This window comes from Herbaspirillum sp. VT-16-41, assembly GCF_001994935.1.
Classification (GTDB): domain Bacteria; phylum Pseudomonadota; class Gammaproteobacteria; order Burkholderiales; family Burkholderiaceae_D; genus Herbaspirillum; species Herbaspirillum frisingense.
On record NZ_MUXB01000095.1, the window covers coordinates 1 to 323,055 of the forward strand.

The 323,055-nt window shown below is 63.1% G+C and carries 285 protein-coding genes, 1 tRNA gene, 1 other RNA gene, 3 pseudogenes and 1 riboswitch; of the genes and pseudogenes, 91 read left to right on the plus strand and 199 right to left on the minus strand.

The annotated features are described in order from the left end of the window. Positions 1–215 (plus strand): hypothetical protein (locus BTM36_RS28935; RefSeq protein WP_254426955.1); only part of this gene is annotated, 215 nt, incomplete at its 5' end. A gap of 134 nt (positions 216–349) precedes the next feature. Here BTM36_RS28935 and waaA read toward each other — a convergent pair. The 22 genes from waaA to BTM36_RS07040 all read right to left on the minus strand — a co-directional run bounded on the left by waaA (position 350) and on the right by BTM36_RS07040 (position 23,430). Next, positions 350–1,636: a lipid IV(A) 3-deoxy-D-manno-octulosonic acid transferase gene (gene waaA, locus BTM36_RS06935; protein ID WP_077235693.1), complete on the minus strand. Its 1,287-nt coding sequence runs from the start codon at positions 1,634–1,636 to the stop codon at positions 350–352. 1 nt (position 1,637) lies between these two features. Beyond that, the gene (locus BTM36_RS06940) at positions 1,638–2,507 is read right to left on the minus strand and encodes a Kdo hydroxylase family protein (RefSeq protein ID WP_077235694.1); all 870 of its coding nucleotides are present in this window, start codon (positions 2,505–2,507) and stop codon (positions 1,638–1,640) included. A gap of 165 nt (positions 2,508–2,672) precedes the next feature. After that, a complete protein-coding gene (gene waaC, locus BTM36_RS06945; RefSeq protein WP_077235695.1) occupies positions 2,673–3,650 on the minus strand; it encodes a lipopolysaccharide heptosyltransferase I in 978 nt (325 codons plus the stop codon). 57 nt (positions 3,651–3,707) lie between these two features. After that, a complete protein-coding gene (locus tag BTM36_RS06950) occupies positions 3,708–5,084 on the minus strand; it encodes a phosphomannomutase/phosphoglucomutase (protein WP_077235696.1) in 1,377 nt (458 codons plus the stop codon). A 47-nt stretch (positions 5,085–5,131) separates the two neighbouring features. Further along, positions 5,132–7,081 carry a nucleoside-diphosphate sugar epimerase/dehydratase gene (locus BTM36_RS06955; protein WP_254426956.1) on the minus strand — a complete coding sequence of 650 codons (1,950 nt, stop codon included), beginning with the start codon at positions 7,079–7,081 and terminating at the stop codon, positions 5,132–5,134. Between the two features lie 72 nt (positions 7,082–7,153). Next, a complete protein-coding gene (locus BTM36_RS06960; protein ID WP_077235697.1) occupies positions 7,154–7,951 on the minus strand; it encodes a Wzz/FepE/Etk N-terminal domain-containing protein in 798 nt (265 codons plus the stop codon). 42 nt (positions 7,952–7,993) lie between these two features. Continuing rightward, complete coding sequence (locus BTM36_RS06965) at positions 7,994–8,554, minus strand: sugar transferase (protein WP_077235698.1); 561 nt, start codon at positions 8,552–8,554, stop codon at positions 7,994–7,996. 9 nt (positions 8,555–8,563) lie between these two features. Continuing rightward, positions 8,564–9,532 carry an SDR family oxidoreductase gene (locus BTM36_RS06970; RefSeq protein ID WP_077235699.1) on the minus strand — a complete coding sequence of 323 codons (969 nt, stop codon included), beginning with the start codon at positions 9,530–9,532 and terminating at the stop codon, positions 8,564–8,566. Beyond that, a complete protein-coding gene (locus tag BTM36_RS06975; RefSeq protein WP_077235700.1) occupies positions 9,529–10,326 on the minus strand; it encodes a glycosyltransferase family 2 protein in 798 nt (265 codons plus the stop codon). Before BTM36_RS06975 ends, BTM36_RS06970 begins: the two co-directional genes overlap by 4 nt. Before the next feature lie 24 nt (positions 10,327–10,350). Next, positions 10,351–11,535: a glycosyltransferase family 1 protein gene (locus BTM36_RS06980; RefSeq protein WP_077235701.1), complete on the minus strand. Its 1,185-nt coding sequence runs from the start codon at positions 11,533–11,535 to the stop codon at positions 10,351–10,353. Continuing rightward, entirely contained in the window at positions 11,532–12,293 is a 762-nt protein-coding gene (locus tag BTM36_RS06985; RefSeq protein ID WP_077235702.1) for a class I SAM-dependent methyltransferase, read from the minus strand. Before BTM36_RS06985 ends, BTM36_RS06980 begins: the two co-directional genes overlap by 4 nt. Further along, positions 12,290–13,399, minus strand: coding sequence for a DegT/DnrJ/EryC1/StrS aminotransferase family protein (locus BTM36_RS06990; RefSeq protein ID WP_077235703.1), 1,110 nt, complete (start codon positions 13,397–13,399; stop codon positions 12,290–12,292). The genes BTM36_RS06985 and BTM36_RS06990 overlap by 4 nt, the downstream gene beginning before the upstream one ends. Then, the gene (locus tag BTM36_RS28940; protein ID WP_077235704.1) at positions 13,396–13,836 is read right to left on the minus strand and encodes a hypothetical protein; all 441 of its coding nucleotides are present in this window, start codon (positions 13,834–13,836) and stop codon (positions 13,396–13,398) included. The genes BTM36_RS06990 and BTM36_RS28940 overlap by 4 nt, the downstream gene beginning before the upstream one ends. A 69-nt stretch (positions 13,837–13,905) precedes the next feature. Then, positions 13,906–15,003, minus strand: a complete 1,098-nt coding sequence (locus BTM36_RS07000; RefSeq protein ID WP_077235705.1) for a glycosyltransferase — start codon at positions 15,001–15,003, stop codon at positions 13,906–13,908. Continuing rightward, the gene (locus BTM36_RS07005) at positions 15,003–16,352 is read right to left on the minus strand and encodes a hypothetical protein (protein WP_077235706.1); all 1,350 of its coding nucleotides are present in this window, start codon (positions 16,350–16,352) and stop codon (positions 15,003–15,005) included. Before BTM36_RS07005 ends, BTM36_RS07000 begins: the two co-directional genes overlap by 1 nt. After that, a complete protein-coding gene (locus BTM36_RS07010; RefSeq protein WP_077235707.1) occupies positions 16,349–17,656 on the minus strand; it encodes a lipopolysaccharide biosynthesis protein in 1,308 nt (435 codons plus the stop codon). Before BTM36_RS07010 ends, BTM36_RS07005 begins: the two co-directional genes overlap by 4 nt. Next, positions 17,601–18,569 carry a hypothetical protein gene (locus BTM36_RS07015; RefSeq protein WP_139347096.1) on the minus strand — a complete coding sequence of 323 codons (969 nt, stop codon included), beginning with the start codon at positions 18,567–18,569 and terminating at the stop codon, positions 17,601–17,603. The genes BTM36_RS07010 and BTM36_RS07015 overlap by 56 nt, the downstream gene beginning before the upstream one ends. After that, a complete protein-coding gene (locus BTM36_RS07020; RefSeq protein ID WP_077235709.1) occupies positions 18,532–19,653 on the minus strand; it encodes a DegT/DnrJ/EryC1/StrS aminotransferase family protein in 1,122 nt (373 codons plus the stop codon). Before BTM36_RS07020 ends, BTM36_RS07015 begins: the two co-directional genes overlap by 38 nt. Positions 19,654–19,670: 17 nt before the next feature. After that, positions 19,671–20,177, minus strand: a complete 507-nt coding sequence (locus BTM36_RS07025; RefSeq protein ID WP_077235710.1) for an acyltransferase — start codon at positions 20,175–20,177, stop codon at positions 19,671–19,673. Further along, positions 20,174–21,235, minus strand: coding sequence for a Gfo/Idh/MocA family protein (locus tag BTM36_RS07030; protein ID WP_077235711.1), 1,062 nt, complete (start codon positions 21,233–21,235; stop codon positions 20,174–20,176). Before BTM36_RS07030 ends, BTM36_RS07025 begins: the two co-directional genes overlap by 4 nt. Before the next feature lie 91 nt (positions 21,236–21,326). Then, positions 21,327–22,448, minus strand: coding sequence for a GDP-mannose 4,6-dehydratase (gene gmd / locus BTM36_RS07035; RefSeq protein WP_077235712.1), 1,122 nt, complete (start codon positions 22,446–22,448; stop codon positions 21,327–21,329). Between the two features lie 16 nt (positions 22,449–22,464). Then, positions 22,465–23,430, minus strand: a complete 966-nt coding sequence (locus BTM36_RS07040; RefSeq protein WP_077235713.1) for a GDP-L-fucose synthase — start codon at positions 23,428–23,430, stop codon at positions 22,465–22,467. An 895-nt stretch (positions 23,431–24,325) separates the two neighbouring features. On the opposite strand from BTM36_RS07040, the gene BTM36_RS07045 reads away from it, so the two are divergent. After that, positions 24,326–25,138, plus strand: coding sequence for a symmetrical bis(5'-nucleosyl)-tetraphosphatase (locus BTM36_RS07045; RefSeq protein WP_077235894.1), 813 nt, complete (start codon positions 24,326–24,328; stop codon positions 25,136–25,138). Here the strand turns inward: BTM36_RS07045 and BTM36_RS07050 are convergent. The 17 genes from BTM36_RS07050 to polA all read right to left on the minus strand — a co-directional run bounded on the left by BTM36_RS07050 (position 25,068) and on the right by polA (position 44,173). Then, positions 25,068–25,868 carry a 1-acyl-sn-glycerol-3-phosphate acyltransferase gene (locus BTM36_RS07050; protein ID WP_077235714.1) on the minus strand — a complete coding sequence of 267 codons (801 nt, stop codon included), beginning with the start codon at positions 25,866–25,868 and terminating at the stop codon, positions 25,068–25,070. The genes BTM36_RS07045 and BTM36_RS07050 overlap by 71 nt on opposite strands. A gap of 45 nt (positions 25,869–25,913) precedes the next feature. Further along, a complete protein-coding gene (locus tag BTM36_RS07055) occupies positions 25,914–27,200 on the minus strand; it encodes a dihydroorotase (RefSeq protein ID WP_006463700.1) in 1,287 nt (428 codons plus the stop codon). Further along, a complete protein-coding gene (locus BTM36_RS07060) occupies positions 27,200–27,484 on the minus strand; it encodes a GIY-YIG nuclease family protein (protein ID WP_077235715.1) in 285 nt (94 codons plus the stop codon). The genes BTM36_RS07055 and BTM36_RS07060 overlap by 1 nt, the downstream gene beginning before the upstream one ends. A gap of 174 nt (positions 27,485–27,658) precedes the next feature. Continuing rightward, positions 27,659–28,618, minus strand: a complete 960-nt coding sequence (locus BTM36_RS07065) for an aspartate carbamoyltransferase catalytic subunit (protein ID WP_006463696.1) — start codon at positions 28,616–28,618, stop codon at positions 27,659–27,661. After that, on the minus strand, positions 28,611–29,123 hold the full coding sequence (gene pyrR, locus BTM36_RS07070) for a bifunctional pyr operon transcriptional regulator/uracil phosphoribosyltransferase PyrR (protein WP_006463694.1): 513 nt from the start codon (positions 29,121–29,123) through the stop codon (positions 28,611–28,613). Before pyrR ends, BTM36_RS07065 begins: the two co-directional genes overlap by 8 nt. Next, complete coding sequence (gene ruvX / locus BTM36_RS07075) at positions 29,120–29,506, minus strand: Holliday junction resolvase RuvX (RefSeq protein ID WP_077235716.1); 387 nt, start codon at positions 29,504–29,506, stop codon at positions 29,120–29,122. Before ruvX ends, pyrR begins: the two co-directional genes overlap by 4 nt. Before the next feature lie 18 nt (positions 29,507–29,524). Next, entirely contained in the window at positions 29,525–30,322 is a 798-nt protein-coding gene (locus BTM36_RS07080) for a YqgE/AlgH family protein (protein ID WP_174616819.1), read from the minus strand. Between the two features lie 92 nt (positions 30,323–30,414). Then, complete coding sequence (locus tag BTM36_RS07085; protein WP_077235717.1) at positions 30,415–31,830, minus strand: amidohydrolase family protein; 1,416 nt, start codon at positions 31,828–31,830, stop codon at positions 30,415–30,417. Positions 31,831–31,858: 28 nt separating this feature from the next. After that, entirely contained in the window at positions 31,859–32,662 is an 804-nt protein-coding gene (locus BTM36_RS07090; RefSeq protein WP_077235718.1) for an ABC transporter permease, read from the minus strand. After that, a complete protein-coding gene (locus BTM36_RS07095; RefSeq protein WP_077235719.1) occupies positions 32,646–33,503 on the minus strand; it encodes an ABC transporter ATP-binding protein in 858 nt (285 codons plus the stop codon). The genes BTM36_RS07090 and BTM36_RS07095 overlap by 17 nt, the downstream gene beginning before the upstream one ends. 17 nt (positions 33,504–33,520) lie before the next feature. Further along, entirely contained in the window at positions 33,521–34,552 is a 1,032-nt protein-coding gene (locus BTM36_RS07100; protein ID WP_039875491.1) for an aromatic ring-hydroxylating dioxygenase subunit alpha, read from the minus strand. Positions 34,553–34,677: 125 nt separating this feature from the next. Then, positions 34,678–35,664 carry an isopenicillin N synthase family oxygenase gene (locus tag BTM36_RS07105; protein ID WP_077235720.1) on the minus strand — a complete coding sequence of 329 codons (987 nt, stop codon included), beginning with the start codon at positions 35,662–35,664 and terminating at the stop codon, positions 34,678–34,680. Between the two features lie 60 nt (positions 35,665–35,724). Further along, entirely contained in the window at positions 35,725–36,729 is a 1,005-nt protein-coding gene (locus BTM36_RS07110) for an ABC transporter substrate-binding protein (RefSeq protein ID WP_077235721.1), read from the minus strand. A gap of 47 nt (positions 36,730–36,776) precedes the next feature. Next, the gene (locus BTM36_RS07115; protein ID WP_077235722.1) at positions 36,777–37,802 is read right to left on the minus strand and encodes a PDR/VanB family oxidoreductase; all 1,026 of its coding nucleotides are present in this window, start codon (positions 37,800–37,802) and stop codon (positions 36,777–36,779) included. A gap of 400 nt (positions 37,803–38,202) precedes the next feature. Beyond that, positions 38,203–39,087: a dienelactone hydrolase family protein gene (locus BTM36_RS07120; protein WP_077235723.1), complete on the minus strand. Its 885-nt coding sequence runs from the start codon at positions 39,085–39,087 to the stop codon at positions 38,203–38,205. A 230-nt stretch (positions 39,088–39,317) separates the two neighbouring features. Continuing rightward, positions 39,318–41,000 carry a methyl-accepting chemotaxis protein gene (locus BTM36_RS07125; RefSeq protein WP_077235724.1) on the minus strand — a complete coding sequence of 561 codons (1,683 nt, stop codon included), beginning with the start codon at positions 40,998–41,000 and terminating at the stop codon, positions 39,318–39,320. A 410-nt stretch (positions 41,001–41,410) separates the two neighbouring features. Beyond that, positions 41,411–44,173 carry a DNA polymerase I gene (polA, locus tag BTM36_RS07130; protein ID WP_077235725.1) on the minus strand — a complete coding sequence of 921 codons (2,763 nt, stop codon included), beginning with the start codon at positions 44,171–44,173 and terminating at the stop codon, positions 41,411–41,413. On the opposite strand from polA, the gene BTM36_RS07135 reads away from it, so the two are divergent. The 6 genes from BTM36_RS07135 (at position 44,174) to BTM36_RS07160 (ending at position 50,094) form a co-directional block, all read left to right on the plus strand. Further along, positions 44,174–44,920: a TIGR00730 family Rossman fold protein gene (locus BTM36_RS07135; protein WP_006463673.1), complete on the plus strand. Its 747-nt coding sequence runs from the start codon at positions 44,174–44,176 to the stop codon at positions 44,918–44,920. Between the two features lie 222 nt (positions 44,921–45,142). Further along, entirely contained in the window at positions 45,143–45,835 is a 693-nt protein-coding gene (locus tag BTM36_RS07140; protein ID WP_254426957.1) for a hypothetical protein, read from the plus strand. Positions 45,836–45,987: 152 nt separating this feature from the next. Then, positions 45,988–46,425 (plus strand): hypothetical protein, encoded by a 438-nt coding sequence (locus tag BTM36_RS07145; protein ID WP_006463669.1) that lies wholly within the window; start codon positions 45,988–45,990, stop codon positions 46,423–46,425. Positions 46,426–46,611: 186 nt separating this feature from the next. Continuing rightward, the gene (locus BTM36_RS07150; protein ID WP_077235727.1) at positions 46,612–47,565 is read left to right on the plus strand and encodes a homoserine kinase; all 954 of its coding nucleotides are present in this window, start codon (positions 46,612–46,614) and stop codon (positions 47,563–47,565) included. An 11-nt stretch (positions 47,566–47,576) separates the two neighbouring features. Beyond that, entirely contained in the window at positions 47,577–48,380 is an 804-nt protein-coding gene (locus tag BTM36_RS07155) for a BPSS1780 family membrane protein (RefSeq protein ID WP_006463667.1), read from the plus strand. Positions 48,381–48,531: 151 nt separating this feature from the next. After that, complete coding sequence (locus BTM36_RS07160; protein WP_006463666.1) at positions 48,532–50,094, plus strand: PAS domain-containing methyl-accepting chemotaxis protein; 1,563 nt, start codon at positions 48,532–48,534, stop codon at positions 50,092–50,094. 91 nt (positions 50,095–50,185) lie between these two features. On the opposite strand, the gene xylB is transcribed toward BTM36_RS07160, so the two are convergent. From xylB to BTM36_RS07195, 7 genes and pseudogenes are all read right to left on the minus strand, one after another. Beyond that, positions 50,186–51,658: a xylulokinase gene (xylB, locus tag BTM36_RS07165; protein ID WP_077235728.1), complete on the minus strand. Its 1,473-nt coding sequence runs from the start codon at positions 51,656–51,658 to the stop codon at positions 50,186–50,188. Positions 51,659–51,775: 117 nt separating this feature from the next. Next, on the minus strand, positions 51,776–53,209 hold the full coding sequence (dalD, locus tag BTM36_RS07170) for a D-arabinitol 4-dehydrogenase (RefSeq protein ID WP_077235729.1): 1,434 nt from the start codon (positions 53,207–53,209) through the stop codon (positions 51,776–51,778). Between the two features lie 38 nt (positions 53,210–53,247). Next, entirely contained in the window at positions 53,248–54,366 is a 1,119-nt protein-coding gene (locus BTM36_RS07175) for an ABC transporter ATP-binding protein (RefSeq protein ID WP_077235730.1), read from the minus strand. Positions 54,367–54,427: 61 nt separating this feature from the next. Further along, on the minus strand, positions 54,428–55,156 hold the full coding sequence (locus tag BTM36_RS07180; RefSeq protein ID WP_077235731.1) for an HAD family phosphatase: 729 nt from the start codon (positions 55,154–55,156) through the stop codon (positions 54,428–54,430). Then, positions 55,156–55,935 (minus strand): annotated as a pseudogene (locus BTM36_RS07185) (carbohydrate ABC transporter permease); the annotation flags it as partial. The pseudogene BTM36_RS07185 and the gene BTM36_RS07180, both read right to left, overlap by 1 nt. A 32-nt stretch (positions 55,936–55,967) precedes the next feature. After that, positions 55,968–56,960, minus strand: coding sequence for a carbohydrate ABC transporter permease (locus BTM36_RS07190; RefSeq protein ID WP_077235896.1), 993 nt, complete (start codon positions 56,958–56,960; stop codon positions 55,968–55,970). A gap of 166 nt (positions 56,961–57,126) precedes the next feature. Then, on the minus strand, positions 57,127–58,482 hold the full coding sequence (locus tag BTM36_RS07195) for a sugar ABC transporter substrate-binding protein (protein WP_077235732.1): 1,356 nt from the start codon (positions 58,480–58,482) through the stop codon (positions 57,127–57,129). Between the two features lie 319 nt (positions 58,483–58,801). Between BTM36_RS07195 and BTM36_RS07200 the strand changes: the two genes are divergently transcribed. Together BTM36_RS07200 and BTM36_RS07205 are read left to right on the plus strand one after the other, a co-directional pair. Then, on the plus strand, positions 58,802–59,764 hold the full coding sequence (locus BTM36_RS07200) for a sugar-binding transcriptional regulator (protein WP_006463657.1): 963 nt from the start codon (positions 58,802–58,804) through the stop codon (positions 59,762–59,764). Between the two features lie 97 nt (positions 59,765–59,861). After that, positions 59,862–60,767 carry a carbohydrate kinase gene (locus tag BTM36_RS07205; protein ID WP_077235733.1) on the plus strand — a complete coding sequence of 302 codons (906 nt, stop codon included), beginning with the start codon at positions 59,862–59,864 and terminating at the stop codon, positions 60,765–60,767. Between the two features lie 7 nt (positions 60,768–60,774). On the opposite strand, the gene BTM36_RS07210 is transcribed toward BTM36_RS07205, so the two are convergent. The 4 genes from BTM36_RS07210 to BTM36_RS07225 form a co-directional block, all read right to left on the minus strand. Next, complete coding sequence (locus tag BTM36_RS07210; RefSeq protein ID WP_077235734.1) at positions 60,775–60,993, minus strand: hypothetical protein; 219 nt, start codon at positions 60,991–60,993, stop codon at positions 60,775–60,777. A gap of 48 nt (positions 60,994–61,041) precedes the next feature. Next, the gene (locus tag BTM36_RS07215) at positions 61,042–61,542 is read right to left on the minus strand and encodes a hypothetical protein (protein ID WP_077235735.1); all 501 of its coding nucleotides are present in this window, start codon (positions 61,540–61,542) and stop codon (positions 61,042–61,044) included. Between the two features lie 155 nt (positions 61,543–61,697). Beyond that, positions 61,698–62,276, minus strand: coding sequence for a TetR/AcrR family transcriptional regulator (locus BTM36_RS07220; RefSeq protein WP_077235736.1), 579 nt, complete (start codon positions 62,274–62,276; stop codon positions 61,698–61,700). 176 nt (positions 62,277–62,452) lie between these two features. Next, the gene (locus BTM36_RS07225) at positions 62,453–63,385 is read right to left on the minus strand and encodes an NADP-dependent oxidoreductase (RefSeq protein WP_077235737.1); all 933 of its coding nucleotides are present in this window, start codon (positions 63,383–63,385) and stop codon (positions 62,453–62,455) included. A gap of 117 nt (positions 63,386–63,502) precedes the next feature. Between BTM36_RS07225 and BTM36_RS07230 the strand changes: the two genes are divergently transcribed. Further along, entirely contained in the window at positions 63,503–64,378 is an 876-nt protein-coding gene (locus BTM36_RS07230) for a LysR family transcriptional regulator (RefSeq protein WP_077235738.1), read from the plus strand. A 61-nt stretch (positions 64,379–64,439) separates the two neighbouring features. Further along, entirely contained in the window at positions 64,440–65,594 is a 1,155-nt protein-coding gene (locus BTM36_RS07235; protein ID WP_077235739.1) for a J domain-containing protein, read from the plus strand. A gap of 27 nt (positions 65,595–65,621) precedes the next feature. Here the strand turns inward: BTM36_RS07235 and BTM36_RS07240 are convergent, their stop codons facing one another. Further along, the gene (locus BTM36_RS07240) at positions 65,622–67,901 is read right to left on the minus strand and encodes a UvrD-helicase domain-containing protein (RefSeq protein WP_077235740.1); all 2,280 of its coding nucleotides are present in this window, start codon (positions 67,899–67,901) and stop codon (positions 65,622–65,624) included. 131 nt (positions 67,902–68,032) lie between these two features. Between BTM36_RS07240 and aroQ (BTM36_RS07245) the strand changes: the two genes are divergently transcribed. The 3 genes from aroQ (BTM36_RS07245) (at position 68,033) to BTM36_RS07255 (ending at position 70,737) form a co-directional block, all read left to right on the plus strand. Continuing rightward, entirely contained in the window at positions 68,033–68,602 is a 570-nt protein-coding gene (gene aroQ / locus BTM36_RS07245) for a gamma subclass chorismate mutase AroQ (RefSeq protein ID WP_254426958.1), read from the plus strand. Positions 68,603–68,767: 165 nt separating this feature from the next. Then, on the plus strand, positions 68,768–70,012 hold the full coding sequence (locus BTM36_RS07250) for an MFS transporter (RefSeq protein WP_077235897.1): 1,245 nt from the start codon (positions 68,768–68,770) through the stop codon (positions 70,010–70,012). A gap of 230 nt (positions 70,013–70,242) precedes the next feature. Next, positions 70,243–70,737 (plus strand): Dps family protein, encoded by a 495-nt coding sequence (locus BTM36_RS07255; RefSeq protein WP_006463646.1) that lies wholly within the window; start codon positions 70,243–70,245, stop codon positions 70,735–70,737. A 181-nt stretch (positions 70,738–70,918) separates the two neighbouring features. Here the strand turns inward: BTM36_RS07255 and thiE are convergent, their stop codons facing one another. The 5 genes from thiE to thiC are packed head-to-tail and all read right to left on the minus strand — an operon-like array spanning position 70,919 to position 75,397. Next, positions 70,919–71,551 (minus strand): thiamine phosphate synthase, encoded by a 633-nt coding sequence (gene thiE, locus BTM36_RS07260; RefSeq protein ID WP_077235742.1) that lies wholly within the window; start codon positions 71,549–71,551, stop codon positions 70,919–70,921. Position 71,552: 1 nt separating this feature from the next. Further along, entirely contained in the window at positions 71,553–72,419 is an 867-nt protein-coding gene (locus BTM36_RS07265) for a hydroxymethylpyrimidine/phosphomethylpyrimidine kinase (protein WP_077235743.1), read from the minus strand. Between the two features lie 2 nt (positions 72,420–72,421). Next, entirely contained in the window at positions 72,422–73,231 is an 810-nt protein-coding gene (locus BTM36_RS07270) for a thiazole synthase (RefSeq protein WP_077235744.1), read from the minus strand. A gap of 43 nt (positions 73,232–73,274) precedes the next feature. Continuing rightward, positions 73,275–73,475 (minus strand): sulfur carrier protein ThiS, encoded by a 201-nt coding sequence (gene thiS / locus BTM36_RS07275; protein WP_006463642.1) that lies wholly within the window; start codon positions 73,473–73,475, stop codon positions 73,275–73,277. 8 nt (positions 73,476–73,483) lie between these two features. Next, complete coding sequence (gene thiC / locus BTM36_RS07280) at positions 73,484–75,397, minus strand: phosphomethylpyrimidine synthase ThiC (protein ID WP_077235745.1); 1,914 nt, start codon at positions 75,395–75,397, stop codon at positions 73,484–73,486. A 95-nt stretch (positions 75,398–75,492) separates the two neighbouring features. Continuing rightward, positions 75,493–75,603: riboswitch (TPP riboswitch) on the minus strand. A 255-nt stretch (positions 75,604–75,858) separates the two neighbouring features. Between thiC and BTM36_RS07285 the strand changes: the two genes are divergently transcribed. Next, the gene (locus BTM36_RS07285) at positions 75,859–78,669 is read left to right on the plus strand and encodes a valine--tRNA ligase (RefSeq protein ID WP_077235746.1); all 2,811 of its coding nucleotides are present in this window, start codon (positions 75,859–75,861) and stop codon (positions 78,667–78,669) included. 157 nt (positions 78,670–78,826) lie between these two features. After that, complete coding sequence (locus BTM36_RS07290) at positions 78,827–79,291, plus strand: DUF2147 domain-containing protein (protein ID WP_077235747.1); 465 nt, start codon at positions 78,827–78,829, stop codon at positions 79,289–79,291. A gap of 7 nt (positions 79,292–79,298) precedes the next feature. Here BTM36_RS07290 and BTM36_RS07295 read toward each other — a convergent pair whose 3' ends face one another. The 4 genes from BTM36_RS07295 to ruvA form a co-directional block, all read right to left on the minus strand. Next, a complete protein-coding gene (locus BTM36_RS07295; RefSeq protein ID WP_077235748.1) occupies positions 79,299–79,754 on the minus strand; it encodes a YaiI/YqxD family protein in 456 nt (151 codons plus the stop codon). Between the two features lie 21 nt (positions 79,755–79,775). Then, entirely contained in the window at positions 79,776–80,618 is an 843-nt protein-coding gene (locus BTM36_RS07300) for a 2-keto-4-pentenoate hydratase (RefSeq protein ID WP_174616820.1), read from the minus strand. Positions 80,619–80,809: 191 nt separating this feature from the next. Next, positions 80,810–81,865 carry a Holliday junction branch migration DNA helicase RuvB gene (gene ruvB / locus BTM36_RS07305; protein WP_006463636.1) on the minus strand — a complete coding sequence of 352 codons (1,056 nt, stop codon included), beginning with the start codon at positions 81,863–81,865 and terminating at the stop codon, positions 80,810–80,812. Positions 81,866–81,889: 24 nt separating this feature from the next. Next, a complete protein-coding gene (ruvA, locus tag BTM36_RS07310) occupies positions 81,890–82,468 on the minus strand; it encodes a Holliday junction branch migration protein RuvA (RefSeq protein WP_077235750.1) in 579 nt (192 codons plus the stop codon). A gap of 108 nt (positions 82,469–82,576) precedes the next feature. Between ruvA and BTM36_RS07315 the strand changes: the two genes are divergently transcribed. After that, on the plus strand, positions 82,577–83,518 hold the full coding sequence (locus tag BTM36_RS07315) for a DUF808 domain-containing protein (protein WP_077235751.1): 942 nt from the start codon (positions 82,577–82,579) through the stop codon (positions 83,516–83,518). Here BTM36_RS07315 and ruvC read toward each other — a convergent pair. From ruvC to BTM36_RS07340, 5 genes are read right to left on the minus strand one after another with little or no spacing between them, the layout of a single operon-like run. Next, positions 83,515–84,057, minus strand: coding sequence for a crossover junction endodeoxyribonuclease RuvC (gene ruvC, locus BTM36_RS07320; protein ID WP_006463633.1), 543 nt, complete (start codon positions 84,055–84,057; stop codon positions 83,515–83,517). The genes BTM36_RS07315 and ruvC overlap by 4 nt on opposite strands. A gap of 35 nt (positions 84,058–84,092) precedes the next feature. Next, a complete protein-coding gene (locus tag BTM36_RS07325; protein ID WP_139347097.1) occupies positions 84,093–85,559 on the minus strand; it encodes an FAD-binding domain-containing protein in 1,467 nt (488 codons plus the stop codon). Continuing rightward, the gene (locus BTM36_RS07330; RefSeq protein ID WP_077235752.1) at positions 85,559–85,981 is read right to left on the minus strand and encodes a thiol-disulfide oxidoreductase DCC family protein; all 423 of its coding nucleotides are present in this window, start codon (positions 85,979–85,981) and stop codon (positions 85,559–85,561) included. Before BTM36_RS07330 ends, BTM36_RS07325 begins: the two co-directional genes overlap by 1 nt. Then, positions 85,974–87,263, minus strand: a complete 1,290-nt coding sequence (locus BTM36_RS07335) for an FAD-binding domain-containing protein (protein WP_077235753.1) — start codon at positions 87,261–87,263, stop codon at positions 85,974–85,976. The genes BTM36_RS07330 and BTM36_RS07335 overlap by 8 nt, the downstream gene beginning before the upstream one ends. A gap of 11 nt (positions 87,264–87,274) precedes the next feature. Continuing rightward, positions 87,275–87,451 (minus strand): DUF2256 domain-containing protein, encoded by a 177-nt coding sequence (locus tag BTM36_RS07340; protein ID WP_077235754.1) that lies wholly within the window; start codon positions 87,449–87,451, stop codon positions 87,275–87,277. A gap of 96 nt (positions 87,452–87,547) precedes the next feature. Here BTM36_RS07340 and BTM36_RS07345 point away from each other — a divergent pair, with 96 nt between their 5' ends. After that, complete coding sequence (locus tag BTM36_RS07345) at positions 87,548–88,567, plus strand: MerR family transcriptional regulator (RefSeq protein ID WP_077235755.1); 1,020 nt, start codon at positions 87,548–87,550, stop codon at positions 88,565–88,567. A 99-nt stretch (positions 88,568–88,666) separates the two neighbouring features. Here BTM36_RS07345 and purH read toward each other — a convergent pair whose 3' ends face one another. From purH to tyrS, 7 genes are all read right to left on the minus strand, one after another. After that, complete coding sequence (gene purH / locus BTM36_RS07350) at positions 88,667–90,238, minus strand: bifunctional phosphoribosylaminoimidazolecarboxamide formyltransferase/IMP cyclohydrolase (RefSeq protein ID WP_077235756.1); 1,572 nt, start codon at positions 90,236–90,238, stop codon at positions 88,667–88,669. Between the two features lie 104 nt (positions 90,239–90,342). Beyond that, a complete protein-coding gene (locus BTM36_RS07355; RefSeq protein ID WP_006463627.1) occupies positions 90,343–90,576 on the minus strand; it encodes a Fis family transcriptional regulator in 234 nt (77 codons plus the stop codon). 183 nt (positions 90,577–90,759) lie between these two features. Then, entirely contained in the window at positions 90,760–91,779 is a 1,020-nt protein-coding gene (gene dusB, locus BTM36_RS07360) for a tRNA dihydrouridine synthase DusB (RefSeq protein ID WP_077235757.1), read from the minus strand. Positions 91,780–91,972: 193 nt separating this feature from the next. Then, the gene (locus BTM36_RS07365; RefSeq protein WP_077235758.1) at positions 91,973–92,617 is read right to left on the minus strand and encodes a histidine phosphatase family protein; all 645 of its coding nucleotides are present in this window, start codon (positions 92,615–92,617) and stop codon (positions 91,973–91,975) included. A gap of 8 nt (positions 92,618–92,625) precedes the next feature. After that, a complete protein-coding gene (locus BTM36_RS07370; protein ID WP_006463624.1) occupies positions 92,626–93,273 on the minus strand; it encodes a YbhB/YbcL family Raf kinase inhibitor-like protein in 648 nt (215 codons plus the stop codon). Positions 93,274–93,358: 85 nt separating this feature from the next. Then, positions 93,359–93,823 (minus strand): D-aminoacyl-tRNA deacylase, encoded by a 465-nt coding sequence (gene dtd, locus BTM36_RS07375; protein WP_006463623.1) that lies wholly within the window; start codon positions 93,821–93,823, stop codon positions 93,359–93,361. Positions 93,824–93,835: 12 nt separating this feature from the next. Then, positions 93,836–95,095 (minus strand): tyrosine--tRNA ligase, encoded by a 1,260-nt coding sequence (tyrS, locus tag BTM36_RS07380; protein WP_006463622.1) that lies wholly within the window; start codon positions 95,093–95,095, stop codon positions 93,836–93,838. 246 nt (positions 95,096–95,341) lie between these two features. On the opposite strand from tyrS, the gene BTM36_RS07385 reads away from it, so the two are divergent. Together BTM36_RS07385 and BTM36_RS07390 are read left to right on the plus strand one after the other, a co-directional pair. Continuing rightward, positions 95,342–96,739 (plus strand): M23 family metallopeptidase, encoded by a 1,398-nt coding sequence (locus tag BTM36_RS07385; protein ID WP_077235759.1) that lies wholly within the window; start codon positions 95,342–95,344, stop codon positions 96,737–96,739. A 92-nt stretch (positions 96,740–96,831) separates the two neighbouring features. Beyond that, positions 96,832–97,974, plus strand: a complete 1,143-nt coding sequence (locus tag BTM36_RS07390; RefSeq protein WP_077235760.1) for an anhydro-N-acetylmuramic acid kinase — start codon at positions 96,832–96,834, stop codon at positions 97,972–97,974. 207 nt (positions 97,975–98,181) lie between these two features. Here the strand turns inward: BTM36_RS07390 and BTM36_RS07395 are convergent, their stop codons facing one another. The 11 genes from BTM36_RS07395 to BTM36_RS07445 form a co-directional block, all read right to left on the minus strand. Beyond that, the gene (locus BTM36_RS07395; protein ID WP_077235761.1) at positions 98,182–98,649 is read right to left on the minus strand and encodes a glycine zipper 2TM domain-containing protein; all 468 of its coding nucleotides are present in this window, start codon (positions 98,647–98,649) and stop codon (positions 98,182–98,184) included. Between the two features lie 138 nt (positions 98,650–98,787). Beyond that, positions 98,788–99,753 (minus strand): magnesium/cobalt transporter CorA, encoded by a 966-nt coding sequence (gene corA / locus BTM36_RS07400; protein WP_006463618.1) that lies wholly within the window; start codon positions 99,751–99,753, stop codon positions 98,788–98,790. Between the two features lie 201 nt (positions 99,754–99,954). Next, positions 99,955–100,662 carry a monofunctional biosynthetic peptidoglycan transglycosylase gene (gene mtgA, locus BTM36_RS07405; protein WP_077235762.1) on the minus strand — a complete coding sequence of 236 codons (708 nt, stop codon included), beginning with the start codon at positions 100,660–100,662 and terminating at the stop codon, positions 99,955–99,957. 87 nt (positions 100,663–100,749) lie between these two features. Then, the gene (gene aroE, locus BTM36_RS07410; protein WP_077235763.1) at positions 100,750–101,565 is read right to left on the minus strand and encodes a shikimate dehydrogenase; all 816 of its coding nucleotides are present in this window, start codon (positions 101,563–101,565) and stop codon (positions 100,750–100,752) included. A gap of 91 nt (positions 101,566–101,656) precedes the next feature. Continuing rightward, positions 101,657–102,538, minus strand: coding sequence for a TonB C-terminal domain-containing protein (locus BTM36_RS07415; RefSeq protein WP_006463615.1), 882 nt, complete (start codon positions 102,536–102,538; stop codon positions 101,657–101,659). Between the two features lie 55 nt (positions 102,539–102,593). Further along, entirely contained in the window at positions 102,594–104,687 is a 2,094-nt protein-coding gene (locus BTM36_RS07420) for a ribonuclease catalytic domain-containing protein (protein ID WP_077235764.1), read from the minus strand. 16 nt (positions 104,688–104,703) lie between these two features. After that, entirely contained in the window at positions 104,704–105,309 is a 606-nt protein-coding gene (locus BTM36_RS07425; RefSeq protein WP_077235765.1) for a chorismate lyase, read from the minus strand. Beyond that, entirely contained in the window at positions 105,309–105,899 is a 591-nt protein-coding gene (locus tag BTM36_RS07430) for a YqiA/YcfP family alpha/beta fold hydrolase (protein WP_077235766.1), read from the minus strand. Before BTM36_RS07430 ends, BTM36_RS07425 begins: the two co-directional genes overlap by 1 nt. Next, positions 105,896–107,278 (minus strand): UDP-N-acetylmuramate:L-alanyl-gamma-D-glutamyl-meso-diaminopimelate ligase, encoded by a 1,383-nt coding sequence (gene mpl, locus BTM36_RS07435; RefSeq protein ID WP_077235767.1) that lies wholly within the window; start codon positions 107,276–107,278, stop codon positions 105,896–105,898. The genes BTM36_RS07430 and mpl overlap by 4 nt, the downstream gene beginning before the upstream one ends. 84 nt (positions 107,279–107,362) lie before the next feature. Further along, positions 107,363–107,689: a hypothetical protein gene (locus BTM36_RS07440; RefSeq protein ID WP_174616821.1), complete on the minus strand. Its 327-nt coding sequence runs from the start codon at positions 107,687–107,689 to the stop codon at positions 107,363–107,365. An 8-nt stretch (positions 107,690–107,697) separates the two neighbouring features. Further along, complete coding sequence (locus tag BTM36_RS07445; protein ID WP_077235768.1) at positions 107,698–109,431, minus strand: methyl-accepting chemotaxis protein; 1,734 nt, start codon at positions 109,429–109,431, stop codon at positions 107,698–107,700. 275 nt (positions 109,432–109,706) lie between these two features. On the opposite strand from BTM36_RS07445, the gene BTM36_RS07450 reads away from it, so the two are divergent. The 10 genes from BTM36_RS07450 to BTM36_RS07495 all read left to right on the plus strand — a co-directional run bounded on the left by BTM36_RS07450 (position 109,707) and on the right by BTM36_RS07495 (position 118,529). Next, positions 109,707–110,732, plus strand: coding sequence for an AraC family transcriptional regulator (locus BTM36_RS07450; RefSeq protein ID WP_077235769.1), 1,026 nt, complete (start codon positions 109,707–109,709; stop codon positions 110,730–110,732). Positions 110,733–110,781: 49 nt separating this feature from the next. After that, a complete protein-coding gene (locus BTM36_RS07455) occupies positions 110,782–111,429 on the plus strand; it encodes a hypothetical protein (protein WP_077235899.1) in 648 nt (215 codons plus the stop codon). Next, a complete protein-coding gene (locus tag BTM36_RS07460; RefSeq protein WP_077235770.1) occupies positions 111,429–111,950 on the plus strand; it encodes a TlpA disulfide reductase family protein in 522 nt (173 codons plus the stop codon). Before BTM36_RS07455 ends, BTM36_RS07460 begins: the two co-directional genes overlap by 1 nt. Positions 111,951–112,072: 122 nt before the next feature. Then, the gene (gene aroQ, locus BTM36_RS07465; protein ID WP_006463608.1) at positions 112,073–112,510 is read left to right on the plus strand and encodes a type II 3-dehydroquinate dehydratase; all 438 of its coding nucleotides are present in this window, start codon (positions 112,073–112,075) and stop codon (positions 112,508–112,510) included. A 124-nt stretch (positions 112,511–112,634) separates the two neighbouring features. Next, on the plus strand, positions 112,635–113,105 hold the full coding sequence (accB, locus tag BTM36_RS07470) for an acetyl-CoA carboxylase biotin carboxyl carrier protein (protein WP_006463607.1): 471 nt from the start codon (positions 112,635–112,637) through the stop codon (positions 113,103–113,105). 103 nt (positions 113,106–113,208) lie between these two features. Beyond that, entirely contained in the window at positions 113,209–114,588 is a 1,380-nt protein-coding gene (gene accC / locus BTM36_RS07475; RefSeq protein WP_006463606.1) for an acetyl-CoA carboxylase biotin carboxylase subunit, read from the plus strand. A gap of 63 nt (positions 114,589–114,651) precedes the next feature. Next, positions 114,652–115,566 carry a 50S ribosomal protein L11 methyltransferase gene (gene prmA, locus BTM36_RS07480; protein ID WP_077235771.1) on the plus strand — a complete coding sequence of 305 codons (915 nt, stop codon included), beginning with the start codon at positions 114,652–114,654 and terminating at the stop codon, positions 115,564–115,566. A gap of 3 nt (positions 115,567–115,569) precedes the next feature. Continuing rightward, positions 115,570–116,844 (plus strand): DUF3426 domain-containing protein, encoded by a 1,275-nt coding sequence (locus tag BTM36_RS07485; RefSeq protein WP_077235772.1) that lies wholly within the window; start codon positions 115,570–115,572, stop codon positions 116,842–116,844. A 102-nt stretch (positions 116,845–116,946) separates the two neighbouring features. After that, positions 116,947–117,882, plus strand: coding sequence for a carbohydrate kinase family protein (locus BTM36_RS07490; protein WP_077235773.1), 936 nt, complete (start codon positions 116,947–116,949; stop codon positions 117,880–117,882). A 59-nt stretch (positions 117,883–117,941) separates the two neighbouring features. Beyond that, positions 117,942–118,529, plus strand: coding sequence for a peroxiredoxin (locus tag BTM36_RS07495; RefSeq protein WP_077235774.1), 588 nt, complete (start codon positions 117,942–117,944; stop codon positions 118,527–118,529). Positions 118,530–118,643: 114 nt separating this feature from the next. On the opposite strand, the gene BTM36_RS07500 is transcribed toward BTM36_RS07495, so the two are convergent. From BTM36_RS07500 to BTM36_RS07545, 10 genes are all read right to left on the minus strand, one after another. Next, the gene (locus tag BTM36_RS07500; RefSeq protein ID WP_006463601.1) at positions 118,644–119,183 is read right to left on the minus strand and encodes a YggT family protein; all 540 of its coding nucleotides are present in this window, start codon (positions 119,181–119,183) and stop codon (positions 118,644–118,646) included. Positions 119,184–119,431: 248 nt separating this feature from the next. Beyond that, a complete protein-coding gene (locus BTM36_RS07505) occupies positions 119,432–120,232 on the minus strand; it encodes a histone H1-like DNA-binding protein (RefSeq protein WP_077235775.1) in 801 nt (266 codons plus the stop codon). Positions 120,233–120,735: 503 nt separating this feature from the next. Further along, positions 120,736–121,911, minus strand: coding sequence for a ribonucleotide-diphosphate reductase subunit beta (locus tag BTM36_RS07510; RefSeq protein ID WP_006713240.1), 1,176 nt, complete (start codon positions 121,909–121,911; stop codon positions 120,736–120,738). 214 nt (positions 121,912–122,125) lie between these two features. Beyond that, a complete protein-coding gene (locus BTM36_RS07515; RefSeq protein WP_077235776.1) occupies positions 122,126–125,110 on the minus strand; it encodes a ribonucleoside-diphosphate reductase subunit alpha in 2,985 nt (994 codons plus the stop codon). A 385-nt stretch (positions 125,111–125,495) separates the two neighbouring features. Further along, positions 125,496–126,146, minus strand: coding sequence for a 1,6-anhydro-N-acetylmuramyl-L-alanine amidase AmpD (gene ampD, locus BTM36_RS07520; RefSeq protein WP_077235777.1), 651 nt, complete (start codon positions 126,144–126,146; stop codon positions 125,496–125,498). 3 nt (positions 126,147–126,149) lie between these two features. Continuing rightward, positions 126,150–126,440 (minus strand): PP0621 family protein, encoded by a 291-nt coding sequence (locus BTM36_RS07525; protein WP_006713235.1) that lies wholly within the window; start codon positions 126,438–126,440, stop codon positions 126,150–126,152. After that, positions 126,437–127,249, minus strand: coding sequence for an inner membrane protein YpjD (locus BTM36_RS07530; protein WP_006713233.1), 813 nt, complete (start codon positions 127,247–127,249; stop codon positions 126,437–126,439). The genes BTM36_RS07525 and BTM36_RS07530 overlap by 4 nt, the downstream gene beginning before the upstream one ends. Before the next feature lie 125 nt (positions 127,250–127,374). After that, a complete protein-coding gene (locus BTM36_RS07535) occupies positions 127,375–128,184 on the minus strand; it encodes an ABC transporter ATP-binding protein (RefSeq protein WP_077235778.1) in 810 nt (269 codons plus the stop codon). A 1-nt stretch (position 128,185) separates the two neighbouring features. After that, positions 128,186–129,007, minus strand: a complete 822-nt coding sequence (locus tag BTM36_RS07540; RefSeq protein ID WP_077235779.1) for an ABC transporter permease — start codon at positions 129,005–129,007, stop codon at positions 128,186–128,188. Between the two features lie 15 nt (positions 129,008–129,022). Beyond that, positions 129,023–129,982, minus strand: coding sequence for an ABC transporter substrate-binding protein (locus tag BTM36_RS07545; RefSeq protein ID WP_077235780.1), 960 nt, complete (start codon positions 129,980–129,982; stop codon positions 129,023–129,025). A gap of 334 nt (positions 129,983–130,316) precedes the next feature. Here BTM36_RS07545 and ffh point away from each other — a divergent pair, with 334 nt between their 5' ends. The 3 genes from ffh to BTM36_RS07560 all read left to right on the plus strand — a co-directional run bounded on the left by ffh (position 130,317) and on the right by BTM36_RS07560 (position 133,397). After that, complete coding sequence (gene ffh, locus BTM36_RS07550) at positions 130,317–131,687, plus strand: signal recognition particle protein (protein ID WP_077235900.1); 1,371 nt, start codon at positions 130,317–130,319, stop codon at positions 131,685–131,687. A 418-nt stretch (positions 131,688–132,105) separates the two neighbouring features. Further along, complete coding sequence (locus BTM36_RS07555; protein WP_077235781.1) at positions 132,106–132,609, plus strand: SWIB/MDM2 domain-containing protein; 504 nt, start codon at positions 132,106–132,108, stop codon at positions 132,607–132,609. A 380-nt stretch (positions 132,610–132,989) separates the two neighbouring features. Beyond that, positions 132,990–133,397 carry a hypothetical protein gene (locus tag BTM36_RS07560; RefSeq protein WP_077235901.1) on the plus strand — a complete coding sequence of 136 codons (408 nt, stop codon included), beginning with the start codon at positions 132,990–132,992 and terminating at the stop codon, positions 133,395–133,397. 93 nt (positions 133,398–133,490) lie between these two features. Here the strand turns inward: BTM36_RS07560 and BTM36_RS07565 are convergent, their stop codons facing one another. Continuing rightward, on the minus strand, positions 133,491–135,218 hold the full coding sequence (locus BTM36_RS07565; protein ID WP_006713221.1) for a proline--tRNA ligase: 1,728 nt from the start codon (positions 135,216–135,218) through the stop codon (positions 133,491–133,493). Between the two features lie 227 nt (positions 135,219–135,445). On the opposite strand from BTM36_RS07565, the gene BTM36_RS07570 reads away from it, so the two are divergent. Together BTM36_RS07570 and BTM36_RS07575 are read left to right on the plus strand one after the other, a co-directional pair. Beyond that, a complete protein-coding gene (locus BTM36_RS07570; RefSeq protein ID WP_006713220.1) occupies positions 135,446–136,036 on the plus strand; it encodes an RNA pyrophosphohydrolase in 591 nt (196 codons plus the stop codon). A 5-nt stretch (positions 136,037–136,041) separates the two neighbouring features. Next, on the plus strand, positions 136,042–136,620 hold the full coding sequence (locus BTM36_RS07575) for a CNP1-like family protein (protein ID WP_077235782.1): 579 nt from the start codon (positions 136,042–136,044) through the stop codon (positions 136,618–136,620). A 373-nt stretch (positions 136,621–136,993) separates the two neighbouring features. Here BTM36_RS07575 and proB read toward each other — a convergent pair whose 3' ends face one another. From proB to rplU, 4 genes are all read right to left on the minus strand, one after another. Beyond that, the gene (gene proB, locus BTM36_RS07580; protein ID WP_077235783.1) at positions 136,994–138,112 is read right to left on the minus strand and encodes a glutamate 5-kinase; all 1,119 of its coding nucleotides are present in this window, start codon (positions 138,110–138,112) and stop codon (positions 136,994–136,996) included. A gap of 112 nt (positions 138,113–138,224) precedes the next feature. Next, positions 138,225–139,334: an Obg family GTPase CgtA gene (cgtA, locus tag BTM36_RS07585; RefSeq protein ID WP_006713217.1), complete on the minus strand. Its 1,110-nt coding sequence runs from the start codon at positions 139,332–139,334 to the stop codon at positions 138,225–138,227. Positions 139,335–139,554: 220 nt separating this feature from the next. Then, on the minus strand, positions 139,555–139,812 hold the full coding sequence (gene rpmA / locus BTM36_RS07590; RefSeq protein ID WP_006713216.1) for a 50S ribosomal protein L27: 258 nt from the start codon (positions 139,810–139,812) through the stop codon (positions 139,555–139,557). A 48-nt stretch (positions 139,813–139,860) separates the two neighbouring features. Then, entirely contained in the window at positions 139,861–140,172 is a 312-nt protein-coding gene (gene rplU, locus BTM36_RS07595) for a 50S ribosomal protein L21 (protein WP_006713215.1), read from the minus strand. Between the two features lie 360 nt (positions 140,173–140,532). Here rplU and ispB point away from each other — a divergent pair, with 360 nt between their 5' ends. Both ispB and BTM36_RS07605 read left to right on the plus strand, forming a co-directional pair. After that, positions 140,533–141,483, plus strand: a complete 951-nt coding sequence (gene ispB / locus BTM36_RS07600; protein WP_306460531.1) for an octaprenyl diphosphate synthase — start codon at positions 140,533–140,535, stop codon at positions 141,481–141,483. 17 nt (positions 141,484–141,500) lie between these two features. Continuing rightward, positions 141,501–141,577 (plus strand) — tRNA-Pro (locus tag BTM36_RS07605). A gap of 118 nt (positions 141,578–141,695) precedes the next feature. Here the strand turns inward: BTM36_RS07605 and BTM36_RS07610 are convergent. The 9 genes from BTM36_RS07610 to BTM36_RS07655 all read right to left on the minus strand — a co-directional run bounded on the left by BTM36_RS07610 (position 141,696) and on the right by BTM36_RS07655 (position 149,641). Beyond that, the gene (locus tag BTM36_RS07610; protein ID WP_077235785.1) at positions 141,696–141,953 is read right to left on the minus strand and encodes a hypothetical protein; all 258 of its coding nucleotides are present in this window, start codon (positions 141,951–141,953) and stop codon (positions 141,696–141,698) included. Positions 141,954–142,054: 101 nt separating this feature from the next. Next, positions 142,055–142,318 carry a translation initiation factor IF-1 gene (infA, locus tag BTM36_RS07615; RefSeq protein WP_006713209.1) on the minus strand — a complete coding sequence of 88 codons (264 nt, stop codon included), beginning with the start codon at positions 142,316–142,318 and terminating at the stop codon, positions 142,055–142,057. Between the two features lie 512 nt (positions 142,319–142,830). Continuing rightward, on the minus strand, positions 142,831–143,883 hold the full coding sequence (locus BTM36_RS07625; RefSeq protein ID WP_077235786.1) for an ABC transporter substrate-binding protein: 1,053 nt from the start codon (positions 143,881–143,883) through the stop codon (positions 142,831–142,833). Continuing rightward, entirely contained in the window at positions 143,880–145,088 is a 1,209-nt protein-coding gene (locus BTM36_RS07630) for an FAD-binding oxidoreductase (RefSeq protein ID WP_077235787.1), read from the minus strand. Before BTM36_RS07630 ends, BTM36_RS07625 begins: the two co-directional genes overlap by 4 nt. After that, positions 145,085–146,536, minus strand: coding sequence for an NAD(P)/FAD-dependent oxidoreductase (locus BTM36_RS07635; protein ID WP_077235788.1), 1,452 nt, complete (start codon positions 146,534–146,536; stop codon positions 145,085–145,087). Before BTM36_RS07635 ends, BTM36_RS07630 begins: the two co-directional genes overlap by 4 nt. Then, positions 146,533–146,847 carry a (2Fe-2S)-binding protein gene (locus BTM36_RS07640; protein WP_077235789.1) on the minus strand — a complete coding sequence of 105 codons (315 nt, stop codon included), beginning with the start codon at positions 146,845–146,847 and terminating at the stop codon, positions 146,533–146,535. The genes BTM36_RS07635 and BTM36_RS07640 overlap by 4 nt, the downstream gene beginning before the upstream one ends. Then, the gene (locus tag BTM36_RS07645; protein ID WP_006713200.1) at positions 146,844–147,638 is read right to left on the minus strand and encodes an ABC transporter permease; all 795 of its coding nucleotides are present in this window, start codon (positions 147,636–147,638) and stop codon (positions 146,844–146,846) included. Before BTM36_RS07645 ends, BTM36_RS07640 begins: the two co-directional genes overlap by 4 nt. 3 nt (positions 147,639–147,641) lie before the next feature. Continuing rightward, on the minus strand, positions 147,642–148,466 hold the full coding sequence (locus BTM36_RS07650; protein ID WP_077235902.1) for an ABC transporter permease: 825 nt from the start codon (positions 148,464–148,466) through the stop codon (positions 147,642–147,644). Positions 148,467–148,555: 89 nt separating this feature from the next. Then, complete coding sequence (locus BTM36_RS07655) at positions 148,556–149,641, minus strand: ABC transporter ATP-binding protein (protein WP_077235790.1); 1,086 nt, start codon at positions 149,639–149,641, stop codon at positions 148,556–148,558. A gap of 268 nt (positions 149,642–149,909) precedes the next feature. On the opposite strand from BTM36_RS07655, the gene BTM36_RS07660 reads away from it, so the two are divergent. The 9 genes from BTM36_RS07660 (at position 149,910) to yacG (ending at position 158,392) form a co-directional block, all read left to right on the plus strand. Continuing rightward, positions 149,910–150,767 carry an IclR family transcriptional regulator gene (locus BTM36_RS07660; protein ID WP_077235791.1) on the plus strand — a complete coding sequence of 286 codons (858 nt, stop codon included), beginning with the start codon at positions 149,910–149,912 and terminating at the stop codon, positions 150,765–150,767. Further along, entirely contained in the window at positions 150,764–151,720 is a 957-nt protein-coding gene (locus tag BTM36_RS07665; protein ID WP_077235792.1) for a glyoxylate/hydroxypyruvate reductase A, read from the plus strand. Before BTM36_RS07660 ends, BTM36_RS07665 begins: the two co-directional genes overlap by 4 nt. 157 nt (positions 151,721–151,877) lie before the next feature. Beyond that, positions 151,878–153,170, plus strand: coding sequence for an HlyC/CorC family transporter (locus BTM36_RS07670; protein ID WP_077235793.1), 1,293 nt, complete (start codon positions 151,878–151,880; stop codon positions 153,168–153,170). A 121-nt stretch (positions 153,171–153,291) separates the two neighbouring features. Then, positions 153,292–154,428 carry a GspE/PulE family protein gene (locus BTM36_RS07675; protein ID WP_077235794.1) on the plus strand — a complete coding sequence of 379 codons (1,137 nt, stop codon included), beginning with the start codon at positions 153,292–153,294 and terminating at the stop codon, positions 154,426–154,428. Next, positions 154,415–155,656 carry a type II secretion system F family protein gene (locus BTM36_RS07680; protein ID WP_077235795.1) on the plus strand — a complete coding sequence of 414 codons (1,242 nt, stop codon included), beginning with the start codon at positions 154,415–154,417 and terminating at the stop codon, positions 155,654–155,656. The genes BTM36_RS07675 and BTM36_RS07680 overlap by 14 nt, the downstream gene beginning before the upstream one ends. Positions 155,657–155,736: 80 nt before the next feature. After that, the gene (locus BTM36_RS07685) at positions 155,737–156,600 is read left to right on the plus strand and encodes an A24 family peptidase (protein WP_077235796.1); all 864 of its coding nucleotides are present in this window, start codon (positions 155,737–155,739) and stop codon (positions 156,598–156,600) included. Between the two features lie 9 nt (positions 156,601–156,609). After that, on the plus strand, positions 156,610–157,230 hold the full coding sequence (gene coaE, locus BTM36_RS07690; RefSeq protein ID WP_077235797.1) for a dephospho-CoA kinase: 621 nt from the start codon (positions 156,610–156,612) through the stop codon (positions 157,228–157,230). A 191-nt stretch (positions 157,231–157,421) separates the two neighbouring features. Beyond that, positions 157,422–158,177: a cell division protein ZapD gene (gene zapD, locus BTM36_RS07695; protein WP_006713184.1), complete on the plus strand. Its 756-nt coding sequence runs from the start codon at positions 157,422–157,424 to the stop codon at positions 158,175–158,177. Between the two features lie 29 nt (positions 158,178–158,206). Beyond that, the gene (gene yacG / locus BTM36_RS07700) at positions 158,207–158,392 is read left to right on the plus strand and encodes a DNA gyrase inhibitor YacG (protein ID WP_034336666.1); all 186 of its coding nucleotides are present in this window, start codon (positions 158,207–158,209) and stop codon (positions 158,390–158,392) included. 87 nt (positions 158,393–158,479) lie between these two features. Here the strand turns inward: yacG and mutT are convergent, their stop codons facing one another. The 7 genes from mutT to BTM36_RS07735 form a co-directional block, all read right to left on the minus strand. Then, on the minus strand, positions 158,480–158,893 hold the full coding sequence (mutT, locus tag BTM36_RS07705) for an 8-oxo-dGTP diphosphatase MutT (protein ID WP_077235798.1): 414 nt from the start codon (positions 158,891–158,893) through the stop codon (positions 158,480–158,482). Continuing rightward, positions 158,893–159,768 (minus strand): ATP-binding protein, encoded by an 876-nt coding sequence (locus BTM36_RS07710; RefSeq protein ID WP_077235799.1) that lies wholly within the window; start codon positions 159,766–159,768, stop codon positions 158,893–158,895. The genes mutT and BTM36_RS07710 overlap by 1 nt, the downstream gene beginning before the upstream one ends. 189 nt (positions 159,769–159,957) lie before the next feature. After that, positions 159,958–161,193 (minus strand): bifunctional glutamate N-acetyltransferase/amino-acid acetyltransferase ArgJ, encoded by a 1,236-nt coding sequence (gene argJ, locus BTM36_RS07715; RefSeq protein ID WP_006713178.1) that lies wholly within the window; start codon positions 161,191–161,193, stop codon positions 159,958–159,960. A 35-nt stretch (positions 161,194–161,228) separates the two neighbouring features. Beyond that, positions 161,229–161,987, minus strand: coding sequence for an SGNH/GDSL hydrolase family protein (locus BTM36_RS07720; RefSeq protein ID WP_077235800.1), 759 nt, complete (start codon positions 161,985–161,987; stop codon positions 161,229–161,231). A gap of 12 nt (positions 161,988–161,999) precedes the next feature. Continuing rightward, positions 162,000–162,800 carry a DUF2272 domain-containing protein gene (locus BTM36_RS07725; RefSeq protein ID WP_077235801.1) on the minus strand — a complete coding sequence of 267 codons (801 nt, stop codon included), beginning with the start codon at positions 162,798–162,800 and terminating at the stop codon, positions 162,000–162,002. A 166-nt stretch (positions 162,801–162,966) separates the two neighbouring features. Continuing rightward, on the minus strand, positions 162,967–165,720 hold the full coding sequence (secA, locus tag BTM36_RS07730) for a preprotein translocase subunit SecA (RefSeq protein ID WP_077235802.1): 2,754 nt from the start codon (positions 165,718–165,720) through the stop codon (positions 162,967–162,969). A gap of 244 nt (positions 165,721–165,964) precedes the next feature. Further along, positions 165,965–166,942, minus strand: coding sequence for a M23 family metallopeptidase (locus BTM36_RS07735; protein ID WP_006713171.1), 978 nt, complete (start codon positions 166,940–166,942; stop codon positions 165,965–165,967). 53 nt (positions 166,943–166,995) lie between these two features. On the opposite strand from BTM36_RS07735, the gene BTM36_RS07740 reads away from it, so the two are divergent. Next, positions 166,996–167,550: a DciA family protein gene (locus BTM36_RS07740; RefSeq protein WP_039876583.1), complete on the plus strand. Its 555-nt coding sequence runs from the start codon at positions 166,996–166,998 to the stop codon at positions 167,548–167,550. Between the two features lie 130 nt (positions 167,551–167,680). Here the strand turns inward: BTM36_RS07740 and lpxC are convergent, their stop codons facing one another. The 17 genes from lpxC to mraZ all read right to left on the minus strand — a co-directional run bounded on the left by lpxC (position 167,681) and on the right by mraZ (position 187,668). After that, positions 167,681–168,616, minus strand: a complete 936-nt coding sequence (gene lpxC / locus BTM36_RS07745) for a UDP-3-O-acyl-N-acetylglucosamine deacetylase (RefSeq protein ID WP_006713168.1) — start codon at positions 168,614–168,616, stop codon at positions 167,681–167,683. Positions 168,617–168,795: 179 nt separating this feature from the next. Continuing rightward, positions 168,796–169,302, minus strand: a complete 507-nt coding sequence (locus BTM36_RS07750; protein WP_077235803.1) for a peroxiredoxin — start codon at positions 169,300–169,302, stop codon at positions 168,796–168,798. Positions 169,303–169,484: 182 nt separating this feature from the next. Next, positions 169,485–170,672 carry a cell division protein FtsZ gene (ftsZ, locus tag BTM36_RS07755; protein ID WP_006713164.1) on the minus strand — a complete coding sequence of 396 codons (1,188 nt, stop codon included), beginning with the start codon at positions 170,670–170,672 and terminating at the stop codon, positions 169,485–169,487. Positions 170,673–171,016: 344 nt separating this feature from the next. Beyond that, entirely contained in the window at positions 171,017–172,249 is a 1,233-nt protein-coding gene (gene ftsA / locus BTM36_RS07760; protein WP_008334543.1) for a cell division protein FtsA, read from the minus strand. 10 nt (positions 172,250–172,259) lie between these two features. Further along, entirely contained in the window at positions 172,260–173,030 is a 771-nt protein-coding gene (locus BTM36_RS07765; protein ID WP_006713162.1) for a cell division protein FtsQ/DivIB, read from the minus strand. 30 nt (positions 173,031–173,060) lie between these two features. Further along, complete coding sequence (locus BTM36_RS07770; protein ID WP_077235804.1) at positions 173,061–174,065, minus strand: D-alanine--D-alanine ligase; 1,005 nt, start codon at positions 174,063–174,065, stop codon at positions 173,061–173,063. Further along, on the minus strand, positions 174,062–175,489 hold the full coding sequence (gene murC / locus BTM36_RS07775) for a UDP-N-acetylmuramate--L-alanine ligase (protein ID WP_077235805.1): 1,428 nt from the start codon (positions 175,487–175,489) through the stop codon (positions 174,062–174,064). The genes BTM36_RS07770 and murC overlap by 4 nt, the downstream gene beginning before the upstream one ends. Then, positions 175,486–176,568 carry an undecaprenyldiphospho-muramoylpentapeptide beta-N-acetylglucosaminyltransferase gene (gene murG / locus BTM36_RS07780; RefSeq protein ID WP_077235806.1) on the minus strand — a complete coding sequence of 361 codons (1,083 nt, stop codon included), beginning with the start codon at positions 176,566–176,568 and terminating at the stop codon, positions 175,486–175,488. Before murG ends, murC begins: the two co-directional genes overlap by 4 nt. After that, entirely contained in the window at positions 176,565–177,830 is a 1,266-nt protein-coding gene (gene ftsW / locus BTM36_RS07785) for a putative lipid II flippase FtsW (protein ID WP_077235807.1), read from the minus strand. Before ftsW ends, murG begins: the two co-directional genes overlap by 4 nt. Beyond that, positions 177,827–179,968 carry a UDP-N-acetylmuramoyl-L-alanine--D-glutamate ligase gene (gene murD / locus BTM36_RS07790; RefSeq protein WP_077235808.1) on the minus strand — a complete coding sequence of 714 codons (2,142 nt, stop codon included), beginning with the start codon at positions 179,966–179,968 and terminating at the stop codon, positions 177,827–177,829. The genes ftsW and murD overlap by 4 nt, the downstream gene beginning before the upstream one ends. A 107-nt stretch (positions 179,969–180,075) precedes the next feature. Beyond that, positions 180,076–181,245 carry a phospho-N-acetylmuramoyl-pentapeptide-transferase gene (gene mraY, locus BTM36_RS07795; RefSeq protein WP_006465517.1) on the minus strand — a complete coding sequence of 390 codons (1,170 nt, stop codon included), beginning with the start codon at positions 181,243–181,245 and terminating at the stop codon, positions 180,076–180,078. 1 nt (position 181,246) lies between these two features. Continuing rightward, on the minus strand, positions 181,247–182,689 hold the full coding sequence (murF, locus tag BTM36_RS07800) for a UDP-N-acetylmuramoyl-tripeptide--D-alanyl-D-alanine ligase (protein ID WP_077235809.1): 1,443 nt from the start codon (positions 182,687–182,689) through the stop codon (positions 181,247–181,249). Continuing rightward, positions 182,686–184,212: a UDP-N-acetylmuramoyl-L-alanyl-D-glutamate--2,6-diaminopimelate ligase gene (locus BTM36_RS07805; RefSeq protein WP_077235810.1), complete on the minus strand. Its 1,527-nt coding sequence runs from the start codon at positions 184,210–184,212 to the stop codon at positions 182,686–182,688. Before BTM36_RS07805 ends, murF begins: the two co-directional genes overlap by 4 nt. Further along, positions 184,212–185,990 (minus strand): penicillin-binding protein 2, encoded by a 1,779-nt coding sequence (locus BTM36_RS07810; RefSeq protein WP_006465514.1) that lies wholly within the window; start codon positions 185,988–185,990, stop codon positions 184,212–184,214. Before BTM36_RS07810 ends, BTM36_RS07805 begins: the two co-directional genes overlap by 1 nt. Continuing rightward, positions 185,987–186,259 (minus strand): cell division protein FtsL, encoded by a 273-nt coding sequence (gene ftsL, locus BTM36_RS07815; protein ID WP_077235811.1) that lies wholly within the window; start codon positions 186,257–186,259, stop codon positions 185,987–185,989. The genes BTM36_RS07810 and ftsL overlap by 4 nt, the downstream gene beginning before the upstream one ends. Next, positions 186,256–187,227, minus strand: a complete 972-nt coding sequence (gene rsmH / locus BTM36_RS07820) for a 16S rRNA (cytosine(1402)-N(4))-methyltransferase RsmH (RefSeq protein ID WP_006465512.1) — start codon at positions 187,225–187,227, stop codon at positions 186,256–186,258. Before rsmH ends, ftsL begins: the two co-directional genes overlap by 4 nt. 12 nt (positions 187,228–187,239) lie before the next feature. Beyond that, positions 187,240–187,668, minus strand: a complete 429-nt coding sequence (gene mraZ / locus BTM36_RS07825; protein WP_006465511.1) for a division/cell wall cluster transcriptional repressor MraZ — start codon at positions 187,666–187,668, stop codon at positions 187,240–187,242. A gap of 81 nt (positions 187,669–187,749) precedes the next feature. On the opposite strand from mraZ, the gene BTM36_RS28285 reads away from it, so the two are divergent. The 3 genes from BTM36_RS28285 to BTM36_RS07835 all read left to right on the plus strand — a co-directional run bounded on the left by BTM36_RS28285 (position 187,750) and on the right by BTM36_RS07835 (position 189,664). Then, positions 187,750–187,914 (plus strand): hypothetical protein, encoded by a 165-nt coding sequence (locus BTM36_RS28285; protein ID WP_168189756.1) that lies wholly within the window; start codon positions 187,750–187,752, stop codon positions 187,912–187,914. A gap of 642 nt (positions 187,915–188,556) precedes the next feature. Continuing rightward, positions 188,557–188,841 (plus strand): HU family DNA-binding protein, encoded by a 285-nt coding sequence (locus tag BTM36_RS07830; protein ID WP_006465510.1) that lies wholly within the window; start codon positions 188,557–188,559, stop codon positions 188,839–188,841. Positions 188,842–189,184: 343 nt separating this feature from the next. Then, positions 189,185–189,664 carry a nuclear transport factor 2 family protein gene (locus tag BTM36_RS07835; RefSeq protein WP_077235812.1) on the plus strand — a complete coding sequence of 160 codons (480 nt, stop codon included), beginning with the start codon at positions 189,185–189,187 and terminating at the stop codon, positions 189,662–189,664. 33 nt (positions 189,665–189,697) lie between these two features. Here the strand turns inward: BTM36_RS07835 and BTM36_RS07840 are convergent, their stop codons facing one another. Further along, the gene (locus tag BTM36_RS07840; protein ID WP_077235813.1) at positions 189,698–190,858 is read right to left on the minus strand and encodes an enoyl-CoA hydratase/isomerase family protein; all 1,161 of its coding nucleotides are present in this window, start codon (positions 190,856–190,858) and stop codon (positions 189,698–189,700) included. A gap of 69 nt (positions 190,859–190,927) precedes the next feature. After that, an RNA gene (rnpB, locus tag BTM36_RS07845) (RNase P RNA component class A) lies at positions 190,928–191,262 on the minus strand. A gap of 179 nt (positions 191,263–191,441) precedes the next feature. On the opposite strand from rnpB, the gene BTM36_RS07850 reads away from it, so the two are divergent. Both BTM36_RS07850 and BTM36_RS07855 read left to right on the plus strand, forming a co-directional pair. Further along, positions 191,442–192,716, plus strand: coding sequence for a D-amino acid dehydrogenase (locus BTM36_RS07850; protein WP_077235814.1), 1,275 nt, complete (start codon positions 191,442–191,444; stop codon positions 192,714–192,716). A gap of 85 nt (positions 192,717–192,801) precedes the next feature. After that, positions 192,802–193,554 carry an HpcH/HpaI aldolase/citrate lyase family protein gene (locus tag BTM36_RS07855; protein ID WP_006465506.1) on the plus strand — a complete coding sequence of 251 codons (753 nt, stop codon included), beginning with the start codon at positions 192,802–192,804 and terminating at the stop codon, positions 193,552–193,554. Positions 193,555–193,579: 25 nt separating this feature from the next. On the opposite strand, the gene BTM36_RS07860 is transcribed toward BTM36_RS07855, so the two are convergent. The 3 genes and pseudogenes from BTM36_RS07860 to BTM36_RS07870 all read right to left on the minus strand — a co-directional run. Continuing rightward, positions 193,580–194,587: an aldo/keto reductase gene (locus BTM36_RS07860; protein ID WP_077235815.1), complete on the minus strand. Its 1,008-nt coding sequence runs from the start codon at positions 194,585–194,587 to the stop codon at positions 193,580–193,582. 84 nt (positions 194,588–194,671) lie between these two features. Then, positions 194,672–195,700, minus strand: coding sequence for an AraC family transcriptional regulator (locus BTM36_RS07865; RefSeq protein ID WP_077235816.1), 1,029 nt, complete (start codon positions 195,698–195,700; stop codon positions 194,672–194,674). A gap of 422 nt (positions 195,701–196,122) precedes the next feature. Continuing rightward, positions 196,123–197,019: pseudogene (locus BTM36_RS07870) on the minus strand (LysR family transcriptional regulator); the annotation flags it as partial. Positions 197,020–197,449: 430 nt separating this feature from the next. On the opposite strand from BTM36_RS07870, the gene BTM36_RS07875 reads away from it, so the two are divergent. The 5 genes from BTM36_RS07875 to BTM36_RS07895 all read left to right on the plus strand — a co-directional run bounded on the left by BTM36_RS07875 (position 197,450) and on the right by BTM36_RS07895 (position 204,957). Next, positions 197,450–198,313, plus strand: a complete 864-nt coding sequence (locus BTM36_RS07875) for an alpha/beta hydrolase (RefSeq protein WP_006464056.1) — start codon at positions 197,450–197,452, stop codon at positions 198,311–198,313. Positions 198,314–198,323: 10 nt separating this feature from the next. Continuing rightward, the gene (locus BTM36_RS07880; RefSeq protein ID WP_077235818.1) at positions 198,324–199,523 is read left to right on the plus strand and encodes an efflux RND transporter periplasmic adaptor subunit; all 1,200 of its coding nucleotides are present in this window, start codon (positions 198,324–198,326) and stop codon (positions 199,521–199,523) included. A gap of 101 nt (positions 199,524–199,624) precedes the next feature. Then, entirely contained in the window at positions 199,625–202,849 is a 3,225-nt protein-coding gene (locus tag BTM36_RS07885; RefSeq protein ID WP_006464058.1) for an efflux RND transporter permease subunit, read from the plus strand. Between the two features lie 33 nt (positions 202,850–202,882). Beyond that, the gene (locus tag BTM36_RS07890; protein WP_039875792.1) at positions 202,883–204,400 is read left to right on the plus strand and encodes an efflux transporter outer membrane subunit; all 1,518 of its coding nucleotides are present in this window, start codon (positions 202,883–202,885) and stop codon (positions 204,398–204,400) included. Between the two features lie 53 nt (positions 204,401–204,453). Continuing rightward, positions 204,454–204,957, plus strand: coding sequence for a DUF1993 family protein (locus BTM36_RS07895; protein ID WP_077235819.1), 504 nt, complete (start codon positions 204,454–204,456; stop codon positions 204,955–204,957). A 118-nt stretch (positions 204,958–205,075) separates the two neighbouring features. On the opposite strand, the gene BTM36_RS07900 is transcribed toward BTM36_RS07895, so the two are convergent. From BTM36_RS07900 to BTM36_RS07920, 5 genes are all read right to left on the minus strand, one after another. Further along, positions 205,076–206,560, minus strand: coding sequence for a SulP family inorganic anion transporter (locus tag BTM36_RS07900; protein WP_077235820.1), 1,485 nt, complete (start codon positions 206,558–206,560; stop codon positions 205,076–205,078). A 90-nt stretch (positions 206,561–206,650) separates the two neighbouring features. Continuing rightward, the gene (locus BTM36_RS07905; protein ID WP_006464062.1) at positions 206,651–207,391 is read right to left on the minus strand and encodes a response regulator transcription factor; all 741 of its coding nucleotides are present in this window, start codon (positions 207,389–207,391) and stop codon (positions 206,651–206,653) included. Then, positions 207,388–209,457, minus strand: a complete 2,070-nt coding sequence (locus BTM36_RS07910) for an ATP-binding protein (protein ID WP_077235821.1) — start codon at positions 209,455–209,457, stop codon at positions 207,388–207,390. Before BTM36_RS07910 ends, BTM36_RS07905 begins: the two co-directional genes overlap by 4 nt. A gap of 8 nt (positions 209,458–209,465) precedes the next feature. Beyond that, positions 209,466–211,070 carry a hypothetical protein gene (locus BTM36_RS07915; protein WP_077235822.1) on the minus strand — a complete coding sequence of 535 codons (1,605 nt, stop codon included), beginning with the start codon at positions 211,068–211,070 and terminating at the stop codon, positions 209,466–209,468. Between the two features lie 76 nt (positions 211,071–211,146). Further along, entirely contained in the window at positions 211,147–212,802 is a 1,656-nt protein-coding gene (locus BTM36_RS07920) for an HD family phosphohydrolase (RefSeq protein ID WP_077235823.1), read from the minus strand. A 479-nt stretch (positions 212,803–213,281) separates the two neighbouring features. Here BTM36_RS07920 and BTM36_RS07925 point away from each other — a divergent pair, with 479 nt between their 5' ends. Further along, complete coding sequence (locus BTM36_RS07925; RefSeq protein WP_077235824.1) at positions 213,282–214,055, plus strand: 3',5'-cyclic-nucleotide phosphodiesterase; 774 nt, start codon at positions 213,282–213,284, stop codon at positions 214,053–214,055. 77 nt (positions 214,056–214,132) lie between these two features. Here the strand turns inward: BTM36_RS07925 and BTM36_RS07930 are convergent, their stop codons facing one another. From BTM36_RS07930 to BTM36_RS07945, 4 genes are all read right to left on the minus strand, one after another. Further along, positions 214,133–214,912, minus strand: a complete 780-nt coding sequence (locus tag BTM36_RS07930; RefSeq protein ID WP_006464067.1) for a FecR domain-containing protein — start codon at positions 214,910–214,912, stop codon at positions 214,133–214,135. Between the two features lie 22 nt (positions 214,913–214,934). Then, positions 214,935–219,137: a filamentous hemagglutinin N-terminal domain-containing protein gene (locus BTM36_RS07935; RefSeq protein WP_077235825.1), complete on the minus strand. Its 4,203-nt coding sequence runs from the start codon at positions 219,135–219,137 to the stop codon at positions 214,935–214,937. A gap of 1 nt (position 219,138) precedes the next feature. After that, positions 219,139–220,830: a ShlB/FhaC/HecB family hemolysin secretion/activation protein gene (locus BTM36_RS07940; RefSeq protein ID WP_051110922.1), complete on the minus strand. Its 1,692-nt coding sequence runs from the start codon at positions 220,828–220,830 to the stop codon at positions 219,139–219,141. Between the two features lie 569 nt (positions 220,831–221,399). After that, positions 221,400–223,673 (minus strand): CHASE2 domain-containing protein, encoded by a 2,274-nt coding sequence (locus BTM36_RS07945; protein WP_077235826.1) that lies wholly within the window; start codon positions 223,671–223,673, stop codon positions 221,400–221,402. 206 nt (positions 223,674–223,879) lie between these two features. Between BTM36_RS07945 and BTM36_RS07950 the strand changes: the two genes are divergently transcribed. Then, on the plus strand, positions 223,880–224,722 hold the full coding sequence (locus BTM36_RS07950; RefSeq protein ID WP_077235827.1) for an aldo/keto reductase: 843 nt from the start codon (positions 223,880–223,882) through the stop codon (positions 224,720–224,722). Positions 224,723–224,740: 18 nt separating this feature from the next. On the opposite strand, the gene BTM36_RS07955 is transcribed toward BTM36_RS07950, so the two are convergent. From BTM36_RS07955 to BTM36_RS07975, 5 genes are all read right to left on the minus strand, one after another. Then, positions 224,741–225,406, minus strand: coding sequence for an aspartate/glutamate racemase family protein (locus BTM36_RS07955; RefSeq protein ID WP_077235828.1), 666 nt, complete (start codon positions 225,404–225,406; stop codon positions 224,741–224,743). 22 nt (positions 225,407–225,428) lie between these two features. After that, entirely contained in the window at positions 225,429–226,877 is a 1,449-nt protein-coding gene (locus tag BTM36_RS07960; protein ID WP_077235829.1) for an MFS transporter, read from the minus strand. A gap of 467 nt (positions 226,878–227,344) precedes the next feature. Then, positions 227,345–228,193, minus strand: coding sequence for a MurR/RpiR family transcriptional regulator (locus tag BTM36_RS07965; protein WP_077235830.1), 849 nt, complete (start codon positions 228,191–228,193; stop codon positions 227,345–227,347). A gap of 81 nt (positions 228,194–228,274) precedes the next feature. After that, entirely contained in the window at positions 228,275–229,531 is a 1,257-nt protein-coding gene (locus tag BTM36_RS07970; RefSeq protein ID WP_039875855.1) for an Hsp70 family protein, read from the minus strand. A gap of 214 nt (positions 229,532–229,745) precedes the next feature. Further along, positions 229,746–230,492 carry an SDR family oxidoreductase gene (locus BTM36_RS07975; RefSeq protein WP_077235831.1) on the minus strand — a complete coding sequence of 249 codons (747 nt, stop codon included), beginning with the start codon at positions 230,490–230,492 and terminating at the stop codon, positions 229,746–229,748. Between the two features lie 170 nt (positions 230,493–230,662). Here BTM36_RS07975 and BTM36_RS07980 point away from each other — a divergent pair, with 170 nt between their 5' ends. Continuing rightward, the gene (locus BTM36_RS07980; RefSeq protein ID WP_077235832.1) at positions 230,663–231,553 is read left to right on the plus strand and encodes a LysR family transcriptional regulator; all 891 of its coding nucleotides are present in this window, start codon (positions 230,663–230,665) and stop codon (positions 231,551–231,553) included. Between the two features lie 56 nt (positions 231,554–231,609). On the opposite strand, the gene BTM36_RS07985 is transcribed toward BTM36_RS07980, so the two are convergent. Next, entirely contained in the window at positions 231,610–232,353 is a 744-nt protein-coding gene (locus BTM36_RS07985) for a CDP-diacylglycerol diphosphatase (RefSeq protein WP_077235833.1), read from the minus strand. Between the two features lie 211 nt (positions 232,354–232,564). On the opposite strand from BTM36_RS07985, the gene BTM36_RS07990 reads away from it, so the two are divergent. Together BTM36_RS07990 and BTM36_RS07995 are read left to right on the plus strand one after the other, a co-directional pair. Next, on the plus strand, positions 232,565–233,029 hold the full coding sequence (locus tag BTM36_RS07990; protein WP_077235834.1) for an Lrp/AsnC family transcriptional regulator: 465 nt from the start codon (positions 232,565–232,567) through the stop codon (positions 233,027–233,029). A 131-nt stretch (positions 233,030–233,160) separates the two neighbouring features. After that, the gene (locus BTM36_RS07995; protein WP_077235835.1) at positions 233,161–234,255 is read left to right on the plus strand and encodes a saccharopine dehydrogenase family protein; all 1,095 of its coding nucleotides are present in this window, start codon (positions 233,161–233,163) and stop codon (positions 234,253–234,255) included. Positions 234,256–234,271: 16 nt separating this feature from the next. Here BTM36_RS07995 and BTM36_RS08000 read toward each other — a convergent pair whose 3' ends face one another. The 3 genes from BTM36_RS08000 to gcvA form a co-directional block, all read right to left on the minus strand. Further along, the gene (locus BTM36_RS08000; RefSeq protein ID WP_077235836.1) at positions 234,272–235,033 is read right to left on the minus strand and encodes a glucose 1-dehydrogenase; all 762 of its coding nucleotides are present in this window, start codon (positions 235,031–235,033) and stop codon (positions 234,272–234,274) included. Between the two features lie 63 nt (positions 235,034–235,096). Beyond that, complete coding sequence (locus BTM36_RS08005; protein WP_077235837.1) at positions 235,097–235,933, minus strand: DMT family transporter; 837 nt, start codon at positions 235,931–235,933, stop codon at positions 235,097–235,099. An 89-nt stretch (positions 235,934–236,022) separates the two neighbouring features. After that, a complete protein-coding gene (gene gcvA / locus BTM36_RS08010; protein WP_077235838.1) occupies positions 236,023–236,925 on the minus strand; it encodes a transcriptional regulator GcvA in 903 nt (300 codons plus the stop codon). A gap of 135 nt (positions 236,926–237,060) precedes the next feature. Between gcvA and BTM36_RS08015 the strand changes: the two genes are divergently transcribed. The 3 genes from BTM36_RS08015 to BTM36_RS08025 all read left to right on the plus strand — a co-directional run bounded on the left by BTM36_RS08015 (position 237,061) and on the right by BTM36_RS08025 (position 239,244). Next, positions 237,061–237,723, plus strand: coding sequence for a transcriptional regulator (locus BTM36_RS08015; RefSeq protein ID WP_039875813.1), 663 nt, complete (start codon positions 237,061–237,063; stop codon positions 237,721–237,723). 82 nt (positions 237,724–237,805) lie between these two features. Further along, a complete protein-coding gene (locus BTM36_RS08020; protein WP_077235839.1) occupies positions 237,806–238,786 on the plus strand; it encodes a threo-3-hydroxy-L-aspartate ammonia-lyase in 981 nt (326 codons plus the stop codon). Positions 238,787–238,884: 98 nt separating this feature from the next. Then, positions 238,885–239,244, plus strand: coding sequence for a 5-carboxymethyl-2-hydroxymuconate Delta-isomerase (locus tag BTM36_RS08025; RefSeq protein ID WP_077235840.1), 360 nt, complete (start codon positions 238,885–238,887; stop codon positions 239,242–239,244). Positions 239,245–239,415: 171 nt separating this feature from the next. Here BTM36_RS08025 and BTM36_RS08030 read toward each other — a convergent pair whose 3' ends face one another. Further along, positions 239,416–239,826: a hypothetical protein gene (locus BTM36_RS08030; protein WP_077235841.1), complete on the minus strand. Its 411-nt coding sequence runs from the start codon at positions 239,824–239,826 to the stop codon at positions 239,416–239,418. A 64-nt stretch (positions 239,827–239,890) separates the two neighbouring features. On the opposite strand from BTM36_RS08030, the gene BTM36_RS27700 reads away from it, so the two are divergent. After that, on the plus strand, positions 239,891–240,121 hold the full coding sequence (locus tag BTM36_RS27700; RefSeq protein ID WP_139347098.1) for a hypothetical protein: 231 nt from the start codon (positions 239,891–239,893) through the stop codon (positions 240,119–240,121). A 261-nt stretch (positions 240,122–240,382) separates the two neighbouring features. Next, a complete protein-coding gene (locus BTM36_RS08035) occupies positions 240,383–241,477 on the plus strand; it encodes a sensor domain-containing diguanylate cyclase (protein WP_241813608.1) in 1,095 nt (364 codons plus the stop codon). Between the two features lie 96 nt (positions 241,478–241,573). Here BTM36_RS08035 and BTM36_RS08040 read toward each other — a convergent pair whose 3' ends face one another. Then, a complete protein-coding gene (locus BTM36_RS08040; RefSeq protein ID WP_077235842.1) occupies positions 241,574–242,800 on the minus strand; it encodes an arabinose transporter in 1,227 nt (408 codons plus the stop codon). Positions 242,801–242,976: 176 nt separating this feature from the next. On the opposite strand from BTM36_RS08040, the gene BTM36_RS08045 reads away from it, so the two are divergent. Next, positions 242,977–243,609, plus strand: coding sequence for a TetR family transcriptional regulator (locus BTM36_RS08045; protein ID WP_077235843.1), 633 nt, complete (start codon positions 242,977–242,979; stop codon positions 243,607–243,609). Here the strand turns inward: BTM36_RS08045 and BTM36_RS08050 are convergent, their stop codons facing one another. Further along, complete coding sequence (locus tag BTM36_RS08050; RefSeq protein WP_006464091.1) at positions 243,610–244,632, minus strand: LacI family DNA-binding transcriptional regulator; 1,023 nt, start codon at positions 244,630–244,632, stop codon at positions 243,610–243,612. A 6-nt stretch (positions 244,633–244,638) separates the two neighbouring features. On the opposite strand from BTM36_RS08050, the gene BTM36_RS27705 reads away from it, so the two are divergent. The 6 genes from BTM36_RS27705 (at position 244,639) to BTM36_RS08075 (ending at position 251,540) form a co-directional block, all read left to right on the plus strand. Beyond that, positions 244,639–244,935, plus strand: a complete 297-nt coding sequence (locus tag BTM36_RS27705; protein ID WP_139347099.1) for a hypothetical protein — start codon at positions 244,639–244,641, stop codon at positions 244,933–244,935. A gap of 58 nt (positions 244,936–244,993) precedes the next feature. Beyond that, on the plus strand, positions 244,994–246,157 hold the full coding sequence (locus tag BTM36_RS08055) for an ABC transporter ATP-binding protein (RefSeq protein WP_077235844.1): 1,164 nt from the start codon (positions 244,994–244,996) through the stop codon (positions 246,155–246,157). Between the two features lie 72 nt (positions 246,158–246,229). Then, positions 246,230–248,206: a beta-galactosidase gene (locus BTM36_RS08060; protein WP_077235845.1), complete on the plus strand. Its 1,977-nt coding sequence runs from the start codon at positions 246,230–246,232 to the stop codon at positions 248,204–248,206. Between the two features lie 176 nt (positions 248,207–248,382). After that, the gene (locus tag BTM36_RS08065; protein ID WP_077235846.1) at positions 248,383–249,627 is read left to right on the plus strand and encodes an ABC transporter substrate-binding protein; all 1,245 of its coding nucleotides are present in this window, start codon (positions 248,383–248,385) and stop codon (positions 249,625–249,627) included. A gap of 90 nt (positions 249,628–249,717) precedes the next feature. Beyond that, complete coding sequence (locus BTM36_RS08070) at positions 249,718–250,668, plus strand: carbohydrate ABC transporter permease (protein ID WP_077235847.1); 951 nt, start codon at positions 249,718–249,720, stop codon at positions 250,666–250,668. A gap of 20 nt (positions 250,669–250,688) precedes the next feature. Next, positions 250,689–251,540: a carbohydrate ABC transporter permease gene (locus BTM36_RS08075; protein ID WP_077235848.1), complete on the plus strand. Its 852-nt coding sequence runs from the start codon at positions 250,689–250,691 to the stop codon at positions 251,538–251,540. An 11-nt stretch (positions 251,541–251,551) separates the two neighbouring features. Here the strand turns inward: BTM36_RS08075 and BTM36_RS28950 are convergent, their stop codons facing one another. After that, positions 251,552–252,394, minus strand: coding sequence for a hypothetical protein (locus BTM36_RS28950; protein ID WP_254426960.1), 843 nt, complete (start codon positions 252,392–252,394; stop codon positions 251,552–251,554). Positions 252,395–252,647: 253 nt separating this feature from the next. On the opposite strand from BTM36_RS28950, the gene BTM36_RS28290 reads away from it, so the two are divergent. Then, a complete protein-coding gene (locus BTM36_RS28290; protein ID WP_158243296.1) occupies positions 252,648–252,794 on the plus strand; it encodes a hypothetical protein in 147 nt (48 codons plus the stop codon). 59 nt (positions 252,795–252,853) lie between these two features. On the opposite strand, the gene BTM36_RS08095 is transcribed toward BTM36_RS28290, so the two are convergent. The 3 genes from BTM36_RS08095 to BTM36_RS08105 are packed head-to-tail and all read right to left on the minus strand — an operon-like array spanning position 252,854 to position 258,548. Continuing rightward, complete coding sequence (locus tag BTM36_RS08095; RefSeq protein WP_077235851.1) at positions 252,854–254,326, minus strand: efflux transporter outer membrane subunit; 1,473 nt, start codon at positions 254,324–254,326, stop codon at positions 252,854–252,856. Continuing rightward, on the minus strand, positions 254,326–257,469 hold the full coding sequence (locus BTM36_RS08100; protein WP_077235852.1) for an efflux RND transporter permease subunit: 3,144 nt from the start codon (positions 257,467–257,469) through the stop codon (positions 254,326–254,328). The genes BTM36_RS08095 and BTM36_RS08100 overlap by 1 nt, the downstream gene beginning before the upstream one ends. Then, complete coding sequence (locus tag BTM36_RS08105) at positions 257,466–258,548, minus strand: efflux RND transporter periplasmic adaptor subunit (RefSeq protein WP_139347105.1); 1,083 nt, start codon at positions 258,546–258,548, stop codon at positions 257,466–257,468. The genes BTM36_RS08100 and BTM36_RS08105 overlap by 4 nt, the downstream gene beginning before the upstream one ends. Positions 258,549–258,763: 215 nt before the next feature. Between BTM36_RS08105 and BTM36_RS08110 the strand changes: the two genes are divergently transcribed. Further along, on the plus strand, positions 258,764–259,474 hold the full coding sequence (locus BTM36_RS08110) for a TetR/AcrR family transcriptional regulator (RefSeq protein ID WP_077235853.1): 711 nt from the start codon (positions 258,764–258,766) through the stop codon (positions 259,472–259,474). Between the two features lie 49 nt (positions 259,475–259,523). Here BTM36_RS08110 and BTM36_RS08115 read toward each other — a convergent pair whose 3' ends face one another. From BTM36_RS08115 to BTM36_RS08125, 3 genes are all read right to left on the minus strand, one after another. Continuing rightward, positions 259,524–260,705, minus strand: coding sequence for an acetate/propionate family kinase (locus tag BTM36_RS08115; protein WP_077235854.1), 1,182 nt, complete (start codon positions 260,703–260,705; stop codon positions 259,524–259,526). Then, positions 260,702–261,661, minus strand: a complete 960-nt coding sequence (locus tag BTM36_RS08120; protein ID WP_077235855.1) for a bifunctional enoyl-CoA hydratase/phosphate acetyltransferase — start codon at positions 261,659–261,661, stop codon at positions 260,702–260,704. The genes BTM36_RS08115 and BTM36_RS08120 overlap by 4 nt, the downstream gene beginning before the upstream one ends. Before the next feature lie 160 nt (positions 261,662–261,821). Next, positions 261,822–263,834, minus strand: a complete 2,013-nt coding sequence (locus BTM36_RS08125; RefSeq protein ID WP_077235856.1) for a bifunctional diguanylate cyclase/phosphodiesterase — start codon at positions 263,832–263,834, stop codon at positions 261,822–261,824. A 205-nt stretch (positions 263,835–264,039) separates the two neighbouring features. Between BTM36_RS08125 and BTM36_RS08130 the strand changes: the two genes are divergently transcribed. Together BTM36_RS08130 and BTM36_RS08135 are read left to right on the plus strand one after the other, a co-directional pair. Further along, positions 264,040–264,234, plus strand: coding sequence for a hypothetical protein (locus BTM36_RS08130; RefSeq protein ID WP_077235857.1), 195 nt, complete (start codon positions 264,040–264,042; stop codon positions 264,232–264,234). 150 nt (positions 264,235–264,384) lie between these two features. Next, positions 264,385–265,545 (plus strand): GGDEF domain-containing protein, encoded by a 1,161-nt coding sequence (locus tag BTM36_RS08135; RefSeq protein WP_077235858.1) that lies wholly within the window; start codon positions 264,385–264,387, stop codon positions 265,543–265,545. Between the two features lie 82 nt (positions 265,546–265,627). On the opposite strand, the gene BTM36_RS08140 is transcribed toward BTM36_RS08135, so the two are convergent. Together BTM36_RS08140 and BTM36_RS27710 are read right to left on the minus strand one after the other, a co-directional pair. Continuing rightward, on the minus strand, positions 265,628–266,902 hold the full coding sequence (locus BTM36_RS08140; protein ID WP_174616822.1) for an FAD-binding oxidoreductase: 1,275 nt from the start codon (positions 266,900–266,902) through the stop codon (positions 265,628–265,630). A gap of 102 nt (positions 266,903–267,004) precedes the next feature. Next, positions 267,005–267,259 (minus strand): hypothetical protein, encoded by a 255-nt coding sequence (locus BTM36_RS27710; protein ID WP_139347101.1) that lies wholly within the window; start codon positions 267,257–267,259, stop codon positions 267,005–267,007. Between BTM36_RS27710 and BTM36_RS08145 the strand changes: the two genes are divergently transcribed. The 4 genes from BTM36_RS08145 to BTM36_RS08160 are packed head-to-tail and all read left to right on the plus strand — an operon-like array spanning position 267,237 to position 270,897. Continuing rightward, a complete protein-coding gene (locus tag BTM36_RS08145; protein WP_077235860.1) occupies positions 267,237–267,902 on the plus strand; it encodes a haloacid dehalogenase type II in 666 nt (221 codons plus the stop codon). The two genes, BTM36_RS27710 and BTM36_RS08145, sit on opposite strands and share 23 nt — an antisense overlap. A gap of 42 nt (positions 267,903–267,944) precedes the next feature. After that, on the plus strand, positions 267,945–269,012 hold the full coding sequence (locus tag BTM36_RS08150) for a phosphotransferase (RefSeq protein ID WP_139347102.1): 1,068 nt from the start codon (positions 267,945–267,947) through the stop codon (positions 269,010–269,012). After that, entirely contained in the window at positions 269,009–270,364 is a 1,356-nt protein-coding gene (locus BTM36_RS08155; RefSeq protein WP_077235861.1) for an aspartate aminotransferase family protein, read from the plus strand. The genes BTM36_RS08150 and BTM36_RS08155 overlap by 4 nt, the downstream gene beginning before the upstream one ends. A 29-nt stretch (positions 270,365–270,393) precedes the next feature. After that, the gene (locus BTM36_RS08160) at positions 270,394–270,897 is read left to right on the plus strand and encodes an Lrp/AsnC family transcriptional regulator (protein ID WP_077235862.1); all 504 of its coding nucleotides are present in this window, start codon (positions 270,394–270,396) and stop codon (positions 270,895–270,897) included. Positions 270,898–270,934: 37 nt separating this feature from the next. Here BTM36_RS08160 and BTM36_RS08165 read toward each other — a convergent pair whose 3' ends face one another. The 8 genes from BTM36_RS08165 to BTM36_RS08200 form a co-directional block, all read right to left on the minus strand. Continuing rightward, positions 270,935–271,699, minus strand: a complete 765-nt coding sequence (locus tag BTM36_RS08165; protein ID WP_077235863.1) for an enoyl-CoA hydratase — start codon at positions 271,697–271,699, stop codon at positions 270,935–270,937. Positions 271,700–271,818: 119 nt separating this feature from the next. After that, on the minus strand, positions 271,819–273,015 hold the full coding sequence (locus BTM36_RS08170; RefSeq protein WP_077235864.1) for an acetyl-CoA C-acyltransferase: 1,197 nt from the start codon (positions 273,013–273,015) through the stop codon (positions 271,819–271,821). A 29-nt stretch (positions 273,016–273,044) separates the two neighbouring features. Beyond that, positions 273,045–273,410, minus strand: coding sequence for an endonuclease domain-containing protein (locus BTM36_RS08175; protein ID WP_077235865.1), 366 nt, complete (start codon positions 273,408–273,410; stop codon positions 273,045–273,047). Between the two features lie 49 nt (positions 273,411–273,459). Continuing rightward, positions 273,460–275,847 carry a 3-hydroxyacyl-CoA dehydrogenase/enoyl-CoA hydratase family protein gene (locus tag BTM36_RS08180; RefSeq protein ID WP_077235866.1) on the minus strand — a complete coding sequence of 796 codons (2,388 nt, stop codon included), beginning with the start codon at positions 275,845–275,847 and terminating at the stop codon, positions 273,460–273,462. Positions 275,848–276,062: 215 nt separating this feature from the next. Beyond that, positions 276,063–277,853: an acyl-CoA dehydrogenase C-terminal domain-containing protein gene (locus BTM36_RS08185; RefSeq protein ID WP_077235867.1), complete on the minus strand. Its 1,791-nt coding sequence runs from the start codon at positions 277,851–277,853 to the stop codon at positions 276,063–276,065. An 18-nt stretch (positions 277,854–277,871) separates the two neighbouring features. Then, on the minus strand, positions 277,872–278,591 hold the full coding sequence (locus tag BTM36_RS08190) for a TetR/AcrR family transcriptional regulator (RefSeq protein WP_006464121.1): 720 nt from the start codon (positions 278,589–278,591) through the stop codon (positions 277,872–277,874). A gap of 216 nt (positions 278,592–278,807) precedes the next feature. Continuing rightward, the gene (locus BTM36_RS08195) at positions 278,808–279,269 is read right to left on the minus strand and encodes a hypothetical protein (RefSeq protein WP_077235906.1); all 462 of its coding nucleotides are present in this window, start codon (positions 279,267–279,269) and stop codon (positions 278,808–278,810) included. Between the two features lie 97 nt (positions 279,270–279,366). Beyond that, the gene (locus BTM36_RS08200) at positions 279,367–279,741 is read right to left on the minus strand and encodes an RNA-binding S4 domain-containing protein (protein ID WP_006464123.1); all 375 of its coding nucleotides are present in this window, start codon (positions 279,739–279,741) and stop codon (positions 279,367–279,369) included. 168 nt (positions 279,742–279,909) lie between these two features. On the opposite strand from BTM36_RS08200, the gene BTM36_RS08205 reads away from it, so the two are divergent. The 4 genes from BTM36_RS08205 to BTM36_RS08220 all read left to right on the plus strand — a co-directional run bounded on the left by BTM36_RS08205 (position 279,910) and on the right by BTM36_RS08220 (position 288,139). Next, entirely contained in the window at positions 279,910–282,795 is a 2,886-nt protein-coding gene (locus BTM36_RS08205; protein ID WP_077235868.1) for a type VI secretion system Vgr family protein, read from the plus strand. Positions 282,796–282,821: 26 nt separating this feature from the next. After that, a complete protein-coding gene (locus tag BTM36_RS08210; RefSeq protein WP_077235869.1) occupies positions 282,822–284,741 on the plus strand; it encodes a phosphatidylserine/phosphatidylglycerophosphate/cardiolipin synthase family protein in 1,920 nt (639 codons plus the stop codon). A 14-nt stretch (positions 284,742–284,755) separates the two neighbouring features. Next, on the plus strand, positions 284,756–286,393 hold the full coding sequence (locus BTM36_RS08215; RefSeq protein ID WP_306460532.1) for a DUF6396 domain-containing protein: 1,638 nt from the start codon (positions 284,756–284,758) through the stop codon (positions 286,391–286,393). Positions 286,394–286,495: 102 nt separating this feature from the next. After that, a complete protein-coding gene (locus BTM36_RS08220; protein WP_306460533.1) occupies positions 286,496–288,139 on the plus strand; it encodes a DUF6396 domain-containing protein in 1,644 nt (547 codons plus the stop codon). A 114-nt stretch (positions 288,140–288,253) separates the two neighbouring features. On the opposite strand, the gene BTM36_RS08225 is transcribed toward BTM36_RS08220, so the two are convergent. The 13 genes from BTM36_RS08225 to otsB form a co-directional block, all read right to left on the minus strand. After that, complete coding sequence (locus tag BTM36_RS08225) at positions 288,254–289,429, minus strand: acetyl-CoA C-acetyltransferase (protein ID WP_006464126.1); 1,176 nt, start codon at positions 289,427–289,429, stop codon at positions 288,254–288,256. 148 nt (positions 289,430–289,577) lie between these two features. Further along, complete coding sequence (locus BTM36_RS08230) at positions 289,578–290,741, minus strand: phosphatidylserine/phosphatidylglycerophosphate/cardiolipin synthase family protein (protein WP_077235871.1); 1,164 nt, start codon at positions 290,739–290,741, stop codon at positions 289,578–289,580. Between the two features lie 2 nt (positions 290,742–290,743). After that, entirely contained in the window at positions 290,744–291,541 is a 798-nt protein-coding gene (locus BTM36_RS08235) for an endonuclease/exonuclease/phosphatase family protein (protein WP_006464128.1), read from the minus strand. 54 nt (positions 291,542–291,595) lie between these two features. Continuing rightward, positions 291,596–292,099 (minus strand): dihydroneopterin triphosphate diphosphatase, encoded by a 504-nt coding sequence (gene nudB / locus BTM36_RS08240; protein ID WP_077235872.1) that lies wholly within the window; start codon positions 292,097–292,099, stop codon positions 291,596–291,598. Between the two features lie 51 nt (positions 292,100–292,150). Then, positions 292,151–293,056, minus strand: coding sequence for a LysR substrate-binding domain-containing protein (locus BTM36_RS08245; protein WP_077235873.1), 906 nt, complete (start codon positions 293,054–293,056; stop codon positions 292,151–292,153). Positions 293,057–293,198: 142 nt separating this feature from the next. After that, positions 293,199–294,428, minus strand: a complete 1,230-nt coding sequence (locus BTM36_RS08250; protein ID WP_077235908.1) for an amidohydrolase family protein — start codon at positions 294,426–294,428, stop codon at positions 293,199–293,201. A gap of 8 nt (positions 294,429–294,436) precedes the next feature. Further along, a complete protein-coding gene (locus BTM36_RS08255; protein WP_077235874.1) occupies positions 294,437–295,738 on the minus strand; it encodes an MFS transporter in 1,302 nt (433 codons plus the stop codon). A 425-nt stretch (positions 295,739–296,163) separates the two neighbouring features. Continuing rightward, positions 296,164–297,969: an aspartate--tRNA ligase gene (aspS, locus tag BTM36_RS08260; RefSeq protein WP_077235875.1), complete on the minus strand. Its 1,806-nt coding sequence runs from the start codon at positions 297,967–297,969 to the stop codon at positions 296,164–296,166. 98 nt (positions 297,970–298,067) lie between these two features. After that, positions 298,068–298,703, minus strand: a complete 636-nt coding sequence (locus BTM36_RS08265) for a DUF502 domain-containing protein (RefSeq protein WP_006464134.1) — start codon at positions 298,701–298,703, stop codon at positions 298,068–298,070. Positions 298,704–298,721: 18 nt separating this feature from the next. Next, a complete protein-coding gene (locus BTM36_RS08270) occupies positions 298,722–299,081 on the minus strand; it encodes an FmdB family zinc ribbon protein (RefSeq protein WP_077235876.1) in 360 nt (119 codons plus the stop codon). A gap of 180 nt (positions 299,082–299,261) precedes the next feature. Further along, on the minus strand, positions 299,262–300,656 hold the full coding sequence (otsA, locus tag BTM36_RS08275; protein ID WP_077235877.1) for an alpha,alpha-trehalose-phosphate synthase (UDP-forming): 1,395 nt from the start codon (positions 300,654–300,656) through the stop codon (positions 299,262–299,264). Beyond that, complete coding sequence (locus BTM36_RS08280; RefSeq protein ID WP_077235878.1) at positions 300,656–302,545, minus strand: glycoside hydrolase family 15 protein; 1,890 nt, start codon at positions 302,543–302,545, stop codon at positions 300,656–300,658. The genes otsA and BTM36_RS08280 overlap by 1 nt, the downstream gene beginning before the upstream one ends. A 75-nt stretch (positions 302,546–302,620) precedes the next feature. Continuing rightward, entirely contained in the window at positions 302,621–303,367 is a 747-nt protein-coding gene (gene otsB, locus BTM36_RS08285) for a trehalose-phosphatase (protein ID WP_077235879.1), read from the minus strand. Positions 303,368–303,703: 336 nt separating this feature from the next. Between otsB and BTM36_RS08290 the strand changes: the two genes are divergently transcribed. Further along, complete coding sequence (locus BTM36_RS08290) at positions 303,704–304,903, plus strand: ATP-binding protein (RefSeq protein WP_077235880.1); 1,200 nt, start codon at positions 303,704–303,706, stop codon at positions 304,901–304,903. 58 nt (positions 304,904–304,961) lie between these two features. On the opposite strand, the gene BTM36_RS08295 is transcribed toward BTM36_RS08290, so the two are convergent. The 4 genes from BTM36_RS08295 to BTM36_RS08310 form a co-directional block, all read right to left on the minus strand. Then, positions 304,962–306,419, minus strand: a complete 1,458-nt coding sequence (locus BTM36_RS08295; protein WP_077235881.1) for a sodium:solute symporter family protein — start codon at positions 306,417–306,419, stop codon at positions 304,962–304,964. 273 nt (positions 306,420–306,692) lie between these two features. After that, the gene (locus BTM36_RS08300; protein ID WP_077235882.1) at positions 306,693–307,595 is read right to left on the minus strand and encodes a phage tail protein; all 903 of its coding nucleotides are present in this window, start codon (positions 307,593–307,595) and stop codon (positions 306,693–306,695) included. A 319-nt stretch (positions 307,596–307,914) separates the two neighbouring features. Beyond that, positions 307,915–309,216, minus strand: coding sequence for a diaminopimelate decarboxylase (gene lysA, locus BTM36_RS08305; protein ID WP_077235883.1), 1,302 nt, complete (start codon positions 309,214–309,216; stop codon positions 307,915–307,917). A gap of 133 nt (positions 309,217–309,349) precedes the next feature. Next, on the minus strand, positions 309,350–309,580 hold the full coding sequence (locus tag BTM36_RS08310) for a lipoprotein (RefSeq protein ID WP_077235884.1): 231 nt from the start codon (positions 309,578–309,580) through the stop codon (positions 309,350–309,352). 49 nt (positions 309,581–309,629) lie between these two features. Between BTM36_RS08310 and cyaY the strand changes: the two genes are divergently transcribed. The 3 genes from cyaY (at position 309,630) to BTM36_RS08325 (ending at position 312,940) form a co-directional block, all read left to right on the plus strand. Next, positions 309,630–309,962 carry an iron donor protein CyaY gene (cyaY, locus tag BTM36_RS08315; RefSeq protein WP_077235885.1) on the plus strand — a complete coding sequence of 111 codons (333 nt, stop codon included), beginning with the start codon at positions 309,630–309,632 and terminating at the stop codon, positions 309,960–309,962. Between the two features lie 142 nt (positions 309,963–310,104). After that, entirely contained in the window at positions 310,105–310,572 is a 468-nt protein-coding gene (gene gspG / locus BTM36_RS08320; protein ID WP_077235886.1) for a type II secretion system major pseudopilin GspG, read from the plus strand. Positions 310,573–310,789: 217 nt separating this feature from the next. Beyond that, positions 310,790–312,940, plus strand: a complete 2,151-nt coding sequence (locus tag BTM36_RS08325) for a TonB-dependent siderophore receptor (RefSeq protein WP_077235887.1) — start codon at positions 310,790–310,792, stop codon at positions 312,938–312,940. Between the two features lie 21 nt (positions 312,941–312,961). Here the strand turns inward: BTM36_RS08325 and BTM36_RS08330 are convergent, their stop codons facing one another. From BTM36_RS08330 to BTM36_RS08360, 8 genes and pseudogenes are all read right to left on the minus strand, one after another. Next, a complete protein-coding gene (locus BTM36_RS08330; RefSeq protein WP_077235888.1) occupies positions 312,962–314,497 on the minus strand; it encodes an SEL1-like repeat protein in 1,536 nt (511 codons plus the stop codon). 610 nt (positions 314,498–315,107) lie between these two features. Beyond that, positions 315,108–316,292 carry a porin gene (locus tag BTM36_RS08335; RefSeq protein ID WP_077235889.1) on the minus strand — a complete coding sequence of 395 codons (1,185 nt, stop codon included), beginning with the start codon at positions 316,290–316,292 and terminating at the stop codon, positions 315,108–315,110. A gap of 104 nt (positions 316,293–316,396) precedes the next feature. Then, the gene (locus BTM36_RS28295; protein ID WP_168189758.1) at positions 316,397–316,552 is read right to left on the minus strand and encodes a hypothetical protein; all 156 of its coding nucleotides are present in this window, start codon (positions 316,550–316,552) and stop codon (positions 316,397–316,399) included. Between the two features lie 36 nt (positions 316,553–316,588). Further along, complete coding sequence (locus BTM36_RS08340; RefSeq protein WP_077235890.1) at positions 316,589–316,789, minus strand: hypothetical protein; 201 nt, start codon at positions 316,787–316,789, stop codon at positions 316,589–316,591. Between the two features lie 29 nt (positions 316,790–316,818). Continuing rightward, a complete protein-coding gene (gene hslU, locus BTM36_RS08345; protein ID WP_006464148.1) occupies positions 316,819–318,162 on the minus strand; it encodes an ATP-dependent protease ATPase subunit HslU in 1,344 nt (447 codons plus the stop codon). A gap of 78 nt (positions 318,163–318,240) precedes the next feature. Next, positions 318,241–318,777, minus strand: coding sequence for an ATP-dependent protease subunit HslV (hslV, locus tag BTM36_RS08350; RefSeq protein ID WP_077235891.1), 537 nt, complete (start codon positions 318,775–318,777; stop codon positions 318,241–318,243). Positions 318,778–318,998: 221 nt separating this feature from the next. Further along, positions 318,999–322,697 carry a trifunctional transcriptional regulator/proline dehydrogenase/L-glutamate gamma-semialdehyde dehydrogenase gene (gene putA, locus BTM36_RS08355; RefSeq protein ID WP_077235892.1) on the minus strand — a complete coding sequence of 1,233 codons (3,699 nt, stop codon included), beginning with the start codon at positions 322,695–322,697 and terminating at the stop codon, positions 318,999–319,001. Positions 322,698–322,974: 277 nt separating this feature from the next. After that, a pseudogene (locus tag BTM36_RS08360) lies at positions 322,975–323,055 on the minus strand (ABC transporter ATP-binding protein); the annotation flags it as partial.

The window sequence follows — 323,055 nt, forward strand, 5'->3', positions numbered from 1 at the left end:
TCGCCCACCTTCGTCGCTCTGTTTTTCAACTTCGCTTCGTGTGTCGCGTCAGCAGGGGGCGAACTATAGCAACGCCCCTCCACACCACGCAAGCACTTTTTGAAAAATATTCGAAAATAATTTGCCAAGGCGACGTATTTGACGTTGAATCAGATGGCGAAGAGCTCTCCACACGTCATATGTTGAGCCGCATCGGCCCCGCTCTGGGCGGGTAGCCATCCACAGGCAAACTTGAAATCGCGCGACGTCTTTGCGGCTCCCTGCAGGTCGACATCAGCAAGAACCGCGATCTGCTGGGCTGGACGCCCAGAACGACAGTCGACGCCGCATTCCAGAAAACGGTCGACGCCTATCGCCGCGCCTGACCATCTTTCAGCAACCCGTCCAGCAGGGAAAGCGTCCGGCCAGTTGCGCCCTGGTGACGCTGCGCAAATTCCTTTGCGGAATGCGACCTTTGATCCATACGCGTGTGGTCGGACACGAGTTCTTTCCACTGACGCAGCAATGCATCTGCATTCTCTACGCGCGCTGCTGCGTGCTCGGCAATGGCATCCTCGGTAATGCGCTGAAAATTGAAAGTGTGCGGGCCGATCAACACCGGCCTACCCAAGGCCAGCGCCTCGATCAGGTTCTGCCCACCGAGCGGCAAGAGGCTGCCACCGATGAATGCGACATCACAAAGCGCATAGTAGGCAAACATCTCCCCCATGGAATCACCCAGCAGTACATCCACATCCTGCAAGCGGATGTCCTGCTGCAGTGTGGACCGCCGCTGCAGGCGCAGGCCACGGGCACTGATCATGTCGGCGACCTGATCGAATCGCTGAGGGTGACGGGGCACGATGACCGTCAGCCAGTCACCCCGTCCTTCGCGAGCCAACGCGTCAAGGATCAGGGCTTCTTCGCCTTCCCGGGTACTGGCGCATAACAGTACCTTGCGCAGTCCGACCTGGGCTTTCCACTCCAGGCCCCGGGCAACCACGGCATCAGGTGGCTCAACGTCGAACTTGAGGCTCCCCGTCACGACGACCTGACGCGCTCCGAAGGCGCGCAGACGCTGCGCATCCGCGTCCGATTGCGCCGCGACTACACTGATGGCCTCAGCTGCCGGCTTCAACAAGGCGGCAAAACGCAACCCACGCCGCAACGAACGCTCCGACAGACGGGCATTGGCCAGCATCACGGGAACGTGGTAACGACGGCATTGGGCGATCAGGCTGGGCCAGACCTCGGTTTCCATCAGCACACAGACAGCTGGTCGAAAATGTCGTAGAAACCGGGCGCACATCCATCCAATGTCATACGGCAGGAAGCTTTGCAGGACACGCCCGCCATGCTTGCCGTAGACCTGGGCGCCGGTAGCGCGACCGGTGGCCGTCATGCAGGTCAGCAGGATGGAATGCTGGGGATATTGCTGCAACAGAGAATCGATAAGCGGCTCTGCAGCGCGGGTCTCGCCGACCGACACCGCGTGCACCCAGATGAAACGCGCCTGCGGATCAGGCAGGCGCGCATAAAAGCCGAGACGCTCGCTCACATGGGCCCGGTAACCGGGCTCCTTGCGGCCACGCCACCAGAGGCGCAGCAGCACCAGCGGCAGCAGCAGCCACCAGATCAGGGAATACAGCAACCGCATCTCAGACCAAAGGATGGCCGGCCAGGCGCGTCAGGATGGCCAGAGGGCTGGATTGCGGATCGTATTGCTGTTCCGGTGCCAGGTGCAGGGTCTGCTCCATCATGTATTGCCCCGACATGACTGCGTGAGATGCCTGATCCGAAAAGCAGATCCAGACCGAGCCTGCGGCGAAGGGCATGGTTACCTGCTGGGCATCCTGCTGGTATTGCATGTCGCCCTTCATGCCGTCGTGCAGCTGAAGCATCATGTGGTCGTACTCGCTGCGCAAGGACTTCGTCACGCGCAAGGCCTTCAATAATTTCGCCTGCCAGGCAACATAAGGCTTGGCACGAGGCAGAAAGCGCCTGGCCACCGTTTCAAAAGGCTCGCCCACGCGCCAGACACGCGGCACGCCTTCCGGGTTGATATTGGTAAAGACGCGCAGGATACGTTCGCCATAGTTCGGCCGCGACGGGAAAGCGTCGACGTGCATGCGGCGGTCGTCAGCACGCCAGGACTGGGCACGGGTTTCCACCTGCATCGGTCGATAGCTGGTAGGTGCTACGCGCAGGGCGTCACGATACTTGGGCAAGAGCGTATGCACCAAAGACAGAGCCTGCTCGCGAAAGCGTCCCACCATCGCCGCCAACGCCAGTTGTTGCTCCGTACCACCGGCGGCGCCCTTGATATGCCCCCGCGCGTCCAGGCTGATATTGCGGGACTTCGGGGCACGCACGGCCGGATCAAGCAGCACCTGCTCGGATTGCATCAACTGGAAGGCCAAGTGCGGGAAATACAGCACCTTGCCGGCTTCCAGCGCGGTGATCCATTCCTGATTGGTGTTGTCGACCCGCCATTCGGTCAGGCCGATCTCGATAATTTGCGATTCCATGGCGCGTATTATGCCCGCAAGCGTCAACGCCGTGTGGCGATGCAGGCGCGTCAGCAGGCCGCAAAACCCCGCCGCAAGCGGCCCTACGATCCGGTTCAACAGTTTGCCGCCGGGTTTTGATCTGTTTCAATGATCCGGGTCGATGCCCTGACCGGGCGGCAGCCCTCAGTCCAGCAAACCCAGCGCGGCGGACAGTACGGCCTCCTCGGCCGGTGGCGCGCCCAGATCACCCAGGTTGACGATGTGAGGCGACCAGTTGCCTTCGGTTTTCCAACGCGGGGAATCGCAGTAAAGCTCAACTGTGGGCTTGCCATACGCGGCAGCAATGTGGGTCAGACCGGTATCCAGGCCGATCACCAGCCTGGCCTGCTGCACCAGCGACACCGCCTGCATCAGCGGCAGCGCCGGCAATACGACGGCACCCGGGATGCCCGCTGCCAGTTGCTGCGCAGCCGCCTGTTCCCGGGTGCTACCCCAAGGCAGCAACACCGGCAGGCCGCGAGCTGCCAGGTCCTGCCCCAGCCTGATCCATTGCGCCGGCGGCCATTGCTTGGCTGCACGTGCGGTGCCGTGGAAGAAGACGGCATATGGGGTTTCGGGCATCCAGGGCCAGCGTGACGGTTGGGGCGCCTGCAGGGCGAAATCGGGCTCACCCTCGACCTGATAGCCCAATGCACCGGCAGCCACCAGGCGCGCCCGCATGACGGCGTGGGTGCGCCGACCGACTGCGATACTCTGGTCGTGGAAGATCCGGGAAAGCGGCTCGTAGCCCGAGCCCTCGGTAGCATTGGCCAGGCCCACCCGGCGCCCATGATCGGCCAGTCGCGCCATGCGCATGACTACGCTGGTCTTGAGCAGGCCCTGGGTATCAAAGACCACATCGTAGCGCTCGGCCTGCAACTGGCGCCGGAAAGCCGCGATCTCGGCGCGGGTGGCGGCAGAGAACAAGGTCTTGCGCCAGCGACGCAAGGCGATCGGAATCACAGTGTGGACATGAGGATTGAGGCGGACGAGACTCGTATAGGCCTCTTCCACGACCCAGTCGATCTGTGCGGCGGGGAAATGACGACGGATGTCCGCGACCATCGGCATGTTGTGGACGACGTCTCCCAGGGAGGAAACGCGGACGATTAGGATTTTCAAGGCTGGCCCACTCTGACTGAACTTAACTGTGGGCCAGCATCTTACCTCATCAGGCCGTCAGAACGGCAGCGCGACGTCGGGACGAGCCGCCAGGATGACCTTGCGGAACTCACCCTGGATGCGCGCCAGTGCTTCCGCGGTCTCTGCCTCGAAGCGCAGCACCACTACTGGCGTGGTATTGGAAGAGCGTGCCAGACCGAAGCCATCGGCATATTCCACGCGCAGACCGTCGATGGTGATGATGTCCTGGGCGCCTTCGAACTTGGCATCGCTTTGCAGCTTGCCGATCAAGGCCACATTCTCGCCTTCCTGCAGCTTCAGCTGCAGTTCCGGGGTGCTGACCGACTGGGGCAACGCATTGAGAACGGCCGACGGGTCGCTCTGGCGCGCCATCAGTTCCAGCATCCGCACGCCGGCATAGAGACCGTCGTCGAAACCGAACCAGCGGTCCTTGAAGAAGATGTGACCGCTCATCTCGCCGCCCAGGGGCGCGCCCGTTTCACGCAACTTGGCCTTGACCAGCGAGTGACCGGTCTTCCACATCAACGGCTGACCGCCGCGCGCGCTGATCCAGGGTGCCAGATGACGGGTGCACTTGACGTCATAGAGGATCTGCTTGCCCGGATTGCGGGTCAGCACGTCCTCAGCGAAGAGCATCAGCTGACGATCCGGGTAGATGATCTGACCATCCTTGGTCACCAGTCCCAGGCGGTCGCCGTCTCCATCGAAGGCCAGGCCGAGCTCATTATCGGTTTCCTGCAGGCAACGGATGAGATCCTGCAGGTTTTCCGGGTGCGCCGGATCGGGGTGGTGATTGGGGAAGTTGCCATCGACCTCACAGAACAATTCAGTCACTTCGCAACCGAGTGCACGGTAAAGCTCGCCGGCGAAAGCGCCAGCCACGCCGTTGCCGCAATCGACGGCAATCTTCAGCGGGCGCGCCAGCTTGACGTCCGAGATCATGCGGGCGATGTAGGCATCCTTGATGTCGTGGGTGCTGTAGCTGCCGGCGCCTTGCGGGAAATCACCCTTGACGATGGCGTGATAGAGACCCTGAATGGTCTCGCCATGGATGGCCTCGCCGGCCAGCACCATCTTGAAACCGTTGTAGTCGGGCGGGTTGTGGCTGCCCGTGACCATGATGCCCGATTGCGTATCCAGCACATGGGTACCGAAATAGACCATCGGGGTGGCGACCATGCCCAGATCGATCACGTTCACACCCACCGACTGCAGGCCCTTGGCCAGCGCAGCGGCCAGTGCAGGACCGGACAAACGACCGTCACGGCCGATCACGACCTTCTTCTGCCCCTTGGCCAGCGCGGCGGCGCCGAAGGCCTGACCGATCTGATAGGCGACCTGGTCGTCCAGGGTTTTGTCGATGATGCCGCGGATGTCGTAGGCTTTGAAGATGGAATGGGATAGAGGGCTCATTATGTCTTGGCTACCGGTCAGTAAAATTAGTGAAGGGGAAAGTGGAACTATTCTTGTGCTGCGGCCAAATGTACCCAATCAACGATCTCGGTGGAACACTCATATCCTGAAACCAATGAACTGAGAATACGACGAATCTCGCTCACCTCATTGAAATTGGCGGCATCGAACAATTTAAGCAGTGAGGCTTGCAGTTCATCCCAGGCCAGGAAGTCCTCGTGGGCCTTCATGATTCGAGGATGCACGGTCTGCTGAGTGCTTTCTCCAATCAGCAATTCTTCATAAAGCTTTTCACCGGGCCGCAATCCAGTAATCTGAATCTCGATATCGCCTGGAATGTCACCCGGCTTCTCTTTGACCGTCATTCCGGATAACTCGATGACCCGGCGTGCCAAATCCATGATTTTCACGGGCTCGCCCATATCCAGAACAAACACCTCGCCGCCTTCGGCCATTGCTGCTGCCTGTACGACCAATTGAGCTGCTTCGGGAATCGTCATGAAATAACGAGTGACTTCCGGATCTGTCACTGTGACAGGACCACCATCCCTGATTTGCTGACGGAACAATGGAACCACAGATCCCGACGATCCCAGGACGTTCCCAAAACGAACCATGGAGAATCGCGTACGATTGATTTGGCCGGCACTATCTTGCTGACCGATCTGAAAAAAAGGCTGTGGACACGCCGATAGAGCCTGCAGAGTCATCTCTGCCAGCCTTTTACTTGCCCCCATGATATTGGTTGGCCTGACCGCCTTGTCTGTACTAATCAAAACAAAATCGGCCACCGCCTCCTCTACTGCAGCGCGCGCCAGTTGATAAGTACCCCATACATTGTTACGTATTCCTTCGACCGGATTATGCTCGACCATCGGAACATGCTTATAGGCGGCCGCGTGATAGAGGGTACGCGGGTGCCAAGTTCTGCAAATCTCTTTCATACGCGCGTAGTCCCTCACGTTTCCGAGAAGAGGAACTAGCTCTACATTGAAGCTATGAAGCTTGGCTCGCTTCAGTAACTCTTCATGAATTGCATACAAGCTGAACTCATTATGGTCCAGCAACAGCAGGCAGCTAGGTCTTGCGTCAAGAACCTGTCGACAAAGTTCGCTGCCAATGCTGCCACCAGCCCCGGTAACCAAAACCACCTTCTCGGTAATATTTCGGCTAATCAACGTCCAATTCGGTGGAACCGGATCACGGCCGAGTAAATCGGCGATGTCCAGCTCCCTGATATCGGAAACGGTGAGGCGGCCATGGACGATGTCGGTAAGGTCAGGCAGAGATCGCACGTGTACTTGGAATCGCCGAAGGTTGGCGAGGATTTGGTTTCGCCGATCCCGGCCGATGGCAGGCAAGGCCAATAGCACATCTGTGACGCCGTAGGAAGCAATGAGATCTTCCAAGTCGCCCGGAAGATAGACACGCTTGCCATTGATGGTCTTGCCCTCAAGCTGTGGGTCGTCATCCAAAAAAGCGACGATGGCGCGCGGCTTTTTTTGCTGAAGGGCAACTGCCACTTGCGCTCCGGCATCACCAGCACCATAAATCACGATTCGGGAGTGATCATCGTGCCGCTCAGGGCTGATACGGTTTAGCCAGAGCCGCGCAGCAACACGGCTCGCACCGATAAGGAAGAGCAGCAGAAGCGGCTGCAGGAGGCCGACCGAACGTGGCACTCCGGGGAAATTCAGCCAGAGCAGCACGCAGAAAAAACACAATCCGTAGGTAAAAATACCGCGGGCCAGCGCAAACAGAGCGGCCATCCCGGTAAAACGGAAAATTGCTCGATAGAAACCTTGCCTGACAAAAATGGGAAACGCCAATAACGGTGCAATCTGATACGCATGCCACTGGTACCCCTGAGGCCAGTGCCAAGTGTCCAGTCGGAGAGAAAACGCTAACCAGGTGGCTAACACCGACATCACAATATCAGCCGCGATGACGATTCCCTGCTTGATGTTCTTGGGCAGGCGGATGACGTGACTCTGCATATGAAACAAACTCTGGGATTATTAACGGAATCTGCGGGCAGGATACTCGCCGACAAATGGATGCTTAACGTTCTATTTCACCTTGAGTAAGGCTTTGCGGCCCCACACTGCCATCACACCAACGATGCCGCCGATGGCCAACCCTATGAAGAGGAACAAAGGCTTTCTCGGCTCAACAGGTCGTGATGTCACCGACACTGGAGAAACAAGCTTAGCGTCATGGCTCCTTAGAAGACCGCTTTCAAGCCTCGCGATTTCGTCGGACAACTTGACCAGATTATCGCGATAGGAAAGATAGACGGTCTGATACAGGCCCGTACTCTCCATTTTCGCCATAAATTCCTTGGTGTCCTGCAGATCCTTACGCATCTTTCCGAGCTTGCTCTTGAGGTCGGCATCAAAGGGTTGAGCCAGCAGGTCCTGCTGCGCATGAACCATCGCAAAAAGAGCTTCAGCGCAGGATTTGGCGACTTCCTGAGTGGGCCTTCTTATCGAAATATCCACCACATTCGTCAGTGACTTAGGGGCTTTAGCCGATACGATTGCTGCGAGCTTTTCTTTCGCGTCCGGATTATCCAGCAGGCCACATTTGGCCGCGATCTCCCCGGAGTAGGCGGAGGGCTGGCGTAACCGCTCGATAACCAGTGCGGGCAACTCGACGCTGTTGACCCGACCATCGGTGCTGGTAACCTGCCCCATTTCAATCAAGACGCTAGCCTCGTATTTTGGAGGCATTAGAACAGCGATGCCATAGGCTCCAACCGCGCCGAGAATGATGGCTGCACCGATGATCTTCCATCCATCTTTTACGAACTGGATGATATCCACTAGACGGATCTCATCATCTTGCTTCTTTACCATTTCGACCATGTTTATATCCTTACATCCTGAAGAAATTCGTTCCAGAAAGCGTCAGTGGGCTACACCATCACGTCGTACTACCTTGATGGCGGTCAAAAATATGATGTACAAATCAAACATAAACGACCGCCTTTCTAAATACTCGGTATCCAAACGAACCTTCTCTGGAATCGGCAAATCATCACGCCCGTTGACCTGTGCCCATCCAGTCAGACCGGGCAGCAGCTGATCTACACCGTATTCTGATCTCTTCTGAATCAGATCGTGTTGATTGAACAACGCCGGGCGCGGACCAACGAAACTCATCTCTCCTCGAAAAATACTCCATAACTGCGGCAACTCATCGAGGCTGCTACGTCGCAGCAAGGAACCTATTGGCGTCAGATGGGAATCCGGATCCGCCAGCAAATGCGTGGCGACAGCGGGTGTGCCAATTTTCATGCTACGAAACTTGGGCATTCTGAAAACCCTATTGCGCCGCCCAATCCTGTCAGACCAATAGAGGATGGGACCAGGCGAAGTCAGGCGGACCAATATCGCGATAACCATTAGTGGGAGCAACAAAGGCACTCCGACAATGGTCGCTAGGCAAAGATCAAAAAGTCGTTTCATTCTTTAAGCTCACGAGCTTGCTTCATTCAGTTGCATATAGGCCGCAGCCGTATCTCGCAGACCTGCTTCCAAACCAACCGGAGGGTGCCAATTCAATAGCGTCTTAGCCTTGCTGATATCCACCTGTAAGGAGGACAGCAGTCGTGTTGAAAGATCGCTCTTGCCCAGCATCCTAGCGCCGAACTGCAACATGCTGGCGGGCAAGGGGACGAGTCGGGCGGGCTTACCGATGGCAGCGCCCAGGAGTCGCAACAATTCGCTCGTCGATACATCCTGCCCGTCACCCGCCAGGAAAACTTGGCCGGCGGCATCGGCATGACTGATGCAGACAGTGATGAGATCTGCAAGATTGGTGATCCCCACCAATGAGCGCTTGTTATGCACAGCGCCCAGCGGCAAGGGAATACCCTTATTCAGCCAATCCAGCATCACACGAAAGTTCCCTGGCGCGCCAGGGCCGTAAATCAATGGAGGTCTGATAACGACGAGCTCCATACCACCCATGCTGCAGAGTTGAAACAGTCCCTGCTCCGCTTCCCATTTTGAAATAGCGTAATCGCTGGCAGGCGACGGTGTATCGAGCTCGCTGAATGAACGACCCAAGGTAGAGGTTCCGTTTACTCCAATCGAACTGAGAAAGACAAAACGTTTTACTCCGACGCTTTGAGCGGCATCTCCCAACCGCAGCGTAGCATCTGTATTGACGGCACGAAATGCACTTAACGGATCATCAGAGCACTCTTTCAAGATATGCGCCCGGGCCGCAAGGTGAATCACAACATCGACACCAGATAAGAGAGCCGACCATTCAACTGGAGCATCGATATCGCCAATCACACACAATTCGTCAACATCACCTCTGCTCAAGCCATTGCTGGCGCGGATAATGGCCCTGACGAAATTCCCTTCCTCCTTCAGTCGCCGGCACAATGCTTTACCGACGAATCCATTTGCCCCCGTGATTGCGATCCGCTTCATCGCTCCACCGCGACTTGAGCCGGACGTGTGATGAATTGCTTTGCCCGGGACACCAACTTGCGCGCCGCGAACAGCAACAGATTGGACGGAAGCCCATGCTGTCGCAAGGCATTGAGAATCTCACGATTCTGCTTAAGGACATTGGCAAGATTCTTGTTGGTCGTGCCACCCATCCTCATCTTCACCATAACGCCTTCGATATACTTGGCACTAATCGAATATTTCTCCAGAAACCTCATCATGAGCTCAACATCCGCAGCGATACGATAGTCGAGGTCGAAACATCCATAACGTTGATAGACCGCCTTCTTGACGAAGAAGGTTGGGTGAGGCGGGCACCACCCAAAGGAAAACATGCCTCTGCGAAATGGAGACGAACGCCAATATCGAACGATGGAAGCGGTGTCTTCGGAGCTCACATAGCACAAATCACCGTAGACCGCGTCCAGCTCATTTTGCTCGAAAGCATCAGCGACTTTCTGCAATACTTCATGGTGCGCATACATATCATCCGCATTGATAAAACCGATGACATCGCCGTTTGCCAACGCAATGCCCTTGTTCATTGCATCGTAGATACCCTTGTCGGGCTCCGAAACTAGCTGAGTAATATCAGACCGGTGCTCGGTAATTCGTTGTAAGGTCTTATCCGTCGACTTGCCGTCGACGATGATGTACTCCACTTCACCATAGGTCTGTGCGGCTACGGAGCGGATAGTATCTGTGATCGTGTTCTCGTTGTTGAACACCACCGTAATGATCGAAAACTTAGGTTTGAACTTGGCGTAAGACATGATGATTTTTTTCGCAACGTTGGATCAATTCAGCATTAACAAATCGCGTCGCGTGGCGTCTAGATTTTTTATAAGAACGTGCGCGAATTGATCCTGCCCCCAGACCTTCGCGTGATCCAGTCCGGCAACACGTAATTGCTCACATAGTTGATCGTCGGCCCACAGCAACTCAATCGTTCTTTCGATATCATCGCTAGACAGTGGGTCAAACAACAGAGCCGCGCCCTTCGCCTGTTCGGGCATGGCATAGATATTTGACACTGCCGCGGGACATCCACACGCGAATGCTTCGAGCGGCGGGATATTCGTCGGGCCAAAAAAGGTCGGCATTACCAGCGCCCGTGCACGCCGATAGAAGCCGGATAAATAGGCGTCCGGCACGAAACCGGGAAACATTACGCGCTCGGCTATTCCCAGTGTTTTAGCGTGAGCTTTCACCTGTTCATATTGATGTCCGTGACCGCCAGCGAAGACTAGGTGTACATCAGCATGTCTTGTCGCGACCCGTGCGGCAGCATCAAGCAATCGCCGATGGTTCTTGTGTTCCCAAAACTGGGCTGGATAGAAAAGAAACTTGGACGGCAATCGGTATTTCTGATCGAAATCGGTGGGTTCAGGCAAAGTAATGTAAGCCGGTGCGATGTAGGGCAGCACGAAAATCTTCTCGGCATCGCCACCATAAGACTCGATGACGTGCTCCTTCCCCAACTGGGAATCGACCAGCACCGCGCTGGCATGTCTTACCAGATTGCCGAAGCGGTGCTCACGAATCTTGAAACGGCCACTTTCCGACACTTCAGGAAAACGCGATTCATAGCGGTGCATAAGATCATGAACCGTTCCAATTGCGGGGAAGGGAATCTGATAAGTCAGCGCATCCTGTGCCGGAAAAATCCACATATCGCAGTGCAGCGACCGCAAGACACGCGTAACGGGATTGAGTGATGACAGCTTTTTGCAAAGCCAGGCAGGCACTCTCGCAACAAGCAGCAGAGTGGACAGCCGGAGGCCAGCCTGTCCAGCCGCCACCCGAGAAGCGCGGTACGGATACTTAGCCAGGATCGGCTCCCACAGAGCCTCCACATAAGCTATCTCAACCCTCGCGCCAGACGCGGCATATTGCCTCAAGGCCTCAAGCAGGGACTGCGCATATTGAAACATACCTCCCGAGGAAGGAGATATGCCCAGAAAAACACCCACAGATTTCATTTGGTCAGCACCGCACAAACACCCCAGGACTTTTCAGATGCCGCTTTGGATGTCATCCATTCGAACGAAGATACGAATTTCAGACCAGCATCCCGCGCGAGCATCTCAATCTCAGTCAAAAAGAGATAACGCATGCGATGCGTCTCGCTGAGTTCCTCTACCTGCGCCGTCTTCTTGTCACGGATAAAAATGTCGTAATGTACGTCGACTTGATTGGCGATCAAGTCGATCGTGGGCGAAGCCACCCGCGTCACGACAATCTCCTCAGATTCCATCCGTTTGACGCGTACTGACGGCCGCTCGGTCAATACCGCCGGACCGTGCCAGAAATCGAAAATGAAAACACCACCCGCTTCGAGATGTTCGGCCGCATTCTGGAACATAGCCCGCAACTCGTCATTGCTCGCTTGGTAACTGACGACGTGGAACAAAGACAGTACGATGTCAAATGTATGGCCCGCTTTGTAGGTCCGCACATTACCCACATCGAATGTGAGCCGCTCGCTGACCGGCAAGCTTTCAGTACGGTGCCTCGCGGTAGCCAGCATCTCCTCGCTCAAATCAATCCCGTGAATCGAGTAACCTCGTAGCGCCAGTCGTTCGGCGTGGATTCCCGTACCACAGCCTAATTCGAGAATGCGGGAGCCTGAAGGAGCGTACTGCTGCAACAGGGAGGCGATAAACTCCACCTCCGCCGCATAGTCCTTGTCGCGATAAAGTAAGTCGTAATAACGAGCGTAAGCACCGAAAACACTCATCGCAGAATCTCCTTAACTTTCTCGGCGACTTCTGTCATCTGAGCTTCATTCAAAGCCATGCCGCTGGGGATATAGAATCCGCGTTCGCCAATGCGCTCCGCGACTGGGTAGCGTTCGTCCTTGAACAAACCCAAATTCCGCAGTACCGGCTGCCGATGCATGGGATAGAAGAAGGGACGGCACCCCACCCCCTTCTCGGACAGCCTTCGCATGGCCTCGACGGCATCAAAATCGACATTGTCGTTCAATACCAAGCCAAATACCCAATAGATATTCTCCGCGTACTCGGTTCGCGCAAGTGGTAACTGAATTCCAGGCACATCGGATAGCAATCGGGTATAAATCGCCCCCATACGTCGCTTGCGGGCGACGAACTCGTCGAGACGTTCCAACTGCGCCACACCCAAAGCTGCTTGCATGTTGGTCATACGCATGTTCCAGCCGAGGCGCTCATGTACGAAACGACGTGGTGGTTCGAAACAAAGATTGCGCAAGGACCGTAGTTGCTTGGCCGTCTCCTCGTCATCGGTGAGCAGCATTCCCCCTTCGCCGGTAGTAATATGCTTATTGGGATAGAAGCTGAATACGCTAATATCGCCGAAACTACCGCAGGGCTTGCCCCGGTAGGTTTGGCCATGCATCTCGGCAGCATCCTCAATGACCTGCAGTCCATTCTGGCGGGCCAGATCCAGAAGCGGGCCCACGTCGGCAGGCAATCCGTAGATATGTACGATCATCAACGCCTTCGTACGAGGGCCAACTTTCGCTCGCACTTGATCAATTTGCATATTCCAGGTATCCGGATCGCTATCGACCAGCACTGGTACAGCCCCGCGGCGGACTATCTGGCCGATGCAAGAAATGATGGTAAATGTCGGAAGGATGACCTCATCTCCTGGCTGCAGGTCCAATGCCTCGACGGCCAGTTCCAGGGCAGCTGTGCCGTTGCATACGGCAATGCCGAACTTTCGCCCCATTCTGGATGCGAATTGCTCCTCAAACTGCTTAATGAACGGCCCCTCCGACGATATCCATCCTGTCTCTATGCATTCCGCGAGGTACTTCTTCTCATTACCATCAAGCAACGGTTCGTTAACGGGGATCATTGCTGCTCCTCAATCCATTTGATCTGATCTTGTTCAATCGGAGAAAACCGGGTCTTGTCCTGCTCTCCCGCATACGGCCCCTGCTTGACCTCAATGATCTCCGCTTCTTCGATGACAGAGAAGCCATGGCCTCCATAGGCCAAGAGGATGACGTCGCCAGCATGAAGCTCTGTACTTTCAAGGTACTCCTGAGCTTCGTTATAGAAATCTACCCTCAGCTTGCCCGACTTAATGAAGAGCACTTCTTTGGTATATTGGACTTCGCGTTTGACTGGATTGTGAACATGTGGAGCGATGACATAGCCGGTCGGTCGCTTCATGTAAGCCAATTGCTGTGAAAAGTCATTCGGAGTGAAAAATTCGATGCCGTCTTTCTGGTACTGCGTGCGAATGATAATCGCAAGCGTCATCGAACCCTGGGTTATGTGTTGAATCATTTTCTGTCCATAACAACTATTACAATTTTAGAGATGCAGGAAATAAGCTCTGCCGCAAATGCAAAGAGATCAAACTGACTCAACCAAACGCTCGAATTCCTTCCACTGACGGTGCTTCGGATAAGCATTCTCCATTGTTCTGCGCCCTGATTCAGCCATTGCTCGCCAGCTATCATAATCGGCCAGGATGGATTCGATTTTATCCAACGCATCGTCCGCGTCACGATACGTCGCGAAATCTCTACCCTCTTTCATGGAATCGGGATAAATACCGCTATCAGACAACATGATGGCACCGCATCCCATTGCCTCCCAACACCTCATATTGCCTCGGTACTCACTAGCCATATCGATGGCCGCATTGACGACAATCTTGGCGCTGCCGAACAGTTCGTATAGTGCGCGCCCAAAAACAGGCGGATAGGTCACACTACGCAGCGCTGCATCGATGGCAAGTTTCGGGAACGCCTGCCGAAAAAGAAAATTATGATTGACCAGCCGCGCGGCCTTTCCAAGGAGAAAATGGAAGCGGACATCGTAACGATCTCCGAGCGCCGAAATACGCTTTAGCAAGTCATTGCGTTTGACATGATGACGGCTATATCCCCCCGCAAAAGCGATATCCACACGCCGTTCACTTCCAATCGCATATTGGGATGCAACCGGGTCATGCGCAGGCTCAAACCACGCCGTCTTTAGCCCTAGGCGTTGCCATTGATCTAATAGGCCCTGGAAATTGCAAACACAGCGGTCATGCAAACTGAGATCTGCATTCTTGATCGGCGAGGCAATCCAACATAACTTGACCTTGACCGAGGCGGGTAAACGGCGAAGGAACTTGGAGTCAAAAGCGATGGGACCGTGATTATAGAAGACATCTGTACGATGCTCCTCAATCTGTGCCAAAAGTATTTCAGTGTCCGATGCAGTCGACGGCATACCTTTTTCGTTCGCCCACGCTCGCTGCGTATGAGCATCATCGGGGACGGATATAAACGCCCACTCCTCTTCCTGATCGATAGGATCAAGAATGTGAGACGAGAGAAAACGGTCTGAAAGCAGGTGCCTTCTCAGCTCAATGAAATTCGCTTGCACAGGCCAACCATATTTGCCGGCAAAGTATTGGAGATAGGCCGCACCAAACGGCATGAGTTGAAACAAGCGCATCAGTTGGCTCCGGTCGTGCTGGGGTGAACAGTGGATGCTTCGCTGTTCCAGAGCGCAACACAAAGCACAAGGATAAGGAATCCCCCTGTCAACAAAGTTGTAAACCAAGAAGAATTGGCCAGGTTAACCAAACTTGGCACTGCTACGACACACATCAGCCGAACGTTGCGTGCCGGCACCACCATATCAAAAAATCGGAGGCATATGCCGACCACCGCGCCGATGAACACGACCCCAAGCAGCCCCGCCGCCGCCAGGCCGTCGGTTGCGAAAAAGTTTGCGTTGGCGTTCATGTCCAAGCCCATGAATTCACCGATCACTTGACCAATCTGCATGGAATATGGGTATCCGAAAAGTCGGCCGAGGACATTGATGTGCGAATAGAGAGTGACCGCACTTTGGGCAAAGAAGTCGTAGTACACCCCTGTCAGGGCACCGACCATCCCAACTATCCGCATATAGACAAGGGCCATGAAGTTCTCATATAGAACCGAGTCATCTGCAGAATAGAATAACCCGAGCAACACCGGCCCGGCCATCATCGCCAGACAAAAGAGCGCCACATTCAGTGCACGCGGTCGCTCACCGCGAAACACCAGAAAGTACATCAGCGGAATAACGCCAATGGACAAGAGCACGGACTTGAGAGCAAAGGTTGCATAGATGAAAATCTGCCCACCTACCCCAAGTACCAGCAGCCGGTGGCGTCGATGCACCAGCCCAACCCCAATGAGGAACGGATTGAATGCCCCGGAAAGAACGCCGGTGGCATAACCGACGTAGGTTCCATCAGCCGCGATATCGGCCTGAGCGCGCTGACCGTAAACGTCAGTAATGTCCGCCAGCGACAAAGAGTCACGGAATACGTAAAAAACGTATAGAACCAGCGCTATGTAGGCCAACATGAACAGACGTAAAAACCAACGACGGGAAACGCGTATGTCCAAATGGCCCGAAGAAGCACCAGAGCAAATGAAAAGCAGCAACATGCCGAGAAAAAGGGCAGTCGACAGTAACAGCGTGTCGTCACGATATGCCTGCAGCACTGGATACAACAATGCGGGTACGAAAATGAAGAAATAAACAAACCAGACGACAAACACAGACAGTCGACGCAAGAAAAGCGGAAACATCATCGCTGGAATCATCGCCAGAACGAAGCAATAAAGCAACGCCGGCACGCTGTAGTCACCCAAGGGAAATCCGAGATAATCCCAACGTCGTAGCTCGAATACGTAGATGTAGTAGAGGCACACAAAGTACAGTGCCGACGCTAATACGACGCCAACTCTGATTTTAGAGATAGTGATATCGACTAGTGATATTGAGGATACCTGACGGTCGATCATGGTTTGCCTTCCATTTGCGGAGACAGAATCCGGTACGACAAGATGATATGAACAAGATAGAGAACTGAAGAGATTCCAGAGTAGAGCGTCACTGTTACCAATGAACTCAGATGAGTCTGAATAACACACAGCCACATCAGCGCAAGCACCGCCAGGCGACCAATATCCCACGCAAGTTGCCATCCTTGACAACCCATGATGACCAGAGTCATGTTGAAGGGCGTGGTAATGAACGTGATGTAGTAGAGAGGGGCCAGAACTTGCACGAAGCGCCCGGCAGTAGCCCAATCGGGTCCAAGAATCCAAACGGCGAGCGTCGGGCCCGCCACCACACAGATCAGCATCGGCAAAAGGCCTGCCATGGCGTTGAACCGCGCGATACTCAGCAGTTTTGCCTGCGGATCACCTTCGCTCGTGCGATTGGCAAGCAGGGACATGAAGGCCTGCGACTGAGCCGTTGCCAAGACTGTCACAGGCACCCCCAGAGCACGGTCGATCAGCGCGAAATTGCCCGCATCGCCTGCTTGAAATACCGCAAGCAGCATTACGCTGGTAAAGGAGCTTCCCAAAACATTGATCAATGCACTAGGCATGGAAAGCATGGGCAAATGCCGGTAAGCATGGCAAGCGACAAAGGTCCGGCGGCCGACACCTGGCAACTCGCGGATGAATGCCGCCACCTCCCCCCTGAGAGCAAACCAGAGGAGCGCAGCTCGGCCTCCTGCATCCGCGAGGACCAGTCCGAGAGTCGTCGGTTTAGTGATCACGCCAGCAGCAATGCTAACTATCGCGTAGGTACCTGACTGAGCTATTTTCCCTCGCGCAATGAGCGGCAAGGCCTTCAGGCGCAAGCACAAGTTGTTCAATACCTGGCCCAAGCCAGAAAGCATCAGCAGCAGAGGTATCAGAAAGACGTAGGCGCCGAACTTGGCGATGATGCCTGGCATAACAAACCACAGTATGGACACCACTGCCAAGGCCAGCACACTCGTCACAAAACATAAGGCAAGGCAAGCCCTGACAAGGTGACGCAACTGGTGCGGCTTGGCCGACAAAATGGCGATTTCGAATCGCAACGAAGCGCCGACCAAGAGTAGCGTTACAACGGCTAGAAGCGACTGCAGCATGCCAAAGTCATCAGGGGAGTAAATTCGCGACATGACTGGCAACGCAAGGAATGCTATACCTTGCGCAACAATCGCTCCTTTGAGCATGACCGCGGTGTTCTTGGCAAATTGAGACACGATGTCAGGAACCCAGCCGCTGCCGAACCACTTGGACGAAATCCGACGGGATAGGCTCATTGAAATCGACCTCGGGCTCCATTTCAACACCGGTTCCACTGTTCAACACATGGATCTGGCGCTGACCTGGAAAACAGATCCGCGGTACCTGCCCGAGGAAACAACCCCAGATACTGAAACCGGAGCCGGAGGAAATCATGGCCGTCGCCTGCGCGATGGATAGAAGATCGGTTATTGCTGCTTGTAGGGGGGCTCTCTTCACTCCCGTTAAACGCAGCACTGGCTCAAGATCCGAGTCAGCACCATCTGAATAAACCACAGCAGGAACATCCTGACCCAGGGCAGACCGCAGCTGGTCTAGCATCTCTGCGTACCACAGCACGGGCAGACGAGTATTTTTCACACCGTCGCGGATAGACGCGTCATTGGGCGCGACGCTGAAATCACCCAAACGGATATGAATCGCTATGTGGTCCCCTTCGATAATTCGGTCGGGAAGGAATCGAGGCTTTGTCATTTTTTGCAAAGCCTCGAGTAGCTCTGCAGAATGGGCAGCGACCTCATGGAAGTGCTGCTCAAAATTACCTGTGACCAGGTTTTCGAAGACCACCAACTGCCGCTTGCTCCTGTCCGGCTCTACTGAATACGAGACATCTACAGCCCTTACCTTAGGCAAGGTCGCCAGCAGCCAGCAGCGGTGCAGGCCAGTGATGTAATCCTCAAATCTGAAAAAGCGATGATATTCGCGCTTATCTCGCTCACGGCGCAGATAGGGACCGACCCGCAAGTGGTTCCAGTTTGGTGCCAGCATTGGAACGGCGTGCTGACGACACCAGATTTCACACCTGGCCCAAGCCAGGAGGCTGTGTGCTAAACCAAAGCGGCCAACCAGCGGCAGTCCATAAGTATTCGATTCACTCATCTGGAGGGAAGGATTAGAGAGCAGTAGCGCAGAATTCAGCGACACAATCAATTACATACTGCTGCTGCTCGCCTGTCAGCTCCGGGAAGATGGGGAGCGACAAACAACTTTCCTGCAGCGCATAGGCATTCGGGAAGTCTTCCTTTTTATGACCGAAACGCTGGTAGGCTGGCAGGAAGGGCAGTGAAACCGGATAGTTAATGACTGTCTGCACTCCCTTTTCCGAAAGGAACTTCGCCAGTTCGTTTCGGCGGGCATGACGTACTACATAAAGATGGAACACATGCTCTCGGCCTTCGCCAACGACTGGGAGCGTCAGACCCGGGATATTTCTGAGCTTTTCCTGATAGACCGCAGCCACACGTTGACGCGCCTTGGTCCACTGCTCAAGCCGGGGTAGCTTGACTTCCAGAATGGCGGCCTGCAATCCATCCAGACGGCTATTGATGCCCTCAATCTGATGATCGCCTTTTCGGACGCCGCCGTGACGGGCAAACATCGTCATATGATGCGCCAATGCGGAATCGGAGGTCACCACTGCGCCTGCATCGCCCATCGCGCCAAGGTTCTTGCCAGGATAGAAGGAGAAGCTGCCCGCAGCGCCAAACGTTCCGACGGTTTGCCCTTCGAACTTCGCCAGATGGGCCTGGGCGCAATCTTCAAGGACCCAAAGACCATGCTTCTGTGCCAGCGCCATGATCGCCCCCATGTCAGCCGGCTGTCCGTACAGGTGGACAGGAATGATGCCGACGGTACGGTCGGTGATCCTTTGTTCGATACTGACCGGGTCGATGGTATAGGTGATCGGATCCACGTCACAGAAGATAGGGATACCACCCGCCTGGGTTACCGTCTCACTAGTAGAAATCCACGACATGGCGGGCACGAGGACCTCATCTCCGTCCTTCAGTTGCAACGCTGTCATTGCGATATAGAGCGAGTCAGTACCGTTGGCGCAGGACACGCAATGGGCGGAACCAATGAGATTGCCAAAGTCACGTTCAAAACTCTCGACGTGACTACCTCGGATAAAGGAAGAATTCTTGATCACGTCAGCAATGGCGGTATCAATACCGGACTTGATCGTCAGATACTGCGCATGCAGATCCACAAAAGGGATGGATGTATTTTTCATAGGAGAACAGGAGCCATTCAGAAAGACGGAGTAGGGGCAGTCTGCGCTTGATTCAGCTTCCGGACCAACCGCGCCGGATTGCCGGCATAAATGCCTGGCTGCATAATATCCTTGGTGACCACGGAGCCAGCGCCAATGACGACATCACTACAGATGTTCACTGGCAAGACCGTAGCGTTACTGCCAATAGAGACGCGATCACCGATCTTGGTGGATTTCCAGAGCTGCTTGTCGCCCCTGGCCGGACCGCCCGTGGCAAACAGATCATTGATGAACATGACGCCATGCGCAATCACGCAGAACTCGCCGATCTCAACCAGTTCACAGATAAAACTGTGCGATTGGATACGTGAACCTCTGCCAATCCGCACATCCTTCTGGATCTCGACAAAAGGACCGACGAAGACGTCATCACAAAGCTCGCACCCATAGATATTGGCCGGCTGAACGATGGTCACATTCTGTCCGGAAACGATATCGCGAATTCCGACTTCCTTCAAATTCAGGTGCGTGACATCACTCACGAAGCTTCCCCCAGGCGGCAGAACTTGGGACGAAAACGTAGGAACACTTCACGGCCCGATTCGACCGATTCGTAGATGGCATTGATCAGCTCAAGACTGCGACGACCCTGCAGGCCATCAACCAGATGCTGCTTACCGCCACGAATCGCATCGACCACATGCTCATAGTAGGCCTGATGACCAAAGCCATATACGTTCGGCGGATTGACCGAATATTTTTCCATTACCTCGTCATCACCCACTTCGGTGTCGACAAAGGACCATACCTTCATCTTGTTTACGGCAAATCCGGCAATCTCTACGGATCCACCTTCACCCAGAATAGAAATGGATCCCTCAAGATCAGTCGGCCGCACAGCGGTCGTCGCCTCAATGATGCCCAACGCGCCGCTTCTAAACTTGAGCACAACCACTGCCGTGTCCTCAGCTTCAATGTTGGCTAGCGCGGTCGCACTTTTCGCGAAGACACTATCAACATCGCCCAACATCCACTCCAGCATGTCAATATGGTGACTGGCCTGGTTGGCCAGTACGCCGCCATCCATGGCCCAGGTACCGCGCCAAGGCGCCTGATCGTAATACGATTGCGGACGACACCAGCGGACGCGAACGGTACCCAACGAGATCTTGCCGAAGCGTCCTTGCTCGAGTGCCTCCCGAAGCTTGACGACGGGCACGTTAAAGCGATTCTGCTTGACCACGAAAAGCTTGACACCCGCAGCATCGCAGGCCTGGATCATGGCGTCCGCGTCATCCAGGGTCAGCGCCATAGGCTTTTCGACGACGATATGCTTGCGGTATTTTGCCAACTGCACGACGTGCTTGGCATGATTTCCGCTCTCCGTCAACACGACAACCACATCGACATCTACCGACTGCATCATTTCATGCATATCGGCAAAACAGGGTACGGAAAACTGCTCGCCGATCTTCTGCGCTTTGGGCAAATCAATGTCGCACACCGCCGCTAATTCTGCGCCTTCAATCTGCTTCAGGCCGAGCAATTCTGAATGACGTTTGGCAATGCGCCCGCAGCCAACCAGGGCAAACTTGAGCATTACTGCGCTCCTAAAATGAAATTGTAAAAGTTACGTGGAGAGCACAACGCCATACCCTCTCCAGCCAGTCAAAGGCCGATAATCCTGAAACTTATTCGACGCTCACATTGATGCTGTAACCGTGGTGTTTGAGCAGCGCGTGTCGCTTGGCCTGCTCCAGATCGTACGCCACCATCTCCTGGCACATCTCCTGAACCGTGATTTCAGGCACCCATCCCAGTTTTTCCTTCGCTTTGGCCGGGTCACCCAGCAAGGTCTCCACCTCGGTAGGACGGAAATAGCGCGGATCAATACGCACGACTACATCACCAACTTTCAAGGCTGGTGCCTTATCGCCACTGATTGCCGCTACTACTGCCTGCTCATTGATACCAGTGCCGACGAACTCCAGCTTGACGCCCAATTCCTCTGCCGACCAGGAGATAAACTGGCGGACGCTGTACTGAACCCCCGTGGCAATCACAAAATCCTCAGGCGTATCTTGTTGCAACATCATCCACTGCATGCGGACGTAATCCTTAGCATGTCCCCAATCGCGTAGAGCGTCGAGATTGCCCATGTAAAGACAGCTCTCCAGCCCCTGACCGATATTGGCCAGTCCGCGCGTGATCTTGCGCGTGACGAAGGTTTCGCCGCGACGTGGGCTCTCATGATTGAACAGAATGCCATTGCAAGCATAGATGCCGTAGGCCTCCCGATAATTTACGGTGATCCAGTACGCATATAGCTTGGCTACTGCATAAGGGCTACGAGGATAGAACGGCGTTGTCTCTTTCTGAGGCGTTTCCTGAACCAATCCGTAGAGTTCGCTGGTGCTAGCCTGATAGAACCGTGTCTTCTTTTCCAACCCCAGAATCCGGATTGCCTCAAGGATACGCAGCGTACCCATCGCATCAGCGTCCGCAGTGTATTCGGGTGACTCAAAACTCACTGCGACGTGGCTCTGAGCGCCCAGGTTGTAGATCTCATCGGGCTGAGTTTCTTGAATGATGCGAACCAGATTGCTGGTATCTGTCAAATCACCATAGTGCAACTTGAAACGCGCATTTTCGATGTGCGGATCTTGATAAATATGATCAACACGTTGCGTATTGAAGAGGCTGGCCCGACGCTTGATCCCATGGACGACATAGCCTTTTTCCAAAAGAAATTCCGCCAGATAGGAGCCATCTTGCCCGGTAATACCAGTGATTAAAGCGACTTTCGGTTGCATTGATGTCTTACTTTCGTTAATAAGTATTTTTCAGGAAATCGTCATAAGCTCGCCGCAACCCATCTTCCAGCCCGATTTTCGCTTGCCAGCCCAGACTATTGAGACGACCACTATCCATCAACTTGCGCGGAGTTCCGTCTGGTTTGCTCGGATCGAAATGAATGACGCCGTCGTATCCCATGATCCGCGCAATGGTATGTGCCAATTCATTGATAGTGATATCAATACCGCATCCCACATTAATATGGCTAAGCATAGGCAAGGTATGCTTGTCATAGACAGCCTTATCCAGATTCATGATGTGAATGCATGCCGCTGCCATATCATCGACGTAAAGAAACTCTCGCATGGGGGTTCCAGTTCCCCAGATCGAAACGGAAGGAGAATGGTTTACCTTCGCCTCGTGAAAACGTCGCAGCAATGCGGGGATCACATGGCTGTTTTCAGGGTGGTAATTATCCCCCGGTCCATAAAGATTGGTAGGCATGGCACTCCGATAATCCACCCCATCACTTTGCCCATATTGCCGGTTATAGCTTTCACACAGCTTGATACCCGCGATCTTGGCGATCGCGTAAGGCTCATTGGTAGATTCGAGGGGGCCGGTCATCAAAGCGTCTTCCCGCATAGGCTGCGGCGCCATGCGAGGATAGATGCAGCTGGAACCGAGAAATAGCAGCTTTTTGGTCCCGGCTCGGAAGGCGGCCTCGATGATATTGGCTTCGATCATCAGGTTTTCGTAGATGAATTCGGCCGGAAAAGAATTATTGGCGAATATTCCGCCGACCTTCGCCGCCGCAAGGTAGACTTGATCAGGCCTTTCTTGCTCGAAGAAGGCACGTACGGCAGCCTGATTGACAAGATCAAGGGAGTTCCTATCACGCGTGATTACCTGCTCTGCTGCCATTCCACCCGCTAGCAATTGGCGCACAATAGCCGAACCAACCATACCGCGGTGTCCGGCAACGAAAATCTTGGGCATTAGAAATTCCACATTAAAACGGTTATCGCTGCTCGAGGCCGCTGCGAAATGCCGTCGGGATAATCGAATTCCGAGGACATATGCAAGCCTTCATTAATTCCCAGGGCTCTTCTCCAGATCAGCAATTTCCTTGTTCCAACTTTCAATCCACCGATTTTCGATGAGAAAAGCAGGCTTCAAAGCGCTTTTCCGGCGGATACATGCGTATCGGCAGATATACATGACAAAGCTTGTTCTTGTAACGCTTGAAGTTCTGGACTTTGACATGCCCGTTTTCCGCGAAAGAGAAACCGAACAATGATTGACAATCCTGAGACTTACCCCTATGACTTTCTGGCTGATTTTCTTTGATTTATTCTCAGATATTCTGGCAGACCGATATCCATTCGCAGGCAAACGTACCGCCCAAGCCACTGGCTTCAATCAGTCACTCTGATACCTGTAGCCAAGTGCTGGCAACTTAATTACCTAAAATACACACTTGCTCACTACACTGGCAAATTTTGCCACATTCTAAGCCGCACAGTCCATTTGCCCTAAAAAAATACCCCACTATCTACGTGGAAATCCACCTGAAAGCGCCGAGCCGATCTGGCCCAGCTGCCGAAAAATGAGAAAAGCATTATTACAACAGCATGGATGTAATCTCACCACCAACTCACGTAATGGCAATGTGAAATGCATGAAAGCTATTTGCATCGACCGATTTCAACGCACCGCGAAGCATGGAATCCTTGTTCGTGGACCAACATGGACGGTCGGATGCACAGCCGAGTTATCCTCGCGATCACTTGTTGTCGGGACGCCCGGGAAAAGCACATATGAGGTAACTAACGGTCCTAAATACGTATTACCTGGGCTAAAGCCCGACCGACCATAAGACTTCACCATGAAAATTTCATCCCTTGTTATTGGCGACATTCAAGGCTGCAACCAGCAGCTTGATCAGTTGCTAGACATCCTGCCACTCACATCGAGCCAGGTGCTTTTTGCCGGCGATCTGATCAATCGGGGCCCCCAATCCCTGCAAACCCTGCGCACGGTCATGCAAATGGGCGACCGTGCCAAGGCCGTCCTGGGCAACCACGACCTGCACCTGCTGGCAGTGGCCTGCGGCATCCGCCCGGCCCACCGGGATGACACGCTCGACGAGATCCTGGCAGCACCCGACCGCGACGAACTGATCGACTGGCTGCGCCATCGTCCGCTGGCCATCCACGAGCAGAACCACCTGATCGTACACGCCGGTGTACTGCCGCAATGGAACCTGGAACAGGCGCTGTCGCTGGCCGCCGAAGTCGAGGCCATGCTGCAAAGCGAGCAATGGATCGATTTCCTGCGCCACATGTACGGTAACCAGCCTGCGCGCTGGAGCGACGACCTGGCCGGCTACGACCGGCTGCGCTGCGTCATCAACGCCTTCACCCGGCTACGCTTCTGCCAGGCGGACGGGACGATGGATTTTGCGGTGAAGGAAGGTGCGGCCGCCGCACCGGAAGGGCTGATGCCCTGGTTCGAGGTGCCGGGCCGTCGTACGGAAGAGGTAAGCGTGGTCTTCGGCCACTGGTCGACGCTGGGACTGGTGATGCGCCCCAATCTGATTGCGCTCGATACTGGCTGCGTCTGGGGTGGCAAGCTCAGTGCGGTGCGACTTGAGGATCGGGCGCTGTTCCAGGTGCAGTGTCCGCAGGCGCGCCAGCCGGGCTGAGCGATTCCAGCGAATACCCCAGGCCGGTCGCGATCACCTCGCGCGCGCTACGCGCCAGGTCGCGCCGGTGGGCGCCTTCAGTGTTGATAATGGGCAATTGCTTCAACTGCGCACGCATGCCCCGGGCCTTGAGGATGGTCAGGATACTCTCGGCAATGGACATGTCGCCAATGAAATCGGCCGCCCCATGCAAATTGCCGGCCGCATCCACGTAGCGCAGCGCATACGGCTGCACCGGCGCCCGGGCATCGATGGCGGCTTCGAACAGGTTGGCGTGGAAGGGTAGCAGCGTACCCTGGGCCGCCGTGGTGCCTTCCGGGAAGAAGGCCACGTGCTCGTCCTTCTCGATGCTTTCCACCAGTCCCTTGAAGATGCGACGCACATCGCTGGCCTTGCCACGCGAAATGAAGATGGTGCCCGTCTTGGCACACAACCAGCCGATCAGCGGCCAGCCACGGATCTCGGACTTGGCCACGAAGCGGCAGGGCTGCAGCGAATTGACCACGAAGATATCCAGCCAGCTCACGTGGTTGGACACCAGCAGCGAACGCTGCAGCGGCAAGGGGCTGTCGATCTCGACGCTGATGCCGCAGATGCGCAGCAGCTTGCGCGACCAGCGCCGGATATGCGCCTCCTGGCCCTTCTTGCCGGTCAACGGGAACAGGAAGGCGCACACCGCCATGCCCTTGAACAGATGCGCGATCAGGCGCAGCAAACGGAAAACGAACATGGCTCGGTCGGCTCTTGGTCGGCTGTAGAAACGATGCAGGTCGGATCAGCGCTCGAAGGCGATATGCCCCGAGACGATGGTGGCCTTGACGACGCCAGGCAGCTCATAGCCCAGGAAAGGCGTGTGCTTGCCCTGGCTGGCCAGCGCGCTGCCGTGTACCTTCCACATGGTGTTGGGATCGAACAGGCAGAGGTCGGCCACGTTGCCAACGGCCAGGTTGCCCGCCTTCAGGCCCGCCACCTTGGCGGCGCGATGGGTCACCTTGGAGATCGCCTTGGACAACACTTCCTTGCCCTCGCCTTCGGTCTCCAGCGCCCACTTTAAGGACAGCGACAGCAACAGTTCCAGGCCGGTCGCGCCCGGCGAGGCTTCGCCGAAGGGCAGCAGCTTCTCGTCGTCATCCACAGGGGTATGGTCGGAGCAGACGGCGTCGATGGTGCCATCGAGCAGTGCGGTGCGGATCGCTTCGCGGTCGCGTTGCGAGCGCAGCGGCGGGGTCATGCGGGCATTGGAATCGAAGAAGCCGATATCCAGGTCACACAGATGGATGTGGTGCACGCCCACGTCGCAGGTCACCGGCAGGCCTTCGCTCTTGGCCTGGCGCACCAGCTCAAGACCGGCGGCCGAGGACATGCGACACAGGTGAACCCGCGCGCCCGTCGCACGCATGAGTTCGAACAGGGTGTACAGGGCGATGGTCTCGGACATCACAGGCACCCCCGACAGGCCCAGGCGCGACGCCGCCGGCCCGCTGTGGGCGATGCCCGAGCGGCCCAGGTGCGGGTCCTGCGGGCGCAGCCAGACGGTGTAGTTGAAGGTCTTGGCATATTGCAGCGCCGACAGCAACACGGTGGTATCGGTAATCGGTTCCTCGGCCTGCGAAAAGCCGATGCAACCCGCCTCGGTCAGCTCGGCCATTTCTGTCAGGGCCTTGCCCTTCAGGCCGGCGGTCAGCGCACCCAGCGGATAGACGTGCGCCTGGTTCAGCGAACGGGCGCGGTGCTTCAGCATTTCCACAAGACCCGGCTCGTCCAGCACGGGATCGGTATCCGGTGGGCAGATCAGGCTGGTCACACCGCCCTGGATGGCGGCCTGCATCTCGGATTCGAGCGTGGCCTTGTATTCATAGCCGGGCTCGCGCAGGCGCGCCGACAGGTCCACCAGCCCGGGGGTCACCACCAGTCCGGTGGCGTCGATGGTCTTGTTGGCCACGAAGTCGGCCGGAGCCTGGCCGACACCGACGATCTTGCCGGCGGCTACGTACACATCCTGCTGGGCATCAATGCCGTTGGCCGGGTCGATCAGGCGGCCGTTCTTGATATGCAGTTTCATCAGTTGAATGTCTTTTTAGCGAGTCGTCTTAATTCTTCAAAATTTCCTGCGAGCCAGGCTTCCTTCTTCCTGCGCGTCCAGCCCTTCAGTTGCTGCTCAGCTGCCAGTGCTTCTTCTCTTGTTCCAAAGCTTTCCGACTTCAACAGCTCGACCGGCAAACGAGCCGACGTGTAGCAGTCCATTGCAGCAGATTGATGCTGTGCCATCCGCGTCTCGATATTGTCCGTATGGCCGACGTAGTAGCTGCCATCCGAACAACGCAAAAGATAAACATAAAACGCCATGTCCACCTCAGCTACTGGTCACGCACACCGTGCGCTGGCTTCGATACGGCCCTGCGGTCCTACTCAGCCCGAACGGGCTTAGGTGGAGCGGGGACGGTCAAACATTGACTCCGTTCGCCCTGAGTAGCCGCGTAGCGGCGTATCGAAGGGCAGATTCAGGACACCTTACTCAATTCAATTGCCAGCCACGATGCTCATGACCGCCATGCGCACCGCGATGCCGAAGGTCACCTGCGGCAGGATCACTGCCTGGGCGCCGTCAGCCACGGCCGAGTCGATTTCCACGCCGCGGTTCATCGGACCGGGGTGCATCACGATGGCGTCCGGCTTGGCCAGGGCCAGGCGTTCCGGGGTCAGGCCGTAGCTCTTGAAGAACTCCTGCGCCGAGGGCAGCAGCGCACCGCTCATGCGCTCGTTCTGCAGGCGCAGCATGATGATCACGTCGACGTCCTTCAAGCCCTCTTCCATGTTGTGGAAGACGCGCACGCCCATCTGCTCCAGGCCACTGGGCAAGAGCGTACGTGGGCCGATGGCCCGCACTTCGGGCACGCCCAAGGTGGTCAGCGCATGGATGTCGGAACGCGCCACGCGGCTATGCAGGATGTCACCCACGATGGCCACGCGCAGGTTGGTGAAATCCTTCTTGTAGTGGCGGATCGTGTACATGTCCAGCAGCCCCTGGGTCGGGTGCGCATGACGGCCGTCGCCGGCGTTGACCACGTGCACATGCGACTGCCTGGTGTCGATCAGGTGCTTGGCGATCAGGAAGGGCGCGCCCGATTGGGCGTGGCGCACCACGAACATGTCGGCATGCATGGCCGCCAGGTTGTCGATGGTGTCCAGCAGCGACTCGCCCTTGCTGGTGCTGGAGGCCTGGATGTTGAGGTTGATCACGTCCGCCGACAGGCGCTTGGAAGCGATCTCGAAGGTGGTACGGGTACGTGTGGAGTTCTCGAAGAAGAGATTGAACACGCTCTTGCCACGCATGAGCGGCACCTTCTTGACTTCGCGGTCGCCGATGCTGACGAACGAAGAAGCGGTGTCAAGGATGTGCGTGAGAATCGAGCGCGGCAGGCCCTCGATGGTCAGCAGGTGCTGCAGTTCGCCGTTTTTATTGAGTTGTGGATTAAGCATGGACCACCGTGAGTGAGAAGCGGCCGTCGTCGGCGCGTTGCAATTGCAGGTTTTCTTGTTTGGTCAGTTCAACCGAGGTCGCCACGAAATCGGCAGCCACCGGCAGCTCGCGCCCGCCGCGATCGGCCAGCGCGGCCAGCAGCACGCGCGCCGGGCGGCCGTAGTCGAACAGTTCGTTGATGGCCGCGCGCGTGGTGCGCCCGGTGTAGAGCACGTCGTCCACCAGCAGGATGGTGGCGCCTTCGACATCGAAGGGAATCTGGCTGGGCTTGACGTCGGCGCGCAGGCCCTTCTCGGAAAAGTCATCGCGATAGAAGGACACGTCGACAAAGCCGAGGCGTTCGGTCAGGCCCAGTTCGGCTGCCAGCCGCTCGGCCAGCCAGGCGCCACCGGAATGGATGCCCACCAGCGCCACGTCGGTCGCGCCCTGCAGGCCGGTCCTGATCTGCTGCACCAGGGTCTGGTACAGCGCTTCTGCATCAAGCTGGGAAGATGTTGTGCTCATGAATGTGCGTCGTCAAAGTATTGCTGCAAAATGATGGCGGCGGCCTGGTCGTCGATCTGCTCGCCGCGCTGGTGCTGGATCACCGCCGAACTGTAGCGTTCATCCACCAGCGTGACCTCGACCCCGTAGCGACCGTGCAGCTGGTTGGCGAAGCGCCGGCAGCGCACGCTCATCTCGTGCTCCGCGCCGTCCGGGTGCAAGGGCAGGCCGACCACGCAGCGCGCCGGCTGCCACTCTGCGATCAGGCGCGCGATGGCGGCGAACTTGCCGTCATTGGTGGGCTCGCCGATCACCGCCAGCGGCTGGGCCTGCTTCAGACCGGTATTGCCCACTGCCACGCCGATGCGTTTCAAGCCGAAGTCGAAGGCCAGGATGGTTTCCAAGCGTTTTCCCTATCGTCCTCAGGCCCGCCCGGCGTCGCCGGAGAGCATCACCGGATCGATGCCCAGCAAGGCCAGGGCTGCCGTGAAGCGTTCTTCCACGGGCAGTTCGAAGATGATGGCCGGATCGGCCTTCACCGTCAGCCAGCCATTGCGTCCGATCTCCCCTTCCAGCTGACCCGGGCTCCAGCCCGAGCAACCCAGCGTCACCAGCACCCGCTCAGGGCCGTTGCCATACGCCACGGCTTCCAGCACATCCTTGGAGGTGGTCAGCGCGACATCATCGGTCACCTGCAGGGTGGAGGAGTATTTTTCCGAGGTCGAATGCAGCACGAAGCCGCGCTCCACCTGCACCGGGCCACCGAACATGACCGGCCGGCGATACAGCTCCGGCATGGCCTCAGGGGTATCGGGGCGGATTTCCAGCTTGAGGTTGATGCGGTCGAACAGCACGTCCATCGTCATGTCGGTGGGCTTGTTGATGACTACGCCCAGCGCGCCGTTATGGTTGTGTTCGCACAGATAGACCACCGTGCCGCCGAAGACCGGGTCCAGCATGGACGGCATGGCGATCAGGAAGTGATTGGTCAGGTCCAGTTCCAGCGGGGGCCGGATCTCCTCTTCGGCGCTGTCTTCGCCCGCGGCGGATGCTCCGGATGCTCCGGATGGTGCGGAAGAGCCGGAAGACCCGGCTTGGGCCGAAGCTGCCTCGCGGCGAGGTGAGTCAGGACGGAAAGGATCGAAAGCGCCAAAGGAATCCACGGATTCATCGAAATCCTCGGCTGAGAAACTGAAGGGAGAATTACGTCGCTTGATCATCCCGCCATTTTAGCAGTTTTGGCCGCCTCCCCCATGCGGCTCATGGGGAAAGCGGGGACCAAGGCGGCACAAGCAAGCGACTTCGCCCTGCCCTAATTGCCTGCAAGCATCTTCTGCACCGCCTGACGCGCTTGCGCTCCCAGTTCTGCCAGATCCAGCCCGGGAATGACATCGTCCCGCACCACGGCCTTGCCGCCGACCCACATTGCCTTCAGGAAAGGCCGCCCACCCGAGGCCACCGGCCCGATGGCCGGATCATGCAGGCCGAAGTAGCGCGGGTCATCCAGGCGGTACAGCGCAATATCGGCCTGCTGCCCCACCTGCAGGCCGTCCAGCGCCTCCAGCCCCAGCACCCGGGCGCCACCGGTCGTGCCCCAGCGCACCACATCCTCCACCGTGGCCTCGGCCGCGCCTCCCTCGAAGCTGCCGCCCCGGAATACCGGCGTCGCTTCCTGGCCGCGCCGGGCGCGCTGCATCAGCCAGGCGGCGTGGGTTTCGGAAATCATGTCAGCCGCCTCGTTGGAGGCCGCGCCATCCACGCCGATCGACACCGGCACGCCGGCTGCCTCCAATGCACGTATCGGCGCAATCCCGCTCCCCAGGCGCCCATTGCTCTGCGGACAATGGGCAATACCGGTGCCGGTGGCGCCCAGCAGCGCAATTTCCTCGGCATCGAGTTTGACCAGATGCGCAAACCACACATCCGGCCCCAGCCAGCCGATGCGCTCGCAGAACTGTACCGGACTGCAGCCATGCATGGCATGCGCACTGTCCTGGTAGCCCACGGTCTCGGACAGATGACTGTGCAGCCGCAAGCCCATCTCGCGCGCTGCCACGGCCATCTCGCGCAGTTCTTCGGGTGCCGCCGAATAGAGTGGCGTGGTGGGCGCCATCACCACCCTGCGCATGGCCGCTGGCGCCGGATCATGGAAACGCTTGCGCAAGCGCGCCATGTCCGCCAGGAAGCCCTCCAGCGTCTCGGGCCGCAAGGCACTCGGCAATTCGGCCTCCAGCTGGCGGGTTCGCATCGCGGTACCGCGACACAGCACGAAGCGCAGGCCCAGTCGCTCGGCCTCCTCGAACAGGATCTCGGAGGTATCGAAGGGCATGCCCGGGTAGTACAGGTAGTTGTGGTCGGCAATCGTGCCGCAACCCGAACGCAGCAGTTCCACCATGCCGATGCGCGCCGCCAGCCGGAACAGCTCGGCATCGAATCTGGCCCGATAGCGATAGGGTGTGGCCGCCAGCCAGGGGGTCAGCGTCGCGTTGATGCCCAGCGGGTCGCCCTTCAACAGGGACTGGAACAGGTGATGATGGGTATTGACCCAGGCCGGATAGGCCACGCAATCGCTGGCATCGATCACGTCTTCGCCGGCCTGTGCCGCAAGCCGGCCGATGGCTGCGATCACGCCGTCCTGCACCCGGATGTCGGGGCCGACGTGGCGCGCCGCAGCGCCGGGCAAGCCGGTCATGATGGCTTGCAGGTTCCTGATCAGGAAGGTATTCATGCGCAATCGTCTCCTTGATATCGTGGACTCATCCCATTTCACTTTCATGCCAGCCGGCCAGCGCCGCGCGCGACAGTGCGCTCATCAGCCAGAACAGCAGGATGCCGGTCAGTGTGATCAGCAGCAAGGCCGCAAACAGCCGCGGGATATTGAGCTGGAAGCCGGCCTGCAGGATCTGGTAGGCCAGTCCCGAGCCGGTACCGCCGGTGCCGGCCACGAACTCCGCCACCACCGCGCCGATCAGCGCCAGTCCGCTGGAAATGCGCAAGCCGCCGAAAAAATAAGGCAAGGCACTCGGAATGCGCAAGCGCCTGAGCGTCTGCCAGCGGGTCGCCTTGTTCAGCCGGAACAGGTTGAGCAAGCCCGGATTGACGCTGCGCAGCCCGAGCGTGGTGTTGGAGATGATCGGGAACAGCGCCATGATGGTGGCGCAGACCGTCAGCGCAGCCGTGGTGTCCTTGACCCAGATGATGATCAACGGCGCAATCGCCACGATGGGCGTGACCTGCAGGATGATCGCATAGGGAAACAGGCTGACCTCGATGAAGCGGCTCTGCACGAAGACGAAGGCGATCGCCACGCCCAGGATCACCGCCAGCACAAAAGCCAGGAAGGTGATCTTCAGCGTCACCAGCAACGAATCAAGCAGCATGCCCCAGTCGGCCACCAGGGTCTTGGCGATCAAGGAAGGCGTCGGTATCAGATAGGGCGGCACCTCCAGCAGCGTGCAGACCACCTGCCACATCAGGAGCAAGGTAATACCGATCGCCAGCGGTGCGGCCACCCGCCAGAAGCCGGGACGGTTGACCAGCGGCTCAGTGTTGGGCTTCATGACCGCCTCCCTGCTGGTTGGCCAGCGTCAGGTAATCAGATAGCGTCTTGCAATACTGCATGAAGGGCGCCGAAATGCGGAAGGCCTCGTCACGCGGCCCTGGCGCATCGATGGCCACATCGGCGATCACCCGCCCGGGCCGCGCCGCCATCACGATCACCCGCGAAGACAGGAACACCGCCTCATAGATGCTGTGGGTCACGAAGACCACCGTCAGGTCCTGCTGACTCCAGATATCGCGCAGGTCGGCATCGAGCTTGTTGCGGGTGAATTCATCCAGGGCACCGAACGGCTCATCCATCAGCAGCAGATTGGGCGAGGTCGCCAGCGCCCGCGCGATCGAGGCACGCATCTGCATGCCGCCGGACAATTCGCGCGGCAGCACCTTGTGGAACTTGTCCAGGCCCACCAGCTTCAGGGCGGCCGCCACCCGCGCATCGGCCTGCGCACGCGGCACGTGGCGCAGGTCCAGCGGCAACCGTGCATTCTGTTCCACCGTGGCCCAGGGCATGAGCGTGGCTTCCTGGAACACCATGGCCAGCGTGCGCTCCGGCGTCCCGACCGTGGCCAGGTTACCGCCCCACCAACGCAGATGCCCATGCGACGGCTCCTCCAGCCCGGCGAACATCTTCAGCAGGGTGCTCTTGCCGCAGCCCGACGGGCCCAGCAAAGAGACGAACTCCCCGCGCCCGATATCGAGCCGCACTTCGTCCAGGGCGCGTGTGCCGTTGCGGTAGGTCTTCTCCACCCGTTGCGCCGACAGCACCGGAGCCTCGCCGGATGCCTCGCCCTGCTGCTCCCATGCCGCGGCCTGCGACATGGCGTGATCATCTCTGTCCATGGAATCTCCTGGCGGGTTCATGCAGCGGGATGGATGCGGAAGACTTCGGATTCGCCATGCTCTTCCAGCAGCTGCAGCAGCATGCGGCGCATGATCAGACCCGGACGGTCCGAGGCCATGTGGAATTCCTGGCGGCGCCGCACGTCGATGCAGGCGTCCGGGTCGGTGGCTTCCAGGATGTCACGGTCTTCCACCAGGATGGGGGCGTCCCAGGCGATCAGCTCGGCCTCGGAGCAATCCTCCTCGGTATCGTTGCGGTACAGCCACTGCGCCAGCATGATGCTGCCATCGTCGATGGGCGTAGCGCAGTTGTAGATGATGTGATGCCGGCCGCTCTCCGGATAGGTGCAACCGAAGCGACGCACGAAAGGCAGGTACCAGCGGTTGAACATGTGGCGCACGGTGGTATCAGCCGTGCTGCCGGTGACGCGGTGGCTGGCCGGCACGTTCTTGATCGGCACCCGTGTCTCGGCCTCGAAGCCGTAGTCGGTTTCCTCGATCTCGTACTTCTCCGGCTTGGGCTGATCGTACAGGCCGAAGGTAGCCCGATGCACGTAGCTGAAATGGGAATTGTCGAAGGAGTTTTCCATCATGCGCAGCGCGCTGGTATCCCAGCGTTCGTAGAACTGGAAGATGCGGCGGTATCCCGGCGCACCATCCTCGGGAAAATCGGGGATGTCACGCAGCGGATCTTCCAGCGCCACCCAGACATAACCGTAGCGCTCCTTGCAGTGATAGGACTTCACGCAGGCACCCGACGGCACGCTGCCGTCCACGCTCTGAGGCACGCGCACGCAGGCGCCCTCGCCGTTGAAGGTCCAGCCATGGTAGCCGCAGACGATATTGCCGTTTTCCACGAAGCCCTTGGACAGCCGCGCCGTGCGATGGCAGCAGCGGTCCTGCAAGGCGGCCGGCGTACCATCTTCCCTGAGCCATACCACCAGCTTCTCGCCCAGCAGCGTAAAGGGCTGCGGGCCGTCCTTGAGCTGCGAGATGGGCATGAGCGCGTACCAGAACCTGCGCAAGACTTTTTGTTGAGTTACCAGCATGATGCTGCTCCTTCTGCTTGGACTGCGGACCTGGGGATCCGCAGTGGTCCGGCCGGCGTGCCAACACGGTCGCCTTCGCCGGAAAATCTGACATTCGAAAATTCGGACTTGCTGGCTGCGGTGACTCAGTCCACCGCCACCGCCCCGAAGGTCTGCCTCACCTTCATGTCCAGGTACTCGCCAATGGTGCAAGGCGCATAACGCGGTGGGCGCTCGGCGCTGCAGCAGGTCGGCAGGCAGGTCACCACGGCCGCCTGGTCGCCATCCTGGAAAAAGGGCAGCGAATAACGCGGTACCGTGCCGGCATTGAGCACGCGATGTGGATTGCTGTGATAGAGGTCATTGCTCCAGCGCTGCAGCAGGTCACCGATGTTGACCACGAAACTGTCCTTGATGGGCGGTGCGCTCACCCACTGGCCCTCTGCGTTGCAGACCTCCAGTCCACCGATGGCATCCTGCGCGAGGATGGTGACCAGGCCCCAGTCGGTATGCGCACCGGCGCCGATCTGGTTGTTCCTCGCACCGTCCGGTTGTGGCGGGTAGTGCAGCATCCGTTGGGTGGCGATGGGCGTTTCCAGCACCGGCTCGAAGAAATCCTCCGGCATCTCCAGCGACAGCGCGATCACGCTGAGCAGACGATGCGAGAGCGCGCGCACGGCCTCGTAATAGCGCCGCGAATGGGCTTCGAATCCGGGCAGGTCCTGCGGCCACCGGTGATGACCATAGCGCAGCAGGCCACGCTGCACGTAGGCATGATCATGGGCAATGTCGAAGCCGAACTGGAAGCCCTCCTTCAGGTCCGCCGGCGAACCCTCATCAAGGGCCTGCGCCCCCATGCGTTCATAGCCGTAGCCGGACGGCGAACCGCGCATGTCGATGGCCGCCTTGCTGGCCGCCGGCAACGCAAAGAATCGGCGCGCCCAGTCGAACTGGCCTTCCACCAGTGACTGCGGGACACCGTGGTTGACGATGTAGAAGAAACCCACGTCACGCGAAATCTTGTGGATTTCCCAGGCCAGCGCTTCACGCCGGCTTCGCTCGGGGGAAAACGCATCGGCAAAATCGATCACCGGGATGCGGCGTGCTGTCATCGGTGCTGTGTAGGGAATCATGGCGTCCTCACGCGCAAGGTGGACCGCGCCGCCGCACTCACGCAGCGGCGCCCAACGGGATCAGGGCATGACCTTCATGTCCTTGACGAACTGGGTGGTGTAGGCCTTGTGATAATCCGTACCCGCCTTGAGCAGGCTGGTAGCGACCATGACGTCATAGGTCTGCTTCCAGCGTTCATCGGTCATCACGCCGATGCCCAACCGTGCCGCATCGCCACCGGTGACCACCTTGAGCTCCTTGAGCTTGCCCAGGGCATAGGCCAGTTGCTCGTCGCCCATGTTCTTGTTGTCGGCCTTGATGAGGGCATTGGCCGGGGCCGGGTCTTCCAGGTAGCTCTTCCAGCCTTCAGCGGTCGCCTTGACGAAGCGCTGCACCAGGTCGGGCTTGCTGGCCACGGTCTTTTGCAGCGTCACGATGGTGGTGCCATACGGCGGATAGCCCTCGCTGGCAAAGAGGAAGAACTTGCTCTTCACGCCGGCCTTGTCGGCCTGGAACAGTTCGGAGGAAGGATAGGCCTGCTGCGCGATGTTGGGATCGGCGAAGAAAGGCTGCAGGTTGAAGGTGTAGGCCTTGGACTGCGCATCGGTATAGCCATACTTGGACTTGAGCCACGGCCACCAGCTCGACTGGCCGGAGCCCGCCACCAGGATGGTCTTGTTCTTCAGCCCGGCCAGGCTGGTGACATCATCATGCGTCATCATGCCCTGCAGGTCGGACTGGAAGGACGTACCCACGGTCACCAGCGGCAAGCCCTGCTCTATGCCCTTGAGCACCGTGAAGTCATACCCCATGCTGAAGTCGGCCTGCCCCGCCACCAGGATCTGCATGTTGTTGACCTGCGGGCCACCCATCTTGATGGTGACATCCATGCCGTACTTCTTGTAGATGCCCTTGGCCACGGCCTGGTAGAAGCCGCCATGCTCGGCCTGCGCATACCAGTTCGACAGCAGGGTGACCTTGTCCTCGGCATGGGCCAGGCCGGCCATCTGCAGGGCTGCCGCGCCCAGCCATAGTGCGGCCACACGCCGCATGAAAGTCCGCTTCTGCATCGCTTGCTTCTTCATAGCCTTCCTCTCCAGGTGGGTTGAACTTGCACAGACAAATCGGAACATCACAGATCCAGTACCAATCGCGTTCCTGCACAGCGCGAGACGCAGGGCATCAGCGTGCGACCACTGGCGCGCTCGGCGGCCGAGAGCACGCTGTCGCGATGCAGGGGCAGGCCCTCCAGCACGGTACTTTCGCAACTGCCGCAGAATCCCTCGCCGCAGGAGGTGCCGATCACCACGCCAGCTCCGGCGGCGGCCGCCACGATGCTCTGGCCGGGCGACACCGTGCAGCTCACGCCCGAGCGCTGCAAGACCAGTTCGAAGACATGGTGGTCCTGGTCAGAGGCATGGATGACGGCATGGCTTGCGCCGGTGGGCGCGGCGAACCATTCGAAATGGATATCGTCCTCGCGCCAGCCGGCCTGGCGCGCATGGTCACGCGCCGCCTCGATGAAGGGCGCGGGACCGCATACATAAAGCGGGGAAGAGCACGGCACGCCGGCCAGCGCAGCGGCAATGGCGCGTCCGGTCTCGGCGCCATCCAGGCCCAGATGCAGGGACATGCCCTGCGAGCAGGCCGCCAGCTCATGGAAGAAGGCCGCGTGCGCCAGGCCGCGTGCAAAATAATGCAGACGATGGCGTACACCGCGCGCGGCCATGTCGGCGACCATCGCATGGAGCGGTGTGATACCGATACCGGCGGCCAAGAGCAGCGGAGGACGTTCATCAACCACCAGAGGAAAGGCATTGACGGGTGCCGATGCAGTGAGCAGGTCGCCCTCTTGCACCTGGTGGTGCAAGAAGGCCGAGCCGCCGCGTGAGGCGGCTTCCTTCTTGACGGCGATCACATAACAGTCGCGCTGTTGCGGCGTATTGCACAGCGAATAGCAGCGCTCCAGCCCCTCCCCCAGTTGCAGGCGCAGGTGCGCGCCCGCGCTCCATGGCGGCAATGGGGCGCCATCTGCAGAGCTCAGTTCGAACAGGCGGATATCGGCAGCCACCGGGCGTATGGCCCTCACCCGCAGGTGCAGCACGGTGGCGGGATCGGCAGGGGCAACGCGGTTGAAGCGTTCAGCGACGGCATTCATCGCGCACCTCGCAGAGAGGCGGGCGATTCTGAGCGTGGCCGGGAAGAGCGTAGAGAGAATGAGAAAGAGAAAAGCGCGCAGGCATCGTGCATGGTCTCGTGTCCTATCAAAAGATGGGGACCATCGGTGGGTTCCGATGGCGTCACGAGCAATGCCCCGCAGGAAGGTAAGTGTCCGTTTTACCGACCGCTAGCCGCTTCTACTCAATCCTTGTCATAGCAAACCGCGTGCCAATGGCGCAAGGCCGGGATCGGCGCGGTATACCCATGTGTTTTGTCGCATACCAATGAAAAAGGGACGGAAAACTCCGTCCCTTGCCGCAAACGTCCTGCACATCTTGGTGCGCCATGCCTTGATCTGCATCAGACGCGCACCAATAAGAGGCCGGGCCTTCAGCGCGTCACGCCACGCCGTGACTCTTGAAGAAAGCTACCACCTTGGCCCAGGCGTCCTTGGCATCGGCCTCGACATAGCTGGGGCGGTAATCGGCATTGAAGGCGTGGCCGGAGTTGGCATAGACGTGGAATTCCGACTTGTTGCCAGCCTTCTGCAGGGCTTCCTTCATCTGTTCCACGGTAGAGACCGGGATGCCCTGATCCTTGCCGCCATAGAGGCCAATGACTGGCGTCTTCAGCGTAGCTGCGATATCGATCGGCTGCTGCGGGAACAGCGCGGTCTTCTCGCCCACCAGACGGCCATACCAGGCGGCACCGGCCTTGACCTTGGGATTGTGGGCGCTGTAGAGCCAGACGATGCGGCCACCCCAGCAGAAGCCGTTGATGCCCAGGCGGCCGGTATCGCCGCCATTTTCGCCGGCCCACTTCACGTAGGCATCGATGTCGCCCATCACCTGGGCATCCGGCACCTTGGAAATGATGTCCTTCTGCAGCTCGGCAATGGAGGTATAGGCCATGGGATTGCCCTGGCGCACGAAGAAGTCCGGTGCGATGGCCAGATAGCCCAGCTTGGCGAAGCGGCGGGCGATATCGGCGATGTGCTCGTGCACCCCGAAGATTTCCGACACCACGATGATGACCGGCAGCCCGGTCTTGCCCTCGGGCTGGGCGCGATAGGCCGGCACGCGCTGGCCGTTGACGTCGATGGCGACCTCGCCGGCGGTCAGGCCGCTGGTGTCGGTCTTGATCATGGTCTGCGCGCAGACCGGCAGCACGGCGGCGGCAAAGCCGGTGCCCAGGGCAGTCTTCAGGAAGGTACGGCGGTCGGCGCTGCCGGACAGGGTGCTCTGTCCCAGCAGGCTGTCGAAGTCATTGCGAAGGTCGTTCATCGGGTTCTCCATCTTGGTGGCACGTGGCCTCGTTGTGGTGGACGTGATGCGGGGAAGGATCGCGGATTTCCTGGCCTCATCCGGAATATCCAGATCCAGAAAAAAGCGGCCCTTGCAGGCCGCTTGCCGGCATCCTCGCGGATGCACTCCGACTTCACCCAAGCCGGAGTCTAACCGCAAACCGGCGCAGGCGTTGCGCCCCGTCTCCGGGGCCATCTTCTTCCCGGTTTTCAGCCCTGCACCGCCAGCACCTGGCCACCGGCCGGCAATTCCGGCGCGCCCGGCGTGACATCGATGACACGCTCGGCACTCGGCGCCGCATAGGATGACGCCACCCTCGCCTGGGCAGCATCGACACGGAACACGCTGACCAGCTGCTGCAGGCCGGCCGCCTGTTCCTGCAGCGAACGGGCCGCCGCAGCCGCCTGCTCGACCAGCGCCGCATTCTGCTGCGTCATGTCGTCGATCTGGATGATCGCCTCGTTGACCTGTTCGATGCCGCTGCTCTGCTCGCGGTTGGCGTGGGTGATCTCGGTCATCACGTCGGTCACGCGGCGGATGCTGGTGACGATGTCGGTCATGGTGCTGCCGGCCTGCTCCACCAGCTTGCTGCCGTTCTCGACCTTGCCCACGGAGTCGCCGATGAGCACCTTGATTTCCTTGGCCGCCGAGGCCGAGCGCTGGGCCAGCGAGCGCACCTCGGAAGCCACCACCGCAAAACCGCGCCCCTGCTCGCCGGCGCGGGCCGCTTCGACCGCTGCATTCAGGGCCAGGATGTTGGTCTGGAAGGCGATGCCATCGATCACGCTGACGATATCGGCCACCTTCTGCGAAGAGGCATTGATGGACTGCATCGTCTCCACCACCTGCGAGACGATGCTGCCACCCTGCACCGCGACGTCGGAGGCAGCCAGCGCCAGGTCGTTGGCCTGGTGGGCATTCTCGGCATTCTGCTTGACGGTGGAATTGAGCTGTTCCATCGAGGAAGCGGTTTCTTCGAGGGCGCCGGCCTGTTGCTCGGTACGGCCCGAGAGGTCGAGGTTGCCGCGGGCGATTTCGGTGGAGGCGGTGGTGATGGTTTCGGAACCCCTGCGTACTTCGGTGACGATGGCGGCCAGCTTGTCGCGCATGATACGCATGGCGGCCAGCAGGCTGTCGTTGTCGCCGGGACGGGTATCGATGACCACGGCCAGGTCGCCTTCGGCAATCTGGCCAGCGATCTGCACCGCGTAGTCCGGCTCACCGCCCAGCTTGCGCAAGATCTGGCGGGTCAGCCAGAGTGCCGCCAGGATGGCGGTGATCACGCCGATGGCGCTGATGACCAGCATCAGCAGGCGCGCACGTGCATAGGCGGTGGCGCTGGCCTCGGCGGCTTCCTTGTTGAGCCGGTCTTCCAGCGCGGCCAGCGCCTTCAGTTCAACCTGCCAGGACTTCTGCACCGGCAGGTATTGTTCCTTCAGGAATTGCGCCAGCTCGTAGGCCTCACGACGCTTGCCGAACTCCACGGCTTCGCTGATGAGCTTTTCGGCATTGGCGGCCTGGGCGGCGATCTTGGGCAGGGCGGCCTTTTCTTCCTCGGTGGTGTCGGCCGAATCAGTGAAGAGCTGCTGCAGCTTCTGCGCAGCCATCTTGTACTTCAGCGTCTGCGCCTCGATGTACTGCGCCTCGATATCCACATCCTCGGGAGCGGCCGGCAGCATCAGGTTGCGCAGCGAGATGGAACGCTCCCCCACGGTCTCCAGCATGTCCTTGACCAGCGTGCTCTCGGGGTTCTTCACCTCCACCACGTGGGTGAAGCGCCCCTGCACCTGATGCATGTTGAAGATGCCGAAACCGGTCACCAGCACCAGCAACAGCACCACCCACGCAAACCCGAGTCCCAGGCGCGTGCCCACTTTCATTGCTGACTTCATGACGTCTCCTCCAATGTGTTCATCGGAGGCCGGACGGAAGCGTTGGGGGATGGCAAGACCTGCGCCAATGGCGCAGCCCGCATGCGCGGTGCGTGTCGAAAAACCTGGTGCGTGTCCCCTGCCCTTTCCTGCCCAGCCTCTGCTGCACCGGACCTTGGTCCGGCTTCACCCAGTGCGTCGTCCCGTCTTCGAATGCCTGCGGTTGCGACGCCAGTCTTCTATTTTTTTCAGTTCTGATTGCGCCGACTTGTCAGTTCGTCAGCTTGTTGCATTGCCAATTTGCATCTCCGGCATTCGCGCCCGATCCGCTTTCCCTGGCGGGGCGGGCGCCGGTTTCACACGACCGGCAATCATGCGAACCTGATCACGAACCGGGAACGATGTTTGCCAGAAACCGGAATTAATGTGAATTAATGTGCTTCGTCCCAATTCTTACCGATTCCTACCTCGGCAAGCAAGGGAACTTTCAGCTCCGCAACATTTTTCATCAATTCGGGCAGCTTTTCACGCACCACTGCCAATTCCTGTTGTGGAACTTCCAACACCAGTTCATCGTGCACCTGCATGATCATGCGGGTCTGCATGCCAGTCTTTTCCAGCCAGTCCTGCACCGCGATCATGGCCAGCTTGATGAGGTCGGCGGCAGTGCCCTGCATGGGCGCGTTGATCGCCGCCCGTTCCGCCCCCTGGCGACGCGGACCGTTGGGCGAATTGATCTCGGGCAGCCACAGGCGGCGGCCGAACACGGTTTCCACATAGCCACGGGCCTTGGCCTGCAGTCGGGTTTCGTCCATGTAGCGCTTCACGCCCGAAAATCGCATGAAATACTTGTCGATGTACATCTGCGCCGCCGAACGTTCGATGCCCAGGTTACCGGCCAGACCAAAGGCGCTCATGCCGTAGATCAGGCCGAAGTTGATCACCTTGGCATAACGGCGCTGCTCCGACTCGACCTGCTCGGGCGCGATGCCGAAGATTTCGGCGGCGGTCGCCTTGTGGATGTCTTCGTTGTTGGCGAAGGCCTTCAGCATGTTTTCGTCTTCCGAGATGTGCGCCATGATGCGCAACTCGATCTGCGAATAGTCGGCCGACACGATCACGCTGCCTTCGGGCGCGACGAAGGCCTCGCGGATGCGACGACCTTCGGCAGTACGGATCGGGATGTTCTGCAGGTTGGGCTCGTTGGAGGCCAGGCGACCGGTGACCGCCACGGCTTGCGCATAGTTGGTATGCACGCGCCCGGTAACCGGATTGATCATCTTGGGCAGCTTGTCGGTGTAGGTGGACTTGAGCTTGGACAGGCCGCGATAGTCCAGCAACACCTTGGGCAGGGGATAATCCTCGGCCAGCTTCTGCAGTACTTCTTCGTCGGTGGAGGGCGCGCCGGAAGCGGTCTTCTTCACCACCGGCAACTCCAGCTTGCCGAACAGGATCTCGCCCAGTTGCTTGGGTGAATTCAGGTTGAAGGGCTGGCCTGCCAGGTCATAGGCCTGCTGCTCGATCTCCAGCATGCGGCGCCCGAGGTCATGCGATTGCTGGCCCAGGCGTTCACTGTCGATGAGCACACCGTTACGCTCGATCTTCTGCAGCACCACCGAAGTCGGAACCTCGATCTTTTCGTAGATGAAGCGCAGCTTGTCGTCGTGCTCGATCTGCGGCCACATGGCGCGGTGCAAGGCCAGCGTGACCTCGGCATCCTCTGCCGCGTATTCGGTGGCGCGTTCGATGGCCACTTCGTTGAAGCCGATCTGGGACGCGCCCTTGCCGCACACCTCGGCGTAGGTGATGGTCTTGCGCTCCAGGTGACGCGCCGCCAGGCTGTCCATGTCGTGCGGCCGATGCGACTCGAAGACATAGGATTCCAGCAGCGTGTCGTGCTTCACCCCTGCCAGGCGAATGCCATAGTTGGCGAAGATGTGGCTGTCATATTTCAGGTGCTGGCCCAGCTTGGGCTTGCTGGCGTCTTCCAGCCAGGGCTTGAGTTTTTCCAGCACGTGCTCGCGCGACAATTGCGGCGGCGCATCCTGGTAATTGTGGCCCACCGGGATATAGGCGGCGCGGCCCGGCTCCCAGCACAGCGAGATGCCGACCAGCTCGGCCTGCATCGCTTCCAGCGAGGTGGTTTCGGTATCGACGGCGGTCAGTTCGGCCGCATTGATGGCGGCGATCCATTGGTCCAGCTGCGCATCGGTGAGCACGGTCTCGTACTCCACCGGCGTGGCGGGTGCGAACAAGCCGCCCTGGGCCGGCACTTCCAGCGCGGCCGCAGCCACGGCGCCCACCACCGGCGACTTGCCCACGGCGGCATCGCCGCCATCGGCCAGTTCACGCAGCCAGGTGCGGAAGTTGTAGCGGGTGAAGAGGTCCTTCAGGACTTCCTTGTCCTGCGGCTGCATGGTCAGCGATTCGAGGATGGACTTCATGTGCGCCGACAGGTCGCAATCGGTCTTGACCGTCACCAGCACGCGACCCTGCGGCAGCCAGTCCAGTGCGCGGCGCAGGTTCTCGCCGACCACGCCGCTGATCTTGTCGGCATTAGCCATCACCCCATCCAGCGAATCGTAGGCGGTCAGCCATTTCACGGCAGTCTTGGGACCGCACTTTTCCACCCCGGGAACGTTGTCCACGGTGTCGCCGATGAGGCTGAGGTAATCGACGATACGGTTGGGCGGCACGCCAAATTTTGCAGTCACGCCGGCAATGTCGAGAACTTCATTGCTCATCGTGTTGACCAAGGTAACGTGTTCATCGACCAGCTGGGCCATGTCCTTGTCACCGGTAGAAATGATCGTAACCAGCCCGGCGGCGGTGGCCTGCACCGACAGCGTACCGATGACGTCATCGGCCTCGATGCCTTCGACCATCAGGATGGGCCAGCCCAGCGCGCGCACCGCAGCGTGGATGGGTTCGATCTGCAATGCCAGGTCTTCCGGCATCGACTTGCGGGTGGCCTTGTAGTCGGGATACAGATCATCACGGAAGGTCTTGCCCTTGGCGTCGAACACACAGGCAACGTAACTTGCGGGATAATCGTTGCGCAGTCGGCGCAGCATATTGATGATGCCGTACAGCGCACCGGTGGGCGCGCCTTCCGCGTTACGCATATCGGGCAGTGCATGGAATGCGCGATAGAGGTAACTGGAACCATCAACTAACAACAAGGTTTTTTGCATATGGAACAGAGAGGAAAGAATGTCCCGCGCCTGCGGGAAGTGGGAGACATCGAACGCGCGACGGCCAAGAAGGCGCGCGAGTCGTGGCATGTACTCACGATTATGGCAGAATTCATTGAATCGACCGAACGTCTCTCCGAGCTGCGTCCTGCCGTTTCCATCTTCGGTTCTGCCCGTATCCGCCCCGACAATCCCCATTATCAACTGTGTGTGGAGATCGCCCGCCTGATCTCGGATGCCGGCTATGCCGTCATTTCCGGCGGCGGTCCCGGCATCATGGAGGCCGCCAACAAGGGTGCCTACGAAGGCGCCTCGCCCTCGGTGGGCCTGAACATCGAACTGCCGCACGAACAGCACGGCAATGCCTGGCAGGACATTTCGCTGTCCTTCCGTCATTTCTTCGCGCGCAAGGTCGCCTTCGTCAAATATGCCGACGCCTACGTGGTCCTGCCGGGCGGCTTCGGCACGCTCGACGAACTCACCGAAGCACTGACCCTGATGCAGACCGGCAAGTCACGCATGATGCCGGTGATCCTGGTGGGCAGCGAGTTCTGGGCCGGGCTGGTGGACTGGATCAAGACCCGCCTGGTGGACGACGGCATGATCTCGCCCAAGGACGTCAACCTGCTGCAGGTGATCGACGAGCCGGCCGAGGTCCTGGCGGCAATCCAGAAATTCCACGCCGAGAAATCCAAGCCAGCCGAAACGCAGCAGGAGGCGGAGCGGCAGAGCGGGATGTATCTCTGACCGATTGCAGTACCGGTGGCGCTTGCCACCCTCATCCGCTCTACCCGGGCCGGGCCGCAGCAATGCCGCCCGGCCTCTTCATTTCTCCCCCTCCGCCCGCCATCTTTACACCGATAAGTGTAGAAACGTTCACTTTCCATCACCTTCGTACGATTTGAAAAACAAGTCGACATCTTCATGATGCACGGCACGCAAATGAACTGATTGCACGCCATCGTCGTCATGCCGGTCACCAAAGCCTACGTTATCCAACTCTTCATCGGGACGCTCTACACGCTGGCGCTGGCAGGCATGCTCATCGCTGCGCTGGTCAGCATGCCGGTGATCATTTCACCGGCGATGGGCCAGCAGCTGGGCGTGCTGCCGTGGGACCAGAATGCGCCCTCCGACACCACGCCACTCTACTGGACCCTGGGCGTGGTGCTGGTCTGTGCGCTGGGTCTGTTCTATCGCGCGCTGATGCGCGTGGTCGCTCCGGCCAAGCCCGCGCTCAAACCCGGCTATCACGCCGTGACCCTGCTCTATCTGCTGGCCATGGCCTACGGGCTGGCAGCCACGGTGACCACCGCGTTCACGCCGCACTATCGCAACTGCGGCATCTACAGCCAGAAGCTCAACGGTGGCTGGCGTCAGTATCGCGGCCAGCAGCTGCGGGTCGAACTGTGTGGCGCCGGTCCGGCCGAGCAGACCCGGCAGGACCGCATCCGGCTGCGTATCTACGGGGAACGGGGCGAACTGCGGGCGCTGCGGCACTTCACCGTGCAATGGGGGCGTGACTTCCCGACCCTGCTGGAATATTCCTCCGACCACCTCAGCTACTTCGATGCCAGCGACGAAGACGATTTCACCCGGCTGGTCGCCATGCCGCCCACCCTGGGCGACTGGATCCATAGCAGGTTGCCATTGCTGGACTAGGTCGCCCGCAAGTCGCCGCCAGATGGCAAAAAGGCGGCCGGATGTTGTCTTCCCGATCATTCCCGTGAAGAAACGCAGGGGCCGCACCACGATGGTTTGCTACAATGAAGAAAACAACACCATCTTTTTCCTGCATTTTTCCTGTCGATATCATGAAACCATCCAACGTCTGGTTCCAACAGTCCCTGGCCGCCGCCCTGCTGTGCGCATCGGCCAGCCTGGCTGCTCCGCTGGCTTTCGCCCAACCGGCCCCTGCCGGCCTGGCCGCCCAGCCGGCGCCGCCGCCACCCGAACTGGAAAAGCTGGAAGAAGGCGAACCGCCCGCCGTCACCATCCGCAAGCCCGGTGAAGACAGCCGCACCCAGGGCAATAGCATCAAGGAACGCCGCGACCACGGCCAGACCAAGGAAATCGAAGTCAAATCCGGCCCCAGCACCTATTACGTGCGCCCCAACCCGCAACTGGGCGGCTCCACCCCGGGCGATGCCCAGAGCCCGCCGCCGAGCTCGGCACAATGGAAGGTCGGCGAGTTCGACTGGGGCGTCAAGAAGCCGCAGGAAGGCGATACCGACAGCACCACCAAGAAGTAATCGCTTCGCCACGATGGACGGCTGACCCTGCCGGGTTGGCCAACATCACCCCGGTCGCCCGCCGCGACCGGCCCAGGGACAGCCGATGCGGCCCTATGCCGCCGCTGTCACGCCAGTCCCGGCGGTGCCGGCAGGCGTAGCTCGGGATCCCGGTATTTCAGCAAGCTTCACATTCTCAATTTCGCCATGGCAGTCTTTACACCGGTCAGTCTGGAACAGCTCTCGGACTGGATCCAACAATTTCCGCTCGGTCGCGCACGCTCGATCAAGGGCATTTCCTCGGGCATCGAGAACAGCAACTTCTTCATCGGCACCGACAGCGGCGAATACGTCCTGACCCTGTTCGAAAAGCTGCATATCGAACAATTGCCCTTCTACCTGGAACTGATGCGCCACCTGGCGCAGCGCGGCATTCCCGTGCCGGCGCCGGTGGCCAATGACAAGGGCGCCATCGTCACCCTGCTCAACGACAAGCCGGCGGCCATCGTCAGCAAACTGGAAGGCGAGTCCCAGCTCGATCCGCAACCGGTGCACTGCGCCGCGCTGGGCGACATGCTGGCGCGCATGCACCTGGCCGGCAAGGACTTCAAGATCCTCCAGCCCAACCTGCGTGGCCTGGCCTGGTGGCTGGAAACCACGCCCTCGGTGCTGCCTTTCCTGCCGCCTGAGCTGGCCAGCCTGCTGGCCGATGAAGTGCAGTACCAGAAGGACTTCGCCGCCACCGCCGATTACCGCGCCCTGCAGCGGGGCCCGGTGCATGCCGACCTGTTCCGCAACAATGCGATGTTCGTGGGTGAGCGCCTGTCGGGCATCTTCGATTTCTATTTCGCCGGTTGCGACACCTGGCTGTTCGACCTGGCCGTGACCGTCAACGACTGGTGCGTAGACCTCGATACGGGTGCGCTGGACCTGGCCCGTGCCGAGGCCATGCTGACCGCCTACCGCGCCGTGCGTCCGTTCTCCCCGGCCGAAGGCGTGGCCTGGCAACCGATGCTGCGCGCGGCCGCCCTGCGCTTCTGGCTCTCGCGCCTGTATGACTTCTACCTGCCGCGTGAAGCAGAGATGCTCACGCCGCATGACCCCACCCATTTTGAACGCATCCTGCGCCTGCGCATCAAGGAAGCGCCGCCGGCGCTGTAACCACTGGAGCTATGGAAAAGATTCCCGCACATACCGGCTGGTCCTGGGTCAAGCAAGGCTTCGCGCTGTTCCGCAAGCAGCCGGCCGAGATCTCCACGCTGTTCCTGGCCTACATGTTCCTGATGCTGGCACTGGGCATCATCCCGGTGCTGGGTCAGATGCTGCCGCTGATCCTGATCCCGCTGTTTTCGATGTCGTTCATGCAAGCCTGTGCGCAGATCGAAAAAGGCGAACGGGTCTACCCCAACCTGCTGCTGATCGCTTTCCGCAGCCCGGCCCGCAACACGCTCTTCAAGCTCGGCCTGCTCTACCTGCTGGTGGCCACGCTTGTGGTCGCGGCCTCGGCGCTGGCCGACGGCGGCACCTTCTGGAAGGCCATGATGGGAGGCGGCCTCTCCACCGAGGAACTGCAGAGCGCCGCCGGCAGCATGCGCATCGCCATGCTGGTCGCGGCTGCGCTGTACGTGCCGGCGGCCATGGCCTTCTGGTATGCGGCACCGCTGATCATGTGGCAGCAGATGCCGCTCGGCAAGGCACTGTTCTACAGCTTCTTCGCCGTGCGCCGCGCGGGTCGCGCCTTCCTGGTCTACGGCCTGGCCTGGATCGTCATCGCCATCGTCGTCCCCACCGTGATCAGCATGATCATCGCGCTGGTGAGCGGCAGCTTCACGGTGGTGTTCTTCATCCTGTTGCCGATCTCGATAATGTTGACGGTAGTCATGTACTGTTCCTTCTATCCGACCTACACTAGCGTCTTCGGAAAGCCCCGCAGAGGGCCCGACAGCCCGCATCCCGGAGACAATCCCGCCGCCTGACTCTCATCAGGCAAGACATGCGCCAGGCTGTCGCTGCCTGGCGCAGACGGTTCCACGCGTTCGTAAGGGAGAGACGAACGCTGCCCGCCGCGCAGCTTGCGCCCGCCAGCCGGACTTTCCACACACAAGGCTTCTTACACGGGGGTAAAAGATGCGCATGAACATGCCGGTCACCGGAGAAGAGCGTCCGCTCGTCGACGGCAAGGCAATCGTTTCCAAGACCGATCTCAAGGGCAACATCACTTACGTCAATCCTTACTTCATCGAAATCAGCGGTTTCGAGGAAGAGGAATTGCTGGGTGCGCCGCAGAACCTGATCCGCCATCCTGACATGCCGGCCGAAGCCTTTGCCGACATGTGGGCCACCATCAAGGGCGGCCTGCCCTGGACCGGCCTGGTCAAGAACCGCAGCAAGAACGGCGACCACTACTGGGTGCGCGCCAACGTCACGCCCATCCGCGAGAGCGGCCAGGTGATCGGCTACATGTCAGTGCGCACCAAGCCCGAACGCGATGCCGTGGCCGCTGCCGAAAAGCTGTATGCCAGCATCCGCCGTGGCCAGGCCAAGGGCATCGCCCTGCACCGTGGCGAAGTGGTGCGCACCGGTCTGGCCGGCTGGCTGGGCAAGCTGGCGCGCATGCAGCTGAACACCCGTCTGAACCTGTCCATGGGCCTGATGCTGACCATCCAGATCGCCGTGGTGATCGCCGGCATGGCGGCCCTGCATCAATGGTGGATCAGCGCCCTGGCCGCGGCCTCCGCCGTGATCTCCATCGTGCAGTGGATCGCCCTGCGCAACGCCCTCATCAAGCCCCTGCAGCAGGCGCTGGAGATCACCCACGCCATCACCGGCGGCGACCTGTCGGTGCGCATCGAAAGCCGTCGCCACGATGAACTGGGGCGCCTGCTGGCCTCGCTGCGGCAGATGAACGTGAACCTGACCGCCATCATCGGCGACGTACGCTCCAACGTGGAAACCATCACCCTGGCCACGCGCGAGATCGCCACCGGCAACATGGACCTGTCACGCCGCACCGAAGTACAGGCCTCCAACCTGGAAGAGACCGCCTCCAGCATGCATCAGCTGGCCGCCACCGTGCGCCAGAATGCCGACCACGCCGTGCAGGCCAACGACCTGGCCGGGACCGCGTCCTCCATTGCCATGCGCGGTGGTGATGCCGTGGCCAGCACCGGCACCACGATGAACGAGATCAGCGAGTCCTCGCGCAAGATCGTGGACATCATCGGTCTGATCGACAGCATCGCCTTCCAGACCAACATCCTGGCGCTCAACGCTGCAGTGGAAGCGGCACGCGCCGGCGAACAGGGGCGCGGCTTTGCCGTGGTGGCCTCGGAAGTGCGCTCGCTGGCGCAACGATCGGCAGCAGCGGCCAAGGAAATCAAGCAACTGATCGATGCCTCGGTGGAAAAGGTCGATGTCGGCAACCGTCAGGTGGAACAAGCCACCAGCACCATGCGCGACATCGTGGCATCGGTGCAGCGAGTCTCCGGCATCATGGGGGAAATCAAGGAAGCCACCCAGCAGCAGAGCGCCGGCATCAACCAGGTGCATGAAGCCATCACCCAGATGGACGCCAGCACCCAGCAGAACGCCTCGCTGGTGGAAGAAGCCGCCGCTGCCGCGGGCAGTCTGCAAGAGCAGACGGTGCGGCTGTTGCAGGCAATTTCGGTGTTCAAGTTCAACCGTCGCTGAATCAGCGAATCACTGCATCACCGTATCAAGCAACAGGCCGTTCCTGCCAGGTGGGCAAGAACGGCCTGTTGATTTTCAACGGTCATTTTCTTCAGCCTGCGTCCCCATGCAAGGGCGCAAACGGCGCATAGATGTCCCGATAACGCTGCAAGCGCGCCTGCAAGACGGCACGCCTGCCCGGGTCCGGCTGGTACTGCGCCTGGCGGGCCGGCTTGCGGCAGACCTCGGCCTCGTCGCCGCCATCGGCCAGCCAGGCCAGACGCGCCGCACCGAGTGCGCCACCGGCTTCGCTGCCGACATGGGTGACGATGCGCACCTCCAGTGCGTCGGCCAGCAACTGTGCCCAATAAGGGCTGCGTGCGCCACCCCCTACCAGCGACAGTTCGGCCACATCGGTGCCGGCGGCACGCAGCGCATCCAGGCCATCGACCATGCCGAAGGCCACCCCTTCCAGCACCGCGTAGCCCAATGCGGCGCGCTGGTGTTCCGGCGTCAGGCCGTGGAAGACACCAGTGGCGTAGGGATCGTTGTGGGGCGTGCGCTCGCCGGACAGATAGGGCAGGAACAGCGGCGCATTGTCACGCGCTTCCTGGTCCAGCTGTTCGATCTCGGCCAGCAGGCTCATCTCGTCCACCGAGCAGAGACGGCAGAACCAGCGCAGGCAACTGGCGGCCGAGAGCATCACGCTCATCTGGTGCCAGCGTTGCGGCAGGGTATGGCAGAAGGCATGGATGGCACGTCCCGGATTGGGACGGAAGCGGTCGTTGACCACGAACAGCACCCCCGAGGTCCCCAGCGAGAGGAATCCGTCGCCCGGCTTGACCGCACCGATCCCGACCGCGCTGGCCGCACCGTCACCGGCACCGCCAGCCACGATCACGTCCGTCGCCAGTCCCCAGCGCTGCGCCACCTCCGGCAGCAAGGTGGCGGAGACCGCGCTGCCATCGACCAGCGCCGGCATCTGATCGCGGCGCATGCCGGAGGCCGCCAGCAGTTCATCGGACCAGTTGCGGCCCTCCACGTCCAGCCACAGCGTGCCGGCCGCGTCCGAGGGGTCGGAGACCTTGCACCCGGTCATCTTCAGGCGCAGCCAGTCCTTGGGCAGCAGCACGGTGGCGATGCGCGCAAACAGTTGCGGTTCATGACGCGCCACCCACAACAGCTTGGGCGCGGTGAAGCCGGGCATGGCCAGGTTGCCGGCGATGCCGTGCAGGCGCGGTGCGCGGCGCGTGAGTTCAGCGCATTCGGGGGCGCTGCGCGAATCGCTCCACAGGATGGCCGGACGCAATACCTGGTCTTCTGCATCCAGCAGCACGGCCCCATGCATCTGTCCTGACAGGCCGATGGCGCGGATGCGGCCAAAACTCTGCTCGCCCAGTTGTGCGCGCAGCTTGTCCACGGTATCGCAGGTGGCCTGCCACCAGTCAGCCGGCGCCTGCTCCGACCAGCGCGGATGCGGCCGCGAGACGTTCAGGGTACTGCCGGCCAGCGCCAGCAGGGCGCCCTGGTCGTCGATGACCACTGCCTTGACCTCCGACGTACCCAGGTCTATCCCAAGATACATGGTGCTCCTCGTTATCGTTATGAATGTGCGGTGTGCTTGCTACGATGGCAGCGATTGCCGCAATCGCTAAGACGGTGAGCGGCAATTCTATGCCGCCTTGGGCCAGATGGGCTGCTTTTAGTTTGCCTGCCCCAGCCAATCCTGCACGCGCTGCACACCCGCGCGCACCAGCGCCTCCAGCCTTGCATCGCCAGCCAGTTCGCCCCACAGCACCGCATCGGCGCAGAAGGCCCGTACCGGATCGGCGGCGGCCAGCATGCTGCGCACCGCAGCCGGATCGAAGATGCCGTCCTGGTATTCATAGGGCAGCTGTCCGGCATTCCAGCGCTGCAGGAACACCAGGAACAGCGCCGGCAACATGGCGGTTGCCTGGGGATCGCGGCCGGCGTTCAGGCTCTCCTGCAGGGTCGGGCGGATGAAACCGGGAATCTTGGAATAACCATCCGCGGCCACACGCTGGTTGGTGTCCTGGATGGCCGGGTTGGAAAAGCGCGCCAGGGTGGTATCGCGATAGGCCGCCAGATCGATGGGGCTGGGCGTGAGACAGGGGATCACGTCCTGCGTCACGTAGTCATAGGCCATCTGGCGGATGTCGTCGCGCAGCGTCCCTTCGTGGATGTACTGCAGGCCCGCCAGGGTGCCGGCCCAGGCGATGCAGCTATGACTGGCGTTGAGGATGCGGATCTTGGCCTCTTCATAGGGCAGCACCGATCGCACCATCTCCACGCCCGCCTCTTCCAGACGGGGACGACCGGCCTTGAAATCATCCTCGATCACCCATTGAATGAAGGATTCGCCCATCAGCGCGCACGGGTCATCGATGCCGGTGACCTCCTTCACGCGTTGCGCCACGGCCGGCGTGGGGCGCGGCGTGATGCGATCGACCATGGCGTTGGGGCTGGTGGTATGTGCCTCCATCCACTGCGCCAGCGTGCTCTCGCCACGCAGGGTCAGAAACTGGCGCAGGCCATCACCGAAGCGCTCGCCGTTGTGGCGCAGGTTGTCGCAGTTCAGCAGCGTCAGCGCCGCGTGCGGATGCGCCTGGCTGCGTGCCTGCAGGATGGCAGCAATGGCGCCATAGATGGTGCGCGGCGTACCGCTGCCATCGAGGGCGCAACGCAGGTCATCGGCCAGGTCGGCATTGGCGGTGTCGAGCCGGTGCTGGTGGTCCAGGTAGTAACCGCCTTCGGTGACGGTGAAGGAGATGATGCGGGTACGCTCTTCGGCGCCGGCTGCGATCAGTTGGGTGAGCCTGTCGTCCCAGGGCAGGATGCGGCCGATGGAGGCGATGCGCTGGTAGCTGCGCTCGCCCTGGGGCGTGACGGTTTCCAGCGTGTACTGGCCCTGCTGGCGTGCCAGCGCCTCCAGCAGCGGCCCCATGTCGGCACGGATATTGGCCAGCGCCAGTTGCCAGCGGCGGTCGGCGCCGCTCTCGCGCAGGGCGTTCAGATAAACCGCCTGGTGGGCGCGATGGAAGGAGCCGGCGCCGATATGCAGCCAGGTCAGGCTGTCGGCGGCGTCCTGCTCGGTGGAGGTGGCGGTGCGGGTCATGCCGTGTCCTTGTCGATGAGGTGAAGAAGGCGAAGGGTTCAATGGGTGCGCGGGGCGCTCACGCTGGAAGCCAGGCGCGGCAGGGCTTGGCCGTCGGCGCCGAACAGGTGGCAGCGGGCCGGATCGGCCGCCAGCTGGAGCACGCTGCCGTGCGGTGGATCGAGGCTGTCCGGCACGCGCAGGATGAGTGCATCATCGCTGCCCTCGTAGGCCGCGTAGAGGTAGGAAAAATCACCCAGCAGTTCCAGCGCCGTGCAGCGTGCCTGCAGCGCCGCCTGACCCTGCGCAATATTGAGATGCTCGGGCCGCACGCCCAATGTGACCTTCTGCCCGACCTGCAGACTGCTGCCATCCACCGACGCCCACTGCAGTCCGCCTGCAGGAAGTTGCACCTGCACGCCGTCGTCCTGGACGGTCGCGACCGTGCCGTCGATGAAATTCATCTTGGGCGAACCGATGAAGCCAGCCACGAAACGGTTGGCCGGATGGTGATACAACTGCTGGGGTGAGCCGACCTGTTCGATGCGACCCTCGGAGAGCACGACGATCTTGTCGGCCAGGGTCATGGCCTCGATCTGGTCGTGGGTCACGTAGATCATGGTGGTCTTGAGGTCGTCATGCAGCTTGGCGAACTCCAGGCGCATCTTCACCCGCAGTGCGGCGTCCAGGTTCGACAGCGGCTCGTCGAACAGGAACACGCTGGGCTGGCGGGTGATGGCGCGGCCGATGGCCACGCGCTGGCGCTGGCCGCCGGAAAGCGCACGGGGCTTGCGATCCAGCAGGTGGTCGATGTGCAGGATCTTGGCGGCGTGCTGAACGGCGGCATCGATCTCGGCCTTGGACTTGCCGGCGATCTTCAGGCCGAAGGCCATGTTGTCGTACAGGCTCATGTGCGGATACAGCGCATAGGACTGGAACACCATCGCCACCCCGCGCTTGGAGGCCGGCACGTCGTTCATGCGGCGGGTGCCGATGTCGAGGTCGCCGTCGCTGATCTCTTCCAGCCCCGCGATCATGCGCAGCAAGGTCGATTTTCCGCAACCGGAAGGGCCGACGAAGACGACGAATTCGCCATCCTCAATTTCCAGGTTGATGTCGCGCATGACTTCGTTCTCTTCATAGCGCTTGGCCAGGTTCCTGATGCTCACTGCTGCCATGTCTCTCTCCTCGGGGTCTCTTGTTGTGGGTATGTGGGTCTGCGGATCTGTAGGCCGTGCTTCAGCGCAGCCAGATCAATTCACAGATCAGTTGCGGGAACTGCTTCATGTCCTCGAATACCTGATGCGCGCCGGCCTCGCGCAGGCGCCGTGCCATCGCCTTGCGGTCGTGCGCCACGCCGGTGAAGCCCAGCACATGCATGCCGGCCGCCACGGCGGCGCGCACACCGGTGACACTGTCGTCGATGGCCACGCAGCGCGCCGGATCGACGCCGAAGCCGGCGGCAGCGGCCAGGTACACATCCGGCGCCGGCTTGGGATGGGCCACATCGTGGCCGCTGTAGATACGGCCGGCAAATTGCGAGTACAGGCCGCAGCGCTTCAGGCCGGCTTCGATGCGCGGTGCATCGCTGTTGCTGGCCACGGCGCGCGGCAGCCGGATCGCCTGCAGGGCTTCGACGATGCCCGGCACCGGCTGCGCCTGTTCGCTGCAGGCCAGCGCCACGGTGGCGTGGATGCGCTCCATCTGTGCCGCCTCCAGACCCAGTTCGAACTCCAGGTCCACTTCCGAGAGCAGCACATCGGTGTACATGCCCAGCCGGTTGGCGATGGCGTCGTGCAGCACCTGGCTGCGCTGTTCCTGCAGGTAGGGCGCTTCGTCGGCGTCGGGCCAGGCCGGCAGCAGCGGCAGGAGTTCGCGATGCAGCACGCCCAGGGCGATGCTCTCGCTGTCCAGCAATACGCCGTCGCAGTCGCAGATGAGATGGGTCACTGCCTGACGCGTCATCATCACTTGACCGCTCCGAAGGTCAGGCCCCGCACCAGTTGCTTCTGCGCCAGCCAGCCCAGCGCCATGATGGGCGCAATCGCCAGCAGCGAGGCGGCCGACAGCTTGGCCCAGAACAAGCCCTCGGGATTGGAATAGGAGGCGATGAACACCGTCAGCGGCGCCGCATTGACGCTGGTCAGGTTGAGGCTCCAGAAGGCCTCGTTCCAGGACAGGATGATCAGCAGCAGGGCTGTCGAGGCCAATCCCGGCATGGCGGTAGGCAGGAGCAGGTAGATCATTTCCTGCCAGGCATTGGCGCCATCGATGCGGGCCGCTTCCAGGATTTCCTTGGGCACGTCATTGAAGTAGGTGAAGGCCATCCACACCGCGATGGGCAGGTTGATCAGGGTATAGATGATCGTCAGGCCGCTGACCGTGTCGAGCATGCCGGTGTTCTTGGCCAGCAGGTAGATCGGGATCAGCACGCCCACGGCCGGCATCATCTTGGTCGAGAGCATCCACAGCAGCAGCTTCTGGGTGCGCCCGGTCGGGAAGAAGGCCATCGAGTACGCCGCCGGCACCGCCAGCAGCAGCGACAGCACGGTCGAACCGAGCGAGACGATCAGCGAGTTCTGCACATAGGCCAGGTAGTTGCTGCGGCTGAAGACTTCACGGAAGGTATCCAGCGTGGGCAGGAACACCAGCGAAGGCGTATAGGCCTGGGCCTCGGTCTTGAAGGCCGTCACCGCCACCCAGAAGATGGGGAAGAACAGCACGATGGCGCAGGCCCAGCCCAGCACGGCCACCCACAGGGGGCTTTTCTTTTGATCGCTCATTTTTCGTTGACTCCCTTGAGGTTCCTGGCCAGCATGCGCACCAGGAAGAACGAGACGATATTGGCCAGCACCACGGCGAAGATGCCGCCGGCCGAGGCGATGCCGATATCGAACTGCTGCAGGCCGATGGCATAGACCAGGAAGGTCAGGTTGGTGGTCGCCGTACCGGGACCGCCTGCCGTGGTGGTGAAGATCTCGGCAAACACCGAGAGCAGGAAGATGGTCTCGATCATGATCACCACCGTGATGGCGCGCTTCAGGTGCGGCAACACGATGTAGAAGAAGATGCGCACCGGACCGGCACCATCGAGCTGGGCGGCTTCCTTCTGGTCGCTGTCCAGCGACTGCAGCGCGGTCAGCAGGATCAGGAAGGCAAAGGGAATCCACTGCCAGGCCACGATGATGATGACCGACAGCATCGGGTACTCGGCCAGCCAGTCGATGGGCTCCAGTCCCAGGTGCCGCATGACATAGGCCAGGATGCCGTAGACCGGGTGCATGATCATGTTCTTCCAGATCAGCGCGGCCACGGTGGGCATGACGAAGAAGGGGCCGATCACCAGCAGGCGCGCGATGCCGCGTCCACGGAAAGGCTGGTCGAACAGCACCGCCAGGAGAGTGCCCCCGATGACGCTGATGGCCAGCACCGAACCGATCAGGAGCGCCGTATTGCCGATGGAGGGCCAGAAGGCCGGATCCTCCAGCAGGAAGACATAGTTTTCCAGACCGACGAAGCCGGTCTGGTCGGGGGCCATCAGGTTGTAGCGATTGACGGAAAAATAGATCGTCATCACCAGCGGCACGATCATCCACGCCAGCAGGATCAGCACCGACGGGGCCTGCATCAGGCGGATGGGATTGAAGCGTTCCTTGCGCGGAGGACTTTTCTGCCGCGGGCGCGGAAGTGACTTGGATGGACTCTGCATCATGGTGCTCGTGGGCGACGCGCCGGGGGCGGGCGACGCAGGGGTGGAGTGGATCGTGGGCATGACGGCCTCGGCTTCGGTCCGACCGTCATCCACGCTGGGTGGAGACGGCCGGGAGGACCAGGCGGCAGGCATGTCCCGGTGCTTTACCGGACATGCCGCCGCAACGACAGGAACCACGGCAGGGGCGACGGCGTGCTGCCTGCCCGCTTGCCGGGGGGCTTGCTCTTTACTTGATGTAACGACCCTGGCGCATCATCCGCACCGCCTGTGCCTGGGCGGCATCAAGCGCGGCATCCGAGCTGGTCTTGCCCGCCAGTGCACCGGCGATGGCCTGACCGGTCACGGTACCGATGGACTGGAACTCGGGAATGGTCGCGAACTGCACACCGGTATAAGGCACTGGCTTCAAGGTCGGCTTGTTGGCGTCCGCGGTCTGGATGGCATCCAGCACGAAGTCCGAGAAGGGCGAGACCTTCTTGTATTCGGCCGAGGCATAGGTGGAGGTGCGGGTACCCGGCGGCACCAGCGCCCAGCCGGAATCCTTGGCGACCAGGTTGATGTATTCCTTGGAGGTCGCCCAGGCGGCGAACTTCTTGGCCGCTTCCTGCGACTTGGAGGACTTCGGCACGGCCAGCGACCAGATCCACAACCAGTGCGAACCCTTGTCGGTGGCCTGTACCGGCGAGGGTGCGAAGGCGGTCTTGTCGGACACCTTGGAATCCTTGCCGTGGTAGAGCATGCCGGCGGCGACCGTGGCATCGACCCACATGCCGCACTTGCCGCTGGAGAACAGCACCAGATTTTCATTGAAGCCGTTGGAGCTGGCGCCCGGCGGACCGTACTTGCGCAACAGGTCGACGTAGAAGGCGACCGACTTCTTCCATTCCGGCGAGGACAGTTGCGGCTGCCACTGCTCGTCGAACCAGCGGCCACCCCAGGCATTGGCCATGGTGGTGATGATGGCCATGTTCTCGCCCCAGCCGGCGCGACCGCGCAGGCAGATGCCGTAGACGCCCTTGGCCGGATCGTGCAGTTGCGCAGCCAGCTTGCCGATCTCGTCCCAGGTCGGACGCTCGGGCATGGTCAGCTTCTTCTGCTCGAACAGGTCCTTGCGATAGTAGGTCATCGAGCTTTCGGCGTAGAACGGCAGCGCATACAGCTTGCCATCGACCGACAGGCCTTCGCGCACCGGCTTGATCAGGTCGGCTTCATCGTAGTCGGCCGGCAGGCCGCTCATCGGCGCCAGCCAGCCCTTCTTGGCCCAGATCGGCGCTTCATAGGCACCGATGGTCATCAGGTCGAACTGGCCGCTGTTGGTGGCGATATCGGTGGTTAGGCGCTGGCGCAGCACGCTCTCTTCCATCGTGACCCAGCGCAGCTTGATGTCGGGATTGGCCTTTTCGAACTGCGGCGCCAGCTTCTGCAATTCGATCATGTCGGGGTTGTTGATCGAGGCGATGTTCAGCGTCACCGGCTCGGCCTGAACCAGACCGGTGGCGAACAGTGCGGAAATTGCCGCAGCGGCCAGGTTGAAGCGAACACGGGTGATGCCGGACGCACGGGTGCGCGCGAGTTTGGACATGCTTGTCTCCGAATGTTATGTGCCGCCGTGCACGTTTCTTCCTGGGTGGCAGCGGCGGTGAGGCCGGTGCTGACGTGCAGGTTGGGCGGTTGTTGTGAACGACGTTGAGCAAATATTATTTTTATGGGCAAATATTCATCGATTCTCAAATTCATGTCAAGCATTTGCTTTTCAATTGAGCAATTGCCCATACTAGATGCTCATGACGGGAGCAAAGGCCGTAAAATGGCAGCCCATCGGGAAGACCCCGCACCACCCCACAACCAGATAAGACAGCACAAGCCGGGCGCCGCATGCGCCGGTGGCTGGCGAGGAGAACATGTCTAGCAGCGCATCCAAACTGGATCTGGCGGCGCGTGCCGCGTGGATGTACTACGTGGCCGGCAACACCCAGAACGAAATCGCCGAACGGCTCGGCATCTCGCGCCAGATGGCGCAGCGCATGGTGGCCTATGCGGCCGATGCCAATCTGGTGAAGGTACAGATCACGCACCCCGTCTCTTCCTGCCTGGAACTGGCACAGGGGCTGCAGCAACGCTACGGGCTGGAGGTATGCCGCGTGGTGCCGGGCGCCGGTGGCGCCGACAATCCCAACGAATCGCAGGAAGTGCAGCAGATGCTGGCCGTGGCCGGCGCCGAGCTGATGGAGCAGATGCTCAGTTCGGAGGCCCCACTGGTGGTCAACGTGGGCTCCGGACGGACGCTCAAGGCGGCCATCGAACGCCTGTCCGAACTGGAAAGACCGCAGCACCAGATCGTTTCCATGATCGGTGCGTTTGCCTCGGACGGCTCGGCCAATCGCTACGACGTGGCGCTGCAGGCCGCCGAAAAGCTGGGCGCGCGCTTTTACCTGCTGCCTGCACCCCGCGTGGCCGAGAGCGAGCGTGACCGCCAGCAATGGTGCAACCACCGGGCCTACAAGATCGTGACCGGCCTGGCTGAACGCGCCGACGTGACCTTCCTGGGCATCGGTACGATTGCCCTGCAGGGGGCCATGCACGAGGACGGCTTCATCGACGATGAAGAAGTCGCCGAGCTGCAGCGCCAGGGTGCGGTGGGCGAAATGATCTGCCACGCCTTCGACGTCGACGGCCGGATGCTGTCGTCATCGCTGTCCTCGCGGGTGACCACGCCCCTGCTGACGGCCAGGCCACAGCGCCCGGTGATTGCCCTCTCTGGCGGCAGCAAGAAGGCCGAGGCGGTGCGCGCCGCCCTGCGCGGCGGCTGGCTCACCGGGCTGGTGACCGATGAGGTCTGTGCACGCCACGCCTTGCAGGACTGAATGGTTTCACCCTGGTGGCTATGGTCTGCCCCTGACCCTGCAAGGCCATCATTACCATCGATAGCATCAATAACAACGATCCGAACGGAGACCCAGCATGACCCGACCTGCCGCATTCGTCGTCTTCGGCGAAGCCCTGACCGATTTCATCCGCCAGCCTGATGGCCAGTGGCGCGCCATTCCCGGCGGGGCCTGCTGGAACGTGGCACGCGCCGCCGCGCGGCTGGGCGTGGCCACCGGCTACGCCGGCAGCGTCAGTACCGATGTGTTCGGCGCCGAGCTGTATGCCCTGACGCAGCAGGCCGGTCTGGACATGCGTTTCACCCAGCAGCACGCCAAGGCCCCCCTGCTGGCGATGGTGACCTCCACCACGCCCCCGGATTATTTTTTCATCGGCGATGACAGCGCTGACCTGCATTTCGACCCTGCCCAATTGCCGTCCGGCTGGCTAGACGAGGCGCAGATACTGCACTTCGGCTGCATCAGCCTGGCCCGCGAACCGCTGGCCTCGCGGCTGCTGCAGATTGCCCGGGAAGCCGCCGGGCGCGGCAAGAAGATCGCCTTCGACCCGAACTGGCGCAAGCTGATGGACCAGCCCGCCTATCACGCGCTGTTGCGGGAGCTGCTATCGCTGTCGCATTACGTCAAGGTCTCCGATGAGGACCTGGAACGTCTTTTCCCGGGTGACGGCAATGCTCTGGCGACCCTGCAGGCGCTGGCGCCACAGGCTGAAGTGCTGCTGACGCTGGGCGCCCAGGGAATGCGATGGATCAAGGGGCAACAGATCATCGACCAGCCCGCCTATCGCGTCGAGGTGGTCGACACCGTGGGCTGTGGCGATGCCTCCATGGGGGGCTGGATTGCCAGCCAGCTGCGCCAGCCGGATGCACTGACGCAGATGCACCTGCAATGTGCGGCAGCTGGCGCGGCCATTGCCGCCTCCAAGGCAGGCGCCTATGCCGCGACCTGGGAAGAAGTGCAGGCCATGATCGCCCGCGGCTGAGCGCAGCTCAGCGCTGGCGGGCCACGCTCTCGCGCAGGTTCTGCGCGAACTCATCATCGCCCGCCACCTGCGCCATCCGCTCTCGTCGCCGGCGCTCCCCTGCCTGGAACTCGGAATGGATGCGCCAGAGTTCCAGGTGGCGGAAATAGGTCACGCCGCTATCGACCCGTCTTACCGGGCCGACCGGGTCCACAGGCAGCACTGCCGCCACGGGATTTCGGGCCATATCCTCTGCTCCAATGTCATGCCGGCACCGTGGCCGGCGCGGTGTCGATTACGATACCATCCCGGCGCGGGGCCGCGCCTGGCGGCGCAGCGCGATCACCTGTGCAGTGACACCCACCAGCAGCACCAGCAGCAACACGCCCTGCGCACCCAGGAGCAGCGGCGACTTCAGGTCGGTGACGAAAGGATGTCCGTCCGGGACCCGGCGCAGGGTTTCCGACACCGCCGGCACCAGCAGCAGGAATCCCGTCACGGACAAGGCGATGGTCTCGACATACCGCGCCAGACGCCCCAGCCATGATGCAGCAAAGCTCATCCCGAAACCCAGCAGCAGGAACACCAGTGTCAGCACCGCGACGAAGTTGCTTTCCGGTCGCTTCGCCACCAGGAATACCGTCAGGGCACCCACAAGCATGGAGACGAAATAGATCGCCCCCGGCACCGAACGCGCACGGATGCGCCCGTAGCGGGCGAGCATGTAGATGGCCAGCGGAATGGCCGGCAGGCTGCCGATCGTGTGGACCCAGCCCAGAGAAGAGATACCGAACATTGCATTTCCTTTTCGTTGGTGTTGATCAAGTGTTGCCAGTTGCCTGGCTCAGCGAACATGGGCTCTACCTACTAATCGGTAGGCTCCATGTTCAAAAAAGGGGACGCGACGGTGAAATCCCTCGCGTCCCGCGCGCCCGGTGCTTTCTGGCGGGTTCAGGCCGCCAGGCGCTCCAGCATGGGATGCACGATGACCCCGAACATCTTGGGATCGTCGTAGGCCCGGGCCGACAGCATGGCGCCATGGATGGTCGCCAGGAAGCGTTCGGCCTCCACCCGGGGCGCATCGGCCAGGCGCAGGCTGCCCTGGCGCTGGCCGCGCTCCAGCACCGACTCCAGCCACAGCGCAAAGAACCTGAAGTGCGCCTTGACCTCCATGGCGATCTCCTGCGGCAGCATGGGCATCTCGGCGGCCAGCATGGCGCACACGCAGAAGGCAGACTCAGGCTGGGTCATGCAGCTTTCCCAGTAACCGGCATAGGCGCGCAACTGGGCAAGCGGGTCGGTGATGTTGCGCTCCATGGCGGCCACGCCATCCTGCGCCGCCTCGCGGTATTGCCGCACCAGCGTCTGCACCAGTACCGCCTTGCTGGCGAAGTGATGATGGATGCTGGCATTGCGGATACCGATGACCTTGCCGATGTCGGCATAGCTGAAACCGTTGTATCCACCGGCCACCAGCAAGGCCTGGGCACATTGAAGAATCTTTTCGGAAGTGGTGGGAGCGCTATTCATGGACGCAGTCTACTTTCTAGTAGGTAGCCATGCAAGCAGATAAGCGCATCCTGTTGCGAACCAGATGAAGATTCCCTGTGGACAAGATGAACTGCAGCCGGGAGCAGCACCCGGCCGCCTTCAACTTGTTTTTCGACAATGGCCGCATCAATCCGGGGACATGGGCAAGGTGCGGCCTAGCGCAGGAAATCCACCACCGTCTTGCCCATTTGCGGCAAGGTGCGGCTGCGTTCGATGGCGGCCGGCAAGTCCTCGAAGGGGACCACCGCTGCGACCTGGGACTGCAGGCGACCCGCCGCCACCTGTCGGGCGATATCGGCCAGGCGGGCAGCGTCTGGCTGATTCATGAACCACAGGCCGCGACGGCCCGCCGGGGTGCTGGCCAGGATGGCGGGGGAAGCGGTACTGACGATGACACCGTCCTCGGCCAGCACCGACCAGGAACGCTCCAGGGTATCGCCACCGACGTAATCCAGTACCAGATCGACATTCTTGACCAGGCTCTCGAACTGCGAGGTCTGGTAATCGATGACGTGGTCGGCCCCCAGACCGTGCACATAATCCGCGTGACTGCCCAGGGCGGTGGCGCTGACATGGGCACCGGCCTGGTGGGCAAACTGCACCGCAAAGCCACCCACTGCACCCGCAGCGCCGTGGATCAGGATGCGCTGGCCGGCGTTGAGCGGACCGGCCAGATGCAGGCTCTGCCAGGCCGACACGGCCGCCACCGGCAAGGCCGCGGCTTGCACCATGCTCAAACCCTCGGGCAGCACGGCCAGCTTGTCGACATCGACCGCAACCAGATCGGCATAGGCACCCAGGCCGCCCAGCGGCCCCATGACGCGGTCGCCCACCTTGAACAGGCTGACATCACTCCCGACCTGCTCCACCACGCCGGCCAGCTCGATGCCGAGCACGGCGGGCAGTGGCAGCGGGAAGGCATCCTTGACGTAGCCTTCGCGCACTTTCCAGTCCAGGGCATTGACGCCGGCGGCATGCACGCGCACCAGCACTTGTGCGGGACCGGCGACGGGTGCCGGGAGATCGGCGATACGGACCGTATCCGGGCCGCCGTATTGCATCAGTTGCAGGGAACGAATGGTTTTCATGGTGTGGCTCCTTGTGGGTAAGTGACTGCGGTGGGTTGATGGAACACACGATAAGTCGTTTCATGATCGGAACACAGAGGATAGAATCTAGACCCACCGGATCATTTTTGAGACACCATGGATATCAACGCCCTCGTCGATCTACAGCTGGTCGCCACCCACGGCAGCTTCGGCCGCGCCAGCCGGGAAAGTGGCCGCGCCAAGGCCACCTTGTCACGCCGGGTGGCCGATCTTGAACAGGAACTGGGCGTGCGCCTGGTCGAACGCGGCACGCAACGGCTCACGTTGACGACTGCCGGCCAGCTGCTGCTCCAGCGCAGTGAGGGTCCGCTACGCGAAATCGAAGAGGCCATGACCCAGGCCAGCGAAGGCAGCACCGCGCCACGCGGTCGCTTGCGCATTGCGGCACCGCTGGTGTTCTCGCAGCTGGCGCTGGGGCGGTTGTCGGCCTTGTTCCGGGCGCAGTATCCGCAAGTGGAGCTGGAGGTAGTCGCAGAAGACCGCATGGTGGACCTGGTGCAGGAGCATTTCGACCTCTGCATCCGCATCAATCCTGATGAAGACAGCCATCTGGTCGGACGCTGCTTCGCCCGTGACAGCCTGGTGCTGGTGGCCCCGCCCACGCTGCCCATGCCGCGTACGCGGACGGGCCAGACGCAGACCGTCCCGGCCGTGGTGATGCCGAACTACCGCGATGGGGATGTGTGGTCGCTGCGCCAAGGCAAGCTGCTGATCGCACCACAACCGGTGCTGCGCCTGTCGTCATTGATGATGGTCAAGGATGCCGTCTGCGCCGGTGCAGGCGCAGCGCTGCTGCCGTGGTCGGTAGCCGGAACGCTGGTGCAGAGCGGCCAATTGAAGCGATGGGGTGAGATGGGCAACGAAGTCGAACTCTGGGTGCTGCATACCTCGCGCCGCCTGCAGAGTCCAAAGGTACGGGCCTTCGTCGAATTCCTGTGCGCCCAGTATCCGGATGGTCGCTTCATCGCCTGACGCAGGCGGGACGGGCTCCAAACTGGCCCTATAATCCGGCACCGTTCACCATCGCATTCCCATGAAGAAGCCAGCACCACATACCGTCAGTATCGTCGACGGCCAAACCGCCACCCGGCTGTCGCCCGCGCAGCAGAGTTTCAACACGCTCATCGACGAGATCGCCAAGCGCCGCGCCCGCTTGCAGGAGTGGGAAACTGCAAGCGACGAATTCCACAAGAAATATTCCGCCCACTACCTGCCACTGGAGCAGGAACTGCTGGGCCTGAAGCGACAGGCGGTCTACCGCCTGCACGACGCCTGGTCGCACAAGGCACTGGGCAAGGGTGAACGCATCACCCTGTCCGCCCTCATCGCCGACATGGCGCAGGCGCTGCTGCAGCGGGGCGACGATACCGAGCTGGCGCTGATCTACCAGCAGCACGGCATGCAGGATGTGGTGAATGAGGTGAATGAGGTGGATGAGGCGAAGGACATCGCGCCGGCCCCGAATGCACCAGGGTCAGCGGCAGAACCGCAAGACCGGGAAGACGGGGCTGCGGCCGACGACGACTTCACCAGCGGTACGCCCGAGGAAATCATGCAGCGCATGGAAGCCATGCTGGAGCGCCAGGAGCGGGAGCGCATGGCGGCAGCACAGCAGCGCGATGCGCAACGTGCCAGCCGCAAAAAGCCGCCCAGGCAGCGCGCCGCCGAACAACAGCAGCAAGCACAGCGCATCGAACTGAGCCAGTCCATCCGCGCGGTCTATCGCCGGTTGGCCAGCGCTCTGCACCCCGACCGCGAACCCGACGAGGCCGAGCGCGCCCGCAAGACCACGCTGATGCAGCAGGTCAACCAGGCCTATGAAAAGAATGATTTGCTCAAGCTCCTGGAGCTGCAGCTGGAACTGGAACACATCGGCCAACACACACTGGACACGGTGAGCGAAGCGCGGCTGGCCCATTACAACCACATCCTGCAGGAGCAGCTCACCGAACTGGATCAGGAAATCGCCCACGTCGAGCGCCAATTCAGGCGCGCCTATGGCCTGGCATCCCAGGCAAGGCTGACGCCGGAAAAGATAATGCGCTACCTCAACCGGGGCATCACGGCGCTACGCCAGGAAGGCCAGGACCTGCGCGCCGCGCTGGCGGCGTTCGGAGATATCGAACAGGTCCGGGCCTGGCTGAAACACGCGCGACGTCAGCGCGCGCAGGGCTGGGAAGACCTGTGATCCCGAGGCGGTCAGGCCTCGGTGCGATCAGATCTTGTCCAGCTTGGCCACCGACAGGTCCAGCAGCTTCATGCCGAACTTGCCGAAGTTGATCTGCGCCCGTGCCGCACCGCCGCCCCCTTCGATGTTGACGATGACGCCTTCGCCGAACTTGGCATGGGCGACGTTCTGACCGATGCGCCAGCCGGAGTCGGTCTGGCGCGAGAAGCTCTGGGCGATCTTGTTGTTGCCGGCTTCCGGCACCTCATCCCAGGCCGACTTGGGATTGGCGAACCAGTGGTGCTGGGCGATCTTGGGCGACAGCCACTTGATGGATTGCTCGGGCAGTTCGTCGAAGAAGCGTGAGCGCATGTTGTAGCGGGTCTGGCCGTGCAGCATGCGGGTCTGCGAGAAGGTCATGAACAGGCGCTTGCGGGCGCGGGTGATGGCCACGTACATCAGGCGGCGCTCTTCTTCCACCCCGCCCTCTTCCTTGGCGCTGTTCTCGTGCGGGAACAGGCCCTCTTCCATGCCGGTGATGAAGACCGCGTCGAACTCCAGGCCCTTGGCCGAGTGCACCGTCATCAGCTGCAGTGCATCCTGGCCGGCCTGGGCCTGGTTGTCGCCGGCTTCCAGCGAGGCATGGGAGAGGAAGGCCGACAGCGGCGACATGATGGTGACCAGCGGCGCATCGGCATCGATCACTTCCACGCCGTCGGCGGTGGTGATGGCGGTGCCGGCCGTGGCCTGCGCCTGCGGACCGAGGAAGGCCGGCGCATCCAGGCCATAGCCTTCTTCGGAAACGAAGAGCGTGGCCGCACTGACCAGCTGCTCCAGGTTCTCGATGCGGTCAGCGCCTTCCTTCTCGTTGCGATAGTGCGTGATCAGGCCGGACAGGTCCAGCACCACCTTCACCGTCTCCGGCAAGGGCAGATGCTGGGTCTCGAAGCGCGCGCCTTCGATCAGCTTGACGAAGGCATTCAGCGAAGAACCGGCCTTGCCGGCCACGTAAGGCACGGCGGCATAGAGCGAGCAGCCATACTGACGCGCTGCATCCTGCAGGGACTCCATGGCCTTGGCACCGATGCCGCGGGTGGGGAAATTGACCACCCGCAGGAAGGCCGAGTCATTGTGCAGGTTGTCCATCAACTGCAGGTAGGCGATGGCGTGCTTGATTTCGGCGCGCTCGAAGAAGCGCTGGCCGCCATAGACGCGGTAGGGAATGGCCGAGCTGAACAGCGCATGCTCCAGCACCCGCGATTGCGCGTTGGAACGGTAGAGGATGGCGATCTCGCTGCGCGACCAGCCTTCGGCGATCAGGTCCTTGACCTGTTCGATGATCCACTGCGCTTCCTGCAGGTCGCTGGTGGCCTCGAAGACCCGTACCTGCTCGCCATGGCCGGCGTCGGTGCGCAGGTTCTTGCCCAGGCGCTTGCTGTTGTTGGCGATCAGTTCGTTGGCGGCATCCAGGATGTGGCCGTGGGAGCGGTAGTTCTGCTCCAGCTTGATCAGGTTCTCGACGTGGAATTCCTGTTCGAAGGCCGACATGTTGCCCACGTTGGCGCCACGGAAGGCGTAGATGCTCTGGTCGTCGTCGCCCACCGCGAAGACCGCGTTGTGGTTGCCGGCCATGAGCTTGAGCCATTTGTACTGCAGGTCGTTGGTATCCTGGAACTCGTCCACCAGGATGTGGCGGAAGCGGCCCTGGTAGTGCTCGCGCAGCGGCTGGTTGCGCGACAGCAGTTCGTAGGTGCGCAACAGCAGTTCGGCGAAATCGACCACGCCTTCACGCTGGCACTGCTGGTCGTAGAGGTCGTAGAGCTCGACGAACTTGCGGTTGTAGTCGTCGTAGGCATCGACGTCCTTGGCGCGCAGGCCCTGGTCCTTGGCGCTGTTGATGAAGTACATCAGGTTGCGCGGCGGATACTTTTCATCGTCCACGTTCATCTGCTTCAACAGGCGCTTGATGGCCGAGAGCTGGTCTTGCGTGTCGAGGATCTGGAAGGTCTGCGGCAGTCCGGCATCCTTGTGATGCGCGCGCAGCAGGCGGTTGCACAGCCCGTGGAAGGTGCCGATCCACATGCCCCGGGTATTGATGGGCAGCATGGCCGACAGGCGCGACGTCATTTCCTTGGCGGCCTTGTTGGTGAAGGTCACGGCCAGGATGCCGGCCGGCGAGACCTGTCCGGTCTGGATCAGCCAGGCGATGCGGGTGGTCAGCACGCGGGTCTTGCCGGAGCCGGCACCGGCCAGGATCAGGGCGGACTGCGCCGGCAGGGTCACGGCGGCGAGCTGCTCTTCGTTGAGGTTGTGGAGAAGATTTTGCATCCCGCGATTATAAGGCGCTGGCGAGGGCGCCGGGCAGCCGGCGCTGGCGCTATACTGCCGTGCGGCGCTTGCCATGGTCTTTCCGGCGCCCTCATCCGTCCTTCTTCACGGTCCTGCTGCCCATGCTCCCCATGCCGATATCCCGCCTGCCGATGTCCCGCCTGCTCACGATCCTGGCCGCCCTGCTCCTGACGGCCTGTGCCACCACCCCGCCGCCGGCCTCGCGCGCCGATGTCGAACAGTTGCTGACGCTGCAGAAGACGCGCCTGGACGTGGCAGCACCGGTGGCGCGCAGCAAGTGGAATTCGCACGCGCCCATCGACGACCCGGCACGCGAAGCCCTGATCCTGGACGATGTGGCGGTCCGGGCACAAGCCCTCGGCCTGGACGTGGCCTGGACCCGGCGCTTCTTCCAGGACCAGTTCGATGCCGGCAAGATCGTGCAGCGCGACCTGCATCGCCAGTGGCGGGTGGAACAGCATGCCCCCTTCGCCAATCCGCCCGACCTGGCACGGCAGGTGCGCCCGGTGCTGGACCGCCTCACGCCCGACCTGCTGGCCGCACTGGTCCGCCTGAAAGGCCATTGGTGTGAGCCGGCCGTGCAACGGGACCTGGCCGAGCTGGAGCCGGAAATCCTCGGTGCCGACTATGCACCGGCCGTGCGTGAGCGGGCTACGGCGGCACTACGTTGCAGCCGCTGACGCGCATCCTGCGGGCAAGCGACGTCGTACAAATGCCACTAAGTTGCTGAATCGACAGGTAAAAATCTTTTGCTGTCCTGCAGCATTTTTGTGGCGGGAGTAAAATTCGGACTGCTGTTCACGCGCATCGGCGCGCGCAGCCTCCTCATTCCGAATTCCCCCGCCATGTCCGACGATTCCTGTAGTCCAGGTTCCACACCCGTTTCCGCCGCTGCGCCGGCTGCCGTACGCGCCCTGCCACCAGTGAAGGTCACGCGCCAGATCCTGGCCACCGCCTTCTTCACCTTCCTGGTCTACCTGGCCATCGGTATCCCGATGGCGGTGCTGCCGGGCTATATCCACCTGGACCTGGGCTATAGCTCGGTGGTCGCCGGACTGGGCATCAGCGTGCAGTATTTCGCCACCTTCGTCAGTCGTGCCAACGCCGGCCGCATGATCGATACCGTGGGCGCCAAGCAGACTGTGATGCGCGGCATGCTGCTGTGCTCGGCCAGTGGTGGCCTGCTGTTGCTGTCGGCACTGGCGCAGCCGCTGCCGTTCCTGTCGCTGGTGCTGCTCTTCACCAGCCGCGCCTTCCTGGGCCTGGGTGAGAGCCTGGTCGGTACCGGCGCCATCATGTGGGGCGTGGGGCGCGTGGGCTCGGAAAACACCGCCAAGATGATTTCCTGGAACGGCATCGCCACCTATGCGGCGCTGGCCATCGGCGCGCCGCTGGGCGTGGTGCTGGATCGTTCGCTGGGCTTTGCCGTGATCGGCCTGGCCGGCATGCTGCTGACGGTGCTGGGTTATGTGCTGGCCCGTGGCGGCCCGGTCACGCCGGTGGTGCAGGGCGAACAGCTGTCCTTCAAGCTGGTGCTGCGCAAGGTGTTCGCCTATGGCATGGGCCTGGCCTTCGGCACCATCGGCTTCGGCTCGATCGCCACCTTCATCACGCTGTATTACGCCGACCAGCACTGGAGCGGCGCGGCCTTTGCACTGACGGCCTTCTCCAGTGCCTTCGTCGGTGCGCGCCTGCTGTTCGCCAATTCCATCACGCGCTTCGGTGGTTACCGGGTGGCTGTGGTCAGCTTCCTGACCGAAGCGGTGGGCCTGCTGCTGCTGTGGAGCGCCACCACGCCAGAACTGGCATTGCTGGGCGCAGGCCTGGCCGGCTTCGGTTTCGCGCTGGTGTTCCCGTCACTGGGGGTGGAAGCGGTGAACCTGGTGTCGCCCGCCAATCGCGGCGCGGCACTGGCGGCATATTCCGTCTTCCTCGACCTGGCGCTGGGCATCACCGGCCCGGTGGCCGGTGCCATCGCCGGCCAGTTGGGGTATCCACAGGTCTTCCTGTTCGCGGCCATTGCGGCCATCGGCGCGGTAGCCTTGTCGCTGTCGCTGTATCGCAGCGCGCAGCAACGCGGCAAGCCATGATCTGAAGACGACGAGAACAACAAAACGATGGGGCCGATCGATTTTTATCTATCGGCCCCATTGATTTATAGGCCTGCATTGATCGCAAAAATCGATTGAAATCGGGAACGTCGGCCTCACTGTCTTATCAATAGATTGCGTGGCCGCAGCTTGTCCCTGTGCGATTTGCAATAGAATCTCAATGTTGTGTTCACCCGCTTACGAAAAACCGAACAGCTAAGGAGCGAAAGATGGCAAAGAAAAACGTGGCAGCCCCCTCGATCAACATCGGCATCAACGACAAGGACCGCAAGAAGATTGCCGACGGCCTGTCCAAGCTGCTGGCCGATACCTACACGCTGTACCTGAAGACCCACAACTTCCACTGGAACGTGACCGGTCCGATGTTCAATACCCTGCACCTGATGTTCGAAGGCCAGTACACCGAACTGGCGCTGGCCGTGGACCTGATCGCCGAACGCATCCGCGCCCTGGGCTATCCGGCACCGGGTTCGTACAAGGAATTCGCCAAGCTGTCCTCGATCCCCGAAGCCGATGGCGTGCCGAACGCCCAGGAAATGATCGCCCAGCTGGTAGCCGGCCAGGAAGCCGTGACCCGCACCGCGCGTTCGCTCTTCCCCGCCGTCGATGCCGCTGCCGACGAGCCGACCGCCGACCTGCTGACCCAGCGCATGCAACTGCATGAAAAGAATGCGTGGATGCTGCGCAGCCTGCTGGAAGGCTGATCCGTATCACTCAATAAAAAAATGCCGTTCTTGCGAACGGCATTTTTTTCTCGCTACCGTTCGGACTGAGTAGACCCGCAGGGTCGTATCGAAGGCGCAGGACCGTGTGCAAGCGTCTGCGCGCCTTCGATACGCCGCCAGGCGGCTACTCAGTCCGAACGGTCTTCATCGACGCCATTCATCAGCGATAAAGATCGGCCAACTCCCGCGTCTTACGCTCGGCCACCGGCACCAGATAGACGCTGCTGATGACGGCCACCATGTCGGCCCCCTGCGCCACCAGCGGCGGCGCATTTTCCAGGGTGATGCCACCGATCACCACCACCGGCAGGGCAATCTCGCGTTTGGATTGCGCGATGATCTCCGGCGCGGTGCGGAAGTCATACTTTTTCACCCGCGAGGGATAGAAGCCGCCGAAGGCCACGTAGCTGGCGCCATCGCGATGGGCGGCGTGCGCCAGCTCCAGCGTACCGTAGCAGGAAGCGCCGACGATACGGTCCGGGCCGACGGCCTGGCGCACCTCGGCAATGGAAGCATCGGTGCCGCCGACGTGGATGCCGTCGGCACCGATCTCCAGGCACAGGTCCACATGGTCATTGATGATCAGCGGCACCTCATACTGGCGGCACAGGGCCAGCAAGGCACTGGCCTGGTCGCGCCGTTGGGCGGGGTCGGCAGTCTTGTGGCGATACTGCACCAGTGCGGCGCCGTTCTGCAGGGCCATCTCGGTGGCCGCCAGCAGTTGCGCGGTGTCATCCCAATCCGGGGTGACGATGTAGAGGCCGCGCAGATGTTTGGCGTAGTCAGGTTTCATCTCAGGCTCCTGCCGCCGGGGCGGCATCAACAACGGGTTCGAACGCGGGGACGCGATGGGGGATGCGCTGCCCGGCGGCGATGGCGTAGGACGTGGACAAGGCATGCTGGGTGTATTGCTGGGCCAGGTCGATGGCTGCGCGCATGGGCAGGCCGCGTGCCAGACCGGCCGACAGGGCCGCCGCCAGCGTGCAGCCGCTGCCATGGAATTCATCCGGCAGCCGGCTCCAGCGCCAGCGGGCACTTTCGATGGCTTCCTGCGCAAACTCGGAACGGAACAACTGCCCATACCAGCGATTGACCACATCCTGCTCCTGCGGGCCATGCCCGCCCTTGAGCAACACATGAGCACAACCGCGCTCCATCAACAGTGCCGCCTGGCGCGCCGGTGAGACATCGCCACACAGACGGCGCGCCTCGTTGAGGTTGGGCGTGATCACGGTGGCCAGCGCGTACAGGGGTTCGATCACCTGCGCCGCATCGTCGCGCGAAAGCTGATCGCCACGGCCGTTGGCCAGCACCGGATCAAGCACCACCGGCATCTCCGGATTGCGCTTGCGCAATTGCCGGATCAGCGATGCAATCATCTCCGCATTGGCATGACTGCCGGCGATGCCCAGCTTGACGGCGGCGATATCGAAACGGTCGATCAAGACCTGGGCCTGGTAGCGCACCAGATCCGGATCGAGCGCATGCACGGCGAAGACGCTGACGTTGTCCTGCACCGTCAGCGCCGTAGGTACCGACAACGGGTGGCACCCCAGCGCCGTGATGGCCGGGATATCGGCCTGCATGCCGGCCCCGCCGCTGGGGTCGGAACCGGAGAAGACCAGCACGCAGGGCGGCGTGGGACGATAGGCGGCCTGCATCGTCAGGCCACGCGACCCGCCATCGGCGAGGATGGCGAGGCAGCGAACTTGCGCGGGATGCGACCGGCGAGAAAGGCTTCGCGGCCCGCCTCCACCGCCAGCTTCATGGCGCGTGCCATGCGGATGGGGTCGCGTGCGCCGGCAATGGCGGTGTTCATGAGCACGCCATCACAGCCCAGTTCCATGGCGATGGCGGCGTCCGAGGCCGTTCCCACACCGGCATCGACCAGCACCGGCACGCGCGACTGCTCGATGATCAGCGACAGGTTCCAGGGGTTGAGGATGCCCATGCCCGAGCCGATCAGCGAGGCCAGCGGCATGACCGCCGCCACGCCCAGGTCTTCCAGCATGCGTGCCTGGATGGGGTCGTCGCTGCAATAGACCATCACGTCGAAGCCATCCTTGACCAGCGTTTCGGCGGCCTTGAGGGTCTCGGGCATGTTGGGGAAGAGCGTCTTTTCATCGCCCAGCACTTCCAGCTTGACCAGCTTGTGGCCGCCCAGCAGTTCACGCGCCAGTTGCAGCGTGTAGACGGCATCAGCGGCGTTGTAGCAGCCGGCGGTATTGGGCAGGATGGTGAATTCGGAGGGCGGCACCGCGTCCAGCAGGCTGGGAGCGTTGGGGTCCTGGCCGATGTTGACGCGGCGGATCGCCACCGTGATGATCTCGGCGCCGCTGGCGACGGTGGCCGCGCGGGTTTCGTCGAGGTCCTTGTATTTGCCGCTACCCACCAGCAGGCGCGAGCGATAGGTCTTGCCGGCGATGGTCAGGCCCTGGTCTTCTTGCTGAAGGGGGGCGTCATTCATGTTCATGTCGTTTCCTTGTCTGTGAGATGCGCTGCATGGCGATAGGCAGTTAGCCGCCGCCGATGGCACGCACCACATCTACCTTGTCAGCCTCGGCCAGCGCGTGCGTGGGCCAGCGCGCACCGGGCACCACCTGGCGATTGACCGCCACGGCCACAGCCTTGCCGGCCAGGGAGAGGCCGGCAATGAGCTGTTCCAGCGTGGCGCCGTCGGGCAGCGGGTGAGGCTTGCCGTTCAGTTCGATCTGCATGGCTGCGCTTACTGCTTCGAGTAGATCTCGGCGCCCATCTTGACGAACTCGACCGACTTCACTTCCATGCCCTGCTTCAAGGCGTCGATCTCGGAGATGCCTTCCTTGGCTGCGTAGTCGCGCACTTCCTGGGTGATCTTCATGGAGCAGAAGTGCGGGCCGCACATGGAGCAGAAATGCGCCACCTTGGCCGAGTCCTTGGGCAGGGTCTCGTCGTGGAATTCGCGCGCCTTGTCCGGGTCCAGGCCGATGTTGAACTGGTCTTCCCAGCGGAACTCGAAGCGTGCCTTGGACAGGGCGTTGTCGCGGATCTGCGCGCCGGGATGGCCCTTGGCCAGGTCGGCGGCGTGGGCGGCGATCTTGTAGGTGATGATGCCGTCCTTCACATCCGTCTTGTTGGGCAGGCCCAGGTGTTCCTTGGGGGTGACGTAGCACAGCATGGCCGTACCGTACCAGCCGATCTGCGCGGCGCCGATGCCGGAGGTGATGTGGTCGTAGCCGGGGGCGATGTCGGTGGTCAAGGGGCCGAGGGTGTAGAACGGCGCTTCGTGGCACTGCTCCAGCTGCAGGTCCATGTTTTCCTTGATGAGGTGCATGGGCACGTGGCCGGGGCCTTCGATCATGACCTGCACGTCGTGCTTCCAGGCGATCTGGGTCAGCTCGCCCAGGGTGCGCAGCTCGCCCAGCTGGGCTTCGTCGTTGGCGTCATAGATCGAACCCGGACGCAAACCATCGCCCAGGCTGAAGCTGACGTCGTAGGCCTTCATGATCTCGCAGATCTCTTCGAAGTGTTCGTAGAGGAAGGACTCGCGATGATGCGCCAGACACCACTTGGCCATGATGGAGCCGCCCCGCGAGACGATGCCGGTCATGCGCTTGGCCGTCAGCGGCACATATTGCAGGCGCACGCCGGCGTGGATGGTGAAATAGTCCACGCCCTGCTCGGCCTGTTCGATCAGGGTGTCGCGGAAGATTTCCCAGGTCAGGTCTTCAGCCTTGCCGTTGACCTTTTCCAGCGCCTGGTAGATCGGCACGGTGCCAATCGGCACCGGCGAATTGCGGATGATCCATTCGCGGGTTTCATGGATGTTCTTGCCGGTGGACAGGTCCATCACGTTGTCGCCGCCCCAGCGGATGGCCCAGGTCATCTTTTCCACTTCCTCGCCGATGGAGGAGGTCACGGCCGAGTTGCCGATGTTGGCATTGATCTTGACCAGGAAATTGCGGCCGATGATCATCGGCTCCACTTCCGGATGGTTGATGTTGGCGGGGATGATGGCGCGGCCACGGGCGACTTCCTCGCGCACGAATTCCGGCGTGATCTCGGCCGGGATCGACGCACCGAAGGATTGGCCCGGGTGCTGGCGGCCCATCAGGTCGGCCAGCTTGTTGCCCATGGGGCCGGAGGCCTTCAGTTGCTCCAGGTATTCCTTGCGGCGCAGGTTTTCGCGGATGGCGATGAATTCCATCTCGGGGGTGATGATGCCGCGACGGGCGTAGTGCATCTGCGTGACATTGGCACCCGTCCTGGCACGACGCGGCTTGCGGTGCAGGTTGAAGCGCAGCTCGGCCAGGGCCGGGTCGTTCAGGCGCTGCTGGCCGTATTCGGAGGTGGGGCCGGGCAGCTCTTCGGTATCGTCGCGCTCCAGGATCCAGGGCAGGCGCGGCGTGGAGAGACCGGCGCGGATGTCGATCTTGACGTCCGGGTCGGTGTAGGGACCGGAGGTGTCGTAGACATAGATCGGGGGATTCTTTTCCGAGCCGAACATGGCCGGGGTATCGGCCTGGCTGATCTCGCGCATGGGCACGCGGATGTCGGGGCGCGAGCCGGTCACGTAGATCTTGCGGGAATTCGGGAGAGGCTGGACGGCTGCCTCGTCGACGGTGGCCGTCGCGGACAGGAATTTCGGGTTGGCATTCATTTCGGCTCCTTTGCTTGATGACTCATGGCTCGGAGCCAGCAAAGGAGGTTGCGGAAGAGGACGGACGGCGGGGATGGGACGGTGCCGTGGGTACGTCATACTGCCGGTTGCTTCCCTTCGCTGGCATTATCCAGATCAGGTTCAAGGGTATTTCTCACCCGGCTGCCAGAGCATGTGCTCCGGTGCCAGGACCCCTAGCGATGCGACGCTGCCCGTTGGTGCGGTCGGCGTCGTGGGCCGGATTCTACTCCAAATACGGCGATGAACAAGGCTTCATTTCGGATGAGCTGGAGGTGCAGCACGGCAATTGAAGCCGTCAGGCTGCCTGGCAGCAACATGTTGAGGGTCGCCCTAGCGCATTTCTGCCCATCCCCCAGGGATGCGTCAATTTCGCGCCCGTGGAGGGATTTGCCCTCCCCGTCCCTTATAATGTTGGGTTTCGCAAAAACACACGTCAAATCATGGAATTAGCCAAGTCGTTCGAGCCTGCCGAGATTGAGAAATTCTGGCGCGAGGAGTGGGAAAAGCGCGGTTACTTCGCCGCCACCACCGACGCGGAGAAGCCCTCGTTTTCCATCCAGCTGCCGCCGCCCAATGTGACCGGTACCCTGCACATGGGTCACGCGTTCAACCAGACCATCATGGATGGCCTGACGCGCTACCACCGCATGCGCGGTTTCAACACTGCCTGGATTCCCGGTACCGACCACGCCGGTATCGCCACCCAGATCGTGGTGGAACGCCAGCTGGATGCGCAGAAGGTCTCGCGCCACGACCTGGGCCGTGAAAAGTTCGTCGAGAAGGTGTGGGAGTGGAAAGAGAAATCCGGTTCCACCATCACCGGCCAGATGCGCCGCATGGGCGCCTCCACCGACTGGGCCCGTGAATACTTCACGATGGACCCGAAGATGTCCAAGGCTGTCACCGAAGTGTTCGTGCGCCTCTACGAACAAGGTCTGATCTATCGCGGCAAGCGCCTGGTGAACTGGGATCCGGTGCTGGGCACCGCCGTCTCGGACCTGGAAGTGGTGTCGGAGGAAGAAGACGGCTCCATGTGGCACATCAAGTATCCGCTGGCCGATGGCAGCGGTCACATCGTGGTCGCCACCACCCGTCCGGAAACCATGCTGGGCGACGTCGCCGTGGCCGTGGACCCGACCGACGAGCGCTATGCGCCGCTGGTGGGCAAGATGATCAAGCTGCCGCTGGTGGGCCGCGAGATTCCGATCATCCAGGATGAATACGTCGACAAGGAATTCGGCACCGGCTGCGTGAAGATCACCCCGGCGCACGACTTCAACGACTACCAGGTCGGCGCCCGCCACAACCTGGAAAAGATCAGCGTCTTCACCCTCAAGGCGACCATCAACGAGAACGCCCCCGAGAAGTACCAGGGTCTGGACCGCTTCGAGGCGCGCAAGCAGATCGTGGCGGACCTGGATGCATTGGGCCTGCTGGAACAGGTCAAGCCGCACAAGCTGATGGTGCCGCGTGGCGACCGTACCGGTGTGGTGATCGAGCCGATGCTGACCGACCAGTGGTTCGTGGCCATGAGCAAGCCGGCGCCGGAAGGGACCTACTTCCCGGGCAAATCGATTGCCGAGACCGCGCTGGAGAAGGTGTCTTCGGGCGAAATCAAGTTCGTCCCCGAGAACTGGACCAATACCTACAACCAGTGGCTCAACAACATCCAGGACTGGTGTATTTCGCGCCAGCTGTGGTGGGGCCACCAGATTCCGGCCTGGTATGACGAGGACGGCGGCATCTATGTCGCCCGTACCGAAGAAGAGGCCAAGGCACAGGCCGGCGGCAAGACCGTCAAGCGCGATGAAGACGTGCTCGACACCTGGTTCTCCTCGGCGCTGGTGCCCTTCTCCACCCTGGGCTGGCCGGAAGAAACCCCGGATTACAAGCTGTTCCTGCCCTCGTCGGTGCTGGTGACGGGCTTCGACATCATCTTCTTCTGGGTGGCGCGCATGGTCATGATGACCACGCACTTCACGGGCAAGGTGCCGTTTGACACCGTCTACGTGCACGGCCTGGTGCGCGATGCCTCGGGGCAGAAGATGTCCAAGTCCAAGGGCAACACGCTGGACCCGATCGACCTGATCGACGGCATCGGCGTGGATGAACTGGTGGCCAAGCGTACGGTTGGCCTGATGAATCCCAAGCAGGCAAGCAGCATCGAAAAGGCCACCCGCAAGGAATTCGCCGACGGCATTCCCGCCTTCGGTACCGATGCGCTGCGCTTCACCTTCGCCTCGCTGGCGACCCTGGGCCGCAACATCAACTTCGACCTGAACCGCTGCGAAGGCTATCGCAACTTCTGCAACAAACTGTGGAACGCCACCCGCTTCGTGCTGATGAATACCGAAGGCCAGGACTGCGGTTTCGACGGCCACGTCAAGGGCGTGTGCGACAAGGAGCAATTGCAGTTCTCCAAGGCTGACCGCTGGATCGTGTCGCTGCTGCAGCGTACCGAGGCCGAGGTGGAAAAGGGCTTTGCCGACTACCGCTTCGACAACATCGCCACTGCCATCTACAAGTTCGTCTGGGACGAGTATTGCGACTGGTACCTGGAAATGGCCAAGGCCCAGATCCAGAGCGGCAACGAGGCGCAACAGCGCGCCACCCGCCGCACCCTGCTGCGCGTGCTGGAAAGCGTGCTGCGTCTGGCCCACCCGGTGCTGCCCTTCATCACCGAACAGCTGTGGCAGAGCGTGGCGCCGCTGACGGACCGCAAGCCCGATCCAGCGGGCGACTCCATCATGCGCCAGGCCTATCCGCGTCCGGACCTGGAAAAGATCGACACCGAAGCCGAAGCCTGGGTCGCCCAGTTCAAGGCCTACACCGATGCCTGCCGCAACCTGCGTGGCGAGATGCAACTGGCGCCGTCGCTGCGCGTGCCGCTGATCGTGGAGGCGGCCGACACCGCTGCGGTGGAGTCCTTCCTGCCCTACCTGCAAGGCCTGGTACGCCTGTCGGAAGCGCAGATCGTGGCGCAACTGCCGGAGTCGCCGGCACCGGTGGCCATCGTCGGCGAAGTCAAACTGATGCTCAAGGTGGAAATCGATGTGGCCGCCGAGCGTGAGCGCCTGGGCAAGGAAGTCACCCGCCTGACGACCGAGATCGCCAAGGCCAATGGCAAGCTGTCCAACGAGAGCTTCGTGGCGCGTGCCCCTGAGGCCGTGGTGGCGCAGGAGAAGGAGCGTGTCGCCAACTTCAGTGCAACGCTGGAGAAAGTGAAGGAACAACTGGCCAAGCTGAAGTAAGCCCGGCCTTTTCCTGCCAAAGCCGTCGTCCCAATCCGGGACGGCGGCTTTTGTTTTTTGTGCTTGCCTTGCAGGGCGGGCTTGTCTAGACTGGATCGAAAAAATTAGAACAATCGTGCTTTTTTATGGCATACGACGTGATCAACAGGAGACCAGCATGACCCGCACCGCATCCCCCGCCCGCCTGCTCGGGCGCACCCTCCTTATCGCCGGCCTGCTGGCCAGCACCGCCGCCTGGGCCGATGGCTCGCCGCTGGGCCTGTGGAAGAGTATCGACGACACCACCGGCAAGCCCAAGGCACTGATCCGCATCACCGAGAACAATGGCGAGTTGAGCGGTCGGATAGAAAAGCTGTTCCGCTCCCCCGAGGAAGACCAGAACCCGGTCTGCCAGAAATGCGAGGGCGAGCTCAAGGACAAGCCGGTCATCGGCATGACCATCCTGTCGGGACTGAAGAAGGACGGGGACGAGTACAACGGTGGGCAGATCATCGATCCGGCCAATGGCAAGGTCTACAAGAGCAAGCTGAGCGTGGTCGACGATGGCCAGAAGCTCAACGTGCGCGGCTATGTCGGCATGCCCATGCTGGGTCGGACCCAGACCTGGCTGCGCGAACAGTAAGCACGACTCAGGCGGGGCGGCTGGCCTTGAGGACGTAGCGGTCCAGTTCACGGGCGAAAGCGCGCCCGTCGCTGGTGCTGAAGGCGGCCGGGCCGCCGGTTTCCACGCCGCTGCTGCGCAGTTCTTCCATGAAGTTGCGGGTGCTGAGGTGATGGCCGATGTTCTGGCCGGTATAGAGCTCGCCGCGCGAATTGAGCGCCAGCGCGCCGCGGCCGATGACGTCGGCCGCCAGCGGGATGTCGGCGGTGACCACCAGGTCACCGGGCGCGACCTGGCGGGCGATCTCGCGATCGGCCACGTCGAAGCCGGCCGGGACCACCATGGATTTGATGAAGCGTGAAGGCGGGGTGCGCAGCGGCCGGTTGGCCACCAGCGTGACGATGATGCCGGTACGGTCGGCGACCCGGAACAGCATCTCCTTGATCACGCCCGGACAGGCGTCCGCATCAACCCAGATGGCCAAGATGAAAACGCCGTCCCGTAGCTAGACGAAGGATACCGTCAGACCCGGCAGGGTCACGCCGGAGAAAGCGGTGGTCCAGGTCTGGCCCGGTTCGATCGGACAGGCGTCGGTCCAGGTGCCGGTGCTGATGATTTCGCCCGCCTGCAACTGGCGGAAGCGGCTCTGCTTCTGCAACAGCTGGTGCAGATGCCACAGGGCGTGCAGGGGGCTGTCCATCTCGTCATTGCAAAAGCCGGCGGCACGCAGCACGCTCGAACTCTCGGTATTGCAGGACAGCGAGACGCTGGCGCTGGCCAGGATCTGCGGCAGGTGATGCTTGGTGGCCGAGGAGAGCACATGCGGCTCGCCCACGATCAGGGTGCCGTGCAGGCCGAAGGCGGCAATCGAATCGGCCACCGTGAATTCCCAGTTGGGGAAGGGGCAGACCACGATTTCGAAACCATGCGCCATCCACTCCAGGCAGTCGGCCAGTTCATCCAGCGAGGCATCGGGGGCCGGGGTCTTGCCCAGCTTGAGGACGATTTCCGGCTCGATACGCGGTTGCACCGCACCGGCCAGCGATTGCGCGCCGTGGTTGTCCTCGGCAAAGCGCACGGTGGTGTCCCACATCGGTGCCCAGGTGGGGATGCGGGTGTCGTCGATGATGCCGTAACGCTCCCAGTTCTTGCGCACCACGAAGCCGATCTTGCGGCCGATGGGATGCTCGCCCTGAGCCACGCGGATATTGCGGATGTTGTGGGCGATGTCGTAGGCATCGTCCACCGACAGCGGTTCGGATTCGGAGATGCGCGGGATGATGCGAGACTGGGCGCGCGCATCGAGCAGCTGATGCGCGTATCGAAGGGCTTGGCTCGACATTAGCATGGAGGGCTCACATCGAAAGATAGTGAATAGCTATCCATTGTCGATGACGATTAATTTTTGCACAAGCAAAAACTCGCTTTTTGACGAGATCTGACAAAAATTTCATCTGATTGCCTCGCCACGCGTCATGCTGTTTTTCAGCTGCCGCAAAAGTCACCTAACTGGCGAGAAAACTGAATGTCACGGATGGGTCAGGCGCCCCACAGCTCGCCATTGGGACCGGTGCGCGGGGCTGCCACGCCGAAGTGCTGGTAGGCCGCGCCGGTGGCGATGCGGCCACGCGGGGTGCGTTGCAGGTAACCCTGCTGGATCAGGTAGGGTTCCAGCACGTCTTCGATGGTGTCGCGTTCCTCGCCGATGGCAGCGGCCAGGTTGTCCAGCCCCACCGGTCCGCCGCCGAACTTGAAGAGCACGGCCTCCAGCAGCTTGCGGTCCATCAGGTCGAAGCCGACCGGGTCCACGTCCAGCATCACCAGGGCGGCGTCGGCCATCTCGCGGGTGATGCGGCCCTGGCCCTTGACTTCGGCATAGTCGCGCACCCGGCGCAGCAGACGGTTGGCAATACGCGGCGTGCCACGGCTGCGGCGGGCGATTTCCAGCGCGCCATCGTCGACGATGGGGGCGTTGAGCAGTCCGGCGCTGCGGGTGACGATGCGCGCCAGCTCGGGCGGGGTGTAGAACTCCAGCCGGGCGACGATGCCGAAGCGGTCGCGCAGCGGGTTGGTCAGCATACCGGCGCGGGTAGTGGCGCCGACCAGGGTGAAGGGTTGCAGGTCCAGCCGCACCGAGCGGGCTGCCGGACCTTCACCGATCATGATGTCGATCTGATAATCCTCCAGGGCCGGGTAGAGGATTTCCTCCACCACCGGCGACATGCGGTGGATCTCGTCGATGAAGAGCACATCGTTGGCCTCCAGATTGGTCAGGAGCGCGGCCAGGTCGCCGGCGCGCTCCAGCACGGGGCCGGAGGTCTGGCGCAGGTTCACGCCCATCTCGCGGGCGATGATATGGGCCATGGTGGTCTTGCCCAGGCCGGGCGGGCCGAACAGCAGGGTGTGGTCGAGCGGTTCGCCGCGCTTGCGGGCGGCCGAGATGAAGATTTCCAGCTGGGCGCGGACCTTTTCCTGGCCGACGTATTCGTCCAGGTGCTTGGGCCGCAGGGCGCGTTCGATGGCCTCCTCATTGGCCGAAGCCGGAGTGGCGGCGATGATGCGCTGTTCGGAGAAATCGTCGGTCTGGATGCTCATGCTCTGATCCTTGTCGGCCCTGACCTAGCCCTTGGAGAGGGCCTTGAGGGCATGCTTGATGCCGTCCGAGACGCTGGCGTCCTTGGGAACCTGCTTCATGGCCAGGCTGGCTTCCTTGTCCGAATAACCCAGTGCCAGCAGGGCGTTGAGGATGTCGGCCGTGGCGTCGCTGTGGACCACGCCGGCCACCGCGCCCAGGTCGGCACCGAGCTTGCCCTTCAGTTCCAGCAACAGGCGTTCGGCGGTCTTCTTGCCGATGCCCGGCACGCGGGTCAGGCGACCGGCCTCCTGCAACGTGACGGCCTGGGCCAGGTCGGCCACCGACATGCCCGAGAGGATGGCCAGCGCGGTACGGGCGCCGACGCCGGAAATCTTGATCAGTTCCTTGAACGTATTGCGTTCCTCGGCGGTCCCAAACCCGAACAGGATGTGGGCATCCTCGCGGATGGCGAGGTGGGTCAGCAGCGTCACCTTCTCACCCAGCCCGGGCAGGTTGTAGAAGGTGCTCATCGGCACCACCACCTCGTAGCCGACGCCCTGGCAGTCGACCAGCAGATTCGGGGGGATTTTTTCTAGAAGAATTCCTGAGAGGCGACCGATCATGGCGTCTTTGATGTGCGTGAGCTGCAGCTTCTGTGATAATCCCGGGATGATACAGCACTGTTCGGATAAACAGTATCCAACGATAACAAGCTTGAATAAAGGACAACCATGGCCGGCAGCGCCTTCTTCGCATTGATCGACGACATCGCCACGGTGCTCGACGATGTTTCCCTGATGACCAAGATGGCGGCCAAGAAGACCGCCGGCGTGCTGGGCGACGACCTGGCCCTCAATGCCCAGCAGGTCAGCGGGGTGCGCGCCGAGCGCGAACTGCCGGTGGTGTGGGCGGTCGCCAAGGGCTCGCTGAAGAACAAGGCCATCCTGGTGCCGGCGGCGCTGGCCATCAGCGCCTTCATTCCCTGGGCGGTGACGCCGCTGCTGATGCTGGGTGGCGCCTTCCTGTGCTTCGAGGGCTTCGAGAAACTGGCCCACAAATACCTGCCGCATGACGAGCAACACCACGAAGTGGCCGCCACCGCGCCCGAGGACATCGACCCGGTCAGCTACGAGCGCGAGAAGATCAAGGATGCCGTGCGCACCGACTTCATCCTCTCGGCCGAAATCATCGCCATCACGCTGGGGACAGTGGCTGGCGCCCCGCTGCAGCAGCAGATCACGGTACTGGTGGGCATTGCGCTGATCATGACGGCCGGTGTCTATGGCCTGGTGGCGGGCATCGTCAAGCTCGACGATGGTGGCCTCTATCTGGTGCAGCACGCCGGCTCCAGCGCCTGGGGCCGTCTGAAGGCTGCGGTGGGCCGCGCCATCCTGGCGGCGGCGCCGAAGATGATGCGCAGCCTGTCGGTGATCGGCACGATCGCCATGTTCATGGTGGGCGGCGGCATCCTGACCCACGGCCTGCCGTTCGCCCATCACGCCATCGAAGCGGCAGCGGTTGCCGTAGAGGGCGTTGCGGTGATCGGCCCGGTACTGGGCGCGATTGCGCCTGCGGTATTGAATGCGCTCTTCGGCGTGGTCGCCGGTGCGGTGGTGCTGGTGATAGTGAAGCTGGCGCAGCGCGTGCTGTCGCTCTTCAGGACGAAAAACTAACCGACCAGCCGCCCGCCGCGCATGCGGATGCCCTTGCGCGCCAGCGCCGGGGCCAGCGCCCCCAGGTCGGACAAGACCCCTCCCCCGTGCGCATGGCAGATCGCCACGCCCAGCGCATCGGCGGCGTCGGTACCGGGCAATCCCGGCAGTTTCAGCAACCGCGCCACCATTTCCTGCACCTGCGCCTTTTGCGCCCGCCCATGGCCGGCCACGGCCTGCTTGACCTGCAGCGCCGTGTATTCGGCCACCGCCAGGTCGGCCGCGACCATGGCGCAGATCGCCGCGCCCCGGGCCTGCCCCAGCAGCAGCGTGGATTGCGGGTTGACGTTGACGAACACCTTCTCGATGGCGGCGCAATCAGGTGCATAGGTCCGCACCACCTCGCCGACGCTGGAGAGGATCACCTTGAGCCGGGACGGCAAATCGCCATCCGGCGTCTTGATGGTGCCGGAGGCGATATAGGACAGCGTGTTGCCCTGCTTGTGGATGACCCCGAAACCGGTGGTGCGCAAGCCAGGGTCGATACCGAGGATTTTCATGCCCGCCAGTCTAACCGATCGGACCGCCCCAGGCCCTAGAACAACACGCCCTGACCGGGGTCGACGGTCTTTTTGCGGCCGCGTCGTTGCGTGGTCGCGGGCAGGCCGCTCTTGCGCGAGCCGTGCCTGTCCTGGATGGCGTCGGCTTCCTGACGGGCGACCGGGCTGTGACGGTGGCCATAGAGCGCCTCCTTGGCCTGGGCCAGCGCGCTCTTTTCGTCGACGATGGGCGCGGGATAGGCTGGCGTGCCATATTCCGGCACCCAGCGCCGCACATACTCGCCCAGGGGATCATGATCCCGCGCCTGCTTGGCCGGCGAATAGATGCGCAAGGCATTGATGCCGGTGGTGCCGGATTGCATCTGCATCTGGCTCCAGTGGATGCCGGGTTCGAAATCCAGGAACTGGCGTGCCAGGAACAATCCCGGCGCGCGCCAATGCAGCCACAGGTGGTAGGCGGCGAAGCTGACCAGCATGGCGCGCATGCGGAAGTTGAGCCAGCCGGTGCTGCATAGCTGGCGCATGCAGGCGTCCACCATGGGATAGCCGGTACGCCCTTCGCACCAGGCATCGAAGCGTTCCTGTGCCAGTGCGCCCCACGGCCCGCCATCTCCGGGGCGCAGGCCATCGAGCGAGCGGGCGATATTGCGCCATTCGAGATCGGGCTGGTCTTCCAGCTTCTGCATGAAGTGGCAATGCCAGCGCAGGCGGCTGGAAAAGCCGCGCAGACCGTAGGCCAACTCGCGGTCCGGTGTGTGTTCGATGGCCAGCTCGGTGGCCTGGTGCACGCTGCGCATGGACAACGTGCCGAAGGCCAGGTGCGCGCTGAGACGGCTGCAGGCTTCAGGGGCAGTCAGCGGGCTGGACAGGGCACGCCGGTAATCGCGTCCATCACCGCCGAGAAAGGCGCGCAGGCGCTCCCAGGCATCGGCTTCCCCGGCGGGCGGCTGCAGGCGCGGCGTGGGCAGGCCGAGATCGGCCAGCGTGGGCAGCGGATCGGGCTGCATGCCCGGCGGGGCGCGAAAGCCGGCAGGCATCGCCACCTGCGGCGCCTCCATGCGCTGCAGCCAGCGCGCCGCCCAGCCATCGCGACTGCGCAGGCGGCGGATCACGCCGGTCTGCGGCCATTCCTGCCACTGGACATGCTGGATGCGACTCCAGCGGCCGACCGAAATATCACGGGCGTAGCTCCAGGCGGGGCCGGTTTCTTCGTGGCTGAAGAGATGGGTGACGTTCCATTCACGAAGCAGCGCTTCCAGCACCTGCACCGCCTCGCCGATGCGCACCAACAGCGGCATGCCACGCTGTCGTAGCTCGATCTGCAGCGGCTGCAGCGAGCGCAGCAGGAAATCCACGTGGCGCGGATCGCATTCGAAACTCTGCAACCAGGCCGGTTCGATGATGAACAGGCCAAAGGCGCGTTCGCACTGTGCCGCCTGCGCCAGCGGTTGATGATCGCGCAGGCGCAGGTCGCGCTTGAACCAGACCAGGCCGACCGACATCAGGACCGCCGCGAGCGCCCTTCCAGGCGCAGGACCAGACGCTGGAGCGCCGGCCGCAGGCGCAGGAAGCCGCGATAGGAGCGCTCCATCAGCCACAGCATCCCGGGCAGGCGCGCCAGGCGGGCCAGCCAGCGCCAGCCCGGCAAGCTCGCCCATAGCTGCACGAAGGCCGCTGCCCCGCTGGAGACCACACCGTCGGCGCGTTGCACATGGAAGCGCGCCAGGAGCTGCTCGCGCGTCAGGCCGGATGGCAAGGCGGAGCCACGATCGGGCTGGCTGATGTCGCAGAAGCGCAGCGGCGCCTGCTCGCCAAGGCGCTGGTACAGACCGATCTCACGGCGGCAGAGCGGGCAGGCGCCGTCGTAGAGCACGGTCAGCGCATCCTTCTGATTCCCGCTGTTGCGTTCCTCGCCGTCAGCCATCGCAGTGGCCCTCCCGTGCCAGCAGCTCGGCCGCGTCGCGCAGGCCATGGGTGCTGCGTCGCCACCACTGAGTGAACAGATCGCTGGGCTTGTCCACCGCCGGAAACAGTCCGGGCGGCGCGCTGCATTGCGCCCACAGCGGCAGCCACGGTGCCAGGTGCGGATCGGACTGGCAGCGCACGCTGCGTGCCGCCTTCAGGGCGCGTCCCACGCTGGCGGCGTCGCCGTGCCAGCACAGCGGTGCAAGCTCGCGCATGCGCGCGCCGACGAAATCCCAGCGGCGCTGGCTCCACGGCCACAGCAGATGGAAGTCGGAGAGGTACAGCCCCACCACCAGCGTATCGGGTGCAAGATCGGCCGGCAGTTCGCCCAGGCTCCAGGGATGAACCAGCCAGACGTCGCGCCCGGCCACGGCCTGCGGGTCGGGGGCGACGCTATCCAGGCTGGCCGGGGGTGCCGCCAGCAAGGGGGGCTCGGCAATGCGCGGGCAAGCGCGGGCAGAGGCCGCAGGTTCAGGCGCCACCGGATCGGGCTGCAGGGCGATCTGGCCCAGCGCTTCATAGCTGGTGTCGAGTACTGTACCCGGGCTATGCCAGGCAGCAGGCGCGTACTTGGCCACATTCTCGGCATTGAAGAGATAGGGCTTGTGACTGCCGGTTCCGGCCACCCACTGCCAGCTCAGGTGATTGCTGGCCAGGTCGCCATCCAGCAGGTGACCGACCATCCAGTCGGCACCGGCGCGCCAGTGCAGCTTGCGCAGATGCACGATATAGCTGGCCAGCCACATGCGGGCGTGGTTGTGCAGGGTCCCGGTGGCATACAGGGTGCGCACGGCCTGGTCGATCACCGGCAGCCCGGTGGCGCCCTCCCGGATATCGGCCGGCAACTCACGCGCATAGGCCGACTCCGGCAGCGGACCGGGATGCAGTGAATCGAAGATGCGGGCGCCACGGCGCGCCCAGACATAGCGGTAGAACGCGCGCCAGCCCAGTTCATAGACGAACTTGTGCTGCACCTCCAGCGCATGGCGCGCGCAGACGCCAGCCAGCACCTCACGCAACGTGACCATGCCATGGGTGAGGTAGGGCGACAGCCCTGTCACGGCACCCTCCAGGCTGTTGCGGGAGCGGGCATAGGCCCCCGGGCGCACGGCGGCGATACGCTGGCGGGCGGCGGCCAGGGTGGGCAGCGCAGGGGGCGCCAGGACTTGCGGCGCGGCTTGCGCCGCTTCTTCCGGTGACACGGCATCCAGCACCAGGTCGAATTGGTGTTTGCGGTACATGACTCGACTCCTCAGGAAGCAGCGTGGGCAGGCTTGCGGCGACAGGCGTCGGAACAGTATTTGACGTCATCCCAGTTCCTGGCCCACTTGCGCCGCCAGGTCATGGGCAAGCCGCAGACGGCGCAGGGCTTGCTGGGCAAGTGCGCCTTGTTGCCGCGATGAGCGATGGCCTGGCTGGTGGATTTCATGACTCAGAATTGTACGCAATAAATGGTTCAACCTTGATTCAAATCCCCGATTTATCGCCTATACTCTGCGTCATTCCTGATTCAACGAGAGAGATCATGAGCACAGACCAGCCGCAGCAGTCCGCCCCTCCCGCAGACAAACCCGCGACCGAGTCATTGCGCCGCACCGGGGCCGTGGCCCGCATGTTGCGCATGCCGGTGGCGACCCTGCGCGTGTGGGAGCGTCGTTATGCGCTGACCCAGGGCAAACTCTCGCCCAGCGGGCAACGCCTGTATTCGGAAGCCGATGTGCGGCGCCTGGCCCTGATCCGGCAGTTGACCGAGCTCGGTCATGCCATCGGGAGCCTGGCCGGGTTGGACATGGAGCAGTTGCAACAGGTGGCGGCCACCCATGCCGAACTGCACGCCGTACGCCCCACCCCACCGCAGACGGTGCAGGGCCAGTGGCGGGTGGCGGTGATCGGCGCCACCCTGGCGCAGCGGCTGGACAAGCCAGGCCTGCTGCAGCGCCTGGGCCGTCCGCTGCAGTTGCTGGGACCCTTCGAGAGCGTCCAGCAGGCCGCCCTGAGCCTGAAACGGGAAGAAGTCGACGCCCTGCTGCTGCACGAGCCGCAGTTGCATGCCGGCTGGCTGGGGGCGCTGGAGAGTTCGGCACCGGCCTTGAGTGGCTTGCCGATGGCGGTGCTGTATGGCTTTGCCAGCGAAGCGGTATGCGAGACGCTGGCGGCGGTAGGCATCAGTCTGCTGCGCGCGCCGCAACCGGATGTGGTGATCCTGCAATGGCTGCGCGCACTGATGGCGCTGACGGTGCCGGCGCGCAGCGAACCGGCCTGGTCGCAGCAGGCGCAGGTAACACCGCGCTGGAGCGACAATGAACTGATCGCCTTTGCGAACCGCTCCACCACGGTGGCCTGCGAGTGCCCGCGCCATGTGGCCGAGTTGCTGATGCAGCTGTCTCAGTTCGAGCGTTACAGCGCGCAGTGCGCCAATCGCAACGAGGCCGATGCGCAGTTGCACCAGTACCTGCAGCAATTGACCACGGAATCGCGCCAGCGCTTCGAAATGGCGCTGAGCCGGATTGCGATGCATGAGGGCCTGGTTCCGGAGCAATCCTGAGCGCAGGCGACCGCGCAGACAACAGCGCAGGCAAACCGAACCCACCAACAAGAACGCCCGGCATATGGCCGGGCGTTCCTGTTTAAAGCATGCAGATGATCAGTGACGGAAGTGACGGGTTCCGGTCAGCAGCATCACCACGTCGCGCTCGTTGGCGGCGTCGATGACTTCCTGGTCGCGCATGGAGCCACCCGGGTGGATGACGCAGGTGGCACCGGCATCAACCACCACGTCCAGGCCGTCGCGGAACGGGAAGAAGGCGTCGGAGGCCACGGCAGAACCCGCCAGGGTCAGGCCGGCGTTCTGCGCCTTGATCGAGGCGATGCGGGCGGAGTCGATGCGGCTCATCTGGCCGGCGCCCACACCCAGGGTCATGCCATTGCCGCAGAAGACGATGGCGTTGGACTTGACGAACTTGGCCACGCGCCAGGCAAACATCAGGTCCTGCAGTTGCTGCTGGGTCGGCTGCTTCTTGCTGACCACCTTCACGTCGGCCAGCAGCACGTTCTTGGCATCCGGCGACTGCACCAGCAGGCCACCGCCGACGCGCTTGAAGTCGTAGCCGTTCAGGCCATTGCCCAGCGGGATTTCCAGCAGGCGCACGTTCTGCTTGGCGGCGAAGATCTGCCTGGCTTCAGCGCTGAAGGACGGGGCGATCAACACTTCCAGGAACTGCTTGGCCACCGCTTCGGCCGCAGCCGCATCCACTTCGCGGTTGAAGGCGATGATGCCACCGAAGGCCGAGGTCGGGTCGGTCTGCAACGCCTTGCTGTAGGCTTCCAGCGGGTTGGCACCGATGGCCACGCCACAGGGGTTGGCGTGCTTGATGATGACGCAGGCCGCTTCGGTGGCGGGGTCGAAGCTCTTGACGCATTCCCACGCCGCATCGGCATCGGCGATGTTGTTGAAGGACAGTTCCTTGCCCTGCAGCTGGGTGTAGTTGGCCAGGGCGCCCTCGACCTTCTTGATGTCGCGGTAGAAGGCGGCGCTCTGATGCGGGTTTTCCCCATAGCGCATGTCCTGGACCTTCTCAAAGTGAAGGTTCAGGGTGGACGGGTAGGCGCTGCGGGTGGTGTGCTGCTTGTCTTCGCCCAGAGAGGTGAAGTAATTGGTAATGGCGCCGTCGTATTGCGCAGTGTGGGCAAAGACCTTCTTGGCCAGCGCGAAGCGCTTTTCGTAGGGCAGGTCGCCGCCCGACTTCAGCTCGGCCAGCACACCTTCGTAGTCGGTCGGGTCGCAGATGACGATCACGTCCTTGTGGTTCTTGGCCGAGGAACGCAGCATGGCCGGGCCGCCGATGTCGATGTTCTCGATGGCGTCTTCCAGGGAGCACTCTTGCTTGGCAACGGTCTGCTGGAACGGATACAGGTTCACCACCACCATGTCGATGGTGGGGATGCCGTGCTGGTCCAGGGCGGCCACGTGCTCGGGGAAGTCACGACGCGCCAGGATGCCGCCATGCACCTTGGGATGCAGCGTCTTCACGCGGCCATCCAGCATTTCCGGGAAACCGGTGTAGTCGGCCACTTCGGTGACCGGCACGCCATTGTCGGCCAGCAGCTTGGCGGTGCCGCCGGTGGACAGGATGTTGACGCCCATGGCGGACAGCGCGCGCGCGAATTCGAGCACGCCTGCCTTGTCGGATACGGAAATGAGTGCTTGTTTGATCATGGTAGGCAAGACTGGTAAGGGAAAGGAAACCTGAAAAACCGTGGAAGGAAGCTGCACCCCTGCATGAACCGGCCCCCTGCACTGCGGCGCCGGCCTCGCGCGGGCTACAGCAGGCCGTGCTGCTGCAGCTTCTTGCGCAGCGTATTGCGGTTGATGCCGAGGATCTCGGCGGCCTGGGACTGGTTACCCTCGGCGCGCGCCATCACGGTCTCGAAGACCGGTTTTTCGACCGTGGCCAGCACCATGTCGTAGACATTGGTGGGGAGTTGCTCTCCGAGATCCCGGAAATACTTTTCCAGGCTCTTCTTGACGACATCCTCGATACTTTCTTTGCTCATGGCGTTGCTGCTTCTGTTTTTTTCCGGTGTGGCCACTGCCGGCGACGCTCGCCGTTGTGAACTGCGCGCCTGCCTGCGTGACCTGCCGTGTTGTTGATCAATTGCGCGCAAGGCGCATCCGATACCCGTTACCCCAAGCCCGATCTCCGTCCCTGCCGGGCGGTCGGGCCATTGCTCGTTCGCTCAGGCGGCCAGGGCCACCTCATCCACCAGACCGTATTGCAGACGCTCGCCGTGCACTGCCTGGTCGGCGAAGAACTGCCGCACCGCCTGCAACTGCTGGTTGCAGTCTTCGATGCGATTCATGCCGCGACGGAACTGCTCGCCGCCGGCCAGTTCGCGCACATACCAGCCGATATGCTTGCGCGCCGTGCGCACGCCCAGATACTCGCCGTAGAACGCGTAGTGGGCCTGCAGGTGTTCATCCATCAGCTGCACGACCTCGCTCACCAGCGGCGCCGGCAGGTGTTCGCCGGTCTGCAGGAAGTGGTCGATCTCGCGGAAGATCCAGGGACGCCCCTGTGCGGCGCGGCCGACCATGACGGCATCAGCCCCGGTGATGCGCAGGACCTCGCGCGCCTTCTCGGGCGTGGTGATGTCGCCATTGGCCACCACCGGAATGCTGACGGCAGCCTTCACGGCGGCGATGGTCTCGTACTCGGCATGGCCGCTGTAGCCGTCGGCGCGGGTGCGACCATGCAGCGTCAGCATGGCGATGCCGGCCGCCTGGGCGCGGGCGGCGATCTTCAGGGCGTTCTTGTTGGCGCGGTCCCAGCCGGTGCGGAATTTCAGCGTCACCGGCACGTCCACCGCCGACACCACCGCATCCAGGATGCGCGCCACCAGTTCCTCGTCCTGCAGCAGGGCTGAACCGCACCAGCTGTTGCAGACCTTCTTGACCGGACAGCCCATGTTGATGTCGATGATCTGGGCACCGCGCTCGACGTTGTACTTCGCGCAGTCGGCCAGCATGACGGGATCGGCCCCGGCGATCTGCACCGCCTTGGGTTCCATCTCGCCATCGTGGTTGATACGGCGCGAGGTCTTCTCGCTATGCCACAGCCGGGGATCGGAAGCCGCCATCTCGGACACGGCATACCCTGCCCCCAGCTGCTTGCACAGCTGGCGGAACGGACGGTCGGTCACGCCCGCCATGGGAGCGACGAACACGTTGTTTCGCAGGGAGTAAGGCCCAATGTTCACGACGTGGATCAGGGGGAGGTACGGGGAAGGGCGCTATTTTAGCGCGATTGACGGCCTCGCCCAACAAGAATCGGGCGCGGTTACATCTTTGGGGCTGATTATTTATTGGGCAAAATCAATTGTTGGCAGTATGCCAATCCTGATTGCCATCCTGCAAGAATCCGGGCCGCCTGGCGCGGCCCGGCGCGCGGATTCAGCGGTCGACCTCGTCCAGCGTCTCGCGCTGGAGGTGACCGATCTCGCCCCAGGAACGGATATGGGCGCGTTGGCCATCCCAGTGCAGGCGGTTGACGCTGGCGTTGAAGATGTCGAAGTTGCGCGGCTGGGCGAAGGAGCTCTGGCTGGCCCAGTGATGGATGCACTCCAGCACGCCGCCATGGGTGACGATGGCCACCTTGCGGTACGGGCCCGAGGCCAGTACCCGCTGCACCGTCGCGACCGAGCGCTCGTAGAACTCGCGCATGGTCTCGGCGATACGCTCGCCGGCCGGATAGCGGAAGTCCGGCTCGCGGGCTTTCCACTGCCGATAGGCCTCGGGATAGCGCGCCTCGATCTCCACATGGCGCAGACCTTCGAAGGCGCCATAGCAACGCTCGCGCAAGCCGGTATCGATGGCCACCTGCCGTCCGCTGGCATGGGCCACCGCCTGCGCGGTGTCGCGAGCGCGCTGCAGGTCGCTGGCGAAGATGGCATCAATGCCCTCCTCGGCCAGCAGCTCGCCCAGTGCCAGGACCTGGCGCTGGCCGGCCTGGTTGAGCGGAATATCGATATGCCCTTGCAGGCGCTTGTCCACGTTCCAGTCGGTTTCGCCGTGGCGGATCAGCAGGATGTCGGTCATGCGGGTTTTCAGGTGCGCGGTATGGCGCTGGGGTTGAGGGTGTACAGGCCGGTGAGGGAGGCCTGCGCCAGGACATGGTCGCGTAGCGCCGTCACCACCACCGAACCTTCGAGGTTGCCGGCCACCGGCAGCTGTTCCACGTCCAGTGCATAGAGGGTGAAGATGTAGCGGTGCACCAGCGCATCGTTCCACGGTGGGCAGGGGCCGTCGTAGCCGAAGTAGTCGCCGCGCATGTCGCCGTCGCCGGCGAACCAGCCGGTGTAGTCGTTGATGCCCTGGCGTGCACCGGGCATGACGTCGCCCAGCACCGCCGGACCCGGCTTGCCGCGTGCGGTCACGCCGTTGCTGAACTGGCCGGCCTTGATCTGGCTGACACTGGCCGGAATGTCCACCAGGGTCCAGTGATAGAAATCCACCCGCGGCAGCTCCAGCGGCACGGTCTTGCCTTCCTGGTTGACGTCGTCGCCACGGGAAGGCACGTCAGGGTCATGCACCACCAGCGCCAGCGACCTGGTACCGGCCGGCAGATCGCTCCAGGCGAAGTGCGGGTTCCGGTTGGCCGACAGGGCGACGTGGGTCTTGGCGTCCATCACCGCGAAGGCGAACTCGCCGGGGATGTTGCTACCGTCCTTGAAAGAATCGCTCCAGAATTTCATATCACCTCCTAAAGTAAGGCCACATTCAACACGCTTTGCAAATTCATTTGGGGACGTCCGGCCCGGCTTCAAGCCGGACCGAGGTTCATGACACCAAAGCCTGAGGCTTCACCTGCAGCCAGAAAGTGACCGGCCCGTCGTTGGTCAGCGACACTTTCATGTCGGCGCCAAAACGGCCGGTGCCGACCTTTTCCTGTCCATGCTGCACCCGCGCCTGCGCCACGAAGTGCTCAAACAGCTGCCGTCCTAGTTCGGGCGCGGCCGCTGGCGTGAAGGAGGGGCGTGTACCGGAATTGGTATCGGCGGCCAACGTGAACTGCGGGATCAACAACAGGCCGCCTTGCACGTCGACAACACTGCGATTCATCTTGCCTGCCTCGTCGCTGAAGACGCGATAGGCCAGCAGCTTCTTGAGCAGGGCATCGGCCTGGGCCACGCCATCATGGCGTTCGGCGCAGACCAATACCATCAGGCCGGGGCCGATGGCACCCAGCGTCTGCCCGTCCACCACCACGGCGGCCTGGCTGACCCGCTGCAACAGGGCAATCATGCGCGCACCAGCTTACGCCAGGGTGACGCGGGCAAACTTGCGCTTGCCGACCTGCACCACGCACTGGCCGGCCTCGACCTTCAAACCCTTGTCGCTGATGACGGTGCCGTCGATACGCACGCCGCCCTGCTCCACCATGCGCAGTGCTTCCGAGGTGGAGGCACAGAGGTTGGCCTGCTTGAGCAACTGGCCGATGCCCAGCGGCGCGCCCGACAGCGAGACCTCCGGGATGTCGTCCGGGATGCCGCCCTTGGAGCGGTTGACGAAATCGGCCAGCGCGTCTTCGGCAGCCTGCTGCGAGTGGAAGCGGGCCACGATCTCCTGGGCCAGGGCGACCTTGATATCGCGCGGATTGCGGCCCCCCTCGACCTCGGCCTTGAAGGCAGCGATCTCGGCGATGGAGCGGAACGACAGCAGGTCGTAGTAGCGCCACATCATCACGTCGGAAATGCTCATCACCTTGGCGAACATGGTGTTGGCCGGTTCGGTGATGCCGATATAGTTGCCCTTGGACTTGGACATCTTTTCCACGCCGTCCAGGCCTTCCAGCAGCGGCATGGTCAGGATGCACTGCGGCTCCTGGCCAAAGTCCTTCTGCAGTTCGCGGCCCACCAGCAGGTTGAATTTCTGGTCGGTGCCGCCCAGTTCCAGGTCGGACTTCAGGGCCACCGAGTCATAGCCCTGCATCAGCGGGTAGAGGAATTCATGCACCGAGATCGGCGTGCCTTCCTTGAAGCGCTTGGTGAAGTCGTCGCGCTCCATCATGCGCGCCACGGTGTAGCGCGAGGCCAGCTGGATCATGCCGCGACTACCCAGGGCATCGCACCATTCGGAGTTGTAGCGGATTTCGGTCTTGCTGGCATCCAGCACCAGGCTGGCCTGGGCGAAATAGGTCTTGGCGTTGATCTCGATCTGTTCGCGCGACAGCGGCGGACGGGTGGCATTGCGGCCGGACGGGTCGCCGATCATCGAGGTGAAGTCGCCGATCAGGAAGATCACCTGATGCCCCAGGTTCTGCAACTGGCGCATCTTGTTCAGGACCACCGTATGGCCCAGGTGCAGGTCAGGGGCGGTCGGGTCCAGTCCCAGCTTGATGCGCAGCGGCTGGCCGCTCTGCTCGGCACGCGCCAGCTTCTGCGCGAATTCGCTTTCGATGAGCAGCTCATCGATACCGCGTTTGGTGATGGCCAGCGCCTCCTGGACCTTGTCGGAGAGGGGCAGTTTGGAGGGGGCAGCGGAGGGCGCGGAAGGGGTGGACTGGTCGGCGTTCATCGATATAACTAAAAAATTGGCATTTGTAGGACAAGACCGCTAAAGCGTGTTGCTATAATTCCGACTTTCGTTTTTCTGCTGGGCGCCAGGACGCCGCCTCAGAAGCTCATCAGCAGGAACAATATTCACACCCGTGCGTATGAAGAATTACGCGGGCGCAACACGGCGGGGGGACAGGAAACGCCGCATTGCAGCCGTACCCGCCATCCGCCACGGAAACGTCAGATTTTAACGTATTCGTATTGCATGTTCCCACAAGATAAACTCAAGCACCTCTCGTCCCTGTGCTTCACCGCGTTGCGATCCTGCCACCACAAAGTCGCCGCCTCCTCGCCCAAGACCCGCATCGTCGGCGCCAGCGCCCTGTTCCTGGCGGCCTTTACCATCGGCGCCGCCGGCTTCGCACCGGCCGAGCCCGACCTGAAGGACGCCCCGGTCAACCCGATTTCCAAGGAACTGGCCCTGCCCGACCTGCAACAGCAGATCAGCGCCCTGGAAGAGCGTTCGCAGTATTACGTGAACGAAGAGAAGGTACGCAGCGGCGACACCCTGGCCACCCTGCTCAACCGCCTGGGCGTGGATGACGACGAGGCCACGGCCTTCATCAAGTCCGATACCCTGGCGCGCACGGTGATGCAGTTGCGCGCCGGCAAGCGTGTGGTGGCCCAGACCGACGACAATGGCGAACTGGTCAAGCTGTCGGCCACCCTCGACGACGGCAGCGACACCCCGAAGAACCTGGTCATCTCGCGCCAGGAAGGCAAGCTGACCGCACAGGCGCAGCCGGCCGTGCTGGAGCGGCGCGTGGAAATGCGCGCCGGCACCATCTTCTCCTCGCTGTTCGCGGCCACCGATGCGGCCCAGATCCCGGACGCCATCGCCATGCAGCTGGTGGACATGTTCGCCACCAACATCAACTTCGCTTCCGACCTGCGCCGCGGCGACCGCTTCAACGTGGTCTACGAGACCTATTACCAGAACGGTGACCTGGTGCGCACCGGTCGCGTGCTGGCCGGCGAATTCGACAATGCCGGCAACCGTTACCAGGCGGTGTGGTTCAGCGACCCGGCCAGCAAGATCGGCGGTGGCGGCTACTACGCCTTCGACGGCAAGTCGCTGAAGAAGGCCTTCCTGAAGTCGCCGCTGGCCTTCACCCGTATCTCTTCCGGCTTCTCGATGCGCCTGCACCCCATCCTGGGCCAGTGGAAACAGCACACCGGCGTGGACTTCGCGGCGCCGACCGGCACCCCGATCCATGCGGCGGCCGATGGCGTGGTCGACTTCGTGGGTCAGCAGAACGGCTATGGCAACATCGTCGTCATCAAGCACTGGAGTGGCTACTCCACCGCCTACGGCCACATGAGCCGCTTCGCGCCCAACATCAAGAAGGGCATGAAGGTCAGCCAGAACGACGTGATCGGTTTCGTCGGCATGACCGGCTGGGCGACCGGCCCGCACCTGCACTACGAGTTCCGCGTCAACAACCAGCCGCGCAACCCGCTGTCGGTGGAAGTGCCCAATGTCCAGGCATTGACCGGCCCGCAGATGCAGCGCTTCCGCGCCGTGGCCGACGAGATGCAGCACCGCATGGCCATGCTGCGTGTACCGGGCGCGCCGGATGTGAAACTGGCTTCCATCAAGTAATTCCGCCCGGCATCGTTCCTGCCGGCATGAGCTACGAAGGGCGGTCGCTGTAGAATCAGCGACCGCCCTTTTCTTTTTCCTGCGCCCCTGCCATGAGTTCTTCTTCGTCCCCGTCGTCTTCCCGGCCCCCTTCCCTCTACATCGGCCTCATGTCCGGTACCAGCCTCGATGGCGTCGATGGCGTGCTGGCCGACTTCGACGGCCAGGCCATTTCGGCCACGCTGGCAGCGGCCTACGTTCCCTTCCCCGACCATCTGCGTGCCGACCTGATGGCACTGCAGGCAGCCGGTCCCAACGAGATCGAACGCGAAGCCATGTCCGCCAATGCACTGGCGGTGCACTACGCCGACTGCGTGGCGCAACTGCTGCTGCAGTCGGGCAAATCGGCGGCCGACTTGCGCATGGTAGGGGTACACGGACAGACCATCCGCCATCGCCCGGAACTGGGCTTCACCCGCCAGACCAACAACCCGGCGCTGCTGGCCGAGTTGACCGGCATCGACGTGGTGGCCGACTTCCGCAGCCGGGACGTGGCCGCCGGCGGCCAGGGTGCGCCGCTGGTACCGGCCTTCCACCGGGCCATCTTCGGCGATGCGTCGCAATCGCGGGTAGTGGTCAATATCGGCGGCATCGCCAATGTCAGCATCCTGCCGGCCGGTGAAGAAGGGGCCTATGGCTTCGATACCGGCCCCGGCAATGCACTCATGGATGGCTGGATACAGCTGCACCTGCAGCGCAGCTACGACGCCAACGGCGACTGGGGCGCCAGTGGCCAGGTACACGCCGGCCTGCTGGCGCAACTGCGTGACGAAGCCTTCTTCCGCGCCGCGCCGCCCAAGAGCTCGGGACGCGACCTGTTCCACCTGGACTGGCTGCAGGCCGCCCTGCAGCGCAGCGGGCAAACCATACCGGCACCCGACGTACAGGCCACGCTGACCATGCTCACCGCCAGCACGATCGCCGATGCCATCGTGGCCCATGCTCCTGATGCGGGCCAGGTCTATGTCTGCGGTGGGGGGGCTGAAAATGCGCTGCTCATGCGCCTGCTGCGCCAGCAACTGCAGGGGCGCGCCGAGGTGCAATCGACGGCCGTGCTGGGTGTGGCGCCCCAACGGGTGGAAGCGCTGGCCTTCGCCTGGCTGGCGCGACGCTTCGACCTGCGCCTGCCGGGCAACCTGCCGGCGGTGACCGGAGCGCGTGGCCTGCGGGTGCTGGGCGCGCTCTATCCTGCCTGAGCTGCCTGATCTACCGGACCAATCCCCCTCTGGCCGCCCACAAGAAAAAGGCCGTCCTGCCTAAGCCGGACGGCCTGAACTTTTGCGCTGGATGACCGGTTTCACCCGACCACCCGGCGCCCTCAAGAACTATTGAAGACTATTGCACGGCACTGAAGCTGGTGCTGCTCATCTCTGCATGAAACGCTCTGTAGCGATCAGGTGCGCTCAGTAGCGCGAGATACGACCGTTATCCAGACGCACGCGGTCACCGACGCGGAAGTCGGTGTTGTCTTCCTGCGCGAAAGTCTGCAAGGAGCCATCGCTCATGCGCACACGGATGTTGTAGACCTGGTGGCCAGCCGAATTGTTACGCTGCACCTGGTTGCCGGCGTAGGCACCGCCGGCGGCGCCTGCCACGGTGGCCAGTACACGGCCGGTACCGCCGCCGACTGCGTTACCAAGCAGGCCGCCTGCCACGCCGCCGACCACTGCACCGGCAACACCGTTGCTTTCCTTGTGGGTGACTTCGATGGCCTCGACCACGCCGGTACCGGAATAGGAGGCAACGCGATCGTAGTTCTGCGACTGCGGGGCCGCGCCGTAGGGTTGCTGCGGGCTGGCGCAACCGATCAGCAGGCCGGCGAAGCTGGCGCTGACGATGGCCAGCGAAATGTAATGGTGGCGAGTGGACATGAGGCTCTCCTGATCTGGCGATATACGATGGATGCAGTGTGCCGCGCCGGCAGCGCGCACGGCATCGGAGAAGCCCGGGAAACGGTGTCAGAGAAATGAGGACGTCGCCGTCAGCAGACAGGCCTCAACGGATAGGACTCAGTTGAGCCAGCCGCGCCGACGGAAGTACCAGAACGGCGCAATGGCCGAACCGATCATCATCAGGATCGCCAACGGATAGCCGATGGGCCAGTCCAGTTCCGGCATGAGCTTGAAGTTCATGCCGTAGATGCTGGCAATCAGGGTCGGAGGCAGGAAGGCTACCGACGCCACCGAGAAGATCTTGATGATCTTGTTCTGGTTGATGTTGATGAAGCCGACGGTGGCGTCCATCAGGAAGTTGATCTTGTCGAACAGGAAGGCGGTGTGGCCGTCCAGCGATTCGATGTCGCGCAGGATCTGGCGGGCGTCCTCGAACTGCTCCGAACTCAGGAGCCGCCCGCGCATCAGGAAGCTGACCGCACGCCGCGTATCCATCATGTTGCGACGGATACGCCCGTTCAAGTCTTCTTCGTGGGCGATGGTGTTCAGTACGTCGGCGGCATCCTGGTCGGACAGGCTCTTCTTGAGCACGCTGGTGCTCACCGCCTCCAGCTTCTGGTAGATGCCTTCCAGGGCATCGGCGGAATATTCTGCATCGGTCTCGTAGAGGTCCAGCAGCACGTCGCGATAGTCGCCGATCGAGCCAGGCCGCGAACGGGCGCGCATGCGCACCAGACGGAACACCGGCAGGTCTTCGGCATGCACCGAGAAGAGGATGTTGCGGGCCAGGATGAAGGCCACCGTCATGGTGGAAGAGGAATCGTCATCCCCTTCGAACAGGAAGTCGGTGCGCAGGTGCAGGTCGCCGTTCTCGGCCTCGAAGTAACGGGCCGAGGCTTCGATGTCGCTGAATTCATCCTCGTCCGGCAGGGTGACGCCATAGATGCTCTTGACCCAGGCGCGTTCCTCGTCGTTCGGCTCGGTCAGGTCCACCCAGACCGGCGCCGCCTGTTCCAGGTCGGTACGGCTGTCGATGTTGACCTGGCTCAGTCGTCCGTTTTGCAACACGAATACATTGATCATGGGCTCTCGCTGGATGGAACGCGGGTGGGAGTGCGGCGACCCGCTGCCGCCGGTGCAGGCCGGCGCGACCTCAGGCGCGAAACGTGCGCAAGTGTACGTTCAACCCCGGCGGCAGGCAAGCACGACACGGGGCCTGTTGTCAGGCCCGTGCTGGCAGCCTGACGTCATACGCCGGTCATGCGCACGCGGCAAGAAAATCGCTCACTTGTGGGTGGGCGGCAGCGTGGCGGCGTTCATGCGGCGCAGGATCAGCCCGGTACGGGCCGCCAGATAGGCCGAGCCGCGATTGCGGTCGTAGTAGCGCGGACGCGGCAGCATCACCGCCAGGCGCGCTGCCTGCTCCGCACCCAGGCCGGCGGCCGTGGTGCGGTAATAGTGCTGGGCGGCGGCCTCGGTGCCGAATACGCCGTTGCCCCACTCCACCACGTTGAGATAGATCTCGAAGATGCGCTGCTTGTCCAGCAGGAATTCCAGCATGTAGGTGATGATGAATTCCTGGCCCTTGCGCAGGTAGCTGCGCTCGCCGGAGAGGAACAAATTCTTGGCCAGCTGCTGGGTGATGGTGGAGCCGCCGGCGACCACCTTGCCCTTCTTCTCGTTCTTTTCGTAGGCCTTTTGCAGGGCTTCCCAGTCGATGCCGTCATGCTCGGAGAAATTGGAATCCTCGGAGGCGATGATGGCGCGCTTGAGATTGTTGGAAATGCGCGCATACGGCGTCCACCGGAATTGCAGCTGCGCGTTGGGATCCTTCTCTCGCAGCAATGACAATTGCTGACGCATGAAGCTGGTGGACTCGGGGTTATGGTCCTTCCACCACCAGATCTGGACGAAGAAATACGCCTGCAACAGCAGCACCAGTGCGATGGGCAGGACGATGATCCAGAAGAGCAGCTTGCGTAGCGATTTCATGTGCCGGTTCTTGTTCTGTGGTTCTCGGGTGTCACGATGTGCAGATTCTCACGCGTGCCGGCCGGGCCGACCCTAGGCGCATGCCCCTCATTGCGCCAGTTGCGCGCGCAGGCTGGCGAACACCTCGGCGGTGGCCGGACGCACCCCGCGCCAAAGGTGGAAGGCTTCGGCCGCCTGCTCCACCAGCATGCCCAGGCCATCGCGCACGCAGGCGCCGTGCTGCTGGGCGCTCTGCAGGAAGATCGTGGGCTGGCGGCCATACATCATGTCGTAGGCCAGGGTATCGCTGCCGTAGACCGACACCGGCAGCGGCGGCAGGTCGTCGGTGAGGCTGGCCGAAGTGGCATTGACGATGACATCGAATACCCCGTCCAGTTCGGCATAGGCGGCGCTCCTGACCGGGCCGTGCGAGGCGAACTGCGCGGCCAGCTCGGCCGCTTTGGTCTGGGTGCGGTTGACGATCACCAATTCGGCCGGCTTTTGCTGCAGCAGCGGCAGGAGTGCCCCGCGCGAGGCACCGCCGGCCCCCAGCAGGAGCACGCGACGCCCCGCCAGCGCCTGGCCGGCATTGACCACGATGTCAGTCACCAGACCGGCACCATCGGTGTTGTCGCCCAGGATGTGGCCGTCTTCGAACTTGAGGGTATTGACCGCGCCGGCCAGGCGGGCGCGCTCGGTCAGCTGGTCGGCCAGGGCATGGGCCTCCAGCTTGAAGGGGACGGTGACATTGGCGCCACGTCCGCCACGCCGCTGGAACACCTGTACCGCCGCCTTGAAGCCATGCAGTGGCGCCAGCAGGCGATCGTAGTGCAGTTGCTGGCCGGTCTGGGCGGCAAACTGTGCGTGGATCTCGGGTGATTTGCTGTGGGCAATGGGATTGCCGATGACGACGTATTCATCCATGGTGGTCCGCCTGCTCCCTTGTTCTCTGTTTTCGTTGAATGATCCGTCAGCGCTCCTGCCCCGCGCCGCTGACCCTCAGTGCGTCAGCCTCTCAGCCGGCCCCCAGTTCGGCCTGCACACCCTGGTCACGCGTGAAGCGGAAGCGGGTGATGATTTCCCACACATCGTCCTTGCCGCTGGTGCGCATGTTCTCCGGGAAGCGGCCGAACGGCGCCGAGCGGCGCACGATGGCCACCGCCGCCTGGTCCAGTGCGGCATTGCCGGAACTGGACCTGACCACCACGCCGCCATCGCGTTCATAGATGGTGCCGTCCTGGAAGACCGGGATGACGATCAGCAGTTCACCATAGAGCTTCTTGCCGTCCCGGGTCGGGAAGTTCAGGGTACCGATCTTTTCTATCTTGTCCTGCAGCGTCTTGTAGTACTGGGCATAGCCGACTTCGCGGGTGCTGGGCGTGATCTGGGTCTTCTTCGGGCGCTTGTTGTATTGCTCGATGTTCTTTGCGACCTCGGCTTCCATGCGCGCCATGGCCTTGGCCGTCTCGGTCATGTCGTGCGCGTTGGGCTGCGGCGTCTCGACCGGCTTGATCTGGTCGGCGCTGGTCACATGCTGCTGTGCCGCCTGCAGCTGCGCGAGCATCTTGCGCTGCTGCTGTTCCAGTTCGACCACCTTGCGTTGCGCGGCCTTGACGCTGTCGCCGCTCTCGACCCGCTGCATGTCCGGCAGCGGTGACTTGGCGCGGCCGTCCTCGGCATTGCCGCCCCCATCCAGGTTGGCCTGCGCCAGGGCCTGGGCATTGACCGGCTTCTTGTCGTGCTTGGCGTTGACCAGGATGACTTCCAGTTCCGGGTCGGAAGGCTTGAAGCGGAAGGCATCGGGCGCGGCGAAGTGTACGGCCAGCAGCAGGCCGTGCACCAGCAGCGAGATACCGAGCGCCACGCTGAGCAGGCGATGTTGAGCAAACAGGTTCACGGCAGGCAGGCAAAAGCGACGATAGGGACAGCGGCAATTCTACGCCAGCACCGCCTCATTGCGCCGCTGCGGCGGGCGGGTTTTCGCCATCGGCCGCTGCTTCCGTTTCAGCGGCAGCGTCGGGTTCACCCTCCCCGGCGTCGGTCGCTTCGTCGCTGGAGGCATCCTCCTCGCTGCCCAGCGCAGCCATGCCCTCTAGCAACTCCTCGTCGTCTTCACCCAGATCGGTGGCCAGCGCCTGAGCCGCCGCAGCCGGCACTTCCAGCAGGCGTGCTTCCACGCTGAGATCGACCTCGTCCCAGCGCAGCAGGTCGAGCTTGACCTGCAGGCCGCGCGCCAGTTGCGGCAGGCCTGGCATGCGCAACACCAGCGGGATATCGACCAGGCGCAGGATTTCGTCCTTCAGCACCACCGCTTCCACGGTGCGGGCGTTTTCCTGGGCCAGCCAACGCAGGCACCAGTAGCGCTCCATGGTGGACTGGAAGTCGGCATAGCCGGAATAGGCCGCGTCGAAACCGGAGACGATGGCGAACAGGTCGGCGTCACGCGGCTTGAAGGGCGCCACCAGCGGTGCGGTCACGCCATGCTCGATGCAGGCCAGGATCTGCCACTGGTTGACCAGGTCGGTATAGCGACGCAGGGGCGAGGTGCTCCAGGCGTACTGGTCCACGCCCAGGCCCTGGTGGGGAGCGGCATGGGTGACCATGCGCACCTGCATCTTGGCGGCCCAGCCGCCGGCACCGCCGCCCTGGGCGCGATAGATGCCCGGCACGCCGTGGTCGGCCATGAGCTTGCCCCAGGTGCTGTTGGCGAAGATCATCAGTTCGGCCACGATCTTGTCCAGCGGCGCGCCACGACGGCGGCGGACAATGCTGACCACGTCGTTCTCGACGTAGAAGTTGAAGTCCACGCGGTTGTTCTGTTCCGGCCGCAGGCCGAAGGCCTCGCGCTTGGCCATGCGGCCCTGCTCCAGCAATTGCACCCATTGCCAGAGCAGCGCGATCTCGTCCTTGTGCGGATAGTCGCCGCGATTCTCGGCCAGGGCTTCCTCGGTGACCAGGTCATCGAGGTCGTTGTGGCGCAGGTTGGCGGCAATCGGCACCAGTTCGGCGCGGGTTTCGGTGGCCAGCACTTCCCAGCTGGCCGGGTCCAGCGTGGCATACAGCGACAGCGCCGGGCGGGCGGCGCCGGCATCCAGGGTGTAGGTAGCCACCAGATCGTCGGGCAGCATGGTGATCTTTTCGCCCGGCATGTAGACGGTGGACATGCGCGCGCGCGCCATCGCATCGATGGCGTCGCCACGCTTGATGGCCAGGCCCGGTGCGGCGATGTGGATGCCCACGCACAGCTTGCCGTCGGCCAGCCGGGTCACCGAGAGTGCATCGTCGATTTCGGTGGTGGTGACGTCATCGATGGAGAAGGCCTGCACATCGGCGGTGGGCAGGTCTGTGGTCGGCGCGGGGATGTCGATGGCCGGGAAGCCCGTGCCACGCGGGAAGAACTCATGAAGGAAGCGCGCATAGTGCAGGTCCTTGGGCGAGGCCACGCCGCCGGCGGCCAGCATCAGGCGCTGCGGGGTGGTCTGCAGTTCCTTGGCGGCGGCGTCCAGGGCCTTGTATTCGATGCCGTTCTTGTCCGGCTTGAAGAGCAATTGCAGGGCGATAGGACGGAAGGCTTCGGGCAACTTGTGGGCCTTGAGTTCTTCCACATAGGCGGCCTGCGCCAGCAGTTGCTGCTTCTTCTTTTCCAGGCCGGCCAGGGCGGCCTGCAGCGAGGCTTGCGGGGCCGCCTTGTAGCGGCCGCGACCCTTCTTGTAGAAGTAGATCGGCGCGTGATGCAGGCACAGCAGGAGACCCGCGGCTTCCGGTGGCAGGGGCGCGTGGCCGAAGTATTCGGCCGCCAGTTCGGTGAAGCCGAACTCTTCCTCGCCGGCCACTTCCCACAGGAAGTCCAGGTCGACCTCGGCGGCGATGGCCTGCGCCTGCTCCAGCAATTCCTGCGGTGCAGGAGAGGCGAACTGCAGCAGCGCGTCGCGCGACTTGACCTTGGTGCGCTTGCCGGAGGCCATCTCGACCTGGTAGGACTCGCCCTGCTGGGTCATGATGGAGCCGGCCTTGAAGTCGCCGGATTCTTCGAACAGTAAATTCATCTGCTTCTATCGCTTCTCAATCTGGTACATGGGCCGGCACCGGACGCATCAGCGCCTCCAGTGCCGGCAGGAAAACATCGGTGACCATCAATATCCCGCCGCGCCGCGTAAACAGGGAGCGGCGTGCCAGCAGGGTGGTCGGTATCGGGGTCTGCGGCAGGGCCTGCGCGATGCGGCGCATCAGCGGGTGGCCGGACCTCAGGCGAGCATACTGGATGGGGCGGCGCCCGACCAGCGGATCAAAGAACAGGTTGGCGCCCAGCGGCGTATTGCCCAGCTTGCTGAAGAAAGGCCAGTCGGATTTCACCGATCCGGTGGACAAGACGGTGTGACCAAACACCACCGGCAGGCCGTCGCAATGCAGGATCACGTCGCGCTCGACCACCCGGCTGCGCGCCGCCACGCCCAATGCCTCATGCTCATCGGCCAGGATCATGGCGGGCCGCTGGCGCAACAGGCGCACGCTGAAGGCGTCGGTACGGGCCTTCAGTTTCAGGGTCATGGAACCGGGGTCGGCCAGCCAGGCACGAACGCAGCGCATGCGCTGGCCCTCGGTGGCCAGCAGCGTTGCCAGCGCCTGCGGGTGCGCCATCCAGCGCGCCTTGCGCGGGACACATCGCATCAACGCAGCACCTTGCCCGCAGGCGCGACACCGCAGAAAGCCAGCACTTCGTCCAGGTAGTCCACGAATTCGGCCATGCCGTGGTCGCTCCCCTGGATGACGATCTGACGCGCACCCGGGTAATGGGCCACCATCTCGCGCCAGTCCAGCACTTCGTCGCCGGTGGCGGCCAGCAGCAGGTAGCGCTGCGGGCGGCTGATGGCCGGGACCACCAGCGAGCGCAGTTCGCCGATGTATTCGTGCTTGAATTCGAAGGGTTCGTCGGAGTGATACTGGGTGCTCACGCCAACATAGGATTCCAGGTCGCGTGGCGGCTTGACCGCCGGATTGAGCAGCACGGCGCGGCAACCGAGGTGTTCAGCCAGCCAGGTGGCATAGAAGCCGCCCAGCGAAGACCCGACGACAGTCAGCCGCGCCGGGTCGACACCGGCCACCAGCGACCCGGCCAGGGCGATGGCTGCGGCGGGCGAAGCCGGCAGTTGCGGGCAGAGGTAGTCGTCCTGCAAGCCCAGCTCGGCCATGCGCTGCCCCATCACCCGCGCCTTGAAGGATTGCGGCGAGGAACGAAAACCGTGCAGGTACAGGATCATGCCAGCGCGTCCAGCAGCTTCTGGTGTACGCCGCCGAACCCGCCATTGCTCATCACCAGCACGTGGTCGCCCGGCCTGGCGGCGGCCTTGACGGCCTGCACCAGGGCATCGAGCTCATCGAAGGCGGCTGCCTTCTGGCCCAGCGGCGCCAGTGCCTCGGCCAGGTCCCAGCCCAGCGCGTCGCGTCCGGAACGGGCACCGAAGCCGAACACCAGGTCGGCCTCGGCCAGGCTGCCGGGCAGGGCTTCCTTCATGGTGCCCAGCTTCATGGTGTTGGAACGGGGCTCCAGCACGGCCAGGATGCGGGCGTCGCCGACCTTCTTGCGCAGGCCGGCCACGGTGGTGGCGATGGCGGTCGGATGGTGGGCGAAATCGTCATAGACAGCCACGCCATTGGCGCTGCCGCGCAGTTCCATGCGCCGCTTGACGCTCTGGAAAGCCCCCAGCGCCTCGATGGCCTGGGCTGCAGGCACACCCACATGGCGGGCGGCGGCGATGGCCGCCAGGGCGTTCATGCGGTTGTGCTCGCCGGTCAGTTCCCAGACCACGGTGCCTTGCAACTGGCCCTCGAAGAAGACATCGAAGCGCCCGTCCTCGTGGGTCTGCAGGGACCAGCCCGGCTGACCCTGGGCCACGCCGAAGTCCTCGCGTTCGCTCCAGCAACCGCGTGCCACCACGCGCTGCAATGCCGGTTCGCGGCCATTGACGATGAGCCGGCCGATGCCCGGCACGGTACGCACCAGATGGTGGAATTGGGTCTCGATGGCGGCCAGATCGGGGAAGATGTCAGCGTGATCGTATTCCAGATTGTTCAGGATCGCGGTGCGGGTACGGTAATGGACGAACTTGCTGCGCTTGTCGAAGAAGGCGGTGTCGTACTCATCGGCTTCAATGACGAAGAAGGGCGAAGGTCCCCCCTGGCCATCGCTACCCAGGCGCGCCGAGATCCCGAAGTTCATCGGCACCCCGCCGATCAGGAAGCCGGGCTGGTAACCCGCATGCTCCAGCACCCAGGCCAGCATGGCCGAGGTGGTGGTCTTGCCGTGGGTGCCGGCCACCGAAAGGACCCATTTGTCCTGCAGGATGTTCTCGCCCATCCACTGCGGGCCGGAGACATAGGGCAGGCCGCGATTGAGGATTTCTTCCATCAGCGCATTGCCGCGCGAGACCACGTTGCCGATGACGAACAGGTCCGGCTTCAACTCGACCTGGGACGGCTCGAAACCCTGGATCAGGGTAATGCCCTGGGCTTCCAGCTGGGTGCTCATCGGCGGATAGACATTGGCATCGCAGCCGGTCACGGTATGGCCGGCCTGCTTGGCCAGCACGGCCAGACCGCCCATGAAGGTGCCGCAGATGCCGAGGATATGTATGTGCATAGCGAATCTTGGGGTGTAATCCCGAGATTTTACCTGAGCCGGCCCATCCTCCCTATCCCCGCAGGCCAGCCAGCGCTGCCATGCTCATGGGCCGCCCCCATTCCCGGCGCCGGGTGGCGGCGTTGGCAGGTCGGAGGAGGACAGGTTGCCGCGGTCTGTGGAACAGTTGTCCGGCCCGCGAAGGATGAGCAGGCGCCTGAGCACCTGCTCGGCATGCCGGGCCGTGCTGTCGAGCCGGTTGATGAGCAACTTGAGATGTTGCCATTCCTCGGGCTGGAGGGGTTGGTCCAGACCATTCCTGACCGTGCTGACCCGCACCACGAGGGCGGCGACCTTCCAGGCAGCATCTTGGTAGACAGTAGCCAGCTCGTGACGGATCTGGTCCAGTTCGGCCTTGCCGGGCTTAGCCATGCCGCACCTCAGAAGGTTTCCCACGCGTCATCGGCTGCGCCATGGCCGGCTGCCGCACCGGCACTGCCCGCTAACACCGCACTGTGGGCGCGGGCCGGGCCAGGCCGGGGGTGCCCAAGACGAACTGCGCGTGGCGGCAATGGCGCGGATTCATCGATGATTTCGGGGCTTGCCGCCTGTGCGCGAGGGCCGCCCGGCAGACGGAACACGCCGACCAGTTCGGACAGCTGTCTGGTCTGATGGGATAGCGAGTGCGAGGCAGAGGCGGCCTCTTCCACCAGTGCGGCATTCTGCTGGGTGACCTCGTCCATCTGGGTGATCGCCTGGTTGACCTGCTCGATGCCCTGCGTCTGTTCATTGCTGGCGGCGGAAATTTCGGCCATCACGTCGGTAACGCGCTGCACACTGGACACCACCTCGGAAATCGTCACCCCGGCCTGCTGGACCAGTCCACTGCCCAGGCCGACCTGCTCCACCGAATTGTCGATGAGCGTCTTGATCTCCTTGGCTGCGGTGGCCGAACGCTGCGCCAGCGAACGCACCTCGGTGGCGACTACTGCGAAGCCGCGCCCCTGTTCCCCGGCGCGCGCGGCCTCCACGGCCGCGTTGAGCGCCAGGATGTTGGTCTGGAAGGCGATACCGTCGATGACGCTGATGATGTCCACGATCTTCTTGGACGATGTATCGATACGTCCCATGGTCTGGATCACCTGGCGCACCACGTTACCGCCCTCTTCGGCAATGGTGGAAGCGCTCAGGGCCAGCTGGTTGGCCTGCCGTGCATTCTCGGCATTCTGTCGTACGGTGGAGGTCAGCTCTTCCATGGCCGAGGCCGTCTCCTCCAGCGAACTGGCCTGCTCTTCGGTACGACTCGACAGGTCCAGGTTACCGCTGGAAATCTGGCCGGAGGCCGTGGCAATGGTGTCGGTGCCGCTCCTGACCTGGCTGACGATGCGTCGTAGGCTGGTATTCATCGACACCAGCGCCTCGGTCAGTTGTCCGGTCTCGTCCCGGGATTGCGCTGCGATCTCGGCCGTCAGGTCACCGGCGGCAATACGGTGGGCGAACTCGCCGGCCGTACGCAGTGGCGTGGAGATCACCCGGGCGATGAACAAGGCCAGCGCCAAGCCTGCAAGCAAGGCGCCGGCCAGGATGGACACCACCCATACCCTTGCCTGCTGGTAGGTGGCCTCTGCGGTCCGGGTGGACTGCACACTGCCGTCGAGGTTGACCTGGGCCAGCTTGTCGATTTCATCGAGCAGGCTCAGATAGTTCTGGAATGCCTGGCCCAGCAGCACGCGCTTGGCCTCATCTGCCCTGCCCGCCTCGATGTCGGCAATGGTCTGGCCATGCAAGGCGATGAATTTCTCGATGCGCTCATTGACGCTGGGGAAAAGCGCCTTTTCCCCGGGCTCGGAGATCTGGGCGGCGTAGGTCTTGCGCGCAAGAGCCAGCGTTTCCAGATTCTTGTTCATGATGGCGACGATGGCTTTGCGTTGCGTCGCATCGTCGTCGTAGAGCGCCATCTGGGCCTCGTTGGCGCGTAGCCGGGAAAGCGCCACTTTCAGGTCATTGAGCGAGCGAATACTGGGCAACCAGTTGCTGGCCAGCTCGCCCGTTGCCTGATTGACCTGGTTGATCTGGAGTACGGCAAAGCCCCCTAGCGCGCCCGTCAACAATAGCAGGCAGGCGAAGGCCAGTAATAGTTTGGTGGCAATTCTCCGGTTGTAGAACCAATTCATGACTTTCCCTCGTCGTCGGATATGCAAAAAATGGCGCCGTTCCGGCTACCGCAGCCGGACTGGCACCCATGCTGCCCCCGAACTTAACCGCATCCTCGCTGCAGTTCCCCTTCCCGAAAAAAATTCCTGCGCATTTTTTCGGAGCGCTTCGTTTCCGTGGAGAGGACGCCCGGACCTTGAGGGAAAATCACAAGAAGAACTTGAACTTTCGTTAAACATTTTCTGACCCTAATCGACATGCTGCCCCCTTGGAAACGCCATGGAAGCAACAGAAAATGCCACTGAGCGCTTTTCTGATCGAAAGCCGTATCAAAAAGCAAACCTCCATTCCCCTCCCGGGTTCAAGAACCGAGGTCACACTCTCCAGCCCGGAAACCAGCGATGCATGGCTGCAGGAGACAAACGCGAAGGTAGAGCTGCCGGAGGGGCATCACGGGCCCCTGCACTATGAAAGTGAATATTTCCTGCTGCCCAAGGGAGGGGCATATCGCTCCTCCAGTCCCTCTGGATGGGTCCTGCACAATCCGCCCGAAATTGACGGTTACAGCCTGTACATCCCGCGCAGCGGCACGCTGTCCTGGCAAACCGGCGCCGACGTCATCGAGTGTCGCGGTGGCAGTGGCATCCTCCTCGACCTGGGGCAGACGCAGCAGATCGCCTGTTCCAGCCAGTCATCGGGACAGGGCTTCTTCTTTTCGCGGCATGGTCTGACGCTGAAACTGTCCATGCTGCTCGATGCCCCGGTACACCGGCAACTGCACTTCCACTCCCCGCTGGTGCAGGCGCCGCACCTGCTGGCGCCACTGACATCGCTCATCGACATCGTCGCCCAGGGGCTGGTGGGAGCGGCACCGCTCAAGCATGCACCGCTGGCCATGGCCAATCTGCTGCAGGCGGCAAGCTACCTGATCCTGCACAACCTGCCGCACAATCATTCGGACGCCCTGGCACGCCACCCTGCCGCGCCCGCGCCGCGCCAGATCAAGCGGGCCGTCGAGTTCATCATGGCCAGGCTGTCGGCGCCCATCACGCTCGTCGACATTGCCCAACACGCCGCCATCAGCGTGCGCTCACTGCAGTCGGGATTTCGCAAATACCGGCAAATGACGCCGATGGAATACCTGCGGACCCAGCGCCTGGCACGGGTGCGGGAAGACCTGCTGGACCCGGCCATCCCGCCTGAAATCCCGCACATCGCGCTGAGCTGGGGCTTTACCCATCTCTATCTGTTCATGCGCTATTACAAGAAACAGTTTGGTGAAAGCCCGCAGGCGACGCTGGGCAGGCGTCAGGTGAAATGAGGGGATGCATGACGGCAGGCGGGCACGGCCTCGCCCGGCTGCGGGTATCATAGCGGCCATGTCTGAATTCGAATTCACCTCCCCCACCGAGCAACTGCGTGCAGAGATTGCCGCCGCCGCTGCCCGCATGATTGCCGAGGACGGCGCCGACTATGGCAGCGCCAAGCGCAAGGCCGCCCGCCAGATCCTGGGCAACCAGAAGGCCAGGGGCGAGATCATGCCCGATAACGAGCAGATCGAAGAAGAAGTGCGCATCTACAATGAGCTCTTCTTTGCCGACACCCAGCCGGCGCGCCTCTTGCACCTGCGCCGGGTAGCGCTGCAGCTGATGCAGGATCTGCAACATTTCAATCCTTACATCACCGGCGCAGTCTGGAATGGCACCGCAGGTGAACATTCTGACATCCACCTGCAGCTGTTCTCGCCCAGCGCCAAGGATGTGGAGATCTTCCTGCTCAACAAGAATGTGAACTTCGAGGTCGGCGAGACCGCGCACTTCCGCACCGGTCAGGCGGTCGAGACCCTGAGTTTCCTGCTGCCCCAGCGCGGCGCCGATCCGGAACTGGCGCACCTGGCCCTGTACGACGAAGATGATCTGCGCGGCAGCCTGCGCGTGGCGCCCGGAAAACGTGCCGACCGGGGCGACGCCGCCGCCCTGGCGCAACTGATCGAGACCACTTCAGAAGAAGACGTGTGATGAAGAAACTGAAAAATGTGATCCTGTTGGCCGTCGTTGCCGTGATTTGCGTGGGTGTGGGCATCTATGCCAGCCATCGCGCCCACCCCGCCGACTCACCCGAGACGCTCGCGCTGAATCAGCTGCTGTCGCAATCCATGCCGGATGCCACCGGCCAGACCCAGTCGCTGGCGCAGTACAAGGGTAGGCCGCTGGTGGTCAACTTCTGGGCCACCTGGTGCGGCCCCTGCGTGGAGGAAATGCCCGAGCTGACAGCCTTGCAGCAGGAAATCGCGCCGGTGCAAATTCTGGGAATTGGCGTGGATAGTCAGGAAAATATCGCCAAGTTTGCGCAAAAGTACCAAATCCGCTATCCTCTCTTCGTTGCCGGAACCGGCGCCACCGATTTGCTGCGGCAATTCGGCAATCAGGCAGGCGGTCTCCCCTTCACCGCTCTGGTGGGCAAGGACGGCAAAGTCAAGAAGGTCTACCTGGGTCGCATCAAGTTCGATGAACTGCGTGCCGACCTCTCCAAGCTCTGATAGAGCAACGCTGGCGCAAATGCATGCGCGACTGCAAATCCGTGAAAAGAAAGTTTTTCTTGCCAAATGATGTCATTTGACGGCAAAATGCGCGCATCGTCGTCAAACGGAGCTTAATCTCCATGGCAAAACAGCTTCTCCTGCTCAATGGCCCGAACCTGAATCTGCTCGGGACCCGGGAGCCGGAAGTCTACGGATCCACCACGCTGGCTGATATCGAGCAGCGCGCGCAAGACCAGGCCCGGGCCGCCGGTGCGGCCCTGGTCGCGTTCCAGAGCAACCATGAAGGTGCGCTGATCGACCGCATCCATCAGGCCCGCCACGAAGGGGTGGACGGCATCATCATCAACCCGGGTGGACTGACCCATACCAGCGTGGCGCTGCGCGATGCGCTGGCCGGGGTGGCGATTCCCTTCATCGAGGTGCATATCTCCAATATCCACCAGCGTGAGCAGTTCCGGCATTTTTCCTACCTGTCCGGCATTGCCCGGGCAGTCCTGTGCGGCTTCGGTGTCGACGGCTATCGCATGGCCGTGGACCATTGGCTGCGTCAATCCTGACGGCGGGCCCGCCCCGTCCCGAACGGATCGTTTCACGTACTGCAAGACCTTGACTGAACCTGCCGGCCGCGACAGAGCGCTGGCGCTTCTCTAATACTACTCATCTACATTCCGAGGGATTCAAATGGATTTACGAAAACTCAAGACGCTGATCGACCTGGTTGCTGAATCGGCGATCGAAGAGCTGGAAGTCACCGAAGGCGAAAGCAAGGTCAGGATCGTCAAGTCGTCCCCGAATGCGCAGAACCAGGTGGTGATGGTGCCGCAACAGCAGGCCTATGCCCCGGCCGCTGCCCCCGTGGCAGCCGCTCCGGTGGCCGCCGCTGCGCCGGCCGCGCCGGCTGCAGCTGCCGTGCCGGAAGGTCATATCGTCAAGTCGCCCATGGTCGGCACCTTCTACCGCTCCTCGGCACCGGGCGCTCCGGCCTTCGTGGAAGTGGGCAAGGAAGTCAAGGAAGGCGACACCCTGTGCATCATCGAAGCCATGAAGCTGCTCAACGAGATCGACGCCGACAAGGGTGGCGTGGTCAAGCAGATCCTGGTGGAAAACGGCCAGGCGGTCGAGTTCGGCCAGCCGCTGTTCGTGCTGGGCTGATCGCATTCAGTCCCTGGCCTGGTCGGCAGGGTCGGTGGTCCTTACGGATACGGCCCTCCTCCGGAACCTATAACGCTTGAACTGGCGACGTCCCATTCCTGTTATGTTTGAAAAAATCCTCATCGCCAACCGTGGCGAAATTGCCCTGCGCATCCAGCGCGCCTGCCGCGAATTGGGTATCAAGACCGTGGTCGTGCACTCCGAGGCCGACCGCGAAGCCAAGTACGTAAAGCTGGCCGATGAGTCGGTCTGCATCGGCCCGGCCCCTTCCGCGCTGTCCTACCTGAACATGCCGGCCATCATCAGCGCGGCCGAAGTGACCGATGCCCAGGCGATCCATCCGGGCTACGGCTTCCTGTCGGAAAACGCCGATTTCGCCGAGCGCGTGGAACAGTCCGGCTTCGTCTTCATCGGCCCGCGCGCGGAAAACATCCGCATGATGGGTGACAAGGTCTCGGCCAAGCAGGCCATGATCCGCGCCGGCGTGCCCTGCGTGCCCGGTTCGGAAGGCGCGCTGCCGGACAACCCCAAGGAAATCGTCCAGATCGCCCGCAAGATCGGCTATCCGGTCATCATCAAGGCCGCTGGCGGCGGCGGTGGTCGCGGCATGCGCGTGGTGCATACGGAAGCTGCGCTGATCAATGCCGTGACCATGACCAAGACCGAAGCCGGTGCCGCCTTTGGCAATCCGGAAGTCTATATGGAGAAGTATCTGGAAAATCCGCGTCACGTGGAAATCCAGATCCTGGCCGACGAGCACAAGCAAGCCATCTGGCTGGGCGAGCGCGACTGCTCCATGCAGCGCCGCCACCAGAAGGTGATCGAGGAAGCACCGGCACCGGGCATCCCGCGCAAGATCATCGAGAAGATCGGCGAACGCTGCGCCGAAGCCTGCCGCAAGATGAACTACCGTGGCGCCGGTACCTTCGAATTCCTGTACGAAAACGAAGAGTTCTACTTCATCGAGATGAACACCCGCGTGCAGGTCGAGCACCCGGTCACCGAGATGATCACCGGCGTGGACATCGTGCAGGAGCAGATCCGCATCGCCGCCGGCGAGAAGCTGCGTTACCGCCAGCGCGACATCGAGCTGAAGGGTCACGCCATCGAGTGCCGCATCAATGCCGAGGACCCGTTCAAGTTCATCCCCTCGCCGGGCCGCATCACTTCCTGGCACGTACCGGGTGGTCCTGGCATCCGCGTCGATTCGCATGCCTACTCCGGCTATTTCGTGCCGCCCAACTATGATTCCATGGTCGGCAAGGTGATCGCCTACGGCGCCACCCGCGAACAGGCCATCCGTCGCATGCAGATCGCCTTGTCGGAAATGGTGGTGGAAGGCATTTCGACCAATATCCCGCTGCACCGCGAGCTGATGGTCGATGCCCGTTTCTTCGAAGGCGGAACCAATATCCATTATCTGGAACATAAGTTGTCGGAGCGTCCGACGGCGCCGGATGCGGAAAAGTCGCTGAAGAAGTAAGCACGCTCCAATCGCAACAACAAGCAACAACGCGCAACATCACGCAACAGCAAAGGCAGGCATATGGCTTGGGTAGAAATCGTCATCGAAGTGGCGCGGGAAGAGGCGGAGGCACTGTCCGACGCCTTGATGGAATCTGGCGCCCTGTCGGTGTCGGTGGAAGATGCGGACGAAGGGACGGACGCCGAGCGTCCGCTCTTCGGCGAACCCGGCATGGAGCCGGAGGAAGCCGCCTGGGACCGCAGCCGCGTGGTAGCGTTGGCCGGCAAGGATGCCGACCACGCCGCCATCGTGACCGATGCGGCCAAGGCCATCGGCCTGGACTATGCCCTGCCCTTTGCGACGCGTAACGTGGAAGAGCAGGACTGGGTGCGCCTGACGCAATCCCAGTTCGAGCCCATCCACATCGGCCAGCGCATCTGGGTCGTGCCGAGCTGGCACGAAGCGCCGGCCGATCCCGATGCTCTGGTGCTGGAACTGGACCCCGGTCTGGCCTTCGGCACTGGCAGCCATCCGACCACCCGGCTGTGCATGGAATGGCTGGAAAGCAATTCCACCAGTGCCCGCACCCTGCTGGACTACGGTTGTGGCTCGGGCATCCTGGCGCTGGTCGCGGCCAAGATCGGCGTTCCCCAGGTCATTGGCGTGGACATCGACCCGCAGGCGCTGGAAGCCGCCCACCACAATACCGAACGCAATCACTGCAGCGCGACCTACTATCTGCCAGAACCCTTCGCCCAGGCCTACCCGGAAGGTGAAAAGTTCGACGTCGTGGTCGCAAATATCCTGGCCGGCCCGCTGCAACTGATGGCGCCCATGCTGGCTGGCCGCGTGCGTGCCGGCGGGTCCCTGGTGCTGTCGGGCGTGCTGGCGCGCCAGGCCACGGAGGTCATCGCCGCCTATGCACCCTACATCACGCTCTCGGTATGGGCGGAGCATGAAGGCTGGGTGGCGCTGGCAGGCCGCCTGCCGGAGTAATCCATGGCGTTGGCGACCCAGTGTCCGCACTGCCTGACCATCTTCAGGGTCGCCAGCGACCAGCTCAAGCTGCGTAACGGACTGGTACGCTGCGGCAGTTGCCGCGAAGTCTTCAACGGCAATGAATTCCTGGTCGAGCCCAGCATCGCCGACGGTCATTACCAGCCGGTGCCGGGCAGCAAGGCCCAGGCCGGCGCACTCCCTGCAGCGAGCACTGCATCGGCAGCACCTGCCATCACAGCCAAGCGCAACCCGCCCTCGGCCTCCCCCTCTTTCCAGCCCCAGCCCGACCCGCTACCCGAGGTCAGGCTGCCGGTGGCACCTGCTGCATCAGAAGCAGCACCACCGATGGCGGAGACCCCAGCGACACCGGCAACTCCGGCGCCCCCGACCACGGCCGCCATTCCGCTGATCGCGGAACCCAAGGTGTTCCGCTCCCCCGCCAGCCCGGGCTATATCCCCGATCTCGGCGCGCCCCTGAAGCTGTCCCAGCCTGAGGACAACGACAAACCCGATCAGACCGGGCCTGCCGCGGACGAAGACCTCGATACCGGCGCCCTGCTACGTCGCTCCTCCGACCCGGCCGAAAACCTGGCGGCACCGCCCGAGGTCGCGGCCGTCTTCAGGATCGACAATGAAACGCCGCCAGCATCGGCAGATGTCACTCACGACGTCGAGTCCGCGCCGATCGAGCGCGAAGAGAGCCTGGAAGACGAGGATCACGCTGCCGTCGATGAGCAGCAGGCGGCCGACGAGCCCGGTTTCGTCAAGCGTGCCGAGCGCAAGGCGCGCGTCGGCCATGCGATGAAGATGCTGATGATGGTGCTGGCCGGCGTGATGGTGCCGGTGCTGCTGCTGCAATCGCTCTATTATTGGCGCAACCCGCTGGCGGCCTCGGTGCCGGTGCTGCGTCCCATGCTCAATGGCATGTGCGTCGCCTTGCATTGCACGGTGGGATTACCGGCCGAAATCGACCGGCTCTCGCTGGAATCCAATGAATTGCAGGTGGTACCGCCCAACCAGAACGTCTATGCGCTGTCCATCGTGATGCGCAATCGCGGCACCAGCGCCCAGGCCTGGCCGCACATCGAACTCACTCTCAACAACGATGACGAGAAGGCCGTGGTGCGAAAGGTCTTCCGTCCACGCGACTATCTTGCCGATGCCGGCCTGATCGACAGCGGCCTGGCCGCTGACAGCGAGCGCCAGATCAAGCTCAACTTCGAGCTCAAGGATGCGCTGGTGTCGGGGTATCGCATCTACCTGTTCTATCCCTGATCCGGCCCTGTCTCCGGCCTGTCCTTGCACCGTGAGGTGCTGCCTGCGTGCCGCTTTTCTTCTACAATGCGGCATCATTCACTTTTCCCGGCGGCCATCTCCATGAGCTCACTGATCTGCGGTTCTCTCGCTTACGACAACATCATGCAATACGAGGGCCGCTTTGCCGAAGCACTGCTGGCCGACCAGTTGCACAAGGTCAACGTATCCTTCCTGGTCCCGACCATGCGTCGCGAGTTTGGCGGTTGCGCCGGCAACATCGCCTACAACCTGAAGCTGCTGGGTGGCGAGCCCATCGTAATGGCTACCGTCGGCCTGGACAGCGCGCCCTATATGGAACGCTTCGCGGCACTGGATATCTCTACCCGCTGCGTGCGCCAGATCGAGGACTCGTTCACCGCCCAATGCTTCATCACCACCGATGCCGACAGCAACCAGATCACCGCCTTCCACCCGGGCGCGATGACCTGGTCGCATGAGAACAAGGTCGCCGATGCCGGTCCGGTCAAGTTCGCCATCGTGGCGCCGGATGGTCGCGACGGCATGCTGCAGCACGCACAGCAGGCGGCTGAACTCGGCATCCCGCTGATCTTCGATCCGGGCCAGGGCATGCCCATGTTCGACGGCAATGACCTGAAGAACTTCATCGACCTGGCCACCTATGTCGCCGTGAACGACTACGAAGCCGAGCTGCTCACGGCCCGTACCGGGCTGACGCTGACGCAGATCGCCGAACGGACCAAGGCCCTGGTGGTCACCCGCGGCGAACTGGGCGCGGAAATCTTCGTGGCTGGCCAGAAGTTCGATATCCCCTGCGTACCGGCTGACCGCATCGCCGACCCCACCGGCTGTGGCGACGCTTTCCGCGCCGGCATGCTGTACGGTCTGACCGAAGGCTATGACTGGGAAACCACCGGTCGCCTGGCCAGCCTGATGGGTTCGATCAAGATCGCGTCGCAAGGTCCGCAGAACCATGCACCCACGCGTGCCGAGATCGAAGAGCGCTTCCACAAGGCTTTCGGTTACCGCTTCGGTTGATACCGGAACGCACGTCGCCTCTGCACAGGCCATTCGCAAGACAGACCAGGAGATCGATCATGCCAGACCATTCATCCTCGCCGCGCCAGGTACGTCTCTTCCTGCGAAGCCTGATTGCCGGCGGCGCGCTGCTGGCGGCAACGCTGGCTTCACCGCTGGCGCTGGCGGCACTCAAACCCGGCGACAAGGCCCCCAAGTTTTCGGCGCCGGCCTCGCTGGGTGGACAGGTCTCGACCTTCTCGCTCTCGGCCGCGCTCAAGAAGGGCCCGGTGGTGCTGTATTTCTACCCGGCGGCCTTCACCTCGGGTTGCACCATCGAAGCCCACCTCTTCGCCGAGGCAGTGGATCGCTACAAGGCATTGGGGGCGACGGTGATTGGCGTGTCCGGTGATGATATCGAGACGCTCAACAAGTTCTCGGTCAGCGAATGCCGCAGCAAATTCGCTGTGGCGGCCGATGTCGACAAGAAGATCATGAAGGCCTATGACGCGCAGTTCATGAAGGTGACCGGTTATGCCAGCCGCACGTCCTACGTGATCACACCCGACCATGCCATCCTCTACGAATACACCGACATGAATCCGGAGAAGCACGTGGAAAACACGATGCAGGCACTGCAGCAGTGGGCGAACCGGCAGAAACGCTGACCGGGGCAATGACCGTGCCCGCCGTGTCTTCGATAGCCCGGCGCAGCGCTCCAAAACAGAAGAGCCGGACAAGTCCGGCTCTTTTTTCGTCGCAGCGATGATCAACGAGGATCGTCAGACCGCCCCGAACAACAGGCCGCTGACCACCCGCACGGCGATCTGCAGCAGGATCAGCAGCACCAGCGGCGACAGGTCCACGCCACCCAGTGGCGGGATGATACGGCGCAGCGGGCGCAGCAGTGGTTCGTTGAGCGCGCGCACGAAGGGCGCCAACGGCGCATAGGGATTGACCCAACTGAAGATGGCTTCGATGATCAGCGTGGCCATGAAGCCATAGCAGATCCATTCGAAGAAGCGCTCCAGCGCGATGAGCAGGATGAGCTTGAAATCAAAATTGGTCTGCAGTCCGAGGATGGCGATGATGGACAGCAGCACGATGATGAAGGCGCCCAGCAGGGATGCCCAGTCATAGGTCCCGCCCGGCAGCACCCGGCGCAGGGGGCGTACCAGCCAGTCCGAGAGCTGGTAGACGAACTGGCCCACCGATTGCGGCGGACGCACGCGTACGACCTGCATCCAGAAACGCAGCAGCATGACACCGGCCAGGATGCTGGCAACGGCATTGACGATCATCGTGAAAATACTATGCAGCACAGGGTTCTCCATCAGTGAGAGGCAGGGCACATACTAGAGTGCATGCGACATCGGTGCAATCCTCACGCCATGCACCGAAGCAGAGGTGGGTGCAGAGGCGGGCACGCACGATCCTTCATATATTGTGCCATCCCTCGTGATTGCCAGAGCCTTGCGGCCCGCAATGCGGGTATAAAAAAACCGCTGCATGGCGGCATGCCATACAGCGGCTTTTCGTCTGAAGGACTCAGACGGGACGCGCGCCGATCTTACGGACGGCCAGCGCCGGTCGGGAACGGCCATGCGGCGGCCGGGTTCAGCACGGTCTTGGCGGCCGGTGCTGCAGCTGCCGGCTTGGCGGCTGCCTTCTTCGGAGCGGCGGCCTTCTTGGGGGCTGCCTTCGGAGCTGCTGCCTTCGGTGCGGCTGCCTTCGGAGCTGCAACCTTCTTGGCGGCTGCCTTCGGAGCGGCGACCTTCTTGGCTGCTGCCTTCGGAGCTGCAACCTTCTTGGCGGCAGCCTTCGGAGCTGCAACCTTCTTGGCGGCTGCCTTCGGAGCGGCGACCTTCTTGGCGGCTGCCTTCGGAGCTGCAACCTTCTTGGCGGCTGCCTTCGGAGCTGCGACCTTCTTGGCGGCTGCCTTCGGAGCTGCAACCTTCTTGGCTGCTGCCTTCGGAGCTGCAACCTTCTTGGCGGCTGCCTTCGGAGCTGCGACCTTCTTTGCGGCTGCCTTCGGTGCTGCAACCTTCTTGGCTGCTGCCTTCGGTGCTGCTGCCTTCTTGGCGGCTGCCTTCGGTGCTGCAACCTTCTTGGCTGCTGCCTTCGGAGCTGCAACCTTCTTGGCTGCTGCCTTCGGAGCTGCGACCTTCTTGGCGGCTGCCTTCGGTGCTGCAACCTTCTTCGCTGCTGCCTTCGGAGCGGCTGCCTTCTTGGCAGCTGCCGGCTTGGCGGCGGCCTTCGCTACGGTCTTCTTGGCAGTAGCCGCGACGACCTTCTTGGTGGTTTCCTTAGCGGCTGCTGCCTTCTTTGCCGCCGGCTTCTTGGCCGCGGGCTTCTTTGCTGCTGTTGCCATTTTGTTTCTCCTTCTTCACGTGAATGGAAAAAATCAAGCTTGATATAAGCAACCCGCAAGCGACATCGCGATGACGCGGGCGGGTTATTCATCGGCACAAGCAGCCTGTCGCTTGCGCTAATGAATTCGGCACCAGCTGAACTGCTGCATCCCCTCACCTATGCAGCGCTTCAGCTATCTTGGCGACGCCCCTCCGGTAGTGCCCGCGCAATGGCGCAGGATGAAGTCGACTACGGGAGCAGGCGCGACACCAAAAAAAACGCCAGCGTGTTCAAACGCTAGCGTCGGAATCGCGTTCCTGAAAAACTTCGGCGTTTTTCAAAGGAAAAGCCGCCTGACCCGACACGATGGGGTTAAGCGGCGATAACAGAGAAGAATGGTTCGGTCTCTGACTGTTCATTAATTTGGCGTATGCCTTTCAGTTTCAGCGGCCGGGTATCTTGCAAGCTACCCGACCACCGTTGTGCATCCTGTCTCGCGGAAGAGTACTTCGAGACTGCACGTCATTCCCAACTCAGCGCGCCCCCGGTTTGGTATTCGATGACTCGGGTCTCGAAGAAGTTGCGCTCCTTCTTCAGATCAATCATCTCGCTCATCCACGGGAACGGATTTTCTTCTTGTGCGAACAGCGGGTCCAATCCGATTTGCTGTGCGCGGCGGTTTGCGATGAATCGCAGGTAGCCCTTGAACATGGTGGCGTTCAACCCGAGCACGCCTCGCGGCATTGTATCCTCTGCGTAACGATATTCCAACTCCACCGCGCGTAAAAACAACGATTTGATCTCTTCGCGGAATTCAGGAGTCCACAGGTGCGGGTTCTCCATCTTCACGGTGTTGATCAGGTCGATGCCGAAGTTGCAGTGCATCGATTCGTCACGCAGGATGTACTGGTACTGTTCGGCCGCGCCCATCATCTTGTTCTGGCGACCCAGCGCGAGGATCTGCGTGAAGCCCACGTAGAAGAACAGACCTTCCATGATGCAGGCGAAGACGATCAGCGACTTCAGCAGCTTCTGGTCATTCTCCATCGTGCCGGTCTTGAACTCGGGATCGGTCAGCGTATCGATGAAGGGGATGAGGAACTCGTCCTTGTCGCGGATCGAAGCGACCTCGTGATAGGCGTTGAAGATCTCGGCTTCATCCAGGCCCAGCGACTCGACGATGTACTGGTAGGCGTGGGTGTGGATGGCTTCCTCGAAGGCCTGGCGCAGCAGGTACTGGCGGCACTCGGGTGCAGTGATGTGGCGATAGGTGCCCAGCACGATGTTGTTGGCGGCCAGCGAGTCGGCAGTGACGAAGAAGCCCAGGTTGCGCTTGACCAGACGACGCTCGTCCTCGGTCAGGCCGTTCGGATTCTTCCACAGCTCGATGTCGCGCTGCATGTTGATTTCCTGCGGCATCCAGTGGTTGGCGCAGCCGGCCAGGTATTTGTCCCAGGCCCACTTGTACTTGAAGGGGACCAGCTGGTTGACGTCGGTGTGGCCGTTGATGATGCGCTTGTCGGCAGCGTTGACGCGACGGGTGGTATCGACCGCGTCGGCCTTGCCGGCCATGAGCGCCGGGTTCAGCGCAGCATTGGACTGCTGCACGTTGCCGAAGGCAGGTTGCAACTGCGGCTGCGCCATGTTCGGAGTGCGCGGCGCCTGGGTCGGCTTGGCTTCATCATCCCAAGAAAGCATCTGTGGTTCCTCTTTACTGTGTCGGAAGCTGCCGGCCGGTGACACTGGCTCGGCGGAGTTCCGGGTATCTATCAGGTGACAACGGCGCATCCGGTGAAGTTCACCGCGATGCGCCGACTAGGTTGGGTGGGGCTGGGGACAGTGTAGCTGCCGGCATCTCGGATGACCTTGATCATCCTCATCGGCAGGCCATCCCGGCCCCCACCCGGGTTGCTTACTGGCAGGCCTCGCACTCTTCGAAGCCGGCGTCGCCCGGACGCATGGTGCAGACCGGACCATCGGCTTCGATGGAAGCGCCCGGGGTCGGCATCACGTAGGCCGCCGAAGCGGTGGCAGCCGAGGCGATGGGTGCGGCCGGAACCGCATTGCCCGAGGCCGAAGCCATGCTGCCGGCGCCGCCGTCGACTGCCACGGCGTTCAATGCACCCGCGCGGGAAGTGGACTTCTCGGTGTGGGTGGCACCGATGGTGCGCAGGTAGTAGGTGGTCTTCAGACCGCGCAGCCAGGCCAGCTTGTAGGTCTCGTCCAGACGCTTGCCGGAGGCGCCGGCCATGTAGATGTTCAGCGACTGGGCCTGGTCGATCCACTTCTGGCGACGCGAGGCGGCTTCCACCAGCCAGGACGGGTCCACTTCGAAGGCGGTGGCGTAGATGTCGCGCAGGTCTTGCGGGATGCGGTCGATCTTGGCCAGGCTGCCGTCGAAATACTTGAGGTCGGCGACCATCACTTCGTCCCACAGGCCACGGGCCTTCAGGTCACGTACCAGGTACTCGTTGATTTCGGTGAATTCGCCCGACAGGTTCGACTTCACGTACAGGTTCTGGTAGGTCGGCTCGATGCAGGCCGACACGCCGATGATGTTGGAGATGGTCGCCGTCGGCGCAATGGCCACGCAGTTGGAGTTGCGCATGCCGTGTTCGGCGATGCGCGCACGCAGGGCGGCCCAGTCCAGGGTCTCGGTGGTGTCGGTTTCCAGGTAGCCGCCGCGCTCTTGCGCCAGCAGCTTCAGGGAGTCCTGGGGCAGGATGCCGCGATCCCACAGCGAACCGCGGTAGGAGGCGTAACGGCCGCGCTCTTCAGCCAGTTCGGTGGAGGCCATGTAGGCGTAGTAGCAGACGGCTTCCATGGAGCGGTCGGCGAACTCGACAGCGTCCATCGAGGCGTACGGCACGCGCTTGATGTGCAGGCAGTCCTGGAAGCCCATGATGCCCATGCCCACCGGACGGTGACGCAGGTTGGAATCACGGGCCTTCTTGACGGCGTAGTAGTTGATGTCGATGACGTTATCCAGCATGCGCATGGCGGTGCGGATGGTCTTTTGCAGCTTGGCATGGTCCAGCTCGCCATTGACCAGATGCGCCGGCAGGTTCACCGAACCCAGGTTGCAGACCGCGATTTCGCTGTCGTTGGTGTTCAGGGTGATCTCGGTGCACAGGTTGGAGCTGTGGACCACGCCCACGTGTTGCTGGGGCGAACGGATGTTGCAAGGATCCTTGAAGGTGATCCAGGGGTGGCCGGTCTCGAAGAGCATCGACAGCATCTTGCGCCACAGGTCGTTGGCCTGGACCTTCTTGAAGAGCTTGAGCTCGCCGCGGGCGGCTTTGGCTTCATAGCCGGTGTAGGCTTCTTCGAAGGCACGGCCGAACTTGTCGTGCAGGTCCGGGGTGTCGGAGGGCGAAAACAGGGTCCACTCGCCCTTTTCCATCACGCGCTTCATGAACAGGTCGGGAATCCAGTTCGCGGTGTTCATGTCGTGGGTGCGGCGGCGGTCGTCGCCGGTGTTCTTGCGCAGCTCGAGGAATTCCTCGATGTCCATGTGCCAGGTTTCGAGGTAGGCGCAGACTGCCCCCTTGCGCTTGCCGCCCTGGTTGACCGCCACGGCGGTGTCGTTGACCACCTTCAGGAAGGGGACCACGCCTTGCGACTTGCCGTTGGTGCCCTTGATGTGGGCGCCCAGGGCGCGCACCGGGGTCCAGTCATTGCCCAGGCCGCCGGCGAACTTGGCCAGCAGGGCGTTTTCCTTGATGGCTTCGTAGATGCCGTCCAGGTCGTCGGCCACGGTGGTCAGGTAGCACGAGGACAGCTGCGAGCGCAGGGTACCCGAGTTGAACAGGGTCGGGGTCGAGCTCATGAAGTCGAAGGACGACAGCAGGTCGTAGAACTCGATGGCGCGGGCTTCGCGATCGATCTCGTTGAGCGCCAGGCCCATGGCCACGCGCATGTAGAAGGCCTGCGGCATTTCGATGCGGGTACCGCTGATGTGCAGGAAGTAGCGGTCATACAGGGTCTGCAGGCCGATGTAGCCGAACTGCAGGTCACGCTCGGGCTTGATGGCAGCAGCCAGCTTGGCCAGGTCGAACTGGGCCAGCTTGGTGTCGAGCAGCTCGGCGTCGATACCCTTCTTGACGTATTGCGGGAAGTACTCCAGGTACTCGGCCGGTGCATCGGCTTGCGCCACTTCCTTGCCGAAGACTTCCTTGCGGATGGTGTGCATCAGCAGACGCGAAGTCACCTGGCTGTAGGCCGGGTCCTTTTCCATCAGCGCGCGGGCAGCCAGGATGGCGGACTTGTACAGCTCTTCGACGGGCACGCCGTCGTACAGGTTCTTGACGGTCTCGGCGAGGATGGCATCCGCATCGACATGACCGTCCAGGCCGACGCAGGCGGCGTCGATCAGGGCACGCACTTCGGCGATCTCCAGCGGGCGGCTCTGGCCATCTTCGGTCACGTGCAGTTGCGGGGCGACCACTTCGGTCTTGTTGGCGGCACCCTGCTGGGCGCGCTCTTCCATGCGCTTGGCACGGTACAGCACGTAGGCGCGGGCCACGTCATGCTCGCCCGAGCGCATCAGGGCCAGTTCGACCTGGTCCTGGATGTCTTCGATATGGAAAGTGCCGCCGGCGGGCTGGCGACGCACCAGCGCCGACACCACGTTGGCGGTCAGTTGCTCGACCATCTCGCGCACGCGCGCCGAGGCCGCGCCCTGGCCACCGTTGACGGCCAGGAAGGCCTTGGTCACGGCGATGGAAATCTTGGAGGGCTCGAAACCGACCACGGCGCCGTTGCGGCGGATGATGCGGTATTCGCCCAGACCAGCGGACTGGGATACGACGGTCTGGCCTTCAGCGGAGCCTTCCAGCTCGGCGGACACGCCAAACGGGGCAGGCGATTTGACGGAAATTTCTTGGGTTGAGCGCACTTAGCCTCCTGGATACATGGAGCAGACGAGCGGGGTGATCGCCTGCGTTGCTAATAACTAAACAATTCAATCCCGGCTGCAGGGATTGGAAAACGACGGAAGCGCCGCACAATGACTATCCCTTGCGTGGACATTCATGCTGACGCAAAAACTGCTTGAACCTGATGAGTGGAACGACGGAAATAAAAGAAGGATGAACCGCGGGCGTTGTCGTACTTGGTTACTGCCTCGTGGGTCTTTCACCTTCTGAAGCACTGCCGAAACGGGCCATCTGTGGATGAAGACCCTTGTACAAAAATAAGTTCACCAGAACACTACATCTAGTATCAAAACATCGATTGGGACTAATTCTAGTGGCGCCACTTTGATGATGCAACCGCTATTTCTAGAATTTTTCGTCCGTGGAAGCTTGACTTTTGTGTAGCCCAAGAGGGAAGCGCAATTGCGCCCCGTTAATGATTTTCATCATTTCCTCCCGATAGCGGTCCCAGTCGAAACAGGGACCGGGATCGGTCTTGCGCACCGGCGCGATGTGTTCGTGACCGGCGACAGAGGTGAGTCCATAGCGGGTGACCAAGGCCTGGGACAGCTTCGCCAGGGCCGGATACTGGGCCTCGGCAAAGGGTGCGAAGTCGGTCCCTTCCAGCTCGATGCCGATGGAAAAGTCATTGCAGCGCTCACGGCCATCGAAGACCGACACCCCGGCATGCCAGGCTCGACGGTGAGCGGGGACGAACTGCACGACCTCGCCGTCGCGGCGGATCAGGAAATGCGCCGAGACCCGCAGCGGCCGCAACTGGTCGAAATAGGGATGGGCTTCGAAGTCGAGACGGTTGCAGAACAGGTCTGCTATATAAGGGCCACCGAACTGACCGGGCGGCAGGCTGATGTTGTGGATCACCAGCAGGTCCGTCACCACGCCCGCCGGCCGCTCATCGCAGTTGGGCGAGGGCTCGCGGCGGGCTTGTCGGCACCAGCCCTCGTCGTCGATATCCCAGGTACTCCAGGTATCGGCCTCGGTGATGGGTACGCTCATGGCTCAGAAGGAGGCCAGGCGGCGATGCTCTTCCGAGCAGTAATAGGCACCCGAGGCATGCACCACGGCTTCCGAGGCGGGGAAATGGATGCCGCAATGGGCGCATTGGACCATGGTCTCGACATTGCTGTCGGTACGACGCCGGAAACGCGAGGGCTTGGGGCGCGGCATGCCGGGTTCGGCACCCGCCTCGCCCTCGCCGGCCGCGTCATTGCCGGCCAGCATGGATTTCTTGGCGCGCTGGAACCACACCACCACGGCCAGCAACACGACCAGCCAGATCAGATATTTCATGTCAGTACCCGATGCAGCACGACTTCAAGCACGAACCGGCTGCCCACATAAGCCAATAAAAGGATGGCGAAGCCGGCCAGCGTGAAGCTGAGCGCAGTCCGCCCCCGCCATCCCTGCCAGCGACGGCCGGCCAGGAGCAGGCCGAACAGCAGCCAGGACAGCATGGTGAAGACCGTCTTGTGGTCCCACCGGAATGGCGTCCCGAACAACTGCTCGGAAAAGACAACGCCCGATAGCACGGTCAGCGTCAGCAGCGCGAAACCGAAGGCAATCAGGCGGAACAGCAATTTTTCCATGGTCAGCAGCGCCGGCAGCCGATCCAGCGCCAGGCCGAACCAGCTGGCCTGGGCAGTCGGCCCGGGGCGGGTATGCAGGCGCGACTCCTGCAATACCATCAGCACCGCATGGAAGGCAGCAATGGTCAGCGTGCTGTAGGCCAGGATGGAGATGGCGATATGCGCCAGGAACCAGTCCGACTTGCCGGCCAGCGCCACCAGGTTGCCGGGGAAGACGCTGGGCAGGATCACCGACAGTGCCGCCACGGGCAGCACCAGCACGCGCATGCTGTCGAGCGAGAAATTGCGATTTTCCAGCCAGTAGGCGGCCACCGAAATCCACAGCGTGGAAGAGAGCATGACCGCAAACCCCACCCGCACGGCGTCGGGCGCGAACATGTCCGACAGCAGTGCCCCACCATGCAGCATCCAGCCAACCACGATGCCCAGCGAGATCGGCATGCGCCGCTGCGAGGGCATGAAGGCGCATGCCAGGTAGAGCAGCGCAGCCAGGATGAAAAAATAAGTTTGCATCGCCCAAGTTTACACTATCTCGGCCGACGACCCGGTTGCGCCTGGTCAGACAAACCGTGCAGATGGTCCCCGCAAATGCGACACGGCAGGACTGGCCTGCCGTGTCCGGAGGAGTACCTCGACCCTCAATCGACGGCCGCAGCCTTCATCTCGGCATTGTGATGGCGCTGCTGCTCTTCCATCACCAACTGGCCCAGTTCACGCTTCAAGGCATTGAAGTCGGGATCGGCCGGATCGCGCAGCCGCGGCAGGTTCACCAGCATGTCACGCTTGACCGTACCGGGACGGTAGGTCATGACCACGATGCGGTCGGCCAGGTAGATCGCTTCCTCGATGCTGTGGGTGACGAAGACGATGGTCTTCTTGAACTCGTCCCAGATCCGCAGCAATTCGTCCTGCAGGTTGCGACGGGTCAACGCATCCAGGGCACCGAAGGGCTCATCCATGAGCATGATGGGCGAATCCAGCGCCAGCACCCGGGCGATCGCCACCCGCTGGCGCATCCCGCCCGACAGATCCTTGGGGAAACGGGTGCGGAAGTCGATCAGGCCCAGCTTGTCCAGCAACTGGGTCACGCGCTGGACGATCTCGGCCTTGGGCGTTCCCTTGATTTCCAGACCAAAGGCGACGTTCTGCTCCACCGTCATCCAGGGGAAGAGCGCATATTCCTGGAACACCATGCCACGATCCGGCCCCGGCTCGCTGACCACCTTGCCATCAGTGAGGATTTCCCCGGTGGACGGCAGGGCGAAGCCGGCGATGGCATTGAGCAAGGTGGACTTGCCGCAGCCGGACGGCCCCAGCAGGCAGACGAACTGGCCGTCGGGAATGTCCAGATTGATATCCTTCAAGGCGACGACTTCGCGGTCATCGGTCTTGAAGACCTTGTGCACGCCCTGCACGCGGATGCGGGGCGAAGAATTGGCTTGGTTCATGTCAGCTCTCCAGCCCGCGATGCCAGCGCAGCATGTAATTGTTGAGGCGGCTCATGCCCAGGTCGATGGCCAGGCCCAGCAGGCCGATGGTGATCATGCCGGCGATGATCTTGTCCGACCAGAAATACTCACGCGCTTCCATGATGCGGAAACCCAGGCCATTGCTGACGGCGATCATCTCGGCCACGATCACCACGATGAAGGCCGTGCCGATACCGATACGCACCCCCGAAAGGATGTAGGGCACGGCTGCCGGCAACATCACCCGCAGGAATAGCGTGGACTGGCTGGCGCCCAGGTTGCGGGCGGCACGCAGGTAGATGCTGTCGACCTGGCGCACCCCGGCGATGGTGTTCATCAGCACCGGGAAGAAGGCCCCCAGCGAGATCAGGAACAAGGCCGGCGGATTACCCAGCCCGAACCACAGGATGGCCAGCGGGATATAGGCAATCGGCGGAATCGGGCGGATCACCTGGACCGTCAGGTTCATGAGGCCATAGATGCGCTGGCTCGACCCCATCAGCAGGCCCAGCGGCAAGGCCAGGCCGGCGCCGATCAGGAAGCCTGCCACCACGCGATAGAGACTGCCGATGGCGTCCATCACCAGTTCACCCGAGAACACCCAGGCCAGCCAGCTGCCGGCCTCGGGGTCATAGGGCTTCAGCGGCGAGGCGTATTCGCCCCACTTCTTCAGCACCGCCCAGGGCGAGGGCAGGATCTGCGGGTTGATCCAGCCGGCGCGGGAGGCCCCCTCCCACAGGGCGATCACCACCAGCGGCACCAGCAACCCCTGGAGGAAGCTGCCATTCTTGTTCTTTGCCATGCAGGATTCCCCTTCTTACTTGAGGTTCATGCTCTTCTTGGCCTGCTCCAGCAGATCGGTCTTCACCCAATCCTTGGCCACGGGCGGCTTGGCCATCTTGCCGGTACCGTACTTGGCCATGGTGTCGGTGGTGACCTGGATGTGCTCGACAGTGATGTCGTAGGCGTAGGGCGAATTGCCGATGGCGTCGTAGAAGTCTTCCTTGGTGATCTGGTTCTTGAAGATCACTTCACGCACGTACTTCTCGGCCACTTCCGGCTTGTCGATGAAGGTCTTGGTCGCCTCCAGGAAGCAGCGCATGAACTTCTCGGCCAGCGGGCGCTTCTCGGTGTAGAACTTCTCGGTCATCACCATGGTGCGGTAGGGTTCGCCGATCGGGGTGTCGTAGGGCTTCATCACTTCCACGCCGAAACCCTTGTTGATGGCCTGCGAGGATTGCGGTTCGCTCTGCATCATGGCGTCGATGTTCTTGCCAAGCAGGGCTTGGTTGAGGTCGGCGAAGGCCAGGTAGACGATGGTCACATCCTTGGGCGTGAGGCCGTTCTGGCCCAGCTCGGCGTCCAGCAGCACTTCATGGATGCCACCGCGGGTCACACCGACCTTCTTGCCCTTCAGGTCCTTGACCGACTTGATGCCCGAGTCCTTGCCCGCCACCAGGCGCGCGCCACCCTTGGCGAAGCCGGCCACCACGTAGATCGGTGCGCCGTTGGCGCGACCCGAGATGGCAGCTTCCGAGGCAGTGGTACCCACGTCGAGCTCGCCGGCCAGGATGCCCTGCATCACGTCGGGACCCTTGGCAAAGACCTTTTCATCGACCTTGATGCCACACTTGGGCGCGATCTCCTTGATGTAGGACACCGCACCATAATGGGCGAACTTCAGGTTGCCCAGTCGGATCACATCGTCTGCGGCATGGCTGGCGGTCGCAAAGCCGGCGCTTGCCAGCAGGGCCAGGGCGATCAGTTTCTTGTGCATTTCCTCTCTCCTCTTGTGTGTATCGTTATTGATGCGGCGGGCCGGCGGCGGCGATGCCTCGCCGGCTGTCTCGATGGCGTTGGCCGCCGCTGCATGGCGGCTGGCCTTGATTATTATTTGCGCTCGGAAATTCAGCGCCCATGTATACACAAAGAGGACGGCCTGTACAAGCTGTTAATTTTACGTAGCAGCCCCATCTGGGTCTGCAGGCCGGCTTGCAGACGCGGGCGCAGCAGGGCTCTTCGGTTAAAATGCAGGATTGCCCGTCGCCTGCGGCGCCACCTTGCCGCTCAAGTCCTGGCCCGCGGCCATCCACTCATTTGCAGATATCACCATGCTAGACAACCTGACCCAACGCCTCGCCAAAGTCGTCAAAACCATGCGCGGCGAGGCGCGACTGACCGAATCCAATACCGCCGAGATGCTGCGCGAAGTGCGCCTGGCCCTGCTGGAGGCCGACGTGGCCCTGCCGGCGGTGCGCGAATTCATCGCCAAGGTCAAGGAAAAAGCCCTGGGCGAGGAAGTCATCGGCTCGCTGACTCCCGGCCAAGCCCTGGTGGGCGTGGTACAGCGCGAACTGGCCAGCCTGATGGGCGCCGATCTGGGCCCGGAAGCCTCGCAACTGAACTTCGCCACGCAGCCGCCGGCGATCATCCTGATGGCAGGCCTGCAGGGTGCCGGTAAAACCACCACCGTCGGCAAGCTGGCCAAATACCTGCGCGAAACCACCAAGAAGAAGGTGCTGACGGTATCGGCCGACGTCTATCGCCCGGCCGCCATCGGCCAGCTGCAGACGGTGACCGGCCAGGCCGGTGCCGACTTCTTCCCCAGCCAGCCGACCGACAAGCCGGTCGATATCGCCCTGGCGGCGCTGGACTACGCCAAGAAGCATCACCACGAAGTGCTGATCGTCGACACCGCCGGCCGTCTGGGTATCGACCAGGCCATGATGGACGAAATCCGCGCCGTGCACGCCGCCATCAAGCCCATCGAGACCCTGTTCGTGGTCGACGCCATGCTGGGCCAGGACGCCATCAACACCGCCAAGGCCTTCAGCGACGCCCTGCCACTGACCGGCGTGGTGCTCACCAAGCTGGATGGTGATTCCCGCGGTGGTGCGGCACTGTCGGTGCGTCACATCACCGGCAAGCCCATCAAGTTCGCCGGTGTGGCCGAAAAGCTGGACGGTCTGGAAGCCTTCGACCCCTCGCGCATGGCCAACCGCATCCTGGGCATGGGCGACATCCTGGCCCTGGTCGAGGAAGCCCGCAAGGGCGTGGACATGGCAGCCGCCGAAGGCCTGGCCAACAAGATCAAGGGTGGCGGCAAGTTCGACCTCAATGACTTCAAGGCCCAGCTGTCGCAGATGAAGAAGATGGGCGGACTCACCAGCCTGCTGGACAAGCTGCCGGCGCAGATGCAGGCCGCAGCCGGCAACGCCAACATGGACCAGGCCGAGAAACAGGTGCGTCGCATGGAAGGCATCATCAATTCCATGACCCCGCAGGAGCGCGCCAAGCCGGAACTGATCAAGGCTACCCGCAAGCGCCGCATCGCCGCCGGCGCCGGCGTACAGGTGCAGGAAGTCAATCGCATGCTGTCGCAGTTCGAGCAGATGCAATCGATGATGAAGAAGCTCAAGGGTGGCGGCATGATGAAGATGATGCGCGGCATGAAGGGCATGCTGCCCGGCGGCATGCGCTGACCTGATCACCGGAATCCCTTTCTGGTGCTGGCTTTTCGGCTGGCACCAGGCGTTTCCCGCACCATCTTCCTGCCGCCCTTTCCCGCTGCCCTGCCCCTCCCCTGCTGTATTCCTCCACCCGCATTCCCCCCTCTCCGGATCACTGGCAGATGCCCTCGCGCGCGGCTGCGGTCATGTCCTTTTTTCATCTTCCGGGCAGCCTCGCAAACCGCACGCGAGGGGTCCTTCCACGACCTGCCGGCATCCGCCGCGATCCCTTTACCGGCGCGGCTTGACGCCGGATCGGAGCGGCTCGTTGTTTCCTGGTTATTTCATCCGGAAATCTGCCAAAAAATACTTGCATGGCCGTGCAAAGAGCACCACTATTAGCGGTGCGTAAATTGACGCATTCATCTCATTCTTGTGAGGAGTCTTTCAGATGGCCACAGCAAAAAAAGCAGCAGCCGCAGTAAAGAAGCCAGCAGCAAAACCCGCCGCCAAGCCGGCAGCAAAACCGGCAGCTAAGCCTGCCGCGAAAGCCGCAGCACCGAAGGCAGCGCCAAAGGCAGCGGCCAAACCCGCAGCCAAGCCGGCGGCCAAGGCAGCTCCGAAAGCCGCACCCAAGGCAGCCCCCAAGAAAGCCGCAGCAAAACCGGCTGCCAAGCCCGCCGCCAAGAAGCCCGCAGCAAAGCGCACTCCCAACGCCGCCTTCATGAAGCCGCTGACGCCGTCGGCAGCACTGGGCGAAGTGGTTGGCGCCAAGCCGCTGCCACGCACCGAAGTGACCAAGAAGGTGTGGGAATACATCAAGAAGAACAAGCTGCAGAACGCCGAGAACAAGCGCAACATCGATGCTGATGACAAGCTCAAGGCGATCTTCGGTGGCAAGAAGCAAGTCACGATGTTCGAAATGACCAAGCTGATCTCGGCTCACCTGAGCTGATCGACGCCCGCGGTTTGCAAGCGACTTGCAAACAAAAACGCCCGCAGAAATCATGCGGGCGTTTTTGTTTCTGGATGTTTCAGACGGGGCCGCTTCCACCCAGCGCGGTCGCAGGCAGGCTTGGCAGACAGCGATCCGCCTCGGACAACCTCAACGCTTCCGCTTTTCCGACGCCCGTAGGCGGGCTTTTCTGATGGCAGCCGCCGTAGCGATCCCATAGAATGCATGTTCTGCACTGGTGCGCGTGGCAAGGACCTCTTGCTGACCTCTTGCTCACTCTCACCTCCCATCCCGCAGAACTGAACAAGCAACGCCGGGTCTATCAATATGCCATCCACTGATGAGCTTGGAAGCTCATTACCAAGAGAAAGGAAATGACCATGCCAAACCACACCCACAGCCTGCGTCACCAGGTCCTGCGCTCGGCCAGCGCGCTCGTGATCGGCCTGGCCGCCCTGGGCGGCGCCTCGCATGTATTGGCTGCCGGCAAGGCAAGCAATACGGAGTACCAGCAACAGATCGCTGCCTGCAAGAACGGTAGCTCCACCGAAGACCGTGCGACCTGCCTGCGTGAAGCAGGCGCCGCGCAACAGGCGGCCGCGCGCGGCACGTTGACCGATCCGGGCGCGAGCCAGCTGAAGGAAAACGCGCTGCGCCGCTGCGAAGGCCTGCCGCAATCCGATCGCATCGATTGCGAAAAGCGCGTCAATGGCCAGGGGCGTACCGAAGGCAGCGTTGCCGACGGCGGGATCCTGCGCGAAACGGTGACCATCGTTCCGGCGAAGTAAGACGGCGTAGCTGCTCCAGCTGCGACCAAAACAAAGGCGGACGCCGTGGCGTCCGCCTTTTTCATTGCTGCGTCACCGCAGCACCAGGGTGGCTCAAGCTGCCAGCTTGCCCTGGATGAAGGCCAGCGCCTCAGCCAGCGGGACCTGGGTGGCTTCGCTGTCGCGACGGCCCTGGTATTCGATGTTGCCATCCTTGAGGCCACGATCACCGACGACGATACGATGTGGCACGCCGATCAGTTCCCAGTCGGCGAACATCGCGCCGGGGCGTTCGCCACGATCATCCAGCACCACATCCACGCCTGCCTCGGTCAATTGCGCATACAGCTTGTCGATCTCGGTCTTGACGGCTTCGCTGCGGTCATAACCCATCGGGCAGAGCACGACCTCGAACGGTGCAATCGAAGTCGGCCAGATGATGCCACGCTCGTCGAAATTCTGTTCGATGGCCGCGCCCAGGATGCGGGTCACGCCGATGCCGTAGCAACCCATCACCAGCGGTTGCGGCTTGCCGGCCTCATCCAGATAGGTCGCCTTCATCGCCTCGGAATAGGTCGTACCCAGCTGGAACACGTGGCCCACTTCGATGCCGCGCTGGATCGCCAGCACACCCTGGCCATCCGGCGAGGCGTCGCCTTCGACCACGTTGCGGATATCGGCCACCACCGGTTCGGGCAAGTCACGGCCCCAGTTGGCGCCGGTGTAGTGGAAATCAGCCTCGTTAGCGCCGCAGACGAAGTCGGCCATGTTGGCGACGGTACGGTCGGCCACAACCTTGACCGGCTTCTTGGTACCGATCGGGCCCAGATAGCCTGGGGGCGTGCCGAACCATTCGACGATCTCGGCTTCGTTGGCGAAACGATAGGTGGCCAGACCAGGGATCTTGCTGGCCTTCACTTCGTTGAGCTCGTGGTCTCCACGCAGCAGCAGCAGCCAGATTTCCTTCTTGGCAGGATCATCGTTGTCCACGGCCAGGACGATGGACTTGACGGTGCGCGCCAGCGGCAGGCCCAGCAACTCGGCCACCGCCTCGCACTTGGACTTGCCTGGCGTGGCGGTCTTTTCCAGCGCCTGGGTAGCGGCGCCACGGGCGCTGTCCACCGGCAGGGCTTCGGCCGCTTCCATGTTGGCGGCGTAGTCGGAGGTGGGGCAATAGACCAGTGCGTCTTCGCCGGTGGCGGCGATCACGTGGAACTCATGCGAGCCGGAACCGCCGATGGCACCGTTGTCGGCCGCCACCGCGCGGAACTGCAGTCCGAAACGGGTGAAGATGCGCACGTAGGCGTCATACATGGCCTGGTAGGACTTCTTCAGGCCGTCGATGTCGCGGTCGAAGGAATAGGCATCCTTCATCGTGAATTCGCGCCCGCGCATCAGACCGAAGCGCGGGCGACGCTCGTCGCGGAACTTGGTCTGGATGTGATAGAAGTTCACCGGCAGCTGCTTGTAGCTGCGCAGCTCGGAGCGCGCCACGTCGGTGACCACTTCCTCGGAGGTCGGCTGGATGGCGAAGTCGCGACCATGGCGATCCTTCACGCGCATGAGCTCGGCGCCCATCTTGTTCCAGCGCCCGGTCTCCTGCCACAGCTCGGCCGGCTGCACCACCGGCATCAACAGCTCGACGGCGCCGGCACGGTTCATTTCCTCGCGCACGATGGCTTCGACCTTGCGGATCACGCGCAACCCCATCGGCATGTAGGTATAGATGCCGGCACCCAGACGCTTGATCATCCCGGCCCGCATCATCAGCTTGTGGCTGACGATTTCAGCGTCGGAAGGGGCTTCTTTCAGGGTGGAAATAAAAAAACGTGAGGCGCGCATGACGGTCGGTTCTTTTTAAAAAGAGGAGGGTTATAATCGTTCTAATTTTAAAGGATTAGCTGGCTGATGCGCCCTTTCTTTGCAGATTTGCTCCTAGTTTCAATGACATCCGTGCATCGATGTGATTGCTCCTGACCCGCCTGGCGCACCGATTTCCATCGGCGCGCCCGCAGTCGCATGAGCCTGCCCGAAAGGCACTTCCAGCCGCAGAAAGTTTGAGGATCACCATGCTGGATCGAGAAGGCTTCCGCCCGAACGTCGGCATCATCCTGCTCAACGCCAATAACGAGGTGTGGTGGGGCAAGCGCGTACGCGAGCACTCCTGGCAATTCCCGCAAGGCGGCATCAAGCACGGCGAGACCCCCGAACAGGCGATGTTTAGGGAACTGGAAGAGGAAATCGGCCTGCGGGCCGAGCACGTCAAGATCATCGGTCGCACCCGTGACTGGCTGCGCTACGAAGTCCCCGACCATTTCATCAAGCGCGAAGTGCGCGGCCATTATCGCGGCCAGAAGCAGATCTGGTTCCTGCTGCGCATGGTCGGGCGCGATTGCGACGTCAACCTGCGCGGCACCTCGCATCCCGAGTTCGATGCCTGGCGCTGGCATGACTACTGGGTGCCGCTGGACGTGGTCATCGAGTTCAAGCGCGAGGTCTATCAGCAGGCGCTGCAGGAATTGTCGCGCTTCCTGAATCGCGCCGGCCATGCCGTGCGACGCGGCGAGCCACCCGGCCGTCCCCTGCCTCCCCACAAGAAAACCGGCCCGGCCACGCAGGCCCAGCCCCTCAACGGCGCCTCCACGCCCGAATCCAAGTGAGCCCCATGCCCTCTTCCCTGCAGAACGCACCACAACGTCCTCCGATCACCCTGCGTGGCCTGCGCCAGGCGCTACTGGCCTGCTCGCTGCTGGCCGTCTGCGCCGGCGCCCTGGCACAGAGCTTCGACGAGGAATTCGACGACGAGGAAAAGCCCTGGCAGGAGATCGCCGTACAGCTGCCGCCCACACCGCAACAGCAGAACCTGGCCGAGTTCTACCTCAGCCCGAACGCCACCATGAAGGCGTACGTGGACCTCAACTCGGTCTCCATCGGCACTGACAAGGTGGTGCGCTACACGGTACTGACCAAGACCGAGGGCGGTGCCGTGAACGTGATGTACGAAGGCATGCGCTGCGAAACCTGGGAGAAGAAGACCTATGCCTTCGGCCACCCGGACGGCAAATGGTCGCGCTCGCGTCGCGACAAATGGCAGCCGATCCGTGATATCGGCGCCAATCGTATCGATGGCGCCCTGTTCCGGGACTATTTCTGCGACGGCAAGATGATCGCCGACAACGAAAACCTCAAGAGCATCGTCAATCGTCTCAAGACCCAGACCCGTATTGACCCGGTGCGCCGCTGACCGCGACGGCACAAGCAGCAGCAAAGAAAAAACGCGGCCAGGCCGTAATGCCGTTCAGTTAAGAAAAAATCGCCGCGCCAGATGACTTTGGCGCGGCGATTTTGCTTGGTTCTCTTCAAGCCATCTGAAACCGTTCGGACTGAGTAGGCCCTTTAGGGCCGTATCGAAGGCGCTGCTCAGCTTGTGGCGCGCCTTCGATACGCGGCTACGCCGCTACTCAGGACGAACGGTCAGCGGTGGTGCAAACAAAGTCTGAGCGAGCTTTCGAGCTGGTAACAAGCTTAACTGAACGGCATTACGGCCAAGCCGCGTTTTTTCATATCTTTTACAGGATTTATATCGTTTATATCCTGCCCACCAAGCAATCCGCCCCTCAGAGCAGGACCAGGTTATCCCGGTGCACCAGTTCAGGCTCTTCCACGAAGCCCAGGATGGCCTGGATCTCGGAAGATGGATGACGAATGATGCGACGCGCGTCCGAGCTGTTGTAGTTGCTCATGCCACGCGCAATGGCGCGTCCGGCTTCATCAACGCAGGTGATGACATCACCGCGGCCGAATTCCCCGGCCACTTCCACCACGCCGATGGGCAGCAGCGACTTGCCTTCCAGACTCAGCTTCTGCACTGCGCCGGCATCCAATACCACGCGCCCGGCGGTCTTGAGGTGATCGGCCATCCACTGCTTGCGCGCCGTCAGTTGTGCAGTCTCGGCGTTGAGCTGGGTGCCGATGGCTTCACCGGCTGCCAGACGGGTCAGGACCTGGTCTTCACGGCCCCAGGCGATGACCGTATGCGCGCCGGAGGTGGCCGCGCGCTTGGCCGCCAGGATCTTGGTCAGCATGCCGCCGCGACCGATGCCGGTCCCGGTGCCGCCGGCGATCAGCTCCAGCGACGGGTCGCCAGCACGTGCCTCGGCAATGAGCGTGGCCTTGGGGTCCTTGCGGGGATCGGCGGTAAAGAGACCGGGCTGGTCGGTGAGGATGACCAGCGCATCGGCTTCGATCAGGTTGGCGACCAGGGCACCCAGGGTATCGTTGTCACCGAACTTGATTTCATCGGTGACCACCGTGTCGTTTTCATTGATGACCGGCACCACGCCCAGTTGCAGCAGGGCAAACAGGGTGGAACGGGCATTGAGATAGCGCTCGCGATCCGCCAGGTCAGCATGGGTCAGCAACACCTGTGCGGTGTGCAGGTCGTGCTTGCGGAAGCTGGTTTCGTAGATTTGCGCCAGACCCATCTGGCCCACTGCAGCGCAGGCCTGCAGATGATGGATGCCGGTGGGACGCTTGTCGAAGCCCAGGCGCTGCATGCCCTCGGCGACCGCGCCGGAACTGACCAGCACCACTTCCTTGCCGAGTGCGCGCAATTGCGCGATCTGCTCGGCCCAGCGGGCGATGGCGTTGGCGTCCAGGCCCTTGCCGTCATTGGTAACCAGCGAGGAACCGACCTTGATGATGAGCCGCTTGGCGCTTTGAATGACCGATTGCATAGTGTTCCGGATTCTGATTCTTCTGGGGGGAGTCGGAAATTCCGACAGGCAGAGATGATAGCCCGAACCGCCCCCGCTGCGCAGCCCCGCTAGAGGCCACGCAGCGACGGAATCAGTCCAGGACCTTGAAGCGTGGATCGTCCGGATCGATGCTGGAGATGGCGCGTGCTTCCTCGGTCATCTGCGTCTCTTCGGAGCGATGCTCCTCGGCGCGCTTGGTTTCGAGGTAGCTGTAGATCTCGTTGATCAGGTCTTCGCAACCGTCACGGTTCAGGGCAGAGATCTCGAACACGGGGCCCTTCCAGCCGAAGCGCTTGACGAAATCCTTCACGCGCTTGGCGCGCTCGGCCTCGGGCACCACGTCCAGCTTGTTCAGGACCAGCCAACGCGGCTTGTCGAACAGGGACTGGTCGTACTTCTTCAGTTCCTTGACGATGGCCTTAGCTTCCTTGACCGGATCGACTTCCTCGTTGAAGGGTGCCAGATCGACGATGTGCAGCAGCAGGCCAGTGCGCTGCAGGTGGCGCAGGAACTGCACCCCCAGGCCAGCGCCGTCGGCCGCCCCCTCGATCAGGCCGGGGATGTCGGCGATGACGAAGCTCTTTTCGTGGCTCACGCGCACCACACCCAGGTTGGGATGCAGCGTCGTGAAAGGATAGTCGGCGATCTTCGGGCGGGCGTTGGAGACGGCCGTGATGAAGGTCGACTTGCCTGCATTGGGCATGCCCAGCAGACCGACGTCGGCCAGCACCTTCAGCTCCAGGCGCAGTTCGCGGCGTTCGCCTTCCTTGCCCTCGGTCTTTTGACGCGGAGCACGGTTGGTGGAAGTCTTGAAGTGGATGTTGCCCCAGCCACCCTCGCCACCCTTGGCCAGCATCACGGTCTGGCCGTGGAAGGTCAGGTCGGCGATGTGCTCGCCGGTGTTGATGTCCACGATCAGGGTGCCTACCGGCATGCGCAGATAGACGTCGTCGGCGCCCTTGCCGTAGCAATCGGAACCGCGACCATTTTCGCCACGACCAGCGCGATGCAGCTTGGCGTAGCGGTAGTCGATCAGGGTGTTGACGTTGCGATCCGCCACGGCCCAGATGGTGCCGCCCTTGCCGCCGTCGCCGCCGTCGGGACCGCCGAAGGGGCGGAATTTCTCGCGGCAAAAGCTGGCGACACCGTTGCCGCCATCCCCCGCCACGACTTCAATGCGTGCTTCGTCGATGAATTTCATGATATTGACGCCTCGTGGGAGCCGCTAACAAAACGTCGATACGTCGATGCACCCTTGCCACAGCAACGGGTGGATCTTCAGCCTGACCAACCCCGGCATCCCCGAGAGGAGACAAGGCTCGGCGCTTTGTTGACGGCTCTTCAAAAAACCAAAAAGGCTCCACCATCGGCAGAGCCTTTTTTATGCCTGGTTTCCGGGCGAACCCGGATGACAGGAACGCTTACGCCGTAACGACGGTTGCGTATTGACGCTGTTGCAGGCCCTTGACAACGAACTTGACCTTGCCGTCCTTCAGGGCGAACAGGGTGTGGTCCTTGCCGACGCCGACGTTTTCGCCAGCGTGGACGCGGGTGCCGCGTTGACGGACGATGATGCCGCCAGCGTTGATCACTTGGCCGCCATAAACCTTGACGCCCAGGCGTTTCGATTCTGAGTCACGGCCGTTGCGCGTAGTGCCGCCGCCTTTTTTGTGTGCCATTTAAAACTCCTTGATGACTTTGGATGAGCAGTTCGACCAGTTCAACGCTTAGGCGTTGATCGAGACGATTTGCAGTTCGGTGTAGTTCTGACGATGGCCTTGACGCTTTTGGTAGTGCTTGCGACGACGCATCTTGAAGATGCGGACCTTGTCATGGCGACCTTGTGCTACCACAGTAGCCAGCACCGTAGCACCTGCGACCAGCGGCGCACCGAACTTCACGGTTTCGCCTGCGCCCACTGCGAGCACTTGATCCAAAGTGATTTCGGAGCCAATGTCAGCCGGTATCTGTTCTACTTTGAGTTTTTCGCCAGCAGCAACTTTGTATTGTTTGCCGCCGGTTTTTATGACCGCGTACATGTGAAACCTCACGAATGAATGAATAAGAACGATTTTCCCCTGACGCGCCCGGGACACAAACCCCCTTGGCGAAACAGGAAAACCCCAAATTATACATGCACTTAGCTGCAGGGTCAAAAGGCTTGACACTTTGGCGGGCTGATGAACAACAGAGTTTCCGCCAGGACAATGACCACAACCCTTCCCCAGAGAGAGGGTCACAAGCCCCGGTGTTTCCCTGCAGACAATGCGCATCTGCCGCGCGGGCGCGCATGGTCTTTGGCGTGCGCCCGCCTTGTCGTCGTATAATCCCGGGAATAACCATTTTCCACAGGTTCCGCCTTGTCTGCCGCCGTACAAAACGCTTCGCAACAAACCATCATGCAACCGATCCTCTCCGACATGGAGGCGGTCAACGCAGTCATCCGTCGGCAGCTGTATTCGGAGGTGCCGCTGGTCAATCAGGTCGCCGAATACATCATCAGCGCCGGCGGCAAGCGCCTGCGCCCGGTGCTGGTGGTGCTCATCGCCAATGCCTTCGGCTACAAGGGCGAGCATCACCACACGCTGGCCGCGGTGATCGAGTTCATCCACACCGCGACCCTGCTGCATGACGACGTCGTCGACGAATCCTCGTTGCGCCGTGGCAAGCAGACCGCCAACGCCATGTTCGGCAATGCCGCCTCGGTGCTGGTGGGTGACTTCCTCTACTCGCGCGCCTTCCAGATGATGGTGGCGGTGGGCAATCCGCGCGTGATGGAGATCGTGGCCGACGCCACCAACGTCATCGCCGAGGGCGAAGTCCTGCAGTTGCTCAACATGCACAATCCCGACGTGGACGAAAACGGCTACCTGCAGGTGATCCGCTCCAAGACGGCCAAGCTGTTCGAGGCTGCCAGCCAGATCGGCGCCCTGATCGCAGGTGCCGACGAAGCCGGCATCGAAGCTGCGGGCGAATATGGCCGCTCCATCGGCACCGCCTTCCAGCTGATCGACGACGTGCTGGATTATTCGGGCAACAGCGCCGAGATCGGCAAGAACGTCGGCGACGACCTGCGCGAAGGCAAGCCCACCCTGCCGCTGATCTGGCTCATGCAGCACGGCACGCCGCAGCAGCGCGACCTGGTCCGTACCTGCATCGAGAACGGTGACGAACAGCACTTCGACGAGGTGCTCTCGGCCATCACCCATTCGGGCGCACTGGCCTACACGCGTGAACAGGCGGAGATCGCCGCCCGACGCGCAGCAGACGCGATTATTTCACTTCCCGATAGCCAATTCAAAAAATCCCTGTTAGAATTATCGGCTTTCGCAGTAGATCGAAATCACTGACATTAGATCTCACTCGACGGGGTGTAGCTTAGCCTGGTAGAGCGCTACGTTCGGGACGTAGAGGCCGGAGGTTCGAATCCTCTCACCCCGACCAGGAATTCCCATGCAAAAACAGCGAGTCAAACGACTCGCTGTTTTTGTTTGTGCGCTCGGCAGATCGCAGTATCGCTACCCACCTCCACGCATCACACCTCTACCTCCACAATACTTCATCACGACGGCATCGGGCGATCCAGTGCGGGGTCAAGATTGTCGATGACCGCCCTGGCCCAGGCCATGCCGCGCACTATGGCGAGCGCAGCGCTCTCGGAACGTCCAGGGAGATGACGACGGGGAAACAAGGCAGGCGCCAGGCCACTGATGTCGACAATGTGCACCGCACTCACTTCCCACTGGCCATGCCGTCCACTGCATCTCAGCGACACGCGGAAACCCTTGTACTGCTCCAGATGTTCGACCGGAAGATGCATATTCTTTTTCTCTCGCAAAACCGATCCATGAGCGCGTGCTCGCCAGTCACGCCGGATGGCGTGGTGGCATATCCAGGCGACGCGATGCGTCGCGCCAGCGATCAGCGGCGACGGAAGCCCGGACGGGGGCCGGAGGGGCCGCGCTGCTCCAGGTGACGGAAGATGATGCGACCCTTGTTCAGGTCGTAGGGCGACAGTTCCAGGGTGACCTTGTCACCGGCCAGAATCTTGATGAAGTTCTTTTTCATGCGACCAGCCGTATAGGCGATCAGCGAGTGGCCGTTGTCCAGCGCGACACGGAAGCGCGAATCAGGGAGGACTTCGGAAACTTGTCCTTGCATTTCAATCAGTTCTTCTTTTGCCATTTTCTCTTTCTTGTGCATGAGCGCGCGACCTCCAGCGAGGAAGGGCTCGGGGATTTGCAATCTCTGGCTTTGACGACTGGCCACGCAAACAGGCGGCCGGGAGCGTTAAGGTCGGAGGACAGGCGAACGCGCTTGCGGTGAGACCGATAGCGTTGGTTCTTTACTCGGGGAAGCGGATGAAGATGCGGATCACGCGGATTGCAGGGATCGGACTGCGGCAAGGCGCGTGGAGATCAGGATTTCCGCTCTTTTCTTGAGCGATCCCCTCATTATACGCGCATTTTGCCTTGAAGGCCAATGCGCCCCGTACGCCACGCTCATCTACGCCACAGCAGAATCGAGAACGATTGATCCATCCGGCAGATAAGCTGCGGTACCGGCACCGAAAAAAAACGCCACCGCGAAGGGTGGCGCCAAAGACTGCCAGAGGTTCTGTCATTGGCTGCAATCGGCCAGATGATCCGACTGCGCCATAAGGGTAGATCACCCGCCGACCTCGCCTGCGCGGCGAATCATCGTTCGATGGTGCGGCTCCAGCGGGTATTCCAGACGGCACGGTTCTTGTTGATCTCGTCCCAGTCCACTGCCCGCGCCGCCTTCACGAAGCCATTCATGCGGGCCTGTTCGGTCGCTGCCGGGCCGCTGACCTGGACCTTGGTATTGGTCGGGTTGTAGTTGCCGTTTTCCAGCGCCAGGGCTTGCGCCTGCGGCGAGAGCAGGTAGGCCGCCAGTTCCTGGGCCAGTTGCGGCTCGGTGTTGTTGGCGATCACGCACTGCGCCACCATCAGCACGATGGCGCCTTCCTTGGGCTGCACATATTCCACCGGCACGCCCTTGCTCTTGAGGATGGTGGATTGGGTCGGGGTGTAAGGGAACAGAGCGGCTTCCCCGGTCTGCGCCATCTCGGAGATCTTGGCCGAGTTGGAGATGTACTCCAGCACATTGGGGCCGATGGTCGATGGCCAGGCCTTGAAGCCGGGATCGACGTTGGCATCGGTGCCGCCCTTGAGCTGATTGAAGGCAAGGAAGGCATGCAGCCCGAAGGTCGAGGAAGGCAGCGACTGGAACACCACCCGCCCTTTCAGCTTGGGATCGGCCAGGTCCAGCCAGGAGGTCGGCGGCGCCCAGCCCTTCTCTGCATAGACCTTGGTGTTGTAGGCCAGGCCGGTGACGCTGATGGTCACGCCGGTGGCCATGTCGTCCTTGATGTGCGCCACCGGCAGCAGGTTGGCCAGGTTCGGATTGGGCTTCTGTTTCTCGCACAGGCCCATGCCGACGGCCCGGTACATCACACCATCATCGAGAAACATCAGGTGCATCTGCGGCTTGTCCTTGGCGGCCTGGGCCTTGGCCAGGATATCGGCGGAACCGCCCGGCACCACGGCGATCTTGACGTTGTACTTCTGCTCAAAGGGGCCAAAGACCGCTTGCGTGAAGGTCTTTTCCATGTTGCCGCCGTTCATTCCGATGTAGAGCGTGCGGGTCTGTGCCTGGGCACCCCCGCAGGCCAGCAAAGTCATGCCAAGGGCGGCGGCCAGCGCGCCGGGACGGGAAAGCGACATCATGAGATCTTCCTTTCAGGGTGGGAGGACAGCAGGTCGGGGGTGTCTGTGCCATCGGTGCCGACCACGGGGACCGTGGAGACGGCAGGCCTCGGCGCAAAACGGGCAATCGAGAATGCATCCAGGTCGATATTGCTGCGGCCATGCAGCACCAGCTCGGCCAGCGCTTCGCCGGCGGCCGGGCCGATCTGGAAACCGGCGCCGCAGAAGCCGAAGCCGTGCAGCAGGCCCGGCTGCGTGCTGCTGGGGCCGATCACCGGGTGGTGGTCCGGCAGGTAGCCTTCCACCCCGCTCCAGGTGCGGATGATGTGGACGTGCCGCAGCGCAGGCAGCAAGGCCGCCGCCTGCGGCAGCAGGCCGAGGATGGAGTCGTGCGAGGCGCGGGCGCGCTGTTCATCCAGCACATAGCCGCGACCGCCGCCCAGCACCACGTTGCCACGGGCCACCTGGCGGCAATAGATCGATCCCCCTTCCACGCCCAGGCTCCAGGGCAGGAAATGCGGGATGGGCTCGGTCACCACCATGCTGGGATGACCGCTGGTCAAGGGCACGGCCTCACCGAAGGCTTGCGCCACCCGGTTGGCCCAGGCGCCGGCGCAGTTGATCAACACCTCGGCGCGCAACTGCAAAGGCGCTTCGCCATGCCGTGCTTCGGCCACGAAACTCTGGCCGTCATGGCCCACCTGCAACACTTCGCAGCCCTCGATGATGCGCGCTCCGGCCGCCTGCGCAGCGCGGGCGAAGGCCGGCGATACCAGACGTGGATTGGCCTGGCCGTCTTCCGGACACAAGGAGCCGCCGACCGCCGCGCCGCCCAGCCAGGGGCATTGCTCACGCAGGCGCTCGCCACTGATCAGTTCGATGCCCAGCCCATAAGGCCGGCTCAGTTCGGCGTAGGCTTCCAGGGCCTGCATGTCGGCTGCGCTAAGGGCCAGCTTGAAGTGGCCACTGCGTTCATATTCGCCGGTGGTGCCGATGAGCGACTCCAGCTCGCCCCAGATCTGGTGCGCACGCTGCGACAGCGGCAACTGCACCTCGGGCCGACCCTGGCGACGCACGCCGCCATAGTTCACGCCACTTGAACGCGAACCACAAAGATCGCGCTCCAGCACCGTCACGCGACGGCCGGCCTTGGCCAGCACCAGCGCAGCCGATGCGCCGACGATGCCGCCGCCGATGATGAGCACTTCAGTGGAAACGGTATTCACGATGCATCCTCCCCGGCATGCAGGGCAATGACCTGCGCCGACGGCAACGCAGCCGACGGCACATGCATGCCCATGGGAATGGGCTTGATCGGCGCCTGACCGCGCAGGCGACCGACCTCGGCCACCGGTATCGCAGCCGCATGGGCCAGTATCTCCGCTGCCGCGGCACCGCACATGCGCCCCTGACAGCGCCCCATGCCCACGCGGGTCAGGGCCTTCAGGCGATTCATTTCAGCTGCGCCTTTTTCGCGCACGGCTGCGCGCAACTCTCCGGCGCGGATGTTTTCGCAGCGGCAGATCACCAGATCATCGGGGGCGTTGGCTGCCCAGTGCTCCGGGAAGGGAAAGGCCCGCTCCAGCCCCACGCGGAAGGCGCCGATCTGCGCGAGCGTGGCCTCGATCTGCGCCACCCGGGCGCCATCGACGGTAAGGCCGCGATCCTGCAACAGCGCCAGTGCGGCACGCTCACCGGCCAGTTCGGCAGCGTCCGCACCCATGATGCCGGCGCCGTCGCCGGCCAGATAGACGCCCGGCACGCTGCTACGGGTAGCGCGATCGCGCACCGGCAGATGCGCCCGCTGCAGCGGGTCGAAACGGAAGCGGCAACCCAGCAGGTCGGCCAGTTGCGTTTCGGAGCGCAGGGCATAACCGAAGCCGACGGCATCACAATCGATGCGCCGCTCGGCAACTGCCCTGGCACCGGCGCGGGCAGGCAGGTGACGCCGCCAGACCACGCTCTGCACGCGCGACTCGCCCTCCACCCGCAGCACCTCGGCATGGGTGTGGACGGGCACGCCATGCAGCCTCAGCCAGGCCAGATAGTAGATGCCCTTGGCCAGCAAGGCCGGCTGGCCCAGCATGGCTGGCAGGGCCGCGATGCGGTCGACCAGGCTGCTGCTGTCGAGCACGGCGGCCACATGGGCACCGGCCTTGGCGTATTGATAGGCCACCAGATACAGCAGCGGACCATTGCCGGCCAACACCACCGAGCGGCCGATGGCGCATCCCTGGAACTTGAGCGCAACCTGCGCGCCACCCAGCGTATAGACGCCCGGCGTGGTCCAGCCCGGGAAGGGCAGGACGCGGTCGGTGGCGCCGGTGGCGACAATGATGTCTTCCCAGGCCAGGGTGGCCGCGGACTGGGCCTGGCCATCCATCAGGTCGAGCAGGCCGGGCTGGGCATTCCATACCAGGGTCTGCGGACGATAATCGATGGCCTCGCGCAAGGCATGGAAGGCGGCATGCACCGACTGCGCGCGCCCGGCCTCGAAACCATAGAGCGTCTTGCGGCTGCGCCGGAACCCGCCGGGCGGCTGACGATAGATCTGGCCGCCCGCCTGGGCCGCCTCGTCGATCAGCACCGGCCGCAGGCCATGGGCCAGCAGTGTCTGCGCCGCGCGCACGCCGGCCGGTCCGGCGCCGACGATCACGGGAGGAAGTCGACTCATATGCCCTCCCCCTGGCCGCTGCGCAATTGCATGCCGGCGCGGATGAAGGTGGAGCAGGCACGCAGGCGTTCACCGCTGTCGGTGGCGATCCAGCAATCCTGGCAGGCGCCCATCATGCAGAAGCCGGCGCGAGGCTGGCCGCTGAATTCATTGCGGCGCAGGCTGCCGGCGCAGGTCAGCACGGCGGTCAGCACGGTATCGCCTTCCAGCGCGGTGACGGCGCGACCATCGAGGGTGAAGCTGACAGTGGCGCGATCCTGCTCGGCCAGCCGTACCAGCTGCGCACCCTGGGGAGAAGCGAAATCGCTCATGTGCGCCCCACCAGTACGCGGTCCAGGCCGTAGACCCGATCCAGGATGATCATCGCCACCGCCGTGATGGCCACCATCAGGGCCGACACCGCCGCCATCATCGGATCGATGGATTCGGTGGCGTACATGTACATGCGCACCGGCAGCGTCACCGTCGAGGGCGAAGTCACGAAGATGGACATGGTGACTTCATCGAAGCTGTTGATGAAGGCCAGCAGCCAGCCACCGGTGATGCCCGGCAGGATCATCGGCAGCGTGATGCGCAGGAACACCGTGGAGCGGCTTGCCCCCAGCGACAGCGCGGCCTGTTCGGCACTGCGGTCGAAACCGATCAGCGCGGCCATGATCAGGCGCATGGTGTAGGGCGTCACCACCAGCGAGTGCGCCAGCACCAGCCAGCCGAAACTGCCGGCGCCGCCCACCACCGAGAACAGGCGCAGCAAGGCCACGCCCAGCACCAGGTGGGGAATGATCAGCGGCGACAGGAACAGGCCCTGCAAGGCGCCCGACCAGCGATGCGGATAACGCACCAGCGCCATGGCTGCCGGAATGGCCAGCACGGTGGAGATGGTGGCCGCCGCCAGCGCCAGCCACAGGCTGTTCCAGAAGGAGCTGACGAAATCGGGGAATTCGAATACCGCCTTGAACCAGCGCAGCGAGAATTCCGGCCCGTTCATGGTGAGGGTGTTTTCCGGGGTGAAGGCGATCACGCACACCACCAGGATCGGCGCCAGCGTGAAGAGGATCACCAGCGCATTGAACAGCAATGCAATCGGTCCGTTCTTGTTCATGGTTCAGCCCAGCGCTTTCTTGTAGCGACGTTCGATCATGCGATTCCAGCCCAGCATGATGACCAGGTTGGCCACCAGCAGCAGCAGCGCGATGGCCGCGCCCAGGGGCCAGTTCAGTTCGTGCAGGTATTCGTCGTAGATGATGGTGGCCATCATCTTCAGGCGACGTCCGCCCAGGAGACCCGGAATGGCAAAGGAGCTGGCCGACAGGCCGAAGACGATCAGGCTGCCCGAGAGGATGCCCGGCATGATCTGCGGCAGCACGATACGGCGCAGCACGGTCGTGGGCGAGGCTCCCAGCGACAGCGCAGCATTGGCCACACCACCATCGAGCTTTTGCAGCGAGGTCCACACCGGAATCACCATGAAGGGCAGCATCACATGCACCAGGGCGATGACGATGGCCGTCTCGGTATAGAGCAGTTTGACGCGACTGAAACCCAGCGCCATCAGCAGGCTGTTGATCAGGCCTTCCGGTCCCAGCAGCATGCTCCAGCCGAAGGCCCGCACCACCACCGAAATCATCAGCGGTGCCAGCACCACCAGCAGCATGACGGAACGCCAGGGCTTGCGCATGCGATTGAGGATGTAGGCTTCCGGCGCGCCCAGCACGATGCAGATCAGCGTGACCAGGCCCGAGATCCACAGCGTGCGCCAGAAGATGGCGTAGTAGTAGGGATCGGTGAGCACCGCCTGGTAATGCTCCAGCGTGAAGGTCCCGGCCTTGGGACCGGTCTCGGCGTCATAGGCATTGAAGGACAGCACGAAGGTCAGCAGCAACGGGACCAGCAGCATCACCGTGCACAGCAGGATGGCCGGGGCCGACATCAGCCAGGGCAGGCTGCGCTGGCCGGGGGCCTTGCCGCCTTGCGGTGCCGTCACGACGGATGCCACCGCCGGCGAGGTACCGGCCGCACTCATGCCGGCACCCGTTCGTCGCTACGGGCGGTGGAGACCAGGCGCAGGTTGAAGTCGCTCCAGGCCAGGCCCAGCGTCGCGCCCTGCTCCAGCGCCTCGGCGCCATCGTTGGGGGCCAGCACGGACAGCAGTCCCAGCGGCGTCTGCACCTCGTACATCCACTGGCTACCCAGGAAGAAGCGGCGTACCACCTCGCCATTGCAGCGGCCCTGGCCGGGCTCGGTACAGCGGATCTTTTCCGGACGCAGACCCAGCACCACGCGACCGCCGCCGCGCAGGCCACTGTCGTTGCTCTCCAGGCTGAGCATCATGCCGCCCACGGCGATATCGGCGCGCTCGCCGGCAGCGCCCACCACCTGGCCTTCCAGCAGGTTGGCCTTGCCCACGAAGGTGGAGATGAAGCGATTGGCCGGATGTTCATACACATTGATGGGACGGCCCACCTGGGTGATATGCCCGGCCTCCATCACCACCACGCGATCGCTGATGGACATGGCCTCGCTCTGATCGTGGGTCACCATGATGGTGGTGGTGCCGACCTTGCGCTGGATGTCGCGCAGTTCGAATTGCATTTCCTCGCGCAGCTTGGCGTCCAGGTTGGACAGCGGCTCGTCCAGCAGCAGCACGGGCGGTGCGATCACCAGCGCGCGCGCCAGGGCCACGCGCTGACGCTGGCCGCCGGACAGTTCACGCGGATAACGGGCGCCATGCTTTTCCAGGTGCACCAGGGCCAGCGCCTGCGCCACGCGGTCGCGCTTCTCGGCGGGCGCGCACTTGCGCATCTCCAGGCCGAAGGCCACGTTCTGCTCCACCGTCATGTGCGGGAACAGCGCATAGGTCTGGAACACGATGCCCAGGCCACGGGTATTGGGCTTGGCATGGGTGATGTCGCGGCCATCAAGTTCGATGCGGCCGCCGCTGACGTTCTCGAAGCCCGCAATCATCTGCAGGGTGGTGGTCTTGCCGCAACCGGAGGGTCCCAGCAGGGAAATGAATTCCCCCTTCTCCACCGTCAGGTTGAAGCCCGATACCGCCTGGGTATCGCCGTAGAACTTACTGACATTGGTCAGCGTGAGAAATGACATTGCAAGCTCCCTGTCGCAAAGTTCGGGCGCTGCGCGGCTGGCGGGCTTGTCGGCCGGCGGGCACTCCGATGCATTCATCTGTAAAGTCGCATCCACCTCAAGGACTGGGGTGATATGCGCGTCTCCTGTTTCGTTATTGATGCAATTTCGGTGCCAATTCTGCTATCGTATTTCGACAGACAGGAAATTTTTAATAATTATTTCATCAGATGGAATAACTCGGAGGGCGTGACGCCACCGATTCCACCCAGCAGACAACAGCCCCCTCATGAGCGACGACAACGACGAGGCCTCCTCGACCACCGCCCCGGCCACCCTGCCGGTCAACGGCATCCAGCGCACCTTCGCGGTGTTGCGCGCACTGGCCGATGCACCACCGCAAGGCATGCGGGTGACCCAGGTGGCCAAGGCCATCGGCCTCACGCAAGGCACCACGCACCGCCTGCTGCAGGCCCTGGTCAGCGAAGGCGTGGTGGAGCAGGATGAACGCAGCAAGCTGTACCGCCTGGGGATGGACCTGTTCGCGCTGGCCGCGCGCGCCGGCAATGCCTCCGACCTGCGCAGCCTGTGCCGGCCGGCGCTGCTGCGCCTGTGCGGCAGCCTGGGCGACACTGTCTTCCTGCTGGTACGCTCGCGCTTCGACGCGGTCTGCGTGGACCGGGTCGACGGTCCCTTCCCGATCCGTGCCTTCACCGGCGACATCGGCGGCCGGGTGGCGCTGGGCGTGGGCCAGGGTGCGCTGTCCATCCTCGCCTTCCTGCCGGAGCAGGAGCGCGAGGAAGTGATCCGCTACAACGTGCCGCGCCTGCGCGAGTTCGGGGTCTATGACGAGGTCTACCTGCGCACCGAAATCGAGCGTGTGCGTGAAACCGGCTATGCAGCACGCCAGGCGGGTCTGCTCGACGGCATGGCCGGCCTGGGCGTGCCGCTGTTCGACTGCAGCGGCGCCATCGTCGGTGCGCTCAGCGTGGGCACGCTCACCTCGCGCCTGACCGAGGAACGTCTGCCAACCGTGGTACAGATGTTGCAACGGGAAGCCGCGGCGCTGTCGCGCCAGATCAATCCCTTCGACCCGGCATTGCGCCGTCCCATGCATCAGGCCAATCCTGTGGAGCCCCGCCCATGAGTTCTTCCTCCCCCGTACTGCTGGTCAAGTCCGGCGGTGCCGCCGCGCTACCGGAGTGGCGCGCCAGTTTCCATGAGTTCGCCCCCGGACTGGGACTGGAGGTGTGCGCCTGGGACGACCCTGAAGTCGATCCGGCCCGGGTGGAATATGTCCTGGTCTGGCAACCCGAAGCGGGGCGCCTGGCCCGCTTCCCCAACCTGAAGGCCATCATCAGCAGCGCGGCCGGGGTCGACCACATCCTGGCCGATCCGCACTTGCCGGACCTGCCCATCGTGCGCATGGTCACGCCCGAAACCCAGCAGCGCATGGCCGAATTCACCGTCATGAGCAGCCTCATGCTGTTGAAGGACATGCCGCGCATCGTTGCTCAGCAGGCAAGGGCGCAATGGCTGGAGTTCTCCACCCCGCGCACCGCCCTGGAAACCCGGGTGGGCGTGCTCGGCCTGGGGGCGCTGGGGCTGGCCACGGCGCGCATGCACGCCACCATCGGTTTCGACACCGCCGGCTGGGCGCGCTCGCCGCGCAGCGAAAAGGGACTGAGCTGTTATGCCGGTGCCGACCAGTTGCCTGCCTTCCTGGCGCGCACCGATATCCTGATCTGCCTCCTGCCGGAAACCGAGGACACCCGCCACCTGCTCGACGCCGACCTGCTGCGCCAGCTGCCACGTGGCGCGGCCGTCATCAACGTCGGGCGCGGCAGCCACCTGTGCCTGCCCGACCTGCTGGCCGCGCTGGACGAGGGCCAGCTGTCGGGCGCCGTGCTGGACGTGTTCGATGAAGAGCCCTTGCCTGCCGACGCGGCGGTCTGGCGCCACCCCCGCGTGCTGGTGACGCCGCATGCGGCGGCGACGCCGTCGCGGCGGGAGCGCGCCCGCCAGGCGGCGGTAGCCATCTCGGCCATGCTGGGTGGGCTGCCGCCACCGCATCTGTATGACCGTGTGCGGGGTTACTGAGGGGCAAGCACCCCCTTCCGCGCCGGCCCGGCTTGCGGGATAGGCCCCCATCGTCTAGACTTTGGCGCTCGCTGGCCGCCCTGCCCGCCCTGGCCACAGGCAAGCAGGTCCGCCGAATCCCTCCCGTGCGCGAGGGCAATCAACCTGACGGCAACGTTTGGATACCGTACCCATATGGGTGCAAGCTCTTGCACTCCTGATCCTGATCCTGCTCTCGGCCTTCTTTTCGATGACCGAGACGGCGCTGATGGCCGCCAACCGCCATCGCCTGCGGCACCTGGCCAAACAGGGCAACCGTGCCGCCATCACCATCCTGTGGCTGCTCGATCGCACTGAACGGCTGCTGTCGCTGATCCTGATCGCCAATACCCTCATCAATGCACTGGCCACCGCGCTGGTGACGGCGCTGGCCATTACCGCCTTCGGCAACCACCAGCGCGTGATCACCGCCGCCACCGCCTTCGTGGCGGCCTTGCTGATCATCTTTGCCGAAATCGTCCCCAAGGTGATCGGGGCCACCTATCCCGAACGCATTGCCCTGTTCACCAGTTTCGTGCTCAAGCCGCTCATGCGGCTGGCCAAGCCGCTGATCTGGTTCGTCAACATCTTCGTCTCGGCGATCCTGAAGCTGTTGCGCATCAAGACCGGGGCGCGGGCAGCCGAACAGCGCATCTCGCCGGAAGAACTGCGCTCCATCGTGCTCGAAGGCGGCAGCTTCATCCCGCAGAAGCACAAGAGCATCCTGCTGAACCTGTTCGACCTGGAAAAGATCTCGGTGGAAGACGTGATGACGCCGCGTGCCCAGGTCGAGGCCCTGAACCTGGCCGCGCCGGTGGAAGAGATCCTGCACCAGCTGGCCACCTGCTATCACAACAAGCTGCCGGTCTACGAAGGGGAAATCAACCATATCGTCGGCATCCTGCATGTGCGCAAGACGGTGTCGCTGTTCCGCCAGGAAGAGGACATCAGCCACGACGATATCCGTGCCCTGCTGTCGGTCCCGTATTACGTGCCGGTGGAAACCGACGTCTTCACGCAGCTTCAGTATTTCCAGGAGAATCACGAGCGCCTGGGCATCGTCGTCGATGAATACGGCGAGGTGCAGGGCCTGGTGACCCTGGAAGACATCATCGAAGAGATGATCGGCGAATTCACCACCTCCTCGCCCGGCTCCTCGGGTGAAGGCTTTGGCTGGGACAAGGACGGCAGTTGCCTGCTCGAAGGCAGCACCACCCTGCGCGACATCAACAAGCGCCTGGGCCTGACGCTGCCGCTGGATGGCCCCAAGACCATCAACGGCCTGCTGCTGGAAACCCTGCAGGACATCCCCGAAGCCAGCGTGGCCGTGAAGTTCGAGGGCTGCGTGATCGAAATCGTGCAGGTCCAGAACCAGGCGATCCGCATGGTCAAGCTGATCGCCGTGCCGCAGTCGCAAACGCGAGGCGACTAGGGCCTGTTCCTGTATCGAACTCTGCCGACTTTGACGCAGGCAATCGGCCAGCCCGCTTGGCCGCGCGCAAGCTTGCGTGGGAGACTGGCTCCCCTTTGCGCGGAGGAGTCCCATGCCAGTCATGCAAGCTCAAACCCCGGCGGTGGCCGATGACGATGTCCCGGTAGTACGCCTGCTGCACAAGCTGCTGGCCGACGCCGTCGGCATGGGCGCCTCCGACCTGCATTTCGAACCCTTCGAACACTTCTTCCGCGTGCGCCTGCGCGTCGATGGCGTGCTGCACGAACTGGCGCAGCCACCGCTGACACTGCGCGACAAGCTGGCTACCCGCCTGAAGATCCTGGCGCGTCTGGACATCGCCGAAAAGCGCCTGCCCCAGGACGGCAAGATGCGCCTGGCACTGGCCCAGCGCAGCATCGACCTGCGCGTCTCCACCCTGCCTACGCAGTTCGGCGAAAAGATCGTCCTGCGCATTCTCGATACCGCCCAGGCCAGCTTCTCCATCGCCGAACTGGGCTATGAACCGGCCCAGCAGGAAGCGCTGCTGCAAGCCATCGCCCGACCGCATGGGCTGGTGCTGATGACCGGCCCCACCGGCTCGGGCAAGACGGTCTCCCTGTACGCCTGCCTGCAGCGGCTCAACCGCCCCGGAGTCAACATCGCCACCGCCGAGGACCCGGTGGAAATCAACCTGCCCGGCATCAACCAGGTCGGCATCAACGAACGCGCCGGGCTGGACTTCGCCACGGCGCTGCGCGCCTTCCTGCGCCAGGACCCGGACGTGCTGATGGTGGGCGAAATCCGCGACCTGGAAACCGCCGACATCGCGGTCAAGGCGTCCCAGACCGGGCACCTGGTGCTCTCCACCCTGCACACCAACGACGCCCCCTCGACCCTCACGCGCCTGCTCAACATGGGGGTGCCGGCCTACAACATCGCTGCGTCGGTGAGCCTGATCGTGGCACAGCGGCTGGTACGCAAGCTGTGCCGCTGCCGGCGTCCGGCGCCGGGCAAGCCATCCACCTATGTCCCGCAAGGCTGCCCGGCCTGCAACCAGAGCGGCTATCGCGGCCGCACCGGCATCTACCAGGTGATGCCGGTCAGCGCCGCCATGCAGGCGCTGATCCTGGCCCAGGCCGGCACGCTGGAGCTGGCACGCCAGGCGCAGGCCGAGGGCATCATCGACCTGCGCCGCGCCGGACTGCTCAAGGTCCTGCGCGGCGAAACCAGCATGGGAGAGATCCTTGCCGGCACCTGAACCAAAACACTTCCGCTGGGAAGGCCTGGATCGGTACGGACAGCCGCAGCGCGGTGTCCTGCAGGCCAGCGACGAAGCCCAGGCGCGCGCCCAACTACGCCGCCAGGGACTGCGGGTGGCGCGCCTGCGGCGAGAGGCAGGTAGTGTCGGCAGCACCACCACCCGGGTCGCCCCCCGCAAGCCCTCCCGCGCCCGCATCAGCGACAAGCAGATCGCGCTCTTCACGCGCCAGCTGGCCACCATGCTGCAGGCCGGTCTGCCGCTGCTGCAGTCGCTGGACATCGCCATCCGGGGCGCCGGCCAGGGGCCACTGGCCGGCCTGCTGGGCGAAGTGCGGCAACAGGTGTCACGCGGCGACAGCCTGCACGCCGCGCTGCAGCGCCATCCGCGCCATTTCGATGGCCTGTTCTGCAACCTGGTGCGCGCCGCCGAGGAGGCCGGCATGCTCGACAGCATGCTGGAGCGCATCGCCCTCTATCGCGAGAAGTCGCTGGCGCTGCGGGGCAAGGTCAGGGCGGCGCTGGCCTATCCGGGCGCGGTGGTGCTGGTGGCGATCGTGGTGACCGCCGTCATCATGCTGTGGGTGGTACCGGCCTTCGAGCAGATGTTCCAGCAGTTCGGCGCCGAACTGCCGCTGCCCACCCGCATCGTGATGAACTTGGCGCGCGTGCTGGGCCGCTACTGGCCGATGCTGTTGCTGGGCCTGGCCGTGAGCGGCTTGCTGGCCCTGCATGCCTGGCGCCGCTATCCGGCGCTGCGGGCGCGGGTGCAGCGGCTGAGCCTGTCATTGCCGATCTTCGGCAGGCTGTTGCGACAGGCTGCGCTGGCACGTTGGAGCCGCACCTTCGGCACACTCTTCGGTGCCGGCATCGCGCTGGTGGAAGCGCTGGAAACCGTCGCCGGAGCGGCCGGCAACGTGGTCTTCGCCGAGGCCTCGCTGGCGGTGCGCGATGCGGTGCGCAATGGCGCATCCCTGCATGGCGCGATGCAGGCCACCGGGGTCTTCCCCGACCTGGCGGTGCAGATGACCGCCGTGGGCGAGGAGGCCGGCGCGCTGGACGCAATGCTGGGCAAGATCGCCGAACTCAACGAACGCGAGGTCGACGAAGCCGTCAGCGCCCTCACCAGCCTGATGGAACCCGTTATCATGGCGGTGCTTGGCGTGGTCATCGGCGGGCTGGTGGTCGCGATGTATCTGCCGGTATTTCGCATGGGTTCGGTGGTGTGACGGTAGACGGCACGACCGGCCTGCTGCGGCTACTCCCCCCTGCGCCTTGACTTCACGACCCGATACGACTGAACCCGACCATGCATTTCCTGGAAGCCTACGCCCTCCCCGGCAATCCCGCCCTGGCCGGCCTGGCGGCCCTGCTGGGCCTGCTGGTGGGTAGCTTCCTGAACGTAGTGATCCACCGCCTGCCCATCATGATGCTGCGCGAGACCGCCAATTTTGTGGCGATGGAGCGCGGCGAAGCCCTGCCGCATCAGGATCGCTACGACCTCTGGCTGCCCCATTCCGCCTGCCCGCACTGCGCCCGGCCGCTGGCGCCGTGGCACAAGCTGCCGGTGCTGAGCTGGCTACTGCTGCGCGGCCGCTGCAGTTTTTGCCAGGCCAGGATCAGCCCGCGCTATCCGCTGGTGGAGCTGCTGACCGCGCTCCTGTTCGCCCTGGTGGCCTGGCGCTTCGGACTGGGCGCCACCGGGCTGGCCGTCATGCTCTGCAGCGCCTTCCTGATTGCGCTCGCCTTCATCGATGCCGACACCATGCTGCTGCCCGATGACCTGACCCTGCCGCTGCTATGGCTGGGGTTGCTGGTGAACCTGAACCATCGCCTGGTGGCGCTGCCCGATGCAGTGCTGGGCGCGGCCGCCGGCTATGGCGTGCTGTGGCTGATCTTCTGGATCTTCAAGCTGGCCACCGGCAAGGACGGCCTGGGCTATGGCGACTTCAAGCTCATGGCCGCCCTGGGCGCCTGGCTGGGTTGGCAGGCGCTGCCGCTGGTGCTGCTGCTGGCCTCGGTGATGGGCGCCCTGCTGGGCCTGGCGCTGATGGTCGGCGGGCGCCACCAGCGCGGCCAGGCCATTCCATTCGGCCCCTGCCTGGCCGGCGCCGGCCTGCTGGCCCTGCTGCTGGATGGCACCTGGCTGAACCTGACTCACTTCGCTTACTGAACCTATCCCATGACTTCCTTGACTGAACGCTTCACCATCGGCCTGACCGGCGGCATCGGCAGCGGCAAGACCACGGTGGCCAATCTCTTCGGTGAACTGGGCGCCTCGCTGGTAGATACCGATGCCATCGCCCATGCCCTGACCGCGCCCGAGGGCATGGCCATTGCCCCCATCCGCGCCCATTTCGGCGACGAATTCATCGATGCGCGGGGCGCCATGGACCGCGCGAGGATGCGCCATCACGTGTTTTCCCATCCCAACGCCCGCCATGCGCTGGAAGCGATCCTGCACCCGCTGATCCGCAGCGAGACGGTGCGCCAGGCCGAGGTCGCCACCGGCAGCTACGTCATCTTCGTGGTGCCGCTGCTGGTGGAGTCCGGCACCTGGGTCGGGCGCGCCAGCCGCATCCTGGTGGTCGATTGCCCGGAACAGGTACAGGTGGCCCGCGTCATGCAGCGCAACGGCCTGCAGCGCGACGAGGTGGAAGCCATCATGGCCGCCCAGGCCAGCCGCCAGGCGCGTTTGGCGGTGGCGGACGACGTCATCGACAACGGCGGTGACAATGCCGCGCTGCCCGAACAGGTGAATGCGCTGCATGCGCGCTACCTGGCCCTGGCGGGCGCGCTGTGATCGATGGCGGGGGTGGTGGCGGCAGCAGCGGCGCCACGTTACCTAAGGCTTCATTTGATGAGGGCTGCATTTGTAATTTTCTGCTGCATGGGTCAGAATCACAAACATTGCAATGTTGACGAGGTATTTTGCACCAGCGCGCCTGTCAGCGGCCTTCAACAAGTCCGGTTCACCGATAAAGGGATCATGCTTTGATCGTCTACGAATACCCTTTCAATGAGCGTATTCGCACGCTGCTGCGACTGGAAGACCTCTACGAGAAATTCGTCTTCTTCCTGCACCAGGAAAGCCCGCATCAGCATCACATCGCCCTGGCCACCATTTTCGAAATGCTGGAGGTAGCCGGACGCGCCGACCTCAAGTCCGACCTGCTGCAAGAACTGGAACGGCAGAAACAGATCCTGCTGGCCTATCAGTCCAATCCCAATGTCGAGCCGGAGATGCTCAACGCCATCCTGGCCGAAGTGGACCAGGCCAGCACTGCCCTCTCGGCCGCGCAAGGCAAGACCGGCCAGAACATCCGCGACAACGAATGGCTGATGAGCATCCGTGGCCGCACCATCATCCCGGGCGGCGCCTGCGAGTTCGACCTGCCGGCCTATTACGCCTGGCAACAGCATTCCTTCGAGCGCCGCTTCCAGGACATTTCCAACTGGTTCGCCCCGCTGATCCCCTTGTTCGACGCCATCGGCATCGTCATGCGTCTGCTGCGCGAATCGGGCCATGCCGTGAAGATCAACGCCGAAGGCGGCAGTTACCAGCAGATGCTGCAAGGCAAGGTCTACCAGATGCTGCGCCTGTCGCTGGATATCGAACTGGGTGCGATCCCCGAGATTTCCGCCAACAAGTACATGCTGTGGGTGCGTTTCACCCAGCAGGATGGCGACGAGAAGCCACGCTCCTTCGAGGGTGAAGTCCCCTTCGAACTGGCCCTGTGCGGCTTTTGACCTGTAACGAACGAATTGAAGTAACGCGTATGGCGACGATAGTGGATTGCCCGACCTGTGGCACCAAGGTGGAGTGGAGTGAAAAGAACAAGTATCGGCCGTTCTGCTCCGAGCGCTGCAAGCAAATCGACCTTGGAGCCTGGGCGGAAGAAAAGTACACCATCCCCGCAGTGAACCTGCCGCTGGAAGACGAAGGGGACAAGCCCGTACAGTGATGACGGGCTTTTTCCTTCACATTTGCTCAAATCCCCGCTTTTGAATCCTGCATGGCTGGCAGTGCCAGGGCCGAGGCTTGAGCACGCTCACGCCGGCTCGCCGTAGCGCAACTGGTCCAGCCACTGGATCAGCGGAATGGTCGCCGGCAGCAGCGGCTGCACGCCCACGCTCCCCTGCCAGGCAAAGGCCTGGCCTTCCAGGCTTTGCGGCTCGCCACGCCACTGGCGGCTGATGTAGAAGTGCAGGCGCACATGGGCATGCGGATAGACGTGTTCGACGCCGCACCAGGGTTCGCCGTCCAGCACCTCGATGCCCAGCTCTTCCTTGAACTCCCGCTGCAGGGCCGCGAAGATGCCTTCGCCCGGCTCCACCTTGCCGCCCGGGAACTCCCAGTAACCGGCATAGGGCTTGCCCTCCGGGCGCTGGCCCAGCAGCACGTCGCCGTTGGGCTGCATCAGGATGCCCACGGCGACGTCGATCGGCTTGGCGTTCTGGCTCATCAGGCCTGCGCCTTGCCGGCGTAATCACGGGCGAACTGCCAGGCCACGCGACCCGAGCGGGAACTGCGCTGCAGCGCCCAGCGCAGCGCATCGGCACGGGCTTCGGCGATCTGGGCGTCGGTGCAACCGAAGTGGCGCAGCCAGTGGGCGACGATGTCGAGGAAGTCGTCCTGCTTGAAGGGATAGAAGGTCACCCACAGGCCGAAACGCTCGGAGAGCGAAATCTTTTCTTCCACCGTCTCGCCGGGATGCAGGTCGCCATCCTCGGTGTGGGTATAGGTGCTGTTGTCGGAGAGGCGCTCCGGCATCAGGTGGCGGCGGTTGGAGGTGGCGTAGATGAGCACATTGTCGGACTGGGCCGCAATGCTGCCGTCCAGCGCCACCTTCAGCGCCTTGTAGCCGCCCTCGCCCTCTTCGAAGGACAGATCGTCGCAGAAGACGATGAAGCGCTCCGGGCGCGCCGCCACCAGTTCAACGATGTCCTGCAGGTCATGCAGGTCGTCCTTGTCCACCTCGATCAGGCGCAGGCCACGCTCGGCGTACTGGTTCAGGCAGGCTTTGATCAGCGAGGACTTGCCGGTGCCGCGTGCACCGGTCAGCAGCACGTTGTTGGCCGGGCGGCCTTCGACGAACTGGCGGGTATTCTGGTCAATCTGTTCCTTTTGCGGGCCGATATTGTGCAGGTCGGACAGGCAGATCCGCGAAATCTGGCCCACGGCCTGCAGGTAGCCGGCGCGCTGGGCGGTGGCACCGCGCCAACGGAAGGCGACGGCGGCGTTCCAGTCCGGTTCGCGGGCGGCGGCATTGGGCAGGATGGCTTCGACGCGCGCCAGCAAGGCTTCGGCACGCTGCAGGAATTGGTCTAACTGGGTCATGGTGATCAGTGCTTGGGATGGGCTTGAGAGTAGATGCGACGCCACATTGTGGCGCAACACGGCAGCGGCCGGCGTGAATTAAATTGTTCCGAGGGCGCGGGCATTCATGTTGCCGCCACCATCCCGGGCGCGCCGCCGGCCCGGGGATGGTGGGCGGGCGGGCGCGCGGTGACAGGTCCTGTCAGGAGATCAGGAACGGTAGTCGGCGTTGATCGACACGTAATCGTGCGACAGGTCGCAGGTCCAGATGGAGGCCTTGGCCGTGCCGCGCGCCAGCTTCACACGGACCACGATTTCGGCCTTCTTCATGACGCGCTGACCGTCTTCCTCGCGGTAGTCGGGGTTGCGACCGCCGTCCTTGGCGACCCAGACATCGTCCAGCCAGAGGTTGATCCTGGACACATCCAGGTCGTCGATGCCGGCATAGCCGATGGCGGCCAGGATGCGGCCCAAGTTCGGATCGGAGGCGAAGAAGGCGGTCTTGACCAGGGGCGAGTGGCCGATGGAATAGGCGATCTGGCGGCATTCCTCGACGCTCTTGCCGTCTTCCACGGCCACTTCGATGAACTTGGTGGCACCTTCGCCATCACGCACGATCTGGTGCGCCAGATGCTGCGAGAGGTCGGTGACGGCGGCGGCCAGTTGCTTGTAGTCGTCGCTGTCGGCACTGGTGATCTCCAGTTCGCCGGCGCCGGTGGCCATCAGGATGAAGGAATCGTTGGTCGAGGTGTCGCCATCGATGGTGATGCAGTTGAAGGAGTGGTCGGCGGCATCCTTGACCAGCTGGTTCAGCAGCGCCTGTGGCAGCTTGGCGTCGAAGGCCAGGAAGCCCAGCATGGTGGCCATGTTGGGCTTGATCATGCCGGCGCCCTTGCTGATGCCGGTCATCACCACCTGCTTGCCGCCGATGCTCAGGGTGCGCGAAGCGGCCTTGGGCTGGGTGTCGGTGGTCATGATGGACTCGGCCGCGTTGAACCAGTTATCGGCCTTGAGGTTGCCGATGGCCTGCGGCAGGCCGGCGATGATGCGCTCTGCCGGCAGCGGCTCCAGGATCACGCCGGTGGAAAACGGCAGGATCTGCTGCGGCTCCACGCCCATCTGCTGGGCCAGGGCGGCGCAGACCGACCTGGCGCGCTGCAGGCCTTCTTCACCGGTGCCGGCGTTGGCATTGCCGGTGTTGATGACCAGTGCACGGATGGGCTTGGCGGCGCTCAACTGGGCCAGGTTGGCCTGGCAGATCTGCACCGGTGCAGCGCAGAAGCGGTTCTTGGTGAATACGCCGGCCACGGTGGCGGTCTCGGCCAGCTTCATGACCAGCACGTCCTTGCGATTGGCCTTGCGCACGCCCGCCTCGGCATGGCCGAGTTCGATGCCGGCAACGGCTTTGAGGTCGGAAGGGACGGGGATCGGGGAATTGACGGCCATGGCGAGCTTTCAGCGTAAAAATCGGAACGCGTATTTTAAACACTTTCCGTCACCGGCTGATGACGCAGGAAGCCGGTTTCGACGATCTCGGCGCACATCACTGCCCATTGGGCATACTGGCCGGGGCCGGGGTGGAAGCGGTCCAGCGCCATGCCATGCGGCAAGGCCCATTGCAGCGAGCAGTAGCGCAACGCCGGGTCGCGCCCTATCCAGGCGCGCAATGCGCCATCCAGCTTGCGGGCGCAGCGCCCCAGGTACCAGCGCAGCGGCTGCGGCGCCAACGGCAGCAGATGCATGGGGGGCAAGCCGGAAAAGACGATGTGTTCCACACCGGCCTGCGCCATCAGGCGCTCGCTCAGCCGGCGCAAGTTGGCGACATAACGGCGGGCCGACATCTGCGAGGTCACGTCATTGACGCCCAGCGCCACCACCAGCACGGTGGCCGGGCCGATCTCGTGACGCGTCAGCAGGTCCAGGGCTTCCAGCGAATTGACGCCGCTCTGCGCCACCAGTTGCCAGGCCACCGGCCGGCCGCTGCGGGTGGCGAGCTGGCGCGCCAGCGGCTGGGCCAGCGCCTGCTCCTGATGTTCCACACCGACACCGGCGGCCGAGGAATCCCCGACCACCAGCACCCGCAGCGGCGCGGTGGCAGCGCTGGCGCTGACATAGCTGGCCGGTATCTCCACGCCGCTGCGCGGGCCGCTGGCCTCGGGCAGGCGCAATGCGGTCTTGCGCAGGCGCCTGCCCTGCAGCAACAGCAGCGGTCCGAGCAGGATCTTGGCCAGGATCAACATGCGATGTGCCGGTCAGGGCAGCAGGTTCTTGACCACCACCAGCCAGGGCCGCTGCGCGATCGGCTGCGCCCGGCCCTGGTCATCGACCGGAATCAGCGATTCAGACACCGAGTTGAAGACATTGCCGCCGATCACCCCGGCCCAGCCATCCTCGGCATGGACTTCCACCACCATGTCGCAATGCCCTGCCAGGCCGGGGCGTATCTCGTCGATGGAGGTCGCATTGTTGTTGCCGCGTGGAGCGCAGATCAGGTCACCGGGCGTGAGCGGCTCACTCTCGGGCGGGCGCAGCACGAATTGCGGCGAGGGACGCGACTGGCGGTCCTTGAGGAAGCTCAGGTAGTTGAAATGGGTTTCACTGGGCGCGAAGTCCTGCGGCGCCACATTGCTGCTGACCATCAGCCAGGAAATGAAGGCCGCCGACCAGGCCTGCTGGCAGTCTGCACCAGTCAGGTTCTTGCCGACCGCATGCCAGTATTCGGCCACGCGCTGCACGGCCTCGCCTTCATCTTCCAGCAGGCCCAGGCGCGGAGCGCTGAAGGGATCGTGGCGCATGTCGATCTGCTGGTTGCCGAAGAAATCCCACTCGGCCCTGGCCGCCGCCACCAGCGCCGCGCGGGTGGGCGCAGCAGTGCTGATGGCCACCGCTGGCACGCCGGTGTTGGTGATGGGGATGGCCGGCGTGACCGGGGCATAGCCGGCGTTGTCGCTATCGCGCCATTGCGGCAGCGGCGACGAGGCGCAGCCGGCCAGCAGCAGGGCTGCAGCCAGCGCGCCGCAAAGGGCGGGACGGAAAGACGTGGCGGATATCATCTTCTTGTTCTCCTGGAGGGCGGACAATCTGGCGGGGCCTGGCGGCCGGTGCGCTCATCATAAGGCGTGAAGCACAGCGGCGCGTAGCCCCAGCCACCAGCAAAAAGGCCGTTCACCCGGGCGGGGGAACGGCCTTCTCTTCGACAGCGGGCGGACGATCAGGTGATCAGGCCAGCTTGCCGTGGCATTGCTTGTACTTCTTGCCGCTGCCGCATGGGCAGGGGTCGTTGCGACCGACCTTGGGGTACTCTGAACCATCGTCACTGTCGGCCAGGGCCGTCGGCGCCAGCAGTTCCTCGGGCGCGGCTTCCGGATTGAAGTCGGCGTGCTGGTAGTTGACGTTGATGGGCGAGCCACCGGACATGCTTTCCTCGGCCGCTTCGATTTCCTCGCGGCTCTGGATGCGGACCGTCATGACCACCTTGATCACTTCGTTCTTGATCAGGTCCAGCATCTGGGCGAACAGTTCGAAGGCTTCGCGCTTGTATTCCTGCTTGGGGTTCTTCTGCGCATAACCACGCAGGTGGATACCCTGGCGCAGGTGATCCAGCGCCGCCAGGTGTTCGCGCCAGTGGTTGTCGATGCTCTGCAGCATGACGCTGCGCTCGAAACCGGCGAAGGCCTCCACGCCGACCACGGCGACCTTGGCGTCGTAGGCGTCCTTGGCAGCGGTCAGCAGGCGCTCCAGCAGGTCTTCGTCGGACAGATCCGGCTCGGCTGCCAGCATCGCTTCCAGCGAAACGTCGAGCTGCCATTCGCCGGTCAGCGCAGCTTGCAGGCCGGGGATGTCCCACTGCTCTTCCATCGACTCGGCCGGCACGTACTGGCGGAACAGGTCGGTGAAGACGCCATCGCGCAGGGAGGCGATCATCTCGGCCATTTCCACCGATTCCAGCAGCTCGTTACGCTGCTGGTAGATCACCTTGCGCTGGTCGTTGGCGACGTCGTCGTATTCCAGCAGTTGCTTGCGGATGTCGAAGTTGCGGGCTTCCACCTTGCGCTGGGCCGATTCGATGGAGCGGCTGACGATGCCGGCCTCGATCGGTTCGCCTTCGGGCATCTTCAGGCGGTCCATGATGGCGCGCACGCGGTCGCCGGCGAAGATGCGCAGCAGCGCATCGTCCAGCGACAGGTAGAAGCGCGAGGAACCCGGGTCGCCCTGGCGGCCGGAACGGCCACGCAACTGGTTGTCCACGCGACGCGATTCGTGACGTTCGGTACCGATGATGTGCAGGCCGCCGGCATTGACCACGTGGTCGTGCAGGGACTGCCATTCATCGCGCAGCTGCTGCGACCTGGCGGCCTTGTCGGCGTCCGACAGGGACTCGTCGGCCTCGATCAGCTGGATCTGCTTGCCCATGTTGCCACCCAGCACGATGTCGGTACCGCGACCGGCCATGTTGGTGGCGATGGTGATCATCTTGGGACGGCCGGCCTGGGCGACGATCTCGGCTTCGCGAGCGTGCTGCTTGGCGTTCAGGACGTTGTGCGGCAGCTTGGCCTTGGTCAGGATGCCCGACAGCAGTTCCGAGTTCTCGATCGAGGTGGTGCCCACCAGCACGGGCTGGCCGCGCTCGTAGCAGTCCTGGATGTCCTTGACCATCGCCATGTACTTCTCTTGCGCGGTCTTGTAGACCTGATCCTGGCGGTCCTTGCGGGCATTGGGACGGTTGGGCGGGATCACGACGGTTTCCAGGTGATAGATTTCCTGGAATTCGTAGGCTTCGGTATCGGCCGTGCCGGTCATGCCGGAGAGCTTGCCGTACATGCGGAAGTAGTTCTGGAAGGTGATCGAGGCCAGGGTCTGGTTCTCGTTCTGGATCTTCACGCCTTCCTTGGCTTCCACCGCCTGGTGCAGGCCGTCGGACCAGCGGCGTCCGGTCATGAGACGACCGGTGAATTCGTCCACGATCACCACTTCGCCGTTCTGCACCACATAGTGCTGGTCGCGGTGGTACAGGGTGTGGGCGCGCAGGGCGGCGTACAGGTGGTGGATCAGGGTGATGTTGGCGGCGTCGTAGAGCGAGGCGCCTTCAGCCAGCAAGCCCATCTGGGTGAGGATTTCCTCGGCCTTGTCGTGACCGGCTTCGGTCAGCAGCACCTGGTGGCTCTTCTCATCCTTGGTGTAGTCACCCGGGACTTCGATCTTGCCCTTGCCGTCGGGGGTTTCCTCGCCGATCTGCAGCGTCAGCAGCGGCGGCACGGCGTTCATCTTGTGGTACAGCTCGGTGTGGTTCTCGGCTTGGCCGGAGATGATCAGCGGGGTACGCGCTTCGTCGATCAGGATCGAGTCCACTTCGTCGACGATGGCGAAGTTCAGGGCGCGCTGCACGCGGTCGTCGGCATCGAAGACCATGTTGTCGCGCAGGTAGTCGAAGCCGAATTCGTTGTTGGTACCGTAGGTGATGTCGGCCGCGTAGGCCTCCTGCTTGACGTCGTGCTCCATCTGCGACAGGTTCACGCCGGTGGTCAGGCCCAGCCAGCTGTAGAGTTGTCCCATGTCGTCGGCGTCGCGCTGCGCCAGGTAGTCGTTGACGGTCACCACGTGCACGCCCTTGCCGGCCAGGGCATTGAGGTAGGCCGGCAGGGTCGCCATCAGGGTCTTGCCTTCGCCGGTACGCATTTCGGCGATCTTGCCGAAGTGCAGGGCCATGCCACCGATCAGCTGGACATCGAAGTGGCGCATCTTGAGCACGCGACGGCTGGCTTCGCGGCAGACCGCAAAGGCTTCCGGCAGGATCGCGTCGAGCGCTTCGCCGCCGGCGATGCGTTGCTTGAATTCGGGCGTCTTGGCTTGCAGTTCAGCATCGGTCAGCTTCTCGACCGAGGGCTCCAGCGCGTTAATCTGGCGGACGATTTTTTGATATTGTTTGAGCAGACGCTGGTTACGGCTGCCGAAAATCTTGGTCAGGAATGACATGCTTGGATTCTATAAAAGCGCCGATGAATGATCCGGCAGATAGACGTTTGGCACCCGGCCGTGGGGTTCCGGCCGACAACGCCCGAAAATAAACCATGGATTTTAGCACGCAGGCCCGCGCCAATGGCTTTACGGCCCGGCCCGGGGCGGTAAAGCCTTAGATCGGGCAGGTTTGCAAGGTTTCAAGGTGGAAGGGGCGCGTGAAGAAATATTCAGGCCGGCGCGCCCGGCCGGGGGCCAGGGCTCAGCGACCGGCCACGAACACCGGCATCTGCTTGGGCTGGTTGCCACCATTGGCGCCCAGCGCCAGGAACTTGCGCGGGTCCTGGGCGATACCACGGATGCGCACCTCGAAATGCAGGTGGGCGCCAGTGGAACGGCCGGTGGAGCCAACATCGGCCACATGCTGGCCACGCTTGACGATGTCGCCCACCTTCACATAAAGGCGCGAGGCGTGGGCGTAACGGGTGATGATGTTGTTGCCGTGGTCGATTTCCAGCATGTTGCCAAACTGGTAATGATATTCCGAGGCAATCACCACGCCGGCCGCCGCTGCGACGATGCGCGTACCGACCGCAGCGGGGAAGTCCAGGCCTTCATGGAAGGCATTGTGGCCGGTGAAGGGGTCCAGGCGCCAGCCGAAGCTGGACGAATTGTAGGCGACGTTGACCGGCTGGTTGGTCGGCAACAGGCGCGACTTGATCTTGTCACCCATCAGGGTGGATTCGACGGCGTTGAGGTAATCGGTGCGATGCCCGGCATCCACGGCCAGGTTGTCCAGCATGCGGCGCAACTCGTCCAGGCCGACATCGCGGCCCGGACCGGCCAGGCTGGAGACTTCGGCGCCGCCGCGACCGGGCGACTCCTTGAAGTTGAATTCCTCGGGACGGATGCCGGCCAGGCCCTGCACCCGCTCGCCCAGCGCATCCAGGCGCATCATCTGGGCCTGCATCTCGCCGACCTTGACGGCCATCATGGCCAGGTTTTCCTTGAGGAATTTTTCGTTGCGGCCGTCCTCTTCCTGGCTCATCGATACCGCCAGCTTGTGCAGCAGCGGGGAGGCATCGGGGTCTCCGGCCTGGCGCAGCAGGAAGTAGGTGATCAGTGTCGAGGAGCCGGCGATCAGGCCGACCAGCAGGAACATCAGGATGAACAGGTGCTTGCTGCCCAGCGTGACGGAACGGGCTTTGGTGAAACGGGGGTGCAGCAGGATAATTTGCATCTTTGCTCCTTGGTCTCCGGCCGGTCAGACACCGGATGTGATAAGGTTTAAAGATGAAGTACCCATCTACGTTCACCCCTTATCGGCCTGCCCCCACGAGCGCCCAACGCATGGCGAAGAGCACGAAGGGAGCCGCGGATTTCTTGCGGTCGAATTCGACGATGGCGGCGCTCTTGCCCGCCCTGGCTCGCATGGGCACGCTGCAGCAGTCGGTCGCCGCGTCGTTGCCGGCGATGTTTGCCGCGTGTCAGATCTTGCAGTTCGAAGCTGGCGTGCTGGTCATGAGCGCGCCCAATGCAGCGCTGGCGGCCCGGTTGAAGCAGCAAACCCCGAGGCTGCAGGACCGCCTGCTGAAGGACGGATGGCAGGTTAATTCAATCCGAATCAAAGTGCAAGTTGGCAAAACTGCCCCTCCACCTCCGCCCAAACGGGTGCTGGAGCTGACCGAGGGCGCCCTCTCCTCCTTCGCCGAGCTCAGCAGTACGCTGGCCAGCGACCCGCGCAGTCAGGGCCTGAAGGATGCGATCGATGCCATGATACGGCGTCGCGACGGTCGCAGATCGTCCAAGCAGGCAGGGGAATCGTCGCCATTTCCCGAGGGAAGCTAGACCCGCCCGCCCCTGTCCTGATAAAAGATTTACAAGATTTTTTACCAGCCCACTCTGCAGCGCCAAAAAGAAACGCCCCGGTCCAGGCCGGGGCGTCTGCATTCATGGCTGCTGCTGGGCGGTTAAGCGATCAGTTCAGCGCCCACTCCTGCTTGGCCTGCATGACGTAGGTCTGCGGCGCCTGTTCCAGCTTGTCGAAGCTGACGATTTCATAGGCGTCGGGTTGCGACAGCAGTTCGCGCAGCAACAGGTTGTTGAGCCCGTGGCCGGACTTGTGGGCGTCGTAGCTGGCCAGCAAGGGATGGCCGATGATGTAGAGGTCGCCGATGGCGTCCAGGATCTTGTGGCGGACGAACTCGTTATCGTAGCGCAGGCCGTCGGCGTTGAGGATGCGGTACTCGTCCATGACGATGGCGTTCTCGAAGGAGCCGCCCCGCGCCAGGCCCATGCCGCGCAGGGTTTCGACGTCCTGCATGAAACCGAAGGTGCGCGCGCGGGCGATTTCCTTGACGTAGGAGTCGATGCCGAAATCAACTTCGGCGACCTGGCCGGTGCCATCCACGGCGGGGTGGTTGAATTCGATGAAGAACTTCAGGCGGAAACCGTCATAGGGTTCCAGACGTGCCCATTTTTCCTTGTCACCGCTGCCTTCGCGCACTTCCACCGGCTTCTTGACGCGGATGAATTTCTTGGCCGCATTCTGTTCCTGCAGGCCGGCCTGCTGCAGCAGGAAGACGAAGGACGAGGCCGAGCCATCCATGATGGGGATTTCTTCGGCGGTCAGATCGATATACAGGTTGTCGATGCCCAGGCCGGCGCAGGCCGACAGCAGGTGTTCGACGGTGGAAACCTTGGCGCCATCCTTGGTCAGGGTCGAGGCCATGCGGGTATCGCCCACGCCAGTGGCCATCATCGGCAGCTCGACCACCGGGTCCAGGTCGACGCGACGGAAGATGATGCCGGTGTCGGGCGCAGCCGGGCGCAGGGTCAGCTCGACCTTGGTGCCGGAGTGCAGACCGACGCCCGTGGTCTTGACCAGATTCTTGATTGTGCGCTGTTTCAACATCCGGCCATTATAGCCAAGATGCCCTCCCCCCGCCCCGCCACGGCGCGGCTTTGTTGCAAATCGTTCCCATCTGCAAAGACCCGCCGGTGTGGTCTCGCAACGACTTCTTGCACGACTTGCCATTTCCAAAAAGCAAAACGGCATGCCGCAGCATGCCGTTGCAGGATTCCCGGAGGAAATCAGCCCAGTTGGCCCAGCAGGGTCTCGGCGTCGGACACCTCGAACTTGCCCGGTGCTTCCAGGTTCAGCTGCTTGACCACGCCATCTTCGAGCAGCATCGAATAGCGCTGCGAACGCACGCCCATGTTGCGTTCGGTCAGGTCGAACTCCATGCCCAGTGCCTTGGTGAAGGTGGCGCTGCCGTCGCCGAACATGCGCACGATGCCGGTGGCCTTCTGGTCGCGGCCCCAGGCGCCCATGACGAAGGCGTCGTTGACCGAAAGGCACCAGATCTCGTCCACACCCTTGGCCTTGAACTGATCCGCCAGGGCGATGTAGCCCGGCACGTGCTTGGCCGAACAGGTCGGGGTGAAGGCGCCGGGCAGGGCGAACAAGGCAATCTTCTTGCCCTTGACCAGGTCGGACACCTTGAAGGCGTTGGGGCCCAGGCTGCAGCCTTCGGTCTCGGTCTCGATGAATTCGGTCAGGGTGCCTTCGGGCAGGCGGTCGCCGATCTTGATGGTCATGGTGTTTCCTCGTCTGGTTGTATAAGTGATCTAGGTGATGAATCTGGCCCGATTGATCGATCGGACAGATGAGTTGCCCGCGGGCGACGCACGAAAAAACGCCGCGCACCAGGCGCGGCGTTAGTATGCCTCGGAACCGGCCGGCCTGCTTCGACTGCGCAGGCCAGCACCGAGCACCCGACTCAGTCCGCCTGCTTGCGCAGGAAGGCCGGGATGTCGTAGGTTTCCATGCCGTTCTTTTCCAGCGCGCGCACGGTGTCGGAAGCCGACTCGCGACGCCACACGGCCGGAGCCTTCAGGCCACCGAAGGCAGCAGCCGGTTGCGCTGCGCCTTGCGGCATGACGCCACCGACGGCCATCATCGGTTCGTTGTGGGTACCGGTACGCATGACCGGGGTCTGCACCAGTTGCACGGCCTTGCGGGCACGGCCCAGGCCGGTGGCCACCACGGTGACGCGGATCTCGTCGCCCATGCTGTCGTCGTAGGCGATACCCTGGGCGATGGAAGCGTCAGGGGCCGCGAAGGCACGCACGGTCGCCATCACTTCCTTGATTTCCTTACCCTTCAGGCCACGGCTGGCGGTCACGTTGACCAGCACGCCGCGGGCGCCCGACAGGTCGATGCCATCCAGCAGCGGCGAGGCCACGGCCTGCTCGGCGGCCACGCGGGCGCGGTCCACGCCGGCAGCGGTGGCGGTACCCATCATGGCCTTGCCCTGCTCGCCCATGATGGTCTTGACGTCGTTGAAGTCGACGTTGATGTGACCCGGGACGTTGATGATCTCGGCAATACCGGCCACGGCGTTGTTGAGCACGTCGTCAGCATGGGACAGCCATTCGATCATGCTGTCGTCTTCGTAGATCTCTTCCAGCTTTTCATTGAGGATGATGATCAGCGAATCGACGTGCTGGGTCAGCTCTTCCAGACCGGCGTCGGCGATGTCCATGCACTTCTGGCCTTCGTAGGAGAACGGCTTGGAGACCACTGCCACGGTCAGCGCGCCCAGCGACTTGGCCACCTGCGCCACCACCGGTGCGGCACCCGTGCCGGTGCCGCCACCCATGCCGGCGGCGATGAAGACCATGTGCGCCCCGCGCAGGGAATCTTCGATGCGGGCACGGGTTTCCTCGGCCAGACGGCGACCGACGTCAGGCTGCATGCCGGCGCCCAGACCGGTATCACCGATCTGGATGACGTTATGCGCCTTGGATTGCTTGAGCGCCTGGGCATCCGTGTTGGCGGCGATGAATTCGACGCCAGAGACACCCTTGTTAATCATGTGCTGCACGGCATTGCCGCCAGCACCGCCAACGCCAACGACCTTGATGATCGTCCCCAGCGTCGCATTGTCGACCATATCGATTTCCATGATGACTCCTTTAAATATATGTGTCCTGCAGCTGGCAGTTGATAGGCATCACGCGGTGTGACGACTAGCAACTGATCACTGCTGTCTATACGTTCAATTCCCTGTTGTTGCTGCTTTAACTTTTGAAACCAATACTGCCGATGCCACGAATGCTACGAATGCCACGAATGAATGTTGCGAGTCATGCCTGCTACCGCTATCCCAACAAAACCGTCCTGCCCATCTGCTGGCGTCCCGTCCATGTCGACTGCCTGAACCCTACAGCCGTTACGCCAGCGCCCACCAATGCTTTTACATCCTGATGCATTCCACAGCCCGCCCGTATAGCCCGCGGGACGCGGTCCTCAGAAGTTGCCGAGGAACCATTCCTTCATGCGCTGCCAGACCGCCTTCACCGAGCCTTCCTGGCGGGTCACGATGTAGCCGCGCAGGTATTGCTTCTTGGCTTCCTGCAGCAGGCCCAGCACGGTCGAGTAGCGCGGGCTGCGCACCACGTCGGCCAGCTGGCCGCTGTATTCGGGCGTTCCCAGGCGGGCCGGCTTCAAGAAGATGTCTTCAGCCAGTTCGGTCATGCCCGGCATCATCGCCGAGCCGCCGGTAAGGACGATGCCGGAGGACAGCACCTCTTCGTAACCCGACTCGCGCACCACCTGGTGCACCAGCGCGAACAGCTCTTCCACACGCGGCTCGATGACCGCCGCCAGCGCCTGACGCGACAGCGTGCGCGGATTGCGGTCGCCCAGGCCCGGCACTTCCAGGGTCTCGGTCGGATCAGCCAGGATCTGCTTGGCCACGCCATAACGCAGCTTGATCTCTTCGGCCTCCAGCGTCGGGGTGCGCAGGGCCATGGCGATGTCGTTGGTGATCTGGTCGCCGGCAATCGGAATCACCGCGGTGTGCCGGATCGCGCCTTCGGTGAACACCGCCACGTCGGTGGTGCCGCCGCCGATATCGACCAGCACCACGCCCAGCTCGCGCTCGTCGGTGGTCAGCACCGAATCGGCCGAGGCCATCGGTTGCAGGATCAGGTCCGATACTTCCAAACCGCAGCGGCGCACGCACTTGACGATGTTCTGGACGGCCGAGACGGCGCCGGTGACGATGTGAACCTTCACTTCCAGGCGGATGCCGCTCATGCCGATGGGCTCGCGCACATCTTCCTGGTTGTCGACGATGAATTCCTGCGGCACCGTGTGCAGCAATTGCTGGTCGGTCGGGATGTTGACCGCCTTGGCGGTCTCGATCACGCGGGAGACGTCGGCCGCGGTGACTTCCTTGTCCTTGATGGCCACCATGCCGCTGGAGTTGAAGCTGCGGATGTGGCTGCCGGCAATGCCGGTATAGACATTGCGGATCTTGCAGTCGGCCATCAGCTCGGCCTCTTCCAGGGCGCGCTGGATGGATTCGACGGTGGCTTCGATATTGACCACCACCCCCTTCTTGAGCCCCTTGGATTCGGACTGGCCCAGCCCGATCACTTCGTGGCGGCCGTCGGGCAGCACCTCGGCCACCACCGCCACCACTTTCGAGGTGCCGATGTCCAGGCCGACGATCAGATTTTTTGCGTCTTTTGTCATAGCGTTCCGCTTATTTCTTTTTCCCGTTCATTGCCGCCAGCACCATTCCATCCGCCTTCAACGCCATCCCGTTGGGATAGCGCAAGTCGACACTTTCTATCTTGCCCTGCAATCTTTCCAGCAGTTGCGGATACACCGCCACCAGCCTTGCCACACGTTCCTTCAGGACCGCATCGCCCTGATCACGCCCCAGTTCGACCGTCATGCCGTTGTCCAGGCGCACCGTCCAGGCATAGCGATTGGACAGCACCAGCGACTCCGGCTCCAGCTTGATCGGTGCGAACCACTGGCGGAACAACGCCAGCCGCGCCACTACCTGCTGCTCGCTGCCGGGCGGGCCATCGAATTCCAGCAGGTCACCGTCGTCCTCGGCCTCGGCCAGGTTGGCGGTAAACACATCGCCCTTCTGCGACAACAACTTGCCATCTTCACCCCAGGTACCCAGGGCCTTGTGTTCCTCGATCTTCACCACCAGCCGGTCCGGCCATTCGCGCCGCACCATGGCCTTGCGCACCCAGGGCACGGCCTCGAAGGCCGCCCGCACCGCCGTCAGGTCGGCGGTGAAGAAATTGCCGTGGATGCGCGGCACCGCAGTAGCCCGCACCGTCAACGCATTGACCTTTTCCAGCGGCAACTCGCCGGCGGACTCGATACGTATCGTGTGCAGCGTAAACATCGGCCGCTGCGCCACCCACCACAACCCGGATGCCACCAGGGCCAGCAGCACCAGCGCAATGAGCGCACTGCTGATGGCGTTGAGCATCTTGACGTCCTGCCACATCGACGCGCGCGCTCCCTTAGACCCGAACCATCACGACTGGCCCGCCTGCGGCGTCCAGTCCTTGGAAGGCGTCATGTCCAGCGCCGCCATCTGCAGGATTTCGCAACACAGGTCCTCATAGCTCATGCCCACCGCCTTGGCCGCCATCGGCACCAGCGAATGACCGGTCATGCCGGGCGAGGTGTTGATTTCCAGCAGATAGGGTTCGGCCTTGCCATCGGTCTCGCGCAACATGAAATCGACCCGGCTCCAGCCGCGGCAACCCAGCGCATTGAAAGCCTGTACCGCCAGATCACGCAGATGGCGCGTCAGTTCCTCGTCAAGCGGGGCCGGACACAAATATTTCGTGTCATCGGTGAAATACTTGTTCTGGTAATCATAGTTACCCTCCGGCGCGCGGATCTCGATGACCGGCAAGGCACGCGCCTCACGGCCCGTTCCCAGCACCGGCACGGTCAACTCGCGGCCGCGGATGAATTCTTCGGCCAGCACCACGCTGTCGTAGCGGGCGCACAGGTCGAAGCCTTCCTGCATGTCCGAATAGCCGTTGACCTTGGCGATGCCAATGGTCGAGCCTTCGTGCGGGGCCTTGAGCATCAGCGGCAGGCCCAGTTCGTCCGGTACCTGGCGCAGCTGCTCACGGCCGGTGGCCTTGGCGTCCAGCGTCAGGAAACGCGGCGTGGGCAGGCCGTGCGAGAGCCAGATGCGCTTGGTCATGACCTTGTCCATGGCGATGCTCGAAGCCATCACACCGGGGCCGGTATAGGGCAGGCCCATCTGTTCCAGCGCACCCTGCAGGGTGCCGTCTTCGCCATAGCGGCCATGCAGGGCGATGAAGACGCGATCAAACTTCTCGGCCTGCAGTTCGCCCAGCGAGCGCACGGCAGGGTCGAAGGGATGCGCATCCACGCCCTTGCTGCGCAAGGCCTGCAGCACGCCGTTGCCCGACATCATCGACACTTCACGTTCGGCCGAACGGCCGCCGAAGAGCACGCCGACGCGGCCGAAGGCCTTGATCTGGTCCTGGCTGATCATGCGGCCCCCTGTTCGTTCTTGCCGCCAGCCTGCGCCACCAGGCGCGCCGGTACGGCGGAAATCGATCCCGCACCCATGGTCATGACCACATCGCCATCGCGCACCACGTTGCGGATAGTCTCGGGCATGTCGCCGATGTCATCGACGAATACCGGCTCGACCTTGCCGGCAGCACGCAGGGCATGCGCCAGCGAGCGGCCGTCGGCGGCCACGATGGGCGATTCACCGGCCGCATAGACCTCAGCCAGCACCAGCACGTCCGGCGAGGACAGCACCTTGACGAAGTCCTCGAAAAGATCGCGGGTGCGGGTATAGCGGTGCGGCTGAAAGGCCAGCACCAGGCGGCGGCCCGGATAGGCGCCACGGGCGGCGGCGATGGTGGCGGCGGTTTCGACCGGATGGTGACCGTAGTCGTCCACCAGCGTGAAGTGGCCGGCCGGCTTGCCCTGGGCATCGGTGATCGGCACTTCGCCGTAGCGGGTAAAGCGGCGACCGACGCCATTGAATTCGGTCAGCGCCTTCTGGGTGGCGGCGTCGTCTACGTCCAGCTCGCGGGCAATGGCGATGGCGGCGCAGGCGTTCTGCACGTTGTGCATGCCGGGCTGGTTCAGGCTCACCTGCATGGGTGCATAGCCGTCCTGGATCACGGTGAATTCCATCTTGCCGTCCACCGCCTTGGCGTCGATGGCACGCACGTCGGCGTCTTCATGGAAGCCGTAGGTGAGGATGGGCTTGGAGACCATCGGCATGATCTCGCGCACGTGCGGATCATCCAGGCACAGCACGGCCACGCCGTAGAACGGCAGGCGCTGGGTGAATTCGACGAAGGCCTGCTTCAGACGCGCGAAGTCATGGTTGTAGGTCTCCATGTGATCGGCGTCGATGTTGGTGATCACCTCAATGACCGGCATCAGGTTCAGGAACGAGGCATCGGACTCGTCGGCCTCGGCCACGATGAATTCGCCGGTACCCAGTTTGGCGTTGGCGCCGGCACTGGTGAGGCGGCCACCGATGACGAAGGTGGGGTCCAGCCCGCCCTGCGCCAGCACGCTGGCCACCAGGCTGGTGGTGGTGGTCTTGCCGTGGGTGCCGGCGATGGCAATGCCCTTCTTCAGGCGCATCAGCTCGCCCAGCATCACCGCACGCGGCACGATGGGGATGTGCTTCTTGCGCGCTGCCAGCACTTCCGGATTGTCGCCCTTGACGGCGGTGGAGGTGACGATGGCGTCGGCGCCTTCGATGTTCTCGGCCGCATGGCCGTAGCGGATGCAGGCACCCAGTTGCGCCAGGCGCTGGGTGGCGGCGTTGCTGCCCAGATCGGAGCCCGAGACGCCATAGCCCAGGTTCAGCAGAACCTCGGCGATGCCGCTCATCCCGGAGCCGCCGATACCGACGAAGTGGATGTTCTTGACGCGATGCTTCATGGTGTTACCAGTCCTTCCAGCACGCGCGCGATTGCCTCGTTGGCATCGCGCCGGCCTTGTTCGTATGCCGCCTGCGCCATTTCATGGCATGCAGCGCGGTCCAGTTTCTGCAGCAAACCGGCCAGGTGTTCCGGCGTCAGTTCGCGTTGGGGCAGGTGGATCGCCGCCTTGTTGGCAGCCATCCACCTGGCGTTGTCGATCTGGTGCGAGGTCGTCGAGACCGCCAGCGGTACCAGCACGCTGGCCACGCCAGCGGCGGTCAGCTCGGAGACCGTGATCGCGCCGGCGCGGCAGATCACCAGATCGGCCTCGGCGTAGCGACGCGGCATGTCGTCGATGAAATCGAGCACCTCGGCCTGTACGCCGGCAGCGTCATAGGCCGCACGCAGCGCGACGATATGCTGCTTGCCTGACTGATGCGTGACTTGCGGGCGTAATTCGGCAGGCAGCCGGGCCAGTGCGGCAGGCACGTTGTCGTTCAGTACCTTGGCACCCAGGCTGCCGCCCACCACCAGGATCTTCAGCGGGCCGGTGCGCGCGGCATAACGGTCGCCCGGTTGCGGCAGGGCGATGATTTCCTTGCGCACCGGATTGCCGGTGACCTCGGCCTTGCCGGCCGCCCGGCCGAAATCGGCGGGGAAACCGAACAGCACCTTGTCGGCCAGCGGCGTCAGGGTCTTGTTGGACAGCAGCAGCGCCGCGTCGGCATTGACCAGCACCAGCGGCTTGCCGCGCAGGCGTGCCATCGCACCACCCGGCACGGTGACGTAGCCCCCCATGCCGAGCACCACGTCCGGGCGACGCTGACCGAGGATGCTGAAGCAATGGAAGAAGCTGGCCGCCAGGCGCCACACGCCCTTGACCGTATGCATCAGGCCCTTGCCGCGCAGACCGGCGAAGACGATGCTGTCCATCTCCACGCCGTGGCGCGGCACCAGATCGCGCTCCATGCCGTGCGTGGTACCCAGCCAGGATACCTGCCAGCCACGCGCGCGCATGGTCTCGGCAATGGCCAGGCCGGGGAAGATATGACCACCGGTCCCGGCCGCCATGATCAGCAACTTGCGCGGCGCGCTCATAGACGACCTCCGCGCATCAGGACCCGGTTTTCGTAATCGATGCGCAACAGGATGGCCAGGCCGACGCAGTTCAACAGCACGCCCGATCCGCCGTAGCTCATCAGCGGCAAGGTCAGGCCCTTGGTGGGCAAGAGACCCAGGTTCACACCCATGTTGATGAAAGCCTGCACACCCAGCCAGATGCCGATGCCCTTGGCCACCAGGCCGGCAAAGGTCAGGTCCAGCGCGATGGCCTGTCGGCCGATCTCGAAGGCGTGCTTGACCAGCCAGTAGAACAGCAGCACCACCACCAGCACGCCGACGAAACCGAGTTCCTCGCCGATCACCGCCAGCAGGAAGTCGGTGTGCGCCTCCGGCAGGTAATGCAATTTTTCCACGCTGCTGCCCAGGCCCACGCCGAACAGCTCGCCCCGCCCGAAGGCGATCAGCGAGTGCGACAACTGGTAGGCCTTGCCCAGCGCATTTTCTTCTTCCCAGGGATTGAGGTAGGCGAAGATGCGCTCGCGCCGCCAGGGCGAGGTCACGATGACCAGCGAGAACACGCCCACCAGCGTGGCGCCGATGCCGCCGAACCAGACACCATTGATACCGCCCAGGAAGAGGATGCCCATGGCGATGCAGACGATCACGCCGAATGCACCCAGGTCGGGTTCCAGCAGCAGCAACAGACCCACCAGGCCGACCGCTGCGGCCATCGGGAAGAAACCCTTGACCAGCTTGTGCATCACCGCCTGCTTGCGCACCGTGTAGTCGGCCGCATAGAGGACGATGAACAGCTTCATCAGTTCGGAAGGCTGCAGGTTGATGATCTTCAGCGAGAGCCAGCGCTTGGCGCCGTTGACGCCCTTGCCCACGCCCGGCACCAGCACCATCAGCAGCAGGATCAGGGTGATGCCGAACAGGTAGGGTGCCCACTTCTGCCAGGTCTCGATACGCACGCGGAAGGCCAGCGCGCCAGCGATGATGGAGACCACGATGAAGATCGCCTGGCGGATCAGGAAGTGGTAATTCGAATAGGACGCGTACTTGGGCGAATCCGGCAAGGCCACCGAGGCCGAATACACCATCACCATGCCGAACAGCATCAGCAGCAAGACCACCCAGATCAGCGGCTGGTCGTATTCCATCATGCGCGAACGCTGCTCCAGACCGATGCTGCCCGATGCGCTGCCGCGACCGGCACGGACCCGGCCGGCGGCCACCGGCGCAGCCTCCTTGAGGCCACCCAGCAAGTTGCGCATCGATGACAGGTTCAGTTTCATGCCAGTACCTCGCCACGCGAGAGCGCCAACTCACGCACCGCCTCCACGAAGACCTCGGCACGATGGGCGTAGTTGCGGAACATATCCAGGCTGGCGCACGCCGGGGACAGCAGCACGATGTCGCCGGCGCGCGCGATCTCGCCAGCTTTTTCGACTGCGGCTTCCAGGCTGGCGCAATCGATCAGATCGACACCGCTGTCGGCCAGCGCTGCGCGGATAGCGGGGGCATCACGACCGATCAGCAATACGGCGCGTGCATATTTCTGCACCGGCAGGTCCAGCGGCGAAAAGTCCTGGCCCTTGCCATCGCCACCGGCAATCAGCACGATGCGGTTCGGACGACCACCCAGGCCCAGGCCGTTCAGGGCCGCCACGGTGGCGCCGACATTGGTGCCCTTGCTGTCGTCGTAGTAATCCACTTCCTGGATCACGCCGACCAGTTCCACCCGGTGCGGCTCGCCGGTGTAGTCGCGCAGGCCATGCAGCAGCGGCGCCATCGGCAGGTCGATGGCGCGGCACAGGGCCAGCGCGGCCAGTGCATTCATGGCATTGTGGGCGCCGCGGATCTTGAGGGCATCAGCCGGCATCAGGCGCTTCAGGGTGACCGGAGGCGGCAGCATGTCCTTCTGCTTGCGGCGCCGCTTGCCTTCCGGCACCTCGTCGTCTTCATGCACGAAGGCATTGGCCAGCCACTGCATGCCATTGTCGTTGACCAGGCCGAAGCTGTTGGGCGCGGTCGGTTCGTCCAGGCCGAAGGTCGACAGCGGCGCGGCGCCGGAGGCCATCTCCATCACCAGCGCATCGTCACGATTGAGCACGCGCACCGTGCCCTGGCCGAAGATGCGGGCCTTGTCGGCGGCATAGTTTTCCATGCTGCCGTGCCAGTCCAGATGGTCCTGGGTCAGGTTGAGCACGGTGGCCGCATGCGGCTGCAGGCTGTGCGTGGTATGCAACTGGAAGCTGGACAACTCCAGTACCCAGGCCTGCGGCATGCTGCCACGGTAGGTCGGCTCGGGCGGCGGCGGTGGCGGGACTTCCACCAGCGCGTCTTCTTCAGCCTTTCGCGAGACTTCCATGAAGTCGCCCAGGTTCATCGCTTCGCCAGTTGTGGCGGGCATATCGGGATCGGCCTGCGGCACGACGTCGGAGGCCACTTCCAGGGTGGCGGCGACGGCGGGATCGACTGTTTCTGCAGCAACCGGCGTTTCGGCCAGCTCAGCGTCTTCAGGGGCTTCTGTCGCCCCGGTGGTCTCAGCGGCCTCAGTAATCTCAGCGGCGGGCAGGTCTGTTTCGACAGACTCGTGCGGCTGTTGCACCGGCCCGGTCGCTTCGCCGTCGTCAGCCGTTGCCAGCAGATCCAGCTGCGGGGCAGCGGGTGCATCAGTCGACAGATCAGCAGACAATTCAGCGGACGATTCAGCCGGCAGATCGGCCTGCAGCACCGGCACGGCAATCGCTGCCGCTTCTTCGATACGGGCGGCGGCGCGGCGATGTTTTTCGGCCTCGGCCGCCTGCTGGGCATCCAGCACGGCTTGCTGGGCGGCTTGCGCCTCGGCTTCGGCCTGCGCCTGGGCTGCGGCGATCGCATCCTGCTCGGCCAGTTCAGCCAGGAAGACCTTGTCCCGGATCACCGCTTCGCGCAACACATCCAGCGCGGCCGGGCTGATATTGCCGGCCACTTGCACCGACAGGCCGGCACGCTGGCACAGCAGGCCGGTCAGGCGCGTCACCGTGGTCTTGCCGTTGGTGCCGGTGATGGCCAGGACCTTGGGCTGGTACAGCGTTTCTTCGCGCAAGGCGGCCAGCGCCTGGGCGAACAGTTCGATCTCACCCCACAGCGGCAGGCCCCGCTCGGCGATGGCCGGCATCAAGGGGGCCAGTTCACCATCGGGGGCCAGGCCCGGACTGACGGTGACGAAGTCCACGCCCTCCAGCAGGGACGGCGACAAGGCCTGGCCCAACACGGCCTGGGCCTCGGGTGCGTCACCGCGCAGGGCGGCCAGGCGCTCGGCCAGGGCCGCTTCGCCACGGGTATCGGCCACGCGCACGCTGGCGCCGCAGTAGACCAGCCACCGCGCCATTGCCAGGCCGGACTCACCGAGTCCGAGCACCAGAACGTGTTTGCCCGAGTAATTCATCGTTGTTTCCAAACTCACTTCTCTAGAACCTGCTTGCTACAAAGGCGCCCCTGACATGGTCGGCAAGGGCGCCGTGATTTCTTTCCTGCTACGGGGTGAAGCAGACTTCAGCGCAGCTTCAGCGTCGACAAGCCCACCAGCACCAACATCATTGTGATGATCCAGAAACGGACCACCACCTGGGTTTCCTTCCAGCCCTTCTGCTCGTAGTGATGGTGCAGCGGCGCCATCAGCAGCACGCGGCGGCCGGTGCCGAAACGCTTCTTCGTATATTTGAAATAGGCCACCTGGATCATCACCGACAGGGTCTCCACCACGAAGATGCCACCCATGATGAAGAGCACGATTTCCTGGCGCACGATCACGGCGATGGTGCCCAGGGCGCCGCCCAGCGCCAGCGCACCGACGTCACCCATGAACACCTGCGCCGGGTAGGCGTTGTACCAGAGGAAGGCCAGGCCCGCGCCGCCCATGGCGCCGCAGAAGATCAGCAGTTCGCCGGCTCCCGGGATGTGCGGGATGAACAGGTATTTGGCGTAGCTGGCATTGCCGGTCAGGTAGGCAAACAGGCCCAGCGCGGCGCCCACCAGCACGGTGGGCATGATAGCCAGGCCATCCAGGCCGTCGGTCAGGTTGACGGCATTGCTGGTGCCGACGATGACGAAATAGGTCAGCGCGATGAAGCCCCACACACCCAGCGGATAGGTGACCGTCTTGAAGAACGGCACGATCAGGTCGGCCTTGGGCGGCAGGTCCAGGCTGAAGCCGGAACGTACCCAGGCCACGAACAGGTCGAAGACCTTCATGTTGCTCACTTCCGAGACCGAGAAGGCCAGGTAGAACGCCGCCACCAGGCCGATCAGCGACTGCCAGAAATACTTTTCGCGCGAGCGCATGCCCTGCGGGTCGCGATAGACCACCTTGCGATAGTCATCGACCCAGCCGACGGCGCCGAAACCGAGCGTGACGATCAGCACGATCCAGACGAAACGGTTGGACAGGTCGGCCCACAGCAACGTGGAAATGCCAATGCCGATCAGGATCAGCACGCCGCCCATGGTGGGGGTGCCGGACTTGATCAGGTGGGTCTGGGGGCCATCGGTGCGCACCGCCTGGCCGACCTTCATGCGGGTCAGCATGCGGATCACGGCCGGGCCTGCGATCATGCCGATCAACAACGCCGTCAGCGTGGCGAACACCGCGCGGAAGGTGATGAAGTTGAACAGGCGCAGAAAGCCGAAATCCTGTTGAAAATTCTGTGCGAGCCAGACCAGCATGCTAATGGGTCTCCTGTTGATGTTGCGTGTTGGATTCAACGTTGACCAGATGCTGTACAACTCGCTCCATCTTCATGAAGCGTGAACCTTTTACCAAAACGGTCGCACCTTGCGGTGCGGCCTGCTCCACCGCTGCATTGAGGGCAGCGATATCGTCGAAATGCCGTGCCTGTGCGCCGAAGGCCGCGACGGCGTGCCTGCTCAGTTCGCCCAACGCGAAGAACATCGGGATGCCGCGGCTGTGCGCATAGGCGCCGATCTCGGCGTGGAATTGCGGCCCCTGGTCGCCGACCTCGCCCATGTCGCCCAGCACCAGCACGCGTGGACCGCTGATGGCGGCCAGCACGTCGATGGCGGCGCGCACCGAATCGGGGTTGGCGTTGTAGGTGTCGTCGATCACCAGGGCTCCGCTGACGGCCTGCTTGCGTTGCAGGCGGCCATTGACCGGGGCAAAGCTTTCCAGGCCGCGCACCACGGCCTCGACCGCGATGCCGGCACCCAGTGCGCAGGCAACTGCCGCCAGCGCATTGCGGACATTGTGTTCACCCACGGCGGCCAGCTCGAGCTTGAACTGTGCCGGGGGAACGGCCAGCCCCTTGACGGTGACCTGCAGGCTGCTGCCGAACGTGCCGGCCTGATAGGTAGCGCTGACATCGGCTTGCGGCGTGAGGCCGAAGCTCAGTACGCGCCGCGCGCCGGCCTCTTCGCGCCAGAGGGCGGTGAAGTCGTCGTCGGCCGGGAATACGGCCACGCCATCGGCCGGCAAGTGACGGATCACGGCGCCGTTTTCACGCGCGACTGCTTCCACGCTGGCCATGAATTCCTGGTGCTCGCGCTGGGCATTGTTGACCAGGCCCAGCGTCGGCGAAGCGATGCGAGAGAGGACCGCGATCTCGCCCGGATGGTTCATGCCCATCTCGATGACGGCAGCCTGATGCTGGTCGCGTAGGCGGAACAGGGTCAGCGGCACGCCGATCTCGTTATTGAAGTTGCCACGCGTGCCCAGGTAGCCGTCTTCACCGAAGGCGGCGGCCAGGATCGCGGCGATCATTTCCTTGACCGTGGTCTTGCCGTTGCTGCCGGTCACGCCGATGACCGGGATCCCGCGGCGGTGACGCCAGCCATGGGCGATCTGGCCCAGCGCGGCGCGGCTGTCCGGCACCACGATGGCCGGCAGTGTCAAGCCCGGCGGTACGCGTTCGACCACGACGGCGGAAGCACCCTGGGCGGCCACGGCATCAAGGAAGTCGTGCGCATCGAAACGCTCGCCGCGCAGCGCCACAAACACGTTGCCGGGCTTGACCGCCCGGCTGTCGGTGACGACGTCGTTGAGGATCAGTTCACCGGCCGGCGCATTGATTACGCCAGGCACCGTATGGGCCGAGGCCGCCGCCTCGGCGGCGCGAATCCATTCCAGCATCTGGCTGAAGTCGAACCGCATCATGCGCCCCCCATCATGGTGGAGCGCGCAGCCAGCGCCAGGGCGACATGGTCGGCGTCGAGGAAGGGCAACTTCTTGCCGGCGATTTCCTGGTAGGCCTCATGGCCCTTGCCGGCCAGCAGGACCACATCCGCCTTGGTGGCGTGGCGGATGGCCCACAGGATGGCGCCGGCGCGGTCGGCCAGCAGCACCGGTTCCACGCGGCTCATGCCGGCACGGATCTGTTCGATGATGGCTTGCGGGTCTTCGCTGCGCGGATTGTCGCTGGTCAGCACCACATGGTCGGCCTGCTCGGCGATCTGGCCCATCTGCGGGCGCTTGCCCGGATCACGATCGCCCCCGCAGCCGAACACGCACCACAGCTGGCCGCCGCGCTGGGTAGCGACCTGACGCAGCGCGGACAGGGTCTTGTCCAGCGCATCGGGGGTATGCGCGTAATCGATCACGATCAGTGGCACGTCCGGCCCGCCGAACTGTTGCATGCGGCCGGGCGCGGGCGTCAGGGCGGCAGCGGCCGCCACGACGGCGTCCCAGGCCAGTCCTTGCGTCAGCAGCACGCCCATGATGCCCAGCACATTGCTGACATTGAAGCGGCCCACCAGCTGGGTCTTCACCTGGCCGCTGCCGAAGGGCGAATCGACATGGAACACGGTACCGGCATGGCTGCTGCGCAACTGGCTGGCGCGCAGCGTGGGAATACCGGCCGCCTGGGCGTCAGCCTCTTCGGCCAGCGCGTAGCCGATCACCGGCACCTGGCGACCCGCCAGCAAGGGCAGCAGGCGCAGGCCCATGGGATCGTCCAGATTGAGCACGGCGTGCTTCAGGCCGGGCCACTGGAACAACTTGCGCTTGGCGTCTTCATAGGTCTGCATGTCACCATGGAAATCCAGGTGATCACGCGTGAAATTGGTGAACAGGGCGACATCCACATGCATGCCGTTCATGCGCCCTTGTGCCAGCCCGATCGAGGAAGCCTCGATGGCCAGCGCCGTGACGCGCCCCTGGGCCAGCCGGGACAGGCTGCGCTGCAGCAGCACGGCGTCCGGGGTGGTGTAGCCGGTCACATCAAAGCCCTGCTGCTTGCCACCGACGAAGCTGCCCACGCCCAGGGTGCCGATCACGCCGGCATTGCTGATGGCCGGCAGGCGCGACAGGGCGCTACCCAGCCACCAGGCGCAGGAGGTCTTGCCGTTGGTGCCGGTGACAGCCACGGTCAGCATGCCCTGGTCAGGCTGCCCATACCAGGCGGCGGCGATCTCGCCGGCCTGCGCCTTGAGATCGGGCACGGCCAGGTGCGGTTCGTCGACCTCTTGCGGCCAAGTGTAGCCCTCGGCTTCATAGACGACCGCAGCCGCACCGCGCTCGACGGCATCGGCGATATAGGAGCGTCCATCGGCGTCGCCCACGTAGGCGAAGAAGACGTCGCCCGGCGCCACACGACGCGAATCGGACGTCAGTTGCGCAGACGGAGCCGCCTGGCGCAGCCAGGCGAGTATGTCTTGCAGGCTCAGAACGCGCTTGGACATTACATGCTCTCCTCAAGCGGTTCTTTGGGAATGATGATGTTGGTCACGCTGGAGTCCGGCGGCACGTTCAATGCTCGCAAGGCATTGGCGGCCACGTTGGCGAACACCGGGCCGGCCACCGGGCCGCCATAGTGCTGCCCTTGCGGCTCGTCGATCATGACCGAGATGATCAGGCGCGGGTCCGACATGGGGGCGATGCCCGAGAAGGACGCCACATACTTGCGCACATACTTGCCGCCCTCGATCTTGTAGGCGGTACCGGTCTTGCCACCCACGCGATAACCCGGCACCTGGGCCTGGGGCGCGGTACCACCGGGGGCAACCACGGTTTCCAGCATGCGGCGCATCTGCAGGGCGGTATCGGCCGAGATCACGCGCTGGCCAATGGGAGAGTCGGTGACCTTGGTGAAGGACAGCGGAATGATGTCGCCATTGCGGGCGAAGATCAGGTAGGCATGCGCCAGCTGGATCAGCGATACCGAGATACCGTGACCATAGCTCATGGTGGCCTGTTCGATCGGACGCCAGGACTTGTACGGACGCACGCGGCCGGCCACGGCACCCGGGAAGCCGAACTTGGGCTGCTGGCCGAAGCCGACCGTGGTGAACATTTCCCACATCTCTTCGGGCGGCATGCCCAGGGCGATCTTGGCGGTACCGATGTTGGACGATTTCTCGATGATCTGGGCCACCGTCAGCGGGCCATGGGCATGCGAGTCGCCGATGGTGGCGGTGCCGATGGTCATCTTGCCGGGCGCGGTCTGGAACACGGTGGAGGGTGTGACGCGATGGGTGTCCAGTGCCAGCGCCACGGTGAACGGCTTGAGCGTCGAGCCCGGTTCGAAGGTATCGGTCACCACCCGGTTGCGCAGCTGCGCACCGGTCAGCACCGAGCGGTCGTTGGGGTTGTAGGTGGGCAGGTTGGCCAGTGCCAGCACTTCGCCGGTCTTGGCGTCGACCACGATGATGCCGCCGGCCTTGGCCTTGAACTTCTCCACCGCTTCCTTCAGTTGGGTGAAGGCGATGTACTGGATCTTGCTGTCGATGGACAGGGTCAGGTCGCGGCCGTCATGCGGTTCGCGGATGGATTCGATGTCCTCCACCACGCGGCCCAGGCGGTCCTTGATGACGCGCCGGCTGCCGGTCATGCCGGCCAGGGTCTTCTGGGCGGCCAGTTCCATGCCGTCCTGCCCGGCATCTTCGATGTTGGTGAAGCCGACCACGTGCGCCATCACCTCGCCCTCGGGGTAGAAGCGCTTGTATTCCTTGCGGGTTTCCACGCCGGGGATGCCCAGCTTGACGATCTTGTCGGCGGTATCCTGCTCGACCTGGCGTTTCAGGTAGACGAAGCTGCGATCCGAATCCAGCTTCTTGCGCAGCTCGGCATCGCTCATCTCCAGCAGCTTGGCCAGTTGCACCAGCTTGTCCTTGGGCGCGGCCTGGACGTCGTCGGGAATGGCCCAGATCGCCTTGACCGGCACCGACGAGGCCAGCACCTGACCATTGCGGTCGGTGATCTTGCCGCGCGTGGCGGGCAGTTCCAGGGTACGCGCGTAGCGCGAGGCGCCCTGCTTCTGCAGGAAGTCGGTGGACACGCCCTGCAGCCACAAGGCCCGTACGATCAGGGCGACAAAGGCCACGAACAGCACGAACAGCACGAAGCGCGAGCGCCATGCCGGCAACTTGACCTGCAGGATGGGATTGGAGGAGAAGGCCACGCCCTTGGAAGCCGCCACGCGGCTGCCTGCCAGGTTGGGACGCGGAGGCATCTTGGTCATTGCGCCCCCACGGTGAGGTATTGGGTGCGGGCGGCGGTGACCGGCATCATGTTCAGGTCACGCCGTGCCAGTTCCTCGATGCGGGCGTTCTTGCCCAGGGTGGACTGGTCCAGTTGCAATTGCGCCCAGTCGACATCAAGCTGGCGAGCCGCGCTCTGGGCGCGCTCAAGCTCGATGAACAGGCTGCGTGCCTTGTACTGGGCGCTCACCACCGATAGCGCGCACGCCACCAGCAGGGCCGTCAGCAGCAGGCACAGGCGGCCGGTCACGCAGCCACTCCAGCGGCAGGTGCCACGATCAGCTCCAGGCCGCGCATCACCGCCGAGCGCGCACGCGGATTGGATTCGACTTCAGCCGCGCTGGGCATGACCCGCGGCAGCAGGCGTGCAGGGGCCTGCGGCAGGTCGATCGCACGAATCGGCAGGCGGCGGTCGGGCTGCGGTGCATGGGCCTTGGATGCCATGAACTGCTTGACGATGCGATCTTCCAGCGAGTGAAAGCTGATCACAACCAATCTCCCGTGCTGCGCCATCTGACGGAACGCTTTTTCCAGTCCTACCTCGAGTTCTTCAAGCTCTTGATTGACGAAAATCCGTACAGCCTGAAATGTGCGAGTGGCCGGATCTTTGCCTTTCTCGCGGGTTTTGACGGCCTGTGCCACGAGCGCGGCAAGCTGTCGTGTGCTTGAAATTGGCTGGATTGCCCGGCCAGCAACAATCTTCTTTGCAATCTGAAGAGCAAACCGTTCTTCCCCATAATCACGTATCACCTTTGCAATCTGCTGTTCGTCTGCCGTTGCCAGCCAATCCGCTGCCGACATGCCACGCGTGGTATCCATGCGCATGTCCAGCGGGCCATCCAAGCGAAAACTGAAGCCGCGCGCGGCGTCATCCACCTGCGGCGACGAAATACCCAAATCCATCAACACCCCGTCGACCTGCGCAATGCCGCGTTCGGCAAGCGCCTGGTCCATGGTCGCGAAGCTGTCATGCACGATCTCGAAGCGTGCATCATCGATCTTCTGCGCCGTGGCAATGGCCAACGGGTCCTTATCAAATGCGATCAGACGGCCCTGCGGGCCCAACCTGGAGAGGATGGCGCGGCTATGACCGCCGCGACCGAAGGTACCGTCCAGATAAACGCCGTTGGCGCGCTCGCCCTCGATGGCCAGCGCGTCCACGGCTTCTTCCAACAGCACGGTGCGGTGCTGCAGCTCGGGCACCGGTTGCAGATTCATCTTGTCCGGCCGTCAGAAGGAAAAATTACTCAACACATCCGGCATACCGCCCGCCACAGCCTCGGCTTCACTTTCAGCCAGCTTGACGGCATCCCAGATTTCGAAATGGCTACCCATGCCCAGCAACATCACGTCGCGCTGCAAACCAACGGCGGCGCGCAACTCCGGCGCGATCAGGATGCGGCCGGCACTGTCGAGCTCCACATCCTGGGCATTGCCCAGGAAGATGCGCTGCCAGGCACGGGCCGACATCGGCCAGTTGGCGATCTGCTCACGATGCGTCTCCCAGGTCGGGCGAGGGAAGAACAGCAGGCAACCATGCGGATGGCGCGTCACGGTGGCGCGCCCTTCGCACTGCACAATCAGGGCGTCACGATGCTTGGCCGGAATGGTCATCCGTCCTTTGGCATCGAGATTGAGTGCTGACGCGCCTTGGAACACTGTTTTTTCCTTCGCCTCTGGCGAGTGAGATTGCTGATCGGGTGTGGTGTCACCTTAGGCAAATGCAAATGAATCCACAAAATGCCCCACAAAAAAACACTTTTTGACACTGCCGCCCACTTTAGAGGATGCACTATTGCAGGTCAAGCGGTATACACAGGGAAAAACGGCGATTTTGCTAATAAAGTCAAAGACTTAGCGCACTTCCTTAAAACAGCGTTTTCAGAAGTTTTTCGAAGAAAATGAAGGACTTAGCATTTACATTGAAGGTGCAACCTGAGCTTTACACATGTGTTTATCGTCAGAATTGCGTAACTACGCGGATTTGCGCGGCATGGAAGAGCTGGCGTGCGCGATTTCGGGGCGGTGACCGGGGCGCTCGAAAAGAGCTCTCGCCACCCTCCGATTTTGCGAGTGCAAAGAGAAAGCGACATGGATTTTGCACTGCAACTTTAGTTCCCCGGAAGCTCGCCGATCGCGCACTGAAACGATAAAAAAACCAATCCGGGACGTCGGCCGCGATCAGACACGAACAGCCGATGAAGAAAACAGAGTCGCCAATGCCCGACGAAATGGGCGACGAAATGGAGGATGTGCCGGCGCGTGAGCACAGTTCTTGATCAAATTCTTCATCAAATGAATGCCCTGACGCGTTTTTGTTTTGACTTCGGCGGCGACCACCTTTTACTATCCGTGTCTTTGGGGAGATCGATACACCAAAACGGGGCCTCCACGGTCCGTTCAACGGTGCTGAAAAGCAGGTCGATTTTTTTCAATCAAGGTCGGTCAAGACCAGGTCAAATCGGCTGAAAACGCAGATAGGGCTTGCGAATCCGCCTCATTCCAGTGCTAAAATCTGGGCACCTTAACAGTGAAAGGAATTTAAAAGTGAACAAATCTGAATTGGTTGACGTTATCGCCGCCGACACCGAAATCTCCAAGGCAGCAGCTCAGCGCGCGCTGGACTCCGTCATCGAGAACATCATCAAGGCCGTGACCAAGGGCGATACCGTGCAATTGGTCGGCTTCGGTTCCTTCTCCACCGGCAAGCGCGCTGCCCGTACCGGCCGCAACCCGCAAACCGGCGAAGAAATCAAGATCGCCGCTGCAACCACCGTGAAGTTCTCGGCTGGCAAGGCTTTCAAGGAAGCCGTGAACAAGAAGAAGAAATAATTTCACGCATTTGAATGCCATGAAACAGATTCATGGCATTCAAATCGAGGCCGATCCACTCGGATCGGCCGTCCTCCCCCTCCACCGCCTTCCCTCCGCAGTACAGCCCCGCAGTAACGTCCCCGCAGTAGCACGCATCGTCAGCACAGTTCTCCGCACGCGCTGCACATACCGCCTCGCAAGTCCGATCCATCCCTTATCTCCGTTTGCCAAGGCAGAGCGTAGCTCCTAGAATTTTTTCGGTTTCATACGAACTCAATGCCGTTGCACCCGCGTTTTGTTCCCGTCTTCCGCAACATCCCATGACCTGCCGGCTGGTCCGGCGCACCCGAGGAGACCGTCGATGAATAGCCCCGCCCAACGCCCGCCGCTACCACCCTTCACTCGTGAGACCGCAGCCATGAAGGCTCGCGCCGCAGAAGACGCCTGGAATTCCTGCGACCCGCAACGCGTTTCGCTGGCCTATACCGAGGACAGCCGCTGGCGCAACCGTGCCGACTTCATCACCGGCCGCGCCGAGATCGTCACTTTCCTCACCCGCAAGTGGACCCGCGAACAGGATTACCGTCTGATCAAGGAAGTCTGGGCGCACGAAGGCAACCGCATCGCCGTGCGCTTCGCCTACGAATGGCACGACGATTCGGGACAATGGTACCGTTCCTACGGCAATGAGAACTGGGAATTCGACGAGCATGGCCTGATGCGGACCCGCCATGCTTCCATCAATGACCTGCCCATCAAGGAGTCCGAACGCAAGTTCCACTGGGACCGCTCGGCCCCGCGCCCGGCCGACCACCCCGGCCTGAGCGCACTGGGCCTCTAATCCGCAGAGGTGCGGCCAGGGCTGCTTGCTGGCTCAGGCGGCCAGGTCGGCCAGCGGATGCTGGTCTGGCGACCAGGGATCGGCAAAGAAGCCCTCCACCCATTCCGGCGTGGCAGCGCCCAGGGAAGCCGGATTCCATTGCGGTTTCTGGTCCTTCTCGATGATCAGCGCACGGATACCCTCGACGAAATCCGGCCGCGCCGCGCAGTGCAGCGACACCACGAATTCCAGCCGGAATACCTCGGCCAGCGACAAAGGACGCACCCGCTTCTGCAAGGCGTAACCTAGCCACGCCGAACCAGGCGACCCGGCGCGCAGGGTCGCCATGGCCTTGGTCAGCCAGGGATCATCGGTCTGCAGCGCGAGGATGCCGTCCACGATCTCCGGCAGGCTGGGCTGGCGGCACAGGGCCTCGATCTGGTCGTAATGCGTCCGCAGGTTGGACGGCGCAAACACCGCCGCCCCCTCCTGCACCGATGCGCCCTGCGCAGCCGCCAATACACGATCGAGCAACTCCGCATCACGCCCCTGGCCCCACGGCTGCTGCAGCAGGGCATCGATCACCGACTGCTTGGCCGACTGCGCCACCCGGTAGTCCGCCAGACCGGCAAAGAGCGCATCGTTGGCGTTCAGGTTGGCCCCGGTCAGCGCCAGGAACACCCCGGTCTTGCCCGGCATGCGCGCCAGGAACCAGCTGCCGCCCACGTCCGGGTACAGGCCGATGGTGATCTCCGGCATCGCCAGGCGCGACTTTTCAGTGACCACCCGATGGCTGCAACCGGCCATCAGACCGATGCCACCGCCCATGACGATGCCATGCCCCCAACACAGGATGGGCTTGGCGAAGCTGTGGATAAGATAATCCAGGCGATATTCCTGCTCGAAGAATTCGGCCGCGTAGTGATTGGCGCGGATGTCCTCGCGCTCCGGCGAGGCGTGATGTTCGCGCATGGAACGATAGAGTTGCTGCAGGTCGCCACCGGCGCAGAAGGCTTTTTCACCCTGCGCCTGCAGCAGCACCATCGCCACGCCAGGATCGGCCTGCCACCGCTGCAGTTGCGGCGTCAGCAGGCTCACCATCTCCAGCGAGATGGCATGCAGGGTCTTTTCGGAAGCGAGGGTGGCGATGCCGATGCGGCGGCCGTTGGCGGCTGTCAGTTCTTCGAACAGCACGGGTGCGGCTACTTGGTCCATGGGTCTCCTGGGGTCTCTTGCGCGAACCCGCAGTGCCCGCGGGCCGCAGTTTTTTAATGGAAGGAAATTCAGTGAAGCAGGCCGGTAGGCCGGATTCTGTTACGGCGGGAAACCCGCTATGACAGCCATTCCTCTAGGCGACGGATCACTCCGCCGCTCAAGCTTTCTACCCGCACGCTCCGCGAGCCACATCAACGCGTGCCTATTTGAAATTGCTCCGGGTGGAGGTTACCGCGTTTCACCGTAACTTAATACGCTCGTCTCTGTGGCCCTGTTCCTCGCCTTATACCGGCTTGCGCCGGCTTTCAGCGGACGGCCGTTAACCGTCACCCTGCTCTGTGGAGTCCGGACCTTCCTCCCGCCGCCTCCTTACGAAGGCGGCCAGCGGCTGTCTGGCCTGCATCGGGCGCTATTGTAGCGCAGCATCGCCCGGCGCCGGAGATTGCCGGTGCAAAACCCTTGTGCGCGAGCGCACAAGTTCATGCCGATTCGGCATGTGACACCCGGGCGCCTCTTAGGTAGTCTCCTGCTGATCCGCTGCAGCTAGTGCTGCGCGGTTCTTGACTGACTTCCACGAAACACCATGCATATCTGCGTATTGGGCGCCGGCGTAATCGGCGTGACCACTGCCTACCGCCTGCTCCAGGATGGCCACCAGGTCAGCCTGATCGATGCACACGACCAGCCCGGCGCCGGTACCAGCCAGGGCAATGGCGCCCAGCTCAGCTACTCCTACGTGGCGCCGCTGGCCGACCCCTCGGTCTGGACCAAATGGGCTTACTACATGTTCAGCAAGGAATCGCCGCTGACCATCAAACCCACCCTGAACGGCGCGCAATATCGCTGGCTGGCCGAATTCCTGCGCTGCTGCAACGCCGAGCGCGTGCGCCACACCACCCTCGACCTGCTGCAACTGGCCTTCTATAGCCGCGACCAGCTGACCCAGTGGAATGCCGGCCTGAACCTGTCCTTCGACTATCAGCGCTCCGGCAAGCTGGTGATGTTCACCGATGCCCAGGGACTGGAGTCGGCCGCTGCACAGGTACGCTTCCAGGCGCAATACGGTTGCCAGCAAGAAGTGCTGGGCGCGGCCGAATGCATCCGCATCGAGCCCGCATTGGGCCAGTCGCAACGCGACTGGGCCGGCGGCGTCTATACCCCCAGCGAGGAAGCCGGCGACTGCCCGCAGTTCTGCCGCGCACTGGTGGACGTCATGCAGGCCGACCCGAATTTCCGTTTCATCGGCGGCGCACGCGTGGACGCCGTACGGCGTGACGACCGTCAAGGCCAGGCCCTGCGTGCCGTCCAGGCCGGTGGCCAATGGCTTGAAGCCGACCGCTTCGTCCTGGCGCTGGGGGCCGACAGCACCGACTTCGCCCGCCTGCTCGACCTGCGCCTGCCGCTTTACCCCCTCAAGGGCTACAGCATCACCGTGCCGCTGGAGGACGACACCAGCCGCACAGCGGCGCCGCAGGTCTCCATCACCGACATCGCCCGCAAGATCGTCTACGCCCGCCTCGGCCAACGCCTGAGAGTGGCCGGCCGCATCGAACTGGTCGGCCAGGACCGCAGCATCCCGCGCCGTGCCATCGAAGAACTCAAGAACGGCATGCGCGAGCTTTTCCCCGCCTGCCGGCTCGGCGACGACGCCACGCTCTCGCCGTGGATGGGCTTCCGCCCGGCCACCCCGAGCGGGGTCCCCATCGTCGGCCGCTCACCGGTGAACAACCTCTATCTCAACATCGGCCAGGGTGCGCTGGGCTGGACCCTGGCCTGCGGCAGCGCAGCGCTGCTGGCCGACCAGATCGCCGGCCGCACCCGCGCCATCGACGACACGCCATTCCAGTACCGGGCCTGAAGAAGTTTCATGCGACGCCCCCGCAATCGGAATTAACATGGAGCCTCGCCAGCGCCCTGCTGGCCTGATCCATGGGAGACGAACGATGCGGGAAAACCGGCTGCGCACCCTCTTCGCGCAACAGCAACTAGCCCTCTCGGGCTGGATTTCGATGGGCAATTCACTGCTGGCCGAAGTGGTCGCGCACAGCGGCTACGATGCGGTCACGGTGGACCTGCAACACGGCCCCTTCTCCATCGAATCGGCCCTGCCGATGCTGCAGGCCATCTCCAGCACCGAGGCCGTGCCGCTGGTGCGCTGCTCCGAGAACAGCCTGGGCGAAATCAACAAGCTGCTCGATGCCGGCGCCTATGGCGTCATCTGCCCGCTGATCAACACCGCCGATGATGCCGAACGCTTCGTGCGCGCCTGCCACTACTCCCCCCGCGGCGGCCGCAGCTATGGCCCGGCGCGCGGCTTCCTGTATGGCGGGGCCGATTATTTCGCCCACGCCAACCAGACCATCCTCACGCTGGCCATGATCGAGACCCGAGAAGGCTACGCCAATGCCGAAGCGATCCTGCAGGTACCCGACCTGGACGGCATCTTCATCGGCCCCAGCGACCTGGCCATCGAACTCGGCCTGCCCCCGGACGCCTATGGCGACCAGCGTCTCAACGACGCCATCGATCATCTGCTGGCGCTGGCGCGCAAGCTGGGCAAGTACGTGGGAATCTTCGCCGGCACCATGGACATGGCGCAGCGCATGAAGGCGATCGGCATGGACCTGGTGGTGCCGGGCACCGACATCCAGCAGATCAAGGCCGAAGGGGCGAGACGTATCAGCGCCTTGCGCTGATACGTCGCTCAGGGCTGAGCCTGGCTCAGCCCCGCACCACCCGACCGAAGAACGGATAGTTGGGATCGTTGTAGCCATGCGTGGACGCATGCCCCGGCGTGACCAGGCTGTCCACCAGCGCCTCTTCCTCGGCCGTGATCTTCAGCTCGGCCGCATCGTAGTAATCCTCCATCTGCGCCAGCGTGCGCGGGCCGGCGATGACGCTGCTGATGGCCGAATTGGCCAGCACCCAGGCGGTGGCGAACTGGCCCAGCTTGATGCCGCGCTGCCCGCAGTGCTGCTGCAGGCGCTGCGCGATCAGCAGCGATTCTTCGCGGAATTCGGTTTCCATCATGCGCTTGTCGCCGCGTCCGGCACGGGTATCCTCGGCCGGCTTCTGGCCCGGCTGGTACTTGCCGGTCAGCACGCCACGCGCGATCGGGCTGTACGGCACCACGCCCAGGCCATAGTGTGCGCAGGCCGGCAGGATTTCCACTTCCGGCTGGCGGTTCAGCAGGTTGTAGTAAGGCTGGCAGACCAGCGGCAGCGGTACATTGTTCTTCTCACACAGGCGCGCAATCTCGGCGATGCGCCAGCCACGGAAGTTGGACACGCCAAAGCCGCGGATCTTGCCGGCGCGGATCAGGTCGCCCAGGGCCTGCACCGCCTCTTCCAGGTTCTCGTCCTGGTAGTCGCGGTGCATGTAGAGGATGTCCAGGTAATCGGTATCGAGACGCTTGAGGATGTTCTCGGTCTCGCGCACGATCCAGTTGCGCGAATAGTTGGACTCATTGGGCCGGTTGCTCATCGGATTGCCCAGCTTGCTGGCCAGCACCCACTCATGGCGCTGTCCGGCCAGCAGCTTGCCGACGATCTCCTCCGACTTGCCCTTGGTATAGACGTCGGCCGTGTCGATGAAATTGACGCCGTGTTCGCGGGCCGAGGCCACGATGCGGCCGGATTCCTGCAAGTCGGTCTGGTCACCGAACATCATGGAACCCAGGCACAGGGCCGATACCTTGAGGTTGCTCTTGCCGAGGCGACGATAGTGCATGCTGTCTCCGAATCGAAAAATGGGTGTGGATAAGTTAAATGCAACCGATCATTCTAGCGCCGTGCCGCCGCACCCGCCGGGGACTCACAGCATCGGCGCTTCTTCTTCCTGCCAGCGCCGCTTGTCGCGCAAGGGCGGCGCACCGAACAGACGGCTGTATTCGCGACTGAACTGCGACGAGCTCTCGTAACCGACCCGATGCGCCGCCGTCGCCACGCTGGCGTCGGCCGTCAGGATCAGCTTGCGCGCTTCCTGCAGGCGCAGGTTCTTCTGGTATTGCAAGGGACTCATGGCCGTCACCATCTTGAAGTGATGATGCAGCGACGACACGCTCATGTGCACCTCGCGCGCCACGTCCTCGATGCGCAAGGCCTGGTCGTAACCGTCCTTGATCAGGCGGATGGCCTTGGCCACGCGGTTCATCTGGCTGTCCTGCAGCACCGTCTGGCGCAGCAGCGCACCCTGCCCGTTCATCAGCAGCCGGTACAGGATTTCACGCCGTATCATCGGCGCCAGGATGGCCACGTCACGTGGCGACTCGTGCAGGCGCAAGAGTCGCAAGACGGCATCCAGCAGTTCGACGTCGAGCCGGTTCACGTACAGCCCGCGGGCCGCGCCCTCTGTGAGATGGGCGGCCGCCGGCAGGTTCTCGTCACCGATCAGTTCACCGATCTCCTGGGTATCCAGTTCCAGCCGCAGGCCGAGATAGGGCTCATCGGGACTGGTCACCATCACCTTGCCCACCACCGGCAGATCCACCGAAGCCACCAGGTAGTGCATGGGATCGTATTCGTAGATTTCATCCCCCACGAAGATGCGCTTGGAACCCTGCGCGATCACCGCGAAGACCGGCTTCTGCACCGCGTGCTTGGGGCCGGTGGGGCAGGTGATGCGATAGATTTCCAGGTCGGGGATGGCGGTGGCCAGCATGCCTTCGCTGCCGGCGGTATAGCGCTCCAGCAGCTGCAGCAACTCCTGCTGCATGGCGTGGAAACGAGCATCGGCGGCCAGGTCGGCCTCGGACCGGGTGGGCGCCACCGAGGTGGGCGAGCTGTCATGCTCCAGCAAGAGCAAGGGCGCGGAATCCTGGACAGCGTGCAGATCGAGATCCATGGTGTTCTCTCAACAAGGGACAAGCGGCAGCTTAACGCTCGCGCAGCGCTGCCTGATTCTCCGGCAATCACACGCGGAGGATCAGGCAAGAAGTTTGCAGAATCAGGTATGCCCGGCAGCGATTGGGCGCGATCATGATGAGGCCGTCACGGCAACATCGGCCCACATGCCGCACACACAGGCGACCCGGTGCGACGACCCAGAAAAAAGGAACAGAGAATCAGGCAGAAAATCGGCAGCTTTCGGCACGCGAAAACCTGCCACCCGCCTGCATAATCCTCGCCGAACCGATCATCAGGCAAACGTCAGAACACGCTCTCGGCGATGTTGTACTGCTCGACCACGGTGCGCACGGTGCTGACTTCAGGCTTCTTGACGAAGCTGCATTCGCTCTCTTCCATACCCATGGTGCAGGCCTTGTGCAGCGGGCAGGTGGCGAACAGCTCGGCCACCCAATCGACGAAGGCACGCACCTTGGGCGAGAGGTGACGGTTGTGCAGGTACACCACCGAGATCGGCATGGGCGCCGGCTTCCACTGCGAGAGCAGTTCGACCAGGCGGCCTTCCTCGATGTGGCGCGTCACCATGTACAGCGGCGCCTGCACCATGCCGAAGCCCTGCAGGGCGCATTCGACGTAGGCATCGGCCTCGTTGACCGAGAGCTTGCCATCCATCTTCACCTCGCGCGTGACACCGTCGACCACGAAATCCCAGTCAATGGTGCGGCCGGTGCGGCTGGAGAAGTAATGCACCGCCTTGTGCTGCTGCAGGTCCTCGATGGTATGCGGCACGCCGTGGCGCTCGAGGTAGGACGGTGCGGCACAGGTGACGGTCTGGAAGGTGCCGATGCGGCGCGCCACCATCGATGAATCCTGTAGCTCGCCGATGCGGATCACGCAGTCCACCGCCTCCTGCACCATATCCACCGGGCGGTCGCCCATGCCCATGACCAGTTCGATGTCGGGGTACTTGGTATAGAAGTCGCACAGGTTGGGCAGCAGCATGAGGCGCCCGACCGAGCCCGGCACATCGATGCGCAAGCGCCCCTGGGGCCCGCGCGTGACGTTGCGGAAGGATTGCTCGGTCTCGTCGACGTCAGCCAGGATGCGCACGCAGCGCTCGTAGTAGGCCGCGCCATCGGGCGTGAGACTGATGCGGCGCGTGGTGCGGTTCAGCAGACGCACCCGCAGCATGCTCTCCAGGCCCTGGATCAGGGTGGTGACGGTAGTGCGCGGCAGGTTCAGGTTGTCCGCAGCGCGCGTGAAGCTGTTGGCATCAACCACAGCGGTAAAGACTTGCATGGCCTGGAAACGGTCCATCGCTCTCTCCTAAGTGCCGGCGTCCGAGAACATCGGAGCGGCAAGCGGGGGCAGGACAAGCACAGGCAAGAGCAGGCACCGCCCCCGGCGCGCCGATTGCCCTGGTCCGGGCGGTCCCGGCGATACGGCCAGGCCCGCTCGAATTGAATCAATTTACAACAAATAACCGCCAATTACACAGCAACTGCGCGGCAACTACGTTCTTCTCCGCGCTATTGCACCAGAAAAATATTGGTGCGATCAGTCAGGAAATCCGTACTTGGCAGCCTCAGACACCCCAGAAAGGAGCCCCGCCATGACCGAACTTGTCATCGCGATTGTTCAGACCTACCGAACAGTGTTGTTGGATTATATGTGTTTATTCGCGACCCTGCTGTGCCGCACAATCCGTCTCATTCTTGGACAAGTGGCTTCGGCCCGGGCGCACATCATGCAAGCCTCGCATTCGCTGGATATCCGCAATTTCTTCGTTCCCGGCCCGCTGGGACGCATCCCCGTGCGCCTCTACCAGCCGGTGCAGGCCGCCGCCAAAGGCGAGCAGCGGGCGCTGGTGATGTACTTCCACGGTGGCGGTTTCACCAGCGGTTCGCTGGATGATGCCGACGCCCCGGCCAGCTTCATCGCCCATCACGGCCAGGCCGTGGTGCTGTCGGTAGGCTATGCGCTGGCACCGGCCAAACCCTTCCCGGCCGCCCCGGAAGACGCCTTCGCCGCCGCCAGCTGGGCCTGCAAGCACGCCGACGAACTCAATGTCGACCTCGACCGCATGGTGGTGGCCGGCGACGATGCCGGTGGCAGCCTGGCCGCCAGCCTCACCCTGATGACCCGCGACCGCTGCGGCAAGCCGCTGGCCGCGCAGGTGCTGATCAGCCCCATGCTGGATCCGAGCATGCGCCTGCTGGGCGATGCCGGCCGTCTGCAATCGGACCTCACTGCCGAAACCTGCGCCGCCAGCTATCGCCAGTACCTGCCCCAGACCATGCAGCGCCTGCACCCCTATGCCGCACCGCTGGAGGTGAGCCGCCTGGCCGGCCTGCCGCCGGCCTTCATTGCCACTGCCGAGCGCGACGTGCTCTGCCCGGAGGCCGAGAAGTACGCCTCCAGCCTGATCCGCGCCGGTGTGCCCACACAGGTCTCGCGCTTTGCCGGTATCACGCACGGCGCCCTGCGCACGCACCTGCCGCTGCTGAAAGAAATCGTCAATTTCCTGCGCTGTCGCTTCGCCAGCCTGCAACGCGACGAATCCGGTCACGACTTCATGCCCTTCAAGCTCCACCCCTCCACTCCATTCTGAGGATAAGAACATGCAAACTCCTGCTCCCCTGCGCAAGCGCTTCGCCCTTACTGCCACCGTCCTGGCCGTCATCGCCCTGTCGGTCGGCGGCGCCATCTCGGTGGTCGGCCTGTCGGCCAATGCCTCCACCGCCCCCACTGCAGCTGCTGCCGGCGCGCCGGTCGATGTGGCCGAAGTGGTCCAGCGCCAGATCATCGACTGGCAGTCCTACTCCGGCCGCATCGAAGCGGTCGACCGCGTCGAAGTGCGCCCCTTGGTCGGTGGCACGCTGACCGCCGTGCATTTCAAGGATGGCGCGCTGGTCAAGAAGGGCGATGTGCTCTTCACCATCGACCCGCGTCCCTATGAAGCGGAAGTGGCCCGCGCCGAAGCCCAACTGGCCGGCGCCGAAGCCCGTGCCGGTTACACCGCCACCGACCTGGCACGCGGCCAGCGCCTGCTGGGCGACAACGCCATCGCCAAGCGCGACTTCGAGGAAAAGCAGAACGCCGCCCGCGAAGCCTCAGCCAATGTCGCCGCCGCCCGCGCCGCCCTGCGCGCCGCCCGCCTGAACCTGGAATACACCCGCATCACCGCCCCAGTCTCGGGCCGCATCTCGCGCGCCGAAGTCACCCTGGGCAATGTGGTCACCCCGGGTGCGGCCAATGCCCCGCTGACCACCCTGGTTTCGGTGGCCAAGGTGTACGCCTCCTTCGACGTCGATGAACAGAGCTTCCTGAAATACGTCAACCCGGCCCGCGCCGCTGGCACCACCGTCCCGGTGGAACTGGGCCTGGCCAATGAGGACGCTTACTCCCGCAAGGGCCGCGTCGGCTCGGTGGACAACCGCCTGGACACCGCCTCCGGCACCATCCGCGTGCGCGCCGTGTTCGACAACGCCGACGGCCAGCTGGTCCCCGGCCTGTACGCCCGCGTACGCCTGGGTGGCGGCGAGCCGCATGCCGCCGTGCTGATCGATGAAAAGGCCGTCGGCACCGATCAGGACAAGCGCTTCGTAATGGTGGCCGACAAGGACAACCACGCCAACTACCGCCAGGTGGTGGTGGGTGCCGGCCATGACGGTCTGGTGGTCATCGAGAAGGGTCTGCAGCCGGGCGAACGCATCGTGGTCAACGGACTGCAACGCATCCGTCCGGGTGACGCCATCACCCCGACCGTGGTGCCGATGCAGGCCCAGGCTGCCAAGGCTGCCGACGCCGGCAAGGCCTGATCCCGCACGGACCTCTCTCGCATTCAAGGAAGAACAAGCCGCGGGGGCGCATCGCCCTCCCGCAAGGGCGGTTGCATCCCGACGGCTGACAAGGAACCTACATGAATATCTCTAAATTCTTCATCGACCGCCCGATCTTCGCGGGTGTGCTGTCGGTACTGCTCTTGCTGGGCGGCGTGCTGGCCATGCTGCAGCTGCCCATCTCGGAATATCCCGAAGTGGTGCCGCCCTCGGTGGTGGTGCGCGCGCAGTATCCCGGCGCCAACCCCAAGGTGATCGCCGAAACCGTGGCCTCGCCGCTGGAAGAGCAGATCAACGGCGTGGAAAACATGCTCTACATGCAGTCGCAGGCCAACAGCGACGGCAACCTCACCATCACCGTCAACTTCCGCCTGGGCGTGGACCCCGACAAGGCGCAGCAGCTGGTCCAGAACCGCGTCTCGCAAGCCCTGCCGCGCCTGCCGGAAGACGTGCAGCGCCTGGGTGTGACCACACTCAAGTCCTCGCCCACCCTGACCATGGTGGTGCACCTGACCTCGCCCGACAACCGCTACGACACCACCTACCTGCGCAACTACGCGGTCCTGAACGTCAAGGACCGCCTGGCACGCATCCAGGGCGTGGGTGAAGTGGGCCTGTTCGGCTCGGGCAACTACGCCATGCGCGTCTGGCTCGATCCCAACAAGGTGGCCCAGCGCGGCCTGACCGCCAGCGACGTGGTGCGCTCCATCCGCGAACAGAACGTGCAGGTGGCCGCCGGTGTGATCGGCGCCTCCCCCAGCGCGCCGGATACCCCGCTGCAGCTGTCGGTGAACGCGCAAGGCCGCCTGAAGACCGAAGGCGAATTCCGCGACATCATCCTGAAGGCCTCGCCGGACGGCGCCACCACCCGCCTGGGCGATGTCGCCCGGGTGGAACTGGCCGCCTCCGAATACGGCCTGCGCTCGCTGCTGGACAACAAGCCGGCCGTCGCCATCCCCATCTTCCAGGCTCCCGGCGCCAACGCGCTGGATGTCTCGACCCAGGTGCGCGCAGCGATGAAGGAACTGTCGGCCGACTTCCCCAGCTCGGTCAGCTACAGCATCGTCTATGACCCGACGCAGTTCGTGCGTGCCTCCATCGAAGCGGTGGTCCACACCCTGCTGGAAGCGATCGCCCTGGTGGTGATCGTGGTGATCATCTTCCTGCAGACCTGGCGTGCTTCCATCATTCCGCTGTTGGCGGTGCCGGTGTCCATCATCGGTACCTTCTCGCTGATGCTGGGCTTCGGCTACACCATCAATGCGCTGTCGCTGTTCGGCATGGTGCTGGCCATCGGTATCGTGGTCGATGACGCCATCGTGGTGGTCGAAAACGTCGAACGCAACATCGGCGCCGGCCTCTCGCCGCGTGACGCCACCTATCGCGCCATGCAGGAAGTGTCCGGCCCCATCATCGCCATTGCCCTGACACTGGTCGCGGTGTTCGTGCCGCTGGCCTTCATGACCGGCCTGACCGGCCAGTTCTACAAGCAGTTCGCGATGACCATTGCGATCTCCACCGTCATCTCGGCCTTCAACTCGCTGACCCTGTCCCCGGCTCTGGCCGCCCTGCTGCTCAAGGGTCATGGTGACAAGCCGGACTGGCTGACGCGCCAGATGGACCGCTTCCTGGGCGGCTTCTTCATCCGCTTCAACCGCTTCTTCAACCGCGCCTCCGACAACTACGGCACCGGCGTGACCGGCGTGATCAAGCGCAAGGGTGCCACCATGGGTGTCTACGTGGTGCTGCTGGCCGCGACCCTGGGCGTTTCCTACATCGTCCCCGGCGGCTTCGTGCCGGGCCAGGACAAGCAATACCTGGTGGCCTTCGCGCAACTGCCCAACGGTGCTTCGATTGACCGCAGCGAAGAAGTGATGCGCAAGATGAGCGACATCATGTTGAAGGAACCCGGTGTAGCCAGCGCCATTGCCTTCCCCGGCCTGTCCATCAACGGCTTCACCAACAGTTCCTCGGCCGGTATCGTCTTCGTGGGTCTGAAGCCCTTCGAAGAGCGCAAGAGCAAGGAGCTCTCGGGCAATGCCATCGCCGCGTCGCTGAACAAGAAGTTCGGCGGTATCAAGGAAGCCTTCACCGCCGTCTTCCCGCCGCCGCCGGTGATGGGCCTGGGTACCCTGGGTGGCTTCAAGATGCAGATCGAAGACCGTGACGCACTGGGCTACGCCGAACTGGACAAGGCCGCACAGGCCTTCATGAAGGCCGCCGCCAAGGAACCGGCGCTGGGTCCGATGTTCTCCAGCTACCAGATCAACGTGCCGCAACTGGATGTGGAACTGGATCGCGTCAAGGCCAAGCAGCTTGGCATCCCGGTGACCGACGTCTTCAACACCATGCAGATCTACCTCGGTTCGCTGTATGTGAACGACTTCAACCGCTTCGGCCGTGTCTACCAGGTCCGTGCCCAGGCCGACGCGCCCTTCCGCGCCAAGGCCGAGGACATCGCGCAACTGAAGACCCGCAACACTGCCGGCGAGATGGTGCCGCTGTCCTCGGTGGTGAAGGTCAAGCAGACCTTCGGCCCGGAAATGGTGGTGCGCTACAACGGCTACACCGCCGCCGACATCAACGGCGGCCCGGCCCCGGGTTACTCCTCGGACCAGGCCCAGGCCGCCGCCGAACGCGTGGCTGCAGCAACCCTGCCGCGTGGCATCAAGTTCGAATGGACCGACCTGACCTACCAGAAGATCCTCGCAGGCAATGCCGGCGTGTGGGTGTTCCCGATCAGCGTGCTGCTGGTGTTCCTGGTGCTGGCCGCCCTGTATGAAAGCCTGACCCTGCCGCTGGCCGTGATCCTGATCGTCCCCATGAGCATCCTGGCCGCCCTGACCGGCGTCTGGCTGACCCGTGGCGACAACAACATCTTCACCCAGATCGGCCTGATGGTCCTGGTGGGCCTGTCGGCGAAGAACGCCATCCTGATCGTGGAATTCGCCCGCGAACTGGAGATGCAAGGCCGTACCGCCGTACAAGCCGCCATCGAAGCCAGCCGCCTGCGTCTGCGCCCGATCCTGATGACCTCGATCGCCTTCATCATGGGTGTGGTGCCGCTGGTGACCTCCTCTGGCGCCGGTTCGGAAATGCGCCATGCGATGGGCATCGCGGTGTTCTTCGGCATGCTGGGCGTGACCCTGTTCGGTCTGTTCCTGACCCCGGTGTTCTACGTCCTGCTGCGCACCATCGACCGCCGCCAGCTGCACTCGGCCTCGCATCATGAAGCCCCGATGACCGCCGGTTCGCATGTGCCGCAGGTGAGCCACGCCGCCCCCGGCCCGCAGGATGATCGCTGATCCCCGGATCAGCCCATGAATGGAGCAAGAAAAATGATGACTCAATCGATGACCCGCCTGCTGCGCCCCGTGCGCATCGGCTCGGCCCTGCTGGCCACCTTGCTGGTGCTGGCCGGCTGCTCGGTGGCGCCCACCTACGAACGTCCCTCGGTGGATACCCCGGCCGCCTTCAAGGAAGCCGCCCCCACCACCCAGACCGGTGAAAACGGCAGCCAATGGAAGGCCGCCCAGCCGGCCGAAGACATCGCCCGTGGCGAATGGTGGAAGATCTTCGGCGACGATCAGTTGAACGCCCTGGAAGACCGTGCGCAGCAAGCCAACCAGGACCTCAAGGCGGCCGCCGCGCGGCTGGGCCAGGCACGCGCACTGACCCGCGATGCACGCTCCGGCTACTTCCCGCAGATCGACGCCGGCCTGGGTGCCACGCGTCAACGGCCCTCGCCTGCCTCGCAAGGCTTGCCGGCCGATGCCAACACCCAGCCCAACACCCTGTACCGGGCGCAACTGGGTGTGTCCTATGAGGTCGACCTGTTCGGCCGCGTCGCCTCCACGGTCGATGCCGCCACCGCCGATGCCCAGCGCAGCGAAGCGCTGTTCCATTCGGTGCTGCTGGCCTTGCAGGCCGACGTCGCGCAACAGTATTTCCAGGTGCGTGAACTGGATGCCGCCGCCGAGCTCTACCGCGGCACCGTCGACCTGCGCCAGGAATCGCTGCGCCTGGTGCAGCGCCGTTTCGATGAGGGCGACATCAGCGAAGTCGACGTGGCCCGCGCCCGTACCGAACTGGCCTCGGCCCAATCGGAAGCGCTGGGCATTGCCCGCCAGCGCGCCACCGCCGAACACGCCCTGGCCATCCTCTTGGGCCGTACCCCGGCCGAGTTCGCGCTGCCGCCGCAACCGCTGAAGCGACTGGCGATCTCGGTCCCGGCCGGTCTGCCCTCGACCTTGCTGGAGCGCCGTCCCGACATCGCTGCCGCCGAACGTGCCATGGCCGCCGCCAATGCCCGCGTGGGCGTGGCCAAGTCGGCCTTCTTCCCGGCCCTGAACCTGACCGGTGGTCTGGGCTACGAGTCGGCCCAACTGGGTGATCTCTTCAACTGGTCCAGCCGCACCTTCCTGCTCGGCCCGCTGGTGGGCACCGCCCTGACCATGCCGATCTTCGATGGCGGCCGTCGCCAGGCCGGCGTCGATCGCGCCCGCGCCAGCTATGAAGAACAGGTCGCCACCTATCGCGGCACGGTCCTGAATGCCTTCCGCGAAGTGGAAGACAACCTGGCCAACCTGCGCATCCTGGACGACCAGAACCGCGCCCAGGACGAAGCGGTCGCCTCGTCCTCGCGTGCGGCCCGGCTCTCCCACACCCAGTATCGCGAAGGCGCGGTCAGCTACTTCAACGTCATCGATGCCGACCGCACCGTGCTGCAACTGCAGCGCGCCTCGGTCACCCTCGATGGCGAGCGCGCCCGCTCCACGGTCAACCTGATCCGCGCCCTCGGCGGCGGCTGGAGCACGCCGCAGCCGGCTGCGACGCAGGTATCTTCACGGCAGTAATGTTCCCGTCCCCGGTCTCCGGGGACGCTCATCCACTTTCATCCAGGAAAAAAATGTCCATCACCCTGCACGAAGTCGGCATCACCCCGCTGATCCGCGCCCTGCACAATCTGTCCTCTCTGCTCGACAAGGCTGAGCAACATGCCGACCAGCACAAGCTGGAACCGCAACAGCTGCTGTCGGCGCGCCTGTACGAAGACATGTATCCGCTGACCGCCCAGGTACAGCGCGCCAGCGACACCGCCAAGGCCACCGCCAGCCGCCTCTCGGGCGTGGCCGCGCCGGCCTTCAGCGATGACGAGACCAGCTTCGACGAACTGCAGGCCCGCATCAACAAGACCATCGTCTTCCTCGAATCCATTCACGCCGATACGGTCAACGGCCAGGAAGACCGTGTCATCACCATGAAACTGCGCGGCGAAGAGCGCAGCATGAGCGCGCGCGAATACCTGCTGCTGTTCGGCCTGCCCAATTTCTTCTTCCACATCACTACTGCCTACGACATCCTGCGTCACCAGGGCGTCAAGCTGGGCAAGATGGATTTCCTGGGTCTGTAATCCCGGCACACCCAGACAAAAACGGCCCGCATCCTGCGATGCGAGCCGCTTTCCAGACCAGTTTCCCGTGGTACTTTGGCCCGCCTCCTTATCGAGGGCGGGCGTTTTTTTTCATGGCTCAGTCCACATGCGGCACGCCCGCCCGCTGCAGCAACTGGCGGCATCGCTGGGACAGTGCCACCACGCGCAAGTCCTTGCCCAGCCGCACATAGCGCTCGGCCAGCGTCTGCACGGCGGCAATGGCCGAATGGTCGGCCAGGCGCAGGTGGCGGCAATCCAGCGTGACCTGTCGCGGGTCGTCCTGGGTCGCGAACAGTTCCAGGAAGCGTGTGGTCGAGGCAAAGAACAGGGTGCCATGCGGCAGGTAGGTACGGCTGCCATCCTCTTCATCGACCACCTCGGCACGCACTTCGCGTGCGTGTTCCCAAGCGAAGTTGAGCGCGGCGATCACGATGCCGCACAACACCGCCACCGCCAGGTCGGTCAAGACGGTAATGACGGTGACGGCGATGATGACCAGCGCATCGTTCCTCGGCACCTTGCCCAGCACCCGCAGCGAGCCCCAGGCAAAGGTCTCCTGCGCCACCACGAACATGACACCGGCCAGTGCCGCCAGCGGGATGCGCTCGATGGCCGGCGACAGGAACAGGATGAACAGCAGGATCATCACCCCCGCCACCACACCCGAGAGTCGCGAGCGGCCGCCGGAGCCGAGGTTGATCATGGTCTGACCGATCATGGCACAGCCGCCCATGCCGCCGAACAGGCCCGAGACCACATTGGCCGCGCCCAGCGCGAGGCATTCCCGGTTGGGCTGGCCACGGCTGGCGGTGATTTCGTCGGTCAGGTTGAAGGTCAGCAGCGTTTCCAGCAGGCCGACGATGGCCATGAGGACCGCATACGGACCAATGATGCGCAGCGTCTCCAGTGTCAACGGCACGCTGGGCAGATGCAGCGGCGGCAAGCCACCGGCGATCTGCGCCATGTCGCCCAGGGTACGCGTGTGCAGGCCACTGACATAGGTCAGCAGACCCACTCCGAGAATGGCTGCCAGTGCAGGCGGAATGGCCTTGGTCACGCGTGGCAGGAGCCACACCACCAGCATGGTCGCCAGCGTAAGGCCGATCATGATCCACAGCGACGTCCCCTGCAGCCACTGCGGCCCGGACGGCGTACTGGTACGGAAATGTTCCAGCTGCGACAGCGCGATCACGATGGCCAGGCCATTGACGAAGCCCAGCATCACCGGATGCGGCACCATGCGCACCAGCTTGCCCAGCCTGAGCGCACCGAAGGCCAGCATGATCAGGCCTGACAACACCACCGTGGCCAGGAAATACTGCGCCCCGTGTTGCACCACCAGCGCCACGATCACCACCGCCATCGAACCGGCGGCCCCCGAGATCATTCCCGGCCGGCCACCGAACAGCGCGGTGATGGTGCAGATGAAGAAGGCGCCATACAGCCCCATGAGCGGATTCAACTGCGCCACCAGGGCGAAGGCGATGCATTCGGGCACCAGGGCGAAGGAAGTGGTGAGGCCGGCCAGCACGTTCTGGCGGAGTTCGCGCAGGCGCGATGACGGAGGGGTAACGGTGGTCATGAAAGAAACATGGAACAGAAAATGGACAGGCGCGCAGGTGCGCCGCAGGAACCGCAATGCGTCAGGGAGGGACGCGCCGACAGTCCCGCGCTAGCCCCACAGGGTCTCGATCTCGGCATCCAGGAAATAACCGGCGCCGCGCTCGGTGCGCAGCAGCGTCGGGTTCTTGGGATCGGCTTCCAGCTTGCGGCGCAGTCGCAGGATCTGGACATCGATGGCACGGTCGTAGACTTCGTCGAAGGCGCGCGTGCTCTCCAGCAGGTGCTCGCGCGAGACGATGCGCCCCGGCGCGCCCAGGAAGGCCACCAGCAGGCTGAATTCGGCATTGGTCAGGCTCACCTGGCGCTGGTCAGGCGCGGTCAGGCGACGGGTGTTCAGGTTCAGGTCCCAGCCGGCGAAGCGGTAGGCACGCGGGTGCTTGCTACGGGTCACCGGCGCCGCGGGGGCGGCTGGCGTGGCGGTGCGGCGCAGTACGGCACGCATGCGGGCCAGCACTTCGCGGGGCGAAAACGGCTTGGTGATGTAATCGTCGGCCCCCAGCTCCAGGCCCATCACCATGTCGGCCTCTTCATTGCGCCCGGTCACGCAGATGATGGACATGCTGCTCTCGGCCCGCCAGCGACGCGCCAGTTCGGCGCCATCGATGTCGGGCAGGCCGAGGTCCAGCAGCACCATGTCATAGACCGATTCCTGCACGGCGCTTTGGGCCTGGGCGCCGGTGGCGGCGCTGTCGACCGAGAGGCCGTGGCCGCTCAGGTAGTCGACCAGCAATTGGCGCATGGCCTGGTCGTCATCGACGACCAGCACCCGGATGGGAGGGGTAGTGCTCATGGAGTTCCTTGTTCGGTATCGGGCAGCGCGGTCATGATAGCGCGTCGCAATGCAGCTCGCTCAAGCGGCTTGATCAGGCCGGCAACGCCCAGCGTCCTTGCCAGGTCCACCACCTGGGCCTGACCGGAGCACAACACCACCGGCAGATCGGCGCGCAGTTCGCGCAGGGCCGCGATGAGGGCATCACCCTGCATCTGCGGCATGTCCAGGTCGGTGATCACCAGATCCACCGCCAGCGGCTCCAGGGCGAATTCCTCCAGCGCCAGCAGCGGGTCGTCGAAGACGATGGGCGCATAGCCCAGCGCATCCAGCCATTGCGCACACAGTGTGCGCTGGCCTGCATCGTCGTCGACCACGAAGATGCATTGGCCCTGCCCGCTGGCGACTTGTTCGTCGTGCAGCTGGTCGGCGTCGGACGTCGGTTCCGGTGTTGCCGCAGGCGACGGTAGATCAGCGGCGGCCGCAGCCGGCAGCAACAGCCGGAAGCGCGTGCCCCCGGCATCACTGGCAACGGCCACGCCGCCTTCGTGTTCGATGGCGATGCCGGCCACGATGGCCAGACCCAGTCCGGTTCCCTTGCCGCCCGGACCGTCGCGCGTGGTGAAGAAGGGTTCGAACAGCCGCGACAGGTGCTGCGGGGCGATGCCGCTGCCGTCATCCACCACCTCCAGCCACACCGCCTGCTGTTGCGGCAAGTCGCCGGCCAGGGGCGCTTCGGCTGGCGCCTCCCCGGCATGCAGGCTGACCACCACCCGGCTGCGCGCAGCCTGGCTGGCATTGCGGATCAGGTTCAGGGCCACGCGCGAGAGCTGCCCGGCATGGCCTTGCACTGCCAGCGGCTGGGCCGGTGGCTGGAACTCGATCACCACGCCCGCCCGGCACAAGGGACGGGCCAGCCGCACCGCCTCGGCCACCGGCTCGCGCAGGTCCAGCAGGCTGCGCTGGCGATCTCCGCGACGTCCCGCCAGCAGGATCTGCTCCGTCAGTTCGCGCCCCCGACGCACTGCCGATACCACCTCCGACAGCGGGCGCTGGGCCGGCGCGGCCGGGTCCAGTTGTTCCTGGGCCAGTTCGGCATAGCCACCCGCAGCGCCCAACACGTTGTTGAAGTCATGGGCGATGCCACCGGCCATCAATCCCAGCGATTCGAAGCGGCGCATCTGTTCCATCCGTGCCGCCAGCGCCTGCCGCTCGCGCATGGCCACGGCGATGAAGAAGGTCAGGATGGCCAGGCCGGCCAGGTCGACCTGCAGGCTCCAGGTGCTGTCCAGCCCTTCCTGGCGATAGGGGCCCATATCGTAGAGCGTGAGCAGGACCGCCATCACCGCGGCCAGGCTGGTCACCAGGGTGGCACTGCGCATGCCGCCGTACAGGGCAGCCCCGGCCAGCACCAGCGACAGCAGCACACGCTGCACTTCGCCCGACCAATCGCAGGCGGCACATGCCAGCAATACCGCCACCACGGCCGCGGCACCGAGCAAGGAGGGCCGATCGCCGCGCAGGCTGCGCCAGTGCAGCTGCGACCAGACCAGCCAGGTCGGCGTCAGTACCAGGATCGCCAGACCATTGCCCACTAGCAACGTGCGCCATTCGGCCCACCAGCCGGCCGGCATCACATCGGCCGCCAGGCTTGCCCCCAGGGCAGCCACCACCGCCACTACCAGCAAGGGCAGGAGCGCCACGAAGCGGCCCAGCTTGTAGAGACCGTCGAACTGCCCGTCGCGACTGACGAAGCGTCGTCCCAGCCAGATGCAGGCAACGATCTGCACCACGTTCAACAGCGCGAAACCGGCGTCGACCTGCACTGGCAGGCTATCCCGGTCGCCCACCACCAGCATGGCCACGAACACCGCCAGCAGATACGGGAACCAGTCGCGCGCCGGCTTGCGCCACAGCAGCGCGATCATCAGCGCGGGGGCCGGGGCGGCAATCGGCGCCAGGGTGGTGCTGTCCTGCAGGTTGGCGGCGGGACTGGCCAGCAGCGTGTAGACCACGCCGCACAGCAGTGCCGACAGCAGACTGCGGAACATGGCGGCCAGCGGACGTTGAGGGATAGATGGGGTCATGGCCAGCCTCAGTTGCGCGAATACAGGACCCGCAGCGCCACCCTGCGCTCTTCCGGCGGCAGCTGGTTGACTGCGCGCAGGTAGGCGATGGAGGCATCACAGGTGGCATCCGGATCGGCCTGGCGACGCAGCGCCGAGGACAGCAGCTTCAACTGTTCCTGCGTCAGCGGCGCCAGCGCCTTGCGGAAGACGCGGGTACGCTCGGCCAGGGTGTAGCGACCGGCATTGGCCGGATTGGCATCGCGCAACAGGCGCTGGGTCATCTGCTGCTCGCGGTTGGCGAATTCCTGCGGCAGCACGGCCTGCGGCGCCTCGCGGCCGGCGGCGGCATCCGCGCGCGAGCGTGGATAGATCAGTTCGGTGCAGGCCGCCGTGCTGATGCCACGCAGGGCGACCGCTTCATCCAGCAGCAGCTGCTGGAACTCGGCCAGGGATTCGTCGGAAGCGATCGGCAGCAGGCGGCGGCTCAACAGGCCGACCTGCTCGCGGCCGACCGCCAGGATGTCGGCGTCCGACGCATGCGCCTGGACCTTGGCCCAGGCCAGGTCGATGGTGTGGGCAAAGTCGGCAGGATGGTAGCGCGCCATGATGTCGAACAGCGCGCCCTTCTTGAACTCGGCTTCCAGGATGTCGCGCGAGCTGGCGATGGTGGCGATCTGCGCGGTCTCGCCCCCTGGCGCCAGCCGTGTCAGGACACCGGCCTGCAGCAACTGGCCCAGTTCCGGATACCAGCTGCGGGCGGCCGGGGTATCGGCAATGTGTTCGATGAAATCGTGCGGCAGACCCAGCTTGCCGTAGGTGTCGAAGGTCAGCTTGCGGTCGAAGCTCTTGTTGATGCGGTCGTCACCACCCACCGTGTAGAGCGTATGAAAACCGATATGCGCACGCGGGTCCATGGCGCGGTCGCGGCCGGCCAGGAAGGCCAGCGTGCAGGAAGAAGAACACTCCTGCTCCACATAGGTGTTGAGCCGGTGGCGACGGATCACCTCGCCCACCAGCTTGCCCTCGCGCACCCAGCCGCCGGCCGAATACAGCACCACGGTCTGCACCGAAGGATGCTTTTGCAGCAGGCGTTCCAGGCCATCGGCCGCGCCATCGTTCATGCCGCCCTGAAGCAGCAGCGACTTGCCGTCCACTCGCAACTGATAGACCACCGGCGGCCCCAGCTGCTTGCCCAGGGCGATCTCGAACTGCTCGCGCAAGGAGGGTGCGGCGCGCCAGGTACTGGTGGCCATGCTGATGGCACCACAGACGATGAGGAACTTGACCACCACCTCGGCCCAGCGGCGTCCGCCCCGCGCCACGTGCTTGCTGGCCGAACGCCAGCAGCCGCAGACGCCCCAGGTCCAGGCCAGGTAGCTGAAGGCGGCGATCCCCAGCACGCCGGCCATGCCATAGCGTGCCGGCATGTCATTGGTCAGGCGCGCCAGGACCGAGATGGCCAGCGCCGGCACCAGCGAGGTCAGCAGGACGGTATGCAGCCAGTAGGAACGGCCGAGCGAATAATCGCCGCGCCAATGACGGCGCAGGAAACTGGCGGGCGGGCTGACGGGAGCGGAAGATCGGGTTACTGCCTGGGACACGTGGTGCTTTTCCTCGATGCGAGCCCGCATGCGGCGGGCTCGTCTTCAATGACGGGTGACTTTATGCAGCCGTGAGCATAACCCAGCTTGACCCGGATGTCGGCTCTCAGCCGCCGTGACCGGGAATGCGCGACAGGTCGACTTCGTCGATCTGGCTGGGATGCATGAACTGCTCGGCATACTTTTCATAGATGCGTTCCCGCACGAAGAGGTCGAACAGGTCCGGGTCGATATGGTCGCGCGCCTTGAAGCCGGCCAGGATTTCCACCGCCTCGTTGAGGGTATTGCCGCGCTTGTAGGGACGGTCAGCGGCGGTGACGGCCTCGAAGATGTCGGCCACCGCCATGATGCGCGCCTGTACCGACATCTGGTCCCGCGTCAGTCCCTTGGGGTAGCCCTTGCCATCCATGCGCTCGTGGTGGCCGCCGGCAAATTCGGTGACCCGCGAGAGCTGCTTGGGCCAGGGCAGCGACTCCAGCATGCGGATGGTGATGACGATGTGGTTGTTGATGATGGCGCGCTCGGCGTCGTTGAGCGTCCCGGCGCGGATGCGCAGGTTGCCGGCCTCTTCGTCATCGAGCAGCTTGCGCAGCTGGCCATCCGGGCCGCGCCAGGTCCGCTCGGCGATATCCAGCACGCGCTGCTGGTCTTCGGCGCGCATGCCTTCGTTGCCATAGTTGATCTTGCGCAGGAAGGCCCGCTCCTCATCCATCTGCATCACGTCGGCCTGCAGGGCGGCTTCCAGCGCAGCCGACTTGTCCGCGCTCAGGTCCGCGCCCAACGCCAGTTTTTCCTGCAGCATGCGGATTTCGGCATCGCGCTTCAGGACCTCGAAACGGGTATCGATCAGGTGGATACGGTCGAAGATGGTCTCCAGCTTGGTGGCCTTCTCGACGATATGGCTGGGCGAGCCGATCTTGCCGCAATCGTGCAACAGTGCCGCCAGCCACAGCTCGCGACGGTCGGCATCGGTCATGCGGAAATCAGCCAGCGGGCCTTCGGTGGCATTGTGGGCCGCCTCGGCCAGCATCATCGCCAGCTGTGGCACCTGCTCGCAATGGCGGCCGGTATGCGGGGATTTTTCGCCGATGCCGATGTTGATCAGCTTGATCAGGCTTTCGAACAGGTTTTCCAGGCGACCGATCAATTGCTGGTTGGTCATCGCCATGGCCGCCTGCGACGCCAGCGCCTCGATGAAGCGCTGGTCGGTCTCGGAGAAGGGGACCGGTTCGCCACTGTCCGCATCGATGGCATTGATGAGCTGCAACACGCCCACCAGTTCGCCCTCGTGGTCCTGCATCGGCACCGTCAGGATGGACTTGGACTGATAGCCATACTTCTCGTCGAACAGACGCATGCCGTTGAAGTTGAAGCCACTGGCCTGGTAGACGTCCGGGATGTTGACCGAATTGCGGGTATTGGCGGAATAGGCCGCCACCGCCGCCAGGTTGGGCTGGCCGTCCGGCAGCGTCAGGGCGATGTCGGGAATCGAGATCGGCTGACCGCTGCTGCCACCCTGGTGCATCTTGAGGGTCTGGTTGACCGAGATGTAGAAGCTCAGCGCGTCGCCATTTTCTGTCGTGCGGTAGAGGGTGCCGCCGTCGGCGCGGGTGATATCGCGCGCGGTCAGCAGGATGCGTTCAAGCAACAGTGGGATATCGCGATTGCTGCCCAGCTCGCGGCACAATTCGGTGAGCCGCTCCAGCCGGTGCGCGATGTCGCGATGCTGGCCGGCACTGGGACTGAGGTCGTGGATATTCATGCTGCCATCTCCCCAGCGCGGCAGTGGTGGCACGGGCCGTGGTGGCAGGCTCGGGCTGCTGGATGGACTGCTGGCGACATGCTGCTCCCTGATGCGTTGGCGTATGGACATGACCCGGTGATTGCCGGCCGGCAAACCCGCGTTTTCTTCAGATGCTTTTCGGGCATCATGGCGATTCTAGAACGACGGCGCACGCCGTCTTGCAGCGAACTTGGGGGGATTTGGGCGCCAATTCTACGCTTGTCACCGCCGCGCCGGCGCCATGCGGTGCGTTTTCCGTCATGCCACCGCAACTGCTGAGCTCAGGGATATCCTGATTGCACTGGAGCGCCGAATCCCTTACCATCACAATCTGTTGCATAACTTGCCACACTTTCCGCAAAGCCAGTCCCGGAGGGGGTTTCCGGACTGCAACGCGCATCCCTGAGGAGCTTCCATGATCTTGCAGGGACCTTAACACCCTGAAAGCGGCAACGACGATGCGTGTAGAAATTCTCGGCTGCAGTGGCGGCATCGGTGGCAACGGCATGCGCACCACCTCCCTGCTCATTGATGACGATATCCTGATCGACGCCGGCACCGGCGTGGGCGACCTGTCGCTGCAGCGACTGGCCGCCATCGACCACGTCTTCATCACCCACGCCCATCTGGATCACATTGCCTGCCTGCCCCTGATGATCGACAGCGTCGGCGACATGCGCAGCACCCCGCTGACCATGCACGCCACGGCGCAGACCCTGGAGATCATCCGCAAACACATCTTCAACTGGCACATCTGGCCCGACTTCAGCGTCATCCCGAATGCCGAGCGACCCTTCCTGCGTTTCGCCACGGTTGAGCAAGGCCAGGCGGTCCGTATCGGCCAGCGCAGCATCACGCCTCTGCCGGCCACGCACACCGTACCGGCAGTGGGTTATCACCTGCACAACGAACATAGCGGCGCCTCGCTTGCCTTCAGCGGCGATACGTCCATCTGCCCGGCGCTGTGGGAAGCCCTCAACCGCATCGACGCCCTGCGCTACCTGATCATCGAAGCCGCCTTCGCCAATCGCGATCGCGAACTGGCGCTGCTCTCCAAACACCTTTGCCCCAGCCTGCTGCTGCAGGAGCTGCAACATCTGCAGAGCACGCCCGAGGTACTGGTCACCCACGCCAAACCCGGCCAACTGCAGGAAATTGCCAGCGAGATTGCCGCCGGCACCGGCATGCACCGCCCGCGCATGCTGGCCACCGGGACCGTGCTCGACTTCTGAAGCCGGCCGGCTTCAACAAAAAGGGCGCCGCACACAAGTGTCGGCGCCCTTTTTTCAGGCTTGCTGCAGCGAATGCATCACTGCACTACACAGGCATCCAGCTTGGCCGCACCAATCTTCTGCGTACCGTTGTTGCCATTGCTGCTGATGGCCGGCGGCATGGTCACCTGCACGCCCTGCGACTGCGGCACGATCACCGGCGGCACGATCCTCGACTGCACGAAACCGAACTGGCCGGCACTGAAGACCTGCGAACCGGCCGGGTTGGTCACCACGATGGCGCCGGTCACCACATCCACGTGCAGACCGTTGTCTGGCGGCTGGCCGCTGGGCGTCGGCACGCCACCGCAATCGTTCTGGCAGTACAGCGCGCCGAAGTGGGTGCCGCGAATGCCGATGGTGGCCGTGGGCGTATCGAAGTTGACGGCTTCATGATTACGCTTGCCGACCAGTCCGGTCACGGCACGCAGGCCACCCTTGACCAGGCCGATGGCCACCGAGTCATTCTTCGGTTCCTTCTCGTCGTAGATGTATTTGTTGACCGCCACTTCGGTCCCCGGGCGCAGGACGATCTCGGCATTGTCCAGGAACTTGACGCGGGTATAGGTCTCGCGCTCGGTGATCAGGGTATCGCCCTGCAGGATGGCCGATTTCACGGCCAGCACCACGCGCGAACCATCGGCATGACGCGCCGTGAGCACGCCCGACAGGTGGGTCACCTGGCCTACCACAGGCTGCGCCTGCGCATGAGCCGGGGCGGCCACGACCAGCAGCCACAGCGCCAGGCTCAACGCCAGCAGTTGCGCGGCCACTTGTTGCCGGACCAGTCCCGGCAGGTTTTGCTTGAAGGAGTTCATAGGCGTGATTTGATCCGGTTCATCAGGTGCACATCGGCAGCGGTTTCTTGGCCTGCTTGCGATCGCCACCCTCATCGCCGAAATTGTCGGCGGTGCCGCCCACGGTCTGGCCGTTGGCATTGTTCTGCTGCAGGACATCGCCGGTATGGTAGGCCGCCGAATCCGACAGCTGCGCATTGTTCAGCGTGGTCTGCAGGTTCTGGCTCTGCTGGTTCTGCTGCTGCTGCACCGCCTGCGCAGTCTGGCTGTTGGCCGAGCTGCTACTGGTGCTGCTACTGCTGGCCGTCACCGGCGTACGGGTACCGTTGGCGTCGGTGATGGTCACCCCTTGCGCATAGCCGATCACCGCGCCGGAATCCACCGACAGCAGCGCCACGCCCGGCGGCGAGGTGGAGATGTTGGCATTGATGGTCATCGAATCACCGGCCGAGAGCGTGATGTTGCCGCCGGTGGAGACCAGCACGCCATTGACGGTCAGCGTGTCGTTGCTGCCCGACGAGGCCCCGGCAGTCAGCGTGATACTGCCGGTGGCGCTCACCCCGCCCGAACCGATGGTCAGCGGGCTATGCGTGACCAGGCTCACGGATCCGTTGGAACTCTTGACCTGGCCGGTGGTGTTGATGCCCAGCAGCGACAGCTTGCTGGCCGCGCTGGTGACCGTGCCATTGGCGCTGGTGGGCAGACTGCCGAGGAAATCGGCACTGCTGCCGATGGCCGTGGTCTGCGCACCGCCCGTATTGTCGATGCTGATATTGCCGCGCGTGGTGTTCACGCCATTGATGCTGACCACGCTGGCGTCGCTGGTATTGAGCGAATTGGTGAGGCTGATGTCACCCGTGCCGTTGTTGTTGGCCGCGAAGCCCGCCACCTGGTTACCCGAATTGCTGAGTTTGATGCCGGTGGTGGCCGCCGCGATCAACTGCCGCGTCACCCGCAGCGAAGTACCGCTGTTCTGGCTGACGTTGCCGCTCTGCGCTTCCAGTACCAGGTTGTTGGCGGTGATATTGCCCACGGCCAGAGCGCCGCTGGCCTGCGACAACGCTGCGTCGGCCAGGGTCAGGTTGCCACCGGTCTGGGTAAAGCCTTCGGCCACCACCAGGCGCGAGCCGGTATTGCCGGTCACGGTGCCGTTGGAGACGGTCAGGTTGGACAGGCGAACATCGCCACCCAGTGTCAGGTTACCGGCGGTCAGATTGACCGTCATGCCGGACTGCGAGGCATTGGCGATGGTCACGCTGCCCTTCAGGAGCGTGGTCTCCCCCTCGATCATGTCAGTACCGCCGATGTTGAGGGTGCCATTGCCGCTGTTGGTGCCATTGAGAATCAGGGCCGTCGTGGCATCGGCAGCCGCCGAACTGCCGACACTGACGTTGGCCGTCCCCTGGATGCTGGCACTGTTGCGGACCGTCAGGTTGCCGCTCTGCTGATACAGCTGGCCACCCTGGGCGATCTGCAGACTGCCGATCACGTCATCCCCGCTGTCATGCCGCAGGCTGGTGTTGGCCGCGATGATCACGGTATCGATCTGGGTCGGAAGATAGGTGTCGCTGGTGCGCTCACCCTGGCTGTCGGCCCAGCTGTAGCGGCTGCCCCAACCACCCTCGCTGTTAGCCGCGTAGAAGGTCTCGGCGCCCCTGAACTGCAGGCTGAGCGAGCCGCCGTCACCGTAGACCGCCTTGATCATCTTCTCGTCGCTACCGACTTTGACCACATCGCCGGTCACGTAGCGGAAATAGCTGTCCCCGACGCCGGATTCGCTGAAACCGAAATCGAAGACATCAAAGCTGGCGTTGCTCGTCGGAACATAGTTGCCGAGCAGTCGTGTCTTGAGGGTACCGTCCAGGTTGACCGAGCTGGTGTTGAGGGTGACGCGGTCATAGCTGCTTGGGCCGGCGATGTCGACCAGCATTCTGCCGGCCGCATTCTGCGTGAAACTGTTGGCATTGATGGTGAGGCTGCCCACCGTGCCATCGCCACCCGGTGCCAGGGTACCGTTGTTGATGACCGAACCATTGGCGGTGAGCGTGCCGTTTCCGGAAATGGTGCCGTTGGCCGCATTGGTGATCTGCTTGACACTGATCGTGGCGCCAGCCATGGTCAGCGTGCCGTTGTTGGTGAAGCTATTATTGCTGCCGCGGATGGCGGTCTGGTTGCCCAGGTTCATCTGACCATTGTTGACCAATCCGTTCGAACCATCCAGGCTCAGGTTCTGGCCCACGCCGCTGATGTTGAGCGTGCCATTGTTGGTCCAGGTGGCATTACCCGATGCGGTCAGGGCGGTACTGGCTGCATTGAGCAGTATCTTGCCGTTGGCATTGTTGACCACATCGCCACTGGAGGTGACCGAAGCGCTGGAATTGACGTTGATGGTGCCGTTGTTGCTGATCCCGCCGCTGCCCACGGACAGGCTGTTGCTGCCACCGGCCAACAGGTTCACGGTGCCATTGTTGTTCACCGAATCGACGTTGAGCTGGCTGCCGCTCATCGTCAATACGCCGGCACTGCCCAGCTGCAGGGCAGCGGCAGTCAACAACCCTCCCGTACCGAGATCGACCGTGCCATTGCTGATGAGCAGATTCCCTTTGCTGGAGCCATCCTTGACGTCCATCGTGCCACCGTTGAGCACGACGCGCGCGTTATTTCCGATGGTCGTCTGGTGACTGGAACTGACCACCGCCACCCTGAAACTGTCCGTCTGCACTTCCTGGTAGCCGCTTTCGAGGTTCAGGTCCAGCTTGCCCGCCGTGCTGGTGATGTTGGCGTTGATGGTGATGTTGTTAGCCGCCTGCAGCGTCAACGTCGCATCGTAATCACTGGTCTTTTCGATGGCGGCGCTGACGGTGATGTTGCCGGCCTGGTCGCCGCCATCCGTGCCTGTCCTCAGGCGCACGCTGGTGCCGTTGTTGAGCTGGTTGCTGATGGTACTGGCACTGATCTGCGAGCCGTCTTCACCGGAATACACGGCATAGGAGGTGCCACAGCTGCCACCACTGCCGGTCAGGGTGCCATTGGCCACCACCTCCAGGTCATATGGATCGATCAGCCAGGTGCCGCCCGAACCGACCGTGGGCACCTTCACCACGTCCAGTTGCTTCAGGCCCGATGTGTCGACGAAACCGCCCTGCCCCGGCGCGCCGGTGGCCGAGACATCGCCATCGATGAAGGCCTTGTTGCTGGCGAACAGCGTGACGTTGCCGCCCTTGGTGCCATCGGCGGTGATACTGGAACTGGCGGTGGTGGTGAGATCCTGCGAGGCGCGCAGGAAGATGCGACCACCTTCGCGCACCACGCTGGAGGCGCTGATGACGCCGCTGTTGGTGATCAGGCCCGCAGCCACGCCGATGCGCCCGGCTTCGGCGGTGATGCTGCCCAGGTTGGTCACGTTACCGGCGCTACCGGTGACGTTGACCGTCACGCCCGGCGTAGCGGTGTCGGCCAGGGTCACGGTCTGGCCGGCGGCCAGGATCACCTCGCCCTGCGGGCTCTTGATGATGCCGCTGTTGGAGACACTGCTGCCGATCAGGTAGACGCTGCCACCGGTGGCCGATTCGATCTTGCCCTGGTTGTCCACCAGACCGGCCGTACCCTCTTTGGCGAAGTTGAGCTTGCCGGCCAGGAAATCACTGTCGCTGATGGCCAGCGAGGTGGCGATGAAACGCGCCGCATCGATGGTACCGCTGGGGCCGATCACCACGCCGTTGGGGTTGTATAACACCACGGTGCCGGTGGCGGACAGCTTGCCGTAGATCTGCGAGATATCCGCGCCCGTCACCTTGGCCAGCAGCGCTGCCGCCGCATTGGGCTGGTTGACGTTGACCGCCGCATCGGCGCCGATGCTGAAGGAGGCGAACTTGGCGATGGCCTGCGGCGAGAGCTGGTTGATGTTGAGCGTGTTGCCGTTCTGGGTGAAGGTGACATTGCCATTGACCACGCTCCAGCCGTTGGGCAAGGTCCCCGGCGCGGGCGCCGCTGCCAGTACCGGTGCCTGCCACGCGCCGCAGACGGCGGCCGCCGCCAGCGAGATGCGCAGCCCCGGCGCGAGCAGACGCTGCCAGGAGCGACGCAGCAGGCGCGACAGCAATTGCGGCAGCGGCTTGCTGGGACGCCAGGACAGCGTCAGCTTGCGCCTGCCCACCCGCACCGTGATCGACGGCGGCAGCAATTCGATGGCCGGCCGGACCGGGCGTTGCGTGGAAGCAGAAGCGGAGGTGGATGTCGAAGTCATGTCAGAACCCCAGGATTGCGCTCAGATGGGCGTTGAGATCGCCGCGTTGTTCGGTCACCGAATTGCCATTGAGCAGCACGCGCGCCACGTCCAGGCGCAGGCTGAAATCACGGCCCAGGGTGTAGCGTACGCCGGCACCGAAGCTGGCCAGCGTCACCGTGGAAGGCAGCGTGGAAGCGGACGTCACGTTGTTATTGGCACCCCGGCCGGCATCGAAGAAGGCCAGCAGGCGCATGTTCCCGCGCACCTCCTGCTTGGCCAGCAGGTCGGGCGTATAGACTTCGCTGTTGAGGACCACGCCACTGTCGGCGGCCACCGCACGTTCGGTAAAGCCGCGCACGGTATTGGCACCCGCCATGCCGAACTGCTCCACTGGCGGCAGGGCGTGCGGTGAAATCTGCAGGGCGCTGGCCAGGCGCACCTGCCAGTCGTTCTCGAAGCCCTTGAACCAGGACGCGCCGCCACGGATGGCGATGAAATTGTCCATCGACCGGCGCGAGCCGGTGAAGAGCGAATAGCGGTCCGTCACATTCAGGCTATCGTTGCGCCGTGCCTGGCCGGTAGCCAGGTTGCGGGCGATGCCCAGGTTGTAGTCGATGATCTGGCCCACGCTCTGGCGCTGCGCGCTGTAGCTGACCGACAGCGGCAGGGTGGAGTAAGGCACGCAGGTGTTGATGTTGGCGCCATTGAGCAGGCCGCCGGCGATGGCGCAGGACGACTCGACCTTCTTGTAGTCCGCCCCGAAGACCAGCTTGCTGCTCCACTCCCCGCTGCGGGCAAAGAAGTGGTTCCAGCGCAGTGCATAGACTTCGCCACGGCCGGTGATGTTGAGGGTGGAATTGAGCGCCAGCGTCTGACCCGAGCTGACGTTGGATTTACCGTAGATGAAATCCAGGCTGTCACCCAGCGCATACAGCGGCACCCGGTAACCCAGCGAATACAGGTCCACCTTGGCGCCCGAGGGCGAGTCCGGCGAGGTGGTGTAGGCCACCGTGGCCACATGATCGCGATTGAACAGGTTGGAGTGCTGCAGGGCCACGCCGGTACGCCAGCGGCCGGTATCGCCGCTGCCGGTGTTATCGACGTTGAGCAACAGGCGCAGCGGGTTCTCATCCTTGACGCCGACGGCGGCATCGATCTGGTTGCTGGTCTCGGAAGCCGTCAGGTTGACGTTGATCTGCTTGCCCGGATTGTCGTTGGCCAGTTGCACCGACTCCGAAATGCGGCGCAGGTTGGGGGCGCTGCCCTCGCGCAGGTCGGGAATGCTGGCGCGGATGTTCTGTTCACTGAAGTAACGGTTGTCGCTCACCACCACCTTGCCGATGACCGCCTCGACCACCTGCAGGCGTACCACGCCGCCGGTCAGTTCCTGTTCCGGCACGCTGACCTGGACGGCGCTGTAACCGGCACTGCGGTAGGCGTTTTCCAGCGCCTCCAGGGCCTGCTGGATATCGCCGTAGACCCGGCCCGGGCCGGTGAAAGGCGCCACGACGGCATCGATGCGGGACTGCGACAAGAGGCTGTTGCCTTGCACGTCATAGCGGCGGATATCGAAGCGCTCATCCCTGGGCGCCGACATGGCCACACCCGGCGCGGGCGTGGCCGTTTGCGCCATGGCACCCGCGGCTGCGCCCAGCAGCGCCATCCCCATTACATAATGCGGCAAGCATCGTTTCATCGTCTCAACAGCCATGCCTGCGGCAAGGCTCTCCCTGTTTTCTTGTTTGCGATGTGCGTCGCCCGCGCGACGCACCCCTGCCCCCTCCCGCCATGTCCTTATACCACCGATCACCCCGATCAATGGTGCAGGCGCGCAGGCACGCGCTCGTGGACGACACGACGATGCCCCGTCCACGGCGATGACGCCCCACAGCGAAATACGAATACGAGAAGGAACCCCTGAAGCAGAATCATCCGGACACCGATGTTCCCCTTCTTGCGGGAGGGATGGATCGCTGCCGGATACGCTGCCGCCTTTCCAGGCGGCACCGCTTATTGATGCTTGTAAAGTATACTGACTAGTCCTGACCGAGTCGACAATAATCGTCGTTTAACCGCCTCCAGTGGGCGTTTGCGCCACTTTTAGCCGAAACAAATTTCCACACGGAAATGAATTTCCCCGGCCAGATGTAAAGAATTTCAAGCCGCCTCAGGGGGTGAGAGCAACTGTCCATTGCACCGTCAAATCGGGTTCGCACCCCACCCGACAACGACCGCCAGGATGCGATGGTCGACCCGGATGTCGTCGTCCTTCAGGCGCGTCTATTTGGTCTCGAAGGTGGTCACGCCATCCCAGTCTGCTGCCGGTGGCGTGACACGATAGTGGGCGATGCGCTCCAGGTAGAGCGTGTACAGACCACGCGGCTGCTCCTGCTGCAGGGCCAGCAAGGCGGCCTCGGCCTCGTCCCAGCGTTGGGCGCGCACCAGCGCCAGTGCCGCATGCCAGCGTTCGACCTCGGCGCGCAAGACGGCGTCGAGTTCGTTTTCGAGTGCCAGCGGTTCATAGATCGGTACCGGCTCGTTCTTGCCCTTGACCCGCACCCGGTCCAGCTCGCGATAGGCGAACTGCGGCGCCGCCTGGCGCGTGGCCTGGCCCACCAGCACGCCCACGCCATAGACCTTGGTGATCGATTCCAGCCGCGAGGACAGGTTTACCGCGTCCCCCATGACCGTATACGCCTTGCGGATCTTCGAGCCCATGTCGCCCACGCGCATCTGCCCGCTGTTGAGACCGATACCGATCTTCAGCGGCGGCCAGTTGCGACGGATGAATTCCTCGTTGAGCAGCAGCGTGGTCTGCTGCATCTTCAGTGCCGTGGCGACCGCCCGGGCGGCATGGTCGGGCAGTTCCAGCGGCGCGCCCCAGAAGGCCATGACGGCGTCGCCGATGTACTTGTCCAGGGTGCCGCGATTGCCGCGGATGTCTTCCGACATCGCCGTGAGATAGACGTTGATGTATTCGCGCAGCTCATTGGGCTGCAGGCTCTCGGAGATGGTGGTGAAACCGCGCACGTCGGAAAACATCACGGTCAGCTCGCGGATCTCGCCCTCCATGTTGTAGCTTTCCGGATTGGCGGCCATTTCGGCCACCAGCTCCGGCGCCACATATTCACCGAACAGGTTGACGATGGCCTTGCGGTTGCGATACTCGAACAGGTAGCCCCAGGCCAGGTTGGAGATAAACAGCATGGCCACCAGCAGCAGCGCGGTGGCCAGTGGCAACACCATGCCGGCACTGTCGTAGAGCCAGAAGTTGAGCCCGCCCAGGGCAGCCGCTGCCCCCACGGTGAGCAGCATCGATGCCAGCGGACCCAGCATCGGCAACAGCAGGCCCATCAGCAAGCCCACCAGCAGCACTTGCAGGGCATCGTAACCCTGCGCGAAATCGGGCCGGGCCTTGAAATCATCATCGATGATGGAGGCGATCAGGTTGGCATGGATTTCCACCCCCGGGTAGACCGGGTTGACCGGGGTGGCCCGCAGGTCGTTCAAGCCCGGCACGGTGGTGCCGACCAGCATGATGCGGCCATCCAGCTGGTCATGCGGATAGGTGCCACGGATCACGTCCACCGCCGGCACGTAGCGGAAGGCGCCGCCCTTGGGACCGCCCGCACCGCGATAGGTGACCAGCGTGGTCAGGTGCCGCTCCACGGGGATGAACAGGGGCTGCGGCCTGGCTTCCACGGCAATGCCGGCCAGCGCGCCATAGTCGCGCAACTGCCCCTCGAACAGCACATCCTGGCGCTGCAGGAAGACCGGCTTGATGCGCCTGCCACCCAGCGCCACGCGCGAGGTCGCCAGTGCCAGCGATTCGTAGAAATGATCACCCACCTGCGCAATGAGCGGCACGGCGCGGATCAGGCCGTCGTCGTCCGGGATGGGATTGAAGAAGCCGCCCGCCCGGGCCGCTGCCTGCAGCTGCGGCAGGTTGGCGCCATAGGCCTGCCAGTGGGTCACATCCAGTGCACGACCGCCCAGGTCGGCCACGCTGAAGGCCGGCGGTGGCAACTGCCCCTTGGCGATGGCACCCGACTCATTGGAGAGGTTGTAGCCCATCACCACCGGTTGTCCCTGCAGGGCCTCGGCCAGGCGAGCGTCGTAGTCCATCTGCGGCTTGAGCACCTGCAACTGCCGCGCCAGCTGCGGCACATCCTTCAGCGGTCCCTGCGCCAGCTGTTCCAGGCGACCATAACCGGAACTGGTATCGGGTTCGGCGAACACCACGTCAAAGCCCACCGATTGCGCCTGGTAGGTCTGCGTCATCTGCCGCACCAGTTGCGCCACCACGTCCCGGCTCCAGGGCCAGCGGCCGATCTCGGCGATGCTTTTCTCGTCGATGTCGATGATGACGATGCGCGGGTCCAGATCGGGCTTGGCCACCCGCATGCGCAAGTCATAGAAGAACAGGTCCAGTCGCTCCACCAGGCGGTTGGGCAGCATGCCCATGACCTGCGCACCCGCCACGCCGGTCAGTACCAGCGCCAGCAACCAGCGCGCCCAGTATTTGCCAAAGGCGGTACGCAAACGACGCAGCATGGACTTTCCCCCGGATTCCCTTTTTGATTGGCTGCGATCATGCCAGTAGTTGGTCGCCGCCACAATCGGCGCTCTGTGGCCATATTGCCTGGCGGCATCATCAGCTATCGGCCGGGCATGGATGAGCCCCATTGGCACGGCGCGATGAACCGATGGCGAAAATGGGTTCTAATCCACTCTTTCCACCCCTCTTGCTGGAGCCACAGATGAAGCCCATCCCGCTGATCACGCTGCGCAATGGCGCGCAGGTCCCCGTTCTCGGACAAGGTACCTGCAACATGGGCGAATCCCGCGCCGCTGCCGCCACCGAGGTACGCGCCCTGCAGGCCGGCATCGACTTGGGCCTGACCCTGATCGATACGGCCGAGATGTACGCCGACGGCAATGCCGAGCGCATCGTGGCGCAGGCCATCGCCGGCCGGCGCGAACAGGTCTATCTGGTCAGCAAGGTCTTGCCGCACAACGCCAGCAAGCGCGGCACCATCGCCGCCTGCGAAGCCAGCCTCAAGCGCCTGGGCACCGGGCATATCGATCTCTACCTGCTGCACTGGCGCGGCTCCCATCCACTGGCCGCCACCATCGAAGGCATGCAGGCCCTGGTGGCGCAAGGCAAGATCGGTGGCTGGGGGGTGAGCAACCTGGATACCGACGACATCGGGGAATTGCTGGAGGAACCGGAGGGCGAGCACACCCTGTGCAACCAGGTGCTCTACAACCTGTCCCGTCGCGGCATCGAATACGACCTGCTGCCGCAGGCGCAGGAAAGCGGGATGGCCGTCATGGCCTATTCGCCCATCGAACAGGGCCGCATCCTGAAGAACCCGGCCTTGCACGCCGTAGCGCAACGTCACGGCGCGACACCGGCACAGGTGGCGCTGGCCTGGGTAGTGCGACAACCGGGCGTGATCGCCATTCCCAAGGCGGCCGACGTCGCCCACGTCGAGGCCAACCGCGCCTGCCTGGCGTTGGCCCTGGACGAGACCGACCTCAAGGAACTGGACGCCGCTTTCCCCCCGCCCCGCCGCAAGGTACCGCTGGCGATGCTGTAAGCCGCTTGCAGGCGATGCTCAGGCTGCCGTCTCCAGCGCCTGCAAGGACTTCAGCAGATGACGCACCGCCGCCGGGATCGGTGCGATCACCGGCACCGTGAATCGCCGTGCCAGGGCAATGGCCGCCTGGCCCAGCGGGCCGCCACCGATCACCACCGCCTGCGCGCCATCGATCTCCACGCATTCGCGCACGGCCTGGGCCAGGGCCTCTTCCAGTGCCTGCGGATCAGTCGCCAGCACACGCGGATCGCCCGCCGTCAGACGGATACCGGTATAGAGTCCGCCTACCCCGGCCTGCACCGCCTTCTCGCCGATCACCCCGGCCAGTTCGGGCGTAACGGTGGCGATGCCGAAACGGCGACCGCCCTGGGCGGCCTCCAGCATCGAAGCTTCGCACAGGCCTGCCACCGGGCGTCCATCCAGCGCGCGCAGGCGTTCGATACCCGGATCACCGAAGGCGCTGATGATCGCGCCCACGCTATGCCGACCGGCCTCGCGCCAGTTGCGTTCCACCTCGGGCGCAGCCGCCGCCAGCTCGTCGGCATTGACGATCATCCCCGGCCCCTGCCCGGCACTGACGCCACTGATGCCATAGGCGGCCGGCAGCTCGGCGCGGGCGATGGCCACCATCATGTCGGTGGTGGCACGGGAAGCGTTGGGGTTGATCAGCAGGATATGCGGCATGCCAGTCTCGACAGAAAATGCATCAGCTACGCGCCGCCACCGCCTGCACCGGCGCTTCGGGGGCGTCGTCCTGCAGCGGCGCATCGGGCGACTTGCCATAGGTTTCGGGAACGGTGCGCACGGCCAGCGTGAAGATGCCATACATGGCCGCGATCATGCCGAACACGCCGGCCAGGCCAAAGGCGTCGAACAGGCGTCCGGCCACCAGCGGCATGAAGGCGCCGGCAGCGGTGCCGGTGGCCAGGATGAAGGCGGTGCCGAAGGCGCGCACCCGGGTGGGATAGAGTTCCGGCGCAAAGATCCAGATGGTGGTGTTGAGCAACAGCACGAAGAACTGGAATACCGCACCGGCCGCCAGGATCAGCACGATGTTCTTGGCCAGGAAACCGATGGTCAAAGCCGCCAGGCAGGCGCCGATGGCACCTGCCGTCAGCACGCGCTTGCGCGGCAGGTGGAAGCCGAAGGCCGAGGCGGCAATTGCACCCAGCAGGCTGCCGCTCTGCATCACCATGGTAAACAACAGGCTCTTGGACATGGTGTAACCCAGGCTTACCAGGATGGTCGGCATGAGCGTCAACACCGAGATCTGCGCGCCATAGGTCATCCAGATGGCAATGCACAGTGGCAGCGTGCGGCGGGCCAGCGCCCCCTGGAAGATTTCCATCGAGCGTACCTTGACCGGTGCCGCCTGCTCGCGCTTGCCATCATCGCTGATCCAGGCCTGGCCCTGCGGCGCCGGGCCGGACAGCTTGCCGCTGGCCAGGCGCGCCAGCACCTGATTGGCCTCGGCGATCTTGTGGCGCGACAGCAGGAAACGCGGGGTCTCCGGGATGTAGCGACGGTAGAAGGCACCCAGCAGGGCCGGCAGCATCAGGCAGAAGAACAGCCAGCGCCAGCTGTTCTCGCCCGGGAACAGGGTGAACACCAGCAAGCCGAAGGCCGGCGCCAGGAAGTTGCCCATGCCGCCGGCACCGACGTTGACCAGGCCCACCGCCGTACCACGGAACTTGCTGGAGCAGAACTCGGCCAGCATGGTGACCGCAATGGCGATCTCCCCGCCCAGGCCAAAGCCGACGATGGCGCGACCGATGGCCATGACGGTGAGGTCCGGTGCCAGCGCACAGATGCCCGCACCCAGCGTGAACAGCAGCAGATCCAGGCTCAGCATGACACGACGGCCATAGCGGTCCGCCACCAGCCCGGAGACGATGCGACCGATGGCCGCGCTGGCGAAGGTAACGGTATTGAGCAGGCCGATATCGGTGGCGGACAGCCCCCACTGCTGCTTGAGCAGGGGACCGACCAGGCCGATGGCGTTCTGTTCGAAACTGTCGAACAGGCAACCAATCAGGATCAGGAAGATGATGGTGTGGTGCGAACGGGTCACGCCGATCTTGTCCAGCGCGCCGTCCAGCTCGGCTACGCGCGGCGAATTCGGGATGTCCGGCGACGAAAGTGTGGGTCCAGCCATGGTCTGCTCCTCGTGCGTAGGGATGGCAAATGAATGCTGCTCGGTCTGCGGTCGAATCAAGGCTGTGGAACCACGGCTACTGCATGTCACCGTTCGGATACTGTAGTCCAGCATGCCCGCAAATGGAAGTTTGATTTCAATAAATAGTATTTTATGAAATTCAAATTTCACTCACGCCAGGCTATTAGCAATCTGCATGCCAGCAATGCTTAATGTATGAAATCCAGCTTTCAGGAACATCGGCGTAGCCGGCAAAGCCGCCAGGAGTGGGGATGTCGGAAGAGAGACGAAGCCAGGCTGCCCGTTGGCGGCGCCCTTTCAGGGGTGACATCGGGTGCGCCCCGCCGGGGCAGCGACAGGCGGCGCGACAGTCACCGCGCACCGTACCAGTGCGCCACCTGCATGAAAACAGGGAGTCAAACCGGTAGATTCCCTGAAATCACTATTTCAAACCGGCAAGCCGGGGATTACTCGAAATCCCCCAGCTCCTCATGCTCCTGCTCCACCGCCGCCAGTCGCTTGCGCCCGGCGGCGCCGCTGGCATCGATGACCAGGGTGGCCAACAGGTCGCACAAGGCCATCACGCCGACATGGTTGTCCAGCGGACCGGGACCGCGACACTGGGCCTGCAGGGACCAGTGGGCCTGGGTGCAATCCGGAGAGGCATGGTCGCTGATGTAGAGGATATGGGCTCCGGCACGCACGGCCGCCTGCAGGAGGCGGTCCATCTGGCTGGTCTGGCGACGGGTACCGAAGACGATGACGCAATCGCGCTCGGACAGGCCGGCGGTGTATTCGGCCAGGGTCTCGCCGGGACCGGGGATGACCATCACCCGCGGCAGCACCTGGATGATCTGCCAGCGCAGGTACAGCGCAAAGGCCTGGCTGCTGCGGCTGCCGAAGATCAGCACCTGCGGGGCGCCGACGATGGCGCGGGCGATCTCGGCCATGGTAGCGTCGGACAGGCGCTCGAAGGTGGCTGCCAGATTGGCCTGCGACTGCTGGAAGTGCGCCGCCACCGAGCGCACCTGGCGTGCCGCACCGGCACTGCTGCCGTGGAACAGGGGCGAGCCGACTTCCTGCTCCTCGCGCACGTGACGGCGGGCTTCTTCGTAGCTGTCATAGCCGATGCGACGGATGAACCGGCTCACCGTGGAGGGCGACACGCCGGCCAGTTGCGCCAGCTCGTTGCCGGCGTAGCTGGCCAGTTCGCCCGGGAATTCCAGCAGGAAGTCCGCCAGCAGGCGCTCGGTGCTCGACAACTCGTCCAGCTTGCTGCGCACCCGGCGCACGAAGGATTCGGAAGAAGGTCTCATGGTGGCGCGGGCCGGGCCCGCTGCGGTGCTATCAGGATCGCCGCATTGTATAGCAGCTATCGCGACACGAAAGGCCGCAGTTCAACCAAACTTGCGCGCCGCGTCGATGGCCAGGCCACTGCCGATGCTGCCGAACAGGTCACCTTCCACATGGCGTGCCTTGGGCGCCAGGGCCGCGATGCGTTCGCGCAGCAGGCGCACGCCGCTGGAGCCACCGGTGAAGAACACGCTGTCGATATCGTCGGCGCGCAGGCCGGCCTGCTTCAAGAGCGCCAGCACGGTCTGCTCCACCGTCTGCACCAGGTGATCGACGGCGGCATCGAAATCGCTACGCTGCAATTGCAGCTGTTCGGGATTGCGCAGGCGCTCCAGGTCCAGCACGGTCTGCTCCGCCGAGGACAGTGCGATCTTGCCGGCTTCCACCTGCAGGGCCAGCCAGTGGCCGCAGCGCTGCTCCACCACATCGAGCAGGCGGGAGAAGCGCTCGCGGTCGGCCACCTCGCGCCCCACGTCCTGCAATTGCTGCCAGGCCTTGCGGGTGTAGAGCTGGTTGATGGTGTGCCAGGTGGCCAGGTTGAAGTAATAGCTGGAGGGGATCTCGGCATTGCCCTGCAGGCGGCCGCCCAGGCCGAGCAGCGGCATGACGCAGGCCAGGCTGAAATACTTGTCGAAGTCGGTGCCGCCGATGTGCACGCCGCCATTGGCCAGGATGTCATCACGGCGCTCGCTGCGCTGCGCCCGCTGCGGCGATAGGCGTACCAGCGAAAAGTCGGAGGTACCCCCGCCGATGTCGACGATCAGGACCAGCTCTTCCCGGTCGATGCGCGACTCGTAGTCGAAGGCGGCGGCGATCGGTTCGAACTGGAAGGCGATGTCCTTGAAACCGACGTCACGCGCGATCTCTTCCAGCGTATCCTGCGCCAGCTGGTCGGCAGCCGCATCGTCGTCCACGAAATGCACCGGACGACCCAGCACCACGCTGGAGAACGAGGTGCCGGCGGCACGCTGGGCGCGCTGCTTCAATTCACCGATGAACTGCGACAGCAGGCCACGATACGGCAGCGCCCGACCGCCGACCTCGGTCTGGCCATCGATGGCACCGGAGCCCAGCAGGCTCTTGAGCGAGCGCATCAGGCGGCCTTCATAGCCGGCCAGGTATTCACCCAGTCCGGCGCGACCATAGCTGAAGCTGTTCTCGTCGGCGTTGAAGAACACGACCGATGGCAGCGTCGCACGGCCTTCTTCCAGCGGCAGCAGCAGGGAATCCCCGGCATCCGGGCGCAGCCAGCCGACGGTGGAATTGGAGGTGCCGAAATCCACACCGCACGCGTTCGCCATCGCCATCGATCACTCCTTGTTTTTTCGGCCGGCAATCATATAGAAAAGCACCGTGCTTGTCTGCACGGATGTCCGGCAGCGTTTGAAGCAAGCAACATGCCGTGCGCATTTCCTTGCCGTGGCGACAATGTCAGGACGACAAAAGGCGCCGGGCGGCATGTCTGCCGTCCCGACGCCTTCTATGGCAGCGGATCGCCTGAGGCCTGTGGAAAACTTAGAATTCCTGGGCCACCGGACGCAGCACCACTTCACTGATGTCCACGTTCTCCGGCTGCTCGATGGCATAGGCGATGGCACGGGCCACCGAATCGGCGGGAATCTGGTTGGCTTCGTACCAGGCCTGCACGGCGGCCGAGGTTTCCTGGTCGCTGCTATGCGTCTTCAGTTCGGAATCCACCGCCCCCGGGGAAATGATGGTGGTGCGCACGCCCTCCGGTGCTTCGGTACGCAGGCCCTCGGAAAGTGCACGCACGGCAAATTTGGTGGCGCTATACACGGTTCCCATACCGGCGAAGACCTTGATCCCGGCCACCGAGGCCACATTGATGATGTGACCCGAGCCCTGGGCGGAGAAACGCGGCAGTGCAGCGGCCACGCCGTAGAGCACACCCTTGATGTTGACGTCGATCATGCGGTCCCATTCCTCGACCTTGAGCTTGGCCATCGGCGCCAGCGGCATGATGCCGGCATTGTTGACCAGCACATCGATGCGGCCGAAGTGCTGCACGCCTTGCGCCACCAGCGCTTCCACATCGGCGCGGCGGGCGACGTCGGTGGTCACCGCAATGGCCTCGCCACCAGCGGCGGTGATATCGGCCACCAATTTCTGCAGGCGCTCGGTGCGACGCGCACCCAGTACCAGCCGTGCGCCCAGGGAGGCCAGATGGCGCGCCGTGGTTTCGCCCAACCCACTGCTGGCGCCGGTGATGACGATGACCTTGTTCTTGATGTTGTTGCTCATGATGAATCCCTTTCCATGGATATTGTGAATGCCTGCCAATGTGTGTTGCTGATGCTGTCGGTGCTGTGGTTGCTGCGGTTGCTGCATATCGATGGAAGGATTATGGTCACGGCGACTATGCCAAACAATGGAAATGATAAGATTACAGAATTCCAATTTAAGGAATCATCATGCTCAACCGACTGGAGATGCTGCGTATCTTCTGTGCAGCCGCCGACGCCGGCAGCTTCAAGGATGCCGCCATCCATCTCGGCATTTCGCCGCAGGCGGTCACCCGCGCGATCCAGGAGCTGGAACGGCTGCAGGGCGAGATGCTGTTCCACCGCAACACCCGCCAGGTGCGCATCACCAGCTTCGGCGAACAGCTGGCCGAACGCGCCCGCAGCAGCCTGCAACAGCTTGATGGCCTGTTCGCCCCGGATCCGGCCAGCCCGCCGGACGACATGAGCGGCGTAGTGCGACTGGCCGCGCCCTCGGCACTGGGGCGCAGTCGCCTGTTGCCCATCGTGGAAAGGCTGGCCAACGCCCATCCCGGCCTGCGCTTCGACCTGCGCCTGACCGACCAGCGCGCCGACGTGGTCGGGGAAAAGATCGACATCGGCATCCGCGTGGGGGCGTTGCGCGACAACCGCTTCGTGGTGCGCCGGCTGGGCAAGACCCGCTTTCATGTCGTGGCCACCCCGCGCTTCCTGCGCCGCCACGGTACACCCGCCAGGCTGGAAGACCTGCCCGCCCTGCCCTGTACCGGCATTCTCGATCGCGACACCGGCCGGCTATGGCCATGGATGTTTGCCGGGGATCGCCAGATGAACGCCGACCATGCGCGCTTCGTCTGCGATGACTCGGAAGCGGAATACCTGCTGGTCAGGGATGGCATGGCCATCGGTCAGATTGCCGGCTTCCTGTGCGATGACGACATCGCCGCCGGACGCCTGGTGCCGGTGCTGGGGGAACATGAACCGGAACCCTGGGATACCTATCTGTACCGCCCACAGCGTGGCCCGGTGCCGCCACGGCTGCGCCTGGTATTCGATACGCTGGTACAGGAGCTGTCCGACTGAGGAACTGAGGAACTGAGGAACTGAGGAACTGAGGGCTGGGGGAGTGATCTGCTCCGCTACCAGCTGCAGTCGTGGTCCATCAGGACTTCGGCGCTGCCCGGTTCCTGCAGGTCGAAGTTGACCGGCATGTTGACCAGGAAGAAGCCGGCACTGCCGTCGGCCAGGCGCGCCCCGGTCAGCAGCAAGGACTGCGAGGCCATGTTGGCGGCTGCATAGGCGCTGCCGGCGGCGGCCAGCCGGAAGGGATCATCCTGCTGCAGGGCATCGGCAGGCAGGCGCATGACCCAATAACGATGGCCCTCGAAATGCCAGGGTAGCCACTGCTTCAACGGATCGTCGCGATGCCTGGCCAGGCTGGCGGCAACGTCGCGCCGCATGCAGTCCATGTGCAGATGCAGGTGCAATTGCGAACGCGCGGCGGCGAAGTTGATTTCCACACCCAATTGCTCATCTTCCAGCGGGCGCCCCAGCTTCTGCGCCACGCGCCAGCGCTGTTCCCAGGCATAGGCCCAGTAGCGGGGCGCATCCTCCCTTAACAGTTCCGGACTTTCGATACCGGTCAGGCGCCGGGTCGGCATCAGCAGGTACTGGGCCGGACCCACCAGATCCTTGAGGATCACGAAGCCGCGTTGCAGGTCCACCATGGCGCAGGGTTGCGGCTGCCCCCGCTCCTGCATGGATGGCACACATTGCTGGCTGGTGATTTCCCACAGCTTGTGGGGATCGGCGGCTGCGGTGGCGGACGGGCTGCACAGCAGCAAGAGAGGGCAGATCAGGAGCAGGCAAGAGAATGGTCGCATCGATGTCATTCCCGGCAGTAGGGCCGCGGCGGCCCGGTTGCAGTGGGTGGCAGGCTGCGTAGATTACCACCTGGGCATGTCGGCTCCATGACAGCGACCATGGCAGGTATGTGGGCCGGCTCCTCACCCATCTCATCCTGGACTACACTGACGCTCTGTAGCGCCATTTCGTCATTGTGTCGTATCCATCAACAGGACAGGAGAACCGGAAATGATCAGGCTGGACCACCTCGACGACATCGACCGGCAACTGCTCTCCATCCTGCAACTGAATGCCCGGGAACCGGTGGCCGAGATTGCCCGCCGTCTGGGCGTGGCGCGCACCACCGTGATTGCACGCATCGCCCGGCTGGAGCAGGCAGGCGTGATCGGCGGCTATACCCTCAAGCTCGGAAACGACGTGGTCGATCCCAGTCTGCAAGCCTATGTGGGCGTCACGGTGCAGCCGCGCGCCGGGCGCGATGTAGTCCGCCGCTTCGGGCGCATCGCCGAGGTCCAGCAATTGTGTGCCGTCAGTGGCGAGTTCGATTACGTCGCATGGCTGCGCGTGAGCACCCCCGAACAACTGGACAAGATCCTTGACCAGATCGGCGAGATGGAAGGCGTCATCAAGACCACGACCTCGGTGGTGCTGGCGCGCAAGATCGACCGGGGCGATGTGGCCAAGACCCGCTGACGCTACATAGTGACTAATTGACGCTACATATCGTCTGCAATTTTGCTGCTTTCTGACGATCTGCCAATGTATTCTGTCGTGACGGCTACCTAGAATGAATCATCCGTTCACCTTCATTCTGGAGAGTCATCATGCGTACCGTCCTCCTCGGCTCCGGCCACATCGGCCAGACCATCGCCCGCCTGCTGGCCACTGCCGGTGATGGCCGCACTGGTCACCACACCCTCGACTACAGCGTCACCATCGCCGACCGCGACGCCCACGCCTTGCAGGCGGTCTCAGGCCTGAATGTCGAAAAGACGGTGGTCGATTCCACCGACCCACAGGCACTGGCGGCACTGCTGCGTCAAGCCGATGTGGTCATCAATGCCCTGCCCTATCACATGGCGGTGCCGGTGGCGACGGTGGCGCACCAGACCGGCACCCACTATTTCGACCTGACCGAAGATGTGCAGGCGACCGCAGCGATTGCAGCGCTGGCGGCGGATGCCCCCACCGTCTTCATGCCGCAATGCGGACTGGCGCCGGGCTTCATCGGCATCGCCGCGCATCACCTGGCGGCCGGTTTCGACGAGGTACACGACATCAAGATGCGGGTGGGGGCCCTGCCGCAGTTCCCCACCAATGAATTGAAGTACAACCTGACCTGGAGCGTGGATGGTCTCATCAACGAATACTGCCATCCCTGCGCGGCGCTGCGTGATGGCGAGCGGGTCAGCGTCGACGCCCTGGCCGACCTCGAACACTTTTCACTGGACGGTGTGGAGTACGAAGCCTTCAATACTTCCGGCGGCCTGGGCAGCCTGTGCGAGACGCTGGCCGGCAAGGTGCGCAATCTGGACTACAAGTCGGTACGCTATCCCGGTCACCAGCAGCGCATGAAATTCCTGCTGGGCGATCTTGGCCTGCGCCATGACCAGGCCCTGCTCAAGGACATCCTGCGCAAGAGCGTGCCGGCCACCATGCAGGACGTGGTACTGGTGTTCGTCACCGTGAGCGGGCTGCGCGATGGCAAGCTGATGCAAGAGGTCTTCACCCGCAAGATCTTTGCGCGGCAGTCCGATGGCCGCTGGCAGAGCGCCATCCAGGCCAGCACCGCAGCCGGTGTCTGTGCGGTGCTGGACCTGTTCCGCGAAGGCAGGCTGCCGGCCCGGGGCTTCATCCGGCAGGAGCAGATCGCCCTGCCGGATCTACTGGCCAACCGGTTCGGCGCGGTCTATGCCTGAGGCAGTGGCCGGCGGCTCACTTGCCGCCGGTGACGTCAAGAAAGGTGCCGGTGATGAACGATGCTTCTTCGCTGGCCAGCCACAGCACGGCGCGCGCCACCTCTTCGGGCTGGCCGCCCCGGCCCATCGGGATACTTTCCCTGACCCGGTTGACCCGATCCGGCTCGCCGCCGCTGGCATGCATCTCGGTGTAGATGTGTCCCGGCCGGACACAGTTCACGCGGATGCCTTCGCGTGCGACTTCCTTGGCGAAGCCGGTGGTGAAGGTCTCCAGCGCGCCCTTGGAGGCAGCGTAGTCGACATATTCATTGGGGCTGCCGAGCCGGGCCGAGGCCGAGGAAATATTGACCACCGCACCGCCGCGTCCCTGGTAGCGATAGGCCATGCGCCGCAGCGCCTGCTGGGCGCACAGCATGGGACCGATGGCGTTGACCGCGAAGACACGCTGTATGCGCGCGTAGCCCAGGTCTTCCAGCCGTGACTGGCGCTCCAGCATCGCGGCATTGTTGACCAGCACGTCGATGCGTCCGAAGCTGTCATCGATGGCGGCGAAGAGTCTGGCCACCTGCTCCGGATCGGCGCTGTCGGCCTGCACCGCCAGGGCGCGCTGGCCCAGCCTGCGCACGTCGTCTGCGACGGATTGCGCCGCCTGCTCGTTGGCGAGGTAGCTCAGCGCAACATCGTAGCCGCGTGCAGCCGCCAGCCGGGCCGTGGCAGCGCCCATGCCACGGCTGCCGCCGGTGATGAGGATCAGAGGGGATGAGGAAGGGACGGACATGGTCGTTCTCCGAAAGGGTAAAACGGGAAACCTGTCTGGCAGTGCCTGGGCCCCATGTCCGCTTCAGCCGATCAGGACCGTGCCGGCAGCGATGGCGGCGCACGCCAGCAGGCGCGCCAGGCCCAGGGATTCACCCAGGAACAGGTAGCCGATCAGCGCCGCGAACAGCACGCTGGTCTCGCGCAGTGCCGAGACCGCGCCCATCGGTGCCAGGTCCATAGCGTAGATGACGATGCCGTAGGCCAGCAGCGAGACCAGTCCACCGGCAAAGGCGCGAGCGAATCCCGGCTGCAACATGAAGAGCACACGCGGGCCGCGTGGCCGGCGCAGCGCGAGGTAGACCAGCGGCATGAGCAGCCCCCAGCCTGCTGACATCCATGCGGTGTAGGCCAGCGGCGCCCCCGAAAGACGTACGCCAATGCCATCGACCACGCTATAGGCAGCAATGAAACAACCGGTCGCCAGCGCATAAGGCAGGCCCGGCAGCGCCAGCCCGCCTCGGCGAAACGCCAGGGCTACGATGCCACCCGACACCAGTACGATACCCAGCAGAACTACCGCGCTCATCTGTTCGCCTGCGAAGACGGCGGCGCCCAGGGTCACCAGCACCGGCGAACATCCGCGTGCGATCGGATAGGTCTGGCCCAGCTCACCGGCGCGATAGCTGCGCACCAGGAACAGGTTGTAGCCCACATGCAGCAGCGCCGAGCCGGCTGCATAGGGCCAACTGGCCGGTGACGGCGAAGCCAGGAAGGGCATGGCAGCGAGGCTGGCCAGCGCCACTGCCATGCACATCACGGTCATTGACCAGAGGCGGTCGCCGCCGGCACGCAGCAAGGCGTTCCAGGCGGCATGCAGGAAGGCGGCGAAGAGAATGAGCAACACGATGGGCAAGGACATGCGCCATGGTAAGCACGACCGGGCGCGGACCCAAGCGAAGTCTCCTCATCCCGGCATGAGCAATCGCTCATGCTACGCGGCCATCAAGGTCAATAGCCTTGTGCAGCCTGCCGGGATTGCGCCATCATCCACGCGCGGAAGCTGGCCACATGCGGCTGCACCTCCACGCCCTGGGGACAGACGAAGTAGTAGGCCAGGGGCGAAGGCAGAGCCATGGTGAACAGCCTGACCAGGCTGCCGCTGGCCAGCTCCTGTTCCACATGGCCGCTGCGGGCCAGGGCCACGCCCTGGCCCAGCAGGGCAGCTTCGATGGTCATGTTGGTATCGGCCAGGCGTACGTTCTCGCGCAAGGCCGGCGCCGTCACGCCGGCTTGCTGGAACCACAGGTCCCACTTGGGCACCATGTCGGCGCCGGCACGGGTGAGCAGGGGATAGCGCAGCAGGTCGGCCGGTTTGCGCGGCTTGCCCAGGCGCTGCAGCAAGCCCGGGCTGACCACCGGGAAGATCTGTTCGCGGAACAGGAACTCCGAGAACAGGCCCGGGTAGGGTCCGGTACCAAAGCGGATGGCCACGTCCGGCTCGCCGGGCATGAAGCGGATGGCGGCGTCGGTGGTCTCCAGCGTGACCAGGATGTCGGGATGGTCCTGCGCCAGATCGGGAAGGCGCGGCAACAGCCACTTGAGCGCGAAGGAATAGGTGGTGCTGACCTTGAGCCTGACGCGTCCATTCTGCTCACGCAGTTCGCCCAGGGTGGATTCCAGCTTCATGAAGAACTCCCGCACCACCGGTGCCAGCGCGGCGCCGGCCGGGGTCAGCGTGAGCGACTTGCCACGCTGGAACAACTGCACACCCCAGAGTTCTTCCAGATGCCGCAGCTGGTGGCTGACCGCGCTCTGGGTGACGTGCAATTCCTCGGAGGCGGCGGTGAAGGTGGCGTGCCGGGTCGCGACTTCGAAGGCGCGCAAGGTGGCGGTGGGGGGCAGGTCTCGCATGGGCCGGACTCTCGGAACGGGAGGTCGTCAGCATCGCCAACCTCGTATGAACGGATGCTCATGATAGCAAGCGCCTGCCCGGGCTGCGCAAGGCAAGCTGCGGCGGAGTATACGTAAAGTCTAATTTTAGATAATATGTATTGCATGACTTCACGCTCCCGCAAAAAGAAACCCGACCGTCCCGACCATGCCCTGCTGCTGTCGCAATTGCAGCAGGTTGCCCTTGGGCTGGGCGAGACCTTCGCCCCCTTCTGCGAAGTGGTGCTGCACGACCTGCGCGACGCGGATCATTCCATCGTGGCCTTGCACAACAACCTGTCCGGACGCGAAGTCGGCGACGCCACCACCGAACTGGGCCTGGCACGCATCGCCGACGAAAGCTATCCGCAAGTGCTGACCAACTACGCCAACACCCTGCCCGACGGGCGCCAGGCCAAGAGCACGTCGATCGGCATCAAGGACGCCGATGGCAAGTACGTGGCGGCGCTGTGCATGAACATCGACCTGACGCTGTTCGGCGCCTTGCAGGGCATGCTGCGCCAGTTCGGCGGCATCGATGGCGCGGTGCGCGTGGCCGAGACGCTGGAGCCGGCCGGCGCGGACGCCCTGCGCAGTCGTATCGACGATTTTGCGACGCGCCTGTCGACCACGCCGCGCAGCCTCAAGGCCGAGGACCGCCGCCAGTTGATGCGCGAGCTGCGCCAGAGCGGCTGCATGGATGTGCGCCGGGCGGCCGAGATCGTGGCAGCGCACCTGGGCGTCTCACGTGCGACGGTCTACAACGACGAAAAGGACTGACCCGCCCCACACCGACGCCGGCTCCTCCTTCTGATTGCGCTATCGAATCCCTCCGACTCCACCCTGCCTCCAAAGGAAAATCATGATCCCCGTTTCCAGCGCCACCGAATTGCCCAGCTTCGCCGATGTCCTGCTGGCCGCCGAACGCATCAAGCCCTGGGCGCACAGGACGCCGGTGCTGCGCTCGCGTACCGCCGATGCCGAGCTTGGCGCGCAACTGTTCTTCAAGTGCGAAAACTTCCAGCGCATGGGCGCCTTCAAGTTCCGCGGAGCGATGAATGCGCTGTCGCAGTTCGATGCGGATCAGCGTCGCCACGGGGTGATCACCTTCTCTTCCGGCAATCACGCACAGGGGACTGCGCTGGCCGCGCAGTTGCTGGGCATCCCCGCAGTGATCGTGATGCCGCAGGATGCGCCGGCGGCCAAGGTCGCCGCCACCCGTGGCTATGGCGCCGAAGTGGTCACCTATGACCGCTACACCGAAGACCGCGAAGCCATCGGTGCGCGCCTGGCGGCCGAGCGCAAGATGACGCTGATCCCGCCCTACGATCATCCGCACGTGATGGCCGGCCAGGGCACGGCCACGCTGGAATTGCTGCAGGAGACCGGGCCGCTTGATGCGCTGTTCGTCTGTGTCGGTGGCGGCGGCCTGCTGTCGGGTGCGGCGCTGGCGGCCCGCGCGCTGGCGCCGGACTGCAAGATCTACGGCGTGGAACCGGAGGCCGGCAATGATGGCCAGCAATCGCTGCGCGCCGGTCATGTGGTCCACATCGATACCCCGAAGACCATCGCCGACGGTGCGCAGACCCAGCACCTGGGCAAGTACACCTTCGAGGTGATCCGCCAGCTGGTGGACGACATCCACACCGTCAGCGACGCAGAACTGATTGCCGGCCTGCGCTTCTTCGCCGAACGCATGAAGATGGTAGTGGAGCCGACCGGCTGCCTGGGCTTTGCTGCCGCCCGCAAGTTAAAGGACCAGTTGCAGGGCAAGCGGGTGGGCGTGATCATCAGCGGCGGCAATGTGGACCTGGGCAAGCTTTCCGCTTACCTGGCCGGCTAATCGTTTACACCAATATCATCGTCGGCGGTTTTGGCTTACAGTCGCAGGCAGCCTTAGCCCACACACCCCTCATCTACCTAACAAGGATTGGAACCACCATGCCCCATCTCGTTGTGGAATACACCGGCAATCTCACCCTCGACGTACAGCCCACCCTGCTCAAGCTCAACCAGGCACTGGTGGCCAGCGGACACTTTGACGAAAACGCCATCAAGGCGCGCGCCGTGCGTCTGGATGACTACCTGGTCGGCACCGCCGCCGATGCCAAGCGCGCCTTCGTGGCACTGCGCCTGTCCATCCTGACCGGCCGCACGCTGGAAGAAAAGAAGCAGGTCGCCGACCTGCTGGGCGCAGCCATCCAGAAGGACCAGAGCTGGCCGGCACAGACCCAGGTGCAGATCACGGTGGACGTGGTGGACATGCAGCGCGAGACCTACTTCAAGCTTGCCGTGCAGTAAGCGCGGCAGCGCCCACAGCACGCGAGGGGAAGCGTTCCCTTGATCTGCGTGGGTGCTGGAACGCAGGAACGAAAAAGCCGTCCGGTATTTGCCGGACGGCTTCTTTTTTGCTGTTGTCGATACGGCTGCGCTGACCGGTATTGTTCTTCTGCAAGGTCAGCGGCAGTGCAATCAGGAAGCCAGCGCCGGCTCGCGTGCGACTTCGCGGAATTGCACCACATTGCCTTCCGGATCGAAGCCATCGCAGGCACGGAAGTCCGGCCCGCTCCATTCGGCATCGGCGGGCTTCATGCCACCGCCGAGCTGTTGCGTGCTCAACCTGGCCTGGGCCAGCGAGCGCACCGGCAGGAACAGCTTGACCGGCACGTTCTCACGCAACACCGGCGGCGCGCTGATTTCCAACGTGGCTGCCGCAGCGGGCGGAACGGCATGGATCACCAACAGGAAATCCTCGGCCTCGATCACTACCTTTTCAGCATGGGCATGCTTGGGAACCACCGCCAGCACCTGCGCATAGAACGCGGCGAGGCGGGCTACATCTTTGGCGAACAGGACTGCGCCTGCTTTGGGCTGGGTCGACATCTCTGCTTTCAAAAACGTTGATCGGATCTACGGAACGGCAGAGTTTATTTAGGACCAAGCAGCTTTGCAAGCATTAATCGTCACCTTGTGGCGACATGATTTTGTCGCCTCATGGCGACGCCTGAATGTCGCCTTTTTTCGCTCTATTGCAGAGCAATATAAGAATCCGCTGACACGCGAAAGTGGCGCTGTCCGATGGGCATTTCCGAGGGCGCAATTTATTGTTACGCATCGCCGTGAAGACACTGGCAAAACGTCAATTGTCGGCATGATCAGCGAAGCTGTTCTTATGTGATCGGAATGGCATCGTTTCCGCTAGAACCAGGTATAAATTGTAAGCGGATGTTCCAAAGCGGTTTACTTCGGGACGTGATCTGCTACCTTGATGTCGCAGGGCAACATGATGTGCGGTGATGTACGGTTGATGAAGAAGAAAAATATTTCCGTCCGCGCACCAGACCACCAGAACATCCTGCACCGTCCTCCCCACTGCCTCACACGAAGCACCGACGGTGAACCAAATAAAACGAAACCCAACCCTCACGAGCAACGCGCCATGAACATTCGAGATTTGCACGCCCAGTACACTCCCGAACGCTCCCTCTTCCAGCGTACCCAAGGCCGCCAGCGCGGACTGACCGACACCCGCGTCGAACTGGCGCACACCGACAGCGACGCCGACGCCTGGCTGGAACCGGCACTCTCCGACTTCATCTCGCTGGCCTCCAGCGTGTGCGGTACTCCCATGGGCATGTTCAGCCAGCTGCACCCCGACATCGGCCTGCAACAACCCTATCTGTCCGTGATCAACGGCCGTGGCGACAGCCGCAACCAGTGGTGGCACTTCCCCGGCCAGACCGGCGTGCTGCGCAATGCAGTGGACTTTTCCTTGTGTGACATGGCGGCCCGCACGCCGGGCGTGGTGACCGAAATCACCGATCTGCGTACTGTCGAACGTTTTGCTGTCAGTGCCCTGGCCAATGGCACCCCGCCGGTGCGGTTCTACGCCGCCGTGCCGCTGGTGTCGGGCAATGGCGACATCATGGGCACGCTGTGCGTGATGGATCGCGAACCACGCGCCCTGTCCGCTACGCAACGTGATGCCTTCCTGAAGCTGGGCCGCCAGCTCGAAGCCCTGCTCGACAGCCATCGTGCCATGCAGAAGCTGGAGCAGCAGACCATGACCGATTCCCTGACCGGCATCGGCAATCGCCGCAGCTTCGATTCGCGCCTGCGCGAAGAATGGACCCGCCACCTGCGCAATGCGCGACCGCTGTCGATGCTGATGGTGGACGTGGATTATTTCAAGCAGTACAACGACACCTACGGTCACCCGGCCGGCGATGCCATGCTGCAGCAACTGGCAAGGGTGCTGCGTTCACCGCTGCGTGCCAGCGATTTCCTGGCCCGCTATGGTGGCGACGAGTTTTCGCTGATCCTGCCCGATACCGACGAGACCGGCGCACAGCAGGTTGCCGATCGCATCAAGCAGGCGGTGGCGCGGGTGAAGTGGCCACATACCGATATCGAGATCAGCCTGGGCGCAGCCACGGTAACGCCCTCCGAAATGTGCGACTTCAGCGCACTGCTGCATGCGGCCGACCAGGCCATGTACCAACGCAAGCACGGCCGCAATCCACGCAACGCCTGAAGTCTGCAGGAGCCGCTGCAAACGAATGACGCCGCTGCACAGACAGCGGCGTTTTCATGTCAGCGCCCTAGCACCTGACGCGCTACCCGACGGTGCTCATGTGCCCTCGCCGGGTGAGCGCATCAGATGCAGCGCCACCAGCATCGACAATCCCACCAGGACCGCTCCCGCCAGATATACACCCTGCACACCCACCTGGCTGGCCAATGCGCCGGCCAGGGGGCTGGTGACGCCCAGCGACAGATCAAGGAAAGCCACGTAGGCGCCCATGGCCAGGCCACGGGTCTGGGGTGGTGCACGGCGCATCGCCTCCACGCCGAAGCCGGGGAAGGCCAGCGAATAGCCGAAGCCGGTCAGGGCGGCACCGGCATAGGCCAACGCGCTGGCATCAGCCTGCCAGATCAGCAACTGACCCAGGGCTTCGATCAGCACGCAGACCAGTGCCACCCTGGCGCCACCGATGCGATCAGGCAGATGCGCAAACAGCAGGCGGGCGATGATGAAGGCCACGCCGAAGCTGGTGAAGGCCAGCGAAGAATCGCCCCAGCCACGTGCGGCGAACAGCAGCGCGATGAACGCCGTGATGACACCGAATCCGACACTGGACAAGGCCAGCCCCAGTCCAGGTTGCCATACCGCGCCCAACACCTTGTAGAAGGGCGTGCGACGACTGGCGCCGGGTGCCACCGGACGCAGGCCGGCGATGACCGCCAGTGCCAGCAGGGCAATGGCCAGGCTCACCAGGCAGATGCCGGCAAATCCATACACATGGCTGACCGCCACCCCCAGCGGCGCCCCGCAGGCCATGGCGGCATAGATGGCGATACCCAGCCAGGCCATGACCTTGCCGCCATGCTGCGGGCCGACCAGCGCAATGCCCCAGCTCATGGTGCCGGTGATCACCAGGCTCTCGCCCAGGGCCAGCACCACGCGGCCGGCGAGCAGGACCAGCACCGACAGCGCAGGTCGATCCAGCAGGACCAGGGAAGCCAGATAGATCAGCGCCGAAACCGCAGCGGCCATGAAGCCCATGACCACCGCGCGCTTGGCACCGTGCAGGTCGGCCTGGTTGCCGGCCCAGGCACGGGACAACAGGGCTGCCGCGAACTGTGCGCCGACCACCACGCCGACCATGGTGGCATTCATGCCCAGGGCATCCTTCAGGTGCAGGGGCAGTACCGGCAACTGCAGGCCGATGGTGAGAAAGGCGATGAAGACCGCCAGCGTCAGCGGGGCGAGCCTGAGAAAGACGATGAAGGACGCCGCGCCGGGGCTGGCCAGCGGCGTCAGGGAAGCAGGCTTGTCAGCCGGTTTGATAGTCATGGTATGTCCTTGGAGATAGACGAGGTGAGGATGCCTGCCGGGCCTGCACCGTTCCGATTGAAGGTGGCGACCACCCAGGCTAGAATGCGACGAATCCGTCACATCCTGTCGATACGCAGTATGCGATCATTTCGTCAGGTTTTCCATTCGCATTCCCTACGACCACTTCCTGCACCATGCCCAAGCCCCGCCGCCCCCAGATTTCCCTGCGCAAGACGCCGCAGCAGGCCCGCTCGACCGAGCTGGTCGCCGCCATTCTCGAAGCGGCTGTTCAGGTTTTGCTACGCGAGGGGGCGCAACGGTTCACGACCGCGCGGGTGGCCGAGCGGGCCGGTGTGAGCGTGGGATCGGTGTACCAGTATTTCCCCAACAAGGCGGCCATCCTGTTCCGTCTGCAGGCCGACGAATGGCAGCAGACCACCGGGATGGTGCGCCAGTTGCTGCAGGACCAGCGCAAGCCGCCGGCCAGGCGACTGCGGGAACTGGTACATGCCTTCATCCGCAGCGAATTCGAGGAAGCCCAGGTCAGGCTGGCGCTGGCCGATGCGGCGCCGCTCTATCGCGATGCGGTGGAGTCCGAAGCCTTGATCCAGGAGTGGGATGCGATCATCGCCACCTTCATGCGCGAGGCCCTGCCGGGCGTGCCGGCACCGCGACGCAAGCGCGCTGGCGAACTGGTGATGACCACGCTCTGCTCGGTGGGCGAACATCTCTCGCGCAGCGCGCAACAACCCAAGGCCGTCCGCGCCTATGGCGAAGCCATGGCCGACATGTTCTGTGCGTATCTGGAGAGCCTGCAGGTGCGTTGATCAGCCCTTGCGCTTGCGTGGCGCTGCGGTCGAGGCGCGCTCCACCAGTTGCGGCGTGGCGGTCACCCGCATCACCGGCGAAGGGCTACGGCGCTCGATCAGCGCCAGCAGCAGATCGATGGACATGCGCGCCGCCTCCTCGGTCGGCACTGCCACCGTGGTCAAGGCCGGACGCGAGACCCGCGCCCACTGGATATCGGTGATGCCGGTGACGGAAATGTCACGCGGCACGTTCAGCCCGAGATCGGCGATGGCATTCATCGCACCCAGTGCCGGCAAGTCATTGCTGGCAAAGATGGCGGTCACCTGTGGATGTTCCTTGAGCAATTCCATGGTGGCGCGATAGCCGGCCTCGACGGTGTCGTTGATGTAACGGGTGCGCTGCAGCGGGTGCTTGTGACCGGCCTGCGCGCAGGCGCTGGAAAATCCGCGATAGCGTTCGGCATGGATGCCGCTCTTCTTGCTGCCCACCAGCGCGGCGAAACACTGGTGACCCAGCCCCAGCAGATGACGCGCAGCGATTGCGCCGGCCTCATGGAAGTCCACTGCGATGCAGGGCAGCTCCGGCGGCGCATCGGGCTTTTCCCACATGCACAGCACGACCGGTGCACCGCGCTGTTCGGTCTTGCGCAGCTCATCCATGGGCAGGTTGGCATTCATGATCAGCACACCATCGGACAAGGTGCCGGCGATCTGGTCGAGATAGGCGCGGCCAATATCGGGATCGTCATTGGTGTTGCAGACGATCAGGAAGCGGCCACGATCACGCGCGGCACGTTCGGCGGCCAGGGCGAACTCGGGATAGAAGGGGTTGGCGATGCTGGAGACCACCAGCGCCAGCGTCGGCGCCCGTCCCTCGGCCAGTGCGCGCGCTGTCAGGTGCGGCCGATAGCCGAGCTGGGCAACTGCGTCCAGCACACGCTGGCGCGTCTGCTCGCCGACCTTGCCGCGCTGGCGCAGGACGTTGGAGACGGTGGCCGAGGTGACACCGGCCAGACGGGCGACTTCGGATAAGGTGGTCATGGCTGCATGGAGTTGGAAGCCCTCGCATTCAATCCGCTTATGTCGGGCTTGTCAACGCAGTCCACCATCACGGCGCGTGCCGATAGCGCGACAGCTGACAATTTCCTGTCGGCCTGCGGTTACAGGATTGTTGTTGCAGGGCCGATTCAAGATGGGTATGATCGACCAAAATTATTTGCCACCACCAAGGCGGCAACACGATCAGAACAACGACGTGGAGACAACCCCGATTGCACACAGGAAACTCAGGCGATCTTTTTTTTGGATAGTTTGATTAAGCGCTTAACCTTAGGCTCGACCTGACGTCCGCCCTGCCCTTGCGGCGTCCTGCCCTGCAATCCATTTCTGTAAGGAAGACGTGATGGCCAGCATCAGCTTGCGTGCAGCACAAAAAGCCTACGGCGATGCGCCGCCGGTGATCCGCAATGTGGACCTCGACATTGGCGAGCATGAATTCTGTGTCTTCCTCGGCCCTTCCGGCTGTGGCAAGTCGACCCTGCTGCGGGTGATCGCGGGGCTGGAAGACCTCTCCTCCGGTGATCTCTTCATCGGTGGGCGCCGTGTCAACGATGTGCCGTCGGCACAGCGCTCGGTGGCCATGGTGTTCCAGAGCTATGCGCTGTTCCCGCACATGACGGTGTTCGAGAACATGAGCTTCGGGCTGACCCTGGCCAAGCTGCCCAAGGCCGAGATCGAGCAGAAGGTGCGCGAGGCCGCACGCATCCTGCAGCTGGAAGAACTGCTGCAGCGCAAGCCCAAGGAATTGTCGGGGGGCCAGCGCCAGCGGGTGGCGATCGGACGTGCCATCGTGCGACGTCCGGGCGTGTTCCTGTTCGACGAACCGCTGTCCAACCTGGATGCCACGCTGCGCAGCCAGACCCGCATCGAGATCGCCCGTCTGCACCGCCAGTTCGAACAGGCTAGCGTGGTCTATGTCACGCACGATCAGGTCGAGGCCATGACCCTGGCAGATCGCATCGTGCTGCTGCACGCCGGGGCCGACACGCAGCGCTTCGGCAGCATCGCCCAGGTCGGTACACCCATGGAGCTGTACCACCATCCGCGTAACCGCTTCGTGGCCGGCTTCATCGGTTCACCGCGCATGAACTTCCTGCCGGTGCAGGTGGTCGGCGTGCAGGACCAGGGCATCCTGGTGCGCCTGACCAGCAGCGACGAGACCGTGCTGGTGGCCGCACAGGGCGCCGTACAGCCGGGCCAGATGCTGACGCTGGGCGTGCGTCCCGAACATATGGAGATCGGCCATGGCAGCCCTGGTGGCCAGCAGAGCCAGTACGGCATCACCCGTGAGGTGGTGTTGGTGGAACGCCTGGGCGAGCAGACCTACGTGCATCTGGATGAGCCAGCCGGCCAGCCTCTGGTCGCCAAGGCGGCGGGGGATGCCCACATCGCCCGTGGCGAACGTCTGCGCGTCTCGGTGTCTCCCGACTGCACCTATCTCTTCGACCAGGACGGCGTGGCGCTGGCGCGCAGGCAGCCCGCTCCCGGTCTGGCTGCGGCGGCCTGAACCACGGGCTGCGGCCGCGACCACCGCCGCACCTCTCCTTCCACGCTTCACTACCGCTAAGGAATCACGACCATGTCGTTACGATTGGGAGTCTGTTACTACCCTGAACATTGGCCCGAGGCCATGTGGGAAAGCGATGCGCAACGCATGCAGGCGCTGGGCATCAAGCAGGTGCGCATCGGCGAATTTGCCTGGAGCCGCATCGAACCGTCGCCGGGTGACCTGCACTGGGACTGGCTGGACCGCGCCATCGACGTGCTGGCCCGGCATGGTCTGGAGGTGGTGATGTGCACCCCGACTGCGACGCCCCCCAAGTGGCTCATCGACCGCCATGACGATGTGCTGGCAGTCGATGCCCAGGGTCGCGAGCGCGCCTTCGGTTCGCGACGTCACTATGATTTCTCGTCCGACTCCTATTACGAAGAATCACAACGCATCGTGCGCCTGCTGGGCGAGCGCTATGGCCAACACCCGGCCGTGACCGCCTGGCAACTGGACAACGAATATGGCTGCCACCAGACCGTGGTTAGCTATTCTCCGTCGGCGCAGCGCCGCTTCCGCCAGTGGCTGCGCCAGCGCTACGGCAGCATCGATGCGCTCAACAGCGCGTGGGGTACGGTGTTCTGGAGCATGGAATATCGCAGCTTCGATGAGATCGATGCGCCCATCGGCACGGTGACCGAAGCCCATCCTTCCCATCGCCTGGACTACCGCCGCTTCGCCTCCGACGAGGTGGTGCGCTACAACCGCATGCAGGTCGAGATTTTACGTCCGCTCTCGCCGGGTCGCTTGATGGTGCACAACTTCATGCAGATGTTCCTGGAGTTCGATCACTATCCGGTCGCGGCCGACCTGGACGTGGCCACCTGGGATAGCTATCCGCTGGGCGCGCTGGAGGTGATGTGGTTCGACCAGGACACCAAGGCGCGCTGGCTGCGCACCGGCCATCCGGATTTCGCCAGCTTCAACCATGACCTCTATCGCGGCATGTCGATCCAGCCCTTCTGGGTGATGGAGCAGCAGCCGGGGCCGGTGAACTGGGCACATTGGAACCCGCATCCGCTGCCGGGCATGGTGCGCCTGTGGAGCTGGGAAGCCTTCGCCCACGGTGCCGGCTGTGTCTCCTACTTCCGCTGGCGCCAGTGCCCGTTCGCGCAGGAACAGATGCATGCCGGCCTGAACCGTCCCGACAATCGCCTCGACGTGGGCGGCTCGGAGGCCGAGCGCGTGGCGCAGGAAATCCTCGCGGTCGAAGCCAGCCATGGTGCGCTGGCACAGCCACGCGGCAAGGTGGCGCTACTCTTCGACTACGACGCCAAGTGGCTCTTCGAAATCCATTTCCAGGGTATCGACTTCGAATATGCGCACTTCGCCTTCGACTATTACGCCACCCTGCGTGCGCTGGGGCTGGATGTGGACATCGTGCCGCTGCACGCGAACCTCGATGGCTACGCCATGATCGTGGTACCGCCGCTGCCCATCGTGCCGGACAACCTGCCGGATCGCATCGCGAAAAGCGGCGCGCAGGTGGTGTTCGGCCCGCGCAGCGGTTCCAAGACCGGCTCGCTGCAGATTCCCGACACGCTGCCGCCGGGACCGCTGCAGGAGTTGCTACCGATGCGCGTCTGGCGTGTGGAATCGATGCGTCCCAACGTCAGCGAGCCGGTGCAATGGGGTAGCGAACAAGGACAGGGCCGCTACTGGCGCGACCTGATCGAAGCCGATGGTGATGGTCTGCAGACCATCGCCCGCTTCGGGGATGGCCATCCCGCCATCGTGCGCAAGGAACGGGCCCATTATCTGGCCGGCATCTTCGATGCCGACCTGACCATGCGCTATTTCGAAGAGGTCGCACGCGCCGCCGGGTTGACACCCCAGCGTCTGCCGGAAGGCCTGCGCCTGCAGCAGCGCGGCGGCCTGCAATTCGCGTTCAACTACAGCGATGCACCGATACAGCTGCCGCAGGCCGATAACGCGCAATTCCTGGTGGGACAGGCCCGCCTGGAACCGCAGGGCGTGGCGATCTATCGCAGCAGCAAACCCGATTAGGCAGGACGCCGGCCTCACTCTGGAAGAACGCACGGCAGCCACGGCTGCCGCGCACAAGCAGGCAAGAGACCTGCGCAAGATGGGCAAAGAACCTGGCAGAACTGAAAAAGAAGTTGCGGAGGTCGGTCACAGCATCGACAACGCAGCTGTTTTGAAACCAACATTCGGAGACGACAATGAACAAGATGATTCGCATGACCGTGATCGCCGGCTGCCTGGCCGCATCCGCCTGGAGCAGCGCCGCCCTGGCCGGCACCCTGGCCGTCAACATCGCCTACAAGGGGGCGGTCCAGCGCGCGGTATGGCAATCGACGATGGATGAATTCAAGAAGGCCAACCCGGACGTGGACATCAAGGCTTCCTTCATCGAGGAAGAAGCGTACAAGGTGCAATTGCCGGGCTGGCTGTCGACCCAGGCGCCGGACATCATCAACTGGCACAACGGCGAGCGCATGGCCTTCTACGCCAGCCGCGGCCTGCTGGAAGACCTGAGCGAAGACTGGAAGAAGAACGGCTGGGACAGCACCTATGCTTCCACCAAGGAAGCCTCGTCCTGGCAGGGCAAGCAGTATTCGGCACCGACCGTGTACTACTCCTGGGGCATGTTCTACCGCAAGGACCTGTTCAAGAAGGTCGGCATCGCCAGCGAACCCAAGACCTGGGATGAATTCCTGGAAGCCTGCAAGAAACTCAAGGCCGCCGGCATCGCTCCGGTCGCCGTCGGTGGTCGCGACGCCTGGACCCTGGCCGGCTGGTTCGATTACCTCGACCTGCGCATCAACGGCAATGCCTTCCACCAGCAGCTGATGGCCGGCGACGTGGCCTACACCGACCCTCGGGTGAAAAAGGCCTATACCGCCTGGAAGAGCCTGATCGACAACAAGGTCTTCATCGACAACGCCCTGTCCTACGACCTGGACGGCGCCCAGCCCTTCCTGTTCCAAGGCAAGGCCGCCATGATGCTCATGGGCACCTTCATCGCCAAGGGCTTCCCGGCCAAGCTGGCACCGGAGATGGGTTACTTCCAGTTCCCCATCATCGATGCCGCCGTGCCGACGGCCGAGGAAGGTCCGACCGAATCGATCCACATCCCGGCCAAGGCACGCAACAAGGCCGATGCGCACCGCTTCATCGCCTTCGTGGGAACACCCGCCATCAGTGCCAAGCTGGCCGAGGGCCTGGGATCGCTGCCGGCCAACAGCAAGTCGCCGGCACCGGCCGACCCGATCTCGCGCATCGGCTTCGAGATCCTGTCCAATGCCAAGGGCGGCATCTCGCAGTTCTATGATCGCGACATGACCAAGGAAATGGCCGATGAAGGCATGAAGGGCATGCAGAAGTTCGTCAGCGATCCGAACAAGCTCGATGATGTCCTCAACGATCTGGAACAGGCCCGCAAGCGCATCTACAAGAAGTCCTGATCGCCAGCAGGACAAGTAGTGACTCACCCGGGCCATCGCCGTCGCTGACAGCGGCGGCGATGGCCCGCAGAAATTGAAGGAGACCCTGCCATGCTAGCGCCCACTTCCGCCGCGCAGCCGCCTGCGACCGATGCAACGGCCACATCTGCCACATCTGCGGTATCAGCCACCCCGGCCAGCAGCCCGCAGCGCAGCGCCGCCCGTCGCAACCGTGCCGCCTTCTGGTTCCTGGCGCCGGCCTGCGTGATGACGCTGGTCTATGTGCTCTACCCGATCCTGTACACCATCTATCTCAGCTTCTTCAGCTGGGATGGCATGACCGATCCCAGGTTCGTCGGCCTGGCCAACTACGTCGAACTGTTCCACGCGCCGACCTTCTACACGGCGCTCAAGAACAATGTGCTATGGCTGCTGATGTTCCTGCTGGCGCCGCCCATGGGCCTGGCCATCGCGCTCTACCTGAACCAGAAGATGCGTGGCATGCGCGTGGTGAAGTCGCTGTTCTTCGCGCCCTTCGTGCTCTCGGGGGTGGTGGTGGGACTGATCTACAGCTGGTTCTATGATCCCAGCTTCGGCCTGCTGTCGCTGATCCTGGGCCAAGGCGTACCGGTGCTGGGTGACGCCCGCTACGCCACCTTCGGCATCATCTTCGCGGCGCTGTGGCCGCAGACTGCCTATTGCATGATCCTCTATCTCACCGGGCTGACGGCACTGAACCACGACCAGGTGGAAGCGGCGCGCATGGAAGGCGCCAAGGGCTGGAGCATGCTGCGCTACGTGATCCTGCCGCAGCTGCGCTCGACCACCTTCATGGCCTTCGTGGTCAGCATCATCGGCGCGTTGCGCAGCTTCGACCTGATCTCGGTGATGACCAGCGGCGGCCCCTACGAGAGTTCGACCGTGCTGGCGTACTACGCCTACGACCAGGCCATCAAGTATTACCGCCAGGGTTACTCGGCCGCGGTGGCAGTGACGCTGTTCGCCATCATGCTGGTCTACATCATCTACCAACTGCGCCGCATGCTGCGCGCCGAACGCTAACGAAGAAAAGAGGGATCGCCATGTTTCCCATGCCGATAGAAAAATGGAAGCCGCTCAACCGGGCGCTGTACCGTATCTCGGTGCCGGTGGCCCTGCTGATCTGGCTGCTGCCGATGCTGACCGCGCTGGTGACCTCGGTGCGCTCCAACGATGAACTGATGGCCGGCAACTACTGGGGTTGGCCGCAGGACTTCGCCATGCTGGAGAACTACCGCGAAGCGCTGACCGCCTCGCCCATGCTGCATTACTTCTGGAATAGCTGCCTGATCACCATTCCCTCGGTGATCGGCGCGATCTCGCTGGCGGCGATGGCCGGCTTTGCGCTGTCGACCTACCAGTTCCGGGGCAATACGGTGCTCTTCGCCACCTTCGTGGCCTGCAACTTCGTGCCGCAACAGATCCTGATGATCCCGGTGCGGGACCTGTCGCTGTCGCTGGGCCTGTTCAACACCATCACCGGGATGATGCTGTTCCACATCGCCATGCAGACCGGCTTCTGCACGCTGTTCCTGCGCAATTTCATCAAGCAGCTGCCCTTCGAGATGATCGAGGCGGCACGCATCGAAGGCGCCAGCGAGTGGACCGTGTTCTACCGCATCGTGCTGCCGCTGATCCGGCCCGCGCTGGCGGCACTGGCAGTGCTGGTCTTCACCTTCGTCTGGAACGATTACTTCTGGGCGCTGGTGCTGACCCAGGGGGACGACGTGGCGCCCATCACGGTGGGCGTGGCGGCCCTGCGCGGACAGTGGACCACCGCCTGGAACCTGGTCTCGGCCGGTTCCATCCTGGCGGCGTTGCCCTCGGTGATCCTGTTCTTCGTGATGCAGAAGCAATTCGTGGCCGGCCTCACCTTCGGGGCCAGCAAGGGCTGAGCCCGCTGCGCCTATTGGGCGGCAGCAGGTGCCGCCGCCACCTCGGGCGCCTCGCTCTTGGGTGCTGGCGGCGGGATATCGGTGTGGACCATCACCACTGTACATTCGCGAGCGACCACGCCGGCCTTGGTCAGCATGGCCCCCTTGCCATTGAAGATCTTGGCATTGCCCATGAACACGCCATCGATCCGGAACACCCAGGAGCTGCCCGGCTTTTCCAGACGATAGCCCATGCCGTTGAGGGTCAATGAGTCGCCCGAGATGGTGCCGGAGAGGACTTCCTCGGCGATCTTGTTGCGACGTCGTAGCAGCACACGGTTGCCATCGACCTCGGCGTTGAAATTGGCCTGGTAGGGCTTGCTGTCGTTGATGGTGCGGTTGACGTCGCAGGACATGACGGCCCGCCATCGTCCGGCCGCCGGTGTCATGCCGGCCATGCCAGCAGGGAGAGGCGTTCCCGGCATGGCGCCCAGCACACTACCGAGGGTGACCGTGACCGCGTCCGGATAATCGAAACCTGCGCCACTGTTGCGGTCAATGGCATAACCGATGATGCCCCCTGCCAGGATATTGCCCCAGACATTGGTATTGGCTTTGGAGACCACGTTCTGCTGGCCCACCACACCATCCTTGGCGCATTCCACCAGTAGGTCGGCGGTGCTCTTCTTGATGGCGACGCTGCCTGGCGTCCTGACATACCACTTGCCGGCATCGTTGCTCAGCGTGCAGGTGGCGCCGGAAACGATCTGGCTGCCTTGCGTGGCCTGGACCGAAATGGGTTGCGTCTGCGTGCCCGTGATGGAGGCACAACCGCCCAGCAGCAATGCTGCAAGGCATACCAGCATTCTCAACATGGATTCCCCGATTCTCTTCTGTCCGCTTGCGCGAATTGTTGTTGTCGTTGGCGATGGCCGACTGCGGCTGCCATCTGGCGAGAATATAGCCGAGCTGTTTGCCGCCTGACTGACGAAGAACTGACGAATCCCTGACAGGGGAGAAATTTATTTCAACTGAAATGCGGGCGTCGCATTTTGACATCCGGGCATGACCGGACCGGCGCAAGATGACTCCATCGACACAGCAATCCGCCACCACAAGGAGCCCATCATGCACACCACCACCCTGCGCCTGGCCGTCTTCATCGGTACGATGAGCATCGCGTTCGAAGCCCACGCCGGTCGCGGCGGGGCGATGCTGATGAAGGACCTGACCCGGCTGTTCAGCCACCTGTTCCAGCAGTACGTGGGCGGTTGACGAGAGAATGGGATAGGGAAGGGAGGGGAGCGCCCGCTGGGTGCTCCCGCCCTGTCCGTTCAGGGCTTGGCCGCCGCCTGCTGGGGCGGTACCTCGATGCCCACGCCCATGGCCTGGAACAGGGTGGCGGTATCGCTCATGCGGCTGGCCGTGGCACGCACCTCGCCCAGCCTGGCATTGAGATACTGGCGCTCGCCTGCGCGTGCAGCACTGGCCGGGTAGGCGCCCAGCTGGGCGCGTCGCTGGGCATTGCGCCAGCCCTGCTCGCTGGCCGCGCGCGCCGCCGTGGAGGCTTGCAGGGCATCAGCATCCTGGGTCAGCGCCACCAGGCTATCGGCCACGTTCTGGAAGGCATTCAACACGGTCTGGCGATAATTGGCCTCGGCCGCGAGATAGGCCTCCTTGGAAGCGTCACGCCGGGCGCTGAGGGCGCCGCCGTGGAACAGCGGCTGCGTCAACGAAGCCCCCAGTCCCCACACCGCACCCGCCCCACTGGTCGCCTTGGCCCAGGAAAAACCGGACTGGCCGAAGGAGGCGCTGATGGACAGACTGGGGAACATCTCGGCCGTGGCCAGCGCCTGCTCGGCGGCAGCCACCTTCAATGCGGCGTCGGCAGCCAGGATATCGGGCCGCTGGCGCAGCAGTTCCGAAGGCAAGGCCATCGGCACTTCGCCGGGTAGTTGCAGGCGGGTGATATCCAGGTCGGCCGGCGCAGCGTCCGGGGTGCGTCCCATCAACACCGCCAGCGCATGGCGCGAGGCCTGCCACTGCGCTTTCATGGCGGGCAGGCTGGCGCGCAGCGACTGCGCGCTGGCCTGCGCCGACAGCAACTCATCCTGTGACACCGCACCCAGCGCCAGCCGGCGCTGCATCTCCTCGACATCGGCATCGGCCAGCGCCACCAGGCGTTCGGTATGCATCACCTGCGCGTGCAGGGAAGCCGCATTGATGGCCGTGATCACTACATTGGCCGCCACCGAGCGGCGTGCCGCGTCGAACTGGTAGGACTGCGCATCCACCTGGGCTGCAGCCGCCGAGTTGGCGAAGCGCTCCACGCCAAACAGGTCGAAGGTATAGCTGGCGCGAATCTGGCCGGCGAAGACGTTGTACAGGTTGGTGGTCGGCCCCAGATTGGGCAGCCCCAGGGCGCGCTGGCGCTGGGCCTGGCCGACCGCATCGATGGTTGGCCACAGCGATTCATCGATCTGGGCGCGTAACTGCAGGCGGGCGGCGGCCAGATTGCGATCAGCCTGGGCCAACGAATGGTTGCTGCGCAGGGCCTCCTCCACCCATGCGGAGAGTTCCGGCGAGCCATAGGCACGCCACCACTGCGGCACGGCGCGCTGGCCGAGCACGAATTTCTGACGCGCCTCCTGCGGCCCCAGGGTGGCGGGTGTGGCATCGACGGCGTAGTGGGCCGGCTGGGGCGAGGCCGGTGCCTCGCCGGTCGGACCCAGGGCGCAACCGGAGACCAGCAGCGCTGCGGCCAGCGCCAGGGTGCGCGGGGCGGGGGAAAAACGGACGGCGCTCATCAGTGGCTCCCTTGCGCGGCGTTGTCGCGATGATGGGTTTCATCCGGCTTGACCCGGTAGCACAGCGCATACAGGGCCGGCAGGTAGAACAGGGTCAGGATGGTGGCGATGGTGATGCCGCCCATAAGGGCGGTGGCCATCGGGCCGAAGAAGTTGCTGCGCAATAGCGGGATCAGCGCCAGCACGGCAGCGGCCGCAGTCAGCGTGATCGGGCGGAAGCGACGCACGGTGGCACCGACGATGGCGTCGAAGCGGCCACGGCCGGCAGCGATGTCCTGCTCGATCTGGTCCACCAGGATCACCGAGTTGCGCATGATGATGCCCAGCATGGCGATGGTCCCCAACATGGCGACGAAGCCGAAGGGCTGGCCGAACAGCAGCAACGCACCGACCACGCCGATCAGACCCAGCGGGGCGGTCATCACCACCATCAGGGTACGGCCGAAGCTTTGCAGCTGCACCATCAGCAACAGCAGTACGGCGATGAACATCAGCGGCATCTGCGCCGAGATCGAGGACTGTGCCTTGGCGTTTTCTTCCACCGGGCCGCCGACGTCGATACGGTAGCCCACCGGCAGCTCGGCGCGCAGCGCGTCGAGTTTCTGGTTGACATCGTTGGTCACGTCGATACCCTGCACTCCTGCTCGCACATCGGCCAGCACGGTGATGGTGGGCTGGCGGTTGCGTTCCCAGATGACGCCGTATTCCAGCGTGTTGTGGAACTTGCCCAGGGTCGCCAGCGGCACCGGGCCGTTAGGGGTGGGCATGGACAGCGTGGCCAGGCGCGAGGGGTCGACGCGTTCGCTGCGCGGGGCGCGCAGATCGACGCTGATGAGCTTGTCGCGCTCGCGGTACTGGGTGATGGTGTAGCCCGACAGTTGCATAGCCAGGAAGTTGGAAATCTGCTGGCTGCTCAGGCCCAGCTCACCGGCGCGTTTCTGGTCGATCTCGAAGGAGACCGAACGCTGCGCCGGTTCATCCCAGTCGAACTGGATGTTGGTCGCACGGGTCTCCTTGCGCATTTCGGCGGCAACCTGTTCGGCGATGGCGCGCACCTTGGGAATCTGCTCGCCACTGATGCGGAACTGCACCGGGAAGCCTACCGGCGGACCGTTTTCCAGGCGCGTCATGCGGGTACGCACACCGCTGAGCTGCTTGCGCAACGGCTCTTCCAGCGCCTTTGCCAGGGCTTCCCGATCTTCCACCGACTTGGCGGTGACCACGAACTGGGCAAAGTTGGGGCTGGCCAGTTGCTGGTCCAGCGGCAGGTAGAAGCGCGGTGCACCGACACCGACGAAGCTGATGTAGTGATCGATCTGCGGCCGGTCCTTGAGCAGGGCTTCCATGCGGATGGCTTCACGCTGGGTGGCCTCGAAGGAGGCGCGCTCGGGCAGGTGCATGTCGATCAGCAGTTCGGGCCGGTCGGAGCTGGGGAAGAACTGTTGCGGTACCAGCGCGAAGGCGGCCAGCGAACCGATGAAGAGCAAGGTGGTGGCGATCACCACGCGGCCTCGGAAGGCCACGCACCAGGACACCGAGCGCCGCAGCAGGGTGTAGATGCGAGTCTGGTAGATGGGGTGATCGTGGTCTTCCTCGTCATGGCCGGCATGTGGATTGGCGGCGATCTGTTCATCGGTGAGCGCGCCCGGCTTTTCCTTGAGCATGTGGTAGCCCAGCAGCGGGATCAGCACCACCGCCGCCAGCCACGACAGCAGCAGCGCGATGGCCGAGACTTCGAAGATGGAACGGGTGTATTCGCCGGTTCCGGACTTGGCCAGGGCGATCGGCAGGAAGCCGGCCACCGTCACCAGGGTGCCGGTGAGCATCGGGAAGGCGGTACTGGTATAGGCGAAGGCGGCGGCGCGGCGGCGGTTCCAGCCCTGCTCTAGCTTCACCGCCATCATCTCGACGGCGATGATGGCGTCATCCACCAGCAGGCCCAGGGCCAGCACCAGGGTGCCCAGCGAGACCTTGTGCAGGCCGATGTCGAACATGTACATGAACAGCGAGGTCACTGCCAGCACGATGGGAATCGAGATCACCACCACCATGCCGGTACGGATGCCCAGCGAGACCAGGCTCACCACCAGCACGATGGCGACAGCCTCGGCCACGGCTTCGAGGAAATCGTCGACCGATTTTTCCACGGCGTGCGGCATGCTGGAGACCGCCGTCAGGGTCAGGCCGGCCGGCAGGCGCTTGCGCAATTCTTCGGTACGCGCATCCAGGGCCTTGCCCAGGCGGATGACGTCGCCACCGGGCTGCATGGTCACGCCGATGCCCAGCACCGGCTGGCCGTTGGCGCGCATTTCCTGTTCCTGGGGTTCGTCGTAGCCACGGTGGATGGTGGCGATGTCACCCAGCCGGAAATTGCGGTTGTTGAGGTGGATGACCTTGTCTTCCAGTGCCCGCAGGTTGTCGAACTGGCCGGTAGGACGCACATAGACGCGGTCGTTGCCGGTGGTGATCAGGCCGCCCGGCACCACGGCGTTCTGGCCGCCGATGGCATCGGCCAGTTGCTGCGGGCTGATGCCCAGGCGCGTCATGCGGGCATTGCCGATGTCGATGTAGATGTGTTCCTGGCGCTCGCCGAAGTAATCGATCTTGGCCACGCCCGGCACGTGCAGCAGTTCGCCGCGCAACTGGTCGGCATAGTCGCGCAGTTGTGCGGGCGTGAAGCCGTCGCCGGCCAGTGCATAGATGTTGGTGTAGACGTCGCCGAATTCGTCATTGAAGTAAGGTCCCTTGACGCCTTGCGGCAGGGTGGCGGCGACGTCGCCGACCTTCTTGCGCACCTGGTACCAGGTCTGCGGCACCTGCGAAGCGGGCGCGGTGTCCTTGATGGTGAAGAACAGCTGCGACTGGCCGGCACGGGAATAGCTGCGCAGGAAGTCCACATCCGGCGTTTCCTGCAGCTTGCGGGCGATGCGGTCGGTAATCTGCTCCTGTACCTGGCGCGCGGTGGCACCGGGCCAGTCGGTCTGGATCACCATGACCTTGAAGGTGAAGGGCGGGTCTTCGGACTGCGAGAGCCGGTTGTAGGAGCCCATGCCCAGCAGCGTCACCAGCGCCAGGATGAAGGTCACCAGCGCCTGGTGCTGCAGCGTCCAGGCGGAGAGATTGAAACGGCCGGGCGCGCTCATAGGGCGAAGTCCTCGGCGTGCAGCGGGGCGACCGGCTTGACCTTCTCGCCAGCAGTCAGGGTATGGACGCCCTGCACCACCACCTTGTCAGCCGCGGCCACGCCCTGCGACAGAGAAATGCTGCGCTCGCCATAGGCCGATACGGTCACCGGGCGAAGTTCCAGCTTGCCTTCGGCGCCGACGATCCAGACCGCCGGCTTGCCGCCTTGATGGAACAGCGCAGTCGCCGGCAGCAGCAATACCTTGGCCTGGCCGGAGGGGACGTCAGGCGTGATCACCACATCCCCGGTCATGCCCAGGCGCACGCTGGCGTCGGGTCGTTCCAGGGTGACCTTGACGCGGTAGGTGCGGCTCTGCAGGTCGGCGGCGGGACTGACTTCGCGCACCTTGCCCTTGAAGGTCTTGCCCGGCAACGCGGCCAGGGTGACGGTAGCGGGCTGGCCAGGTTGCAGGCCGGCCAGCTGGCGGTCGGCGACATCGGTCACCACATCCACGGCGCCCGACCAGGCCAGCGAATAGACCGGCTGGCCAGGGTTGAGCACGTCACCGGTATTGGCCTGTTCGGCGCTGATGACGCCGTCATGCTGGGCCACCAGGGTGGTGTAGTCGCGCTGGTTGCCGGCCACCGAGGCACGTGCCTGGGCCGCCTGGAACTGCGCCAGTGCAGCGGCGCGGGCATCCTGGCTCTGTTCCAGTTGCTGGGCGCTGATCAGCTGTTCGCGGGCCTGGGCGGTATCGCGCTGCAACTGTTTCTCGGCGGCGTCCAGGTGCTGGCGTGCCGAGGCCAGTTCGGCGCGGGCGGAGGCGGCATTCTGATCGGCATCCGACGGGTCCAGGCGCGCCAGCACCTGGCCCTTGCGCACCACGTCGCCCAGGTGCACGCGACGCTCCACCAGCTGGCCGGCGACACGGAAGGACATCGAGGTCACATAGCGCGACTGCACCTCGGCCGGGAGATGCAAAGGCTGTCCGCCGTCCCGTTCCTGCGGCTGCAGGATCACCACTTCGCGCGGGGCGTCGGCCACCGGCGCCGGCTTGCTGCAGGCCGACAGGGTCAGCACCAGGGCCGCCGCGGCCAGACCGAGCGGTACGCGCCGGGGTAGAGACAGAGGCAGAGGAAGGACACGGGGACGCGGATCGGGCTTCACAGCTTTCCTTTCAAGAAGGTAGGGTCGGATCGCCGGGCGCTCCGCATCCTCGAGGGTGGTCTTTACAAAAGTTCAGCGATTCTAATGCAGATCTGAATTCAGATGCAATCCTGTATTTGAATACAACAGTGTTAGAATCCTGCCCCATGACACGCGAACCAAGCCCACCACGCCAACGACTGAGCCGCGAACAAAGTCGCGAGCAGACCCGCGCAAGGCTGCTGGAGGCGGCGCACGCGGTCTTCATGCAAAAGGGATATGCGCTTACCAGCGTGGAGGATATCAGCACGGCGGCGGGCTACTCGCGGGGCGCGTTCTATTCCAACTTCGACGACAAGACCGAGCTGTTCTTCGAGTTGCTCCGGCGGGAAGGCGAGAGCATCGACCGTGGCTTCCAGCGACTGCTCGATGGCGCAGTGACCGATCCCGATGCCCTGCGCGACGCACTGGCCGAGCAGTATTCGGCGCTCTATCGCGACGACAAGTGCAGCCTGCTGTGGATGGAGGCGCGCATCGTGGCCCTGCGCGACGAGAAGTTCCGCCTGCAGCTCGATGTCTACCTGGAAGAGCGTTACCGCCAGATCACCTGTTTCGTGCAGGCCTATTGCGACCTGACCGGGGTCACCCCCGCCGCACCGGCGCGCGAGATCGCCATCGGCCTGATGGCGCTGTGCGAGGGCGTCAGTTTCTCCTACCGCTGCGTGCCGCACATCGTAGACGGCAAGACTGCCGAGTCGGTACTTGCGTGGTTCATGAAAGCCTCCGTGGCGGTGACCGCCACCACGGCCGCTCCATCCGCTGTCGCTGCAAAGAAGCCGCCCCGTCCCCGCAAGAAAGCAGCAGCGGCCGGCGACTAGCGCGCCGTCGCTGTCGACGCCATTGGCTCCGCGCCTTGCGCGAACACCCTCATCGCTCCTTCCCCATCAGCAATCTGGCCGCGTCGTCGGCGATGACCTGTTCCTCATTGGTCGGGATCACCAGCACCCGCAGGCGACTGGCCTGGCTGCTGATGCATTCCAGATGCTGTTCATTGGCGGCCGGGTCCAGCCTGATGCCCAGCCAGGCAAGCCGGCGACAGATGGCGGCGCGCATGCGGGCATCATGCTCGCCGATGCCGGCGGTGAAGACCAGTGCATCCATGCCGCCCAGGGTGGTGGCCAGCCGTGCCGCCTCGCCGGCGCAGCGCAGCGCGAACAGCTCCAATGCTTCACGGGCCGGGATGGCCTGGCTCTGCTGCAGCGTGCGCACATCGGCGCTCAAGCCGGATACCCCCAGCAGGCCGCTCTGGTGATACAGCAGGTCTTCCAGCGCGGCCGGGGTCATCCCCTGCTGCAACAGGTACAGCAACACGCCGGGATCAAGCGCGCCGCAACGCGTGCCCATGGGGACGCCTTCCAGCGTGGAAAAGCCGGTGCTGGCATCGACACTACGACCGTTCTGGAGCGCACACAGACTGGCGCCATTGCCCAAGTGCGCGACCACCACGTTGCCGTGTGCCTCGGGCAGGCCGCGCCGACGCAGCTCATCGGCGATATAGCTGTAGGAAATACCGTGGAAGCCGTAACGCAGCACACCTTCGTCATGCAGCTTGCGTGGCAGGGCAAAGCGGCGCGCCAGCGCATCCTGGGTGGCGTGGAAGGCAGTGTCGAAGGTGGCGGTCTGCGGCAACCCGGGACGCAAACGCTCGATGGCGCGGATCAGCCGCAGGTTCTGGGGCTGATGCAAGGGGGCCAGCGGCGCCAGGGCTTCCAGCGCGGCTTCGATGGCGGGGTCCAGCAGCACCGGGCGCGACAGGTGCAGGCCGCCATGCACCACGCGGTGCCCGACCGCGCACAGGGCGCCCTGCTCATGGCCGACTTCCAGCTGGTGCAGCACTTCTTCGAGCACCTTGTCCATCGACGCTACCGGGTCGGCCTTGATCTCGATGGCCGAACGTATGCCATCGATCTCCAGACGCAATTGCAGCGGCGTCAGGTGCAGGTCCAGTTGCCCCTGCCCGATCTTGGTGGCGCGGGCCTGGTCGAGGCGAAACACGCCCAGCTTGATCGAAGACGAGCCTGCATTGAAGGTGAGCAGCCAGCGGTTCATGCGTCCTCCTGAGGGGATACCTGCACGGCGGCCCGTGCCGCCACCAGCCGGGCCAGCGCGGACGATGCCAGGCGCACCCGCAGGCTGTCGGCGCGACTGGTGAGAATCACGGGCACGCGTGCGCCCAGCACCAGGCCTGCGGCATCGGCTTGCGCCAGGTAGATCAGTTGCTTGGCCAGCATGTTGCCGGCCTCCAGGTCCGGCACCAGCAGGATGTCCACACTGCCGGCCACCGGTGAGGCTATCCCCTTGATGGTGGCGGCCTCCAGGCTGATGGCATTGTCAAAGGCCAGCGGGCCATCCACCAGCGCGCCGGTGATCTGGTGGCGCGTCGCCATCACCGTCAGCGCGGCGGCATCCAGCGTGGAGGGCATGGCTGGATTAACGGTCTCCACCGCCGCCAGCACCGCCACATGGGGACGCGGCACGCCCATCACGTGCAGCAGGTCGATGGCGTTCTGGCAGATGTCGCGCTTGTGCGCCAGCGTGGGTGCGATGTTGATGGCGGCGTCGGTGATGACCAGCGGTTTGGGATAGGTGGGGATGGTCATCGCATACACGTGGCTGATGCGGCGTTCGGTACGCAGACCGGAGCCGGCGGCGACGACCGCGCCCAGCAATTCATCGCTGTGCAGGCTGCCCTTCATCAGGGCGCCCACCCTGCCCTGCACGGCCAGCTCGACGGCGCGGGCAGCAGCCGCATGGCTGTGCTCGACTGCTTCGATTGGCAAACCCTGCAGCGACAGGCCGGCCTGCTCGGCGATGCGACGTATCCTGGCTTCGGGGCCGACCAGCATTGGCTCGAGCAGGCCTTCATCACGCGCTTCCAGCGCCCCTTGCAAGGCCTCGACCGAACAGGGATGGACCACGGCGACCCGCATGGGCCGGGCACCGAGGGCGTCGCGGATGAGTTGGTCGTAGCGCTGCGCAGGCGAGGCCTGGGCGGGTGGGAACATGGCATTCTCCGGGAGGCGATGACGAGACACTGGGCTTGTTGTGTCGCAGAATATCCGCCCCGGGATGGGAGCGGCGCCCTGATCGGACAAAGCTTGATCTGCTTCAAGTTTGTCAGCGCCGCGTCATCACGGCGCATGGAGCCACAGGGGGATTGGGCGCCTACACCTGCGCCAGGGCACTGACCATGCGGCGCGCCTGGTCCGCCGGCATCGGGCGGGAGAAATAGAAACCCTGCATGGCATGGCACTGCAGGGCTTGCAGGGTGCGCAGGTCGTCCTCGCTCTCGACGCCCTCGGCCACCACCTGGAAGCCGAAAGACCCCGACAACTGCAGCACCGCGGCCACCAGCGCCTGGTTTTCGGTCTGATCGGTCAGGCCGGTGACAAAGCTGCGGTCGATCTTCACGCGCGATACGCGCATCTGGCGCAGGAAGCCCAGCGAGGAATAACCCACGCCAAAGTCATCGATGGCGATGCTCACGCCCTGCATCGCCAGCGCCACCAGGCTCTGGCTGGCGGCCTGCAGGTCCAGGGCGGTTTCTTCGGTGATCTCGATTTCCAGCATCCGGGCCGGCAGCTGGCGCGACTTCAGCATCTCCGTCACCAGTTCATCGACGCTGATGCGCTCCATCTCCCGTGGAGAAATGTTCATCGATACCCGCAGGTCCGGGCGGCCGCTGGCCTGCAGGAAGGCGATCATGGCCCCGGTCTCGCCGATGATGAAGCGCAGCAACTCCTCCGACAGGCCGGCCAGCGCGGCGATCTCGATCAGGTCGGGCGGCGCGATGGCGCCGTGGCGCGGATGGCGCCAGCGCAGCAGGGCTTCGAAGCCATCCAGGGTGCGACCATCATGCTGGATGATGGGCTGGAACCAGACCTCCAGCTGGCGGCGTGCCAGGGCATCGGCCAGGTCGCGCTCGACGTCGCGCTTCATCTGCAGGTGTGCGTTGAGGTCGTCGTTGAACACATGGAACTGGTTGCGACCACGGCGCTTGGCCTCGTACATGGCGGCATCGGAGCAGACCAGCATCTCGTTGATGTCATCGCTGCGGGTGATGGTGATGCCCAGGCTCAGGCCGATGTGCCGGTGCGCCAGACGGGCGAAGGGCTGGCGGATGGCAGCGATGAGCCGCCGGGCCAGCTGTTCCGGCGGTTCAGCCTGCGGCGCCAGCGGGTACAGGATCACGAACTCGTCGCCCCCCAGGCGTGCCAGCGTGGCGGTCTCGGGCACGCTGGCCTGCAGCCGCCGTGCCACCTCGACCAGCACCTGGTCGCCGGCATCGTGGCCGTAGGCATCGTTGATCACCTTGAAGCCATCCAGGTCGAGGAACATCATGCACAAGGCATGCTCCTGCCGCGCCACCATGCGCGGCGCCACTTCCATGAAACCGGCGCGGCCCAGCAGACCGGTCAGCAGGTCATGCCCGGCCTGATATTGCATCTTCTGTGCGAAGCGGTGCAGGTCCTGGTGAGCCACTTCCAGCGCCTGCTTGGCGGTGGTGGCCTCGTTCTTCAGCGCGCTGGCGTGCGAGACCAGGCCCTCGCTGACCTTGGAGCCCCGGATCAGCGCGGCCAGGTAGAGCAGCACCGCTGCGGCCAGTGCCATGCGGGTGGCGCTGGTCTCGATGGTGGCCAGGCAGAAGATGATGGACAGCAGCGGCGGCGTGATGAAGCAGATCGGAATGCGAGCAAATGCGAAGCCGTGGGTCACCGCGCCGGCCGTGATGCCGCATACGCAGGTGAGATAGAAAAGAGTCTCGGGCGTGGTATAGCCTGCGCACAGCAGCGGGACGCCGGCCCACACGATGCCCGACATCAGGGCCAGGGTGCAGTGCAGTCGGAGGTTGAGTTCGGTGACGCGATCGCCATCGCCGACAGTGCGCGCAGCCAGGAAAGGCAGCGCCGCTGCCAGACGCTCCACCGGGATGCGGCAGGCCAGGATGCGCAACACATTGACCAGCCCCGAGCAGGCCAGCCAGATCAGGGCGATGGAGACCTTGCCCGAGCGCCAGGCCACGAAGGTCGAGATCACACCCAGCAGCATGTTGACCGGCATGGACAGCAGCACGGTCTGGCGCAGCGCCATGAGCTGATCGGAACGGATCAGTTGCCGCAGGGACACGGCATGGGCCGGGTCAGTGTAAGAGGCTTGCGAGTTCTGCTGGTGTGACATGGTGTTCCTGTTGCGTCCTGGAATTGCCGCCTGACAAGGCTGGTCCGGCATGACCACCGGATGGGAAGCATAGTACGCGAGCCGGACCGTATTATCCAAGCGACAAGAAGAATTCTCATCAAAACCTGCCCCGGTTGCGTTGCATCAACGAGGCATTTGCCCAAAACGGACAAGCTGGCCCTTCCGCAACCCCGAGGAAAACAAAATGAGCGACATGAGCACAGACAATGGAAACTGGTTATCGGCCGAGCAGGCCGTGTTGCCGGACGGCACCGAACGCGAAAACCTGCCACTGGTGAAGAAGAAGCTGCCGCTGTTCTCGCCCCAGCAGATCCCGGGCGGTGACGAACTGCCGCCCCCCTCCCCGACGGCAACCGGGCCATCGACCGAGCCGGCCTGACCGGCGCCCCCGGGGACGGGCCGCCATGGAGGTGACACGGCCAGGATGCGGGACGACGGCTACAATAGCGGCTGTTCCTGCCCTTCCCACCGTTTGCACCGTTTGCACCGCTCGCAACGTTCGTACTGCCTGCCGGTGCCGTATCACCCCATGGCTCTCGATCCCTCCACCCTGCTCATCCTCACCATCGCCCTGGCGGCGGCCGCTGCTCTCTACCTGGCGGTGGAATGGGGCGTAGTGCGCGAACGCTCGCTCCTGCTCTGGAGCAGCGGCTTCGCCATCATCGCCCTCGGTTCCTTCCTGGCATTGCTGCGCTCGCGCGGCTACCTGCTCATCGGCATCTGGTTCGCCAATGGCATGCTGATCGCCGCGCACGCCTGCTTCCTGGCCGGCGTGGCGTGGTTTACCCGCACCCGGCTCTCGCACCGCTGGTGGCTACTCGCACTGCTGTGGCTGGTGATGTTGTGCCTGCCTGCGCAACCCTGGTGGTCACGGGTGATGCTGGGCGTGCAGTCATTGATGATCGCCGCCGTCACGCTGCGCGCCAGTCATTTGTTGCGGCCGCATGGCGCATCGCTCAGCGTGGGCGCGGTGCAATTGCGTTATGTGCTGCTGGCGCATGGTCTGTTCTATGTCGCCAAGGCGATCGTCGCCATCGTACCAGGCACCCTGCTGGACCTGGCGGCCTTTGGCGGCGCGGTGATCCGAATATCGCTGATCGAAGGCGCGATGGCGATCATGCTGATCGCGCTGTCGATGACCGGCACCGAGCGGTACCGTCGCGAACAGCACATCGGCCAGCTGGCGGCCCGCGATCCCCTGACCGGCCTGCTCAACCGCCGCGCCCTCAAGACCAGCGCCCCCGCGCTGCTGGCGCAGGCCAGCGTCCAGCATCCCGGCGCAGTGCTGCTGATCGACATCGACAACTTCAAGCAGGTCAACGACCTGCACGGCCATGCTGCCGGTGACCAGCTGCTCGAAGCCTTGAGCATGCTGCTGCACGAGGTTTTGCCGGAGGCTGCACTGGCGGCGCGCCTGGGCGGGGATGAATTTGTGATCCTGCTGCAGGATGCCAGTACCGATCAGGTCACCCATCTGGGGGAAAGCCTGCGACAGGGCTTCGCTCACGTCGCCGGCAAGAGCTTCCCCACACCCGACCCCGTCAGCCTGAGCGTGGGTGGCAGCGTCTTCGAGACCCCGCCGGCCGACCTGGAAAGCCTGCTGGCGCATACCGACGTGGCACTGTACGACGCCAAGCGGGCCGGCCGCGATCGGGTCGTGGTGGGGCTGGTCGGAACGCCAGAGGTCTAGGCCTGCATTGGCCGGCTGCAAGCGCTGGTGCAGGCGCTTGACCACCGCAGCACATCCTGTCCGGCCGCCGCCCCGCTCGCGATCATCCCAGCCGGTCTTTGAGCCGATACCACGCCCCCACGAAGGGCAGGAACCAAGGCTTACCGAAGTGGCCGGGAATGGCTGGCCAGGCAAAATCCTTCCAGGGATTGAGATCGACATGCCCCTCCATGATCTCCGCCATCATCGTTCCCATCAGCGTCGCCATGTGAGTGCCATGACCGCTGTAGCCCATGGAATAGAACACGCCTTCGCGCTGGCCGGCACGCGGTAGCCTGTCGGCGGTCATGTCGACCATCCCGCCCCAGCAATAGTCGATACGCGTCCCGGCGAGTCCGGGAAAGACAGTGAGCATCTGCTGGCGCAGGATATCGCCACTGCGCGCATCGGAACGCGGATTGGAGGCGGCAAAGCGCGCACGGCCACCAAATAGCAGGCGCTTGTCCGGAGTGACGCGGAAATAATTCACGAAGTTCTTGGTGTCGGTATACATGCGGCGCGTGGGCACCAGTCCATCCAGCAACGACAGCGGGAGTGGTTCGGTGACGATCAAGAACGCGCCGACAGGTACGATGCGACGGCGGACCCAACCGAACGGACCGATTTGCGAGATACCGCTGGCCAGCAACACCTGCCTGGCACGTAAAGGACCACGCGCGGTGCGCACCATATAGCTGCCTGACTTCCGTTGAAGACCAAGCACCGGCGTGTGTTCGAGATACACGGCACCATGGCGCTGTGCCGCATGTGCCAGGCCGCGTACATAGCGCCCCACATGCATGCCAGCGCTTTTTTCGAGAAGCAGCCCGCCGTGGTAGCGATCGCTACCCAACTCGTCACGCAGTTGTGCAGGGGTCAACAGCCGGGTCTGCGGATCGACGCTGGCGGCCAGCAATTCCTGGCTGCGCGCCAGCTTGTCATAATGCTCTGGCTTGGCGGCCAGCTTGAGCTTGCCGTGACGGGCGAAGTCGCAATCGATGGACTCCTGCCTGACAAGCCTTTCGACCGTATCGACGCCGGCATCGAAGGCTCGATAAATCCGGTTGGCCAGTTCGCTGCCCAGGCGCTGCGATAGTGCCGCGTAGTCCTGGGCGAAGCCGTTGTTGCACATGCCGCCATTGCGCCCGGAGGCAGCGCCGCCGACGATGTCGGCGTCGCACACCACCACCTGAGCTCCCTTGCGTGCAAGCGCCAGCGCTGCGGCCGATCCGGTGATGCCGCCACCAACCACCAGCACGTCGCAGCCGCCCTCGGGCAGTGCATCGGTCTGGCTCATGAAGGGTGGCGATGTGTCCAGCCAGTACGACTTCAGTTGCATCATGGGCTCCCACCAATATCGATCAGGACGAGGGAACAGGACCGTGACCCTCCCTCGGAAAAGATTATGGAACCGCAGTTTGCCACTGGGATTAATGCAAACTTAATTCTTCATTAAATCTGCATTAAGGCCGGTACAGGCAAGAAAGCCGGTTGCCAGGCCAAGAGGTGCAGCGCGTCTGGCACCCGGCCCGAACGCATGGCCCCGATCCAAGGAAAATGCCGGAAAGCCCAGGATTAAAAGTAGAAGCTGCTCCGATCGCCCGGCAATAAGAGATTTTTCTCTTGGCCGGGCGGCCATACTTTCTCCATCGACCACGAAGGAGATTGATCCAATGATTTTCAAGCCGAAGTTCATCAGTTTCGATTGCTACGGAACACTCATCAATTTTGAAATGGGCCCCACGGCCAGATCGCTGTTCTCCGATCGTGTCAGCGAGCAACGCATGCCGGGCTTTCTGGAAAGCTTCCGTTTCTATCGCCTGGACGAAGTGCTAGGTGCCTGGAAGCCCTTCTTCGATGTCGTGGAAAACGCCATCCAGCGCGCCTGCCACGCGCACGACGTGGAATATCGCACCAGCGATGCGCAGTCGCTCTACGCGGCCGTTCCCACCTGGCAGCCGCATCCGCACGTGGTCGAAACACTGGAGAAGATCGCTCCGCATATCCCGCTGGTGATCTTGTCCAATTCGATGACCGACCTGATCCCGCACAGCGTGGCACATCTGAAAGCCCCCTTCCATGCGGTCTACACCGCAGAGGAAGCACAGGCCTACAAGCCACGCGGCCAGGCGTTTGAATACATGTTCGATCAACTCGGCTGCGGACCGGAAGAGATGGTGCATTGCTCCTCCAGCTTCCGCTACGACCTGATGACGGCCGCCGACCTGGGCTTCATGGCCAAGGCCTTCATCGACCGCAACCATGAACCCGGCTTCGATGGCTATGGCGTCAATCGCCTGACCGACTTTCGTCAGCTTGCTGGGCTGGTCGGTCTTTGATCGCTACCGCTACCCACCCTGGCGCAACTCCAAGCGAGACCCATGATGCATCAGCAAGCTCTTGATCAAACTGCAGCATTGAGCACGGCCGCGCCGGCGATTCCCCTCTCCACGCTGCACAAGCTCGCCTCTGGCCTCTACGGCATCGACGGGGAGGTCACGGTGCTGGCTGGCGAACGTGACCAGAACTGCCGCATCGACGGCCAAGATGGAATGCGCCATGTGCTCAAGATCAGCAATCCTTCCGAAGAACCCACGGTGGTGGATTTCCAGATTGCCGCGCTTGAGCACATTGCGGTCGTCGCACCCGAACTTCCGATCCCGCGGGTAGTGCGCACGCTGGGTGGGCGAACCTCCGAACGCATTCGCCTTGATGATGGCAACGTCTGTACGGTACGCATGCTGACCTACCTGGACGGCGTGCAGATCAAGGAGACCATTCGCACAGCTGGTCAGCGGCGCGCCATGGGCAGCGGTTTGGCGAAACTGAACCTGGCCTTGCGCGACTTCTCGCATCCGGGCGCGCATCATGACCTGCTATGGAACGTATCGACCGCGCACCGCCTGGCGGCCAAGATGGAAGGCCTGATCGATCCAGGCCGCCGTCTGTTGGCACAGCGCTTCATGACTCGCTTTGAGCAGGACGTGCTGCCTCTCCTGCCACAGGTGCGCACGCAGGTCATCCACAATGACTACCATCTCTACAACGTCCTGGTGGCGCCCCAGGAACAGGAGCACATCACCGGCATCATCGATTTCGGCGACATGCTGCATGCGCCATTGGTGGGCGAGGTGGGTACCGCAGCGGCGTTCCACATGACGGGCAACACCGATCCTTTCGAAGGTCCGGCACAGTTGGTGGGCGCCTATCACGCTCTGCTGCCGCTCACCGATCCCGAGCAGGAGATCGTCACCGACCTGATGGCCACGCGCCACCTGATCACGGCGCTGATCTCGGAGTGGCGTGCAGCACGCTACCCCCATAACCGGGCCTACATCATGCGCCACAACCCGGCAGCCTGGGAGGCACTGGGGCAACTGGCCGACCTCTCGCGCCAGGACGCACGCGACCGCCTGCTTTCAGAAATCCGCAACAGGAGAATTCCATGAAGAGCACCACCGACCTGAACATGGTCAACGCCTATATCCCCGGCCGGACCGACGTCGGTCCCGTGACCGAGGCCCTGATCAAACGCCGTGACGCGCTGCTGGGTCCGGCCTATCGCCTGATGTACGAGCATCCGCTGCAGATCGTGCGCGGCGAGGGTGTCTGGCTGATTGATCCGCAGGGACGCCGTTACCTCGACGTCTACAACAACGTGACCTCCCTTGGGCATTGCCACCCTGCAGTCACCGAGGCGATCTGCCAACAGGTGCAAACCCTGGCGACCAATACCCGCTATCTGCACGAAACCATCCTGGAACTGGCCGAAAGGCTTCTCGCCACCGTACCGGAAACGGCACTGGCACACCTGATGCTGACCTGCACCGGTAGCGAAGCCAATGATCTGGCCTATCGCATCGCCAAAGTGCGCACCGGGGGCAGCGGGGTGATCGTGACCGATACCGCCTATCACGGTATCACCGACGCCGTCTCGCAGTTCTCCCCCTCGCTGGGCGCCACGGTCAACCTTGGTCCGCATGTACGGTTGGTGCCGGCGCCGCGTAGTTATCACGCTCAAGGGCAGGATCTGGGCGAACGCTTTGCACGCGATGTGGAGGCAGCCATTGCCGACCTGCAACGCCACGGGATCCAGCCAGCAGCACTGATCGTCGACTCACTCTTTACCAGCGATGGCATCCTGCCCGGCCCGGCAGGCTTCCTCAAGGGAGCGGTACAGGCCATTCAGCGCGCCGGCGGCCTCTTCATCGCCGACGAGGTGCAACCTGGCTTTGGTCGCACCGGTGAGCACATGTGGGGCTTCCAGCGCCACGGCGTGGTGCCGGACATCGTGACCATGGGCAAGCCGATGGGCAACGGGCAACCGGTTGCAGGACTGCTGGCCACGGCCGACGCCTTGCAGGAATTCGGCCAGCGCTCGCGTTACTTCAATACCTTCGGTGGCAATACCGTGTCCTGCGCAGCGGCTCTTGCAGTACTCAAGACCATAGAACGCGAGGGCCTGATCGACCACGCGCACGAGGCAGGATCGATCTTGCTTGACGGTATCTCCGCCTTGGCAGAACGTCATGAGGCGATTGGCGACGTGCGCGGCGCGGGCATGTTCGTCGGCGTGGAACTGGTCTCCGATCGCCGCTCGCGCACACCAGACCGCAGCCTTACCAGCGAGGTGGTCAACCGGATGCGCGACAAGGGCGTGCTGCTCAGCGCCTGCGCGATGGGACATAACGTATTGAAGATACGACCGCCGCTGGTATTGACCAAGGATCAGGCCGGCATGGTGATCGATGCGCTGGACGAATCGCTGACGCAAGCCGGGACCGGCTCGGCCAGCCGTTGACAGCGAAGCTGCGGTGATAAGATCTTCCCATGCGCCCCACAGACCCAATCGACCGCACCGACATCAAGATTCTCGAACACCTGCTGCGCGAGGGGCGTTGTTCGAACGTGGAACTGGCCGAAGCGGTCAACCTGAGCCCCAGCCCTTGTCTGACCCGCACCAAATGCATGGAAGAAAGTGGTGTCATCGCAGGTTACGGCGCACAGATCGCGCTGGAGAAACTGGGCAGCCATGTCGTGGTGTTTTCCGAGATTACACTCGGCAGCCATCGCCCGGCCGACTTCCGCAAGTTCGAGCAAGGTGCGGCCAGATATGCGGAGATCGTCGAGTGCTACAACGTCAGCGGGGGCTACGATTATCTGCTCAAGATCATTTCCCCCACGGTGTCCTTGTTCCAGGAGTTGATGGAGAGACTCCTCGAGGACGAGATCGGCATTGAAAAGTTCGCCAGCCGCATCGTGCTGCGCCATCCTTATGGGCAGCGCAGCGATCCGGTGGCTGTGATTGCGACGGGAAAGAGCAGCTGGAAGTAGCTACGCACCATCCGAGGACAGGCCGCCGCCTGCTGGCTCAGGAAAACCGGCTGAAGTCCGGCTTGCGTTTCTCGAAGAAGGCGGTGAAGGCCTCCTTGGCTTCCGGCTCGGTGAGCATGCGCGCGAAGTGTTCGATCTCGGTCACCATCTGCTGCTCGGTGGCGGTGACGCGGTTCTTCTTCATCAATTGCTTGGTCACGCGGATCGAAGCGGCCGGCAAGGCGGCCAGCTTGGCAGCCTGTTTTTGCGCACAGGGCAGCAATTCTTCCAGCGGCAGGACGCGATTGACGAAGCCCATCTGCGCGGCCTCGTCGGCACCGAAGGCTTCGCCCAGCAAGAGCTTCTCGGCGGCACGCTGATATCCCGCGATATGCGGGAGCAACAGTGAAGAGGCGGCTTCCGGGCAGAGCCCCAGCTGGGTAAAGGGCATCGAGAATTTTGCATTGTCCGCCGCATAGACCAGGTCGCAATGCATGAGCAGGGTAGTGCCGATGCCGACCGCCACACCTGAGACCGCCGCCACGATGGGCTTGCTGGCATGGCTGATCTGCCAGAGGAACTGGAACACCGGAGCGTCCTGGGTCTTGGGCGGGTTCTTCAGGAAGTCTTCCAGATCATTGCCGGCCGAGAAGGCCTGTGGCTTGCCGGTGAAGAGGATGGCGCGCACGGCGCTGTCGGTCTCGGCTTCCTTCAGGGCATCGGCCAGTTGCTGGTACATGGCGGCAGTGATGGCGTTCTTCTTGTCTTCACGGTCGAAATGGATGCTCAGGATGCCATCGGCCTTGCTCAGTTGGATATCCATCTGCGCGGTCTCCTTGAATTTTATAAATGATTTAGCTTGTTTGAAGCTCAAGCAGGAACCAATGAAAAAGCCGCACGGCGTGAGCAGTGCGGCTTTTCATCAGCGCTTGTGCATGCAGATCAGACGCGTTCGAAGATGCCCGCCGCACCCATGCCGGTACCCACGCACATGGTCACCATGCCGTACTTCAGGTTCTTGCGGCGCAGTGCATGGATGGTGGTGGCCGCACGGATGGCGCCAGTGGCGCCCAGCGGGTGACCCAGGGCAATCGCACCGCCCATGGGGTTGACCTTGCTCGGGTCCAGGCCGAGATCACCGATGACGGCCAGCGCCTGGGCGGCGAAGGCTTCGTTCAGTTCGATCCAGTCGATCTGGTCCTGGGTCAGGCCGCCGGCCTTCAGCGCTGCCGGAATCGCTTCCTTGGGACCGATGCCCATGATCTCCGGCGGCACGCCACGCACGGCGAAGGAGACGAAGCGCGCCAGCGGGGTCAGGTTGAACTGCTTGAGGATCTTCTCGGAGACGATGATCAGCGCGCCGGCGCCGTCAGAAGTCTGCGAGCTGTTGCCGGCGGTGACGCTGCCCTTGGCGGCGAAGACCGGCTTCAATTTGGCCAGCGCGGCCAGGTTGGAATCGGCACGCGGACCTTCGTCCAGGCTGACGGTGCGGGTCTTGATGTCGATCTCGCCGGTACCCAGGTTGGGGAAGCGTTCGACGATCTCGAACACGGTCATCTCGTCGTTGAATTCGCCAGCCTGCTGGGCAGCGATGGCCTTCTGGTGCGAGGCCAGCGCGAATTCATCCTGCGCTTCGCGCGAGACCTTCCACTGCTGTGCCACCTTCTCGGCGGTCAGGCCCATGCCGTAGGCCATGCCGACGTTCTCATCCTTGAAGGCATTGATGTTGATGGAGGGGTGGAAACCCATCATCGGCACCATCGACATCGACTCGGCACCGGCGGCGATCATGACATCGGCTTCGCCGACGCGGATGCGGTCGGCAGCCATGGCGATGGCGGTGATACCGGAGGCGCAGTAACGGTTGATGGTGACCCCGCCGATGGTATTGGGCAGCCCGGCCAGCAACACGGCGTTACGCGCCATGTTCAGGCCTTGCGCACCTTCAGGGAACGAGCAGCCGACAATGGCGTCCTCGATCAGCTTGGGGTCCAGGCCGGGCACCTGCGCCACGGCGGACTGGATGGCGCGCACCAGCAGGTCGTCCGGACGGGTGTTCTTGAACATGCCACGCGGCGCCTTGCCGATGGGGGTGCGGGTGGCGGCGACGATGTAGGCGTCTTGCAGTTGTTTGCTCATTCAAAATCTCCTTGGACTCTCCCTCTCCTTCAAGGGGAGGGCTGGGGTGGGGATGGGTTCAATGCATTCCAGATTGCCTGAACGACCACATCCGTCTCATTCAATACTTCGTTATTCCAAAAGCGTAGAACCGTGAAGCCTGCCTGATTCAATTTCGCGGTCCGGGTTGCGTCATCCTGATTGCCGACATGCTGCGAGCCGTCTACTTCAATCACCAGGCGCTGTTCCAGACAGACAAAATCGAGTACGTAATTTTCAAAGGGGTGCTGACGGCGAAATTTCACTTCAAGCTGCTGGCCGCGTAGACGATGCCAGAGCCTTTGCTCGGCTTCGGTCATGGTCTTGCGCAGCTGCTTGGCTGCAAGTTTCGTGAAGTCGTTGGTCTGGCCTTTCATTTCAACCCATCCCCACCCAACCCTCCCCTTGAAGGGGAGGGAGCGTTCTTTAATTGCGTACGGGCTTGCCGGTTTGCATCATGCCCATGATGCGTTCCTGGGTCTTGGGGTGATTGAGCAACTCCATGAAGAACTTGCGCTCGATGTCGAGCAGCCATTGTTCGTTGACGATGCTGCCCTCTTCCACTTCGCCACCGGCCACGGTCTCGGCGATCATCTTGCCCAGCTTGAAGTCGTGGGCCGAGATGAAGCCGCCGTCGCGCATGTTGACCAGTTGCGCCATGATGGTGGCCAGGCCGTTGCGGCCGATCACCGGCACCTGCGGCGACAGTGGCGGACGATAGCCGGCGTCGAACAGCGCGCGCGCCTCCACCTTGGCCACATGCAGCAATTCATACGGGTTGAAGACGATCACGTCATCCTCGCGCAGATAACCCAGCTTGCGGGCTTCGAGCGCCGACTTGGAGACGTTGGCTGTGGCCGCGGCCAGCATGTATTCCTTCAGGAACTGCAGGATGTCGTTGCCCTTGGCTTCCTTGGCGGCACGCACGGCCGCTTCCTTCAGGCCGCCACCGGCCGGGATCAGGCCCACGCCGACTTCCACCAGGCCGATGTAGGACTCGATGGAGACCACGCGCTTGGCGGTATGCAGCAACAGTTCGCAACCACCGCCCAGGGCCAGGCCGGCGACAGCCGCGACCACCGGCACGCTGGCGTACTTCAGGCGCTGGTGCGCCTGCTGCAGCTGGTGCACCACCGGCTCAATGGCCTTGACACCACCGGACATGAACAGCGGCAGCATCGACTGCAAATCGGCACCGGCCGAGAAGGCGCCGCCTTCGGCTGCATCCGGGTGCCAGATCACCAGGCCCTTGAAGTTCTGCTCGGCTTCGGTGACGGCCTTGTTCATGCCGTCGATGACACCCTGGCCGATCACGTGCATCTTGGTCTTGAAGGACAGGATCAGGACATCGTCGTTCTGATGCCAGATGCGCACCGATTCGTCTTCGAAGAAGGTGGTGCCGGCGCTCTTGCCGTCGGCGGCGCCTTCGCCCACCAGCGGGGCGCGGAAGGCCTGGCGCTGGTAGACCGGCAGGTCGGAACGGGCCACATCGGCCTTCTTCGAGGGCGACCAGGAACCCTTCTCCGAGTGCACGCCATCGCGGCCATCAAAGACCCAGTCCGGCAGCGGGGCATTGGACAGCGCTTTGCCGGCATCGATATCTTCCTTCACCCATTGCGCAATCTGCTTCCAGCCGGCAGCCTGCCAGGTCTCGAAGGGACCGACGCTCCAGCCGAAGCCCCAGCGCATGGCGAAGTCCAGGTCGCGGGCATTGTCGGCCACCGATTCCAGGTGCACGGCGATGTAATGGAAGGCGTCACGGAAGATGGCCCACAGGAATTGGCCCTGAGGATTGGTCGAATCATGTAGCGCCTTCATGCGCTTGACCGGATCCTTTTCCTTGAGGATGCGGGCGATGATGTCATCGGCCTTGGCACCACCCGCCACGTAATCGCCCTTGGCCGGGTCGATGCGCAGGATGTCCTTGCCCACCTTCTTGTAGAAACCGGCACCGCTCTTCTGGCCCAGCGCACCCTGCTCGACCAGCTTGGCCAGCAGCGGCGGTGTGGCATAGGAAGAGAAGAAGGGATCATCCTTCAGGTTGTCCTGCATGGTACGGATGACGTGGCCCATGGTATCCAGGCCCACCACGTCGGCGGTGCGGAAGGTGCCGGACTTGGCACGGCCCAGCTTGGCGCCGGTCAGGTCATCGACCACGTCCACCGAGAGACCGTATTTGTCGGCTTCGATGATGGTGGCGAGGATGCCGAATACGCCCACGCGGTTGGCCACGAAGTTGGGGGTATCGAAAGCGCGGACCACGCCCTTGCCCAAGGTGGTGGTGAGGAAGGCTTCCAGCTGGTCGAGGATGTGCGGTTCGGTAGACTGGGTCGGGATCAGTTCGACCAGATGCATGTAGCGCGGCGGATTGAAGAAGTGCACACCGCAGAAGCGCGCCTTCAGGCCGGCATCAAAACCTTCAGACAGTGCATTGATCGACAGGCCCGAGGTGTTGGAGGCAAAGATGGCCTTGGGGCCGATGTGCGGAGCGACCTTCTTGTAGAGGTCATGCTTCCAGTCCATGCGCTCGGCGATGGCTTCGATGATGAGGTCGCAGCCTTCCAGCACGGCCAGGTCATCCTCGTAGTTGGCGACCTGGATCAGGGCCGCGTCGTCCTTGTTGCCCAACGGGGCCGGGCTCAGTTTCTTCAGGTTTTCGATGGCGCGTTGCACGATGCCGTTCTTCGGGCCTTCCTTGGCCGGCAGGTCGAACAGCACGACCGGCACGCGGGCATTGATGCAGTGGGCGGCAATCTGGGCACCCATGACGCCGGCGCCGAGCACGGCCACTTTTTTGACGATGAAATTGGACACGCAAATCTCCTTTGCTGGTGCTGCAAACATGAAACATGAATTCGGGGCCTGGCAGGCTGCCGCACCGCCGGTGCGAGCGACTACTGTACGCCTTCCGGCAGAAGGTCACAGCATGCCTTGCAGGGGTGACACCGACATGACGCCATGCCGGGCCACATTGCGGTAGATCAACGCCGCTGCAGGACAACAGACCCGGCGGCGGCGTGGTGTTGCGGTCAGAACAACTCGGCGTCCAGGGCCATCAGGTTGGCCGCGCCAGAGCGGGCCTGGCGGATCAGCATGGCGGTCTCCGGCAGCAGGCGGGCGAAGTAGAAGCGCGCCGTGGCCAGCTTGGCGGTGTAGAAGGCGTCACCGCTGCCCTGCTTTTCCAGCGCGATCTTGGCCATGCGCGCAAACAGATAGGAGAACACCAGGTGGCCCACCACGCGCAGGTAAGGCACGGCGGCGGCACCGGCTTCGTCCTGGTTGGCGAAGGACTTCATGCCGATTTCCATGGTCAGCTTGCTCACCTTGTCGCCGATGTCGGCCAGCGGGGTGATGAATTCGGACATGGACTCATCGGTGCCATGCTCTTCCACGAAGGCCTGGATCTGCGCGCCGAACTTCTTCAGCTTGGCGCCGTTGTCCATCAGGATCTTGCGGCCCAGCAGGTCCAGCGACTGGATGGTGTTGGTGCCTTCGTAGATCATGTTGATACGGGCATCGCGCACGTATTGCTCCATGCCCCACTCGGCGATGTAGCCATGGCCGCCATAGACCTGCAGGCACTCGGAGGTCGCCGTCCAGGCATTGTCGGTCAGGAAGGCCTTCACCACCGGGGTCAGCAGGGCCACGATATCGGCAGAGTCCTTGCGGACCTGTTCGTCGGGGTGACTCAGTTCCTTGTCCAGTTCCAGAGCGACATAGGAGGTGAAGGCGCGACCACCTTCGGCGAAGGCCTTGGCGGTCAGCAGCATGCGGCGCACGTCGGGGTGCACGATGATCGGGTCGGCCGGCTTGTCGGCGGCCTTGATGCCGGACAGGCTGCGCATCTGCAGGCGGTCCTTGGCATAGACCAGGGCGTTCTGGTAGGCCACTTCGGTCAGGCCCAGGCCCTGCATGCCCACACCCAGGCGGGCCGCGTTCATGAACACGAACATGGCTTGCAGACCCTTGTGCGGCTGGCCGATCAACCAGCCGGTGGCGCCGTCCAGGTTCATCTGGCAGGTGGCGTTGCCGTGGATGCCCATCTTTTCTTCAATGGCACCGCAGAAGATGGGATTACGCGCACCCAGCGAACCATCGGCGTTGGGCAGGAACTTCGGTACCAGGAACAGGGAAATGCCCTTGGAGCCTTCCGGAGCATCCGGCAGGCGTGCCAGCACCAGATGGATGATGTTGGCGGAGACGTCGTTTTCGCCGGCCGAGATGAAGATCTTGTTGCCGGTGATCTTGTAGGTGCCGTCGGCCTGCGGTTCTGCCTTGCTGCGCAGCAGGCCCAGGTCGGTACCGCAATGCGCTTCGGTCAGGCACATGGTGCCGGTCCACTCGCCCGAGACCAGCTTGGGCAGGTAGAGCTGCTTCTGTTCTTCCGAACCGTGCGCGTGCAGGCACTCGTAGGCACCGTGCGACAGGCCGGGGTACATGGTCCAGGCCTGGTTGGACGAGTTCAGCATCTCGTAGAAGGAATTGTTGATCGTCAGCGGCAGGCCCTGGCCACCGAATTCGGGATCACAGGACAACGCCGCCCAGCCGGCTTCCACGTACTGCTGGTAGGCCTGCTTGAAACCCTTGGGCGTGGTGACGGCCTTGGTCTCGCGATCGAAATGGCAACCCTCGCGGTCGCCCGAATGGTTCAGCGGGAACAATACTTGCGAAGCGAACTTGCCGCCCTCTTCCAGCACCTGGTCCACCAGCTCGCGGTTGGTGTCGGCATGCGGTGGCAGTTCTTTGAACACTTCCTCGACATTGAGCAGCTCGTGCAGCACGAATTGCATGTCGCGCAAGGGGGCGTTGTATTGGGGCATGAATGTCTCCGGACGGGTTTAGGCTGCCTTCCTGGCAGCCGATTTTGAATTCTTGGCGGGGGTGGCACCGTTGCTGGTGCTGTTGCTGGCACTGTCGCTGCCTTGCGGGCGGTAGCTGTCGATCAGGCGGCGGAAGCTGGCCTCGGCACGCTCCACGCTGCCGGGAATGTGCAGGAAGCGCGCATCGTGGTGCAGGGCAAGGATCAGGCCATACATTTCATAGACCATCTGGCTGACCTCGATGTCGGGCCGCAGATGGCCGGCTTCCATGGCCTGCTTGATGCAGCGCTCCAGCGCATCGCGCCAGGCCTGGACCATGGCCACAAGGTGATCGCGGATGGCACCGGGACGGTCGTCGTATTCGACCGCGCCGCTGATGTAGATGCAACCCAGCGCGATTTCCACCGTGACCTGCTTGATCCAGCGCGCGAACATCCCTTCCAGGCGCGGCAGGCCGCGTGGTTCCTTGATGGAGGGATAGAACACATCCTGCTCGAAGCGGTTGTGATACAGCCGCACGACCTCGATCTGCAAGTCCTCGCGGGAGCCGAAATGGGCGAAGACGCCGGATTTGCTCATCTTCATCTTTTCGGCCAGCAAGCCGATGGTCAGCCCTTCCAGGCCGTCACGGCTGGCCAGTTCCAGCGCCACATCCAGGATGGCGGCACGGGTCTGCTCACCCTTGCGCAGATACTTGGGCCGGGTGGGCGCGGTGGTCACCTTGCTTGTCTCAGTCATCGTTATCTCTTTGATATCCGTCGTCAGGTCGCGACGGGAAGGAACCGGTTCGGCGGGTGCGGCTCGGCGGCCGCTGTCTTGTACCCTGTCTGCGCGACGTGAATAAACCTTCACGCAGAATTTATTCGAACGATCGTACTATTATTCATCGCGCTGCAAAAGTCAAACAAAAATTCAGCGCGGCTTGCAAGGGCGATTTTGCTGCCCGGCAAGCCCTCAGGAAGCCCCGGGCGGGGCGCTGGTGGCACCCAGCAGGTCGTGGGCGTCCAGCAGGGCATAGACGATGGTGGGGTTGTTTTCCAGGCACTTGCGAATGGCCGCCGGGATGGTATCGCGGGTCTTGCGGCACAGGCCTGGCTGTTCAGCCAGGTGGATCTGCAGGCCGCGCACGGTGCGCACTTCGTTGGGACCGGGACTGATATGCAGATGGATGCCGAGATTCTTGCGCATGAGACTGCCCACGTGCAGCAGTTCGTCATAGGTCGTCACCCGGGTGATGCGTTCGATCAGACGCTTTTCTTCCTCGCGGGTCAGCCACAGCACGCGCGCCTCGGGCGCATGCAGGCACTCCAGCAGCGCTTCGCGCTGGCAATCGCAGGCACCGGGCGGGCATTCCTTGCGGAGCGGCCGCGCCACCGGCATCGGCTGTGCGGATTCGGAGGGGACTACCTGGGACATCTGCACCTTCACACCTACGTTGGAGAAAAGACAGGCCATGGACAGCGGCCCTTATCTTACAACGAGCTTGTGGCGCGGTGGCGGCCGCCCTGCCGGGTCAGGACGAGGACCGATCCAGCAGCCGACGGTCGCGCTTGGTGGGCCGGCCCTTGATTTCAGCCGAGGGTTCGCGGAACAGGCGATGGCGTTCGGCCTGGGTCGCGCGACGCTGGACGCTCTCCTCGGTCTCCTGGTAGAGCGTGGCCGCGACCGCCGCCGAACCGCGTTTGTCGGCGATGCCGATGACCAGTACTTCCCATTCGGTGGCGCCGTTGTCGATGTCCAGGCGGTCCCCAGGCTTGACGCTGTGGGCCGGCTTGGTGCGCTCGCCGTTGAGCCTGATGCGGCCGCGATCCACGGCTTCAGTGGCCAGCGAACGCGTCTTGAAGAAGCGTGCGGCCCAGCACCATTTGTCGATGCGGGTGGTGTCCATGTAGCAGATAAGGAGAAATTGCGAGCAGTAATTATCGATATTTTTTGGGAAAAGAACACAAGAAAATCGGGAAATCCTGTCTTTCTTCCATGCGCGCCTTCCCGACCAGGCGCGTCTACTTATGCTGTGCGGTTTGCTCAACCTGCCGCCATCGAGTCCGACTCAGCCATGATAGACCCACGATCCGCCCTCTCCGCAGCCTTTGCCAAGACCATCCTCTCCCGGGAAAACCGGCCGATACGATTGCGCTGGAGCCAGCGCGAAACCCATTTCGAAGAGTTGCTGCTGGTGCAGCGCGTCGAGATCCGCGAAGCCATGTTCGAAGGCATGCACGGGCATCTGACCTGCATCTCCATCGACCCCGATCTTCCCCTGCACGAATTGCTCGGTCAGCCGCTCGGCATCGAGATGGTCAACGACCGTGGTGGCCTGCATCACATCAACGGGATCATCACCGAGGCCCGCGCCGGGCAGGCAGACGGTGCGCTGCGCGTCTACCATCTGACACTACGCGATGCGATGTCGATCATGGATGGGCGGATCAACAGCCGCATCTTCCGTCGCAAGAGCGTCCCCGACATCCTCCACATCCTGCTGCGCGAATGGCGTCTACGCAGCCCTGCGCTGGCCCATGCCTTCTCATTCGATCTCCATCGGCTCGACCAGCGACGTTATCCGTCCCGCGAGATCAGTCACCAATTCAATGAGTCTGACGCCCATTTCATCGGACGCCTGTGCCGGCGCGAAGGCATCGCCTGGTACATCGCCACGCCACAGGACGCGGACGATCCGGCGACGGCCTACAGCCCGGTTCACATGCTTGTGTTCTGTGACCACGTGGCACGGTTGCCGCAGGCCAGCGCAGGCAGCGTCCGCTATCACCGCGATGGAGCCACCGAAGTACGCGACACCATCAGCGCATGGAGTCGCGAGCGGGTCTTGACCCCGGGCAACGTACAGCGCACCAGTTGGGACTACAAGCTGGTACATGCCAATGAAACTGTGAGCCGCAACATCGTGGACCAGGGACGGAGCGGCAACGAAATGGGGCTAGCCTTGACCGAGTGCTTCATCGATGCGCCACACATCGGCAATGACCTCTCGGATCAGGTACGACTGACCGATGCACGCATGATGGCCCACGAAGCTCGCGCGGAAACCTTCCAGGCCGGCGGCAGCGTACGCGACCTGGCCGTGGGGCATTGGTTCGAACTGGAGAATCACCCCGACATGCCGCGCCAGGACGTCACTCAGCGTGAATTCATCGTCACCGCCTTGCAACAGCGCGCCGAGAACAACTTCCCCAAGGATCTGCAGGTACACATCCAGCGACTTCTGCCCGATCTCCCATGGGATGCGGCCGCCCCACAGGGCGCGAGTGACCTGCGCTATCACAACCGATTCACCTGCGTACGTCGGACTGCCTCCATCACGCCCCATTACGATCCACGCATACATCTGCCGGTGGTGCACCCCATCACCGCATTGGTGATCGGGCCAGGTAAGGAAGAGGTCTATTGCGACGAATATGGACGCATCAAGGTGCAGTTGCAGGGCGTGCAAGGACAGGGGCAGGATTCCGCCCAGGGCGCCGACCCCGGTGGCCATGAGCGGGACAGCGCGTTTGTCAGGGTCTCCAGCACCTGGGCGGGCGCCGGCTACGGACACGACGCAGTACCGAGGGTAGGTATGGAAGTGCTGCTGGACTTCCTCGGTGGCGACCCTGACAAGATGTTCGTGTCAGGCGTGCTTCACAATGGCACCAACCGACCGGCGCGTTTCAGCCACACCAGCGGGCTGCCGGCCAACCGCTTCATCTCCGGCATCAAGACGCGTGAAATAGGTGGTGAACGCTACAACCAGTTGCGCATGGATGACACCCGTGGACAGATCAGCGCGCAACTAGCCAGCGAACACCAGCACAGCCAACTCAACCTCGGCCACCTCACCGAGCCCCGCCTCGACGGACATGGCGACGACCGTGGCCAGGGACTGGAAGCACGTACCGATGGCCATGGCGTCATGCGCGGGGCCAAGGGCATCCTGATCACGGCCCAGTCCCAGGATCGCGGTCGCGGACGCATGCTGGAACGGGACGCCCTGCTGGAGACCCTACAAGCCTTGCAGCAAATCGCCCGGCGCCTCGGACAGCACGCAGCGGAGCACCATGCGGAAGCAACCGACCTGGCACGCCTGGACAAGCTCCACCAGCAATTGCAGTCCTGGGACAACAACGACGAAACACCACGCCCCGACGCGTCCATGGTGGCCATCGATGCACCGGCGGGCGTGAGCATGACCAGCCAGGAGGGAATGCTACTGGGAGCGCAAGACCACATCGATATGGTCAGCCAGACCAATACCCAACTGAGCGCCGGCCGCCGACTGCTGATGCGGGCCGGCGACATGCTCAGCGCCTTTGCCGCACGGCACATGAAACTCATCGCCGGCAAGGGCAGCATCAAGATGCAGGCGCACGAAGAACATATCGAAATTGCCGCCGCCAAGCGCATCACCCTCAGCGCCAGTGAAGAGATCATTCTGGCGGCCCCCAAGATCAGCATCCGCTCGCGTGAATCGACGGAGATCAATGGCGGTGGCAGCTTCAGCCGCTGGCAGGGCAGCCTGATCGAGCACGGGACTTCCGGAGAGTGGCGGCAGCAGGCCGGAGACCACAATATCCTTGGCCCGGCCAACTGCCCACCACCGGAACTGCCAGCCCCTCCCACCTACGAAGAACTTCAGCACAGCAGCAGCCTGCTGGTTCGCCTGCGCACCCATGCCCGTGCCGGCCGCGTACTGGCCCTCCAGCCGTACACGCTCTTCAAGCAAGGCAAGCAGGTCGCCCAAGGGGTGACCGATGCCTCCGGACAGTTGCGCATCGCGAACCATCTACCGGAAGACAGCGATTACGCCATCGAACTCCCCAACGGCTACCGCTTCGACCTGCCGGTGCACGAGACGCTCGACGACATCGACAGCCAGCTTGCCGCCTCCGGCTACCGCAGCGCGCAGGAGCGCACTGAAGACCGCCTGCAACATGCCGGCGCCTGAACACCGCACTTATCGGAGCTTTCACCATGACCACCACCCACCACCCTGGCAGCGTCCCCATCGACCTGCGGAAGCGCAGCGCCACGGCAACTTCCCAATGGCTGCTGGAACGCCCGGAAGACAGCAACTCCCCCATCTATCACGCCAACCAGCTTGAGGTACTGATCTGCGGCGAGGAAGGCTTTGCCCGCATCCTGGAAGACATCCGCAATGCGCGACACAGCGTGGAGATCATCTGCTGGGGCTTCGATCCCGCCATGGAGCTGGAGCGCAAGGGTCATACCTGGCCGCGCGGCACGACCTGGGGGGATCTGCTGAAGGATGTTGCGGCTGGTAAATACAACAACGGTAAGCAGGTGCAGGTGAGGGTGCTGTGTTGGCACGAGAATCCTGCGTCCATCAATGTGAGAAACACCCCCGGCTATGGTGCGCTCCTCGCGCCGCAGGTCGAGCGCATCCGGCACCATGAACAGCTTTCCGGAAAAAAATATACCGACGGCATGACCTTCGACGAGCGCCGCAGGCATTTCAATGCCATGTGGTACTTCGAAGTGACCAGCGGTGCGATTCCTTCGCTCACCTTTCTGATCCGCAGCGGCGATTTCAGCGACGCCTACAGCAGCCTGGCTCAGGAGAAAGAATCTCCGACTTCTCTGACAGAGAAGGGCACCCTGGCACTCTTCCCCACGGCGCACCAGAAGACCGTTCTTGTCGATTACAACTATCAAGGGGGCGAACATGCCGTCGGCTATGTCATGGGTCTGAACAGCGTTACAGACTACTGGGATACGAAAAAGCACCTGTTCCACGATCCACGTCGTGGCCAATCCTGGGAAGGTGGTGGCGACGAACTGCCGGGACTCAAGCCGTTCCAGGACTACGCCTGTCGGATCAATGGCGAAGTGCTGATCAACGTCAGTAAGAACTTTGTCGATGCATGGAACCGGGTCGCTAGCGGCCCGCAGAAGATTGCGCGGGAACACGACCTGCGTTCACCGCCGGCGGGTCTCAAGATACGCGCGGGCAAATCCAGGCACCGCGCCCAGATCGTGCGGACCCAGATTGAAGAAGGTGACAAGTCCATCAAGCGACTCTACCGGCAGGCGACCAGCTTCGCTACAAACTACATCTACATCGAGAACCAGTATTTCCAATACGGCGAGTGGGTTCGATATCTTAAGCAACTTCGACGCGGTTACGTCGCTGGCTGGAAGGCTGCGGGAAAGCCATTGGAAGAACTTCCTGATCTGCATGTCTTCGTGGTTATACCCACACCGGAAAAACCAAATATGGTGCCGGCGACGCATGACGCCGTCAAAGAGCTAGGGCATGGCACATCAATGCCCAATCAGGACAAGAAGAGCGAAGAGAAGCTGATTGTTCTGCAACAGCCGCAGGAATTGGAGAGGTATGTTTTTCGGAAGAGAAACAATGGCGCCCCGCCCGAAATAGCACGCGGACCAAAAATTCCCGGCACCAATACTGAGCCCCGTAGCAATGCCGACATTGCGAAGGAACTGGAAGAACTCGGCATCAAGACGCTGGTGGCCAGCCTGTGGACTTACGATCATGCCGGGGAGAGCAAGGGCGAAAAATATCGGGAGATCTACATACACAGCAAATTGATGATCATCGACGATGCCTTCTTTACGCTGGGGAGCGCCAATCTGAATCTACGTAGCATGGCAATAGATGCCGAAATTAATATCGGATGTGACGATCCGGGCTTAAGTGAGAAATTGCGGCGGGAGGTATTCGCTATGCATTCAAACAATGCGCAAGGGTGTAGCGGCGGAAATGGCAGCACGTCCGAGATACAGATGACATTTAACAAGTGGCAAGATCTTCTAAGTGACAATAGTCTTAAGAAAAACGTACAGACTCCTGCCCAAGGTTTTCTCATGCCATTTCGGGATGAGCGGACTTCCCACCTACGGGTCGCCTAAAAGACAAAGCACCCATGCAACTGAATAAGCTCAAAAGCTCTTCTTTCTCTGCCCTAGTTATCGTCTCAATTTTATCGACATCTGCATGCGTCATGAAAAATCTGCCACGCAACATGAACTTAACGGCCTTCGACCCTCACCAAAAGGAATTCAACTGTCAGTATGAAATGAATCAGGAATCGCGAGGCGACGACGATGCCGAGCAATGGTTCAGAGAAGGTCTGGCAGTTACCAGTTACGATCTTTGGCCTGATGATCGGGACCACAAAAAGGCGGCCATTCTCTGGACGAAAGCCTCGGAAAAAAATCACTGGGGTGCCATGCTGAATCTAGCCACACTTTATCTCCGAGGGGCTGGCGTGGAGCACAACACTGAACTGGCTGTACAAATGGTTGAGAAAGCGATGCAACTTGGCGTGCCGAGGGCATTCGACTTGATGGGTACATATCACATGAATGGGACCGGTGTTCAGCAAGACGCAACTCGCGCATATGCCTTTTGGGCGTACGCCGCCACTAAAGGAAATTCCGACGCCTTAGCTCATCTTGGTGGAAAACTCAAAGCCTCTTACGACGATCCCAAAGGGCAGTTTTGGCGAAATAAGGACGTGGCCATGAAGATGCTCGAATGTGGCTACGCGCAAGAAAATGGAAAAGCTGCATATCTGCTAGGTCAGCAACTCAATTTGGATGGCGAATATGAGCGTGCGTTACATATTCTCCAAGACGGAATCAAGTTTGGCAGTGAAGAAAGTGCAGTCAAACTTTTCGCCAACTTTGACCACGGAAAAGAATTGGTCGGCAGATTTCTGGACCACGACCGCGCAGAGCGATACCTGGCCATCGCCCATATGATTCACCTGAACCCCGACCTTCGGATTCCAAACCTCGACAAAGTTCTCCCACTCCCTCCTGCCGTCCTCCCCTATTGGGACGGCAAAAAAAAATCGCTGATCGACGGTGCCAAGCCCGTCAAGACGATCTCGCTGGATGACATCAAGCCTTCTCCCGCATCGCTGCGAGAGGGCCGCGCACATATCCCCGACGGCTTTGTGCTTCCTGATGAGCCGCAGGGTGGCCATCTTGTCCAGCATCTACACACCGACGCCGTCATCGGTGGTTATTGGCTTGCCCAACTGCGCAAGCCCGTCACACCCAGACAAGTCGCATGGAATGCCGCGCAGCTACCCATGCGCTACGAGATCGGCGAAGCCTTCGACAAGATCCCTGAAGGGCTCACCAAGGATGATGGCGTTTTCCGCTTCCACTATCTCGGCACCCCGGTTCCTCAAGCACTAGAGGCCAAGTACGCTCCCGACTGGCGTGTCCCCCAAGGCGTGATGCGCGAAGTCCCGATGCCTGCTCGCGAGTTGCACTCCACCGGCCTGCTTCCCGCTCCCGCCACCGGCATCTGGCACGGTAGCGTCGATCCGGGTCACCCCCTGGCCAAGGTCTTCAACCAGTGGTACCGCCAAAGCTATGTCGAGGAAGGGCAGGCCTTTCCCGACCCACGTGACCGTGGGCTGGATATCTTTCCGAAAGATATCCAATGGCGGTGGCTCGATCAGGCCAATCGACCACAACCATCGGGGCGAAAAGAAATTACGATCCGTAACTTTTCTTATCTCGAAGCAATTAAGAAAGGTGCCTGAGGCATCAGGATTTGACAGGCACGCATGCAGCAGTGACGGAAATCGCCCATTGCTGGGCGAGTGGGCTTCTAGCCTACGATCAACTTAGAACTCCAAACATCAATGCTTTTGAATACGCCCAAAATCTCTTCATGGATGACGCTGTCCACCTTCGCTATTTCAACGGCACTGATACCCGCATGCAGTCTGAGCAACCTTCCTCGCAACATGTCACTTAAGACCTTTGATCCTCATCGTAAAGAGTTCGCCTGCAATTACGAAAAAATCGCCGAACCGCCACTAGACCAGGAAGCGGAAGCCTTGTTTAGAGAAGGCCTATCGGCAACCAGCTTCGAGCTCTGGCCGGATGACAGAGATTATGAGAAGGCTGCGAAGCTCTGGACTAAAGCTGCAGAAAAAAGGCACTGGCAAGCGATGCTTAACCTGGCAAGCCTATATCTCGAAGGCAAAGGAGTACAAAGAGATAACGAACGAGGGATTCAATTAGTGGAAGAACTGATGGTGATGGGCCTGCCACGTGCTTACGATTTCATGGGCACGTTGCACATGAATGGCACCGGAGTGAATCAAGATGCGACACGCGCATACGCTTTCTGGTCTCTTGCAGCGGAGATGGGGAGCTCCGACGCTCAAGCTTACTTGGGCGACAGACTGGATGCCACCTACGATGATCCCACAAAAGCCATCTGGGCCAACCGAGCAATCGGACACAAACTAATGAGATGCGGATATTCTCAAGAAAATGGGAAAGCTGCAGCAAATCTTGGCTTAAGAATTGATGTGAATGGAGATCATCTCCAAGCACTGCAGGTTCTGCATGACGGTGTGAAATTCGGTAGTGAAATGAGCGCAATTTTCCTGGCGGTCGGTTTTGATACTGGAGGTACGAAAGCAAACCATATGAAGGACGAAGATAGAGGTGAACGCTATGGGGCCATCGCAGATTTACTCCACCTCAACCCCGACCTCCGCCTCCCCAATCTCGACAAGGTCCTCCCTCTCCCTCCTGCCGTCCTCCCCTATTGGGACGGCGAAAAAGAATCCCTGATCGACGGTGCCAAGCCCGTCAAGACGGTCTCGCTGGATGACATCAAGCCTTCGCCCGCATCACTACGAGAGGGTCGCGCGCATATCCCCGACGGCTTTGTCCTTCCTGATGAGCCGCAGGGTGGACATCTGGTCCAGCATCTACACACCGATGCCGTCATGGGTGGTTATTGGCTTGCCCAACTGCGCAAGCCCGTCACACCCAGACAAGTAGCATGGAATGCCGCGCAGGTACCCATGCGCTACGAGATCGGCGAAGCCTTCGACAAGACCCCTGAAGGAATCACCAAGGATGATGGCGTTTTCCGCTTCCACTATCTCGGCATCCCGGTTCCTCAAGCACCTGAAGCCAAGTACGTTCCCGACTGGCGTGTCCCCCAAGGCGTGATGCGCGAAGTCCCGATGCCTGCTCGCGAGTTGCACTCCACCGGCCTGCTCCCCGCTCCCGCCACCGGCATCTGGCACGGTAGCGTCGATCCGGGCCATCCCCTGGCCAAGGTCTTCAACCAGTGGTACCGCCAGAGCTATGTCGAGGAAGGACAGGCTTTTCCAGACCCGCGTGATCGTGGGCTGGATATCTCTCCGAAAGATATCCAATGGCGGTGGCTCGATCAGGCCAATCGACCACAACCATCGGGGCGCAAAGAAATCACGATCCGTAACTTCTCTCAAGTCGAGACTACTCAAACAAACTCTTGATTATTCGATATTAGAGTGATCGCCAGCCATATGAAAAAAAGCGCCGGCTCGCAAGCCGGCGCTTCTTCATATTTCCTCGAGACAACAATCATCGCGTCAAGACTATCCTCGGATTCAACGCTCCACCGCCAGCGCCACACCCATACCGCCACCGATACAGAGGCTGGCCAGGCCCTTCTTGGCATCCCGGCGCACCATCTCGTGCAGCAGGGTCACCAGCACGCGGCAGCCGGAGGCGCCGATGGGGTGGCCCAGGGCGATCGCGCCGCCGTTGACGTTGATCTTGCTGGTGTCCCAGCCCATCTGCTTGTTCACGGCGATGGCCTGGGCGGCAAAGGCTTCGTTGATTTCCATCAGGTCCAGGTCCTGCGGGGTCCAGCCGGCCTTCTTCAGGGTCAGCTGCGACGCGGGGACCGGGCCCATGCCCATGATGCTGGGGTCCAGGCCGGCCGAGGAGTAGGCCTTGATCCTGGCCAGCACCGGCAGACCCAGTTCGGCCGCCAACTTGGCGGAGGTGACCACCACCGCGGCCGCGCCGTCGTTGATGCCGGAAGCATTGCCCGCGGTCACGGTGCCGGCCTTGTCGAAGGCCGGGCGCAGGCCGGCCAGGGCTTCGGCGGTGACGCCGTGCTTGACGAATTCGTCCGTGTCGAAGACCACAGTTTCCTTCTTGCCCTTGATCTCGATGGGGACGATCTCATCCTTGAACTTGCCAGCCTTCTGCGCGGCTTCGGCCTTGTTTTGCGAGGCGGCGGCGAAGGCGTCCTGCTCTTCGCGGCTGATCTCGAACTTCTTGGCGACGTTCTCTGCCGTGATGCCCATGTGGTACTGGTTGTAGACGTCCCACAGACCGTCGACGATCATGGTGTCGGTCAGCTTGGCATCGCCCATGCGGAAGCCGTCACGCGAGTTGTTCAACACGTGGGGCGAGGCGCTCATGTTTTCCTGGCCGCCGGCGATGACGATCTGGGCGTCGCCGCAACGGATGGCCTGGGCCGCCAGTTGCACCGCCTTCAGGCCGCTGCCGCAGACCTTGCCCACCACGAAGGCCGGGACCATGTCGGGCAGGCCGGACTTGATGACCGACTGGCGCGCCGGGTTCTGTCCCAGACCGGCCGTCAGCACCTGGCCGAGGATGACTTCGCTGATCGCTTCGGGCTTGATGCCGGTCTTGGCCAGCAGGGCCTTGATGACTTGCGCACCCAGATCGGCTGCTGCGATCTTCGACAAGGCACCGCCGAATTTGCCGATCGCCGTTCTCTGTGCTGCGACAATGACCACATCATCCATAACTCGCTCCTTTTATTGAAATGGCAGGAAGCCGCGCGCGGCTGCCTGTCGAAAACCGGGATGGTCATCCTATCCCATTTCAGCTGCGAATGCGATACGGTGAATCTTCGGTAAATCAAGCCAGGGCGAGATAGAGGCAGGGCCTCCCTCAGGCATCTTTCCCTAGGGTGATGATGTGGATGACCGTCCGATAGAGGAGGAAGGCCGCGCCATAGGCGGCGCGCTTGTACCAGGGCACATGCAGAAAGTCCGACAGGTGCACCACCCGGCCCAGGGCGGCGCCGGCTTCGATCTCCTGGCGCAGGTAGCCGGCGAAGGCCGGGTCCTGGACCACCACGTTGGCTTCCTGGTTCACGAACAGGGACAGGCCATCATAGTTGCTGGAGCCGACCGTGGCCCACTTGTCGTCCACCACGGCCACCTTGGCATGCAGCTCGGTATGGGTGTATTCGACGATGCGTACACCGGCACGCAAGAGCTTGGGATAGAAGGAATGCGCCACCGCATCCTGCATCAGGAACTGCCCCACGCCCAGCAGCAAGGTCACCTTGACGCCGCGCATGGCCGCCTCTTCCAGGGCACGCCGCATCTTGCGGCCGGGTGCAAAATAGGGATTGGCGAGGAACGCGCTCTCGCGGGCGCGCCCCAGGGCCTGCAGATAGGCGCGCTGGATGGTGCGGCGGTTGCGGAAGTTGTCGCGCACCACCAGGGCGGCCTGGGTCTGGTCGTGTACCGGGCCGCTATGGCCGTGGCGCAGGCGCCTGAAATTGCGCCAGCGCGCCTTCAGTTTCATGCGGCCCACGCGCAGCCACTGGGCCTGCACTTCCCGGTAGATATCCTGCACCAGCGGTCCGACCACGCTGACGGCAAAATCCCAGCGCGGCGCCGGCAGGGGCATCGCATGGTCGCGGTCGGAAACCATGTCGTCATTGATGTTGAGTCCGCCAACGAAAGCCACCTGGCGGTCCACCACGCACAGCTTGCGATGACTGCGCGCCACGCCGCGCCGGAACCAGGGGTTGAAGGAACGATGCTGCACACCGGCGGCACTCAGGGCGAGGCGCAATTTGTTAGTGTTTTCGCGACCGGTGCCAAGCCAGTCGTTGATGACATACACCACCACGCCACGCCCGGCGGCGCGTTGCAGCGCCTCGCAGACCAGCACGCCGGTATCGTCGAGCGAAAAAATATAAGTTTCGAGGTAGATCTCGACCCGGGCCGTATCAATGGCGGTGATCAGGGCCGGATAGAAACCCGCGCCACTGTGCAGCAAGGCAATCTGGTTGCCGTCGGAAAAGGCGAGGTGGCGCAAGATCAGGCCAGATGCAGTTCGGTGACGATGGGCGCGTGGTCGGACAGGCGCGCCCACGGACCATCCTTGAGCACCTGCGCCGTTTCCACCCGGAAACCACGGACATAGATGCGGTCCAGTCGCAGCCACGGCATCATGGCCGGGAAGGTGCGGGCCGGGCGGATCGGTGCCGACAGGCCACCCAGCCGGCGCAGGCCCTGCATGACGCCGCGGGCGTTCGGTTGCGGCTGGTCGAACACCTCGACCACGCCCAGGTTCTGGTACAGCGTGCGGCTCAGCTGGTTGGTCCAGTCATTGAAGTCGCCAGCGATCACCAGTGGCGCATCCGGTGGCGAGGACGTACTGACCGCCTGCATCAGCGCATCGGTCTGGCGGCGGCGGCCACCGGCGAACAGGCCCAGGTGGATCACGTAGCAATGCACGTCCACGCCTTCCACCGGCACCACGCAGTGCAGGATGCCGCGCGATTCATAGGCATGGTCGGAGACGTCCTGGTTGCGGATGGAGGCGATCTCGAAACGCGAGATCAGGGCGTTGCCATGGTGCCCATGGTCGTACACGGCATTCATGCCGTAGGCGGCGTGGTGGGTGTCACCGGCCAGGTATTCGTGCTGGCCCTGCTGCGGCCAATTGGCGGCGTGGCGCAGGGCGTTGAGATCATGCCGGCCCTGCACTTCCTGCAGGAACAGGATGTCCGGGTCCAGTTGCGCCAGCGCCTGCTTGAGCGCCAGGATGCGCGGCCGTCCGGCAAAGGAGGTCACGCCCTTGTGGATGTTGTATGTGGCAATGCGCAGCTTCATCGATGCAACCTTTCTCTTGTTCTTGTCCGGTTCCGTCCTGGCGCTGCTGTCGGGCTAGCCGGCCAGGTAGCTGGGCAATTGCAGGATTGCCTCCGCATTGGACGGCGAGAAACAGCGGTCGGCCGCTTCGCGGTAAGGCAGCCAGGCGTAGCGTGTGTGTTCGCGCGGGGCGAGCGTCACCGGGATGTCACGCGGCACCAGCAGGCCGAAGACATGCTCGGTGTTCCTGGTCACGCCGGGCGCATAGCGGTGCCGCCAGACCGGATAGATGTCATAGATGTTGGAAAGTTGCCAGTCGCGCAGATGCGCACGCGGCACGCGGTTTCCGCCACCATCGTCTGATTCTACGCCGGCGTCGGCGACGATGATGCCGGTTTCTTCCTGCACTTCGCGTCGGGCAGTCTCCGACAGCTCTTCATCGGGATAGTCCTTGGAACCGGTCACCGATTGCCAGAAACCGGGCTGGTCGGCGCGTTCGATCAGCAGTACGTGGTGGTCGGCGCTGTGGATCACCACCAGCACCGATTCGGGAATCTTGTAGGGCTTGGCTTGCGTCATGGGGCTGTCCGGGCTGCAGCAAAGCCTCCATTGTATCGGGATGGCGCCGACTCAGAGCAGGGACGCTTCGCTCTCGGCCACCAGCCAGCTGCGGAAGGCACGCGCAGCGGCGTGCTCGATGCGGTCGCGCGGCCAGACGGCGTAATAGCCGCCCCCCAGGCTGGCGCTGGCCTCGCAGGCGCGCACCAGCAGCCCCTGTTCCATACAGGCATCGATCATGTGGCGCCAGGCCAGCACGATGCCCTGTCCTTCCATGGCCAGCTGCAACAGCACGGGGTATTGATTGGACAGGATCTGGTGCTCGATGCGGACATCGGGCATGCCGTTGTGGGCCATCCAGTTTTGCCAGGACATCCATTGCCGCTGGCCGTCTTCCAGCATCAGCAGAGTCTCGTGGCGCAGCTCGGCCGGGCTCAGGGTGCGGCCGTCCAGATAGGCGGGCGAACAGACCGGGAACACCTCTTCGTCATACAGCCGACGCGCCGCCATCCCTGAGGGTGGGCCGTCGCGCAGGAAGTAGATGCCCATGTCGAAGTCGGTCTCGGAGAGCTGCGCCAGACTGTCGTTGACGATCAGGCGCAGGTGGCAATCCGGGTGCAGCGCCCGAAAGCGCGCCAGCCGGGGCGTGAGCCACAGCACGGCCACGCCCTGCGAACAGGCTACCGTCAACTCCTGGTGGCCCTTGCGCTTCATGATGTCTTCGGTGGCCTCGGCACAATCGACCAGCAGGCGCTGCACCAGGGCGGCGTAGCGCTGGCCGCTGACCGTCAGGCGCAATGCACGGGGTTCGCGCAGGAACAGCTTCTTGCCCAGGAAGCGCTCCAGCTGGGCGATCTGACGGCTGATGGCGCTTTGTGTGAGGTGCAGTTCAGCGGCGGCACGCGTAAAGCTGCCGTGCCGCATGGCGGCTTCGAAGGCGATCAGTGACGGCAGGGGAGGAAGGGGTGATATACGCATGGTCGGCGCTCCGGCTCGGTTCTTTCAACAGACCATGATGGTAGAGCGAAAAGCATGCCCGCCGCTGCTTTCCTGATGCGATCGGGAAAGCAGCGGCGCAGGCGGGGCAGCAGCCGTGATGGCCGCCGTGCCGATCGAACGATCAGCGACTGCGGTGGATGTGGCCGGACTGCATGACCAGCGACAGGTGTTCGCCCTGCCCGGCCAGGAGCGTGATGTCCTGCAGCGGATTGCCGTCGACCACGATCAGGTCGGCCAGCGCACCGGCGCGCACGGTCCCCAGTTCACCTTCGCGCTGCAGGATGGCGGCGGCAATCGAGGTCGCCGAGCGGATGGTTTCCAGGTTGCCCAGGATCTCGGCGCGGATCAGGAATTCGGTCGACTGGTCCTGATGCATCTCGCCCAGCAGGTCGGAGCCGAAGCCCATCTGCACGCCATGCTCGGCATAGATGCGCAGCGAGTCACGACCGGCCTGACGCACCGATTCGATCTTGGCCACGGAATCCGGCGGCAAGCCCAGGCGGGCACCGTCGCGGGCCAGCGAATCGTAGGTGACCAGTGTCGGCACGACGAAGGCACCATGCTCGCGCATCACGCGGGCGGCATCGGCATCGACCAGGTTGCCATGCTCGATGGTGCGCACGCCGCACCGCACTGCGCGCGAGATGGCGCGGCCGGTGTAGGCGTGTGCCATCACATAGGTCTGGGCGGCTTCGGCCTCGGCCACGATGGCGCGGATTTCATCCTCGCTGTATTGCGTGTTGCCGATAGGATCGGTGGGCGATGCCACGCCACCGGAGGCCATGATCTTGATCTGGGTCGCGCCCTTCTGCAGTTCTTCGCGGGCGGCCAGACGCACTGCGTCCACGCCATCCGCCACACGGGCGATGGCACCGGCGCGGAAGGCGCAGGAGCAGGGCTCCAGCACATCGGAACGTGGACGGAAGTCACCGTGGCCACCGGTCTGCGACAGCGCCTTTCCGGAAGGGAAGATGCGCGGACCCGGCACCAGGCCGATGGCAATGGCTTGCGCCAGGCCCCAGTCGGCGCCACCGGCATCACGCACGCTGGTGAACCCGCGATTCAACATCGCCTCGACGATGGGCAACGCACGGATGGAGGTCAGCGAACCCGGCTGCAGGGCATTCAAGCCCAGGTTGGCCAGCGAGGCCAGCACGTGCACGTGGCAGTCGATCAGGCCCGGCATCACGGTCTTGCCGGCCACATCGATCACACGTGCGCCCGGGACATCCAGGGGCGTGGCGGAGACATCGATGATACGGTCTTTTTCGATCAGGACATCATGGCGCGGGAACAGGCTGCCCAGTGCTGGGTCGAGGACGTTACCGCCCTTCAGGAGAATCTTGGTCATGGCGAAAATCAATGTTGTTGCAGATACTGCGGCTCACGCACGAAGCGGGTGCCGACGAAGCTGATGGCGGCAGCGATCATCACGTAGAAGGCCGGTGCCATGGTGCTGCCGGTGGCGGCGATCAGCCAGGTGATGAAGAAGGAGGCAAAGCCGCCGAAGATGGTCACGGCCAGGTTGTAGGCCACCGACAGGCCGGTGGAGAGCACCTTGGCCGGGAACAGTTCCGAGAACGCCGCCAGGATGGGGCCGGTGTACGCCGCAATCAGGGTGCCGAAGACCAGCTGGAAGATCAGCAGCGTCGACAGGCTGGGCGCGCTGTTGATGTAGGCGAACATGGGATAGGCCAGTACCAGGATCAGCGCGGCCGAACCGGAGAGCAGCGGACGACGGCCGATGCGATCCGCCATGCGACCGACGATGGGTGCCAAGACCATGATGCAGAGTCCACCCACCATGCCGGCGATGAAGCCGGTGGTCTGCGGCAGCTTCAGGACCTTGACCGAATAGGTCGGCATGTAGAACAGCAAGACATAGGTGCAGACCGTCCACAGGATCACCATGGAGAAGCTGGCCGAGGTCTCGCGCGGGAAGTTACGGATCACTTCCTTCAGGGGCGAGTCGGTCTTGTCCTTTTCTTCGAGGAAGGTCGGGGTCTCTTCGAGGTGGTTACGGATGTAGTAGCCAACCGGGCCGATGATGATGCCCAGCAGGAAGGGCAGGCGCCAGCCCCAGCTGGACAGCGCTTCCGGGCTCAGGCTGGAGGTGACGAAGGTACCGACGGCGGCGCCCAGCAGCACGGCCACGCCGATGCTGGCCTGGATCCAGCTGGAATAGAAAGCGCGTTCGCGCTCAGGCGCATATTCGGTCAGGAAGGCGGTGGCGCTGCCCATTTCGCCGCCGGCCGAGAAGCCCTGCAGCAGACGTGCAACGACGATGATCAGCGGCGCGAACAGGCCGATGCTTTCATAGGTCGGTGCCAGGCCGATCATGGTGGTACCCACCGCCATCAACAGGATGGTCACTGACAGCGCTGCCTTGCGACCCACGCGGTCGGCGTAGATACCCAGCAGGATGCCGCCCACCGGGCGCATGAAGAAACCGACGCCGAAGGTGGCCACGGCCAGCAGCAAGGAAGTGAGGTCATTGCCGGTCGGGAAGAACAGTTTGGCGATGATCACCGCGAAGAAGCTGTAGACGGTGAAGTCGAACCATTCGAGGCCGTTGCCGATGACGGTGGCAATGATGGCGCGTCGGCGCTGGTGGTTGCTGACCAGCGGCATCCCGCCGGCTGGTAATGTCGTTCCTTGCATGCTTTCCCCTCATGTCGGACGTTGAATATCCGGCCGATGATAGGGTGCGAGGGGGCCTGGCGGAAATGATATCTGTGCATGCCGCCATGCTTGCAGCGCATGCATGGATTCAGGTTCCGGGAAATGTGGACTCAAGAACCACAAGCGGGTCCTCACGTGAATCCATCTGGAACCGTTCGGACTGAGTAGGCCCTTCAGGGCCGTATCGAAGACGCTCCTGCGCGGGTCGGCGAGCAGGCAAAGGCGTGCCTTCGATACGCGGCGATGCCGCTACTCAGGACGAACGGACGTCGGGTCGCAGCGACGACCGGAATCCCGCCTGATGTTACGCAAGAATAAAATTTATATCATTTATAAAAATAAAAAAGCGCGTGCATTCCTGCACGCGCTTTTCGATGGGTTTATCGAGAAAACCGATAAATCGATCAGGCCTTCACAGCCGGCTCCGTATTGCGCAGGCGGATGTGCAGCTCGCGCAGTTGCTTCTCGTCCACCGCCGAAGGGGCGTGGGTCAGCAGGCACTGGGCGCGCTGGGTCTTGGGGAAGGCGATCACGTCGCGGATCGACTCGGCGCCAGCCATCATGGTGACCAGGCGGTCCAGGCCGAAGGCGATGCCACCGTGCGGGGGCGCGCCATATTGCAGCGCGTCCAGCAGGAAGCCGAACTTCAGGCGGGCTTCTTCGTCATCGATCTTCAGCGCGCGGAACACCTTGCTCTGCACGTCGGCGCGGTGGATACGCACCGAACCGCCGCCCAGTTCCCAACCGTTCAGGACCAGGTCATAGGCCTTGGCGATGGCCGCTGCGGGATTGGTCGAGATGAAGTCTTCGTGGCCATCCTTGGGCGAGGTGAACGGGTGGTGCAGGGCGACCCAGCGCTGGCCGTCTTCGTCGTATTCGAACATGGGGAAGTCGACCACCCACAGCGGACGCCAGGCGTCGTCGAACAGGCCGTTCTTCTTGCCGAAATCGCTGTGGCCGATCTTCACGCGCAGCGCGCCGATGGCATCGTTGACCACCTTGGCCTTGTCGGCACCGAAGAAGATCAGGTCGCCGTCCTGGGCGCCGGTCTTTTCGATGATGGCGTTCAGGGCCGCATCATGGATGTTCTTGACGATGGGCGACTGCAGGCCGTCACGGCCCTTGGCCTTTTCGTTGACCTTGATGTAGGCCAGGCCCTTGGCGCCGTAGATGGCGACGAACTGGGTGTAGGCATCGATTTCCGAACGCGGCATTTCGGCACCGCCCGGCACGCGCAGTCCGACCACGCGGCCGCCTTCGCTGTTGGCGGCACCCGAGAAGACCTTGAAGTCGACGTCCTTCATGACGTCGGTCAGTTCGGTGAATTCCAGCTTGACGCGCATGTCCGGCTTGTCCGAACCATACATGCCCATGGCGGTGGCGAAGTCCATCACCGGGAACGGGTCAGGCAGGTCGATGTCCAGGGCGTTCTTGAAGACCAGGCGGATCATGCCTTCGAACAGGTCACGGATTTCCTGTTCGTTCAGGAAGGAGGTTTCGCAGTCGATCTGGGTGAATTCAGGCTGACGGTCTGCGCGCAGGTCTTCGTCGCGGAAGCACTTGGTGATCTGGTAGTAGCGGTCGAAGTTGGCCACCATCAGCAGCTGCTTGAACAGCTGCGGCGACTGCGGCAGGGCGAAGAATTCGCCGGCGTTCACGCGCGAAGGCACCAGGTAGTCGCGGGCGCCTTCCGGGGTGGACTTGGTCAGCATCGGGGTCTCGATGTCGATGAAGCCCTGGCCATCCAGGAACTTGCGCACTTCCATGGCGACCTTGTAGCGCAGGCGCAGGTTGTTCTGCATCTGCGGACGGCGCAGGTCCAGCACGCGATGGGTCAGGCGGGTGGTTTCGGACAGGCTGTCGTCATCCAGCTGGAACGGGGGCGTCACCGACGGGTTCAGCACTTCCAGCTCGTGGCACAGCACTTCGATCTTGCCCGACTTCAGGTTGGCGTTGGTGGTGCCTTCAGGACGGTTGCGCACCAGGCCGGTGATGCGCAGGCAGAACTCGTTACGCACCGATTCGGCGTTCTTGAAGACATCGGCGCGGTCCGGGTCGCAAACCACCTGGACCAGGCCTTCGCGGTCGCGCAGGTCGATGAAGATCACGCCGCCGTGATCGCGGCGACGGTGCACCCAGCCACACAGGCTGACGGTTTGGCCGAGCAGTGCCTCGGTAGTGAGGCCACAGTATTGGGTTCGCATGGACATGGTTGTGATTCCGTTGACAGTGTTCTTGTTGGATTCGTGAGAGAAGACGCTAAGGGCGAAGGCGGGGCTGGCCGGGCCGCGTGGCACCGGCCGCCCCGTCAATTCTTCGGCGCCGCGGCGTCGGTGATGATCTTCTTGTCGGCCGCCATCTCGGGGGCGACCACGCCCATCGAGACGACATACTTCAGGGCTGCATCGACCGACATGTCGAGTTCGATGGCATCGGCACGCGGCAGCATCAGGAAGAAACCGGAGGTCGGGTTGGGCGTGGTGGGAACGTAGACGCTGATGAAGTCACCGGCCAGGTGGTTCTTCACCTCGCCGCCCGGGGCGCCGGTCAGGAAGGCGATGGTCCACGAACCCTGGCGCGGATACTGGATCAGCACGGCCTTGCGGAAGGCATTGCCGGAGGGCGAGAAGAGCGTATCGGAGACCTGCTTGACGCTGGAATAGATCGACTTCACCACCGGAATGCGGGTCAGGAAACCTTCCCACACCAGCACCAGGCGACGCCCGATGAAGTTGCGCGCGGCCAGGCCGGTCAGGAACACGATCAGCAAGGTCAGGATCGCGCCCAGGCCGGGGATGTTGTGGCCCAGCCAGTGCTGCGGGCGCCAGGCCTCTGGCAGCAGCAGCAGTGACTGGTCCATGGTGCTGATGATCAGGTTCAGTACCCATAGCGTGATGGCCAGGGGAACCAGGATCAGCAGACCCGTGATGAAGTATTTGCGCATGGGGGAAGGAAGGCCTCGTTAGCTTGCGCTGGGGGTAGAGGGCGCAGCAGGCGCCGGCGCTGCCGCTGGTGCTGGCGTGGCGGCCGCCGGGGCCGCGGGTGCTGCAGCAGCCGCGTCACCTGCTGCGGCCGGAGCCTCGCAGGCGCCGGCAATGCCGGTGCCGGTGGCACCCTTGCTGTTGGCGCTACCACTGCCGTTGCCGCGGAAATCGGTGACATACCAGCCGGAACCCTTCAACTGGAAGCCGGCTGCAGTGAGCTGCTTCCTGAAGCTGTCCTGGTGGCAGGAGGGGCAAACGGTCAACGCATCGTCGGAGATCTTCTGCAAGACATCCTTGGCAAAACCACACGCTTCGCAGCGATACGCGTAAATGGGCATGACTAACTCCGCAAAAAACTTCCAAAACCCTGAATTATAAAGGCTTTTGGCGGAGTTTTAGTGAACCGGCCGGCGGCGGCGATGCTGGCGCGCGACGGCATGCCCCGCCGCGCCGGCAAAGTGTTTGCTTTTGAGAAAGTTTCGGGGCCTGCCCTCCCCCTACCCTGCCCCGGTGGGCAGTCAGCCTTCGACGGGAGCGGCGCGGCTGCTGCGCAGGGTGTCGAGGAATTCGCGGCACCACCAATGGACGTCGAACTGGCGGATGTTTTCCATCAAGGCGGCATGGCGCTCGCGCCGCTCGGACTGCGACATCTGCAGGGCCTGCTGGATCACCTGGGCCGCCCCGTGGGTGTCGTAGGGGTTGATGATGAGCGCCTGCTTCATCTGCTCGGCCGCGCCGGCAAAGCGCGACAGCACCAGCACACCGGGATCATCCTCATCCTGGGAGGCGACGAATTCCTTGGCCACCAGGTTCATGCCGTCGCGCAAGGGCGTGACCAACGCGACCGCGCAGGCGCGGTACAGGCCCGGCAGGCGGCGGCGGGCCACGGTGCGGTGGATGTAGCGGATCGGCATCCAGTCGAAGTCGCCGAAATCGCCGTTGATGGAGCCGCACAGGCTTTCCAGCTCGCGCTGGATGTCGCCGTAGGCTTCCACGTCTTCGCGGCTGGGCGAGGCGATCTGCAGCAGAGTGGCGCTGTGACGGTTTTCCGGATACAGGCGCAGCAGTTCGCGGAAAGCGCGGATGCGCTGCGGCAGGCCCTTGGAATAATCCAGCCGATCCACCCCGATCAGCAGGCGGCGGCGCGAGTATTCGGCCTTGGTACTTTCATAGGTGTCGCGCGCTTCCTTGGCCTGGCCCAGGCGCTGGAATTCGGCCACGTCGATGCCGATCGGGAAGGCATTGGCATGCACCGTGCGGTTGAAGGCGCGGAACTGGTTGGGGCCGACCGGCTCGGCCGTGGCTTCGGCCTGGACGTACTGGGCAAAGTGCTGCAGGTCGGCGTGATTCTGGAAGCCCACCAGGTCGTAGGCGAACAGCGCCCGCATCAGCCATTCGTGGGAGGGAATGGCGGTCAGGATGGGGGGCGGGGGCAGCGGGATGTGCAGGAAGAAGCCGATGCGCGCCTCGCAGCCCATGGCGCGCAACTCGGCGGCCAGCGGGATGAGGTGGTAATCGTGGATCCAGACGATGTCATCGCGCTTCAACAGCGGGAACAGCTTGCGCGCAAACAGCTGGTTCACGCGCCGATAGCCGCCCAGATGGCCGGCCTCGAAGTGCGCCAGGTCGAGCCGGTAGTGGAACACCGGCCACAGCACGCCGTTAGCATAGCCACGGTAGTAGGCGTCGTGGTCTTCCTGCGACAGGTCCAACTCGGCCAGGGTGACGCTACCGGCCTGGTTCACGCGCAGCTCGCCCTCGCCGGGCGTGCCGTTCTCGACCACCTTGCCGCTCCAGCCGAACCACAGGCCGCCGGTCTTCTTCAGGGTTTCGCCCAGCGCCACCGCCAGGCCGCCAGCGGCGGGCTTGCGGGGATCGGCCAGGCGATTGGAGACAACAACGAGTCGCGACATCAGATCACCGCCTCCCATGACGCCGACAGGCGCATTGCACAGTTGATGATGCCCACCATCGAATAGGTCTGCGGGAAATTGCCCCACATCTGGCGCGTGACCGGATGGGTGTCCTCGGACAGCAGGCCCAGGTGGTTGCGGGCATCCAGCATGGCCTGGAAGATTTCACGGGCCTGCTCCTTGCGGCCGATGCGGGCCAGCGCATCAATACGCCAGAAGGTGCAGATATTGAAGGCGGTCTCGGGCCGGCCGAAGTCGTCCGGCGCTTCGTAGCGGCGCATGTAGGGGCCATCGCAGAGCGACTTTTCCAGGGCTTCGACGGTGGAAATGAAGCGCTTGTCGGTCGGCGCAATCAGGCCCACCTCCACCATCAGCAACACGCTGGCATCGAGATCACGGCCACCGAAGCTTTCGGCATAGGCCTGGCGCTGCTCGTTCCAGGCTTCGGTGAGGATACGGTCGCCGATTTCCTTGGCCCGGTCGCCCCAATAGCGGGCCCGCTCGGGCAGGTCGACCCGCGCGGCGATCTTGGCCAGGCGATCACACGCGGCCCAGCTCATCAATGCTGATGATGTATGGATGCGCGAGCGGGTACGCAGCTCCCACATGCCGGCATCAGGCTGGCTATAGACCTCGTAGGCGCGCTCGCCGACGGCTTCCAGATGCTGGAAATGCTCGGCCCCGGCGCGATGATGCAGACGCATGTCGTGGAAGGCCTGGGCCGCGCCCAGCACGATGTTGCCGTAGACGTCGTGCTGGAAATGTTCGTAGGCCTGGTTGCCCACGCGAACCGGCTGGTGGTGCTGGTAGCCGGGCAGGTGGTCCAGGATCTGCTCGGGCAGCGCTTCTTCCAGGCCGATGCCATAAAGCGGCTGCACATGGCCGCCGCCGGAGCGCACCACCACGTTGGTCAGCCAGCGCAAGTAGTCTTCCATTGTCCCCAGTTCGGACAGGCTATTCAGGGCGCGTACCACGAAGAAGGCGTCGCGCAGCCAGCAATAGCGATAGTCCCAGTTGCGCTGGCTGCCCGGTGCCTCGGGCACGCTAGTGGTCATGGCGGCGATGATGGCGCCGGTGTCTTCAAAGACCGAGAGCTTCAGAGTGATGGCCGCGCGGATCACCGCATCCTGCCACTCCAGCGGCGTGGCCAGGGCGCGGCTCCAGTTGCGCCAGTAGGCGGTGGTTTCCTGTTCGAAATCGCGGGCGGTGTCGTTGATGCCGCCGTGCAGGGTTTCATCCGGACCCAGGATGAAGTTGTAGGGGCGGCTGACCACGAAGGCGGTCTCGTCCACGATGTAGCTGATCGGCGCATCGGTGTTCAGGCGCAGGGTCTGATCGGGACCGACATAGCGGATGTGGTTGCTGCCGCGGGTCTGCGCCGGGATATCACGGCCCCAGTCGAAGCGCGGACGCAACACCACCCGCATGCGCGGGGCGCCGGAGAGCGGATGGATGCGGCGCACCAGCTGCAGCGGGCGGAAGAAGCGGCCACGGCTCTGGAAGCGCGGCGCCAGGTCGGTGATCTCGATGCCCTGCCCCAGCGTATCGTAGAGCCGGGTGCGCAGCACGGCGGTATTGGGTTCGTACCACTGCTCGCTGTGAGAGAAATTCTCCAGCTGGAAGGCCCACAGCGCGCCATTGTCGGTGGGGTCCAGCAGGGCATTGAAGACCGGGTCGCCATCGAAGCGCGGCAGGCAGCACCAGACGATGCGGCCCATCTTGTCCACCAGCGCCGAGAAGGCGCAGTTGCCGATCACCCCCAGGTCCAGCGAGGAGGTGGAGGGCATGTCGTGCGCCTGGGCGGCCAGGTGCGGCTGTTCGGAATGTTGGGTCTGCGAGTGCGGTTGCGGCTGCGCTTCCTGTTGCGGGTCGGGGCTGGGCTGGCTCATGGTTCCTCGTGCTCTGTTCTGTGGGTCAGATTTCTTGATGGAAGGCGATGATGGGCGCGTGCTGCGCCCGGGCGGTCATCCGCTGAGGCTGCGTGCGGGGATGGCCTCTCGCAGCAAGGCCAGCACCGCGGCCGGACCGGCCAGACGCTGCTGCGCCTGACTGGGGCCGGTACCGACCTTGATGCCCAGGCCGCCATAGGTCTCGGCCTGGGCGATGGCAAATCCGGCTTCATCGGTCACGTCGTCACCGATGAAGACCGGGCGACGCCCGCGGAACGGCGCTTCATGCAGGAACGCCGCCACCGCGTCACCCTTGTTGATGTGGGGCTTGGCCTCCACCACCATCTTGCCGTGCAGCATGGAAAAGCCGGGTTCGTGGCGCAGGGCGTCCATCATGGTTTCCACACAGCGCTGCTCCAGGTGAGCGGCATGCCGATAGTGCAGTGCCAGCGCGCCGCGCTTGAGTTCCAGCTGCAGACCGGGATTGCCCTCCACCAGCGGCAGCAGGCGCTCGCGCAGGTGATGCACGTCCGGCACCGGCTGCTGGAGGATGCGGCCATCGGCGGTACGCCGTTCGGCGCCGTGCACGCCCGCGGCCGGCAGGCGCAACGGCGCCAGGAAGAAGTCGAGTTGGTCCAGGGGACGGCCGCTGACGATGGCCAGCGCGCCGTCCGATTCTTGTTGTAGTCGCTGCAACAGCGTGATCAGTTCCGGCGGCACCACGATCTCTTCGGGTTGTGGCGCCAGTTCGACCAGGGTGCCGTCGAAATCCAGAAACAACGCATCGGCAGCAAAATCGTAGGGGCGAGTTTGCTCAGTCATGTCATTTCAGGTTGATGGAAAGCAAATAAGTTCCGGTTTCGGCTCAATCTATTTCTAGATTGATATCAAATTACGTCGAAAAGCGGTCTATTAAGATCCTTTGACAGCGGCTAGCCCAGCAGTTCTGACTAACATAGCCAGTTTTAGGTCAAGGGGCTAGTGAACAAGCCCTAACCGATCCACCCCACGCCCCCATCGACTCCTCGATCTTGGGAATCCAGCCGCGACAAGCAGCCTGACCATGGTCTTACGCAACGCCACTTCCTTCGACCTTGTTTCTTCTACTGATTTTAGCTAATTTATGAGAATTACATAAATTACCTAAAGCTTGTATATATGGACCCTATCCTGAATCCTTACGCGCCGGGTGCCGGCAGTCCTCCGCCAGAGCTTGCCGGACGTGATGAAGTGCGGGCGAAGATGCGCCTATGCATTGAAAGGCTACGCCGTGGCAAACCCGCCAAGAGCATGATGCTCGTCGGTCTGCGCGGTGTCGGCAAGACGGTCTTGCTGGACCAGATGATGAAGGATGCCGAGGGTTCCGGAGTGGTGACGATCCGCATTGAAGCACCTGAAGGGAGATCGCTCCCGGCCGTACTGGCACCGCAACTGCGTATCGGCCTGCTCAAGTTGAGCCGTATGGAACAGGCAAAGGACGTCGCCATTCGCGGCTTGCGCGCCCTTGCAGGATTCGTCGGCAAGATGAAGCTCACCTTCAACGATGTTGAAGTCGGACTCGACTACGAGCCAGAGCCGGGCCTTGCCGATAACGGCGACCTGGAGGGTGATTTGACGATGTTGCTGGAGCAGGTCGGGGCCGCAGCACACGCTGCCGGCACGCTTGTCGCCATTTTCATCGATGAACTGCAGTATGTCCCCGAAAAGCAGCTGGCAGCACTGACATCGGCCCTGCACCGCTGTGCGCAACTGCAACTTCCGCTGGTGGTCGTCGGCGCCGGATTGCCTCAGCTCCGCGGCAGGATGGGAGAAGCCAAGTCCTATTCTGAGCGCTTGTTTGACTTCCCGATAATAGGTCCGCTGGACGCGGCCGACGCCGCCGACGCCATCGTCAAGCCGGCACATGATGAAGGCGTGGACGTCGACAACGATGCAGTGAACCTGATCATCGGTTTCACCAAGGGGTATCCCTATTTCCTGCAGGAATGGGGCAAGCACGCATGGGATGTCGCAACCAGCAGCCCCATCACGCGACAGGACGTAGAAACCGCCTCGGTCGAAGCAGTCGCGGCACTGGATGAGAGCTTCTTCCGGGTACGTTTTGATCGGCTGACGCCGGCGGAGAAGAAGTATCTGAGGGCAATGGCAGAGCTGGGGGCCGGCCCGCACCGCTCAGGGGACATCGCCGCCAAGCTGGGCCGCGAGAGCTCTTCCTTGGGCCCCCTGCGCAGCAGTCTCATCGCAAAAGGGATGATATGGAGCCCGACGCACGGGGATACGGCCTTTACCGTCCCACTCTTCGATGAGTTCATGAAACGCATCATCCCCACCGCAGACTGGGACCCAACGGAAGCATGAAAACAGAAAACGGTCGCGCGGCGGAGCCGGGCGACCGTTTCAGGCAGGCAAGAAGAACTCAGGACTGGACCGTTCCCTCGGCCGGTGCCACGGCGATGGGGGCCACCGGTGCCAGCACCTGGGGCATGAGCGATCCGACCACCATGCCGCCGATGGAGAACAGCAGGCCGGCCAGTTGCGGCGGCCAGAGGCCTTCCGGGGCGGTGTATTCCAGCGTGATCCAGGACACCAGGCCCAGCACCATGGCCATCAATGCACCCTGGCGGGTGGCGCGCTGCCAGTAGACGCCGAAGGCCAGGGGCACGAAGGCCGCCACCAAGGTGACCTTGTAGGCGTTCTCGACCATTTCGTAGATGCTGGACTGGCTGTTCAGCGCCAGCGCGGTGACACCGATGGTGAAGACCAGCACCACGGCGCGCATGGTGAAGAGGAATTCACGGTCGTTCTTCCAGGGACGAATTTCCTTGAGCACGTTTTCGGTGAAGGTCACCGAGGGGGCCAGGAGGGTCGCGCTGGCGCAGCTCTTGATGGCCGACAACAGGGCGCCGAAGAACATCACCTGGGCGAAGACCGGCATCTTTTCCATGATCAGGGTCGGCAGGACCAGCTGGGAATCGGTCTCCAGCAGGCGCGAGACCATGGCGGGGTCGATCAGCGTGGCCGAGTAGGCCAGGAAGATGGGGATGAAGACGAAGAAGAAATAGATCACGCCGCCCAGGATGGATGCATTGCGGGCCACGTTTTCGTTCTTGGACGACATCACCCGCTGGAATACGTCCTGCTGCGGGATCGAGCCCAGCATCATGGTGATCCAGGCGGCGAAGAACCACAGCACGTCCTTGAGCTCGGCAGCCGGCCAGAAGTTGAACTTGCCGGCCTCGGCCGCATGCGCGATCACCACGCCGGGACCGCCGACCATGCCCGAGACTTCGTAGCCGATGTAGAGCATGCCGACCACCACGATGATCATCTGCAGGAAGTCGGTGATGGCCACGGCCCACATGCCGCCCATGAGGGTATAGATCAGCACGCTGCCGGCGCCGATGATCATGCCCCAGTGCATCGGGATGTAGCCGCCCGAGACGACGTTGAAGACCAGGCCCAGGGCCTTGATCTGCGCGGCCACCCAGCCCAGGTAGGAAATGACGATACAGATCGTCACCAGCATCTCGGCGGCGCGGCCGAAGCGCTTCTTGTAGTAGTCGCCGATGGTCAGAAGATTCATCCGGTACAGGCGCTTGGCGAAGAAGACGCCGACCAGGATCAGGCACAGCGAAGAGCCGAAGGGATCGGCCACGATGCCGCCCAGGCCCTCCTTGAGGAAGGTGGAAGACACCCCCAGCACCGCTTCCGAACCGAACCAGGTCGCAAACACGGTCGCGGTCACCACCGACATCGGCAGCGAGCGGCCGGCGACGGCATAGTCCTTCGAACTCTTGACGTATCGGGTGGCATACAGACCGATGGCCACCGAGATGACCCAGTAGAGGACGACGAACCAGAGCAGTGCATTCATGCCTTTTTCCTTGCAGGGAAGGGAAGAAAAACGCGCATTATAGCGGCAAGTCAACGGCAAAAACCGTTCGCAAAACCGCTTGCGGCAAGACTTTTCATCTTTCGTGGGGGGACCACAGGCGGGCTTGCCGTCATGCGCCGACGGCCTTCAGGCAAGCAAGAATTGCTCCCGGCTGGGCGCGCCCCGTGAGGGCGGTACCGGCCGGGCCGTATCTGACAATCCAGACAATCCGGAAAGGGAGAGGGGAGGAAGAGGGGCTGCAGCGGCGCCGGCTCAGGCGCCTTCGTTATTGCGCTCGTAGGAGGGGCAGCCATTCTTGCCCCACTTGCCGTCGCATAGCTTCCACAGGCAGCTCTCGCGGGCGAACAGCGACAGCGCGCTGCATTGCTTGACCTGCTCTGCCAGGGATGGCGCAGCCGGAGACGCCGCCGCTGGTGGTGGGGTGACCGCCGCCTGGGCGCGCTCGGCCTGGGCGCGGGCATTGGCCAGTTGTGCCTCGGCTTCGCGCCGACGTTGCTCGCGCAGGGCCAGGGCGGCATCCTCGCGGCGATGGCGGGCCTCGGCGGCGGCGCGCTTCTGTGCCAGCAGACGCGCCTTTTCATCGGCTTCCTGCTGCAACTGGGCGATGGCGTCAGGTCCGGGTGCCTCCAGGCTGGCCGCTGCGCTGCTTTCTTCGACAGCCGGCTGGACTGCGGCAGCAGGTGCTACCGGCGCGGGCCGGGAAAAGCTCGGCAATTGCGTCAGCATCGGCTTGAGCGAGCGTTGCGGCCATTGCGCACCCAGCCACAGGGCCAGGCCGATGATGGCCAGCGTCAACAGCGAGACCAGCATGGCGCCACGGGTGGAGGCTGCCACCTGCGGTTCGCTGCGCGGGCCGCTGGGCGCCGGGCGGCGGCTCGCCTCGGGCTGCTCCTGTGCCACGCGTTCGGCGCGCATCGTGGCTTCCTCGCCGGCGGCGGTCACCACGGCGGCCGTGACGGCAGCTGCAGCCACGGCGGCGGCGGTGATATGCGAGGCACGGACTTCCAACTCCTCGGCGCTGGGTGCAGTCGATGCTGCTGGTGATGATGCGATGGATGTGGAGGCGCCAGGATGCGCAGGCGCCAGATCGCCTTCGGCGCCCTCGCCGTGCACCCGCTTGTCGCGATCTCCCTCTGTGCGTTCCAGGACTTGCATGGAATTCCCCTGTGTTGCGCTACCGACCACCGTCCCGGTGGCATGGTCTTCTCCCTGTCGTCCTGTGGCCTGTTGGCTTGCCTGGTCTCCGGTGGCGCGTTGCTGCTCGCGCGCCAGGCTTGTCGAGATGCGTTATTTGTTCTTTGGACGGACGGCTATTTTGCTCCCAAATTTCTGAAAGGCAAAACAAAAATGCGGCTCTGCAAAAAATATCTGAGGCCCAGCACTGGCGCGTATTGCCGGCCGATCAATAAACGCTGTTGAAAAGGAAACGGCAGCCGCGTTTCCGGGGCTGCCGCTTATTGGAACGACAACAAACTCAGTCGACGATCTTTTCCAGCGCAAACAGATCGGCCGGCTGCTCGCGCTGGCGGACCAGATGCACCTGCGTGCCATCGACCAGCACCTCGGCGGCGCGGCCGCGGGTGTTGTAGTTGGAGGCCATGGTCATGCCGTAGGCGCCGGCCGACATCAGGGCCAGCAGGTCGCCTTCGCCAATGGCCAGCTCACGCGAGCGTGCCAGCCAGTCACCGGATTCGCAGACCGGACCGACCACATCATAGATGCGTGCCTGGCCGGCATTTTCCTTGACGGTCTTCACGCCGTGCCAGGCTTCATACATGGCCGGGCGCATCAGATCATTCATGGCGGCGTCGACCACGGCGAAATTCTTGCCTTCGCCATGCTTGAGGTATTGCACCTCGGTCAGCAGCAGGCCGGCATTGCCGACTACCGAACGGCCGGGTTCGAACATGACCTGGATCGGACGGCCGTCGTACTTGCTGGCGCGCCAGGCGTCGACCCGGGCGAACACGCGGGCCAGGTAGTCGCCGATGGCCACCGGTTGCTCGTCGTCGTAGCGGATGCCAATGCCGCCGCCGATGTCGAGGTGATGGATGTGAATGCCCTCGGACTCCAGCGTGTCGACCATGTCGATGATCTTGTCCAGCGCTTCCAGCAGCGGCGAGTCGTCCAGCAATTGCGAACCGATGTGGCAATCGATGCCGACCACCTCGATATTGGGCAGGGCGGCGGCGGCACGGTAGCAGTTCAGCGCATCTTCATAGGCCACGCCAAACTTGTTTTCCTTCAGGCCGGTGGAGATATAGGGGTGGGTCTTGGCATCCACATTCGGGTTCACCCGCAACGAGATGCGGGCGCGCTTGCCCAGGGCGCCGGCCACTTCGTTCAGGCGCGCCACCTCGGGGATGGATTCGACGTTGAAGCAGAGAATGTCATGTTCCAGGGCCAGCTTCATCTCGTCGCGGCCCTTGCCGACGCCTGAGAAGATCACCTTGCGGGCATCGCCGCCGGCGGCCACCACGCGCAGCAGCTCACCGCCGGAGACAATGTCGAAGCCCGAACCCAGACGACCCAGAAGGTTCAGCACCGCCAGGTTGGAGTTGGACTTGACCGAATAGCACACCAGCGCCCCACCCCTTGCACCATTTGCACCCTCGGCACGACCGGCCTGGCGGCAGGCATCGGCATAGGCCGAGAAATTCTCGACCAGGGCAGCCTTGGAATAGACGTAGAGCGGCGTACCGAACTGCTCGGCCAGCGCCTGCAGCGAAACCTGTTCGGCGTGCAGAGCGCCATTGCGGTAGGAAAAGTGGGACATGGATATCCGGGAAATCTGAAATCTGAACTGTTGGGGAATCCGGCGCCGACCGCGCTGGACGGGTTCGGCACCGCTTTGCGGCTGTTTTGCGATATTGCCTGCGCGGCCCCTCGGGGTCACGCAGCGGGAAGGCCTATTTGGCGGGGGCGTCAGTTGCCGCCGGGGTCACGTCGCCACCCTGCTGCGCGCCAGCCTTGGTGTCCGGCTGCGGGGCCGCCGGTTTGGGCTGGGTATGCGCAAACGGGTCGGGCGGCACCTTGGGCATGTACAGCGGACCTTTCTGGCCGCAGCCAGCCAGCATCAGGGCGGCGGCACAGAGGGCCAGGGAAGCTGCACGACGGACGGGAGAATAGTGTGACTTCACGATAAAATGTCGGATTACATCGAAATCTTAGAATGCCTTGGAGTGTAGCATGACCGAATCGGAATTCCTGGACCTGGCTGATGCCACCCTCAACGCCATCGAGACGGCGCTGGAAGACGCCTGCGACGCCAGCGAGCTGGACGTGGAATGCAGCCGCAGCGGCAATGTGCTGGAGATCGAGTGCATCGGCAATGGCTCCAAGATCATCATCAACAGCCAGGCCCCGATGCAGGAAATGTGGCTGGCAGCCCGTTCCGGCGGCTTCCACTACAAATTCGACGGCCAGCACTGGCTCAACACCCGTGATGGCAGCGAGTTTTATGCCACGTTGTCAGAAGTGGTCAGCAGTCAGGCCGGCGTGCCGGTGACCCTGCAGCCCTGATGACAGGCCAGTGCCGGGCCGCCGCCGTCGGTATCGGCAGTGGGCGGCACCTCGCTCGTCTGTGCGCAAGCCGGTGTTGCGCAGCGTTGACTTCCTATCGTCTCCTTGTCCCCTTGCTCCCTTGACCAAGCCAGCCGCTTCCATGCGCCGTTCTTCCCTGCCCTCGCGGCAACATCCTGCTTTCCTGTTCCTGCAGCGCGGCCTGGCGCGCCTGCGCTGGATCCTGGTATTGACCGTGCTGGCGGTGGCCGCCGCGCTGGCACTGCCGCCGCTGGTGGCACGCTTCAACCATGACCACAGCCCGCAAGCCATGGCGGCCGAAAAGGATATGCAGGCCATTGCCAGCGGCCTGGACCGCTATCGCCAGGATAACGGCCGCTACCCCACCTCCCAGCAGGGCATGCTGGCGCTGGTGATCAAGCCCACGCGGGCACCGGTGCCGGCCAACTGGGCCATCGGCGGCTATGTCGACCGCCTGCCACGCGACCCCTGGGGCAATTCCTACCAGTACGAGGCCGACGACGACGGCACCAGCTATTCCTTGTATTCCTTCGGCCAGGCCGGCCCGGATGGCGGTGCCGATGGCGAACAGGCCATCCACCTGCACTGAAGCCGAGCGCCCTCGCGCTTGGCCCTTTACCTGATTCCCTGATTTCCTGAATTACACGATGTGACCCTGCCCTCGCGGGCGGGCGCACTGGCCTTGTCATTCCCATTTGATGGGAGCACATGGCAAGTATGCAGCTTTCTATTTACATCTTCTTACAATCATCATTTAATACGAATAATAATTATTCCTATTAATCGAACTCATTGTGAAGAATAAAATGAATTTCCGCCTGCATCCCTTGCACCTGGCCGTCCTGGCCACCTGCTCCCTTTCCTCCCTGTCCTCCCTGGCCTGGGCGCAGGAATCCGCTTCTTCCCTGCCCGCCATCGAAGTCAGCGGTGCCCGCACCAATGACGGCTATGTGGCGCCGACCGCGGTCAGCGGCACCAAGAGCGAAGCTCCGCTGCGCGACGTGCCGCAGACCATCAACGTGGTGCCGGCCCAGGTGATCCGCGACCAGAATGCGGCCTCGCTGCAGGATGTCCTGAAGAACGTGCCCGGGCTGGGCCTGTCCACCGGCGACGGCCAGCGCGACCAGGTGTTCATCCGCGGCTTTACCGCCATCGGGGACCAGTTCGTGGATGGCTTCCGCGATGACGCGCTGTATTTCCGCGACCTGTCCAATGTGGAAAATGTGGAAGTGATCAAGGGTCCGGCCGCCGTGCTGTATGGCCGCGGCTCCTCTGGTGGCCTGATCAACCGCGTGAGCAAGAAGCCGGGCGTGGATATCAGCGACGTCGGCATCACCGCCAACAGCACCGCCGGTCGACGCGCCGAGCTGGACCTGGGACGCGCTGCCGGCGACGGCGCACTGTCCTGGCGCCTGACCGGCGCCCTGGAACGTGGCGACAGCTATCGCGCCCAGCAATTCATCGACCGCAAGGCCATCGCGCCCTCCCTGGCCCTGCGCTTCTCGGCCGATACCAAATTGCTGCTGCAGGCCGACTACCTGGAAGACCGGCGCGTCATGGACTTCGGCATCCCGTCCTATCGTGGACGTCCGGTGGCGGTGGACCCCGGCACCTACTTCGGTGCGCGCAATGCCCGCGACGCCGACTTTGTGCAGTCACGCGTGGCGTCCACCACGGCGACCTTCACGCACCGTTTCAACGACGAGTTTTCCTTCCGCAACGGCCTGCGCTATTACGATTACCACCTCAACCGCAACAACACCAACATCAACGGCAACGTCAACGAAACCAACGGCACCATGGCCCTGAACCATGCCAAGCTGGTGCGCGATGAAAACGGCTGGTTCAACCAGAGCGAGCTGACGCAGAAGCTGACGCTGGGCCAGACCCGTCATGAAATCCTCTATGGGGTGGAGGTGGGCAGCCAGAGCAAGGACGCCGCTACCTACGGCGGCGTGGCCGTGGCAGGTGGCACCTCGGGCGTGGCACCGGTCTCGATCTTCAATCCGGTGCTGCCGCTGGTCAATCCTGACCGGGTGACCGCGCCATCGCTGACCTACGGCACCTATGACACCTTTGCCGCCTATCTGCAGGACAGCATCACCCTCAATGCGCAGTGGAAGGCGCTGGTCGGCCTGCGCCACGACAGCTTCCGCCAGCAGGCCAGGCTGGTGTCGGCCGCCGGCGTGCCCAGCAACCTGTCGCGCACCGATACCGCCTACAGTCCGCGTGCCGGCCTGGTGTGGCAACCCAGCGAGACGCAATCCTATTACCTCTCGTGGAGCCGCTCCTTCCAGCCCTCGGGTGAGAACTTCGCGCTGGCCACCAACAACGCCGACCTGGCACCGGAAAACACGCGCAATACGGAAGTCGGCGCCAAATATGATTTCTGGGAAGGTCGCGCCAGCGCCACCGTGTCGGTGTTCCGCCTGGAGCGCGACAACATCAAGTCGACCCTGCCCAACAATACGATCGTGCCGGTCGGCAAGCAGCGCACCGATGGCGCCGAATTCACCTTCAGTGCCGACCTCAAGCAGGGCTGGAAACTGCTGGCCGGATACGCCTACCTGGATGCGGTGATCACCGAGTCATCCTCCTTCGACACCAGCGTCACGGCGGCCGGCAGTGTACCCTTCAAGGGCAAGAATGCCACCCTGACGCCGCGTCACAGCGCCAACCTGTGGCTGACCAAGGAACTGGGCGAGGGCTTCATCGTCGGCGGTGGCGCCAATGCCGTGGGGGCACGCTTCGCCAACCCGGGCAACACCGTCACCCTGCCCGGCTACGTGACCGCCGATGCGATGGCGGCCTACCGCACGACCCGCTATGAGCTGCAACTGAACGTCGGCAATATCTTCAACACCGGCTACATCATCTCCGGCCACGGCAGCAGCCCCAACCTGAGCCTGCCGGGCGCCCCGCGCAACGTCGCGCTGAGCCTGCGCTACCACATGTAGGCGTAGCGCAAGCACATCGCCTCAGGCGGCTTCGGGAAAGGCGGTACGCAGGCGGTACTGGCGCTGACGATAATTGCCTTCCGGGCCACTGAAGCCGCAGTCGACGTCGCCGAACAGGCGACTGACGCGGTTGATCGCAGCGCGCTGCGCCTCGCTTTGCACCGCGATCAGGCGCCGCTTGCTGCGGGCATGATGAGCACAGATGTCGACCACCAGGCAGTGGCCGTAATCGGCCTGCTTGATGTCGATGAGCAGCGCTTCCGGCTTGGTCAGGCCGAAGATGGCCGCCAGTTCGATGCGCGCACTCAGGAAGGGGTTGCTGTTGCGCAGCCGCTCGCTCAACTGCGCACGCGCCTGCACCGCCCAGTCCTGCGCATCTTCCTGCGCCTGGAACGGCAGCAGCGCCTCGGCCGACTCCGCATCGCCGCGGGCGGCAGCCTGTTGCCACCAGTACAAGGCCTTGACGTCATGCATGGGGTCGTCGCGGCGATTGCGCCAGAAGATGTGCGCCAGCTCCGCCTGCGCCTCGGTCAGGCCGGCCTCGGCCGCCTTTTCCAGATATTGCTGCGCCACCTGCAGATTGCGCTGCGAATAGATGGAACGCGAATAGATGCGTGCCAGCGCATGCCAGGCGGGCGCACTGCCGCCTTCTCCCGCCAGCACCAGCCAGTGCAGGGCTTTCTTGAAGTTGGCCAGGCCCTGTTCCATGAACACGCGCTGTCCCTGGCGGTCGATCTTGGCACACAGCAGGCCCAGTTCCAGCCGGGCCTCGTTCTCGCCGGCCACGGCGGCCAGTTCGAACAGGCGCATCAATTCCTGCAGATCGGGTTGCGCCGCGCGCGCCTGCCATTGGCCGTAGCGCAGCAGCAGCGTGGCCTCCTCGGGGCTCAACTGCACCAGGCCGGTGGCATCGGATTCCTTCTCCAGCTGGCCGACGGCAGCGCTATTGCGCTCCGTCAGTCGCTGCACCAGTGGCCGTGCACCACGTGCAAAGGCCTCGCCCTCACCCTGTTGCCAGGCCTTGTCGAGCAGTGCGTACTGCGCCTGCTCGATACCGGCGCGCGCGGCTTCCTGCATCAGCCTTTCTTCGACTGCCGAGGAAGCCGCACCCGGCACCACCGGCTGGCCGTGACGCTGCATCTGCTGCGCCAGCAGCCACTGGGCCTGGTGATCATCGCGACTGGCCAGCAGGGAGAGCGCGGCAATGGCGCGCGCATGGGCATTGCTGTCGAACTGATCGGTATGCTCCAGCACCAGCCGGGCAAAGATCAGGCCGGCTTGCGGTACGCCGGCCTCGAAGGCCTTTTCGTACCAGACCGCGGCCTCCTGGGGCGAGGACAGGTCCTTGACCTGCTCATAGGTGATGTTGCGGCCGATGATCATCCAGGCATCGTCCACGCCTTGCTGCGCGGCGCGGCGCAGCCAATAGAACGCAGTGCCCTTGCTGCGCGGCAGACCGCTGCCGCCATTGAGATAACGTCGACCCAGAGCCAGTTGTGCGCGCGATTCTCCGGCACGGGCCGCCTTGATGACTGCCAGCTCTTCTCTTGTGGCCATGTTGCTTCCTTTCTGTTGCGCTTGCGACTGCAAACAAAATCCGGGAAAAAGAAATCCCCTCCGGCGCAGAAAGCTGCGTCGGTTCCGAATGCACCAAAAACTTAGAAATTGATGCCGCTATCAGAGCGTGAAGGGTGATGCTGCAAGTGACCCGTCGTCAGACATGAGGTCGGGAGGTGATTCCTGCAAGCATCAAAATGTATGGCGAATATTAGAGCAGTGCGGCGCGGAAAAGTGCGCAAACAGGAAGGCTTATTACGCTTTCTTTACAGTCATCAAGATCGGCCACCAGTCAGGGTTTCGTCAGGATTTGGCGATGTAAAGGCGAGTATTTTGCGGCACAACAAACGGGGTTTCCGGGCCACCTGCAGCCCTCCTGTGGAAAGCGAAACCGAGTCGAATGCGAAGCAAACATGATGTTTTTACGACCTGATTTTTATTGTTGCAAAATGTAAGAAACAGAAACAGAGAACTAACAAAAGCGAAATCGTCGAAAAGCATGAAAAAAGCGCCGCATGAAACTCATGCGGCGCTTTGATTACTGCTATTACTGCTAGTCCGATTGTGGATCGGCAGGCGTCGTCAAAGTCGACGACGCTGCTCATTCACATTAGAACTTGTGGCGGATACCCACGGCGACGGCGCCTTGGTTGCCATCGTTACCGGTGCTGTCGGAGACGCCCGGATTGACCAGATCGCTAGCCTTGGTGTAAGCCAGGAAGGCGTACAGGTCGGTACGCTTGGACAGCCAGTAGTCGGTACCCAGGCTGACCTGGGTCAGCTTGGCCTTGGTGCCCACGCCGTCGAAGGTAGCACGGGTGTGGTCCACTGCTGCCAGCAGCTTCAGCGACGGGCTCAGCGAGTAAGCGGTACCGATTTCGTAGATGTCAGCCTTGTTGGAACGGGCCAGCGTACGGTTGGTCACGGTGGTCAGCGAGCCCACGCCGACGGCGGTGAGGTTGGCCTGGGTGTTCAGGTCTTGCTTCACGCGCGAGTAGTTACCGTACACACGAGCCGGACCGAACTGGTAGGACGCTGCCACGTTCAGGACCTTCTGAGCGGAGCTGCCAGCGTTGGCCGACAGGGTGTTGACGCTGGCGGTGGTCGAGGTTGCCGGGATCAGCGAAACGTCAGACGGGGTCGAACCAGCCTTGGACTGGTAGTAGTTGATGCCCAGACCCAGAGGACCGTTGTCGTACTTGCCGCCAACGCCGAAGGATTGACCGGCGGAGGTCTGGCCAGCGGTCTCGCCGAAGCCGTACATCAGGTTACCGGTGAAGCCGCTCAGGTTGGTCGTGGTGTAGCTGATCGAGTTGTTGGTACGGGTGCCTTGCAGGCGATCCAGACCGGAACCGGAGTTGTTGACCCAGCCACCGAAGTCTTGCACGGCAGTGTAAGCCGAGATGGTGTCAGCGAAGTCGGTTTGACGACCCAGCAGGACGGTACCGAAGTTACCAGCCAGACCGACCACCGACTTGCGGCGGAACAGGTTGGAACCGGTGGTGGCGTCGGAACCTTGCAGGCCGCCGGTGTCATTGCTGAAGCCAGCTTCCAGGTTGAAGACTGCGGACAGACCGCCACCCAGATCTTCAGCACCCTTGAAGCCGATGCGCGAACCTTGGATGATGCCCGAGTTCAGACCGAACTTGGAGCCGGTGCCGCCGTTGGCGGTAGCAACCTTGCTTTGGTAGACAACACCGGTATCGACGATACCGTAGATCGTGACGGAGCTTTGCGCTTGTGCTGCGCCTGCGAACGCGCCCAGAACGGCGAGTGCCAGCAGAGATTTTTTCATGTGACGTCCTTCTCTAAAAATAGTCTTGAGGATCCGCACTTGCAGTCGGATGGACAGACATTAATGCTTCTCGTCGCGCATGACTGCACCTTGGTCGATACAAGTCATTTTTTAGACGGGAGCGAAAGATTGAAATGGCAATTGTTGTATTTTTTTATCGCCTCATCTGGCATTGCGCGGCTGCTTCTCATCTGCAAGCGCACCGCGCCAATGAAAAAAGCGCCGGCATTTCTACCGGCGCTCTCATCAAAATCTAACATTTTGATACATCTTCCCTGCAGCCCTGCAGTGGCTGGTCAATCCTTGTCATTACCGCCCAGTTTGCTCTGCAGTTCGGCCTTCAACTGCTGGCGTTGCGCCGATGCATTCTTGCGATGTGGGCCCGCACCACCGGCGCGCTGCTGGGCTGCCACGGCAACCGGATTGCGCGGGCGGGATTGCGACGGTTCGACACGAAAACTTAGTTTCTGCCGTGTTCCCAATGTCTTGTTGGCCATTGCAAGCTCCCGCGCTTTTTATCCAATTTCTACAGGACGTAGCGCGACATGTCTTCGTCCACCGCGAGTTCACCGAGGCGTTCGTTGACATAGTCACCGTCGATCATGAGCCCGTCCACGCCGGCCTCGCCGGCCGTGAAGGAAATTTCTTCCAGCAGTTTTTCCATCACCGTATAGAGCCGTCGGGCACCGATGTTTTCTGTCTTTTCATTGACCGTGTGCGAAATCTCGGCCAGGCGCTTGATGCCGCTGTCGGCAAATTCGATCTTCACGCCTTCGGTGGCCAGCAGGGCTTCGTATTGCTTGGTGAGGCAAGCATCGGTGCCGGTCAGGATGCGTTCGAAATCGGCGATCGACAGCGAATCCAGCTCCACCCGGATCGGGAAGCGACCCTGCAGTTCCGGGATCAGGTCCGACGGCTTGGACAGATGGAAGGCACCGGAGGCGATGAAGAGGATGTGATCCGTCTTGACCATGCCGTACTTGGTATTGACGGTCGTACCTTCCACCAGCGGCAGCAGGTCGCGCTGCACGCCGGCACGCGAGACATCGGCGTTGCCGTTCTGCGAGCGGGTGGCGATCTTGTCGATCTCGTCGAGGAAGACGATACCGTTCTGCTCGACGTTGGTGATGGCCTTCAGCTTGAGCTCTTCATCGTTGACCAGCTTGGCGGCTTCCTCGTCGATCAGCAGCTTCATGGCTTCCTTGATCTTGATCTTGCGCGCCTTCTTGCGCTGGTTGCCCATGCCCGAGAACATTGACTTGATCTGCTCGGTCATTTCTTCCATGCCCGGCGGCGCCATGATTTCCATGGTGGGCGCAGCATCGTTCAATTCCAGTTCGATCTCGCGATCATCCAGTGCACCTTCGCGCAGACGCTTGCGGAAAGTCTGGCGGGTGGTGTTCTTGTCGTCCTTCTCGCCACTGCTGCCATTCTCGGAGGTGAATCCGAAATCGCGTGCCGGCGGCAGCAGCACGTCCAGGATGCGGTCTTCAGCGGCGTCCTCGGCACGGGTGCGTACCTTGCGGGTTTCGACTTCGCGGGTCTGCTTGATGCCGATGTCGACCAGGTCGCGAATGATGGTATCGACATCACGGCCGACGTAACCGACCTCGGTAAATTTGGTCGCCTCGATCTTGATGAAGGGCGCATCGGCCAGCTTGGCCAGGCGGCGCGCGATCTCGGTCTTGCCCACGCCGGTGGGGCCGATCATGAGGATGTTCTTGGGCGTGATCTCGTGGCGCAGCGGCTCCTCGATCTGCTGGCGACGCCAGCGGTTGCGCAGCGCGATGGCCACCGCGCGCTTGGCGCGGGCCTGGCCGACGACGTGCTTGTCGAGTTCGGAGACGATTTCCTTGGGGGTCATGTTCATGGTGGTGATCTTTTCGCTGTGACGGTTCATCAGGAGAGCGGGCGCGGTGTGATACCGGGGCCGGAACTTAATCCAGCCTTAATCCAGCGTCTCGATGATGTGGTTCAGGTTGGTGTAGATGCACAGCTCGCCGGCGATGGTGAGCGATTTCTTGACGATCTCGGCCGGGGTCAGCTCGGTGTTCTCATACAGGGCCTTGGCAGCCGATTGCGCGTAGCTGCCGCCGGAACCGATGGCGCCGATGCCGTCATTGGGCTCCAGCACATCGCCATTGCCGGTGATGACCAGCGTAGTTTCCTTGTCGGCACACAGCAGCATCGCTTCCAGGCGGCGCAGCATGCGGTCGGTACGCCAGTCCTTGGCCAGCTCGACCGAGGCGCGCATGAGGTTGCCCTGGTGTTTTTCCAGCTTGGCTTCGAACAGGTCCAGCAGGGTGAAGGCGTCAGCCGTGCCGCCGGCGAAACCGACCAGGACCTTGCCGTGATAGAGCTTGCGCACCTTGCGCGCACTGCCCTTCATGACGATGTTGCCAAGCGTCACCTGGCCGTCACCGCCCAGCGCGACCTGGTTGCCGCGACGGACGGAAAGGATGGTGGTGCCGTGAAATTGTTCCATGCTTGCCTCTGTTCAATATATGCGTAGGTGCTGCGGGGCAGGCCTGGCCGCCCCACGTCCTGTCGAGATGGGGCTGGCCGTGCCGATTGCAAGACATTCCGGCCGCGCACCACCCGCAGGGGGAGCAATATTGTACGCCGGCAAGAAAAACGGGCGCCGGGACACAAGGTCCGGGCGCCCGTCTCAGCGGATGGGACGACTCCGCTACGCGGCGGGTAGGCTTACACCGAGATCGTCATCAGGCTGGCATTGCCGCCGGCGGCCGTGGTGTTGACGCACAGCGCGCGCTCGGCCAGCAGGCGCCACAACGGGATGGCCGTATCTTCGCTGCACAGGATCAGCGGCACCAGCGCGCCGTCCCGCTGCGCCAGGCTGGCACGCCAGGCGGTGGCCTGGTGGCTGTCCACCAGCGCCGCCTGCAGCGCTTCGCCATCCAGGCGGGCAGCACGACGGATAGCGCCGCGCACCGGGGCCGGCAAGCCGGCCGGCAGCAGCGCCGCGGTGGCCTCGTCGACCAGCACCGTGTTGCCGGTGGCGAAGGCGGCGGCCAGCTGGTTGAGCAGGGTACCCACGCTGGCGGCCACGCACAGCACCAGGCCACGCGGGGCGAAGGCCAAGGTATTGCGCTCGCCGGTGGGGCCAGGCAGCACCAGGCTGCGCTGCAGCAGGCTGTCGCGGTGATAACGCTCGCCGCTGGCGGCCAGGCGTTCATGGCCGTGCGTGCGGGCCCAATCCAGCAGGCTGTCCAGCAAGGCGTTGGGCACCGCCGAGGGCTGGGCGCGGGTCAGTTCTTCATGCAGCTGCGCATTGCGTTGCAGGCGCTTCAGGTAGAGCGGGCCACCGGCCTTGGGACCGGTGCCGGACTTGCCTTCACCGCCGAAGGGCTGGACCCCGACCACGGCACCGACGATGTTGCGGTTGACGTAGATGTTGCCGACATGGGCGCGCTGGGCGACGAAATCGATGGTCTCGTCGATGCGGGAATGCACGCCCAAAGTCAGGCCGTAGCCGGTGGCATTGATGGCGTCGATCAACTGCGGCAGGGCATCGCGCCGATAGCGCAGCACGTGCAGCACGGGGCCGAAGACTTCGCGCTGCAGTTGCGCCAGGTCGTCGATCTCGATCACGGTCGGCGGCACGAAGGTACCGTGCTGGCAGGCCGGGTCCAGCGGCAGCTGGTGCACTGAACGGGCGCTGCCGCGCATGCGCTCGATGTGGGCCAGCAGGTTTTGCTGGGCTTCGGCATCGATCACCGGGCCGATGTCGGTGGAGAGGCGATCCGGACGGCCCACGCGCAGCTCGGCCATGGCGCCCTTCAGCATTTCCAGGGTACGGTCGGCGATGTCTTCCTGCAGGCACAGCACGCGCAGTGCCGAGCAACGCTGGCCGGCGCTGTCGAAGGCCGAGGACAGCACGTCCTGCACCACCTGTTCGGCCAGGGCCGACGAATCAACGATGAGCGCGTTCTGACCGCCGGTCTCGGCGATCAGCGGTACTTCGCCGTGTTCGCCGCTGCCATCGCCATCGTCATGCGAGCGCTTGGCCAGGGTGCGGTTGATCAATTGCGCCACTTCGGTGGAGCCGGTGAAGATCACGCCCTTGACGCGCACGTCCGAGGTCAGGGCTGCGCCCACGGTCTCGCCACGGCCCGGCAGCAGTTGCAGCGCGGCGCGCGGGATACCGGCCTCGTGCAGCAGTTGCACGGCACGATGGGCGATCAGGGCGGTCTGCTCGGCCGGCTTGGCCAGGACCACGTTGCCGGCGGCCAGCGCAGCGCTGACCTCGCCGATGAAGATGGCCAGCGGGAAATTCCACGGGCTGATGCACACCACCGGTCCCCAGGCCAGGACGTTGCCGTCATGGCGCGAAGCGATGGCGTAGTAGCGCAGGAAGTCCACCGCTTCGCGCACTTCGGCAATCGCATTGGGCAGCGACTTGCCGGCTTCGCGCACGGCCAGAGCCATCAGTTCGGCGATGTTGGCTTCCAGCAGGTCGGCGCCGCGTTCCAGCATGGCGGCACGCTCGACGGCGGGGATGGATTGCCATTGCGGCGCATAGGCGGTGGCGGCGGTCAGCGCGGTATCGACATCGGCGACCGTGGCTTCGATCACCTGCCCCACCACTTCGCGATGGTCGGCTGGATTGCGAACTGGCTGTGCAGCCTGCGCGACAATCTCGCCGGCCACCAGCGGCGCGGCCTGCCACTGGCGGCCAGCCATGTCCGCAAAGGCCTGGTCCAGCTGTTGCAGGCGGGTCTCGTTGGAGAGGTCGATGCCGGCTGAGTTCGTGCGTTCCTCGCCATACAGGCGCTGCGGCACGGCGATGGCCGGGTGCGGCAGGCCGCCCTGGGCGCGCACGGTCTCGATGGGGTCGGCCACCAGGCTATCCAGCGAGACCGCTTCATCAACGATCTGGTTGACGAAGGAAGAGTTGGCGCCGTTCTCCAACAAGCGGCGCACCAGATAGGCCAGCAGGGTCTGGTGCGAACCGACCGGGGCATAGATGCGGCAGGCCTTGCCCAGATTGTCGGCACCAACCACCTGGTCGTACAGGGTCTCGCCCATGCCATGCAGGCACTGGAATTCGTAGTTGTCGATCTGGTGCTGTTTGGCCCAGTGGTAGATGGCCGACAGGGTCAGCGCGTTGTGCGTGGCGAACTGCGGATAGATCACGTCAGTCGCGGCCAGCAGCTTTTGCGCGCAGGTCAGGTAGGAAAGATCGGTGTGCACCTTGCGGGTATAGACCGGATAGCCTTCCAGGCCATCGACCTGGGCGCGCTTGATCTCGCTATCCCAGTAGGCACCCTTGACCAGGCGGATCATCAGGCGGCGACCATGACGGCGCGCCAGGTCGACCAGGTAGTCGATGACGAAGGGGCAGCGCTTCTGGTAACCCTGCACCACGAAGCCCAGGCCCTCGAAGCCGGCCAGGTCGGGATCGGCGACCAGCACTTCCATCATGTCCAGCGACAGCTCCAGGCGGTCGGCCTCTTCGGCGTCGATGTTCAGGCCGATGTCGTATTGCTTGGCCAGCAGCAGCAACTGCTTCAGGCGCGGCAACAGTTCCCCCATCACGCGGGCGTGCTGGGCGCGCGAATAGCGCGGGTGCAGGGCCGACAGCTTGACCGAGATGCCCGGACCATCCTTGATGCCACGGCCGTTGGAGGCGCGGCCAATCGCGTGGATGGCCTGCTCGTAGGACTGGTAGTAGGCATCGGCATCGTGCATGGTCAGGGCCGCTTCGCCCAGCATGTCGTAGGAGTAGCGATAGCCGCGCTTTTCGTTGTCACGGCTGTTCTCCAGCGCTTCTTCGATGGTCTGGCCGGTCACGAACTGGTTGCCCAGCATGCGCATGGCCAGGTCCACGCCCTTGCGGATCAGAGGTTCGCCACCCTTGCCGATCAGGCGGGTGATGGCCTGGGTCAGGCCGCTTTCGCTGCTGGTGGACACCAGCTTGCCGGTGATCAGCAGGCCCCAGGTGGCGGCATTGACGAACAGCGAAGGCGATTCACCCAGGTGCTTGCGCCAGTCGCCCTTGCTGATCTTGTCGGCGATCAGGCGGTCAGCGGTCTGGCGATCGGGGATGCGCAGCAGCGCCTCGGCCAGGCACATCAGCGCCACGCCTTCTTCCGAGGACAGCGAGAACTCGTGCATCAGCGCGTCCACGCCGGACGAGCGGGTGCGCTTCTCGCGCACCTGCTGCACCAGTTTCCGGGCCAGTTGCTGGGTCGACTCCTTCCAGGACGGGTCGCCCTGGACCTGCTGCAACAGCCATTGCACGGCCTCGCGCTCATCGCGACGGTAGGCGGCGGTGATGGCGGCGCGCAGAGGGCTGGGAGCGGGCAGCAGCTCGGCGTGGAAGGCGCCGAAAGGCAGGCTGGAAGCAGTGGCCGCAGGCGCGGCAGAGGTGACGGTAGTCATGGTCTGGAGTTCAGGATGGGAAGGATTTTGGCAACCGGATTCTATGTGCTAAAGACCAATATTAATTCTGTATTTCAGTTATATAGCCAATATTTAATTCTGTATTTAATAATTTAACCAATTTTAATTTTCCACAGAAGCCCGAAACAAGCGCAACATCCAGACCGGCCGCGCCTGTGCAGGCGACGCGGCCGGGAACATGAAAAAACGCCGCAGGCCTTGCGGCATGCGGCGTTCTGCTGACATCGGTGTCACCGGCGCGACAGACTGGTCCGGATCAACCCTCACCCAGGTAAGCCGCCTTGACCCGCGGATCATCCAGCATCTGCTTGGCCTCACCTTCCATGGTGATCAGGCC

What these genes read in the sequence shown, in the direction of transcription:
- BTM36_RS07930 (WP_006464067.1), bottom strand. Translation starts at nt 214,912, where the DNA reads ATGAACTCCTTCAAGCAAAACCTGCCGGGACTGGTCCGGCAACAAGTG.
- BTM36_RS07865 (WP_077235816.1), bottom strand. Translation starts at nt 195,700, where the DNA reads ATGGATCTCGATCTGCACGCTGTCCAGGATTCCGCGCCCTTGCTCTTG.
- BTM36_RS08015 (WP_039875813.1), top strand. Translation starts at nt 237,061, where the DNA reads ATGTATTGCATGACTTCACGCTCCCGCAAAAAGAAACCCGACCGTCCC.
- BTM36_RS07395 (WP_077235761.1), bottom strand. Translation starts at nt 98,649, where the DNA reads ATGTCCACTCGCCACCATTACATTTCGCTGGCCATCGTCAGCGCCAGC.
- BTM36_RS08130 (WP_077235857.1), top strand. Translation starts at nt 264,040, where the DNA reads ATGAGCGACATGAGCACAGACAATGGAAACTGGTTATCGGCCGAGCAG.
- BTM36_RS08065 (WP_077235846.1), top strand. Translation starts at nt 248,383, where the DNA reads ATGAACAAGATGATTCGCATGACCGTGATCGCCGGCTGCCTGGCCGCA.
- BTM36_RS07420 (WP_077235764.1), bottom strand. Translation starts at nt 104,687, where the DNA reads ATGAATTTACTGTTCGAAGAATCCGGCGACTTCAAGGCCGGCTCCATC.
- BTM36_RS07960 (WP_077235829.1), bottom strand. Translation starts at nt 226,877, where the DNA reads ATGGCTGGACCCACACTTTCGTCGCCGGACATCCCGAATTCGCCGCGC.
- argJ (WP_006713178.1), bottom strand. Translation starts at nt 161,193, where the DNA reads ATGGCCGTCAATTCCCCGATCCCCGTCCCTTCCGACCTCAAAGCCGTT.
- ruvB (WP_006463636.1), bottom strand. Translation starts at nt 81,865, where the DNA reads ATGAGCATCCAGACCGACGATTTCTCCGAACAGCGCATCATCGCCGCC.
- BTM36_RS08330 (WP_077235888.1), bottom strand. Translation starts at nt 314,497, where the DNA reads ATGGCCACAAGAGAAGAGCTGGCAGTCATCAAGGCGGCCCGTGCCGGA.
- BTM36_RS08100 (WP_077235852.1), bottom strand. Translation starts at nt 257,469, where the DNA reads ATGAGCGCGCCCGGCCGTTTCAATCTCTCCGCCTGGACGCTGCAGCAC.
- BTM36_RS07300 (WP_174616820.1), bottom strand. Translation starts at nt 80,618, where the DNA reads ATGCTAATGTCGAGCCAAGCCCTTCGATACGCGCATCAGCTGCTCGAT.
- BTM36_RS07190 (WP_077235896.1), bottom strand. Translation starts at nt 56,960, where the DNA reads ATGCCCACGATCCACTCCACCCCTGCGTCGCCCGCCCCCGGCGCGTCG.
- BTM36_RS07540 (WP_077235779.1), bottom strand. Translation starts at nt 129,007, where the DNA reads ATGGCAAAGAACAAGAATGGCAGCTTCCTCCAGGGGTTGCTGGTGCCG.
- accC (WP_006463606.1), top strand. Translation starts at nt 113,209, where the DNA reads ATGTTTGAAAAAATCCTCATCGCCAACCGTGGCGAAATTGCCCTGCGC.
- BTM36_RS07770 (WP_077235804.1), bottom strand. Translation starts at nt 174,065, where the DNA reads ATGATCAGCCAGGACCAGATCAAGGCCTTCGGCCGCGTCGGCGTGCTC.
- BTM36_RS08005 (WP_077235837.1), bottom strand. Translation starts at nt 235,933, where the DNA reads ATGTCCTTGCCCATCGTGTTGCTCATTCTCTTCGCCGCCTTCCTGCAT.
- ftsA (WP_008334543.1), bottom strand. Translation starts at nt 172,249, where the DNA reads ATGACAAAAGACGCAAAAAATCTGATCGTCGGCCTGGACATCGGCACC.
- BTM36_RS07345 (WP_077235755.1), top strand. Translation starts at nt 87,548, where the DNA reads ATGAGCACAGACCAGCCGCAGCAGTCCGCCCCTCCCGCAGACAAACCC.
- BTM36_RS28950 (WP_254426960.1), bottom strand. Translation starts at nt 252,394, where the DNA reads ATGTTGAGAATGCTGGTATGCCTTGCAGCATTGCTGCTGGGCGGTTGT.
- BTM36_RS07990 (WP_077235834.1), top strand. Translation starts at nt 232,565, where the DNA reads ATGATCAGGCTGGACCACCTCGACGACATCGACCGGCAACTGCTCTCC.
- BTM36_RS07175 (WP_077235730.1), bottom strand. Translation starts at nt 54,366, where the DNA reads ATGGCAGCAGTGAGCATCAGGAACCTGGCCAAGCGCTATGAAGAGAAC.
- BTM36_RS07980 (WP_077235832.1), top strand. Translation starts at nt 230,663, where the DNA reads ATGCTCAACCGACTGGAGATGCTGCGTATCTTCTGTGCAGCCGCCGAC.
- BTM36_RS07315 (WP_077235751.1), top strand. Translation starts at nt 82,577, where the DNA reads ATGGCCGGCAGCGCCTTCTTCGCATTGATCGACGACATCGCCACGGTG.
- ftsZ (WP_006713164.1), bottom strand. Translation starts at nt 170,672, where the DNA reads ATGGAAATCGATATGGTCGACAATGCGACGCTGGGGACGATCATCAAG.
- murC (WP_077235805.1), bottom strand. Translation starts at nt 175,489, where the DNA reads ATGAAGCATCGCGTCAAGAACATCCACTTCGTCGGTATCGGCGGCTCC.
- pyrR (WP_006463694.1), bottom strand. Translation starts at nt 29,123, where the DNA reads ATGAGCACAACATCTTCCCAGCTTGATGCAGAAGCGCTGTACCAGACC.
- BTM36_RS08150 (WP_139347102.1), top strand. Translation starts at nt 267,945, where the DNA reads ATGATGCATCAGCAAGCTCTTGATCAAACTGCAGCATTGAGCACGGCC.
- rpmA (WP_006713216.1), bottom strand. Translation starts at nt 139,812, where the DNA reads ATGGCACACAAAAAAGGCGGCGGCACTACGCGCAACGGCCGTGACTCA.
- yacG (WP_034336666.1), top strand. Translation starts at nt 158,207, where the DNA reads ATGGCGACGATAGTGGATTGCCCGACCTGTGGCACCAAGGTGGAGTGG.
- BTM36_RS07625 (WP_077235786.1), bottom strand. Translation starts at nt 143,883, where the DNA reads ATGATGTCGCTTTCCCGTCCCGGCGCGCTGGCCGCCGCCCTTGGCATG.
- BTM36_RS08170 (WP_077235864.1), bottom strand. Translation starts at nt 273,015, where the DNA reads ATGAGCAAACAACTGCAAGACGCCTACATCGTCGCCGCCACCCGCACC.
- BTM36_RS07710 (WP_077235799.1), bottom strand. Translation starts at nt 159,768, where the DNA reads ATGACCCAGTTAGACCAATTCCTGCAGCGTGCCGAAGCCTTGCTGGCG.
- BTM36_RS07740 (WP_039876583.1), top strand. Translation starts at nt 166,996, where the DNA reads ATGAAGTACCCATCTACGTTCACCCCTTATCGGCCTGCCCCCACGAGC.
- BTM36_RS08030 (WP_077235841.1), bottom strand. Translation starts at nt 239,826, where the DNA reads ATGTCGACCCAGCCCAAAGCAGGCGCAGTCCTGTTCGCCAAAGATGTA.
- BTM36_RS07285 (WP_077235746.1), top strand. Translation starts at nt 75,859, where the DNA reads ATGGAATTAGCCAAGTCGTTCGAGCCTGCCGAGATTGAGAAATTCTGG.
- BTM36_RS07220 (WP_077235736.1), bottom strand. Translation starts at nt 62,276, where the DNA reads ATGAATAGCGCTCCCACCACTTCCGAAAAGATTCTTCAATGTGCCCAG.
- BTM36_RS07855 (WP_006465506.1), top strand. Translation starts at nt 192,802, where the DNA reads ATGCGGGAAAACCGGCTGCGCACCCTCTTCGCGCAACAGCAACTAGCC.
- BTM36_RS07145 (WP_006463669.1), top strand. Translation starts at nt 45,988, where the DNA reads ATGAAACCATCCAACGTCTGGTTCCAACAGTCCCTGGCCGCCGCCCTG.
- BTM36_RS07125 (WP_077235724.1), bottom strand. Translation starts at nt 41,000, where the DNA reads ATGAAGTCAGCAATGAAAGTGGGCACGCGCCTGGGACTCGGGTTTGCG.
- BTM36_RS08000 (WP_077235836.1), bottom strand. Translation starts at nt 235,033, where the DNA reads ATGTCCGTCCCTTCCTCATCCCCTCTGATCCTCATCACCGGCGGCAGC.
- mtgA (WP_077235762.1), bottom strand. Translation starts at nt 100,662, where the DNA reads ATGAAATCGCTACGCAAGCTGCTCTTCTGGATCATCGTCCTGCCCATC.
- BTM36_RS07495 (WP_077235774.1), top strand. Translation starts at nt 117,942, where the DNA reads ATGCCAGACCATTCATCCTCGCCGCGCCAGGTACGTCTCTTCCTGCGA.
- BTM36_RS07900 (WP_077235820.1), bottom strand. Translation starts at nt 206,560, where the DNA reads ATGACCACCGTTACCCCTCCGTCATCGCGCCTGCGCGAACTCCGCCAG.
- BTM36_RS07255 (WP_006463646.1), top strand. Translation starts at nt 70,243, where the DNA reads ATGGCAAAGAAAAACGTGGCAGCCCCCTCGATCAACATCGGCATCAAC.
- BTM36_RS07935 (WP_077235825.1), bottom strand. Translation starts at nt 219,137, where the DNA reads ATGACTTCGACATCCACCTCCGCTTCTGCTTCCACGCAACGCCCGGTC.
- murG (WP_077235806.1), bottom strand. Translation starts at nt 176,568, where the DNA reads ATGAGCGCGCCGCGCAAGTTGCTGATCATGGCGGCCGGGACCGGTGGT.
- BTM36_RS08125 (WP_077235856.1), bottom strand. Translation starts at nt 263,834, where the DNA reads ATGTCACACCAGCAGAACTCGCAAGCCTCTTACACTGACCCGGCCCAT.
- BTM36_RS07880 (WP_077235818.1), top strand. Translation starts at nt 198,324, where the DNA reads ATGCAAACTCCTGCTCCCCTGCGCAAGCGCTTCGCCCTTACTGCCACC.
- BTM36_RS07005 (WP_077235706.1), bottom strand. Translation starts at nt 16,352, where the DNA reads ATGATCGACCGTCAGGTATCCTCAATATCACTAGTCGATATCACTATC.
- BTM36_RS08255 (WP_077235874.1), bottom strand. Translation starts at nt 295,738, where the DNA reads ATGCAAGGAACGACATTACCAGCCGGCGGGATGCCGCTGGTCAGCAAC.
- BTM36_RS08070 (WP_077235847.1), top strand. Translation starts at nt 249,718, where the DNA reads ATGCTAGCGCCCACTTCCGCCGCGCAGCCGCCTGCGACCGATGCAACG.
- BTM36_RS28295 (WP_168189758.1), bottom strand. Translation starts at nt 316,552, where the DNA reads ATGTTAGATTTTGATGAGAGCGCCGGTAGAAATGCCGGCGCTTTTTTC.
- BTM36_RS06985 (WP_077235702.1), bottom strand. Translation starts at nt 12,293, where the DNA reads ATGAGTGTTTTCGGTGCTTACGCTCGTTATTACGACTTACTTTATCGC.
- BTM36_RS07735 (WP_006713171.1), bottom strand. Translation starts at nt 166,942, where the DNA reads ATGCAAATTATCCTGCTGCACCCCCGTTTCACCAAAGCCCGTTCCGTC.
- BTM36_RS07560 (WP_077235901.1), top strand. Translation starts at nt 132,990, where the DNA reads ATGCCAAACCACACCCACAGCCTGCGTCACCAGGTCCTGCGCTCGGCC.
- BTM36_RS07020 (WP_077235709.1), bottom strand. Translation starts at nt 19,653, where the DNA reads ATGAAAAATACATCCATCCCTTTTGTGGATCTGCATGCGCAGTATCTG.
- BTM36_RS07655 (WP_077235790.1), bottom strand. Translation starts at nt 149,641, where the DNA reads ATGTCATTTCTCACGCTGACCAATGTCAGTAAGTTCTACGGCGATACC.
- BTM36_RS06990 (WP_077235703.1), bottom strand. Translation starts at nt 13,399, where the DNA reads ATGATCCCCGTTAACGAACCGTTGCTTGATGGTAATGAGAAGAAGTAC.
- BTM36_RS07875 (WP_006464056.1), top strand. Translation starts at nt 197,450, where the DNA reads ATGCAAGCCTCGCATTCGCTGGATATCCGCAATTTCTTCGTTCCCGGC.
- gmd (WP_077235712.1), bottom strand. Translation starts at nt 22,448, where the DNA reads ATGCAACCGAAAGTCGCTTTAATCACTGGTATTACCGGGCAAGATGGC.
- BTM36_RS07240 (WP_077235740.1), bottom strand. Translation starts at nt 67,901, where the DNA reads ATGCAAAATCTTCTCCACAACCTCAACGAAGAGCAGCTCGCCGCCGTG.
- ruvA (WP_077235750.1), bottom strand. Translation starts at nt 82,468, where the DNA reads ATGATCGGTCGCCTCTCAGGAATTCTTCTAGAAAAAATCCCCCCGAAT.
- BTM36_RS08280 (WP_077235878.1), bottom strand. Translation starts at nt 302,545, where the DNA reads ATGAGCCAGCCCAGCCCCGACCCGCAACAGGAAGCGCAGCCGCAACCG.
- BTM36_RS08110 (WP_077235853.1), top strand. Translation starts at nt 258,764, where the DNA reads ATGACACGCGAACCAAGCCCACCACGCCAACGACTGAGCCGCGAACAA.
- mraY (WP_006465517.1), bottom strand. Translation starts at nt 181,245, where the DNA reads ATGCTGGTCTGGCTCGCACAGAATTTTCAACAGGATTTCGGCTTTCTG.
- thiE (WP_077235742.1), bottom strand. Translation starts at nt 71,551, where the DNA reads ATGAAACCTGACTACGCCAAACATCTGCGCGGCCTCTACATCGTCACC.
- BTM36_RS07120 (WP_077235723.1), bottom strand. Translation starts at nt 39,087, where the DNA reads ATGAACGACCTTCGCAATGACTTCGACAGCCTGCTGGGACAGAGCACC.
- BTM36_RS06960 (WP_077235697.1), bottom strand. Translation starts at nt 7,951, where the DNA reads ATGGTCGAAATGGTAAAGAAGCAAGATGATGAGATCCGTCTAGTGGAT.
- BTM36_RS07100 (WP_039875491.1), bottom strand. Translation starts at nt 34,552, where the DNA reads ATGCTGGTAACTCAACAAAAAGTCTTGCGCAGGTTCTGGTACGCGCTC.
- BTM36_RS06940 (WP_077235694.1), bottom strand. Translation starts at nt 2,507, where the DNA reads ATGGAATCGCAAATTATCGAGATCGGCCTGACCGAATGGCGGGTCGAC.
- BTM36_RS07530 (WP_006713233.1), bottom strand. Translation starts at nt 127,249, where the DNA reads ATGCAAACTTATTTTTTCATCCTGGCTGCGCTGCTCTACCTGGCATGC.
- BTM36_RS08075 (WP_077235848.1), top strand. Translation starts at nt 250,689, where the DNA reads ATGTTTCCCATGCCGATAGAAAAATGGAAGCCGCTCAACCGGGCGCTG.
- BTM36_RS08135 (WP_077235858.1), top strand. Translation starts at nt 264,385, where the DNA reads ATGGCTCTCGATCCCTCCACCCTGCTCATCCTCACCATCGCCCTGGCG.
- dalD (WP_077235729.1), bottom strand. Translation starts at nt 53,209, where the DNA reads ATGACCCGCACCGCCACCTCCACCGAGCAGGACGCCGCCGACAGCCTG.
- BTM36_RS08295 (WP_077235881.1), bottom strand. Translation starts at nt 306,419, where the DNA reads ATGAATGCACTGCTCTGGTTCGTCGTCCTCTACTGGGTCATCTCGGTG.
- secA (WP_077235802.1), bottom strand. Translation starts at nt 165,720, where the DNA reads ATGTCATTCCTGACCAAGATTTTCGGCAGCCGTAACCAGCGTCTGCTC.
- BTM36_RS07925 (WP_077235824.1), top strand. Translation starts at nt 213,282, where the DNA reads ATGCGTGTAGAAATTCTCGGCTGCAGTGGCGGCATCGGTGGCAACGGC.
- BTM36_RS08205 (WP_077235868.1), top strand. Translation starts at nt 279,910, where the DNA reads ATGATAGACCCACGATCCGCCCTCTCCGCAGCCTTTGCCAAGACCATC.
- BTM36_RS07945 (WP_077235826.1), bottom strand. Translation starts at nt 223,673, where the DNA reads ATGCTGCGTCGTTTGCGTACCGCCTTTGGCAAATACTGGGCGCGCTGG.
- murF (WP_077235809.1), bottom strand. Translation starts at nt 182,689, where the DNA reads ATGATGCGGTTCGACTTCAGCCAGATGCTGGAATGGATTCGCGCCGCC.
- murD (WP_077235808.1), bottom strand. Translation starts at nt 179,968, where the DNA reads ATGAATTACTCGGGCAAACACGTTCTGGTGCTCGGACTCGGTGAGTCC.
- BTM36_RS08195 (WP_077235906.1), bottom strand. Translation starts at nt 279,269, where the DNA reads ATGTCCCAGGTAGTCCCCTCCGAATCCGCACAGCCGATGCCGGTGGCG.
- BTM36_RS08165 (WP_077235863.1), bottom strand. Translation starts at nt 271,699, where the DNA reads ATGGATATCCAACTGAGCAAGGCCGATGGCATCCTGAGCATCCATTTC.
- BTM36_RS08025 (WP_077235840.1), top strand. Translation starts at nt 238,885, where the DNA reads ATGCCCCATCTCGTTGTGGAATACACCGGCAATCTCACCCTCGACGTA.
- BTM36_RS07330 (WP_077235752.1), bottom strand. Translation starts at nt 85,981, where the DNA reads ATGGCTGACGGCGAGGAACGCAACAGCGGGAATCAGAAGGATGCGCTG.
- ispB (WP_306460531.1), top strand. Translation starts at nt 140,533, where the DNA reads ATGCAACCGATCCTCTCCGACATGGAGGCGGTCAACGCAGTCATCCGT.
- BTM36_RS08265 (WP_006464134.1), bottom strand. Translation starts at nt 298,703, where the DNA reads ATGCGCAAATACTTCATCACGGGTCTGCTGATCCTGGTTCCCCTGGCC.
- BTM36_RS07765 (WP_006713162.1), bottom strand. Translation starts at nt 173,030, where the DNA reads ATGTGGCAGGACGTCAAGATGCTCAACGCCATCAGCAGTGCGCTCATT.
- BTM36_RS08340 (WP_077235890.1), bottom strand. Translation starts at nt 316,789, where the DNA reads ATGGCCAACAAGACATTGGGAACACGGCAGAAACTAAGTTTTCGTGTC.
- BTM36_RS07885 (WP_006464058.1), top strand. Translation starts at nt 199,625, where the DNA reads ATGAATATCTCTAAATTCTTCATCGACCGCCCGATCTTCGCGGGTGTG.
- BTM36_RS08235 (WP_006464128.1), bottom strand. Translation starts at nt 291,541, where the DNA reads ATGAAGCTGCGCATTGCCACATACAACATCCACAAGGGCGTGACCTCC.
- BTM36_RS07105 (WP_077235720.1), bottom strand. Translation starts at nt 35,664, where the DNA reads ATGATTCCCTACACAGCACCGATGACAGCACGCCGCATCCCGGTGATC.
- BTM36_RS08215 (WP_306460532.1), top strand. Translation starts at nt 284,756, where the DNA reads ATGCAACTGAATAAGCTCAAAAGCTCTTCTTTCTCTGCCCTAGTTATC.
- BTM36_RS07265 (WP_077235743.1), bottom strand. Translation starts at nt 72,419, where the DNA reads ATGCAGGCCGCCTATCGTCCCACGCCGCCCTGCGTGCTGGTCTTCTCC.
- mpl (WP_077235767.1), bottom strand. Translation starts at nt 107,278, where the DNA reads ATGCACATACATATCCTCGGCATCTGCGGCACCTTCATGGGCGGTCTG.
- BTM36_RS07055 (WP_006463700.1), bottom strand. Translation starts at nt 27,200, where the DNA reads ATGAAACTGCATATCAAGAACGGCCGCCTGATCGACCCGGCCAACGGC.
- BTM36_RS08145 (WP_077235860.1), top strand. Translation starts at nt 267,237, where the DNA reads ATGATTTTCAAGCCGAAGTTCATCAGTTTCGATTGCTACGGAACACTC.
- BTM36_RS07510 (WP_006713240.1), bottom strand. Translation starts at nt 121,911, where the DNA reads ATGCTTTCTTGGGATGATGAAGCCAAGCCGACCCAGGCGCCGCGCACT.
- BTM36_RS07090 (WP_077235718.1), bottom strand. Translation starts at nt 32,662, where the DNA reads ATGAAGCCCAACACTGAGCCGCTGGTCAACCGTCCCGGCTTCTGGCGG.
- BTM36_RS07430 (WP_077235766.1), bottom strand. Translation starts at nt 105,899, where the DNA reads ATGATCCTGTACCTGCACGGTTTTCGTTCCTCGCCGCAATCCTTCAAG.
- polA (WP_077235725.1), bottom strand. Translation starts at nt 44,173, where the DNA reads ATGCAAAAAACCTTGTTGTTAGTTGATGGTTCCAGTTACCTCTATCGC.
- BTM36_RS07665 (WP_077235792.1), top strand. Translation starts at nt 150,764, where the DNA reads ATGAGTTCTTCCTCCCCCGTACTGCTGGTCAAGTCCGGCGGTGCCGCC.
- coaE (WP_077235797.1), top strand. Translation starts at nt 156,610, where the DNA reads ATGACTTCCTTGACTGAACGCTTCACCATCGGCCTGACCGGCGGCATC.
- BTM36_RS08060 (WP_077235845.1), top strand. Translation starts at nt 246,230, where the DNA reads ATGTCGTTACGATTGGGAGTCTGTTACTACCCTGAACATTGGCCCGAG.
- lpxC (WP_006713168.1), bottom strand. Translation starts at nt 168,616, where the DNA reads ATGTTGAAACAGCGCACAATCAAGAATCTGGTCAAGACCACGGGCGTC.
- BTM36_RS08120 (WP_077235855.1), bottom strand. Translation starts at nt 261,661, where the DNA reads ATGTTCCCACCCGCCCAGGCCTCGCCTGCGCAGCGCTACGACCAACTC.
- mutT (WP_077235798.1), bottom strand. Translation starts at nt 158,893, where the DNA reads ATGAGCCAGAACGCCAAGCCGATCGACGTCGCCGTGGGCATCCTGATG.
- BTM36_RS07150 (WP_077235727.1), top strand. Translation starts at nt 46,612, where the DNA reads ATGGCAGTCTTTACACCGGTCAGTCTGGAACAGCTCTCGGACTGGATC.
- BTM36_RS07805 (WP_077235810.1), bottom strand. Translation starts at nt 184,212, where the DNA reads ATGTCCAAGCGCGTTCTGAGCCTGCAAGACATACTCGCCTGGCTGCGC.
- BTM36_RS07915 (WP_077235822.1), bottom strand. Translation starts at nt 211,070, where the DNA reads ATGCGGGCTCGCATCGAGGAAAAGCACCACGTGTCCCAGGCAGTAACC.
- BTM36_RS07180 (WP_077235731.1), bottom strand. Translation starts at nt 55,156, where the DNA reads ATGATGACGCGTCAGGCAGTGACCCATCTCATCTGCGACTGCGACGGC.
- BTM36_RS07325 (WP_139347097.1), bottom strand. Translation starts at nt 85,559, where the DNA reads ATGTCGGTCGGCCTGGTCTGGTTCAAGCGCGACCTGCGCCTGCGCGAT.
- tyrS (WP_006463622.1), bottom strand. Translation starts at nt 95,095, where the DNA reads ATGAACGCCGACCAGTCCACCCCTTCCGCGCCCTCCGCTGCCCCCTCC.
- accB (WP_006463607.1), top strand. Translation starts at nt 112,635, where the DNA reads ATGGATTTACGAAAACTCAAGACGCTGATCGACCTGGTTGCTGAATCG.
- BTM36_RS07270 (WP_077235744.1), bottom strand. Translation starts at nt 73,231, where the DNA reads ATGAACATGAATGACGCCCCCCTTCAGCAAGAAGACCAGGGCCTGACC.
- BTM36_RS07110 (WP_077235721.1), bottom strand. Translation starts at nt 36,729, where the DNA reads ATGAAGAAGCAAGCGATGCAGAAGCGGACTTTCATGCGGCGTGTGGCC.
- BTM36_RS07225 (WP_077235737.1), bottom strand. Translation starts at nt 63,385, where the DNA reads ATGAAAACCATTCGTTCCCTGCAACTGATGCAATACGGCGGCCCGGAT.
- BTM36_RS07060 (WP_077235715.1), bottom strand. Translation starts at nt 27,484, where the DNA reads ATGGCGTTTTATGTTTATCTTTTGCGTTGTTCGGATGGCAGCTACTAC.
- BTM36_RS07340 (WP_077235754.1), bottom strand. Translation starts at nt 87,451, where the DNA reads ATGAAATCCACCAGCCAGGCCATCGCTCATCGCGGCAACAAGGCGCAC.
- BTM36_RS07675 (WP_077235794.1), top strand. Translation starts at nt 153,292, where the DNA reads ATGCAAGCTCAAACCCCGGCGGTGGCCGATGACGATGTCCCGGTAGTA.
- ftsW (WP_077235807.1), bottom strand. Translation starts at nt 177,830, where the DNA reads ATGAAACTGAACCTGTCATCGATGCGCAACTTGCTGGGTGGCCTCAAG.
- BTM36_RS07835 (WP_077235812.1), top strand. Translation starts at nt 189,185, where the DNA reads ATGAATAGCCCCGCCCAACGCCCGCCGCTACCACCCTTCACTCGTGAG.
- BTM36_RS07390 (WP_077235760.1), top strand. Translation starts at nt 96,832, where the DNA reads ATGAGTTCTTCTTCGTCCCCGTCGTCTTCCCGGCCCCCTTCCCTCTAC.
- BTM36_RS07030 (WP_077235711.1), bottom strand. Translation starts at nt 21,235, where the DNA reads ATGCTCAAGTTTGCCCTGGTTGGCTGCGGGCGCATTGCCAAACGTCAT.
- hslU (WP_006464148.1), bottom strand. Translation starts at nt 318,162, where the DNA reads ATGAACATGACCCCCAAGGAAATCGTCTCCGAACTCGACAAGCACGTC.
- BTM36_RS07850 (WP_077235814.1), top strand. Translation starts at nt 191,442, where the DNA reads ATGCATATCTGCGTATTGGGCGCCGGCGTAATCGGCGTGACCACTGCC.
- BTM36_RS07975 (WP_077235831.1), bottom strand. Translation starts at nt 230,492, where the DNA reads ATGAGCAACAACATCAAGAACAAGGTCATCGTCATCACCGGCGCCAGC.
- BTM36_RS07050 (WP_077235714.1), bottom strand. Translation starts at nt 25,868, where the DNA reads ATGTTCGTTTTCCGTTTGCTGCGCCTGATCGCGCATCTGTTCAAGGGC.
- BTM36_RS07685 (WP_077235796.1), top strand. Translation starts at nt 155,737, where the DNA reads ATGCATTTCCTGGAAGCCTACGCCCTCCCCGGCAATCCCGCCCTGGCC.
- BTM36_RS07095 (WP_077235719.1), bottom strand. Translation starts at nt 33,503, where the DNA reads ATGGACAGAGATGATCACGCCATGTCGCAGGCCGCGGCATGGGAGCAG.
- lysA (WP_077235883.1), bottom strand. Translation starts at nt 309,216, where the DNA reads ATGTCCCACTTTTCCTACCGCAATGGCGCTCTGCACGCCGAACAGGTT.
- BTM36_RS06970 (WP_077235699.1), bottom strand. Translation starts at nt 9,532, where the DNA reads ATGAAGCGGATCGCAATCACGGGGGCAAATGGATTCGTCGGTAAAGCA.
- BTM36_RS07290 (WP_077235747.1), top strand. Translation starts at nt 78,827, where the DNA reads ATGACCCGCACCGCATCCCCCGCCCGCCTGCTCGGGCGCACCCTCCTT.
- BTM36_RS07860 (WP_077235815.1), bottom strand. Translation starts at nt 194,587, where the DNA reads ATGCACTATCGTCGCCTCGGCAAGAGCAACCTCAAGGTATCGGCCCTG.
- BTM36_RS07085 (WP_077235717.1), bottom strand. Translation starts at nt 31,830, where the DNA reads ATGAATACCTTCCTGATCAGGAACCTGCAAGCCATCATGACCGGCTTG.
- gspG (WP_077235886.1), top strand. Translation starts at nt 310,105, where the DNA reads ATGCGCCGTTCTTCCCTGCCCTCGCGGCAACATCCTGCTTTCCTGTTC.
- BTM36_RS07995 (WP_077235835.1), top strand. Translation starts at nt 233,161, where the DNA reads ATGCGTACCGTCCTCCTCGGCTCCGGCCACATCGGCCAGACCATCGCC.
- BTM36_RS08250 (WP_077235908.1), bottom strand. Translation starts at nt 294,428, where the DNA reads ATGACCAAGATTCTCCTGAAGGGCGGTAACGTCCTCGACCCAGCACTG.
- aspS (WP_077235875.1), bottom strand. Translation starts at nt 297,969, where the DNA reads ATGTCCATGCGAACCCAATACTGTGGCCTCACTACCGAGGCACTGCTC.
- BTM36_RS07040 (WP_077235713.1), bottom strand. Translation starts at nt 23,430, where the DNA reads ATGCCCAAGATTTTCGTTGCCGGACACCGCGGTATGGTTGGTTCGGCT.
- BTM36_RS07725 (WP_077235801.1), bottom strand. Translation starts at nt 162,800, where the DNA reads ATGATATCCGCCACGTCTTTCCGTCCCGCCCTTTGCGGCGCGCTGGCT.
- aroE (WP_077235763.1), bottom strand. Translation starts at nt 101,565, where the DNA reads ATGGATGAATACGTCGTCATCGGCAATCCCATTGCCCACAGCAAATCA.
- BTM36_RS07250 (WP_077235897.1), top strand. Translation starts at nt 68,768, where the DNA reads ATGTCCGACGATTCCTGTAGTCCAGGTTCCACACCCGTTTCCGCCGCT.
- cgtA (WP_006713217.1), bottom strand. Translation starts at nt 139,334, where the DNA reads ATGAAATTCATCGACGAAGCACGCATTGAAGTCGTGGCGGGGGATGGC.
- waaA (WP_077235693.1), bottom strand. Translation starts at nt 1,636, where the DNA reads ATGCGGTTGCTGTATTCCCTGATCTGGTGGCTGCTGCTGCCGCTGGTG.
- BTM36_RS07650 (WP_077235902.1), bottom strand. Translation starts at nt 148,466, where the DNA reads ATGTCGGCCCCGGCCATCCTGCTGTGCACGGTGATGCTGCTGGTCCCG.
- BTM36_RS07425 (WP_077235765.1), bottom strand. Translation starts at nt 105,309, where the DNA reads ATGCGATGTGTCCCGCGCAAGGCGCGCTGGATGGCGCACCCGCAGGCG.
- BTM36_RS07200 (WP_006463657.1), top strand. Translation starts at nt 58,802, where the DNA reads ATGTCTAGCAGCGCATCCAAACTGGATCTGGCGGCGCGTGCCGCGTGG.
- BTM36_RS07485 (WP_077235772.1), top strand. Translation starts at nt 115,570, where the DNA reads ATGGCGTTGGCGACCCAGTGTCCGCACTGCCTGACCATCTTCAGGGTC.
- BTM36_RS06955 (WP_254426956.1), bottom strand. Translation starts at nt 7,081, where the DNA reads ATGCAGAGTCACGTCATCCGCCTGCCCAAGAACATCAAGCAGGGAATC.
- BTM36_RS08140 (WP_174616822.1), bottom strand. Translation starts at nt 266,902, where the DNA reads ATGCAACTGAAGTCGTACTGGCTGGACACATCGCCACCCTTCATGAGC.
- xylB (WP_077235728.1), bottom strand. Translation starts at nt 51,658, where the DNA reads ATGTATCTTGGGATAGACCTGGGTACGTCGGAGGTCAAGGCAGTGGTC.
- BTM36_RS07525 (WP_006713235.1), bottom strand. Translation starts at nt 126,440, where the DNA reads ATGAAATATCTGATCTGGCTGGTCGTGTTGCTGGCCGTGGTGGTGTGG.
- BTM36_RS07505 (WP_077235775.1), bottom strand. Translation starts at nt 120,232, where the DNA reads ATGGCAACAGCAGCAAAGAAGCCCGCGGCCAAGAAGCCGGCGGCAAAG.
- BTM36_RS27705 (WP_139347099.1), top strand. Translation starts at nt 244,639, where the DNA reads ATGGAGTTGGAAGCCCTCGCATTCAATCCGCTTATGTCGGGCTTGTCA.
- BTM36_RS07565 (WP_006713221.1), bottom strand. Translation starts at nt 135,218, where the DNA reads ATGCGCGCCTCACGTTTTTTTATTTCCACCCTGAAAGAAGCCCCTTCC.
- BTM36_RS08185 (WP_077235867.1), bottom strand. Translation starts at nt 277,853, where the DNA reads ATGCCCCAATACAACGCCCCCTTGCGCGACATGCAATTCGTGCTGCAC.
- nudB (WP_077235872.1), bottom strand. Translation starts at nt 292,099, where the DNA reads ATGACGCAAGCCAAGCCCTACAAGATTCCCGAATCGGTGCTGGTGGTG.
- BTM36_RS07140 (WP_254426957.1), top strand. Translation starts at nt 45,143, where the DNA reads ATGCCGGTCACCAAAGCCTACGTTATCCAACTCTTCATCGGGACGCTC.
- BTM36_RS08040 (WP_077235842.1), bottom strand. Translation starts at nt 242,800, where the DNA reads ATGACTATCAAACCGGCTGACAAGCCTGCTTCCCTGACGCCGCTGGCC.
- BTM36_RS07210 (WP_077235734.1), bottom strand. Translation starts at nt 60,993, where the DNA reads ATGGCCCGAAATCCCGTGGCGGCAGTGCTGCCTGTGGACCCGGTCGGC.
- BTM36_RS08045 (WP_077235843.1), top strand. Translation starts at nt 242,977, where the DNA reads ATGCCCAAGCCCCGCCGCCCCCAGATTTCCCTGCGCAAGACGCCGCAG.
- BTM36_RS07080 (WP_174616819.1), bottom strand. Translation starts at nt 30,322, where the DNA reads ATGATCAAGCGACGTAATTCTCCCTTCAGTTTCTCAGCCGAGGATTTC.
- BTM36_RS07955 (WP_077235828.1), bottom strand. Translation starts at nt 225,406, where the DNA reads ATGCCGCATATCCTGCTGATCAACCCCAACGCTTCCCGTGCCACCACC.
- BTM36_RS06980 (WP_077235701.1), bottom strand. Translation starts at nt 11,535, where the DNA reads ATGAAATCTGTGGGTGTTTTTCTGGGCATATCTCCTTCCTCGGGAGGT.
- BTM36_RS08200 (WP_006464123.1), bottom strand. Translation starts at nt 279,741, where the DNA reads ATGGACACCACCCGCATCGACAAATGGTGCTGGGCCGCACGCTTCTTC.
- BTM36_RS07920 (WP_077235823.1), bottom strand. Translation starts at nt 212,802, where the DNA reads ATGAATATCCACGACCTCAGTCCCAGTGCCGGCCAGCATCGCGACATC.
- BTM36_RS08325 (WP_077235887.1), top strand. Translation starts at nt 310,790, where the DNA reads ATGAATTTCCGCCTGCATCCCTTGCACCTGGCCGTCCTGGCCACCTGC.
- BTM36_RS07965 (WP_077235830.1), bottom strand. Translation starts at nt 228,193, where the DNA reads ATGAGACCTTCTTCCGAATCCTTCGTGCGCCGGGTGCGCAGCAAGCTG.
- BTM36_RS07610 (WP_077235785.1), bottom strand. Translation starts at nt 141,953, where the DNA reads ATGCATCTTCCGGTCGAACATCTGGAGCAGTACAAGGGTTTCCGCGTG.
- BTM36_RS07910 (WP_077235821.1), bottom strand. Translation starts at nt 209,457, where the DNA reads ATGACCCCATCTATCCCTCAACGTCCGCTGGCCGCCATGTTCCGCAGT.
- rplU (WP_006713215.1), bottom strand. Translation starts at nt 140,172, where the DNA reads ATGTACGCGGTCATAAAAACCGGCGGCAAACAATACAAAGTTGCTGCT.
- BTM36_RS06965 (WP_077235698.1), bottom strand. Translation starts at nt 8,554, where the DNA reads ATGAAACGACTTTTTGATCTTTGCCTAGCGACCATTGTCGGAGTGCCT.
- BTM36_RS08055 (WP_077235844.1), top strand. Translation starts at nt 244,994, where the DNA reads ATGGCCAGCATCAGCTTGCGTGCAGCACAAAAAGCCTACGGCGATGCG.
- BTM36_RS07135 (WP_006463673.1), top strand. Translation starts at nt 44,174, where the DNA reads ATGGAACAGAGAGGAAAGAATGTCCCGCGCCTGCGGGAAGTGGGAGAC.
- ampD (WP_077235777.1), bottom strand. Translation starts at nt 126,146, where the DNA reads ATGAGCGTACCCATCACCGAGGCCGATACCTGGAGTACCTGGGATATC.
- BTM36_RS07555 (WP_077235781.1), top strand. Translation starts at nt 132,106, where the DNA reads ATGGCCACAGCAAAAAAAGCAGCAGCCGCAGTAAAGAAGCCAGCAGCA.
- ruvC (WP_006463633.1), bottom strand. Translation starts at nt 84,057, where the DNA reads ATGAAAATCCTCGGTATCGACCCTGGCTTGCGCACCACCGGTTTCGGG.
- BTM36_RS28290 (WP_158243296.1), top strand. Translation starts at nt 252,648, where the DNA reads ATGCACACCACCACCCTGCGCCTGGCCGTCTTCATCGGTACGATGAGC.
- dtd (WP_006463623.1), bottom strand. Translation starts at nt 93,823, where the DNA reads ATGATTGCCCTGTTGCAGCGGGTCAGCCAGGCCGCCGTGGTGGTGGAC.
- BTM36_RS28940 (WP_077235704.1), bottom strand. Translation starts at nt 13,836, where the DNA reads ATGATTCAACACATAACCCAGGGTTCGATGACGCTTGCGATTATCATT.
- BTM36_RS08290 (WP_077235880.1), top strand. Translation starts at nt 303,704, where the DNA reads ATGGACCCTATCCTGAATCCTTACGCGCCGGGTGCCGGCAGTCCTCCG.
- BTM36_RS08155 (WP_077235861.1), top strand. Translation starts at nt 269,009, where the DNA reads ATGAAGAGCACCACCGACCTGAACATGGTCAACGCCTATATCCCCGGC.
- BTM36_RS06975 (WP_077235700.1), bottom strand. Translation starts at nt 10,326, where the DNA reads ATGTCTTACGCCAAGTTCAAACCTAAGTTTTCGATCATTACGGTGGTG.
- BTM36_RS07635 (WP_077235788.1), bottom strand. Translation starts at nt 146,536, where the DNA reads ATGAGTCGACTTCCTCCCGTGATCGTCGGCGCCGGACCGGCCGGCGTG.
- BTM36_RS07970 (WP_039875855.1), bottom strand. Translation starts at nt 229,531, where the DNA reads ATGGCGAACGCGTGCGGTGTGGATTTCGGCACCTCCAATTCCACCGTC.
- BTM36_RS07490 (WP_077235773.1), top strand. Translation starts at nt 116,947, where the DNA reads ATGAGCTCACTGATCTGCGGTTCTCTCGCTTACGACAACATCATGCAA.
- prmA (WP_077235771.1), top strand. Translation starts at nt 114,652, where the DNA reads ATGGCTTGGGTAGAAATCGTCATCGAAGTGGCGCGGGAAGAGGCGGAG.
- otsB (WP_077235879.1), bottom strand. Translation starts at nt 303,367, where the DNA reads ATGACTGAGCAAACTCGCCCCTACGATTTTGCTGCCGATGCGTTGTTT.
- thiC (WP_077235745.1), bottom strand. Translation starts at nt 75,397, where the DNA reads ATGAATGCCAACCCGAAATTCCTGTCCGCGACGGCCACCGTCGACGAG.
- putA (WP_077235892.1), bottom strand. Translation starts at nt 322,697, where the DNA reads ATGACTACCGTCACCTCTGCCGCGCCTGCGGCCACTGCTTCCAGCCTG.
- BTM36_RS07235 (WP_077235739.1), top strand. Translation starts at nt 64,440, where the DNA reads ATGAAGAAGCCAGCACCACATACCGTCAGTATCGTCGACGGCCAAACC.
- BTM36_RS08245 (WP_077235873.1), bottom strand. Translation starts at nt 293,056, where the DNA reads ATGCGTATATCACCCCTTCCTCCCCTGCCGTCACTGATCGCCTTCGAA.
- BTM36_RS07810 (WP_006465514.1), bottom strand. Translation starts at nt 185,990, where the DNA reads ATGACCAAGATGCCTCCGCGTCCCAACCTGGCAGGCAGCCGCGTGGCG.
- infA (WP_006713209.1), bottom strand. Translation starts at nt 142,318, where the DNA reads ATGGCAAAAGAAGAACTGATTGAAATGCAAGGACAAGTTTCCGAAGTC.
- aroQ (WP_006463608.1), top strand. Translation starts at nt 112,073, where the DNA reads ATGGCAAAACAGCTTCTCCTGCTCAATGGCCCGAACCTGAATCTGCTC.
- BTM36_RS07460 (WP_077235770.1), top strand. Translation starts at nt 111,429, where the DNA reads ATGAAGAAACTGAAAAATGTGATCCTGTTGGCCGTCGTTGCCGTGATT.
- BTM36_RS07660 (WP_077235791.1), top strand. Translation starts at nt 149,910, where the DNA reads ATGAGCGACGACAACGACGAGGCCTCCTCGACCACCGCCCCGGCCACC.
- cyaY (WP_077235885.1), top strand. Translation starts at nt 309,630, where the DNA reads ATGACCGAATCGGAATTCCTGGACCTGGCTGATGCCACCCTCAACGCC.
- hslV (WP_077235891.1), bottom strand. Translation starts at nt 318,777, where the DNA reads ATGGAACAATTTCACGGCACCACCATCCTTTCCGTCCGTCGCGGCAAC.
- BTM36_RS08190 (WP_006464121.1), bottom strand. Translation starts at nt 278,591, where the DNA reads ATGACTGAGACAAGCAAGGTGACCACCGCGCCCACCCGGCCCAAGTAT.
- BTM36_RS07640 (WP_077235789.1), bottom strand. Translation starts at nt 146,847, where the DNA reads ATGAGCGATTTCGCTTCTCCCCAGGGTGCGCAGCTGGTACGGCTGGCC.
- BTM36_RS07230 (WP_077235738.1), top strand. Translation starts at nt 63,503, where the DNA reads ATGGATATCAACGCCCTCGTCGATCTACAGCTGGTCGCCACCCACGGC.
- proB (WP_077235783.1), bottom strand. Translation starts at nt 138,112, where the DNA reads ATGCAATCGGTCATTCAAAGCGCCAAGCGGCTCATCATCAAGGTCGGT.
- BTM36_RS08095 (WP_077235851.1), bottom strand. Translation starts at nt 254,326, where the DNA reads ATGAGCGCCGTCCGTTTTTCCCCCGCCCCGCGCACCCTGGCGCTGGCC.
- BTM36_RS07545 (WP_077235780.1), bottom strand. Translation starts at nt 129,982, where the DNA reads ATGCACAAGAAACTGATCGCCCTGGCCCTGCTGGCAAGCGCCGGCTTT.
- BTM36_RS07895 (WP_077235819.1), top strand. Translation starts at nt 204,454, where the DNA reads ATGTCCATCACCCTGCACGAAGTCGGCATCACCCCGCTGATCCGCGCC.
- BTM36_RS07335 (WP_077235753.1), bottom strand. Translation starts at nt 87,263, where the DNA reads ATGTACCGCAAACACCAATTCGACCTGGTGCTGGATGCCGTGTCACCG.
- rsmH (WP_006465512.1), bottom strand. Translation starts at nt 187,227, where the DNA reads ATGAATCTGCAACCGGTGCCCGAGCTGCAGCACCGCACCGTGCTGTTG.
- BTM36_RS07645 (WP_006713200.1), bottom strand. Translation starts at nt 147,638, where the DNA reads ATGAACAAGAACGGACCGATTGCATTGCTGTTCAATGCGCTGGTGATC.
- BTM36_RS07215 (WP_077235735.1), bottom strand. Translation starts at nt 61,542, where the DNA reads ATGTTCGGTATCTCTTCTCTGGGCTGGGTCCACACGATCGGCAGCCTG.
- BTM36_RS08335 (WP_077235889.1), bottom strand. Translation starts at nt 316,292, where the DNA reads ATGAAAAAATCTCTGCTGGCACTCGCCGTTCTGGGCGCGTTCGCAGGC.
- ffh (WP_077235900.1), top strand. Translation starts at nt 130,317, where the DNA reads ATGCTAGACAACCTGACCCAACGCCTCGCCAAAGTCGTCAAAACCATG.
- BTM36_RS06950 (WP_077235696.1), bottom strand. Translation starts at nt 5,084, where the DNA reads ATGAGCCCTCTATCCCATTCCATCTTCAAAGCCTACGACATCCGCGGC.
- BTM36_RS07115 (WP_077235722.1), bottom strand. Translation starts at nt 37,802, where the DNA reads ATGAATGCCGTCGCTGAACGCTTCAACCGCGTTGCCCCTGCCGATCCC.
- BTM36_RS07160 (WP_006463666.1), top strand. Translation starts at nt 48,532, where the DNA reads ATGCGCATGAACATGCCGGTCACCGGAGAAGAGCGTCCGCTCGTCGAC.
- otsA (WP_077235877.1), bottom strand. Translation starts at nt 300,656, where the DNA reads ATGTCGCGACTCGTTGTTGTCTCCAATCGCCTGGCCGATCCCCGCAAG.
- BTM36_RS07890 (WP_039875792.1), top strand. Translation starts at nt 202,883, where the DNA reads ATGATGACTCAATCGATGACCCGCCTGCTGCGCCCCGTGCGCATCGGC.
- BTM36_RS07440 (WP_174616821.1), bottom strand. Translation starts at nt 107,689, where the DNA reads ATGGCTAAGCCCGGCAAGGCCGAACTGGACCAGATCCGTCACGAGCTG.
- gcvA (WP_077235838.1), bottom strand. Translation starts at nt 236,925, where the DNA reads ATGCGAGACCTGCCCCCCACCGCCACCTTGCGCGCCTTCGAAGTCGCG.
- corA (WP_006463618.1), bottom strand. Translation starts at nt 99,753, where the DNA reads ATGATCAATGTATTCGTGTTGCAAAACGGACGACTGAGCCAGGTCAAC.
- BTM36_RS07155 (WP_006463667.1), top strand. Translation starts at nt 47,577, where the DNA reads ATGGAAAAGATTCCCGCACATACCGGCTGGTCCTGGGTCAAGCAAGGC.
- BTM36_RS07065 (WP_006463696.1), bottom strand. Translation starts at nt 28,618, where the DNA reads ATGCTTAATCCACAACTCAATAAAAACGGCGAACTGCAGCACCTGCTG.
- BTM36_RS07905 (WP_006464062.1), bottom strand. Translation starts at nt 207,391, where the DNA reads ATGAGCACTACCCCTCCCATCCGGGTGCTGGTCGTCGATGACGACCAG.
- BTM36_RS07195 (WP_077235732.1), bottom strand. Translation starts at nt 58,482, where the DNA reads ATGTCCAAACTCGCGCGCACCCGTGCGTCCGGCATCACCCGTGTTCGC.
- thiS (WP_006463642.1), bottom strand. Translation starts at nt 73,475, where the DNA reads ATGCAGATCGAACTGAACGGCAAGCCTCACCCGCTGCCCGACGGCGCC.
- BTM36_RS07385 (WP_077235759.1), top strand. Translation starts at nt 95,342, where the DNA reads ATGTTCCCACAAGATAAACTCAAGCACCTCTCGTCCCTGTGCTTCACC.
- BTM36_RS27710 (WP_139347101.1), bottom strand. Translation starts at nt 267,259, where the DNA reads ATGAACTTCGGCTTGAAAATCATTGGATCAATCTCCTTCGTGGTCGAT.
- BTM36_RS07450 (WP_077235769.1), top strand. Translation starts at nt 109,707, where the DNA reads ATGCCACTGAGCGCTTTTCTGATCGAAAGCCGTATCAAAAAGCAAACC.
- aroQ (WP_254426958.1), top strand. Translation starts at nt 68,033, where the DNA reads ATGCCGATATCCCGCCTGCCGATGTCCCGCCTGCTCACGATCCTGGCC.
- BTM36_RS07355 (WP_006463627.1), bottom strand. Translation starts at nt 90,576, where the DNA reads ATGAGCAAAGAAAGTATCGAGGATGTCGTCAAGAAGAGCCTGGAAAAG.
- BTM36_RS07940 (WP_051110922.1), bottom strand. Translation starts at nt 220,830, where the DNA reads ATGGCTGTTGAGACGATGAAACGATGCTTGCCGCATTATGTAATGGGG.
- BTM36_RS07840 (WP_077235813.1), bottom strand. Translation starts at nt 190,858, where the DNA reads ATGGACCAAGTAGCCGCACCCGTGCTGTTCGAAGAACTGACAGCCGCC.
- BTM36_RS07570 (WP_006713220.1), top strand. Translation starts at nt 135,446, where the DNA reads ATGCTGGATCGAGAAGGCTTCCGCCCGAACGTCGGCATCATCCTGCTC.
- purH (WP_077235756.1), bottom strand. Translation starts at nt 90,238, where the DNA reads ATGATCAAACAAGCACTCATTTCCGTATCCGACAAGGCAGGCGTGCTC.
- BTM36_RS08020 (WP_077235839.1), top strand. Translation starts at nt 237,806, where the DNA reads ATGATCCCCGTTTCCAGCGCCACCGAATTGCCCAGCTTCGCCGATGTC.
- BTM36_RS07205 (WP_077235733.1), top strand. Translation starts at nt 59,862, where the DNA reads ATGACCCGACCTGCCGCATTCGTCGTCTTCGGCGAAGCCCTGACCGAT.
- BTM36_RS07720 (WP_077235800.1), bottom strand. Translation starts at nt 161,987, where the DNA reads ATGTTGATCCTGGCCAAGATCCTGCTCGGACCGCTGCTGTTGCTGCAG.
- BTM36_RS07445 (WP_077235768.1), bottom strand. Translation starts at nt 109,431, where the DNA reads ATGAATTGGTTCTACAACCGGAGAATTGCCACCAAACTATTACTGGCC.
- BTM36_RS08270 (WP_077235876.1), bottom strand. Translation starts at nt 299,081, where the DNA reads ATGCCCATTTACGCGTATCGCTGCGAAGCGTGTGGTTTTGCCAAGGAT.
- BTM36_RS08300 (WP_077235882.1), bottom strand. Translation starts at nt 307,595, where the DNA reads ATGCAAGTCCTGGAACGCACAGAGGGAGATCGCGACAAGCGGGTGCAC.
- BTM36_RS08035 (WP_241813608.1), top strand. Translation starts at nt 240,383, where the DNA reads ATGAACATTCGAGATTTGCACGCCCAGTACACTCCCGAACGCTCCCTC.
- BTM36_RS08115 (WP_077235854.1), bottom strand. Translation starts at nt 260,705, where the DNA reads ATGAACCGCTGGCTGCTCACCTTCAATGCAGGCTCGTCTTCGATCAAG.
- BTM36_RS08225 (WP_006464126.1), bottom strand. Translation starts at nt 289,429, where the DNA reads ATGGATGATGTGGTCATTGTCGCAGCACAGAGAACGGCGATCGGCAAA.
- BTM36_RS08160 (WP_077235862.1), top strand. Translation starts at nt 270,394, where the DNA reads ATGCGCCCCACAGACCCAATCGACCGCACCGACATCAAGATTCTCGAA.
- BTM36_RS08050 (WP_006464091.1), bottom strand. Translation starts at nt 244,632, where the DNA reads ATGACCACCTTATCCGAAGTCGCCCGTCTGGCCGGTGTCACCTCGGCC.
- BTM36_RS08220 (WP_306460533.1), top strand. Translation starts at nt 286,496, where the DNA reads ATGCTTTTGAATACGCCCAAAATCTCTTCATGGATGACGCTGTCCACC.
- BTM36_RS07000 (WP_077235705.1), bottom strand. Translation starts at nt 15,003, where the DNA reads ATGCGCTTGTTTCAACTCATGCCGTTTGGTGCGGCCTATCTCCAATAC.
- BTM36_RS07365 (WP_077235758.1), bottom strand. Translation starts at nt 92,617, where the DNA reads ATGACCGACATCCTGCTGATCCGCCACGGCGAAACCGACTGGAACGTG.
- BTM36_RS08175 (WP_077235865.1), bottom strand. Translation starts at nt 273,410, where the DNA reads ATGAAAGGCCAGACCAACGACTTCACGAAACTTGCAGCCAAGCAGCTG.
- BTM36_RS08210 (WP_077235869.1), top strand. Translation starts at nt 282,822, where the DNA reads ATGACCACCACCCACCACCCTGGCAGCGTCCCCATCGACCTGCGGAAG.
- BTM36_RS07985 (WP_077235833.1), bottom strand. Translation starts at nt 232,353, where the DNA reads ATGCGACCATTCTCTTGCCTGCTCCTGATCTGCCCTCTCTTGCTGCTG.
- BTM36_RS28285 (WP_168189756.1), top strand. Translation starts at nt 187,750, where the DNA reads ATGCCCCACAAAAAAACACTTTTTGACACTGCCGCCCACTTTAGAGGA.
- BTM36_RS07010 (WP_077235707.1), bottom strand. Translation starts at nt 17,656, where the DNA reads ATGAGCCTATCCCGTCGGATTTCGTCCAAGTGGTTCGGCAGCGGCTGG.
- BTM36_RS07370 (WP_006463624.1), bottom strand. Translation starts at nt 93,273, where the DNA reads ATGAAATTCTGGAGCGATTCTTTCAAGGACGGTAGCAACATCCCCGGC.
- BTM36_RS07950 (WP_077235827.1), top strand. Translation starts at nt 223,880, where the DNA reads ATGAAGCCCATCCCGCTGATCACGCTGCGCAATGGCGCGCAGGTCCCC.
- BTM36_RS07575 (WP_077235782.1), top strand. Translation starts at nt 136,042, where the DNA reads ATGCCCTCTTCCCTGCAGAACGCACCACAACGTCCTCCGATCACCCTG.
- BTM36_RS07750 (WP_077235803.1), bottom strand. Translation starts at nt 169,302, where the DNA reads ATGACCATCAAGATCGGCGACCGCCTGCCCGAAGGCACCCTGACCGAA.
- BTM36_RS07535 (WP_077235778.1), bottom strand. Translation starts at nt 128,184, where the DNA reads ATGAACCAAGCCAATTCTTCGCCCCGCATCCGCGTGCAGGGCGTGCAC.